At 63.9% G+C, this 452,879-nt stretch carries 422 protein-coding genes, 1 pseudogene and 1 riboswitch (2 of these 424 running past the window's edge); of the genes and pseudogenes, 198 read left to right on the top strand and 225 right to left on the bottom strand.

What is annotated here, in order from left to right; translation table 11 throughout:
• From holA to RQP54_RS04035, 7 genes are all read right to left on the bottom strand, one after another.
• Positions 1-491, bottom strand: the 5' end (the start) of a protein-coding gene (gene holA / locus RQP54_RS04005) for a DNA polymerase III subunit delta (RefSeq protein ID WP_315676871.1). Its footprint begins 580 nt before the window's first position; the window shows 491 of its 1,071 coding nt (coding positions 1-491); it begins with the start codon at positions 489-491; its stop codon lies beyond the left edge, outside the window.
• Positions 492-537: 46 nt separating this feature from the next.
• Positions 538-1,311: an ABC transporter ATP-binding protein gene (locus RQP54_RS04010; protein ID WP_315676872.1), complete on the bottom strand. Its 774-nt coding sequence runs from the start codon at positions 1,309-1,311 to the stop codon at positions 538-540.
• 3 nt (positions 1,312-1,314) lie between these two features.
• Positions 1,315-2,127, bottom strand: coding sequence for a transporter substrate-binding domain-containing protein (locus tag RQP54_RS04015; protein ID WP_315676873.1), 813 nt, complete (start codon positions 2,125-2,127; stop codon positions 1,315-1,317).
• A gap of 18 nt (positions 2,128-2,145) precedes the next feature.
• On the bottom strand, positions 2,146-3,264 hold the full coding sequence (locus tag RQP54_RS04020; protein WP_315676874.1) for a succinylglutamate desuccinylase/aspartoacylase family protein: 1,119 nt from the start codon (positions 3,262-3,264) through the stop codon (positions 2,146-2,148).
• A 3-nt stretch (positions 3,265-3,267) separates the two neighbouring features.
• The gene (locus RQP54_RS04025) at positions 3,268-3,981 is read right to left on the bottom strand and encodes an ABC transporter permease (protein WP_315676875.1); all 714 of its coding nucleotides are present in this window, start codon (positions 3,979-3,981) and stop codon (positions 3,268-3,270) included.
• Between the two features lie 2 nt (positions 3,982-3,983).
• Positions 3,984-4,670 (bottom strand): ABC transporter permease, encoded by a 687-nt coding sequence (locus RQP54_RS04030; RefSeq protein ID WP_315676876.1) that lies wholly within the window; start codon positions 4,668-4,670, stop codon positions 3,984-3,986.
• An 83-nt stretch (positions 4,671-4,753) separates the two neighbouring features.
• The gene (locus tag RQP54_RS04035; protein ID WP_315676877.1) at positions 4,754-5,539 is read right to left on the bottom strand and encodes a transporter substrate-binding domain-containing protein; all 786 of its coding nucleotides are present in this window, start codon (positions 5,537-5,539) and stop codon (positions 4,754-4,756) included.
• A gap of 232 nt (positions 5,540-5,771) precedes the next feature.
• Here RQP54_RS04035 and RQP54_RS04040 point away from each other — a divergent pair, with 232 nt between their 5' ends.
• The 3 genes from RQP54_RS04040 (at position 5,772) to RQP54_RS04050 (ending at position 11,223) form a co-directional block, all read left to right on the top strand.
• The gene (locus tag RQP54_RS04040; RefSeq protein ID WP_315676878.1) at positions 5,772-8,402 is read left to right on the top strand and encodes a hypothetical protein; all 2,631 of its coding nucleotides are present in this window, start codon (positions 5,772-5,774) and stop codon (positions 8,400-8,402) included.
• Positions 8,403-8,503: 101 nt separating this feature from the next.
• Positions 8,504-10,261 (top strand): cyanophycinase, encoded by a 1,758-nt coding sequence (locus RQP54_RS04045; RefSeq protein WP_315676879.1) that lies wholly within the window; start codon positions 8,504-8,506, stop codon positions 10,259-10,261.
• A gap of 14 nt (positions 10,262-10,275) precedes the next feature.
• Complete coding sequence (locus tag RQP54_RS04050; RefSeq protein WP_315676880.1) at positions 10,276-11,223, top strand: MurR/RpiR family transcriptional regulator; 948 nt, start codon at positions 10,276-10,278, stop codon at positions 11,221-11,223.
• Positions 11,224-11,235: 12 nt separating this feature from the next.
• Here the strand turns inward: RQP54_RS04050 and lptE are convergent, their stop codons facing one another.
• The 6 genes from lptE to RQP54_RS04080 all read right to left on the bottom strand — a co-directional run bounded on the left by lptE (position 11,236) and on the right by RQP54_RS04080 (position 17,042).
• Positions 11,236-11,742: an LPS assembly lipoprotein LptE gene (gene lptE / locus RQP54_RS04055; protein ID WP_315676881.1), complete on the bottom strand. Its 507-nt coding sequence runs from the start codon at positions 11,740-11,742 to the stop codon at positions 11,236-11,238.
• Between the two features lie 11 nt (positions 11,743-11,753).
• Complete coding sequence (gene leuS / locus RQP54_RS04060) at positions 11,754-14,504, bottom strand: leucine--tRNA ligase (RefSeq protein ID WP_315676882.1); 2,751 nt, start codon at positions 14,502-14,504, stop codon at positions 11,754-11,756.
• 74 nt (positions 14,505-14,578) lie between these two features.
• A complete protein-coding gene (locus RQP54_RS04065) occupies positions 14,579-15,028 on the bottom strand; it encodes a biopolymer transporter ExbD (RefSeq protein ID WP_315676883.1) in 450 nt (149 codons plus the stop codon).
• A 1-nt stretch (position 15,029) separates the two neighbouring features.
• Positions 15,030-15,668, bottom strand: coding sequence for a MotA/TolQ/ExbB proton channel family protein (locus tag RQP54_RS04070; protein WP_315677746.1), 639 nt, complete (start codon positions 15,666-15,668; stop codon positions 15,030-15,032).
• A 2-nt stretch (positions 15,669-15,670) separates the two neighbouring features.
• Positions 15,671-16,477, bottom strand: coding sequence for a 4-hydroxy-tetrahydrodipicolinate reductase (dapB, locus tag RQP54_RS04075; RefSeq protein WP_315676884.1), 807 nt, complete (start codon positions 16,475-16,477; stop codon positions 15,671-15,673).
• A 4-nt stretch (positions 16,478-16,481) separates the two neighbouring features.
• Positions 16,482-17,042 (bottom strand): outer membrane protein assembly factor BamE, encoded by a 561-nt coding sequence (locus tag RQP54_RS04080; protein ID WP_315676885.1) that lies wholly within the window; start codon positions 17,040-17,042, stop codon positions 16,482-16,484.
• Between the two features lie 85 nt (positions 17,043-17,127).
• On the opposite strand from RQP54_RS04080, the gene fur reads away from it, so the two are divergent.
• A complete protein-coding gene (gene fur, locus RQP54_RS04085; RefSeq protein ID WP_315676886.1) occupies positions 17,128-17,586 on the top strand; it encodes a ferric iron uptake transcriptional regulator in 459 nt (152 codons plus the stop codon).
• Between the two features lie 9 nt (positions 17,587-17,595).
• On the opposite strand, the gene hprK is transcribed toward fur, so the two are convergent.
• The 3 genes from hprK to hpf form a co-directional block, all read right to left on the bottom strand.
• A complete protein-coding gene (hprK, locus tag RQP54_RS04090; protein WP_315676887.1) occupies positions 17,596-18,546 on the bottom strand; it encodes an HPr(Ser) kinase/phosphatase in 951 nt (316 codons plus the stop codon).
• 21 nt (positions 18,547-18,567) lie between these two features.
• Positions 18,568-19,035 carry a PTS sugar transporter subunit IIA gene (locus RQP54_RS04095; protein ID WP_315676888.1) on the bottom strand — a complete coding sequence of 156 codons (468 nt, stop codon included), beginning with the start codon at positions 19,033-19,035 and terminating at the stop codon, positions 18,568-18,570.
• 70 nt (positions 19,036-19,105) lie between these two features.
• Positions 19,106-19,435, bottom strand: a complete 330-nt coding sequence (gene hpf / locus RQP54_RS04100) for a ribosome hibernation-promoting factor, HPF/YfiA family (protein ID WP_315676889.1) — start codon at positions 19,433-19,435, stop codon at positions 19,106-19,108.
• 335 nt (positions 19,436-19,770) lie between these two features.
• Here hpf and corA point away from each other — a divergent pair, with 335 nt between their 5' ends.
• Positions 19,771-20,757: a magnesium/cobalt transporter CorA gene (corA, locus tag RQP54_RS04105; RefSeq protein WP_315676890.1), complete on the top strand. Its 987-nt coding sequence runs from the start codon at positions 19,771-19,773 to the stop codon at positions 20,755-20,757.
• 52 nt (positions 20,758-20,809) lie between these two features.
• On the opposite strand, the gene RQP54_RS04110 is transcribed toward corA, so the two are convergent.
• Complete coding sequence (locus RQP54_RS04110) at positions 20,810-21,556, bottom strand: 5'-methylthioadenosine/adenosylhomocysteine nucleosidase (protein WP_315676891.1); 747 nt, start codon at positions 21,554-21,556, stop codon at positions 20,810-20,812.
• Complete coding sequence (locus RQP54_RS04115; RefSeq protein WP_315676892.1) at positions 21,553-23,226, bottom strand: long-chain-fatty-acid--CoA ligase; 1,674 nt, start codon at positions 23,224-23,226, stop codon at positions 21,553-21,555. The genes RQP54_RS04110 and RQP54_RS04115 overlap by 4 nt, the downstream gene beginning before the upstream one ends.
• Positions 23,227-23,384: 158 nt before the next feature.
• On the opposite strand from RQP54_RS04115, the gene RQP54_RS04120 reads away from it, so the two are divergent.
• The 4 genes from RQP54_RS04120 to mnmA all read left to right on the top strand — a co-directional run bounded on the left by RQP54_RS04120 (position 23,385) and on the right by mnmA (position 28,195).
• Positions 23,385-25,019, top strand: coding sequence for a Re/Si-specific NAD(P)(+) transhydrogenase subunit alpha (locus RQP54_RS04120; protein ID WP_315676893.1), 1,635 nt, complete (start codon positions 23,385-23,387; stop codon positions 25,017-25,019).
• A 28-nt stretch (positions 25,020-25,047) separates the two neighbouring features.
• Positions 25,048-26,460 carry a Re/Si-specific NAD(P)(+) transhydrogenase subunit beta gene (pntB, locus tag RQP54_RS04125; protein ID WP_315676894.1) on the top strand — a complete coding sequence of 471 codons (1,413 nt, stop codon included), beginning with the start codon at positions 25,048-25,050 and terminating at the stop codon, positions 26,458-26,460.
• A gap of 11 nt (positions 26,461-26,471) precedes the next feature.
• On the top strand, positions 26,472-26,966 hold the full coding sequence (locus RQP54_RS04130; RefSeq protein WP_315676895.1) for an NUDIX hydrolase: 495 nt from the start codon (positions 26,472-26,474) through the stop codon (positions 26,964-26,966).
• A 95-nt stretch (positions 26,967-27,061) separates the two neighbouring features.
• Positions 27,062-28,195: a tRNA 2-thiouridine(34) synthase MnmA gene (gene mnmA, locus RQP54_RS04135; protein ID WP_315676896.1), complete on the top strand. Its 1,134-nt coding sequence runs from the start codon at positions 27,062-27,064 to the stop codon at positions 28,193-28,195.
• A gap of 27 nt (positions 28,196-28,222) precedes the next feature.
• Here mnmA and RQP54_RS04140 read toward each other — a convergent pair whose 3' ends face one another.
• The 5 genes from RQP54_RS04140 to RQP54_RS04160 form a co-directional block, all read right to left on the bottom strand.
• Positions 28,223-28,513, bottom strand: a complete 291-nt coding sequence (locus RQP54_RS04140; protein WP_315676897.1) for a metal-sensing transcriptional repressor — start codon at positions 28,511-28,513, stop codon at positions 28,223-28,225.
• 149 nt (positions 28,514-28,662) lie between these two features.
• The gene (locus RQP54_RS04145; RefSeq protein ID WP_315676898.1) at positions 28,663-28,887 is read right to left on the bottom strand and encodes a DUF2892 domain-containing protein; all 225 of its coding nucleotides are present in this window, start codon (positions 28,885-28,887) and stop codon (positions 28,663-28,665) included.
• 24 nt (positions 28,888-28,911) lie between these two features.
• Positions 28,912-30,204 (bottom strand): NAD(P)/FAD-dependent oxidoreductase, encoded by a 1,293-nt coding sequence (locus tag RQP54_RS04150; RefSeq protein ID WP_315676899.1) that lies wholly within the window; start codon positions 30,202-30,204, stop codon positions 28,912-28,914.
• Positions 30,205-30,255: 51 nt separating this feature from the next.
• Complete coding sequence (locus RQP54_RS04155; RefSeq protein ID WP_315676900.1) at positions 30,256-33,510, bottom strand: efflux RND transporter permease subunit; 3,255 nt, start codon at positions 33,508-33,510, stop codon at positions 30,256-30,258.
• Between the two features lie 6 nt (positions 33,511-33,516).
• A complete protein-coding gene (locus tag RQP54_RS04160) occupies positions 33,517-34,563 on the bottom strand; it encodes an efflux RND transporter periplasmic adaptor subunit (protein ID WP_315676901.1) in 1,047 nt (348 codons plus the stop codon).
• A gap of 205 nt (positions 34,564-34,768) precedes the next feature.
• Between RQP54_RS04160 and bcsD the strand changes: the two genes are divergently transcribed.
• From bcsD to RQP54_RS04200, 8 genes are all read left to right on the top strand, one after another.
• Entirely contained in the window at positions 34,769-35,233 is a 465-nt protein-coding gene (bcsD, locus tag RQP54_RS04165) for a cellulose biosynthesis protein BcsD (protein ID WP_315676902.1), read from the top strand.
• A gap of 17 nt (positions 35,234-35,250) precedes the next feature.
• Complete coding sequence (locus tag RQP54_RS04170) at positions 35,251-35,973, top strand: hypothetical protein (RefSeq protein ID WP_315676903.1); 723 nt, start codon at positions 35,251-35,253, stop codon at positions 35,971-35,973.
• A complete protein-coding gene (gene bcsQ / locus RQP54_RS04175) occupies positions 35,970-36,734 on the top strand; it encodes a cellulose biosynthesis protein BcsQ (RefSeq protein ID WP_315676904.1) in 765 nt (254 codons plus the stop codon). The genes RQP54_RS04170 and bcsQ (RQP54_RS04175) overlap by 4 nt, the downstream gene beginning before the upstream one ends.
• Entirely contained in the window at positions 36,731-38,881 is a 2,151-nt protein-coding gene (locus tag RQP54_RS04180; protein ID WP_315676905.1) for a hypothetical protein, read from the top strand. The genes bcsQ (RQP54_RS04175) and RQP54_RS04180 overlap by 4 nt, the downstream gene beginning before the upstream one ends.
• Positions 38,874-41,180 (top strand): cellulose biosynthesis cyclic di-GMP-binding regulatory protein BcsB, encoded by a 2,307-nt coding sequence (bcsB, locus tag RQP54_RS04185; protein ID WP_315676906.1) that lies wholly within the window; start codon positions 38,874-38,876, stop codon positions 41,178-41,180. Before RQP54_RS04180 ends, bcsB begins: the two co-directional genes overlap by 8 nt.
• A 64-nt stretch (positions 41,181-41,244) precedes the next feature.
• Positions 41,245-41,979 (top strand): tetratricopeptide repeat protein, encoded by a 735-nt coding sequence (locus RQP54_RS04190; protein WP_315676907.1) that lies wholly within the window; start codon positions 41,245-41,247, stop codon positions 41,977-41,979.
• On the top strand, positions 41,979-42,731 hold the full coding sequence (gene bcsQ, locus RQP54_RS04195) for a cellulose biosynthesis protein BcsQ (RefSeq protein WP_315676908.1): 753 nt from the start codon (positions 41,979-41,981) through the stop codon (positions 42,729-42,731). The genes RQP54_RS04190 and bcsQ (RQP54_RS04195) overlap by 1 nt, the downstream gene beginning before the upstream one ends.
• Positions 42,728-43,849 carry a glycosyl hydrolase family 18 protein gene (locus tag RQP54_RS04200; protein WP_315676909.1) on the top strand — a complete coding sequence of 374 codons (1,122 nt, stop codon included), beginning with the start codon at positions 42,728-42,730 and terminating at the stop codon, positions 43,847-43,849. Before bcsQ (RQP54_RS04195) ends, RQP54_RS04200 begins: the two co-directional genes overlap by 4 nt.
• Positions 43,850-43,907: 58 nt before the next feature.
• On the opposite strand, the gene RQP54_RS04205 is transcribed toward RQP54_RS04200, so the two are convergent.
• The 4 genes from RQP54_RS04205 to RQP54_RS04220 form a co-directional block, all read right to left on the bottom strand.
• Complete coding sequence (locus tag RQP54_RS04205; RefSeq protein WP_315676910.1) at positions 43,908-45,608, bottom strand: polysaccharide deacetylase family protein; 1,701 nt, start codon at positions 45,606-45,608, stop codon at positions 43,908-43,910.
• Between the two features lie 76 nt (positions 45,609-45,684).
• Positions 45,685-46,689, bottom strand: coding sequence for an alginate O-acetyltransferase AlgX-related protein (locus tag RQP54_RS04210; protein WP_315676911.1), 1,005 nt, complete (start codon positions 46,687-46,689; stop codon positions 45,685-45,687).
• Between the two features lie 24 nt (positions 46,690-46,713).
• Positions 46,714-47,388, bottom strand: a complete 675-nt coding sequence (locus RQP54_RS04215; RefSeq protein ID WP_315676912.1) for an alginate O-acetyltransferase AlgF — start codon at positions 47,386-47,388, stop codon at positions 46,714-46,716.
• Between the two features lie 9 nt (positions 47,389-47,397).
• Positions 47,398-49,050, bottom strand: a complete 1,653-nt coding sequence (locus RQP54_RS04220; protein ID WP_315676913.1) for a polysaccharide deacetylase family protein — start codon at positions 49,048-49,050, stop codon at positions 47,398-47,400.
• A 465-nt stretch (positions 49,051-49,515) separates the two neighbouring features.
• On the opposite strand from RQP54_RS04220, the gene RQP54_RS04225 reads away from it, so the two are divergent.
• Genes RQP54_RS04225 through RQP54_RS04245 form a run of 5 tightly spaced genes read left to right on the top strand, consistent with a single transcriptional unit; the run spans position 49,516 to position 56,331 of the window.
• The gene (locus RQP54_RS04225; protein WP_315676914.1) at positions 49,516-51,450 is read left to right on the top strand and encodes a BcsE family c-di-GMP-binding protein; all 1,935 of its coding nucleotides are present in this window, start codon (positions 49,516-49,518) and stop codon (positions 51,448-51,450) included.
• Between the two features lie 4 nt (positions 51,451-51,454).
• On the top strand, positions 51,455-52,876 hold the full coding sequence (locus tag RQP54_RS04230) for a hypothetical protein (RefSeq protein WP_315676915.1): 1,422 nt from the start codon (positions 51,455-51,457) through the stop codon (positions 52,874-52,876).
• On the top strand, positions 52,873-54,222 hold the full coding sequence (locus RQP54_RS04235; protein WP_315676916.1) for a glycosyltransferase: 1,350 nt from the start codon (positions 52,873-52,875) through the stop codon (positions 54,220-54,222). The genes RQP54_RS04230 and RQP54_RS04235 overlap by 4 nt, the downstream gene beginning before the upstream one ends.
• 1 nt (position 54,223) lies before the next feature.
• Positions 54,224-54,442, top strand: coding sequence for a hypothetical protein (locus RQP54_RS04240; RefSeq protein ID WP_315676917.1), 219 nt, complete (start codon positions 54,224-54,226; stop codon positions 54,440-54,442).
• Positions 54,439-56,331 (top strand): polysaccharide deacetylase family protein, encoded by a 1,893-nt coding sequence (locus tag RQP54_RS04245; RefSeq protein ID WP_315676918.1) that lies wholly within the window; start codon positions 54,439-54,441, stop codon positions 56,329-56,331. The genes RQP54_RS04240 and RQP54_RS04245 overlap by 4 nt, the downstream gene beginning before the upstream one ends.
• 142 nt (positions 56,332-56,473) lie before the next feature.
• On the opposite strand, the gene ssb is transcribed toward RQP54_RS04245, so the two are convergent.
• Positions 56,474-56,977 carry a single-stranded DNA-binding protein gene (gene ssb / locus RQP54_RS04250; RefSeq protein WP_315676919.1) on the bottom strand — a complete coding sequence of 168 codons (504 nt, stop codon included), beginning with the start codon at positions 56,975-56,977 and terminating at the stop codon, positions 56,474-56,476.
• 28 nt (positions 56,978-57,005) lie between these two features.
• Positions 57,006-58,193 (bottom strand): MFS transporter, encoded by a 1,188-nt coding sequence (locus tag RQP54_RS04255; RefSeq protein ID WP_315677747.1) that lies wholly within the window; start codon positions 58,191-58,193, stop codon positions 57,006-57,008.
• 176 nt (positions 58,194-58,369) lie between these two features.
• Here RQP54_RS04255 and uvrA point away from each other — a divergent pair, with 176 nt between their 5' ends.
• Positions 58,370-61,453 carry an excinuclease ABC subunit UvrA gene (gene uvrA / locus RQP54_RS04260; protein ID WP_315676920.1) on the top strand — a complete coding sequence of 1,028 codons (3,084 nt, stop codon included), beginning with the start codon at positions 58,370-58,372 and terminating at the stop codon, positions 61,451-61,453.
• 25 nt (positions 61,454-61,478) lie between these two features.
• Here uvrA and RQP54_RS04265 read toward each other — a convergent pair whose 3' ends face one another.
• Together RQP54_RS04265 and RQP54_RS04270 are read right to left on the bottom strand one after the other, a co-directional pair.
• Entirely contained in the window at positions 61,479-62,990 is a 1,512-nt protein-coding gene (locus tag RQP54_RS04265) for a DUF1501 domain-containing protein (RefSeq protein WP_315676921.1), read from the bottom strand.
• A gap of 9 nt (positions 62,991-62,999) precedes the next feature.
• Positions 63,000-64,826 carry a DUF1800 domain-containing protein gene (locus RQP54_RS04270; RefSeq protein ID WP_315676922.1) on the bottom strand — a complete coding sequence of 609 codons (1,827 nt, stop codon included), beginning with the start codon at positions 64,824-64,826 and terminating at the stop codon, positions 63,000-63,002.
• A 205-nt stretch (positions 64,827-65,031) separates the two neighbouring features.
• Between RQP54_RS04270 and RQP54_RS04275 the strand changes: the two genes are divergently transcribed.
• Positions 65,032-67,254 carry a putative bifunctional diguanylate cyclase/phosphodiesterase gene (locus RQP54_RS04275; protein ID WP_315676923.1) on the top strand — a complete coding sequence of 741 codons (2,223 nt, stop codon included), beginning with the start codon at positions 65,032-65,034 and terminating at the stop codon, positions 67,252-67,254.
• Here RQP54_RS04275 and RQP54_RS04280 read toward each other — a convergent pair whose 3' ends face one another.
• The 7 genes from RQP54_RS04280 to tsaB form a co-directional block, all read right to left on the bottom strand.
• Positions 67,255-67,878 (bottom strand): glutathione S-transferase family protein, encoded by a 624-nt coding sequence (locus tag RQP54_RS04280; protein WP_315676924.1) that lies wholly within the window; start codon positions 67,876-67,878, stop codon positions 67,255-67,257.
• Complete coding sequence (locus tag RQP54_RS04285) at positions 67,875-68,588, bottom strand: glutathione S-transferase family protein (RefSeq protein ID WP_315676925.1); 714 nt, start codon at positions 68,586-68,588, stop codon at positions 67,875-67,877. Before RQP54_RS04285 ends, RQP54_RS04280 begins: the two co-directional genes overlap by 4 nt.
• A 6-nt stretch (positions 68,589-68,594) precedes the next feature.
• Positions 68,595-70,166, bottom strand: coding sequence for a diguanylate cyclase (locus RQP54_RS04290; protein ID WP_315676926.1), 1,572 nt, complete (start codon positions 70,164-70,166; stop codon positions 68,595-68,597).
• Between the two features lie 93 nt (positions 70,167-70,259).
• Positions 70,260-71,099 (bottom strand): orotidine-5'-phosphate decarboxylase, encoded by an 840-nt coding sequence (gene pyrF / locus RQP54_RS04295; RefSeq protein WP_315676927.1) that lies wholly within the window; start codon positions 71,097-71,099, stop codon positions 70,260-70,262.
• Between the two features lie 45 nt (positions 71,100-71,144).
• Positions 71,145-71,978 carry a uracil-DNA glycosylase gene (locus RQP54_RS04300; RefSeq protein WP_315676928.1) on the bottom strand — a complete coding sequence of 278 codons (834 nt, stop codon included), beginning with the start codon at positions 71,976-71,978 and terminating at the stop codon, positions 71,145-71,147.
• Positions 71,975-72,457, bottom strand: a complete 483-nt coding sequence (gene rimI / locus RQP54_RS04305) for a ribosomal protein S18-alanine N-acetyltransferase (protein ID WP_315676929.1) — start codon at positions 72,455-72,457, stop codon at positions 71,975-71,977. Before rimI ends, RQP54_RS04300 begins: the two co-directional genes overlap by 4 nt.
• Positions 72,450-73,184: a tRNA (adenosine(37)-N6)-threonylcarbamoyltransferase complex dimerization subunit type 1 TsaB gene (gene tsaB / locus RQP54_RS04310; RefSeq protein ID WP_315676930.1), complete on the bottom strand. Its 735-nt coding sequence runs from the start codon at positions 73,182-73,184 to the stop codon at positions 72,450-72,452. Before tsaB ends, rimI begins: the two co-directional genes overlap by 8 nt.
• 198 nt (positions 73,185-73,382) lie before the next feature.
• On the opposite strand from tsaB, the gene RQP54_RS04315 reads away from it, so the two are divergent.
• The 4 genes from RQP54_RS04315 to RQP54_RS04330 all read left to right on the top strand — a co-directional run bounded on the left by RQP54_RS04315 (position 73,383) and on the right by RQP54_RS04330 (position 75,830).
• On the top strand, positions 73,383-73,604 hold the full coding sequence (locus RQP54_RS04315; RefSeq protein ID WP_315676931.1) for a YdcH family protein: 222 nt from the start codon (positions 73,383-73,385) through the stop codon (positions 73,602-73,604).
• A gap of 109 nt (positions 73,605-73,713) precedes the next feature.
• Positions 73,714-75,198 carry a D-alanyl-D-alanine carboxypeptidase/D-alanyl-D-alanine-endopeptidase gene (gene dacB, locus RQP54_RS04320; RefSeq protein WP_409997523.1) on the top strand — a complete coding sequence of 495 codons (1,485 nt, stop codon included), beginning with the start codon at positions 73,714-73,716 and terminating at the stop codon, positions 75,196-75,198.
• Between the two features lie 8 nt (positions 75,199-75,206).
• Complete coding sequence (locus RQP54_RS04325) at positions 75,207-75,491, top strand: SemiSWEET transporter (RefSeq protein ID WP_315676932.1); 285 nt, start codon at positions 75,207-75,209, stop codon at positions 75,489-75,491.
• A gap of 6 nt (positions 75,492-75,497) precedes the next feature.
• Entirely contained in the window at positions 75,498-75,830 is a 333-nt protein-coding gene (locus RQP54_RS04330) for a TfoX/Sxy family protein (protein ID WP_315676933.1), read from the top strand.
• A gap of 65 nt (positions 75,831-75,895) precedes the next feature.
• Here RQP54_RS04330 and RQP54_RS04335 read toward each other — a convergent pair whose 3' ends face one another.
• The 7 genes from RQP54_RS04335 to purE form a co-directional block, all read right to left on the bottom strand.
• The gene (locus tag RQP54_RS04335; RefSeq protein WP_315676934.1) at positions 75,896-76,177 is read right to left on the bottom strand and encodes a hypothetical protein; all 282 of its coding nucleotides are present in this window, start codon (positions 76,175-76,177) and stop codon (positions 75,896-75,898) included.
• Between the two features lie 53 nt (positions 76,178-76,230).
• The gene (groL, locus tag RQP54_RS04340) at positions 76,231-77,850 is read right to left on the bottom strand and encodes a chaperonin GroEL (protein ID WP_315676935.1); all 1,620 of its coding nucleotides are present in this window, start codon (positions 77,848-77,850) and stop codon (positions 76,231-76,233) included.
• 32 nt (positions 77,851-77,882) lie between these two features.
• On the bottom strand, positions 77,883-78,203 hold the full coding sequence (gene groES, locus RQP54_RS04345; RefSeq protein WP_315676936.1) for a co-chaperone GroES: 321 nt from the start codon (positions 78,201-78,203) through the stop codon (positions 77,883-77,885).
• Between the two features lie 138 nt (positions 78,204-78,341).
• Entirely contained in the window at positions 78,342-78,962 is a 621-nt protein-coding gene (locus RQP54_RS04350) for a diguanylate cyclase (protein ID WP_315676937.1), read from the bottom strand.
• 96 nt (positions 78,963-79,058) lie between these two features.
• A complete protein-coding gene (locus tag RQP54_RS04355) occupies positions 79,059-80,120 on the bottom strand; it encodes an L-threonylcarbamoyladenylate synthase (RefSeq protein ID WP_409997524.1) in 1,062 nt (353 codons plus the stop codon).
• A gap of 18 nt (positions 80,121-80,138) precedes the next feature.
• Positions 80,139-81,326 carry a 5-(carboxyamino)imidazole ribonucleotide synthase gene (locus tag RQP54_RS04360; protein WP_315676939.1) on the bottom strand — a complete coding sequence of 396 codons (1,188 nt, stop codon included), beginning with the start codon at positions 81,324-81,326 and terminating at the stop codon, positions 80,139-80,141.
• Complete coding sequence (gene purE / locus RQP54_RS04365) at positions 81,323-81,826, bottom strand: 5-(carboxyamino)imidazole ribonucleotide mutase (protein WP_315676940.1); 504 nt, start codon at positions 81,824-81,826, stop codon at positions 81,323-81,325. The genes RQP54_RS04360 and purE overlap by 4 nt, the downstream gene beginning before the upstream one ends.
• Before the next feature lie 100 nt (positions 81,827-81,926).
• Between purE and trxA the strand changes: the two genes are divergently transcribed.
• Entirely contained in the window at positions 81,927-82,883 is a 957-nt protein-coding gene (gene trxA / locus RQP54_RS04370) for a thioredoxin (RefSeq protein WP_315676941.1), read from the top strand.
• Between the two features lie 13 nt (positions 82,884-82,896).
• Here trxA and RQP54_RS04375 read toward each other — a convergent pair whose 3' ends face one another.
• The 4 genes from RQP54_RS04375 to pyk form a co-directional block, all read right to left on the bottom strand.
• Positions 82,897-83,799, bottom strand: a complete 903-nt coding sequence (locus tag RQP54_RS04375; protein ID WP_315676942.1) for an HDOD domain-containing protein — start codon at positions 83,797-83,799, stop codon at positions 82,897-82,899.
• A gap of 61 nt (positions 83,800-83,860) precedes the next feature.
• Positions 83,861-84,766 (bottom strand): phosphoribosylaminoimidazolesuccinocarboxamide synthase, encoded by a 906-nt coding sequence (locus RQP54_RS04380; RefSeq protein WP_315676943.1) that lies wholly within the window; start codon positions 84,764-84,766, stop codon positions 83,861-83,863.
• Positions 84,767-84,845: 79 nt separating this feature from the next.
• The gene (gene fba / locus RQP54_RS04385; protein ID WP_315676944.1) at positions 84,846-85,910 is read right to left on the bottom strand and encodes a class II fructose-bisphosphate aldolase; all 1,065 of its coding nucleotides are present in this window, start codon (positions 85,908-85,910) and stop codon (positions 84,846-84,848) included.
• Between the two features lie 115 nt (positions 85,911-86,025).
• Entirely contained in the window at positions 86,026-87,459 is a 1,434-nt protein-coding gene (gene pyk, locus RQP54_RS04390) for a pyruvate kinase (RefSeq protein ID WP_315676945.1), read from the bottom strand.
• Between the two features lie 158 nt (positions 87,460-87,617).
• Between pyk and RQP54_RS04395 the strand changes: the two genes are divergently transcribed.
• The gene (locus tag RQP54_RS04395) at positions 87,618-88,568 is read left to right on the top strand and encodes a diguanylate cyclase (RefSeq protein WP_315676946.1); all 951 of its coding nucleotides are present in this window, start codon (positions 87,618-87,620) and stop codon (positions 88,566-88,568) included.
• Between the two features lie 71 nt (positions 88,569-88,639).
• Here the strand turns inward: RQP54_RS04395 and RQP54_RS04400 are convergent, their stop codons facing one another.
• The 18 genes from RQP54_RS04400 to def all read right to left on the bottom strand — a co-directional run bounded on the left by RQP54_RS04400 (position 88,640) and on the right by def (position 108,079).
• The gene (locus tag RQP54_RS04400; protein WP_315676947.1) at positions 88,640-89,698 is read right to left on the bottom strand and encodes a chemotaxis response regulator protein-glutamate methylesterase; all 1,059 of its coding nucleotides are present in this window, start codon (positions 89,696-89,698) and stop codon (positions 88,640-88,642) included.
• Positions 89,695-90,243 carry a chemotaxis protein CheD gene (locus RQP54_RS04405; RefSeq protein WP_315676948.1) on the bottom strand — a complete coding sequence of 183 codons (549 nt, stop codon included), beginning with the start codon at positions 90,241-90,243 and terminating at the stop codon, positions 89,695-89,697. Before RQP54_RS04405 ends, RQP54_RS04400 begins: the two co-directional genes overlap by 4 nt.
• A gap of 23 nt (positions 90,244-90,266) precedes the next feature.
• Complete coding sequence (locus RQP54_RS04410) at positions 90,267-91,085, bottom strand: CheR family methyltransferase (RefSeq protein WP_315676949.1); 819 nt, start codon at positions 91,083-91,085, stop codon at positions 90,267-90,269.
• Between the two features lie 3 nt (positions 91,086-91,088).
• A complete protein-coding gene (locus RQP54_RS04415; protein ID WP_315676950.1) occupies positions 91,089-92,057 on the bottom strand; it encodes a chemotaxis protein in 969 nt (322 codons plus the stop codon).
• Positions 92,058-92,105: 48 nt separating this feature from the next.
• Positions 92,106-94,118 (bottom strand): methyl-accepting chemotaxis protein, encoded by a 2,013-nt coding sequence (locus RQP54_RS04420; RefSeq protein ID WP_315676951.1) that lies wholly within the window; start codon positions 94,116-94,118, stop codon positions 92,106-92,108.
• Entirely contained in the window at positions 94,093-94,611 is a 519-nt protein-coding gene (locus RQP54_RS04425; RefSeq protein ID WP_315676952.1) for a PAS domain-containing protein, read from the bottom strand. Before RQP54_RS04425 ends, RQP54_RS04420 begins: the two co-directional genes overlap by 26 nt.
• Positions 94,612-94,631: 20 nt before the next feature.
• Positions 94,632-97,205 (bottom strand): methyl-accepting chemotaxis protein, encoded by a 2,574-nt coding sequence (locus RQP54_RS04430; protein WP_315676953.1) that lies wholly within the window; start codon positions 97,203-97,205, stop codon positions 94,632-94,634.
• A gap of 149 nt (positions 97,206-97,354) precedes the next feature.
• Positions 97,355-97,870 carry a chemotaxis protein CheW gene (locus RQP54_RS04435; protein WP_315676954.1) on the bottom strand — a complete coding sequence of 172 codons (516 nt, stop codon included), beginning with the start codon at positions 97,868-97,870 and terminating at the stop codon, positions 97,355-97,357.
• A gap of 21 nt (positions 97,871-97,891) precedes the next feature.
• Positions 97,892-99,958 carry a methyl-accepting chemotaxis protein gene (locus tag RQP54_RS04440; protein WP_315676955.1) on the bottom strand — a complete coding sequence of 689 codons (2,067 nt, stop codon included), beginning with the start codon at positions 99,956-99,958 and terminating at the stop codon, positions 97,892-97,894.
• A gap of 38 nt (positions 99,959-99,996) precedes the next feature.
• On the bottom strand, positions 99,997-102,195 hold the full coding sequence (locus tag RQP54_RS04445; RefSeq protein ID WP_315676956.1) for a chemotaxis protein CheA: 2,199 nt from the start codon (positions 102,193-102,195) through the stop codon (positions 99,997-99,999).
• Positions 102,196-102,197: 2 nt separating this feature from the next.
• Positions 102,198-102,494, bottom strand: coding sequence for an STAS domain-containing protein (locus tag RQP54_RS04450; RefSeq protein WP_315676957.1), 297 nt, complete (start codon positions 102,492-102,494; stop codon positions 102,198-102,200).
• Positions 102,495-102,565: 71 nt separating this feature from the next.
• Positions 102,566-102,931, bottom strand: coding sequence for a response regulator (locus RQP54_RS04455; RefSeq protein WP_315677749.1), 366 nt, complete (start codon positions 102,929-102,931; stop codon positions 102,566-102,568).
• Positions 102,932-102,941: 10 nt separating this feature from the next.
• A complete protein-coding gene (locus tag RQP54_RS04460; protein ID WP_315676958.1) occupies positions 102,942-103,586 on the bottom strand; it encodes a hypothetical protein in 645 nt (214 codons plus the stop codon).
• A 627-nt stretch (positions 103,587-104,213) separates the two neighbouring features.
• The gene (locus RQP54_RS04465; RefSeq protein WP_315676959.1) at positions 104,214-105,407 is read right to left on the bottom strand and encodes a phosphoglycerate kinase; all 1,194 of its coding nucleotides are present in this window, start codon (positions 105,405-105,407) and stop codon (positions 104,214-104,216) included.
• Positions 105,408-105,496: 89 nt separating this feature from the next.
• Positions 105,497-105,844, bottom strand: a complete 348-nt coding sequence (locus RQP54_RS04470; RefSeq protein WP_315676960.1) for an AzlD domain-containing protein — start codon at positions 105,842-105,844, stop codon at positions 105,497-105,499.
• 4 nt (positions 105,845-105,848) lie between these two features.
• Complete coding sequence (locus RQP54_RS04475; RefSeq protein WP_409997525.1) at positions 105,849-106,583, bottom strand: AzlC family ABC transporter permease; 735 nt, start codon at positions 106,581-106,583, stop codon at positions 105,849-105,851.
• 3 nt (positions 106,584-106,586) lie between these two features.
• Entirely contained in the window at positions 106,587-107,573 is a 987-nt protein-coding gene (gene fmt, locus RQP54_RS04480; RefSeq protein ID WP_315676961.1) for a methionyl-tRNA formyltransferase, read from the bottom strand.
• A complete protein-coding gene (gene def / locus RQP54_RS04485; RefSeq protein ID WP_315676962.1) occupies positions 107,570-108,079 on the bottom strand; it encodes a peptide deformylase in 510 nt (169 codons plus the stop codon). Before def ends, fmt begins: the two co-directional genes overlap by 4 nt.
• 156 nt (positions 108,080-108,235) lie before the next feature.
• Here def and RQP54_RS04490 point away from each other — a divergent pair, with 156 nt between their 5' ends.
• The 3 genes from RQP54_RS04490 (at position 108,236) to RQP54_RS04500 (ending at position 111,131) form a co-directional block, all read left to right on the top strand.
• On the top strand, positions 108,236-109,438 hold the full coding sequence (locus RQP54_RS04490; protein WP_409997538.1) for a LysM peptidoglycan-binding domain-containing protein: 1,203 nt from the start codon (positions 108,236-108,238) through the stop codon (positions 109,436-109,438).
• Positions 109,439-109,442: 4 nt separating this feature from the next.
• Positions 109,443-110,579 (top strand): DNA-processing protein DprA, encoded by a 1,137-nt coding sequence (gene dprA, locus RQP54_RS04495; RefSeq protein WP_315676964.1) that lies wholly within the window; start codon positions 109,443-109,445, stop codon positions 110,577-110,579.
• Between the two features lie 84 nt (positions 110,580-110,663).
• Entirely contained in the window at positions 110,664-111,131 is a 468-nt protein-coding gene (locus RQP54_RS04500; protein WP_315676965.1) for a DUF494 domain-containing protein, read from the top strand.
• 30 nt (positions 111,132-111,161) lie between these two features.
• On the opposite strand, the gene RQP54_RS04505 is transcribed toward RQP54_RS04500, so the two are convergent.
• From RQP54_RS04505 to RQP54_RS04525, 5 genes are all read right to left on the bottom strand, one after another.
• On the bottom strand, positions 111,162-113,705 hold the full coding sequence (locus RQP54_RS04505; RefSeq protein WP_315676966.1) for a DUF1631 family protein: 2,544 nt from the start codon (positions 113,703-113,705) through the stop codon (positions 111,162-111,164).
• A 16-nt stretch (positions 113,706-113,721) separates the two neighbouring features.
• Positions 113,722-114,675, bottom strand: coding sequence for a protein translocase subunit SecF (gene secF, locus RQP54_RS04510; RefSeq protein WP_315676967.1), 954 nt, complete (start codon positions 114,673-114,675; stop codon positions 113,722-113,724).
• A 14-nt stretch (positions 114,676-114,689) separates the two neighbouring features.
• Positions 114,690-116,567 carry a protein translocase subunit SecD gene (gene secD / locus RQP54_RS04515; protein WP_315676968.1) on the bottom strand — a complete coding sequence of 626 codons (1,878 nt, stop codon included), beginning with the start codon at positions 116,565-116,567 and terminating at the stop codon, positions 114,690-114,692.
• Positions 116,568-116,588: 21 nt separating this feature from the next.
• Positions 116,589-116,915, bottom strand: coding sequence for a preprotein translocase subunit YajC (yajC, locus tag RQP54_RS04520; protein ID WP_315676969.1), 327 nt, complete (start codon positions 116,913-116,915; stop codon positions 116,589-116,591).
• Between the two features lie 189 nt (positions 116,916-117,104).
• Positions 117,105-120,659 carry an indolepyruvate ferredoxin oxidoreductase family protein gene (locus RQP54_RS04525; RefSeq protein ID WP_315676970.1) on the bottom strand — a complete coding sequence of 1,185 codons (3,555 nt, stop codon included), beginning with the start codon at positions 120,657-120,659 and terminating at the stop codon, positions 117,105-117,107.
• A 167-nt stretch (positions 120,660-120,826) separates the two neighbouring features.
• On the opposite strand from RQP54_RS04525, the gene RQP54_RS04530 reads away from it, so the two are divergent.
• Positions 120,827-121,306 carry an Lrp/AsnC family transcriptional regulator gene (locus RQP54_RS04530; RefSeq protein WP_315676971.1) on the top strand — a complete coding sequence of 160 codons (480 nt, stop codon included), beginning with the start codon at positions 120,827-120,829 and terminating at the stop codon, positions 121,304-121,306.
• Positions 121,307-121,354: 48 nt separating this feature from the next.
• Here RQP54_RS04530 and RQP54_RS04535 read toward each other — a convergent pair whose 3' ends face one another.
• From RQP54_RS04535 to RQP54_RS04550, 4 genes are all read right to left on the bottom strand, one after another.
• Positions 121,355-122,317, bottom strand: a complete 963-nt coding sequence (locus tag RQP54_RS04535) for a chemotaxis protein (RefSeq protein WP_315676972.1) — start codon at positions 122,315-122,317, stop codon at positions 121,355-121,357.
• Between the two features lie 63 nt (positions 122,318-122,380).
• A complete protein-coding gene (locus tag RQP54_RS04540) occupies positions 122,381-123,544 on the bottom strand; it encodes a murein transglycosylase A (protein WP_315676973.1) in 1,164 nt (387 codons plus the stop codon).
• A 65-nt stretch (positions 123,545-123,609) separates the two neighbouring features.
• Positions 123,610-124,431: a carbon-nitrogen hydrolase family protein gene (locus RQP54_RS04545; RefSeq protein WP_315676974.1), complete on the bottom strand. Its 822-nt coding sequence runs from the start codon at positions 124,429-124,431 to the stop codon at positions 123,610-123,612.
• Positions 124,428-128,513: a YhdP family protein gene (locus RQP54_RS04550; protein ID WP_315676975.1), complete on the bottom strand. Its 4,086-nt coding sequence runs from the start codon at positions 128,511-128,513 to the stop codon at positions 124,428-124,430. Before RQP54_RS04550 ends, RQP54_RS04545 begins: the two co-directional genes overlap by 4 nt.
• A gap of 27 nt (positions 128,514-128,540) precedes the next feature.
• On the opposite strand from RQP54_RS04550, the gene glnE reads away from it, so the two are divergent.
• A complete protein-coding gene (gene glnE, locus RQP54_RS04555) occupies positions 128,541-131,255 on the top strand; it encodes a bifunctional [glutamate--ammonia ligase]-adenylyl-L-tyrosine phosphorylase/[glutamate--ammonia-ligase] adenylyltransferase (RefSeq protein ID WP_315676976.1) in 2,715 nt (904 codons plus the stop codon).
• Positions 131,256-131,341: 86 nt separating this feature from the next.
• On the opposite strand, the gene RQP54_RS04560 is transcribed toward glnE, so the two are convergent.
• The gene (locus RQP54_RS04560; RefSeq protein WP_315676977.1) at positions 131,342-131,839 is read right to left on the bottom strand and encodes an adenylyltransferase/cytidyltransferase family protein; all 498 of its coding nucleotides are present in this window, start codon (positions 131,837-131,839) and stop codon (positions 131,342-131,344) included.
• 70 nt (positions 131,840-131,909) lie between these two features.
• On the opposite strand from RQP54_RS04560, the gene RQP54_RS04565 reads away from it, so the two are divergent.
• On the top strand, positions 131,910-133,145 hold the full coding sequence (locus RQP54_RS04565) for a phosphohydrolase (protein ID WP_315676978.1): 1,236 nt from the start codon (positions 131,910-131,912) through the stop codon (positions 133,143-133,145).
• A 14-nt stretch (positions 133,146-133,159) separates the two neighbouring features.
• Here the strand turns inward: RQP54_RS04565 and RQP54_RS04570 are convergent, their stop codons facing one another.
• Positions 133,160-133,777 (bottom strand): glutathione S-transferase N-terminal domain-containing protein, encoded by a 618-nt coding sequence (locus RQP54_RS04570; RefSeq protein WP_315676979.1) that lies wholly within the window; start codon positions 133,775-133,777, stop codon positions 133,160-133,162.
• 106 nt (positions 133,778-133,883) lie between these two features.
• Here RQP54_RS04570 and purB point away from each other — a divergent pair, with 106 nt between their 5' ends.
• Positions 133,884-135,263, top strand: coding sequence for an adenylosuccinate lyase (purB, locus tag RQP54_RS04575; protein WP_315676980.1), 1,380 nt, complete (start codon positions 133,884-133,886; stop codon positions 135,261-135,263).
• An 84-nt stretch (positions 135,264-135,347) separates the two neighbouring features.
• Positions 135,348-135,908, top strand: a complete 561-nt coding sequence (locus tag RQP54_RS04580) for a YaeQ family protein (protein ID WP_315676981.1) — start codon at positions 135,348-135,350, stop codon at positions 135,906-135,908.
• A gap of 43 nt (positions 135,909-135,951) precedes the next feature.
• Here RQP54_RS04580 and RQP54_RS04585 read toward each other — a convergent pair whose 3' ends face one another.
• Together RQP54_RS04585 and RQP54_RS04590 are read right to left on the bottom strand one after the other, a co-directional pair.
• Positions 135,952-136,383, bottom strand: a complete 432-nt coding sequence (locus RQP54_RS04585; RefSeq protein WP_315676982.1) for a DUF3717 domain-containing protein — start codon at positions 136,381-136,383, stop codon at positions 135,952-135,954.
• A 70-nt stretch (positions 136,384-136,453) separates the two neighbouring features.
• On the bottom strand, positions 136,454-137,416 hold the full coding sequence (locus RQP54_RS04590) for a TerC family protein (RefSeq protein ID WP_315676983.1): 963 nt from the start codon (positions 137,414-137,416) through the stop codon (positions 136,454-136,456).
• 529 nt (positions 137,417-137,945) lie between these two features.
• On the opposite strand from RQP54_RS04590, the gene RQP54_RS04595 reads away from it, so the two are divergent.
• Positions 137,946-138,653: a TerC family protein gene (locus RQP54_RS04595; RefSeq protein ID WP_315676984.1), complete on the top strand. Its 708-nt coding sequence runs from the start codon at positions 137,946-137,948 to the stop codon at positions 138,651-138,653.
• 21 nt (positions 138,654-138,674) lie between these two features.
• Positions 138,675-139,025, top strand: coding sequence for a phage holin family protein (locus RQP54_RS04600; RefSeq protein ID WP_315676985.1), 351 nt, complete (start codon positions 138,675-138,677; stop codon positions 139,023-139,025).
• Here the strand turns inward: RQP54_RS04600 and RQP54_RS04605 are convergent.
• Together RQP54_RS04605 and tfpZ are read right to left on the bottom strand one after the other, a co-directional pair.
• On the bottom strand, positions 138,996-140,453 hold the full coding sequence (locus RQP54_RS04605; RefSeq protein ID WP_315676986.1) for a M48 family metalloprotease: 1,458 nt from the start codon (positions 140,451-140,453) through the stop codon (positions 138,996-138,998). The two genes, RQP54_RS04600 and RQP54_RS04605, sit on opposite strands and share 30 nt — an antisense overlap.
• An 89-nt stretch (positions 140,454-140,542) precedes the next feature.
• Positions 140,543-141,316: a TfpX/TfpZ family type IV pilin accessory protein gene (gene tfpZ, locus RQP54_RS04610; RefSeq protein WP_315676987.1), complete on the bottom strand. Its 774-nt coding sequence runs from the start codon at positions 141,314-141,316 to the stop codon at positions 140,543-140,545.
• Between the two features lie 83 nt (positions 141,317-141,399).
• On the opposite strand from tfpZ, the gene moaC reads away from it, so the two are divergent.
• Positions 141,400-141,888 carry a cyclic pyranopterin monophosphate synthase MoaC gene (gene moaC / locus RQP54_RS04615; protein WP_315676988.1) on the top strand — a complete coding sequence of 163 codons (489 nt, stop codon included), beginning with the start codon at positions 141,400-141,402 and terminating at the stop codon, positions 141,886-141,888.
• Between the two features lie 70 nt (positions 141,889-141,958).
• Here moaC and RQP54_RS04620 read toward each other — a convergent pair whose 3' ends face one another.
• The 10 genes from RQP54_RS04620 to sucC all read right to left on the bottom strand — a co-directional run bounded on the left by RQP54_RS04620 (position 141,959) and on the right by sucC (position 156,319).
• Positions 141,959-143,605, bottom strand: a complete 1,647-nt coding sequence (locus RQP54_RS04620; protein WP_315676989.1) for a PglL family O-oligosaccharyltransferase — start codon at positions 143,603-143,605, stop codon at positions 141,959-141,961.
• Between the two features lie 47 nt (positions 143,606-143,652).
• Complete coding sequence (locus tag RQP54_RS04625; protein ID WP_315676990.1) at positions 143,653-144,153, bottom strand: pilin; 501 nt, start codon at positions 144,151-144,153, stop codon at positions 143,653-143,655.
• Positions 144,154-144,256: 103 nt separating this feature from the next.
• Positions 144,257-146,674: a GspE/PulE family protein gene (locus tag RQP54_RS04630; RefSeq protein ID WP_315676991.1), complete on the bottom strand. Its 2,418-nt coding sequence runs from the start codon at positions 146,672-146,674 to the stop codon at positions 144,257-144,259.
• A complete protein-coding gene (locus RQP54_RS04635; RefSeq protein WP_315676992.1) occupies positions 146,671-147,462 on the bottom strand; it encodes a 3',5'-cyclic-nucleotide phosphodiesterase in 792 nt (263 codons plus the stop codon). Before RQP54_RS04635 ends, RQP54_RS04630 begins: the two co-directional genes overlap by 4 nt.
• A gap of 9 nt (positions 147,463-147,471) precedes the next feature.
• A complete protein-coding gene (locus RQP54_RS04640; protein ID WP_315676993.1) occupies positions 147,472-149,691 on the bottom strand; it encodes an adenylate/guanylate cyclase domain-containing protein in 2,220 nt (739 codons plus the stop codon).
• 85 nt (positions 149,692-149,776) lie between these two features.
• On the bottom strand, positions 149,777-150,451 hold the full coding sequence (locus tag RQP54_RS04645) for an FHA domain-containing protein (protein WP_315676994.1): 675 nt from the start codon (positions 150,449-150,451) through the stop codon (positions 149,777-149,779).
• Between the two features lie 43 nt (positions 150,452-150,494).
• A complete protein-coding gene (locus RQP54_RS04650) occupies positions 150,495-151,283 on the bottom strand; it encodes a Stp1/IreP family PP2C-type Ser/Thr phosphatase (RefSeq protein WP_315676995.1) in 789 nt (262 codons plus the stop codon).
• Positions 151,284-151,289: 6 nt separating this feature from the next.
• Positions 151,290-153,986, bottom strand: a complete 2,697-nt coding sequence (locus tag RQP54_RS04655; RefSeq protein WP_315676996.1) for a serine/threonine-protein kinase — start codon at positions 153,984-153,986, stop codon at positions 151,290-151,292.
• A gap of 263 nt (positions 153,987-154,249) precedes the next feature.
• Positions 154,250-155,143 carry a succinate--CoA ligase subunit alpha gene (gene sucD, locus RQP54_RS04660; protein ID WP_315676997.1) on the bottom strand — a complete coding sequence of 298 codons (894 nt, stop codon included), beginning with the start codon at positions 155,141-155,143 and terminating at the stop codon, positions 154,250-154,252.
• A 15-nt stretch (positions 155,144-155,158) separates the two neighbouring features.
• The gene (sucC, locus tag RQP54_RS04665; RefSeq protein WP_315676998.1) at positions 155,159-156,319 is read right to left on the bottom strand and encodes an ADP-forming succinate--CoA ligase subunit beta; all 1,161 of its coding nucleotides are present in this window, start codon (positions 156,317-156,319) and stop codon (positions 155,159-155,161) included.
• A gap of 180 nt (positions 156,320-156,499) precedes the next feature.
• Here sucC and argC point away from each other — a divergent pair, with 180 nt between their 5' ends.
• Complete coding sequence (gene argC / locus RQP54_RS04670) at positions 156,500-157,444, top strand: N-acetyl-gamma-glutamyl-phosphate reductase (protein WP_315676999.1); 945 nt, start codon at positions 156,500-156,502, stop codon at positions 157,442-157,444.
• Positions 157,445-157,507: 63 nt separating this feature from the next.
• On the opposite strand, the gene recX is transcribed toward argC, so the two are convergent.
• Both recX and recA read right to left on the bottom strand, forming a co-directional pair.
• Positions 157,508-157,987, bottom strand: a complete 480-nt coding sequence (gene recX, locus RQP54_RS04675; RefSeq protein ID WP_315677000.1) for a recombination regulator RecX — start codon at positions 157,985-157,987, stop codon at positions 157,508-157,510.
• Positions 157,988-158,047: 60 nt separating this feature from the next.
• The gene (gene recA / locus RQP54_RS04680; protein ID WP_315677001.1) at positions 158,048-159,088 is read right to left on the bottom strand and encodes a recombinase RecA; all 1,041 of its coding nucleotides are present in this window, start codon (positions 159,086-159,088) and stop codon (positions 158,048-158,050) included.
• Positions 159,089-159,218: 130 nt separating this feature from the next.
• On the opposite strand from recA, the gene RQP54_RS04685 reads away from it, so the two are divergent.
• The 3 genes from RQP54_RS04685 (at position 159,219) to RQP54_RS04695 (ending at position 161,967) form a co-directional block, all read left to right on the top strand.
• Positions 159,219-159,689, top strand: coding sequence for a MarR family winged helix-turn-helix transcriptional regulator (locus tag RQP54_RS04685; RefSeq protein ID WP_315677002.1), 471 nt, complete (start codon positions 159,219-159,221; stop codon positions 159,687-159,689).
• Positions 159,690-159,759: 70 nt separating this feature from the next.
• Entirely contained in the window at positions 159,760-160,434 is a 675-nt protein-coding gene (locus RQP54_RS04690; RefSeq protein WP_315677003.1) for a response regulator transcription factor, read from the top strand.
• A 93-nt stretch (positions 160,435-160,527) separates the two neighbouring features.
• Entirely contained in the window at positions 160,528-161,967 is a 1,440-nt protein-coding gene (locus RQP54_RS04695; RefSeq protein WP_315677004.1) for a sensor histidine kinase N-terminal domain-containing protein, read from the top strand.
• A gap of 12 nt (positions 161,968-161,979) precedes the next feature.
• Here the strand turns inward: RQP54_RS04695 and RQP54_RS04700 are convergent, their stop codons facing one another.
• Genes RQP54_RS04700 through RQP54_RS04710 form a run of 3 tightly spaced genes read right to left on the bottom strand, consistent with a single transcriptional unit; the run spans position 161,980 to position 163,921 of the window.
• Positions 161,980-162,642, bottom strand: a complete 663-nt coding sequence (locus tag RQP54_RS04700; RefSeq protein ID WP_315677005.1) for an SPOR domain-containing protein — start codon at positions 162,640-162,642, stop codon at positions 161,980-161,982.
• 14 nt (positions 162,643-162,656) lie between these two features.
• Positions 162,657-163,439: a biotin--[acetyl-CoA-carboxylase] ligase gene (locus tag RQP54_RS04705; RefSeq protein WP_315677006.1), complete on the bottom strand. Its 783-nt coding sequence runs from the start codon at positions 163,437-163,439 to the stop codon at positions 162,657-162,659.
• On the bottom strand, positions 163,439-163,921 hold the full coding sequence (locus RQP54_RS04710) for an SET domain-containing protein (protein WP_315677007.1): 483 nt from the start codon (positions 163,919-163,921) through the stop codon (positions 163,439-163,441). The genes RQP54_RS04705 and RQP54_RS04710 overlap by 1 nt, the downstream gene beginning before the upstream one ends.
• 109 nt (positions 163,922-164,030) lie before the next feature.
• Between RQP54_RS04710 and RQP54_RS04715 the strand changes: the two genes are divergently transcribed.
• Genes RQP54_RS04715 through RQP54_RS04730 form a run of 4 tightly spaced genes read left to right on the top strand, consistent with a single transcriptional unit; the run spans position 164,031 to position 169,056 of the window.
• Positions 164,031-166,955 (top strand): DNA topoisomerase III, encoded by a 2,925-nt coding sequence (locus RQP54_RS04715; RefSeq protein WP_315677008.1) that lies wholly within the window; start codon positions 164,031-164,033, stop codon positions 166,953-166,955.
• 58 nt (positions 166,956-167,013) lie between these two features.
• Complete coding sequence (locus RQP54_RS04720; RefSeq protein ID WP_315677009.1) at positions 167,014-167,964, top strand: cation diffusion facilitator family transporter; 951 nt, start codon at positions 167,014-167,016, stop codon at positions 167,962-167,964.
• A gap of 3 nt (positions 167,965-167,967) precedes the next feature.
• The gene (locus RQP54_RS04725; protein ID WP_315677010.1) at positions 167,968-168,558 is read left to right on the top strand and encodes a 1-acyl-sn-glycerol-3-phosphate acyltransferase; all 591 of its coding nucleotides are present in this window, start codon (positions 167,968-167,970) and stop codon (positions 168,556-168,558) included.
• A 21-nt stretch (positions 168,559-168,579) separates the two neighbouring features.
• A complete protein-coding gene (locus RQP54_RS04730) occupies positions 168,580-169,056 on the top strand; it encodes a peptidylprolyl isomerase (RefSeq protein WP_315677011.1) in 477 nt (158 codons plus the stop codon).
• Between the two features lie 12 nt (positions 169,057-169,068).
• On the opposite strand, the gene RQP54_RS04735 is transcribed toward RQP54_RS04730, so the two are convergent.
• Positions 169,069-169,650, bottom strand: coding sequence for a cyclic nucleotide-binding domain-containing protein (locus RQP54_RS04735; protein ID WP_315677012.1), 582 nt, complete (start codon positions 169,648-169,650; stop codon positions 169,069-169,071).
• A 7-nt stretch (positions 169,651-169,657) separates the two neighbouring features.
• A complete protein-coding gene (gene rarD / locus RQP54_RS04740; RefSeq protein ID WP_315677013.1) occupies positions 169,658-170,560 on the bottom strand; it encodes an EamA family transporter RarD in 903 nt (300 codons plus the stop codon).
• A gap of 130 nt (positions 170,561-170,690) precedes the next feature.
• Here rarD and glcE point away from each other — a divergent pair, with 130 nt between their 5' ends.
• Genes glcE through RQP54_RS04755 form a run of 3 tightly spaced genes read left to right on the top strand, consistent with a single transcriptional unit; the run spans position 170,691 to position 173,862 of the window.
• Positions 170,691-171,830 carry a glycolate oxidase subunit GlcE gene (gene glcE, locus RQP54_RS04745; RefSeq protein ID WP_315677014.1) on the top strand — a complete coding sequence of 380 codons (1,140 nt, stop codon included), beginning with the start codon at positions 170,691-170,693 and terminating at the stop codon, positions 171,828-171,830.
• 22 nt (positions 171,831-171,852) lie between these two features.
• Entirely contained in the window at positions 171,853-173,076 is a 1,224-nt protein-coding gene (gene glcF / locus RQP54_RS04750) for a glycolate oxidase subunit GlcF (RefSeq protein ID WP_315677015.1), read from the top strand.
• A 42-nt stretch (positions 173,077-173,118) separates the two neighbouring features.
• A complete protein-coding gene (locus tag RQP54_RS04755) occupies positions 173,119-173,862 on the top strand; it encodes a hypothetical protein (protein WP_315677016.1) in 744 nt (247 codons plus the stop codon).
• 21 nt (positions 173,863-173,883) lie between these two features.
• Here RQP54_RS04755 and RQP54_RS04760 read toward each other — a convergent pair whose 3' ends face one another.
• From RQP54_RS04760 to RQP54_RS04770, 3 genes are all read right to left on the bottom strand, one after another.
• Positions 173,884-175,878, bottom strand: coding sequence for a hypothetical protein (locus RQP54_RS04760; protein WP_315677017.1), 1,995 nt, complete (start codon positions 175,876-175,878; stop codon positions 173,884-173,886).
• A 10-nt stretch (positions 175,879-175,888) separates the two neighbouring features.
• Positions 175,889-176,794 (bottom strand): hypothetical protein, encoded by a 906-nt coding sequence (locus tag RQP54_RS04765; RefSeq protein WP_315677018.1) that lies wholly within the window; start codon positions 176,792-176,794, stop codon positions 175,889-175,891.
• 145 nt (positions 176,795-176,939) lie between these two features.
• Complete coding sequence (locus tag RQP54_RS04770; RefSeq protein WP_315677019.1) at positions 176,940-177,425, bottom strand: glutathione peroxidase; 486 nt, start codon at positions 177,423-177,425, stop codon at positions 176,940-176,942.
• A gap of 138 nt (positions 177,426-177,563) precedes the next feature.
• Here RQP54_RS04770 and RQP54_RS04775 point away from each other — a divergent pair, with 138 nt between their 5' ends.
• Positions 177,564-178,775 (top strand): diguanylate cyclase, encoded by a 1,212-nt coding sequence (locus RQP54_RS04775; protein ID WP_315677020.1) that lies wholly within the window; start codon positions 177,564-177,566, stop codon positions 178,773-178,775.
• A gap of 6 nt (positions 178,776-178,781) precedes the next feature.
• Here the strand turns inward: RQP54_RS04775 and RQP54_RS04780 are convergent, their stop codons facing one another.
• Positions 178,782-179,366 (bottom strand): DedA family protein, encoded by a 585-nt coding sequence (locus tag RQP54_RS04780; protein ID WP_315677021.1) that lies wholly within the window; start codon positions 179,364-179,366, stop codon positions 178,782-178,784.
• A 224-nt stretch (positions 179,367-179,590) separates the two neighbouring features.
• Between RQP54_RS04780 and alr the strand changes: the two genes are divergently transcribed.
• The 12 genes from alr (at position 179,591) to RQP54_RS04840 (ending at position 190,631) form a co-directional block, all read left to right on the top strand.
• Positions 179,591-180,691: an alanine racemase gene (gene alr / locus RQP54_RS04785; RefSeq protein ID WP_315677022.1), complete on the top strand. Its 1,101-nt coding sequence runs from the start codon at positions 179,591-179,593 to the stop codon at positions 180,689-180,691.
• Positions 180,688-181,908, top strand: coding sequence for a hypothetical protein (locus tag RQP54_RS04790; RefSeq protein ID WP_315677023.1), 1,221 nt, complete (start codon positions 180,688-180,690; stop codon positions 181,906-181,908). Before alr ends, RQP54_RS04790 begins: the two co-directional genes overlap by 4 nt.
• Before the next feature lie 103 nt (positions 181,909-182,011).
• Positions 182,012-183,379 carry a DNA repair protein RadA gene (radA, locus tag RQP54_RS04795; protein ID WP_315677024.1) on the top strand — a complete coding sequence of 456 codons (1,368 nt, stop codon included), beginning with the start codon at positions 182,012-182,014 and terminating at the stop codon, positions 183,377-183,379.
• Between the two features lie 64 nt (positions 183,380-183,443).
• Complete coding sequence (locus tag RQP54_RS04800; protein ID WP_409997526.1) at positions 183,444-183,857, top strand: DUF1924 domain-containing protein; 414 nt, start codon at positions 183,444-183,446, stop codon at positions 183,855-183,857.
• A 10-nt stretch (positions 183,858-183,867) separates the two neighbouring features.
• Positions 183,868-184,335 carry a diheme cytochrome c gene (locus RQP54_RS04805; protein ID WP_315677025.1) on the top strand — a complete coding sequence of 156 codons (468 nt, stop codon included), beginning with the start codon at positions 183,868-183,870 and terminating at the stop codon, positions 184,333-184,335.
• A 28-nt stretch (positions 184,336-184,363) separates the two neighbouring features.
• Positions 184,364-185,095, top strand: a complete 732-nt coding sequence (locus RQP54_RS04810) for a cytochrome b/b6 domain-containing protein (RefSeq protein WP_315677026.1) — start codon at positions 184,364-184,366, stop codon at positions 185,093-185,095.
• Complete coding sequence (locus RQP54_RS04815; RefSeq protein WP_315677027.1) at positions 185,076-185,744, top strand: response regulator; 669 nt, start codon at positions 185,076-185,078, stop codon at positions 185,742-185,744. The genes RQP54_RS04810 and RQP54_RS04815 overlap by 20 nt, the downstream gene beginning before the upstream one ends.
• A complete protein-coding gene (locus RQP54_RS04820; protein WP_315677028.1) occupies positions 185,741-187,078 on the top strand; it encodes an ATP-binding protein in 1,338 nt (445 codons plus the stop codon). The genes RQP54_RS04815 and RQP54_RS04820 overlap by 4 nt, the downstream gene beginning before the upstream one ends.
• 62 nt (positions 187,079-187,140) lie before the next feature.
• Entirely contained in the window at positions 187,141-188,085 is a 945-nt protein-coding gene (locus RQP54_RS04825) for a branched-chain amino acid transaminase (RefSeq protein ID WP_315677029.1), read from the top strand.
• 21 nt (positions 188,086-188,106) lie between these two features.
• Positions 188,107-188,313: a zinc-finger domain-containing protein gene (locus RQP54_RS04830; RefSeq protein WP_315677030.1), complete on the top strand. Its 207-nt coding sequence runs from the start codon at positions 188,107-188,109 to the stop codon at positions 188,311-188,313.
• A gap of 3 nt (positions 188,314-188,316) precedes the next feature.
• A complete protein-coding gene (gene waaF / locus RQP54_RS04835; protein ID WP_315677031.1) occupies positions 188,317-189,372 on the top strand; it encodes a lipopolysaccharide heptosyltransferase II in 1,056 nt (351 codons plus the stop codon).
• A 134-nt stretch (positions 189,373-189,506) separates the two neighbouring features.
• Positions 189,507-190,631: a polyamine ABC transporter substrate-binding protein gene (locus tag RQP54_RS04840; protein ID WP_315677032.1), complete on the top strand. Its 1,125-nt coding sequence runs from the start codon at positions 189,507-189,509 to the stop codon at positions 190,629-190,631.
• 117 nt (positions 190,632-190,748) lie between these two features.
• Here the strand turns inward: RQP54_RS04840 and RQP54_RS04845 are convergent, their stop codons facing one another.
• From RQP54_RS04845 to RQP54_RS04875, 7 genes are all read right to left on the bottom strand, one after another.
• Positions 190,749-191,579 (bottom strand): hypothetical protein, encoded by an 831-nt coding sequence (locus RQP54_RS04845; protein WP_315677033.1) that lies wholly within the window; start codon positions 191,577-191,579, stop codon positions 190,749-190,751.
• Positions 191,580-191,645: 66 nt separating this feature from the next.
• On the bottom strand, positions 191,646-191,888 hold the full coding sequence (locus tag RQP54_RS04850) for a hypothetical protein (RefSeq protein WP_315677034.1): 243 nt from the start codon (positions 191,886-191,888) through the stop codon (positions 191,646-191,648).
• Positions 191,889-191,892: 4 nt separating this feature from the next.
• Positions 191,893-193,095, bottom strand: a complete 1,203-nt coding sequence (locus RQP54_RS04855; RefSeq protein ID WP_315677035.1) for an ABC transporter permease — start codon at positions 193,093-193,095, stop codon at positions 191,893-191,895.
• Entirely contained in the window at positions 193,092-193,799 is a 708-nt protein-coding gene (locus RQP54_RS04860; protein ID WP_315677036.1) for an ABC transporter ATP-binding protein, read from the bottom strand. The genes RQP54_RS04855 and RQP54_RS04860 overlap by 4 nt, the downstream gene beginning before the upstream one ends.
• 282 nt (positions 193,800-194,081) lie before the next feature.
• On the bottom strand, positions 194,082-195,329 hold the full coding sequence (locus RQP54_RS04865) for a HAMP domain-containing protein (RefSeq protein ID WP_315677037.1): 1,248 nt from the start codon (positions 195,327-195,329) through the stop codon (positions 194,082-194,084).
• Positions 195,330-195,430: 101 nt separating this feature from the next.
• Positions 195,431-196,147: a response regulator transcription factor gene (locus RQP54_RS04870; RefSeq protein ID WP_315677038.1), complete on the bottom strand. Its 717-nt coding sequence runs from the start codon at positions 196,145-196,147 to the stop codon at positions 195,431-195,433.
• A 119-nt stretch (positions 196,148-196,266) separates the two neighbouring features.
• Positions 196,267-197,598, bottom strand: a complete 1,332-nt coding sequence (locus tag RQP54_RS04875) for an AmpG family muropeptide MFS transporter (protein WP_315677039.1) — start codon at positions 197,596-197,598, stop codon at positions 196,267-196,269.
• Positions 197,599-197,692: 94 nt separating this feature from the next.
• On the opposite strand from RQP54_RS04875, the gene RQP54_RS04880 reads away from it, so the two are divergent.
• Positions 197,693-198,517: a M48 family metallopeptidase gene (locus RQP54_RS04880; protein WP_315677040.1), complete on the top strand. Its 825-nt coding sequence runs from the start codon at positions 197,693-197,695 to the stop codon at positions 198,515-198,517.
• Between the two features lie 58 nt (positions 198,518-198,575).
• Here the strand turns inward: RQP54_RS04880 and RQP54_RS04885 are convergent, their stop codons facing one another.
• A complete protein-coding gene (locus RQP54_RS04885) occupies positions 198,576-198,818 on the bottom strand; it encodes a hypothetical protein (protein ID WP_315677041.1) in 243 nt (80 codons plus the stop codon).
• Positions 198,819-199,146: 328 nt separating this feature from the next.
• On the bottom strand, positions 199,147-199,794 hold the full coding sequence (locus RQP54_RS04890; RefSeq protein ID WP_315677042.1) for an MBL fold metallo-hydrolase: 648 nt from the start codon (positions 199,792-199,794) through the stop codon (positions 199,147-199,149).
• 87 nt (positions 199,795-199,881) lie between these two features.
• Between RQP54_RS04890 and RQP54_RS04895 the strand changes: the two genes are divergently transcribed.
• Genes RQP54_RS04895 through RQP54_RS04905 form a run of 3 tightly spaced genes read left to right on the top strand, consistent with a single transcriptional unit; the run spans position 199,882 to position 203,698 of the window.
• Entirely contained in the window at positions 199,882-200,922 is a 1,041-nt protein-coding gene (locus RQP54_RS04895; RefSeq protein WP_315677043.1) for a YiiX/YebB-like N1pC/P60 family cysteine hydrolase, read from the top strand.
• The gene (locus RQP54_RS04900) at positions 200,919-202,862 is read left to right on the top strand and encodes a bifunctional diguanylate cyclase/phosphodiesterase (RefSeq protein WP_315677044.1); all 1,944 of its coding nucleotides are present in this window, start codon (positions 200,919-200,921) and stop codon (positions 202,860-202,862) included. Before RQP54_RS04895 ends, RQP54_RS04900 begins: the two co-directional genes overlap by 4 nt.
• Positions 202,859-203,698: a metallophosphoesterase family protein gene (locus tag RQP54_RS04905; protein ID WP_315677045.1), complete on the top strand. Its 840-nt coding sequence runs from the start codon at positions 202,859-202,861 to the stop codon at positions 203,696-203,698. The genes RQP54_RS04900 and RQP54_RS04905 overlap by 4 nt, the downstream gene beginning before the upstream one ends.
• On the opposite strand, the gene RQP54_RS04910 is transcribed toward RQP54_RS04905, so the two are convergent.
• Positions 203,695-204,486 (bottom strand): exodeoxyribonuclease III, encoded by a 792-nt coding sequence (locus RQP54_RS04910; protein ID WP_315677046.1) that lies wholly within the window; start codon positions 204,484-204,486, stop codon positions 203,695-203,697. The genes RQP54_RS04905 and RQP54_RS04910 overlap by 4 nt on opposite strands.
• Before the next feature lie 10 nt (positions 204,487-204,496).
• Here RQP54_RS04910 and pyrE point away from each other — a divergent pair, with 10 nt between their 5' ends.
• Both pyrE and RQP54_RS04920 read left to right on the top strand, forming a co-directional pair.
• Positions 204,497-205,183, top strand: a complete 687-nt coding sequence (pyrE, locus tag RQP54_RS04915) for an orotate phosphoribosyltransferase (protein WP_315677047.1) — start codon at positions 204,497-204,499, stop codon at positions 205,181-205,183.
• 6 nt (positions 205,184-205,189) lie between these two features.
• Complete coding sequence (locus tag RQP54_RS04920; protein WP_315677048.1) at positions 205,190-205,837, top strand: DUF4124 domain-containing protein; 648 nt, start codon at positions 205,190-205,192, stop codon at positions 205,835-205,837.
• Positions 205,838-205,881: 44 nt separating this feature from the next.
• On the opposite strand, the gene gatB is transcribed toward RQP54_RS04920, so the two are convergent.
• The 3 genes from gatB to gatC are packed head-to-tail and all read right to left on the bottom strand — an operon-like array spanning position 205,882 to position 209,162.
• Positions 205,882-207,342, bottom strand: coding sequence for an Asp-tRNA(Asn)/Glu-tRNA(Gln) amidotransferase subunit GatB (gene gatB, locus RQP54_RS04925; RefSeq protein ID WP_315677049.1), 1,461 nt, complete (start codon positions 207,340-207,342; stop codon positions 205,882-205,884).
• A gap of 2 nt (positions 207,343-207,344) precedes the next feature.
• Positions 207,345-208,847 (bottom strand): Asp-tRNA(Asn)/Glu-tRNA(Gln) amidotransferase subunit GatA, encoded by a 1,503-nt coding sequence (gene gatA / locus RQP54_RS04930; RefSeq protein ID WP_409997527.1) that lies wholly within the window; start codon positions 208,845-208,847, stop codon positions 207,345-207,347.
• A gap of 15 nt (positions 208,848-208,862) precedes the next feature.
• Complete coding sequence (gene gatC / locus RQP54_RS04935) at positions 208,863-209,162, bottom strand: Asp-tRNA(Asn)/Glu-tRNA(Gln) amidotransferase subunit GatC (protein WP_315677051.1); 300 nt, start codon at positions 209,160-209,162, stop codon at positions 208,863-208,865.
• Positions 209,163-209,373: 211 nt separating this feature from the next.
• On the opposite strand from gatC, the gene RQP54_RS04940 reads away from it, so the two are divergent.
• The 4 genes from RQP54_RS04940 to mrdA are packed head-to-tail and all read left to right on the top strand — an operon-like array spanning position 209,374 to position 213,917.
• Entirely contained in the window at positions 209,374-210,420 is a 1,047-nt protein-coding gene (locus RQP54_RS04940; RefSeq protein WP_315677052.1) for a rod shape-determining protein, read from the top strand.
• Positions 210,421-210,435: 15 nt separating this feature from the next.
• Complete coding sequence (gene mreC / locus RQP54_RS04945; RefSeq protein ID WP_315677053.1) at positions 210,436-211,350, top strand: rod shape-determining protein MreC; 915 nt, start codon at positions 210,436-210,438, stop codon at positions 211,348-211,350.
• On the top strand, positions 211,347-211,877 hold the full coding sequence (mreD, locus tag RQP54_RS04950) for a rod shape-determining protein MreD (RefSeq protein ID WP_315677054.1): 531 nt from the start codon (positions 211,347-211,349) through the stop codon (positions 211,875-211,877). The genes mreC and mreD overlap by 4 nt, the downstream gene beginning before the upstream one ends.
• 18 nt (positions 211,878-211,895) lie before the next feature.
• On the top strand, positions 211,896-213,917 hold the full coding sequence (gene mrdA, locus RQP54_RS04955) for a penicillin-binding protein 2 (RefSeq protein WP_315677055.1): 2,022 nt from the start codon (positions 211,896-211,898) through the stop codon (positions 213,915-213,917).
• A 9-nt stretch (positions 213,918-213,926) separates the two neighbouring features.
• Here mrdA and RQP54_RS04960 read toward each other — a convergent pair whose 3' ends face one another.
• The 13 genes from RQP54_RS04960 to RQP54_RS05020 form a co-directional block, all read right to left on the bottom strand.
• Positions 213,927-214,685 carry a TSUP family transporter gene (locus RQP54_RS04960; RefSeq protein ID WP_315677056.1) on the bottom strand — a complete coding sequence of 253 codons (759 nt, stop codon included), beginning with the start codon at positions 214,683-214,685 and terminating at the stop codon, positions 213,927-213,929.
• An 87-nt stretch (positions 214,686-214,772) separates the two neighbouring features.
• The gene (locus RQP54_RS04965) at positions 214,773-215,879 is read right to left on the bottom strand and encodes a hypothetical protein (RefSeq protein ID WP_315677057.1); all 1,107 of its coding nucleotides are present in this window, start codon (positions 215,877-215,879) and stop codon (positions 214,773-214,775) included.
• On the bottom strand, positions 215,876-216,793 hold the full coding sequence (locus RQP54_RS04970) for an ExeA family protein (protein WP_315677058.1): 918 nt from the start codon (positions 216,791-216,793) through the stop codon (positions 215,876-215,878). The genes RQP54_RS04965 and RQP54_RS04970 overlap by 4 nt, the downstream gene beginning before the upstream one ends.
• Positions 216,793-218,529, bottom strand: a complete 1,737-nt coding sequence (locus tag RQP54_RS04975) for a secretin N-terminal domain-containing protein (RefSeq protein WP_315677059.1) — start codon at positions 218,527-218,529, stop codon at positions 216,793-216,795. The genes RQP54_RS04970 and RQP54_RS04975 overlap by 1 nt, the downstream gene beginning before the upstream one ends.
• Positions 218,519-219,034 carry a hypothetical protein gene (locus RQP54_RS04980; RefSeq protein WP_315677060.1) on the bottom strand — a complete coding sequence of 172 codons (516 nt, stop codon included), beginning with the start codon at positions 219,032-219,034 and terminating at the stop codon, positions 218,519-218,521. Before RQP54_RS04980 ends, RQP54_RS04975 begins: the two co-directional genes overlap by 11 nt.
• Positions 219,031-219,651, bottom strand: a complete 621-nt coding sequence (locus RQP54_RS04985; protein ID WP_315677061.1) for a hypothetical protein — start codon at positions 219,649-219,651, stop codon at positions 219,031-219,033. Before RQP54_RS04985 ends, RQP54_RS04980 begins: the two co-directional genes overlap by 4 nt.
• Positions 219,648-220,346, bottom strand: coding sequence for a PilN domain-containing protein (locus tag RQP54_RS04990; protein ID WP_315677062.1), 699 nt, complete (start codon positions 220,344-220,346; stop codon positions 219,648-219,650). Before RQP54_RS04990 ends, RQP54_RS04985 begins: the two co-directional genes overlap by 4 nt.
• Positions 220,347-220,348: 2 nt before the next feature.
• On the bottom strand, positions 220,349-221,422 hold the full coding sequence (locus tag RQP54_RS04995; RefSeq protein ID WP_315677063.1) for a hypothetical protein: 1,074 nt from the start codon (positions 221,420-221,422) through the stop codon (positions 220,349-220,351).
• A gap of 127 nt (positions 221,423-221,549) precedes the next feature.
• Entirely contained in the window at positions 221,550-224,918 is a 3,369-nt protein-coding gene (locus tag RQP54_RS05000; protein ID WP_315677064.1) for a DUF6701 domain-containing protein, read from the bottom strand.
• 218 nt (positions 224,919-225,136) lie between these two features.
• Positions 225,137-225,529 carry a hypothetical protein gene (locus RQP54_RS05005; RefSeq protein ID WP_315677065.1) on the bottom strand — a complete coding sequence of 131 codons (393 nt, stop codon included), beginning with the start codon at positions 225,527-225,529 and terminating at the stop codon, positions 225,137-225,139.
• Entirely contained in the window at positions 225,526-226,338 is an 813-nt protein-coding gene (locus tag RQP54_RS05010) for a prepilin-type N-terminal cleavage/methylation domain-containing protein (RefSeq protein WP_315677066.1), read from the bottom strand. The genes RQP54_RS05005 and RQP54_RS05010 overlap by 4 nt, the downstream gene beginning before the upstream one ends.
• 2 nt (positions 226,339-226,340) lie before the next feature.
• Positions 226,341-226,847, bottom strand: coding sequence for a prepilin-type N-terminal cleavage/methylation domain-containing protein (locus RQP54_RS05015; RefSeq protein WP_315677067.1), 507 nt, complete (start codon positions 226,845-226,847; stop codon positions 226,341-226,343).
• Positions 226,840-227,367 carry a type II secretion system protein gene (locus RQP54_RS05020; protein ID WP_315677068.1) on the bottom strand — a complete coding sequence of 176 codons (528 nt, stop codon included), beginning with the start codon at positions 227,365-227,367 and terminating at the stop codon, positions 226,840-226,842. Before RQP54_RS05020 ends, RQP54_RS05015 begins: the two co-directional genes overlap by 8 nt.
• Before the next feature lie 115 nt (positions 227,368-227,482).
• On the opposite strand from RQP54_RS05020, the gene RQP54_RS05025 reads away from it, so the two are divergent.
• Positions 227,483-229,594 (top strand): O-antigen ligase family protein, encoded by a 2,112-nt coding sequence (locus RQP54_RS05025; protein ID WP_315677069.1) that lies wholly within the window; start codon positions 227,483-227,485, stop codon positions 229,592-229,594.
• Between the two features lie 31 nt (positions 229,595-229,625).
• On the opposite strand, the gene RQP54_RS05030 is transcribed toward RQP54_RS05025, so the two are convergent.
• From RQP54_RS05030 to RQP54_RS05060, 7 genes are all read right to left on the bottom strand, one after another.
• Complete coding sequence (locus tag RQP54_RS05030) at positions 229,626-230,009, bottom strand: type II secretion system protein (protein WP_315677070.1); 384 nt, start codon at positions 230,007-230,009, stop codon at positions 229,626-229,628.
• A gap of 157 nt (positions 230,010-230,166) precedes the next feature.
• Positions 230,167-230,655 (bottom strand): hypothetical protein, encoded by a 489-nt coding sequence (locus RQP54_RS05035; RefSeq protein WP_315677071.1) that lies wholly within the window; start codon positions 230,653-230,655, stop codon positions 230,167-230,169.
• Between the two features lie 3 nt (positions 230,656-230,658).
• On the bottom strand, positions 230,659-231,900 hold the full coding sequence (locus RQP54_RS05040) for a type II secretion system F family protein (RefSeq protein WP_315677072.1): 1,242 nt from the start codon (positions 231,898-231,900) through the stop codon (positions 230,659-230,661).
• A gap of 5 nt (positions 231,901-231,905) precedes the next feature.
• A complete protein-coding gene (locus tag RQP54_RS05045; protein WP_315677073.1) occupies positions 231,906-233,663 on the bottom strand; it encodes a GspE/PulE family protein in 1,758 nt (585 codons plus the stop codon).
• A 95-nt stretch (positions 233,664-233,758) separates the two neighbouring features.
• Complete coding sequence (locus RQP54_RS05050) at positions 233,759-234,517, bottom strand: glycine zipper 2TM domain-containing protein (protein ID WP_315677074.1); 759 nt, start codon at positions 234,515-234,517, stop codon at positions 233,759-233,761.
• 129 nt (positions 234,518-234,646) lie between these two features.
• Entirely contained in the window at positions 234,647-237,400 is a 2,754-nt protein-coding gene (metH, locus tag RQP54_RS05055) for a methionine synthase (protein ID WP_315677075.1), read from the bottom strand.
• Between the two features lie 17 nt (positions 237,401-237,417).
• Positions 237,418-238,491 carry a homocysteine S-methyltransferase family protein gene (locus tag RQP54_RS05060; protein ID WP_315677076.1) on the bottom strand — a complete coding sequence of 358 codons (1,074 nt, stop codon included), beginning with the start codon at positions 238,489-238,491 and terminating at the stop codon, positions 237,418-237,420.
• A 22-nt stretch (positions 238,492-238,513) separates the two neighbouring features.
• Positions 238,514-238,592, bottom strand: a riboswitch (S-adenosyl-L-homocysteine riboswitch).
• A 160-nt stretch (positions 238,593-238,752) separates the two neighbouring features.
• On the opposite strand from RQP54_RS05060, the gene recQ reads away from it, so the two are divergent.
• Both recQ and RQP54_RS05070 read left to right on the top strand, forming a co-directional pair.
• A complete protein-coding gene (gene recQ / locus RQP54_RS05065; protein ID WP_315677077.1) occupies positions 238,753-240,693 on the top strand; it encodes a DNA helicase RecQ in 1,941 nt (646 codons plus the stop codon).
• Between the two features lie 71 nt (positions 240,694-240,764).
• The gene (locus RQP54_RS05070) at positions 240,765-242,018 is read left to right on the top strand and encodes an alpha/beta fold hydrolase (RefSeq protein WP_315677078.1); all 1,254 of its coding nucleotides are present in this window, start codon (positions 240,765-240,767) and stop codon (positions 242,016-242,018) included.
• Positions 242,019-242,028: 10 nt separating this feature from the next.
• Here the strand turns inward: RQP54_RS05070 and RQP54_RS05075 are convergent, their stop codons facing one another.
• The 3 genes from RQP54_RS05075 to RQP54_RS05085 all read right to left on the bottom strand — a co-directional run bounded on the left by RQP54_RS05075 (position 242,029) and on the right by RQP54_RS05085 (position 245,052).
• Positions 242,029-243,576, bottom strand: a complete 1,548-nt coding sequence (locus RQP54_RS05075) for a wax ester/triacylglycerol synthase family O-acyltransferase (RefSeq protein WP_315677079.1) — start codon at positions 243,574-243,576, stop codon at positions 242,029-242,031.
• 15 nt (positions 243,577-243,591) lie between these two features.
• The gene (locus RQP54_RS05080; RefSeq protein ID WP_315677080.1) at positions 243,592-244,437 is read right to left on the bottom strand and encodes an alpha/beta hydrolase; all 846 of its coding nucleotides are present in this window, start codon (positions 244,435-244,437) and stop codon (positions 243,592-243,594) included.
• 300 nt (positions 244,438-244,737) lie between these two features.
• Entirely contained in the window at positions 244,738-245,052 is a 315-nt protein-coding gene (locus tag RQP54_RS05085) for a hypothetical protein (protein WP_315677081.1), read from the bottom strand.
• 145 nt (positions 245,053-245,197) lie between these two features.
• On the opposite strand from RQP54_RS05085, the gene RQP54_RS05090 reads away from it, so the two are divergent.
• Positions 245,198-246,250, top strand: coding sequence for a DUF2804 domain-containing protein (locus tag RQP54_RS05090; protein ID WP_315677082.1), 1,053 nt, complete (start codon positions 245,198-245,200; stop codon positions 246,248-246,250).
• Between the two features lie 22 nt (positions 246,251-246,272).
• Here RQP54_RS05090 and RQP54_RS05095 read toward each other — a convergent pair whose 3' ends face one another.
• The gene (locus RQP54_RS05095; RefSeq protein WP_315677083.1) at positions 246,273-248,585 is read right to left on the bottom strand and encodes an AAA family ATPase; all 2,313 of its coding nucleotides are present in this window, start codon (positions 248,583-248,585) and stop codon (positions 246,273-246,275) included.
• A 271-nt stretch (positions 248,586-248,856) separates the two neighbouring features.
• Between RQP54_RS05095 and RQP54_RS05100 the strand changes: the two genes are divergently transcribed.
• Positions 248,857-250,722: a phosphoenolpyruvate carboxykinase (GTP) gene (locus RQP54_RS05100; RefSeq protein ID WP_315677084.1), complete on the top strand. Its 1,866-nt coding sequence runs from the start codon at positions 248,857-248,859 to the stop codon at positions 250,720-250,722.
• Positions 250,723-250,822: 100 nt separating this feature from the next.
• Here RQP54_RS05100 and RQP54_RS05105 read toward each other — a convergent pair whose 3' ends face one another.
• On the bottom strand, positions 250,823-251,257 hold the full coding sequence (locus RQP54_RS05105) for a hypothetical protein (protein ID WP_315677085.1): 435 nt from the start codon (positions 251,255-251,257) through the stop codon (positions 250,823-250,825).
• A gap of 112 nt (positions 251,258-251,369) precedes the next feature.
• Between RQP54_RS05105 and RQP54_RS05110 the strand changes: the two genes are divergently transcribed.
• Genes RQP54_RS05110 through RQP54_RS05120 form a run of 3 tightly spaced genes read left to right on the top strand, consistent with a single transcriptional unit; the run spans position 251,370 to position 253,550 of the window.
• A complete protein-coding gene (locus RQP54_RS05110; RefSeq protein WP_315677086.1) occupies positions 251,370-252,314 on the top strand; it encodes a LysR family transcriptional regulator in 945 nt (314 codons plus the stop codon).
• Positions 252,311-253,150 (top strand): metallophosphoesterase, encoded by an 840-nt coding sequence (locus tag RQP54_RS05115; protein ID WP_315677087.1) that lies wholly within the window; start codon positions 252,311-252,313, stop codon positions 253,148-253,150. The genes RQP54_RS05110 and RQP54_RS05115 overlap by 4 nt, the downstream gene beginning before the upstream one ends.
• Positions 253,128-253,550: a universal stress protein gene (locus tag RQP54_RS05120; RefSeq protein WP_315677088.1), complete on the top strand. Its 423-nt coding sequence runs from the start codon at positions 253,128-253,130 to the stop codon at positions 253,548-253,550. The genes RQP54_RS05115 and RQP54_RS05120 overlap by 23 nt, the downstream gene beginning before the upstream one ends.
• 53 nt (positions 253,551-253,603) lie before the next feature.
• On the opposite strand, the gene RQP54_RS05125 is transcribed toward RQP54_RS05120, so the two are convergent.
• Complete coding sequence (locus RQP54_RS05125) at positions 253,604-254,560, bottom strand: LysR family transcriptional regulator ArgP (protein ID WP_315677089.1); 957 nt, start codon at positions 254,558-254,560, stop codon at positions 253,604-253,606.
• Between the two features lie 88 nt (positions 254,561-254,648).
• Between RQP54_RS05125 and RQP54_RS05130 the strand changes: the two genes are divergently transcribed.
• Complete coding sequence (locus tag RQP54_RS05130) at positions 254,649-255,995, top strand: D-amino acid dehydrogenase (protein ID WP_315677090.1); 1,347 nt, start codon at positions 254,649-254,651, stop codon at positions 255,993-255,995.
• Positions 255,996-256,514: 519 nt separating this feature from the next.
• Here the strand turns inward: RQP54_RS05130 and RQP54_RS05135 are convergent.
• Complete coding sequence (locus RQP54_RS05135; RefSeq protein WP_315677091.1) at positions 256,515-257,441, bottom strand: LysR family transcriptional regulator; 927 nt, start codon at positions 257,439-257,441, stop codon at positions 256,515-256,517.
• A 153-nt stretch (positions 257,442-257,594) separates the two neighbouring features.
• Between RQP54_RS05135 and RQP54_RS05140 the strand changes: the two genes are divergently transcribed.
• From RQP54_RS05140 to RQP54_RS05150, 3 genes are read left to right on the top strand one after another with little or no spacing between them, the layout of a single operon-like run.
• Entirely contained in the window at positions 257,595-258,962 is a 1,368-nt protein-coding gene (locus RQP54_RS05140) for an aspartate aminotransferase family protein (protein WP_315677752.1), read from the top strand.
• A gap of 14 nt (positions 258,963-258,976) precedes the next feature.
• Positions 258,977-259,609 carry a DJ-1/PfpI family protein gene (locus RQP54_RS05145; RefSeq protein WP_315677092.1) on the top strand — a complete coding sequence of 211 codons (633 nt, stop codon included), beginning with the start codon at positions 258,977-258,979 and terminating at the stop codon, positions 259,607-259,609.
• Positions 259,610-259,669: 60 nt separating this feature from the next.
• Positions 259,670-261,181 carry a CoA-acylating methylmalonate-semialdehyde dehydrogenase gene (locus RQP54_RS05150; protein WP_315677093.1) on the top strand — a complete coding sequence of 504 codons (1,512 nt, stop codon included), beginning with the start codon at positions 259,670-259,672 and terminating at the stop codon, positions 261,179-261,181.
• 125 nt (positions 261,182-261,306) lie between these two features.
• On the opposite strand, the gene RQP54_RS05155 is transcribed toward RQP54_RS05150, so the two are convergent.
• Complete coding sequence (locus RQP54_RS05155) at positions 261,307-261,657, bottom strand: hypothetical protein (RefSeq protein ID WP_315677094.1); 351 nt, start codon at positions 261,655-261,657, stop codon at positions 261,307-261,309.
• A 200-nt stretch (positions 261,658-261,857) separates the two neighbouring features.
• Here RQP54_RS05155 and RQP54_RS05160 point away from each other — a divergent pair, with 200 nt between their 5' ends.
• The 4 genes from RQP54_RS05160 to RQP54_RS05175 all read left to right on the top strand — a co-directional run bounded on the left by RQP54_RS05160 (position 261,858) and on the right by RQP54_RS05175 (position 265,276).
• The gene (locus RQP54_RS05160) at positions 261,858-262,781 is read left to right on the top strand and encodes a LysR family transcriptional regulator (RefSeq protein ID WP_315677095.1); all 924 of its coding nucleotides are present in this window, start codon (positions 261,858-261,860) and stop codon (positions 262,779-262,781) included.
• Positions 262,782-263,063: 282 nt separating this feature from the next.
• A complete protein-coding gene (locus tag RQP54_RS05165; protein WP_315677776.1) occupies positions 263,064-263,198 on the top strand; it encodes a hypothetical protein in 135 nt (44 codons plus the stop codon).
• Positions 263,199-263,284: 86 nt separating this feature from the next.
• On the top strand, positions 263,285-264,466 hold the full coding sequence (locus RQP54_RS05170) for a GGDEF domain-containing protein (protein WP_315677096.1): 1,182 nt from the start codon (positions 263,285-263,287) through the stop codon (positions 264,464-264,466).
• 63 nt (positions 264,467-264,529) lie between these two features.
• Positions 264,530-265,276, top strand: coding sequence for a transporter substrate-binding domain-containing protein (locus RQP54_RS05175; RefSeq protein ID WP_315677097.1), 747 nt, complete (start codon positions 264,530-264,532; stop codon positions 265,274-265,276).
• Here the strand turns inward: RQP54_RS05175 and arfB are convergent.
• Positions 265,267-265,683: an alternative ribosome rescue aminoacyl-tRNA hydrolase ArfB gene (gene arfB, locus RQP54_RS05180; RefSeq protein ID WP_315677098.1), complete on the bottom strand. Its 417-nt coding sequence runs from the start codon at positions 265,681-265,683 to the stop codon at positions 265,267-265,269. The two genes, RQP54_RS05175 and arfB, sit on opposite strands and share 10 nt — an antisense overlap.
• A 134-nt stretch (positions 265,684-265,817) precedes the next feature.
• Here arfB and ald point away from each other — a divergent pair, with 134 nt between their 5' ends.
• Positions 265,818-266,933, top strand: coding sequence for an alanine dehydrogenase (ald, locus tag RQP54_RS05185; protein WP_315677099.1), 1,116 nt, complete (start codon positions 265,818-265,820; stop codon positions 266,931-266,933).
• A gap of 38 nt (positions 266,934-266,971) precedes the next feature.
• Here the strand turns inward: ald and RQP54_RS05190 are convergent, their stop codons facing one another.
• On the bottom strand, positions 266,972-268,198 hold the full coding sequence (locus tag RQP54_RS05190; protein ID WP_315677100.1) for a 7TM diverse intracellular signaling domain-containing protein: 1,227 nt from the start codon (positions 268,196-268,198) through the stop codon (positions 266,972-266,974).
• 77 nt (positions 268,199-268,275) lie between these two features.
• On the opposite strand from RQP54_RS05190, the gene RQP54_RS05195 reads away from it, so the two are divergent.
• The 4 genes from RQP54_RS05195 to RQP54_RS05210 all read left to right on the top strand — a co-directional run bounded on the left by RQP54_RS05195 (position 268,276) and on the right by RQP54_RS05210 (position 275,947).
• Complete coding sequence (locus RQP54_RS05195; RefSeq protein WP_315677101.1) at positions 268,276-270,222, top strand: ATP-binding cassette domain-containing protein; 1,947 nt, start codon at positions 268,276-268,278, stop codon at positions 270,220-270,222.
• A 137-nt stretch (positions 270,223-270,359) separates the two neighbouring features.
• Positions 270,360-271,547 carry a GGDEF domain-containing protein gene (locus RQP54_RS05200; protein WP_315677102.1) on the top strand — a complete coding sequence of 396 codons (1,188 nt, stop codon included), beginning with the start codon at positions 270,360-270,362 and terminating at the stop codon, positions 271,545-271,547.
• Positions 271,548-271,574: 27 nt separating this feature from the next.
• A complete protein-coding gene (locus tag RQP54_RS05205) occupies positions 271,575-272,681 on the top strand; it encodes an NrtA/SsuA/CpmA family ABC transporter substrate-binding protein (RefSeq protein WP_315677103.1) in 1,107 nt (368 codons plus the stop codon).
• A 5-nt stretch (positions 272,682-272,686) separates the two neighbouring features.
• Complete coding sequence (locus RQP54_RS05210) at positions 272,687-275,947, top strand: EAL domain-containing protein (protein ID WP_315677104.1); 3,261 nt, start codon at positions 272,687-272,689, stop codon at positions 275,945-275,947.
• Positions 275,948-276,002: 55 nt separating this feature from the next.
• On the opposite strand, the gene ccoG is transcribed toward RQP54_RS05210, so the two are convergent.
• Together ccoG and RQP54_RS05220 are read right to left on the bottom strand one after the other, a co-directional pair.
• On the bottom strand, positions 276,003-277,436 hold the full coding sequence (ccoG, locus tag RQP54_RS05215; RefSeq protein ID WP_409997528.1) for a cytochrome c oxidase accessory protein CcoG: 1,434 nt from the start codon (positions 277,434-277,436) through the stop codon (positions 276,003-276,005).
• A gap of 130 nt (positions 277,437-277,566) precedes the next feature.
• The gene (locus tag RQP54_RS05220; protein ID WP_315677105.1) at positions 277,567-278,184 is read right to left on the bottom strand and encodes a hypothetical protein; all 618 of its coding nucleotides are present in this window, start codon (positions 278,182-278,184) and stop codon (positions 277,567-277,569) included.
• A 119-nt stretch (positions 278,185-278,303) separates the two neighbouring features.
• Here RQP54_RS05220 and RQP54_RS05225 point away from each other — a divergent pair, with 119 nt between their 5' ends.
• Entirely contained in the window at positions 278,304-280,205 is a 1,902-nt protein-coding gene (locus RQP54_RS05225) for a putative bifunctional diguanylate cyclase/phosphodiesterase (RefSeq protein ID WP_315677106.1), read from the top strand.
• A gap of 65 nt (positions 280,206-280,270) precedes the next feature.
• On the opposite strand, the gene RQP54_RS05230 is transcribed toward RQP54_RS05225, so the two are convergent.
• Positions 280,271-280,807, bottom strand: a complete 537-nt coding sequence (locus RQP54_RS05230) for an Rrf2 family transcriptional regulator (protein WP_315677107.1) — start codon at positions 280,805-280,807, stop codon at positions 280,271-280,273.
• 145 nt (positions 280,808-280,952) lie between these two features.
• On the opposite strand from RQP54_RS05230, the gene nhaR reads away from it, so the two are divergent.
• The 9 genes from nhaR to RQP54_RS05275 all read left to right on the top strand — a co-directional run bounded on the left by nhaR (position 280,953) and on the right by RQP54_RS05275 (position 288,761).
• Entirely contained in the window at positions 280,953-281,849 is an 897-nt protein-coding gene (gene nhaR, locus RQP54_RS05235) for a transcriptional activator NhaR (RefSeq protein WP_315677108.1), read from the top strand.
• Positions 281,850-281,951: 102 nt separating this feature from the next.
• Positions 281,952-282,428, top strand: a complete 477-nt coding sequence (locus RQP54_RS05240; RefSeq protein ID WP_315677109.1) for a hemerythrin domain-containing protein — start codon at positions 281,952-281,954, stop codon at positions 282,426-282,428.
• Positions 282,429-282,567: 139 nt separating this feature from the next.
• Positions 282,568-283,620 carry a sulfate ABC transporter substrate-binding protein gene (locus RQP54_RS05245; protein WP_315677111.1) on the top strand — a complete coding sequence of 351 codons (1,053 nt, stop codon included), beginning with the start codon at positions 282,568-282,570 and terminating at the stop codon, positions 283,618-283,620.
• 35 nt (positions 283,621-283,655) lie between these two features.
• Positions 283,656-284,246 carry an NADPH-dependent FMN reductase gene (gene ssuE / locus RQP54_RS05250; protein WP_315677112.1) on the top strand — a complete coding sequence of 197 codons (591 nt, stop codon included), beginning with the start codon at positions 283,656-283,658 and terminating at the stop codon, positions 284,244-284,246.
• Positions 284,247-284,374: 128 nt separating this feature from the next.
• On the top strand, positions 284,375-285,346 hold the full coding sequence (locus RQP54_RS05255) for a sulfonate ABC transporter substrate-binding protein (protein ID WP_315677113.1): 972 nt from the start codon (positions 284,375-284,377) through the stop codon (positions 285,344-285,346).
• Positions 285,347-285,561: 215 nt separating this feature from the next.
• Positions 285,562-286,710 carry an FMNH2-dependent alkanesulfonate monooxygenase gene (ssuD, locus tag RQP54_RS05260; RefSeq protein WP_315677114.1) on the top strand — a complete coding sequence of 383 codons (1,149 nt, stop codon included), beginning with the start codon at positions 285,562-285,564 and terminating at the stop codon, positions 286,708-286,710.
• Between the two features lie 12 nt (positions 286,711-286,722).
• A complete protein-coding gene (ssuC, locus tag RQP54_RS05265; RefSeq protein WP_315677115.1) occupies positions 286,723-287,610 on the top strand; it encodes an aliphatic sulfonate ABC transporter permease SsuC in 888 nt (295 codons plus the stop codon).
• 68 nt (positions 287,611-287,678) lie between these two features.
• Complete coding sequence (locus RQP54_RS05270) at positions 287,679-288,500, top strand: ATP-binding cassette domain-containing protein (protein WP_315677116.1); 822 nt, start codon at positions 287,679-287,681, stop codon at positions 288,498-288,500.
• Positions 288,501-288,545: 45 nt separating this feature from the next.
• Positions 288,546-288,761 carry a molybdopterin-binding protein gene (locus tag RQP54_RS05275; RefSeq protein WP_315677117.1) on the top strand — a complete coding sequence of 72 codons (216 nt, stop codon included), beginning with the start codon at positions 288,546-288,548 and terminating at the stop codon, positions 288,759-288,761.
• 43 nt (positions 288,762-288,804) lie between these two features.
• On the opposite strand, the gene RQP54_RS05280 is transcribed toward RQP54_RS05275, so the two are convergent.
• Entirely contained in the window at positions 288,805-289,662 is an 858-nt protein-coding gene (locus RQP54_RS05280; RefSeq protein WP_315677118.1) for a DMT family transporter, read from the bottom strand.
• Positions 289,663-289,799: 137 nt separating this feature from the next.
• On the opposite strand from RQP54_RS05280, the gene RQP54_RS05285 reads away from it, so the two are divergent.
• The 5 genes from RQP54_RS05285 to RQP54_RS05305 are packed head-to-tail and all read left to right on the top strand — an operon-like array spanning position 289,800 to position 294,368.
• The gene (locus RQP54_RS05285) at positions 289,800-290,405 is read left to right on the top strand and encodes an RBBP9/YdeN family alpha/beta hydrolase (RefSeq protein ID WP_315677119.1); all 606 of its coding nucleotides are present in this window, start codon (positions 289,800-289,802) and stop codon (positions 290,403-290,405) included.
• Positions 290,402-291,403: a sulfate ABC transporter substrate-binding protein gene (locus RQP54_RS05290; protein WP_315677120.1), complete on the top strand. Its 1,002-nt coding sequence runs from the start codon at positions 290,402-290,404 to the stop codon at positions 291,401-291,403. The genes RQP54_RS05285 and RQP54_RS05290 overlap by 4 nt, the downstream gene beginning before the upstream one ends.
• The gene (gene cysT / locus RQP54_RS05295; RefSeq protein WP_315677121.1) at positions 291,404-292,273 is read left to right on the top strand and encodes a sulfate ABC transporter permease subunit CysT; all 870 of its coding nucleotides are present in this window, start codon (positions 291,404-291,406) and stop codon (positions 292,271-292,273) included.
• A gap of 58 nt (positions 292,274-292,331) precedes the next feature.
• Positions 292,332-293,243, top strand: coding sequence for a sulfate ABC transporter permease subunit CysW (gene cysW / locus RQP54_RS05300; RefSeq protein ID WP_315677122.1), 912 nt, complete (start codon positions 292,332-292,334; stop codon positions 293,241-293,243).
• A 12-nt stretch (positions 293,244-293,255) separates the two neighbouring features.
• Positions 293,256-294,368 carry a sulfate ABC transporter ATP-binding protein gene (locus tag RQP54_RS05305; protein WP_315677123.1) on the top strand — a complete coding sequence of 371 codons (1,113 nt, stop codon included), beginning with the start codon at positions 293,256-293,258 and terminating at the stop codon, positions 294,366-294,368.
• Here RQP54_RS05305 and RQP54_RS05310 read toward each other — a convergent pair.
• The 5 genes from RQP54_RS05310 to RQP54_RS05330 form a co-directional block, all read right to left on the bottom strand.
• Positions 294,365-296,137 (bottom strand): diguanylate cyclase, encoded by a 1,773-nt coding sequence (locus RQP54_RS05310; RefSeq protein ID WP_315677124.1) that lies wholly within the window; start codon positions 296,135-296,137, stop codon positions 294,365-294,367. The two genes, RQP54_RS05305 and RQP54_RS05310, sit on opposite strands and share 4 nt — an antisense overlap.
• Positions 296,138-296,304: 167 nt before the next feature.
• The gene (locus tag RQP54_RS05315) at positions 296,305-296,445 is read right to left on the bottom strand and encodes a hypothetical protein (RefSeq protein ID WP_315677125.1); all 141 of its coding nucleotides are present in this window, start codon (positions 296,443-296,445) and stop codon (positions 296,305-296,307) included.
• The gene (locus RQP54_RS05320; RefSeq protein WP_315677126.1) at positions 296,442-297,512 is read right to left on the bottom strand and encodes a M48 family metallopeptidase; all 1,071 of its coding nucleotides are present in this window, start codon (positions 297,510-297,512) and stop codon (positions 296,442-296,444) included. The genes RQP54_RS05315 and RQP54_RS05320 overlap by 4 nt, the downstream gene beginning before the upstream one ends.
• Before the next feature lie 6 nt (positions 297,513-297,518).
• A complete protein-coding gene (locus RQP54_RS05325; RefSeq protein WP_315677127.1) occupies positions 297,519-298,664 on the bottom strand; it encodes a DUF898 family protein in 1,146 nt (381 codons plus the stop codon).
• A 102-nt stretch (positions 298,665-298,766) separates the two neighbouring features.
• Complete coding sequence (locus RQP54_RS05330) at positions 298,767-299,168, bottom strand: DUF1330 domain-containing protein (RefSeq protein ID WP_315677128.1); 402 nt, start codon at positions 299,166-299,168, stop codon at positions 298,767-298,769.
• A gap of 122 nt (positions 299,169-299,290) precedes the next feature.
• On the opposite strand from RQP54_RS05330, the gene add reads away from it, so the two are divergent.
• From add to RQP54_RS05345, 3 genes are all read left to right on the top strand, one after another.
• Positions 299,291-300,286 (top strand): adenosine deaminase, encoded by a 996-nt coding sequence (add, locus tag RQP54_RS05335; protein WP_315677129.1) that lies wholly within the window; start codon positions 299,291-299,293, stop codon positions 300,284-300,286.
• Between the two features lie 106 nt (positions 300,287-300,392).
• The gene (locus RQP54_RS05340; RefSeq protein WP_315677130.1) at positions 300,393-301,460 is read left to right on the top strand and encodes an ionic transporter y4hA; all 1,068 of its coding nucleotides are present in this window, start codon (positions 300,393-300,395) and stop codon (positions 301,458-301,460) included.
• Positions 301,461-301,506: 46 nt separating this feature from the next.
• The gene (locus tag RQP54_RS05345) at positions 301,507-302,574 is read left to right on the top strand and encodes a hypothetical protein (protein WP_315677131.1); all 1,068 of its coding nucleotides are present in this window, start codon (positions 301,507-301,509) and stop codon (positions 302,572-302,574) included.
• Positions 302,575-302,671: 97 nt separating this feature from the next.
• On the opposite strand, the gene RQP54_RS05350 is transcribed toward RQP54_RS05345, so the two are convergent.
• Genes RQP54_RS05350 through RQP54_RS05370 form a run of 5 tightly spaced genes read right to left on the bottom strand, consistent with a single transcriptional unit; the run spans position 302,672 to position 308,663 of the window.
• Positions 302,672-304,327: an acetolactate synthase large subunit gene (locus RQP54_RS05350; RefSeq protein WP_315677754.1), complete on the bottom strand. Its 1,656-nt coding sequence runs from the start codon at positions 304,325-304,327 to the stop codon at positions 302,672-302,674.
• A gap of 46 nt (positions 304,328-304,373) precedes the next feature.
• Complete coding sequence (locus RQP54_RS05355) at positions 304,374-305,522, bottom strand: L-lactate dehydrogenase (protein ID WP_315677132.1); 1,149 nt, start codon at positions 305,520-305,522, stop codon at positions 304,374-304,376.
• Between the two features lie 12 nt (positions 305,523-305,534).
• Positions 305,535-306,401 carry a bile acid:sodium symporter family protein gene (locus tag RQP54_RS05360; RefSeq protein ID WP_315677133.1) on the bottom strand — a complete coding sequence of 289 codons (867 nt, stop codon included), beginning with the start codon at positions 306,399-306,401 and terminating at the stop codon, positions 305,535-305,537.
• Positions 306,402-306,434: 33 nt separating this feature from the next.
• Positions 306,435-308,048: an FAD-binding protein gene (locus tag RQP54_RS05365; RefSeq protein WP_315677134.1), complete on the bottom strand. Its 1,614-nt coding sequence runs from the start codon at positions 308,046-308,048 to the stop codon at positions 306,435-306,437.
• Between the two features lie 18 nt (positions 308,049-308,066).
• Positions 308,067-308,663: a chalcone isomerase family protein gene (locus tag RQP54_RS05370; RefSeq protein WP_315677135.1), complete on the bottom strand. Its 597-nt coding sequence runs from the start codon at positions 308,661-308,663 to the stop codon at positions 308,067-308,069.
• Positions 308,664-308,800: 137 nt separating this feature from the next.
• Here RQP54_RS05370 and RQP54_RS05375 point away from each other — a divergent pair, with 137 nt between their 5' ends.
• Positions 308,801-309,799: an AraC family transcriptional regulator gene (locus tag RQP54_RS05375; RefSeq protein WP_315677136.1), complete on the top strand. Its 999-nt coding sequence runs from the start codon at positions 308,801-308,803 to the stop codon at positions 309,797-309,799.
• Positions 309,800-309,811: 12 nt separating this feature from the next.
• On the opposite strand, the gene RQP54_RS05380 is transcribed toward RQP54_RS05375, so the two are convergent.
• Positions 309,812-311,374, bottom strand: coding sequence for a diguanylate cyclase domain-containing protein (locus RQP54_RS05380; protein ID WP_315677137.1), 1,563 nt, complete (start codon positions 311,372-311,374; stop codon positions 309,812-309,814).
• 319 nt (positions 311,375-311,693) lie between these two features.
• Between RQP54_RS05380 and RQP54_RS05385 the strand changes: the two genes are divergently transcribed.
• Entirely contained in the window at positions 311,694-312,944 is a 1,251-nt protein-coding gene (locus RQP54_RS05385) for a hypothetical protein (protein WP_315677138.1), read from the top strand.
• Between the two features lie 81 nt (positions 312,945-313,025).
• On the opposite strand, the gene RQP54_RS05390 is transcribed toward RQP54_RS05385, so the two are convergent.
• Both RQP54_RS05390 and RQP54_RS05395 read right to left on the bottom strand, forming a co-directional pair.
• On the bottom strand, positions 313,026-313,667 hold the full coding sequence (locus RQP54_RS05390) for a response regulator transcription factor (protein WP_315677140.1): 642 nt from the start codon (positions 313,665-313,667) through the stop codon (positions 313,026-313,028).
• Positions 313,664-315,691 (bottom strand): PAS domain S-box protein, encoded by a 2,028-nt coding sequence (locus tag RQP54_RS05395; protein ID WP_315677141.1) that lies wholly within the window; start codon positions 315,689-315,691, stop codon positions 313,664-313,666. Before RQP54_RS05395 ends, RQP54_RS05390 begins: the two co-directional genes overlap by 4 nt.
• 56 nt (positions 315,692-315,747) lie before the next feature.
• Here RQP54_RS05395 and RQP54_RS05400 point away from each other — a divergent pair, with 56 nt between their 5' ends.
• The 8 genes from RQP54_RS05400 to RQP54_RS05435 all read left to right on the top strand — a co-directional run bounded on the left by RQP54_RS05400 (position 315,748) and on the right by RQP54_RS05435 (position 324,623).
• The gene (locus tag RQP54_RS05400; protein WP_315677142.1) at positions 315,748-316,770 is read left to right on the top strand and encodes a DctP family TRAP transporter solute-binding subunit; all 1,023 of its coding nucleotides are present in this window, start codon (positions 315,748-315,750) and stop codon (positions 316,768-316,770) included.
• A gap of 102 nt (positions 316,771-316,872) precedes the next feature.
• A complete protein-coding gene (locus RQP54_RS05405; protein WP_315677143.1) occupies positions 316,873-317,877 on the top strand; it encodes a DctP family TRAP transporter solute-binding subunit in 1,005 nt (334 codons plus the stop codon).
• A gap of 69 nt (positions 317,878-317,946) precedes the next feature.
• Positions 317,947-318,630 carry a TRAP transporter small permease gene (locus RQP54_RS05410; RefSeq protein WP_315677144.1) on the top strand — a complete coding sequence of 228 codons (684 nt, stop codon included), beginning with the start codon at positions 317,947-317,949 and terminating at the stop codon, positions 318,628-318,630.
• A complete protein-coding gene (locus tag RQP54_RS05415) occupies positions 318,627-319,913 on the top strand; it encodes a TRAP transporter large permease subunit (protein ID WP_315677145.1) in 1,287 nt (428 codons plus the stop codon). Before RQP54_RS05410 ends, RQP54_RS05415 begins: the two co-directional genes overlap by 4 nt.
• Positions 319,914-319,915: 2 nt before the next feature.
• Entirely contained in the window at positions 319,916-321,028 is a 1,113-nt protein-coding gene (locus tag RQP54_RS05420) for an ABC transporter substrate-binding protein (protein ID WP_409997539.1), read from the top strand.
• A gap of 66 nt (positions 321,029-321,094) precedes the next feature.
• Positions 321,095-322,702 (top strand): methyl-accepting chemotaxis protein, encoded by a 1,608-nt coding sequence (locus tag RQP54_RS05425; protein WP_315677146.1) that lies wholly within the window; start codon positions 321,095-321,097, stop codon positions 322,700-322,702.
• An 82-nt stretch (positions 322,703-322,784) separates the two neighbouring features.
• On the top strand, positions 322,785-323,210 hold the full coding sequence (locus RQP54_RS05430) for a hotdog fold thioesterase (protein ID WP_315677147.1): 426 nt from the start codon (positions 322,785-322,787) through the stop codon (positions 323,208-323,210).
• Positions 323,211-323,336: 126 nt separating this feature from the next.
• The gene (locus tag RQP54_RS05435; RefSeq protein ID WP_315677148.1) at positions 323,337-324,623 is read left to right on the top strand and encodes a solute carrier family 23 protein; all 1,287 of its coding nucleotides are present in this window, start codon (positions 323,337-323,339) and stop codon (positions 324,621-324,623) included.
• A 42-nt stretch (positions 324,624-324,665) separates the two neighbouring features.
• Here the strand turns inward: RQP54_RS05435 and RQP54_RS05440 are convergent, their stop codons facing one another.
• Genes RQP54_RS05440 through RQP54_RS05450 form a run of 3 tightly spaced genes read right to left on the bottom strand, consistent with a single transcriptional unit; the run spans position 324,666 to position 326,228 of the window.
• On the bottom strand, positions 324,666-325,286 hold the full coding sequence (locus tag RQP54_RS05440) for a pyridoxamine 5'-phosphate oxidase family protein (protein WP_315677757.1): 621 nt from the start codon (positions 325,284-325,286) through the stop codon (positions 324,666-324,668).
• A 2-nt stretch (positions 325,287-325,288) separates the two neighbouring features.
• Entirely contained in the window at positions 325,289-325,642 is a 354-nt protein-coding gene (locus RQP54_RS05445; protein ID WP_315677149.1) for a CZB domain-containing protein, read from the bottom strand.
• Between the two features lie 37 nt (positions 325,643-325,679).
• Positions 325,680-326,228 carry a carboxymuconolactone decarboxylase family protein gene (locus RQP54_RS05450; protein ID WP_315677151.1) on the bottom strand — a complete coding sequence of 183 codons (549 nt, stop codon included), beginning with the start codon at positions 326,226-326,228 and terminating at the stop codon, positions 325,680-325,682.
• A gap of 139 nt (positions 326,229-326,367) precedes the next feature.
• Between RQP54_RS05450 and RQP54_RS05455 the strand changes: the two genes are divergently transcribed.
• Both RQP54_RS05455 and RQP54_RS05460 read left to right on the top strand, forming a co-directional pair.
• Positions 326,368-327,267 carry a LysR substrate-binding domain-containing protein gene (locus tag RQP54_RS05455; protein ID WP_315677152.1) on the top strand — a complete coding sequence of 300 codons (900 nt, stop codon included), beginning with the start codon at positions 326,368-326,370 and terminating at the stop codon, positions 327,265-327,267.
• Between the two features lie 23 nt (positions 327,268-327,290).
• Complete coding sequence (locus RQP54_RS05460) at positions 327,291-327,575, top strand: KTSC domain-containing protein (protein WP_315677153.1); 285 nt, start codon at positions 327,291-327,293, stop codon at positions 327,573-327,575.
• Here the strand turns inward: RQP54_RS05460 and RQP54_RS05465 are convergent.
• Positions 327,553-328,185 (bottom strand): cation transporter, encoded by a 633-nt coding sequence (locus RQP54_RS05465; protein ID WP_315677154.1) that lies wholly within the window; start codon positions 328,183-328,185, stop codon positions 327,553-327,555. The genes RQP54_RS05460 and RQP54_RS05465 overlap by 23 nt on opposite strands.
• Before the next feature lie 84 nt (positions 328,186-328,269).
• Here RQP54_RS05465 and RQP54_RS05470 point away from each other — a divergent pair, with 84 nt between their 5' ends.
• Positions 328,270-328,701, top strand: coding sequence for a Cd(II)/Pb(II)-responsive transcriptional regulator (locus RQP54_RS05470; RefSeq protein ID WP_315677155.1), 432 nt, complete (start codon positions 328,270-328,272; stop codon positions 328,699-328,701).
• Here the strand turns inward: RQP54_RS05470 and RQP54_RS05475 are convergent.
• Positions 328,683-330,545, bottom strand: coding sequence for a putative bifunctional diguanylate cyclase/phosphodiesterase (locus RQP54_RS05475; RefSeq protein ID WP_315677156.1), 1,863 nt, complete (start codon positions 330,543-330,545; stop codon positions 328,683-328,685). The two genes, RQP54_RS05470 and RQP54_RS05475, sit on opposite strands and share 19 nt — an antisense overlap.
• A gap of 181 nt (positions 330,546-330,726) precedes the next feature.
• On the opposite strand from RQP54_RS05475, the gene RQP54_RS05480 reads away from it, so the two are divergent.
• Positions 330,727-332,298: a sensor domain-containing diguanylate cyclase gene (locus RQP54_RS05480; RefSeq protein WP_315677157.1), complete on the top strand. Its 1,572-nt coding sequence runs from the start codon at positions 330,727-330,729 to the stop codon at positions 332,296-332,298.
• On the opposite strand, the gene RQP54_RS05485 is transcribed toward RQP54_RS05480, so the two are convergent.
• Positions 332,282-332,854, bottom strand: a complete 573-nt coding sequence (locus tag RQP54_RS05485; protein ID WP_315677158.1) for a cob(I)yrinic acid a,c-diamide adenosyltransferase — start codon at positions 332,852-332,854, stop codon at positions 332,282-332,284. The two genes, RQP54_RS05480 and RQP54_RS05485, sit on opposite strands and share 17 nt — an antisense overlap.
• An 87-nt stretch (positions 332,855-332,941) precedes the next feature.
• Between RQP54_RS05485 and RQP54_RS05490 the strand changes: the two genes are divergently transcribed.
• From RQP54_RS05490 to RQP54_RS05500, 3 genes are all read left to right on the top strand, one after another.
• Positions 332,942-333,805: a hypothetical protein gene (locus RQP54_RS05490; protein WP_315677159.1), complete on the top strand. Its 864-nt coding sequence runs from the start codon at positions 332,942-332,944 to the stop codon at positions 333,803-333,805.
• A 90-nt stretch (positions 333,806-333,895) separates the two neighbouring features.
• On the top strand, positions 333,896-335,320 hold the full coding sequence (locus RQP54_RS05495) for an FAD-binding oxidoreductase (protein WP_315677160.1): 1,425 nt from the start codon (positions 333,896-333,898) through the stop codon (positions 335,318-335,320).
• Positions 335,321-335,580: 260 nt separating this feature from the next.
• Positions 335,581-336,891: a PilT/PilU family type 4a pilus ATPase gene (locus RQP54_RS05500; protein WP_315677161.1), complete on the top strand. Its 1,311-nt coding sequence runs from the start codon at positions 335,581-335,583 to the stop codon at positions 336,889-336,891.
• 12 nt (positions 336,892-336,903) lie between these two features.
• On the opposite strand, the gene aguB is transcribed toward RQP54_RS05500, so the two are convergent.
• Positions 336,904-337,815, bottom strand: a complete 912-nt coding sequence (gene aguB / locus RQP54_RS05505; protein WP_315677162.1) for an N-carbamoylputrescine amidase — start codon at positions 337,813-337,815, stop codon at positions 336,904-336,906.
• A 37-nt stretch (positions 337,816-337,852) separates the two neighbouring features.
• Complete coding sequence (locus RQP54_RS05510; protein ID WP_315677163.1) at positions 337,853-338,923, bottom strand: agmatine deiminase family protein; 1,071 nt, start codon at positions 338,921-338,923, stop codon at positions 337,853-337,855.
• 85 nt (positions 338,924-339,008) lie between these two features.
• On the opposite strand from RQP54_RS05510, the gene RQP54_RS05515 reads away from it, so the two are divergent.
• On the top strand, positions 339,009-339,899 hold the full coding sequence (locus RQP54_RS05515) for a LysR family transcriptional regulator (protein ID WP_315677164.1): 891 nt from the start codon (positions 339,009-339,011) through the stop codon (positions 339,897-339,899).
• 52 nt (positions 339,900-339,951) lie between these two features.
• On the opposite strand, the gene RQP54_RS05520 is transcribed toward RQP54_RS05515, so the two are convergent.
• The 12 genes from RQP54_RS05520 to RQP54_RS05575 form a co-directional block, all read right to left on the bottom strand.
• Positions 339,952-340,272, bottom strand: coding sequence for a hypothetical protein (locus RQP54_RS05520; RefSeq protein WP_315677165.1), 321 nt, complete (start codon positions 340,270-340,272; stop codon positions 339,952-339,954).
• 24 nt (positions 340,273-340,296) lie between these two features.
• Positions 340,297-341,034 carry an HD-GYP domain-containing protein gene (locus RQP54_RS05525; RefSeq protein ID WP_315677166.1) on the bottom strand — a complete coding sequence of 246 codons (738 nt, stop codon included), beginning with the start codon at positions 341,032-341,034 and terminating at the stop codon, positions 340,297-340,299.
• A 97-nt stretch (positions 341,035-341,131) separates the two neighbouring features.
• Positions 341,132-343,201: a transporter substrate-binding domain-containing protein gene (locus tag RQP54_RS05530; protein WP_315677167.1), complete on the bottom strand. Its 2,070-nt coding sequence runs from the start codon at positions 343,199-343,201 to the stop codon at positions 341,132-341,134.
• A gap of 173 nt (positions 343,202-343,374) precedes the next feature.
• Positions 343,375-344,148, bottom strand: coding sequence for a class I SAM-dependent methyltransferase (locus RQP54_RS05535; protein ID WP_315677168.1), 774 nt, complete (start codon positions 344,146-344,148; stop codon positions 343,375-343,377).
• Between the two features lie 93 nt (positions 344,149-344,241).
• Positions 344,242-345,198: a ParB/RepB/Spo0J family partition protein gene (locus RQP54_RS05540; protein ID WP_315677169.1), complete on the bottom strand. Its 957-nt coding sequence runs from the start codon at positions 345,196-345,198 to the stop codon at positions 344,242-344,244.
• A gap of 6 nt (positions 345,199-345,204) precedes the next feature.
• Positions 345,205-345,753, bottom strand: a complete 549-nt coding sequence (locus RQP54_RS05545; RefSeq protein WP_315677170.1) for an alpha/beta hydrolase — start codon at positions 345,751-345,753, stop codon at positions 345,205-345,207.
• A gap of 64 nt (positions 345,754-345,817) precedes the next feature.
• Positions 345,818-346,603: an AAA family ATPase gene (locus RQP54_RS05550; RefSeq protein ID WP_315677171.1), complete on the bottom strand. Its 786-nt coding sequence runs from the start codon at positions 346,601-346,603 to the stop codon at positions 345,818-345,820.
• 24 nt (positions 346,604-346,627) lie between these two features.
• Complete coding sequence (locus tag RQP54_RS05555) at positions 346,628-347,242, bottom strand: LysE family transporter (RefSeq protein ID WP_315677172.1); 615 nt, start codon at positions 347,240-347,242, stop codon at positions 346,628-346,630.
• A gap of 375 nt (positions 347,243-347,617) precedes the next feature.
• Positions 347,618-348,124, bottom strand: a complete 507-nt coding sequence (locus RQP54_RS05560) for a hypothetical protein (protein ID WP_315677173.1) — start codon at positions 348,122-348,124, stop codon at positions 347,618-347,620.
• 334 nt (positions 348,125-348,458) lie between these two features.
• Positions 348,459-349,118, bottom strand: coding sequence for a 16S rRNA (guanine(527)-N(7))-methyltransferase RsmG (rsmG, locus tag RQP54_RS05565; RefSeq protein ID WP_315677174.1), 660 nt, complete (start codon positions 349,116-349,118; stop codon positions 348,459-348,461).
• The gene (gene mnmG, locus RQP54_RS05570; RefSeq protein ID WP_315677176.1) at positions 349,118-351,166 is read right to left on the bottom strand and encodes a tRNA uridine-5-carboxymethylaminomethyl(34) synthesis enzyme MnmG; all 2,049 of its coding nucleotides are present in this window, start codon (positions 351,164-351,166) and stop codon (positions 349,118-349,120) included. The genes rsmG and mnmG overlap by 1 nt, the downstream gene beginning before the upstream one ends.
• Before the next feature lie 111 nt (positions 351,167-351,277).
• Positions 351,278-351,973, bottom strand: a complete 696-nt coding sequence (locus RQP54_RS05575) for a Crp/Fnr family transcriptional regulator (protein ID WP_315677177.1) — start codon at positions 351,971-351,973, stop codon at positions 351,278-351,280.
• A gap of 146 nt (positions 351,974-352,119) precedes the next feature.
• On the opposite strand from RQP54_RS05575, the gene RQP54_RS05580 reads away from it, so the two are divergent.
• The 3 genes from RQP54_RS05580 to RQP54_RS05590 all read left to right on the top strand — a co-directional run bounded on the left by RQP54_RS05580 (position 352,120) and on the right by RQP54_RS05590 (position 356,094).
• Positions 352,120-353,562, top strand: coding sequence for a coniferyl aldehyde dehydrogenase (locus RQP54_RS05580; protein ID WP_315677178.1), 1,443 nt, complete (start codon positions 352,120-352,122; stop codon positions 353,560-353,562).
• 80 nt (positions 353,563-353,642) lie between these two features.
• Positions 353,643-355,247: a GMC family oxidoreductase gene (locus RQP54_RS05585; RefSeq protein ID WP_315677179.1), complete on the top strand. Its 1,605-nt coding sequence runs from the start codon at positions 353,643-353,645 to the stop codon at positions 355,245-355,247.
• A gap of 73 nt (positions 355,248-355,320) precedes the next feature.
• On the top strand, positions 355,321-356,094 hold the full coding sequence (locus RQP54_RS05590) for a carbon-nitrogen hydrolase family protein (RefSeq protein ID WP_315677180.1): 774 nt from the start codon (positions 355,321-355,323) through the stop codon (positions 356,092-356,094).
• A gap of 66 nt (positions 356,095-356,160) precedes the next feature.
• On the opposite strand, the gene RQP54_RS05595 is transcribed toward RQP54_RS05590, so the two are convergent.
• A complete protein-coding gene (locus tag RQP54_RS05595; protein ID WP_315677181.1) occupies positions 356,161-356,973 on the bottom strand; it encodes a substrate-binding periplasmic protein in 813 nt (270 codons plus the stop codon).
• A 129-nt stretch (positions 356,974-357,102) separates the two neighbouring features.
• Between RQP54_RS05595 and gstA the strand changes: the two genes are divergently transcribed.
• Positions 357,103-357,711: a glutathione transferase GstA gene (gstA, locus tag RQP54_RS05600; RefSeq protein WP_315677758.1), complete on the top strand. Its 609-nt coding sequence runs from the start codon at positions 357,103-357,105 to the stop codon at positions 357,709-357,711.
• A gap of 91 nt (positions 357,712-357,802) precedes the next feature.
• Here gstA and RQP54_RS05605 read toward each other — a convergent pair whose 3' ends face one another.
• Positions 357,803-360,163: a heavy metal translocating P-type ATPase gene (locus RQP54_RS05605; protein ID WP_315677182.1), complete on the bottom strand. Its 2,361-nt coding sequence runs from the start codon at positions 360,161-360,163 to the stop codon at positions 357,803-357,805.
• Between the two features lie 65 nt (positions 360,164-360,228).
• On the opposite strand from RQP54_RS05605, the gene RQP54_RS05610 reads away from it, so the two are divergent.
• The 6 genes and pseudogenes from RQP54_RS05610 to RQP54_RS05635 all read left to right on the top strand — a co-directional run bounded on the left by RQP54_RS05610 (position 360,229) and on the right by RQP54_RS05635 (position 362,682).
• A complete protein-coding gene (locus RQP54_RS05610) occupies positions 360,229-360,426 on the top strand; it encodes a heavy-metal-associated domain-containing protein (RefSeq protein WP_315677183.1) in 198 nt (65 codons plus the stop codon).
• A gap of 79 nt (positions 360,427-360,505) precedes the next feature.
• Complete coding sequence (locus RQP54_RS05615) at positions 360,506-361,168, top strand: Crp/Fnr family transcriptional regulator (RefSeq protein ID WP_315677184.1); 663 nt, start codon at positions 360,506-360,508, stop codon at positions 361,166-361,168.
• A 319-nt stretch (positions 361,169-361,487) separates the two neighbouring features.
• Positions 361,488-361,733 carry a hypothetical protein gene (locus RQP54_RS05620; RefSeq protein ID WP_315677185.1) on the top strand — a complete coding sequence of 82 codons (246 nt, stop codon included), beginning with the start codon at positions 361,488-361,490 and terminating at the stop codon, positions 361,731-361,733.
• A gap of 36 nt (positions 361,734-361,769) precedes the next feature.
• Positions 361,770-362,036 carry a translation initiation factor IF-1 gene (gene infA / locus RQP54_RS05625; RefSeq protein WP_315677186.1) on the top strand — a complete coding sequence of 89 codons (267 nt, stop codon included), beginning with the start codon at positions 361,770-361,772 and terminating at the stop codon, positions 362,034-362,036.
• A gap of 80 nt (positions 362,037-362,116) precedes the next feature.
• A pseudogene (locus RQP54_RS05630) lies at positions 362,117-362,380 on the top strand (RNA recognition motif domain-containing protein); the annotation flags it as partial.
• Between the two features lie 107 nt (positions 362,381-362,487).
• Entirely contained in the window at positions 362,488-362,682 is a 195-nt protein-coding gene (locus RQP54_RS05635) for a DUF2892 domain-containing protein (RefSeq protein WP_315677187.1), read from the top strand.
• 152 nt (positions 362,683-362,834) lie between these two features.
• Here RQP54_RS05635 and RQP54_RS05640 read toward each other — a convergent pair whose 3' ends face one another.
• Positions 362,835-363,764 carry a recombination-associated protein RdgC gene (locus RQP54_RS05640; RefSeq protein ID WP_315677188.1) on the bottom strand — a complete coding sequence of 310 codons (930 nt, stop codon included), beginning with the start codon at positions 363,762-363,764 and terminating at the stop codon, positions 362,835-362,837.
• A gap of 158 nt (positions 363,765-363,922) precedes the next feature.
• Between RQP54_RS05640 and RQP54_RS05645 the strand changes: the two genes are divergently transcribed.
• The 3 genes from RQP54_RS05645 to RQP54_RS05655 all read left to right on the top strand — a co-directional run bounded on the left by RQP54_RS05645 (position 363,923) and on the right by RQP54_RS05655 (position 365,616).
• On the top strand, positions 363,923-364,438 hold the full coding sequence (locus RQP54_RS05645; RefSeq protein WP_315677189.1) for a Spy/CpxP family protein refolding chaperone: 516 nt from the start codon (positions 363,923-363,925) through the stop codon (positions 364,436-364,438).
• Between the two features lie 141 nt (positions 364,439-364,579).
• Positions 364,580-365,389 carry a DUF2189 domain-containing protein gene (locus tag RQP54_RS05650; protein WP_315677190.1) on the top strand — a complete coding sequence of 270 codons (810 nt, stop codon included), beginning with the start codon at positions 364,580-364,582 and terminating at the stop codon, positions 365,387-365,389.
• 11 nt (positions 365,390-365,400) lie between these two features.
• Positions 365,401-365,616, top strand: coding sequence for a DUF2788 domain-containing protein (locus tag RQP54_RS05655; RefSeq protein ID WP_315677191.1), 216 nt, complete (start codon positions 365,401-365,403; stop codon positions 365,614-365,616).
• A gap of 24 nt (positions 365,617-365,640) precedes the next feature.
• On the opposite strand, the gene RQP54_RS05660 is transcribed toward RQP54_RS05655, so the two are convergent.
• The 3 genes from RQP54_RS05660 to RQP54_RS05670 form a co-directional block, all read right to left on the bottom strand.
• The gene (locus tag RQP54_RS05660) at positions 365,641-366,216 is read right to left on the bottom strand and encodes an NnrU family protein (protein ID WP_315677192.1); all 576 of its coding nucleotides are present in this window, start codon (positions 366,214-366,216) and stop codon (positions 365,641-365,643) included.
• Positions 366,213-367,763, bottom strand: a complete 1,551-nt coding sequence (locus tag RQP54_RS05665) for a diguanylate cyclase (protein WP_315677193.1) — start codon at positions 367,761-367,763, stop codon at positions 366,213-366,215. Before RQP54_RS05665 ends, RQP54_RS05660 begins: the two co-directional genes overlap by 4 nt.
• Positions 367,764-367,828: 65 nt before the next feature.
• Positions 367,829-368,776: an alpha/beta hydrolase gene (locus RQP54_RS05670; protein WP_315677194.1), complete on the bottom strand. Its 948-nt coding sequence runs from the start codon at positions 368,774-368,776 to the stop codon at positions 367,829-367,831.
• Positions 368,777-369,134: 358 nt separating this feature from the next.
• Here RQP54_RS05670 and minC point away from each other — a divergent pair, with 358 nt between their 5' ends.
• From minC to RQP54_RS05690, 4 genes are all read left to right on the top strand, one after another.
• Complete coding sequence (gene minC / locus RQP54_RS05675) at positions 369,135-369,923, top strand: septum site-determining protein MinC (protein WP_315677195.1); 789 nt, start codon at positions 369,135-369,137, stop codon at positions 369,921-369,923.
• Between the two features lie 14 nt (positions 369,924-369,937).
• A complete protein-coding gene (gene minD / locus RQP54_RS05680; protein WP_315677196.1) occupies positions 369,938-370,753 on the top strand; it encodes a septum site-determining protein MinD in 816 nt (271 codons plus the stop codon).
• A gap of 3 nt (positions 370,754-370,756) precedes the next feature.
• Positions 370,757-371,020 carry a cell division topological specificity factor MinE gene (minE, locus tag RQP54_RS05685; protein ID WP_315677198.1) on the top strand — a complete coding sequence of 88 codons (264 nt, stop codon included), beginning with the start codon at positions 370,757-370,759 and terminating at the stop codon, positions 371,018-371,020.
• Between the two features lie 79 nt (positions 371,021-371,099).
• The gene (locus RQP54_RS05690; protein WP_315677199.1) at positions 371,100-372,932 is read left to right on the top strand and encodes a HAMP domain-containing sensor histidine kinase; all 1,833 of its coding nucleotides are present in this window, start codon (positions 371,100-371,102) and stop codon (positions 372,930-372,932) included.
• A 68-nt stretch (positions 372,933-373,000) separates the two neighbouring features.
• Here RQP54_RS05690 and RQP54_RS05695 read toward each other — a convergent pair whose 3' ends face one another.
• Positions 373,001-373,762 carry an NRDE family protein gene (locus tag RQP54_RS05695; protein WP_315677201.1) on the bottom strand — a complete coding sequence of 254 codons (762 nt, stop codon included), beginning with the start codon at positions 373,760-373,762 and terminating at the stop codon, positions 373,001-373,003.
• A gap of 15 nt (positions 373,763-373,777) precedes the next feature.
• On the bottom strand, positions 373,778-374,239 hold the full coding sequence (locus RQP54_RS05700) for an Lrp/AsnC family transcriptional regulator (protein WP_315677202.1): 462 nt from the start codon (positions 374,237-374,239) through the stop codon (positions 373,778-373,780).
• A gap of 250 nt (positions 374,240-374,489) precedes the next feature.
• Between RQP54_RS05700 and RQP54_RS05705 the strand changes: the two genes are divergently transcribed.
• Both RQP54_RS05705 and RQP54_RS05710 read left to right on the top strand, forming a co-directional pair.
• Positions 374,490-374,672, top strand: a complete 183-nt coding sequence (locus RQP54_RS05705) for a hypothetical protein (RefSeq protein WP_315677203.1) — start codon at positions 374,490-374,492, stop codon at positions 374,670-374,672.
• Entirely contained in the window at positions 374,669-375,157 is a 489-nt protein-coding gene (locus RQP54_RS05710; RefSeq protein ID WP_315677204.1) for a pyridoxamine 5'-phosphate oxidase family protein, read from the top strand. The genes RQP54_RS05705 and RQP54_RS05710 overlap by 4 nt, the downstream gene beginning before the upstream one ends.
• Before the next feature lie 30 nt (positions 375,158-375,187).
• On the opposite strand, the gene RQP54_RS05715 is transcribed toward RQP54_RS05710, so the two are convergent.
• Complete coding sequence (locus RQP54_RS05715) at positions 375,188-375,928, bottom strand: glutamine amidotransferase-related protein (protein WP_315677205.1); 741 nt, start codon at positions 375,926-375,928, stop codon at positions 375,188-375,190.
• Positions 375,929-376,263: 335 nt separating this feature from the next.
• Here RQP54_RS05715 and infA (RQP54_RS05720) point away from each other — a divergent pair, with 335 nt between their 5' ends.
• Entirely contained in the window at positions 376,264-376,524 is a 261-nt protein-coding gene (gene infA, locus RQP54_RS05720; protein ID WP_315677206.1) for a translation initiation factor IF-1, read from the top strand.
• 72 nt (positions 376,525-376,596) lie between these two features.
• Here the strand turns inward: infA (RQP54_RS05720) and RQP54_RS05725 are convergent, their stop codons facing one another.
• On the bottom strand, positions 376,597-377,691 hold the full coding sequence (locus RQP54_RS05725) for a 3-deoxy-7-phosphoheptulonate synthase (protein ID WP_315677207.1): 1,095 nt from the start codon (positions 377,689-377,691) through the stop codon (positions 376,597-376,599).
• Positions 377,692-377,750: 59 nt separating this feature from the next.
• A complete protein-coding gene (locus tag RQP54_RS05730; protein ID WP_315677208.1) occupies positions 377,751-378,263 on the bottom strand; it encodes a DNA-deoxyinosine glycosylase in 513 nt (170 codons plus the stop codon).
• A gap of 101 nt (positions 378,264-378,364) precedes the next feature.
• Here RQP54_RS05730 and RQP54_RS05735 point away from each other — a divergent pair, with 101 nt between their 5' ends.
• On the top strand, positions 378,365-379,531 hold the full coding sequence (locus RQP54_RS05735; protein WP_315677209.1) for a GGDEF domain-containing protein: 1,167 nt from the start codon (positions 378,365-378,367) through the stop codon (positions 379,529-379,531).
• Here RQP54_RS05735 and RQP54_RS05740 read toward each other — a convergent pair.
• Entirely contained in the window at positions 379,509-379,865 is a 357-nt protein-coding gene (locus tag RQP54_RS05740; protein ID WP_315677210.1) for a RidA family protein, read from the bottom strand. The genes RQP54_RS05735 and RQP54_RS05740 overlap by 23 nt on opposite strands.
• 89 nt (positions 379,866-379,954) lie before the next feature.
• Between RQP54_RS05740 and RQP54_RS05745 the strand changes: the two genes are divergently transcribed.
• Positions 379,955-380,746 (top strand): ferritin-like domain-containing protein, encoded by a 792-nt coding sequence (locus tag RQP54_RS05745; RefSeq protein WP_315677211.1) that lies wholly within the window; start codon positions 379,955-379,957, stop codon positions 380,744-380,746.
• Between the two features lie 42 nt (positions 380,747-380,788).
• Positions 380,789-381,499: a hypothetical protein gene (locus RQP54_RS05750; protein WP_315677212.1), complete on the top strand. Its 711-nt coding sequence runs from the start codon at positions 380,789-380,791 to the stop codon at positions 381,497-381,499.
• 70 nt (positions 381,500-381,569) lie between these two features.
• On the opposite strand, the gene RQP54_RS05755 is transcribed toward RQP54_RS05750, so the two are convergent.
• A complete protein-coding gene (locus RQP54_RS05755; RefSeq protein ID WP_315677213.1) occupies positions 381,570-381,899 on the bottom strand; it encodes a rhodanese-like domain-containing protein in 330 nt (109 codons plus the stop codon).
• Between the two features lie 65 nt (positions 381,900-381,964).
• On the opposite strand from RQP54_RS05755, the gene RQP54_RS05760 reads away from it, so the two are divergent.
• Complete coding sequence (locus tag RQP54_RS05760) at positions 381,965-383,251, top strand: alanine racemase (protein WP_315677214.1); 1,287 nt, start codon at positions 381,965-381,967, stop codon at positions 383,249-383,251.
• A gap of 71 nt (positions 383,252-383,322) precedes the next feature.
• On the opposite strand, the gene RQP54_RS05765 is transcribed toward RQP54_RS05760, so the two are convergent.
• Positions 383,323-384,039, bottom strand: a complete 717-nt coding sequence (locus RQP54_RS05765; RefSeq protein ID WP_315677215.1) for a hypothetical protein — start codon at positions 384,037-384,039, stop codon at positions 383,323-383,325.
• An 82-nt stretch (positions 384,040-384,121) separates the two neighbouring features.
• Positions 384,122-385,045, bottom strand: a complete 924-nt coding sequence (locus tag RQP54_RS05770; RefSeq protein WP_315677216.1) for a LysR family transcriptional regulator — start codon at positions 385,043-385,045, stop codon at positions 384,122-384,124.
• A gap of 98 nt (positions 385,046-385,143) precedes the next feature.
• Here RQP54_RS05770 and RQP54_RS05775 point away from each other — a divergent pair, with 98 nt between their 5' ends.
• Entirely contained in the window at positions 385,144-386,631 is a 1,488-nt protein-coding gene (locus RQP54_RS05775) for a M20 family peptidase (RefSeq protein WP_315677217.1), read from the top strand.
• A gap of 96 nt (positions 386,632-386,727) precedes the next feature.
• Here RQP54_RS05775 and RQP54_RS05780 read toward each other — a convergent pair whose 3' ends face one another.
• Positions 386,728-388,983: a diguanylate cyclase gene (locus RQP54_RS05780; protein WP_315677218.1), complete on the bottom strand. Its 2,256-nt coding sequence runs from the start codon at positions 388,981-388,983 to the stop codon at positions 386,728-386,730.
• Between the two features lie 138 nt (positions 388,984-389,121).
• Here RQP54_RS05780 and RQP54_RS05785 point away from each other — a divergent pair, with 138 nt between their 5' ends.
• Genes RQP54_RS05785 through RQP54_RS05795 form a run of 3 tightly spaced genes read left to right on the top strand, consistent with a single transcriptional unit; the run spans position 389,122 to position 390,253 of the window.
• Positions 389,122-389,331, top strand: a complete 210-nt coding sequence (locus RQP54_RS05785) for a DUF3079 domain-containing protein (RefSeq protein ID WP_315677219.1) — start codon at positions 389,122-389,124, stop codon at positions 389,329-389,331.
• Complete coding sequence (locus RQP54_RS05790) at positions 389,331-389,960, top strand: cytochrome c oxidase subunit 3 (protein WP_315677220.1); 630 nt, start codon at positions 389,331-389,333, stop codon at positions 389,958-389,960. The genes RQP54_RS05785 and RQP54_RS05790 overlap by 1 nt, the downstream gene beginning before the upstream one ends.
• The gene (locus RQP54_RS05795) at positions 389,957-390,253 is read left to right on the top strand and encodes a hypothetical protein (RefSeq protein WP_315677221.1); all 297 of its coding nucleotides are present in this window, start codon (positions 389,957-389,959) and stop codon (positions 390,251-390,253) included. The genes RQP54_RS05790 and RQP54_RS05795 overlap by 4 nt, the downstream gene beginning before the upstream one ends.
• Here RQP54_RS05795 and RQP54_RS05800 read toward each other — a convergent pair.
• Together RQP54_RS05800 and RQP54_RS05805 are read right to left on the bottom strand one after the other, a co-directional pair.
• Complete coding sequence (locus RQP54_RS05800; RefSeq protein ID WP_315677222.1) at positions 390,248-390,706, bottom strand: isoprenylcysteine carboxylmethyltransferase family protein; 459 nt, start codon at positions 390,704-390,706, stop codon at positions 390,248-390,250. The two genes, RQP54_RS05795 and RQP54_RS05800, sit on opposite strands and share 6 nt — an antisense overlap.
• Before the next feature lie 12 nt (positions 390,707-390,718).
• Complete coding sequence (locus RQP54_RS05805) at positions 390,719-391,195, bottom strand: Lrp/AsnC family transcriptional regulator (protein WP_315677759.1); 477 nt, start codon at positions 391,193-391,195, stop codon at positions 390,719-390,721.
• A 156-nt stretch (positions 391,196-391,351) separates the two neighbouring features.
• Between RQP54_RS05805 and RQP54_RS05810 the strand changes: the two genes are divergently transcribed.
• The 3 genes from RQP54_RS05810 (at position 391,352) to kynU (ending at position 395,164) form a co-directional block, all read left to right on the top strand.
• Positions 391,352-392,956: a GMC family oxidoreductase gene (locus RQP54_RS05810; protein ID WP_315677223.1), complete on the top strand. Its 1,605-nt coding sequence runs from the start codon at positions 391,352-391,354 to the stop codon at positions 392,954-392,956.
• Between the two features lie 13 nt (positions 392,957-392,969).
• Positions 392,970-393,737, top strand: a complete 768-nt coding sequence (locus tag RQP54_RS05815) for a hypothetical protein (RefSeq protein WP_315677224.1) — start codon at positions 392,970-392,972, stop codon at positions 393,735-393,737.
• Positions 393,738-393,898: 161 nt separating this feature from the next.
• Positions 393,899-395,164 carry a kynureninase gene (gene kynU, locus RQP54_RS05820; RefSeq protein WP_315677225.1) on the top strand — a complete coding sequence of 422 codons (1,266 nt, stop codon included), beginning with the start codon at positions 393,899-393,901 and terminating at the stop codon, positions 395,162-395,164.
• A 45-nt stretch (positions 395,165-395,209) separates the two neighbouring features.
• On the opposite strand, the gene RQP54_RS05825 is transcribed toward kynU, so the two are convergent.
• The 3 genes from RQP54_RS05825 to RQP54_RS05835 are packed head-to-tail and all read right to left on the bottom strand — an operon-like array spanning position 395,210 to position 396,749.
• Complete coding sequence (locus tag RQP54_RS05825; RefSeq protein ID WP_315677226.1) at positions 395,210-395,458, bottom strand: ATP-binding protein; 249 nt, start codon at positions 395,456-395,458, stop codon at positions 395,210-395,212.
• A gap of 32 nt (positions 395,459-395,490) precedes the next feature.
• Positions 395,491-396,306 carry a DUF2145 domain-containing protein gene (locus tag RQP54_RS05830; RefSeq protein WP_315677227.1) on the bottom strand — a complete coding sequence of 272 codons (816 nt, stop codon included), beginning with the start codon at positions 396,304-396,306 and terminating at the stop codon, positions 395,491-395,493.
• Positions 396,303-396,749, bottom strand: a complete 447-nt coding sequence (locus RQP54_RS05835) for a hypothetical protein (RefSeq protein ID WP_315677228.1) — start codon at positions 396,747-396,749, stop codon at positions 396,303-396,305. The genes RQP54_RS05830 and RQP54_RS05835 overlap by 4 nt, the downstream gene beginning before the upstream one ends.
• Positions 396,750-396,948: 199 nt before the next feature.
• Between RQP54_RS05835 and RQP54_RS05840 the strand changes: the two genes are divergently transcribed.
• A complete protein-coding gene (locus RQP54_RS05840) occupies positions 396,949-398,415 on the top strand; it encodes a Do family serine endopeptidase (RefSeq protein WP_315677229.1) in 1,467 nt (488 codons plus the stop codon).
• 24 nt (positions 398,416-398,439) lie between these two features.
• On the opposite strand, the gene RQP54_RS05845 is transcribed toward RQP54_RS05840, so the two are convergent.
• The 6 genes from RQP54_RS05845 to dnaA form a co-directional block, all read right to left on the bottom strand.
• Positions 398,440-399,069: a BON domain-containing protein gene (locus RQP54_RS05845; protein ID WP_315677230.1), complete on the bottom strand. Its 630-nt coding sequence runs from the start codon at positions 399,067-399,069 to the stop codon at positions 398,440-398,442.
• A 41-nt stretch (positions 399,070-399,110) separates the two neighbouring features.
• Positions 399,111-400,388, bottom strand: coding sequence for a lytic murein transglycosylase (locus RQP54_RS05850; RefSeq protein WP_315677231.1), 1,278 nt, complete (start codon positions 400,386-400,388; stop codon positions 399,111-399,113).
• Complete coding sequence (locus RQP54_RS05855; RefSeq protein WP_315677232.1) at positions 400,385-400,930, bottom strand: chorismate--pyruvate lyase family protein; 546 nt, start codon at positions 400,928-400,930, stop codon at positions 400,385-400,387. The genes RQP54_RS05850 and RQP54_RS05855 overlap by 4 nt, the downstream gene beginning before the upstream one ends.
• Before the next feature lie 3 nt (positions 400,931-400,933).
• Positions 400,934-403,483, bottom strand: coding sequence for a DNA topoisomerase (ATP-hydrolyzing) subunit B (gene gyrB, locus RQP54_RS05860; RefSeq protein ID WP_315677233.1), 2,550 nt, complete (start codon positions 403,481-403,483; stop codon positions 400,934-400,936).
• 83 nt (positions 403,484-403,566) lie between these two features.
• On the bottom strand, positions 403,567-404,673 hold the full coding sequence (gene dnaN / locus RQP54_RS05865) for a DNA polymerase III subunit beta (RefSeq protein WP_315677234.1): 1,107 nt from the start codon (positions 404,671-404,673) through the stop codon (positions 403,567-403,569).
• Positions 404,674-404,817: 144 nt separating this feature from the next.
• Complete coding sequence (gene dnaA, locus RQP54_RS05870; RefSeq protein WP_315677235.1) at positions 404,818-406,212, bottom strand: chromosomal replication initiator protein DnaA; 1,395 nt, start codon at positions 406,210-406,212, stop codon at positions 404,818-404,820.
• A gap of 296 nt (positions 406,213-406,508) precedes the next feature.
• On the opposite strand from dnaA, the gene rpmH reads away from it, so the two are divergent.
• From rpmH to RQP54_RS05900, 6 genes are all read left to right on the top strand, one after another.
• The gene (gene rpmH / locus RQP54_RS05875) at positions 406,509-406,643 is read left to right on the top strand and encodes a 50S ribosomal protein L34 (protein WP_005798102.1); all 135 of its coding nucleotides are present in this window, start codon (positions 406,509-406,511) and stop codon (positions 406,641-406,643) included.
• Positions 406,644-406,715: 72 nt separating this feature from the next.
• A complete protein-coding gene (locus RQP54_RS05880; protein WP_315677236.1) occupies positions 406,716-407,150 on the top strand; it encodes a ribonuclease P protein component in 435 nt (144 codons plus the stop codon).
• On the top strand, positions 407,147-407,416 hold the full coding sequence (gene yidD / locus RQP54_RS05885; RefSeq protein WP_315677237.1) for a membrane protein insertion efficiency factor YidD: 270 nt from the start codon (positions 407,147-407,149) through the stop codon (positions 407,414-407,416). Before RQP54_RS05880 ends, yidD begins: the two co-directional genes overlap by 4 nt.
• The gene (gene yidC / locus RQP54_RS05890; protein WP_315677238.1) at positions 407,413-409,125 is read left to right on the top strand and encodes a membrane protein insertase YidC; all 1,713 of its coding nucleotides are present in this window, start codon (positions 407,413-407,415) and stop codon (positions 409,123-409,125) included. Before yidD ends, yidC begins: the two co-directional genes overlap by 4 nt.
• A gap of 18 nt (positions 409,126-409,143) precedes the next feature.
• A complete protein-coding gene (gene mnmE, locus RQP54_RS05895; RefSeq protein ID WP_315677239.1) occupies positions 409,144-410,550 on the top strand; it encodes a tRNA uridine-5-carboxymethylaminomethyl(34) synthesis GTPase MnmE in 1,407 nt (468 codons plus the stop codon).
• A 42-nt stretch (positions 410,551-410,592) separates the two neighbouring features.
• Positions 410,593-411,288 (top strand): hypothetical protein, encoded by a 696-nt coding sequence (locus RQP54_RS05900; RefSeq protein WP_315677240.1) that lies wholly within the window; start codon positions 410,593-410,595, stop codon positions 411,286-411,288.
• 36 nt (positions 411,289-411,324) lie between these two features.
• On the opposite strand, the gene RQP54_RS05905 is transcribed toward RQP54_RS05900, so the two are convergent.
• Complete coding sequence (locus tag RQP54_RS05905; RefSeq protein WP_315677241.1) at positions 411,325-411,879, bottom strand: adenine phosphoribosyltransferase; 555 nt, start codon at positions 411,877-411,879, stop codon at positions 411,325-411,327.
• Between the two features lie 37 nt (positions 411,880-411,916).
• On the bottom strand, positions 411,917-413,917 hold the full coding sequence (locus RQP54_RS05910) for a monovalent cation:proton antiporter-2 (CPA2) family protein (protein ID WP_315677242.1): 2,001 nt from the start codon (positions 413,915-413,917) through the stop codon (positions 411,917-411,919).
• A gap of 44 nt (positions 413,918-413,961) precedes the next feature.
• Between RQP54_RS05910 and RQP54_RS05915 the strand changes: the two genes are divergently transcribed.
• Genes RQP54_RS05915 through RQP54_RS05930 form a run of 4 tightly spaced genes read left to right on the top strand, consistent with a single transcriptional unit; the run spans position 413,962 to position 416,925 of the window.
• Complete coding sequence (locus RQP54_RS05915; protein WP_315677243.1) at positions 413,962-414,963, top strand: KpsF/GutQ family sugar-phosphate isomerase; 1,002 nt, start codon at positions 413,962-413,964, stop codon at positions 414,961-414,963.
• Positions 414,963-415,511 carry a KdsC family phosphatase gene (locus RQP54_RS05920; RefSeq protein WP_315677244.1) on the top strand — a complete coding sequence of 183 codons (549 nt, stop codon included), beginning with the start codon at positions 414,963-414,965 and terminating at the stop codon, positions 415,509-415,511. The genes RQP54_RS05915 and RQP54_RS05920 overlap by 1 nt, the downstream gene beginning before the upstream one ends.
• Complete coding sequence (gene lptC, locus RQP54_RS05925; RefSeq protein WP_315677245.1) at positions 415,508-416,152, top strand: LPS export ABC transporter periplasmic protein LptC; 645 nt, start codon at positions 415,508-415,510, stop codon at positions 416,150-416,152. The genes RQP54_RS05920 and lptC overlap by 4 nt, the downstream gene beginning before the upstream one ends.
• Positions 416,149-416,925 (top strand): SDR family oxidoreductase, encoded by a 777-nt coding sequence (locus RQP54_RS05930; protein ID WP_315677246.1) that lies wholly within the window; start codon positions 416,149-416,151, stop codon positions 416,923-416,925. Before lptC ends, RQP54_RS05930 begins: the two co-directional genes overlap by 4 nt.
• Positions 416,926-417,004: 79 nt before the next feature.
• Here the strand turns inward: RQP54_RS05930 and RQP54_RS05935 are convergent, their stop codons facing one another.
• The 3 genes from RQP54_RS05935 to RQP54_RS05945 all read right to left on the bottom strand — a co-directional run bounded on the left by RQP54_RS05935 (position 417,005) and on the right by RQP54_RS05945 (position 418,362).
• Positions 417,005-417,400, bottom strand: a complete 396-nt coding sequence (locus RQP54_RS05935; RefSeq protein WP_315677247.1) for an RNA-binding protein — start codon at positions 417,398-417,400, stop codon at positions 417,005-417,007.
• Between the two features lie 195 nt (positions 417,401-417,595).
• Complete coding sequence (locus RQP54_RS05940; RefSeq protein WP_315677248.1) at positions 417,596-417,787, bottom strand: zf-HC2 domain-containing protein; 192 nt, start codon at positions 417,785-417,787, stop codon at positions 417,596-417,598.
• Positions 417,788-417,792: 5 nt separating this feature from the next.
• Positions 417,793-418,362, bottom strand: a complete 570-nt coding sequence (locus tag RQP54_RS05945; RefSeq protein ID WP_315677249.1) for a sigma-70 family RNA polymerase sigma factor — start codon at positions 418,360-418,362, stop codon at positions 417,793-417,795.
• Between the two features lie 171 nt (positions 418,363-418,533).
• Between RQP54_RS05945 and RQP54_RS05950 the strand changes: the two genes are divergently transcribed.
• The 4 genes from RQP54_RS05950 to RQP54_RS05965 are packed head-to-tail and all read left to right on the top strand — an operon-like array spanning position 418,534 to position 422,596.
• Positions 418,534-418,806, top strand: a complete 273-nt coding sequence (locus RQP54_RS05950; protein ID WP_315677250.1) for a DUF2282 domain-containing protein — start codon at positions 418,534-418,536, stop codon at positions 418,804-418,806.
• Between the two features lie 6 nt (positions 418,807-418,812).
• Positions 418,813-419,706: a DUF692 domain-containing protein gene (locus RQP54_RS05955; RefSeq protein ID WP_315677251.1), complete on the top strand. Its 894-nt coding sequence runs from the start codon at positions 418,813-418,815 to the stop codon at positions 419,704-419,706.
• Positions 419,706-420,491: a putative DNA-binding domain-containing protein gene (locus RQP54_RS05960; protein WP_315677252.1), complete on the top strand. Its 786-nt coding sequence runs from the start codon at positions 419,706-419,708 to the stop codon at positions 420,489-420,491. The genes RQP54_RS05955 and RQP54_RS05960 overlap by 1 nt, the downstream gene beginning before the upstream one ends.
• A complete protein-coding gene (locus RQP54_RS05965; protein ID WP_315677253.1) occupies positions 420,488-422,596 on the top strand; it encodes a putative bifunctional diguanylate cyclase/phosphodiesterase in 2,109 nt (702 codons plus the stop codon). Before RQP54_RS05960 ends, RQP54_RS05965 begins: the two co-directional genes overlap by 4 nt.
• On the opposite strand, the gene RQP54_RS05970 is transcribed toward RQP54_RS05965, so the two are convergent.
• From RQP54_RS05970 to RQP54_RS05980, 3 genes are all read right to left on the bottom strand, one after another.
• Positions 422,597-423,799 (bottom strand): ammonium transporter, encoded by a 1,203-nt coding sequence (locus tag RQP54_RS05970; protein WP_315677254.1) that lies wholly within the window; start codon positions 423,797-423,799, stop codon positions 422,597-422,599.
• 141 nt (positions 423,800-423,940) lie between these two features.
• Positions 423,941-424,762, bottom strand: a complete 822-nt coding sequence (locus RQP54_RS05975; protein WP_315677255.1) for a formate/nitrite transporter family protein — start codon at positions 424,760-424,762, stop codon at positions 423,941-423,943.
• 67 nt (positions 424,763-424,829) lie between these two features.
• Complete coding sequence (locus tag RQP54_RS05980) at positions 424,830-427,913, bottom strand: EAL domain-containing protein (RefSeq protein ID WP_315677256.1); 3,084 nt, start codon at positions 427,911-427,913, stop codon at positions 424,830-424,832.
• A 96-nt stretch (positions 427,914-428,009) separates the two neighbouring features.
• Here RQP54_RS05980 and RQP54_RS05985 point away from each other — a divergent pair, with 96 nt between their 5' ends.
• Complete coding sequence (locus tag RQP54_RS05985; protein ID WP_315677257.1) at positions 428,010-428,390, top strand: hypothetical protein; 381 nt, start codon at positions 428,010-428,012, stop codon at positions 428,388-428,390.
• A 24-nt stretch (positions 428,391-428,414) separates the two neighbouring features.
• Here the strand turns inward: RQP54_RS05985 and RQP54_RS05990 are convergent, their stop codons facing one another.
• Positions 428,415-429,032, bottom strand: coding sequence for a helix-turn-helix domain-containing protein (locus RQP54_RS05990; RefSeq protein ID WP_315677258.1), 618 nt, complete (start codon positions 429,030-429,032; stop codon positions 428,415-428,417).
• A gap of 108 nt (positions 429,033-429,140) precedes the next feature.
• On the opposite strand from RQP54_RS05990, the gene RQP54_RS05995 reads away from it, so the two are divergent.
• The 8 genes from RQP54_RS05995 (at position 429,141) to RQP54_RS06030 (ending at position 436,285) form a co-directional block, all read left to right on the top strand.
• Positions 429,141-430,514: an NAD(P)/FAD-dependent oxidoreductase gene (locus RQP54_RS05995; RefSeq protein WP_315677259.1), complete on the top strand. Its 1,374-nt coding sequence runs from the start codon at positions 429,141-429,143 to the stop codon at positions 430,512-430,514.
• Complete coding sequence (locus tag RQP54_RS06000) at positions 430,511-431,320, top strand: DUF1365 domain-containing protein (protein ID WP_315677260.1); 810 nt, start codon at positions 430,511-430,513, stop codon at positions 431,318-431,320. Before RQP54_RS05995 ends, RQP54_RS06000 begins: the two co-directional genes overlap by 4 nt.
• Before the next feature lie 19 nt (positions 431,321-431,339).
• Positions 431,340-432,605 (top strand): cyclopropane-fatty-acyl-phospholipid synthase family protein, encoded by a 1,266-nt coding sequence (locus tag RQP54_RS06005; RefSeq protein ID WP_315677261.1) that lies wholly within the window; start codon positions 431,340-431,342, stop codon positions 432,603-432,605.
• Positions 432,606-432,610: 5 nt separating this feature from the next.
• Positions 432,611-433,165, top strand: a complete 555-nt coding sequence (locus RQP54_RS06010) for a chalcone isomerase family protein (RefSeq protein WP_315677262.1) — start codon at positions 432,611-432,613, stop codon at positions 433,163-433,165.
• Positions 433,162-434,448: an MFS transporter gene (locus RQP54_RS06015; RefSeq protein ID WP_315677263.1), complete on the top strand. Its 1,287-nt coding sequence runs from the start codon at positions 433,162-433,164 to the stop codon at positions 434,446-434,448. The genes RQP54_RS06010 and RQP54_RS06015 overlap by 4 nt, the downstream gene beginning before the upstream one ends.
• A complete protein-coding gene (locus RQP54_RS06020) occupies positions 434,438-434,980 on the top strand; it encodes a DUF3833 domain-containing protein (RefSeq protein WP_315677264.1) in 543 nt (180 codons plus the stop codon). Before RQP54_RS06015 ends, RQP54_RS06020 begins: the two co-directional genes overlap by 11 nt.
• Positions 434,981-435,056: 76 nt before the next feature.
• Complete coding sequence (locus RQP54_RS06025; RefSeq protein ID WP_315677265.1) at positions 435,057-435,836, top strand: SDR family NAD(P)-dependent oxidoreductase; 780 nt, start codon at positions 435,057-435,059, stop codon at positions 435,834-435,836.
• A gap of 2 nt (positions 435,837-435,838) precedes the next feature.
• Entirely contained in the window at positions 435,839-436,285 is a 447-nt protein-coding gene (locus RQP54_RS06030; RefSeq protein ID WP_315677266.1) for a nuclear transport factor 2 family protein, read from the top strand.
• Positions 436,286-436,298: 13 nt separating this feature from the next.
• On the opposite strand, the gene RQP54_RS06035 is transcribed toward RQP54_RS06030, so the two are convergent.
• Positions 436,299-436,547 carry a hypothetical protein gene (locus RQP54_RS06035; protein ID WP_315677267.1) on the bottom strand — a complete coding sequence of 83 codons (249 nt, stop codon included), beginning with the start codon at positions 436,545-436,547 and terminating at the stop codon, positions 436,299-436,301.
• A gap of 159 nt (positions 436,548-436,706) precedes the next feature.
• Between RQP54_RS06035 and RQP54_RS06040 the strand changes: the two genes are divergently transcribed.
• Complete coding sequence (locus RQP54_RS06040) at positions 436,707-437,846, top strand: homoserine O-acetyltransferase (RefSeq protein ID WP_315677269.1); 1,140 nt, start codon at positions 436,707-436,709, stop codon at positions 437,844-437,846.
• Complete coding sequence (metW, locus tag RQP54_RS06045) at positions 437,843-438,427, top strand: methionine biosynthesis protein MetW (RefSeq protein WP_315677270.1); 585 nt, start codon at positions 437,843-437,845, stop codon at positions 438,425-438,427. Before RQP54_RS06040 ends, metW begins: the two co-directional genes overlap by 4 nt.
• Positions 438,428-438,442: 15 nt before the next feature.
• Here metW and RQP54_RS06050 read toward each other — a convergent pair whose 3' ends face one another.
• Together RQP54_RS06050 and RQP54_RS06055 are read right to left on the bottom strand one after the other, a co-directional pair.
• Positions 438,443-438,769, bottom strand: a complete 327-nt coding sequence (locus RQP54_RS06050) for a hypothetical protein (protein WP_315677271.1) — start codon at positions 438,767-438,769, stop codon at positions 438,443-438,445.
• Between the two features lie 27 nt (positions 438,770-438,796).
• Entirely contained in the window at positions 438,797-440,083 is a 1,287-nt protein-coding gene (locus RQP54_RS06055; RefSeq protein WP_315677760.1) for an ammonium transporter, read from the bottom strand.
• Positions 440,084-440,414: 331 nt separating this feature from the next.
• On the opposite strand from RQP54_RS06055, the gene RQP54_RS06060 reads away from it, so the two are divergent.
• The 5 genes from RQP54_RS06060 to RQP54_RS06080 all read left to right on the top strand — a co-directional run bounded on the left by RQP54_RS06060 (position 440,415) and on the right by RQP54_RS06080 (position 444,504).
• Positions 440,415-440,825 (top strand): hypothetical protein, encoded by a 411-nt coding sequence (locus RQP54_RS06060; RefSeq protein WP_315677273.1) that lies wholly within the window; start codon positions 440,415-440,417, stop codon positions 440,823-440,825.
• Positions 440,826-440,935: 110 nt separating this feature from the next.
• Entirely contained in the window at positions 440,936-442,408 is a 1,473-nt protein-coding gene (locus tag RQP54_RS06065; protein ID WP_315677274.1) for a M20/M25/M40 family metallo-hydrolase, read from the top strand.
• A gap of 14 nt (positions 442,409-442,422) precedes the next feature.
• Positions 442,423-443,265 carry a lysophospholipase gene (locus RQP54_RS06070; protein WP_409997540.1) on the top strand — a complete coding sequence of 281 codons (843 nt, stop codon included), beginning with the start codon at positions 442,423-442,425 and terminating at the stop codon, positions 443,263-443,265.
• Positions 443,266-443,283: 18 nt separating this feature from the next.
• Positions 443,284-444,054 carry a glutathione S-transferase family protein gene (locus tag RQP54_RS06075; RefSeq protein WP_315677277.1) on the top strand — a complete coding sequence of 257 codons (771 nt, stop codon included), beginning with the start codon at positions 443,284-443,286 and terminating at the stop codon, positions 444,052-444,054.
• Between the two features lie 45 nt (positions 444,055-444,099).
• The gene (locus RQP54_RS06080) at positions 444,100-444,504 is read left to right on the top strand and encodes a methylglyoxal synthase (protein ID WP_315677278.1); all 405 of its coding nucleotides are present in this window, start codon (positions 444,100-444,102) and stop codon (positions 444,502-444,504) included.
• 4 nt (positions 444,505-444,508) lie between these two features.
• Here RQP54_RS06080 and RQP54_RS06085 read toward each other — a convergent pair whose 3' ends face one another.
• A complete protein-coding gene (locus tag RQP54_RS06085; protein WP_315677279.1) occupies positions 444,509-444,949 on the bottom strand; it encodes an acyl-CoA thioesterase in 441 nt (146 codons plus the stop codon).
• A gap of 107 nt (positions 444,950-445,056) precedes the next feature.
• Between RQP54_RS06085 and RQP54_RS06090 the strand changes: the two genes are divergently transcribed.
• Positions 445,057-448,221: a response regulator gene (locus tag RQP54_RS06090; RefSeq protein ID WP_315677280.1), complete on the top strand. Its 3,165-nt coding sequence runs from the start codon at positions 445,057-445,059 to the stop codon at positions 448,219-448,221.
• A gap of 7 nt (positions 448,222-448,228) precedes the next feature.
• On the opposite strand, the gene RQP54_RS06095 is transcribed toward RQP54_RS06090, so the two are convergent.
• Positions 448,229-449,005, bottom strand: coding sequence for an enoyl-CoA hydratase (locus tag RQP54_RS06095; protein ID WP_315677281.1), 777 nt, complete (start codon positions 449,003-449,005; stop codon positions 448,229-448,231).
• Between the two features lie 61 nt (positions 449,006-449,066).
• On the opposite strand from RQP54_RS06095, the gene RQP54_RS06100 reads away from it, so the two are divergent.
• Complete coding sequence (locus RQP54_RS06100; protein WP_315677282.1) at positions 449,067-449,705, top strand: nucleoside/nucleotide kinase family protein; 639 nt, start codon at positions 449,067-449,069, stop codon at positions 449,703-449,705.
• On the opposite strand, the gene RQP54_RS06105 is transcribed toward RQP54_RS06100, so the two are convergent.
• A complete protein-coding gene (locus tag RQP54_RS06105) occupies positions 449,702-450,871 on the bottom strand; it encodes an MFS transporter (RefSeq protein WP_315677283.1) in 1,170 nt (389 codons plus the stop codon). The two genes, RQP54_RS06100 and RQP54_RS06105, sit on opposite strands and share 4 nt — an antisense overlap.
• A 156-nt stretch (positions 450,872-451,027) precedes the next feature.
• On the opposite strand from RQP54_RS06105, the gene RQP54_RS06110 reads away from it, so the two are divergent.
• Both RQP54_RS06110 and RQP54_RS06115 read left to right on the top strand, forming a co-directional pair.
• Entirely contained in the window at positions 451,028-452,083 is a 1,056-nt protein-coding gene (locus RQP54_RS06110; RefSeq protein ID WP_315677284.1) for a peptidase U32 family protein, read from the top strand.
• Positions 452,084-452,101: 18 nt separating this feature from the next.
• Positions 452,102-452,879: the 5' portion of a U32 family peptidase gene (locus RQP54_RS06115; RefSeq protein WP_315677285.1), read on the top strand. Its footprint extends 152 nt past the window's final position; 778 of the gene's 930 nt are visible here — the first part of the coding sequence; it begins with the start codon at positions 452,102-452,104; the stop codon falls past the right edge of the window.

Raw genomic sequence — 452,879 nt, forward strand, 5'->3', positions numbered from 1 at the left:
ACCCGTTGCCCTTGGGTGGCCAGGCGCTGTGCGATCCACTGCGGCAGCATGGCACGCTCCACCGGATCGACCTGCAGCGTGACCCCATTGTTCTCCAGTGCCATGAACCAGGCGCTGGTCTTGGTCGCCTTGTCCAGGCGTGGCAGGGCAATCAGGGTGAGGGTACTGTCGTTGGCCGGCGCAGCTTGTGCCAGCTGCTGCAGGGCCGCGCTGCCGTCCTTGCCCGGCTTTCCGCTGGGGATGCGGATCTCGACCAGCTGGCGGTCCGCAAACAGGCTCATGGAAGCACCACCCGCAAGCACCTCGCCCCAGTCGAAATGGGCCCCCATCACGGTATGCGAGGTACGTTCGGTATAGCCCTGCTCCCTCGCTACCTTGCGGATCAGGTCCATGGCCTCCTGCTGCAGCAAGGGCTCGTCTCCATGCACGGTGTACAGGGGTTTGAGCCCCCTTTGAAGGTGGGCGCCTAGTTGCGACAGGCTGAGTTGCATGGGCCAAGTTTAGCGGCTGGCCCGCTTCAAGCCACGGCGCCGCGGCTTACTTGAGGCTATTGGACAGGAATGCCTGCAATCGTTCGCTTTGGGGCCGCACCAGGACTTCCTTCGGATCACCCTCTTCCTCGATCTGTCCCTTGTGCAGGAACACCAGCTTGTTGCTGACCTCCCGCGCGAATCCCATTTCATGGGTCACTACCACCATGGTGCGCCCTTCTTCGGCCACCGAGCGCATCACGCGCAACACCTCACCGACCAGTTCCGGGTCGAGTGCCGAGGTCGGCTCGTCGAACAGCATCACCTTGGGCTCCATCGCCAGCGCCCGGGCGATGGCCACGCGCTGCTGCTCGCCGCCGGAGAGGTGGGCGGGAAAGGCATCCTTGCGGTGGTAGACACCTACCTTGTTCAGGTACAGGTGAGCACGCTCCAGCGCTTCGGCCTTGGAGAGCTTGAGTGCATGGATCGGAGCCTCGATGACGTTCTCCACGGCCGTCATGTGGGCCCAGAGATTGAAGTGCTGGAACACCATGGAGACGTTGCTGCGCAGCCGTTGCAACTGTGCGGGTGTGCGCACCTTGAGCGCACCGGCCTTGTCGTCGACCAGTTCCATCTCCTCGCCTTCGAGCACGATGCGGCCGCTGTTCGGGTTTTCCAGCAAGTTCAGGCAGCGCAGGAAGGTGCTCTTGCCAGAACCGCTGGATCCGATCATCGAGATCACATCGCCCTGATTGGCAGTCACGCTCACGCCCTTGAGTACCTCGTTGGCGCCAAAGCGCTTGTGGATATCCAGGCCCTGCAGGATGGGGGTAGTGGACATGTCTTACATCCTCTCGTTCAAATCAAAATCGACATAGCGGGCAGCCGCCTGCTTGTACTCGCCACTGCGGATCGTGGCCGCGATGGCCTTGTCGAAGGCTTTCTTCATGTCCACGTCGCCCTTTCGGACGGCGACGCCGACGCCCCCGCCTGCCCCTGTATTGAGCCAGGTCGGGTTGCCCACCACCTCGAAGCCCGCACCCTCGGGCGTGCCGAGGAATTTGGTCTTTGCAACGAGGATGGACGTGAACGCGAAATCGGCGGAACCGTCGGACAAGGCCTTGTAGGCATCGGCCTCGCTGGAAACCGCTTTGCGCTCCAGGTTACGGTAGTTTTCCACCAACCACTGTTCGCGCGGGGAGCCCTTGAGCACAGCCACCTTCTTGGTGCCGAGCCACTCGCCCGGAAGGACGAACTGGTAGGCACCGCGCTTGGCGATCCAGGCGCTCGGTACGCTGTAGTAGCTTTGCGAGAAATCCACCTGCTTGAGGCGCTTTTCGGTAATGCTGAGCGATGCCATGATGGCATCGATCCTGCCCGCCTGCAGGTCGGGTATCAGGCTGTCGAACTCCGTGGGAACCAGTTCGCAGCGCGCCCGCATGCGGGCACAGAACAGATTTGCCCAATCGATTTCCAGCCCGGTGACGGATCCGTCCGCTTCCTTCTTGCTGAAGGGTGGATAGCCACCTTCTACCCCGATGCGGATGGGTTTGATCCAGTAGCGCCACTGCCATGCAGCCAGGGACAGTGCACCGATCATGCCGGCAGCCAAGGTGAAAACCAGCAGCTTGCGCAGCGACTTCTTTGCATTTGCCATCGTTGTCTCCAGTTTCGGTCAGGGACTCAACAGTTTTCCGGTACGGGCCAGGCGCGTTCCGGCGATCTTGGCCAGGCGCTTGCCTGGGGTGGCCCAGCGCAAGGCACACCGTGCATAGAGCAGTCCATCCGACTCGCAGCGCACGGCACTGACCATTCCGCTGGCCGGCTCGACGATCTCGGCGATCACATCGCCGGCCTGGACACGGTCACCGGGCTGGCGATGGAACACCACGACCCCCGCGTGCGGCGCCGTGATGGGCTCGGACGCCGCCAACGGCGTGGCGTCGCATTGGGGAACAGCAGGCGCGATGGGGACTTCCTCGGCGATGACTCCGCGGCGTGTTAGGAACCGGCACAGCGCCTGCGCATCCTGGCTGGCCAGGGCATGCGCGGTGTCGCGCTCGCCGCGCAGCTCCACGGTCGCGCCGAAGCACGCCAGGTCGATGGCATGCTGGGGAAACAGCTCGCGCAATACCAGCCAGGGCCGGGCACAGGCTTCGTCGAACGGGCTGTCACCGGCTTCCGTGGCCAGCAGCGCAGCCTGGGCGCCGAGGTCAGCACCCAGTTGCGTCAACAGCGGCTCCTGGGGTGTCATGCCATACACATGCATCACCGCATCGGTGTCGCAATGCAGGTCCAGCACGACGTCGGCATCAATGGCCAATTGCAATAGTCGCTTTTTCAGGTCCTGGGTGGTGCCACAAGCCGTCATGCGGTGCACCGCCGCGCGCAATGCGCTGCGTATCCGCTGGGTATTGGCTGCAGGATCACCGCCCAGCTGGGCCTGCAACTCGGATGCCACCTGCTGCCCGAGCTCGGGGTAGCCGCGGTTGAAGTTCACGCCGTCGCGCAGGTCGAAGCGCCCTTCCTGCTGTCCCAACTGGATCTGCGCCAGTCCGATGGGGTTGGCGAATGGGACTACGACGATCTCCCCGCGCAATGCCCCCCGCGCTTCCAGGCCTTCGAGCAGGGCGGCGAGCTCGCGGGCCACCAGCATGGCAGGGACTTCATCGGCATGCAAAGCTGCTTGCAGGTAGGCCTTGGGCCCCTGCAGTCCTGAACCGAACCGGAGCACCTGCAACGAGTGGGTAACCCCCGGTGCACATGGCTGGAGGACAATGGTTTCCCGGATCATGCGTCAGGCCCTCGCAGGTTGCACACTCTGGACCTGGGACTGCAGGTGGCGCATGAAGCGTCTCTCCAGCAGATAGAACAGGCCCGCCAGAGAGAACGTCAGGATGAAGTAGATGACGGCGGCGACTCCGAAGGATTCCGTGACCAGCAAGTAGTTGGCATAGACATCGCGAGCCACCCGCGTGATGTCGACCAGCGTGACCGTACTGGCAATGGCGGTGGCATGCATCAGGCCCACCACTTCATTGCTGTACTGCGGCAATGCGCGACGCAAGGCGCTAGGCAACAGGATCCGGGTATACAGGGTGAATCCGTTGAGACCGTAGCTGCGAGCGGCCTCGATTTCTCCGACCGGTGTGGCCTTCAGTGCCCCCGCGAAGATCTCGGTGGTGTAGGCGGTCGAGTTCAGCGTGAACGCCAACCAGGCACAGAACCACGGGTTCTTGAAATAGGTCCAGGCCCAGCTTTCACGCAGCCACTCGAACTGTGGCAGGCCGTGGTAGATGATGAACAGCTGGACCAGCAAGGGCGTGCCACGAAACACATAGGTGTACAGCCAGATCGGCTTCGATACCCATAGGCGGTTGGACACCCTGCCGACCGACAGCAGGATGGCCAGACCGAATGAGCTGGCCAGGGCGATCGCCAGCAATCCCAGCGTGGTTTTCAGACCGCCGACGTACTGCGGCAGGCTGTCAATGACAATATTCCATTCCATGGTCAGAACTGCGCTTTCTTCACACCCAGACTGAAGCGGGCTTCCAGGCGCGACAGCAGGAAGATCGACACGCTGGTGAGAATGAGGTAGATGACGGCTACCGCCATGTAGAAGGTGAATGGCTCTCGCGTGCTGGCCGATGCCAGCCCGGCGCGGTTCACCATGTCGTTTAGACCGATCAGCGACACCAGTGCCGAGGCCTTGAGCATGATCAGCCAGTTGTTGGCAAAGCCCGGTATCGCGTGGCGGACCATCTGCGGCAACACGATGCGAAACATCACTTGCTGACGCGTCAGAGCGAAGGCTTGTCCTGCCTCCGCCTGTCCCTTGGGCACAGCCAGAATGGCGCCGCGGAAGGTCTCGGTCAGGTAGGCGCCAAAGATGAACCCGATGGTCAGGACGCCCGCTGCAAATGCGGGGATGTCGATGTACCCCCAGCCCTGCGCATCCGCAATCTTGTTGATTGCCATCTGACCTCCATAGAAGATCAGCAGCATCAGGACCAGCTCTGGCAAGCCCCGGATCAGGGTGGTATAGATATTGGCTGCCCAACGCGCAGCTCTGCTGCCAGACAGCTTGGCAGTGGCGCCGATCAAGCCAAATACGCAGGCAATGGCGAGGGAGACGGCCGACACCTGCAGCGTCAGGACCAGACCACCGAGGATGGCCGGCAAGTATCCGTGGAGCATGGGAGTCTCGCGAAAGGAGAAGTGGGAAGTCAGACAAGGCTGGCCAGCCACCGCAGTGACCGGCCAGCGGATTCCGGAAGCGATTACTCGCCGCGGATGTTCACGTCAAAGTACTTGTCGTTGATCTTCTTGTAGGTACCGTTGTGGGTGATGGCCTTGATGGCGGCATTGACCTTGGTGCGCAGGCTGTCCTCGCCCTTGCGCATGGCAATACCGACACCGCCACCATCCTTGGCACCACCCAGGGAGATCGGCGCCCCCAGACGGGCATAGCCCTTGCCTTCGGGCGACTTCAGGAAAGCCGCCGTGGCAGCCAGCGAAGACCCGAATCCGATGTCGCCACGACCTGCGGCCAGTTCCATGGTGACCTCGGGCTCCTTGGCCACTTGCAGGATGGTGCTGTCCTTGTAGTTGGCTTCCAAGTACTTGGCACGCGGGGTATTGCGTGTCACCACGATGGTCTTGCCCTTCAGTCCGGCGGGGCTGACGTCCTTGAACGAGCCTGCCTTGCCGACAAAGGTGGAGGGGATGTCGTAGTAGCTGTCGCTGAAATCAGCAACCTTCTTGCGCTCGTCGGTGATCGACATGGAGGCCACGATCATGTCGAACTTCTTGGCATTGAGTGCCGGCATCATGCCGTCCCACTCCTGGTTGATCAGGGTGCATTCCGCCTTGATTTCGGCGCAGATCGCCTTGGCGATGTCGATGTCAAAGCCCTCGAACGAACCATCGGGGTTCATCTTGGAAAAGGGGGGGTAGTTGCCCTCCACACCAATGCGGATCTTTTCCCAGTTCGGCGCCTGCGCCTGAACCGATCCCACCCCAAACAACGCCAGCAATGCGGCGGCAGCAGCAACTTTGCGAATCATGTGAACTCCTGAACAAAAAGAGGTTGTCAGACACAGCATTTTCAAAAACACGCTGCGCTGGAAGTAATTTTTCATCCGCTTTGAAAAAGAAAATATTAGTATTTACCCTAGGTTCTCGAAATTTTGCAGGCCAGCTGAGGAGATCAGGGTTTGTCCTAGTGCATGCTGTGAAATATTCTTTTCTACTTTGCATGCTATGAAAATTCGCAAACCAACCTCAACCTTCAGGTCTATGCAAAAACCACTCCTACTCACTGCCATTGCCTTCGCCCTGACCGCTTGCGGCGGGGGGGGCTCCTCCGCGCTGTCTGGCGTCTTCACAGACGCGGAAGTCGCAAATGTCGAATACGAAACAAGCTCCGGCCTGCGCGGCAACACCGACGCTGCTGGCCGCTACCAGTACCGCGAGGGCGACACCGTGACCTTCCGCATTGGCGGACTGGTGTTGGGGAGCGGCCCTGCCAAGGGCACCGTCACCCCGATCGACCTGGTGGGCGGAGCCTCGTCGATCAACGATCCCGAAGTGGTCAAGATCCTGCGCCTGCTGCAATCCCTGGACAGCGACAACAACCCTGCCAATGGCATCACGATCGCCGATGCGGTGCGTTCCGCCATGGGCTCCAGCACTCGCAAGCTCAAGGACATCGGCGATGTCGCAGCCCTGGTGACCAGTGCCCGCCCCGGTGCCAGCGTGGTCAGCGAAGCCAACGCCAAGGCCCACTTTGCCGAGACACTGAACCGACTGGAGGCGAAGGACAAGATCGCCAGCCTTGGTGGGGTCAGCAATTTCGTGATCGGCGGTGGCGGCAAGAACTGCTCGAGCTTCAATGGCGACACGCAAAGCAGCAACTGCGCTGCGGACTGGACCACCATCCTCGCCAACGACCCCGCCTTTGCAGGAAAGACCAAAGCCAACATCAGCTTCGACAGCAACTATGTGATGCCAACGTTCACGTACAGCATCACGCAGGCCAACCGGGATCGCTTCAACGCCGTCCCGACCACCCTGTTCGACGCCGGTCGCAAGGCGACCGTGCTGACCGCCATCGATGGGCGCATAGCCGGCAGCGGCAACAAGACCAACCTGAGCTTCTCCGATTTCGATGGCAGCAAACCCGAATATGCCAACGGGTCCGCCTTGTGGAACAGCGACCTTTCCAACAACGACTTCGATCTCTTGCTCGTGAGCATGTGCGCGACCTCCGCCCCCGCCAATGGAACGGAATGCATGCTGTCGAACACCAACATCGACGCGGTCCGCAACGGCGCTTTCGAGAGTGCCACCAACCGCGACAAGGTCGTGGTCATACTGCAGAACATGCAGACCGTGCTGGGCAGCGGCAGCATCAAGTACCGTCGCAACAGTGACGGAACCACCGCATCACCCAATTTCCGCGCCGAGTTCCAGGCCCGAACCCTGGCTGCCGATGGCAGCGCTGTTGCTGCGGGCCTGACCGCGAGCCTCACCTCCGCCGAGAAGGCAATACTGCGCAGCGTCTTTGTTGACGCCAACCCACAAACCAACCGCAAGATCGAAGCCCGTACCGTCAAGTACCTGTCGAACCAGGCCTCGTACGACATCTACACCCAATTCGTGGAGGCCGCCAAGACGATCGCGGGCGGAAACAAGCCCAAGATTGGCGTCGTGACCGCTTCGGCCGACAACGCGTTCTATGACGCAGACATCAACGTCTGGGCCTTCAGATCAGCCGGTGCAGAAGTCGTCTACCTGCCCTTCAACGGTGGACTGCGCCGCGCCATGGATGCCAACGACTGCAGCAATATCGTCTACTACTACGACGCCTTCGCGAACACCAATGCCGCGGGGGACGCCTTGCACATGGACCAGATCTACCCCGACTACGCCCAGACACAAGCCAGCACCTGCAGCAATGCGTCGGCATTGCAGGCAACACTGCAGAGCCTGCACGGCATCTACTTCAGCGGTGGCGACCAGGCGCGCCACCTGGAAAGCCTGTTCACCAAGAGCGGCAGCGGCAACTCCACATCCTTTGCCGCCAGTGCCGAGATCAACACCCTGCGAAACCGCTTCAACGCCGGGCAGCTGGTTGTGGCGGGCACCAGCGCCGGCGACCACATCCAGGGCGGCGGCACCTGGAAGAACACCCCGGTTCCGATGATCGGTGGCGGTGACTCCTATGCCGCCCTGACCAGCGGTTTTGCCCAGGGCACCGGCGCTGCCTTGGAAACTCCCGCAGCGGCAACCATTTACACCGCTGGCGGCCATGGCTTCTTCAAGTACGGCGTGCTGGACTCCCACTTCTCACGACGCACCCGGGAGGCACGTCTGGTGCGCGCCACCAAGGACAGCGGCATGGATTACGGCTTTGGCGTCGACGAGAACACTGCACTGGTGGTCGGCAAGCCGGCAACCGACGGAACCACCACCATGACGGTGCTGGGTGAGGCAGGGGTGTTCGTCGTCGACGTGCGCAACGCCACCGTGACCAGCGCCGCCAACGCGCCCTATGGCATCAGCGGCGTCAAAGTCCATTACTTGGTTCAGGGTGATCGACTCATGATCAATGCCGCGGGTAACCTCAGTGTCAAGCTCGCCAGCCACGCAGCACGTCCCGTACTGCCTGCAGACGTCAATGCAGCCCCCATCCAACAAAACCGGATCTTGGACTACGGCAGCTGGAACTTCCTGACCATGGCACGGTCGATGGGCTTGTCCGGTGCCAGCACCGCCGTGGGCACCAACAGTGCCAGCGCCGATGGACGCACTACGCAAACGCAGGCTTACACTTTGACCCTGACCCGTACCGGGGAGAGCGTGTTCCGCGGATTGACGGATCGTGTTTCCTATACCAACCTTAGCTTGGCAATAGCGCCCAACTGAGCGCCTCGCCTGACCGTAGTCTGTGGCATGGCCCCCACCCCGTGCCACCCATTGCCCCTCGAGCTGCGGCTCGGGGGATTTCCATTGACGACAGAACCTCTATGTCCACCCCTTCCACGCCCGTCGCCAGCATCATCATCGGCGGCGGTGTGCGCAATTGCACCAGCTCCAATGGTGCGCGCAATTGCCCGAACGCGGCCCTCGACTGGGATGCCATCCTGGACCAGGACCCGGCGTTCAGTGGCTTGACGATGAATGATGTGGTGTTTGACCGCGATGCAATCCGGTCGATACCCTGGTGCGAGATCAACGCCGACAATCTGGCCCGCCTGGCGACTATTCCGGGCTCCCTGTTGCCGACGACTGAGCGCGACCAGATCCACCGCAGGCTGTCCGCACACGACCTGGTCGGTAGACGCCTGCCATCACCCGAGCTGCGCGACCTGGTTGGCGTGGACCTGTCGAACGCCCAGTGGGCCGTGGTCAGCCAGTGCATGGCGGCAGCCTCGCCCGATACCAGCCGCAAGGTGGAACTGCGCACCGTTCGCTACCTGACGGATGCCTATTCCAAAGGCATCTACGAGAGCGTGGTTCAGGCCGCCCGGACCTGCGCAGGCGGCGCCACGCCGCGCATCGGCGTCATCACCGCCGCCAGCGACAACCCGTTTGAGGAAACCGACATCAATGTGCACGCCCTGCGCTCGGCGGGTGCCGAAACGGTTTATGTTCCGCTGCAGGGCGGGCTGCGCAAGGCCCTGGACTGCGGGGAAGAGGCCTTTGCCGACCTGCATTACGAGGCCTTTGCCAACACCCATGTCGAACAACCGGCCGACCAAAGCTGCAGGCGTTTTCCCGACTATGCGGCACAGCTGCTGACACTGGCATCGGACAAGGGCGCCCCACTTGACCGCTTGCTGGAATCGCTGGACGGGCTGTACTTCAGCGGAGGAGACCAGGCCCGGATACTCGAAGCACTGGTGACAAGGGACCGTGAAGGCAACTTCGCGCGGCCCAGCAAGCAACTGGAAATCATTCGCCAGCGCTTTGCCCAAGGCCGGCTGGTCATCGCCGGTACCAGCGCAGGGAACCACATCCAAGGTGGGGGACGGTGGAAGGGCCGACCGGTGCCCATGATCGGCGGTGGCGACTCCTACCCCGCACTGGTGCAGGGCTTTGCCACCGGTCAAGGCAGCGCGGTGGAGACGCCGGGCGCTGCACGCTTGTACCCCTATGGGGGACTCGGCACATTTCCCTGGGGCGTGCTCGACTCCCATTTCTCGCAGCGCTGCCGCGAAGGGCGTCTGGCACGCGCCACGCTCGAGTGCGGCATGGACTACGGCTTTGGCATCGACGAGAACACCGCCCTGCTCGTGCACCGTGCCGACGCAGACGGAAGCACGCGCATGCAGGTTCGCGGGGAAGGCGGTGTCTGGGTGGTGGAAGTCCGAGACGTCCGGCGCACACCGAGAGTCGACCACGCCCTGCAAGCAGACGGCTTCATTGCGCACTACCTCCACGAAGGCGACCACCTGCGCTTGCAGGCCGATGGCGCACTGCAGGTGGAATTGAGCCCGCAACGCCCGCCGCTGGCCTCGCAAGCCGAAGTTCCCGCCCCCGAGTTCCATCGGATACAGGAGTACGAAAGTGGCCAATTTGCAGCACTGACCGCTGCCATGGGGCGCTCAGGGGCCGCTTCAGCGCATGGTGACACGCGCCACAGCCAGGACGGCCGAACCGAACAAGGCCATCCGCCGTGGGCCATCCGAATGACCCGGACGCCGACAACCGTCTTCCGCGGCGATGACCGCGTGGTGTCCTATTCCGGCCTGCAGGTGGCGTTTGGCCCCTTGGAACTCTGATAGGCTCTTGCTCCATGGCACAGAACGATGCTTTCACCACCACGGCGTTTTCCGCCCCCTCGGTCGACGCTGCCTTCGCGAAATCCGAACTGGGCGCCAAGCTGCGCGACATCCTGAGCACCGGCAAAGGCAACAACGCACTGATCGCAGACTACCTGCTGCGCAACCCGGTGCGCTCCACCGCCTGCAGCATCGAGGAGCTGGCGCAGCACACGCAGACTTCGGCCCCCACGCTGAGCCGCTTTGCCCGCACCCTGGGGTACAGCGGGTTCGCTGCCTTGCGCTCCGGCATGGCCGAGAGCCTGCAGAGCGCCCTGCAGCCGGTGGAAAAACTGCGCGACGTTCTGGAACGCAATGGCGGCGGCCCCGAACAGCATGGCCACGCCATCATTGCCGAAAGCCTGGACAGCAGCCTGCACCACCTGCAGTCCACGGTGGCCGGATTGAACCCCGCGCTACTGACCGCCACCGCCCACAAGATTCTGGCTGCCGACACGGTTTACACGCTGGGCTTCGGCATCAGCGCCCACCTCGCAGCGATACTGGCCTTGAACCTGCAACCCTTCTGCCGCCAGTCGATCAACGTGGTCGAGTACGGGGGCACCGAAGTCGCAGCGGGGCGGCTGATGAACATCGGACCCAAGGACCTGCTCATCGCCATATCGTTCCCGCGCTACGCCAGTGATGCCGTCATGCTCACGCGCTATGCGCGCGGGCAGTACGCCCACGTCATCGCACTGACGGATTCAATGGCCTCCCCCTTGACGCAGTGGGCCCATGATGTATTGATTGCACCGGCCGCCCACCCGGTCCTTTCCGGCAGCTACGCTCCTGCGCTGCTGCTGATCGAGGCCCTGACCACCAGCCTGATGGTCAATGGAGAGAACCAGGTCAAGCAGGCCCAGAAACTCACCGAGGCCATTTCCGCCTACCTGTACAGCGACAAGTCGAACGCCGGCTAAGCTGCTGTCGACTCAGGGGGTTGCGCCCAGGCTTTTCACCGAACCCACGCGGCGCAGGATCTGCTGCACGATGTCGGACTGCATTTCCTGGTAGAGCGCGGCCTTCTCGGCGTCCTTCGCGAGCACCACGGTTTCGTTGAAGCTCAGCTCGCGCTGCTGGGCAATGGCGGTCGGCGCAATCAGCTCGCGCCCCTGCGGGGTACGCATGCGAAACCGTACCTGGATACGCAGCTGCAGCTCACGCACCTGGCCCGAAGAGTTGACGCCTGCCACGGCTTCTTCGCGCCGCTCCTCCAGGATGTCCACCACCGCCTGCACCGGATCTTGACCCGGCACCACGGCCACCGGCCGCAGGCGGTTGCCGAAGTAGCGCGCCAGTTCACCTGCAACCCCGCCCCCGCGCTCGGGCGTGACGGCCACGGTGTCGAACGCGAAGCTGGCTGCATTGCGCAGGTGGAAGCCGCAGCCAGCCAGCGACACGAGCAGCACGACCGATACCAGGGCAAGCAGCCTGCGCATGGTCATCACGCCTAGACCACGATGTTGACGAGACGACCCGGCACTACCACCACCTTCTTTGGCGCGGCCCCCGCACTGTGGGCCTTGAAAGCTTCGGTCGCCAGTGCTGCTGCTTCGATGACCTCCTTGGAAGCACCTGCAGGCACGGTCACGTTGCCACGCAGCTTGCCGTTGATCTGCAGCACCAGTTCGATTTCGTCCTGCTGCAGGGCAGCAGGATCCACTTGCGGCCAGCGGGCGTCGAGCAGGTCGCCCATGGCACCCGCATACCCGAGCCCCGACCACAAGGCTTGCGCCAAGTGCGGTGTCACCGGGTACAGGCAACGCACCAGGATGCCGAAGCCTTCGATCAGCGCCACCTGGGCGCCGGAGCTGTCGAGCGCCTTGAAGTCTTCCAGGGCGTTCAGGAGCTTCATGGCGCCGGAGACCACGGTGTTGTACTGCATGCGCTGGTAGTCGTAATCCACCTGCTTGAGCACGGTATGGATTTCGCGCCGCAGGGCTTTTGCCTCCTTGCCGAAATCCACGTCATTCAAGCTGCTAGCCCCCGCCACACTTGCGACAGCCGCTCCCGAATCCATAGCAGACAATTTGAATCCGAAGTTCCAGACGCGGCGCAGGAAGCGGTAGCCGCCTTCGACGGCCGCATCGTTCCACTCCAGCGTGGCCTCCGGAGGTGCCGTGAACATGGTGTACAGGCGCGCGGTATCGGCGCCGTACTTCTCGATCAGGGCTTGCGGATCGACGCCATTGTTCTTGGACTTGGACATGGTGCCCACGCCCTCGTAGTCGATGGGCGTGCCCACCGGGAGCAGGCCGTCGCCGCTCTCGGCCGGGTTGATGAGGCGGGCGCCGATGACTTTCCCCGCCTCGTCGTGCACATGCTCCACGTCATGCGGCCAGAAATAATCCTTGCCGCCCTTGGCAGTGCGGCGGCTGTAGATGTGGTTCAGCACCATGCCTTGGGTCAGCAGCTTGGTGAAGGGTTCGTCCACCTTCACCAGCCCCAGGTCGCGCATGACCTTGGTCCAGAAGCGCGCGTACAGCAGGTGCAGGATGGCGTGCTCGATGCCGCCGATGTACTGGTCCATGCCGCTGCCGCCAGCGGCATTTTTCTGGTCCCGCATCCAGTAGTCGGTGCCACCCGCCACCATCTGCTCCGAATTCTTCGGGTCGCAGTAACGCATGAAGTACCAGGACGAGTCCACGAAGGTGTCCATGGTGTCGGTTTCACGCCGAGCGGGCTTGCCGCACACCGGGCAGGTCACACCGGCGTGGAAGCCTTCGTGCTTGTGCAGCGGGTTGCCCGAGCCATCGGGCACGCAGTCCTGCGGCAGCACCACGGGCAGGTCTTTTTCGGGCACGGGCACGGCGCCGTGCTCGTCACAATGGATGATGGGGATGGGAGTGCCCCAATAGCGCTGGCGGCTGATACCCCAATCGCGCAGGCGCCACGTGGTCTTCTTTTCGCCCAGGCCCTTGGCAGCCAGATCAGCCGCGACGGCGTCGACTGCCGCCTTGTACTCCAGACCGTCGTACTTGCCCGAGTTGACGGTCAGTCCTCGCTGCTTGTCGCCGTACCATTCGGCCCAGACCGTGTTGGAGAAGGTTTCCCCTTCCACAGCCACCACCTGCTTGATCTGAATTCCGTACTTCAGCGCAAACGCGAAGTCACGCTCGTCGTGCGCCGGCACGCCCATCACGGCGCCGTCACCGTAGGACATGAGCACATAGTTGCCCACCCATACCGGCACCTGGGCACCGGTGAGCGGGTGGGTGACAAATAGGCCTGTGGGCACGCCCTTCTTCTCCTGCGTGGCCAGTTCCGCTTCGGTGGTGCCACCGTGCTTGCATTCTTCGACAAAGGTAGCAAGTGCGGGATTGGTGGCCGCCGCGTGGGCGGCCAGCGGGTGCTCGGGCGCCACGGCACAGAAGGTTACCCCCATGATGGTGTCGGCACGGGTGGTAAACACATACATGCGGCCATCGCCGATCAGGGCGCCGCTGCTATCCCTGATGTCATGGGTGAAGGCAAAGCGCACGCCCTCGCTCTTGCCGATCCAGTTTTCCTGCATCAGGCGCACGCGCTCGGGCCAACCATCCAGCGTGGCCTTGGGGTTGCCGACCTGCACATGGTCCAGCAGTTCCTGGGCATAGGCGGTGATGTTCAGGTAGTAGCCGGGGATTTCGCGCTTTTCCACCGTGGCACCCGTGCGCCAGCCCTTGCCGTCGATCACCTGCTCATTGGCCAGCACGGTCTGGTCCACCGGGTCCCAGTTCACGATCTGGGTCTTGCGGTAGGCGATGCCCTTTTCCAGCATCTTGAGGAACAGCCACTGGTTCCAGCGGTAGTAGTCGGGGTCGCAGGTGGCCACTTCGCGGCTCCAGTCGATGGCCAGGCCCATGGCCTGCATCTGCTTTTTCATGTACGCGATGTTCTCGTACGTCCACTTGGCCGGCGGTACCGCGTTCTTCAAGGCCGCGTTTTCGGCCGGCAGACCGAAAGCGTCCCATCCCATGGGCATGAGCACGTTGTAGCCGTTCATGCGCAGGTAGCGCGTGAGCATGTCGTTGATGGTGTAGTTGCGTACATGGCCCATGTGCAGCTTGCCGCTGGGGTAAGGCAGCATGGAGCAGGCGTAGAACTTCTTCTTGGACGGGTCCTCAACCACTTCATACGCACTGCGGCCGTTCCACAAAGGCTGGGACCAATGGGCCTGCGCGGCCTTTTCAACGTCAAGGTGCTGGTATTTGTCTTGCATGGGGGATCATGGCGGCAGGCTGCCACCCACTGGAAAGAATAGGTCGATTTTAGGGCCTCGGCGCCAGACCAGACTCAGGGCATGGCCCCTGGCGCTTGGGCAGCACTGGCGGCTGCGCCACTGGTGACAAATCCGATGCGTGAAAGACCGTGACGGTGGGCCAGCGCCATGATGGCGACGACGCGACCATGGGCCAGTCGGCTGTCGGCAGCCAACCGCAGTTCGGTCGCCGAGTCGGAAGCGGCCGCGCGTGCAAACAGGCGTTCCAACGCGGCATCGTCGAGGACTTGACCATCGACACTGGCGGCACCTTGGGCATCGACCGTCACCAGAACATGGGCCGTCTTGGCCGGCAGCGCCGCTGCGCTTTGTCGTGGCAAGTCGACCTTGAGCGCACCAACCAACAAGGGCGCAGCCAACATGAAGATCACCAGCAACACCAGCATGACATCGATGAGCGGTGTCATGTTGATCTCGCTCATGGGGCGAGCCGGGCGGGGACGCTCCAGGTTGCCGAAGGACAATTCAGGCCTCCGTGGCGAGCGTCAGGTCCCTCAAATCGAGGGCCAGGCCTTCGAGATCCGCTTCCATCAGCGCCGCCCGGCGCCCAAGGACGTTGTATCCGACCACGGCAGGTATCGCGACGATCAGCCCTGCGGCCGTCATGATCAGGGCCTCGCCCACTGGGGCTGCAATCCTGTCCAGACTAAGCTGGGCAGTACCCGATATTCCCAGCAACGCGTGGTAGATGCCCCAAACGGTCCCGAGCAGACCCACAAACGGGGACACGGACCCGACGGTGGCCAATATGGTGTGCCCGGACTGCAGTTGCTGCACCACATCCTGCAGGGCTTCGCGCAGCAAGCGGGTACGCCGCTGTGCAGGTGCATTGGCAGCGTCGAGCCCAGCGACTGGCGGTTGACGAAGGGCCGCCAGCAAAGGCAGAACCAATCCTTCCTTGTCCCAATGCGCCACATCGGCATCGGCCGAATCCAGACTGGATGCCTGCCACAGCGCCGCCTTGGCCCGCTGCAAACCCAGCGACGCACGGCGCAACACCCATGCCTTCCAGACAATCACACACCAGCTGCCCACGGACATGGCCATCAGGACCGCGATGACTGCGCGGCCCAGGGTATCCGCCTGCAACCAGGTCTGCCACATGCTCAAGCGCGCAGGCCGAGTACGTCAAACATGTCAAACAGGCCGTTCTTCTTGCCGGCTAGGAAGCGCACCGCGCGCAGGCTGCCCTGGGTATAGGTCGCGCGGCTGGACGACTTGTGGGAAATCTCGATGCGTTCGCCGGTACCCGCAAACAGCACGGTGTGGTCGCCCACGATGTCACCGCCACGGATAGTCGCAAATCCGATGGTCGACGGATCGCGCTCGCCGGTCACACCTTCACGGGCATAGACCGCGCACTCCTTCAGATCCCGCCCGATGGCGTCGGCAATGACCTCGCCCATCTTGAGGGCCGTGCCGGAAGGCGCATCGACCTTGTGCCGGTGGTGGGCCTCGATGATTTCGATGTCGTAGCCGGTGGACAGCGCCTTGGCCGCCATTTCCAGCAGCTTCAGGGTCACATTCACGCCCACACTCATGTTGGGCGCCAGCATCACCGGAATCGACTTGGCGAACTCGGCAATCTCGGCCTTCTGCGCTTCGGTGAAGCCGGTGGTGCCGATCACGGCAGCAACGCCCAGCTCACGGCAAACGGCCAAGTGCTGCAAGGTCCCTTCGGGGCGGGTGAAGTCGATCAGGCACTGGCTCTGGGCCAGGCCAGCGTGCAGATCGGCCGTCACCAGTACACCGGTTTGGAACCCGGCGTAGGCACCGGCATCGGTACCGACGGCGGGACTGCCGGCCAGATCCAGGGCGCCGGTCAGTTGGCAATCGTCGGCCGCGCGCACGGCGTCGATGAGCATGTGGCCCATGCGGCCGGAAGCGCCGGCAATGGCAATTCGATAAGTCATGTGCTTACTGTGCAGGTTCGAGAGGGGGGTAGGCGGAGGGGTCCACCGGCTGAGACGAAGCAGCAGGCGTAGGCGCAGGTTTGGCCACGCTCGCCGGTAGGGCCTTGATGGCATCCCGCGACATTTCGAGAACAGGCAATGGGCCCTGGGGTGGGGTCGAGCGCAAGGTCGAAACGAACTCCTTCTCGCTCGGCACATCATCGGCTTCAATCCGCTCCAGAACGTCGTTCTTGAAGAACACCGTGACCTTGCGCGACTGCGGCTGGGCACCCTGGCGCTGCAGGGTGAACACATAGTCCCAGCGGTCGGCATGGAACACGCTGGTCAACAGGGCCGACCCCAGCACTTCGCGCACCTGGGCGCGCGGCATGCCGGGACGCAGGTAGTCCAGCTGTTCGCGGGTCACCACGTTGCCCTGGATGATGTCGATCTTGTAGGGACTGACGGCCGTCGCCAGTTTCTCCTTTTGGGCTGCCACGTCCTTGAACGTGCTGCACCCTGCCATGGCCACGCACAGCGCGGTCAGAACGAATACACGGCAGGGGGAAACGGCAGCAGCTAGCATGGGTACAGGCAAGACGATATGATCGTTCCATTGTAGCGTTCGGCCCCAGCGCGGCTTGTCCGCCTGTTTTTGCCCCACGGCTTTCATGACCAATATCGACGAACTCAAAAGCACCGGCCTCAAGGCCACGATTCCGCGCCTGAAGATCCTGGAAATCTTCCAGCGCGGAACGCAACGGCACATGACGGCCGAGGATGTGTTCCGGGTGCTGCTCGAAGAACGTTCCGACGTGGGCTTGGCCACGGTCTACCGCGTACTGACCCAATTCGAGCAGGCAGACATCCTCAAACGCAGCAACTTCGAGAGCGGCAAGGCGGTCTACGAGCTCAATGAAGGCCAGCACCATGACCACCTGGTGTGCCTGGACTGCGGTAAGGTCGAAGAGTTCTTTGATGCGGAAATCGAGAAACGCCAGCACGCCATCGCAAGGGAAAAGGGATTCCAGATTGCCGACCACGCGCTGAGCCTGTATGCGCATTGCGCGCGCGAGAACTGCCCCAACCGCAGCACCAAGAAGACCGACTTCAGCCGCAATCCGGGCTGACAGCAAGCATCAACTGTCGCGCTCCATGGCGCGGCGGTGCCGCTCCACGAACTCCTGGTAGGTATCGATGCCGCGCAACTGCAGGATCGTGTTGCGCACGGCGGCCTCCACCAGCACGGCGATGTTGCGCCCTGCCACCACCTGGATCACCACCTTGCGCACCGGAACACCCAGCACGTCCTGGGTCAGCGGCTCGTAGGGAATGCGTTCATATTCACGCTCCAGGGTCTCCCGACGTACCAGGTGCACGATGAGTTTCAGGCGCATGCGCCGACGCACTGCGGTTTCACCGAAGATGGCACGAATGTCGAGCAGGCCGATGCCGCGCACCTCCAGCAGGTTCTCCAGCAGCTCGGGGCAACGTCCTTCGATGGTCGTCTGGTTGATGCGGTACAGGTCCACGGCATCATCGGCCACCAGACCGTTGCCACGCGATATCAGCTCCAAGCCCAGCTCGCTCTTGCCCAGGCCCGACTCGCCGGTGATCAGCACTCCGAGTCCCAGGATGTCCATGAACACCCCATGCATGGAGGCGCGCTCGGCGAAATGCTTGGCCAGATAGGCGCGCAGCACATCAATGACAAAGGCCGGCGACTCCTGGGTGGAAAACAGGGGGATCTCGGCACGCTCGCACATGGAAACCAGGGCCGGTGGTGCGGCCTGGCCATCGGCCAGCACCAAGACCGGGGGCTCCAGCGTCACGATGCGCGAGATGCGGCGTGCGCAGTCATCGGCCGTGGCATTGCTCAGGTAGGCGATTTCGCGGTGGCCCAGCACCTGCACCCGGTAGGGGTGGATATAGTTCAGGTGCCCCACCAGATCGGCACTGGAGCGCGCTTCGCGCACGGCAGCTTCGTCAAAACGGCGCTCCGACGCACCCAGCCCTGCAATCCATTCCCATTTCAGGCGGTTGCGGAACTCTTCAAACAGGACATCCGCGCTGATGACGGAGTGCTTCACGCAGGCTCGCCCGTATCGGTATCAGGCCACGGTGGCCGATTGCCAGCCAGCAATCAGGCCATGCAGCTGGGCGGCATCCGTGGCACCGGTGAGTTGCTCGCGGAATGCCGAATCGCTGAGCAGCTCAGCGATTTCGGACAGGATTTCCAGGTGTTTCTGGGTAGCGGCTTCCGGCACCAGCAGGAAGATCAGCAGGCTGACCGCCTTGTCATCCGGTGCATCGAAGCCGATGGGCTGGGCCAGTTGCAGCACCGCCGCCATGGGCGCCTTGAGCCCCTTGATGCGCCCATGGGGAATGGCAACCCCATGCCCCAAACCCGTCGAACCCAACCGCTCGCGCGAGAACAGGCTGTCGGTCACCAGGGCGCGGCTGAGCCCGTGGAGATTCTCGAACAGCAGGCCAGCCTCTTCGAAGGCGCGCTTCTTGCTGGTGACTTCCACTTGGGCCACAACGTGGTCCGCAGGGAGGATGGAGGCGAGGCGGTTCATGATGCGGCCGAATTATGCACTTAAAAAAAACCGCCCGTGCGGGCGGTTATTGATGCCACCGAAAGGCGCATTACATGACGCGTTTGGGGGCCTCGTGGTGGTGGCTCTGGATGCGGTCCTTGTGGCGCACCACCTGGCGATCCAGCTTGTCGACCAGTTCGTCCACCGCGGCGTACAGGTCCTCATGTGCACTCTCGGCGAACATGTCGTTGCCCTTGACATGGATCGTGCACTCGGCTCTTTGTCGTCGATCCTTCTCCTTCTGCTTTTCCACGGTCAGCAACACCTTGACATCGACAACCTGGTCAAAGTGGCGGGTAATACGATCGAGCTTGGTCGTGACATAACTGCGCAGGGCGGGGGTAACTTCAAGATGGTGACCGCTGATCGTCAGGTTCATACATAGCCTCCAATTGCTATCAAACACAGGAAAGTGCTGGTGGTTGCCAGCATCCAGAGCAGCCCAGGCAGGCTGGTGGACGGCCCCACTATGCGCCCGTTTCGGAGCAAATGCAATGCCTTTTTGGTAACCCCGAACGGGCCGTGGAAAAGGCGTTTTTCTACCTGCTGGAAACAGGAAATGCGATGCCATAATGGCAGTCTGTCAACGAATTGGAGAGTGCTCCTTGGAAACCTACCCTAGTCGGTAGCTTTCAGCTCCCGGGTCTGCCGTGGGGGTTGAAAGCCAGCCTTACCCCCCCATCCGCCAACGCAACCCACCATTGGGAGTGAGCCATGTTGAACATCTTTACGCTCGTGAACGGGCGGCTGTTCCAGGAAGAAATCGAATCCCTGGAGGAGCTCGCGCAGTTCCAGCCCATCTGGGTGGACCTGGAGTCCCCCACCGTCGAAGAGAAACGCTGGGTCAAGCAGCACTACGGGCTGTCCATCCCGGACGATGCCATGGACGAGGACATCGAGGAGTCGGCGCGCTTCTATGCCGAAGACAACGGTGACCTGCACATCCGCAGCGACTTCCTGGTGCCTGACGACGAGGAACCGCACACGGTGCGCGTCGCCTTCATCGTGAACATGGCCAATGACGGGCGCCGTTCCAGCGGCATCCTGTTCTCCATCCACGACGAGGACATTCCGGTATTCCGCCTGCTGCGCATGCGCGCCCGCCGCGCCCCGGGCCTGATCGAGGACGCCAAGGAAGTGCTGCTCAAGCTGCTCGACGCCGATGCCGAGTACTCGGCCGACACACTGGAAGAGATCTACGACGCACTCGAGAAGGTCAGTTCCCAGGTGCTCGCAGGCGAGGTGACCGACGCCCAGGCCGGCGAAGTGCTCGGAGCGATTGCGCGCCACGAGGACATGAACGGCCGCATCCGACGCAATGTAATGGACACCCGGCGCGCCGTGAGCTTCCTGATGCGCTCCAAGATGCTCAACAACGAGCAGTTCGAGGAAGCGCGCCAGATTCTGCGCGACATCGACTCGCTGGACTCGCACACCGCCTTCCTGTTCGACAAGATCAACTTCCTGATGGATGCCACGGTCGGTTTCATCAACATCAACCAGAACAAGATCATCAAGATCTTCTCGGTGGCCAGCGTCGCGCTGCTGCCGCCGACCCTGATCGCCAGCATCTACGGCATGAACTTCCAGTACATGCCCGAGCTGGCCCAGACCTGGGGCTACCCCTACGCGCTGGCGCTCATGCTCGCCAGTGCGCTGGTGCCGATGTGGTACTTCCGCCGTCGCGGCTGGCTCAAGTAGGCCAAAAAAACAGCCGCAGCCCGCACAGAAATTGCGCAGGTAGCTATTATTTTCATAGCGACTGCAGCAACCCCCGGATGATCGCATTGGCGTACACACGGGCCACAGCGTCGACGAACTGGGGGAAATCGACGTGCGCGGTGTCGTCGGCGCGGTCGGAGATGGTGCGCACCGCCGCCATGGGCACGCCATAGTCATTGCACACCTGGGCCACCGCTGCGCCTTCCATCTCGACTGCCAGTGCACCGTGACCGGCTGCTTCCAGCCGCTGCACCAGGGCGCGGGCTTCGTCGGCCGAACAGACGAAACGGTCTCCGGTGGCGATCAGCCCCTGGTGGACCCGGGACGCACGCCCGGCAAAGGTGTGTCCTGCGAGGGCCAGACGCGACTGCTCCAGCAAGCGCTGCGACCAGTCCGGATCGACCGCTTGCACACTGGTGCCGGTCAGCGGAATCTCGAAACGCGGAAACAGGGGCGAGGCATCCATGTCGTGCTGGACGAACCCGCTGGCCACCACCACGTCCCCCACGGCCACATCCGCACCGACACCCCCCGCCACCCCCGTGAACACCACAGCCCGTGCGCCGAAGTGTTCCAGCAAGGTCGCCGTGGTTGTGGCGGCCGCCACCTTGCCGATGCGCGAAAGCGCCAGCACCACCGGCTGCCCGTCCAGCACGCCCACGCCATAGTCGCGTCCGGCGCGCCGCACCGTCTGCAGACCCGCCACCGCATGGGCCAGCCCTTCCTGCTCCTGCGGCAGGGCACTCAGGATGGCAATAGGGGCTTGGTCGGTGCTCATTGGTCGCGCAGTTCGCGTCGCAGCACCTTGCCCACCGGGGTCTTGGGCAGCTCGTCACGGAACTGGACGATCTTGGGTTGCTTGTAGCCGGTGAGCTTGTCGCGGCAGAAGGCACGCACCGCCTCTTCGGTCACGCTCGGGTCCTTGCGCACCAGCACCAGCTTGACCGCCTCTCCGGTCTTGGCATCGGGCACACCGACGCAGGCCACCTCCAGGATGCCGGGCATCTGGCCCACCACATCCTCCAGCTCGTTGGGAAACACATTGAAACCGCTGACCAGCACCATGTCCTTCTTGCGGTCCACGATCTTGAAGAAGCCCTTGTCATCGACCACACCGATGTCGCCGGTCTTGAAGTAGCCGTCGGGCGTCATGACCTTGGCAGTCTCGTCCGGCCGCTGCCAGTAGCCCGCCATCACCTGCGGCCCCTTGATGGCGATCTCGCCGGATTGACCCGGCGCGACCTCGCGCCCTTCATCGTCGAGCAGCTTCAGGTAGGTGCTGGGCAAGGGCACGCCGATGGTGCCGGTGTAGGCGGTGGAGGTGACCGGGTTGCAGGTCGCGGACGGCGAGGTTTCGCTCAGGCCGTAGCCCTCGCAGATCGGGCAGCCCGTCTTCTCGAACCAGATCTTGGCCACGTTGCTCTGCACGGCGGTGCCCCCGCCGACCGACACCTTGAGGTGGCTCCAGTCCACGGTATTGAACTGCGGGTGGTTGGCCAGCCCGTTGAACAGGGTGTTGACCGCTGGGAACGAGTGGATGCGATGCGGCGCCAGCTCCTTGAGCACGCCGGGAATGTCGCGCGGGTTGGCAATGAGGATGGCTTTTCCCCCCATCCGCAGGCCCAGCATCATGCCCACCGTGAAGGCGAAGATGTGGTACAGCGGCAGCGCGATGACCCCGGTGGGTTGCTCGGTGGCGGGAATCTTCTTCATCACCGGGGCATTCCAGGCTTCGGACTGCAGCACGTTGGCAATGATGTTCCGGTGCAGCAGCACTGCGCCCTTGGACACGCCGGTGGTTCCACCGGTGTACTGCAGCACGGCCACATCGTCGGCGCTCAGCGCGACCTTCTGCAGGCCACGCTTGCGCCCCTGCGCCACGGCCTCGTTGAAGCGCACCGCGCCGGGCAACGTGAACGGCGGCACCATCTTCTTGACCTGGCGCACCACGTAGTTAACCAGGGTCCCCTTGACCAGCCCCAGCTGGTCGCCCATGGCACACAGCACCACATGCTGCACGCCCGTGGCGGCGATGCATTTCTCCAAGGTGGCGGCAAAGTTCTCGATGATGACGATGGCCTTGGCCCCCGAGTCCTTGAGCTGGTGTTCCAACTCACGGGGGGTGTACAGCGGATTGACGTTCACCACCACGAAACCCGCGCGCAGGATGCCGGCCACGGCCACCGGGTACTGGGGCACGTTGGGCATCATGATGGCGACGCGATCCCCCTTGGCCAACCCCAGGCCCTGCAGGTAGGCACCGAAGGCCTGGCTCAGGGTATCGGTCTGGGCATAGCTGATGTCCTTGCCCATGAAGCTGTAGGCGACCCGGCTGGCATAGGCGGTAAAGCTTTCTTCCATGAGCGCCACCAGCGAGGAGTAGGTTCCGGGATGGATGTCCGCGGGCACCCCATCGGGGTAGCTAGAAAGCCAGATGCGTTCCGTCATGCAAAGGTCTCCAAGGTATCCGTGTGTTCAAAAGCGGGGGCCAGCATCGCCCTGCGGCCCTCCCGCTACGCGTTCTAGAGCGTGAGCCCCACGTGACGCGGCAACCGGGGATTATGTTGTAAGCTTTGTTTCAGTTTCAACATCACGAGGAGAGTCCCATGCAGACGGGCGTGAACACGCAAAGTCCGACAGCGGAAACCAGCCCTTCGGCCCAGTGCATCGGGGTACCGCGCGAACTGTTTGCCGGTGAAAAGCGCGTAGCCACCGTCCCCGACGTGGTCACCAAACTCATCAAGCTGGGTTTTGCGGTGCGCGTCGAATCCGGTGCCGGTGAACTGGCCAACTTCAGCGACGACAGCTACCGCGAAGCCGGTGCCACGGTCGTGGAGTCCGCGGCCCAGATCTGGAGCCAGTGCGACATCGTCTTCAAGGTGCGTCCGCCCACCAGCGATGAAGTCGCGCAGATGCGTGAGGGATTGGTGCTGATCGGCTTTGTCTGGCCGGCGCAGAATCCGGACCTGATGCAGCAATTGGCTGCGCGCAAGCTCACCGTGCTGGCCATCGACTGCCTGCCTCGTACCCTGAGCCGGGCCCAGAAGATGGACGCCCTGACCTCCATGGCAGGGGTCAGCGGCTACCGCGCGGTGATCGAAGCCGCCAACGCCTTCGGCCGCTTCTTCAACGGCCAGATTACCGCTGCGGGCAAGGTGCCCCCGGCCAAGGTGTTCATCGCCGGTGCCGGCGTGGCCGGCCTCGCCGCCATCGGCACGGCGGCAGGGTTGGGCGCCATCGTGCGCGCCAACGACACCCGTGCCGAGGTGGCCGACCAGGTGAAGTCCTTGGGCGGCGAATTCGTGAAGGTGAACTACGAGGAAGAAGGTTCGGGCGGCGGCGGCTATGCCAAGGTCATGAGCGAGGGCTTCCAGGCCGCACAGCGCGAGATGTATGCGCAGCAGGCCCGCGAGGTCGACATCATCATCACCACCGCCCTCATTCCGGGCAAACCCGCGCCCAAGCTCATCACCGCCGAGATGGTGAAGAGCATGAAGCCCGGCAGCGTGATCGTGGACATGGCCGCCGAGCAAGGCGGCAACTGCGAACTGACCGAACCCGGGCAGGCCGTGGTGAAGCATGGCGTCACCATCGTCGGCTACACCGACCTGGCCTCGCGTCTGGCCAAGCAGTCGTCCACGTTGTACGGCACCAACCTGCTGCGCCTGACGGAAGAGCTGTGCAAGGCCAAGGACGGCGTGGCCGTGGTCAACATGGAAGACGACGCCATCCGCGGCCTGACCGTCATCAAGGACGGCACCGTCACCTGGCCGGCTCCCGCGCCCAAGGTGGCTGCGGCGCCCGCCCCGAAAGCAGCCGCAGCACCGGTGGCGGAGAAGAAGTCCGGTCACGGGCATGGCGCCAGCGCGCCGCTGCCCGCCAAGACCCTGGTCACCATCTTCGCCGTCGCCGCCCTGGCCTTCTGGTTCATCGGCGCCTATGCGCCCGCGGCGTTCCTGGGCCATTTCACGGTCTTCGTGCTGGCCTGCTTCATCGGCTACATGGTGGTGTGGAATGTGACCCCTTCCCTGCATACGCCGCTCATGAGCGTGACCAACGCTATCTCCAGCATCATCGCCATCGGCGCGCTGGTGCAGATCGCTCCACCCGAAATGGGCATGGATGGGCGCCCCGACAGCCTGATCCGCTGGTTGGCGTTCGCCGCCATCGTGCTCACCGCCATCAACATGTTCGGCGGCTTTGCCGTGACCCGGCGCATGCTGGCGATGTTCCGCAAGTGAACGAGAAGAACAAGAAGGAATGACAACCATGTCCCAAAGTCTTGCTACGGTGGCCTACCTTGGTGCGGCCATCCTGTTCATCCTCAGCCTGGGCGGCCTGTCCAACCCGGAAACCTCGCGGCGCGGCAACCTGTTCGGCATGGTCGGCATGGCCCTGGCCGTGCTGGCAACCATCTTCGGCCCCCGCGTCGGCCCCGGCGGCATCGCCTGGATCCTCGCGGCCCTGGTCATCGGCGGTGGCATCGGCCTGTATGCGGCCCGCGTGGTGCAGATGACCCAGATGCCCGAACTGGTGGCCCTCATGCACAGCCTGGTCGGCCTGGCGGCCTGCCTGGTGGGCTTTGCCAGCTATGTCGATACCTCGGTACAGTTTGCCGGCGCGGAAAAGCTGATCCACGAAGTGGAGATCTACATCGGCATCCTCATCGGCGCGGTCACGTTCTCGGGCTCGCTCATCGCATTCGGCAAGCTCAATGGCCGTATCGGCGGAAAGCCCCTGCTGCTGCCTGCGCGCCACTGGCTCAACCTGGTGGCCTTGCTGGTCGTGATCTGGTTCGGGCGTCAATTCCTGGCTGCCCACGATGTGAACGCGGGCATGCTGCCGCTGGTGGTGATGACCGCCATTGCCCTGCTGTTTGGCGTGCACATGGTCATGGCCATTGGCGGCGCGGACATGCCGGTGGTGGTGTCCATGCTCAACAGCTACTCCGGCTGGGCAGCCGCGGCCACCGGCTTCATGCTCAACAACGACCTGCTCATCGTCACTGGTGCGCTGGTGGGTTCGTCGGGTGCGATCCTGAGCTACATCATGTGCAACGCCATGAACCGCAACTTCCTCAGCGTGATCGCCGGGGGCTTCGGTTCGGGCGGTGGCGCGGCACCGGCTGCAGGCGCCGCGGCGCAACCGCAAGGCGAGGTCGTGCCCGTGAGCGCCGCCGAGACCGCCGAGCTGCTGCGCGAAGCCAAGAACGTGGTCATCGTGCCCGGCTACGGCATGGCGGTAGCCCAGGCCCAGCACACCGTGAACGAGATCACCCGCCACCTGCGCGACAAGGGCGTGAACGTGCGCTTTGCCATCCACCCGGTGGCGGGCCGCATGCCCGGCCACATGAACGTGCTGCTGGCCGAGGCCAAGGTGCCCTACGACATCGTGCTGGAGATGGACGAGATCAACGAGGACTTCCCCGACACCGACGTGGCCATGGTCATCGGCGCCAACGACATCGTGAACCCGGCGGCGCAGGAAGACCCGGGCAGCCCGATCGCCGGCATGCCGGTGCTGGAAGTATGGAAGGCCAAGACCAGCATCGTGATGAAGCGCTCCATGGCCAGCGGCTATGCGGGCGTGGACAATCCGCTGTTCTACAAGGAAAACAACCGCATGCTGTTCGGCGACGCCAAGAAGATGCTCGACGAATTGCTGGGAGCCTTGAAAAGCTAAAGGAAGCCCACATGAGTGAACGTTGGAAGCCCAGCGTGACCGTGGCGGCCGTCATCGAGCGTGACGGCCGTTTTTTATTGGTCGAGGAACACACGCCCGAGGGCCTGCGCCTGAACAACCCGGCCGGACACCTGGAGCCCGGCGAGTCGCCCCAGAGCGGCTGCGTGCGCGAGGTGCTGGAGGAAACGGCCCACGACTTCACCCCCACGGCCCTGGTGGGGGTGTACCTGTCACGCTTCGTTCGCCCCGCCACCACGGGTGCTGCCGAGGAAGCCATTACCTACCTGCGCTTTGCCTTCTGCGGCGATGCGGGCGCCTGGCATGCCGGTCGCGCGCTGGACGCGGGCATTGTCCGCGCGGTATGGCTCACGGCCGACGAAATACGCACCAGCCAGGACCGCCACCGCAGCCCGCTGGTGCTGCAGTGCATGGAAGACTACCTGCGCGGCCAGCGCTTCCCGCTGGAGCTGGTGGTCACGGATGCCAGTGCACTCGTGACCGGCTGAGTTGTCGCTACGTTTTTGATAGCTGCTTACGCAATATCCACGTGGGCAAGAGGCCAATTTGGCCGGTAAAATGCTGACCACAAGGGTTTGAAGGCATGCAATCAGCAAAGAAACGGGTGGTCGTGGGTTTGAGCGGCGGGGTGGACTCCGCGGTGTCGGCCTACCTGCTCAAGCGCCAAGGGTATGAAGTCGTCGGCATCTTCATGAAGAACTGGGAGGACGACGACGACAGCGAATACTGCTCCTCCAACATCGACTTCGTGGACGCGGCTGCCGTGGCGGATGTGCTCGGCATCGAGATCGAGCACGTGAACTTCGCCTCCGACTACAAGGACCGGGTATTCGCCGAGTTCCTGCGCGAATACCAGGCGGGCCGCACGCCGAACCCCGACATCCTGTGCAACGCCGAGATCAAGTTCAAGGCTTTCCTGGACCACGCCTTCGCGCGCGGGGCCGACTTCATTGCCACCGGCCACTACGCGCGGGTTCGGCGCAACCCCGCATCGGGAAAGGTCGAACTGCTCAAGGGGCTGGACCCGAGCAAGGACCAGAGCTATTTCCTGCACCGCCTGAGCCAGGCCCAGTTGGACCGCGTGCTGTTTCCGGTCGGTGAGCTGCACAAGAGCGAGGTGCGCCGCATCGCCGACGAGATTGGCCTGCCCAACGCCAAGAAGAAGGACTCCACCGGCATCTGCTTCATCGGCGAGCGCCCATTCCGGGAATTCCTGAACCGCTACATCTCCAAGGAACCGGGGCCCATCAAGGACGCGTCCGGGCGCACTATCGGCCAGCATGTGGGCCTGTCGTTCTACACCCTGGGCCAGCGCCAGGGCCTGGGCATTGGCGGCATCAAGGCCAAAGGTGCGCAAAAGGGCGGCGGCGAGCATGCCCCCTGGTTTGTGGCGCGCAAGGACATGGCAAAGAACACGCTGTGGGTGGTGCAGGGGCATGACCACCCCTGGCTGCAGTCGGCCGCGCTGACGGCACTGGACGCCAGCTGGGTCAGCGGCACGCCACCGGTGGATGGTTCACTGGCAGCCAAGACCCGCTACCGCCAGAGCGACGCTGCCTGCGCGGTGCAGGGTGCCGATGCTTCTGGCGCCTTCACGCTGACGTTTACGGAGCCGCAATGGGCAGTGACGCCGGGCCAGTCGGCCGTGCTCTACGACGGCGAGGTCTGCCTGGGCGGCGGCATCATCGCTTCGGCCAGTCCCTGGCCAAGCACGTGACGCTATAAATTCAGAAGCTGGTTACGCTTATCCCAAGCGGGCCAACATGGTTTCCATGTCCTTGACCATGGCCTCCAGGCTGGCTTTCTGGGACTCGTCGGGTTGGACGCGGGCGTTGAGTTCCTGCTCCATGAAGCACACCGTCATGCGCAGGTAGGTGCTGTCCAGCGCCTTGCGCACAGCCGCAAACTGCTGGCCGATCTTGAGGCAATCCTCCCCCTCCTCGACCATGCGCTGGATACCGCGGATCTGTCCCTCTGCGCGGCGCAGGCGGTTGAGCACATCGGTACGGGCTTCGGGCTGGGTCAGTACGGTCATGGGAAAGTGGTCCACGGGATTGCGATCAGGGGCCGCATTCTCGCCGATGTTCGCGCCTTGCGCCACCTTTGCCTGCGCCGAAGTTGTCGCACAAAGCCCGCACATGCCCCCGGATGTATCCGGAATTACGCTGGCGGGCAATCCAGGTTTCAGCGGCTGCATGCCCCATTGCCCTCAGGCACACCCAACTTCTTCAGCAGGATGCCGGGTGGGCAGAATCCCGTGATGCCTGACTGGAACAGGTTGAAGCCCACGAAGGCAGTGAAGGCCAGGGCCCACTTGGTCCAGAAGATCGGGCTGCCTTCCACGCCCAGCGCGAGGGACAACATCACAAAGAATCCCGCCATGATGCGGATGTAGCGTTCGACAGTCATCGTTTTCTCCAGTTAAAAATCGGTTCAGTTCTTTTCGGTCAGTCGGACAATGCCCAGCGCCTTGAGCACGTACTTCTCGTACACCGGCTCGGAGTTGCCCTTGCGGATCTTGCGCAGGAAGTACTTCTCGAATGCAATCTTGGCCAGATGCACCCATTTGCCCTTCTTGAACCAGTTCACGTTGCGGGGCGGGATCTGCGGCAGGGCCACGAAGGCGGCGCCGGTATCGCCCATGTCGGCCAGGCAAATGGCGTTCCACGTGCCCTTGGCCAGTGCCGGCTTGCCCGCCAGTTCATCGGCAATGTTGTGGGCGATGGCGCCGACCATGCTCTCGATCATGTAGCCGGTCTTGGGCGTGCCCGTGGGCACCGGCGTGGTCTCGACTGGCGGTATGGCCACACAGACACCGGCCGAGAAGATGTTCCTGTAAGCCTTGCTGCGCTGGTACTCGTCGATGAGCACGAAGCCGCGGGGATTGCACAGGTTGGGAACGGCAGCGATGGCGTCCACGCCCTTGAAGGCCGGCAGCATCATCGACAGCTGGAACGGCACCTCATGCTCCTTGTAGACCTGGCCGAGGTCGTCCAGCTGGGTGACGAACAGCTTGCCCTGCTCGACCCTGGTGGTCTTGGCGTTGGTGATCCACTTCATGTCGCGGTTGCGCATTTCGGATTCGAGCATGGACTTGCTGTCGCCCACACCGCCCAGCCCCAGGTGCCCGATGTAGGGCTCGCTCGTGACATAGGTGATCGGCACCTTGTGGCGCAGCTTGCGTTTGCGCAGGTCGGTGTCGAGAATGAAGGCGAACTCGTAGGCCGGGCCGAAGCAGCTGGCACCGGGCATGGCACCGATGACCACCGGCCCGGGATTCTGCAGGAAGTTCTCATAGTCCGCCCAGAATTCCTGGGCATGGTCGACACTGCAGATGGAGTGGGTGAAGCCGCCACCGCCGGCTGATACGGGACCCGCGCCGGGAACCTCGGCGAACGAGAGCTTCGGGCCCGTGGTGAGCACCAGGTAGTCGTAGTCCAGGGTCTGGCCGTTGGCCAGCGTGAGCTTGCTCGCCGCGGCATCGAGTGCCGTGGCCGCACTGGCAATGAATCCGATGCCTTTGCGCTCCAGGTAAGGCGCAATGGGCAAGGTGATTTCCTCACGCTGGCGCCAGCCCACGGCGATCCAGGGGTTGCTGGGCACGAACTGGAAGTAGTCGGTAGCGTTGACCACCGTGATGCGGTGCTCCTTGCCCAGCAGCTCCCGCATTTCATAGGCTGCGGGCATGCCCCCGATGCCAGCGCCAACGATCACGATGTGTGCCATGGTTGTCTCCTTGTATTCATGGTTTGGAATGCACGCGATTGCAATGGCCTGTCACACTGCTTCCACGCGGCGGCGGTACATGGCGTAGTACAGGACCGGAATGACCACCAGGGTCAGCAGGGTGGACACCAGGATGCCGAAGATGAGCGATACCGCCAGCCCGTTGAAGATCGGGTCGTCGAGGATGAAGAAGGCACCGACCATGGCCGCCAGCCCGGTCAGGGCAATGGGCTGGGCGCGCACCGCCGCCGACTGCAGCACCGCTTCCTTGAACGCCACGCCGTTGCGCACCTGCAATTCGATGAAGTCCACCAGCAGGATGGAGTTGCGCACGATGATGCCGGCCAGCGCGATCATGCCGATCATGCTGGTAGCGGTGAACTGCGCCCCGAGCAAAGCGTGCCCGGGCATGACACCGATGATGGTCAGCGGAATCGGCGCCATGATGACCACGGGCGTCAGGTAGCTCTTGAACTGCGCCACCACCAGCAGGTAGATCAGCACCAGACCCACGGCATAGGCGGCACCCATGTCGCGGAAAGTGTCATACGTGATCTGCCACTCGCCGTCCCACTTGAGCCCGAACTGCCGGTACACGTCGGTGGGTTGCTTGATCCAGTATTCGCCCAGCACGCCCTCCTTGGATGCGCCCAGCTCCGCAATATGGGAGCGGATGGCGAACAGCCCATAGAGCGGTGAATCGGTCTTGCCCGCCATATCCCCCACCACGTAGCTGACGCCCAGCAAGTCCTTTGTGAACAAGGGCTTGTCGATCACACCCTTTTCCACCTGCACCAGTTCGGACAAGGGCACCAGCTGCCCGTTGGCCGCACGCATAGGCAAGGCCAGCACCGCGTCCAGACCGACCTGCTTTTCCAGCGGAAGCTGCATGCGCACGGGCACGGGGTACTTGGAGTGCTGGTCGTGCAGGTAGGCACTGTCCATGCCCGACAGGGCACCCGCTACGGTTTGGGCGACGGCGGCCACGGGGATCCCCAGACTTTCCGCCCGCTGGCGCCGCACCCGCAGGAAGGAGCGCGCAGCGTCTTCCTTCAGGCTGGTGTCAATGCCCACGATGTCGGCCGTGGCACCGAAGGCTGCGGCCACTTCGGTGGCCAGTTTCTGGCGCCCCGCTTCGTCCGGCCCGTAGATTTCGGCCACCAGCGGCGACATGACCGGAGGGCCCGGCGGCACTTCGACCACCTTCACACGCGCGTGGTACTTGGCTGCAATTTGTTCGAGTGCCGGGCGCATGCGCTGCGCGATGGCGTGGCTCTGTTCCTTGCGGTGGTGCTTGTCGACCAGGCTTACCTGCAGGTCGCCCTGCTCCATGTCGGAGCGCAGGTAGTACTGGCGTACCAGCCCGTTGAAGGTAATGGGCGAGGCGGTACCGGCGTAGCCCTGTAAGTGCCGCACTTCGGGTTGCTGTGCCAGGTGAGCACCCAGCTCCTGCAGCACCAGCGCCGTGTCTTCCAGCGGCGTTCCGGCGGGCATGTCGACCACCACCTGGAACTCGCTCTTGTTGTCGAAGGGCAGCATCTTCAACACCACCCACTGCACCACCGCGAGTCCGACGGACAGCATCAGGGCAGCGACGATGCCTGCCAACAGGAGCCAGCGCTTGCGTGCACTGTTGAGTAGCGGCAGGAGTACGGCCTCGAAAAGCTTCTGGAGCCGCAAGCCCATCTTCGACGGCGCCGCGCTCTCTGTGGCATGGTGCGAATGGCTGCCATGCTCGCGCATGAATTTCAGGGCCAACCAAGGCGTCACCGTGAAGGCGATGGCCAGCGAGATGGCCATGCCCAGGCTGGAGTTAATCGGAATGGGGCTCATGTACGGGCCCATCAGCCCCGACACGAAGGCCATCGGCAGCAGTGCCGCGATGACGGTCAAGGTGGCCAGAATGGTCGGCCCGCCCACCTCGTCCACCGCACGCGGGATCAGCGCAGACAGCGGGGCATCTGGTGTTAATTGCTGGTGCCGATGGATGTTCTCGACCACCACGATGGCATCGTCCACCAGGATGCCGATCGAGAAGATCAGTGCAAACAGGGAGACCCGGTTGAGCGTGAAGCCCCAGGCCCACGAGGCAAACAGCGTCGCGGTCAGCGTCAGGATCACGGCGGCACCGACGATCAGGGCCTCTCGCCTGCCAAGGGCCAGCCCCACCAGCAAGATCACGGAGCCGGTGGCGAAGGCAAGCTTCTGGATCAGCTTGTTGGCTTTTTCTGCCGCGGTTTCACCGTAGTCACGGGTCACCGTCGCTTCCATGCCGGCCGGAATGACGGTGTTGCGCAGTGAATCGAGGCGCTGGATCACGGCACGCGAGACGTTGACGGCGTTCTCACCCGGCTTTTTGGTCACGGCAATGGTCAGTGCCGGGTAGCTGCTACCTGCCTTCTGCGGCTCTGCTTGTCCGTCGTAGGCGGCACCCTTGGTGAACCAGGCGTAGTGGCGGGGTTGTGCAGCCGCTTCGCGGATATCGGCCAACTCCCGCAGGTACACCGGCTTGCCGGCATTGACGCCAACCACCAGGTCGCCAACGTCCTGCGCACTGCGCAAGAATTCCCCAACCTCCACGGTCATCATCTGCGCACCGCCCGCGCCCGGCGCGCCTGCGACCTGGCCGGCCGGCATGCCGAAGTTGGCCGCCTGGAGCGTACGCTGCAGGCCCAGCAGGTCCGCCCCGCGGGCCCGCATGCGCACCGGGTCCAGCCGGATTTCCAGCACGCGCCCTGGCGCTGCCAGGGTGCTGACCTCGCGCACACCGGCCACGGCCTTCAATTCGGCCTCCAGACTGTGGGCCACATCCTGCAGTTCGACCGCGGACTGCGCGTCCTGTCCCCACAGGGTGATGCCAACCACCGGGACATCATCGATGCCCTTGGGCTTGACGATGGGGGTCAAGGTGCCCAGGCCTGGGGGCAACCAGTCCTGGTTGGCGTTGATCACGTCGTACAGGCGCACCAGTGCCTCTGTGCGCGGTACACCCACCTTGAACTGCACCGTCAGTATGGCCATGCCCGGGCGCGAGACCGAATAGGTATGCTCGATGCCCGCAATCTGGCTGAACATCTGTTCTGCCGGGCGCGCCACCATGTTCTGCACGTCGGTGCTGCTGGCGCCTGGGAAAGGCACCATGACGTTGGCCATGGTGACGTTGATCTGTGGCTCCTCTTCCCGCGGTGTCACCAGGACGGCAAAAGCGCCCAGAAGCAAGGCCACCAAGGCCAGCAGGGGCGTGAGCGCATTGCCCTGGAAGGCCGCGGCAATGCGGCCGGAGATCCCCAATGAAGTGTGGTTCATGGTGGCTTACCTTGCAGCTGCGGCCTTGACCGGATCCAGGGCGATGCGCTCACCCGCACGCAGGCCCGCGACGATTTCCACGGATTGCGCTCCCACCAGGGCGCCGGTGCGCACTGCCCGCAAGGCGTAGCCCTGGGCCTGCGCGACATAGACCGCGGTCAGCTCACCACGGCGCACCAGCGCTTGGGTCGGTATGGTGATCCGCTGGGGGGTTGCGGCGGCACCGCCAGCAAACCGCACGCGTACTGGCTGGCCCGGCAACATGGTTGCAGTGTCCTTGGGTGACAGATCCAACCGCCATTCGGTGGTCTGCGACACCGGGTCGGCGGAAGGCACGATCTGCCGTGTCGTCGGTGTGATCCTTACAGCAGCATTCACTGAGTCCTGTTCGACGCTGATATCGCGTGCGACCTTGGCGTCTTCGGCCCGCGATTGCGGAACCTGCACCACTGCACGCAGGGGCTGGGGGGCGTAGACGGTAAGCAGTGGTGCACCCGGCACGGCAAGATCACCGGCTTGGACGTGTGTCTGCAACACCAGTCCGTCAAAAGGGGCGACAACCCGCGCGTAGCCCTGCGCGATGCCCGACAGCTTGACGGAAGCTTGCGCCTGGTCCTTGCCTGCCCGCGCTGCTTCCAGTTGTGTCGCTGCGGTGTCCAGTGCAGCCTTCGATACGAACCCTTTTTGTTGAAGTTCCCTGGTTCGCTCCCATTGCGTCTGCGCGTTCCGGAATTCGGCTAGGGCCTGTGCCATCTGCGCCTGGCTTCGTTCGGTACCAACCTGGGCCTCGCGGTCGTCCAGCGTGGCCAAGGTTTGACCTGCCTTGACCCGATCACCCACCTTCACCTTGAGTGTGAGGACGCGCCCCTGGGTCTGCGCGGAGACGGTAGCCTGGTGGACGGCCTGCAACGTGCCCTCCAACGCGAAGCCGCTGGCCTGGGTATCGACGCCTACTTTGTAAGTGGGGACGGTTTGCGCCTGCAGCACGCCGGCAAGCAGCAGCACGGTGGCTGCGCCCAGCCGCCTGCAATTGGCTTTCCATGCTTTGTTCATGTACTCTTCCATATACTATGTGGGGTATCGTATTACTATACGCGGTAAGTGTCCTGCCTGTCAAGTGACGCCATCGCGGCGGATTCCGTGCAAATTTCACAGGCCGATGCTGCAAGAAAGAAGAATTGCCTTTGTTGACAATCAGTTACATCTGACAATCGAAGCACTACAAGAATAAAATCGTCGCTTTCACCGAACTACAGGCATGACCGCTACACCTCTGGAAAACTACTACCGCGAACAACAGATGTCCCTTCAGTGGTTTCCGTTTCTGCGCGCCATGGCCGGTGAACTCAGCGAGCAGACGGATGCGCAAACGCTGCGCAAACTGTGGACTTCGATCGGAGAGCGGGCAGCGCAGGACTCCCGTGAGGCATTCGAGGGTGTCAATACACTGGGGGCACTCACAAACGCGCTCAACGACTACCTGGCGCGCATAAACTGGGGCGTGGTCGAGATCTCCGAAATACCTGCGGGCATCGCGATTGACCACCATGGCGCACCGCTGGCGGAGGCCTTCGGAGACGACGCCCTTGTGTGGTCGATCGGATTCCTGGAAGGCTTCTACCAGACACTTTTCGGCCTGCTCGGTGCAGGGCCATCGATGCGCGTGCGGGCGATCGAGGAAGAGTGTGAAGCCCTGCATTTGCGATTCCGTTTCGGACGCTGATCCCACAAGACATCCCTATGCCTGCCACACCCAAATCCCCATCGGCACTGATGCGGTCACTCGGCGCGGATGAGTCTGCACTGGAGGCCAAACTGCGCGTATCCGCACGTGAAGCCGAGCAGCGCTGGCCACTTTTTCGTGCCATGGCACCCTCCAAGGCAGAGGTCACGCCAGCACTGAGCGATGGTGACAAACAGGCCTGGACGCCAGCACCTCCTCCCCAACAACCGGCACGCAAACCACTGCTGGCACGCCCCGGCATCAGCAGCAAGCTGTCAGGAGGGCTGGAGAAATTTGCATCCCTGGCGGGAGCCTCGCCTCGCCCGAAGAAGGTGGCGTCCGAGACGGCACCAATCGCATCTGAGCCGACTACCAACGCTACCCGGACGAAACCGCGCAAGTCCAACGCGCCCACGGACGCCGTGGACATGCCGCCCTTGGCCGCCAATCTGTTTCCCTCCCCGGACGCCCCCATGCCGCGCGAAACCCTGTTTGCCACGCAAACCAAGGCGACCGAGCGTCCCGCGGCTGTCGGTTTGTTTGCCAAGATGGGTGCGCAGGAAACAACCCCACCAGACCAGACCAAACAACGGCAACAACCGAGCACCGCGCAAGAGACTGCACCAGATTCGCTGGCGGCATTGTTTGACCGAATCGAGGGCCATGTCGCACCGACGAATCCCATGTCGCGCAGCAAGACAAGCGGCACCCCCCTCATGCGCAGGATCGGCAAACGATGAGCGTCATTGGCGTGGTTTCCATGAAGGGTGGCGTCGGAAAGACATCGGTCACCGCCAACCTGGCCGTCGCATTGGCAAGAGCATTGGGGCCCCATCGCGTCAGCACCGTGGATCTCGACCCGCAGAACGCCCTTCGATTCCATCTTGGCCTTGCACTTGAAGACGCGTGCGGCGTATGTACCCAATCGATTGCGCAGGCGGATTGGGCGGAAATCGCCGTGCCCACAGACCATGAGGTGCTGTGCCTGCCTTACGGTGAGGTTTCCGAAGAGGAACGTCAGGCGTTTGAGGAACTGCTCGAAACACATCCCGGATGGATAGGAGACCAGATCCATGCCGCAGGTCTGAATGACGATGCCGTTGTATTGATCGACACGCCACCGGGTCCCAGCCCTTACCTGCGTCAGACGCTCGCATGCGCGGACCTGATTCTGGTCGTGCTCCTTGCCGACGCCGCGTCCTATGCAACGGTTTCTGCCATGGAATCCTGGCTGGCCGAGATGCAGACAGCACAGCCGCAAGCGAAGCACCTGTACCTGCTCAATCAGGTCGACCGAACGGATTTGCTCAACAAGGATGTTGGTGATGTACTGAGCCACAGACTCGGTGACAGACTGATACCGATTGGCGTTCACCTCGATGAATCGGTGCGGGAAGCGCTTGCGTTCCAGCAGCCCGTCATGGCCTATGACCCCCATGGCCAGGCCAGCCATGACCTTGCACGCATTGCAGAGCATCTCATCGACAGCCTGAACCGATGACCCCGGCAACACTGCTGCACCTCTGGCGTGACCGGTGGCACCTGCCACAACATCCCGAGCACAGTGTCCCCTTGGTGCATGGGCGGATTGCGCGCTGGACCATGGACTTGGCCCGTTCGGATCACTGGGGCCTTCCCGGACTGATTGCCGCGGTGCTGACGGCAACTCTCACCGTGCTTGTGCTGGCGGTCACCACCCGCCTGTCAACGAATAGCCAGATTGTCCTTGGCTGGTCGCTGGTGGTTTTCGCCATCTACCTGCGTCGCCATCGTGGCCAGGTCGTCGCCCTGGCGATCGTCTGCATGGCTGCACTGCTGGGGCTTCGCTACTTCTACTGGCGCGCAGAGGCCACCCTGCCCCCTTCGGGCACAGGCAACTGGTTCCTTGCGCTGGCTTTGATTTGCGCCGAACTGCTGGTCTGGCTACGAACCGGACTGGACTATTTCATCTCGGTCTGGCCTGTGGAGTCGGACAGCAGCCCACTGCCGGACGATGCCGTGACCTGGCCTACCGTCGATTTCGTCTACGTCCCCACCCATGATGCGGTGGAGTCAACGGTCGCCTTTCTATCGGGCCTGTCCGAACAGGACTGGCCACGCAATAAATACCGGACCGTCATTCTTTCAGCGCACGATGACGCGAGCTTGCACAGCGCGTGTGCAGCAAAAGGCGTGACATTGCGGGTCTACCCCCAATGCGCACCGGACGACATCGCTGCATTGGTAAACCGGTTCATGTATGAAAGCGAAGCCGAACTGCTGGTCGTGGCGGACTGTGCACAGCAGTTGCCGCCGGACTTCCTTCGCAACACCATGGGCTGGTTTGTCCAGGAACCCCTTCTCGCCTTGGCACAGACCCCGCGCTTTCCACTGTCTCAGCGTCCGCGTCGGATCGTCCAGACGCACCTCCTGTCTTTCCCGGAACAGCCAGCACTTGCGGTGGTACGCCGAACGTCCCTACTGGCCGTCGGTGGGTTGAGGCCATCCGGTTCGCCCCTGGTGGAGCCAACCGACAGGGCCTTGGGTCACAGCGGCTTTTTCGATGCCTTCCTGCTGTATCAGAAAGGCAATGACCACCAGAGTCATTGCAAACGTCTGGACGGCCCTTCCAGACCCCTTGCTCTCCCGCTACGCATTCAGTTGAAGGCTCTGCGGGAGGGTCTTCATTTTTACGCACCGATCACTACCGGTATCTTCTGGGTCATACCGTTTGCGGCACTGGGGTTGGGGGCCACGGTGATAGCGGCCGACTTTTGGACACTGGCGGCGTACTGGGTACCCCAGTGGGTGCTTGGCCGGCTGGCTCTCGCCACCGCGCTGGAACACCACCGGTTGCGCTGGTGGGATTTTGTCAAGGAAGAGTTGGGCGCGATCGCGGTATTGGTGCGGACGACTCGGTCCTTCACGGCCACCCGCTTTCTACAGCTGCCCGGCATCCGAAAATCGGACCCGTTACGCGCGCTGGATCGCCTCCCCAAAACGGTTCCGATCACCCACCGTCCATGGGTTTGGGTTGGAATTCTGGTCTTCGGTCTGGTGTCATCGTGGGGTCTTCATGGGCTGTGGACAGGTGCTTCCCCCATCCTCGCACCGCTCTACGTCGCGTGGTCAGCCTTTCTGATGATGAGCTTGCTCGCCGAACTGGCCGTACAGCGTGAACTGGATTGGGTGCAGGCCCACCGCCACGCGTGTGCACAGTTGCCTTGCATGGTGCGTTTGGTCGATGACGGCTCCGTGTTTCGCACCACCACAACCAACTTTCCCGAGCATCCCCTGACACTGGACGCCGCCCATGCCGCCCAATCACTGCATGGTCAAACCGCGCAGATTTCCATCTTCCTTGGCGCACGTGAATTTGTTTTCCCGTGCAGACTGGCAACGACCTCATCAGAACAGGTCGTCGCCGAAATACCCGCGCAGTTCCTGTCCGAATTCCGGGGGGTTGCGGCGCTCGCCCTTTCACGGCCCAGCCGATGGCCCATGTGGCTCCCCCCTGTTCACGCCGATCGATTGCTTCCACGATGGCTGGAACGGATCCTGCTCCGGCTTCAGGATGCCTTCTACAATTTGACAGTGAAGTACACACTCCCCGCCGTGATGCAGAGAATTCGCGCGCGCATCTTCCCAGGAAGTTCAACCCATGGCTAAGTTTTCCGGTTTCCCATCCCTTTCCAAGCCGCTATGGTGGACGGCCCTCATGGCGGTTTCCATGCTGCTGGCACCGGCCGATCTGGCATTCGCGAAGTCGCGCAAGAACAAGGATGCAGCGCTGATGGAAGAACCCCGAGGCACGGAGGCGCCTACCGGCGCATCACGCACCCGCACCGTGTCCTTGTCGTTCAAGCAATTGGGGGCTTGGTCATCGATCAAGCTGCGTGGCGTTGATGGCAGTCAGGCACTGTTTTTCCCGGTGCGTCCTGACGAAGTGGTGATCGGAGCAAAGCTTCGTATCGCCTATGACTACTCACCGGCACTAATACCGGAACTGAGCCACTTGAAAGTGCTTCTCAATGACCGGGTCGCTGCGGTGGAAGGCCTGCCCAAGGACAAGAACGTAGGCAATGCCCGCGATATCAACCTTGACCCGAGGCTGTTCAAGGAAATGAATGCGCTTGAATTCAAGCTCATCGGGCACTACACGCGCCAGTGTGAGGATCCGTACCACTCCTCCTTGTGGTTGACATTGAGTGATCTGGGCCGATTGGAGTTGACCCTTGCCCCGGTCTCCATGGCGAGTGACCTCAAGAACCTGCCAGCTCCGTTCTTCGACCGGCGCGAGAGTTCGCCATTGAGCGTGCCTTTCGTGTTCACCAAGGGTGTCAATCACGGCACCATTCAAGCGGCCGGCGTGGTGGCTTCGTGGTTCGGCCTGCAGGCCCGCAATAAGTCTGTTCAATTCCCGGTGACATTGAACGAGTTGCCGGACGGTAACGCAGTGGTCTTTCTTCAGGGCGGCGAGAACATCCAGGGAGTCAAGGGTACTGCAGCCGCCAGTGTCGCCCTCATCCCCCATCCCAACAACCCACTGGCGCGGTTGCTGGTGATTTCCGGGGCCAATCCAGCAGACATCGCCAAGGCAGCCCATGCCGTTGCACTGGCCTCCCACACCTTGGCAGGTCAATTGGTATCGGTCACGAATGAAGTGGAGGCAGCGCCTCGGAAGCCCTATGACGCTCCCGCGTGGATTCCAACGGACCGCCCGGTTCGCATGGGGGAGCTGATGCGCGCGGATCAAATGCGCGTGCATGCGTACTACCCTGACCCGATTCGCCTCAACTACCGAGTTTCTCCTGACGTGTTCACTTGGCGCTCGGAAGGGGTTCCTGTGGACCTGAAGTTCCGCGTCACTCGGCTACCGTTCCATCGCAATTCAAGCCTGAACGTCGGGTTGAACAACAACTATCTCCAGTCGTTCTCCATCAATGACCCGGTCCAGAAGGTGGGCGACACCGACAAGCCCGTGATGGGCGCATTCAATGGGTCTGGAATTCGCCAGGAACAGATGTATCTGCCACCTTATGCAAGTGATGGCCGTGATCAACTGCAGTTCGCCTACTACTTCGACGTCGTCAAGGAAGGAGAGTGCCGCAGCCTCCCTCCCGCCAACCTGGAAGCAGCCATCGATCCGGAGTCAACCATTGATTTCAGTGGTTTTCCCAAATTCGCGGCGCTCCCCAATTTGGCCTACTTTGCCAACCTCGGCTTCCCCTTTACCCGACTCGCCGACCTGTCGGACACTGCCTTCGCAATGCCAGACAACCCTGGCGCGGAGGAACTGTCACTGTACCTGACAGTTCTGGGGCGCATGGGCGAGTCCACCGGCTATCCGGCACTGCGCCATGGCGTGGTCTCCCATCTGGACATTGAAAAGGCCTCTGCCAAAGACATCGTTGTTGTTGGTTCCGGCAACAGCCAGAGCCTGATCTCCAAATGGAAGGATGCCCTGCCGATGGTGATGGTCGATGGCGACCGCCGCGTTCGTGAATACCGTGCCTCATGGCGAGCAGGCTACCGGTGGGCTCAAGAAGACATAACCACCAAACCCAACCCCGCAGGAGCACTTCAGATTTCCGGAAATGCGAGCCTGTCGACCATCATGGGATTCGAGTCACCGCTTCAATCCGGCAAGAGCGTGGTGTTCCTTTACGCAGACAAACCATCGGATCTGCGCAAGATTTCAGATGCGTTGACGGACAACGATCGTCTGGCATCGATTCAGGGCGATTTCGTTGTAGTCGATGACAAGAGCATCAGCCACGTCAAAGCGTCCGATACCTACTATGTCGGATCGTTGCCATGGCTCAGCAAAGTTCGCTGGTTCTTCGCTGACCAGCCGTTTGTGCTCGCTGGACTGGTGACATTGGCGGCTATTCTTCTTGGGGCATTGCTGTACCGCCCCTTGAAGCACCTTGCTGCCCAACGAGGCAAAAAACATGCGGTTCGCTAGGGCGAGTTGCTTGTTGTCAAGGCTCGGCCGCTGCCTATTTGCTGCGGCACTATGCCTGCCTCCATTGGCATGGTCGGCCGACGATTTGCTCACCAGTCAACTGGTGGACGAGGCCCGTGCTTGGCAGTCCAAGGGGCGCGGCGACCTGGCTGGCAACACCTGGCGACGGATCCTGATCACGCACCCCGACCATACCGAAGCCTTGGCGAACCTGGGTCAATTGGAAGCCAAGGCTGGAAACTGGTCGGAAGCGCGGTCCCTTTACCAGCGCGCAAAACGTCAAGGAAAGTCAAACCCGGCATTGGCCAAGCTCGAGGCTTTGCTACAGCAAAGCTCCACAGTACCCGAGCCATTGGAGCGAAATGCTCGTCCAAGCATCACAAGTGCCGCCCCTCAAACCTCTGCGCAGCCTGAATCCGTGCGGGTTCCCCCAGCGGGCCGCGTAGAAGCTGAGCGCAAAGGATCGGCAACGCCGGTTACGACGAACGCGAGCCCGCGCGACGTCAAGGAATCTAAGGCGCCAGCCACCAAATCCATGCCTCCAATGGCGATGGAGCCGGTCGCCCCCCCCACTTCGGAAGTGAGGGTCACGCCGTTGCCCCTGGCCCCCATATCGAATGCGCGAATCGCGCCGCTCAAAGCCGATGAAGAAGACGTTGCACTGAAGCCCTCCGAAACACTTCGTATCGGTTCCACCACACCGACACCCGCAGGACAGAGCAACATTTCGCCCCCGCCCAAGCGTCCCAAGCCCTGCCGCTTGCCACTGGCACCGGCGGCAACCAACGGAGCCAATTGATGGAGATCGTTACCTTTATTTCCGGCAAAGGTGGTGTCGGCAAGTCCACGCTGACCTGCAACGTAGCCGTTGGTCTTTCTGCACGTGGCAAGCGCGTGCTGGTCATTGACCTGGATCCGCAGAACATTCAGCGCCTGCACCTGGGAATGGACCCTGAAGAGATCGCAGGTCTCGCCAGGGAGGGCATCAACGACGATGCGGTGTTCGATAGCCCTTTTGGCGTACGGTTCATCCCGTTTGGTCGCCTCCAGGATGGCGAATTGGTGGAGTTCGAGCAGCAACTTCGGCTGCACCCGGACTGGGTCAAGAATGGCATCGCCAACCTTGACCCTGGCGCCTATGATTTCGTGCTCATTGATACTCCTCCGGGAGCAACCACCTATCTACAGCAAGCGCTGCACGCGGCCCACCGTGCACTGGTAGTTCTGCTCGCTGACGCTGCATCGTTTGCGACGGTTGCGCGCATCTTGGCGCTGGTGGCTACCCACACTCGCAATAACGAGGCTTTCATCGAACAGCACATTGTCCTGAACCAGATGCCCTTGCGCAGCAAGCTCAGCCACCAAGTTCGGAAGTCGCTGATCGAACACTATGGCAGCATGGTAGTACCTGTATCGGTTCGCCGCGATCCTGGGGTTCCACAGGCGCTGGCCTTTGAACGACCTGTGCTTCAATACGAACCGACGTGCCCAGCAAGCCAAGCTATCCAGGCCCTCGCCGATTGGTTGATCGACAGCAGCGAAGCCTCATGAGGCGATGGGCTAAAAGGTGGCCTTGGATCCTTGTCCTGTCAGGTTTTCTCACGCCCACATTTGCCCAGAATCTCAATGCTGTCGGTTATGTCGGCTGGTGGGTTGCCGAAGGATGGAAAAGCGTCCGGCAGGTAGCGTTTGATCGCCTGTTCGTGTTTGAGCTGCCGATCGGCGAGGCGGGCGACATTCCCGAGCGACACGGTTGGCCCGAGCGCTGGGGCGAATTGATTGAGCATGCCCAGTCCAAGAAGATCCCGGTAGACCTCACCATCACCTTGATGGATCCTCAGCGCTTTCAGCGCGTTTTCGGCAGCCCGCAGGCCATCGAACGCCTGAGTGCAGAACTCGTCGCGTTGGCTTCCGACGCGCGAGTCGCCGGAATACAGTTGGACGTTGAACTGTATGAGGGAGTTCCAGCCCCGGCACTTCTGGCCTACCGGCAGTTCGTCCGAACGTTGGCGGATCAACTAAAGACATTGAATCCCAGGCGCCAACTGGGCATATTCCTGCCATTTCAGAGCAAGAACCTGCTGTATGACGCAGAGTCACTCCGATCGGTCGACTATTCCGTGATCCAGGGCTATGACTCGCACTGGCTCGACAGCAAACGGGCAGGCCCCGTCGCCCCGCTGGATGGGCCTTACGCACTGACATGGAAGAAGGCCATTGCCTTGGCCGACAGGCTCGAAATACCGCGTTCGAAACAATACCTTGGCTACCCGCTCTATGGTTATGAGTGGCGCGTCCGTGACGGGCGGTCAACGCACTCCTTAACGATGGGCAAGGGAATTACCGTAACCTTCGCTCGCCCGCTTTCGGTGGGTTCGCTCGATCAGACACCCCCATCAGAAGCCGTTGTCGTGGAGCGAGTGGCACGCTACGGCGCCAGCTATGACGCGGTTTCCGCATCGTCCAGCTACCGCTTCCGAGGCACCGACGGGTATTGGCGAGAAGGATGGTTCGACGACTGGTGGGGCATGCACGCCAAGGCTGCGTTCGTGCTGGACAACCAATTGCCAGGGCTCGCCTTTTTCCTGCTTGGGTACGATGGCGGAACCCTGGTGGATTACTACCACCGCCACGCGCCTGCCGGACGCACCACTTCGTCGCAGCAATAGCAGGTCTGCAAGCGGTGACTCCAAGCGCGATGCGTTCCTGAGAGTGATTCCGTCGGATTCAAAACCTGACAAACAGCTCTGAAGTGGGAGACTGCGCATCAAGCACGATGGCAGATCGGTATGCATCCATCGCCTTGACTTGAACCTTGGCAGGTTTGCCATCTGCGAGGGTTACCACAGGGCTTATTCCCTTGCGGGGGTGCGTCACGATCACCGACAAGCCACTGGGTATCGAGCCGCTGGTGCCGTCCGCACTGAACGCAATGAATCCGTCACCCGTCCGCTGTTGGATTTTCACGGGCTCACGTGTGCGCCACCATGCGGCTATCTGGTCGCCGCGAGCGACCCACAATCGGTCCTTGTACTCAGCCACCCGCTTCATGTAATTGCCCATGGTGCCGGCCATCAAGCCACCATCGACATAGTTCTGGGTATGTACCGACAGCAGACTGAATGCTCCGCTGCGCACCGCAAGGTCCAGGTCGTAGGCAAGACTTTCCTCCACCCGCGCTGGACCATACAGCATGCGCATGAAGTTGACGTCATCGAACTGTGTCCTGGGGAGCACAACCAATGCGGCACTGGGCCCCAAACCCGGCTCTGCACTTGAAAAGAACGGCAGACGATCCTGCGTGGCGCTCGGATCTGCGGCATGGTGAAGAATGCCGTTGCGCCGCAAAATTCTTTCCGTCACAGCGTCGTACGATTCCGTGGGCGCACGAAAACCCGTGGCTTCCCCGGTTGCATCTCCGAGAATGGTCTTCATCTGGGCCTTCATGTTGAGCACCCGCATTTCCTGCTCGGCGGGATCCAAGTCCTTGAATCCAAAATGCACATCTGCGTGGTAGGCAATCTCGTGCCCTCTCGCGCGCAGGTCCCGCACGATGTCAGGGTAGCGCACGGCCATGGACGTCAGGCAATAGAACGTTCCCTTGACTCCAATGCTCTCGAGATCTTTCGCAAAATTGGGGGCTGAGAAAAACTTGTCCTCGGTATCCATCTCCATCAGATGGGCTGCGGCGCGCCCATCTGGCCAAGCCCCCTTGAACAGCCGGGGCTCGCGGCGAAGCCAGGCGATGGTGCTGTCCAAGATCGCATTCCAATCTGCCTGCTTGTGGTAATTCCAAACGCGTTCAGGGAATGCGTAGTAGACGAAGCGCGCGGTGCTTGACTCATGGAAGGCAATCGCGCCTCCCGGACCCGCCTGCTCCTTGGTTCGCATCCAATCCATAAACACGGCAGCCAGGTTGTCAGACTGCACGCGGATCAGCATCTCGTCCGATATGTCACCCACCGACATGCGTCGCCCGGCAGGAACCGGCCACGTCAGGGGGCCATCTCCAAATGGCATCAGAAACCATTCGGTGTCGACCTTGTATTTACCCAGCACCCGGAGTTGAAAGAGGTGTTCCAGATATTCGTAACCCAGGAATCTGCCACTCGGGTCTCGACTACCGATCGCCCAGGTACCCCAAATGCTGCCACCTCGATCGGCAAAGGACTGGATGGCACGCTTTTCCTGTTCATCCAGTACTTGGGCCGAAGCCAGAATCAGTACGCCTGGTTCAACCCCGGCAACGAGATCATCCCGAGACAAATCGCGAGAGGCCTTGCCATATCGCTTGAGGTATTTGCGCCAACGCCCCAGCGTATTTTCATACGAGGACTCCTGCGACTTGATGAGCTGGGCCGTATGGGGGCTGTTGTACAGATAGATCAGTTGCAGCGGGCCACTGCGGTCTGTCGCGAATGCCCCCATGCTCCAACAGGCACAGACCAACAGGACACACCACCTCAATCCGTGGAGCACGGCGCTTCCCCAGACTACAGCAGGGTTACTTCAGGATTGAAGCGATACGATTGATCCATTCGGCATTGTCAATCTGGTAGCGCACGTCCCGGAACTTGGCATTCGGTGGAGAGCGCAGTTCACGCTCCGGAATTTCCCAAATAATCAGCTTGGGCTTGTTGGTCTTGAAGGATTCGTCGCGGAGATACTCTTCCATACCGACCCATGGGCCTTTATCCACCTGAATGGAGATATCGAGCAAATCCCGTTGCAAGGTATAGCGAATCCCATCGGGGTAACCGGTATTCTTGTTGGTGTAACTGCTGCCAATCACCGTGATTCCGACCGTATCACCAGCCCCTTGCAAGCCGGCTTGGGAAGCAGTCGTGCGCGCGACCTTGAACGGGAGAACCTGCTCTGGAGCGAACTGCTTCTGGTCTTCCGGGGGCAGCAATCGCACCAAGTCACGCGCCCGGGTGGTCGTCTTCTGCTTATTCCAGCTCAGGGTGTACCCGACTTCTGGCGTTGCGGCCCACGCAGCCTTGAGCGAAGGTGTGGCATCGATCACAGCCTTGATGGTCTCGGCAGCCAGCAGGGCCCCGGAAGGGGACCAATGGGTATCCAGTCGCAAGAACAAGGGCGTATCGCTGCTCCGATGCGGACTGGCCAAGAACGGCTGGTTCAGATTGACGACATTTACACCGCCGGCCTTGAGCACCTTGACCGCGTTCTCGTACTTACCCTCGGTGTAGGGGTCTAGCGGTTTGTTGGGGGGGAGTTGATCCGAATGAATCCGGACCTTTGAGGGCACGATCACCAGTGCCAGGGCGATACCCTGTCGTTCAAATAGCTTATTGGCCTTTTCAAAAAGGCTGATCGTTGCACTGGTATCTGCAGCATCCGACTGCTGGGCAAACTCATAGGGGGTGAAGAGCCATTCGTTGTTCTTCCCGAACAAGACCGGCACATTGTCGGCCGCCGCTGCACTCAGCGCAAATAAAGTGCTGCAAGCCACCACGGCTGCGCATGAAAACATTGCCTTCTTCAACATTTGCTGTACTCCATTAACTGGTTATTACTGACCGGTATAGCGTTCGACGCGTCCTTGGAAAACCTTCAGGCTCGGGCGCCCTTGCGCGTCCTCAAAAGCCATGACGCTGTAGGTGCCACCCTGTGCCATCTCCAACTTGACTTTGCCCTGCCCTTTGTCATTCTTTGCCATCAACTCCACCGCAATGGGATTGACCTGGATGGAAGAAGAGCTTCCGGCAGCAAGGCCAGTAAACACCTTGTTGGCACCGTCGGCAGTTGCAATGTCCAGACTTCCATTCGTGCCAAGGTTATAAGTTGTCAAAGTAGCCTTGAGCTTGTTGGTATTCCCCTTGTCTTCAAAGACGGTCGTACGGGCGTCACCCTTGGCGGCAGAAAAGACCAAGGTGAGGGACTTCCCTTTCTGAACCTCAAGCACCTTCGATGCGGCGACCTGACTCTTGCCAGTCACCTGCAAAGCAACTGTGTGCCCACCACCCGGCAATACCATGTAGTCGCTGACCTCCTGTCCGGGCAGTGCGCGGAAACGAACCGCACCATCTACGGCAACGTCCATGGCGGGGCTTTTGGCGGATACCACCACCCGAACATAGGCTGAATCTGCCGGCGGCTCCGGATCGTACAAACGCCCGTTCCCTTGTGCCCACACCCATGGCAAAGCGCCAATCACCACGATCCCAAGGAGGATTCGCTTGAACATCTTTCACTCCTAGTTCTTTGCCGGTCCAGAAGGACCGTCGAAATACAGGTACCAGCAATACTCCCCCGGAACAAGGCCGTCCAGAACCACGCCACTTCGCCAGGCATCGACCTTCACAACCGGCGGGGTCGGGTCATCCAGGTCTGCAGCCTCAAGCCTGAGCCTGGAAGCCATGGATGGCAAGTTCAGCCACGCAACCGTCCGCTCTCGCACGGGAACGCCACCTTGAACGGAAACCACCAGGATGGGTGCCTTGGCATTGGGCTCCAAGCGCACTGCCACACGTGCCCGGTCGCGCCACCATTGGGCAATTTCTCCTGCGCTGGTCATCCACATCTTGCCCTTACGCTGCGCCAGATGCCCAAACAACAACTCGCGATGGGGTTCAGACAGAATGGTCTGTGTCGGAATTCGGATTACGGACAAACCGCCCATGGACTCAGACAACGCGAACTCCGACAGGAAGTTTTGCATTCCCTCGTCTGGATCCCCCTCTTCAGTCGCCTCTTCCGGACCAGGCTGCGTGCGCGGCAACACGACCGTTGCCTTGTTCACATCCGTGGTGCCCTTCGCGAAAAAGGGGAGTCTGGAATCAGTTGCATCCATGAAAGAAAGATAGTGCCCGATACCCCGCTCCAACAACAATTCCTCCGTCACCTTGTCGTACGAGTCCATGGGAGCCACGAACCCGCCCCCATCCGTCAATTTGATTCCCGCATCATCAAGCCCTTTCTGCATGGCGTCCATGCGTTTGGCCTGTGTCGCCCGGCTTTGGTCCTTGAATCCGTCAAATTTGTCACCAAAATAAGCAATTTCATGGCCTCGCTTCTGAATGCGCTTGATGACTGGCGCGGCCTTAGCCAAGCTGTCGGAAAGAACGTAATAGGTTGCCTTGGCTCCAGCGGTTTCCAGTCGCTTGGCGAATTCGAAATCCACCTCCGCCACATCTTCGCCGCCCTCCACCGCAATGAGTGCGGCGCTGGCATGGGGATGGGGCCATGCGGCCAGGTAGGCATCCGGTTGCCTGAACAACCAGGCCAAAGCGTTGTGGGCCAGGGCCTCGAGCATTTTGGGGTCTCCAGACAGCCATACCTGCTCGGGATACCCAAATGTCACGCTGCGCGAAAAACTCCCATTGCCCTGCTTTTCCTCATCAAAGACGATCGCGCCGGTCTTCTTTTCAATGGAGAAGGTGCGGGACCAGTCCATGATGTGCGCCGCATAGTTCTTTGCGACCAAGCGCAGTGGCAACATGTCCTTGACACGCTCAATCCAGACACGTGTTCCCGCAGGAATGGCATGGGTCACAGGGTTGTCCCCATGGACGATCAAGAAATTGTCGTCTTCCCCATCTTCCGTATTGCCTGCTACACGCACTCCGAGCACTTTCTCCATGAACTCGAAGCCGCGCCAATCGCCAGAATCGTTGCGCACACCTGTCAACCAAGTAGACAGGACAGAAGCTCCCCGCTCTCGTGCCGAACGGATGGCCGCCATCTCGCGATCAGAGAGCGCCACATTCGAAGGGAGCAACAGCACTGCATTGGCAGGCGTCTGCTCGAGCAGATCAACCGACGTAATTCGCACATAGGGAATTCGGTACTTGCGCAAGAACCCTTCCCATACTGCAGAGCGGGAACTGCCTTCCAAGCCGGCTTTCATGAAGTACGACTGGCTGGTCAGCGAAACATACAACCACACTGCGGGACCCGTCGGTAGAACAGGGCCCTCGATTTTCTTCGCAGAGGCAACAGGCCTCGCAGCTGCCGCAGCAGTGGCCGCTGCGATGGCATTCGCGCGGGCCTCTACCGCCGCTTTGGATTCTTCCTGCGACCTCTTCTGGATGGCCGCTGCAGGAACCACCGCCACTGCAGGCGCCTTGCTGGTGCCCCCTGCGGAACCAGCGGTTGGTGCTACCGAACTCTTCGAACTAGAGCACGCAACCAGCACCAGCACGAAACCCAGTTGACCCAGCCACCGCGATATTCGACCCAACGCCATCCAATACCTTCCCGAATATGGCTTATTCGTGCCAAATGTCTCAAACCGTAGACAATATGCACCCAGCCAAAGATGTCCCAGAAGCACAGCAGGTACTATTCATGCTGCTCAAAGTAGCATTAGATTATGAATGATTCCGTCAACTCCACGGTCCTGATGCCCAATATCCGCATTGGCATTCCAGGTCTGCCCAACTTGACCAATAACATGGTCCAAGGGGGGCTTTACGTGTTGATTGCGGAAACTGCGTCGGCCCGTTTTCCGCTTTTTGCCTCCAGCCTGGGCGGCGCCCTCAAGGATGGACGCCGTTGCTCTGCGATAGTGCCAGGACACCCTGAGCATTTCATCCAACGCCTGGAGACCTTGGGAGACCTGAAGTCCCAGGGATTACTTGCGACGGGACAATTCCAGCTCTTCTGTATGCAAGAAGAGTTTTCCAAGAAAATGTTTCGGTTCGGTGCAGAACGATTTGTCTCCGAACTGGAGCAAATGGAAATCCCAGAAAACAGCTATCTGGTATTTGACCAGGCAGACGACCTGATCAGCCTGCACGATGTTTCGTTGGCGATCGAGCAGATCGACATCATCAGCAAATGGTTGGATCAGCACAAGGTCACTGCACTGCTGGCGTTCCTGCGGGTATCCGAAGCACATTCTTCGACCATCAATGCGCTCATGGACTACCTCACCGGTATCGCGCGCATAGGCGGTGAGGAATCCGGTCTGCGGTTGGGGTTTGACTACTGGCAGTCGCCCGATGGCACCGTTGCCGCCAGAAATTACCAGCTGACCACACTGGACAACAACTGCTATGAGGCCACGCTCCGGCACAACCAGAGTGAGGCCACCTCCACGGGAGACTCTGTAAGCCCCGAACTGGATGTCCCGCCAGAGGAACCCTTGCCGAGTTATTTCTATATGGATGCAGACCTGGGAAGCCTTTCTTCCCAAGTGCCGGGAAACTGGCAACGGGTGGATACCTTGGTTGGCATGATGCACGCGACTCGGAACAAGCGTCGTGCCATCGCCATTTTCTGCTATCGACAGGACACCAACCTTCGCCAACTGGCGGAAGCCATCCACACGCTGCGCATCAATCTGGGGAAATACGCGCAGATCATCGTTCAGGAAAAGAACGCCTCGCTGCGCTACCAGAATGAGGCCTTGCTGCTGCGCCTCGGTGTGAACCTGGTGGTACATCGCGACGTACAGCCGGCACGCATGCCACTGATGCTCAGTTCCGTGGCAGGGCAAATATTCAGCAGAGACGTTGACATCAATTTCGAAGCCGCCATGGCCAGTGTCACTTCCGCCGCGCTGCGCGGCTACCAGACGCCTGCGCGGTTTGCCAGGGAAGTCGAGACGCTGCAGGAGCGGGCATCCACTCTGAACATCCCGTATGCGCTGATCGTTGCAAAACCACAGCCCGGCATTGAAATGGTGCAGATCCTCAACCAGATCAAGCTTTCGCGACCGGGCGACCTCAGTACGGCAGACAGCGATTCGTGCTACCTGTTCTTCAATGCATGTCAACAGAGCGTGATTCTGACCACCCTGGAGCGTCTGCTGGGCGGGCCAATAGACACCGCATTTTCAGAAGTGCGCTTTCAGGTTTCAAAAGACGAAATTACCCACGAGTTGGCCGCACTGCTCCACAACGCAGACATTGGTCTTGCGGTGGATTACACATCTGCCATCGTGGCTTCCGCACCGCCGCCGCCCAAGATGCCTGCGGGTGACAACGAGGTGCCGCCGCCTGCAGTCGCCGTCACAACCCCGCTGCCCGAATCGACCACGCCTTTCCATGCGCCCTACCCGGCGTCGATCGCATCCCCCCGCCCGGCGATAGCCTTTCCCACGACAGTACCCACTGCACCTCCGCCCGACCCCATCGAGTCCGGACTTGCCGAAACTCCCGCATCTTTGTATGCACAGAGCTCTCAGCAGCCCGCAGTGTTCGGCAAACGCGATGCCCCGCGTGCCACGAGAAGCGCGAGCAAGCCTCGGCATGACCGCTCCCTCGACGACCCCGCATATGCACTCGAGCGCAAGAATGGTTGAATCAATGGCTTCTACAACCAAGCGAAAGCCCGCACTTCACACGCTCAGGCGCCCCCTTTCGGCGCTGCTATCTGCCGCCTTCCTGGTTGGCACAGCGTGGGCCGCGACCAGCGACGAAGAAATTCAACTCACCCAACTCGGCACGTCGAACTCGGGGGAGTTTTTTCTCACGCCCTTCAGGTACATCGCCCCCAAGCCAAGCGCTGCAACCAGCGCCGAAAACACGGCAGAGACCCAGAAGCGCCCAACGAATCAACAGCGCATCGTCGATCTGAGCAACGCTGGCGCCTATGCCGATGCCGGACAAGAGGGACTCGCTTTGCTGGCTGCGGAAAAGCCCGACGATGGTTTGCAGTTGATCATCGCCAACAGCCTGGCATGGTCGGGGCGTCTCAAGGATGCGACCACCGTCTACCAGCGCATTACCGAAGAGCCATTGGTAGATGATGCATTGGTCGGCGTGGCGAACATTCAGCGCTGGAGAGGCCGCGACGAAGTCGCAGCGCCGATTTATCGCGGAGTTCTGGCCAAGAACCCGGACCACATCGACGCAAAGAACGGACTGGAATTGGCGGAGCGGGAACTTGCGCCGCGCACTACCATCGCCTATGGCACCTCGGCCGACTCCTCTGAAGTTCGGAGTCGAAACCTGGCGGTGACCCACCGGTGGCGCGATGACAGCGGTTTCCGCATCTTTGAGATAGAGGGGGCAGCGATCGACGAAACAGTTCCTGCCGCCGAAGCGCCGCTACGGGAAGTCACGGTCCGATACCAGGACGTTGGTGTAGCGCTTCGGCCCACCCTGGAGTTGACATCGCCGACCAATACCCAGAACGGCATTTTTGGAAATTTGCGCCTTGAACTTGAAGACGATTTAGGCCAGATCGACATCGGTCGAGTCAATTGGGGCAAATACACCGGCAATGCCAATTCATTGCTCGCACGCGATACGGCCACCCACGTAGGATTGCTGCTCAAGCACCCCTACGCCATCGGAGACTTGGCATTCAAGACCGACTACTTCAACATTTCCGACGAGAACACGATCTTCACGACGGACACACGGCTGACTTCGGTGATCCGTCCGTTCGGAAACAACGTGAAGCCTTATTTGGGTGTTGAAACCCGACAGGCAAAATTCACCAGCCCCAACTACTGGTCGCCCAGTGAAGGCGCAGGGACGCTGTATGGAGGCCTTGCGGGCGAGTGGCCTTGGGAAAACTGGAGCACTTATGCCGGCGTTCAGGTCGGCCTTGGGCTGTACGGTGATGCGGGAACCAGCTGGATGCTGTCCGGAGGCGCCAAATACTGGATCACCAGCAACTACGCCCTGAGCTTCAACTTGTGGGGAATGACGAGCACGCGGGCCAGCTCGGAATACCGCGCCCACACTGCCAATGTCGTGCTGGAAAAAATTTGGCGGTGAACAAGGTCCACCGCTACGCCGCGGCGATTGCCGCCATCACAGCCGTATTCGGGCTGATTGCCTTTCTGTACGACTCTGTGCGTGATGCACAGGGTTCGTTCAGTGTGCTCTTCGAGCACTATCTTCTGGCATCGATTTCGGTCTACCTGCTGTTCTTTCTCGGTCTGCTGATCTTTCGCTATGCCGTGATGATCCTGTATTCGTTCATGGATCACCTCGAAGGTCTGATACGAAAGCCGGAGCCCCCCAAGAACCGCTATCGGGAAGAGCTGTCACTGCCCATGGTCACCCTGGTGGTTCCAGCCTACAACGAAGGGCTGGTCATCGAGGCAGCCATCAAGTCCCTGCTGGTGCTGGATTATCCAAACTACGAAATCATCGTGGTAGACGATGGATCGTCCGACGACACCTACGAAAAGGCGCTCAAGGTTGCGCGCGCCAGCAAGAAAGTGCCCGTGCGCGTCATCACCAAACGCAACGGGGGCAAGGCGGAAGCACTCAATACAGGAATGACTGCGGCTGCTGGTGAATTCGTCCTGAACATGGATGGTGACTCCAAGCTGTCGCGCAATACGCTGCGGGCCTGTGTGCGCCACTTCGAGAATCCCCGCATCGGTGCAGTGGCCGGCAACGTAAAGGTCATCAACCGCGAGAACATCTGGACCAACATTCAGGCCCTCGAATATGTCGAAGGGCTGGCCATGGCACGCAAGGCACAGAGCTTCATGCGTGTGGTCAACATCATCCCCGGCCCCCTGGGCATGTTCCGCAAGAGCGTGCTGCAGCAGGTAGGAGGATACGACCACGACACTTTCGCCGAAGACTGCGACCTCACGCTCAAGATCCTGATGCGAGGCTGGCACATTGCCTATGAGCCCAGTGCGATCGCCTGGGTGGAAACCCCCAGCAAGTTGCTCGACCTGCTAAAGCAGCGCTATCGCTGGACCCGAGGAATCCTGCAGGCCACCAAGAAGCACAGCCACGCGCTGTTCCAGCCGCGCAAGATGGGGATCAACTTCTACATCCTGTGGTACATGCTGTTCGAAGGGATCATGTGGCCGTTCTCGACCGTCATGGGCAACATATTCTTTGTCTATGTGGGATTGACCTACGGCCTGGCAACACTGCTTTTCTACTGGTGGCTGCAACTCACCATTCTCGACGTGGTGGCTGCTGCGTACTGCGTGGTCATCGAGGAGGAGGAGCCTTCACTGATCCTCTATGCGGTCATGTTTCGACTCTTCTACATTAACATCATTGACATCTCCAAGGTGCTGGCCACGCTGGAGGAATGGCGCGGAACGGCCATGACCTGGGGCAAGCTCGATCGGGAAGGAAAGCTCTGACATGGATTTAGTATCGATTCTCGCGACGGTGATTCTGGTCACCACCATCGGCACCATGGTGATCGGCATTGGCGCCTACTTTGCGTTCAAACTGCGCGACAAGCGCAAGCCTTCGAAAAAGAAGACCGATGAGACGCTGGACAGCACCGGCCCCCAGAAGCCGATTTTTCTGAAGCGCTATGAGCCGACCTCGAGCGCAAGCAACTCCAACGCTCCATGACCGCCACCCTCGTCCTTGACGCCATGGAACGCTCACCTCGTCGCTCTGACAATCGGCAGAAGAAACCGTTCTACAAGCGGTTCGGCACCTACATCCACTTGTTCATCGTGGTGGGCATCGCCGCACCAACCATGATCTATATGGAGGTCATGAAGAACCTTGGTTGGCGCATGCCAGCCATTGGCGCCAACGGTGCACTGGTCTTTTCCTCGTCCGGCAGCAACAACGTCACCTTGTACGCATCGACGACCAGCCGTGGGTACTTCAATGGAATCGGCGCGAACTACGACTTGCTGCTGACACCCTGGCGTGACTACTTCGGTAACCGCAAGACCAAGTTCCGCGAGATATCCGACGCGGCGCAGATCCGAAAAGTGGAAGACGGCATCCTGGTGCTTCCGTCCGCCGTTGCACTGAGCGCCGAAGAACGCACCGAAATACTCGCGTTCCGGGCACGCGGTGGAGCCGTGCTGGCTTCCTGGGCGACAGGAACACGCAGTGCCAAAGGCGAATGGGAAGGATGGCAGTTCATCGAGAATTTCGGCGCAAAGGTGCTCGGAGAAGTACCCGCCGAGTCCGAGGCCAACCATCTGATCCTCAATGCGGAGTCCCCCATCTCCCATTCCGTTCTCGCGGGCCAGCGTGTTTTCATGTCGAAGACCTCGGAGAGCCTGTTACGCCTGCGGGGCGACAACTCCGGCGGACGCTTCACCAACTGGGCACGCATCATCGAAGAAAATCGCCGCGGCGATGCCGGCGTGGTATTCCAGGAAACCACCCCGGAGACCGGCCGAACCGTGGTTTTCGGATTTGCGGAATCGGCCTGGGCCAACCACCCACTCGCGATCTACCCTTTCCTGGACGATGCCATCCGCTGGCTGCAACGCGAGCCAACGGCGATTCGGGCGGCCTGGCCCCATGGCAAGCAGGCCGCCAACGTCATCGAAATGGACACCGAGGACAAATTCAACAACGCGTTGAACTTCGAATCGATGATGCAGGCGGTCGACTATCCGACGTCGTTCTATGTACTGACTTCGGTGGCCAAACAGTTTCCAGACACGGTCACGCGCCTTGCACGGGAAGCTGAAATCGGTTTCCACGGAGACATCCACGTGGGCTTCAAGGACCAGCCTGTTGCACAGCAAGAGCAACGCATGCAGACGATGCGAAGGGAACTGTCGGGTGTGATGCCTGACATTTCCAAGGTGAGCGGATTCCGTGCCCCCACGGAGGGATACGATGCCACCACAGAAAAGCTGCTTTTCGCAATGGGGCTGCGGCACCACGTTGCGGACCCGAACCGTTCCGAAGGCCGATGGCCGCTCTTTGCCAAGGTCGAAGGATCGACCCCCGACAACGACCTGGTGGTGTTGCCGCGAACCCAGCGCGACGACATCAACCTCTATTGGGAAAAGCTGGGTGTCGAACAGACCACCCAGGCCCTGATCGATGATGCGGAACTGGCGCTGGAAAACGCCGGGTTGGGGCTACTGAGCGTACACACACAGAATTTCGATACCAGCAGCGTGCTGTACAAAGCGCTGCCGGCCTACCTGGTGCACCTGAAGCAAAAGCGCAACGTCATGTGGCTGGCGTCTGCAGGCAAGGTGGCCGACTGGTGGCGTGACCGCGAGCGCTTCCTGGTCCGCAGCAGTTTCACGGGAAAACGCCTCGACGTCGATGTGACGGTGATCGGAAAGACACCCGTCAACGGAGGAACCATCCTGATCATGTTGCCCCAGAAGGACACCTTGCCGACGGTGCAAAACACCAAGACCAGCGGCCTGAAACCCACGGTGTCCCGCATTGACAGCTACCGCGCTGCGATGGTCTTCCCCAGCCTGCCCCCGGGCAACTACAGCTACCAGGTGACATTCGCGCAGTGATGTTTCGGTAGCTGGGAGCCCGTTCTATTGCGGGGACCACCGCATGCAACGCTAGCCTGCAGCCCATGAAAAAGGCCTGCCTCCAACTGGAGACAGGCCTGCTACCAACAAAAACCCACCACAGTGGGATTTAAAAGGGCAATCAGAACGGGATGTCGTCGTCCATGTCGTCAAAGCCACTCGGCGCACGCGGCGCCGGGGCCTGGCGCACGGCCTGGGGTGCAGCGGCCCGCGGTGCAGGCGCTGCGGCACGTGGGGCGTAGCCGCCGCCCGAGCCATAACCCTCGTCACCACCCGACGGCTCACCCATGCCTTCGCGCGAACCCAGCATCTGCATCTCATTGGCAATGATGTCGGTGGCGTACTTCTCGATGCCGTCCTTGTCGGTGTACTTGCGGGTCTTCAGGCGGCCTTCGACGTACACGGAGCGGCCTTTCTTCAGGTACTGGCCGGCAATCTCGGCCAGCTTGCCGAAGAAGCTCACGCGGTGCCATTCGGTCTCTTCCACCATCTCGCCGCTCTTGTTCTTGTACTTGCTGCTGGTGGCGATGGTGATGTTGGCGACCGGCTCGCCGCTGGGCATGTAGCGGATTTCGGGGTCACGCCCCAGGTTGCCTACCAGAATGACTTTGTTGACGGATGCCATGGTGTGAATTCTCCAGAAGAAGCGGCAATTATGGGGCCTTTGCCGCATGCGCCAAGGGCGGTTGGCGCATGGGCCAGGCAATGACCAGCCAAACCAGCATGGCCATGGCAGCCACGGCAAACAGGCCCTGGGCACCATGGTTCTTGGTGAGCCAGCCCCCGGCCATGCCACCAACGAAGAAGCCCAAGGACTGCAGGGTGTTGTAGACGCCCATGGCGGTACCGCGCACAGAAGCCGGGGCCAGGCGCGACACCATGCTGGGCTGGCTCGCTTCCAGCACATTGAAGCCACAGAAGAACACGAACAGCAGCCAGGCCAGCGGCAGCAGCCCGGGCTGGCCTTGGGCAACCACCCACAATCCCAGTTGCACCGTGCCGATCAAGCCGATGGCGACCAGGAACACGGCGCGCAGATAGCCGGCGCGCTCCAGCCGAAAGAGGCTCATGCCCATCACGACAAAGGAGCCCAGCACCGCAGGCAGGTAGACCTTCCAGTGGCTGTCCTTGTCCAATCCGGCCTGGACCAGCATGGCGGGCAAGGCGACCCACATGGCCAACTGCACCGCGTGCAAAAGAAACACCCCGGCGTTCAGGCGCATCAGCGCCGCATCCGCCAGTACATCGCGCAAACCGCCTCGACCGGCATCGACATGCTTGGCCGGCTCCGGCGGCACCCACCAGAGCACCACGGCAATGCCCCCCGTGGCCAGCAGCGCCGTCAAGGCAAACAGGCCATGCAAGCCCAGCCAGGCGTTCAGCAGCGGTGACAGCACCAGCGAGAGCGCAAACATGAGCCCGATGCTGGCCCCCACCAGCGCCATGGCCTTGGTGCGGACCACGTCGCGGGTCTGGTCGGCCAGCAAGGCTGTCACTGCCGCGGAAATGGCACCGGCGCCTTGCAGCGCGCGACCGCACGCCAACCAGGCCACAGAAGGCGCCAGTGCGGCCAGCAGGCTGCCGAGGGCGAAGATGACCAGGCCAATCACCATGACGCGCTTGCGCCCGAAGCGATCCGACGCCATGCCGAAAGGAATCTGCAGGCAGCCCTGGGTCAGCCCGTACACACCCATGGCCAGCCCCACCCAGACCGGGTCGTCCCCGCCGGGCAGGCGGCGTGCTTCCAGCGCAAACACCGGCAGCACCAGAAACAGGCCGAGCATGCGCAGGGCAAAGATCAGGGCCAGCGAGGCACTGGCACGGCGCTCGGTCGGCGTCATGGATGCGGAAGCGCTCGCCTGGAAATCGTTCTGCAAGGAAGAGGTGGTGGACACGGGGGCGGAGGGTATCGGCAAAGGGGCTATTGTCCCCCATCGGCACGGCGACGCTGCAGGGTCTGGCGTGCTTTGGGTGACTGTCACTATCATGGTGGGTTTTCCCAACGCCGCCACCGCCCATGCCCGCCGCTCCCGAACACGAAGGCCCCTACCTGGGGCAGCACCTGCGATCGAACATCAGCATCCGCGGGGCGCGCACGCACAACCTCAAGAACATCGACCTCGATATTCCGCGCAACCAGCTGGTGGTGATCACCGGCCTGTCGGGTTCGGGCAAATCCAGCCTGGCCTTTGACACGCTGTACGCCGAAGGTCAGCGCCGCTACGTGGAAAGCCTGTCCACCTACGCGCGCCAATTCCTGCAGATGATGGACAAGCCCGATGTGGACGTGATCGAAGGCCTGTCGCCCGCCATCTCCATCGAGCAGAAGGCCTCCAGCCACAACCCGCGCTCCACCGTGGGCACAGTGACCGAAATCCACGACTACCTGCGCCTACTGTTTGCCCGCGCCGGCACGCCCTACTGCCCCGACCACGGCCTGCCTCTGCAGAGCCAGACCGTGAGCCAGATGGTGGACGCCGTGCTGGCCCTGCCCGAGGGCACCCGCATCATGGTGCTGGCCCCGGTGGCGCGGGAAAAGAAAGGCGAGTTCACCGAGCTGTTTGCCGACATGCAGTCCCGCGGTTTCGTGCGTTTCCGACTCAACGGCCAGGTGGTGGAGGCGCAAGACCTGCCCGCGCTCAAGAAGACCGAGAAGCACGACGTGGACGTGGTGGTGGACCGGCTCAAGGTGCGCCATGCTCCGGCAGACGAGCAGTCCGCCGAATTCGCTGACTTCAAGGCCATGCGCCAGCGCCTGGCGGAGAGCTTCGAGGCGGCACTCGACATCGCCGGTGGTCGCGCCATCTGCTATGACATGGATAGCGCCTCACGCAATGCAGATGCGGGCCAGGAGCCAAAAGAACACCTATTCAACGCCAAGTTCGCCTGCCCGGTGTGCAACTACTCGATTGCCGAGCTGGAGCCGCGATTGTTTTCCTTCAACTCGCCCATCGGGGCCTGCCCGGGCTGCGACGGCCTGGGCCAGCAGGACTTCTTCGACCCGCAGCGCGTGGTGGCCTTCCCCTCCCTGAGCCTGGCCAGCGGCGCCATCAAGGGCTGGGATAGGCGCAACGGCTACTACTTCGCCCTACTGCAGAGCCTGGCTGCGCACTACCGCTTCGACATCGAGGCCGCATTCGAATCGCTGCCAGCACCGGTGCAGCAGGCCATCCTGTACGGCTCGGGCGAGGAGGACATTGCCTTCACCTACGTGCTCGACAGCGGCGCCAACGCGGGCAAGAAGGTCAAGAAGAAACACCCCTTCGAGGGTGTCATCCCCAACATGCAGCGGCGCTACCGCGAGACCGACTCGGCCCTGGTGCGCGAAGACCTGGCCCGCCTGCGCGCCACCCAGCCGTGTCCGGACTGCCAGGGCTCGCGCCTGCGACGCGAGGCGCGGCATGTGCGCATCGGCGAAGGCCCGCAGGCGCGGGCGATCTTCGAGGTCAGCCACGTGACGCTGGGCGAATGCCTGGACTATTTCTCGCAGCTGCAGATGACCGGGGCCAAGGGCGACATCGCCGCCAAGGTGGTGCGCGAGATCAGCCTGCGCCTCAAGTTCCTCAATGACGTGGGCCTGAACTACCTGAGCCTGGACCGCAGCGCCGAGACCCTTTCCGGCGGCGAGAGCCAGCGCATCCGCCTGGCCAGCCAGATCGGCTCCGGGCTCACCGGCGTGATGTACGTGCTGGACGAGCCTTCCATCGGACTGCACCAGCGCGACAACGACCGCCTGATCGGCACCCTGCAGCACCTGCGCGACCTGGGCAACAGCGTGCTGGTGGTGGAACACGACGAGGACATGATGCGTGCCGCCGACCACATCATCGACCTCGGCCCCGGTGCCGGGGTGCACGGCGGACGCGTCACGGCGCAGGGCACGTTCGACGAGGTCAAGGCCAATCCCGACTCCCCCACCGGCCAATACCTGGCGGGCACCCGCCACATTGCCGTGCCGAAAAAGCGCACACCCTGGCTGCCGGTGCTCGAATCTGCTCCCGAGGCACCCCGCAAGAGCGGTTCCGGCAAGGGCGCGCCGAGCAAGGCGGCCCAGGCCTGGGAGGAACGCCAGGCCGAGCACCGAGCCACGCAGGGTAGCCTGCAGGCACTGCGCGTGGTCGGCGCCCACGGCCACAACCTGAAGAACGTCAGCGTCGAGTTCCCCGTGGGCCTGTTCACCTGCGTCACCGGCGTTTCCGGCTCGGGCAAGTCCACGCTGGTGAACGACACGCTCTATGCCGCCGTGGCGCGCCAGCTCTACCGCGCCCACGAGGAACCGGCACCGCACCAGGCGATCGAAGGCATGGCCTACTTCGACAAGGTCATCAACGTGGACCAGAGCCCGATCGGGCGCACGCCGCGCTCCAACCCGGCTACCTACACCGGCCTGTTCACCCCCATCCGCGAGCTCATGGCCGAGGTGCCCACGGCGCGCGAGCGCGGCTACGGAGCGGGGCGCTTTTCCTTCAACGTGGCCGGGGGCCGCTGCGAGGCCTGCCAGGGCGACGGCGTGGTGAAGGTGGAAATGCATTTCCTGCCCGACGTGTACGTGCCCTGCGACGTGTGCCAGGGCCAGCGCTACAACCGCGAGACGCTGGAAGTGCAGTACAAGGGCCGGAACATCGCCCAGATCCTGGAGATGACGGTGGACGTGGCGCTGGACTTCTTCCAGGCCGTGCCCGCCATTGCCCGCAAGCTGCAGACGCTGATGGATGTGGGACTGAGCTACATACGCCTGGGCCAGTCGGCCACCACGCTCTCGGGCGGCGAAGCCCAGCGCGTGAAGCTGGCGCTGGAACTCAGCAAGCGCGACACCGGCCGCACCCTCTACATCCTGGACGAGCCCACCACCGGGCTGCACTTTGCCGACATCGAGCTGCTGCTCAAGGTGCTGCACCGGCTGCGCGACGAGGGCAACACCATCGTCGTCATCGAGCACAACCTCGATGTCATCAAGACCGCGGACTGGCTCATCGACATGGGGCCCGAAGGCGGCGGTGGCGGGGGCACCGTCGTAGGTGTGGGCACGCCGGAGGACCTGGCCGCCAACCCGGCCAGTCACACCGGTCGCTACCTGCGCAAGTCGCTATCGATTCAGTAGCTGCCTACGCAATATCCATGAGGGATCAGGGCAGAAAACCGAGGTAACGAGGGTAGTTCAGCGTGCCTCCAGCCCAGGCCAGGTCGAAACCACCGGTGGCCGGGTAGTTCGCGATGTTGGGCACCACAGTGGCCATTTCGCTGTCGTCCACACCGAACCAGCGTGCCAGCGTGGCCGCGTACTGGTCGACCGAGGTGGTGGGCAGCAGGCGGCCCTGCCCCACGTGCCACTGGTCGGCATAGGCAGAAGTGCTGCCCACGCTCACCGGCGGTGGCGTGCCGTAGAAGCGCTGGCCGTTCACGGCACCACCCACGATGAAGTGGTGCCCACCCCAGCCGTGGTCCGAGCCGTCGCCGTTGGACGCCAGCGTGCGCCCGAAGTCGGACCCCGTGAAGGCCGTCACCTGGTTCGCCACGCCCATCTCCACGGTGGCGTTGTAGAAGGCCGTCATGGCACTACTCATCTTGTCCAGCAGGCCCGGGTGCTGGCTGATGAGGTTGTCGTGTAGGTCAAAGCCACCCAGCGACACCAGGAACACCTGCCGCTTGGCTCCCAGTTCATTGCGCCCCCGGATCAGGCGCGCCACCATCTTGAGCTGGTCGGCCAGGCTGTTGCTGGTCGGGAATACGGTGGTGAAGCCCGTCGCCGTAGGCGCATTGAGCGCTGTGCTCACCAGCGATTCGGCCGTGAGGGCGCGGTCGGTCACGATGGCATGGTCGCGCTCCAGGCGGTGGGTGCGGGTGGTGTCGCGCACCAGGGCGTTGAGGGCACTCGCCACGGCGGCCGATCCATACACGGTGGCATTGGTGGCGGGCTGGATCTTGATGGCACCGCTGGTGCTGACCTGGTACTGCAGGGCGGTATCGCCCGACAGCAGCACGGCATTGCCCGTGACCGACATGCAGGTGAACAGCGACTGGGTATTGACGGTGCTCGAATGCCCCAGCACCCGGTCGCCGATGCGCCCACCCCAACCCACCTTGGAGCCCTCGGCGCTCGACGATTGCCAGACCGACTGCTGGTCATTGTGGGAAAACAGCTGGGGTGGACGCGGGTACAGCGCCACATTCGAGCTTTGGTACTGCGCCTTGGTCAGCGGCTTGACCAGCGGCCCCACGTTGAGCAGCACGGCCGCCTTGCCGGTGTTGAACAGGTTGGCCACGCCCGTCATCGACGGGTGCAGCGCATATTGCCGGTTCACCCCCAGCAGGTCCTGCGGTGTGGCCAGCGGGTTCAGCGTGGTGGCCGCGAGCGCGCTCTGGGCAATGGCGATGCCGGCCGTGCCGCCGCGGATCGTGCTGTACTGGTTGTAGCTGGGCGTATCCAGGGTGATGACCGTGTTGGCGTAGTCATTGCCGCCATACAGGAACACGCAGACCAGGGCCTTGTAGTCCGACACCGCGGCACCGCCATTGAAGGCTGCAGCCTCCCCCAGGGCACCGAGTTTCATGAGCCAGGGCAGGGCGGCACCGGCGGCGCCGCGGCGCAGGAAGCTGCGGCGGTCCATCCGGTCCAGGTCGTGGGGTGGGTGTGCCATGCCTGCGTCCTATTTCTGTACCAGGTATTCTGGGCAGGCCATCACCAGCAGCACGGCCGCACAGACGCGGTTGCGCAGGTTGGTGGCCGTGGTGGCACTGGAGGCCACGGTACCGGCCATGGACGCCACCGTGTTGGTGATGGTGGTGACCGTAGTGGCCGACAACTGCCCCGCGCACAGCAGCAGGTTGAGCCGGGCCACCAGGCTGGACGGGGAGGTGGCCAGTGCGATCTCCGCCGTGTACGCAGCCTTGATGTCGCCGCTGTTGAGGCCGCTGCTGATGACGTTCATCATGGTGTTGAGGTAGCCGCCGACGCTGCTCTCATTGACGATCTGGAACTCGGGTGCCACCTTGCCGGTACTCAGCGTGGTGGCAGGCGGCACATAGCCGGGCCGGAAGAAATTGAACACCGAGGGCGAGCGCAGGGGACTCTGCCCCAGCGAGCTGCCGGGGTTGCTCAGGTCGCCGATCTTCCAGGTGCCACTGGCCGAGGCGACGCCGAAGGTCCGCACCCACTGCACCAGGCGCACCATGGGCTCGCGCAGCTTGCCGTACTCGGGGTCGGTCAGCCCTGCGCTGCCACGGGCTTCGTCATCGAGCAATATGGCCGCATACACCTGTGCCAGATCGCCGCGCACGCCGCTGCCGTTGTTCGCGAACTTGGCCGCGACACGCCCCACATAGGCGGCGCTGGGGTTGCTGGTGACCAGACGCTGGATCAGCTGCTTGCAGAGGAAAGGCGCGGTGTTGGCGTGGTTGAACAGCGTGTCCAGTGCCGTGCGCAGCGCCGTAGCGGGGTCGGTGTTGGCTGGGATGGTGGTGCCCAGGAAGTTGACCGCCAGCGTCGAGTGGTTGGCCGCGCTGCTGTTGGTGGTGTTGGTCGTGAGCTTGAGCGGCAGGCGCACATAGTCGGTGCTGGGGATGGTGCGGGTGCCACCGCCAGTCTGCGCCACCACCGTGGGTGCGTTCTTTGTCTGGTCGATGTCGTAGCCCGTGAACACGCGCGCCAGGTTGCTCACATCGTCGGCGGTGTAGGTCTCCTGCACCGTACCCCCCAGCAGGGTGCCGTCGGCATTGAGCTTCTGCAGACCCACGGTGAACAGCTGCATCACTTCCCGGGCATAGTTCTCGTCGGGCTGGCGGCCACTGGCGGCGTCTTCCTTGCGGTTGCCCTTGGTGTTGAGGTAGTAGCCCATGGCCACGTTGAGCGTGATGTCCTGCAGCAGGTCGCGGTAGTTGCCGAAGGCGTGGGTACACAGGGTGTCCCAGTACTTGGCGATGGCATGGCTGCGCCAGGTGATGTCGATCCCCGACAGCGAGACCACCACGATTTCCGACAAGGCCAGCGCCATGCGCTTGCGCGCCGCGTCGGGCGAGGCCATGAGCTGGGCCCAGGCCATGCGGTCGCCCGGTGTGGCGCTGTCGTACCAGTTGTTGCTGTCGATCGCGCCGTAGCCCTGGGCATTGAGCCAATCCCAGCCCATCACCCCCGAACTCGTGGCAACCTGGCGCTCGATCCAGGCCGCCGGGCCGATCTGGCGCGCCTGGGCAATCTCGCTTTCGGTGCAGGAAAACTGTGCCTGCTGCAGGAAGCGCGCCGCCTGGGCGTCGCTGCTGAAGTTCAGTTGGGTGTAGGCTGTGGTGTCGATGCTGATGCTGCGCCCCGCGATGACGGGGGTGCTGGCATCAGCACCGCTTCCCCCGCCCCCACCGCCACAGGCACTCAGCAGGGCCGAACCGGCCACCGCCAGCAGCGCGGCGGGCGCAGCCAAGGGCGCCGCGTCGTCCCGCAGGGGTGCCTCGGGCAAGGTGTCGGGGATGGAATCGGAATGCACGCAGATCAGGGATAGTGAACGGTCGGCGGCATGCTAGGCCGGATGCAAGCGGGGCTCCAGCGGTTTTGCAAACTGTTACCTCACCGGCAGCCTTCGGCGGCCTAGGAAATCATGGTCGAGCATGGCGTTTTCCGGCCCCGCGCGGTAGCATGGCACGGTGCCGATTCCGCACGGGAATTCCCTGCGCTTTTCACGAACCGCCTTCATGATCCGCCCATCGCCTGCAGTCCCCATTGCCGCCCCCGATGCCTACCAGGAGCAAATGGCGCGCGAACAGCAGGTCATCCTCGACACGGCCGGGGTCGGAATCGTTTTCATCCGCCGACGCCGCCTCAAGCGCTGCAACCAACGCTTCGCGGAGATATTCGGCCACCCCACCGTGAGCGCGGCACTGCAACGCAGCAATGCATCGCTGTACCCCAATGACGAAGCGTTCCATGCCCTGGGGCGAGCAGCCTACCCGGTCATGGCCCAGGGCCTGCCCTTCAAGACCGAAATGCAGATGCGCCACGCCGACGGGCACCTGTTCTGGGCCCATCTCACGGGGAAACTGATCAACCCGCAGGACACCGCCGAAGGCTCGATCTGGATCGTGGACGACATCAGCGAGCAGAAAGAGGCTGCAACCCGCATGCAGTCCTTGCTGCAGCAGCAGAAACTGATCTTCGACAATGCACTGGTCTCGATCCTGTTCATGCAGAACCGGCGTGTGGTCCGCTGCAACCGCGCCTTCGAAGCCATGTTGGGCTATGGTCCCGGAGAGCTCGACGGGGCGCCTTCGCGCACCTGGTACCTGAGCGACCAGGACTGGGAGGAAGCTACCGTGCGTTGCTATGCCCCGCTGCAGCGGGGCGAGGTCTTCCACGAAGAGATGCGCCTGCGCCGCAAGGACGGCTCAGCCATGTACTGCGATGTGCAGGCCCAGGCGCTCGATCCGACCGACCTCTCCAAGGGGACCATCTGGAACGGCATCGACGTGACCGAACGACGCCTTGCCCAAGAGCAGTTGGCTGAGGCGCGGGCCAACCTGGAGCAGCTGGTGCAGCGGCGTACGGACGAGCTTCGTCGCACAGTACAGGAGCTGGAACACACCATAGCCCAACGGCGCGAGGCAGAGGCCCACATCCAGCATCTTGCCCACTTCGATGCCCTCACCGGACTGCCCAACCGCTTGTTGCTCGACGACCGCTGCCGCACCGCCATCGCCGCAGCCCACCGTGCAGGATCCAGTGTGGCCCTGATGTTTCTGGACCTGGACCACTTCAAGACCATCAATGACTCACTGGGCCACCGCGTGGGCGATGCCGTGCTGGTGGAGCTGGCGCACCGACTGCGCCAGGCGGTGCGCGAACAGGACACGGTGTCACGGCTCGGGGGCGACGAATTCGTGCTGCTGCTGCCGGACACCGAGGCCGAAGGCGCCGCCAATGTCGCCGCCAAGATATTGCAGACCGCTCTGGAACCCTTTCTGCTCGACGGGCATGAGCTCACGGTCACGCCATCCATAGGCATTGCGCTCTACCCCCAGGACGGCGGCAACCTCGAAGACCTGTCGCGCTGCGCGGATGCAGCGATGTACCTGGCCAAGGAGGAAGGCCGCAACAGCTTCCGCTTCTTCACTGCCAGCGTGCAGGCCCGCTCCGAGCGCAACCTGCTGCTGGGCAACGCACTGCGCCGCGCACTGGAGCGCGAACAGCTTTCGCTGGTCTACCAGCCGCAATTGAACCTGGCGACGGGGCGACTCATTGGCGTGGAAGCGCTGGTGCGTTGGAACCATCCCGAACTGGGTCCGATCTCCCCGGCCGAGTTCATACCCGTGGCCGAGAGCAACGGCCTGATCCTGCCCATCGGCGAATGGGTATTGCGGGCGGCTGCGCGCCAGGCCGCCGAGTGGCTGCAGCAGGGCTGGTCACCCTGGCGCGTCAGCATCAACGTGTCCGCGGTTCAGTTCCGCCACGGCAACCTGCCGACATTGGTGCGGGAAGTGCTGGCAACGGAAAACATCCCCCCCCACGTGCTGGAGCTGGAGCTGACCGAGGGGGTGGCCCTGTACAACTCCCAACAGGTCAGCGCCACCATGGAACAACTGGCCGATTTGGGCATTCCCATGGCCATGGATGATTTCGGCACCGGTTACTCGTCACTGAGCTACCTCAAGCGCTACAAGGTCTCCAAGCTCAAGATCGACCAGTCCTTCGTGCGGGACATCGTCCACGACCCGGACGACCGCGCCATCGTCCAGGCCATCATCCGCATGGCCCACAGCCTGGGCTTGAGCACCATTGCCGAAGGGGTGGAAACGCAGGAGCAGATCGACTTCCTGCACTCGCAAGGGTGCAACCAGATTCAGGGATACTGGCTGAGCAAACCGCTGGACGCCCGCGCACTCGGTGCCTGGATGCGGCAGCGCGGCCAGTTCTTGCGCTAGCTAAACGGCCTGGGCGCTGGGCCGTTCGGCCACCCTGTCACGCCACCCCTGCAGGGCCAGCAGGCCATGATCGCGCGGCACCAGCTTGAGCAGACCGCGCGCGAATTCCAGCGCACAGAACGCGGTGATGTCGGCGATGGTGAAGCGATCCCCTGCAATCCAGGGCTGCCGCTGCAACTGCTGGTCGAACCAGCGCGCAACCTCCACCCCCTTCTCGCCCTGCGAGCGGCCGAAATCGGGGAACTGGGGCTGCTCCAGCACCGCCAAGCCCGGATGGGTATGGCGTATCGCCATGGCCAGCGGCACCATCAGGTACCACTCGACGCGGCGGTCAGCCATTTCGATGAAGGCCCGCTCGGTGGCATCCACCCCCATCAGATTCGGTTCGGGGTACAGGCCTTCGAGGTAGGTACAGATGGCCCGGGTTTCGGTCAGCACGCGGCCGTCATCAAGTTCGAGGGCCGGCACCTTGGCCATCGGGCTCTTGTCGCGGAAGTCGGCCGATCGGTGCTGCCCCTGGTTCAGGTCCACGTTCTCCACCGCGATGCCGTTGATCCCCTTTTCCGCCAGGAACATCAGCACGCGGCGCGGGTTCGGCGCGCGGTAGGCGCTGTAGAGCTTCACGCCTTGCCCCCCTGGTTGGACTGACCCATCTCGACCATCTTGCGTGCCTCCTGGGCAAACTTTTCCGCGGCTTCCGATCCATCGCGGCGCAGTTCCAGGTTGGAGGGCGGTGCCTGTAGGCCACGCTCAACCGCCGGGCGCTGCCGAATCTGGTCCAGCCAGCGCTGCAGATGCGGCAGGTCGTCCACAGGCACACCCGACCATCGGTGCGTGCGTACCCAGGCAAAGTTGGCAATGTCGGCAATCGAGTAGTCACCCGCCAGGTATTCGTGGTTCGCCAGATGGGTGTCCAGCACCCGGAAGAGGCGCTTGCTCTCCCCCTGGTAGCGGTCGATGGCGGGCTGGATCTTTTCCGGAAAGTAGCGGTAGAACACATTGGCCTGCCCCATCATGGGCCCGATGCCGCCCATCTGGAACATCAGCCACTGGATGACGCGGGTACGGCCCACCACATCGGTCGGCATCAGTCGCCCGGTCTTCTCGGCCAGATAGATCAGGATGGCTCCGGACTCGAAGACCGCAAGGTCTCCCGCGTCACGGTCCACGATGGCCGGAATGCGGCCATTGGGGTTGATGGCCAGGAACCAGGGCTCCTTCTGCTCCTGGGCGGACAGGTTCAGCACGCGCAGGGTGTAAGGCAAGGCCAGTTCTTCCAGGGCAATGGAAATCTTGTGGCCGTTGGGTGTGGCGGCGGTGTAGAGGTCGATCATGGTGGTTCAGCTTTCTGCAGGCACATCACAATGATGGCGATTGCGGCCCTGGGACTTTGCCACATACAAGGCGCGGTCCGCGCGTGCGACCAAGGCATGGGCGGAGTCGTCCAGCATACCGATCGCTGCGACGCCGATGCTCACGGTCAGGTGCGGTGCGACCTCCGACGCCTCGTGCTCGATGGCACGTTGTGCCAGCAAGCGCTGCAGGCGGTGGGCAATGTCGACCGCCCCCTCCAGCGGGGTGTTCGGCAGCAGCAACGCAAACTCCTCGCCACCAATGCGTGCCGCCAGGTCGATCGTGCGCCCACATGCGGTGGCCAGCACTTCGGCCACCGTGCGCAAGGCAGCGTCCCCAGCCGGATGTCCGTAGTGGTCGTTGTAGCACTTGAAATAGTCGACATCGACCACCAGCAGCGACAGGGGCTGGGTGTGCCGGCGTGCCCGCCCGAATTCCAGGGCCAGCCGCATGTCGAAAGCCCGCCGGTTCGCCAATCCCGTGAGGGTGTCGGTCATGGACTGTGCCGTCAGGTCGCGCACCTGGTCGTCGATCATCTCCAGCATGAAATTGACTTCGGTCGCCAGCACCCGCAGTTCATCGCGGCCGGGCACCACCACCTTGCGGCTCCAGGCGCCGGCTTCTGCCAATTCCTGCAACTGGCGCGTGAGGTCACGCAGGCGACGCACCAGCAGCCAGTGCACTGCGGTGGCGAGCAGCACCGCAATCACCAGGGCAGAAACCCCAAACTGCCATGCCAGGCGCGTCTGCAATGCCTGCGTACGGGCGAACAACTCACGGGGGATGCGCACTTCGAGCGTGGCCAGGGGCTGTCCGTCCAGGGACTGGAGCGGCAAATACATCGTGTTGAGTTCCGAAAATACGTGCAAGGCATAGTCCTGCCCGGAAATACCATTGGCGGGTAGTGCACCACGCAACCACTGAACCGCCGGCGGTATGTCACCCGCCGCGTTGAGCCAGAGCCCGAAACCCGACTGCTCCTGCCACTGGGCCACCCGGCGGCCATCGAGGAACCGCCCCATCACGACCAAACCCACGTAGCCACCGCTGCGGTCACTGCGGGAGACGCGCGCGGCACAAACCAGGGCAAAACGGGCACTGAAGGACTGCAGTCCGCACAAGGGCGCATCACCCAGCGCCAGCCGGGCCGCCAGCGCCTGGCGCTGGTCCAGTGGCAATTGTTCTGCGCTACCTACCCCAGCCGAACGAACCGCCCGCACGTAGCCAGCGCGGGCATCCAGGATGTCCACGAAGGACAGGTCGGCGGTATCGAGCGCCTGCGCATCGAGGTTACTGCTGGCCCAGGCCTGACGGGCGTGCGGGGCACGCACATAGTCGTACATGTCCGTCCATTCGGCCCAGTCCCGGGTCTGGCTGCGCAACGAACTGACACTGGCATCCATGATCTTGAGCACCCGCCCCATGCTGTCGTGCAGGTCCGCCCGTTCCAGATCGGAAAATTCGGCGTTCATGCGCTGCTTGAGCAGCACCAGACTGGCCCAACCCACCAGGCCAAAACAGAGAAGGAAGGCGAGCAGGATCTTGGAGCGAATTCCCATGGTCGGTGGTGGCGTCGGCGCTGGCAGACCTTACCACACCGGGTATGTGCCGACCAGTGGCGACAAACCCTGACTGGGCGGCTCCTGTCGCCCTCAGGCGCGCGCCGCGTGCAGGCTGTCGCGGGTGCGCTGGGCTTCGCGCCGGGCGGCCTGCGCGTAGTCGGCTTCAGCGCTGGCATACAGGATGGCGCGCGACGAATTGACCGCGATCGGGCCGGTGGTGCCGGATGCGTCACCACGCCATCCGGCGCGAACCGTCGCGACTGCATCGCCGCCTTGGGCGCCGACGCCGGGGATCAGCAGTGGCAAGGTCGGGGCCAGCGCACGCACGCGCTCGATCTCGGCCGGGTAGGTTGCACCCACCACCAGCCCGAGCTGGCCATTGAGGTTCCAGGGGCCTTGCGCCAGCGCGGCGATGTGTTCGTACAGGCGCGGCTGGCCGGGAATGTCACGCAGCGCTTGCGGCTGGAAGTCGTCCCCCCCGGGGTTGGAGGTGCGGCACAGCAGGAATGCACCCTTGCCGTGGTATTTCAGGTAGGGCTGCACCGAATCGAAGCCCATGAAGGGAGACAGGGTGACCGCGTCAGCGCCATAGCGCTCAAACGCCTCGCGCGCATACTGCTCGGCCGTGCTGCCGATGTCGCCACGCTTGGCGTCCAGGATGATGGGAACACCCGGCGCCGTGCGGCGCATATGCTCCATCAGCCGCTCCAGCTGGGCTTCGGCACCGTGGGCGGCAAAGTACGCAATCTGGGGCTTGAAAGCCATGGCCAGATCGGCCGTCGCGTCCACGATGGCCGCACAGAAATCGTAGATGTACGCGGCGTCACCTCGCATGTGCACCGGAAACTTCGCCGGCTCCGGGTCCAACCCCACACACAGCATGGACTGGTTGCGCCGTTCGGCAGCCGCAAGTTTTTCGAGGAACGTCATGGTCTTTTCTGGGGTAGTGGGGGCGGAGGTCGATTGTAGGCAGGCCTATGCCGCCTCCAGGGTGTCGAGCGCCAGGCACAGGTCTGCCCAGGCCTTGGCTTTGGCGGCACTGTTGCGCAGCAGGATGGTCGGCGGGTAGGTCACCACGGTCGGCAACCCCTCGAACCGATGGACTTGGCCACGCAGGTGGTCCAGCGCCATGGAGGCGGTGGTCGCACCCGGCTGCGCCACCAGCTGCTGGGCAAAGCGCCCCATGAGCAGCACCATCCGCGGCTTGACCAAGGCGATCTCGGCGCGCAGGTGCACCCGGCATTGCTGCAGGTCGTCGGCCGTGGGCAGGATGGCATGCGGCACCCGGCATTTGGTCACGGTGGTCACATAGGCACCCCGGGCACCTTCGGCGCTGCGGGACACCCCCACGGCCTTGAGCATGTTGTCCAGCAGCACGGCAGCGTCGCCCGTGACCGGTTGCTGCTGGCGCTCCTGCTCTTCCTCCGGCGGGTCCAGCACCACCAGCCAGTCGGCCTGCACCGGATGGGCCGGTGCCTGCATCGCGCAGCGGCTGCGCCCGGCATGCTGGGGGCAGGCCTGGCACTGTGCCACCTGCTCGACCAGGGCAGGCCAGTCGCCCGCCAGCGCTGGGGAAAACGCAGCGGGGGCGGCTACGGGAGCGACCGGTGCCACCGGCGGCACCGGTGCGGCCGCAGGCACCGGGGTCCGGACAGGTGCGGGTGCCTGTGCCATCGGAGGCGTTCGGCTGCCTGGGCTGTCGGCACTGGCGGGGGCGGCAGCCACAGCGAAGTCGGTCCCGGGCAGCCACACGGTGACGCCCATTTCCTTGAGCATGGCGCGCTGGCGGTTATCGAGGTGCAGGCTCATGGGTGTTCGCTTTCGTCCAGGGGGCAGTACATCACCAGCGCATCCTCGCGCGCCGGGCCCAGGCCCGGGTAGTAATCCTTGCGCACGTTGACACGCTCGAAGCCCAGGCCTTCGTAGAGCCGGATGGCGCGCGTATTGCTTACCCGCACTTCCAGCCAGATGCGCTGCGCCGCCACTTGCATGGCCCAGCGTTTGAGCGCGGCCATCAGGGTGCGCGCATGGCCCTGCCCCTGGTGCTCGGGCGCCACGGTGATGTTGAGCAGGTGTGCCTCGCCCACGCCCTGCATGGCCACGAAGTAGCCCAGCACGGCACCGTCGCGCACCAGCATCTGGGCCTCGTAGCCGCTGGCCAGTGCGTCGAGGAAGTGGGTGCGGGTCCAGGGATGGTCATAGGCACGCGCCTCGATGTGCAGCACGCTGTCGAGCGCTGGCGCCAGCAGGGGCGCGAATGTCGGATCAGCCAGTGCGGATTCAGCCATGGTTACTCCGCTGCGCAACCTGCAAGGCCTTTTCGCGTTCGCGCTCGGCCGTGGTCTTGGCCACCTTGTCGCGCACGTACAGCGGCAAGGCCTGCTCCGGTGGCACCGCCTGCCCCTGGTGCAGCAGGCCTGGCGCCAACTGCAGCAGGGCACGGGCACTGGGCAAGGCCGCGACGCAGGGCAGGCTACGTCCCGCCAGGGCAGACTCCACCCGCCCTGGATAGACGGGAAACACGTTGCCGGCCAGACACTGCACCGACTCCGGCACCACGACCGACTGCGGTGCACACAGCTGGATCTCGCCCTCGGCATGCCAGTCAACCCCATCCCAGCGCCACGGCGCGGCGTAGACCTCGTCCATGCGGGCGTCCAGCAGGGACAGCACCACGAATTCGGGCACGTTGGGCGCGTGCTGCAGGCGCGCGTCTTCGGCCACCGCCAGCAGGGAGTTCACGGGCAGTACCGGCAGGTCTGCCCCCAGGGCCAGGCCCTGTGCCACCGCACAGGCGGTGCGCAGGCCGGTGAAGGAGCCGGGGCCGGCACCGAACACCACGGCGTCGAGTTGCGCCATCGCCAGCCCGGCCTGCGCCAACAGCGACTGCACGCCGGCAATCAGGCCGAACGAGGCCTGTGCCCCGCCCGCGCCGGTATGCACATGGACGCCCCCCCCGGCGGCCACGCCGATGGAGAGCACTTCGGTGCTGGTATCAAACGCCAATAGCTTCATTTACTGATCAAATCAGGCCGTAGCCCGCATATTCATTGTGCAATGCGCTTTCATTTCAATAGCGCCCGACCACCCCACCGGACAGCTGCACACCCTCGCAGTGGCTTTCTCGCGACGCTCGGGACGACAAACCATTATCGCGGCACGGCAGGAGGATAATGGGCAGCTGTTCCCACACGACCATGGAGTGATTGCAGCATGTTTCCCGAGCACCGCGAACTGATTACGCAACTGAAGAACAACGACCACCACTTCACCCGCCTGTTCGACAAGCACAACGAACTGGACCAGAAGATCAAGAACATGGAAAGCCACGTCGAGGCGGGTAGCCCGGTGGAAATCGAAACCCTGAAGAAGGAAAAGCTGGCCCTCAAGGACCAGCTCTACGTGATCCTGCAGAAAGCTGCTGGCAAGGCCTGACGGCCGCCCCTCGGGGGCTGGCCACGGTGACCGCCTCCAAACAACGGCACAATCCACGTGCCACGATGCGCCCTTCGGGGCGCTTTTTCTTTCTGCCACCGGATTTGCCATGTTCTTCCGCCCCAGCCGCTACCGTCTGTTCTGCCTGCGCTCGGCGATGGCCGCTGGTCTGGTCTGGACCGCCCTCGTGGTCGGCGCCCAACCGCTACCCGCCGAGGTGCAGGCCGCACTGGCCCGGGCCAAGGTCCCGCCAGAGAGCGTCGCCATGCTGGTGACCGAAGTGCAGGGCAACGGCAACGCGCGCCTGGCCCACCGCGCCGGCATCCCCATGAACCCTGCGTCGGTCATGAAGCTGGTGACGACCTCGGCCGCGCTGGACCTGCTGGGCCCGACCTACCAGTGGAAGACCCCGGTGTACCTGGAGGGCCCGGTACGCGATGGTGTGCTGCAGGGCAACCTCGTCATCAAGGGTCAGGGCGACCCCAAGCTGGTGCTGGAGCGGATCTGGCTGCTGCTGCGCAGGGTGCAGGGCCTGGGCATTCAGACCGTGGCAGGCGACATCGTGCTCGACAGGAGTGCGTTCGAGGTGGCCCCGGTGGACCCCTCGCAGTTCGATGGCGAACCGCTGCGGCCCTACAACGCCACGCCCGACGCCCTGCTGCTGAACTACAAGGCCTTGGTCATGACCTTCACGCCAGACCTCGAGACCGGGGTGGCCCGGGTGCAGTACGACCCGCCACTGGCCGGAGTGCAGCTACCCGCCACCGTGCCGCTGCTGCGCAATGGCGACAAGGGCAACGACTGCAGCGACTATCGCGCCAGCCTCAAAGCCGACTTTGCCGACCCCACCCGCATCCGCTTCGGCGGCGCGTACCCGGCCAGCTGCGGCGAGCGCACCTGGCCGGTTGCCTACGCCGACCCCGCCAGCTACAGCCTGCGCGCGGTGCAGGGCCTGTGGCAGTACATGGGTGGCAAGCTGCAGGGCATTGTGCGCTTCGGCACGCTGGGCAACCCGGCGGCCAAGCCCGCATTTGAGGCCGGGTCGGAGCCGCTGGCGCTGATCGTGCGCGACATCAACAAGTACAGCAACAACGTCATGGCCCAGCAGCTGTTCCTGACGCTGGGTCGCGCCGCGAGCGATGCCGCCCCCGAGAGCGAAGGTGTCGCCCTGCAGGGCAGCGCCAGCTTTGCACGCTCGCAGCAGGCCGTGGGCCAGTGGTGGCAAAGCCGCCTGCCCGGGGTGGCCGCGCCGGAACTGGAGAACGGCTCGGGCTTGTCCCGGCGTGAACGCATCAGCGCCCATGCCCTGGCCCGCCTGCTGCAGCTGGGGTTTGCGTCGCCCTGGATGCCCGAGCTGATGGCCTCGCTGCCGATCTCGGGCGTGGACGGCACCCTGAAGCGCATGAAGAACCGCGCCCAGGGCAGTGCCCACCTCAAGACCGGCAGCCTGCGCGACGTCACTGCCCTCGGGGGTTTTGTGCTGGGCGCCAGCGGCAAGCGCTATGTGCTGGTAGCCTTGGTGAATCACCCCAACGCCATCGCCGCGCGACCCGCCCTCGAAGCCCTGGTGGAATGGGCGGCACGCGACCAATAGCCAAGCCCATGCAACTCACCGACATCTTCGGCTTCCTGGCCGCCACCCTCACCACCGCCAGCTTCATACCGCAGGCACTGCATACCTTCCGCACCAAGGACGTGCGCGGCATCTCGCTGGGCATGTACTCGGCCTTCACCACCGGCGTGGCGCTGTGGCTGGTCTATGGGTGGATGCTGGGCGAAATGCCGATCGTGATTGCCAATGCGATCACGTTATCACTGGCGTTGGCCATCCTCATCATGAAACTGCGCTACCACGAGGACAAGCCTTCGGGTACTGATCGGCCCTGAAGCACGATGGACCGAAGAAGCACCGCCGACTTGCCAAGCACCGATCCTGCAGGACAGAAGCTGGCACAGGCTGCGGGACTGGGGCCGAAATCCGCCGACATGCTGGCAGCGGCGGGCATCGACAGCATGCAAACCCTGCGCCACCTGGGTTCCGTTGCTGCCTACATCAAGGTACGTCAAACCAACCCACGCGCGTCGCTCAATCTGCTGTGGGCACTGGAGGGGGCGATCTCGGGGTTGCACTGGCAGCAGGTGGCCCGCGAACACCGCACTAGCCTGCTGCTGGCGCTGGAGCAGCTGCAGTCGCAAGCACGCCGCGGCAAGGGCCCTGCGCGCTGAGACGCGTTGCGGCACCCCTGCGCGTCAACGGACATGGGAAGCGGCCAGCGCCCCCTGTCCAAGCCTCAGCCGTCGGGGAGCAGGTGGCAAGATTGCGCAGGCCTGTCCGAGGGGCCGACTGCCAGGGCCTTGATGGCCGCGACATGCTCGGCCTTGCGTCCCGCAAGGTACCCCGCCTCCAGGGCCCGGTCCAGCAAATGATGGGCTTCCTGTCGCGTCAGGGCCAGGTCGCCGCGGAACCATGCGTCCAAGCGCTGGAACGCCTGCCGATCGACGAAAGGAGCGTATCCAACCAAAGCCCCGGCCGAGAATCCAGCGTGAATCGACGATGAGCAATCGGATTTCATGGAGTCTTCAGGGACGGGGCGGCGCATCGACCGCCCCGCCCTTGGTCACGGTATCAGTACTCCATGTCCGCCGGCATCGGCGCAGGCTTCTGCTCCTTGGGCGCCTCCGCAATGCTGGCGTCAGTGGTCAGGATCAGCCCTGCCACCGAGGCCGCATGCTGCAAGGCAGAGCGGGTCACCTTGGTCGGGTCGATCACACCCATGGCGATCAGGTCACCATACTGCCCGTTGGCCGCGTTGTAGCCCCAGGCCCCCTTGCCGGCCAGCACCTTGTCCACCACCACCGAGGGCTCGTCACCCGCATTGGCCGTGATGGCACGCAGCGGCTCCTCGATGGCGCGCAGCACGATCTTGATGCCCGCCGTCTGGTCATGGTTGGCGCCCTGCAAGGACTTGACGGCCTCGCGGGCGCGCAACAGCGCCACACCACCGCCGGGAACGATACCCTCTTCGACTGCAGCCCGGGTGGCATGCAGCGCATCGTCCACGCGATCCTTCTTCTCCTTCATCTCGACCTCGGTGGCAGCACCGACCTTGATCACGGCCACACCGCCGGCCAGCTTCGCCACACGCTCCTGCAGCTTCTCGCGGTCGTAGTCGGAAGTGGTGTTCTCGATCTCCGCCTGGATGTTGGCCACCCGTGCCTTGATCTTGGCCTGGTCGCCGGCACCGTCGATGATGGTGGTGGTTTCCTTGTGGATCTCGACACGCTTGGCGCGACCGAGGTCGGCAATCGTGGTCTTTTCCAGCTGCTTGCCGGTTTCCTCGGCAATGACGGTGCCACCGGTAAGGATGGCAATGTCCTCGAGCATGGCCTTGCGCCGGTCGCCGAAGCCCGGCGCCTTGACCGCAGCCACCTTGAGGATGCCGCGCATGCTGTTGACCACCAGGGTCGCCAGCGCCTCGCCTTCCAGGTCTTCGGCCACGATCAGCAGGGGTTTGCCGGCCTTGGCCACTTCTTCCAGCACCGGCAGCAGGTCGCGGATGTTGGAGATCTTCTTGTCGTGCAAGAGGATCAGTGGGTCGTCGAGCACACAACTCTGCTTCGACGGTGTGTTGATGAAGTAGGGGCTGATGTAACCGCGGTCAAACTGCATGCCCTCGACGACATCGAGCTCATTGCTCAGGCTCTTGCCGTCTTCCACGGTGATGACGCCTTCCTTGCCCACCTTGGCCATCGCCTGCGCGATGATGTCGCCGATAGCAGTGTCCGAATTGGCCGACAGGGCTGCAACCTGCGCGATCTCCTTGTTGGTCGCGCACGGCTTGGACAGCTTCTTGAGCTCCGCCACCACGGCTTCGGTGGCCTGGTCGATGCCGCGCTTGAGGTCCATCGGGTTCATGCCGGCCGTGACGTACTTCATGCCCTCCTTCACGATGGCCTGCGCCAGTACGGTCGCTGTCGTCGTGCCGTCCCCGGCGATGTCGGCGGTCTTGGAGGCCACCTGCTTGACCATCTGCGCCCCCATGTTCTCGAACTTGTCGGCCAGCTCAATCTCCTTGGCCACGCTCACACCGTCCTTGGTGATCACGGGCGACCCGAAGCTCTTCTCGATGACCACGTTGCGGCCTTTGGGGCCCAATGTGACCTTGACGGCATCGGCCAGCACATTGACGCCCTTGAGGATGCGGGCACGTGCGGAATCATGGAATTGGACTTCTTTGACTGCCATGTTCAATCTCCTGTTGCTTGGTTCTGTGGTTTTCAGGCGGCTTTCTTGAGGTTGCTGACATTGACGCCTTCGATGACGCCCAGAACATCCTCTTCCTTCAACACCAGCAATTCCTGGTCATCGACCTTGACCACCTGCCCCGCATACTTGCCGAAGAGCACGCGCTCGCCCTTCTGCACCTGCAGGGGCCGCACCGAGCCATCCTGCAACAAGCGCCCGGTACCGACGGCGATCACGTCGCCCTGCTCAGGCTTTTCGGCGGCCGAATCCGGAATGACGATGCCGGATGCCGTCTGTCGCTGGCTGTCCACCCGCTTAACGATAATCCGGTCGTAAAGGGGACGAATTTCCATAGAGAAATCTCCTGTTCAAAATCAGATTAAAGGTAAGTGCGCCGCCCCATGGCGAGGCGACGTTCGATGAAATAGGAGCGCCAGAAAGAAATTCAAGGGGTGGCCATTGGCACCCCTGAACACGCAGCTACGCCACCCTCACCCGAGGTAGATGCGCGTCTGACGCCCCAGTCGGTAGCGTGTCTCCTGCAGCCGCGTCCCGACTGCAGGCTGCACGCCCACCGGGCAGGGTGGCTCTCGGCCACCATCGCTCCCCAATGTCTCGTCGAGGGCGATACCGTTCCAGATCCCATCGCGCACCGGGCGAAAGTACCAGCGCACATAGCCCACACGCTCGCCCAGTCGCATGAGTTCCTCTCGATCCGGAGCGTCACGCACCATCAGGGCGTCTGGATCTTCGTGCAAGGAGTCGTCGGCAAAGGCCTGGCGGCAGTCCAGGGCTTCACGCTCTGATGCACCCGCCGTACTGCACGAGCGGCGCTCCTGCCGCAGCAAGTCCCACGCGCCCAGGCGCCAAGCTGCATCCAACATGCCGTCGTCGAGTTGGGCCATGTTCTGCCATGGATCGTTGATCTGCAGCGCCGAGCCCGGTACTGGAACCGATGCTTCCCGGGGCGACACGCCGGCCGACGCAAAGCCGAACCAGTGCAAAGCAAGCAATACAGGCGTGTTCGGGCAAGGCACCGCGGTCAGGCTCACACCCCACAGCGGCAGCCGCATGGCCTGCGACTGCTGGTGAATGGTTTCGAACAGCTCCATTTCCACACACTCCATTCCAAGGACTGGAAAAATTGTGGGGAAAAGCAGAAATTTCTGCAAGCGCTGCAGGCGCTGCGCCGCGGCGGTCGCGGGGATCTAGGCCGCTGCGCGCTGCAGGCGGTCACGCACGCCATCCCAGCCACTGTCCACTGGAGGTGTTTCGACCCAAATTTCACCTACGCCCCGCGCGTCCAGGGCCCGCAGCATGGCGAAGAGTTCGTGGGCCGCATCGGCGGCGACAGCAGGCATGGGCTGCACGAACACGCTGGCAGGGGCATGAACGCTGCTGCGGGCATAGACCGCAATCCGCACTGCAGTCGTGGCATCTTGCCCATCGAGCGCAGATTGCATGGAAGCGGCATCCATCAGCCGCACCCTGGCGCTGGGTGCGTAATGCGACTCCAGCGTACCTGAGGCCCGTGGCCCCGGTGCGCTGTGCGCCGGCAGCTCATCCTTCGATAGCAGCTTGCGTCCGCAGGCGGCCCACACCTGCTCCGCCGTGATCGCACCGGGGCGCAGCAGCACCGGTTCGCCGCGGGTGCAGTCGATGATGGTGGACTCGATCCCAACGTCACAGGCGCCGCCATCCAGCACCGCAATGCGGCCTTCGAACTCTTCTTCCACATGGCTCGCCAGCGTGGGGCTGACACGGCCGAACCTGTTGGCGCTGGGCGCAGCGAGGCCCCAGACCACAGACTGCCCGGAAGCAGGTGAACGCAGTGCGGACAGCACCGCCTGGGCCAGCGGGTGTGCCGGGCAACGCAGTCCGATGCTGTCCTGCCCGCCCGCCGCCGCCGCGCCCACGCCCGCTCGGCGCGGCACGATCAGCGTCAGCGGCCCGGGCCAGAACGCGGTCATGAGCGCGCGGGCGAAATCGGGAACCGCGGGGCAGTAGTGGTCCACGCCTTCGCGCAGGGTTGCGTCGGCATGCACGCCGTCGTCGTGGCTGCGCGCTGCCAGGTGCACGATCAGCGGGTGGTCGGCGGGGCGGCCCTTGGTGGCGAAGATCTGTGCCACAGCCTGGGCGTTGTCGGCATCGGCGGCCAAGCCGTACACCGTCTCGGTAGGCATGCCAAATAAGCCGCCAGCCCGCGCTATATCTGCACAAGCCGCTACGGATTGCATAGCAGCAGCAGTGTCACCGGCAGGCAGGATCATGGCAGGCGGGGCTCGACTTCAGAACGCCACGATGCCAAGCACGCCACAGGCTTTCAGAGCCGTTGCGCGGGCGCCTTCGACGGTGGCTGCGGTGATGGTCAGGTGCCCCATCTTGCGCCCCGGTGCAGCCTTGGCCTTGCCGTACAGGTGCAGGTGGGTGCCGGGCAGGGCCAGCACGGCGGCCCAGTCCGGCTCACCACTGGCAGGCCACAGGTCGCCCAGCAGGTTGAGCATGATGGAGGGGCTGTGCTGGCGCGGCTGCGTGAGCGGCAGGCCGGCCATGGTGCGCACCTGCAGCTCGAACTGCGACACGTCACAGGCCTCGATGCTGTAGTGGCCGCTGTTGTGCGGGCGCGGCGCCATTTCGTTCACCACCAGGCCGCCCAACGCTTTCGCCTCGGGGGACGACGGCTCCAGCACGAAGAACTCGACACACAGCACGCCGACGTAGTCCAGGCCAGCCGCTACGGATTTGGTAGCTGCGACCGCACGTTCGGCGAGGGCGGGGTCTATATTTCCTTCAAAAACTTCGGTCACGGCCAGGATACCGCCGCGGTGCAGGTTGCGCTGCACCGGCAGGTTCACGCAGGTGCCGTCGGCCCCCCGGGCGACGATGACCGAGCATTCAAGCGCCAGCGGAAGCATCTTCTCCAGCACGCAGGGCACGCGCTGCAGGTCCGCCCACGCCGCTGCCAGCTCAGAACGGGTGGCCACGCGTACCTGACCCTTGCCGTCGTAGCCCATGCGGGCGGTCTTGAGGATGCCGGGCAGGAGGTCGTCCATGACCGCTGCCAACTGCGCTTCGGTCTCGATGACGGCATGCGGTGCCACGGGCACGCCACAGCGCAGGAAGTGGGCCTTCTCCTGGGCACGGTCCTGGGCAATCGCCACGGCAGCGGCAGCGGGGGCGACCGGGCGGGCTTGGGCCAGCGTGGCCAGGGCCGCTGCGGGCACGTTCTCGAATTCGGTGGTGATGGCGCACGACACGGCGGCCAGCTGGGCCAGCCCCTCGGGGTCGGTATAGCCGGTGCGGATGTGGTGGTGGCTCACGCGGCCGGCGGGGCTCACCGGGTCGGCATCGAGCACGGCAGTGAAGTAGCCCAGGCGTTGGGCAGCGTGCACGAACATGCGGCCCAGCTGGCCACCACCCATCACGCCCAGGGTGGTCTCGCGGGTGGAGGGGACGAAGGTCTGGGCGTCGCTCACAGCGGGCTTCCCGTTACGGGCAGGGTCATGGCGCGGGCGGCTTCGGTTTGGTCGCGGCGGAAAGCGTCGAGTTCCAGGCGCAGGTCGGGGTTTTCGTTGGCCAGCAAGGCCACGGCAAAGAGGGCCGCGTTGGCAGCGCCGGCGTTGCCGATGGCGAAGGTCGCCACAGGAATGCCCTTGGGCATCTGCACGATGCTGTGCAGCGAGTCCACCCCCGACAGCGCCTTGCTCTGCACCGGCACACCCAGCACCGGCACGGTGGTCTTGGCGGCCAGCATGCCCGGCAGGTGGGCTGCGCCACCGGCACCGGCGATGATGGCCTTGAGACCCCGCTCGGCGGCCGCTTCGGCGTACGCAAACATGTCGTCGGGCATGCGGTGGGCCGAGACCACCTTGGCTTCGAAACGGATGCCAAACTGTTGGAGAATCTGCACTGCGTGCTGCATGGTGTCCCAGTCCGAGTTGGAGCCCATGACCACGCCGACTTGAATTTTGCTCATAGCTGTGAGTGAGGCTGCCCCAGGGTGCGCCGCGAGCGCGGACCAGGGAGCCAGAGAGTTGAGCCTTGAATTTTACTTTTTTACCGTCAGGTAGCCCCGCATGATCAACGTCACCATCCAAAACTTTGAAGCCGAAGTCGTCGAGGCCTCGTTCACCACGCCTGTGCTGGTGGACTTCTGGGCCCCCTGGTGCGGACCGTGCAAGACGCTGGGCCCGCTGCTGGAAAAGGTGGAAGAAGCCTACGGTGGCCGCTTCATTCTGGCCAAGATCGACTCCGACCAGGAGCAGCAACTGGCCCAGGCCTTCGGCATCCGCTCCATCCCGACCTGCGTCCTGATGATCGGCGGCAAACCGGTGGACGGCTTCATGGGTGCTGTGCCCGAAAGCAAGATCCGCGAGTTCCTGGACAAGCACCTGCCCTCCGAGGCCGAACTTGAAGCCGAAGCCGATGCCGAAGACGCCCAGGCCCTGGTGGCGGCGGGTGACAGCCAGGCGGCGCTCAACAAGCTGCACGAGGCGCTGACCCTGAACCCCGGCAACGACGACGCCCGCTACGATTACGTCAAGCTGCTGATCGAGAACAACCTGCTCGACGAAGCCCAGGCGGCGCTGGAGCCGGCACTGGCGCAGATTCCGCGCCAGCTGCGCTTCGAGGCTCTGGGCCACTTCCTCGCCGCTATTCAATTCGTAGCTTCTGACGCACGTGGCGCCTGGGCTCCAGCCCAATTTGACGAGTTGATTGCAGCCAACAAGCGCGACTTCGACGCCCGATTCGCCAAGGCCCGCGTGCTGCTGGTGGCTGGGCACTGGAACCAGGCCATGGACGAGCTGCTCGAAATCATCATGCGCGACAAGGCCTGGAACAACGAGCTGCCGCGCAAGACCTTCGTGGCGATTCTGGAGCTGCTGACACCGCCGAAGCCCAAGGCCGCGGCAGCCACACCGGGCAAGAGTGCCGGTGGGATTGAACTCACAGGCAAGGTCGCCGCAGAGGAAGATCCGCAGGCCCAGCTGGTGTCGAGCTACCGCCGCAAGCTGAGCATGGCCCTGAACTGAAGCGACGCGTGCTTCAGGCCGTGTTGCCCTGCAATCGGCCCTGGTCGACCTTGTAGACAAACCCCCGTGCCGCCCGCTCCGACACGTTGAGCAGCTCGGCGATGTCGTGAAAATCGTCGGGCAACGCCGCGTTGTCCCAACCGTTCTGCGTATGCCGGGCAATGCGCACAGCCAGCACCACGTTACGCACCATGGGGTGGTCGGCATGCCGTTCGTCACTGATGCGCACCAGCAGTTCGGGCAGGCGCCATAGCTTCATCAGCGCATGGCGCAGGTCCTGCAGTTCGATATGGAACACGAAACGCTGCAACGGTGCCGAACGCAGCGTCGGGTTTTCCTTTTGCTTGGCCTGGATGTCCAGCTCCAGGGCCGGGGCATGGCACCACATCAGCAGCTCCGCGAAGTCGTGGATGAAAGCCGCCTGCCGGATCACGGTCACATCGTGGTCGCGCCGGTGGATCGCAAATGCGGTCGCAAAGTGCGCGGCCCGCGCGGCACGCAGCAACAGGCGTTGCACCCCGGCCAGCGCCTGCGGCTGGTCGGCCAGCAAGGCCTCCACCGTCGGCTGGGGGCCAAAGGCCCGGAAGAATGGCGACACCCCGATCATCACCAGGGCACTGGTGATGGTCTCGGTTTCGGTGGAATCGGTATGCCGACGCTTCGTGGCCACAAAGGCCATGACCTTCACGGAAAAGAAGGGGTCGGACTCGATGAGTTCGGCCAACATGCCGGCATCCACCTTGTCCTCCTCATCGAGCTGCCGCAGCTCTTCCAACCGTTTGGCCGACTCCTCCAGGATGGGGATTTCAGTCTGTTCGAAGTGGCGCACCCAAGCCGCCAGATCGGGCAAAGGCGCAGTCAGGAACCGCGCCGAAGACGCGGTGGAGTTGACGGTGTTGGCATCGGGCATTCCCATGTCCGAAGTATCGGCAGGGATTGCTATCAGGTCAATAGCAATCCTATCAACCTTGAAAACCTCAGGCCGTCAGGCGCTGCAGGGCTTCCTGGTACTTGGCCGCGGTCTTGGCGATCACGTCGTTGGGCACGCGCGGAGCCGGTGGCGTCTTGTTCCAGGGCTTACCGTCGACCACCGCCTGCTCCAGCCAGTCGCGCACGAACTGCTTGTCGTACGAAGGCGGGTTGCTTCCTTCGGCATAGCTTTCCACCGGCCAGTAGCGCGAGGAATCGGGTGTGAGCACTTCGTCCATCAGCGTGAGCGTGCCGTCCTTGTCCAGACCGAACTCGAACTTGGTGTCGGCAATGATGATGCCCTTGGTGAGTGCGTACTCGGCTGCCGTCTTGTAGATGGCGATGCTGATGTCGCGGATGCGGGTAGCCAGATCCAGGCCAATCATCTCCACCGTCTTCTCGAAGGTGATGTTCTCGTCGTGGTCACCCACCGCAGCCTTGGCGGCTGGTGTGTAGATGGGCTCGGGCAGCTTGCTGGCGTTCTTCAGGCCCGAGGGCAGCGGCACGCCGCACACCGACTGGCTCTCCTGGTATTCCTTCCAACCGCTACCGGCCAGGTAGCCACGCACCACAGCTTCGACTGGAATGGGCTTCAGGCGCTTGACCAGCATGGAGCGCCCTTGCACCTGCGGCACCTCGTGCGGCTGCACCACGCTTTCGGGAGCGTCACCGGTCAGGTGGATCGGGCACAGGTTCGCGCCCTTGGGGCCGAGCTTGTCGAACCAGAACAGCGCCATCTGCGTCAGCAGCGCGCCCTTGCCCGGAATCGGTTCGCCCATGATGACGTCGAACGCGCTCAGGCGGTCGCTGGCCACCATCAGGATGCGGTCGTCGCCCACCGCGTAGTTGTCACGGACTTTGCCGCGGGCCAGCAGGGGGAGGGAAAGGGCGGAAGTGTGCAGTGCGGTGCTCATGGGGATGCTTCAGAAAAAAGGCCCTGCCCGCATCAGCGCGGCAGAGCCTTGGATTATCGCCAATCCGGGGCAGACTGGATTACTGGACCACCTGGGCCAATGCACCGCTGGCGTACTTGCCGGCCATGACGGACAGGCTATCGCCCTTGATCTTGGCGCCCTGGCCTTCGCATCCGAACTCCAGGTAACGCTGCTTGCAGATGGCCTGGGCCGCGGCGCGGGCCGGCTTGAGCCACTCGCGGGCGTCGAACTTGTCGGGGTTCTCGGCCAGGAACTTGCGCACCGCGCCGGTCATGGCCAGGCGGATGTCGGTGTCGATGTTGATCTTGCGCACACCGTACTTGATGGCTTCCTGGATTTCCTTGACCGGCACGCCGTAGGTTTCCTTCATCTTGCCGCCATACTGGTTGATGATCGCGAGCAGGTCCTGGGGCACCGAGCTGGAGCCATGCATCACCAGGTGGGTGTTGGGGATGCGGGCGTGGATTTCCTTCACGCGGCTGATGGCCAGGATGTCGCCCGTGGGCGGACGGCTGAACTTGTAGGCGCCGTGGCTGGTGCCAATGGCAATGGCCAGCGCGTCGAGTTGGGTAGCCTTCACGAACTGTGCAGCCTCTTCGGGGTCGGTCAGCATCTGGCTGTGGTCGAGCTTGCCTTCGGCACCGATACCGTCTTCCTCACCGGCATCACCGGTTTCGAGGTTGCCCAAGCAACCGAGCTCGCCTTCCACGGTAACGCCGACCTTGTGCGCCATCTCGACCACGCGGCGGGTCACGTCCACGTTGTAGTCAAAGCTTGCCGGGGTCTTGCCGTCTTCCATCAGCGAACCGTCCATCATGACGGAGCCGAAGCCGAGGTCAATGGCGCCGGAGCACACCTTGGGGCTGGTGCCATGGTCCTGGTGCATCACCAGCGGGATATGGGGGTACATCTCGGCAGCGGCCTGGATCAGGTGCTTGATGAAGGGCTCGCCCGCGTACTTGCGCGCACCGGCGCTGGCTTGCAGGATCACGGGCGCACCGACTTCGTCGGCCGCCGCCATCACGGCCTGCACCTGTTCCAGGTTGTTGACATTGAAGGCTGGAATGCCGTAGCCATTGGCAGCGGCGTGGTCCAGCAGTTCGCGCATCGATACGAGTGCCATGAGAATCCCCGAGGAAGTGAAAAAACCGGTGTGCCGGCGGTTGGTAACCGCCTGGTAACTGCATGCTTGGCGCGAATTTTACCCCGGGGGAAACCCGTAGTCTGGAGTGCGTGCCTCAGCCCACGGCACAAATCTTGAGCATGTTGGTTCCACCGGGCGAACCCATGGGCTCGCCGCAGGTGATGGCGTACACATCCCCGGTTTGCACGATGCCGCGCTTCTTCAGGTGCGCCTCGGCATCGGCCAGCGCCGTGTCGCGGTCCGCACTGGTGTCCATCAACAAGGGACGCACATTGCGGTACAGGGTGAGCTTGCGCTGGGTCGCCACCTTTGGGGTCAGGGCGTAGATCGGCACATGGATCAGGTGGCGGCTCATCCACAGCGCGGTTGAACCGCTGTCCGTCAGGGCCACAATGGCCTTGGCGCCCAAGTGGTGCGCCGTGAACAGCGCTCCCATCGCAATCGACTGGTCAATGCGCGTGAACGTCTTGCCCGTGAAGTCGGCATCCAGTCGGACATGCTCGCCTGACTCTGCTGCGACGCAGATCTGCGCCATCTCGACCACCGTCTCCAGTGGATACTTGCCCGCGGCCGTTTCGGCACTGAGCATCACGGCATCGGTACCATCGAGCACGGCATTGGCCACGTCACTCACCTCGGCACGGGTCGGCACCGGGTTGGTGATCATCGACTCCATCATCTGGGTCGCGGTGATCACCACCTTGTCCATCTCGCGCGCGAGTTTGATCATGCGTTTTTGCAGCGCAGGCACCGCGGCATTGCCCACTTCCACGGCCAGGTCCCCACGCGCCACCATGATCCCGTCGCTGGCCTTCATGATTTCCTCGAGCTTCGGAATCGCCTCGGCCCGCTCGATCTTGGCAATCAAGCCCGGCTTGTGGTTGTAGCCGGCAGCCGCCACATTGCACAACTGCCGGGCCATTTCCATGTCGGTCGCGTTCTTGGGAAAGCTCACGGCGACGTAGTCGGCCTGGAAGCTCATGGCGGTCTTGATGTCGTCCATATCCTTGGCCGTCAGCGCGGGGGCGGTGAGGCCACCACCTTGCTTGTTGATGCCCTTGTTGTTCGACAACTCGCCACCAAGCTTCACCGTGGTGAATACCTGCTCGCCGCGCACAGCATCGACCGTCAGAACGATGAGTCCGTCATTGAGCAGCAGTGTGTCGCCAGGTTTTACGTCACGCGGCAGTTCCTTGTAGTCCAGACCCACGCCGGCAATGTCCCCCAGCTCGGTCCGCGATGCATCGAGTACGAACTTGGCCCCGGGCTCGAGCTGCACCTTGCCCTCTGCAAACTTGCCGACCCGGATCTTGGGCCCCTGCAGGTCCGCCATGATCGCGACCTCGCGCCCCGCGCGTGTCGCCGCCTCGCGCACCAGCTGCGCGCGGTCAATGTGATCCTGCGCCTTGCCATGGCTGAAATTCAGGCGAACCACATTGACACCCGCCCGGATCATGTGCTCCAGCAAGGCAGGGTCACTGGATGCGGGCCCAAGGGTTGCAACAATTTTCGTAGCGCGGCGTGTCATGTACGATGTCTCCAGAAAGCTCAGCGGCCATTGTTGCACGGATGGCGTTACATCAGGGTTCCCAAACGGTTCGGTACCCTCCCACGGGTTCGGGCTTACCCCATTGCCCCTCCTCGCTGTGCGGTGATAATCATTGCCACGGCAACCACGCCCCCTGCATGAACTCCTTCGCCCTGTCCTCCGCCCTGCCAGACACCCCTGCGGCCAAGCCCAAGCTGTTGGTGGTGGACGACCAACCCATCAACATCCAGGTAATGCATCAGCTTTTCGCGGGTGAATACCAGGTGTTCATGGCAACCAGCGGTCCGCAGGCCATCAAACTCTGCAAGACCAACCCACCCGATCTGGTCCTGCTCGACATCGTGATGCCCGGGATGGACGGGCATGAGGTGTGCCGCCAGCTCAAGGCCGACACCGAGACGCGCGACATTCCGATCATTTTTGTCACCGCGCACACAGATTCAGACCAGGAATCGCAGGGGCTCGAATTGGGTGCGGTGGACTTCATCACCAAACCCGTCGTCCCCGCCGTCGTTCGCGCACGCGTGCGCACCCATGTGACCCTCAAGCAGCAGAGTGACTTGCTGCGCAAGATGGTGTTCCTGGATGGTTTGCTGGGCGTGTTCAACCGACGCTATTTCGATCAGCAGATCGAAACGGAATGGAGCCGTTCGCAACGCAGTGGAACCCCACTGAGTGTCCTGATGATCGATGTCGACTTTTTCAAGCGTTACAACGACACCTATGGCCACCTCGCGGGTGACGACTGCCTGCGCAGTGTGGCGACGGAAATCCGCCACGTACTTCGTCGGCCAGCCGACGTGGTGGCTCGCTATGGCGGAGAGGAATTTGCCTGCATCCTTCCGGAAACACCCCTGGTGGACGCGATTACCCTGGCCAAGACACTGGAACAATCGGTGCGCGCACTCGGCATACCGCACAGCAGTTCCGACACTGCCAAGGTGGTCACCGTCAGCATCGGCGCCGCCTGCAAACCGCCGATCGGCAGTGGAACCGCGTCGGATCTCGTGTCGCAGGCCGATGCCCAGCTGTACCGGGCCAAACACCTTGGCCGCGGCCAGGTGTGCGCCGCCGAGCCCCAGAACTAAGGACCTTTTCTGGCCCAGGCCCCCGAATACATTGCGTAGACCGCTAGCGTATTGCTAGCAAAATGCACCCGTCACGCGCGCGAATCGAATTGCAGGATGGCGCGAGCAACCTGTTCCAGCGGCAGGATTTCATCCACCGCCTGCAGCTTGATCGCTTCCTTGGGCATGCCGAATACCACGCATGTTTCCTCGTTCTGGGCTATGCAGCGCGCCCCGCCGTCGTGCAGCACCTTCATGCCGCGCGCGCCATCATCGCCCATGCCCGTCAGGATGATGCCCAGCGCGTCGCGCCCTGCGCACTCGGCCGCAGACCTGAACAGGACGTCGACCGAGGGCTTGTGCCGATTCACCGGAGGGCCGTCGGCAACGTGCACAAAGTACTGGCCATGGGCCTTGCGCAATTGCATGTGCAGCCCTCCCGGTGCAATCAGCACGGTGCCCCGCTCCAGACGGTCTCCATCCTTGGCTTCCCGGACCTTCATGGCACAGATACCATCAAGCCGTGTCGCATACATGGCCGTAAAGCGCTCGGGCATGTGTTGGGTGATTGCGATCCCGGGCGCGTCGGCGGGCAAACTGGTCAGTATCAGCTCCAGAGCCTGGGTTCCTCCGGTCGAACTGCCAATGACCACCGGCTTGTTCATTGCAAATGCATGCACATGACTGACCGGTGCGGTCGCAGCGACGGACGCCTTGGCAGCGGAAGCCGGCACGGCGGTACGATTGCGCGGCTTCGAGCGGGCTGCAGTTTTCAGCGTCTGGATCATTTCGCGACGCGAATCCTCCAGGTGTTGCTTCAACCCCAGCTTGGGCTTGGCCAACACCGCAACCGCACCCGCTGAAAGGGCTTCGAGCGCCACCTTGCTGCCTTCCGTGGACAAAGTGGAACAGATCACCGTCGGTATCGGATTGCTGGCCATGGTCTGGCGCAGGAAGGTCAACCCATCCATGCCCGGCATTTCAATATCCAGCAGCATCACATCGGGCGGATTCTTGCGAATTGCTTCCATGGCAAGTAGCGGGTTGGGAGCGCTCCCGATGAGTTCGACCTCCGCATTGCCCGCAAGCATATGGGCCAGTGCCTGGCGAACGACGGCTGAATCATCAACCACAAAGACTTTCACCGTCATTGGATATCACCTACTTCATTGGAAGCATTGACCACGGTTGGTGACGAACGCCCCACCCGCCAGGACACCTTGCGGTAACCGGTTCCGCCCAGAGCGCTTTCAACCACCGCAATGCCATGGTCAGCCAGAAAATCCAGGGCCCATTGCGCGTTGCGATCCCCCACAGAGCGTTCATTCACGATGTCCGGGAACATGTTCCCACCACCGTAGACATAGGCTTCGCAACGCTGCGCCGGAATGCCTACCGCAAGCAGTTTGGCAAACATCGCCTCCATCGCCACCAGACCAAAGGCCGTATTGTGGCGGTTCTCTTGGTTGGGTGTGCCGACATGCACGATATGGCACATGGAACCAACGGTGCGTCGCGGGTCGGTCAGTATGATGCTCACGCACGAACCCAGCAAGGTCTTCATTTCGTCCCCCGCCGTCGCAAACGCCACGTCACCAGGCATCAGTTCTATAGACTTGGCCGCAACCGAATGTCCAGATTTCGCCTGCACCCTCGGTGACTGAGGCATGTGACGAGATTTGGGAGCAGCGACCATGAGGCTATTGTGTCGCATCTGCCTCACGGCAGCTTGCGGTAGGCGCCAGGTATCACCGGAGCAATGGGGGTTTTGCATGGCACCCGCCCCTCGGCGGTGCCGAGGAAAAACAGCCCGCCCGGCTTGAGCGTTGCCAGTACCCGGTCCACCACGTCGGTCTTGGTTGGCGGATCGAAATAGATCAGCACATTGCGCAAGAAGACCACATCAAAGGGGCCGATCCCTTCGAAGGGCTTGCACAGGTTCAATTGCCCGAAGCTGACCTTTTGCCGAACCTTCTCCTGCACCATAACCTGCCCTTGCGACGGCCCCTCGCCCCGCAAGCAATAGCGCCTCAGGCGTTCGGGCGTGACCGCACGCAATCGGTCCTCCGGATAAATGCCCTCTTTGGCGGCGAGCAACACACGATGGCTGATGTCCGTGGCCAGGATCGACCACCCCGAACCGATCTGTCCGCGCGTCTGCAAATCGAACAAGAGCATGGCCGTGCTGTAGGCCTCATCGCCGAACGAGGCCGCAGCACTCCAGACGTTGACGGTTTTCCCCGGACCATAGGCGGCCAGTTCCTGCTGCAAGAGCTCGTAATGCTTGGGTTCCCGGAAGAAATAGGTCTCGTTGGTGGTGAGCAGATCCACCGCCATCTGGAACTCAGCGCCCTGGGTCTCGTCCTGAAGGATGCGCACGTACTCGGCAAACCCACTCAGACCGAGTTTCTGGATCCTTGGGGTCAGGCGCGAATGGATCAAGGATTTCTTCGAGTCATTGAAGGCCAGCCCTGCGGCTTCGTACATGAGATCCGCAATGGCGCGGAACTCACGGTCACTGAATGGCAGCGTTGACATGCATTAATGGCGCGTTGCCGGCAACACCCGGCGTATCGTATCGGCCAATTCGCGCGGGACGAACTTGGCCACATACGCGTCCGCACCCACGGTCTTGACGTGGTTCTCATTCGTGGTTCCGGTCAAGCTGGAATGAATCACGACCGGAACGTTCTTGAAGCGGGAATCCTGCTTGATCAACCGGGTCAGCGTGAAACCATCCATTTCCGGCATTTCCAGATCCGAAAGCACCACGGCAATCCTGTCCCGGGCGGTCTGCCCCTGAGCCTGCGCCTCGTTGTGGATGGCAACCAACCGCTCCCACGCCTCTTTGCCCGACTTCACCATTTCGTACTTCGCGCCCATGGCCTGCAAACCGAGCTCGATGACCGACCGCGCGACGGCGGAATCGTCGGCCGCAAGGATGATGGTCCCAGGCGGGAGTTGCAGAGCAGGCCCTACGGCCTCCTTGTTGATTTCCTGCTTCTCTGCCTCGGGCATCACATTGCGCAGTATCTGCTCCACATCGAGCACCTGTGCCAATCTTGAATCGGACTTGGCACCATCGAGCCGGGCCAGGCTGGTGATCAGTGCACCGGCGTGGCTGCCTTCGGCAGGCAGCACCTGATCCCAATCCAGGCGTACGATTTCACGCACGTCCTCCACGGCAAATGCCTGCACGGTGCGGCCAAATTCAGTCACCATCAGAATGCCGAGACCCTTGCTCGGCTTGCACCCCACGACAGCGGGCAGATTGATGACGGGAATCAGTTGACCGCGAATGTTGGCCACGCCCATCATGTGCTCATGGGCATTGGCCAGTTCCGTCACTGGTGGCATCACAAGGACTTCACGCACCTTGAAGACGTTGATGCCAAACAACTCTCTCTGCCCCGACTGCGGTGCTTCGCCCAAGCGGAACAAGAGCAATTCGAACTTGTTGGTACCCGCCAGGCGTGTGCGCTCTTCGATTTCGGACTGCGATGACTTCATGGGACTACCCAATGTTGATGGCTTGAGGTGATTTGATCCGGGGCCAAATCAATATGGCTTGAAGTTGCCGCGCGCCGCGGACGGCGCGTGGGCACGAAAGTCCGTTCCCAGGCGCGGAATGCTGCGCCGCTCTGTACGCACATCGTGGCGGCTCGGAATGACTGTCTGGCGATCGTCACCGATTTGGAAGAACGCGATGCTCTGCTGCAGCTGCTCGGCCTGCCCGCTGAGCTCCTCGCTCGTGGCTGCCAACTGCTCCGAGGCACTGGCGTTCTGTTGTGTGGCCTTGGAGAGTTGCCCCATCGCCCCACCAATCTGCACCACGCTTTCGCTTTGCTCGGCACTGGCCGCAGCAATCTCCTGCACCAGCTCGCTGGTCTTCTGGATGCTGGGCACGATCTCGTCGAGCAGCTTGCCCGCACGCTCCGCCGTGGTCACCGAGTTGCCCGCCAGTTCGCCAATTTCCTTGGCCGCTTCCTGGCTGCGCTCGGCCAGCTTGCGCACCTCCGCCGCCACTACCGCAAAGCCTTTGCCATGCTCTCCCGCTCTCGCCGCCTCGATGGCCGCATTGAGCGCCAGCAGGTTGGTCTGGTAGGCAATGTCGTCGACGATGCCGATCTTGGCGGCAATCTGCTTCATGGCCCCCACCGTCTGTGTCACCGCTGCACCGCCTTCCACTGCTTCCTTGCTGGTCTTGGTGGCCATGCCGTCGGTGACCTTGGCGTTGTCGCTGTTCTGGCTGATCGAGGCACTCATGGTGTCGATCTGGGCCGTGGTTTCCTCCACGCTGGCGGCCTGTTCGCTGGCGGCCTGGCTCAAGGATTGCGCCGTGGCCGATACCTGGTTGGCCGCGCCCGTGAGCGCGTCGGCCGCCGAGCGCACTTCCCCCAGCACCCGCGCAAGGTTCTCCGCCGTCGCATTCGCGCTGTCCTTGACCTTGCCGAACAGGCCCTGGTAGTTGCGCTCAATCCGTTGGGTCAGATCACCGCGCGAGAAACTCTCGATCAGCTGTGCAATGTCGCTCAGGCCCTGTTCACTGTTTTCCATGACATGGTTCATGCCTTCGGCCAGCGTCGCAAAAAAGCCGGTTTTGCCCTCGGTACCCAAGCGTGTACTGAACTCCCCCTGCGCCGCGGCCTGCACCAGTCCTTGGAGTTCGTGCTCCGCGTGGACTTCGTCCGTGCGGTCGGCCCATTCCACGACGGTTCCCAGGCGCACGCCCTGCGCGTTGACGATCGGGCTTGCGGCAAGCGAGAAGTACAGGGTGCCGACTTGAATCTGGGTACGGTAGGTCGTCTGTAGTGCAGCCAGCATGCCGCGCTGGTGCGAGGGGTTCTTGTGGAACACGTCGATGTTCTGCCCGATGAGCTGGCGTGCATTGAAATGCGGGAGCACCTTGCGCAGCTCGGCCTCGTTGCGCTGCATCATGCTCGTCACCGTCTCGTTCATGTAGATGATGGTGTTGTCGGCGTCGGCAATCATCACGTTGGTGCTGCATTTGTCCAGGGCATTGCGGATGCGCAGGTTCTCGCCTGCCACACGCAATTCGCGCTCCTGCTGTGCCTGTTTTTCTGCTGCGGCGCGGGCCTCCTGCAGCACCTTCTCCTCCATATTCGCCAAGGACTGGTTGGTACCGTCCAATGACTGGCGGAAAGATCCATGCAGGCCCACTGCTTGCGCTCTGCGGAAATACTTGCCTTCGCTGGCGTGGTGCAGTGCGGTAGCCTGTTCCCGAAAGCAGGCCTCCAGCTGGTCCAGCATGTCATTGACGTCCCAGCACAGGTCATGAAAGTGACTTTTCGGGGGAATATGGGTAATCCGTCGGGCAAACGTGCCCTTGGCCACATCCTGGGCGATCGACTGGATTTGTGACAGTTGCCGTTCATTCTCACGCTGTGATCGGATCCAAAGCACCAAGACACAGAGAGCGGCCAGATTGACTGCACCACCAATCCAGTCCAGCTTACCGCTCCACCACTGCAGTGCCAAACCCGCCAGCAGCAGCGCCGCCAATGCGGCTCCGTAGCGCAGCGCTTCAGAGCGAGAGGACGAACTGCTCATAGCTCACTCCTTTGTCCTTCAGGATGTTCTGAACCAGCGCCAGTGAGGCATCGCAGGCGTCACGCGGCCCGGCACGCAGTTCCTCATCGAGCATGGCACGGTACAAGTCGGACACCGCACCGATGGCGCCACGCCGAGGCTGGCGACGGGCCGAGAAGAAACCTTCTATATGACCCTGCAGATCACGATTGGGGGTGACGTTGGCAAATACCCAGTAGAAACTGCCATCCTTGGACATGTTCTTCACGTAAGCGAAGATCTCATTGCCTTGTGACACCGTGTCCCACAGCAGCTTGAAGACCCCACGCGGCATGTCCGGGTGTCGAATGATGTTGTGTGAAGACCCAATGAGCTCTTGTTCGGTATAGCCAGAGAACTCAATGAAGATGCGGTTGCCGTAAGTGATGCGCCCTTTGAGGTCGGTCTTGGAGATGATGAAATCATCCTCCCGCATGACGCGTTCATTCTGCGTCGGTGTCACTCGGTACTTCATGGCGGCGCCTTTCCTTCACGTCAATAGGGCTTGAAGTTGCCACGACCTCCCCGCACAGGGGCCGGAGCCAGTCCTGCGCCCAAAGTTAGCACCTGCTGTTGGCGCGATCCTTGACGTCGGTCAACACCCGGCGACGCAACAGGCTCGCTCGCACCGATATGGAAGAACGCGATGCTCTGCTGTAGCTGCTCGGCCTGCCCACTGAGCTCCTCGCTCGTCGCTGCCAACTGCTCCGAGGCACTGGCGTTCTGTTGTGTGGCCTTGCTCAGCTGCCCCATCGCCCCACCGATCTGCACCACGCTCTCGCTTTGCTCGGCACTGGCCGCCGCAATCTCCTGCACCAGCTCGCTGGTCTTCTGGATGCTGGGCACGATCTCGTCGAGCAGCTTGCCCGCACGCTCCGCCGTGGTCACCGAGTTGCCCGCCAACTCCCCAATTTCCTTGGCCGCTTCCTGGCTGCGCTCGGCCAGCTTGCGCACTTCGGCTGCCACTACCGCAAAGCCCTTGCCATGCTCTCCCGCCCTCGCCGCCTCGATGGCCGCATTGAGCGCCAGCAGGTTGGTCTGGTAGGCAATGTCGTCGACGATGCCGATCTTGGCGGCGATCTGTTTCATCGCCCCCACCGTCTGGGTCACCGCTGCACCGCCTTCCACCGCTTCCTTGCTGGTCTTGGTGGCCATGCCGTCGGTGACCTTGGCGTTGTCGCTGTTCTGGCTGATCGAGGCACTCATGGTGTCGATCTGGGCCGTGGTTTCCTCCACGCTGGCGGCCTGTTCGCTGGCAGCCTGGCTCAAGGACTGGGCCGTGGCTGATACCTGGTTGGCTGCGCCCGTGAGCGCGTCGGCCGCCGAGCGCACTTCCCCCAGCACCCGCGCAAGGTTCTCCGCCGTCGCATTCGCGCTGTCCTTGACCTTGCCGAACAGGCCCTGGTAATCGCCCGCCATCCGCCGCGTCAGGTTACCGTCGGCAAATGCTGCCAGTACCTCGGCAACCTCATTGAGTCCACGTTCGCTGGTATCCATCAATTGGTTCATACCATCGGAAAGCGTTGCAAAGAACCCTTCCTTGCCTTCCCTGTCGAGTCGAATACCGAATTCGCCTTCAGATGCCGCATGGACCAGTGCAGCCACCTCGTTTTCGATGCCGACCTCGGCGGTGCGGTCTGCCCACTCCACGACAGTACCGAGCCGCACGCCCTCCGCATTGAGAATCGGGCTGGCAGCGAGGCTGAAATGCAAGGCACCAACCTGAATCTTGGTTCTGTAGGTTCCCTTCAATGTGGCCAACAATCCGCGCTGGTGGGCAGGGTTCTTGTGGAATACGTCGATGCTCTCGCCAATCAGCTTCCTCGCATCGAATTGCGGCAAGGACTTGCGCAACTCACTTTCGTTGCGTTGCATCATCGCCGTCACGGCCTCATTCATGTAGATGATGGTGTTCTCCGCATCGGCAATCATGACATTGGTACTGCACTTGTCCAACGCATTGCGGATGCGTGTGTTCTCGCTCAGGAGTTTCATTTCGAGCTCACGTGCCGCCAGCTCTGCAGTTCTATCCTGCCACTCCACCACCGTGCCCGCACGACCACCACCATCTGCCATGATGGGCGTGGCGATCAGGCCAAACGTCCTTCCTCCGATCTTGATCGTCGCCCGATGGGCCTGGCGCAACCTGGAAAGTATTTCGCGCTGGTGTGCCGGGTTCTTGTGGAAGATGTCGATGTTACTGCCCATGACCTTGACGACCTGGAAGTTGGGCAGCTCTTTCTGGATGTCCTGCTCGGCCTGCCGCAGCATTTCGGTCACCGACTTGTTCATGAACATGATGTTGTGGTCTGCATCGGCAATCATCACATTGCCGCTCACCGCTTCCAGCGCGGTGCGCAGCCGCAGGTTGTAGGCATTGGCCTCATTGGCTTCTTTGAGTTTGCCAAGGATCACTATCAATGGCGCCATCAATTGGCCAATTTCGCTGGCGTTGGTTTCGATTTCGGTTTCTAAATCACCTCCCGCCACCTTGCGCGCGGTATCCAAAGCACGGTTCAACGGCGCCGTGATACTCACTGTAATGAGAAGGCCCACCACGATCGACAAAAGAACTGCACCACCCGCGATGTACATGGCAGTTTGATTGATCTTGTCACTGCGTTCTTGCGAAGACCCCAAGCCAGCCTTCATCTGTGCCACTTGGGTTTTCACAAACGGTGCCATGGCCTTCTGCAGGTCTTCGCTGGCCTGGTCGAAGCCCCCCATCAGCTTGTTTCCGGCGTCGGGGCCACCCGCCACATACGCCTTGGCCATGGTGACGCCCGCCTGGTAATACGTGTCCACCTTCGGGCGTAGCTCCCGAATCGCCCTCAAGTCCTCAGTTTCGTTAATTTCCACAAAATGCTTTTCCAGCGTGCCCAAAGCCGCAATGAGCGCTTCGTAGTTCTTTTCCGCTTTTTCAAAACCGTCATCGAGCCCATCCTTGCCACGCGTCGCGGAGACGTCGCTCAAGAATTGCTGAATCTGCACCACCTGCTTGTCCATGGCCATGGCCAGCACAGCGTGTTCGACACTTTCGTCGGAAGCTTCCTTGACGACGCGCTTCATTTCACCCAACTGCCCATTGAGCCAGACAGTGAAAACCAAGAAAACTAGCACGGGCAGCGCAAACCCAAGCAATATGCGTGTGCGGATGGAGGGCTGAAGTAGGCTCATGAGGTAATCAGTCAAGAAGATGCTTGGGATGGTGCGATTCGTTAGCGGTTATGGCGCTCCACGATGGATGCCATTTCATCCAGGCTGAGCGCTTTGTCGGTATCGATGATCGGGATGAAGTCACCTTCAACCTTCCCCATTCCACGAAGGAACTCGCGCGCAATCGAGGTTCCGAACGTAGGGGGCGGCTCGACGTTGTGGTCCGCGATATCAATGACCTCACTGACCGCATCCACCATCAAACCCAACTCCTGCTTCTCGCCTTGATTGCTGGCATCAAAGATGACAATGCAGGTTTTCTTTCCCATGCGCGAGTTGTCCCGACCAAAACGCGACTGAAGATCGATCACGGGCACCACCGCGCCCCGGAGATTGATGACGCCACGCACGAAATCTGGCATCAGCGGAACCACAGTCATGTTGGCGTGCTGGATGATTTCCCGGACCGTGCGGATATCCATCGCAAAGACTTCGTCGCTGAGACTGAAGGTGAGGAATTGCTGTGTCGGTCCAGACCGGCCCAGTGAATCTTCCAGCGTACCTGCTTCAATGCTCATGGTGCACCTTTCCTAAACGTCCTAATAGGGCTTGAAATTGCCAGAGGCCAGCCTGCTGCTTGTAGCAATCGGCACCATGCGGGAGCCGAACAACTCGCCATTGGGGCGGGGCAGGCGCGAAGGGCTGGGCGCCCTGTCGTCGGACAAAGTGAAAAACCCCACTGAATCCTGCAGTTGCTGTGCTTGCCCGCTGAGCTCCTCGCTCGTGGCAGCCAACTGTTCCGAGGCACTGGCGTTCTGCTGCGTGGCCTTGGAGAGTTGCCCCATCGCCCCACCAATCTGCACCACGCTTTCGCTTTGCTCGGCACTGGCAGCAGCAATCTCCTGCACCAGCTCGCTGGTCTTCTGGATGCTGGGCACGATCTCGTCGAGCAGCTTGCCCGCACGCTCCGCCGTGGTCACCGAGTTGCCCGCCAACTCCCCAATTTCCTTGGCCGCTTCCTGGCTGCGCTCGGCCAGCTTGCGCACCTCCGCCGCCACCACGGCAAAGCCTTTGCCATGCTCTCCCGCTCTCGCCGCCTCGATGGCCGCGTTGAGCGCCAGCAGGTTGGTCTGGTAGGCGATGTCGTCGACGATGCCGATCTTGGCGGCAATCTGCTTCATGGCCCCCACCGTTTGGGTGACCGCTGCACCGCCTTCCACCGCTTCCTTGCTGGTCTTAGTGGCCATGCCGTCGGTGACCTTGGCGTTGTCGCTGTTCTGGCTGATCGAGGCACTCATGGTTTCCATTTGCGATGTCGTCTCTTCCACGCTGGCGGCCTGTTCGCTGGCAGCCTGACTCAAGGACTGGGCCGTGGCCGATACCTGGTTGGCCGCGCCCGTGAGCGCGTCGGCTGCAGCACGTACTTCGCCCAGCACCCGCGCCAGGTTGCTGCAACTGGCATTGGCATCTTCTTTCAATTGGCTGAATACACCTCCCGAGTCGTGCTCGATACGCTGTGTCAAATCACCTGCAGCAAGACCAGAAAATACCCGCACAACGTCCTGAATGGCGCGCGCCATGATTTCGGAGGTGGCGTTGGCGTCTTCCTTGAGTTGACCGAAACTGCCCTCGTAGTGGCGTTCCACCCGCTGCCCCAAGTCACCTTTGGCCAAAGCACCAAAGACACGGGCCACATCGGAAAAAATCTGCGCAGTGGTTTCCAGCATGCTGTTAATGCCGACGCACAGCTCGCCAACCGGGCCCGACTTTCCTTCCAAGGAGATGCGCCGCGTCAGATCCCCGCGCATGGCCGATTGCGTGACCCCTTGCGCCTCGACCACTGCTTGGCGCAACATTTCATTGGCCAGCACCTCCTCCGTGACATCGGTCGCGATCTTGATGACTTTGACCACCCGGCCCATTTCGTCAGTGATCGGTGCATAGGTTGCCTGCAAGCACAGGCGCTTGCCGGCCTTGGTTCGGCGCTCGAAAACACCTTGCTGGATCTGGCCACCCGCGAGGTCGCGCCAGAACTGCGCATACTCTGGCGATGCCACCAATTGGGCGTCACAGAAGATACGGTGGTGCTGCCCCTTGATTTCGCGTTCCTCGTATCCAGTAGCCGAACAGAAGTTCTTGTTCGCCTTCAGGATATTGCCCTGCAGGTCGAACTCAATGAAGGCATACGAGGCATCCAGAGCATTGAGGATGCCGCGCGCATTGTGCCGCTCCAACTCCGTTTCGGTGATGTCGTACCGCACGCCGAGGTACTTCATGGGCTTACCGTTTTCACCCAATATGGGAGCGATCACGGCATCCACGTAATACGGCGTTCCATCCTTGGCACGGTTCTTCACCACGCCACGGAAGATCTCACCATGCCCAATCGTGGACCACATTTGCTTGAACACCTCCTTGGGCATGTCAGGGTGCCGCGTCGTGTTGTGCGGGTGTCCGATCAGTTCCTCGCGACTGTATTTAGAGACATCCAGGAACTTCTGGTTGATGCTCAGGATATCGCCCTTCTTGTCCGCTTCCGACACGATACTGGTCATGTTCATGATGTCGGTACGGACCTTGAGTTCCGCTTCCAGCTCGGCGATGCGCTGCTCCAGTTGAGCACCATGAACCAATCGGGTCCACAAAGATGTGTTTTTGGCTGCCATAGGTCTCCCCTTCGATTAATTGAAAACGCCTTGCCGAATCAGGCCGACACACCGTGGTGATGTTTCGTGCTTGTCACCAGTTCACCCAGCGAGTTCACGTCGAGGATCAGCGCCACTTCACCACTGCCCAGGATGCTGGAGCCGGATATCCCGCGTACCGACTTGAACAGCCTTCCCAGTGGTTTGATCACTGTTTGCTGCTGCCCGAGCAGCACCTCAACTTCAATCCCATACTGCCCCTTGTCGGAATTGACCACGACCACGCTCACGCGATCGGTGTGTTGGGTCTCGACACCATAGAGAGAACGCAGCCGCACCACCGGCAGCATGGCGCCACGCAGCTCCAGACAATGGCGTCCGCTGGCATCGACACGCACATTGCGTCCAGCTGCCTCAATCACCTCCACGACGGTTTCCAGTGGAAGCACGAACTTGGACCGCCCCACCCCGACCATGAAGCCATCGATGATGGCCAAGGTCAGAGGCAGACGGATATCAACGATCAGGCCGTGGCCGGGATTGCTGAGCAGTTTGATGGAGCCGCGCAGACTCTCGATGTTGCGCTTGACGACATCCATACCAACACCCCGGCCCGACAGATTGGTTACCTGCTCGGCGGTAGAGAACCCCGGCTCGAAGATCATCATGTTGATGACGTCGTCACTGGGCACCACACCAGCTTCGATCAGACCCTTGTTCCAGGCACGCTGCAGCACGCGATCTCGGTTGATGCCGCGCCCATCGTCTTCAATGCGAATCAGGATGGCGCCGGTTTCATGCTGGGCACTGAGCACCAGCTTACCCTGCGGTGACTTGCCCGCGGCCACGCGCTCCTGTGGAGGTTCCAGACCATGGTCGAGGGAATTCCGCACCAGGTGCATGAGCGGGTCCGCGATCTTTTCGACCATGGATTTGTCGAGCTCGGCGTCTCCGCCAACGATCTCGAAATTGACCTCCTTGCCCAGACTTGCTGCGGTGTCCCGCACAACCCGACGGAAGCGGCTGAAGGTCTCCCCCACAGGAACCATGCGCAATCCCAGGGTGCCATTTCGAATTTCTTCGATGAGGCTGTTCATGTGCAGGTTGGCTTCCAGCAGATTGATTTGCCGACTTTCACGCGCCAGCATGGTGGCTCCCGCGCCAGCGATCACCAGCTCACCCAGCAGATTGATGACTGCATCCAGGCGATCCGCCTGCACGCGGATGTACCGCTCTTCGGTGGCGGTGACGGCTTCCTTGATCTTCTGCTGCTTACCCAGGGCTGCCTGCACTGCCTCGGCAGGGACCCCTGCCTGGGCCTCCAAAAGGTCGCCGATCTTGGCCTTCGGTACCGATGGCATGCCCGCTGTATGTTCCTGGGTGGACAAGACTTGTGCCAGCTTGTCCGGCGTCACGGCCCCCACTTGGACCAGCATGTCGCCCAGACGCGGCGTCTCAGGAATGGATTCGATGGCACGCGCCAACTTCTGCCCCGGTGTTTCTGGTGCTTGGACATCGAGTTCGCAATCGTCCATGACGAAACTGAACGCACCCTCAATGTCGTCCCGGCTTGCCGCGGACTCCAGCTCCATCACAAAGCTCAGATAGCAGCTCTCGGGGTTGATGTTGACCAGCGGAGGAACCGTGTCGATTCCACATTTCATGGCGACCACATTACCCAGGCCACCGAGGTAACGTGCAATGGACAGGGGATCCATACCATTGCGGAAGGTATCCGGTCCGAACCGGGCAGAGATGGTCCATACCGCTGGCCCGCTGTTCGACGGCACGTCTGCGGCCTCCGGCGCGCTGGTCTGTGCGGTGGGTGCCACCGCCGATGTTCCGCTGCTCAAGGCCGTGAGTTGCACGATCAGGTCGGCGCGCAGATCCTTCTGGTCCTGCGTGTCCGCCGCTTCATCGAGTGCAGTGTCAACGAGGTACTTGATCTGGTCATTGCACTGCAGCAGCAGCGTGTTGATGTCGGGGGTGAGCGCCACGTCGCCGTCCCGCATCTTGTCCAGCAGGGTTTCCACATGGTGCGTAAAGTCCACCACCCGCGACAGCCCGAAAATGCCCGCCGAGCCCTTGACCGTATGGGCACAGCGGAACAAGGAGTCGAGCAATTCCCGGTTGTCTGGCTGCTCCTCCAACTCAAGCAGCAGCGCTTCGATGGCCTCGATTTGTTCGGCAGCCTCGCTGATGAAGGCAGGCATCGCCTGCGCTATGAAGTCCCGATCTGCGTCGCTTGTGGCAGCCATGGTCACACTCCAGCCTGTTGGGAATCCAAGGACTCAAGCCACTGCTTGAACCCCAAGGTTTTGCATGCGTCGATGAACACCTCACTGGCGTCAACCAGCCTCCATGAGATTTCCTGGTTGCCCAACGCTGCCAGCAACTGCAATCCGGCGCCATCGATTTCCGCCACTTGCGCCGCGGATATTTCCAGCCTGTCATGCCCTTTGGCGCCTTGCTCTGCCGCCCACGCCAATAGGGCGTCACGCGATTCGAGCGCAGTGTAGATATTCCACTCGGAGGGGAGATCAAACTTCTTGCCCATGGGAGACTCCTGCTCTGTCACCAATCAACCGCCCTGTCGGGCGTGCACCACCGTGTGTAAGTGACGATGGCCTATGCGCACAGCTTGCCAACAGCAGAAACCAGCTGGGTCGGAGAAAAAGGCTTGACCATCCAAGCCTTGGCTCCGGCCGCCTTGCCTTCTTCCTTCTTGGATTCCTGGCTTTCGGTGGTCAGCATGAGGATCGGCATGAATTTGTAGGCTGCGAGTTTTTTCGCCTCTTTGACAAACTCGATGCCATTCATGTTCGGCATGTTGACGTCGCAAACCACCATGTTGACCTGTCGCCCATCCAGCAGAGCCAAGGCAGCTTTGCCGTCGCCCGCCTCGATGACGTTGTAGCCCGCGCCCGTGAGCGCCATCTTGACCACTTGGCGCAAGCTTGCAGAGTCGTCGACGATCATTACTGTCTTTGTCATTTCGCCCTCATCAGAAAAAAGTCGTTTCTTCATTCCCCACAGCACCATCGCGCGCACCATCATGGTTCTCGCGTTGCTCTTTCATGGCGTATTGCGATGCCAACTGCGCAAGCCACTCTTCGGACCGAGGCACGCCTGTAGATTGGTCCTGCAAGGTGTGTTGCATGCGGTCAATATCGCTCTCCAACAGCGCCATCATCTGACTGATGCGATCCTGAAACTGGAACGCAATATACATGCGCTCGACCTGCGCCGCGACCATTTGGGTTTCGTGGGAGAACGGCTTGGCAATTTGCTCCAGCGCCTCTACCGCGCTCTGCACCAAGCCCAGTGCGGTGCGTATGGCCTGCGCCGACGCTTGGGACAACCCAGGATCCGCCAGCACAGGTGCCAGTGTGCGCTCGCAAGCCGCCGTCAATTTGGTGATCCCGCCATCGGCCTGGGACAGTGCTTGGGTGATTTCCAGTGCCTGGCGTTCCGCTCGGTTGATGTGGGGGTCAATGTCGGAAAAGGCCTGCAGCATCTGCGACACAGCCTGCTCGGACTGCAAACGGGACTCTGCAAGATGCCGCACCCAGACCGGTATGACGGAAGCACACAATTGCACTTTCGCCCGGGCCACTCCATCGTCATTTGCTGTTGGTGTATTTTTCATGAAACGCCGAAACGAGAGTTCTTTGTAACATGGTATTACCGAATTCACCATTTGGGTATCGGCAGTTGGTCCCAGACTCCCGCGCATTTGTCACTGCGGCGAAACCGCGTGGCAGGGGCCGTGGCAGCCAACGCCCCGCTAGGACCAGCACGTTTCGGCTGAAAGTTGTGAGACTCCAGCGGACGGTGGGGGCTGGAGCCGTCGTGGAAAATGCCAGCGGTGCTGCAGCGTCTGAGGATTCTTCGCACCGACTGGCCACGGGTCTTGTGGCACTGCATTTCCATCTGCCGCCAGACCATGGAGCTACCCCGGGCCGTTTCCTTCCGGAATCGCAGCGCCAAGACCACACGAGGCTGCCAGATACCCCGCGCATCCGAAGGAGTTGAGGCACCTGGCGCTGCATGCAAATGCCGCCCATGCATCTCCCCTGTGATTGGCGGCTTCGGCACTCTCGCAACACGGAGACTCCCCGCCAGAGAACGCAATGGAACCACAGGCATGGGGGGCCTGGCAATTCACCTGACAGCCTCACTAAATCTGGCAAATACCCCGGAGCATCCGGGGTAGATAGCTACAACTTTCAGAGCAACCCACGCAATGGGTGCACTGGGGTTCTCCCGTGCCGCATCAGCTCTGAGCGCGCTTCTGCAGTATTTCGAAGGCTGGCAGGGTCTTGCCTTCCAACACCTCAAGGAAGGCACCACCACCGGTGGAGATGTAGCCCACTTGCTTCTCAATGCCGTATTTGGCGATGGCGGCCAGGGTGTCGCCACCGCCGGCAATGGAAAAGGCCGGAGATTCTGCAATGGCCTGGGCCACCACCTTGGTGCCGTTCTCGAAGGCTGCGAACTCAAACACACCCACGGGGCCATTCCAGACGATGGTACCGGCCACCTTGAGCTGAGCGGCCAGCTTGGCTGCGGTCTCGGGGCCGATGTCCAGGATCAGGTCGTCATCGGCAACCTCGTTGGCTTTCTTGACGGTGGCAGGCGCATCGGCGGCAAAGGTCTTGGCGCAGACCACGTCGGTAGGAATCGGCACCTCGGCGCCACGGGCCTTCATGGCCTCGATCACGGCCTTGGCTTCACCGACGAGGTCGGCCTCGGCCAGGCTTTTCCCGATCTTCAAACCGGCCGCCAGCATGAAGGTATTGGCAATGCCACCGCCAACAATGAGCTGGTCCACATTCTTGGCCAGGCTTTGCAGGATGGTGAGCTTGGTCGACACCTTGGACCCGGCCACGATGGCGGCCAAGGGGCGCTTCGGATTGGCCAGCGCCTTGCTGATGGCGTCGATCTCGGCTGCCAGCAGCGGACCGGCACAGGCAACCGGCGCGAACTGGGCGATACCGTAGGTGGTGCCTTCGGCGCGGTGGGCAGTCCCGAAGGCATCGTGCACGAAGATGTCGCACAGTGCGGCCATCTTCTTGCTCAGCTCTTCGTTGCACTTCTTTTCCCCCTTGTTGACGCGGCAGTTCTCGAGCAGTACCAGCTGCCCAGGTGCTACCTGCACGCCATCGACCCAGTTGGCCAGCAGTGGGACTTCTCGCCCCAACAGCTCGCCCATGCGTTTGGCCACCGGTGCCAACGAGTCTTCGGGCTTGAACTCGCCTTCCGTCGGACGGCCGAGGTGCGAGGTGACCATGACCGCAGCGCCTGCGGCCAAGGCCATCTGGATGGCGGGAACGCTGGCCCGGATGCGGGTGTCCTCGGTGATGTTGCCCGCATCATCTTGCGGTACGTTCAGGTCAGCACGGATGAAAACGCGCTTGCCAGCGACTTTGCCTTGTGCACACAGGTCAGAGAAACGGATGACGTTCATGGACAGCCTTCGGTAGTTGGAATGCAGATTGCCGGGAATTGTAAAAGCGCACGGCCCGGCGCCTTGCACGCCCGAACAGCCTCGGCAAGCTACCAGCCGAGACCAATGTGCAGGGGCAAGTACACCGCCATGCCCGAAAGGATGGTGCCCAGCACTGCCTGCCCCGAACCCCGCCTCCATGCGAAATACGCCACACCTGCGCCCACGGCGTAAATGCGGGCATCCTGCCAGGTGTGGATGACCGCGCCGTGGGCCATCAGGACTTCGGGCACGACGACGGCGGACAGTGCGGCGATCGGTGCGTACTGCAGCCCACGGTTGGCCCATTCGGGCAGCTTCCATTCTCGTTCGCTGATGAAAAAGAAGGAGCGCGAGATGACGGTGACACAGGCCATGGCCAGAATGGTCAGCAGCGTGTGCAGGTCCGAGGAGTCCATTGGCCTATCCTTCCGTCGTCACGCGGTCCCGCCGGAAATGCTCCAGCGCCAGACAAGCCAGAACCGCCGACCCGATGGCGACCAGTATGTTGAGCTTGAGAGGCAAGGCAAAAACCGCAACGGCCGCCGCACCGGCGACAGCTGCCGATATCCAGCGCAGCCGTGTGGTTGCCAGCGAACACAGCATGCCCACCAGGGCCAGCACCCCCGCAAAACCCAGCCCCCACGCGGTGGGAATGAGGTTGGCCAACACGATGCCGATGACACTGCAGACAGTCCAGCTAGCCCAGTTCACCGAACCGTTGCCGGCCAGGTAAGCCATCTGCGCCTTGCGGTCTTCTTCGCCATGCCCCGGAGTCGGAAAGTGCTTCACAAACAGCACGTACGTGAGATCAGCCGTGAAATACCCGGTTACCAGACGCTGCCAGCGTGGCAGGTGCATCACGTAGTGACGCATGTGGGCACTGAACACCACGAAACGCAGGTTCACACAGAAGGCAGTCGCCAGGATCACCCATACGGGAGCACCGCCCATGATCAGGGGAATGGCAGCCAGCTGGGAGCTGCCCGCAAACACGGTAAGGGCCATGGCCAGGGATAGCCATACGCCCATACCGGACTTGACCATCGCAACCCCGGTCATCAGACCCCAGGCGGCGATACCCGGCGCCACCGCCGCCATGTCCTTGGCACCGGCCGCAAAGGCCGGGTGCCGCCTGAGTCCGGGCAGGAAGAACACGCGTCAGGTTCCCACCTGGTGCGGGGAAAAGCACATGCCGACCTCCAATGGGAAACCGCGCAGGAATTCTGCGGCCCCCAGGCGTTTCCCGCCGGCACGTTGCAACTCCACCAGCGTCGCTACGGAATTCATAGCTGCTACCACAATACCTTCGCGGGATAGCGCCAAAATCTGGCCTGGTGTGGCGCCAACCGGTGGCAATTGACCGGGATCGTGCTGCGCCGCCCACACTTTGATGACCTCCGTGTCCATCTGAGCCGTGGCGCAGGGGAAGGGATCAAACGCCCGGACCTTGCGCACGATCGTGGCGGCATCTTGGGTCCAATCGATCGCAGCTTCCTGCTTTTCGACCTTGTGCGCGTAGGTCACGCCGGTGCTGGGTTGCTTTACCCGGATCCACGTCCCGGCCTGGGCCAAGGCCCGGACCACCATGTCGGCCCCGAGGGCGGCAACTTTGTCATGCAGGCTGGCGGTGGTATCGCTGGGCTCGATCGCCAGGCTCTGGCGCAAGAGCATGTCCCCCGTGTCCAAGCCCGCGTCCATCTGCATGATGGTCACTCCGGTCTCAGCGTCGCCGGCTTCGATGGCACGGTGGATCGGCGCTGCGCCACGCCAACGCGGCAGCAGCGAGCCATGGATATTGATGCAGCCATGCTTGCCCGGCCGCTCCATGGCATCGAGCACCCACTGGGGCAGGATCAGGCCGTAGGCAGCCACCACCATGACATCCGCCTGTGCCGCTTCAATCGCCTGGCGCGCCTGCGCCGCGTCGTCTGGGAACTTGCCGTCGAGCCGCAGGCTGCGAGGCTGGGACACGGACAAGGCATGGGCCAACGCATACTGCTTCACGGCTGACGCCTGCAGCTTCATGCCGCGGCCGGCAGGCCGATCGGGCTGCGTCAGTACCAGTGCGATATCGTGACCTGCCTGGTGAATTTTCTCCAAGGCAACGCGGGCGAACTCCGGGGTGCCGGCAAAGATCACCTTCACCGAAGGGCCTCGCGCTGGGCCTTGATCATCTTGGTTTTGATGCGGTTGCGCTTGAGTGGAGAGAGGTATTCGACAAACACCTTGCCCATCAGGTGATCCATTTCGTGCTGGATGCAGACCGCCAGCAAGCCATCCGCCTGGACGGTATGGGTTTCGCCCTTGGCATTGAGCGCCTGCACCTTCACTTCGTCGTGCCTGACCACGCCATCGTAGATACCCGGCACCGACAGACAGCCCTCCTCGTTCAGATGCGTGGCCTCACTGGTCCAAACCAGTTCCGGATTGATCAGCACCAATGGTTGATCACGCTCCTCGGACACATCGATCACGATGACGCGCTCATGCACGTCTATCTGCGTCGCTGCTAGTCCAATCCCCTTGGCGTCGTACATGGTTTCCAGCATGTCAGCTACCAGGGTTTGGATGCGTGCATCCACCTGCACGACTGGCTTGGCAACCTTGGTCAGGCGGGGGTCTGGATAACAAAGAATCGGGAGTAATGCCATGGTCTCATTCGGTTGCAAGTGGGTATTTTCGCCACTTTTACCTTTTCTCACATGCACATCATTCTAAAAACGTTGCCGAATCAAGGGCTTGGGCGCACAATCGCGCGTAAATTGTCAAGTCACACCCTGGAACCATAAGCCCCCATGACGACTTCTATGACGGCGAAATCCACCGCCCTGCACAGCGCCATTGCCGCCGCCATCGCTGCCGCAGCTGTGGCAGGGACAGCCCCGGCCGACGCGCAGAACTACCCGATTACCAATGCGCAGCGCGCTACGGCGAACGAAGTGGCACAGCGCGGTGTCCCCTTGAGTGAATTGGCGGCCAATGCACCCGACAGCTACACCATCAAGTCCGGTGACACGCTGTGGGCTATTTCAAGCATGTACCTCAAGAGCCCATGGCGTTGGCCGGAGCTATGGGGCATGAACCTCTCTGACATTAAGAATCCTCACCGCATCTACCCAGGGCAGGTACTGCTGCTGGAACGCAAGGATGGTGTTGCCCGACTGCGCTTGGCCAACCCCGTCGCTACGTCCGACGACACCGAGACGGTTCGGGTGTCGCCCCGCACGCGTATCGAACCCCTTGCGGCGAACGCTTTGCCAACGCTCAAGTCCAGCGTCATCGAAGCGTTCTTGGCCGAACCCATGATCCTGGATGCTGAAACCTTGCAAAGTGCCCCACGCATCGTTGCCACGCAGGAAAACCGGGTACTCCTGAGCCGTGGCGACCGCGCCTATGCCCGTGGCGCTGGCTTGCTGCCGGAAGCCGTTGGTTCGGAATTCCGCGTGTTCCGTGACGCCACCCCCATGAAAGACCCGGACAGCGGTGAAGTTCTGGGTTACGAGGCACAGTATGTCGGCAAAGCCGTGCTGGCACGCGCTGAAGGTTCCAGCGAAGTTCGCGAGTCCAGCGGCGACCCCAAGTCGGCCGTCGTACCTGCGACGATCGACATCGTCGGAGCAAAGGGCGAGATGCGCATCAGCGACCGCCTGCTGCCCGAACCGCCACGCGCGCTGGTGACCTACACCCCGCGCGCCGTGCCCCGTGACATGACCGGACGCATCATGTCCGTCTATGGCAGCGCGGTGGTGAACGCGTCGCAGAATCAGGTGGTGTCGATCAACCGCGGGCAACGCGATGGCGTGGAGTCTGGGCATGTATTCGCCATACTCAAGGACGGGGCACGGGCTGTGGACAAGACCGACCCTTCGCGCACTCTGATGAAGCTGCCCAATGAGCGCACGGGGTTGCTGATGGTGTTCAAGACCTTTGACCGTATGTCGTACGCACTGATCCTCGAGATTACCGACGGCGTCCGCGTCGGGGACCGCCTGACCAGCCCTTCCCCTTGACACCGTGGATCGCGAGGAGCTGCGCGACTGGCTGCGTCTGAGCAGCGCGCAAGGCATCGGCCCGTCATCAGCGCACAGGATTCTTGCAACCCTCGGATTGCCTTCCGAGGTATTTCGACAGGATCACAGGGCCCTGACTCAGGTGCTCGGAGCAGATCTGGCGGATGCGCTGCTGGCGCCCCAACCCTCACTTCCGGAGCTGCTTGACAGGACTTGGCAATGGCTGGAGTCTGGCATGGGGACCTGCCGGATCATGTCACTTGGCGACCCCTTATACCCTCCGGCACTTCTGGAGATTCCCGACCCGCCCCTGCTGCTGTATGGCATGGGGCCGGTCGACAGTTGGCATCCTGCCCTCTGGAGGCGCCATGCGCTGGCGATCGTCGGGAGTCGCAACCCCACCCCCCAGGGCAGTCGCAATGCCCATCAGTTTGCTCTTGAATTGGCGTCACAGGATGTGGTCGTCGTGTCGGGTTTGGCGTTGGGGATTGATGGCGCGGCCCATGAAGGCGCGCTTTGCGCCGCACGCCCGGGAGTGAACACCATTGCGGTGGTCGGCACGGGTCTGGACCGCGTCTATCCCGCCCGCCACCGGGATCTGGCCCGGCGCATTGCGCAGCGAGGTATCCTGCTCAGCGAATACCCCTTGGGCACGCCACCGCTCCCCCACCACTTCCCGCAACGCAACCGCATCCTTTGCGGTCTGGCAGAAGGCACACTGGTGGTCGAGGCGGCCCTTCAGTCCGGCTCGCTGATCACCGCCCGTCTGAGTGCCGAGCAGGGCAAGGAGGTATTTGCGATCCCCGGGCCCATCCATTCCCCCTTGTCCAAAGGCTGCCATGCTCTCATACGCCAAGGCGCCAAGCTGGTGGAAACGACGCAGGACATCTTCGAGGAATTTCGACATTGGTCGGCCGTACCTGCGCCGCCTGCAGTCGCACAGAAGGCTGACTGCGGCGTTGACCGATCCGACTGTCCAGTCCTGGCGGCGCTGGGGCATGAGCCCTCCAACCTGGACCAACTGCAGGCACGAACTGGCTGGCCCATACCCGATTTGCAGGTGCGCCTGATGGAGCTGGAGTTGCTCGCATTGGTGGCAAGGCTTCCTGGCGGTAGCTTTGAGCGCATCCACCGCGCCTGACGGCAAGGTCGGCTTGATCGCCGGAAAAGCGCCGCAGTTCCGACCAGGGCCGTTTGCTCTCCGCTTCGGCGCTATAGTGACCCCATGTTTGACGTGCTTGCCTTTGTTTACCAGAACTATGCAGCAGGTGACTTCTGTCCAGAAGTCCATAGCCTGCAACGCAAACTCAGTGCGGTCGGCTTTGATTCCGATGAGATCCGCGACGCGGTGCGTTGGATCTCCGGGCTGTCGTGCGCGAAGGATGCGGCACAACACCAGCAGGCGTTGCGCCCCCCCCATCCCTGGAGCCTGCGTGTCTATTTGCCTTCTGAATATCGGAAACTCGGTTCGCGCAGCATCGGTTTTCTGAGTTTTCTGGAATCCTGTGGTGTCCTGAGCACGGCCATGCGCGAAGTCATCGTCGACCGCAGCATGGCGGCCCCTGGGTCCCCCGTATCCCTGGATGACTTCAAGCTGATCGTGTTGATGGTGTTCTGGAGCTTCAACCAGGTACCGGACGCATTGTTGCTGGACGAGCTCTGCGACAACGCTGAAGAGCGACTCGCGCATTGACGGGTTTACCGCCAACGATCCGGCACGCCGTCAACTGCTCACACGTTCCGGGTTGGCCTCTAGCTTGTTGAGCGCGTCCCGTGTCGCACGCACGGTCAACGCCTCGTCTTCCTGCGGCTCCAGCAGTCCAGCCTGCAGATAAGCTGCCAAGCGCCCGGCCTGGATCAGGAATGCCCGACCGGTCACCGCCGCGAACAGATTCAGGTGTTTGCGTTCACTGCGCCAGACCAGCTGCAACGAAATTTTCTGCTTGTTGTGGTCCAGCGTATACCAGCTACCCACCTGCAACTCTTGCGCCCAAGCCATCATCGCGGCGGTAGGTTTGGAGCCACCATTGGTGATGACCTCCAGACCGGACGCATCCATCCCAAGCATCATTTCGATGCTTTCCGCATCCAGCGGCAAATCGCCCACGCCATCTTCGCTGATGAACTCTTCCAGGTTGCCCAATCGCTGCGCGAGGGCATCGATCTTGCCCTGCTCGATCGCTTGGGTCTTCGAGAGAAATGCATCCTGCAAGGTATCGCTAACCGACTTGATGTGGGCATCCTGCTCGGATGGTGGCACACCGAGCAATGTCATTCCCGATCGCAGGCGCAGCAGCAGATTGGGAAGCTCCTGGATCACCTTCGCACGATCGGTGCGGTTGGGTTTGGCGCTGGCTGACCAAATCAGGTCACTGGCCGTCTTCTTCAGCGTGATGGTATCGGCGTGCTTGGGGCCTCTGCGTACAGCAGCGACGGCCAGTACCTCCGCCCAGACCTTGAACAGGAAGGAGCGAATTTCATCGCGCACCGGCATGTCACGCAACAGGTTACGCATTTCGATGGTGAACTGGATGGCCAGGGTTTCCTTCTGCTCCACCTGCTGCGCCACGCTCATGACCTGCTTGGGTGCGCCCTTTTCGGTGAGGAACTTCTCCAGGAACTTCTGGAATTCGTCATACACCACTTGGTAGACCTTCTTGCCGGTCTCCGGGTACTGCTCAATGACCTGCACGATTCGCTTGATTTCCACCTCCATGGCAGTCCCGTGCCCACCGGCGGCATCAAAACCAAGCACCACGGAACCCATGCGATCGATCAGCATCCGTGCCGGATGGGTCGTCGTCCCCAGAAAGTCCGCGTCTTCCAGCGCAATCCGCAACACCGGCATCTGCAAACGAGCGATCCAGACCCGGATGCCTGGCGGAATGCGGTCCTCGGCAAGGATCGCCTGAAACATCAGGGCCACGATCTCAATCGTCGCCTTTTCCCCTTTTGTCTCCGCCTTTTTCTTGAGCTCAGTGGTCTTTTCGCGCAGCTCGGTGGCCACCTGCGCCATCCCCACAGGGCTGTAGTCGACAAAACTGGCCCCAATGTTCTGCATCACAGGCCCCAGCGGTTGCTGGGCAATGGCTTGCATCAAGGCGGGGGAAGGCACCATGACCGCTTGCGCCCCAGGAGCCGCCACAATGTCGCCGCCCCCCTGGTTGATGAAGAAGCGTCGGATTTGCCCTATGACACCTTGCGCCCGAGCCCGCGCACGCGCCAGGGGCTGCGCCAGACCGTGGCCGGCGTCAGCGCCATAGTAGCTGGGAGCGGCACTGTTGGAGCCAGCCCCCCCCTGCCGCCAGAATGGCTGGGAATCCGTGGTCGGAACGGAATCTCCGCCGCCCCCGGCAGGCGCGCCGGTTGCGGGCCGGCTGAAGAATCCACCAGAGGGTGCTGCAGGTGCACCCTGGGCGCCGTAGCCCATTGCCCCCGCGTTCGCCGGCCCTGCACCCCACCCAGCAAGAGCGCCACCCTGTACTCCATAGCCTTGTGAGACACCACCGCCCATCGGAGCATTCGCATACCCGCCGTAGCCGTCCGGCTGCGAGGGAGCCCCATCGGGCGATGCCTGTGGCGCTGCCACCGGCGGCTGAGCGCGGCGTTCGATGCGTGGTCCGCGAATCCGATCCTTGAATTCGATCGTGGGCATGACTCCCTGCTGAATCAAGAGCGCATTGCCATTCTTGTAGGCGGTCTTCAGCGACGCCACCAAAATACCCTGCACTACGTCACTGACCATGGGCCAAGAATCGGCAGGCATTCCAGAGACGCCCCATTGCTCGACCATCTTGAGCACAGGCACATCGGGACGCAGGATATCGAAGTCAGCCAGATCCTCGGCCCCTTCGAGAAACTTCACGCGCAGACGCAAATCGTCGAAATCGGCATTGACCTTTTCCATCACGGCCATGACCATGCGCGACGCGAGGATCTTGTTCTCGAATACCTCGGTCCCGACCAGCTCAAGACCCGCCGCATCCAGGCTGCCCAGATCCTTCTTCTTGCCGGTGGACGATTGCAGCTCTTCGCGCCAGGCCTTGGTCGTGTTGTCCTGCCAAACCGGGCGGCAGCGCTTGTAGGCCATCCAGACATCGCGGCGTGTCTGCGCTTCGCGCGCGTTGCTGGGTTCTTCCATCAAAGCCGTCAGACGCTCCAGCACGGCCCCTGCGATGTCCACCATGGCCTTGCCCAGCTCAGCCAAAAACCGCTCACGCACACTGCGCGCGAGCTGAAGCTGGGCCTGACTGGGTTGCACTGCCATGGTTGTTGACGTCCTTTCAGACCACCGCCCCCGCATTCGGGTCGCTCGGGTCCTCTTCTTTTTTTCCTGTTCCCTTGATCAGATCTTCACGGCGGATGCCTAACCACATGGCAATGGCTGCCGCCACAAAGACCGACGAATAAATGCCAAACAGAATGCCGATCGTCAGAGCCAATGCAAAGTAGTGCAAGGTAGCCCCGCCGAACAGCAGCATAGACAATACCATCAACTGGGTACTGCCGTGGGTAATGATAGTACGGCTGATGGTTGAGGTGATCGCGTTGTCGATGATCTGCACCGTATCCATCTTGCGGTAGCGGCGGAAATTCTCACGAATCCGGTCAAAGATCACCACCGACTCATTGACTGAGTAACCCAGCACGGCCAGCACAGCTGCCAGCACGGGCAGCGAGAACTCCCACTGGAAGAAGGCAAAGAAGCCCAGGATGATGATGACGTCGTGCAGGTTGGCAATGATGCCCGCCACGGCGTACTTCCATTCGAAACGAATGGCCAAGTAGACCATGATGCCTACTACGACGAAAGCCAGCGCCTTGAGACCATCGGCCGCCAACTCGTCACCCACTTGGGGGCCGACGAATTCGACGCGACGCAGATTGGCGCTTGGATCGGCCTGCTTCAGTTCCGCCAGGACACGTTCGCTTTGCTGACTGGAATTGCTGCCTTTTTGCACCGGCATGCGTATCAGCACATCCTGTGCAGTACCGAAGTTCTGCACTTGCACATCTGAAAAACCGAGCTTTCCGATGGCGTCACGGATGTTGGCAAGATCAGCAGGGTGGCTGTAGCTGACCTCCATCAGGGTCCCACCCGTGAACTCCACCGACAGGTGCAGACCGCGGGAAAAGAGGAAAAAAACCGCGGCCAGGAACGTCACCAGCGACACGGCATTGAAGACCAATGCATGGCGCATGAACGGAATGTCGCGGCGGATTTTGAAGAATTCCATGATCGCTTCTCGCTTTAGTTCGTTGCATCCGCTTCGGAAGCAGGTTTCCAGACGGTACCGATCGACACGGACTTGAGCTTCTTCTGCCGGCCATACCAGAGGTTGACCAGCCCGCGCGAGAAAAACACGCCAGAGAACATGCTCGTGAGAATGCCCAGACAGTGCACCACGGCGAATCCGCGCACGGGACCCGAACCGAAGGCCAGCAACGCCAGACCCGCAATCAGGGTGGTCACGTTCGAGTCCAAGATCGTCGCCCAGGCACGGTCGTAACCGGCGTATATCGCCGCCTGGGGGGAGGCGCCACTGCGCAGTTCTTCCCGGATGCGCTCATTGATCAGCACGTTCGAGTCAATGGCCATACCCAGCACCAGCGCCATGGCCGCCATGCCCGGCAGGGTCAGGGTCGCCTGCAGCATGGACAGCACTGCGACCAGCAGCAGCAGATTCACTGCCAGAGCCACGCTCGATATCACACCAAACAGCATGTAGTAAACGCACATGAAGATGGATACCGCCACGAAGCCCCAGGTCACGCTGTTGAAGCCCTTGGCAATGTTCTCCGCACCCAGGCTGGGACCAATGGTGCGCTCCTCAATGATTTCCATCGGTGCTGCGAGCGAACCGGCGCGCAGCAGCAGCGCAGTATCGGCCGCTTCTGCAGTGGTCATGCGGCCGGAAATCTGCACCCGTCCGCCGCCGATTTCAGAGCGGATGACCGGGGCGGTAACGACTTCGCCCTTGCCCTTTTCGAACAGCAGGATCGCCATGCGCTTGCCCACGCTCTCCCGCGTCACGTCACGGAAAATCCGTGCCCCTTTCGAGTCGAGGGTCAGATGCACCGCCGCCTCCTGGGTCTGCTGGTCAAAACCAGGCTGGGCATCGGTCAGGTTCTCACCGGTCAGGATAACCTGCTTCTTGACGATCACTGCCTGGCCACCACGCTCCAGGTAGCGTTCGGTACCAAAAGGCACCGGGCCGGACCCCACTTCGGCGGCACGCGCTTCGGCACTGTCCTCGACCATGCGGATTTCCAGCGTAGCGGTGCGCCCCAGGATGTCCTTGGCCTTGGCAGTGTCCTGCACGCCCGGCAACTGCACCACGATGCGGTCCAGGCCCTGCTGCTGGATCACCGGCTCGGCCACACCCAATTCGTTGATCCGGTTGTGCAGGGTCGTGATGTTCTGCTTGAGCGCCTGCTCCTGCACCGTTCGGGCTGCGGCCGGTTTGATGGTCGAGACCAGCTTGATGTCGGCGCCATCGGTGGTCTGGGTGGTTTCCAGGTCGGGGAACTGGTCTTTCAGAATGCGGCTGGCAGCCTCGGCGGTCGCTGCATCACGCAGACGGATCTCGATGGCCTGACCATTGCGGCTGATGCCACCGTGGCGAACGTTCTTCTCGCGCATCACCGACCGGATATCGCCACTGAGGGACTCAGCCTTCTTGCTCAGCGCAGCCTGCATGTCGACCTGCAGCATGAAGTGCACGCCACCGCGCAGGTCCAGCCCCAGGTACATCGGGAAGGCATGCAGGGAGGTTAGCCATTGGGGCGAGCGCGACAGCAGGTTCAGGGCCACCACATAGGAGGGATCGGCCGGATCGGGATTGAGTGCCTTCTGCACGGCGTCCTTGGCCTTGAGTTGGGTGTCGGCATCGCCAAAGCGTGCCTTGATGGACATGCCATCGAGCGACAGCACGTCGGCCTTGAGACCTGCGGCGCCCAACGCCGCCTCGACCTTGGCCATCACTGCCGCATCCACCTTAACCGTGGCCTTGCCGCTGGAAACCTGCACGGCCGGTGCCTCACCAAAGAAATTCGGCAGGGTATACAAGGCCCCCACCACCAGCGCGACCACAATGATCGCGTACTTCCACACCGCGTAACGGTTCATGATCGCGCTTTGATTCGTTGATTACTTGATCGAGCCCTTGGGCAGTACCTGGACCACAGCGCTGCGCTGGATCTGGATGTCCACGCCGTTGGCCACTTCCAGACCGACATAGTGCTCACCGAGCTTGCTGACTTTACCCAGCACGCCGCCGGCCGTCACCACCTCGTCGCCCTTGGCCAGGGCATCGATCATGGTCTTGTGTTCCTTCTGCTTCTTCATCTGCGGACGAATCATCACGAAGTACAGCACCACGAACATCAGCACCAGGGGCAGAATGCTCATCAGGGTGGAAGGGGCCTCTGCACCGGCAGCAGCGGCAGTTTGGGCGTATGCGGAAGAAATAAACACGGACGCACTCCAGAAATGGCGAAATACGAGCGCCAAGGCCAGCCCCGCGCCAAAAAAAGGCGCGACGCCGACCCAGCGGGCAACCGGTTATTGTAATTGCCCCCCTGGACGCCCGATGGGACCAACAAACCCACGCCAGTCAGGGCTGTTGGACGCAAACCCGCCCGCGTTCAGGGGTGCCATGCACTATCAGCGTGGCAGGCTCGCCAGAAGGGTCTGCCGCTTCAAGGCCGCGGCAGCCATCGCTTGTGCCTTCACGTGCCCAAACCCGCGGATGGACTCGGGCAACCGGGCAAGCCCGAGAGCCACCTCAAATGCTGCGGGATCCTGAATCTTCGGCAGCAAGCGCGTGAGGTCGGCTCGGTACTGCGCAATCAAGGCGCGTTCCTGACGCCGTTCCTCGGTATAGCCAAACACGTCCAAGGCGGTTCCGCGCAAGCCTTTGCAGGCAGCCAGGGCGGAAAACACCGGCCGCATCCAGCCGCCATAGGCCGACTTGCGCACATGCCCCTGCGCATCGCGGCGAGCAAACAGCGGCGGCGCCAAGTGGTATTGCAGTTGGAATTCGCCTTCGAACTGGGACGCCAGTCGTTGGGTGAACGCAGCGTGGGTATGCAACCGTGCGACTTCGTATTCGTCCTTGTAGGCCATGAGCTTGAACAGGTTGCGTGCCACGGCATCTGCCAACCCCGCCTTGCCCAGCGCCGCTTCGGCCTGGCGCACACCCTCGACAAACGTCACGTAGTCCTGCGCATAAGAGGCATTCTGGTAGGCCTCCAGAAACGCACTACGCTGGGCGATCAGCTCGGCCAAAGTGGGCTTCTTCACCCACTGGATCGCTTGCTGGGCCTGGGCCATGGCGGGCACGAGTTGCGGCTGCTGTGCGCAATGACGCCCCCACTGGAAAGCAGCCTGGTTGTTGGCCACTTGCACGCCGTTGAGCTCCATGGCGCGCAGGATGGATTCCTCCCGCAACGGGATACGCCCCTTCTGCCATGCATACCCCAACAACACCGGGTTGGCGTAGATCGCATCCCCCAGCACCTGCAGCGCCACAGCCTCGGCATCAAGCACACCCAAGGCCTCGCTCCCGACTGCGGCCTGGATGGCCTGCTCACAACTCTCGGACGGAAACTGCCATTCGGTGTTGCGCACGAAGGCCGCCGTGGGGGTGTGGTGGCTGTTCAGCGCCACGTAGGTCCGCCCGGACTGCATGGCCGCCAGCGTCGCCTTGTTGGCCGCCACGATGGCGTCACAGCCAATGATCAGGTCGGCCTTGGCGGTATCGACCTTGGTGGTGTGGATCGCTTGCGGCGCGTCGGCGATCTGCACGTGGCTCCAGGTCGCGCCACCTTTCTGTGCCAAGCCTCCGGCGTCCTGGGTGACGACGCCCTTGCCTTCGAGGTGTGCGGCCATACCCAGCACCTGGCCAATGGTGATGACACCGGTGCCACCAACACCCCCCACCACGATGCCCCAGGGCGATGCAGCCGAGGGAAGCGATGGTGACGGCAGCGGCGGAAGTCCATCGAGCTGCCCCTTGCCGGACCGCTGGGGCTTCTTCAGGGCGCCGCCTTTGACGGTGACAAAACTGGGGCAAAACCCCTTCACGCAGGAGAAGTCCTTGTTGCAGCTGCTCTGGTTGATGGTGCGCTTGCGCCCATACGGCGTTTCCACCGGCTCAATGCTCAAGCAATTGGATTGCACGCCGCAGTCGCCACAGCCTTCACAGACCAGCTCATTGATGACGACGCGCTGATCCGGCTCCGCCATGGTGCCGCGCTTGCGCCGGCGGCGTTTTTCCGTGGCGCAGGTCTGGTCATAGATGATGGCCGATGTGCCGGCGTATTCACGGAACTGGCGCTGGATGCGATCGAGTTCGTCGCGGTGGTATACCTCCACCCCCTCCGCCAGGGGCACGCCGTCGTATTTGGATGGGTCGTCGGTCACGATGCACAAGGCCGACACCCCTTCGGACTTCAGGCTGTTCATGATCTGCAGCACGGTATGCCCTTCGGCGCGCTCACCCACGCGCTGACCGCCGGTCATGGCCACGGCGTCGTTGTACAGCACCTTGTAGGTGATGTTGACGCCCGCTGCAATGCTCTGGCGAATGGCCAGCAAGCCACTGTGGAAGTACGTACCGTCTCCAAGGTTCGCGAAGATGTGCTTCTCTTGCGTGAAGGGCTGCTGGCCCACCCAGGTCACGCCTTCCCCCCCCATCTGGGTGAAGGTCGCCGTGCTGCGGTCCATCCATACCGTCATGTAGTGGCAGCCGATGCCTGCAACGGCGCGGGACCCCTCAGGAACGCGGGTGCTGGTGTTGTGCGGGCAGCCGCTGCAGAACCAGGGTGTACGGTCATTGGCGGGAGCAGCACTGACTTCGAGCGCCGCCCGCTCCTTGGCTTCGATGACGGCAATGCGTGCCTGCATGCGCTGAGCCACATCGGGCGGCACACCCAGCTTGTTCAGGCGCTTGGCGATGGCCTTGGCAATGATGGCCGGCGTGAGGTCGGCCTTGGCCCGCAACAGCCAGTTGTCGCTCGGGTTCGGGCGACTCCACTCGCCGCCGGAGCCGTCGCCCTCGGGTTCGTCGAACTTGCCCAGCACGTGGGGACGCACATCGCTGCGCCAGTTGTACAACTCTTCCTTCAGCTGGTACTCGATGACCTGTCGCTTTTCCTCGACCACCAGGATTTCCTGCAAGCCCTGGGCGAAATCGCGGGTGATGGTGGCCTCCAAGGGCCACACCACGTTGACTTTGTGCACCCGAATGCCCAGTTGGCGGCAGGTGGCATCGTCCAACCCCAGGTCGATCAAGGCCTGCCGCGTGTCATTGAAGGCCTTGCCGCTGGCGATGATGCCGAAGCGGTCCTGCGGGGTGGCAACCACGTTGTAGTTGAGTTTGTTGGCACGCACATAGGCCAGCGCGGCGTACCACTTGTAGTCCATGAGACGCGCTTCCTGCTCCAAGGGCGAGTCGGGCCAGCGGATGTGCAACCCACCCGGTGGCATCAGGAAGTCCTCGGGCAACACGATCTTGACGCGATCGGGATCCACCTCCACGGATGAAGACGACTCCACCACTTCCTGGATCGTCTTCACACCGGCCCAGACGCCCGAGAAACGGCTCATGGCCAGCGCATGCAAGCCCATGTCGAGAATGCCCTGGACATCCGAGGGGAAGAACACCGGCAGCCCACAGGCCTTGAAATTGTGGTCGCTTTGGTGGGCCGCCGTGGAACTCTTGCTGATGTGGTCGTCGCCGGCAATCGCGATCACGCCACCATGCCGCGCCGTACCCGCCATGTTGGCATGCTTGAACACGTCGGAGCAGCGGTCCACCCCCGGGCCCTTGCCGTACCAGATGCCGAAGACTCCGTCGTACTTTCTCTTCTCCGGAAACAGATCCAGCTGCTGGGTACCCCATACCGCGGTGGCACCCAACTCCTCATTCACACCAGGCTGGAACACGATGTGATGGGCGTCGAGGTGTTTCTTGGCCGCAACCAAGGCCTGGTCATATCCACCCAAGGGAGAACCGCGGTAGCCACTGATGAACCCGGCCGTATTGAGCCCGGCACGCTGATCGCGCGTGCGCTGCATCATGGGCAGACGCACCAGCGCCTGCACGCCACTCATGAAGGCTCGCCCCTGCTCCAACGAATACTTGTCGTCGAGTGTCGCCTGGCGCGAGGCACCCTGCAGTGCTGCGGAGGTCTCGGGGCTCAGTGGTGCATTCATGTGCGGTCTCCATGTTTCCCGTTCAGCTCCAGGTGACCCCCATGGTCACGGTAGACGGCTGGCTCTAGGGGAGGAATGAGTGTATGCCGCACGTACCGATAAGTGTTTTCTTTTTTTGCCGGACAATGCACCCAAAAAGAAAACTTCTTTCTGAATTAGAGAAAAACATGATGACATTGGATAAATTCGACATCGCCATCCTCGAACATCTGCAAAACGACGGGCGTTTGAGCAATGCCGAACTGGCGCAGCGCGTGGGGCTGAGTGCCGCACCCTGCTGGCGCCGGGTGCGAGCGCTCGAGGAGGCTGGGTACATCAAGGGCTACCACGCAGAGATCGACCGGCTCAAGGTGGGCCTGGGAGTTCTGGCCTTCGTGCGGCTCGATGCCGACCGCAATGCGGGTGATGTACTGCGAGCGCTGGAGGAAACCTTGCGAACCATTCCCGAGGTGGTGAGCTGCCACTACATCAGCGGGACGGGCACCTTCGAGTTGCAGGTCGTGAGCCAGGACCTGCAGACCTTTAGCCAGTTCGCGCGAGACGTCCTCATCAACCTGCCCAATGTGAAGGACTTGCGGACCAGTTTTTCACTGGGAGAAATCAAACCCAGTTCGGCCCTGCCGCTGGCCCACCTTCGATCGCAATGAAAAAAGCCCCGCAGGACGGGGCATCCAAGCGGTGCACGAGCACTGCGCTTAGCGCCGATGCAGCAGCACATCACGCAAGGTGCTGCTCATTTCTTCGGCGTGGAACTTGGCAATATAGGCATCCGCCCCCACCGAACGCACATGGCCTTCGTTGGTGGTACCTGTGAGGGAGGAGTGAATCACCACCGGGATCTGGTTGAAGCGCCCGTCCTGCTTGATGTTGCGCGTCAGGGTGAAGCCATCCATCTCGGGCATTTCCAAATCCGTAAGCACCAGCGCCACCTTGTCACGAATCGTCTTGCCTTCCTTCTTGGCGTCCTCGGACAGGGACTGCAACTTTTCCCAGGCTTCCTTGCCTGTCTTGGTCATGATGTAGGGAATGCCCATGGCCTTGAGGCCTTCCTCGATCATCATGCGCGCCACCGCGGAATCGTCAGCGGCCAGTACCACGGTGCCGGGTGGCAGGCGCACCTGGTGCACCTCTTCGCCGTCCTTGACCACCTGGTGCTGTTCGGGGAAGACGTCGCGCAGGATCTGCTCCACGTCCAGCACCTGCGCCAGGCGGGTGTTTTCGGCATCGCCATCCAGGCGCGCAATGCTGGTCACCAGCCCACCCCCGTTGTTTTCGGCCGAGAGCACATGCTTCCAGCCCAGGCGCACGATTTCATTCACTTCTTCGACCGCAAAGGCCTGGGTGGTGCGGGCAAACTCGGTCACCAGCAGGATCCCCAGTCCCTTGGTGGGGTTGCAACCGGTAATGGCTGCAAGGTTGATGACCGGAATCATCTGACCGCGCACGTTGGCAATGCCCATGACGTGCTGCGGTGCATTGACCATGACGGTGATCTCCGGCATGACCAGGATTTCACGAACCTTGAAGACGTTGATGCCAAAGAGTTCGCGCCGCCCGCCCCCGCCCGGGGCCTCGCCGAGCCGGAACAGCAGCAGTTCAAACATGCTGTTGCTGGCCAGGTTGGTCCGCTCATCGATTTCGCGTAGTTCTTTGCTCATGGATAGTCCCTCAAAGGAGCGCCAGTGGCTGACGACGTGCTGCACATGGTAACGTGATCTGTCCTACTTCGGCCACAAAATCCACATTTGTAGGGTTTGCCTTAGCCGCCCCGCCAAAGCGCCTGCGTCCGCCCCCCACCCAACGAAATAATCGGCCCGCACCGCGCCGGTGATCGCACTGCCGGTGTCCTGCGCCATCACCAGCTTCTGCAATGGCTGCATCGGTCCCTCGCTGGCCAGCCAGACCGGCGTGCCATAGGGGATGGCTGCTGGATCCACCGCAATCGAGCGGCCCGGGGTCAGGGCCACCCCCTGGGCGCCGCGAGGTCCGAACGCCGCATCCAGATCCGACAGGGCCTCTTCCCTGAAGAACACCACCCGCGGATTGCTCCACAGCAATTCCTGCTGCCGCTGTGGATTCTGCGCCAGCCAGGCACGGATTCCGGGCCAGGAAGCGTCCTTGATCAGCCCCTGGTCGAGCAGCCAGCGCCCGACACTGCGGTAGGGCTGGTCGTTGGAGCCGGCATAGGCCAAACGTACAGTACGCACGCTGCCGTCGGCTTGGGCCAAGCGCACACGTCCCGAACCCTGGATCTGCAGCAGCAAGGCGTCTACCGGATCAGCCAAGTACATCAGTACCTTGTCAGCCAGCGCTGCTTGGGCTGCCGGCAAGGTATCGATTTCCTGGCGGCTGAACCAGGGCTTGCGCGACGCCAGCCCCGCAGGTACGGCATAGACGGGCACGGTAAAGCCGGGGCCCGGCTCGCGCTGGGCGTCCAGCGTAGGCTCGAAATAGGCCGTCAGCAAGCCACGACTCTCCCCTTGCAGACTCTCGACGCGGTAGGGCTGCAGGCGCTCCAGCATCCAGCGGCGCTGCTCGGCCTCGTCAGCGATGCTCAGTCGGCGCACCTGCGGGCACAGGGCCACCCAGGCCGCAGGGGGTCTCTCGCAGCCCTTGAGCCAGGCATTCCAGAACTCAAACAGGCGATCGTCCTGCCAGCCCGGCAGCTCCGACCAGTCAGCCGCCACCCAGCGGGCCTGCGCCTGTGTCATGACCGCGCCCGCACCAGCGGGCCGAGCAGAAGCCGCTGGGGCGGTAGTCTCCGGCGCACGCGGCATCGGTGGACGCTGCACCGGGGGCGGTGCCGAGGCACACGCGGCAAACAGGGCCGCCGACAGCAGCAGCGCCATGCGCCGCACGATCTGCCGCAAACCTTCGCTTTTCATGCCAAATTCGACTGCAGCCCGCAAAAACATTGCGTAATACGCTTCACTTTTCATAGCGACTGCAATCATTGGCCGAGCCGTCGGTGCTGCAACGCAGGCAGCTGGGCGCGGCAGCTGGTAACGCGCTGGGCATCGAGCTCGGCCAACACCACCCCCGCGCCCTCCGGGCGCTGCGCCAGCACCGCGCCCCAGGGGTCGATCAGCATCGAGTGACCCCAGGTCCGCCGCCCACTGGGGTGCACACCGCCCTGGGCCGAGGCGCCGACATAGGCCAGGTTCTCGACCGCGCGTGCACGCAGCAGGGTTTCCCAATGGGCCTGGCCGGTGGTGTAGGTGAACGCGGCCGGCACCAGCAGCAAATCAGCGCCCTGCGCCGCATAGTGCCGGTAAAACTCGGGGAAGCGCAGGTCATAGCACACGCTCAAACCCACCTGCCAGACATGCCCGTCGCGCGACGGCAGCGCAAACAGACTGGGCGTGGCGCCTTCTTCCAGAACACGCGACTCGTCATAGCTTTCGCGACCATTGTCGAAGCGGAACAGGTGCATCTTGTCGTAGCGGGCCACGCATTTCCCCTGCGGGTCGAACACCAGGGTGCTGTTGAACACGCGGCCAGGGGCCTGCGCGGTCAGGGGAATCGTGCCCCCTACCAGCCAGACGCCATGCTGGCGCGCCGTATCGGCCAGGAAGGTCTGCAAGGGCCCGGAGCCGGTGGGCTCCTGAATCGCCAGCTTGTCCTCGTCGCGCAGTCCGATGAGGCAGAAGTATTCGGGCAGAACGACCAGTTCAGCGCCTTGTTGCGCCGCCTGTGCTACCAGTTCCGCTGCAACGCGCAGGTTGTCCTGCACCGCGGCCACCGACACCATTTGCAACATGGCAGTTTTCATTTCACAGACTCCTTGGGGTTGGTGGGTTTCTTGTCAGCATCGGGCGCCGTGCGGCTCGACACCCGGGTCACCTTGGGGTCGGCCCAGCTGCCCTCGATGAGGAATTCCTGGGTGGTGGCGTCGGCCAGCGGACGGCGCAGCACCCACTGCGCCAGGAAGGTGGTCAGACCGACCACCGGATTGATGACCGAGGCCAGCAGCGATGCGCTACCGGCATTGATTTCGGGCACCACCACCACGCGCAGCGACTGGGTCTCGCGCTCGATGTCTGCCTGCCCCTCCATCAGCACCGCCGCATTGACACCCTTCATCTGCAGGTTGTTGGTGCGCGCAATGCCTTGGGCAATGGTCACGTCGCCGCGGATGAAGTCGAAAGAGAAGCCTTCGCTGAATACGTCGCGGAAGTCCAGCGTGAGGCGCCGCGGCAGGGCCTGCAGGCTCAGCACCCCCAGCAACTTGGCCAGCCCCGGATCGGCCTTGAGGAACTGGCCATTCTCGAGATTCAGGTTGGCGCCACCGGTCATGCTGGCGTAATCGAGCGTGATGGGCGAACCGGCCCAGGCGATCTGCCCTTCGAGCTTGCCCTGTCCCTTGCGGATCACGTCCTTCATGCCAAAGCGCCCCAACAACTCGCCCGCATCGGCCACGTCGAGCTTGAAGTTCATGACCGTGCGACGGCGCTCCTTGACACTGCGCGCGCCGCTGGACACCGGTGCCCCCGCCACCGCCGCCCAGTTGCCCTGGGCGGTCAGCGTGGCCTCCGGCATGGCCAGGTTGAAGCGGTTGAGACGCCACTCCCGCGCACCGGTGGCCCCCAGGTTCACGGCATCAATATCCAGACGCCCCAATTTGCGTCCGCGCAGATCGAAGTCTTCCACCACCACATCGAGCGCCGGAATGCTCGCGGGCTGGCTGTCGAGCAGGTTTTCCACATCCTGTGCGTCGCTGGTCGCCACCGCCAGGCGCGCCAGCCGTGCATAGAGCCGCCCAGCAAAGGCAGGGCCGGGTTGGCGGTACTCGACGTAACCGCTCATCTCATTGGCATCCAGATTGGCCCGCCACAAGGCACCTTCACGCGCCCCCCCGACCACCAGGTTGTGGAACTTGTGCCCACCTACCGAAAGCGTGCGGGCGCGCAGGGCCAGATGGGTAGGAAGGTAGCCCTGCCATGCGTTGGCCGCCTGCGTGACGCGCGCCGAGGCATTGCCACCCTCGCTGCCGGCACTGGCCGCCAGCACCTCGCCCCAGGCGTCGGCGTCCAGCACACCGAACTGCAGGTTGGCCAGGACCCCTTGCGCTGGCAGGGGCGCGGACTCGTCACTCGCCAGCCCCAGCGCCAATGCGCCGCGTACCACTTGGGCCTGTGGTCCACCGTTGTCGAGCACGTAGGTCAGGGAGGCGAGCTTGTCCAACTCGATCTGCCATTGCTCCAGCGTCGGCGAAGAGGCACTGGCCCCGGGCACGGCCCGGCTGTCGATGCGCAGGGGCATGGCCTGCTCCGCGCCTTTGGTCAGGGGTGCCGGCAGGTTCACGGCCAGCCCCACGAGACTGCTCTGGATCTGCAGTTCTGGCCGCCCGGCGCGTAGCCCCACCTGCACCACATAGGGGGTACTGCCTTGGGCATACTGCGCCAGGCGCGCCACGGCCCCCAGCTCTGCAGCTTGGCGCAGCCCCTCGGCACTGGCCGTACCGGCAATGCGCAACAGGCTTGGCGCGCCCTTGGGTACGGGCGCCCCCCCCAATCCCGACAAGCCGCCCTCAATGCGCGCATCGCCCCCAAGCGCCCGCGCCTGCCCCCCCGTCACCGAGAAACCACTGTCGCTGAACGCCACCGTGCCGCGCACACGCGACAGGCGCGGAATGCTCGGGGTCAGGGCCACCTCATTGCCCGACAGCTGCACGCTGCCCTGTACTAGCGGATGCACCGCTCCCGTCAGCGGAACCCCCAGCCGCAGACGCAGGTCCACCGCACCACTGCCGCTGGCACCATCAAGAAAGTGCTCGGTCAGCCCGCTGATGGCCGAGGCCTTGAGAAAGGCAAACCCTTCCTGCAAGGGCAACCGGGCGTCCAGCGCCACCTGCAGGCTCGGTTTGGTGTACAGGTCGGTAATGATGGCCTCGGCCTTGGACAACTGCAGGCCAGGCACGCCATCGATGCCGGCGCGGATGTCTTTGAGTGCCAGCTGCCCCTTGTCGATCAGCAAGGCACAAGACAGGCCGCGCAGAAGAGGCCAAGGCGGGGTATTCTTGGGCAGCACCATCGCCGGGGCATAGTCGTAGACGGCCTGGCGGACGTCCGCCGAGACCCGAAACTCCCCCTGGCGTGGGTCGAGGAAGGGGAAATGCTCGAGCGCCCCCTTGACCTTGAAGCGCACATTGCTGGCTTCGGCCGACTGGATGGACGTGCGCAGGTACTCGCGCACCAGGGGTTCAACCACGCGGGGGATGTAGCGGTGCACACTTTCGCCCTTGGCGCGGTTCAGGGTGCCGCGCAAGTCCAGCAGGCCCGGGAAACGCTGTGCGCCAGACCCGGTATGCCAATCCGCATCCAGCTCCCCGGCGGCATCGGCGTTGGCAAACTCCAGCTTGCGCACCTGCACCTGGATCGCCTCGGCATCCAGTTTCCACTGGACATCGCCTTGCAGACGGTCGAGCACCAACGTGGACTCCTCGAACACACCCGGCGTCAGCAGCGCACCCTGTTGCATGTCCACATGAACCTTGCCCGCGTTTGGGCTGACATCAAACTCCAGGTCCGCATTGACCAGACCGGGGATAGCGCCTCCTTCCCTGGCCTGCGCCGCCATCGTCAGGCCCTTGACGCGCCCCTGGGCGGTAAACGATTGCACCTGCGGCCAAGAACCTTGCCATTCGGCCTGCACACGCTCGACCAGACCGCGCGGCGCGGCTGACCGGAGTCGTTCGCGCACAGTCGCCTCCAACGGAAGGCGGCCCGCGATCTCTGCGAGCGCGGCCAAATCGAGGCGGTCCGCCTGGACACTGCCCTTGGCAGCTTGCCCAGGCTTGGCTCCAGCCACGTGGGTCCACCGCACATTGCCTCCGGGCCAATGCAAGCCATCGGCCGTGTCGAACTCAAGCCCCTGCGTGAAGTATTCCACCGACTCCCCGCGCCGGTTCAGGCCCAGCCGGCCAGCCACCCAATCAAACCCCAGTGGTTCCAGCTCCGGTGCCAGGCGTGCCTTCAGTTGGCGCAGGGCCACGTCGACCGTGACCCCGTCGATGCGCGACTGGTTGACGTCCAACCATGCCCGCAGCACGCCCTGGCCCTGCATGACATCACCCGTCCACTGTGCATAGGGACGCAGGGCCGCGAGATCCACCTGTTCAATCGCAGCATAGACCTGCCCCTTCCAGGCCTGCCAGCGCCCGGGATGGGTGGTCAGCAGGGGCTGGCTGAAACGTCCCATCACACTCCAGCGCGCCCCCCAACTGGACGGCGGCGTGGCATCCAGGCGCAGGGCATGACCGAGCAAGCGATTGCGCACCACCAGATTGACCTCGTCGAGCGTGATCGCGGGGGTCTGTCGCAGCTCGTCAATCCACCGCACCTTCCCCCCCACGATGGCCACTTCGGGCTGGGAGAAAACCCAGTCGGCCCACGGGGAGTCCTCCTCGCCTTGCGTCGCCAAGGCCAGTCCCGCGACGAACAGCCGCCCTTGCGGATCGCGCCGGATTTCGAGTTCGGGATTCTCGATGTGCAGTTGCTCAAAACCCAATCCGATCAGCGAGCGCGGCGAAACGGCCACCTGCACGCGCGGCAGCGACAGGGCCACGCCGCCTCGTGCATCGAGCAACTGCACGTTCTGCATCTCCAGCGCCGGAATCACGCCGGTGGAACGCGCTTCGATGGCGCCGATCCGCACGGGACTTCCCAGAGCCTGGGAAGCGCGCGCCTCCAGCCACGGACGCCAGGTATCGATTCGCGGCACAATCACTGCATGCAAGGCCCCCCAGGCGAGCAGCAAGCCAGCCCACGCTACGAACAACAGGCGCAACAACCACCGCGCAAGGAATGCCCCTGCACGCAGCAGGGGTGAGGGCGTCGGCGTCGGTTCAATCATCGTGTCTGGGAATCTACTTCAGGAATTATGACCCGCAATACCCAGCCCGACCCGGCCCAAGGCTCCCGTTTTGCCCAGCGTGTGCGTCGCCGCTATTCCGAGCAGCTGGCGCTGCTGGCCCCGGGAGTGCCAGACCGCGCCGCCATGCAGCAGACCTTCGACGCGTTGCGGGGGCGCGGCAACGATACCGCCACCGCCTTGCGCACCACCAGGCACCTGGTCATGGAGCGCCTGGTCAGCCTGGACTGCAGCCAGCAGGCCAGCCTGGCCGATGTGACGACCACGGTCACCCTGCTGGCCGAATTTGCACTCGACCAAGCCTGGCAGGAAAGCGAAAGCCTGCTGAGAGAAGCGCACGGCATTCCGATGACCGAGCAAGGCGTGCCGGCGCAGCTGTGCATCGTGGGCATGGGCAAGTTCGGTGCCCGCGAGCTCAACGTGTCCAGCGACATTGACCTGATCTACGTCTACGACCACGACGGCCAAACCACCGGTGACGCCACGGGCCGGCGGCGCATCTCGAACCAGGAGTACTTCGGCAAGATGGTGCGGGCCATCTACGCACTCGTGGGCGATACCACCGACCACGGCTTCGTGTTCCGTGTCGATCTGGCCCTGCGACCCAATGGAAACTCTGGGCCGGCCGCCATTTCTCTCGGTGGATTGGAAGAGTATTTCCATGTCCAGGGGCGCGAATGGGAGCGTTTTGCCTGGCTCAAGAGCCGTGTCGTCGCTCCGGAATCGGCCAAGGCGTCCCAATGTGCGCAGTCCATGCGTCAAGCCATCATCCCCTTTGTATTTCGCCGCTACCTGGACTACAACGTATTCGATTCGCTGCGGGTACTGCACCGGCAGATCCGCGACCATGCAGCGCAGCGCAGTGCCGGGCACCCGGAGCGCGCCAATGACGTGAAGCTATCCCGTGGGGGCATCCGTGAAATCGAGTTCACGGTACAGCTACTACAGGTCGTGCGTGGCGGGCAGTTTCCGGAGCTGCGTACCCGTCCCACCCTCAGCGCCTTGCAACGGCTGACGGCCGCCAACCTGATGCCAGCCGCGACGTCACAGGCGTTGGCCAAGGCCTACGAGCTGTTGCGGCGCCTGGAACACCGCATCCAGTACCTGGACGACCAGCAGACCCACGTATTGCCGACCGACGATGCCGACTTGGCCTGGATCGCCGACACGCTGGGATTTGCCGACACGGCCGCTTTCCTGTGCGAACTCACGACGGTGCGGGAATTGGTCGCTCAGGAATTTGATGCCTTGCTGGGCGGACCGCAGAAGGAGTGCCAGGGCTGCCAAACGAACACAACCCCCTCCTTGCCCGGATCGAGCGATTTCGACGCCCTGCTGCAACAGCTCGATGGCAGGTTGCGCGAACGCGTAGCTGCATGGCGCGACAACCCGCGCATGCTGGCGCTGCGCGAGGGGTCACGCAACAAGCTGGCGCGGCTATTGCAGCGCACCGGCCAGTGGATGGCGCAGGGGCGCGTGAGCGAAGAAGGCGCCCTGCGGTTTGCCGACTGGATGGAGCCCCTGCTGCGGCGCGAAAGCTACCTGGCCTTGCTGCTTGAGCGCCCGGTGGTGCACGAGCGCCTGCTGGACATGCTGGCTGCGGCGCGCTGGCCGGCACGCTACCTGCTCAAGCACCCCGGGGTCATTGATGAACTAGCGGGAAACGCCATTCTGGAAGAGCGCTTCGACCCGGCCGAGTTCGAACGCGAGCTGGAGTTCCGCCGCCAGTCGCTGGCCGGTGGCGGCCAGGACGATGACGAAAGCCTGCTCAACCTGCTGCGTCGGGCCCACCATGCGGAAGTCTTCCGCACCCTGGCCCGTGACGTTGAGGGTCGCCTTTCCGTGGAGCAGGTGGCCGACGACCTGTCCGCCTTGGCCGATTGCGTGCTGCGGATCACTACACGCTGGTGCTGGTGCAAGCTCAAGCAACGCCACCAGGACGAGGCGAGTTTCGGCATCATTGCCTACGGCAAGCTCGGCGGCAAGGAACTGGGCTATGGCAGCGACCTGGACTTGGTCTTTGTCTACGACGACCCACACGAGAACGCAGCCGAAATCTATGCCGCACTGGTGCGCAAGCTGATCAACTGGCTGACGGTCAAGACTGGCGAAGGTGACCTGTACGAGATCGATACCGCGCTGCGCCCCAATGGGGGCTCCGGCTTGCTGGTGACCAGTTTCGAGGCCTACGCCAACTACCAGCAGCAGCGTGGCAGCAACACCGCATGGACCTGGGAACACCAGGCCATGACGCGTGCACGCTGTGTGCTGGGCGACGCATCGCTGCAGCAACGTTTCGAGCAGGTACGCCAGTCCGTGATCGCCACCACCCGCGACCGCGATGCGCTGCGACAGGAGATCGCCAGCATGCGCGACAAGATGCGCGCAGGCAACGCCGTGCCGCCGGAGCAATTTGACGTCAAGCACAGCCCGGGCGGCATGGTCGATGTCGAGTTTGCGGTCCAGTTCCTGGTGTTGGGCTGGGGTGGCGAACACCCGGAATTGCTGGCCAATGCGGGAAACATTGCGCTGCTGCAACGCGCCGAGCGCTGCGGGCTATTACCCGCGCCACTGGGAACGCAGGCGGCAGACGCCTACCGCAGCCTGCGCCACATCCAGCACCAGGCACGACTGAACGAAGAACCTACGCAGCGCGCCTACGACTCGGTGCAAGTGGAGCGGGATGCTGGCTTGGCCTTGTGGCAACACCTGTTTCACCCGTGATCGCGGCCCCCAGCGCGCAATCGCTACTGCGAGCAAGGGGCATAGTGACACCGCATGGCGCGAGCGTCGCGCCCGCGGCGTGATGGTCAGGCCGCTGCGCGAATCTTTTCCACCAGGCGTGTAGTCGAAAAACCGGAAACGAAAGGGAGGGCCAGCGCCCGCCCACCCCAGCTCTGCACCAGAGCGGTTTCAGGAAGCGTCTGCATGTCGTAGTCGCCCCCCTTGACGATGAGGTCGGGACGAATCTCGCCGATCAATTCCAGCGGTGTGTCCTCGTCGAACCAGGTCACGAGACTCACCGCCTCCAATGCCGCCATGACAATCGCGCGGTCGGTATCCCGATTCAGCGGTCGGTCCGGACCTTTGCCCAGGCGCCTGGCCGAAGCATCCGTGTTGAGGGCCACGATCAGGCTTGCCCCCAGTGCACGGGCCCGGGCCAGGTACTCCACATGCCCCCGATGCAGGACGTCGAAGACCCCATTGGTGAACACCCAGGGACGCGGCAGTCCGGCCAACGGCTGGGCCAGCGTTTGACGGGCGTGGATTTTGCTCAGGAATGCAGGGGCTTGGGCGATATCGGTCATGGTGCAATGCTAACAGTGCCCTTTTCTCCCCCTACGGGCATGCGGTACTGCCCCATAATGGCCCCCCTCTATGCAACTGGTTCCCATCAGCGTCGATTCGATCCGCATCGCACATCCCTTGCCCTTCCCTTTGATGGACAAGGACGGGGTGTTGATCGCGAAGCGCGGCTACGTCGTGCCGTCCCGCGAAGACCTGCTGGAATACTCAGGTCGCAACGGCGGTCTGTTCATCGACGTGGCCGATTCCGAGGCACACCACAAGGCCTATGTCGAGCGCTTGCAGACCATGGTGCGCGAAGACAAGGCGATTGGTGAGATTGCCAGCACCAAACTCAGTCTCAGCCGGGACGTCGAGCGTTTCGAGGAGCCGCCGGAGCGGCTGGACTGGCTGGATCTGCAGTTCCAGGCCAATGCCCTGGCACTGGAGTCGCAGCCCGAATATTTCTTGCAGAGGCTCGACAAGCTGTCGGCCCAGTTGCAGCAGAACTGCCAGGACATGGCGGACGGCACCCTGTTCGCACTGATGTACCTCTCCGCCAGTGACAGCCGCATGTACAGCGCCACGCACGGCATGCTGGTGGCCACCATGTGCCAACTGGCTGCCCGTGACGTCCTCAAGTGGCCGCAACACGAAGTCGACGTGCTGTGCCGCGCAGCGCTGACCATGAACATCGGCATGTCGCAGGTTCAGGATCAGCTCGCCCTGCAGAAGGAGCCGCCCACGGCTGCCCAACGCAAAATCATCGACGAGCACGCCCAGCGTTCGGTCCATGCACTCGAACGTCTTGGCATCGATTCACAGGACTGGCTGGACGTGGTGCGCAATCACCACCAGCAGATCCCCGGACCACTGTCGACCCGCAGCCCGTCCGAGCGCATGACCCGGTTGATACAGCGTGCCGACATGTTTGCCGCCAAACTGGCCCCACGGGCGTCTCGCCACCCTATCGCACCTGCCTCGGCCATGCAGTCCTGCTATTTTGACGAGAACCGCCAGGTCGATGAGGCCGGTGCCGCGCTCATCAAGGCCGTGGGCGTCTATCCCCCTGGCACGTTTGTACGCCTGGTCAACGACGAAACGGCGGTGGTGGTTCGTCGGGGCGCCAATACCACCATGCCCAAGGCGGCCGTGCTGCTCAACCGCCAGGGCATGCCCACGGTGGAGCACACCATCCGCGACACCAGCCAGCGTGAACACCGCGTGGCATCGAGTGTGGCCTATCGCGAGGTGCGGGTGCGACTCTACCTGAACCGCATGCTGGCACTGACCTTGCCCGGCGCCATCCCGGTGCGCATGGCCCCCTAGGGGGACCCAGCAAATCAGACGGGGGGTAAGGTCTCGGCGAAGCTGGTCCGCAGCGCCAGCTTCTCGTGCAGTTTGGCCAGATTGGCGTGCTGCTCGCGCCATGCCAATTCCGGGAAACGGAAATCCAGGTAGCCCAGAGCAACGCCGACAGCGATGTCGGCCAGGCTCATGTGGATGCCGGTGCAATAGGCCTTGTCACCCAGCCCTTTGGACATGGCCTGCAACGCCGCCTGGACTTTTTCCATGTTGCGGTCGATCCAGGCCTTGCTACGCTGGGCCTTGGTACGCCCGGCCCAGGTGGCTTCCAGGCGGGCGGCAATGGCGGCATCAAGCACTCCGTCGGCCAAGGCCTCCCAAGTCTTGACTTCGGCACGTTCTCGGCCCACGGCAGGAATCAGCTTTCCCACCGGTGAGAGTGTGTCGAGGTACTCGACGATGACACGCGAGTCAAACAGGGCTTCCCCACCCTCCATGATCAGGCAAGGCACCTTGCCCAGGGGATTCGATTGGCTGATGGTGGTGTCCTGCGACCAGACATCTTCCTGGATGAAGGCGTAGTCGAGTTTTTTCTCGGCCATCACGATACGCACCTTGCGCACATAAGGGCTGGTGAGCGATCCGATCAGTTTCATGTTGCAGTGCTGTCCCTAAGTTGGGTTTGATTCTATACAGCAATGCCTGACGCCTTGGCTATCAGGGAAAAACCGTGGCGAAAGTGGCACGGCCTACAATTCGGGGATGACCTTCTCCGCCATTTCTGCCCTTTCGCCCTTGGATGGCCGCTACGCCGCCAAGCTTTCCGCCTTGCGCCCCATCATGAGCGAGCAAGGCTACATGCACCGCCGCGTCCAGGTTGAAGTCGCCTGGTTCATCGCCCTGAGCGACGCCGGTTTCGCAGAATTCAAGCCACTCTCCCCCGGAGCGCGCACTTACTTGCTGGGCCTGGTGAAGAACTTCTCGGAAGCGGACGGTGAGGCCATCAAGGCGATCGAGAAGACCACCAACCACGACGTCAAGGCGGTGGAATACTGGATCAAGTCCAAGTTCGAAGCCCGTCCCGAGCTGGTGGCCGCCCAGGAGTTCGTGCACTTTGCCTGCACCAGCGAAGATATCAACAACACCAGCCACGCGCTGCAGTTGCGCGCCGGGCGCGACGTTGTGCTGCTGCCGGCCCTGGACCGCGTGCTGCTCAAGCTGCGCGAGATGGCACGCACCTACGCCGACGTGCCCATGCTCAGCCGCACCCATGGCCAGACCGCCAGCCCCACCACCGTGGGCAAGGAGATTGCCAACGTGGTGGTGCGCCTGCAGGCCGCCTGCGACCGCATTGCCGCCGTCAAGATCCTGGCCAAGATGAACGGCGCCGTGGGCAACTACAACGCCCACCTGTCGGCCTGGCCCGACTACGACTGGGAAGCCTTTGCCAAGAAAGTGGTGGAAACCCCCGAGCCGCTGGGCCTGGGCCTGACCTTCCAGCCCTACAGCATCCAGATCGAACCCCATGACTACATGGCCGAACTGTTCGATGCCATCGCCCGCACCAACACGATCCTGATCGACTGGGCACGCGACGTCTGGGGCTACGTGTCGGTGGGCTACTTCAAGCAAAAGCTCAAGGACGGCGAGGTGGGTTCATCCACCATGCCGCACAAGGTCAACCCGATCGACTTCGAGAACGCCGAAGGCAACCTGGGCTTGGCCAACGCGCTCTTGCGTCACCTGAGCGAGAAGCTGCCCATCAGCCGCTGGCAGCGCGACCTGACCGACTCCACGGTGCTGCGCAACATGGGCGTGGCCATGGGTTATGCCGTGCTGGCCTACCAGTCACTGCTCACGGGCCTGAACAAGCTGGAGATCAACGAAGCCGCCCTGGCTGCCGACCTGGACAGCGCCTGGGAAGTGCTGGCGGAGCCAATCCAGACCGTGATGCGCCGCTACGGCCTGCCCCAGCCATACGAGCAATTGAAAAAATTCACCCGCGGCGAGGCCATGACGGCCGAGATGATGCGCGGGTTCATCGCGGCACTCGACATTCCCCAGGGCGAGAAAGACCGGCTGCTGGCCATGACGCCCGGCAGCTACACCGGCAAAGCCGCTGAGCTGGCCCGACGCGCCTGAGACCGGAATTGAAGGCAAAAAGCGCCTCCAGCCCTTGAAAGAAGGGCGTGAGGCGCTTTGTTTTTGATAGCAACACGATTCTTTATGGCACTCAAATCCACGATCTACAAAGCCACGCTGCAAATTGCCGACATTGACCACGGCTACTACGCCGATCACGCCCTGACCCTGGCGCGGCACCCGAGCGAGACCGACGAACGCATGATGGTGCGCCTGGCTGCCTTGGCAATGAACGCCCACCAACTGCAGGACCTGTGCAACGGCGACGGTACGCTGGCATTTGGAGCCGGCCTGTCCGACCCGGAAGACCCGGATGTTTCGTTGACCGACTTCACCGGCGCCAAGCGCCTGTGGATCGAAGTCGGCCAACCCGAGGAAAAGCCCATCGCCAAGGCCTGCAACAAGGCGGATGCCGTGGTGCTCTACTGCTATGCGCACCCGGCCGAAGTCTGGTGGAAAGGCATCGAGACCAAGCTATCGCGACTGGACAAGCTGCAGGTATGGCGCATTCCCACCGAGGCCTCCCAGGCACTGGTGGCCTTGGCCCAACGCAGCATGCAGCTGCAAGCCACGATCCAGGAAGGCGCGCTGACATTATCCGACACCAACCACAGCATCGCAATCGAGCCGTTGCGCTGGAAATAACTGCCATTTCCAGCCAGAACCCGCACAAAGACTGCGCAGAAAGCTACGAATTGGATAGCAAGCCAGGGGCCGACTCCATGGCTCGCTCGGCATAGCGGGTGAACCGCCAGGCAGTCCCTTCGCGGCGGATGCGGGCCCAGACCCAGCGTTTTTCCGCCGGGGTCATGGAAAGCCAGTGCTGCACCTCTTCAAAACTGCGTCCGCACCCTTTGCACTGTGCGTCGCCTTGCGCTGTCGAGCAGATCGCGATGCAGGGCGTATCCGGCGTGGTGGCATACCAGGCCATCCAGGCAGCCCGGGCCGGACCATCCAAGCGTGACTCATCCACGGCATCTTCGCGACGCAAAGCCATTTCGGCATAGACACGGGCCAGCGCATCCAACTCCGGCGACAAGGCAGCACCCACAGGAACGTCGGTGCGGCCGCGCCAGAAGTTGATGGTGTCTTCGATATCGGTAACGTGGATGAGGGCCAAGGCAGCAGGTGGAGACGACGCGGCCCCGCCGCGGGGCCGCCATTATGAAGTTATCCAGCCAACAATGGCATCAGCCGCGCGGGGCGTCCGCAGGTGCAGACCGCACGCTGAGCAGCATCGTGAGCGCCAGAATGCCAACCACCACACCCAACGATACGCCGACCGGAATCTTGTAGATATCGATCAGACACATCTTGGTTCCGATGAAGACCAGAATCACGGCCAGGCCATAGTTGAGCAAGTGGAACTTGTTGGCCACCGCAGCCAGCAGGAAATACATGGCGCGCAAGCCCAGGATGGCGAACACATTGCTGGTGAGCACGATGAACGGATCGCTGGTGATGGCAAAAATGGCCGGGATCGAGTCCACCGCGAAGATGACGTCGGTGAGCGCCACCAGGCAGATGACCATGAACAGCGGCGTCGCGATCTTCTTGCCGTTTTCAACCGTGAAGAACTTCTCGCCATCGAAATTGCGACTGACCGGCAAGACCTTGCGCAGCAACTTCAGCGCCGGGTTGTCGTCCAGGCTGGGCTCCTGCCCGGCCGCCCACCACATCTTGATGCCGGTGATGATGAGGAACGCGCCGAATACGTAGAGGATCCAATGGAACTGCGCCAGTAGCCAGCCGCCAACCAGGATCATGATGGTGCGCAACACGATGGCACCGATGATGCCGATCATGAGCACGCGTTTCTGGAAGGCAGGGGGAACGGCAAAGTAGGTGAACACCATCAGGAACACGAAGATGTTGTCCACCGCCAGCGATTTTTCGATCAGGTATCCGGTAAGAAACTCAAGCGACTTCGTGTTGGCCAGCTCGGTCGAGCCAGTGGTGTCTTTCACCGCCCACCAGAACAGGCCGTTGAACAGGAACGACAAAGCGATCCAGATGATGGACCAGTTCAACGCTTCCTTGACGCCGATCTCGTGGGCGCCTTGCTTCTTGAGGACGACGAAATCGATGAACAGCGACACCAGGACGATGCCGACAAAGGTGGCCCAAAGCCACAGGGGTGCAACAGTTTGCATGCTAAAAGTACCTTTCGTGAAACCGGGCGCCGGCCGCCACCCCGGCGGTCCGGACAGCCCAACGGACATATCCGCTCTAAAAGGTCTTGCGGGAGGTCAACCCTTGGCATGCCCCGGCCCCGAACGTGCTCACCACGACCAGGACGTATTGACGGAACATGCCCGGACGCTACGGCGTTGGTTTCCGCCTGCGACCGCGCTACTCCCCTTTTTGAGAGTCATCCGATGTTAACGAAACCGGGGCGAACCCACTAACCCCAACCTGGAAAAGGCCAATTTTGCCTATGGTCTAATTGTCCGCAAGAAGGGGAGTAGCTCCCTGCCGCTGTCTCTCAGCGGCGTTTTGCAAGTCGTCAATACGAAGCTTCCGGCTTCCGGCTTGCAAGGTGTGGTGCCTAGCCCCGCATTGAGCAAGACCTTCGATTGCAGGCCGGTGGTGGCCGCATCGAGGCGTGCTTGCATCTGTCTTCACTTGCACTGTCCGACGCGATTCCAGCCTGCCCTTGAAACCTATTTTCTGGAACGTAGCATGGAATTCCTTTCTGCCCCTTGGTGGTCGGCGCTGCTGGCCATCGTTCTCATCGACCTGGTGTTGGCTGGCGACAATGCCATCGTCATTGCGCTGGCGGCGCGCAACTTGCCCGCGAGCGTCAAGACCAAGGCCATTGTCTGGGGCACGGTCGGCGCAGTGATCGTGCGTTCCACCATGACCGTCGGCGTGGTGTGGCTGCTCAAGATCCCGGGGCTCTTGCTGGTCGGCGGGTTGGGGTTGCTGTGGATCGCCTACCAGCTGCTGGTGGACGATACGGATGGCGATGCCCATGGTCCGGCTGCCACCACATTCTGGGGGGCAATGAAGACCATCATTGTTGCCGACGCCCTGATGGGCGTGGACAACGTACTGGGGGTAGCCGGTGCGGCCCACGGTGCCTTCGACCTGGTCGTCTTTGGATTGTTGCTCAGTATTCCCATCGTCGTATTCGGCAGCAGCGTGGTGCTCAAATTGGTGGAGCGCTTCCCCGTGATCATTGAGCTGGGCTCCGCCGTGCTGGCTTTTACCGCCGCCAAGATGGTGGTCGGAGAGCCGCTGCTGCGCAGTGTCTTCGGCTCGGCTTCCGAGGGCCTGAGCCCGGCACAGACGGCCCTGCGATGGACGATGTATGGGGTCGCGGTAGCCGGGGTGCTGCTGGCCGCACGCTGGCGCAAACGCAAGGATTCCACAGATCCCGCCCACTGAGGCAAGTGCTATGCTGGAGCCATGAAGATCTTCGCAAAATGGCTCCTGAGTGCCTGCGCGCTGCTGGCGCTAGCGCACCTGTATTCCGGTGTTCAGGTACAGAGTTTCGGTCAGGCCATGCTGGCGGCCCTGGTCATCGGCTTGCTCAACGCCTTGCTGCGCCCCTTGCTCGTGCTGCTGACCTTGCCGGTCACCATCCTGAGCATGGGACTGTTCCTTTTTGTCATCAATGCCTTGATGTTCTGGGCCGCAGCGAGCCTGCTGGATGGGTTTGTTGTGACCGACTTCGGTGCGGCGCTGCTGGGCTCGCTGGTCTACAGCTGCATGGGTATCGTCATCAACTCAGCGCTCGAGCGCCTGTTCGCGCACTAGCTGCTCCAACTGGCGCAGGCGGGTGTCTACGATGGACGCCTCAAAATGTTCGTCACTACGCTGGCGTTGTCTTGCCAACTCCTGTGCAGACTTCAGGCGTTGTACCGCGGCCCCATAGTCCATCTGTGCAGCATCGGCCTCGGCCTCGGCGCGCACCGCGGCCACGACACGCTGCGACGCATGGTTGGCAGCGGCCAGTTGTCGCCATGCAGTCGCATCCTGGGGGTGGGCGGCCAACCAGAGCTGTAGCGCCTGTGCGGCTACTGCACCCTGACCCGTGGCGATCTGTGCACGGGCACGCAGGAGCAGGACGGAACGTGCATTTCCCAACGGGGCCAGTTGTGCCAGGGCGTCGGCAGGTGTGGCAGTCAGCCCTTCCAATGCCATTTCGGCTGCCAGCAGGCGGATTTGCCGCTCCAGGCCCGACTGCCCAGGTGCCAGTGAACGCAGGGCGGCCAATGCTCGTTGAGCCAGTGCGGGCTGGCGGGACTTGGTCGCCGCCAAAGCCGCGCCATACCATTGTGCAGCTTGCCGTGCGGGCGTCCGGCGCGCCATGCCCGTGGCGTCGACAACGCTGAGTTGCCAGCCTTGCAAGGCGTCCACCGACGAATCCGACAGGACTTTGGCGCGCGCCGCCATCAGCAATGCCTCGGCGTCTTCGAGATCGGCCCTTGGCGCTGTCACGCCCACCCGTCCCTGGGCATCGGCGATGCGTTCGGTGGACAAGGGGTGGCTGCGCAAGTAGGGAAAGCTGCCGTTGTCGCTGAGCCGCGTCGCATGCTGCAGCCTTTCGAACATGCGAACAAAACCCAAGGGCGCAAAGCCAGCCTCGACCGCCACACCGAAGCCGACCCGGTCAGCCTCGCGCTCCATGTCGCGCGAGAAGTTGAGTTGACTCTGCGCCGCCACCGCCTGCCCGCCGGCAATCACGGCGGTGGCACCTTGCGGGTTGCCGCTGGCAGCCAGGGCCCCCAGAATCATGGCGGCCATGAGCCAAGGGGCCTGCGCCCCCTGGCGCGCCATCAGCCTTGCAATGTGGCGCTGGGTCACGTGACTCAGCTCGTGGCCCATGACGGCCGCCAATTCATCGCGGCTGCTGACAGCGGCAATCAAACCCAGGTGGATACCGAAATAGGCGCCGGGCAAGGCGAAAGCATTGATGCTGCGGTCTTTGCCCATGAGGATTTGCCAGGCATAGGCCTCGTCGAGTTCGGGCTGAAGTTCGCCGCGGCGCCGGGCCGCGTCCATGAGCCGCGTCCAGATGGTCTGGACGTAATCGAGCAGAATGGGGTCGTCGATGTAGTCCGGGTCGCGAAACAGCTCGCGCGCCACGCGGTCGCCCAGGTGCCGCTCTGCGGCTGGTGTCATTTCGGTGCCATCGCCCAGGTTGGGCAGGTTCATACCTGCGGACGTGTTCTGGGCCTGCATGCCCAAAGGCGCTCCAAGCGCTATACAAAGCATAGCTGCTTGCGCAATGCGCGTCAGGGCTGGGAGCCGAAAACGCTTCAACATTATGCTCAAAAGGAGTCCAGGGGGAGGAAGCCCAGGATATCGCCATTGCGGCCATCGACCATCACGGTCCAGAAGTCTTTGCGGCCGGCCAGCGGCAGGTACTGGGCAGCGTCTGCCGCTGCACCTTTGCCCGCAAGCGCAGCGTCGATGGCAGCCGACTGGTCCGGGAAACGCTGGCGCAGCTGACCCACCGGCTTGGCTATGCGCAGCACATCCTGGCGCGACGCATCAAAACTTTGCCACAGATCCGGGCGCGCCCCGAGGTTGACGCCCTGCAAGGCTGCAAAGGTCGCATCCATTTCTTCCTGCCCATCCTTGAACGGGCGTAGACCCAGCAGGGTGGGGCCGGTGTAGGGACGAGCCGTGATGCCCTCTGGCGTCTTTGACAGCAATTCGTCCGGAATATCGATCGCATGGACGATGCGGAAGCGGTCGATTTCGAACACCATGTGCACTGGCCGGGCCATGGCCACCGTCCACAGGCCGTAGCCCAGTGCCGACAACTGCAGCAGCACCACGACGAACAAATCGCGCCGCAGTTCGGCCCAGGGTTTGCGTCGGTCAAAAATGGCCAAGGTAATCAGCGGGCCCATGATGACATCCACCGTCACCACCAGCAGGAACAGCTCGCGCCCCCCCGAAATTTCGCGATAGGGATAGGGGTACCACAGCACGAACACCAGCAGGGCCGACAGTGCCGCGACCAGCACGCTCAAAGAAAAATGGAGGCCGCTGGCTTGGAGCTTGTCTTTCCAGAATGCGGGGGGGGATGAAATCATGGTCGTATGATGCACGTTCAACTTGAACACTGTGTAAAGCGGTCCGCGATGGCGGACGGCGAACTGTAAACAATTTCAGCAACATGACAACACTGACCCATTTCGACGCCCAAGGACAGGCCCACATGGTCGATGTAGCCGCGAAGGCGGCCACCCAACGTATTGGGGTGGCGCGCGGCCGCATCGACATGCAGACCAGCACGCTGGCCCTGATCGCCTCCGGCAGCGCCAAGAAAGGCGACGTGTTGGGAGTGGCCCGTCTGGCGGGCATCATGGCGGCCAAGAAGACCAGCGACCTGATCCCGCTGTGCCATCCGCTGGCGCTGACCCGTGTTGCCGTTGACTTTGAAGTTCGTGACGCGGTATCCGGCGCTGCGCCCTGTGTCGTATGCGCCGCCACCGTGGAGACAGTAGGCCCAACCGGGGTCGAAATGGAAGCGCTGACAGCCGTGCAGGTGGCCCTGCTCACCATCTATGACATGTGCAAATCGGTGGACCGTGGCATGGTCATCAATGATGTGAAGTTGATTGAGAAGCACGGGGGGAAGTCGGGGAGTTTTTTGGCGACTTGAATGATTAACTTTCAGTCTTGACTGTCCGCAAAGAAGAGGTATAGCTCGGCGCCTCAAATGCGCGCCAGCGTCAATACGCGTCCGAATGTTCCTGGATTCTTTTAAGAACCTGAGCTTCTGCGCCATCTCCGAAATAAGCCCGCAGGACCGCCATTTCATGGAGAGATTCAGCCTCACGTCCATTTAGTGCAAGAATTTCAATATATTTCGATATTATTGCTCGCCATGGATAAAGACTAGCTGCTCGATGAGCTTTGTCGATATCCGCTTCGGTCATTCCTCGCTGAGGAATCATCCACACGACATCCACTACATCTTTAAGCTGCGTTAGTATTATGACTTGCTTCCTCTCATATCCAGCCGGCACATTTCCAACCCGCGCAGAATGAAACCTCGCAATCCGCAAATCTTCCTCAAGCTGCAGATATTCAAAAGCAGAAACTGTTAATAGCCCGCCCCAAAGCATCGCACCACCCAAAATAACCCACGCCTTGCTTCGGAAGCCTGGTCCGACATTGCTCAACCCTCCGATCGCAATTGACACAGGAAACAGAAAATAGGCGTAAGCATGTGGGTATTCCAACATTGAGTGAATGCCAACAGTCCCTACTGTTGCAATAAGAAACCAGTTTTCCGGTTTGTCTCTTTTTTTATGCTGCTGAAAGAGCCAATAAAAACCAACTCCGCATAAAAACAACCCTAATGGCACTCCAAACCAAACCACCATATCCAAAACTATGTTATGCGAATATGTAGCCGGCAATACATCTGCGTGGTTTGGTGCGATGGAGTGCTGCGCTTCAGAGTACCTTCCGAAACCCCATCCCAGCCACGGTTTACTGCCAATCATTTCGAGCGTCTGGCCCCATAACTCGAATCGCCCGCTTGACGTCACATTTATTCCTGTAACTGATTCTTCACGCATCTGTATCCGTGCCCAGATCGATGGCCATACTCGATACCCAATGAATGTCACAGGAATGACCCATGTGAAATGCAGCCAATGCGCTTTTGATTTTTTGTTGGAATACAATCCCCAAGCTGAAAGACAAAGTAATTCAAGTAAGCCTGTTCTTGATTCCGTTAAAACAAGGCCCAGAACGATCGGCATGAGCGATACCGCGCCAGTTGCAAATCCTATTACTCTCCTAATTTGCAAATACAAATTAGCTGCAACGCCTAGCATTAAGATGGTTGCCAAATGATTGGGTTGCGATAAATTGCCCCCTGGACGACGCATCGCTACTTTTCCCGCGAGCCAATAGGCACCCTCCCATAAATTCATTGACTGAACCATTGCCTCTATTGCGAATATCGTTGCAGTACCGACGAGTAAACTCGCAAAAATTACTGTCGCACTGAACCTAGCTTCGATTGATGTCTTTTGTTCGTCCCAAAATGTGGAGCCCACAATCAGCCCAGCAATAAATAGACCTGCATATGCCAGGGCTACCCACAGATCCCCCATGGCTGGAAGCCAACCAACAAGGGCCTGTCCGACGACAAGTAGCATGAATAGTCCGACAATAGATATTGTGCTCGGCAGTTCAACGGTCCCGCGCATTCCTGTACGGAACGCCACGGCGCATAATGCAAGGCATGCGCTTACAAACACTAACAACTCGCTGTGCCAACTTACCCATGGGAGGTAGTGATCACTGACAAAAAGAACCGCCAGCCATGAAATGCCGGCAAATATCAAGAAAATATTAGCCATAAAAAAAGCGCCTCGTAGAGGCGCTCATTTATTAAATCAGTAATTCTTTAATTTGTTCCGCGGCAGGAACCCGGGAGATATTTTGCATTAATAGTTGTCGGGGTTGAGTTTGTTGTGTCGCCACAAACCCACTTGTAGACTGTACCACCAATGGAAACTGCACCATTTGTTTGGGATTTTGGAACAACAGAGAGAACTGTACCTGTACCAAGCTGAGCAATACCTTGTGCCGTCACAATGATGGTACCCGGAAAATCTGCCCCGTCGCCTTTGGTCTGGATGGTGGCAACATACTTGCTAGGCGAAGATGCCGCATTTGAGGCCTCGCATCCAAATCCATCGTCAGCGGGCATACTGCCGGATGCAGACTGGATGACTTCGGTAATAGAGGTGCGGCATTGTGACGCAGCCAAAACAACTTCCGACATCTTTGCACGCACTGTGTAGTCTTGGTACGCAGGCAATGCAACAGCAGCCAAGATACCGATGATCGCCACAACGATCATCAATTCGATCAGAGTAAAACCCTTTTGGATGGAACGCTTCATTTGAAACTCCTAAGAAAAATGAGTGGCTACTTCAGCAAGATGTGTGCCACCTGCCTAAAGCAAAGAATCAGTCGCAGTTTGACAAATTTGTCACTCGCCCGGTTTACTTGATACAAACCTGTCGCACCATCTTGATATCCGTCAGCCCCATCATGATCTTTTCCATTCCGTCCATCTTCAGCGTCCGCATTCCGCCTTCGACGGCAGCGGCAAAGAGTTCGGCGACGCGGGCTCGCTCTTGGATGAGCTTTTTGACGCCATCGTCGGCCACCAACAACTCGTGCAAGCCCACCCGGCCCTTGTAACCCGACCCTCCGCACTTGTCGCAGCCCACAGCCCTGTAGAAGCGCAGCGTGCCGTTTTCGCCATAGGTAGCTTTCCACTCGTCTACCAACTTCTTCTTTTCTCGCTCCGCATCCTCGCGCCAGGCCTTTGAATGGCGCAATTCCTCGGCGTATTCCAGAACAAACAGGCGCAATTCTTCAGCGTCGGGCTCATAGGATTGCTTGCAGTCGCACAGCCGTTTGGCCAGGCGCTGCGCCAGGATTCCCAGCAAAGCATCGGCGAAATTGAACGGGTCCATGCCCATATCCATCAGACGGGTAATGGATTCCGGGGCCGAATTGGTGTGCAAGGTGGAAAACACCAAATGGCCGGTGAGAGATGCTTCCACCCCCATGGACACTGTTTCCTTGTCGCGCGATTCACCCACCATGATGATGTCCGGGTCCGCACGCAGGAAGGCACGCATCACCAACGCGAAATCAATACCAGCTTTCTTGTTGATCTGCACCTGGCGCAGACCCTTCTGGGTAATTTCCACCGGATCTTCAGCAGTCCATATCTTGGTATCCGGCGTATTGAGGAACTTCAATATGGAGTGCAAGGTGGTGGTCTTACCCGAGCCGGTCGGCCCGCAGACATAAAACAAGCCATAAGGTTTGCTGACCGTCGCCTCTAGCCGGGTCTTGTTCACGGGCGTCAGCCCCAGCTTTTCCAGTGGTATGGGCTCCCCCGCCGCCAGAATACGCATCACCACGTCTTCCATGCCGCCGGCCGACGGAATCGTCGCCACCCGCAGTTCAATGTCCAGCGGGCCGTATTTCTTGAACTTGATCTTGCCATCCTGCGGCTTGCGGCGTTCGGAAATATCCAGATCGCACATGATCTTGAGGCGTGTGACCAGCGCCTGGCGGAAATGGGCTGGGACTTCCACGTAGGGTTGCAGTCCGCCATCGATGCGCAGACGGATGCCGGTCTTGAGCTTGCCCGGCATGGGTTCAATGTGGATGTCCGACGCTTTCAGGTTGTAGGCGTCGATGATGATCTTGTTGACGAACTTGACCAGTTCGTTGTCGGCGGCAGCGGATTCCAGCGCGCTTTCGTCGGTGGAGTCGTCCAGCGGCGCACTTTCCATGCCCGAGAGCATGTCATCGATGGTGGTGGTGTCGGCGCCGCCGAAGAGCTGAACCAGCGTTTCCTGGAACTCGGTTTGGGTCGTCACCCGGTAGGAGAAACGGCTGATCTTGGGAAAGACCTGGGGAACGACGCGGGCGCCACGCACGGCCTCGGGATCCATGCACATGATCACCAGACCGTCCGGTGTTTCCTCCAACGGAATCCAGCCCTGCTCTTCGATGAACTCGCGCTTGAGGGGCCCGTGCAGCATTTCCGTGCGCAGACGGCTGGCGCTGAACGGTTCATAGGGCACCCCGAAAAACTTGGCGAGCGACGGCCCAATCTGCAGGGGCTTGATCTTGTATTCCGCCATCAGCAGGTGTTCGACCGATACGCCCTGCTCGCGCGCCTGCTGGACACAGGTCTTCAACTCGTCATCGGTCAGCAAGCCGTCGGCGACCAGCCCATCGTATTTGGTGGCACGCTGTTTGGCCGCAGAGTCATCCCGTCGATTCCGCTGCCGAATGGCCGTAGCCAAAGTTTTGCAGAGTTCGGCCACGCCGTCGAGTTCCAGCGCACCGAAGGGCTCGTCACTCTTGCTGTTGATGACCTGTAGCACCCCGTGCAGCGTGTCGCCGTCCAAGATGGGGGCCACCAACATCTGCTTGGTGCGGTAGCCCGAGCGACGGTCGACTTCCTTCAGAAAGGTCAGCGCCGGATGAATGCGCTTGAGCGCATCATCGTCATAGACATCCGGCAGGTTCAGCGCCTTCTTGCTGAAAGCCGCATACCCCGCCAAGCTTTGCGGCGAAATCGGCAGCTTGAGCTCTCGACTGCTGTTGAGCCCGGTCTTGATCTTGGAGACGATGGCGGTACGGTCTTCACTGACCGCATACAGGGTCAGACGATCAGCATTGAGCAGACGACAGATATCCTGGCTTGCATCCAGCATGATCTGGTCCAGGTTCTCGGTTTCGTGAATGCGTGCTGTGACCTGATGCAGCTGCCGATAAAACAGTGCTTCGAAGGTAACACCCCGGCTTTTGGAAGGCAGCTTCTGGGACTCGAAGAATGCCTGCTCCTGCGAGGAAGGTACTGCGGTGACCGACTCCATTGCGCTCATATCTCCAGCTCCTGCCCTGCGCGCAACCAACGAATATCGTGCGTGACGTTCGGACCGAAAGGCATGGTTTGATCGAAGCGCTGGATCTCGGCCATGATCTGTTCGGTCTCAGCGGGTTTGGTGTGCATGATGTAGATCGGGTAGCGCTGGCCCTTGGGAATATTGTCCAACTCCTTGGCCAGCACCATTGGAGACAGATGCAAAGCCTTTTGCGCCAACTCCTTTTCCCTGTTGCTGAACGCTGTCTCGATGACCAGCATGGCGACGTTCAGTTGATTGACACGGTGCCAGAAGGCAGGATTGCGCTCGGTGTCACCCGAAAACACCCAGCATCCGGTACCCACCGTAACGGCATAGCCGCAGGCCGGGACGGTATGCACTGCGGGCAGCACTTCGACGTATTTGTCGCCGAACTGCAGGGACTGCCCGACTGCGACCTCATGAAAGGTGATGAACGGGTTCTGCGGAGTGGGGATACAACTGAAGTCCGGCCAGATCACATTGTTGAAAATGTGGGCACGCAAAGCTGAGATCGTGCCTGGCAAGGCAAACACCTTGAGCGGTCTGTCACGCTTGGCGGCACATGCATCGACCATCAGCGGCAACGCAGCGACATGGTCCAGGTGGGCATGCGTAAGCAGCACATAGTCGACCTTGCGCATTTCTTCCAAGTCCAGGTCACCCACACCGGTGCCGGCGTCGATCAGCAATTCGCTGTCCACCAGAAACGAGGTGGTCTTGCAGTCTTTGGCAATGGCACCCGAGCAACCCAATACGCGGATCTTCACTGCCTTACCTCATTTGGTTTCGAAATTGGTTGCACCGTCCCAGCTCGGGTCAAACGGCAGATTCCGCATCGTGGCGATGCGTTCACTGTACAGCTGGTACAGGTACTTCTTTGGATTCGCTCGAGTCAGGTTCAACAGAACAACATCTGCCTGATCCCAATCTTGGGCCCGGTACGCCTTGAGCAACTGCCCCCAGGATTTGAGCTCGGCCGCCGTTTCGCTGGGAATGCGGTCGGCAGGACCGACCGGCCAGAAGATCGCTACGGCAATGTCCTTGCCCTTGACCCGTACGCGATCGAGTTCCTGCCATGCATACTCCGACGCCAGTTTGCGCGTCGACTCGCTGACCACGATGTCGACCCCATAGGCCTTGGAAAGGCCTTCCAGGCGTGAACCCAGGTTGACCGCATCACCCACGACGGTATAGGCACGCCGAATGTTGGAACCCATGTCTCCGACACACATGCTACCGGTGTTCAAGCCAATGCCAACGCCGATCTCCGGCAGCCCCTTGGTTCGATGCTCTGCATTGATGTCTCTCACCGCATTGGCCATTTCAAGGGCTGACTTGACCGCCAGGCTGGCATGTGCAGAAATCTCAACGGGAGCTCCCCAGAAGGCCATGACGCAATCGCCCATGTACTTGTCGATGGTGCCGCGGTTACCCCGAATAATGCCCGTCAGACGTGAAAACACCTCGTTGAGCAACTGCTGCAACTGCAGTGGCTCCATCGTTTCCGACATCTTGGTGAAGCCGCGCATGTCACAAAACATGACCGTGAGCTCGCGGTTGGCCGCCTGCATGGAATAGCTGTCCGGATCCTTGACCATTTCATCGACCAATTCGGGAGGGACATAGGTCCCGAACAATTGGGCCAGCTCACGCTTCGAGCGACTCTCCACGAAATACCCATAGCTCATGTTCAACGCAAATGCCGTCACGGCCATCACCAACGATCCGGCGACCGGCAAGACCAGTCCTTGCGCCATGTACAAGTAGAAGTTCAGGGCGGCCAGCAGCACAAGCGCCGCTGCACTCAGAGCCACAGCCCGAACGGCAGACAAAAGCGGGAGGCACACGGCCAATCCGATCCCGGCAATCAGGAGCAGCACCACTTCGTACCCCATGGCATAGTCCGGCCGAACGGCCAGCCTTCCATCCATCAGACCCGTGAGCATGTTGGCATGGGCTTCGACGCCGGGGTAGGCCTCGCCCACAGGGGTGGCCCGCTGGTCCCACAGTCCTGGGGCCGTGGTCCCGACGATGATGACCTTGCCTTTGAGGCTGTCGGGAGGCAATTTCGATGTCAATACATCGACGGCCGAGATATACCGGAACGAACCGCCTTGCGGGCCGCCCTTGCCGCGGTAAGGGATCAGCGTGGTCAGGCGATCGTCGACAGGAATATTCATCACACTGCTGCCCTGCTTCAGCACAATGCGATCCACCGATTGCATCTGCTTGGACAACAGCTTGTCGTTTGCAATACCGGGTGCCACGGACGGCATGCCTGTCAACAACCGAAACAGGGACAGGCTCAGCGACTCGTAGTAACGCCCCTCAAGCTCCCCGACCAACGGCAGCGAACGGATCACGCCATCGCCATCGGAAATCGGATTGAAATGTCCAGAGAGCATGGCCGCCTTGGCCAAGCCCTCGATATTGGCACCATAGCCATTCCATACCGTGCTGCGAGAAACCCTGCCCTGCAAGGCAGACTTGTCGAAAACCGCAGCGGGCAGCACCCCCGATTTGCGCCCATCGCGATCACTGGTAAGGTAGTAGCCCAAAACCACGGGGCGCCCCTGCAAGGCCCGCGCAAACAGCGCGTCGTGGTCAAGACTTGGCTGCAACTGCCGCAGACGATCTTGAAAGGCTGTGTTGTCCTTGAATTCGTTGCGTGCCAACTCGGTCAATCGGGACAAACCGGAACTGTCATCCGGCTCCGCAAACACCACGTCAAACCCCAGCGCTGCGATGTGCTGACGTTCGAAAAGCTCGTCCACCAATGAGGCAAGCCGATGCCGACCCCATGGCCAGCGCCCGACCTCGGCAAGACTTCGCTCGTCGATATCGACGATGACCACCCTGGAGTCTTCGGTGCCTGGGGCGGTGGCCCGCAGACGCGCGTCGTAGATGATGTCATCCAGCCGCTGCAACACGGGCAGGTGCAGAACACCCGTCGCATGCATCAAAGCGAACACCAGCGGCAGTAAAGTCACTGCCATGCGCTGCCAGTGCCGCATTAGCGATGGCATGACTTATCCGGCGTGTGGTGTCGGCACCATGGACATGACTCCTTGCCTGGCCTTGTCAGGTCAGCACAAACTGCATCTGGGTACCCGCGAGCTCAATCAGGTCGCCGTTCTTGAGCGCCAATGGCGTTGAAGAAATGGGCGCCCCGTTGAGGGTCGGGTTTCCCGCACCTTCAACATGATGGACCACGAAGCCCTGCTGCCTGCGCGTGATCGCTGCCACCGCCACCCCAGGCTTGCCAATGGTGGTGACCACCTTGGTCAAAGGCACTTCGCGCCCCGCCGCTCCGCCCGACATCACTTTGATGGAAGCTTGCCCAGCCCCAAGCCCAGTGGAGTCACCAGCCTGGGTGGAGTAGCCGGACGGTGCAGCTTCAGTCACAGGGGCGGCCTGTACAGCCGGGCGAGCACGGACAACCATGGTCTTGTCGAAGTTATCCGTGGCGCCATCGCCAACGAACTTGACCTTGTACTTTCCCACCTCAATGCTGTCCCCATCATTGAGCTGCTGTTTTTTGATGGCCCGACCATTGAGGTACGTGCCATTGGTGCTATTGAGGTCCTCCACCGTCACCTGGCCTCCTGCCAGGAGAAACACGGCATGTTCACCACTGATGGCCAGGTTGTCGATGACGATGTCGTTGTACGGTCGGCGGCCCAAGGTGGTGCGGTCTTTGGTCAACTGCACTTCCTTGATGACCACCTCATCAATGGAAACAATCACCTTTGGCATGCCCGGCTCCTTGCAGTAGATATATGTGTTGGATTGTGCATTGTCATGGCTTCCCTAATATGCGCGATAACAGACCCCGGCGGCCGCTGGGCTCAGCCACCTCGACGAGTATGACCGAAATATTGTCCCGTCCGCCATTGGCATTCGCGGCCTCGATCAGGTCGCCTGCCTTGTGATCCAATTCACGATCGGTGCAGACAATTCTAGCGATAGACGCGTCGTCGACCATGTCCGACAAGCCGTCGGAGCATACGAGGTACAAATCACCCGCCTGCACCGCATGTTCATTGACTTCCAGCAAGACCACTTCGTCCACCCCTACGGCACGCGTCACGAGGTTCTTGATGGTTGAATGTGCAGCCTGCTCGGGCGAGATCAGCCCCGCATCGATCTGCTCCTGCAGCAGCGAATGGTCCTTGGTAATCTGTTGAAGAACCCCATCGCGCAGGCGATAGCAACGGCTGTCACCGATGTGTCCCAACAATAGCTTGTCCTGCCGAAAGACACCGACGACCAAGGTGGTCCCCATGCCGGCATACGCGGCGTTGGCATTGGCCGCGTTGAAAATGGACAGGTTGGCGTTTTCGACGCAAATTTCCATCGCCCGCCGGACCTCCCGCTGGGTTGCGGCATGGCCGGCCTCGGAAAGCCAACGTCCCATTTCGGATTTGATGAAGGCCGTAGCCATGCCACTGGCGATTTCGCCTGCGTTGTAGCCACCCATGCCATCCGCCAGAACCATGGTCTGGGTCGCAGGGTCGATCGCCACCGAGTCTTCGTTGTTGGCTCGTGCACGCCCTGGGTCGGTCTTGGCCAGAAATGTGTATTGCATGAATCCTTAAATCTCGATATCGGAGCCGCCGCTACGTGCAGGCTGCACACTGGTTTTGTCGAAGGTCTGGGGCGAGGCCTTGGCGGGAAGCGTGCTTTCAAAGTCACTGGGCATTGCCGGCACCGTCGCCTCAAAGTCGGGCCGAGCCGATGGCACAGCAGAAGCCTCGTTGGCGGTTTCAGACGGCTTGTTTGCCAAGCCCGACAAAATAGCACGAAGATCCTTGGCAAACGCAAGACCGTCCTGGTAGCGCTCCTCCGGTGCCTTGGTCATCGCGCGGCCCAACACCACCGTCAGGTCCATGGGCAACTCCGGGCGTACCTTGCGAATGTCCGGCGTGGGCTCATTGGCGATCTTGAACATCAACTCAGCCATCGAGTCCCCACGGAAGGGCAACACACCGGCCAAAAGCTGGTACAGCATGACACCAAGTGAGTACAGGTCGCTGCGTCCATCCACCCGCTTGCCCGCCAATTGCTCGGGAGACATGAAGCTCGGCGTACCCAGCACCAACCCGGTCTTGGTCTTGCTCGAATCGGTGATGCGTGCGATACCGAAGTCGGTCACCTTCACGGTATCGGTTTCCCGCTCATACATGATGTTGGCCGGTTTGATGTCCCGGTGCACCACGTTGTGCGAGTGGGCATAGGCCAATGCCTCAGCCACCCTCGCCACCACGCTCAGCACCGTATCGACAGGCAACAGATGGTCGCCCTTGCAATACTCGGTGAGATCGCGCCCCTTGAGGAACTCCATGGCGATGTAGGCCAGATCATGCTCTTCGCCGGCATCGAAGATGGTGACGATGTTCTGGTGCTGCAGCCGCCCGGCCGTCTCCGCCTCGCGGAAGAAGCGTTCGCGGGCATCGGAGAGCTCCTCCCCCTCGAACTCCTGGCTCAATGCCATGGTCTTGATGGCCACTACCCGGCCAATCTTGGGATCCTTGCCGAGGTAGACCACGCCCATGGCGCCCTTGCCCAGTTCCTTTTCGACCTGGTAGCGGCCCAACATGGGCTTTTCGACGGCCCCGCCATCCAGCAGCACGGTGCCACCGGGATGCCCCGCACCACCACCCAGCATGACTGTTTCCGACAGGTTCTTGGCGCGACTGAGCTTGGCTGCGATGTCCTTGTAGTCCTTGTCGTAGGCCGCCATATGCTCGTACACGGCCTGCGCCTTGTTGAACTGACGCTTGCGCTCGAAGTCCAGCGCCAGGTTGTAGAGGTTTCCCATGACCGCATCACCCATGGGAACGCGGCGGAAACGGTCGAAAGCCATGTCCAGTTGGCCCTGCCCCTGCAGCGCCAGGCCCATCATGCGATTGGTTTCGGCCGACTCTTCGTCCGACTTCACCTTGCCGGCCTCGGTCACCAGGAAGCGCTTGGTGGTCAGCGCCAGATGACCCAGCAGCAATACAACCGCCGGAAATACCAGCTTAAGCCAAGTGCCAGCGGCCGCCAGCAGGCCAAATTCCCCACCCACGAGCACGACAAACAGCAGCGCCGTCACCCCGGCAGCGACGGCGGCTGATAGGCGCGGCAGGATTGCGATGGTATAGACCGCGACCACCAGCAGTGCCCCCAGCATGGCCCAGTCGCCCCAATGCGGCTGCACAATGAAATGCTCGCTCAGGATGCTGGAAGTGACATGTGCCAGCATCTCTGCCGGAGAGACTGCCGGGTTGCCTGGAACCGCAAACTGCTCCCCCACACCGGCCGCAGTGGCACCAATGATCACGATCTTGTCGGCATATTTCGACGCTGGAATCTTGCCCGTGACCACGTCATAGAAGGAATCGATCGCAAATGCCGGGCGCCCATCCTTACCTCGGTAGAACTGAGGCAGCATTAGTGCCGCGTCATCGGTCTTGACGCGCAAACGCCCCAGCTGGATTGCATCGTTGCCAATCAGTTGAATGTCGCTCGAAGCCAGGTTCAGGCTCTTCCAGGCTGTCAGCAAGGCCAGTGATGGCACCGCACTACCGTAGTAGTTGACCAGAAGCGGTTCGGATCGGACAACGCCATCGACCGCATCACGGACCTGGTTCAGATGGCCTATTCCCGCAGCAACATCACCCAGGATGGCGATCGGCTGTTGTCCGCGCACCGCGGGAAGTGAATAACCATTGGACTCGGGCAAGGTATTCTTGGCTGCATAGGGCGGAAGGTCTGCGTCTGGCTTACCCTGCGGAATTCCCAGTGCATACACTGAAGGCAGCAGCACCGTGCCGGCATTGCGCATGCTGCTGGCGAGACTGGCGTCGGTTTCCAGGGCGGTCTCCGCCTCGGCGATGACCCGACCCAGCGCTTCATTGCTTCCTCCGGGTTCCGCGGTCGCACCCAGTACCTCGCGCATCTTGCGGATGAACACCAGACCGGGATCTGCCTGGGGCTCCAGGAAGAGTACCGTGTGCACAATCGTCTTGGCCTTGGCGGCGGCCAGCATGTCAATGAGCTTCGCGTGTACGTCGCGCGGCCATGGCCAGCGCCCGATATTGGCGATGCTCTGGTCGTCGATGGCGATGACCGCGATACGTTCGGATGGTTGTCGGCTGTTGCTGGTACTGGCAAAGTCATAGAAACGCCGCTCGAGTGTCCCAATCAGGTCGGTGCTGGCATGCAGCACGAATGCGACGAGCACAATGAGCACGCCCGCGAACCAGTCGGTGCGCCAGATCTCGGAGAGGGATTTACGTTTTGCCAATTGCGCTTCCCGTTGGAATTTGAATGTTTCGCGCGCGCCAAGCCATGGCACGAATCAAGCCTTGTGTAGCCACGTTAGCAGAGCGGATGGCTTCAAGCAAGGGTATTAGCGATTGTCTCCGGCAAAAACGCACACTTGGCTCTGTTCCTGCTGCCCGCCGTGCCAGCACGTGTATTGCCCACCCCACAAACAAAAACACCGAATGGCCCGCTACGGATCCATTCGGTCTTCGGTTCATCGCCCCGGAGCAGGGGCCTTGGAGATTACAGCAATGCCTTGAGCAGCTTGCCCATTTCGGACGGATTGCGCGTAACCTTGAAACCGCACTCTTCCATCACCGCCAGCTTGGCGTCGGCCGTGTCGGCACCACCTGAGATCAGGGCGCCCGCGTGGCCCATGCGCTTTCCGGGAGGTGCGGTCACGCCAGCGATGAAGCCGACGATGGGCTTCTTCATGTTGGCCTTGCACCAGCGGGCAGCTTCGGCTTCGTCCGGACCACCGATTTCACCGATCATGATCACGGCGTCGGTGTCGGGATCGTCGTTGAAGGCCTTCATCACGTCGATGTGCTTCAGACCGTTGATGGGGTCGCCACCGATACCGACGGCCGAGGATTGGCCCAAACCGATTTCGGTCAGCTGTGCCACGGCTTCATAGGTCAGCGTACCGGAACGGGACACCACGCCGATGCGACCCTTGCGGTGGATGTGTCCAGGCATGATGCCGATCTTGATCTCGTCGGGCGTAATCAGGCCGGGGCAGTTGGGGCCCAGCAGCAGGGTCTTCTTGCCACCCGCGGCTTCCTTGGCCTTCATCTTGTTGCGCACTTCCAGCATGTCGCGCACCGGGATGCCTTCGGTGATGCAGATCGCCAGGTCCAGGTCGGCTTCCACAGCCTCCCAGATGGCCGCTGCAGCGCCTGCGGGCGGCACGTAGATCACGGACACGGTGGCGCCGGTAGCACCGGCAGCTTCCTTGACGGACGAGTAGATCGGAATGTTGAAGATCGACTCACCGGCCTTCTTGGGGTTCACGCCAGCCACGAAGCAGTTCTTGCCATTGGCGTATTCCTGGCACTTTTCGGTGTGGAACTGGCCGGTCTTGCCGGTGATGCCCTGGGTGATGACTTTGGTGTCTTTGTTGATGAAGATAGACATGTTTCGTGCTCCGCCTTACTTGACCGCTGCCACAATTTTCTGGGCCGCTTCGGCCATGCTGTCTGCGCTGATGATGGGCAGGCCCGACTCGGCCAGCATCTTCTTGCCCAGCTCTTCGTTGGTGCCCTTCATGCGCACCACCAGCGGCACGTTCAGGTTCACGGCCTTGCAGGCGGTGATCACGCCAGTGGCAATGGTGTCGCACTTCATGATGCCGCCGAAGATGTTGACCAGGATGGCCTTGACCTTGGGGTTCTTGAGCATGATCTTGAAGGCTTCAGTCACCTTCTCGGGGGTGGCACCGCCGCCCACGTCGAGGAAGTTGGCGGGTTCGGCACCGAACAGCTTGATGGTGTCCATGGTGGCCATGGCCAGACCGGCACCGTTCACCAGGCAGCCGATGTTGCCGTCCAGGGAAATGTAGGCCAGATCGAACTTGGAGGCTTCGATTTCCGCGGGATCTTCTTCGTCCAGGTCACGCAGGGCCACGATTTCGGGGTGGCGGAACAGGGCGTTGGAGTCGAAGTTGAACTTGGCGTCCAGGGCGATGATGTTGCCCTTGCTGTCGCGGTTCAGGGGGTTGATCTCGACCAACGACGCGTCGGTTTCCATGTAGCACTTGTAGAGCTTCTGGCACACGTCGATGAACTGGGCCGTCGATTCGGCAGGCATGCCGACACCCTTGGCCAGCTGTTCGCCCTGGGCCTGGGTCAGACCGGTGGCCGGATCCACGAACAGGGTGATGATCTTCTCGGGGGTGCTGTGCGCCACTTCCTCGATGTCCATGCCGCCTTCGGAGGAAGCGATGAAGGCCACCTTCTGGGTCGCGCGATCGGTCACCACGGACAGGTAGTATTCCTTCTGGATGTCGGCACCGTCTTCAATGTAGAGGCGACGGACCTTCTGGCCTTCGGGGCCGGTCTGGTGCGTCTTGAGCTGCATGCCCAGGATGTCGGTCGCACGGGCTTTCACGTCGTCGATGGACTTGGCCACCTTCACACCACCACCCTTGCCACGGCCACCGGCGTGGATCTGGGCCTTGACCACCCACACGGGGCCACCCAGTTTCTGGGCTGCTTCAACGGCTTCCTGCACGGTGAATGCAGGAATGCCGCGGGGCACCGGCACGCCGAACTGACGCAAGATTTCCTTGCCTTGGTATTCGTGAATCTTCATGAGCTTTCTCTCAGGAATGGGGGGAGGAATGCAGGCCGACCCGTCTTGCAGGCCCGCCAACGACGCGATACAACAGGCCGGACTGTATCATCCCAAGTTGACGCTAACTTTTCATTTCGCCAACGGACCGTGCAGTTTGCGGCAGCGCAGCATTTTGCACCGCGGCATCGGAAATATTGTATGCAATCCCCGAAAAAGATCTTCATCGACGGCGAAGCCGGTACCACCGGACTGCAGATCCGCGAGCGGCTGGCGACCATGCCCAGCGTGGAAATGCTGCGCATCGACCCCGCGCTGCGCAAGGACCCGCAGGCCAAGAAAGCCTTGATGGCGCAGGCGGACCTGGTGGTGCTGTGCCTGCACGACGATGCTGCCCGCGAATCCGTGGCCATGGTCGACTCAATCGAGCAGGAGAACGGTGAGCGCGGCCCGCGCATCGTGGATGCCTCGACCGCTCACCGCACCGACCCGGCCTGGGTCTACGGTTTTCCCGAACTGTCTGCCTCGCAGCGTGACGCCGTGGTTCAGGCCCGCCGGGTCTCCAACCCGGGCTGCTACGCCACCGGAGCCATCGCGCTGCTGCGCCCCCTGGTGGATGCCAGCCTGATTCCGGCCGATTTCCCGGTGTCGCTACCTTCGGTCAGTGGCTACAGCGGTGGCGGGCGCACCATGATCGAGGCCTACGAGGCTGGCCAGGCCGCGCCCTTCGAGTTGTACGCCCTGGGCCTCAAGCACAAGCACATTCCCGAGATCATGCGCTACACCGGCCTGACCCGGCGCCCGCTGTTCATTCCGTCGGTGGGTAATTTTGCCCAGGGCATGCTGGTACAACTGCCGCTGCACCTGGACACCCTGCCGGGGCGGCCCACCGCCCGCGACCTGCACGACGCACTGGCGCGGCACTACGCCGGGTCCCAGTGGGTTTCGGTCGAGCAGGCCAACCCCGACGGCAAGCTCGACGCGGTAGCGCTGGCCAATACCAACCGCCTGGAATTGCGGGTGTTTGCCAACGACGCTGCGGCCGACGGATTCGCCCATGCGGTGCTGGTCGCACGCCTGGACAACCTGGGCAAAGGCGCCAGCGGTGCGGCAGTGCAGAACATCGAATTGATGCTGGGCCTGTAGTCCCGTCCTACTCCAGTCGGCGCTTACGGGCTTGGCGTGGGCATCGTCGCTGGCTAAAACCCCTCACTCCACATCGTCCGTATCCAGGGCAGCCACCCCGGTGGGGCGTGGTACCACCTGGCGGATGGTCTCGGTCGCAAACCCACGGGCCGCCAGAAAGCGCATCTGGCGCATCTGCCCCGCCCGGTCGGTAGCTGGCACACCGAACTTCTGTATCCAAACGGCCTGTGCCCGCTCCCGTTCGGTCGCGCGCAGTGACTCCAGCGTGTCCCGCAGCAACTCGGGAGCCACTCCCTTCTGGCGCAACTCCTGACCGATGCGGGCGCTACCGAGCTTGCCCTGGCGCCGGTGCACCAGCGACTGTGCTGCACGCGCGTCGCTGAGAAAGCCCTTCTGTTCCAGCGTATCGAGCACGGTCTGGACCTGGCCCGGCGCTTCTTCGAACGGTCCCAGTCGCTGGGCCAGTTCGGCGCGCGTGTACTCGCGAGCGCTGAGCCAGCGCAATGCGCGGCCCAGCAGGGTTGGTGCGGACGCGGTACGCAATTGCTACTCTTTCGATAGCTTATTACGCAACATTCATGGGGGCTACGGGAATTTTTTTCTTCAGACTTCGGCCTGCGTCGGCAGCAGGGGGATGCCCAGGGCCTCGCGCACCTTGTTCTCGATTTCCACCGACAGGTCGGGGTTCTCGCGCAGGAACTCGCGGGCGTTGTCGCGCCCCTGGCCGATCTTCTCGCCCTTGTAGGCGTACCAGGCCCCGGACTTTTCCAGGATGCCGTTGGCCACACCCATGTCGATGATTTCGCCATGGCGGCTGATGCCTTCGCCGAACAGGATGTCGAACTCTGCCGTCTTGAACGGTGGGCTGACCTTGTTCTTGACCACCTTGACCTTGGTTTCGTTGCCGATCGAGTCCTCGCCCTTCTTGATGGTGCCGGTGCGGCGGATGTCCAGGCGCACCGAGGCGTAGAACTTGAGCGCGTTGCCGCCGGTGGTGGTCTCAGGCGAACCGAACATCACACCGATCTTCATGCGGATCTGGTTGATGAAGATGACCATGCAGTTGGTCTTCTTGATGTGGGCGGTGAGCTTGCGCAGGGCCTGGCTCATCAGGCGGGCCTGCAGGCCGGGCAGGGCGTCGCCCATCTCACCCTCCAGCTCGGCCTTGGGCGTCAGCGCCGCCACCGAGTCCACGATGATGAGGTCCACAGCGCCCGAGCGCACCAGGCTATCGACGATTTCCAGCGCCTGCTCGCCGGTATCGGGCTGGCTGATCAGCAGATCCTGCAGGTTGACACCAAGTTTCTGGGCGTACTGCACGTCCAGAGCGTGTTCGGCATCGACAAACGCGCATTGGCCGCCCTGCTTCTGCATTTCGGCAATCACCTGCAGCGTCAGCGTGGTCTTGCCCGAGGATTCCGGGCCGTAGATTTCGACCACGCGGCCACGCGGCAGGCCGCCCACGCCCAGGGCGATGTCCAGCCCCAGCGAACCGGTCGACACCACCTGGATGTCCTCGATGACCTCGCCTTCGCCCAGGCGCATGATGGTGCCCTTGCCGAACTGTTTCTCGATCTGGGCGAGGGCGACTTGCAGAGCCTTTGCTTTTTCGGCGTTGGCGGCGGGTTTGACGGGTGCGTCCATGTTCAAGCTCCTGGTGGTGTGGGTTTCAATGGCCTGCATTTAATTACAGGCTGGATGTTTGAACAGTAGTTTATCCAGGACTTGCCGGCATGCAATCCGTTCTTTAGTCAGTTTGCATTACCATTTGGAAATGACGGAACCCTCTGCGCTTTGGCGCAGCACCCACCCCGGCCACTGGCTGCGCCTGGCGCACCAGCGCTACGAGGCGCGCGTGCTCGCCCTGATGGCGGCCAACCCATTGGTCCCCCTGGGCCTGTCGCGGCTGGCAACGCAGGCCCAGGTAGGTGCCGCCATCCTGCACATCACCCGCCACCTGGCCCCCCAGGGCATGCGCCTGGTGGACCTGGCCGCCGCCGCCGGCATGACCAAGCAGGCCATGGGCGCGCTGGTGACCCAGTGCGAGGCCTGGGGGCTGGTCGAGCGACAGGCACATCCGGGCGATGCCCGAGCGCGCACGATCCGATTTACCGCCACGGGCCTGGCCTGGCTGGAAGCCTGCGCACAGGCCACCGCCCAGGCCGAAGCGGAGATGCGCACCGCCGTCGGCGACGAGGTGTGCACCGTGATCAGCCTCGGGCTCGAAGCCTACGTCGGCCAATGAACCGCAGCCACGCCGACGCAAGCCAAAAGCCAGAATCGACGCCTAGAATGGAAGCAAAGGAGACGAGTCCATGCGCATACTGATTGCGGAAGATGACCAGGTCCTGGCCGACGGCTTGCTGCGCGCCCTGCGCGTCGCCGGCGCCGCGGTGGACCATGTGGCCAGTGGCAGCGAAGCCGATGCGGCGCTGATGACCAACACCGAATTCGACCTGCTGATCCTCGACCTGGGGCTGCCCAAGATGCACGGACTGGAGGTGCTCAAGCGCCTGCGTGGGCGTGGCTCTTCCCTGCCAGTGCTCATCCTGACCGCCGCCGACAGCGTGGAAGAACGCGTAAAGGGCCTGGACTACGGGGCCGACGACTACATGGCCAAACCCTTTTCCCTGCAGGAGCTCGAAGCCCGGGTGCGCGCCCTGGTGCGCCGCGGCATGGGCGCCACCAGCGCCACCATCAAGCACGGCCCGCTGGTCTATGACCAGGCTGGGCGCGTCGCCACCATCGACGGCAAGATGGTCGAACTCTCCGCCCGCGAACTGGGCCTGCTGGAAGTGCTGCTGCAGCGCGCCGGTCGCCTGGTCAGCAAGGACCAGCTGGTGGAGCGCCTGTGCGAATGGGGCGAAGAGGTCAGCAACAACGCCATCGAGGTCTACATCCACCGCCTGCGCAAGAAGATCGAGAAGGGCCCGATCCGCATTGCCACCGTGCGCGGCCTGGGCTACTGCCTGGAAAAGATTCCGTCCTGACCCAGACGCTATGCATTTTGTAGCTGCCTGCGCACAATCCACCTGGGCTAGAGGCCAATTCGGCACCCAAGACCCGGCCACAGGACGCCGCCAGTGAAAATCTTCCAGCGCGAGCAGCGCAGCCTGTTCGGGGAAATCCTGGACTGGATGCTGACACCGCTGCTGCTGCTGTGGCCCGTGAGCCTGGTGTTGACCTGGCTGGTGGCCCAGAGCATCGCCGGCAAGCCCTTTGACCGCACGCTGGAGTACAACGTCGGCGCCCTGGCGCAGCAGATCAGCGTGGTCCACGGCAAGGCGCACTTCACCCTGCCCCTGTCGGCCCGCGCCCTGTTGCGCGCCGACGATGCCGACGCCATGTACTACCAGGTGCTGGGTACCGATGGCGAGTTCCTCAGTGGCGAGCGCTGGCTGCCGGGGCCATCGCCCGAAGAAAAGATCGTCAGCGGCGAAATCCGCCTGCGCGACGACGAGTACCAGGGCGAGGCGATGAAGATCGCCTACATCTGGGTCCGGCTCGAAGGCATGGGGCAGCGCCCGGCCCTGGTGCAGGTGGCCGAGTCGCTCGACAAGCGCTCGCAACTGGCCACCGAGATCGTCAAGGGCGTGATGCTGCCGCAGTTCGTGATCCTGCCGCTGGCCGTGCTGCTGGTCTGGCTGGCCCTGGTGCAGGCCATCAAGCCGCTCAACCGCCTGGAAGAACGCATCCGCGCCCGGGCTCCGGACGACCTGAGCCCACTGGACACCCAGGCGGTACCGATGGAGGTGGCGCCGCTGGTCGCATCGGTCAACGATCTGCTCACGCGCCTGAAGGAGTCGATCGCCACGCAAAAACGCTTCCTGGCCGACGCTGCACACCAGCTGAAGACACCCCTGGCAGGCTTGCGCATGCAGGCCGACCTGGCCCAGCGCGAAGGGGCCAGCGCCGACGACCTGAAGCAGTCGCTGCGCCAGATCGGTCGCGCCAGCATCCGCGCCACCCACACCGTGAACCAGTTGCTGGCCCTGGCCCGGGCCGAGAGCAGCGGTGCCGTACTGGCCCAGCAACCCTGTGACCTAGCCAAGCTGACGCTGGACGTGATGCGCGACTGCGCGCCGCGCGCCATCGACAAGGGCATCGACGTGGGCTACGAGGGCGTGGACCCGGGTGCACCCGGCGGCAGCATTGCCGGCAACCCGACCCTGCTCAAGGAAATGATCCGCAATCTGGTGGACAACGCCATCAACTACACGCCTTCCACGGAGCAACGCCCGGGTGTCATCACCACGCGGGTGCTGATCGACCCGTTCAGCAAGGTGCTGGCGCTGCAGGTGGAAGATTCGGGCAATGGCATTCCTGCGGCCGAGCGCGACCTGGTGTTCCAGCCCTTCTACCGTGCGCTGGGCAACGAAGCGGATGGTTCGGGACTGGGCCTGCCCATCGTGGCGGAAATCGCGCGCCAGCACCACGCCACGGTCATAGTGGAAGACGCCCGGCCGGGGCAGAGCCCCCCGGGAGCCTGTTTCACGGTGCGGTTCGCTCCGCGCCCGGGCTGAGCGGCGGCTGCCCTAGTCGCAGCGGTGAGGCTGCTTGCCAGCCAGCACCTCGCCCAGCGCCAGCACTTGCGCACGCACACTGTCGGTGGCGGCAGGCAGCTTGAGCTGTGCGCTCTGGCTCGCTTCGCGCTCCTGCAGCACCCTGGCCGTGCGCACGCCATTCTTGCGCAGACGCTCCAGGTCCTGCAGTGCCTCGGCTTCGGTGTCGAAGCGTCCCAGCGACAGGCCCGGCACCAGATGCGGCGCACTCACCGGGTCCGACTTGACGTTGAGGGTGCCAAGTTCAGCGCGCTTCTTCTGCAGTGCCTGCTCGTTGGCGAACTTGCCGATGTAGACCACCCAGCGCTCGGGAATGGTTTGGCTCTGAAACTGCCAGGCATCGGCGGGCACGGTGCTGCCTTGCAAGGCCGCACGCAAGGCGGTGGCCTGGGCATCGTCATACGGCCCCAGCACTAGGCATTCGCGCGGCTTGGCATCCTCCGCCGCCTGCGCTTCGGCCTTCTTCAGGCTGGGTGCATCGAGCACCACCAGGGCTTCGGGATGAATCTGCTGCTGCAGACGCTGCGGCTCACTCTGCACCGCCGGTGCAAAGCCATACATCGCCAGATACCCCTGACTCCAGACGAAGAACAAGGCATTGGCCAGCACCAAGCCCGCAACGATCCATCGTGTCATGCCGACTCCACCTCCTAAGCCATGGGGGTCTGCGCACGTACGCTGACCTCGGAACTGTTGATCTTCTGCAGGCCCTGCGGCGTCATCACCAGCAATGCGCCCTGGGCATCAACGCCTCGTGCCTGACCAGTGACCCCATCGCTGCACAGCACCTCCTGACCGTACAGCGCGTCACGGGCATGGTAGGGCGCGCGCAACGGACCGAACCCCTCGGCACAGCAGGTCTGCAGCCGACGAACCAGCAGGGGCACCACCATCTTCAGGGCTTCGGCTGCGCTCCAGTCGGCGCGCAGCTCCTGCAGCCAGGCCGGAGCCGTGCGCAGGCCATCGCCCGAGCGCGGCTCCACGTTGATGCCCACACCGACCACCGCATAGCGCTGCGTGCCCACGGTGGCGGTCTCGATCAGGATCCCGGCCAGCTTGCGCCCCTGCCACAGCAGGTCATTGGGCCACTTGATGCGGATCTCCGGGTGCAGGGCCTCGGCCACACCGAGACCCACGGCCAGCGACAGCCCGGACCAGTCCGCCGGTGTGAGTTCCAGTCCCAGCGAAAACGTCAGTGCGGCGCCCTGCTGCGCAGCCACGCTGTCCCATTGGCGCCCCAGGCGGCCACGCCCTTGCACCTGGCGCTCGGCCACCAGCAGCACCGGCTCGCAGCGCCCGGCACGGGCACGGCGCATCAGTTCGGTATTGGTGGAGTCGATTTCCGGGACGACCTCCACCGTAAAGCCGGGCAGCAGCGGGGATACCGCCTCCCAGACCGATTCGGCCGCCGCCTGCAGGGACAGCGGAGCCATCAGCGACGCCAGCCCCGCTTGGGCGCCAGCAAGGTGCCACGGCAATTGGCTGCACCACACCAGCAGGGGTATTCGGCCTTGAGTTTCTTGGTGTAGCGTTCCTCGATGACCAGCCCGTAGTCGTAGAACAACTCTTCGCCTGCGGCAATGTTGCGCAAGGCCTTGATGAACACCCGCCCATCCACCTCATCGGCTTCGCAGTTGCCGTCGCAGGAGTGGTTGATCCAGCGCGAGGAGTTGCCGCCGTGCAGGGCATCGATGACGCGCCCGTCTTCGAGCGAGAAGTAGAAGGTGTGGTTGGGGTCGGCAGGGTTGTGCGGGTGGCGATCCTGCGCTTCTTCCCAGCTGATGACTTCGCCCACGTACTCGATGATGGTTTCGCCTTCGGCAATGTCCTGCAGTGCAAAGACACCCTTGCCATGGACACCCGAGCGACGGGCCTGGATGCGGCGTTGAGCGGATTTAGAGGGGGTATCAGGCACGGGAGCGGGAAAGTTTGGTATGGTCAATCGTATGGGCGTGCAGGTGCGCCCGCGTGTACACGCCAGGGCGCGCGAGCGCGCACACACGCGTGAAGGGAATTGTAGTCAGATGAACAACACAGCAACTAAGACACTGGTGATCGCGGAAAAGCCTTCGGTGGCGCAGGACATCGTGCGCGCCCTCACCCCCACGGTCGGCAAGTTCGAGAAGCACGAGGACCATTTCGAGAACGAGCGCTATGTGGTGACCAGCGCGGTCGGCCACCTGGTCGAGATCCAGGCCCCGGAAAGCCACGACGTCAAGCGCGGCAAGTGGAGCTTTGCCCACCTGCCCGTCATCCCGCCGCACTTTGACCTCAAGCCGGTGGACAAGACCAAGAGCCGCCTCAATGCGGTGGTGAAGCTGGCCAAGCGCAAGGATGTGGGCGCCCTCATCAACGCCTGCGACGCGGGCCGCGAGGGGGAACTGATCTTTCGCCTGATCGAGCAGTACGCGGGTGGCGCCAAGCCGCTGGCCAAGCCGGTCTCGCGCCTGTGGCTGCAGAGCATGACGCCGCAGGCCATCCGCGAGGGCTTCGAGAACCTGCGCACCGACAAGCAGATGCAGCCGCTGGCCGACGCCGCGCGCTGCCGCTCCGAGGCCGACTGGCTGGTGGGCATCAACGGCACCCGCGCCATGACCGCCTTCAACTCGCGCGACGGTGGATTCTTCCTGACCACCGTGGGCCGCGTGCAGACACCGACGCTGGCCGTTGTGGTGGAGCGCGAGGAGCTGATCCGCAAGTTCGTCAGCCGCGATTTCTGGGAAGTGCATGCCACCTTCCACGCCCAGGCGGGTCAGTACCCGGGCAAGTGGTTCAACCCAGCCTGGAAGAAGGATGCCGAGGACGCCGAGAAGAAGGCCGACCGCGTCTGGTCCGCCGCCGAGGCCGCCTCCATTGCCCAAGCCGTGCAGGGTCAGCCCGCCACGGTGACGGAAGAGAGCAAGCCCACCACGCAGGCCTCGCCGGGCCTCTTTGACCTGACCAGCCTGCAGCGCGAGGCCAACGGCAAGTTCGGCTTCTCGGCCAAGACCACGCTGGCGCTGGCGCAGAGCCTGTACGAACGCCACAAGGCCCTGACCTACCCGCGTACCGACTCACGCCACCTGCCCGAAGACTACCTGGGCGTGGTGAAGGACACCTTCGGCATGCTGGCCGACTCCGGCATGCGGCATCTGGCGCCTTTTGCCCAGACCGGCCTGGACAAGGGCTACGTGAAACCGACCAAGCGCGTGTTCGACAACAGCAAGGTCAGCGACCACTTTGCCATCATCCCCACACTGCAGGCCCCCTCGGGCCTGTCGGACGCCGAACAGAAGCTTTACGACCTGGTGGTGCGCCGCTTCCTGGCGGTGTTCTTCCCCAGCGCCGAATACCAGGTCACCACGCGCATCACCACCGCAGCCGGACACAGCTTCAAGACCGAAGGCAAGGTGCTGATGACCCCCGGTTGGCTGGCCATCTACGGCAAGGAAGCCGCGGCCGAAGTCGAAGATGCCAAGGATGGCGACAAGGGCCAGAACCTGGTGCCCGTGCAGCCGGGCGAGAAGGTGCACGGCGACCCGGTGGAAGCCCGCGGCCTCAAGACCAAGCCTCCGGCCCGCTACTCCGAAGCCACGCTGCTGGGCGCCATGGAAGGCGCGGGCAAATGGGTGGAGGACGATGAACTGCGCGAGGCCATGCAGGAAAAGGGCCTGGGCACGCCAGCCACCCGCGCCGCCATCATCGAAGGCCTGATCACCGAGAAGTACATGCTGCGCGAAGGGCGCGAGCTCATTCCCACAGCCAAGGCCTTCCAGCTCATGACGCTCTTGCGCGGCCTGGACATCGAGGACCTGAGCAAGCCCGAACTCACCGGCGAGTGGGAATACAAGCTCGCACAGATGGAGCACGGCAAGCTCAGCCGCGCCGCCTTCATGGCCGAGATCGCCGCCATGACCGAGCGCATGGTGCGCAAGGCCAAAGAGTACGACCGCGATACCGTGCCCGGCGACTACGCCACGCTTGCCACGCCCTGCCCCAACTGCGGTGGCCTGGTGAAGGAAAACTACCGCCGCTTCAGCTGCACGGGAAAGAGCGGCGCGGAAGATGGCTGTGGCTTCTCGTTCGGCAAGTCGCCCGGCGGACGCACGTTTGAATTGCCCGAGGTGGAAGCCTTCCTGAAGAACAAGCACATCGGCCCGCTGGACGGTTTCCGCTCCAAGGCCGGCTGGCCCTTCGTGGCCGAGATCGTGCTCAAGTTCGACGAGGACACCAAGAACTACAAGCTCGAATTCGATTTCGGTGACGACAAGTCCGACGAGGAGTCGGGCGAGCTGGTGGACTTCAGCGCCCAGGAATCCTTGGGCGCCTGCCCCAAGTGTGGGGGTGCGGTGTACGAGCACGGCAAGAACTACGTCTGCGAGCGGTCGGTGCCCACGCACGCCCAGGCCACACCGAGCTGCGACTTCAAGAGCGGCCAGATCATCCTGCAGCAGCCCATCGAACGCGAACAGATGCAAAAGCTGCTGGCCACCGGCAAGACCGACATGCTGGAGAAGTTCGTTTCCATGCGCACCCGACGCAACTTCAAGGCCATGTTGGCCTGGGACGCCGAGGCCGGCAAGGTGAACTTCGAATTCGCACCCAGCAAGTTCCCGCCACGCAAGGCAGCCGCTACCAAAACAGGAGCTGGCAGCGCAGCTTCCACGCGGGCTGCAGCCAAAAAAGCACCTTCCAAGAAGGCTGCAGCACCCAAGGCCAAGGCGCCACGCAAGACCACCGCCGCCAGCGGCAAGGTGCCGAGCGCTGCACTTGCGGCCGTGATCGGCGCCGAACCGGTGGCACGCACCGAGGTGATGAAGAAGCTGTGGGACTACATCAAGACCCACAATCTGCAGGACCCCAAAGACAAGCGCGTGATCCGCGCCGACGACAAGCTGCGTGCCGTGTTCGGCGCCGACAGCGTGGGCATGATGCAACTGGCCGGCATTGCCGGCAAGCACCTGGGCTAAGGAAACACTAAGGCAGCCCGGCTAGGCTGCCGTTCTTTGAACTTTGCCCTTTCGCACCATGAATTTCGAGATCGACGACGACTCCGAACACGCCAGCCACAGCGCTGCCGAGCGTGCCGCCGCGGCCCAGCGCAGCACCTGGGTGAGCGTGGGCGTGAACGTGGTCATGGCCACGCTGCAGGTGGTGGTGGGCGTGCTGGCCAAGTCGCAGGCCCTGATCGCCGACGGCATCCATTCGCTCTCGGACCTGGTGTCGGACTTTGTGGTGCTGCTGGCCAGCCACCACAGCCAGAAGGACGCCGACGAAGACCACCCCTACGGCCACCAGCGCTTCGAGACCGCCGCCAACCTGGTGCTCGGTGCCATCCTGCTTTCGGTCGGCGTGGGCATGGTCTGGGCTGCGTTGAGGAAGCTCGAGTCGCCCGAATCCATCGGCACGGTGCACAGCATCGCGCTGTGGGTGGCGCTGGCAGCGCTGGTGAGCAAGGAACTTCTGTTCCGCTACATGCTGGGCGTGGCCAAGCGCGTCAAGTCCAGCCTGCTGGTGGCCAATGCCTGGCACGCCCGCTCGGACGCCGCCTCCAGCCTCGTCGTGGCCATCGGTCTGGTCGGCAACATGGCCGGTTTTCCGCTGCTCGACCCGATTGCCGCCCTCATCGTGGGCTTCATGGTGGGCAAGATGGGCTGGGAGTTCGGCTGGGATGCGATCCACGACCTCATGGACCGGGCCGTGGACGAGGAAGAAGTGCAGGCCATCCGCGCGACCCTGATGGCGACCCCAGGCGTGGCCGGGGTGCATGACGTGCGAACCCGTAAAATGGGGGACATGATCGTGGTGGACGCCCACATCGAAGTGGACGCCACCCTCACGGTGGAGGCCGGGCACAACATTGCCGTGGCCGCTCGCGCCGCCGTGATGCAGCGCCACCGCGTGCTCAACCTCATGACCCACGTGGACCCGGCCCACCGCCCGGACCACGACCACGATGCGTCGCCCGCGGCGCACTAGCTTATGCACAAGACCATTTTTTCCACGCCCGTCATCCGACCGGTGATGCGCTGGCTCTCGCTGGCCTACCTCAAGCTGACCGGCTGGAAGGTGGAAGGCAGCCTGCCCGAGAACGCCCGCGTGAGCGTGTTCATCGCAGCCCCCCACACCAGCAACTGGGACCTGCCCTTCACGCTGATGGCCGCCTTCGTTTTTCGCCTGGACGTCTACTGGATGGGCAAGGAAGAGATCTTCAAGCCGCCTTTCCGGCGCATCATGATGTGGCTGGGCGGCATTCCCGTACGCCGCGCGCAGAGCAACAACCTGGTGGCCGAATCCGCACGGGCCCTCCAGGAATCCACCCGCCCGATGCAGCTGGTGGTGCCGCCCGAAGGCACACGCTCCAAGGTGCGCTACTGGAAGACGGGCTTCTACCATATCGCCCAGACCGCGGGCGTGCCCATCATCCTGTCCTACCTGGACTTCGGCACCAAGCGCCTGGGGCTGGGGCCTCTACTGGTGCCCAGCGGCGACCTGGAAGCCGACATGGTGACCATCAAGGCCTTCTACGCACCGATCCAGGGCAAGAACCCGGACCAGTACCACGCGGAATAACCACCACTGCACTCCAAGACCATGAAAATCGACAAAGACACCGTCGTCACCATCCAGTTCAAAGTCAGCGACGCCAGGGGCGCCGTGCTCGAAGCCCCCAAGGAACCCACGTCCTACCTGCACGGCGGCCACGGCAACACCCTGGCCAAGATCGAGGAAGCACTGCAAGGGCAGGAAAAGGGATTCACCACGACCTTGAACCTGGCTGCGGCAGACGCCTTCGGCGTGCGTGACGAGGCCCTGTGCCGCACCATCCCCAAGAGCGAATTTCCCCCGGGCGTGAAGGTCGGCGGCTACCTGCAGGGCACCGACGACGCGGGCAACGAACAGCACTACCGCGTGGTCAAGATCAAGGGCCCGGTGGTGCTGCTCGACGCCAACCACCCGTTTGCCGGCATGGACCTGAAGTTCTGGATCAAGGTCACCGACGTGCGTGCGGCCTCAGCCGAGGAAGTGGCCCACGGCCACGCCCACGGCGCCCACGGCCACCACCACTGACACACCGACCGCTCAGCGGTCGGGTGTCAGGCGTTCGATTTCCTCCTGCATGGCGCGCGCCATCATGGCGTAGCGCTTGAGCTTGTCGGTGTTGTCGCGCAGCCGCTGTCCGATGCCTGCGGCCAACGCCATGGTGAACCGCGCGCAGATGGCCGGATGCTCCTGCAGCAGTCGCCCCAGGCCAGCGCGCGTCAGGATGGCCGCCAGCACCGGGGTGCACGCCGTGCACGATGCCGAACGCGGCGCCCCGTCGAACAGGGCCAGTTCGCCATGGATGCTGCCCGGCCCCAGGACCGTCACCGTCATCGGCTGCGTGCGGCTGACCGTGATCGTTTCCACGGTGACATCGCCATCGACGATGAAGGCCATGAAGTCGCAGTTGCTGGTGTCGCCCTGCTGGATGAACTCCACCCCCTCCTCGATGGCAAAGGGGTGCATGTAGGACAGGACAATGGCGGCCTGGCCGGCCTCCAGACCGAAGCGGGACTGTGCTGCCACCAGCAGCTCCACGGCGCGCTCCCACACCTCGGCACCCTGATCGGCCCAGGCCTGGGGCAGTCGGGTGGTCGCGCTGGCAGTGTCACGGTATTGCATCATTGGCTCACTTCCCCGTTGCGCTGATGTCCGTCGCGGCCAGCTGCGCACGCGACCACCACCAGCCCTCCAGCGAATAGATCGCCAGCGCCAGCCAGATCAGGCAGAAGCCCAGCACCCGTGCACCACCGAAAGGTTCGCCGTACAAGGCCACGCCCAGCAGCAGCTGCAGGCTGGGCGAGATGTACTGCAGCACGCCCATGGTGGACAGCGGCACCCGCCGCGCGCCGGCTGCAAACAGCCACAGCGGAATCGCCGTGATGGGCCCGGCCAGCAGCAGCCAGCCCCACAGCGGCGACACCGGCGTCGCCAACACGCCCTGCCCGTGCTCCGCCCAGTACAGCAACACACCCGCCGCAAAGGGTGCCAGCAACAGCGTCTCCAGCGTCAGCCCCTCCAGGGCAGCGAGCGGCGCCAGCTTGCGCACCAGGCCATACACACCGAAGGTGAGGGCCAGCACCAGTGCCACCCAGGGCATGCGCCCCCCTTGCCAGGTGAGCCACAACACACCACAGGCCGCCACGCCCACGGCAAACCACTGACCGCGGCGCGGGCGCTCGCGCAGTACCGCGTAACCCATGGCCACGTTGACCAACGGCAGGATGAAGTAGCCCAGCGAGGCATCGAGTACGTGGTCGTTCGCCACCGCCCAGACATAGACCACCCAGTTGCAGGCCAGCAGCGTGGCCGAGGCTGCAAAGGTGGCCAGCACCCGCGGGCTGCGCAGCGCCGCCGACAACCAGCCCCAGTGGCGGCGCAGCGACAGCACCAGCACGACGAAGACCATGGACCAGACCGTGCGGTGCATCACCACCTCGACCGCATCGACCGAGGCAATCTGCTTGAAGAACAGGGGGAACAGCCCCCAGGCGGTGTAGGCACTGGCGGCGTAGAGGATTCCGATGGGCATGCAGCGATTGTGACGCAGTGCCCTGCGACTTGCTGTGCCGCCGGACAAACTCCCGGTGCCAGACTTTTTCACGGCACCTGTGCAATTTCTTCACGGCACAGCGCAGCGACAGCCGCTACGATCTGCAGCCATGGATCCGCATCTGAACGCACTCATCGACCGCATCCGCCACGCCAGCCAGACGCGCACGCCCTTGCGCCTGCGCGGCGGTGGCAGCAAGGACTTCCATGGCAACAGCCTGGTGGGTGAGGTGCTGGACACCCGCGGCCTGTGTGGCATCCGGGCCTACGAACCGAGTGAACTGGTCGTGACGGTTGCAGCAGGAACGCCGCTGGCCGAACTGGAAGCCACCCTGCACGCGCAAGGCCAGTACCTGCCGTTCGAGCCGCCGCATTTCGCCTGGTCATCACCGGACGCCCAGGCTACGGTGGGTGGCATGGTTGCGGCCGGCCTGGCCGGTCCGGCCCGTGCCACGGCGGGCAGCGTGCGCGACTACGTGCTGGGCGTGCAGATGGTCAATGGCCTCGGAGAGCACCTGACCTTCGGCGGCCAGGTGATCAAGAACGTGGCCGGGTATGACGTGTCGCGCCTGATGGCAGGGTCCCTGGGTACGCTGGGCCTGATCACCGAGGTGTCCCTCAAGGTGCTGCCACTTCCCGCGGCCGAGGCCTCGCTGGTGTTCCAGGCCGACCAGGCGAGCGCACTGGAGCAGTTGCACCGCTGGGGTGCCCAGCCGCTGCCGCTGAACGCCAGCTGCTGGGTGCGGGACGACACGGCGCCAGGCCAGCCCGAGCTGTTGTTCGTGCGCCTGCGAGGGGCCAGCGCCGCGGTGGATGCGGCTTGCACCCAGATGCTGGCCGAGCTGCCGGGCCAACGCATGGACAACGCCGTGGCTGGTCCCGACTGGGAACACCTGCGCAACCAGTCGCTACCCTTCTTCACCCGCCCCAGCCCCGACGCGGTGCTGTGGCGCCTGAGCCTGCCACAGACTGCCCCGGTGCTGGACCTGCCCTGGCCCCAACTGGTGGAATGGCAGGGTGGCTTGCGCTGGTGCTGGGCACCGCCCGATGCTGCCGGGAGGCTGCAGGCTGCAGCACGCCAGTGCAATGGTTCCGCTTCTGTTTTTGTAGCTGACAGCGCACATTCCACGCGGGCAAAGGGGCAATTTGACACTGAGAACTCGGCCGCGGTGGCGATTGCACGCCGGGTCAAGTCGGCGTTTGACCCGCACGGCATCTTCAACCCGCATCGGCTGTACGCCGACTTCTGAGCGCACCGGACGAACCACCACCATGCAAACCACGCTCAGTCCCGAATACGCCCACACCGCCGACGGCGAGGCTGCCGAAGCCATCCTGCGCAAGTGCGTGCACTGCGGTTTCTGCACCGCTACCTGCCCCACCTACCAGCTGCTCGGCGACGAGCTTGACGGCCCACGCGGCCGCATCTACCTCATCAAGCAGGTGCTCGAAGGCGCCGAGCCCACCCGGGCCACGCAACTGCACCTGGACCGCTGCCTGACCTGCCGCAACTGCGAAAGCACGTGCCCCAGCGGCGTGGACTACGGGCACCTGGTGGACATCGGCCGCAAGCTGGTCGATGCCAAGGTGCCGCGCCCGGCCGGCGAGCGGGCCGTGCGCTGGGCCTTGAAGGAAGGCCTGCCCTCGCCCCTGTTTGGTCCGGCCATGCGCATGGGTCAGGCCGTGCGCGGACTGTTGCCACAGACGCTGAAGGCCAAGGTGCCGGCGCGACGCGACGCGGGTGCCTGGCCCCAGAGACAGCACGCGCGCAAGGTGCTGATGCTGGAAGGCTGCGCCCAGCCTTCCATGGCACCCAACATCAACACCGCCACGGCGCGCGTGCTCGACGCGGCGGGGATCGAGGTGCTGCGCGTACCCAAGGCCGGGTGCTGCGGGGCGGTGAAGTTCCATCTCAACGACCAGATGGGTGGCATGGACGAGATGCGTGCCAACATCGACGCCTGGTGGCCCTGGGTCGAACAGGGCGTCGAAGCCATCGTGATGAATGCCTCGGGCTGCGGCGTGACGGTGAAGGAGTACGGCCATACCTTGCGCCACGACCCGGCCTATGCCGACAAGGCCGCACGCATCAGCGCCCTGACCCGCGACCTGAGCGAGCTGCTGCCCGGCATGGTCCCGGCACTCCAAGGCCGCGTGCGCACAGCCGAAGCGCCAGCCCTGGTGTTCCATCCGCCCTGCACGCTGCAGCATGGCCAGAAGCTGCGCGGCGGCGTCGAACAGCACCTAGCTGCGCTGGGCTTTTCGGTACGCGTAGCCGCGCGCGAGTCCCACCTGTGCTGCGGCTCGGCAGGCACCTATTCGGTGCTCAACCCCGAACTTGCCACCCAGTTGCGCGACCGCAAGCTCGGCAACCTGGCACCGGCTGCGCAGGAAGTGGTCATCAGCGCCAACATCGGCTGCATTACCCATCTGCAGAGCGGTACCCCCACGCCAGTGCGTCATTGGGTGGAAGTGTTGGACGAAGCCTTGGGCTGAACGCCATAATCCGGCACTGACATACTGTCTGAGAGGTGCCGCATGTTTCTCCACCAAGACCTGGACGATCCCCGCCGACAATGGCTGATTCGCGCGCTAGCCATGGGTGTGGTGGGAACTGCCGCTCCGTCGGCTTGGGCCCAGAGCATTCTGGGCAGCAAGCCCGGTCCGCTCCCCCCTGGGCAATCGATCTACCGGCTCCAGGGCGAGGTACAGGTCAACAACCAGCCCGCCAACCAGCAGACACCCATCAAACCCGGCGACACGATCCAGACCGGCCGCAACAGCGAACTTATCTTCGCAGTGGGCACGCATGCAATGATCGTGCGCAGCGACAGCCGACTCACCCTTGAAAGCCAGCCGTCCAGTAGCGACAGCGCCATCGGTGGCTTCATCACAGCCGGCTTGCGCCTGCTTACCGGCAAGCTGCTGTCCGTGTCGCGCAATTCCCCCATGAAAGTGACCACCGCCACGGCCACCATCGGCATCCGTGGCACCGGCTTCTACGTCGAATCCGAAGCGGACCGCTCCTACTTCTGCACCTGCTATGGCGCAACGGAAGTGCAGGCTACCGACGACCCGCAGAGCAAGGAGTCGGTCACGGCTTCGCACCACGACCGCCCGCTCTACATCGTCAAAGACGGCGCCGCCGGAAGCAACATCCGCAACGCACCTTTCAAGAACCATACCGACCTGGAACTGGCCCTGATCGAGGCCATCGTAGGGCGCACCACGCCCTTCGTGTTTGCCAAGGATGCGTATTCGGGGCCCCGCCGCAACTACTGAGCCCGGTGGGCAAGGGCCACCTCAGTTGTAGGGCGCCCCGTTCAGGATCCAGGCAATGAACTTGTCCAGATCGACACGGGAAGCGTTACCCGGGGCCAAACTGGCGTCGTAGATCTGTCCACCGCCATGGTGGTTCCCGGTAGGCTTGCGCAGCAGAGGACTGGCTGCCCAATCCGTGAAGTTGATGCGACCGCGCACTTCGTTGTAGAACCACCGGTCGTCGGTCGCATCGACCGAGCCATCGCCGTTGCGGTCGATATTGGTGTAGGCAATGGGTTGGCCACCGCCAGGGGTATGGCAACCGGTACATCCACCGCTACCTTGCAAGATCGACTTGATATCTGCAAACCGAAGCGCAGTCGGATCCCAGGTCAAGGTGGTGTCCACCACAATCTTCACCCTGGCAGATGCGCTGGTCGCGGTGGCATTGGTGGTGACCAGATCCACCTCATAGGTTCCGCTGCCCGGCACGGTCAGTGTCGGCGAAGATGTGCTGGCATTGCTCAGCGTAGCCCCGGCCGGTGATGATGAAAACACGGACCACTGGTAGCCCGTGGAATACAGGCTCATGGCCCCGGACAATGCAATGCTCGTCGCCTTGACCAGCCGGTTGGGCCCTGGATCCGCAATCGGTCGACCCGGCTTGTTGGTGCTGCCGAGGAAGGTCTGCATCGGCCCATAGATGCTGGAGTCGGACCAGAACTTGTCGTAAATGAGCTTGGCCAGCGGCATGTTTCCACGGTCCTGCACATGGGCCCTGATGCGATCGGAGTAACCGTTGAACTTGGCGTAGGACTGGAAATCCAGGTCGTTCTGGTTGTAGATGCCCCGCAATTCATGGCATACCCGGCAGGCCTTGGAGACCGAGTTCTGGTACAGCGCGGTCTGACCGGCCCACCCCCCGGGAACGAAGGTCTCGGTGGCCAGTTCCGAGCCTGCCAGCAGGTCGGCCCCTGCATAGATGTTCTTCAGCGCCTCCACCGCCGTCCCGTCGTACTCCATGTAATTGCCCTCTCGGCGCTGGAAGCTGGCATTGGGGCAGTTGTCCTGCGGTGCTGACACGGCCGTACCTGCAGGGCGCACGTAGGTGCACAGAACCATCTTGTTGAGCTCACGGATACGCTCGGTCAAGTCGGCGCGCCGATAGCCCGCCACGGTGGAAAAGTCGAACGACGCGGGCTCGAAAGCGTGTGCCTGGGCGCCGGTGTCGCCACGCACCCCGCCCAGTGCACTGGACGTCCGGTCCGCCACGCTGCCCACGTGCATCATGCGGCCGAACCATCCGCGCACCGCAGGCGCCGTGGCCGGTGTCAGCGGTTCCGCCCGCCCGCCATGGCAGCTGATGCACACGGTGGGCATGGCCTTCTCGCCACGACCATCGAGGTTGATCATGTTGAGTCGTGCCCCAGTCACCGGGTCGAAGGTGAAGAACTTGAGAAACTTGACGGTGGGCGTGGCGATGAGCGTGCCCGAGGGGTTGGCGGTTCCGGGTTGCACGACGCTGAATTCGATGCCGTTGGTTCCCAAATGCCATTTGCTTTCGCCAACGATGGCCGCTTCGAGGTTGAGTGACGAGTAGGGCCCGTAGCCTCCCACCAGGTAGTTCTCGACCACGAAGGCAATGGTGCCGTCGTTGTTCATGCGCCCGGTCATCTTGCGCCCATAGCCCAGATCCCGCTGGTCTCCGAAGATGACCGATACCTCGCGTTCATCGGTTCCCAAGGACTGCCCGATCTTGTTCTTGGCCTTGAAGGCTGCCAGGGTCGTGCGCTCATTGTTCGGGTCTACGGCCTGGTAATAGGCCAGCGCGTAATCGACGGTATTGGTCTGCAGCGTTCCATCGTCCTGCTTTTGCGGATTGGGAAACAACAGGAAGCTGTCCGGACCAGTGGTTGCCGTCACACCGCCCTTTTCACCCGGAACCACATCGGCGGAGGATCCACCACCGCCACAGCCTGCCAGGGACAGTGCCAACATCCCGAGCACCACTCCCCATCCGGTGAAGAAACGTGCCATGGCGTCCACCTCAGAATCGGTAAAGGAAATTCGCAAACACCTGGTTGCTGGTGTAGCTTCGAGGTGATGTGGCCCAGGATGGGCGCGCATCGGGTGTTGCTTCTATATAGCGCCAGGCAATGTCCACCGCCCCCTGCGGACCCAGCGCATGGTTGTAGCCCAGGTTCAGCATGGCCGTCTTGCCAGGCATGCGATAGCTGAACATGCTCTTGCCCTCGAACGCATCGTCGGACACCATCACCTTGGCAATGGTGATGTTCTCCAGCGAGGACCGGCCCGTCGACACAATGTCTCCATCACGGTACTCAGCGCCGAAGTAGAGCGTCTGCCTTGCACTCAGGCTGTAGTCGAGATTCATGCGCAAGGAGGCTTCATTGCCACTGAATACCGCGCTTTGGGTCCGCCGTGCGTGGGCCGTGAGTGCAGCAAAAGCACTGATTCGGTCGGTCACGGCTTGGCGCAAGGAAACGCCGACAGCGTAGCGCGCACCGTCCCGTGCAAAGCTGCCATAGTCTTCATAGGCGGCCTTGGCAAACAATCCCAACGTGGGGGCCATGTAGTCCGCGCTGGCGCGGTATTGGAGCTCTCCGTCCGCGGTGACGTCCAGGTGACTGAGCTTGCCATAGTTCTGAAAACTCTGCCCGCCAACGGATCCGTTCAGCACCAGCCGGTAATGGGGAGCCAACCACACCACCGCGCCATTGCTGACGGACAGCGTCATCGCACTGTCGGCCAGCCGGTCCGAGTCGACTTTGCCGCGCGTGACGTTGTCGTCATACACCACTCCGGAATCCAGGCTGAACCCCAGCGCCTCCCAGCCGGCCGCGTGGCAACTCAGACCGGCTGCGCATGCCACCACACCGACGCTGGCACATCGCCCGATATATCCCACTGATTGGCTGATTCGGCTTTTCACGCTCCCACTCCTAGACGTTGGCCTGAGCGCGCAGGCGGGCGGGCAGGCGCCTTGGGCTCAGCACCTAGCACGCAGAGTCTAGCGGGTTCGATCCCCGACGCCAATGCGGCATTTCCCGGTGCCGCATCGCGTCGGTCGGCTCGGCTCAGCTCGCCAGCGCCGCCTCGATATCCTGCGCCAAGCTCTGCGGTGTGTCGGTCGGGGCGTAGCGCTTGAGCACCGTACCGTCCTTGGCGATCAGGAACTTGGTGAAGTTCCACTTGATCGACTTCGAACCGAGCAGTCCGGGCGCTTCGCTGCACAGCCACTGGTAGAGTGGATGGGCGCTGGAGCCGTTGACGTCGATCTTCTCCATCATGGTGAACGAAACACCGTAGTTGACCTGGCAGAAATCGGCGATTTCGTCGTTCGTTCCACTGTCCTGCGCCCCGAACTGGTTGCAGGGGAAGCCCAGCACCACCAGACCCTTCGGTCCATAGGTCTTGTGCAATTCCTCCAGTCCCGCAAATTGGGGCGTGAAACCACAGGCACTGGCCGTGTTCACGATGAGCATGGCCTTGCCCTTGAACTTGTCGAGGGCAATGGACTTGCCGTTGATCTGCTGGGCTTCGAAGTCGTAGATCGTGGTCATGGTTTTCGAGTAAGAGTGAGTTCGGAGCCAGACTGTGCCCCATTTGCATTGCCATGGCTGACTACGGGTAAATGCGGTTTATGCTCGCGCCGCTCCCGTGGCAAGCTCGCCACACCCCGTGCCCGACCCTCCACACCCATGTACAACTCCCTTCGCCAGCTTCAGGATTGGATGCATGGCGTGCTGGTTGACAGCGCGCAGGTGCAGCCCGAGGCGACGGCAGAGGGGTTACGGCGATTCCGCATCTTTGCGGCTCTCACGGTCGCCGTCAACCTCGGTTACATGGCCTATTTCTGGTTCCTGCTACCGCGCGCAGCAAGCGAACTGCTGAAGCGCTACAACAGCACCATCGGATGGATCCACGCGGTCTGCGCGCTGGGGATGTTGTTGAGCTGGATCTGGTGTCATTACCTGACGCGCCGGCCTGAAATACCCCCGATCCACGCCCGCGTTGCGCAACTGCTGGTCGCAGGGTGGGCATTGGCTTTCGGCACCGCACTCTCGGTCGCCGACCAGTGGGTTGGCAGCAATACCACCAACTATGTCATGGTCAGCCTGATGGTCGCGATGCTGGCCTTGCTTCGCCCGTTTGCCGCCACACTGCTTTTTGTCGGTGCCTATTTCATCATGTACCAGGCCCTGGCACTCACCCAAACCGATCCGGCCATGCTGGAAATGGCCCGCAGCCACAGTTTCGGCGGGACGGTCATGAGCCTCGCCGCCTCGATCGTCATGTGGCGCCAGTACGTGCACGCCGCATTGCTGCGCCGGCAACTGACCCAGAGCAATGCGACGCTGCAGAAAAAACAGGAGGAGTTGTCCTACCTGGCCACCCACGATCCATTGACCGGACTGCGCAATCGCCGTGCATTCATGCAGGAGGCGGAGCACGAACTCAGCCGGGCACTGCGGTATCCGTGCGAGACCGGCATTCTGGTGGCGGATCTGGACCATTTCAAGCGGGTCAACGACCGCCATGGCCACCCTGCGGGCGATGCTGTATTGCGCCACTTTGCCACCCTGCTCCGGACCCAGTTGCGGGACTCGGACATTGCTGCCCGCATCGGGGGGGAAGAGTTCATCGTGCTGCTGCCGGGCACTGGCGCCATCGGGACCGTGGCCGTCGCCGAAAAGATCCGCGCGTCGATCGAAACCACTCCGGTCCTTTTTGAAGGACAGCAGATCGACATCACGGCCAGCATCGGGGTGAGTTGCCTGCCAGCACACCAGGCATGCACCATCGAAGCCTTGTATGCCCAGGCCGATCAGGCCCTTTACCGGGCCAAGACCGGTGGTCGCAACCAGGTCGTCGAAGGCGCAACGATGCACGCGCCACCCGCGGCGCCCTGACCGGCCTCAGGAAGCCTTGCGGCTTTTCCACCAGCGCCAGGCCAGCCACGCGCCGCCCAACGCCAGCAGGCCGAAGATGCCATGCTGGAACTGGCGCAGGATGCCGAACATCCAGTCCCAGTTCTGGGCACCGAAATAGCCCAGGTAGACCCAGATCGGCACGCTGATGAGGGCTGCGCAGCCATCCATCAGCAACCAGGTGGCAAAGCTGACGCGGTGGCTCATGCCCGCCGTGAAGAACACCGGTGTACGCAGGCCGGGCAGAAAACGGGCCACGAACATGACCCACTTGCCATATTTGTGGAAGGCGTCCTGCGCGCTGGCAAATCGCTCGGGGGTGAGCACCCGCCGAAAGCCCGGCAATTTGATGATGCGGGGACCGTACAGCCGCCCCAATCCAAACATGGTGCCGTCGCCCACCAGCACCCCGGCCATGCCCACAGCGAACATGGTATGCACGTCGGCATGGCCCAAGCCGGCAATGACGCCGCCGGTTACCAGTGTGACGTCTTCCGGTACCGGTACGCCGAACCCACAGATCAGAAGCATCACGAAAACGGCGAGGTAGCCGTATTCCGTGAAGATGGGCATCAAAGTTTGAAATACATCCATGGGTCAACGTTGACGCGGCTTGCGGACACATCCAACAGTATCGCCGCAGCCTCGGCGCGCGCCAGTGTATAGCATTTGACTTCCGGACCATTTGGCCCCAATCAAGGCAGGGCAGACCCGTTTCCAAGCCTGTCAGCGGCACCTGGTCACGATGCCATTGCTGGCACACTCGGGGGTTTCCATCGTCCTTTTCACTGTCTGCCATGCCCCGTCCCATTCAGGCCACCATCCATCTCGACGCCTTGCGGTCCAACCTGCGCACCCTGCGCCACGTCGCGGGCGACGCCAAGGTCTGGGCCGTGGTCAAGGCCAACGCCTACGGCCACGGCATCGAGCGCGTATTCGAAGCCTTGCGTGGTGCCGACGGCTTTGCCCTGCTGGACCTGGAAGAGGCCCAGCGCGTGCGCACCCTGGGTTGGCGCGGCCCCATCCTGCTGCTCGAAGGCGTGTTCGAACAGCGTGACCTGGAACTGTGCTCGCGCCTGGGGCTGTGGCATACCGTGCACTGCGACGAACAGATCGACATGCTCGCCGCCCACAAGACCAACGAGCCACACCGCGTGTTCCTGAAGATGAACTCCGGCATGAACCGCCTGGGCTTCCGCCCGGACCAATACCGCGCCGCCTGGAGCCGACTCAATGCGCTGCCGCAGGTCGACGAGATTTCACTGGTCACCCACTTTTCCGACGCCGACGGCGGCATCGGCATTGCAGCGCAGGTGGCCGCCTTCGAGCAGGCCACGCGCGACCTGCCTGGTGAGCGTTCACTGTCCAACAGCGCCGCGACGCTGCGCCACACAGCCCACTACGACGCACTGCGCACCAGCGACTGGGTGCGCCCGGGCATTGCCATGTACGGCAGCGCACCCGACTTTCCCGAGCACACGGCGACACAGTGGAAGCTGGAGCCTGCCATGACCCTGGCGGCCAAGGTCATCGGCATCCAGCAGCTGCAAGCCGGGGAAACGCTGGGCTACGGCTCCAGCTTCACCGCCCCTGCCCCCATGCGCGTCGGCACCGTGGCCTGCGGCTACGCCGACGGCTACCCCCGCATCTGCCCGACTGGCACGCCGGTGCTGGTGGACGGCGTGCGCAGCCGCACGCTCGGCCGGGTCAGCATGGACATGCTGGCGGTGGACCTGACCGACCTGCCCGATGCGGGCTGGGGCAGCACGGTCACGCTGTGGGGTCGTGCCGACAACGGCGCACTGCTCAGCATTGACGAAGTCGCCGCCCAGGCCAGTACACTGGGGTACGAGCTGATGTGTGCTCTGGCCCAACGTGTACCCGTGGTGACGACGTGAAATACCTGCCCATACCCATTGCCATGCTCCAGATCGGCCAGCCCCTGCCGGTCACTGTGTGGAGCAACTCCGGCCAGCTGCTGCTGAAGAAGGGCAACCCCATCCTGTCGGAGCAGCACCGGGATCGCCTTGCCGAGTTCAACGCATCCACCACCTACGACGAGGGCATCGCCTGGCAGCGGGCCTACGAACGCATGGTGCACACCGCCCTGCGCGACGGCATGTCGGTGGACCAGATCGCCAAGCTGGGCATGCCCACCGAGATCAAGGAAGCCGACTATGTGGTGGCCAAGGCCATCAGCGGCGGCTGGCCGGACCTGCAGGAAGTGCTGCGCGGCATCCTGTACCAGGGCGGGCTGGCGATCAATCCGCTGTCGCGTCTGGCAGGTATCGAGAAGAAGGCCCTGGGCCTGCTGCGCGACGATGTGGACGACAGCCTGTTCTGCATGTTCCAGATGCTGGCGGACAGCCAGATCGGCTACAGCGCCACCCACGCCCTGCTGTGTGGAAGCATCTGCCACCTGACGGCCAAGAAGCTCGGCATGTCAGACGCCCACGCGCAGCTGCTGATGTCTGCCGCGCTGACCATGAACATCGGCATGGCTCGCGACCAGGACAGTCTGGCACTGCAGAACAACCCGCCCACCGATTGGCAGCGCGAACTCATCCGCAACCACCCCCAGATCAGCGTCGACATCCTGAAGGGGTTCGGCGTGGATGACGAAACCCACCTGGACATCGTGCGCTGGCACCACGGCGACCCGGACAACCAAGGCCTGGAGCGCACTGTGGCCAGCCGCCGCGTGCTGACCATGGCCGACGTGTTCGTGGCCAAGATGGCCGCGCGCAAGACGCGCGCTGCCTTGTCTCCCGTCGGCGCGGTCAAGGACATGGTGCTCGGCGCCGAAGGCGACAACCTGGGGGTCGGCTCGGCCATGGCGCAGGCCGTGGGTTTCTACCCGCCGGGAACCTACCTGCGCCTGGAAAACGGTCTGACTGCGGTGTCCATCCGTCGCGGCGCACGCGCCAACACCCCTTGGGTGGTGCCGATCATCGACAAGGAAGGCATGCCCGTGCTGCGCTACCAGGCACTCGACACCGCCAAGCCCGAAAACCAGATCGCGGCGCCGCTCAGCTGCGACAGCATCAAGGTCAGTGTGAACCTGGAGAAAATACGCCGGGTTCGTGAGCGACTCCCGGCATTGGAAGCCAAATAGGGCACCAGCCAGCGAAAATACTGCGCAAGTAGCTACCAAACTTGTAGCGACTGTCAGTCAATCCTGCCTTGATCTACTGGTTTTTTATCCAGTATCATGCAGCATGGCCAAAGAAAAAACCATTTTTGTCTGCAACGAATGCGGTGGCACCAGCCCCAAGTGGCTGGGCAAGTGCCCGCACTGCCAAGCCTGGAACACGCTGATCGAGTCGGTCAATGCGCCCGAGTCCGGCGGCAAGAACCGCTTTGCTGCGCTGGCGCAGACCGCGGAGGTCACGCTGCTTTCCGACATCGAGGCGGCCGAAGTCGACCGCACGCCCACAGGCCACGAGGAACTGGACCGGGTCTTGGGCGGCGGCATCGTCGAAGGCGGGGTGGTGCTCATCGGCGGTGACCCAGGCATCGGCAAGTCCACCTTGCTGCTGCAGGCGGTAGACGCCTTGCAACGCAGTGGGCAGCAAACGCTCTACGTCACCGGTGAAGAGTCAGGCGCCCAGGTGGCGCTGCGCGCCCGTCGCCTGGGGCTGGACCACAGCCAGGTGCCGGTGCTGGCCGAAATCCAGCTCGAAAAGATCCTCGCCACCCTCGACGCCAAGCGGCCCCAGGTGGCCGTCATCGACTCGATCCAGACCGTCTATTCGGACCAGCTCACCTCGGCCCCGGGCTCGGTGGCCCAGGTGCGCGAGTGTGCGGCCCACCTCACGCGCGCGGCCAAGGCCAGCGGTACCGCCATCGTGCTGGTCGGTCACGTCACCAAGGAGGGCGCGCTGGCCGGCCCGCGCGTGCTGGAGCACATGGTGGACACGGTGCTGTACTTCGAAGGCGACACCCACAGCCCGTTCCGGCTGATCCGCGCCATCAAGAACCGCTTCGGTGCCGTCAACGAGATCGGCGTCTTTGCCATGACCGAAAAGGGGCTCAAGGGCGTGTCCAACCCCAGTGCCATCTTCCTGAGCCAGCACGCCGAACCCGTGCCCGGCAGCTGCGTCATGGTCACGCTGGAAGGCAGCCGCCCCATGCTGGTCGAAATCCAGGCCCTGGTTGACGGTGGCGGCCCCAGCCCGCGGCGACTCTCCGTGGGCCTGGAGCGCGACCGCCTGGCCATGCTGCTGGCCGTACTGCACCGCCATGCCGGTGTCGCCTGCCAGGATCAGGACGTATTCGTCAACGCCGTGGGCGGTGTGCGCATCAGCGAGCCAGCTGCCGACCTGGCCGTCATGCTCTCCATCACGTCGAGCCTGCGCGGCAAGCCGCTGCCCAAGGGCTTCATCGCGTTCGGCGAAGTGGGGCTGGCGGGCGAAGTGCGCCCCGCCCCGCGCGGGCAGGAGCGTCTGAAGGAAGCGGCCAAGCTCGGCTTCGAAGTGGCCATCGTTCCCAAGGCCAATGCACCCAAGAAGCCCATCGAGGGGCTCACCCTCCACTGCGTGGAGCGCATCGACCAGGCCATGGAGATCGTGCGCGGACTGCAGTGACTACGCGTCGTTAAGACGCACTTAATGCGGGCCACGTACTGTTCGCCCCATGGAATCGACACCCATGGAGGAACCCACGATGACCCGGATTGCCACCCTGTGTGCCAGCGCCCTGTTCGCTGGCCTCGCCTTCACCAATGCCTGGGCCGCCACGCCCACCGAGATGCTTGCCGGCTACAGCAGCCAGGCGGGCAGTAGTGCCAGCGCCGCGCGCGGACAGGAGTTCTTCACCACCAAGCACGGCAAGGACTGGAGCTGCTCCAGCTGCCATACCGCCACCCCCACGGGTGACGGCAAGCATGCTGCCACCGGCAAGCACATCACCCCGTTGGCCCCCGCCGCCAATGCCGAGCGCTTCACCGACAGCGCCAAGACCGAGAAGTGGTTCCGCCGCAACTGCAACGACGTGGTCGGCCGCGAATGCACACCCGGCGAGAAGGCCGATGTGCTGGCCTGGCTGATCAGTCTGAAGAAATAAGGAGCACACCATGTTCTTTCGCACTGCATGCACATGGACAGTTCTGAGCCTCGCCACCACCCTGGCCCTGGCGGATGGTGGCGGCCGCATGACCACCGACAACCCCAAGTTCCAGGCCGAATGCGGCTCCTGCCACACTCCCTATGCACCAGCATTGCTGCCGGCAGCGTCCTGGCAGCGCCTCATGGGCAATCTGGGCAAGCACTTCGGAACCGATGCCTCGCTCGACCCCGCCACCACGAAGGAAATCGGGCAGTGGGTGCAAGCCAATGCCGGCAGCGGCCGGCGCGCCAGCGAAGAGCCGCCGCAGGACCGCATCACCAAGTCCGCCTGGTTCCAGCGACAGCACCGGCCGGGTGAAGTGCCTGCCGATGCGTTCAAGCGCGCATCGGTAGGCAGCCCCGCCAACTGCAGCGCTTGCCACCCCAACGCCGCCAAGGGCAACTACAACGAACATGAGGTCCGCATTCCGCGTTGAGCGCGCCGGACTGCCACCGGAGAACACGATGTCCATTGAAACCACTTCCATTCGCGTCTGGGATGCCCCGGTGCGCGTCTTCCACTGGTTGCTGGTGCTGTGCTTTGCCGGCGCCTACCTCAGCGCGGAGAGCGAGCGCTGGCAACTGGTGCACATCACCCTGGGCTACACCATGGCGGGGCTGATTGCCTTTCGCGTGCTGTGGGGCCTGGTGGGCACCCGCTATGCCCGCTTTGCCCAGTTCGTGCGTGGCCCTGGTGCAGTCATGGGCTACCTGCAGTCGCTGCGCAGCCGTGCACCCGAACACCACCTGGGCCACAACCCAGCCGGTGCCTGGGCCATCGTGCTGATCCTGCTGGCCGGCGGCGCACTGACCTTCAGCGGCTGGGCCAACTACAACGAGATCGGCGGCAACTGGATCGAGGAGCTGCACGAAGTGCTGGGCAACGGCATGCTGCTGCTGGTTGGCGTGCATGTGGCCGGTGTGGTGGTGTCGAGCCGCCTGCACCGCGAGAACCTGGTGCGCGCCATGTTCACGGGCCGCAAGCCAGGTGCGCCTTCGCAAGGCATTGCGCGCAGCTACGGCTGGCTCGCAGCCATCCTGCTGGCGGTGGTGCTGGGCTTCTGGGTCAACCAGTGGCGCAACGCACCGACCCCGGAAAATGCCGCCGCATCGGTCCCCACCGCCCCTACCGCGGTGGCGACTGTGCCATCATGGCCCACCATGGAGCACCGAAACCATGCGCGTACTGTTGGCTGAAGACGATCCGATCCTGGGCGACGGACTGCGGGCCGGACTGCGCCAGCAGGGCTTTGCCGTGGACTGGGTGCGGGACGGACTCGCTGCCGAGCGCGAGGTCCGCAGCGCCGAGTTTGCCGCCGTGGTACTGGATCTGGGGCTGCCCGGGCGCGACGGCATCGACATCCTGCAGAGCCTGCGTGCGCAGGGCTGCAAGACACCGGTGCTGGTGCTCACCGCGCGGGATGCCATTGCCGACCGCGTGGCCGGCCTGGACACCGGTGCCGACGACTACGTAGTCAAGCCGGTGGACCTGCACGAACTCGGCGCGCGGCTGCGCGCACTGATCCGCCGCGCCCACGGCCATGCCGAAACCGTGCTGCGCGTGGGCGAGGTCACGCTCGACCCGAGCACCCGACAGGTGCGCCACCAGGACACCACCGCCAGCCTGTCACAGCGTGAATTCGACCTGCTGCATGCACTGATGCGCAATGCCGGGCGCGTGCTGACACGTGAACAGCTGGAGCAGCAGATGTACAGCTGGGGATTTGAGGTGGAAAGCAATGCCATCGAAGTCCACATTCACCACCTGCGCAAGAAGCTGGGCAGCGATGCCATCATCACCGTGCGCGGTGTCGGATACACCATGCCTGTGGGAGGCGGCACTTGAGCGCCACCCGCTCACTGCAGGCCCGACTGCTGCTCAGTGCACTGGCGGTGGTGGCCCAGGTCTGGGGCGCCACCGCCGCCATCGTCTGGTTCGACACCGGCGAGGAAATCAACGAACTGCTCGATGCCCACCTGGCCCAGTCCGCCGCCCTGCTGGTGGCCCAGGAGAGCCAGGCCGAAGGCGACGATGACCAGCACCTCTACCCGGCAAGAACCAAGCATGAGAACCGCGTGGCGTTCCAGGTGTTCCATTCCGGCGAACTCACGCTGCATTCTTCCAATGCGCCGGCAACGCCCCTGAGTGCCCGCGATCATGGCTTTGAGACGGTGGCCGATCCCCAGGGTCGGCAATGGCGCATCTATGTGACCGCTGGTGCCGAACCCGATGTGCGGGTGCTGGTCGCCGAACGCCTGACCGAGCGGGAACACATACTGAATACCGTGGCGCGCGGCGTGCTGCTGCCGCTGGCGGCATCACTTCCGTTGCTGGCATTGGCCTTGTGGTGGGCGGTCCGGCGCGGCTTGGGGCCACTGCGCACACTGCGCGATTCACTGCACGATCGCCAGCCCCAGTCACTGGCGCCGGTGCACCTGAACGACCTCCCCGCCGAGATGCGACCGCTGGTCGAAGCATTGAACGACCTGCTGGAGCGCATGGCACGCATGCTCGAATCGGAGCGCCGCTTCACGGCGGATGCAGCCCACGAACTGCGTACCCCGATTGCGGCGATCCGCATGCAGGCCCAGGTGGCCTTGGGTGCCACGGACGATGACGATGCGCGCACCCACGCGCTGCAGAACACCCTGGCCGGCTGCGACCGCGCCACACGCCTGGTGGAGCAACTGCTGACGCTGGCCCGTCTCGAAGGCCAGCCGCTCGCCGCAAGCACCCCCTGCGACATCGCGCAGCTGTCGCGCCGCATCGTGGCCGAACTGGCCCCCACCGCACTGGCTCGCAGACAAAACCTGGAGCTCGACGCACCGAACGCCAGCGCGGCGCCGGTCAACGAAGCGCTGGCCGGCGTTCTGGTGCGCAATCTGGTCGACAACGCGCTGCGCTACAGCCCCGACGGTGCCGAGGTGCATGTCCGCGTCGGCGTGGAGCACGGCAGCACCTGCTTCACGGTGGACGACAGCGGCCCGGGCCTGAGCGAGGCCGAACGCGCGCGCCTGGGCGAGCGCTTCTTCCGCGTGCTGGGAAGCGGGCAGGCCGGCAGTGGACTGGGCTGGTCCATCGTACGCCGCATTGCCCAGGTGCAGGGGGCCGAGGTGCAGGTGCAGCACTCCGACACCCTCGGCGGACTGCGCGTTCGCATCGCCTGGCCGGCGCCGTAAAATCGTGGTTTTGCGCTGCGGCACCGCCCGGCGCCCGGACCACCATTTTTGAGGACCCCCCGATGAGCGTGCTTCCCACTTCCATGTCTGACCGCGACGGCAAAATCTGGATGGACGGCCAGATGGTGGACTGGCGCGACGCCAAGATCCACGTGCTCTCCCATACCCTGCACTACGGTTGCGGCGCCTTCGAAGGCGTGCGTGCCTACAACACCGCCAACGGCACCGCCATCTTCCGCCTCGAAGAGCACACCGAGCGCCTGTTCAACAGCGCCAAGATCCTGCGCATGAATATCCCCTTTACCAAGGAGCAGGTGAACGAAGCCCAGAAGGCCGTGGTGCGCGAGAACAAGCTGGAGAGCTGCTACCTGCGCCCGCTCACCTGGATCGGCGACAAGAAGCTGGGCGTGAGCCCCAAGGGCAACACCATTCACGTGATGGTGGCAGCCTGGGCCTGGGGCGCGTACCTGGGTGAAGAAGGCCTCAAGCGCGGCATCCGCGTCAAGACCAGCTCCTACACCCGCCACCACGTCAACATCACCATGACGCAGGCCAAGGCGGTGAGCAACTACACCAACTCCATCTTGGCCAATATGGAAGCGACCGACGACGGCTACGACGAAGCCATGCTGCTCGACAGCGCCGGTTTCGTGTCCGAAGGCGCAGGCGAGAACCTGTTCGTCATCAAGAACGGCGTCATCTACACCCCCGACCTGTCGGCCGGTGCCCTGAACGGCATCACCCGCAACACCGTGTTCCACATTGCCAAGGACCTGGGCCTGGAGGTGGTGCAAAAGCGCATCACCCGCGACGAGGTCTACATCTGCGACGAAGCCTTCTTCACCGGCACCGCCGCCGAAGTGACGCCCATCCGCGAACTCGACCGCATCACCCTCGGTGCCGGCAGCCGCGGCCCCATCACCGAGAAGATCCAGACGGCCTTCTTTGACATCGTCAACGGCCGCAATCCGAAATACGCCCACTGGCTCACGCCCGTGGCTGCCTGAAATCCGAAAAGGGAGCGCACCATGTCGTCCAACACCATCGAACTGTCGGCCAAAGACCTCAACCGCGAAGGCGGGGTGTACTGCCCCAGCCCATTGGCATCCATGAAAACCTGGGACACCCACCCCAAGGTGTTCCTGAATGTGGCGCGCCACGGCCACGCCAGTTGCCCCTACTGCGGCACCGAATACAAGCTCAAGGCCGGCGAGACGGTCGCTGCACACCACTAAGCAGTGGACACACCCGTCATCGCTGAACAGCCCTCGCCAGTGGCTGCTCCAGCGCAGCGCAGTCTCGTCATTGCCCCGCAGTGGATCGGTGACGCCATCATGACCGAGCCGCTGCTGCGCCGCCTGCAGGCGCGCGGCGACACGGTCACCGTGGCGGCTCTGCCCTGGGTCGCCCCGGTCTACCGCGCCATGGCGGCGGTGTACGAAGTGGTCGAGGTCCCGTTCGCCCATGGCGGACTGCAGTGGGGTGCACGCCGTGCGGTGGCGCGCCAGTTCAAGGGGCGTTTCGAGGCCGCCTACGTCTGCCCCAATTCCTTCAAGAGTGCCCTGGTGCCCTGGTGGGCAGGCATTCCACGGCGCATCGGCTATGTCGGTGAATCACGCATTGGGGTGCTGACCGAGCGGCTGCCCAACCCGACGCGCAGCCTGCCCATGGTCGATTTCTATGCGGCCTTGGCCGGCGCCGCCCCGGAGGTGGATCGCCAACCGCGCATGCAGTTGACGGTGGAGCAGGTCATCGGCACGCTGGCCACGCTGAACTTGCGCCGCAACGGCTACTTCGTTGTGGCACCGGGGGCCGAATACGGGCCGGCCAAGCGCTGGCCGGCCAGCCATTTTGCAGCGCTGATCCGGTCGCTGCCCCTCCCCTCGGTGCTGCTGGGCTCCGGCAAGGACGCCGAGGTCTGCGCCCAGATTGCCGCCGCGGTGAACGGCCCCATGCCGGGCCAATGCACCAACCTGGCGGGCAAGACCTCGCTCGACCAGGCCATGAACGTGATTGCCGCGGCACGCTCGGTGATCAGCAACGACTCCGGCCTCATGCATGTGGCTGCCGCCCTGGGCGTGCGCCAGGTGGCGCTGTTCGGCTCGTCGAGCCCCGAGCACACGCCGCCCCACAGCCCCTTGGCCCAGGTGGTCTGGCTCAAGGACGACCGCAGCTACCAGCCCGCGCTGGATTGCGCCCCGTGCTTCAAGCGCGAGTGCCCCTTCGGCCATACCCGCTGCCTGGACGACATTCAGCCCGCCCGCGTGCTGGCCCTGCTGCAGAGCACCGCCTGAGGCGCACCGGCGAGCAGCGGCATTGGTTCTGCCGAATTCCGCCTAAATGGCACCTGCTGCGGTATCATTTTGCGTTGCCGCGTGGCGGCAACCTCCTCCCCTTTTTATTTCCGTCCTCAGAAGGATTGATCGCAATGGCCCATCGTTTGAAGAAACTCGGTGTTTCCCTGGCACTGGCAAGCACCGCCGTGCTCGCCACTTTCGGCGCCCACGCTGCCGACCCCGCCAAGGTCCTCAACATCTACAACTGGTCGGACTACATCGCCGAAGACACGATCAAGAACTTCGAGAAGGAAACCGGCATCAAGGTCCGCTACGACAACTACGACAACAACGAGATCCTGCACGCCAAGCTGGTGGCCGGCAAGACCGGTTATGACATCGTGGTGCCCGGCGCCCACTTCGCCAAGACCCAGATCGAGGGCGGCCTGCTGCAGAAGCTCGACAAGTCCAAGCTGACCAACTGGGGCAACCTGGACAAGGGCGTGCTCGAACAGATGGCCAAGGTCGACCCGGGCAACGAATACCTGGTGGACTGGCTGTGGGGCTACGTCACCATCGGCATCAACGTCAACAAGGTCAAGGAAGCCCTGGGCTCGACCCCCATGCCCGACAACGCCTGGGACCTGCTGTTCAAGCCCGATTACGTGAGCAAGTTCAAGAAGTGCGGTGTGAGCGTGCTGGACTCGGCCTCCGAAGCCGTGCCCGCTGCCCTGCTGTATGCAGGCAAGAACCCCTTCAGCAAGGATCCCAAGGACTACGAGGCTGCCGCCGAAGTGCTCAAGGCCATCCGCCCCTATGTGACTCGCTTCTCGTCTTCCGGCTACATCGAGGAAATGGCCTCGGGCGCGACCTGCGTGGTAATGGGTTTCTCGGGTGACATCAACATCGCCAAGGATCGCGCTGCCAAGGCCAAGGGCAAGAACCCCGTGGTGATCGAGGCCCTGGTGCCCAAGACCGGCGCCACCCTGTTCTTCGACAGCATGGCCATCCCCAAGGATGCCAAGAACGTGGAGAACGCCCACCTGTTCATCAACTACATCCTGCGCCCCGAAGTACACGCATCGCTCACCAACAAGGTGTTCTATGCCAACCCCAATGCCGCGTCGCTCAAGTTCGTGAAGAAGGAAGTGGCCGAAAACAAGACCATCTTCCTGGACGGCGCCGCGATGAAGACCATGGTGGCCCCGGACGCGCTGCCCCAGAACATCCGCAAGGTGCAGACCCGCGTGTTCACCAACTTCAAGGCCCAGCGCTGATCACGGCGCCCGCTGCTTGAAAAACGAAGCCCGCTCTTGAGCGGGCTTTTTTGTTGCAAAGGAGTGGGAGGGGACGACAGCTTCAGGCTGGAAGCGGTCAATCTGATGCTTCAAGACTTAGTTCTCCTTGAAGAATTTATTACACGGGCACTCTGCTGCACCGTACTCGTATTGCTGGCAGACCTTCATACATCCAGGCAAGTCTTTGTTTAATCTGAACCACCCTGCGCCTAGTGCTCGCCCCTTACCGTTAGGAAAGGTTTCCTCGCACCATTCGCCGCTACCACCGATTGGCTCCCGCAAAATTCTTCGATACTCAGGCTGTTTCAGCTGCTCATTGAGTTGCTTTACGTTCTCTGAGCTGACTTTGCCAAGGCGTGCTAAGTCCGTTGAGTTACCGAAACTTTCAACTACCAAATTAATGGCTTTGAACTCCATCGGAAGTTCTGCCAGTGGGATACGTTCCCATGCACTGCCTCGGTTTATGAAGACTACATACGGTGGATTGGGTCTGCCCCATTTGTTATAGGACTGACACAAATTCGGCAGCGCCACGACATACGGGGTGTCCTTCAAGAGGTGCAGTGCAGCCAGCGTGAAATTGGCCCTCCCCACGTCTTCGCTGTACTCGCTGAACCATGAAATACGCCTGCCCGAACTTGGCAGGGTGAATGTAATCGTCATGTCTCGTACGGGAGATCTCTGCCCGATTTCGTGCCCGCCGCCGTAGGACTGCGACCGGTCGACAACGATGATGCGTCCGTCCTCCAGCAGTACCTCCTCTTGCCAACTATCACCAAAACGAGAACCTGTCCCAGAGTCAATTCGACCACTGCTCTCTGCAAAGGAGCTGAACCCCACCAATAGCCCGCAAGCGACTAACAGGTATCGACAAATGGTCTGGCAGATGGTGCTGTTCAGGTAGTGCAAGAACAGGTGCTGATGCATATTGAACTCAAGTGCGAGTCGAAAATTATTGATTGAAGGTCTGCTTTCGCCCCAAAGCGCCCCAACTCAATGCTGGTGCTTCATCCCGCAGAACTTGCCAATCGCCAGGCCTTTGCAGCTGTCCTGCAGTTCCTTGATGCATACCTCTTCCTTCTTGCCCGCCTCCAGGCACTTGGCCGCGGCTTCGTGGGCGGCGGCGATGGCGCGGTGCTTGGCGATGTCTTCCTTGCGCTCCTTGTCGGATTCGGCCGCTATGGAAAGCGTAGCTGCTGACGCAATGATGACGAGGGCGAGAAGCTGTTTTTGCATGACATTACCTTGATTGCAGGAGTTCCAGGACGCTGACACGGTAGGCGGCCCAGGTGGGCAGCAGGGCTGACACCAGGGACACGCCCAGCGCCAGCACGGGCACCACGGCCAGCGTGGCGGGCCACAGGATACCGCCAATGAGCAGCGAGTTGTCGAGCTGCAGGAACCAGCCCAGTGCCCATGCAAAGCCCTGGCCCAATGCCAGCCCCAGTGCCGTGGCCACCACGGCGAGCCACACCGCCTCGCACAGCAGCAGTGCCGCCACCTTGGCCGGAGCCGCACCGAGCATGCGCAGCACCGCCAGGTCGGCCTGGCGTTCGCGCACCGCCGACCACAGGGCGATGAAGACCGACAGGCCGGCCGTGAGCAGCAGCACGGCAGCAAAGGCGCGCAGCACGTCCGTGCCCAGGCCCAGCATGCTCAGCAGCCGGGTGATCTCCAGCGCCGGCGCGGCCGCCTGCATTTCGGTGCTGGTATTCACGAAGCGCGGAAAGCTCAGCGCCGCCATGGGGGTCTTGTATTTCACCAGCGCCATGGTGATTTCGCGCTCGTCTTCCATCACGGCCCGGTCCTCGTCGTCCATGGCCGTCATGTCCTCGTGCACCTTCCACACCGATGCGGTGTCGGTCAGCACCAGGCGGTCGATGACACTGCCGCTGGGCTGCAGGATGCCGACCACGGTGTAGGGGTTGTCGCCATGCATGTGCCCTCCGCCGCCGAGTCCGTGGCTTCCAAGGAAGGTGTCGCCCAAGCGCAGACCCAGCTTGCGTGCCACGGTGGCGCCGAGCACGACCTCCATCGGGGCATTCCAGGCCCGGCCCTGGCCCAACGTGGCGCCATAGTGCGCGGCATAAGCCGCCGAGGTACCCACGATGCGGAAGCCCTGCAGGCTGTCGCCCAGGCTCAGGGGGATGATGCTGGCGACCATGGGGTGCTTTTCCAGCTCACGCACGGCCTTGAGCGGGATATTGCCGGGCGGCACATCCACATGCAGCACGCCGCTGAGGATGAGCTGCATGGGGCTGCCCTTGGCACCCACCACCACATCGATGCCTGCGAGGTCGCGGTCAAAGGCCTTGGACAACTGCGCACCCACGAGCAGCAGGAAGGTGATGGAGCCCAGGCCCAGCGCCAGCAACAGTACGTTCAGCGCCGCGCCCAGGGGCCGTGCCCACAGGTAGCGCCAGGCCCACAGCAAGGTGCTCATGCCGACACCTCCACCGCCTGTAGGCGCTCTTGTTTTGATAGCTGGACACGCAATATGTTTGCGGGCGTGGCGTCATTTTTGGCGCCCAGCCGTGTCTGCAGCAGGGCCTCCACCCGGCGGTCGTGGGTGGCAATCACCAGGGTCGCGCCGTGGGCGTGCGCCGTGCCTTCCAGAAGGGATACCGCATCGGCCGCGGCCTCGTCATCCAGGCTGGCCGTGGGTTCATCGGCCAGCAGCACCTGCGGGTGGTGCAGTACGCTGCGCGCCAACGCCACACGCTGCGCCTGACCGCCCGACAGCTGGGCTGGCTTGCGTGCGGCCAGCGCGGCAATGCCGAGTTCATCCAGACACTGGGCAATGCGTGCCGAATCGACCGGGAGGCCCGCCGCCCAGTAGGCCAGCGCCAGGTTCTCCTGCACCGTCAGCGCGCTGCTGAGGTGCAGCTTCTGCGGCAGGAACCCCAGGTGGCGGGCGCGCCAGGCGTCGGCCGCCAATTGCGACAGCGCTCCCATGTCCTGCCCGGCCACCTGCAGGTGTCCCGCCGAGGGGGCCACCAGCCCCGCCACCAGCGACAGCCAAGTGGACTTGCCGCTGCCCGAGGGGCCTGACAGCAACAGCACCGCGCCTTGGGGCACGTCCACATCCGGAAACTGCAGTGGCGGGGTGCGCGGGTAGGCGTAGCTGAGGGACTGGCTGGAGATCATGCGATGCAAGCGAGGTCGTGGTGGCGCCGATTTTGGACAAAAAAAAGCCACCCGTTGCGGGGTGGCTTGTAAAGTTCCCGAAGGAACGTCGTTGGATTCCTGAAAAGCGATCCCTGTGGCGGGCTTGGCTTCCTATCCTTGTGTACTGTGACAGCAGTTGGATGAACTGTAAAAGCTGTAGCACGGAGTCGGTATCCCCCGTTCGGGGGATTTTGAAAACTGAATTGGGCCTTAAGCATTCATCATTTCGCATGATGGGAAATTGGGGTCTACGCCCCTGCTTCAGGTCGTCGCGCGTACTGGAAGGCGCACTTCCAGCCAGGCACCACCCTCAGCCGCAATACGGGCAGTGGCCACGCCGCCGAAGCGCATGGCGATGGCCCGCACCAGGGCCAGGGCCAACCCCACCCCCCCATCACGCTCGGAGGCACCGGGCGCGCGCCAGAACGGCTGAAACGGCTGCTCCAGTTGGCCGGGCGCCAGCTGCAGACTGGGGTCGCGTACCGCCAGGCACACGCTGGTGCCGTCCAGCCGCAGCCGCGCTTCGGCAGACCCAGCATGGGCGACACGCTGAGCGCTTTGCAGCAGGTTGCGCACCATGCGGCGCAGCAGCACCGCGACCCCCTGTACGCTCGCCACAGTGTCGGGGGCCACGTCCAACACCACGCTGGCGCGGGCACACTCTTCGGCCACCAGTGCAACCATGTCGACCACTTCAACGGTTCCCAGGTCGGTCTGCTGGGCATCCAATCGGCTGGCGAGCAGCAGTTCGTCCACCAGACTGTCCAGCTCGGCAATGTTGCGCACGAGTTCGTCATGCAGGGCCTGGCTACCGGCATCGCCCGGCCCGCTGCCCAGCAGTTCGAGCCCCATGCGGATGCGTGCCAGCGGCGAACGCAGTTCGTGCGAGGCATTGGCCAGCAGCGCCTTCTGCGAGGCCAGCACGTTGGCCTGGGCCTGCACCAGGGCTTCGATGCGTTCGGCCGAGTGGTTGAAGCGCTGGGCCAGGAAGGCCACTTCGTCGCGCCCCTGCACCGGCACCCGCACCTTCAGGTCACCCTCCCCCAGCCGTTGCACTCCACGCTGCAGTTGCTCCAGGTTGCGCGTCAGTCGGCGCACGATGGGGTAGGTGGCCAGCGCCACCGCCAGCGCGACCAAGCCCAGCGTCCAGGCAAAGCCCATGGGCGCCAGCCAGCCGTTGCGTGGTGGGCGCGGCAGGTGCATGTGCAGGGTCTGGCCATCGTGCATCAGCACCACGAATTCGGGCCCGCGTGGCGTCGGGGCTTCGCCCTCTGGCGCTGACACGGGCGGGGTCGGACGCCCCAGGCCTTCACCCGGACGCATCCAGGGCGGCGGACCGGGCTGGCGCTGCCCGGCACCAATGACCTGGCCCTGTGCGTCACGCACCACCACTTCACGCAGCGGAGGCTCGGCGGCCATGCGCCACACAAAGCCCACCAGCAGTGTCAGCACCGCCACGGTACCGACCACGGCAAGCCAGATGCGGACGTAGAGCTTCTGCAGAAACATGGTCACCTCAGTAAGGAGCCCGTCGCCGGGCCGCCCCAAGACGGGCTGCGCCCCCTTGGGGGGCAGCGACCCGCGAAGCGGCGGAGCGTGGGGGCGCCATCTCAATCCTGCTGCTTGGCAAACACGTAGCCCACGCCGCGCACGGTCAGTATGCGCTTGGGGTCCTTGGGGTCGGCCTCGATGGCGGCACGGATGCGCCCCATGTGCACGTCGATGGAGCGGTCGAAGGCATCGAGCTCGCGGCCGCGCACGGCCTCCATGATCTGGTCGCGCGTGAGCACGCGCCCGGCGCGCTCGGCCAGCGCCACCAGCAGGTCGAACTGGTAGGAGGTCAGGGTGCAGGGCTGTTCGGCCACCGACACCACCCGCGCATCGCGGTCAATGCGCAGGCTGCCGAACTGCAGCACCGACTTGTCCGCAGCCACCTGGGCCACGGGTTCGGTGCGCCGGCGCAGAATCGCGCGGATGCGCGCCAGCAGTTCACGTGGCTCAAACGGCTTGGGCAGGTAGTCGTCGGCCCCCATCTCCAGACCGATGATGCGGTCCATGGCATCGCCCTTGGCGGTGAGCATGAGGATGGGCGTGGTGGCGGCGGCACCGGGCAGCGCGCGCACCCGGCGGCAGATCTCCAGGCCGTCCATGTCGGGCAGCATGAGGTCCAGCACCACCAGGGCTGGGGGCGTGCCCTCGCCCAATCGGGCCAGGCCGCTGTGCCCGTCGGCGGCATGCTGCACCGTGAAACCGTTGCGGCCCAGGTACTGGCCCACCATGTCCGCCAGGCGGACGTCGTCCTCGATCATGAGCAGGGTGTCGTTCATGCTCAAAGTGTAGGCCAGGGACCTGCACCGTGCATGACGCACCGGCGTCGTCGAGGTAAAGAAAGGTAAACCAGCGCCAGCGAGTTGTTACCATTTTGGTAGCTGTTCACGCAATATATTCAAGGGCCAGGCGCCGTTTTCACCCTGGAAGCCAGGCCCACCAGCAGCAGCACCGGTGCGCCCAGGCAGGCGGTGGCAGTGAAGAAGGTGCCGTAGCCGAAGGCGTTGACGAAATCACCCGAAAACCCGGCCACGAACTTCGGCAGCAGCACCATCATGGAGCTGAACAGCGCGTACTGGGTGGCGGAGTAACTGACATTGGTGAGCGACGACAGGTAGGCCACGAAGGCGGCCGTGGCAATGCCACTGGAGAAGTTGTCGGCCGATATGACCGCCACCAGCGCCGGCAGGGCATGCCCCTGGGTACCGAGCCAGGCGAACAACAGGTTGCTGGTGGCGCTGAGCACGGCCCCGAGCATGAGCACGCGCATGACGCCCAGCCGCAGCGCCAGGGCACCACCCACGAACGCCCCCACCAGGGTCATGATGACGCCGTAGACCTTGGTGACGGTGGCCACCTCGGCCTTGGTGTAGCCCATGTCCACATAGAAGGGGTTGGCCATGATGCCCATGACCACGTCACTGATGCGGTAGGTGGCGATGAGCGCCAGAATGAGCACCGCTTGCCAGCGGTAGCGACGCAGGAAGTCGGCAAACGGGTCGACCAGCGCCCCCTGCAGCCATTCAGCCGCATTGCGGGCTGGCGGCAGCTCCTTGGGGGCCGGTTCGCGCGACCACAGCACGGTGAGCATGCCCGGCAGCGTGCTCAGCGCCATGGCGAGGTAGGCACTGCGCCAGGCGCTGTACTGGTAGGTGTCGGCACTGGGCACCTCGGACGCGGCGGCGATCCACAGGGCCCCGGCCCCGGCCCAGATCATGGCCAGGCGGTAGCCCGCCATGTAGGTCGCCGAGAGGGCCGCCTGGTGGGCGCTGTCGCCCGACTCGATACGGAAGGCGTCGAGCGCAATGTCCTGCGTGGCACTGGCAAACGCCAGCGCGATTGCGCACCACACCACCGGCGTGAGCGACTGGCGCGGGTCGGTCAGCGCCATGGTGACCAGCGCCGTGGCAATGCACATTTGCGCCAGCAGCAGCCAGCTGCGCCGCCGCCCCAGCAGCCGGTGCAGCAGCGGCAGCGGCAGCCGGTCCACCAGCGGGGCCCAGGCCCACTTGAAGCCGAAGGCGATGCCCACCCAGCTCATGTGGCCAATGGTGCTGCGGTCCACCCCCGCCTCGCGCAACCAGAAGCTCAGGGTACCGAACACCAGCAGGAAAGGCAGTCCGGCAGAGAAGCCGAGGGCCAGCATGCGCAGCGAGGCGGGCTCGAGGTAGACCTTGAGGGTATCGGTCCAGCGCGGCGCGGACACTTCGGGCGTGGGGGTGGCGGTCATGGACCAATAATAGCGGGCTGGGGAGCATGCACCCGAGCTTGCAGTGCCCGCACACACCCCCATGTAACGCACCATTGTTTTTCCGCTGGCCCCCATGCGCAACAACCGACTCTTGCCCGCCGTGTTCGTGTCCCTGCTGCTCATCCTGGGCAGCGGAGCCGCCTTGTCCGCCTCCGAGCGTGAAGGCGTGGACGTGGGCAAGAATTCGGTCTTCACCAAGTTCATTTCGGCCGAGCAACTGGAGCAGTCGGCCGCACAGCAGTACCACCAACTGCTGGGGCAGGCGCGCGACAAGAATGCGCTGGCGCTGCCCGACCACCCGCAGCTGCGGCGACTGCAGGGCATCGCACGCAAGATCATTCCCTTCGCCGCCGCATGGAACCCGCGCGCCACCCAGTGGCGCTGGGAGGTGAACCTGCTGGGTTCCTCCCAGGTCAACGCGTTCTGCATGCCTGGCGGCAAGATCGCCTTCTACACCGGCATCCTGGACAAGCTCAAGCTCACCGACGACGAAGTCGCGATGGTGATGGGCCATGAGATTGCCCACGCGCTGCGCGAACATGCACGGGAGCGCATGGGCAAGAACGCCGCCACCAACATCGGCACCAACCTGCTGTCGCAGGTGCTGGGCCTGGGCCAGCTGGGGCAGACCGTAACGCACTATGGAGCGCAGCTACTCACGCTGGAATTCAGCCGCGAGGACGAATCCGAGGCCGACCTGGTGGGCATGGAGCTGGCCGCCCGCGCCGGCTTCAACCCGCGCGCCGGCATCAGCCTGTGGCAGAAGATGGCCACCGTGAACAAGAACGCGCCTCCGCAGTGGCTTTCCACCCACCCATCCAGCAGCACCCGCATCCGCGAGATCCAGGACAACCTGCCCAAGGTGGAGCCGCTGTACCAGCGCGCACGCGGCCGATAGCGCCCAGACGCTCCTGATTCAGGAGCAGCTCACGCAGATACCGCCCGGAGAGGCGGCCTCATTCGTTGTAAAGCCCCTGGTCAATGCGCTGACGCACGTAGGCGTAGGCACTGAGCACGGCGTTTTCCTCACTGGGAAAATCGTTGGGCACGCGCTGTGCCGTGCTCTCGTGGCCCTTGAGTCGGGCAAAGTCTGCCCCGCGCTCCAGATGCACCCAGGCCTTCCAGCGGCCAGTGGGCGCCCGCTCGGTAGAGACCGAGGCACAGACACCGTGGTGTTCGATGGCAGGAAAGTGGGACATGGTGCACTCCTTTCTTCCAGCAATCCGATGCAACCGCACAAGCCGGCATGCCACACGCTGGCCCCGCAGCCATCGCGTTGGCAGGCAACGCAGCCGGCAAACGCTGGGACAAAGAATAGATCGGGTATCCGGTCAATGCAAGCCCCAGTGGGGGTTCCCATCCTGCTCTGCCCTGTGGCCCCACATTGCCTTTGATAGCGGTGTGCTGCTGCAAAGCGGACAGGAGAGGAAAGACGCTCGATGCCATGACGTCTCATGAACCATCCAACCGGGCCATTGCCAACCTCCCGCCAGCGCGCCGTGCCGACACAGCGCCATCGACCAAACCCTAACCTGCAGCCAGGCTGCCAACGTAGGGGTTGAAGCGCCGCTCTTCCCCCAGCGTGCTCTCGGGCCCGTGGCCGGGGATGAACACCACATCATCACCCATGGGCCACAGGCGCTCGCGGATGCTGGCAAGCAGTTGGGCATGGTTGCCCTGGGGGAAGTCGGTGCGCCCGATGGAGCCTGCAAACAGCACGTCACCGACGAAGACCCGACGCGCCTCGGGCGAGAAGAACACCACGTGCCCCGGTGTATGGCCCGGGCAATGGCGTACCTGCAGGGTGCTATGGCCCACGGCCACGGTGTCGCCATCGTGCAACCAGCGCGTGGGCGTGAACGGCAGTGCCGGGGGGAACCCGAACATCGCGCTTTGCTGCGGCAGGCCATCGATCCAGAACTGATCTCCCGGGTGGGGGCCGACGATGGGCAGGTGCAGCGCCTGGGCCAGTTCACCCGTGCCCCCAGCGTGGTCGATGTGGGCGTGGGTCAGCAGGATCTGTGTCAGATGCAGACCACGGCGCTGTACTTCGGCCTGCAGGTTCGGCAGATCGCCACCGGGATCGACCACAGCCGCCTCCAAGGTTTCGTCACACCAGACGATCGAGGCATTCTGGGCAAAGGCGGTGACTGGGATGGTGCAATATTGGAGCATTTCTACCAAAGTTGATAAAACAGACGAAAGCTGATTCTTGTATAAAGGGAGCACCCACCAAGAACTCACCAGGGAGTGACGCAGACGATGAAAATCCTGTGGCCTATTTTGCTCGCAGTTTTGCGCTCCCTGTATTTCGCCTACGCGCTGTGGTGCGTGCTGTTTCCGGTCGGGCTGTACTACCTGGTGCGCGACTGCCCCTCCGTCGTGCAGTGGGTGGGGGCGGGTCTGGGCCTGGCGCTGGTCCTCGGGGTGTACCTGCGCCGAACCCCCGGTGACCCCAACCCCTGGCAAAGCGGCTTCCTGGCCTGGTTCGGCACCCTCAAGCGCTTCGGAACCATCACGCCGGGCCCCATGGTGGGCATTGGATTGCCCTCGGTCTACCTGGTCGAGAATCCGCGCAGCTATCGCATCGGTGGGCGTGACCTGCGCAAGGTTCTGGCCGACCTGCAGCCGGGTGACATCCTGCTGCGCGGCTACGACGGCTACATCGACGGTGCCTTCATTCGGCGGGCGTCGCGCTGCTCCGACACCGGATTCAAACCGGGCTGGTTTACCCATGCGGCCCTGTACGTCGGCCCCATCGGCGAGGAGGAACGCGCTGAAGTGGAGAAGCGCTTTGCACAGGAGCCCGGCCTGCGGGGGCAGGATTACCACCAGTTTTTCGAGACCGGCTCCCACATGGTGATCCACTCGATGTCCAAGGGGGTTCATACCGAAGACATCCTGACCTTCACTCGCTGCGATTACCTGACGGTGCTGCGCCTGCGGGGCGATACCGGCTTCGACCAGCCACAAGCCGTGGCCGATGCGATCGCACGGGCGCTGTCGAAGATCGGGGAGAAGTACGACTTCGACAGCAGCGACACCACCCATTTCCACCGCTTCAGTTGCTCGGAACTGGTGTACTACTGCCTGCAAGGCGTGCGCGAGAAGCTGCAACTGGCGCCACGGGCGCATGCGCTCTATCCCCTGGGCACCTGGAACCCGCACCTTGCCGTGCTCAAGCGCACCACCATCATCCCGGACGATTTCTACGACCTGTGCACCGAGGGCAAGCTCCAGCGCGTCTGGGAAGACCGGGAAAGCGCCCAACGCCCAGGCCATCTGGGGCCCTTGCCGTCATGAAGTGGGGCCTGCACGCCCTCCTCCAGGGCACCAACGAGGTGCTGGGCCTGGGCGTGCGCGAGCTGGCGGGCTTTGAAGAGCGCGCCGGTCATGTGCGGGCAGCATCGGCACTGGGGGTGTTCTTTGGCATCCTGTTCTCGGCGTTCAACATGGCCACCCCCGGCATGGAAGTGCTGGGCCAGGCCGAATTGGCGGTGGTTCTGGTCCTGTTGGTGCCTGCCGTGGTAGCCAGCCGCTGGCCGCACTGGGTAGGCCTGGCCGAAGTGCTGGTGGTGCTGGCCTCGATGGGTTTCTCCTTTGCACTGCTCATCTTCGGCGGCATCGAAGGCACGGGGTTGTTCTGGGTCGGCATGGTGCCCTTCCTGGGGTTCTTCATCGGTGGTCAGCGCAATGGCTGGCTGTACTGCCTGGCCATGATCGGTGCGATGACGCTGTACTTCACGGGCATCCAGCGGCACCTGCCTTGGGCACACCAGCACAGCAGCGTGGTGGCCACCCAGTTTGTCCTGTCCTTCGTGTTCTACACCTTGGTAGCGGCGGCATTCAACCGTGCCCGCAGCCAGTTTGAAGACAAGCTGCAGCAGCGGGTGGAGGAAAAGACCGCCGATGCCAAGGCCCTGCTGGCCCAGATGGAATACCTGGCAACCCACGACACCCTGACCGGACTGCCCAACCAGCTGCTGCTGGTACAGCAGCTGGGGGCAGCCATTGACCAGGCGCGCACGCAGAACCGCGCGGTCGTGGTGTGCGTGATGCGACTCGAGCGCATGTTCGAGTTGTGCAACGTCCTTGGCGCCGAAGGGGGCGACCAACTGGTGCGGGAGGTGTCAGCACAGCTGCAGGGGCTCTGTGGTGAGCGCGGCACCCTGGCACGCACCCGGCGCGACGAGTTCGCGGTCATCTACCCGCTGCACCAGCCCCATGTGCAGCCAGCGCAACTCCAGCAGTTCTTGCTGGAGCACCCGATCTCGATCCAGGTGCAGGGTTATTCGCTGTTTCTGGAATTCACCGTGGGTCTGGCCGTTTTCCCGGAACATGCCGCCAGCGCCGACCGGCTCCTGCACCGCGCCGAGCAGGCCATGCTGCAGGCCTATCGCAGCGACCAATCCTGGTCGCTCTACAACGAGGATCTGGAAAAGACCTTTGTGCGCCACCACCTGCTGTTTGGCCGCCTGCGCGATGCCCTGCAGCTCGGCCATCTCCAGGTCCATTTCCAGCCACAAATCGACCTGCACACGGGGCAACTCCATGGTGCTGAGGCCTTGGCACGCTGGTGGGACCCGGTCAGCCAGTCGATGGTACCGCCCGTCACGTTCATTCCCGTGGCGGAAGAGTCCGGGCTGATCCGGCCCCTGACGCGCTGGCTCATTGGCGAATGTCTGCGCCACTGTGCGTCCTGGCACGCCATGGGGCGGCCGCTCGATGTCTCCATCAACCTTTCGGCCATGAACCTGCTGGACCCGGAGTTGATTTCCGTACTGCAGCAGAGCCTGCAAGACACGGGGCTGGCACCGCGGCACGTGAATCTGGAGATTACCGAGAGTTGCTTCATGGACTCGCCCGAGCGGGCCATGGAGGTGGTGCGCCACCTGCACTCCCTGGGGTTTCGCCTGTCCATCGACGATTTCGGCACCGGGTATTCTTCCCTGTCGTACCTGAAAAACCTGCCCATCGATGAGCTGAAGATCGACCAGGGCTTTGTTCGCAACCTGCTCGACAACCCCGGCGATCAGGCCATCGTGGCATCCACCCTGGACCTGGCCCACAACCTGCGACTCTCGGTCGTTGCGGAAGGCATAGAAGACAGCGCAACCGCGCTCTGGCTGCGGGCCCGCGGCTGCGAATTCGGTCAGGGCTACCATTTCGCGCGCCCCATGTCGGCCGAGGACTTCCTGCACTTCGCAGGCAATTTCACCCCCAGTTTGCCGCCCACGCCATGAGAATCATCCACCTTAGCGATACCCACATCGGGCGCGATGACAACCTGCGCCGCATGCAGGCGCTGCTGAACGACATGCGCCAGCATTGCAACCCGCAGACCCACGTGCTCGTGCACACCGGCGATCTGATCAACCACGGCCACTCGTCCGAAATGATGGTGGGGCGGGATCTGCTGCAAGGCATGGCCGATGCCGGGTGGCGCGTCCTGCTCGCGCCGGGCAACCACGACTACGGCGACTCGCTCCATGTGGACCCCGAGTGGGCGGCGCAGTACCGCCAGACGCTGGCGCCCTTCCTGTTCGGTGACACACCCGCTACGTTCCCGGTATTGCGCTTGGTGGAGGACTGCGCCTTCATTGGCCTGGACTCGAATGCCGCGGAGATGGGCTGGTGGGAGCGCTGGATGGCCGAAGGCTATTTGGGCGGCGCCCAGCGTGCGCGCTTGAGCGCCATGCTCGATTCTGCGGAGGTGCGCACGCGCACGGTCATCGTCTACCTGCACCACCACCCCTTCATCGACGCCCCCATGGTGCGCGCCGACGTGGGCGACCGGGCCTACTGGAAGGAGCTGTTCGGTTGGAACACCCGGCGCTTCAGGCGCCTGAAGGACGCCTACTCGCTGATGCAATGCCTACGCGACCGCACCGACATCCTGCTCTTCGGCCACCAGCATTTCGGACTGGACTTCAGCGCCGAGGCCCAGCGTTACGGCATTCCATTGGCACTGGACGCCAGCTCCAGCACCGCCACGCAGATGGACACCGACCGCATGCGCTACCGCATCATCGACAGCACCACCAGAACCTTCGAGACGCGGTTTGTAGCGTTTCCCTAGACCAAGTGCTCGTAGGCCACTGTAACGGGGGCGTGGTCTGAAAACTTCTCGTCCTTGTAAATGGACACACTGCGGGCCTGCCCCGCAATGGCCGGGGTGGCCAGGTGGTAGTCCAGCCGCCAGCCTACGTTCTTGGCATAGGCCTGCCCGCGGTTGCTCCACCATGTGTAGCAGGCATCCGTCGTATCGGGATACAACTGGCGGTAGACGTCGACCATGCCGCCTTCTGACAAGAACTTCGTCATCCAGGCGCGCTCCTCCGGCAGGAAGCCACTGTTCTTCTGGTTGCTCTTCCAGTTCTTCAGGTCCGCCTCCTTGTGGGCGATATTCACGTCGCTGCAGACCACGAAGTCGCGCTGGGCCTTGAGGGCCATCAGGTGCGGGTAGATGCGGTCCAGAAAACGGAACTTCGCCTGCTGGCGGTCCTCGCCGGACGAACCGCTGGGGAAGTAGATGCTCAGGATGGAGCGCTTCACGGCAGGCGTGTCGAAGCGCAGCTCCACATAGCGGCCCTCGTCATCGAATTCGGCGTCACCAAAGCCCACCACCACGTCGCTGGGCTCGTGGCGGGTGTAGACCGCCACGCCCGAATAGCCCTTCTTCTGGGCAAAATGGAAATGCCCCTTCAGGCCCGCCAGCGACTCGAACTTTCCCGCAACGTCGGGCGCCTGGGCCTTTACTTCCTGCACGCAAATACAATCGGGTCGCTCTTTTGCGAGCCAGGCTTCAAGCCCTTTGGAAGTGGCAGAACGGATGCCGTTGAGGTTGAGGCTGGTTAACTTGAACAAGGATTTCCCCATGTCGAATCAGGACGCAGTGGCCCAGGAATTTGTGGCGTTTGCCTTGGAGTGTGGCGTGCTGCGCTTTGGCGAATTCAAGACCAAGGCCGGGCGCATGAGCCCCTACTTCTTCAACGCCGGGCTGTTTGACGACGGCGCCAAGCTGCTGCGTTTGGCCGAATTCTATGCCCAGCGCATCCTAGCCAGCGGCATCGAGTTCGACATGATCTTCGGCCCGGCCTACAAGGGCATTCCGCTGGGTGCGGCGGTGGCCATCGAACTGGCGCGGCGCGGCCGCAACGTGCCCTTTGCCTACAACCGCAAGGAGGCCAAGGACCACGGCGAAGGCGGCACCCTGGTCGGCGCGCCCCTGCAGGGCAGGGTACTGGTGGTCGACGATGTCATGTCGGCCGGTACGGCCGTGCGCGAATCGATCGCCCTGATCGAAAAGGCGGGCGCCCGGGCCCATGCCGTGGCCATTGCCCTCGATCGCCAGGAGATGGCGACCGAGAAACAAGCCGATGGCAGCACCATCGATGTGCCCTACAGTGCCGTGCAGTATGTGCAGAACACCCTGAAGATGCAGGTTTGCGCGATTGCCAAGCTATCGGATTTGATGCAGTATCTGGCGCAGCGCAGCGGAGGCGATAGCGCAGAACATCATCAACGCGTGCTGGCGTACCGGCAACGCTACGGAGTGGAATAAGACCCTATGCAATTGGCACATCGCACGTGCGTGACGGCCCTGACCCTTGCCATTGCTGGCGTGGCTGCCGCCCAAGGTACGACTGGCCCGGTGATTCCGGGGGTGTACACCTGTGTCGATGCGAAGGGGCGCAAGCTCACTTCGGACCGCCCCATCCTTGAATGCATCGACCGGGAGCAAAAGGTACTCAACCCCAGCGGCACGGTGAAGGCCAAGGTGGGTCCCTCGCTGACGGCCCAGGAGCGCGCCGAGTTGGAGCAGAAGACCAAACGGGAGGCCGAAGAACAGGCCAAGGCAGCCGACGAAAAGCGGCGAAACCGTGCACTGCTGGCCCGTTACCCCAACAAGGCGACCCATGACAAGGAACGCAATGAAGCCATCACGGGTGTTGAAACCGTGATCAAGGCTGCCAAGGGGCGCATCGATGAATTGGCAAGCCAGCAAAGCCGCCTCGACCAGGAAATGGAGTTCTACAAGAAGGACCCTGCGAAGGCACCCTTGTACCTGCGCCGTCAAGTGGAAGAAACCCAGCAGAGCATGGCCGTGCAGAAGCGCTTCATCGGCGAGCAGGAGGCGGAAATCCGCCGCATCAATTCCCGTTTCGATGAAGAACTGACCCGGCTCAAGCCGCTGTGGGCGGCCGGGCAGCAATAGCGGAGACCATAACCCCCATAAAAAGGGCGCCAGTGGCGCCCTTTTTATCCTGCGAGCTTGCGCCGCAACAGTTCATTGACCTGCTGCGGGTTCGCCTTGCCCTTGCTGGCCTTCATGATCTGACCCACCAAGGCGTTGAGCGCCTTCTCGTTGCCAGCCTGGAATTCAGCCACGTTCTTGGCATTGGCCGCGATGACCTCGTCGACGATGGCTTCCAGGGCGCCAGTGTCGTTCATCTGCTTGAGACCCTTGGCCTCGATGATGGCATCGACATCGGCACCGTCGCCAGTCCACAGCGCATCGAACACCTGCTTGGCCGCATTGTTGGAAATCGTGTTGTCAACGATGCGGGCAATGACGGCGGCCAACTGTACGGGTTGCACCGGTGCCGTCTCGATGGCGCGGTCCTCCGTGTTCAGGCGCCGTGACACCTCACCCATGATCCAGTTGCTGGCCAGTTTGGCTTGGCCACAGGCCTTGGCAGTGGCTTCGAAGTAGGCGGCAATGGCCTTGCTCTGCGTCAGTTGCGTCGCGTCGTATTCCGGCAGGCCGTAGTCGGCCACGAAGCGCGCCGCCATCACGCGCGGCAATTCGGCCATCTGCCCTCGCACTTGCTCTATCCATTGCTCCGAAATACATAGCGGCGGCAGGTCCGGGTCGGGGAAGTAGCGGTAGTCGGCAGCGTCTTCCTTGGTGCGCATGGCGCGGGTCTCGCCGGTATCGGGGTTAAACAGCACGGTGGCCTGCTGAATCTCGTGGCCGTCCTCGATCTGTTCGATCTGCCAGCGCACTTCATAGTCGATGGCCTGCTGCATGAACTTGAAGCTGTTCAGATTCTTGATCTCGCGCCGCGTACCCAAGGGCTGCCCCGGCTTGCGCACCGAGACGTTGGCGTCGCAGCGGAACGAGCCTTCCTGCATGTTGCCGTCGCAGATGCCGATCCAGGTCACGATCTTGTGCAGTTCCTTGGCATAGGCCACGGCCTCGGCACTGGAGCGGATGTCCGGCTCGGTCACGATTTCCAGCAGGGGCGTACCGGCGCGGTTGAGGTCAATGCCACTCTGGCCAATGAAGTCCTCGTGCAGCGACTTGCCCGCGTCTTCCTCCAGGTGGGCGCGCACCAGGCGCACGGTCTTCTTCTCGTCGCCAAGGAAGAAACTCACCTCACCACCCTGCACCACGGGAATCTCGAACTGGCTGATCTGGTAGCCCTTGGGCAGGTCCGGGTAGAAATAGTTCTTGCGGGCAAAGATGCTTTTCTGCGCCACATGGGCATTCACCGCCAAACCGAATTCGATGGCACGCTCAACCGCGCCCTTGTTCATCACCGGCAACGTACCCGGCAGAGCCAGGTCCACGGCGCAGGCCTGGGTGTTGGGCTCGGCACCGAAGGCGGTGGCGGCGCGCGAAAAGATCTTGGATTGGGTGGAGAGCTGGGCGTGGGTTTCGAAGCCGATCACCACTTCATAGCCCTGCACCAGGGGGCTGCTTGTCTTGCTGGTCATGGTCAGATTCCTGCGGGGCGGGCGGTGTGGAAGTCGGTGGCTTGCTGGAAAGCATGTGCGGCGTTCAGAAGGCGCGACTCCTGAAGGTAGTTGCCCAGCAACTGCATGCCCACCGGCATGCCACCGGCGCCGAATCCGACCGGAATGCTCATGCCGGGCAAACCAGCGAGCGAGCCTGGCAGCGTGAAGATGTCGGCCAGGTAGTCGGCCAGCGGGTCCTTGTGCGCGCCCAACTGCCAGGCCACGGTGGGGGCCACGGGGCCGGCGATCAGGTCGCAGTCCTTGAAGGCATTCTGGAAGTCGTCGGCAATCATGCGACGGATCTTCTGCGCCTGCAGGTAGTAGGCGTCGTAGTAGCCGTGCGAGAGCACATAGGTGCCGATCATGATGCGGCGCTTGACCTCGTCACCGAAGCCTTCGGCGCGGGTCTTCTTGTACATGTCGGCCAGGTCGGCGTAGTCCTTGGCACGGTGGCCGAACTTCACGCCGTCGAAGCGGGAGAGATTCGAGCTGGCCTCGGCCGGGGCGATGATGTAGTAGACCGGGATCGACAATTCGGTGCGCGGCAGGGTGATGGGCACCAGCTTGGCGCCGAGCTTCTCGTACTGCTTGAGTGCACCATCCACGGCGGCGCGAACATCATCGGACAGACCCTCGCCGAAGAACTCCTTGGGCACGCCGATGCGCAATCCGGCGATGGCGTCGTTCAATGTCCGCGTGTAGTCTTCTGCGGGCACATCGAGCGAGGTGGAATCCCGGTCCGGATCCGGGCCACACAGGGCAGACAGCAACAAGGCACAGTCTTGCGCCGAGTGCGCCATGGGTCCGGCTTGGTCCAGGCTGGAGGCAAAGGCCACCATGCCGTAACGCGAAGCGCGACCGTAGGTGGGCTTGATGCCGGTGATGCCGCAGAACGACGCCGGTTGGCGAATCGAGCCACCGGTGTCGGTGCCGGTGGCGGCCGGGGCCAGTCGCGCGGCCACGGCCACGGCGCTGCCGCCGGACGAGCCGCCGGGAACGCGGGACTTGTCCCAGGGGTTGCGCACCGGCTCCACTGCGCTGTGGCCGACGGCGGGCACAGCGGTGTTTTCGTTGCTGGAGCCCATGGCGAACTCGTCGCAGTTGAGCTTGCCCAGGGTCACCATGCCTTGCGCGGCCAGCTTAGCAACCACGGTGGCGTCGAAGGGCGAGCGGTAGCCCTGCAATATGCGCGAGCCAGCGGTGGTGGGGAAGTCCTTCGTGACGAAGATGTCCTTGTGCGCCAACGGCACGCCTTCCAGGGCACCGGCAGTGCCGTTGGCGATGCGCACATCGGCGGCGCGGGCCTGGGCCAGCGTGACCTCAGGGTTGACCGCCACAAAGGCACCCAAATCAAGGTGAGCCTGGGCCCGGTTCAGGAAATGCTGAGCGACTTCCACTGCGGAGACCTGCTTGGCCGCCAGGGCCTGCTTGAGTTCATGCACGCCCAGGTCGTGCAGGGGAGAGGAGGATGGGGTTTGCATCATCGTTGGGTCACACAATCATTCGATCACTTTGGGCACCAGGAACAGGCCCTGTTCCACGGCCGGCGCACTTTGTTGGTTGGCGTCGCGCTGGTTGGACTCGCTCACGGCATCGTCGCGCAGGCGCAGGGCCACGTCCATGACGGTGGCCACCGGGTGCGACAGGGGCTCGACCCCGGAAGTGTCGACCGCGCGCATTTGCTCCACGATGTCGAAGAAGGCATTCATCTGGCCCAACAGGGCTTCGCTCTGGGTGCTTTCGAGCTCCAGCCGGGCCAGATTGGCCAGGCGCTGGATGTCGTTGGACGTGAGGGACATGGTGTACGGGTTTCGGTTCAATGGTGGGAATCAGCCTGCAACACTGTGTAAACACGGCGCTTTAGGGGGGCGATTCCAGGGCAATCGGTTATTATCCTGCCTTTGTGTCGCATTGGGCTCACTGCGTCCGTCTGACACGAAACTGACACTTTTCATTGACACAGGGGGCGATGGTGGGCCGAAGCGCACACCATGCCCGAGAGGAACACCGATGTTTGGAGCTTTTCGCCAGTATTTTTCGACCGACATGGCGATTGACCTGGGTACCGCAAATACCCTGATCTATGTCCGCGACAAGGGCATCGTGCTGGACGAACCTTCCGTCGTTTCCATCCGCCACGAAGGCGGCCCCCAGGGCAAGAAGACCATCCAGGCCGTGGGCCGCGAAGCCAAGGCGATGCTGGGCAAGGTGCCGGGCAACATCGAGGCCATTCGCCCCATGAAGGATGGTGTGATCGCCGACTTCACCGTCACTGAGCAGATGCTCAAGCAGTTCATCAAGATGGTGATGGGTCCGCGTAGCGTATTCAAGGGCAGCCCGCGCATCATCATCTGCGTTCCCTGTGGCTCCACCCAGGTGGAACGCCGTGCCATCCGCGAGTCGGCCCTGGGCGCTGGCGCCAGCGACGTGTATCTCATCGAAGAACCCATGGCTGCCGCCATCGGTGCTGGTCTGCCGGTGGCCGAAGCCAGTGGCTCCATGGTGGTGGACATCGGTGGCGGCACCACCGAAGTCGGCGTGATCTCGCTCGGGGGCATGGTGTTCAAGGGCAGCGTGCGCGTGGGTGGCGACAAGTTCGACGAAGCCATCATCAACTACATCCGCCGCAACTACGGCATGTTGATCGGCGAGCCCACCGCGGAAGCGATCAAGAAGGAAATCGGTTCGGCCTTCCCCGGCTCCGAAGTCAAGGAAATGGAAGTGCGTGGCCGCAACCTGTCCGAAGGCGTGCCCCGCAGCTTCACCATCTCCAGCAACGAAATCCTCGAAGCACTGACCGACCCGCTCAACAACATCGTATCGGCCGTGAAGAACGCGCTGGAGCAAACCCCGCCCGAACTCGGTGCCGACATCGCCGACCGCGGCATGATGCTGACCGGCGGTGGTGCCCTGCTGCGTGACCTGGACCGCCTGCTGGCCGAAGAAACCGGTCTGCCGGTGCTGGTGGCCGAAGACCCGTTGACCTGTGTGGTGCGCGGCTGCGGCATCGCGCTGGAGCAAATGGAGCGCCTGGGCTCCATCTTCACCAACGAATAATCCGCGGAGTCCGCGATGCCTCTGGGTACGCTGGACAGACAACCCCCGCCCTTCTTCCGCCAAGGTCCCTCCGCGCAGTCCAAGCTCGCGGTGTACAGCGCCTTGGCCATCTTCCTGATGGTGGCAGACGCCCGCTTCGGTGTGATGCAGCCCCTGCGCACCGCGCTGGCCACGGCACTCTACCCGGTGCAGTGGGTGGCCATGCTTCCGGCGCGCGGCGCCAGTGTTGCGACCGCCTACATGGAGTCGCTCACCGCGGCCCAGGAGAAAGAGGCGCAGGCCCATTTCAAGCTAGCCAGCATGTCGGCGCGCGCGAACCAGGTGGAGCAACTCACGCTCGAAAACGAGCGACTGCGAAAGTTGCTGGACCTGCGCGGGCGCACCCACGCGCAGTCCCTCGCGGCCCAGGTACTCTATGACGCGGCCGACCCGTTCACGCGCAAGGTCATCATCGACAAGGGCATGACCCAGGGCATCGCCTTGGGCTCGCCCGTACTGGACGAGTCTGGCGTGGTGGGTCAGGTGACACGCATCTACCCCCTGGTCAGCGAGGTCACCCTGGTGATTGACCGCGACCATTCGATTCCCGTGCTCAACGTGCGCACCGGGGCGCGTGGTGTGGCATTTGGCGACATGTCCAGCACCACCCACGGCATGGAACTGCGCTACATGGCCGCCAATGCCGACGTCTCCGAGGGCGACATCCTCAACACCAGCGGCGTCGATGGAATCTACCCCCCGGGGCTGCCGGTAGCCCGGGTATCCAAGGTGGAACGCCGGGTCGACACTGTGTTCGCGCGTATCTACCTCACTCCCATTGGACGGGTATCGGGCACCAACCACGTGCTGGTGCTGGAGCCGGTATCGGCCCAGATTCCGCCGCGCCCCGAACCCGATCCGACTCCGGTCAAGAAAGGGGGAGGCAAATGATCATGCGCCAGGGGCAGCAATTGCTGCTGCCAGCCAATCCGGCGTTCATCTGGGCTTCGCTGCTGGTGGCACTGGTATTGAACATGCTGCTGAACATGGCGCTGTGGGGCCGAGCCGCCTGGGTACCGGACCTGCTCGCCTTGGCACTGGTGTTCTGGACCGTGCACCAGCGACTGCGTGTGAGCATCGGCGCGGCCTTCTTCTTCGGCTTGCTCATGGACGCACACCAAGGCTCGCTGCTGGGCCAGCATGCCCTGTCCTATACGGTGCTGAGCTTCTTTGCCATCACGTTGCACCGTCGCCTGCTGTGGTTTCCCGTGCATTCGCAGGCCTTGCAGATCTTCCCCCTGTTTGCGGCCGCCCATGCCATTTCGCTGGCCATGCGCATGCTCAGCGGCAGCGCCTTTCCGGGTTGGTCGCTGGTGCTTGCCCCTGTACTCGAAGCGCTCTTGTGGCCGCTGGCATCCGCCCTGCTGCTGATGCCGCAACGCCGCGCCCCGGACCCCGATGAAGTGCGCCCGCTGTAAGTATCGGGACGTCGCTGCATGACAGAACTGCGCAATGTCGAGGCGGACCTGTCGCGCTTCCGCTCGCGGGTGCTGGTCATCAGCGGCGTGGTGCTGGTGTGCTTCGGGCTGCTGGTGCTGCGCCTGCTGTACCTGCAGATCTGGCGCCACGACGAGTTGCGTGCACAGGCCGAGAACAACCGCACCTCGATCGTCCCGATCGTTCCCAACCGCGGGCTGATCACCGACCGCAATGGCATCGTGCTGGCGTCGAACTACTCCGCCTATACCCTGGAGATCACGCCTTCCAAGACCGAGAGTGGTGTCGAGCGCACCATCGAAGACCTCTCCGCGGTACTCGACATCACGCCGCGAGACCGGCGCCGCTTCAAGAAGCTCATGGAAGAAACCAAGAGCTTCGAATCGGTCCCCATCCGCACCCGGCTGACCGACACCGAGGTGGCCCGCTTCGCGGCCCAGCGGTTCCGTTTTCCGGGTGTGGAGATCAAGGCCCGGCTGTTTCGCAGCTACCCGCACGGCGAGCTGGCCAGCCATGTGATCGGCTACATCGGCCGCATCAACCGGGCCGAAAAGGAAAAGATTGCCGACCAGGAGGACGCCGGCAATTACCGCGGCACCGAATACATCGGCAAGCTCGGCGTGGAACAGAGCTACGAGACCGAACTGCACGGCATCACCGGTGTCGAACAGGTGGAGACCTCGGCCGGAGGCCGTGCCGTGCGCAAGCTCGCCAGCAACCCCTCTACCCCCGGCAACACCGTCATCCTGTCGATCGACATCAAGCTGCAAAAGCTGATCGAAGACATCTACGGCCAGCGCCGCGGTGCGCTGGTGGCCTTGGACCCACGCAACGGCGAGGTGCTGGCCTTCGTGTCGAAACCCACCTTCGACTCCAACCTGTTCGTCGAGGGCATTGACCAGGAAAACTGGCAGGCCCTGAACGAGTCACCGGACAAGCCCTTGCTCAACCGCGCCCTGCGCGGCACGTATCCGCCGGGCTCGACCTACAAGCCCTTCATGGCCTTGGGTGCGCTGACCACCGGCACCCGATCGGCGAGCACAATCATCAATGACCCCGGCTTCTTCATGTTCGGTGGCCACCGTTTCGGCAGCCCCGAAAATGAAAAAGGCGGCGCGATGGACATGCGCCGCGCGATTGTCGAGTCGAGCAATGTGTACTTCTACACCTTGGCCAACGAAATGGGCGTGGACACCATCCACGATTTCATGAAGCCACTGGGTTTTGGCCAAATCACGGGCATCGACATCAAGGGCGAGGTCACGGGCGTGCTGCCGAGCCAGGAATGGAAACGCAACTACTACAAGCGTCCGGAGCAACGCAAGTGGTACGCGGGCGAGACCATTTCGCTGGGCATCGGCCAGGGCTACAACAACTTCACCATGCTGCAGATGGCGCAGGCCTTGTCCACCATCGTCAACAACGGCGTGCAGCACAAGCCCCATCTGGTGCTGGGGGTGCAGGACGCCTCCACCAAGTCCCGCACCACCGTGCAGCCACCCGAGCCGGTGCGCCTGGACTTCAAGCCGGAGCACCTGGAAGTGATCCGCAACGCGATGATCGGCGTGACCCAGGGTGGCACATCGACCCGCGTGTTTGCCGGCGCGCCCTACCTCAGCGGAGGCAAAACCGGTACGGCACAGGCCGTCAGCCTCGGGGCCAACCAGAAGTACAATGCGGCCACGATGGAAGAGCACAAGCGCGACCATTCGCTCTATGTTGCCTTCGCCCCGGCCGATGCGCCCCGCATTGCGCTGGCGGCGATCGTGGAGAACGCTGGCTTTGGTTCGGCTTCGGCAGCCCCCATCGCCCGGCGGGTGTTCGACTACTGGCTGCTGGGGCTGTACCCGAGCGAAGAGGACATGGCCTTGGTGAGCAAGGGGCAAGCCACAGCCCCGGTGGGCAAGCAGCGCTCTGCCGCAGAAGTCGCCTGGCCTTCCACCAGCGCTGCGTCGGCCGAACCGACGCAGGAGACCCTGCGCAGCGCCTACGTGCCGCGCCGCCGCCCGGAAGCACCCTGAACCAAGGCTTCAGCGCAGGAAAGCGTCCCAACTGGTCTTGGCGATCAGGCTGCTGACCACCACGATGAACACCCCGCGCACGAAGCCAGCGCCGTGCTTCAGGGCCAGGTGGGTACCGGCAAAACTGCCCAGTACATTGGCCAGCGCCATGGCGACCACGAAATGCCACCACACATGGCCCTTGTAGGCAAACAGGACAATGGCAGCCAGGTTCGATGCGGTGTTGAGCAGCTTGGCGCCGGCCGAGGCGTGCAGGAAGTCGTAGCCGAGCAAGCGCACCAGCAGAAAGACGAAAAAGCTGCCCGTGCCGGGACCGAAGAAGCCGTCGTAGAACCCGATGGCCACAGCGATTCCGCTGGCCACCAGGGCTTCCTGCCGACCGGCAAAGCGCGGCGCATGGGAACGCCCCAACTCCTTCTTGGCCAGCGTGTAAGCCAGCACCAGAAGCAGCACCAGCGGCAGCGCCTTGCGCAGGTAGTGTGGCGACACCACGGTCACCAGCCAGGCGCCACCCATGGATGCCACGAAACACGCGGCAGCGGCTGGGGCCAGGGCATGCCAAGGCATCTGCACACGACGCGCGTATTGCAGCGTGGCCATGGAAGTGCCCCAGACCGACGCACCCTTGTTGGTACCAAACAGCGTTGCCGGTGCGGCATGGGGAAAGGTAGCAAACAAGGCCGGGACCAGAACCAGCCCGCCGCCGCCCACGATCGAATCGATAAAACCGGCCAGCAGCGAGGCCAGCGTCACAACCAGAAGTTCCATGCGACCATTGTCGCACGCGTCACAACGCTGCCACTGCTATTGTTTTGGTAGCTGCTTGCGCAATGTATTCGCGGGCTACAGGCCAGATTAACGCAAAGTCACACCCATCTGGCGCAGGTAGTTGGCAATGTCCCGGGCAATCGGACCTTCGGCGCGCGCGCGCTCCACCACGTCGGTGGCCGCCTGGGTCTGGCCCATGGCTGCCAGCGACACCGCCAGCCCCAGGAGCCAGCGCTGCTCGGTGGGACGACTCTGCAAGGCCTGCATGTAGGCCTGCACACTGTCAGCGTGCAACCCCAGTCGCTGGGCGGCGTTGCCGCGCAGGGCCCAGACCTCGGGCGCCTGCCTCGTTCGGCTTTCATGCGCGAGCAGCATGTCGTAGGCCGCCTGCACCTGCCCCAGGGCCAGCTGCATGCGCGCCTGTTCACGGACCATGGCGACCAGCACGCTTTCCATCCCCACCACGTTGGCATGGCGATCGGCCAGCGGCAGCGCATCGCGCAGCAACTCCAGGGCTGCGGTCTGGCTGCCCTGGGCCCACAGCGACTGGGCCTGGGCCAAGGCGTCGCGGGCTGCCGCCAACTGGCGGGGGCCGGCATTGGCCGTTTCCGGGTTGGTCACGGGTGCCGACGCTGCGCCCGCAAGGGCGGGCGCCGGGCGTTCCGCGCTGGGTGCGGGTGCAGCGCGCACCTCAACGGAGGGCACAACCACTGGATTGGCACGCGGTGCGCTCGCCTGCACCAAGGGCGCCGCAGGAGCCGCGACGACTGCACTGTTGCGTGGCTCAGGCGCCATACGCGGCACGTGGTCCAGTGCGGCGTCCAGACGCAACTGCACCGCTCCACTGGGCAATTCCGCCACAGGCGATGGGCTTGGATTCGGCACGGCCGGTGGCGCAAGGGCCAGGACACTCGGTGCCGATGCCACAGCCATTGGGTCAGGTGCAGACGCACGATGCACTGGAGCCGAGCCGTACAGCAAGGCATCAAACACCTGCAGATACCATGCCGCACCCACAGCCATCACGACCGCGAACAGCACCGGCAACAGCCACCTGCGCCCTCCTTTTTGCGGTAGCGGCGGTGTGGTCAGCGTTGCGCCCGTGACACTCCGGACCCCTGGTGCGCCGGCGCTGCCTTCAAGGCCTTGCCCGCGCTGGTCCAGATCACGCAGCATCTGGTTGATCACACTCATGACATCCCCGCTCCGAACGAATCGTCCACACCACGTGCACGTCCACGGCGCGACGCACTCCGCGGCCACCAGCGCCGCCACCAGGGCGGCAAGGGTGCCACGGCCGGGGTGTCGCGTGCGGCCAGGTGCACATGACGCGCCTGGACGCGGTGGCTTGCTTCACCATAAGCCAGCATGAGGCACTTGTGGGCCAGCACGTTGATCAGGCGCGGGGTTCCGCCGCTGTAGCGTGCCAACAGCTGGGCTGCAGCGCGGTCAAATACCTCCACCTCGGTGGAATCGTCCAGCGCGGCACAGCGCAGGCGGTGGGCCAGGTAGGCGGGAACCCGTTGTGCGGCCATCGGGCCCAGGTACTCCGAGAAGGTGATGCGTTGCAGCAACTGGCGTATCTCCGGACGCTCCAGCTTGGTATCCAGGTCGGGCTGCCCCAGCAGGACCAGTTGGATCAGCTTGCGCTTTTCGGTTTCCAGGTTCGAGAGCAGGCGCAGGCTCTCGATGGACCGCAGCGGAATCGCCTGGGCTTCGTCGATGCACACCACCACCCGCCGCCCTTGGGAAGCATGCTGCACCAGGGCCGCACGCAAGGCCTCCTGAATCGCATGCCGGGTGGCGGGCGTCGGAACCTCGATGGAGAGTTCATGCAGCAGGGCCATGATCAGGTCGTCCGGCCCCATGTCGGGGTTGGGGATGTAGGCCGTCACACATTCGTCCTGCAACAGGCGCAGCAACTGGCGACACAGCACGGTCTTGCCACAGCCGAGCTCACCCACGACCTTGATGAAGCCTTCGCCACTGCGCAGCGCCACCAGCAGCGTGTTGAGGGAAGCCTGCGCCCCCTCGTGGGCAAAGAAGAAATCCGTGTCCGGGGTGATGGAGAACGGGGCCTCCCGCAAGCCGAAGTGGCCCAGATACATCACTGGGCCGGGCTGGGTTGGCCCATTTCGATCACCCGCACGCGGGCCGCATCCATGTCCTGGATGGCGGCACGGGCACGATCCGTCTGCGCTTCCCAATCGCTTTGGGAACGGATGATGGTGGGTTTGATCAAAACAATCACTTCGCGCTTGCGCCCGGTAGCTGCCTTGTTGCCGAACAGCCATGAGAATGCCTTGTCGGTCGTGCCGGGCACGCCCGAGGAGCTGCGGGTCGACTCCATCTGCATCAGGCCGCCGATGGCCACGATGGCACCGTCCTGGATGCGAACCAGCGTATCGGTTTCATTGACGCTGCTGGAGGCCAGCGGCAGCTTGTAATTGCCCACGGTCCCGAGGTCGATCTGCTTGCTCTTCTCCGTGACCGTGGTGACAGAGGGGTGGATGTGCAGGGTAATGGTGCTGCCCTCATCCACCTGCGGCGTCACGTCCAGAGAAATGCCGGAGAAGAACGGTGTCAGCGTGACGGTAGGCATGGTGGTGCTGTTGCCGCTGGTCGTGGTGCTGGACGTGCTGGCGGTGCCGCCCGAGATGTTTGTCACATACAGCTCATCGGTACCGACCTTGAGCACGGCCTTCTGGTTGTTGAGCGTCGCCACGCGCGGGCTTGACAGGGTCTGTACATCACCCTGGGTTTCCAGGAAGCCGAGCACCGCCTGGAATTGCGTTGCCGCCAGGGCCAGACCGAACAGTCCACCACCAGCCGCCATCGACGGGGCGCTCACCACGTCATTGATGACGTTGGTACCCGAGGGGTAGCTGCCCCCGCTGACACCCGAGCCAAACACGCCAATGCCCGTGGTGCCGTCGACACTGGTGCCCATGGCAGCCCAGTTCACACCACTCTGGTAGCCATCGCGCAACTCGACCGAGATGATCTTGGCTTCCAGCATGACCTGGCGCTCCACCGCGATTTGCGCTGCCTTCAGGAACTTCTCTACCTGACGCAACTCATCAGGCATGGCGCGCACCATCAGGATACCGGCATGCGGGCTGGCGATGACTGTTCGTCCCTCGGCATTGCCAACCATGGTGCGCACTGCCGCGGCCATTTCGGTCCAGAAGTCGGTTCGTGAACTGGTGGAGACACTGCTGCTTTGCTGCTGACCCTGGCTGGATGCGCCACTGGTGGCGTTCGATGCCGTGCCATTGCTTGCACCCGAGCCTGCCGATCCACCCGACGACACCCGCAAATCGCTGGCGCCGACGCGTTGGGAATTCGGGTAATTGACGGTGAACACGCGCGTCTGCAGTGTCGGCGGATAGACGGTGATGCGCCGGCCCTCCATCTTGTAGTCGTAACCATAGACATCGCGAATGGCGTCGAGGGCTTCCTTGACGGTGACACCGCGCAGAGTGACGGAGAGCGTGCCCTTGACATCCGGATGCATGAGCATGCTGTAGCGCGTGTCGGCCACGATGGCCAAGAACACGTCGCGCACCTGGGCGTTGTTGATGAGCAGGTCGATGCGCGGCTCGGCACTGGCCGTGGGCGGGCTGACGGGTTCGGCCAGTGATTCACTCACCGCAGCAGGTATCGCCTTCGGTGCAGGCTTGGCAGGGGCCATTTCGGCCTTGATGGCAGCACTGACATCGGGCGTACGCATGGGGCGATCCGCCGCACAACCCGACAACAGGCTGGCCACCACGGCGGTCGCGATGGCCAAGGCACGCAAGGGTCGCGTGCTGGTCTCCAGCAATTCGAAGTTAGCAGTCATGGGCATCATTTTCGCGGTTGGGACGCGGCGCCGCGCCAGCATCCGGTGAAGATCGGGATTCCGGTGGTGAAGTCGCGCCAGTACGGGGCTTTTTCTTGCGGGTTGATGGGGACTTGGTAGGTGCTGTCGTTCCGCAACGCGCACTGGCCACACTGCGCTGCACACCGGCAAATCGCGGCTGCTTGGTCAGGCCGCTCGCATCCCGCAGCCAGATCTCGGTTTCCGTGATGCGTTCGAGCTTGTAGTTGTCCACCGTCTGGCCCGGAGCCACCAGTCGCGATCCCACGACCAGGTAGGGCTTGCCGCCGCGCACCACCACATTGCCGGTGCCGACCGGTGAAGTCTGCATGGTGGCCCCGTCGGCCGCAGCACCGTCTAGCCCGGCCGCCGCGGGCGCCACCGTGGGGTCACGCAAGGCAGGCGTGGGCACGGGCCCCTGCGCCTGCGCAGCGCAAGCCAGTGCCAGCCACGCACAGGCCGACAGCGCATTGAACAAGCGCCTCATGGTGTCACCCCCAGCACGTAGACCTGCAGCACCATTTCCGGGGGCTGCTGCTCGGCCTTGATCTGCATACTGCCCCAACGCAGATGCGGCAAGGCAGTCTCCAGGGTCTGTACATAGCGCATCAGCTCCAGGTAGGGCCCCGCGATGCGCAGTTCCAGGCCCTGACGGGTCAGCCCCGGAACGCTCGTGCCGCCAACGCTGCCTGCATCACCCGCAAGCGTCTGGGTACCCAGCAGGCTCAGGTTGGGCTGGCGACGCAGGAACTGCACCAATACCGGCTCCAGGGCACGTCCCGTGCCCGTCTGGGCCAATTGGGCCTGGATCTCTTGATTCACCGAGGCGATGTCACGCTCCACCGCGGCAATGCCCTCGCGTACGGCCTGGTTCAGGTCCACCGGCTTGCCCGCAGCGACCAACTCGGCCCGCAGACGGTTGATTTCGGCCCCTTGGGCTGCGTAGCGTTGCTGCACCGCCTTGAACTGGGTTTGGGATGGCGTGAGCACCAGGGTGTCCACCAGCGCAAGCAAGACGGCCATCACGGCCAGAAACAGAATGGCACGCTCGCGCAGGCTCAGGGTATCGACCTTGGCGGCCCATTGCAACAGCTGGGCTTTCATGGTTTGCGCTCCACATCGTTCGTCTTGGGCACGCTCATCGGGCGCGTGCTTCCGAGTTCAAAGGACCACAGCTTGCGACCCACCGCTGCGGGCTGCAACGGCGGCGCCGTTGGCGCTGCGGGCGACACCGGCGCAACTGCAGCCGGTGCTATGGCCTTCACCTGCACCTGCGACAACTGCAAGCCCTGCAGCAGCGGGTGTGTGGCCATGCGTGCCACCCAGTCGTTGAGGGCGGCAGGCTCCAGCGTGTAGCCCGATACCCTGAACAAGCCCGCCGACATGGTCACCCCATTGATCCACACCGACGCGGGTGTGCTGCTGGCAAGGAATTGCAGCCGCGCCGCGTAGCCGTTGCCGGGCTCCGACGCCCCATCCTGCAATGCGGCCAGCAAGGCCTTGCGCTGCTCCAGATGGGCCCTGCGGTCTTCAAGCTGATGCGTCAGGCCGGGATCCACCGGCTGTGCGGCGGCTTTGATGCGCTCCAATGCGCTCTTCAAGTTGTCAATGTCCCGGGCCTGAGACTCCATGGTCTGGGTGTACTGGCGTGCCGCACTCCCCAGGTTCCAGGCCCAGGTGCCGGCCAGCACGGCCCCCAGCACCACAAAAACCCCCAGACTCGCGGCCATGGTGTGGGCCGAAAAGTACTTCTTCTGCGTCAGCAGAATGGGGGCGCAAAGGTTGATCTGCTGGGCCATGCTCAGAGTGTCCGTGTTTCCGTGCGCAAGAGCAGTCCCAGCAACGGCCAACACTCCATGCGCTCACCCGCAGGCAATGCCGCCCAACCCGGAAACTGGGCCGACAAGTCGATCGCCTGCACCACCATGCCCAGCTCGCGCGCCAGCCATTGGACCATTTCCGCCGAGCGCTCGCCCGCGGCCACGCGCAAGCCTTGCAAGGGCAAATCGCGCCAGGTGCGGTCCCACAGGTCCAGTGAACGCTGCAGCTCCACCACCACGCGCTGGTGGGCACCCTGGCCCGTAGCGGAGTAGTCCACCATGCCCGCCGAATAGTCGGCCCCGAAGGCCTCGCCACCGACGGCGTAGTCCGGAACGTATTCGCCTACCGGCACATAGGCCTGTTCCGCAACGGGTGCGGCCCCCGAGTCGCCCCAGGACATGGCCATGAAGCCCACAGGCAGGTCCAGCCGACGGGTGAAAAACAGTTCGTCGTTGGCACTGATGGTGAGCAGACCCTGGCGGTCATCGGCCATGGTCAGCAAGGCATCGGCGCGCTCGGCGCGGCCTTCGGTACGGGCCAGCAACTGCTGCAGATTGCGCTGCGCGGTTTCCTGCACGTCGACCACGCGCACATCCCATTGCATGGCGTCGCTGAGGTCGAGCAGTTCACGCACCACCGCATTGGCAGCAGCAACCACGAACAGCAGTTCACCCGCCTTGTACTGGCCGTCTCCGACCTTGAGCACATCCAGCGTGATGTCATCGATGTGTGCGGTCACCAGATCCTTGATCTGGTAGCGTGCGGCGGCCCGCATCTCTTCCGGGGGGACTTGCGGTGCGTCGATCTGCAGGAACTGGTACTGCGCCGGGCGCAGCATCGCCTGCGCGGCCAGACCCTTCAGACCCAGCGCTGCCAGCCGTGCCGCAAAGGCTTCCAGTGCGTCATCACCGCGGCGCTCGACGCCTGCGGCCTTGATTTCGAAGCGCTCACCGCCCAATGGCTTTGCCACGACATAGCTGAGTACACCGTCTGCCCAGGACACGACCAAGCGGGCACTGGAGGAAGGGCGACGCCATGGCCAGCGCACGCTCACGCCCACTCCTTGTGGATAACCGAACCGTGACCCTTCACATTTGTATACATTGGCACATTATTCACCAAGTCGCTCACATATTCATAGCTGGTTGCGCAATAAAGACGGGGGCAGGCGGCCAAAATCATCAGTAGTTTTCGCGGCGGTAGATGAGCGGGCTCTTGTAGACACCGAATGTGGCACGGGCCGAAGGGTTGGTGTTGGCTGCGCCCCCCCAAGGGTACTGCAGCCAGGGCACGCCAGCTGTTGCGGCGCTGGCACTGTACCCGGTGGCTGCGTTAGATGTAGTGCAAGTGCTGCCAGCTGCAGCACTACCCAGGTTCAGCGTTACATCCACCCAGCCGGTGACGTTTCCGACTGGCTGCACCAATCCCAAATTGGGTGTTGGCTTGGCGCCTACCGACCCTCCCGCCGTTCGACAAGCCGCCAGACCATTTTTCGTGTCCACTGGATAGACAAAGGCAAATTGGCTGGACGCAACGGTGGTGCAGGTATCTGTTCCAGTCCGCCATCCCGCTGTCGCCACTGCTGGAGCATCGTAATACTCGAACGCGACAGGCACCGAAAGTCCTGTGCTCAAGCGCTCCGAACCGTAGGCGTTACGCATGCGAACACGCCCGCTGCGAATCACCGTGCTGCCCTCGGAAAAGCCGCTGGAGGTCACGGCATCGGTGTCGAGTGCCCGCACACCCAGCGTATAGGGGGCAGCCATGGCATAGCTACTCGTTGCACCCACAGCTGTATTTTGGTATGCATAGGCGGGACTCGCTGACGCTGCGGGGGTAGCAACACCTTTGGAAAAGGTCGAAGCCAACAGTGTGGCGTTGGTCCACACGGGGGCGCCGGTACAGGAAGAACCGCTGACACACGCAATGGCGGTCGGACCACTGCCGGAATCGCTTACGGTGACCGACTTGGCCCAGGTCGAACCACTGTAGTTTTGCGTTGTGGCGTTCGCAGCGTTCTGCGCAGTGACGGTCAGCCCCAGCGGCTGCCCTGCGTACGTGAACGCGCCACAGCCCGCGGTTACCGAAGTAATGAAATGGTCGGGGATAAAACGACCGAAGTAGCTGCTTTGCGTGCTGCCAATGTTGCAGCCATACTTGCCGCCCGACAAGGTGTTGGACGAGGAGCCGGCAATGCAGTCACTTGCAGCACTGTCAACCGCAGTGAAAGTGCTGTCCACCACGCCGTCAGCTGCCAACCGAAAATATCCCACCTCCGAGTAGGTAAAGGCCGTTCCGCTGGCGCCATTGCCGCTGGCTGAAGCCGCCGCAGCGGTAAAGCTTCCTGCCAGGGTACCGGTCTGCTCGGCACCACTATGGGCAGATGCCTTCGTAGTGTCCAACGTGGGCGTACCGCCATATCCGACGGTACCGGTGTCGGCAGTGAGTGTGAAGGCGGCTCCGGCCTTGATCTTTGGTGCTGCTGTTCCATTGGCTCCCGTGGAATCCGCATTCGCATTGGAAGAGCTGACAGTAAATGCAGTGGGCCGAATGGCGAAATTGTCCGTGGAGCAGGCCGGTGTGCCACTCCCCTGCTGCATCCGTACCCGTACATTCTTGGCAGCACCGGCATAGGTAAATGACGCCGATTTGCGCCCACTGGCCAATGTGACACTTTGGGTGCTCGTCAGGCCAGTACCTGTTGGGCAGGCGCTGGAGGTGGTGTCCACCAGATCCACGGTCAAAGCTGCGCTGCTGGTGGTATCGACCGAAGTTCCGTTCACCGCGACGATGTCCACACTGAACGCCGTTCCGGCAAGCTTGGTGTAGAGGTTGGTCTTCGGATTGGCACCCACTTCAACCGCATCAAACGCACAGGAGGCCGACGTGTAGGTAAGAGAACAACTGTTGGTGTTGGTACTGCTGTTGTAACAACTTGCACTGGCATCGGGTGTCGGGCTTACGCTGCCCACACCCAGAACGACCGTTCCAGCACTACTCTGGCTAAGGGTTCGTGTCGTCGTCCCACCAGAAAACGTAAAGGTGTCGCCACTGGTCCACCCCGAAGGCGTCAGCCGCACCGTAACAGCGCCTGAATAGAGACTGGTGCATGCCGCATTGAGACATGCCTTGAGCGTGACCGACTCAGGAGTGCAGGTGGACGCCGCCCCGTCATGCTCGATCTGGATGTGATCGAAGGTGCCCGAGCAGTTGCGTCCCAGATTCATGTCGGCCTGCACTTCGGACGCACTAAGCTCGTAGTTGTAGAGCTTGGTCTCGTCAATGTAGCCCTGGAAATTGCGGCTGCTGATGACAGAACAGGAACCGGTTGCAACGTCTCCACCAACATAGAAGTTGCAACTGTTCTGCTGCAAGGTTCCGGTCCAGCTACCCGACGTCGCATCCTGCACTCCATTGATATAGATTTTCTGACGCCCTGCTCCGGTCGCGGAACTGAAGGTGATCGCCACATGGGTCCAGGTATTGAGTGGGATGGAGCTGGAGGAGGTGATGTTCTGACCATTGTTCCACCACCAGTACAACTTGCCACTTGAATTGATGTGGAACTCATAGTTCACGTCGTTTGAGAGAACGCTGTAGAGCCCGCCGGAAGCAGGATAGCCAGTCATGTAGATCCACGCCGACGCGGAGAATTTGGTCGTGTAGTTGAACAGGGGACTGGTGGGCACCTGCACGACAGCGTTGCCATCAAAACGCCCCGCATTGCAAAAGCTACCGCTGACCGAAGACTTCTGGCTTGCAATGGTCGGACTCGGGACCACTGTGTTGGTTGTGCTGCTGGCCCCGGTCAGCACCCTCTTGCCATGCAAGCCTGTAGAACCCGAATCGAGCACTTCCCCGGTGGATCCGTTCCATGTCCCCACTGCCTCATCCATCCGGTAGTGAGTCACTGCGCCCCCCAATACGAGGACGCTGGCACTCGCTGATGGCGCATTGGGCGCGGTAACGGTATTGGTCTGCGTGCCTTGGGTCAGCAAGGTGACAGCCAGGCTGAGTTGTGCCGTCGCTCCAGCTGGCAGCGAGGTGATGGTCCATGTGACCGTCTGCCCGGTAACAGCAACACTCCCCAACGTGGGAGCCGATGCGGAATACGACATTGATGCGGGAAGTGCATCAGTGATCGTGACGTTGCTGAGGGCACTGCTGCTACTGTTCTTGGCCTTGATGGTGAAGCTGACCACCGAGTTCAACTGACCGGCAGACGAATCGGCTACCTTGGTGAGGGTCAAGCCGCTGCACTGCGTGTAGGTCGGTGTACAAACACCATTTACCATGGTGCTGGAGTTACCGAACGTGATGCTGCTGCCCGTGACATTGCCGGTTACCACGGCATTGTTTCCCAGGTCCACCGACCCCGCAGCGGTAATGTTGCCGGTGATATTTCCGTTCACGCCGATGACGGTGGAACCGCCCGTGCTGATATTGCCGACGATGACAGGGTCGGTGCCCGATGCAAAGTTCCCTGCGATGTTGAGAGTGAGCGTGTAGGTGCCGCTGGCGTTGATCGTGACGTTGTTGGACAAGGCCATGTTGCCTGTGACGGTCAGGCTCAGGTTCGAGCTGAGGGTAACGACATCGTTGTTACCCAGGGAGATGCTGCCGGAACACTGGTAGGACGTGCCACTGCCACTGACGGTACCACCGCAGATGGAGGACAGTTGGGCCGGCAGGGTATAGCTGGCGGCATGACCCAGGGTGGCAAACAACAGCAGCAAGAGGCCCAGACTCGATCGTAGAAATGCCATGGTCATCGCTCCATGCTGGCCGACACGCTGCGCTCGACGTAACCCTGGGTTCCCGCCGCGCCCAGGGAAGCTACCGCAGTGAAGCGCAGGATGTTGATTGTGGCGCCGCCTTCTGTGTAGGCAGTAGCCGTACAGACCACTGCCACGGAAATGCCCTGGATGGTCAACGTTGTCGACGCCGCCGGACAGGCCGATGCGGCAGCACCCGCACTGACACCCCATTCCAGCCCGGCCCGCGCCGCCCAGTAGGCCCGCGAACCCACGGTATCCTGTGCCGACGTGAGCTGCTGGGTATTGGAAAAGCTCACCATGTAGCCCCCGAGTGCGGCCAGCACCACCACCAGGAAAACGGCGGCCACGGCGGCAAACCCCTTCTGATGACGCGTTGGCTTCATGGCGTGTTGTTGACGTGCACCTCGTGCTGGAGACTGACAGTTTCCCCACTGTCCGTCAACTGCAGGCTCATGCGTACCAGGGCATTGCGTTGCAGGTCGGAGCCGGTGTAGCTGAAGTTGCAGGCCGAAATGTTCTTTGCCAAGACCGAGGTCGTGGCGCCCGACCGCGGACAGGAGGCTGGCGCGGCATACGGCAGACCCGTGGTGTAGCGCAGCAGCTGCCCACCGGTGCACACGAATCCGACCACCTGCTCGCCCGCCGGAACGACGTGGAATCGGTTGCTGCCGGACTCCAGTGGAAATTTCTTGGCGACGATGGTGATGGTGGTTTCAGCAGGCGTACCGGAAACCGTCGGCGCCGGAGTATCAACAACCGCCGTGTTGTCCTGCGCATAGGCGTCCGAACCGGCGATGCCCAGGTTGTACACCACCACAACGTCATTTACCGCAATCTGCTGGTCACTGGGGCGTGCCGTGTTGTCGCCCAATTCATTGAAACTGGTGGTACTGGCGGCAAAATTCAGGAAACCGGTGCCCTGCGCACGGTAGCGCCCGCCGGTTTTGGTCGGAATGAATTCAATGCACTGGTTGGTAGGCGTGCGCACGCTATTGGGCAGCGCCTTGCGGATGTCCCGCCCCATACGGCGCACCGTGGTGTCCGCCACATCGGTCAGCCCGGCGCGGCGCGCGCTGGCAAAGTAGGCATCGATGGGCCCGCGCATGAACACCGCCACCATGCCGCCGATCACTCCCAGGATCACAATGACCATGACGAGTTCGACCAGGGTAAAGCCTCGAAGCTTGCGCATGCTCAGTAGTTCCCCTTGTAGCCGACCAGCACAACCGAGCCACCGCTCCAGGTCACGGTCACCGTCACGGCCTTGAGCACCGTCGCGCCGCCTCCTGTCACAGTGGCGGGTGCGGCCACAGAAACAGCCACGTTGTACGTACTCAACCCCGGGACTGTGGCCCCCGTCACATCCACGATACCGCCAGCAGTGCTGTAGCCGTTGTAGTCGTCCACATCGTCCCAGAGGTTGCGGCTTGCCTCCTGGTCGGCAGCTACCCGGGCTGCCGGGCATACCGGTGCGGCGGGCGGCGCCAACGTGGCGGTATCGGGGTCGCAATACTCCTTGAGCGTGATCTCCTCCAGCATGGATTCCGCCACCGCCAGGGCCTGCTTGCGCACCATGGGGTCAGCCGATGAGGCCACCACCGTGTTGCTCACCAGCAAGATACCAGCCAGCCCGGAAGCCACCACCACGATGAAGATGATGACCTCGATGAGGGTGAAGCCCTGGGCGGTGCGTTTAGTCATGCACATACCCGGTGGCGGCTTCCACGGTAATCGTGCGGCCTCCCCCAGTCACCGTGAAAGTCTGCACGGTGGCGAGGGCAGCGCCGCTGGTGTCAATCGGTTGCCCCAAGCCATCAAAACTGAAATTGGCTGGCGGGCGGGTGGCATAGCTGACACCGGAAACAGCCAGGGCAGCCTTTCCGTCCGGCCCATTCAGCGCCGTCGAACAGGAGGATGTGGCAGCTGTGGCGGCAATGGAAAGGCTGATACCACTGCTGGTAATTGACAGGCACACCGTACGCCGCTGCGCAATAGCGGTCTTCTGGGCATAGCGCAGATAGGACAGCGTCACGTCCTCCATGCCACGGGCGTCAAAGTCCGATCGATTGAAGATGCGTGGCGCTGCGTAGGCCGCGAGGATGCCCAGAAGCACCAACACCATGATGAGTTCGATGAGCGTGAAGCCGTACTGACCCACGGATCCACGCTGACGACGCCCAACCGTAGACTTGGCACCTGCATTTCGAATTTCACTCGACATATGGTCAGCAATTGTTGCTATTTGATTGGTAGCAAACCGCCCAACATGGAAGCCGTCCTATTGTAGGACAGCGCTCTGTCCAAGCATACAGTGCAGGGCCTCCTATGATGCGCATGTGAACTCCCGCCCCATCCCAACCCTCAGCAACGATTGGTCTGCCGGTATCCTGGCCGCCACACTGTTCCTCGTTCCCGCTGTGGGTGTCCCGCATGACTACCTGCTACAGGACACCCTGAAGTCCGCGGTGGCTGCCTTTGGCGTCCTCGCTGCCGGTCTGCTTTTCTTCATGGCGCGATGCATACAGCCACGTGCGCTTGCCTGGCACTGGATTGTCCTGATTCCGGTGACCCTTTGCCTGTATGCCCTGTGCAGCTCCGTCTGGGGTCACGCCTACCTGAGTGCAGTCGAGTCATTGCGTTGGCTGCTCATCGGCGCGCTGGTGTTCCTGTCCCTGAACGTCTTCGCCGGGCCACGGCAATCGCGAGCCTTCTGGGCAATCCATTGGGGCGCAGTGGCGGCTTCCCTGTGGATCATGGTGTATGTCTGGACTGGCCTGACACCCTTCCCCCAGGGGGCACCACCCGCCGCCACGTTCTACAACCGGAATTTCGCGGCCGAGTACATCGTGACGACGCTGCCGCTCTCTTTCTACTTGGCATGGAAACATCGCTCAGTCTGGAGCGTCGGCGTTTCCGGACTACTACCGGTGCCCGGAACCATTGCAGTCCTGATGACCGGTACCCGTTCGGCACTGCTGGCCTTGCTGGTCTACGCATGTTGCGCTGTCGCCTGGCTAGCCTGGCGTCGCGTCCACAAGCTAGCCTTGCCGGATCGCGCCGGGCGTGCATCCTTGCTCACCACGGCCTTGTGCGTGGTCGTGCTCGGAAGCATACCGTCGAGCCGCTATTCCCAGCTCCCCAGCCACAACGACAAGCTGTGGGACCACGTGTTTGCACGGGCCCAGAGTGTTTCCTCAGAGTTGGAACCGCCGAAGAGTTCATTCAACATGCGGGTCGCCATGTGGAAGGCAAGCGTGCGGATGTTGCAGGACAAGCCGTGGACAGGCGTGGGAGCGGGTGCCTGGGAGGTGGAGGTGCCTCGCTACCAGGATCCTGACACGATGCTGGAACTCGACTACTACGCCCACAGCGATATCCTGCAGTTGCTGAGCGAATATGGTCTGGTCGTTGGCGGCCTGTCGTTGGCATTCCTTCTTGCTGCTTGTCTGCAACGCGCGGCACCGACTCCGCCGCTGCCACAAGATCCGCAACGCTATGCGCTGCTTGCCGCCCTGATCGGTCTGGCTACCGTTTCATTGTTCGGCTTCCCACTGCGGCTTGCGGGGGGCGGCATGCTCTTCGCCGTGCTGCTCGGAATGCTGTTTTCACCCGTTGCATACCCCGTCCTGGGGAGCCTAGGCAAACGAACCTATGCAGGGGGTGTCGCAGTTTTCTCGTTGGGCCTGCTCGCAGCAGTCTGGCTCACGATGCTGGCCGGCCGCGCCGAGTATCACCTGCTGCGGGCGTTGGACTACACGCAACAACTGGCCAAAACCCCAAAGACCAGCACCGCCACGGTCCACGATCTGGTGGACCACATCCACCACGAGGCCACACTCGGCATCCAGGCCAACCCCCACTACCGCAAGCTCAGTCCGATGATTTCGGAAGTGCTGATGGCGCACTCCCAGTGGCCCGAGGCGATCTGGATCCTGGAGAGCGTGGTCGCGTCACGGCCGCATGTTCCCGCACTGCTCGAAGGCCTGGCCTTGGCACGCGCCCAACTCGGTGACCGCCAGGGGGCGGATGCCGCGCTGGCCAAACTGCAAGCGCTGCGGCCGGCTCAGCCGGCAATCCGCAATACCGAACTGGTGGTATTGGCCAATACCGGCCGGGACGACACTGCACGGGCTCGCGCCCAGGCATGGCTCGCTGACGGTTTGGTCGACGTGAAACTGCTGCAGTCGATCTACGCACTGGGACTGAAGACCCACGACTGGCCATTGGCCCTGTCCGCGCTACGGCACCGCAATCGGCTCTGGCCCGAGCAGGCCGCCGACGGCCACTTCAGGATGGGAATGGTCTACGCCGACCCGGCGGTACACAACCGCACAGCAGCGGTCGAGGCCTTCCGGCAGGGGCTGGACGTATTGCCACCTGCGCAGCGGGAGAACTACCTGCAACAAGTGCCCGCTTCACTGCGGGCGGACGTAGAAAAGGGCACCTGAGTGCCCTTGTTAGACGCCTCGGAAAAGCGCTTTAGTTGATAGAAATGATCGTTGCAGTCGCAGTGGCGTTGGTCGACGTTTGCGTCAACGTGCAGGCAGTGGCCGTACCAACGGTAGCGCTCACGGTGCCGGACAGCGTATAGCCGGTTGGCAAACCACCTTGAAGAATGTTGCCTGCGGCGGTCTGGCATGCAACGTTGGCCGTTGCGGATCCATTGCCGGTGGTAACGCTGCGCGCCGCGTAGTTCACCGAACTGGCCGAGGTAATGCCGCCAGCGACCCCTTCCAATGCGGCGGTTTTGGCATCGGAGCTGAGATCCACAAACTTGGGAACGGCCACGGCCGCCAGGACGCCGAGGATGACGATCACCATCACGAGCTCGATCAGCGTAAAGCCTTGTTGGGTACGTTTCATATTGCTTACCTTTCGTTCAAAAAATTGGCCGGACTGTCGGGCCACCAACGTCAACGTAGCGAAGTGCTACAAATTCTAGAGAAAACTCTGCAGGTTGTGTGCGAGGTTTTGTGCATAAGTGCCTGTTGTTCCACACAAAAACCACGCTCGCTTCACTTTACTCCACTGCCATTCCGAGCCAGACGTAACGGTCCAGCGGCACCAGCGTCCCTACCCCCGCCTGAGCCCGACTTTGGAACCACAGGGCATCGAGCCCATCCTTGGACTCCAGCCCGGTTGCATACAGCGGCTTGTAGCCGATGCAGCGGCACTGACCGTCAAACGCCCACTGCCCTGGCGCCACCTGGCTCAGGTCGCGGCCTTGCACTTCTCCGGCGTAGTTCGGTGGAAACGCGCCCATCGCCGTGAAGGGATTGGCACTGGACTCCGGCGCGGCCGACGCCTGTCCGCGCACCTGCACTTGCAGGTGTTCCAGCACCATGGCCGTACGCATGGTGCCAAGCGTGGTCATGACCGCGGCGCGCTCGGCCTGGCCGTGAACCCGGCTGGCATACAGGCCAAAGACCCAGACGAAACCCAATACCACCAGCGCCAGGATGGCCCATTCGACCATGCGTCCCCCGCCGACCGAAACGGTGCGGGCCATGGCCTAGCCGCCTCCCTTGCCCATGGCGGCCTGCCCCATGTTCCACATCGGCAGGAAGACCCCCAACGCCAGCAGCAGCACCAGTACGCCAATAACCGCGAGCAGCAGGGGTTCGATCGATGCCGACAAGCCCTTGATGGCGTAGTCGGTGTCGCGTTCGTACATTTCGGCGATCTCGAACAGCAGCGAATCGAGTTCACCCGTTTCCTCACCGACCTGGATCATCTGCAGCACCACGGGAGTGAACACCCCGGTGGTGGCGGCACAGCGTGAAATGCTTTCGCCACGCTCGATGCCGTCGCGCATCTGCTCGATGCGTGCACCGATGAAGGCGTTGTCCACCGTCTGCGCCACCACCGTGAGCCCCTGTACCAGCGGTACCCCACTTTGGTTGGAGAGCGCAAAGCTGCGGGCAAATCGCGCCAGGGTGGCCTTCTGGATGATTTCACCGACGATGGGCAGGGTCAGTTTCTTCGCATCCCACCAGTAACGCCCCTTGTCGGTCTTGAGAAAACTCTTGGTGCCAAACCAGGCAGCGATGCCCCCCACAATCAAGGCCGGCCACCAGGCAATCATCCATGCAGAGAAGGCCAGCAGGCCGCGCGTGATGAGCGGTAGTTCCGTCTTGAAGCCTGCGAACACCTTGGCAAAGACGGGGATCACGAAGATGTTCAGCACCACGATGGCGATGGCCATCGCGACCAGCACGAAGATGGGGTAGCGCACCGCCTGCTTGATGCGCTCCTTCACGTCGCGCTCGAACTCCATGTGCTCGGTCAAGCGCAGGAACACCTCGGTCAGGCGTCCGGTTATCTCGCCCACCTTGACCATGGAAATATAGAAGGCCCCGAACAGATCCACAAAACGCGACAGCGCGGCCGACAGTTCGCGCCCCTGGTCGAGGCTGGAGCGGATGTCGCGCAGCATGTCCACCATGGCCGGTTTGGTGGCCGAGGCCTCCAGCCCGGCAAAGGCGCGCAGGATGGGAACGCCCGCCTTGTTCAGGGTGTACATCTGGCGCGAGAAGATCAGCAGGTCATCGGTAACCACGGGCTTGCGGTTCAGGCGGGCCAGCAGGCCTTCCTTCTGCGCTTCATCCGCCTTTTCCTTGGCCACGCCGATGAACACCGGCGCCACGCCCATGGCCTTGAGCTGGTCCGCCACACCGCCCTCGGTCATGGCTTCCAGCACGCCTGTGACCGCCTCACCCCGGCTGTTGCGTCCGCGCCATTCGTAGCGTGCCATTCAGCCTAGTCCTCCAGGTCGTCGGCATCGAGGCCGATGCGCATGGCCTCGGCCACGGTGGTACGGCCTGCGCGCACCAGCGCCAGGGCATGGTGGGCCATGGTCTGGCCCTTCATGCGCTCGCCCGCCAGGCGCAGGAAGGCACCCGGCTCGGCCCGCGATGCGGCCTGGGTCAGTTCGGCATCCATCTCCAGCAGTTCGTATACACCCTGGCGCCCGGCGTAGCCGGTGCCGTTGCAGGCCGAGCAGCCCATGCCACGCTTCGGTGCAAACCCCTCCATGCCCGCGTCGATCATGCTGGTGAGCCAGCCCTGTTCCTGGGGTGTCGGGTGGTGTGGGGCCTTGCACTCGTTGCAGATCAGGCGCACCAGGCGCTGGGCGATGACGGCCTGCAGCGAGGTGGCCACCATGAACGGAGGCGTTCCCATGTCCAGCAGGCGAAAGGGGGTACTGGCCGCATTGCGGGTGTGCAGCGTGGACAACACCATATGCCCGGTGATGGCGGCACGCAGGCCGATCTCGGCCGTTTCGGTGTCGCGCATTTCCCCGACGAGAATTACGTCCGGGTCCTGGCGCAGGCAGGCGCGCAACACCTTCGAAAAGGTGAGTTCGATCTTGTCATTGACCTGCACCTGGGTGATGCCGGGCAGGCGGTACTCCACCGGGTCTTCCACCGTGATGACCTTGTGCTCGGCCGCATCCACTTCGGCCAGTGCCGCATAGAGCGTGGTGGTCTTGCCGGAACCCGTGGGGCCAGTCACCAGGATCATGCCGGTGGTGCGGTGGATGATTTCGCGGAAGCGCTTGAGCATCTCCGGCGGCATGCCGATCTGGTCGAGCTTCTTCATCGCCGCGCCCTGGTTGAGCAGGCGCATCACCACCGCCTCGCCATACACGGTAGGCAAGGTGGACATACGCACGTCCACCGTCATGTCCTTCACGCGCACCGAGAAGCGTCCGTCCTGGGGCAGGCGCTTTTCCGAAATGTCGAGGCCTGCCATCAGCTTCAGACGCTGCGCCAAGGCGGCGCCGATGCGCTTGTCGGCCTGGGTCTGCACCTGCAGCACACCATCAACCCGTACCCGTACCTGCAGGCTGCTCTCCAGCGGTTCGATGTGCACGTCGGATGCCCCCACCTGGGTCGCATCCTCGAACAGGCTTTGCAGCAGACGCACCACCGGGGCGCCTTCGGCACCGACGCTGGCGGTCAGTTCTCCGAAGTCCACCGCGTCACTGAGGTCCTTTTCCAGCGCGCGGGTCAGGCCGGCGATTTCCTCGGTGCGGCGGTACAGGCGGTCAAAGGTGGCGGTCAGTTGGCTTTCGGGCACTGCCGCAATGGCGATGTTGCGCTTGAGAATGCGCGTCAACTCGTCGTAGGCAAACAGGTCCAAGGGGTCGCCGAGGGCCACCAGCACCGTGTCGCCGCGGTCTTCCAATACCAGGGCCTTGAAGCGCCGCGCCGCCGTTTCGGGCAGCAGCTTCACGACTTCAGGCTTGAACGGGAAGGACTTGAGGTTGACGAAGGGAATGCGCAGCTGGCGTGCCAGCCCGTTGGCCAACAGCTCTTCGGTGATGACGCCGGTTTCGATGAGCAAGCGCCCAACCTTCTTGCCGGTGGTGCGCTGCAGTTCCAGCGTCTGCTGCAGTTGTTCCTGGGAAATCAGGCGCTGCTGCACCAGCACGTCACCCAATCGAATCTTCTCCGGTCGGCCAGAAGGTGGCCGGGGCGCGTCGGCGGGAGGCTGTCCCGTGGCTGTATTCATGCGCTATTCCTTTGCGAATGGCAAAAATAATAGCACGCAGGCCTGTCCACGTGGGGACCGGCCTGCCGGGAAACGGATGGCAATCGATCGCGGGCTCAGGCGCCCTGGGCAGCGGCGCCATGGGCCGGTGACAGCACGTTGCCCTGCACGCTGACACGTGAACCGACGCCGTAGCTGGGGTTGCTGAGCTCGATGCTGCGGGTGCTGCCGTCGTCCATGCGCACCAGCACCCGGTAACTGGTCTGCTGGTTCATGCGCTTCTCGACCGTGTTGCCGGCGTAGGCACCGCCGAGCACGCCGCCGATGGTGGCCAGGGTCTTGCCGTCGCCGCCACCAAACTGGTTGCCCAGCAGGCCGCCGAGCACGGCGCCTGCCACGGCACCCATGCCGCTGGGTTTGCCCTCCGCCGCAATGGGTGTGACCGACTCGACCGTACCGCAGTGGGCGCAGGCCACCCGTGCGGGCGCTTGTTCCCACACCGGCTGCGTCGGCATCGCCACCGGGCGTGCCGGTGCAGGGGCCGATTGGGATTCTTCCAATGGTGCACGCGTTGCTACATTTTTCGTAGCTGACTGCACAGTATGCGTGCGGACTCCGGCCTGTTTTGTCTTGGTACTGGAGTCGAGCGCGGGCTTGGACTGGGCTAGGGTTGGCGCCGCCGCGGGCACAGCCTCGGTGGTCGGCGCGCTGGCCACAACGGCGGCAGGTGCAGCCGCCTTGTCGTGCTGGCTCAAATAGAGCGCAGCGCCACCAGCGCCCAGACCGGCAGTACCCATGACGCCGGCAACAAACCAGAGCCAGGGAGACGAAGGCGTTGCAGTGGTGGCAACAGGAGCATTGAGCACAGCGGACATGGCGGGTTTCCTTGCAAAGCGGGGGACTGAACCCCGAAGTTCACTAATCAGTCCCCACCTTAACGCCGCCACGGCGCAGCCGATGACGAAACCGGCTTTACGCTTGTAACCCGCCGTAAACCCCTTGCTTTACAGGTTCGGTGCCAGGAAACGCTGCAGGGCAGCCACGTCCATGCCGCGGCGCGCGGCCATGTCCTGCACCTGGTCATCGCCCACCTTGCCGACATTGAAGTAGGTTGCCTCCGGGTGGGCCAGGTAGAAGCCGCTCACGCTGGCAGCCGGCGTCATGGCCATGCTCTCGGTCAGCCCCATGCCGATCTCTTCGCACTGCAGCACGGCAAACAGGTCTTTCTTGACGCTGTGGTCGGGGCAGGCCGGGTAGCCGGGTGCTGGGCGGATGCCCTGGTAGCGCTCGGCGATCAGGGCATCGTTGTCCAATGCTTCCTGGGCGGCATAGCCCCACAGGTCGGTGCGCACCTTCTTGTGCAGCAGTTCGGCAAAGGCTTCGGCCAGGCGGTCCGCCAGGGCCTTGAGCATGATGGCGCTGTAGTCGTCGTGCGCGGCTGCAAAGGCCTGCTCGCGCTTGTCGGCCCCGATGCCGGCCGTCACGGCAAACATGCCGGCGTAGTCTGCGCCACTGGGGGCCACGAAGTCGGCCAGGCAGCGGCTGGGGCGGTAGCTGCCATCGTCCTCGGCCTGCTTCTCGGTCTGCTGGCGCAGGCCGTGCCAGGTGAGCACGGGCTTCTGGCGCGACTCGTCGGCCCAGAAGGCGATGTCATCGTCGCCCACGCGGTTGGCCGGGTACAGGCCCAGCACGGCATTGGCGGTGAGCCAGCGGCCCTCGATGACCTTCTTGAGCATGGTCTGGGCGTCGGCAAACACCTTGCGGGCCTGCTCGCCCACCACCGCATCGGCCAGGATGGCCGGGTAAGCGCCGGCCAGATCCCAGGTCTGGAAGAACGGACCCCAGTCGATGTATTGCGCGATCTCGGCCAGGTCGTAGTTCTTGAACACGCGCCGCCCCGTGAATTTGGGCACGGAGGGCTGGTAGGCCGCCCAGTCGATAGGCGTCTTGTTGGCACGTGCCTTGGCGAGGGGCCACAAGGGCGTGGCCTTCTTGTTGGCGTGCTGCTGGCGCACCTTGTCGTAGTCGGTGTTCAGCTCGGCCACGAATGTGTCTCGGCCATCGCCCAGGAGACCCTGCGCCACCGCGACGCTGCGCGAGGCATCGGGCACGTAGACCACGGGGCCGCTGTAGTTCGGGGCAATCTTCACCGCCGTGTGCACACGGCTGCAGGTGGCGCCACCGATGAGCAGCGGGATCTGGCGCGAGCGGAAGTAGTCGTCCTTCTCCATCTCGGCTGCCACGTACTGCATCTCTTCCAGGCTGGGGGTGATGAGGCCCGACAGGCCGATGATGTCCGCCCCTTCCTCCTTGGCCTTGGCTAGGATTTCGTGGGCCGGCACCATCACGCCCATGTTCACCACGTCGAAGTTGTTGCACTGCAGGACCACGGTGACAATGTTCTTGCCGATGTCATGCACGTCACCCTTGACCGTGGCAATCACGATCTTGCCTTTACTCTTCACATCGGCGCCCGCGGCTTCGAGCTGGCGCTTCTCTTCCTCGATGTAGGGCACCAGATGCGCCACGGCGCTCTTCATCACGCGCGCGCTCTTGACCACCTGCGGCAGGAACATCTTGCCTTGGCCGAACAGATCGCCCACCACGTTCATACCGTCCATGAGCGGGCCTTCGATCACATGCAGCGGGCGTCCGCCCTTGGCCAGGATCTCGCGGTAGGCCTCTTCGGTGTCCTGGGTGATGAAGTCGGTGATGCCATGCACCAGCGCGTGACTCAGGCGCTGCGCCACCGCAACGGGGGCTTCGGGTGTGCCACGCCATTCCAGCTTCTTGCTCTCGTCCTTGGCCGCGCCCTTGGCGTTCTCGGCAATCTCCACCAGGCGCTCGCCTGCGTCGGGGCGGCGGTTGAGCACCACGTCTTCCACACGTTCACGCAGGGTGGGTTCCAGGTCGTCGTACACGCCCACCATGCCGGCGTTGACGATGCCCATGTCCATGCCCGCCTGGATGGCGTGGTAGAGGAACACGGTATGGATGGCCTCACGCACCGGGTCGTTGCCACGGAAGCTGAAGGACACGTTGCTCACGCCGCCCGACACCTTGGCACCGGGCAGGTGCTGCTTGATCCAGCGCGTGGCCTCGATGAAGTCCACCGCGTAGTTGTTGTGTTCTTCGATGCCGGTGGCAATGGCGAAGATGTTGGGGTCGAAGATGATGTCTTCGGGCGGAAAGTCCACCTCATCCACCAGCACGCGGTAGGCCCGCTCGCAGATTTCGATCTTGCGGGCAAAGGTGTCGGCCTGGCCCTTTTCGTCAAAGGCCATGACCACCGCGGCGGCCCCGTAGCGGCGCAGCAGCTTGGCCTGGCGCTTGAACTCGTCGAGGCCTTCCTTCATGGAAATCGAGTTGACGATGGCCTTGCCCTGCACGCAGCGCAGGCCGGCTTCGATGACGCTCCACTTGGAGCTGTCGATCATGATGGGCACGCGGGCGATGTCGGGCTCGGAGGCGATCAGGTTCAGGAAACGCACCATGGCGGCCTGGCTGTCGAGCATGGCCTCGTCCATGTTGATGTCGATGACCTGGGCGCCGTTTTCCACCTGCTGTCGCGCCACGGCCAGCGCTTCCTCGAACTGGCCGTTGAGGATCATGCGGGCAAAGGCCTTGGAGCCGGTGACGTTGGTGCGCTCGCCCACGTTCACGAAGGTGGCACGCGGCGCATCGTCGGCACCGGTCTGGCCGATGAACACCGGCTCCAGGCCGGAGAGCATCATGGGGGGAAGGGCGTGGGGTTTCATAGGCGTACTCATGGCAATCAAGCCGCTTCCGGGTAGAACACTTGCGGGCGCTTGCGGGTGGCCAGCGGCTGCACGGCGGCGCAAATGGCACCGATGTGGTCGGGCGTGGTGCCGCAGCAGCCGCCCACGATGTTGACCAGGCCTTCGGCGGCGAATTCGCGCACCAGACGCGCGGTGATATCGGGCGTCTCGTCAAAGCCGGTGTCGCTCATGGGGTTGGGCAGACCGGCGTTGGGGTAGCAGCTGATGAAGGTGTCGGGCGCCGCGCGGTTCAGTTCCTGGATGTAGGGGCGCATCAGCGTGGCACCCAAGGCACAGTTCAGGCCGATGGACAGCGGGCGCGCATGGCGCACGCTGTGCCAGAAGGCGGTGACGGTCTGGCCGGACAGGATGCGCCCGGAGGCGTCGGTCACGGTGCCCGAAATCAGGATCGGCAGGCACTCGCCGCTGTCCTCGAAGAACTCATCAATGGCAAACAGCGCCGCCTTGGCGTTGAGCGTGTCGAAGATGGTTTCCACCAGCAACACATCGGCACCGCCCTCGACCAGCCCCTTGGTCTGCTCGTAGTAGGAGGCGCGCAGTTCCTCGAAGCTGACGTTGCGCGCGCCCGGGTCGTTCACATCGGGGCTGATGCTGGCAGTCTTGGGCGTGGGGCCCAGGGCGCCGGCCACGAAGCGGGGTTTTTCGGGGGTGGAGTACTTGTCGCAGGCAGCGCGGGCCAGTTTGGCCGAGGCCACGTTCATCTCGAACGCCAGATCCGCCATGCCGTAGTCTTCCTGGGCAATGCGGGTGGCACCGAAGGTGTTGGTCTCGATCAGGTCGGCGCCAGCGGCCAGGTAGCGCTCGTGGATGTCGGAAATGACGTCAGGGCGCGTCAGGCTCAGCAGCTCGTTGTTGCCCTTGAGGTCGCGCGGGAAGTCGGTAAAGCGGTTGCCCTGGTTGCCGGGGCCGGTGTAGCCCGCGCCACGGTACTGGGCTTCGCCGAGCTTGAAGCGTTGGATCATGGTGCCCATGGCACCGTCGAGGATGGCGATGCGCGACGCCAGAATGCCGGGCAGGGCCTGGGCGCGGGTGTAGACAAGGGGTTTCATGGGGTCGGCTCTCCTGTGCAAAGGTGTCCGAGCGCCGTTAAGAATCTCAAGCCTGACCACCGGAACCCCTGGTTCGCACTGGCTGCAACGCTCCTTGAGAGTGGGCTATTTTAAAACAAGGATGCACCTCGGGCGTCCGTCCAGGGGCAATTGGGGAGGCGCCAGCGGCGACAATAGGGGTACCCAGACTGGCCCTCCACGCCAGTCTGGGCGCCAAATTGGCCTTCAGCCCCCGTATTCATTGCGCAAGCAGCTCCTGATTTGATAGCGACAGATTCCGCTCCATCGACCGCACCCCGCGCCATCCTGCACGAGGTGTTCGGCTACGACGCCTTCCGCGGACCGCAGGAGGCCATCGTCGACCATGTGGTGGCCGGGGGCGACGCCCTGGTGCTCATGCCTACCGGCGGGGGCAAGTCGCTGTGCTACCAGATTCCGGCCATTGCCCGCCAACGCGCCGGGCATGGCGTCACGGTGGTGGTGTCGCCACTGATCGCGCTGATGCACGACCAGGTGGGCGCCCTGCTTGAGGCCGGGGTGGAAGCCACGTTCCTGAACTCCACGCTGGAGGCGTCGGAAGCCTGGGCGGTCGAGCAGAAGCTGGTCCGTTCCGAATACACACTGGTCTACGCCGCGCCCGAGCGCATCACCACACCACGCTTCCTGGCCCAACTCGACGCCCTCTACGAACGCGGGCGCTTGAGCCTGTTCGCCATCGACGAAGCCCACTGCGTGAGCCAGTGGGGCCACGACTTCCGCCCCGAGTACCGGGCGCTGGCCCTGCTGCACGAGCGCTACCCGGGCGTGCCACGCATGGCGCTGACCGCCACGGCCGACGCCCTGACCCGGGCCGACATCGTGCAGCAACTGCAGCTGCAGGACGCGCGGGCGTTCGTGAGCAGCTTCGACCGTCCCAACATCCAGTACCGGTTGCTCGAAAAGCGTGACGGCACCCAGCAGCTGCTGCGCTTCATCCAGAACGAACACGCGGGCGACGCCGGCATCGTCTACTGCCAGAGCCGCAAGAAGGTCGAAGCCCTGGCGGAAGCCCTGGTCGATGCCGGCATTCCCGCCCTGCCCTACCACGCCGGCCTTGACAAGGAGCTGCGCCAGACGCACCAGGACCGCTTCGTGCGCGAGGAGGGCATCGTCATGGTGGCCACCATTGCCTTCGGCATGGGCATCGACAAGCCCGACGTGCGCTTTGTGGCCCACGTGGACCTGCCCAAGAACATCGAGGGCTACTACCAGGAAACGGGGCGCGCGGGACGCGACGGTCTGCCCGCCACAGCCTGGATGGTGTACGGGCTGCAGGACATGGTGAACCAGCGCCGCATGATCGACGAGAGCCCGGCCAGCGACGAGTTCAAGGCCGTGATGCGCGGCAAGCTCGACGCCCTCCTGGGCCTGGCCCAGACCAGCGACTGCCGCCGCGTACGCCTGCTGGCCTACTTCGGCGAGACCTACGGCCACGCGCCGCCCAGCATCGAACAGCTGGGCCGCGCCATCGACACCGAGGAAGGCACGTACCGCAAACTGCGCTGCAACAACTGCGACAACTGCCTGCACCCGCCCGAGATCTGGGACGGCACCGACGCGGCGCGCAAGCTGCTGTCCACGGTGTACCGCATCCAGCAGTCCAGCGGCAAGCACTTCGGCTCGCAGCACCTGATCGACATCGTGCGCGGCAAGGCCACCGAAAAGGTGGAACAGTACGGCCACCAGAGCCTGAGCACCTTCGGGCTGGGCGCCGACTACTCGGAAGTGCAGTTGCGCGGCGTGCTGCGCGAGCTCATCGCCATCGGTGCGCTGGCCGTGGACGCCGGCATCTACAACACGCTGGAGCTCACCCCGGTAGCGCGCCCCATCCTGAAGGGCGAGCGCCTGGTGGAACTGCGCGAGACCGCCACCGAAGCCCCCAGCCGCAGCAAGCGCCCGGCCCGCTTGGCCGCCGTGGCCAAGGCCCCGGTACAGCTCGACAGCGAAGCCCTGCTGCGCTACGCCGCCCTCAAGGCCTGGCGCGCCGAAGTGGCCAAGGAGCACAACCTGCCGGCCTACGTGATCTTCCACGACGCCACGCTGGCGGCCATTGCCGAGCGCTTCCCGCAGACGCTCGATGAACTGCAGGGCATCAGCGGACTGGGTGCCAAGAAGCTGGAAGCATACGGCGCACAAGTGTTGCGCGTGGTGACCAACACCTAACAAAATCGGGGGGTGCCCCGTATCATCCGGCGCTTTCCGCGCCCTCCCCTGACCCCACCTGCATCACCGCCATGAACGACGCCCTCAAACGCTGGATGGACAAGAGTTCCGAGATCAACGAGCGCGCAGCCAGCGCTGCCGTGAATGCGTTCGACTGGCTGTTCAACAAGGAAAGCCTGGTCAAGTCCGGCAAGACGCCCTACACCGTGATCCACACCGGTGACCCGATGTCGGTACGCTACTACGACCTGGCCGACGAGGAGATCCCACTGGCCGACGGCAGCCTATTGGCCGTGAACAAGAAGAAACTGGGGATTCCGCTGGTGCTGGTGCCGCCCCTCGGCGTGACCACCGAGACCTTTGACCTGATGCCCAACCGCAGCCTGGTGCGCTACATGGCGGCACGGGGTTTCCGTACCTACCTGATCGACTGGGGCACACCGGAGCGGCGCCATGCCGCCTTGAGCATGCGCGACTATGCCGACCGGCTGATGGCCGAGGCGCTACAGGCGGTGCGCGAGCACAGTGGCCAGCAGGATGTAAACCTGATGGGCTGGTGCATGGGCGGCTTGCTAGCGCTGATCCATGCCGGGTTGCCCGACACCCAGGGCATCCGGTCCATCGTCACCGTGGCCAGTCCCATCGACATGCGCGGTGGCGGCCTGATTGCCGGGGTGTCGCGCATCATCAATACGCCGGCGAAGTTCATCGCCCACTACACCGACTTCCGCCTGAACAAGCTCAACCCCGAGTCCTTCCACGCACCGGGTTGGGTGACGGCACTGGCGTTCAAGCTGACCGACCCCATCGGGTCCATCACCACCTATTGGGACTTGCTGGTCAATCTGTGGGATCGTGAGTTCGTAGAGTCGCACTCGACCACGAGCGACTACCTCAACCACATGCTGGCCTACCCCATCGGCATGGTCGGCGACATGTTCACCAAAGTGGCCATGCACAACCAGATGGCCAAGGGCGAGTTCGTGCTGGAGCGCGACCGCGTGTCGCAGTTCAGCCGCATCCAGGCACCCATGTACGTATTCGCAGGATCCAAGGATGTGCTGGTGGGTGCCAGTACCGCGGAGCATGTGCTTGACGTGGTCGGCTCCACCGACAAGCGCTTCGAGGTCGCCCCCGGCGGACACATGGGGGTGATCCTGGGCTCGAGCTCCCAGCGCGCGGTGTGGGAGCGCGCTGCCAACTGGCTGGAACAGCGTTCCGACGCCCCCGTGGCGGCAAAACGCCGGGCCCCCGCACGCAAGATGGCCTCGACCGTGGCTGCCAAGGCGCCATCGCGCCGCAGCAAGGCCGCTGCTGGCGCCTGACCGACCGCGATCAGGTTGGATTGGAGGAAGCGCCCGTGGCTGTGGCGCGTGAACGGCGCGGGGCGACTACCCGCGCCGGGCGCTTGCTGGCACCAGCCGGACGCCGGGACGGTGTCGCGCGTTTCGCCGGTGCAGCCACCACGACCTTGCGCGCCAGCGCCAGGTATTCCTGAAAGCTGTTGCGGATGCACTGGGCCAGCACCTCCGGGTCGGGCACCTGCTCGGCACAGGCCGTGAAGGAGACCACGATGGTGTTGCCGTAACCGGTCACCGAGAAGACCAGGCCCATGCCGTCGTGCACAGGCATGATGGCCGACAGGTAGGTCAGGCGCGCACCCAGCAGGTACAGCGGCTCGCGCGAGCCGGGAATGTTGGTAATGGCGCAGTTGGCCAGCGGCGCCCATTCGCCCGACACCACGGCCGCCGAGCGCAGCATCTTGCTGGTAGCGGCAAAGGCCATCGATGGCACCTGCTCGGCCAGACTGGTGAGCTCGCGCGCACTCAGGGCGTGCACCATCGTGCTCGATGCCTGACTGGCCTGCTGGATATGGGCCAAGCGCTCCACCGGGTCTTCGATGCCCGTCGCCAGCCCCAGACGCACCCAGGAAAGGCGCGGACCGGCTTGACCGGCCACACGTTCGCTCTGTACGGCCACCGGCACGGCGGCTACCAGATCGTCCTTGGGCAGCTCGTCCTGGATCTCGAGGTAGGCCCGCAAGCCTCCGGCACACACGGCCAGGACCACGTCATGGACGGTGGAGTCAGCCACCAACGTTCGGATTTGCTTGAACTCATCGAGCGCGAAACGGCGGGTTTCGAACACCCGTTGCGAGGACACCTCGGTGTTGAAGCGTGTCATGGGAAACGCTGGCGGCACCCCCCGCAGTTCGCGCGACACCGCTTCTGCGGTGGCGCGGAAGGCCTGCCAGGCCTTGCCGACCGGGCGCCACAAGCGCAGCGGCCAGGACGCCATGTGGAACCCGGCTCGCCACAGCAGCGTCAGGTCGCCCGGTGGGTCCTCCGGGAACCAGGGGGCAGTCGGTGGTGCCGGGTGCACTTCGGGGGTCAGGTCGTGCAGCAGGCGGGTGATTTCGTTGCCATGCTCAACGTCGATCGCCGCGTGGTGAATCTTGAGCAGGATGGCAAAGCTGCCTTGGGGCAGGTCGAGGAAACTGTCCAAGCCCTCGATCACGTACATCTCCCACAGCGGGCGGCTCAGGTCCAGTGGCCGGGCATGGATGCGTGAGCTCTGGATACAGAACTGGCGCCAGTCACCGGGTTTGGGCAGCGCGATGTGGCGGACGTGGTACTCGAGCTGGAAGTTGTCGTCCTCGACCCAGTAGGGGTAGTCGAGGTTGAGCGGCACCTGCACGATCTTCTGGCGGAACAGGGGCATCCGGTCGAGCCGACTCTCGACATGGGACAGGATCTGCTTGAAACGGACCACCCCCCCCGGCGCCGTGGACTGGTCATAGATGTGGACCAGGGTCACGTTGGAGTTGGCGTGGGCACTGTCCGAGTAGATGTAGGCCGCGTCGTGTTCGCTGAGTTGTCGCATGGGTATTGCTACGTGTCAGATGGTGGCCGGGTAGGTGGCCAACGATGCCGGGCCCGAGGTCCAGTCCAGCACGGTATCGAGCATGCCTGTGGGCGCAAACGGCTTCCAGCCGTCTTCCGGCTGTGACAGGCGCTCCGCAATCATGGCCAGCACGATGCCATTGAAAACCAGCCCGCAGTGGCTGCCGGGCACACGCACGTTTTCGTGCAGGCGCGGGTCGCCGTCGACCGTGGCCTCCTGCGGCGGGACCACGCCATCGGTGAGTGAATAGAAACAGCTGGTCGGAATGGCCGGGCGACGACGCTCGCGCAGGGCCTTGGCGCGGGGTTGCATCATGTGGGCCGAGGCCCCCAGGCGGTGCGAAACCAGCCGGTACAGCGCGCGCACCAGGGGCGGCGACTGGTTGCCATTGGCGTCAATGGTGACGGGGCTACCCAGGGTGATGATGTTGCGCACACACTCGGGCGCATGCTGCGCGCCGTACAGGGCAAACACGCCGCCGAGGCTCCAGCCCACCAGGCTGACCTTCTTGCCCGTGGTGTGGTGCAGGTAGCGAATTTTCTGCGGCAGCGCGGTGGTGAGCTTGCTGCGGAACCCCACATTGCGCCCCAGTCCCCAGGTGTGGACGTCATAGCCCTTGCGCTGAAGGAAGGTCTTGAGCACAAACAGGGTCGCGTCGGAGGCCATGAAACCGGGTACCAGCAGTACCGGGTGACCGTCCCCGCGCGGCGCGTTCAGCAGCAGGGGCAAGGTGGCCGGCAGTGCGGCGAACTCGGCAAATGCCCGCGCCTCCATCAGCGAATGCAGGGACAACGGGGGGCCTTCATGTTGGTGGCGGGCAACGTGGCTGCGACGTGGCATGCGGGCGGCTTCCTTAGGAATAGAAATACTCGGCTCAGTTTAGGGGAATTCACTGGCTTGTGCGTCTCTTGCGCGCTGCAGCAGCACTACTCTTGGGACACCACTCTAATTTGGGCAAAAAAATACCCGCGCACTGGCGGGTTGGGTGGAAATTGGCTGCCGAGCATTGATTTCATTTGCTCGACAGCTATTGATTTCATAGCTCACTGACAGTGCTTCCGTCTGTCCTGCAAGCCGGGCGACTTGCCCACTGTGGGCTCGCTATCACCTTGGTGACACCCATGATGGCTATATCACCGCTCAATGACGGCGGAAGCAGCTTTCGTACGAAACGGCAGCGCCAGACATGGTGGCCTGCAGTCGGGCGATGGCGCGGGAGTGCCGTTGGGCATCCTGGGCATTCTGCAGGTGGGCGCTGTGCTTCTGCACCAAGCGGTTGAACTTGTTGCGGCAGGCTTCGAGCACACCGGCGAAATTCAGCGCGATATAGGCAGAGTGGTCTTCGTGGCTTTGGCGGAATTCGTCGGACCAATATCCAAACTGTTGACCTTTGTAAGTACCTTTTTCGGGAACTTTGATCGTGTCTTTGCGCATAAATCCCATCATCTGGTTCATCAATCGGCCCGGAGTCCAACGGCTTCGGGAGCGGTGTCTGGGCGTATGACGCACCATCCCGGGATGCGGTTGACACATTTTTGTGAAAAAAGTTACCGTCGAGGTACAGCAGACTCTTTTTGCACCACGGTGGTGCAAATTTCCCATGGGAGAACGACGCTTGCAACAGGAAATCAACGCACCGCTGCCACTGCTGGACGCTCACGGGCAGCTGGTTCGCCCCGGCTGGGCCCGACAACCGTACTGGAACTACGAGCGCCAGGCCATCCGTGCACCGCGCTGGCGCATCAAGGAGTGGGACTACTACAGCCTGTTCGGGGACGACGGCCGATTCGCGCTGACCCTGACGCTGGCCGACTTGGGCTATTTGGGTCTGGCTGCCGTCTGTTATGTGGATATGGAGTCCCGGTTCTTCCACCAAGTGGACGCGCTGATTCCGTTCCCTATGGGTCGCCTGGGTCTCGGCCCGGACAGTAACAGCGGGCGGGTGCAGTGGGCAAACCGCGACCTGGCCCTGGACTTCGACTACCGCCCGGGTGCCCGGCACCTGCGCTTTCGCGCATCCAGGCTACGCAACGCGCGGGGCGACCAGGGCCTGGAAGGCGAAGTGGTGTTGCGCCAGGCAGCGGACCTGCAGAGCATGAACATTGCCACCGCATGGCAGGAGAATCCCCGCGCCTTCTACTACAACCGCAAGATCAACCACCTCCCCGCTGAGGGTCACATGCAGATAGACAAGACCGGCTACACCTGGAATCCCGAGCGCGATTTCGGCGCGTTGGACTGGGGACGCGGACACTGGACCTACCGCAACCGCTGGTATTGGGGGTCGGCCTCGGGGTGGCACGAAGGCCACCGGCTAGGTTGGAACATCGGTTATGGATTCACCGACCGCACACCGGCCTCCGAAAACACCCTGTTCTGGGACGGTATCGCCCACAAGCTGGCCGAGGTCGAGTTCCACTACAACCCGCGCAACTACCTGGAGCCGTGGCGTTTCAGCAGTTCCGACGGACGCTTCGAGATGAGTTTCGCACCCGCGCTGGACCGGAAATCCCACACCCACCTGGGCCTGATCCGTTCCGAGCAGCACCAGGTGTTTGGGCATTACAGCGGGCGGGTGGTGCTGGACACCGGAGAGGTGGTGCAGGTCGCGCGCATGGCCGGTTTTGCCGAAGACGTTCTCAACTGGTGGTAACGGCCCGCACAGGGCAACGGCGTCAGTGCGGAAGAAAGCCCACGGAGCGGTGTTCCCGCACTTCAGGCTTGACTCGGTGCTCCGCCTCCAGCTGCTCCAGGTATTCGAGCGGGGTCCAGGCCAAACCCAGCACCTGCGCCTGGGCGCTAACTGCCGCAAAGTCGCCCAGGCAAAGCTGATCAAGCGCCGCCAGTCGCTGTGCCATCGCATCCGATAGTGCTGCCTCATCTCCCTGGCAGGCATCACGCACAAAAAGATGCCGTCGTTGCGTTGGCGTCAAGGACAGAAATCCGATCTTGAACTGGAACCGTCGCAGTGCAGCAGCGTCCAAGCGCTCCACCTGGTTGGTGGTACAGATAAAGGTGCCCGCAAACTGCTCCATGCACTGAAGCAATTCATTGACCTCCGTGACTTCGAACTGGTGCCGGGCACCACGCCGGTCCAACAGGAAACTGTCGGCCTCATCGAGCAGGAGAATGGCCCCCTGCGCCTGCGCCTCGCGGAACATGGCGGCCAGAGCCTGTTCGGTTTCTCCGACATACTTGCCCAACAGGTCGCTGGCGCGTCGCACAGTCAGGGAACGACCCAGCTGCTGTGCCAGGTGACGCGCCAGGGCGCTCTTGCCGCTGCCTGGGGGGCCATGGAAGCACAGGCTGGCATGGGGCCGCACCCGCAACGCGCCGAGCAACTGCGGCATGGAATAGCGGCTTTCCAGATGCAGCATGTCAAGGTCGTAGGCGATCGCCTCAGCGCCCATCGGGCCCGCGCCGAGTTCCTGTCCGAGGGCGACAGCAGCGTTCGCCAACTGACGCTCCATCAAGGCTTCGATGGCCTCTCCACTGGCATCGGCACCGGCAGCCAGCTGGGCAAAGCGCGCCGCCGTTTGGATGTGGGCCACAGTCAGCGCCTTGCGCTGCACCAGTTGCTCGCAATAAGCCTTTGACACCGGCAATGTACCCACCGCGGACTCGACCAACCGCTGGCGGGACTTGGGTGGCGGGGTGCGCAGTTCCAGGTGGTAGGCAAAGCGGCGCCGATAGGCCGGGTCGATGTGGTCGATGTGGTTGGTGACCCAGAGGGTCGGGACCACGTTGGCCTCCAGCACCTGATTGACCCAGGCCTTCCCGCTCACACTGGTTCCACCGGCCGTGCGCCCATCACCGACGCCGTGCAAGACGGTGACCGGGCGGGGAAAGACATCCTCCACTTCGTCAAACAGCAGCACGGCATTGGCGCTGCTGCGCAGGAAAACCTGCGCGATCTGCAGCGAACGGTAGCGATCGCGGCCGCTGAGGGCGTTGCCGTCGCGGTCGGCATATTCCACTTCGTACAGGTCCATGCCGCAACTCTGGGCCAGTACCCGCGCCAGCTCGGTCTTGCCGGTCCCGGGTGGACCGTAGATGAGCACGTTGACGCCCACTGCCTTGCGCTGCACAGCGTGGCGCAGCAAGGATTGGAGCGCCTGCACATCCTGCTCGACGAAGGAGAAATGATCCGGCGACAACGCGCTACGCACCGCGCGGCGCGTGAAAACCGCCATGAGGTCGGCCGGGTCCTGGTATTCCCGCAACAGCACTGGTGGTAGCTTTTCGCTGACCTTCATCAGGTCGGCAAGATCCGTGATGTTGTGTTCCAGGATGAGGTTTTCCAGCAGCCCGGTGCGCTCCAGCCGGGAACCGGCCCGCATGGCTTCGCCCAGCTCCTGGGCGCTGACACCGGCCACCTCGGCCAGCGCCTGATAGGCCTGCTGGGCGCTGCTGACCTTGAACTCCACCAGCACGCTGCGCATGTCGCGCTGGTACCGCGCCAGAGTGCCGTACAGCAGCAAGGCGCGTTCGGCCTTGTTGAGCTGCAGCACCCCAGCGAGCGCATTGATGTTCTTTTCCACCAGGGTCGACTGCTTCTTGAGTGCACGCTCCAGCCACTGTGCCGTGCAGGACAACACCGCCATCAGCTCCTTGGCGTGGTCCTTGGCGAAATCGTCGAGGAAATAGAAGAGGGTGGATTCGTCGTAGCTGCCCTTCCACTGCCCAAAGCGCACGAGGAATTCAGTGTCGTCGAGCTCCTGCTGACCCCGCCAGAGATCATTGTTTCGGCAGCGGGATGCCAGAAAGCTGCGCAGGCGCCCAAGCGGGGCCTGGGGCCACACCAGATGGCGTCCGACCACCGCGACGAGCCCCATGATGTCGCGGCGCAGATTGAATGCCACGCCGGGGCCGACCGCGAGCAGCAGCACGAAACGCGAGCACATCAGTTCCAGCACCGGCGCTTCCTGCAAGCCCGGGGTGGGAATCCAGTGCCCGTCCAAGGGAACGGAAACCAAGCGTCGCACCATCTGCTGCCTCCGGTGGAACCTGTTCGGAAATGCACGATAGCGGATTCAAGGACCCATGGGAAGAGCCCCGCGGACCATACCCAATGGAATAACCCCATGCTTGTTTTGCATAACTATCGTTGGTAATGGCGATGTAACCGCGGTACGCCTTTTTAAAATTGCACTCCCGCAGTGTGCTGCATCGCAGCAAGTCTCCCGAGACCTCTTCTCCAATCCGCGTTGGTCCGCCAGCCCGCTTGGAAAAGACGTTTTCAAACTTAGGAGCTTTCCCATGAACTCACCCGTAATGCAGGGCCTGCCGCTGAACACGCCCAGCTATGTCAAGAACGCCAAGGTCATCGCCTGGGTCGCCGATATGGTGGCCCTGTGCAAGCCCGCCGCCATTCACTGGTGCGACGGCTCCAAGGAAGAATACGACCGCCTGTGCCAGCAACTCGTCGACGCAGGCACGTTCAAGAAATTGAACCCGGCCAAGCGTCCCAACTCCTTCCTGGCCTGCTCCGATCCTTCGGACGTGGCCCGCGTGGAAGACCGCACCTTCATCTGCTCGGAAAAGAAGGAAGACGCCGGCCCCACCAACAACTGGATGGCCCCCGCAGAAATGCGCGCTACCCTGCAGCCCCTGTTTGACGGTTGCATGGCTGGCCGAACCATGTATGTGGTGCCTTTTTCCATGGGCCCGCTGGGCAGCCCGATCGCCCACATTGGCATCGAACTGTCGGACAGCGCCTACGTGGCGGTGAACCAGCGCCTGATGACCCGCATGGGCAAGGCGGTGTTCGACGTGCTCGGCACCGACGGCGAATTCGTACCCTGCCTGCACACCGTCGGTGCCCCCCTGGCCGCTGGCCAGAAGGACACCACCAGCTGGCCCTGCAACCCAAAGACCAAATACATTGTCCACTACCCCGAGACCCGCGAAATCTGGTCCTACGGTTCCGGCTACGGTGGCAACGCGCTGCTGGGCAAGAAGTGCCTGGCCTTGCGCATCGCTTCCACCATGGGCCGCGACCAGGGTTGGTTGGCCGAGCACATGCTGATCCTGGGTGTGACCTCCCCCGAAGGCAAGAAGTACCACGTGGCGGCGGCCTTCCCCAGCGCCTGCGGCAAGACAAACTTCTCCATGTTGGTGCCCCCGGCTGGCTTCAACGGCTGGAAAGTCACCACCATCGGCGACGACATTGCCTGGGTCAAGCCGCAAGCCGACGGCAGCCTGCGCGCCATCAACCCCGAAGCCGGCTACTTCGGCGTGGCTCCCGGCACCAACACCCTGACCAACCCCAACTGTATGCACAGCCTGGACAAGGATGTGATCTTCACCAACGTCGCCCTGACCGACGACGGCGACGTATGGTGGGAAGGCATGGAGAAGGACGGCCACAACCCCGACCACCTGATCGACTGGCAAGGCAAGGATTGGACGCCCGCCATTGCCCGCGAAACCGGTGCCAAGGCCGCCCACCCCAACGCCCGCTTCACCGTGGCCGCCACCAACAACCCCGCGCTGGACAGCGAGTGGGACAACCCCGCCGGCGTGAAGATTGACGCCTTCATCTTCGGCGGCCGCCGCTCCACCACCGTGCCGTTGGTCACCGAAGCCCGTAACTGGGTGGAAGGTGTGTACATGGCTGCCACCATGGGCTCCGAGACCACGGCCGCCGCCTTCGGCGCCCAGGGCGTGGTGCGCCGCGACCCCTTCGCCATGCTGCCCTTCATGGGCTACAACATGAGCGACTACTTCCAGCACTGGCTCAACCTCGGCGCCAAGCTGCAGGCCAGCGGCGCCAAGGTGCCCCCGATCTACTGCGTGAACTGGTTCCGCAAGGGTGCCGATGGCAAGTTCGTCTGGCCCGGCTATGGCGAAAACATGCGCGTGCTGAAGTGGATGATCGACCGCATCGAAGGCACGGCCAAGGGCGTGGACACCGGTTTCGGCGTGGCACCGGCCTACAGCGAGATCAACTGGAACGGTCTGGAATTCAGCGCTGAGCAGTTTGCGACTGTCACCAGCCTGGACAAGGCCGCTTGGTCCGAGGAGTTCAAGTTGCACGACGAGCTGTTCACCATGCTGTCCTACCACCTGCCCCAGGAACTGGTCGCCACCAAGGACAAGCTGCGCGCTGCCCTGACGGCCTGACGAGCAATCGCGGTGGGCTATGCCTGCCGCGCCATTGCCGCCCAAGCAACAAAAAAGCCACCCGAAGGTGGCTTTTTTGTTGGCGCAATCCGTCCCGAACTCAATCGCCGGCGCGGGCCTGGGCGCAACGGATCTCGGTCAGGATACGGGGATCGTGACCGGCCAGTTCCCACAGTTGGGCTTCCTGGGCACGCTGGCGGCTGGCGCGCATGGCGGCGGACGCTTTGCGCACCAAGGCCGCACTGGCACGGCGCAGCGCGGGGGCAAACAGGGCCAGCAGGACAAACACGGCCATCCACAGACTCACCCATGCGAGCAGGGAATCGCTGTCGAGCCAGGAGTCGATCACCTGGTGGGCGATGGCCAAAGTGGCGGCAATGCCGACTGCCAGCACGATGCCGGAAGCGGTGCGGGTGCGTGCGGCGACGGAGCCCCACACGGGAGAGGCGTTGGCACTGACGGTAGGGTTGTATTCCTGACGGGGGGTGAAGGCCGGGACAAAACGGGTCATGGCGAGCTCTTGGGTAAAGTGCATGGCATTTCTCTTGGTTTGGGGTATGGGTCGTATCCTAGGGTTTTTACTAATGCTGGTCTACTTTAGTTTGGTGATTTAAACTATTCACAAAACTTATGCATGATTCTCCCCAGTGCTGCGCAACTTTGACCTGAACCTGCTGAAAGTGTTCGACGCGGTCATGAATGAACGCAACCTGACACGGGCCGCACAGCAGTTGTCCCTGACCCAACCCGCCGTCAGCAATGCAGTGCGGCGCCTGCGTGAGGCCCTGGGTGATGAACTGCTGGTGCGCCAGGGGCGGGCACTGGTCCCAACTGGACGTGCCTTGGCCCTGTGGCCTGCCGTGCGCAGCGTGCTGGACACGCTGCAGGACTCCCTCGCACCGAGCGTGTTCGATCCATCGTTGGCGCACTCCACCTTTGTGCTGACCTTGGCCGACTCCACGGCCGCCGAGCTGATGCCGCCGCTGGTGGAAGCCATCGCCGCCCAAGCGCCGGGCGTGTCGCTGCGGGTGGTGCCGCTGACGACGCGCGACCCACGCAAGATGCTGCAGGACGGGCAGGCAGATTTGGCCATCGGCCACTTCCCTGCGTTGGTGGCCGACCTGGGTGACCGCTCGGCTGCCGATGGCAGCGTGCCGTTCATGCACCAGCGACTTTTCGAAGGCGACTACGTGTGCGTGATGCGCCACGGGCACCCGCTGGCCCGTCAGGAGCTGACGCTGGAACACTACTGCGCCGCCCGGCACATGCTGGTGAGCTTTTCCGGGCGGGCCTACGGCTTCGTTGACGAGGCATTGGCCTCGCTGCAGAAGTCGCGCCGCGTGGTGCTGACCGTGAACCAGTTCTTCACCGCAGGGCGCGTGGCCGTGCAGTCAGACCTGCTCGCGGTGCTGCCGCGACGCTTTGTCGGCGTGACCGGATTTGCCGACCAGTTGCTGATCCGCGAGCTGCCCTTCCGGGTACCACCGATCCAGGTCGATGCGGTCTGGCACCCGCGCCACCAGGGTTCGGGGGCCCATGCCTGGCTGCGCGACCTGATTGCGGCCCTGGCAGACAAGGCGTTCCTGGCATGAAGATCCAACTGCTTTCCGACCTGCACCTGGAAACGCACCCCGACTGGCGCAGTGCAGCGCTCCCCGACGCCGACGTGCTGGTACTGGCCGGCGATATCGGCTCGTACCAGGCGGGATCACGCCTGGCGGGCATGCACTTCGGACTGGAGCATTTCAGCCCTTTGAACGGCTGGCCGACACCGGTGCTGTTCGTACCCGGCAACCACGAATACGACGGCATGGACTTCGACGAAGCGCATGCACGCCTGCGCTCAACCTGCAGAGCTTTGGGGATCCACTGGCTGGAACGCGAAACACTGGTGATTGACGGGGTGCGTTTCGTCGGCACAACCCTGTGGACCGACTTTGACGCACTGGGCGGTGATGAAAAGGCTCGGACTAAGGCATTCCGGGCTGCAAACTACTACCTGCAGAAGACCGGAACCACGCGCGCAGGCTTGCCGTGGTTGGCTGAAGGAATACGCGAGCAGGCGCTCAGCTGTCAGCAGTGGCTGCGCAGCGCGTTGCAGGCACCCTTTGACGGTCCGACCGTGGTAGTCACGCACTTTGCCCCGAGCCTGCACAGCGCCGACCCACGCTACGGCCGAACTCCCGGCACGGCGGGTTTCTGCAACGAGCTGGACGAACTGCTGCATCACGCCCGGCTGTGGCTGCATGGACACCTGCACGCGCCCAGCGACTACGTGCACCGCGGCTGCCGCGTGGTCGCCAATCCGCTGGGCTATAGGCGCAAGGGCGAGCAGCAGCACCATCGCCCCAATTTGCTTATTGATATGGACGATTTGCCTACACTGTTCGCAGGAGGACCCAACTATGAAGATCCTGCTGGCCGTTGACGGCAGCCCCTACAGCAAGAAGATGCTGGCCTACCTGAGCACGCATGAAGCGCTGCTCTCGCCGCAGCATGACTACACCCTGTTCACCGTTCAGGCTGCGCTGCCACCCCGGGCCCGCGCCGCCGTGGGCAAGGAAGTGGTGCAGGCCTATTACGCCGACGAATGCGAGAAGATCCTAGCGCCGGTGGCGAAGTTCCTGACCCGGCATGGCATCAACGCCAAGTCAGCCTGGAAGGTGGGCCATGCGGGGCAGGAGATTGCCAAGCTGGCCGAGGACGGCGGCTTTGACCTTCTGGTAATGGGGTCCCATGGGCATAGCGCCCTGGCCAACCTCGTGATGGGTTCCGTCACCACGCAAGTGCTGGCCCACTGCAAGGTGCCGGTGCTGCTGGTGCGCTGAGGACGCCCAGGCTTTCGGTGGCGCCAGCGCCTATGCTGGCAGAAGCAGGGGGCCTACTTGGTCACGCTCGTCTTGGCAGCGCTTCGGCGCGACGGCCCCGAGTCCCGGTGTAGGCTGACCTGCGCTCCTTCTTGCAAGGCACGGGACAAGCGGTCGATGACGGCGGAATGCAGGTTCCAGCAGTGCCAGTACAGGGGAACGCGCGTGTGTGTGCCCGGACACAGGTCCACCAGCGTGCCTTGGTCTATGCGGCCCTGCACCAGCAGCCGTGGCAACACACTGGCGCCCCAACCATCGCATACGGCGCGTACCTGGCCCTCGGAGCTGGGGACGAAACGCTGCTTCAGGCTCACGCGCTTGAGCCCCAGGGCCTGTGACACGAATTCGGCCTGCAGGTCATCCTTGCGGTTGAAGGCCACGAAGGCAATCTGGCGGAAGTTGTGGGCCGTGAGCCCCTGCGGGCACTGCTTTCTGGCGTAATCCGGGGACGCCACTGCCACATAGTCCATGGCCCCCAGGAATTCGACCTTGCAGCCACGCAGCGCGTTGTCCACGGTGGTGACGCAGCCCAGCACTTGCCCCTCGCGTAGCCACTCGTGGGTGAAGTCCTGGTCGTCGGTGATGATCTCCAGCGGGATTCCGTCCTGCACTACAGAACTCAGGGCCGGCAAGGCCCAGGTGGCAATGCTGTCGGCGTTGATGGCGATCGCCACGCGCTCCTCTTCCTTGTCGGAACTGCTGCCTGGCGTCAGTTCATGCAGGTCGGTTTCCAGATCGGCACGCAGCAGGCGCATCTGCATGGCGTGCTTGATGAGCAAGCGCCCTGCGCTAGTGGGCTTGACCGGGCGGCTGCGCACCAGCAGCACCGTGCCCACCTGGGCTTCCAGCGCGCGCAGGCGCTGCGACACCGCAGACTGCGTGATGGACAGGCGCACGGCGGCGCGCTCGAAGCCGCCTTCTTCCACGATGGCGGCCAGGCATTCCAGGGCATCGGTATCGAAATTGCGCATGGGCACAAATTATTAGACTTGCTAATGAATTTGTAAACAAGTTCATTTTGCTTTTGTTTTCAAGGGCGCTCCCGCACACTCGCGCCCCATGAAAATCATCGTCCTTGGCGCTGGCATCATCGGCGCAACCACAGCCTGGCACCTGCTTGAGAGCGGGCACGAAGTCATTGTCGTCGACCGCCAGGCCGACGCAGCGCTGGAAACCAGCTTTGCCAATGCGGCCCAGATTTCGGTGAGCTACTGCGAGCCGTGGGCCAACCGCGAAGCGCCCTGGAAAGCCCTGAAGTGGATGTTCAGCAAGGAAGCCCCGCTGCTGTTCCGCCCGCAGAATCCGTTCGGCAAGGGCTTTGCCCAGTACAGCTGGGGCTTGGAGTTCCTGGCCAACTGCAACGACGCTGCCTTCGAACGCAATGTGCAGCAGCTGGTGGCGCTGGGTTCCTACAGCCACGCCGCGCTCAAGGACATCGTGGCTGCTACCGGCATCGAATACAACCGCCTGGAAAAGGGCATCGCCCACTACTACGTGGACGAGAAATCCTTCGCCTCGGCCGCCAGCGCTGCTGCGCTGATGGGCAAGTACGGCGTGAACCGCCGCGTGGTGAGCCGAGAAGAACTGCTCAACATCGAGCCAGCCCTGCGCCAGATCGGTGACAAGATCGTCGGCGGCACCTACACCGCCAGCGACGAATCCGGCGACGCCCGCGTGTTCACCCAGGAACTGGTCAAGCGCTGCCAGGCCCGCGGCGCCCAGTTCCTGTGGAAGCACGACGTGGTGCAGCTCTTGGAGCAGGGCGGCACCGTGCAGTCGGTCCAGGTTCGCGACCGCGACACCGGGCTGAGCCGCACCCTGAACGCCGACCACTATGTCGTAGCCATGGGTTCGTATTCCGCTCCCTTGCTGAACAGCGTGGGCGTGCGCCTGCCCATCTACCCCGGCAAGGGCTACAGCGCCACCTTCAAGATCCTGCGCCCCGAACTGGCCCCCATGGTGTCCATGCTGGACGACAGCGTGAAATGCGCCATGAGCCGCCTGGGCGATACGCTGCGCATCGCCGGCACCATTGAAGTCGGTGGCTATGACCTGTCGCTGGACACCCCCCTGGCCCGCGCCCGTTGCCACATGCTGGCCCGCCGCGTGGAAGAGGTGCTACCCGGCGTGTGCGACACCCGCCTGCCCGAGCAGGGCGGCGACCCGCAGTTCTGGACCGGCCTGCGCCCGGCCACCCCGACCAACATCCCGTACATCGGCAAGACCAAGGTCGGCAAACTGTGGGTCAACGCCGGCCACGGCACCCTGGGCTGGACCCACGGCGCAGGCTCCGGCAAGGCCATGGCGGAACTCATCTGCGGCCACCGTCCTGATATGGCTTTCAACTTCTACGGCCCGGTGCCGCAGAAGGTGTGGAGCCCGGCGGGCAAGCTCAAGGCGGCCTGATTTTCCGTCTTGGTCTGGAATGACAGAGAGGGCACCTTCGGGTGCTCTTTTTGTTTTGGGGGTTTGCTGCGGTTTCGTGTTGCGCTGGTGGTGGTTCGGTGGCTTTGCCTTGCAGGCGGCTTCCTCACAACCCCCACTCACCCCCCGCCCTCTCGCCCCGCCGGGCGAGAGGGAGCTAACAGCCACATTTGGCCGCGTGTGCAAACGAAGGGAGTGCACGCGCCGATTGGCGTTGGGACACGGCTTTGTGCCAAATTGGCCTGTAGCCCAGGTACACACAGCGCAAGAAGCTACCAAATTCATAGCTACACAAGCACCTTCCCCACCTGCACAGCGCCCACGTACCCATGGCGCGTGCACATCCCTTGTTTACCGTGTCGGCCAAATCGGCTGTTCAGGCTCCCTCTCGCCCGGCGGGGCGAGAGGGCGGGGGGTGAGTGGGGAAGTTGAGGAAACCGCCTGCCAAGGCAAAGTCTCCGAATGCCCCATACCGCCACACGACTGGAAATAAAAACCGATTCACCCCCCATGCGCCTTCACCAGCGCCTGCAGCAGCGCCCGCGTCGCCCGAGACGGCTGCGGGCTTTTGCGGGTGATGGCGAAGAACTCGCAGCGGTAGCCCAGGGTGCCCGGGTTGATGGGTCGCATGAGCCCCATGTGCACGAAGTGCGCGGCGTAGTGGTCGGGCAGGAAGCCCAGGAACTCGCCGCTGAGGATCAGGGTGGCGATGGATTCCTGGTCGAAGCCGGTAGCGGCGCGGGTCATGCGCTCGCGCTGGGCCAGTTCCATGTTGGGCGAGTGGTAGCCCAACCCGGCGAAGCGGTAGCCGCGCAGGTCGGACCAGTCCACGGTGTCCACCGCCGCGCGGTACAGCGGGTGGCCGGAGCCACAGTACATGTACATCTTCTCGTCGAACAGGCGGTCGTAGCGCAGCAGCTCAGAACTTCGGTGGCCGGGGATGATGCCGATCTGCCAGCTGCCGTCGAGCACGCCGCGCTCGATGGCGTTGAGCGTGGCCACGTGCAGGTTCAGCGCCACGGACGGTGCCTGGCGGGTGAAGTCGGCCAAGGCCTTGTGGATGCGGCTGGCGGGGTTGGTGGCGGTCTTGTCGAACACCGCCAGGTGCAGCTGCCCACCCATGCGCTGGTGGATTTCATCCACTCCGGCCCGGAAGGCGTCGGTTGCGGCCAGCAGGGCCGTGGTCTGGGCGTAGATCTGCTCGCCCTCGGCCGTAAGTGCGAACCCGGCCCGGCCGCGGCGACACAGGGTCAGCCCCAGACGCGTTTCCAGGTCCTTGATGTGGCGGCTCACGGTGCTGGTGCCGATGTTGAGCTCCAGCTCGGCCGCGGCCATGCCGCCGCAGTCGACCACGGCGCGGAACACGCGCAACAGGCGCAGGTCCATGTCGCTGATCTGGCCCAGAACGGCCTTGGATTTGGTTTTCATGACAGGTCTCCGGACAGCCACCCACCCGTGAGGAAAGCGGCATTACTTTCATTTTTTCTCAAACAAATAGTGATATTTGAGACTTTATAAGAGTAACCGGACTCTCCACAATGCAGGCATACCACTTGGAGACCTTTCATGAAAGCCAATGACATGCCGACCACGCCGGTCACCGTCAGCACCGACGCCTTTTCCGCCACCCCCGCCTCCATGGACGCGCACTGGATGCCGTTCACCGGCAACCGCGACTTCAAGGCCCACGCTGCAGGCAATGGCCAGCGCATGCTGGTGAGCGCCCAAGGTTGCTACTACACCGATTCCACCGGTCGCAAGATTTTCGACGGGCTCTCCGGCCTGTGGTGCAGCGGCCTGGGTCATGCCCGCGCCGAGATCACCGAAGCCGCTGCGCGCCAGATGGCCACGCTGGACTACTCGCCCGCCTTCCAGTTCGCACACCCCCTGTCCTTCCAGTTGGCCAACAAGCTCAAAGAGTTGACCCCCGCCGGACTGGACCACGTGTTCTTCACCGGTTCCGGGTCCGAGTCGGCCGACACCTCGCTCAAGATCGCCCGCGCCTACTGGCGCACCAAGGGTCAGGCCAGCAAGACCCTGCTGGTGGGCCGCGAGAAGGGTTACCACGGCGTGAACTTCGGCGGCATTTCGGTTGGCGGCATCGTCGGCAACCGCAAGACCTACGGCCAGGGCGTGCAGGCGGACCACATCGCCCACACCCAACCTGCCAACGGCTCCTTCCACCGCGGCCAACCCGCCACCGGTGCCGAGCTGGCCGATGACCTGCTGCGCGTCATCAACCTGCACGACGCCTCCAACATTGCCGCCGTCATCGTCGAGCCCTTCAGCGGCTCCGCCGGTGTGGTGATCCCGCCCGTGGGCTACCTACAGCGCCTGCGCGAGATCTGCACCGCCAACAACATCCTGCTGATTTTTGATGAAGTCATCACCGGTTTCGGCCGCGCCGGCGCCTACACCGGTGCCGAGGCCTTCGGCGTGACCCCGGACATCGCCAACTTCGCCAAGCAGATCACCAACGGTTCGCAGCCGCTGGGCGCCGTGATGACCAGCAAGGACATCTACGACACCTTCATGGCCGCTGGCGGCCCCGAGTACATGCTAGAGTTCGCCCACGGCTACACCTACTCGGCCCACCCAGTGGCCTGCGCCGTGGGCCTGGCCACGCTGGACATCCTGGTGCGCGAGAACATGGTCGAGCGCGTGAAGGAGCTGGCGCCCCACTTCGAGAACGCCGTGCACAGCCTCAAGGGCAGCCCGCACCTGGCCGACGTGCGCAACTTCGGTCTGGCTGCTGGCCTGACGATTGCGCCCGTGCCCGGCGAGCCCGCCAAGCGCCCCTACCAGATCGCCATGGCCATGCTGGACAAGGGCTACTACGTGCGCTTCGGTGGCGACACCATCCAGCTGGCACCGCCCTTCATCAGCACCCGCGAGCAGATAGACGGCATGGTCAACGCCCTGGGCGAAACCCTGCGCGCCATCGCCTGAGTTCGAGCCCCGCTGTGCACATCGCCATCCTGACCTTCGACGGCTTCAACGAGCTCGACTCGCTGATCGCCTTCGGCATGCTCGGCCGCCTGCGGCTGCTGGGCGACCAGGATTGGCGCGTGAGCATTGCCAGCGCCACGCCACGCGTGACCTCCATGAACGGCCTCACCATCAACGCCCATTGTGGCCTCGCAGAGGCTTGCAGTGCGGACGCGGTGCTGATCGGCAGCGGCATGAAAACCCGCGAAGTCGCGGCCGACGCCGCCATCATGGACCAGCTGCACCTGGACCCTGCGCGCCAACTGCTGGCAGCACAGTGCTCGGGCACCTTCCTGCTGGCCAAGCTGGGCCACACGGCCAACCTGGCCGCCTGCACCGACCTCACCAGCAAACCCTGGGTGCAGGCCGCGGGCGTGAACGTGGTGAACCAGCCCTTCGTGGCCCAGGGCAACGTGGCCACTGCGGGTGGCTGCCTGTCCGCCCAGTACCTGAGTGCCTGGCTGATCGCGCGACTCAAAGGGCTGGACGCTGCCCGCGAGGTGCTGCACTACTTCGCCCCCGTGGGCGAGAAGGACCTGTATGTGGAGCGCGCCCTGGGCCACCTCCACGCGAGCGGACAACTTTCGCAGACGCTATTCAATTCATAGCTGCTTACGCATGTTCCATGCGGGCAGAAACCCGATTTCATTCCAAGAACTGAGCCAACCATGAGCACTACCACCCTTCCCACCATCGGCCACATCATTGGCGGCAAAGCGTCCCAAGGCGGCAGCCGCAGCCAGGACGTGTTCAACCCCGCCACGGGCAAGGCCGAAAAGCGCGTGCTGCTGGCCGACAAGCTGACCGTGGAGCAGGCCATTGCCAACGCCGAAGCAGCCTACCCCGCCTGGCGCAACACCCCCCCGCTCAAGCGCGCCCGCGTCATGAGCAACCTGAAAGTGCTGCTGGAAAAGCACGCCGATGAACTCTGCGCGCTCATCACCGCCGAACACGGCAAGGTGCTGGCCGACGCCCTGGGCGAACTGCAGCGCGGCATCGAGAACGTGGAATACGCCAGCTACGCCCCCGAACTGCTCAAGGGCGAGCACAGCAAGAACGTCGGCCCCGCCATCGACTCCTGGAGCGAGTTCCAGGCCCTGGGCGTGTGCGCCGGCATCACTCCCTTCAACTTCCCCGTCATGGTGCCGTGCTGGATGTGGCCCATGGCCGTGGCCTGCGGCAACACCTTCGTATTGAAGCCCTCCGAGCGCGACCCCAGCTCCACCATGCGCCTGGTCGAACTGGCGCTGGAAGCCGGTCTGCCCCCGGGCGTGCTCAACGTGGTCAACGGCGACAAGGAAGCCGTGGACACACTGCTGCGCGACCCGCGCGTCAAGGCCATCAGCTTCGTGGGTTCCACGCCGATCGCCGAGTACATCTATTCCGAAGGCTGCAAGCACGGCAAGCGCGTGCAGGCTCTGGGCGGCGCCAAGAACCACGCGGTGGTCATGCCCGACGCCGACATCGGCAATGCCGTCTCGGCCCTGATGGGCGCGGCCTTTGGCTCCTGCGGCGAGCGCTGCATGGCCATCCCCCTGGTCGTTGCCGTGGGCGACGCCGCCGGCGACGCCGTGGTGGCTGGCATTAAGACTGAGATCGCCAAGATGAAGGTCGGCCCCGGCACCGCCCCTGGCATGGACATGGGCCCGCTGGTGACCAAGCCGCACTTCGAGAAGGTCAAGGGCTATGTGGACCAGGGCGTGGCAGAAGGTGCCACACTGGTGGTGGACGGGCGTGGCCTGAAGGTCGCTGGCCATGAGGACGGCTACTTTCTCGGCCCTTGCCTGTTCGACAACGTCAAACCTGGCATGAAGATCTACCAGGAAGAGATCTTCGGCCCCGTGCTCGGCGTAGTGCGCGTGAAGACCCTGCAGGAAGCCATGGACCTGATCGACGCCCACGAATACGGCAACGGCACCTGCATCTTCACCCGCGACGGTGAAGCGGCCCGCTACTTCACCGACAACATCCTGGTCGGCATGGTCGGCGTCAACGTGCCCCTGCCCGTGCCGGTGGCCTACCACTCGTTCGGCGGCTGGAAGCGCAGCCTGTTCGGCGACTTGCACGCCTACGGCCCCGACGCCGTGCGCTTCTACACCAAGCGCAAGACCATCACCCAGCGCTGGCCCTCGGCCGGTGTGCGCGAAGGTGCGGTGTTCAGCTTCCCCAGCAGTCGCTGAGTCCGAATCCGTTGCGTGATCAAGAACGGGCGCTTTCGCACCCGGCTTCAAAATGAAAAAACACCGCCTCGGCGGTGTTTTTTCATTGTCGATTGCAAAGAACCCGCGCGGGTTCCTGTGCGTCTTTACAGCACCAGGCCAACCAGGGGGGACGGTGCAGAAGCAACTCGGCGGGCTTCAACACCCTCTGCGCGCACTTGCTGACGGGTCTTCACCACGGGTTGCGCCATGGTCTTGCGCAGTTCGGAAATGCTGGTCCCCGTTGTCACGTCCACCACATCATTCTGGTGCGCGGCGCGATCGGCGATGGCTGCAGCCTTGACTTGGGCGCGGGTCACGTCGCTGCGGGCGCTCATGGCGGCACGCAGGTTGTCGATGTTCACACCGGTCGTGGGATCGATATTGGCAGCCATGGCTTGGCCACCAGCCAGCACGGCGAAAGCGATAACGATGGAAGATGCGATTGTCTTGTTCATGATGAGATTCCTTTCAAGTTGAAGATCCCGCCAGGTGGCAACGCTGCCGCCGGTGGCAGTATCGATGGGGCGTTTAAGGTTCCGTCTCGTCGATGGAATGAACTGTAAAATTTCTTCGGATGACGATAAATAGCGTCAGTAGCACATGTTTATTGCCAAATTAGCAATAAACACCCTCTTGAATTCCTGCGAGGTGGTCTATGGATCGACTCTTGTCCATGCGCGTGTTCGAGCGCGTTCTCGCCGAAGGCAGCTTTTCCGCAGCAGCGCGGGCGCTCGATCTGTCCCCCGCCGTAGTCACACGGCTGGTGGCGGACCTGGAAGAGCACCTGGGCACGCGGCTGCTGCAACGCAGCACGCGCAAGCTCTCTCTCACCGACGCCGGTGAGCAATACCTGGCCCGGCTGCACGGCATCCTGCAGGACATCGACGATGCGGAAGCGCTGGCCAGTACCCTGACCCAGCAGGCACGCGGCACACTGCGCGTCTTGGCACAACCGGTCCTGGCCACCCATGTGCTGGCGCCCCTGGTCGCAGGGTTCGCGCAACGCTACCCGGACATCCTGCTCGACTTGCAGGTTCGCGCATTCAAGAGTCCCCCGATCGAAGACTACGACCTCACCATCTTCGGTGCACCCGCCAATTTTGATGGCGACATCATTGCGCGAAAGATCGTCAGTGCACGCGCCATTTTGGTGGCGTCCCCGCAGTACCTGCGCGCACACGGCAGCCCCCAGTCCCCACAGGACCTGCAACGGCACCGATTCCTGCAGCTGCACGCTGACACCATGCTCCCGCCCATCGCGCGGCTGCAGCGCATTGACGCGGCCACACCCCCGGAAGCTTTTGCCGTGCGGCCCCTACTGCGCTCGAACCACGTCGACACCCTGCTCCAAGCTGCGCTGGACGGTGCGGGCATCACCGGTGCCTCGCTGGAACTGGTTGCAGCACACCTGGCCAAGGGAACTCTGGTTCATGTGCTACCCCAGTGGATGCTGGGCGAGCTGGTGATGTACGCCGCCCTGCCCACACGCAAATTTCTGCCGCAGCGCACCCGGGTGTTTCTGGACTACCTGACCGAGCACACCCAGCGGGCTGTAGTTCGTGCGTCACGCATGGATTAAAACGACGGTATTTACCAAGGGTTCAGAGGGCTCAGGCCACTCTGATTTGAAGCCGCTTTGCATTTACGTTGGGCAGGTCTTGCTGCGCAACCTAACCTGCCCACTGCAGTTGGTCACGGGAAGTTGTGTGACCGAGGTGCTTTCAGCAGAAACCCTTTGTGACACGGTCAGCGGCACCTGGAAGCTTGCGTTCGGCTAGAGGCAGAACGAGCGTTTTCCTGGCGGTGGCACTCCATCCTCTACCGTTCCATTGCTATGGTGGCCTGACTGACCCTGGTTCCCGTGGACCAAAAACGTAATCACACCGACCACCCCGACGCCGTGCGCTTCTACACCAAGCGCAAGACCATCACCCAGCGCTGGCCTTCCGCCGGCGTGCGCGAAGGTGCGGTGTTCAGTTTCCCCAGCAGCCGCTAAGGCTCGGTGAATGCCCCGTGGGGGCGTGACGGGTTGTCCTTGCGTATGATGGCGTCAGTGCTCCAGTAGGGCACAACGCCCATTGCATGGCTGCATCGACCACTCTCCTTCATTTCGCCGCACGTTTACGGCTCCTGCTGCGCAAATGGGCACGGGAAAGTGACGCGGTAGCGCCCAAAGCCGCCCGGGTGAGCGTGCTGCGGCTGCGGCTGCTGTGCCCCATTGTTGCGCTGCTCAATGCGGTACACGTCGGCATCTTTTACCTCGCCTGGCGCTCCAATACCGCCGACGATGTGACGGTGCAATGGCAGTGGTCCCTGATGGTGGCACACGCCGTCATGGGCGTGCTCATGCTGGTAGCCAGTGCTGTCGCCCACCGCATCGTCCGGACCCCAAGCGCAGGTGCCATTCGGGTGTTCCCGGCGGTGGTCATGGCGCTCGGTCTGGGGTTTGCAGTCAGTGTGGTGGTTATCGACCAGTGGGTGACACCCAGCATCACCCCGTTTCTCATCGCCAGCCTGGCCACCGGCCTCGTGGTGTATCTGCGTCCCGCATCAGCCACTGCGCTGTACCTGGTCACGTACGGCCTCTTCTATCTTGGCCTGGGCCTGCAAGCGAGCGCCCCAGCACAGCTGCTGTCCAACCGGCTCAACGGCATTACCGCCTGCGTCCTCGGCTTGTCCTTGTCCATCGTGCTGTGGCGCAAGTTCACCATCATCACCCGCCAGCACGCCCAGCTCGCACAGGCCAATGCCGCTCTGGAAAAGCTCACGCGGCTGGACGGTTTGACTGGCCTGTACAACCGGGCAACGTTTGTCGAGTTGTCGCAACGCGAATTGGCCCGGGCGCGGCGCGCAGACAGTACCACCGCCATCCTGCTGCTGGACCTGGACCATTTCAAGCAGGTCAACGATTCCTGGGGCCACCCGGCAGGCGATGCGGTGCTGCGCCACGTGGCGTCATTGCTCACGGGAACGGTGCGCAACACCGACCTGGTCGGTCGGCTGGGCGGCGAAGAATTCATGGTGTTGCTGCCCGACACCAACGCAGTGGACGCCTTGGCCTTGGCCGAGAAGTTGCGGCAGCGCTTCGAAGGCAACCCGGCTTCGTGGGACTCCGGGGCCATCCACGTGACGGTCAGCATCGGCATGGCCAGCACCGATCCCGATGCTGCCGTGGGTTTCGACACGCTGTACCAGGCCGCCGACAAAGCGCTCTACCAGGCCAAGCAGCAGGGGCGCAACCGCGTGGCCGCTGGCCAACCCTGACTGCCCTTCTGGCGGAACCGAGCGGGCTTGCGTTGGCGCGGCGCTGGTGCTACCGTGCGCCCCATGGTGCAGCGTCCACTCGTCTCCCGCATCCTGGCCACCATGCTGGCGCTCGCCTGGTGCCATGCATCCGCCCAGGACCTGCTGCGCGCCTCCGTCAGCACCGCCTGGAACATGCCATTTGGCGACGTGCAGGGCGACCGAATCCATGGCGGCATCTTATTCGACCTGTACAAGGCCATAGCACAGAAGGCGGGGCTGACCCTGGTGCCCGTGGTGCTGCCGCGCAAGCGTATCGACGGTGCCGTGGTGAACGGCGAAGTCGACCTGCGCTGCTACTTCAACCCGAAGTGGACGTCCACGCCCGATTCCTACGATTGGAGCAAGCCGCTGTTTCCGATCCAGGACGTGCTGTTCGGGCACACGGGAACGGCTGAACTCCGCTCGGTGCAGGACATCGAACGCGGCACCGCCATCAGCACCGTGCTGGGCTACAGCTACCCCACGCTGGAGCCCTTGCTATTGCGCGGCGACCTCAAGCGCGACGATTCGGTGGACGAGGAGAAGGTCCTGCTCAAGATGACGGCCGACCGCACCCCCTACGGTGTCGCCAAATCCATCGCACTGGACTGGTACAAGCGCCAGGTGCCGCACCACCAGTTGGCGCCCTGGCGCCTGGTCATCGACAGCGCCGATGTGTACTGCGCCGTTCCGCGCAACACCAGCATTGCCGCACCGCGCCTGCTGGGGGCAATCGAGGAGCTGCGCAAGTCGGGGCGCATCGATGCCATCCTGAAGGCCTACAGGTAAACACGACTGCGGCGGACCTTGAGTTCGGAGCGCTGCAACTTACCCTCCAGCCGCCGCTGGCGCGAGGCGCGCGTGGGCCGGGTGGCCTTGCGCAGCACCGGCACCTGCGCGCCCTCAGCCACCCACGCCAGCAAGCGCGCCATGGCGTCCTGGCGGTTGGCTTCCTGGGTGCGGTAGCGCTGGGCCTTGAGCACGAACACACCGTCCTTGCTCAGGCGCTGGTCGCGCCGGTGCAGCAAGCGCTGCTTCACCTCGTCGGGCAAGCTCGACGCAGCCACATCGAATCGCAGGTGGATCGCGGTGGACACCTTGTTGACGTTCTGGCCCCCGGCACCCTGGGCGCGCACGGCATCGAGTTGCACTTCGTCAGGGAGCACGGCAATCGGTGGATGGTGGGGGGACGTCATGGCAGGGGCAATGATCGCATGGCGCGGCATCAGGATTGCTAATGCAAACGCAGACTTGGTAATCCAGCTTTTCAAACCCCTGGGGGCAGGCGCACACTGCGCTGCACCTCAACCCATTCACCAGGAGACCCCCCATGCTGATCGGATGCCCCAAGGAAATCAAGAACCACGAATACCGCGTTGGCCTGACCCCGGCCAGCGTGCGTGAACTCACCAGCCGCGGCCACGGCGTGCTGGTGCAGCAAGGTGCCGGTGCCGCCATCGGCCTGTCCGACGAGCAGTACCTGGCGGCGGGCGCCACCCAGGCCGCCGACGCCGCCGAGGTGTTTGCCAAGGCCGACATGATCGTCAAGGTGAAGGAACCCCAGCCGCAGGAATGCGCCATGCTGCGCCCGGGCCAGATCCTCTACACCTACCTGCACCTGGCACCCGACCCCGAGCAGACCGCAGCGCTGGTGAAGTCCGGCGCTGTCTGCATTGCCTACGAGACCATCACCGGGGTTGGTGGCGGCCTACCGCTGCTGGCGCCCATGAGCGAGGTGGCCGGCCGCATGGCAATCCAGGCCGGTGCCGCGCACCTGGAAAAGTCCAAGGGTGGCATGGGCGTGCTGCTGGGCGGTGTGCCGGGCGTACCGGCAGCGCATGTGGTCATCCTCGGCGCTGGCGTGGTGGGCACGCATGCCCTGCAGATGGCGGTGGGCGTCGGCGCCCGTGTCACGGTGCTGGACAAGAACGTGGACCGCCTGCGCCAACTCGACCTGGTCTTCGGCAACCGCATCAGCACCGTGTATTCGACCACCCACAGCGTCGAGGAAGCCGTGCTGGATGCCGATCTGGTGGTCGGTGGCGTGCTCATCCCTGGCGCTGCCGCACCCAAGCTCGTGACCCGCGCCATGATTGCGCGCATGAAGAAGGGCGCCGTGGTGGTGGACGTGGCCATTGACCAGGGTGGCTGCTTCGAGACCTCGCACGCCACCACCCATGCCGAACCCACCTTTGTGGTCGACGGCGTGGTGCACTACTGCGTGGCGAACATGCCTGGGGCCGTGGCCCGCACCTCGACCTTCGCGCTGAACAACGCCACCATCGGCCACGCCGTTGCCCTGGCCGACAAGGGCTGGAAAGCCGCCCTGCGGGACAACGAGCACCTGAAGAACGGGCTCAACGTGTGTGAAGGCAAGGTGACCTACGCCGCAGTGGCGCGCGACCTGGGCTACACCTACGTCAACCCCGACAGCCTGCTGGGCTGATCTGCATAGCCGCTGCAGTGCGCAGGCCGCGCCCTGGGTTACGGGTGCGGCGTGCCGACGGCTTGCTCCGGTCTGGCTGCAGTGGTCCGCCCCAAGGCGATGGCGAGCAAGGCAGCATCGAGCAGAAACCCGGCTTCCATGGCGCGGAACTGCAGGGTGGTGTAACCCAGCACACCCACCACAGACAGCCATGCGGAAGCCGCACCGGCCATGCTGATGCTGACAGCCGCAAAGAAAATCTTCCCGTAGGGCTGGCGGGTACGCAAGGCCCATACGCCAAACGCAAACAGTATCAGCATGCAGGCCAGGAACACCAGAAAGGCCCACCACACCGCCCATAGGTGCCAGTCCGCCAGTACCAGGTACCCCATCACCCCCGCCGTGGCCCATTGGGCGGCCAGCAGGGCCCGCCCCCAGTGCGGATGTTGCTGCCTGAAGCGCAGAAGGTGGACCGCGAAATTCAGACCTGCCATGTTGAAAGCCACCATCGTGCAGAGAATGAAGTAGCGCTGGAAACCTGGGCTGTCGGGCCACCACGCGCTCAGCCCCTTTCCTGTGTAGGCAATGCACATCACCAGCATGCTGCCCACGTACAGGGCGTAGCGGCCATGCAGTGGATTGCGCACCACCAGAAACAGGGCCAGGTTGTAGAGCATCAGCGCGAACAGCGCGCCGAACATGAGTTCATAGCTGTACTGCACCCGATCCCGCTGCTCGGCCAAGGCCTGCGCATCCAGCAACTGCAGCGGCAGAACCAAGGGGTCCATCGACTGCACCCGCACCAGCAGTTCGCTGCGTTGCGGTGGCAAGTCAAGCTCCCAGGTAAAGCCGAAACCCGGTACGACGCCGTAGGCATAGGGCCCCTCGTCGCCCAGATGGAACTTGCGCATCACCTGCCCGGCCCGTACCAGGTAGACATCCGCACTATCAAGCCAGGTGGTCCCCAGCAGCAAATGGCGGCGCACACTCTCAGGCTGCGCGTTGTGCAGTGGCAGCCGCAGCCAGACGGTGGGGGATCCAATGCCCAGGCTCAGAACCTCGTCCCGCGGAGCCGGTGGGTTCAGGTCCGCAAAGCGCTGCTGCGCGTCGACTACCGTCCAGGTTCCGCCGTAGTCACGCAACAACTGGATCTGCCGCCCCAGGGAATGGGTGGGCAGCCCTTCGATGTCCCAGGCAAAACCGTCGGCGCGGGACAGCATGGGCGTACACACCAGTACCGCCAACGCCAGCCAACGCCACAGGGGCATGGGAAGAGACCAGACCATGGGCCGATGGTACCCGCGCCGGTACGTCCAGGCGACCCCGGGGCATCCCGGATAATCCCTGCCTTCACAGGATTTCCATGGCACTCATCACCCTCACCGACGCCCAGCTCGCTTTCGGGCACGTTCCCCTGCTCGACCACGCCGACTTTTCCCTCGAAACGCAGGAGCGCGTGGGCCTGATCGGGCGCAACGGCGCGGGAAAATCCAGCATGCTCAAGATCCTGGGCGGCATGGAAAAACCCGACGACGGCACGCTGCAGGTGCAGAACGGAATCCGCATCGCGCACGTGGCACAGGAGCCGCAGCTCGATGCAGACGCTACTATTTTCGTAGCTGTCAGCGCAGGTTTGGCGAGGGTTCAGACCCTGATTGAGCAGTATTGCTCAGGCGAGGGCGATCTCGACGCGATGCAGAGCGAGATCGAGGCGCTGGACGGCTGGAACTGGGAACAGCGCGTCTCCGAGACGCTGCAGCGCCTGCACCTGAACCCCGAGGCCATCGTCAAGACCCTCTCGGGCGGCACCAAGAAGCGCGTGGCCCTGGCCCAGGCGCTGGTGGCCCAGCCCGACGTGCTGCTGCTGGACGAGCCCACCAACCACCTGGACCTGGACAGCATCGAGTGGTTGGAGGGCCTGCTCAAGGAATTCAAGGGCTCCATCATCACCATCACCCACGACCGCTCCTTCCTGGATGCCGTGGCCACCCGCATCGTGGAACTCGACCGCGGCAAGCTCCTCTCCTACCCCGGCAACTTTGCCGCCTACGTGGCGCAGAAGGCCGAACAGCTGGCGCAGGAGGCCGTCATCAACGCCAAGGCGGACAAGCTGCTGGCCCAGGAAGAGGTGTGGATCCGCAAGGGCGTGGAAGCCCGGCGCACCCGTGCCCAGGCCCGCATCGAGCGGCTTTCCAAGTTGCGCGCCGAGCACGCGGCACGGCGCACGGTGCAGGGCAGCGTCAAGATGGACGTGGTGACGGGCGACAAGAGTGGCAAGCTGGTGTCCGAACTCACGCACGTGAGCAAGACCTTTTCCGATGGCCGCACCATCGTGCGCGACTTCACCGCCACCATCCTGCGTGGCGACAAGATCGGCCTGCTGGGTCCCAACGGTGCCGGCAAGACCACACTGCTGAAACTCATCCTGGGCGAACTGCAACCCGACCCGGCCCCCGCCAACGCCCCCGCCCCCGAACCCGGCCACAGCCCCTGGGGCACGGTGCGCCTGGGTGCCAACGTGACGGTGGCCTACTTTGACCAGATGCGCGCCGCGCTGAACCTGGATGCCACGCTCGAAGACTTCATCAGCCCTGGTTCGGAATGGATCGAGATCGGCAACCGCCGCCAGCACGTCAAGAGCTACCTGGGCGACTTCCTGTTCTCCCCGGCGCGGGCCAACTCACCGGTGCGCTCCTTGAGCGGTGGCGAACGCAACCGCCTGCTGCTGGCACGCCTGTTCGCCCGCCCGGCCAACGTGCTGGTGCTGGACGAACCCACCAACGACCTGGACATCGACACGCTCGAATTGCTGGAAGAGTTGCTGCAGAACTACGACGGCACCGTGTTCCTGGTGAGCCACGACCGCAGCTTCATGGACAACGTGGTCACCAGCACCATTGCCTACGAGGGCCCGGGCGAGTGGCGCGAGTACGAAGGCGGCGTGACCGACTGGCTGGTGCAGCGCGACCGCGCCGCCACCTTGGCCGCATCCAGGGGCAAAAACAACCCGCAGCCTGCGCAAAATGGGCGTGAACAGCTAGCAAAACAGGAGCAAGTCGCGGCCATTGCGCCAGTACCGACGGCCACCAAGGCACGCAAGCTGAGCTACAAGGAGCAGCGCGAGCTCGACGAGCTGCCCAGCCGCATTGCTGCGCTGGAAACCGAGCAAAAGCATATCCACGACCAGCTCGCCGATGGCAGCCTGTTCGCACGCGACAACGCCCAGGCGGTCGCCATGAGCGAGCGTGCTGCCGCCATCGACGAGGAGCTGCTGCTGGCTCTGGAGCGCTGGGAACAGCTCGGCGGTTGAGGACCGGCAACAAGGGCGCCGGCTGCTCCTGTTGTCTTCGATGCACCCAGGCCCTGCGAGGCATTGCGTCCGACCACCACAACCCGCACAATGGGCTCAAACTGCGACGCGAATGCAGCGCGCGAGGAGACCCTGCCATGAATGTGATGATGGCCGCACTGTCCGTGCAGCTGGCCTTGTACGGCACCGCCTGGGCGGTTTTTGCAGCCACATTCCATCTCTACCCCCAAGTCAGCGTACGCTGGGCTGCCGGTTGGTTCCTGAGCGCGATGGGCACCACCCTGCTGTTCCTGCGCCCGGCCCCACTGCTGGGCGTACTGGACCTGCTGGTCAACTCGGCCATCATCGGTGCCTTCTCCTGTCTGCACCAGGGCATGGCGCTGTTTGCACGCGAACCCTTGCGCAACGGCCCGCTCTGGATCGCGGGCGGCATTGTCGTACTGATAGAAATCGTACGCCATGCGCTTCCCGACACCATGGTGCTGCGTACCTGGATGTTTACCGTGGCCGCCTTCCTGCCGCTGTCGTTGCTCGTCCAGGACTTCATGCTGCGCTTGCGCAAACGATTTGCACTGGAACGCGGCGTGGTGGTGGCTTTGGCCCTGCCGGTCGTGCTCACGCTTATGGCTTTCGTGGTACGCGCCGCTGTCATTACCTACAGCGACATCACTGGAATCGTAGAACTCGATACCGGCAGCACTTTTGACATCGTCATCTCACTGCTATTCCTCGTCTTCCTGGGGATGTTCAATTTTTCGCTTTACAACCTCGTCCTCGGTTCACTGATCAGCCGCCTGGAAAACCTGTCATCCACCGATCAGCTAACCGGCCTGTACAACCGCCGCATCGTGATGGAGCGGCTGGCCGAGGAACATGCCCGCTTCCTGCGCAGCGGGCAGACATACGCGGTGATCATGCTGGACCTGGACCACTTCAAGCGCGTCAATGACACCTATGGGCATGCCGCCGGAGACGCGGTGCTGCGCGAGGTCGCTCAGCGCCTGCGCCAGAGCGTTCGCGGCACCGACACGCTGGCGCGCATGGGTGGCGAGGAGTTCCTGCTGCTGCTGCCCATGAATGACGTCGATGGGGCGCTGATCCATGCAGGCCGAATCCGAAAACGCATCGGTGGCGATCCCATTGCAACACCGCAAGGTGCGATCGCCATCACGGCCAGCCTGGGTGTCGCCGAAGTCAGCTTCAGCGACAAGACTGCGCAAACCGTGGTTTCCCGGGCCGATGCCGCGCTGTACCAGGCCAAGGCCCATGGGCGTAACCGCGTCGAGTCCGCGCATCGCGCTACCATAGCCCATCCGCAGGATTGAGACCTGCATAGCGAATTGCCTTACTGCATGCTGATCCACCCGTCTCCATATGCCCTGCATGACCCCGCGCTGCCCCAGCGCCGGCGCTGGATGATCGGCATGGCACTGATGGGTACGCTGCAGGCTACCCATGCCGACTATTTTGACCAGTACGGTTTGCGCCCAGGATCACCGGAGATCGATGTCGGAACCCAGCCCAGCGGGTTCCCCTCGGGGGTAGTCAGCGCCGTCATGCGCCGAGACCACGTATTGCAGGCGGCCTTGTCCGAACTCGGCACGACCCTGCGAAGTCCGGGTTTTCGCCGCGGGGCCGACATGCTGACCCTGCTGGCAGACCAGCGACTGGACGCGGCCTTGCTGGGCGACATGCCCACCCTCATGGCCACTGCCTCCGGGCAGGCCTGGGTGGTCGGCCTGGTCAAGCAAACCAGCACCGCCCTGATCGCCCGCGACAACATGGCGATGCGTGCACTGGCGGGCAAGCGCATCGCTGTGGTCGAGGCTTCCAGCGCCCACCTCACCGTGTTGCAGGGTCTGGCGGCCGCCGGTCTCACCGAGCAGCAGGTGGAACTGGTGCCCATGGGGGTCGTGGACATGCCCAAGGCACTGGAAGACGGTGTGGTCGATGCCTTCGCTGCCTGGGAGCCCTTTCTCACCATCGCCCTCAACCGCAACCCGCGCAACCATGTCGTCTTCCGCGGTGCAAGTTCCGACTACTTCGTGCTGTCACGCGCCTTTGTGCGCCGGTCGCCACAGGCTGCCCAGCAGCTGATTGCCGCCTTTGTGCGCGCATTGGAATGGATGCGCGCCTCGCAACCGAACCTTGAACAGGCTGCGCGCTGGGCGGTGGCAGACAGCGAGCGCTTCTCCGGCGCCGCACCGGCACTGACAACCGCCCAGGTGCGCGCCATCGTGCGCCGAGAACTGCTCGATGTACCCTCGGCCCCGGTGCTCGTCGACGACGGCGGGCCACCACGCCTGAAGGCGGAATTCGAGTTCCTGCGGCGCCTGGGCAAGCTGCCGGTGCAGGCCAGCTGGACCCAGGTCGAGGCGGCGCTGGGCTACGACGGGCTGAGCCAGGTGATGTCCAATGCCCGCCATTTCCAGCTGACCCGATTCGACTACCGCCCCTGACACCCATGCACAGCGCCTACTCGACCCGCTTGTCGCTGTATTTCGGCGCGCTGCTGTCGGCCTGCATCCTGGCCATGTTCGCGCTGTGGTGGTATGGGCTGCCCTGGACGGAAGAAGGCGGTGCGGTGGCGCAGCGCCAATTCGAAGTTCAGCAACAACTGGAGATGCGTTCCGACTTCCTGCGCAGCCTGCTCAAGCAGGGCCTGGATCGCCGCCGCAGCGAGGTACGCGCACTGGTACAGAACGATGCGCTGTCACAGGCCCTGAGTTCACGGAGCCCTTCGGCCCCCCCCCAGGCCGCACAAAACATCCTCGAACAGTGGATCAACGCCCACCCCAACGATTTCCAGAGCGTACGCATCGTGCGTGCGGACAACGGAACGGTACTGGCCAGCACCAACCCGCACGAGTTGAGCACGCTGTTCGGTGACGCGAATCTGCTGCAGCCCGCCCGGCGCCCGGGCGTGGTGGAGTTGATCGTGCCCCATACGAGCCCGACTGGAAAGCCTGCCCTGGCCTGGGTGCGCCAGGTACCGGCAGTGCACAGTGAGGGCTCCAAGGCACCCGCCGGTCTGGTGGTGGCCCACGCCGAGGTCCAGGACATGCTGGAAGGAATCTTCGAATTTGCCACGGCACAGGCCGCAGGCAATGGCCAGACCCTGTTGTTCGATGCACAGCAGCGACTGCTGGCGTCGGTACCCGCACGCAATGACAGCATGGACGGTTTGCGCATCGACTCCGAAGTCAGCCAGGGCTTCGAGGGTAGCCTGGTGCGAACCTTGGCCAATGGCGATGGTTATCTCACGGTCTACCGGACGGTGGCGCTGGGGGGCACCCACCACTGGACCCTGATGCAGCTGACACCGATGACGGACATTCATGCGGTTGCGGGCGCACGGCTGATCCGCAGTATCGGGTTCCTGGTAGCTTCGGGTTTGTTCATCGGATTCGTGCTGTGGCTCACGGCGCGCCTGGCGACGCGGCGTCTGTTGGACGTCAGCGCGGCTTTCGATCGGCTGGCGGGTGGCGAGCTGGCACTGCGGCTCCCAATCCGGCCGCATGACAACCTCGAAATCGTCACGCTGTCCAACGCATTCAACCGCCTTGCCATGTCATTCCAGGCATCGAACAAGCGGCTGGAACAGCAGGTGGCCGAACGGACTGCGGAGTTGGAGAATGAGCGCGACCGCGCGAAGGGATACCTGGACGTGGCGGGCATCATGCTGCTGGCCCTGGATGCGCAGGGCCGCATCTCGATGGTCAACCGCAAGGGCGCCGAGCTGCTGGGATACCCTGCCGCCCAGTTGCTGGGCATGGACTGGTTCCTGCATTTCATTGCAAGCGAGCAGCGCGAGCAGCGACGCTCACAGTTCCAGCAGGCAATGCATGATGCGCTGGCACCGGAATCCCGCACCGAAAGCCCCATCGTCGATGCCCGCGGCCAGACACGGCTGATGGTCTGGAACACGGTGCTGCTGCGTGACCGCGACGGGCGTCCCAACGGCCTCCTGTCCAGTGGGCAGGATGTGACTGCCACGCGCGCGGCCCAGGCCGAGTTGCGCGTGGCGGCGATTGCGTTCGAATCGCAGGAGCCCCACATGGTCTGCGATGCCAACTGGGTCATTCTGCGCGTCAATTCCGCGTTTTCCCAGGTGACGGGGTACAGCGCCCAGGAAGCAGTGGGGCAGATGCCCAGCAAGCTGCTTGGTTCCGGTCGGATGCCAGCGAGCTTCTATGTGGACATGAACGAAGCCCTGCTGCGCATGAGCCGCTGGCAGGGCGAGGTCTGGGACCGGCGCAAGAACGGCGAAGTGTTTCCGGCCTGGCTGCAGGTCACCGCAGTGCGCGACGAAGACCAGCACGTGACCCACTTCGTGGTGTCGATGAACGACATCACCCAGCGCAAGGCCGCCGAGGAGCAGATCCGCAGCCTAGCGTTCTACGACCCGCTGACCAGCCTGCCGAACCGCCGCCTGCTGATGGACCGTCTGGAAGTCGCGCTCGCCACCTGCGCGCGCCATCCGCGCATGGGTGCCCTGCTGTTCGTCGACCTGGACAACTTCAAGACACTCAACGACACCATGGGCCACGACATCGGTGACCTGCTACTGCAACAGGTGGCCGAGCGGCTCAAGGGCTGCGTGCGCGAGGGCGATACCGTGGCCCGCCTCGGCGGTGACGAATTCGTGGTCATGCTTGAAGACCTGGCCAGCGACACCATCGAGGCCGCCACCCAGGCCGAATCGGTCGGGGAAAAGGTGCTGCAGGCCTTGGGTCGGTCCTACGTGCTGCGCGGCCATACGCACCGCAGCACGCCCAGCATCGGCGTCACCCTGTTTGGCGACCGCATGGAAAGCATCGAGGAGCCCCTCAAGCGTGCCGACGTGGCCATGTACCAGAGCAAGGCGGCGGGGCGCAACACGCTGCGCTTTTTCGACCCACAGATGCAGGCAGCCGTCACCAACCGGGTGGCCCTGGAGGCCGACCTGCGATCGGCGATCGAGCTTCAGCAGATGGTGCTGTTCTACCAGCCGCAAGTCCAGTCACGCGCCGACGGCAGTTTGCGCATCGTGGGGTGCGAGGCCCTGGTGCGCTGGCGCCATCCGCAGCGCGGCATGGTGTCGCCCGTGGATTTCATCCCGCTGGCCGAGGAAACTGGACTGATCGTGCCGCTGGGCCAGTGGGTGATCGAAACCGCCTGCCGGCAACTGGCGGCCTGGGAGGGGCATCCGGATTTCGGCCATCTGACGGTCGCCGTCAACGTCAGCGCGAAGCAGTTCATGCAGAGCGGTTTCGTCTCCCATGTGCGCCAGACACTGGAGTCCACGGGCGCCCACCCCGCCCGGCTCAAGATCGAGCTCACCGAGAGCACGCTGGTGGGCGACATCGATGAAGTGGCCCGCAAGATGTCCGAGTTGCAAAGCTGGGGCGTGGGGTTCGCGTTGGACGACTTCGGAACCGGCTACTCCTCCCTGGCGTACCTCAAGCGCTTGCCGCTGGACGCACTGAAAATCGACAAGAGCTTCGTTCGCGGGGTGTTCGACGATGCCAACGATGCGGCCATCGCACGCATGGTCGTGGTGCTGGGCCGAAGCCTGGGGCTGACGGTGATTGCAGAAGGGGTGGAGACACTGGAACAGCGCTACTTCCTGGCCCAGCAAGGCTGCCACGTGTACCAAGGCTACCTCTTCAGCCCACCTCAGCCGGTCCTCGAATTCCAGCATGGCGTGATCAGCAAGGCCTACCTGGGCCATTCCGCCTCCTGATCTCCGCCCACTGCCGGGGCACCAAAGCGCTGGCCGCGCAGGCCCTCGCGTACCGCTATCGCGGCGCCATGAATACGGTTTTCTCGGTGACCTTGTGCTCGGTACCATCGAGGGCCACATCGATGACCACCTTGGTGGTTCCCGGTGGTGTAGCGTCGGGAGATGCCTGCAGTTGCACCACCACCCAGCGCGACTCGGCGGGTTTGACTTCGATCGGGGTGGCGGGATTGACGCGCAACCCGGGGATGCCACTGGCCGTCAGGGTGTAATGCTGGGTCTTCTCGCTCGCATTCATGATCTGGATGCGGTACACGTTTTCGTACAGCCCACCCTCGGCAATGCGCGCCATGACGCCGCGATCGCGAACCACGTCCACCTTGAAGGGCGTGCGCAGGCTCAGTGACAACAGCATCGCCAACGTGATGGCCAGGATGATGCCGCTGTACACCAGCACACGCGGCCGCATCACATGGGCCAGCACTTCGCGGCTGCTCCAGTGGTGTTCGATGGCGTTTTCCGTCGAGTAGCGGATCAGACCCTTGCTGTAGCCAACCTTGTCCATCACGGTATCGCAGACATCGATACAGGCACCGCACCCAATGCATTGGTACTGCAGGCCGTTGCGGATATCGATGCCCGTGGGGCAAACCTGCACGCACAGCGTGCAGTCGACACAGTCGCCGAGTTCGAGCTTGGCGGGGTCCGCCTTCTTGGAGCGCGCACCACGGGGCTCGCCGCGCTCCTGGTCGTAGGTCACGATCAAGGTATCGCGATCAAACATGGCGCTCTGGAAGCGCGCATAGGGACACATGTGGATGCAGATGCGCTCGCGCAGGAACCCTGCATTGCCGTAGGTGGCAAAGCCATAGAAGAAGACCCAGAAGGTTTCCCAGGGCCCGAGGTTGGTGGCGATGAATTCGCGCGCCAAGACCTGGATCGGGGTGAAGTAGCCGACAAAGGTGAAGCCGGTCCAGAAAGCCACGGCGACCCACAGGAACTGCTTGGCGGACTTGCGCCATACCTTGTTGAGGTTCCACGGTCCGCTGTCCAGCCGCATGCGCGCGGCACGGTCGCCCTCGGTCTTGCGCTCGATCCACATGAAGATCTCGCTGTACACCGTCTGCGGGCAGCTGTATCCGCACCACAGGCGTCCTGCCACGGCGGTGAAAAGGAACAGGGCCAGCGCGCTGATCACCAGCAATCCGGTGAGGTAGATCAGGTCCTGCGGGTACAGCACCAGTCCGAACAGGAAGAAGCGGCGGGTTTCCAGGTCAAACAGCACCGCCTGTCGCTCGCCCCATTGCAGCCAGGGAACGCCATAGAACACCAGCTGGGTCAGAAACACCATGCCCCAGCGCCAGCGCGCGAACAGGCCTTGCACACTGCGCGGGTAGAGCTTGCGCCCGGGGTCGAACTGGGGTGGCGCGCTGCCACTGGGTTCCGCTTGGATGGGAATGACTTTGTGTCCGTTGGGTCCGGGTTGGCTCACGCGAAAGTCCTTTGCTGAAGCACCGCACGGGGCGGATGGAGTCCAGAATGATACTGCTTGGAGTATGAAAATCGGTATTTACCCTGATATTCACTCGGAATTGTCGCCGAGTTTGGAGGTGACAACGGCTCTAGGGACGCTGCAGGTAGCGCCGATCCGACCAAGTGACCAACCAGCCTGGTGCATACGCCACGGCAATGGCACACACCAGGCCGGTCATGAAACCGTCTCCCCAAGCAACCAACCAATGCGCTATCGCTACCACACTGTCAGCTTCCTCGGGTAGGCCATTGCCTGCGTATTGGGCAAGCAAGCGCGCCACGAACAAGCTGAGCACCGTACCCAGGAATGCGCGTCCGAGTGTGTAGACAAAAATGTTGGGAGGAGCCAGCCGACGCAGCAGCGCACCCCAGCCCATTGCCAGCGTCGCCGGCAGGATGCCCTGCCAGAACGCTTGCGCCACCAGCATTTCACTGGGTGCTGCTACCCACAGGCCAGACAAGGCGGTTACGGCACACAGCACAGGGATGGCCAGCGGCCACCCAAGACTCAGCTGTACCAGACAGGCTCCAGACCATTGCAGAGGGATGGGCATGGCGTGCATGCGCGGCATGGCCCAAAGCCAAGGCAAGAGCACCAACACGGCCAACAGTGGCGTCAGCAACTCACCACGCGCCAACAGGCGCCAGGGTTTCATGGCCAACGCCAGCAACAAAGCCAGGCCCGAAAGGAGTGGTTCCCATTCCATGCGCGCAATCTACCCTTCACAAGCATCGCCCGATGTGGCATCGTGTGGACAGCGCCAAGCATACCTCGTGTCCTACGCGCTCTCTGCCTGATTGGACTCCTTCTACCCGATACCGCGCCATGCCAGTCATCAGCCCTGTGCCCCAGGCCCTCTCAGCGACAACCGGCGCATTGCAACTGCAGCAGCGCCGCCTGCGACAGATCATTCTGGCCATCGTTGCGGCGGTCTGCGCTGTCCTTCTGATCAGCATCGGGAAAGGAGCCTGGCTGAACATTGGCCTGGAACTCGTTGCCCTGGGGCTGTTGGGCTGGTCCTACCGCCTCAATTCCCACAAACGCCTTTCACGCGCAACGGCCGTCATGCTGGCCACCCTCATGGCCATGCTGTGCGCCCTGATGCTGACCAGCGAGGGGCTGTTTGACGAAGCTGTCTTGGCCTTCCCGGGCTTGCTGATCTTCGCCAGCATGTTCGGCTCGCGTCGTAGCTTTCTGAGCCTGCTGGCCCTGATCCTCGCAAGCTTCATCGGTATCTATGCGCTGGATGCCAATGGATTGGCGCGCTCCGTTCCCGACCACCTGACTTTGGGGCGTTTGGTCATCCTTCTGGCCATCCTATCGGTCACTGGTTTCTTTGTCTGGCTGCTGGCTTCGGATCTGCGCAAGGCCTTGGCGCAGCTGGAATCCGAAAAGCAGGCGCTGCTGGACTCCCACCAGAAGATCGAGGTGCTGGCGCACCGCGACACGCTCACCGACCTGCCGAACCGGACATTGGCCAAGGATCGGCTTGAACAGCTTCTGCTGCAGGCTCGCCGCAGCCAAAGCATGGCGGCGGTCATGTTTCTGGACCTGGACAACTTCAAGACCGTCAATGATTCACTCGGCCACGCTGCTGGTGATGCATTGCTGTGCATGGTCGCTGACCGTTTGCGAGGTTGCGTACGGGAATCCGACACGGTAGCGCGCCTGGCGGGCGATGAGTTCCTGCTGCTGATGGGGGACCTGCGCGACGAGGAGGCAGTGACATTTGCAGCCACCAAAGTGATGCAGCATCTGGGAACAGCCTTTTCCATCAATGGGTTGGATGTAATGGCCACCGCGTCGATGGGTATTGCCTTGTTCCCGCGCGACGGCACCGACCGCGACAGCCTGCTCAAGAATGCGGACCTTGCCATGTACCGGGCCAAGGACGCGGGCCGCAATGCGTTCCGGTTCTTCGATGCCACGATGAACGAGAGCGTCGTCGAACACCTGCATCTGGCTTCCGGGCTGCGTGCCGCACTGGGCAATGGGGAGCTGCAGGTGCACTACCAGCCACAGTTCGACCTGCGCAGCGGTGCCGTCGTCGGGGCTGAAGCCCTGCTGCGCTGGAAGCATCCTGCACTGGGCTTCATCCCACCCGCCAAGTTCATTCCCGTGGCCGAACGCACCGGCCTCATCAACGAGGTCGGCGCTTGGGTGCTGAACCGTGCCTGCGAGGATCTGCTCGCCTGGCGCCAGCAAGGTCTGGACGACCTCGTGGTGGCAGTCAACGTCTCCCCCCTGCAGTTCCGCCGAGACGACATCGAACGCGAAGTGACCAATGCGCTCACCCAATGCAGCTTGCCAGGAAGCGCACTGGAACTGGAGCTGACGGAGTCGCTGCTGGTCGCAGACGCCCAGCACGTGAGCGAGGTCTTGCAGCGCCTGCACGGATTAGGGGTTAAGTTCGCCATCGACGACTTCGGCACCGGCTATTCCAACCTCGGGTACCTGCAGCGGTTTTCAGTGCATCGGCTGAAGATCGACCAGTCCTTCGTGCGCAAGATGGTCGACAGCCCGCACGAGGAGGGGATCGTGCGCGCCATCATTGAGATGGCCCATTGCCTGGACCTGGAGGTGGTCGCCGAAGGCGTGGAGACGCTGCCCATGCTGGAGCGCCTGCAGCAGTTCGGCTGCGAGTTCGGGCAAGGCTACCACTGGTCGGCAGCCCTGCCCAAGGATGCCTTTGCCGCATTCGTGAAAGCGCACAGGCCACGCCCCTGAAAGCGGTGCGATCGCGCCTGACCCGCCGTTTGACGGGCGAACGCTGACCGAAAGGGCAACGGCGCTTATCCCTTGGCCCAGGCTGACTGGCCCAGGGCAAACACCGAGTTGGGAATGAAGCCACGCTGGGGAGTGAGCTGAGGCTTGAGCAGCACACCCTTGCGACGCGCCTTGCGTTGCGGCACCTGCACCCCCCGCGCTTTCTGTTCGGCAGCCAGGGATTTCAGCGTAATGGTCTTCATGTGGGCCATGACTGCGGTATGCAATGAGGCCCACAGCGAACGGGTCATGTCCTGCGCCAGCTCGCTCTGCCCGGCCTGGCCGTTGCCCAGGGCCAGCACGTCGTCTTCCTCGATGGCGAGCACGATGTCGGCCACGGTGATTTCGTCACCGCGGAAACCCAGGCTATAGCCACCACCCGGACCGCGTGTGCTCTGAACCAGGCCATGCTGGCGCAGCTTGGCGAAGACCTGTTCCAGGTACGAGAGCGAGATGGCGTGGCGCTGGGCCAGTTCGATCAGCGGCGTGGGTTGTCCGCCTTCGCGCAAGGCCAGGTCGATCATCGCAGTGATGGCAAAACGTCCACGGGTACTGAGTCGCATGGGGTTACTCCTTTCGAGTAAATGCAATAAAGGAACCATAAATATAGGGGTCATAATGCTTCGCGTAAATTCGTATTTTTGAAAATTTCACTTCGTATTTCTCGAAGTATCTCGGGCAACACGACCTTGCGCCTGAGGGGAACGCATGAATTTCAAGCACCTGCATTACTTCTGGGTGGCTGCCAAATCCGGCGGCATCCTGCGGGCTGGGGAACAGCTGCACACCACACCGCAAACGCTGTCGGGGCAGATCAAGCTGCTGGAAGAGCGGCTCGGGCGGGCCCTGTTCCGCAAGCGTGGGCGCAATCTGGAGCTCACCGAGGCCGGTCGGGTAGCACTGGGTTATGCCGACCAGATCTTTTCCCTGGGCGCCGAACTCGAAGACGCGTTGCAACGCGACGCGATGCGGGAGCGGGTGCTCGATTTCCGGGTTGGCGTGGCCGACTCCGTGGCCAAGTCAGTTGCCTACCGCCTGCTGGAACCCGCCTTGTCGATGGATGTTCCGGTGCGCTTGATCTGTCAGGAAGGCAAGTTTCCCGAGTTGCTGGCACAGCTGGCATTGAACCGGCTGGATCTGGTGCTGGCCGATGAGCCCATGGGCAAGAAGCTCAGCGTGCGCGCATTCAATCACCCCCTGGGCCGTTCGGGCATGTCTTTCTTCTGCGCTTCGACTCTGCGCTCGAAACTTGGCGCTGACTTCCCTGCGTGCCTGCACGGCGCGCCCATGCTGATTCCCGGTGCCCAGGCCAGCTTGCGCCCGCAGCTTGAAGCCTGGCTCACGCTGCACCAGTTGCAGCCCCGCATCGTGGGTGAGTTTGACGACGGGGCCCTCATGTCGGCCTTCGGTCGCGAAGGACGCGGTGTGTTCCTGGCGCCTACCGCGCTGGAGGCCGACACCATGACCCAGTACGGCGTGGAATTGTTGGGGCGCAGTGACGAACTGGGTGAAGAATTCTTCGCCGTTTCGGTGGAGCGGCGCATCACCCACCCCTGCGTGGTCGCCATCACCGACACCGCGCGCGGTCAGCTCTTCGGCCGTTAACCTGCGCCGCTGGCATGGAATGGTCTAGCGGGAGCACAATCTGGCCTTCGGCGTTTCCCAGCCACAGACATGACGCACGCGGCCTCCTCTCATCCCTTCCTGATGGGCATCTCACAAACGCATGGCGACATCATTGCGCACCTGTTCCACCTGTCCGGTCTGGGAACCAACCTACCCTTGACCGACGATGCGCGCGCACTTGCACTGCGGTCCATGCAGTTCTTCGAGCGCACCGTCTTTGCCCATCACCAGGCCGAGGAACAGCGGCTATTTCCGCTGGTATTGGCCCAGTCCGCCGACGGGGCCGAGCGCGAGTACCTTGACACCATGATCGCCAAACTGACCGGAGAGCACCGGCGCATCGAAGCCCTCTGGACACGGCTGGAAAACCTGCTCAAGGAACTGCTGGAAGGGCGCGGAAATGCGGCCATTGACGGACTGATCCAGGAACTGGCGCTGGACTACGGCGACCACGCCACGGACGAAGAAGCGCGCTTTCTACCACTCTGCCAGGAAGTACTCGGTCGTGGCGGGGCCACCCCCACAGCCGCCGAGTTACTGCACCAGCCCGCCGCCTGAGCCCTGTGGACGAAGCCCATTCAATGACGCCAAAGATAAATAAGTAATTTAGAAACAAAAATTCAGTAGTTCCTGTTTTAACGATGAACTTCCAGAATGCCTTCCATCGCACTGTTGCGTTGCATTTCTGGAGTTCTTCATGGCCTATCAGCCCACAACTGCCCAAGGCACCCGCCGCCGCCCTTTCCTGACACTGGCCTTTGGCGCCGCCCTGGCTACCACCCTGGCCGCGGCCTCGGTCAGCGCCCTGGCCCAGCAGGCGGTCACCCTGCTCAACGTGTCCTATGACCCAACCCGCGAGTTGTACGTGGAGTTCAATCAGGCCTTTGCCAAATACTGGAAGGGCAAGACCGGCCAGGACGTGACCATCAAGCAAAGCCACGGCGGCTCGGGCAAACAAGCCCGCTCGGTCATCGACGGCCTGGACGCCGACGTGGTGACCCTGGCGCTGGCCGGTGACACCAACGCCATCGTGAAAAACGGCGGCTGGATCGCCCCCGACTGGCAAAAGCGTCTTCCCCACAACGCCTCTCCGTACACCAGCACCATCGTGCTGGCCGTGCGCGAAGGCAACCCCAAGAACATCAAGGACTGGGACGACCTGATCCGCCCCGACGTGAAGGTCATCACGCCCAACCCCAAGACCAGCGGCGGCGCGCGCTGGAACTACCTGGCCGCCTGGGAGTTTGCCAAGCGCAAGTACGGCAACGATGCCAAGGCCAAGGAGTTCGTGAACAAACTGTTTGCCAACGTACCCGTGCTCGACACCGGTGCCCGCGGCTCTACCATCACCTTTGCCCAGCGCAACCAGGGCGACGTGCTGATCGCCTGGGAAAACGAGGCTTACCTGCTGGAAAAGGAGTTCGGCAGCAAGTTTGACGTGGTCGCACCATCGATCTCTATCTTGGCCGAGCCTGCCGTGTCCGTGGTCGACAAGAACGTGGACAAGAAGGGCACGCGTGCCGTGGCCGAAGCCTACCTGCAGTACCTGTACACCGAAGAAGGCCAGGACATTGCGGGCAAGAACTTCTACCGCCCGGCGGTATCAAGCAAGGCGCAGGCCAAGTACGCCAAGCAGTTCGCCAAGATCAAGCTCTTCACCATCGACGAGGCGTTCGGCGGCTGGGAGAAGGCCGACAAGGAGCACTTTGCCGACGGCGCCAGCTTCGACCAGATCTACACCAAGAAATAAGCCACGGCTGTCACACCATTCAGGGAGGAACCACCATGTCTGTCTTGCTCGTTGCCGGAAGCCCCTCGGAACATTCACGTTCCGCTGCCTTGCTCGGTGAAGTGGAGCAGCGTCTCAAGCTGCGCGGCATCGCGACCGACAAGCTGTTCATTCGCGATCTCTCGCCCCAGGCATTGCTGCTGGCCAACGTGTCGCACCCGACCGTGTCCGCCGCCATCGATCAGGTCGCCCGGGCCGAAGCCATCGTGGTGTCCACCCCCGTTTACAAGGCCGCCTACAGCGGTGTGCTCAAGGTGTTCCTGGACCTGCTGCCGCAGACAGCGCTCAAAGGCAAGCACGTGCTGCCCCTGGCCACCGGTGGCAGCCCCAACCACATGCTGGCGCTGGACTATGCCTTGCGTCCGGTACTGCAATCGCTGGGGGCCGACCACATCCTGCCCGGCGTGTACGCCATCGACGCCCAGGTCGTCATCCTGCCGGACGGTGGAACACAACTGCATGCCGACATCAGCCGCCGCATCGATGACAGCACCAACACGCTGATTGCCGAGGTCTATCGCAAGGTTCCCAGCGTGGCAGCCCGCTTTGCCCCGGTGCCGTTCTCGCAGGTGCGATGTAGCGTGTAAGCGCATTGCCACCTGCCCCTGCGCGCAGCGGGCACCCGTCCCACTTCCCTCCCCACGACTTCAGGCCATCGGTGGCTTGCGGGGGAAGGCTTTGCCCAACGTTTTTGATCCGAACAGAAAGACACACCATGACACGCTTCACACTCAATCGCCGCCAATTGCTGGCCCAGACCCTCACCGCTTCGCTGGCCACCGGCACCTTGCTGGGTACGCCACTGGCACAGGCCCAAGCTACCCCCCGCGTCTTGCGCGTCGGCCACCAGAAAGGCTGGCTCTCCATCCTCAAGGCCCGCGGCACGCTGGAAAAGCGCCTGGCGCCGCTGGGTGTGAGCGTGACCTGGACCGAGTTCAACGCCGGCCCGGTGCAACTCGAAGCGCTCAACGTCGGCTCCATCGACTTTGGCGATGTCGGCGAAGCCCCACCCATCTTTGCCCAGGCCGCCGGTGCACCGCTGGTGTACGCCGGGGCCACCGTGCCGCGCCCACAGCTCGAAGCCATCGTGGTGCCCAAAGACTCGCCCATCAAGACCGTGACCGACCTCAAGGGCAAACGCGTGGCCTACAACAAGGGCTCCAACGTGCAGTACTTCCTGGCCAAGCTGCTGCAGAAGCAGGGCCTGCAGTACAACGACGTGCAGCACATCCACCTGCCGCCACCCGACGCCCGCGCCGCTTTCGAGAAGGGTGCCATCGACGCCTGGATCATCTGGGACCCGTTCCTGGCCGCTGCGCAGAAGACGCTCGATGCGCGCCTGCTGGTGGATGCCAAGGGCGTCGTGAACAACCGAGGCTACTACTTCACCTCGCGTGAATTCGCCACCAAGAACACCGACGTGCTCAAGATCGCCATCGAAGAGATCAACGCCATCGACACATGGGCTTCCAAGAACCAGAAGGAAGCCGCCGCTGAACTTTCGAAAGTGTTGGGCTTGGATAAGAGCATCACCGAGCTTTACCTGAGCCGCGCGGCCTACGGCACCGCGCCGGTGAACAGCGCCATCCTGGCCGAACAGCAGGCCATTGCCGACACCTTCTTCGAGCTCAAGCTGATTCCGAAAAAGCTCAACCTGCTGCACGCCGCGCCGGTCAATCTGGGCTGACGCACACACGCCCAAGAAAGGTACGCCATGCGCATGCCACCCACTTCGTCACTCGCGCTGCGGCTGCGCGCCAACCAGGTCATCGCAACCACCGCCTTTCTATGGCGCTTGCCAGCACAACGCGATGCCACTGCCGTGTTCCCGCGCCCCCACTTCCGCAACCCGAGCCGCCACCACAGTGTATTGCCCCGCCTCCACTTGAAAGGATTCGCACTATGAACATCTTCTGGTTCCTCCCCATCCATGGCGACGGCCACTACCTCGGCACCCAACAGGGCGCCCGCGCCGTCAACCACCACTACCTCAAGCAGATTGCACAGGCAGCCGACGAGTTGGGCTACGGCGGTGTGCTGATCCCCACCGGCCGCTCCTGCGAAGACTCGTGGATCGTCGCTGCCAGCCTGATTCCGGTGACGCAACGCCTGAAGTTCCTGGTGGCCCTGCGCCCCACCACCATTTCGCCCACCGTGCAGGCCCGCCAGGCCGCCACGCTCGACCGCCTCAGTGACGGACGCTTGCTGGTGAACGTGGTCGCCGGTGGCGACGCCAGCGACCTCGAAGCCGATGGCACCTTCCTGAGCCACGACGAACGCTACGAGCACGCCCGGGAATTCCTGGACGTGTGGACCGGCCTGATGCAAGGACAGGAAGTGACCTATGAGGGCAAGCACATCAAGGTCAAAGGTGCCAAGCTGCTCTTCCCACCGGTACAAAAGCCGTACCCACCGCTGTACTTCGGCGGCTCCAGCGATGCCGCCCACGACCTCGCTGCCGAGAAGGTGGAGCTGTACCTCACTTGGGGCGAACCCCCGGCCGAGGTGGAAAAGAAGTTTGCCGACGTGCGACGCCGTGCCGAAGCCCAGGGCCGCAAGGTGAAGTTCGGCGTGCGCCTGCATGTCATCCCGCGCGAGACCGAGACCCAAGCGTGGGCGGCAGCCGAAGACCTGATCAAGTACCTGGACGACGAGACCATTGCGAAAGCCCAGTCGGCACTGTCTTCCATGGATTCGGAGGGCCAGCGCCGCATGCGCGCACTGCACGGCGGCAGCCGCAGCAAGCTCGAAATCAGCCCCAACCTGTGGGCGGGAGTGGGCCTGGTGCGCGGCGGTGCGGGCACCGCCTTGGTGGGTGACGGCGAGACCATTGCCCGCCGCCTCAAGGAATACCAGGACATCGGAGCCGACACCTTTGTGCTATCGGGCTACCCCCACCTGGAGGAGGCCTACCGCTTTGCCGAACTGGTGTTCCCGCACGTGGGCATCCAGGCACCCTCACGCCAGCACAACCCCAACCTGGTGAGCCCCTTTGGCGAAACGGTGGCGAATGCCCATCGCCCCGCGCCACTGCGGGCCGCCCAAAGCTGACCGGGAGCCATCATGCGTCACACACCTCCTGGCGACACGCCTTTGGTAACGCCCGGCAGCGCCGCAGCTGCACTGGACCTCGGCTACCTGCCCGTGTCCGCGGCGGAGTCTGCAGTTTTTCTGCGGTTTCTGGCTGCGATAGGGCGCCAATTGCTGCCCTGGCTGGTTCCGGTCGCCCTGCTGGTGCTGTGGCAACTGTCGTCCAGCCTGGGCTGGCTCTCACAGCGCGTGCTGCCGGCGCCGCTGGACGTGCTGCGGGCCGCCAACGACCTCGCGGCGTCCGGTGAACTGTGGAAGCACGTCAAAGTCAGTACGGGACGAGCCCTGACCGGTCTGGCCATTGGTGGCGGCCTGGGCTTGGTACTGGGCCTGCTCACCGGCTCGGTGCGCACGCTGGAGACCCTGCTGGACTCCACCATCCAGATGATTCGCAATATCCCTGCGCTGGCCATGATCCCATTGGTCATCCTGTGGTTCGGCATTGACGAGTCGGCCAAGCTGTTCCTGATTGCCGTGGCCGTGTTCTTTCCAATCTATCTGAACACCTTTCACGGCATCCGCAGCGTCGACCCGGGGCTGATTGAAATGGGACGCAGCTACGGGCTGAACCGCTGGCAGTTGTACTGGCAGATCGTGCTGCCGGGGGCGCTGTCGAGCATCCTGGTGGGCCTGCGTTTTTCGCTCGGGCTCATGTGGGTGATCCTGATCGTGGCCGAAACCATTTCGGCCCAGGCCGGCATCGGCTACCTGACCATGAACGCCCGCGAGTTCCTGCAAACCGACATCGTGCTGGTAGGCATCCTGCTCTATGCGCTGCTGGGCAAGTTGGCCGACGGGTTTGCCCGCCTGCTCGAACGCTACTGGCTGCGCTGGCATCCCGGCTACCAAAGCACCCACTGAATGACACCTTACAGCCGCTACGGTTTTTATAGCTGGTTACGCAATATATACAAGGGCTAGAGGCCAAAATGACCAACAAGACAAACGACGCGGCGACAACTGCCGGTGGAGTTGCCCTGACCATCGAAGGGCTGTCCAAGCGCTATGGCGCCCGCACGGTGCTTCACAACACGGCGCTGCACATAGAGCCCGGGCAGTTCGTGGCCATCGTCGGACGCAGCGGTTGCGGCAAGAGCACGCTCTTGCGCCTGGTGGCCGGACTGGAACAGGCCAGCGCCGGGCAGATCCTGCTGGACGGCCAACCGCTGACCGGGCTGCAAAACAGCACCCGCATCATGTTCCAGGACTCGCGTCTGCTGCCCTGGCGCCGGGTTCATGACAACGTGGCCTTGGGCCTGCAGAAGGAGCAGCTTGCCGCCGCCAGCCGAGTGCTGGAGCAGGTGGGACTGGGTGAGCGGGGTGGTGAGTGGCCGGCGCGACTCTCGGGTGGTCAACGCCAGCGCGTGGCCCTGGCGCGTGCCCTCGTACACCAGCCCAGCCTGTTGCTGCTCGACGAACCTTTGGGGGCACTCGATGCACTGACCCGCATCGAGATGCACCGCCTGATCGAAGGTCTGTGGCGCACCCACAGCTTCACCGCCTTGCTGGTCACCCACGACGTGCACGAGGCGGTGGCCCTGGCCGACCGCGTGGTGCTGATCGAAGACGGACGCATTGCGCTGGACGAAGCCATCAACCTGCCACGCCCCCGCGTGCATGGGACTGTCGCTTTTGCGGCGCTGGAGCAGCGCATTCTGGACCGCGTGCTGCAAAAGCCCGAAGCCGAACCCGCCCAACCCGACCCGCTCTGGCCCGGGGCACCTGCCCACGGCCTGCGCTGGGCTATCTGAAGCCAACCCAACCCTTTCACAACGGACTTTTCAAGGAGTAACACCATGTCCATTCAAGCCATCAACGTTCGCAACCAGTTCAAAGGCAAGGTCAAGGAAATCATCCGTGGCGACGTTGTCTCCGAGATCGACGTCGAAACCCCCTGGGGCATCGTCACCTCGGTCATCACCACGCGCTCGGTCGACCAGCTCGAACTGAAGGTCGGCTCCGACGTGGTCGCGCTGGTCAAGTCGACCGAAGTGTCCATCGCCAAGCTCTAGACACTGGCAGTGTCGCAGCGGTCCGCGTTGCTGGTTCTTGCTGCTACTGGCGTGCGAGGTACACACCCCACACGGCCAGTCCCAGTCCGATCAGGGCGACGCCGGAAAAAGAGCTGCCAAACAGCAACCAGGCCAGCAAGGCCGTGCAGGGTGGCACCAGATAGAACAGACTGGCCACGTTCACGGCATTGCTGTGCCGGATCAGCCAGTTGAGCAAACTGACCGCGCCCACCGACAGCACCAGAACCAACCAACCCAAGGCGAAGACCAGTTCACCAGTCCAGTCAATACGACCGCTCTCCAGGCCGGCGGCTGCCAACCCGGTGACAAGCGCTGTGGGAAGGAACTGCGCGACCGCCCCCGTGCGCCAATCAAAGGCGGGGCAATAGCGCTTCTGGTACAGGGTGCCGGCCGTGATACCCAACAGCGCCACTATCGCGGGCACCAGGGCCCACGCAGAAAATTCGCTGCCCAGTTTGCCCAATACGACCAAGGTGACGCCAACGAAGCCGAGCACCAATCCCAGCCACTGGCGCGGACTGACACGTGCTCCAAGAAGCCAGCCGGCCCCAACCGCCGTGAGCAATGGCTGTACCCCCACCACCAGGCTGGCAACACCTGCGGGCAACCCGTGGCCAATGGCAATGAACACCCCACCCAGGTAGACGCCATGGACCAGCAGACCCGCAACGCCGATGTGCCCCCATGCCCCGGTGGTCGCAGGCCAAGGCGCCCGAGCGACCAGCGAGATGACGACCATGAGGGCCAGTACCAGCACGTAGCGGATCGTCAGGAAAGCCAGCGGCTCAATGTGGGGCAAGCCCAGTCGGGCACCAATGAAACCGGTGGACCACAGCACAACAAACAGGAACGGCACTGCGCGGCTGGTGGAGGTGGGCATGGGTCGGCAAGCGTGTTCGTGAAGGTGTGCCACGACTGTATCGGAGCAGCCAGCGCCTCAATATGCACAAAAGCATATAAACAAAGAAAAATTAAGTAGTTTGTGTTTTAAGGCGCATTGCCAACAATGCAGACCTTATGTCCAACCCACCCACCCTCATCATCGTCCCCGGCTGGCGCGACTCGGCGCCTGGCCACTGGCAAAGCCTGTGGGCCGAGTCGGTTCCGGGTGCCCTGCGCACGGTGCAGGACGACTGGGAAGCTCCCAAGCGGAATGCCTGGGTTGGTGCACTGGCACAGCAAATTCTTTCCGTCGACGGGCCGGTAGTCATTGCCGCCCACAGCCTGGGCTGCATCACCACCGTGCACCTGCCTCCCGAGGCCGCCGCCCGCATCCAGGGTGCGCTGCTGGTGGCGCCGGCGGACCCGGAGCGCCGTGGCGCACTAGTCGACTTTGCGCCCGTTCCCTACCAGCGCCTGCCTTACCCGAATATCCTCGTGGCCAGCACCAATGACCCCTACTGCCCCGTGCGCACCGCAGGTGCCTACGCCCGTGCCTGGGGCAGTGAACTGGTGCGCCTGAACAACGCCGGACACATCAATATCGAATCGGGCCATGGCCCGTGGCCGCTGGGCTTGGCCCTGCTGCAATCCCTCATGGCAGACGGGCCTACCGGAACTGCCCTACAAAGCCCCACCTCCATCCCGAGTTACCCCTTCCAACTGCAGGAGATCGCCGTATGAATTTCAAGCAAAAAACCCATCTGGCCCTCGCCGCACTTGCGCTGACCGCTAGCAATCTGGTAGCAGCGCAGACCGCGCTGCTGAACGTGTCCTACGACGTGGCGCGCGAGTTCTACAAGGACATCAACACCGCGTTCGTGGCCAACTACAAGAAGACCACGGGCAAGGACATCAAGGTGGACCAGAGCCATGCCGGCTCCAGCGCCCAGGCGCGTGCCGTGAATGATGGCCTGGAGGCCGACGTGGTGACCATGAACACCACCACCGACATCGACTTCCTGGCCGGCAACGGCGTGGTGGCCAAGGACTGGCGCACCAAGTTCCCCCACGCCGCTTCGCCCACCAGCTCCACCATGTTGTTCCTGGTGCGCAACGGCAACCCCAAAGGCATCAAGGACTGGGATGACCTCATCAAGCCTGGCATCCAGGTGGTGGTGGTGAACCCCAAGACCGGTGGCAACGGCCGCATGGCCTACCTCGCCGCCTGGGGCCAGGTGCGCAAGAAAGGTGGCACCGACGCCCAGGCCCTGGATTATGTGACCAAGCTCTACAAGAACGTGCCCGTGCTGGCCAAGGGCGGACGCGACGCCACCAGCATCTTCCTGCAGCGCAACATCGGCGACGTGTTGATCACGTTCGAGTCTGAAGTGGTGTCGGTGGACCGCGAGTTCGGCGCCAACAAGGTCGACGCCATCCACCCCAGCGTCTCCATCCTGGCCGAGAACCCGGTCGCCGTGGTCGAGCGCACCGTGGCCAAGAAAGGCACCGCCGATGCCGCCAAGGCCTACCTGAACTTCCTCTACACCGACGAAGCCCAGGAAATCGCGGCCCAGCACGCCATCCGTCCGACCAAGGAAGCGATCCTCAAGAAGTACGCCAGCACCTTCAAGCCGATCACGCTGTTCAAGGCGGAAGACTACTTCGGCTCGTTTGCCGAAGCACAGAAAGTGCACTTCAACGACGGCGGCCAGTTCGACAAGCTCTATACGGTCAAGTAAATGGTGTCTGCGGTTATCTCTGCCCCTCAGCGCGCGCCCAAGCGTGCGGCCAAGCGCGTGCTGCCGGGCTTTCACCTCACGCTCGGCTACACGCTGTTCTACCTGGGCCTGATCGTGCTGCTGCCCTTGTCGGCCCTGCTGTTCAAGACCTTCACGCTCACCTGGGACCAGTTCGTGGCCGCGGTAGCCAGCCCGCGCGTGCTGGCCTCGTACCGGCTGACCTTCGGTGCCTCCTTCCTGGCGGCGCTGGTCAATGCGGTTGCCGGCCTGCTGGTGGCCTGGGTGCTGGTGCGCTACCGCTTTCCGGGCAAGAAAATCGTGGACGCCCTGGTCGACCTGCCCTTTGCGCTGCCCACCGCCGTGGCCGGCATTTCCCTCACTGCGCTGCTGGCAGGCAATGGCTGGATCGGCAGCCTGCTGGAGCCGCATGGCATCCAGCTCGCCTTCAACCCCAACGGCGTGGTCATCGCCCTCATCTTCATCGGCCTGCCCTTCGTGGTGCGCACGGTGCAGCCGGTGCTTGAAGATGCCGAGAAGGAACTGGAAGAAGCCGCCACCAGCCTCGGTGCCACGCGCTGGCAGACCTTTCGCCATGTCATTTTCCCCACCATTGCGCCAGCACTGCTCACCGGCTTTGCCATGGCCTTCGCGCGTGGCATGGGCGAGTACGGTTCGGTCATCTTCATTGCCGGCAACATGCCCATGGTGTCGGAGATCACGCCGCTCATCATCATCGGCAAGCTGGAGCAATACGACTACGCCGGTGCCACCGCCGTGGCCAGCGTGATGCTGTTCTTCTCCTTCCTCATGCTGCTGGTCATCAACGCGCTGCAAAGCTGGCAGCGCAAACGCTCGGGGATGCCCACATGAGCCGCCGGGCCGCTCCCAAGGCGAATGGCGCCGCAGTGCGCAGCACGGAGGTTTTCCTATGAGCAACACCGCCACCAAGAAACGTTCCGCCCGTGCCGGCACCACCGAGCCGGCATGGGTGAAGTGGACCCTCATCGGCATCGCCCTGGGGTTCATGTTCCTCTTCCTGGTACTGCCGCTGGCCGCTGTGTTCACCGAGGCGCTGCGCAAAGGTGGAGAAGCCTTTGTCGAGGCACTCAAGGAGCCCGACGCGTGGTCCGCCATTCGCCTGACCCTGCTGGTAGCCGCCATTGCGGTGCCGCTGAACCTGGTGTTCGGCGTGGCCGCGGCCTGGGCCATTGCCAAGTACGAGTTCAAGGGCAAGGCCTTCCTGACCACGCTGGTGGACTTGCCCTTCTCGGTGTCGCCCGTGGTGTCCGGCCTGATCTACGTGCTGCTGTTCGGGGCCCACGGCTGGTTCGGCCCATGGCTGCAGGCCCATGACATCAAGATCATCTTCGCCGTGCCCGGCATCGTGCTGGCCACCATCTTCGTGACCTTTCCCTTCATCGCCCGCGAACTGATCCCGCTGATGCAGGCCCAGGGCACCGAAGAAGAGCAGGCCGCGCAGGTGCTGGGTGCCAGCGGCTGGCAGACCTTCTGGCATGTGACCCTGCCCAACATCAAGTGGGGGCTGATCTACGGCGTCATCCTGTGCAACGCCCGCGCCATGGGCGAGTTCGGCGCCGTGTCGGTGGTGTCGGGCCACATCCGCGGCCAGACCAACACCATGCCGCTGCACGTGGAAATCCTCTACAACGAATACCAGTCGGTGGCGGCGTTTGCCGTGGCGTCCCTCTTGGCGCTGCTGGCGCTGGTCACCCTGGTCATCAAGTCCTTCGTCGAATGGCAGTTCGAGCGCGCCGAAAAGGCCGCATCCAACCTGCCCCCGGAAAAACCCCTCGCGGCCCCTGCGGTGGCCAGCGTGTGAAGTGAGCACCCCATGAGTATTGCCATCCGTAACGTCAGCAAAGCCTTCGGTGACTTCCACGCACTGAAGGACGTGACCCTGGATATCGAGTCCGGCGAACTGATCGCCCTGCTGGGCCCCTCGGGTTGCGGCAAGACCACGCTGTTGCGCATCATTGCCGGCCTGGAAACCGCCGACCAGGGAAGCATCCTGTTCAGCGGTGAGGACACCACAGACGTGCACGTGCGCGAGCGCAACGTGGGCTTCGTGTTCCAGCACTACGCGCTGTTCCGCCACATGAGCGTGTTCGACAACGTGGCCTTTGGCCTGCGCATGCGCCCCAAGGCCACGCGCCCCAGTGAAGCCGCCATCAAACAGAAGGTCATGGACCTGCTGAAGCTGGTGCAGCTCGACTGGCTGGCCGACCGCTTCCCGTCCCAGCTCTCGGGCGGCCAGCGCCAGCGCATTGCCCTGGCCCGCGCACTCGCCGTGGAGCCCAAGGTGCTGCTGCTCGACGAGCCCTTTGGCGCGCTCGACGCCAAGGTGCGCAAGGAGCTGCGCCGCTGGTTGCGCCGCCTGCACGACGAACTGCACGTGACCAGCATCTTCGTCACCCACGACCAGGAAGAAGCCCTGGAAGTGGCCGACCGCGTGGTGCTGATGAATAGCGGCGTGGTCGAACAGGTCGGCACACCGCAGCAGGTGTGGGACCACCCGGCCAGCCCCTTCGTCTACGGTTTCCTGGGTGACGTAAACCTGTTCCACGGCCGCGCCCACGAAGGCGAAATGCAGATCGGCGAAGACCACCACGGCGTGCGCCTGAGCGCGCCTGAGCATGGCCAGACCCAGGACGCCCGGGCCATGGCCTACGTGCGCCCGCACGATCTGGCCATCACCCGCTACACCGCGGGCCAGCCCCACCAGGGCATTGCCGCCAAGCTGGTCCGCGCCATCGTGGTCGGGCCCATTGCCCGCCTGGAGCTCGAACCCCATGGCGGACAGGCCTCCGGTGCCAAGGACCTTCTGGAGGCGCACCTGGGCGCGCAGGAGTTCAAGGCGCTCGGCTTGGCCGAGGGCGACGACGTGGTAGCCACCCCACGCAAGGCCCGTGTGTTTGTGCAGGAAGACCCGGCGCTGGTGATCTAAAGGCCAGGCCCACTGCCCTCGCCATCGAGTTCCGTACGATTGCGTCCCAGTGCCTTGGCACGGTACAAGGCGCGGTCGGCTCGCTGCAGCCAATCGTCCAGGTTGGCGTCCGAGGCATCGAAGCCACGCCACATCGCCAGGCCAGCACTGAACGTGGGCGGACTGCGCAGGGGCTCCAGCTGCACGGCCTGCACGACTTCGGCCAGGCGCTTCGCCACCGCCTGCGCCTCGACCAGTGAGGTATGGGGCAACAGGAAGCAGAATTCTTCCCCGCCCGTGCGGGCAGCCAGGTCGTGACCATCGCGCGCCGTAGCCCGCGTGGCCTGAGCCACCGCCTGCAGCAGGCGGTCACCCACCGCATGGCCATGGGTGTCGTTGACCACCTTGAACCAATCCAGGTCCAGCAGCAACAAGGCCAAAGGCGCACGGGTACGGTTGGCACGCTGGGCTTCGGCCCGCGCCTGCAGCATGAAGGCGCGCCGGTTCGCCAGCCCCGTCAGGGCATCGGTGAGCGACAGGCGCTCCGCCTCCTCCTTGGCAGCCTGCAGGTCGCGCGTGCGCTCGGCCACGAGGGCTTCGAGCTCTTCCTGGCGTTGTTGCATCAGCGCAAGGTGCGCCGCTTCGGCACGCAGCTTGTCCTCCCGCAGCAGCCGCACGCGGTGGGCCAAGCCCAGCGATAGCATGACGCAATCGGCCACGATGCCGATCGCCATGGCATTGAAGGTGGTAGCGGTGAAGGTCAGGGCGCCACCGATGGCACCCATGAACACCAGCATGCCAACCCACGAGGCGCCCTGGCCCGCCAGGTAGAACAGCCCCTGCTGCGGCACGTGGCGCAGCGAGACCAAGCCTACACCCGCGCACAGGGTGGTCAGCAACAGCGTCACCGTGCCGGCCCAGGTCTGCGCCAGGTGCATGGGCAGCACCAGCCAGACCACGGCATGGCTGGCCGCCACGACCAGGCCCACGCGCAGGGCGGTGTCCACGCGCGGCATGCGCTGTGCGGTCTGAAGGAACTCGCGGGTGAACTGCAGGATGAAGAGCCAGGCCGCAGCCCCGGCCAGGAACACCCCTTCATTGGCCAGCCAGGGCGTGTTGGGGTAGTAGTGCTGCATGCCGATGCCGTTGAGCGCCGTCTGCGCAAAGTAGGCACTGGGCAGGTAAAGCACGTACAGCAGGTAGGCGCGGTCGCGCAGCGCAAACAGGATGACCAGGTTGTAGATGAACAGGATGCCCATGATGCCCAGCATGCCGCCATGCAGCAGTTGCACCCATTGCACATGCTCGCTGTAGACCGCCTGCGGCGTCAGCATCACCGGCACGATGAGCGCACCACCGGGGCTGCGCACGCGCAGCAGCACACGCACCTGCTCGGTAACCGCCAGCTCCAGACGGATGCCCCCATGGATGTCATCGACCTGGCGGACCGAAAACGGCCGCCGGTCACCGGCCTGGGCGTGCTCCACCCGGCCATCGGAGCGCAGCACGTAGAAATCGACCTCGTCGCTGGGTGCGTTGGTGTCGCTCAGCACCACCGTGACGCGGTGGTCGGCCCGGTTGCGCAGCGTGGACTGGAGCCACACCGCGTCGTCACTGAAGCCCAGGTTCAGTGCGTCGCGGTCAATGCCGCGCCACGCCGACGCAGGCAGCGCCCGCACATGCGCCATGTCCCACCGGGCGCCGGCATCGATAACGTAGGTGAATTGGCGCGTGACCGTTCGCTGCCCATCGTCGCCGGTCAAGTCGATGGACTGCGCCTGTGCGCTCACGGCCACTAGCTGCAAGCAGCCCAGCAGACAGAGCAGGCCCCAGCGCTGGGCAAGCCGGCACGCCAGCCGCAAAGCGGCGCTGAACCGCGAAGACCATGGGAAAAACAGCTGCGAGCCGGGCATGGGTCAGGATTCAACTCCAGAACCGGTGCCCTGGCAATCCGCGCTCACCCCAACAGACGAAACACGCCGTAGCCCGCCAGTGCCGCCGACACACCGGCCAGCGCAGTTTTGGTACCCCGCCCACCCAACGCGATGGCGAGTACGTTGCAGACAAGAATGGCGACAAAGAGATACGTGGTTTTCATGGGGTCGATGGTAGTGGCTGGGCTGCAGCCGCCTGGAAAAAGGCCACCCGCTCCGCGTCCGACGGGTGGGAAGAAAATGCGATGCCGATGCGTGAACCCCAGTCATCCTGGCCTGCCTGGTCCTGGCGCTTGCGGTGAGCGGCGAGCTTGTCAAAGAAGCGCACCATCACGTCAGGCGAAATCTTCGCCCGGCGCAGCACTTGCACGGCAGCCTCATCGGCCTCGCGTTCCGCCTGGCGCGAATACTGGGCCTGCCCCAGCAGCAACGGCACCGAGGCCAGCAGGCCGCTGGTGTCGCCGAACATCACCGTCCACACCGCCCCCAGCACCGTGGCCTGCAGCAGCATGCGCATGCCGTGCTGGTGGCGCACATGGCCCCACTCGTGTGCCGCCACACCCGCCAGCACAGACACGTCCTGGTCCACCAGCTCCACCAGTTCATCGGTCACGATGATGGTGCCTCCTGGCAGTGCCAGGGCATTCGGGCCGATGCGGCTCTTGCGAAACACCACTTGCCAGGCCGGCGACTCCCCTGGGCTTGCAGGCGGCAGCACCTGACGCAGCGCATCCTGCAGCCGCGCTTGCTGGGTGGCGTCCATGGCACTCGGTTCCATCAACTGGGCGTCGAGCGTGGACAAGGTGCTTTCTCCCACTGCGGCCTCCACGCTGGCAGGGACCAGGCGTGCGAGCCCCTGCGCGGCCCAGGGCAGCCCCCACTGCTGCAAGGCCACCAGCAGAGCCACCAGCACCACGCTGAAGGCTGCGACCGAACGCCAGTTCTGCTGCGCACGCACCACCCAGCCTTCCTGTCGGCCACTGGCCTGCACCCAGGCATCCCACTCACCGGCGTCCAGCGCCTGCACCATGCCACCCTCGGCAAAGGTAGCGGTACGCCCGCCATGGCGCGTTCGCTCGGGCCATTCGATGGAGCGCTCTGGCACCTGCAGCGCCACACCCTCGCCGCGCACATGCAGCACGCCATCGCGCAGCCACAGCTCCACAGGGTGCGGACGGGCCTGGCGGCCGTCGAAATACAGGGCCGGCAAGGCGTGGGGAGACTGGGGCATGGTTGCTTACAGACCGAAATCCACGTCCAGCAAATCCGCAGCTGCCTCACCCACAGCACCACCTGCGCGGGATGTCGCCTGGGCCACCATTTCAGCCGGATCGGAGTCGGTGAAAACCGCGATGGACTCCAACTTCAAGCGCGCCAAAGCGATCATCGCAAAGGGCCAGTACAGTCCCAAGGTCAATGGCAACAACAAGGCATTGAGTGCATAGCGCTTAGCAATTGAACGTGTGCGCAAATGTGCGTCGATGGAAACCCCAAACGCTCTGGTTCGCGACCAAACAAAGTTGTGCATCAGAACGGGCGGATACAACCACATGGTGGGTATCAAGGCCAATAAACCCAGCCCGAACAGGAGCTTCCAGTCAGCCTTTGCCATGGCAACCAGAGCAACAACCCAAAGAGCCACCACGATCGCAAATCCAATCAGCGAGCGATAGAAGTCCCCCATGGAGGCTGCCATCCGCATTTCCAAGCCTCCCCACGCGTAGTTTTCGTGAAGGTATTTCTTGACCTGGAAAAACCAGGCTGGCATCAGAAGCAGCCCAAGCGCCAGCCACAGCCATATCTCAAACTCGAGTACCGCTTTGACCCCATTGAAATACGCAGCATAGTGATCAACGATTGCACCGCTCAAGTAAAAGAGTCCGGCGCCAAACAGCGAAATTGGAACCAGTGCCACATAAGCGGCTTGTGCACTTCCTTGGAAACTGAAACGTACCCCCATCCAACTGGTATTTCCCAATCGGAAGCGTGCCGTCACGAACAGCAACCACGGGGCCAAGATGCCGAGGAGCACTGTTGGAACGGCCCCCGCGGTATCCCCCGTTTTCTGGGCAATCGACGACACCACCAAGAATGCCATCACCAGGGCATATCCTTTGAACATCGCCCCCCCCTGACCATGGAACACCAGCGGGTGCCCACCGACCACGGTATTGGCATAGAAGTAGCGCAGGCGCCGCGCTTTGGCCCAGGGCCAGTACAGTCCCAGCGTCACGAGCAGCAGCAGCACGTTGACGATCCAGATGCGGAAGTACTCGCTGCCTGAACCCGTAAAGCGCACGTCCAAGCGATGCACGGACGGCGCGGTAGGCGTGGTGGTGGTTGACGGCGGTGCCTCGATGGCCGCCGTGTAGTCGGTCGTCATACTTGATTCACTCCCTGGTCATTGCGCGGGTACCGCCTCGGGCTGCCCTCGCGCTGCGCCGGATTATGTCTCGGCACCCAAAGCGAATCTGGACGGCTGTGCCTACTGCTGCATGGCGATCAGCCGCGCCTCTTCGAGCGCCGCGGTACGGTGGTGCACGAAGGCCTGGTAGGCGGGGGAGCGCACCATGTCCATGAAGGCGGCGGCGCTGGGGTACTGCACCAGCAGCACGGCGTCCCAGCGTTCGCCTTCCGGCGCTACCAGGGCGTGGCGGGCCTGGCCCTGCCACACCACCTGCCCACCGGCGGCCGCCACCGATTTCAAGGCATTGGCCGAGTAGCGGGCATAGGCTTCGCGTCCGCTGCAGGCGGGTTCAATCTTGCCGGCGGGGTACTGCGCCTCGTCGCGGAAACGCAGCAGGTTGAGCATGGTCACCGGCTTGTCGGGGGCGGTGTTCACGAACAGTTGGCTGAAGCTCTCGCGGGTGGGGTCGATGTGTGGCATGGCTACTCCATTCAAGGCAGGCACGGGTGTCGGCAAGCGCTATGGCGCCTATCGTGCAGGCAGTATGGCAAGCAGTGCCCAGAGCGTCGATACTGCACTGTCACCCTTGCGTCCCGACCTCCATGACCACACTCGCCCGCCTGAATGCCTTGCCCAAGGCCGAAATCCACGTCCACCTGGAAGGCACCTTTGCCCCCGAAACCCTGGCCGCCTGGGCGGCGCAGGCGAAAGTGGATCTGCCGCGCCCGGTAGAGCGCCTGTTCGAGTTTGCCGGCCTGGCGAACTTCCTGCAGTTCCTGGACTTTGCCAGCGGCCTGGCCAACACACCGGAGCGTCTGGCGCAACTGGCACGCGAGTTCTGCGAACGCCTGGCGCGTGACGGCACCGGCTATGCCGACCTGATCTTCAACCCCACCCACTGGCATGCCTGGCACGGCCAGTTGCCGGCCATGCTCGACGCCTTGGACGCCGGCTTTCGCGAGGCTGAGCAGGACGGCCTGCCGCCCGTGGGCCTGTGCGTGAGCCTGCTGCGCACGCAAACTGAAGGCGAGGCTGTGGAGCTGGTGGAACTGCTCACCCGTCTGCGCCACCCGCGTGTGGTGGCCTTGTCGGTGGACGGCAACGAGGCCGCTGCCGGGCGCACCGGGCCGCGCTTTGCCAGCGCCTTTGCCCAGGCCAAGGCCGCGGGACTGCGCCGCACCGTGCATGCGGGCGAGTCCAGCGGGCCGGAAGGTGTGCGCGACGCGGTGGAACTGCTGCAGGCGGACCGCATCGACCACGGCGGCCGAGCCATCGAAGACGCCGCGGTGGTGGACCTGCTGGTGCAGCGCCAGATTCCGCTGGGCATCTGCCCCACGTCCAACGTCGTCCTGAAGGTCTACCCCGACCTGGACGCCCACCCGCTGGAGCGGCTGCGCCAGGCCGGCATTCCGGTGTCACTGGCCACCGACGACCCCAGCCTGCTCGGCGCCACCCTGCCGGGCGAATATGCCCGCGCCCAGCAGCACTATGGCTGGAACGACGCGGTGCTGCGCGCCGTGGCCCGCACCTCCATCGAGGCCAGCTTTGCCAATGCCGATGTGAAGGCCGACCTGCTGGCCCGACTCGCACGCTGGTAATGCGCCGGGCCTGACCGCATCCGTGCCGGGGCAGACCTGCACCTGGCCTGCCATGCCATACTCGAAACACGCCCCGCTGGCGTGCCGCCCGACATGGAGGAAGTTGATGCGACATTGGCCCACACTGGTCCCCGTACTGGCAATCGCCCTGCTGGTGGCAGCCTGGACCCTCCCACCCAGTGCCGTGCTGGCCACGTTCTGCTCCCTGGGCCTGATCGGTGCCGTGATTGCCGCGGTCCACCACGCGGAAGTGGTGGCCCTGCGGGTGGGTGAGCCCTACGCCACCCTGGTGCTGGCCATCGCCATCACGGTGATCGAGGTGGCCTTGATCGTTTCCATTATGCTTGCAGGCGGCCCTTCCAAGGCGGCGCTGGCGCGGGACTCCGTGTACGCCACCGTCATGATCATCTGCACCGGCGTGATGGGGGGAAGCCTGGTGCTGAATGCGTGGCGACACCACGAGCAGACCTTTCGCACCCAGGGGGCGGAGCCCGCCCTGGCGGCCCTCATCACCATGGCAGCCATGGTGCTGGTGTTGCCGGTGTTCACCACCTCGGCGCCTGTGGGCCTGTACTCCCCTTCGCAGTTGTGGTTCACGGCGCTGGCGTCCTTTGGCCTGTGGGCTGTCTTCATCTTTGTGCAGACCGTGCGCCACCGCGACTACTTCCTGCCACCACCAGGCAGCGAGGGGGAAGACGCCCATGCGGCCCCGCCCAGCCTGGGGGTGACCTGGGCCAGCTTTGGCTTGCTCTTGCTGGCCCTGGTGGCCGTGGTGGGCCTGGCCAAGACCTTGTCCCCGCGCATCGAGCAGGAGCTGGCGCAAGCCGGTGCGCCACCCTCGGTGGTGGGCATCGCCATCGCCCTGTTGGTTCTCCTGCCCGAAACCGTAGCGGCCTTGCGGGCCGCCTGGGCCAACCGGCTGCAGACCAGCATGAACCTTGCGCTGGGCTCGGCACTGGCCAGCATCGGCCTGACCATCCCCGTGGTGGTGGTGGCCTCCATTTGGTTTGACCTGCCCCTGGTGCTGGGTCTGGAACCCAAGGATCTGGTGTTGCTCACCCTGGCATGCATTGTCAGTACCATCACGATCGGAGCAGGTCGGGCCAACCTGATGCTGGGCGCGGTGCATCTGGTGATCTTTGCGGCCTTCCTGTTCCTGTCACTGGTGCCGTGAACCACGCCGGGTCCGGCGGTTCATTTGAAGAGGATTTCGGATCGACATGTTTTCTCCACGAGTCTGGCTGGGCGGCCTGTGCCTGGCACTGCTGGGCGGCTGCGCGCAGGTACCTACCGCCCAACTCGGCGCGGCGCGCTTCGGGTATGGGCAGGAAGTGGCCGAGTCCTGGAAGCGCCAGGCGCTGATGAACGTGGTGCGGCTGCGCTACAACGACGCCCCGGCGTTTCTGGACGTGTCGGCCGTGGTGACCTCCGACTCCCTGTCCACCCGCATCCAAGCGGGCGCCACGGCGGCGAACACGCCAGCCGACTCCAAGCTGGACTTCGGCGCCGGCGGAACCTGGACCAGTGCCCCCACCGTCACCTTCTCGCCCATCAGCGGCGAGCGATTCAGCAAGCGCCTGCTGGAGCCCCTTCCACCCACCTCGGTGCTGCTGCTGGTGCAGGCCGGCTGGCCCATCGATCTGGTCTGGCCCACCACCGTCACCACGGTGAACGGTTTGCAAGGCTCCCGCATGGGCGCGCCCGCCGACCCCGAGTTCGTGGCCCTGCAGCAGGTGCTGGCACGCATGCAGCGCTCATCGGCCGTGGGCTTTCGGGTACGCCAGGAAGAGGGGCGTGAAGGCGTGTTCATGGTCTTGCACCGCAGTACCGTGCCGCAGGCGGCGGAAGACCTGCGCACGCTGCGCGAGCTGCTGGGCCTGAACCCCGGCGCCTCTCAATTCACGCTGACGCAAGGCGAATTGCCGCGCAACGACCGCGAGCTGGCTATCAATACCCGCTCCATGTTCGAGCTGATGCAGGAAATGGGGCTCGGGGTGGACATACCGCCGGAACACCTGCGCAAGGCCCGCAGCATGGATGAGTTTGGGCGCACAGCCACGAACGGTTCGCCCCCTTCCCATTACCGACCCATGGTGAGCATCCGCTCCGGCAAGACAGCGCCGAAGGACCACTACGCGGCCATCCAGTACAAGGACTACTGGTTCTGGATCGACGACGAGGATGAGCAGACCAAGCGCCTGTTCACCTTCCTGATGATCCTGTTCTCGCTCTCGGAAACCAGCCCGCCGATGAACGCCCCGGTGCTGTCGATCAGCCCGGCGCGCTGAGCACCGGGTTCAATAACCCGCGTTCAGGCGCTACGAATTCAATAGCTGCTCACGCACATTCCATGCGGGTCAGGTGCCAATTTGGCACCCAGGCCCGTCAGGGAGCGATCTTCTTCTTCAGCGCACGGGCCACGGGCTTGGGCAGATTGGGCAGCGAGCGCAAGAGCCACGGCAGCACCTTGCGCTTGGTGGCGTTGAGCGACTCGGGCACCACCGTCTCGATGAGGTGGGGACCGGGGTGCGACAGCGCGTACTCCAGCGCCTTGCAAAAACCCTCGGCCTCGTCGGTGCGCACCGCGTGCACGCCCATGCCCTGGGCCAGTTGGGCGAAGTTGAGCACCGGGCCGTGCAGGTCGAGCTGCGACTTGGCCTTGGGGCCCGCTTCTTCGGCGCCCACACGCTCCAGCTCCACGTTGAGCACCGAGTAGGACGCGTTGTTGAAGATGATGGCGGTCACATTCAGACCCTCGCGCGCCATCGTCCACAGCGCCTGGATGGTGTACATGGCCGTGCCGTCGCCAATGAGGGCGATGACCGGGCGGTCCGGGCAGGCCACGGCGGCACCGACGGCGTTGGGCAGGCCCTGACCGATGGCCCCGCCCGTGAGGGTGATGAGGTCATGCCGCGGTGCGCCTTGGGTCATCACATTGAGCATCAGGCCCGAGGTGATGGCTTCATCGATCAGGATGGTTCGCGCGGGCATGAGGTGGGCCACGGCCTTGCAGACCTTGGGGGCGTTGAGCTTGCCCTTGGGGCGGTCGGGGCGATGGGCTGCCTGCAGCACCGGCGCCGTGTTGGCGGCACCCAGCGCCTGCGCCAGCTTTTGCAGGCTGCCCGCCGTGTCCTGCACCGGGCTGGCCAGGGTGTGGACGGTGCAGGTGTCGGGCACCAGGTAGCTCTTCTTGCCGGGGTAGGCGAAGAAGGAGACCGGCGCCTTCGCATCGACGAGGATGAGGTGGCGCACATCGGCCAGCTGCACCCCGGCCATCTCGGCCATGTAGGCAATGCGCTCCACCGCAGGCAGGCCCGCACCGCGCTCCAGGCGGGTGGGGAACACCTCGGCAAACAGGGTCACGCCGCACTGGGCCGCAATGCGCGCGGCGGCCAGCAGGCTGGGTTCGCGCAGCGCGCGGCCACCCAGCAGCAATGCGGCCTTTTCGCCCGAGCGCACAGCCTGCGCAATGGCGGCCACGGTGGCGTCATCGGCCACGGCGGGCTGGGGCGGTGCAATGGGCGCGCTGGCCACGCCCCCTTCGCCCCAGGACACGTCGGCAGGCAGGATGAGGGTGGCCACCTGGCCCGGCAGCCCCTTGGCAGCGGCCACGGCCTCGGCGGTGTCGCGGCCCAGATCGGCGGTGGCCTGGGAGGTGCGCATGAAGCCCGGCGACACGTTGCGCGCCACGGTCTCGATGTCGCTCTGCAGCTGGGCGTCGTACTGCGTGTGGTAGGTGGCGTGGTCGCCCACGATGTTGACGATGGGCACCTTGCCCTTGCGCGCGTTGTGCAGGTTGGCCAAGCCGTTGCCCAGGCCGCAGCCCAGGTGCAGCAGGGTGGCAGCGGGCTTGTCGGCCATGCGGGCGTAGCCGTCGGCGGCGCCTGTGGCCACGCCTTCGAACAGGGCCAGCACGGCGCGCATCTTGGGCTCGGAGTCGAGCGCGGCGACGAAATGCATTTCGCTGGTGCCGGGGTTGGTGAAACAGACCTCGACGCCGGAATCGACCAGCGTCTTCATCAGGGCTTGTGCGCCGTTCATTGCTGCCATGGGGTTCTCCTTTGTTCTTCCATTCGGTGCGGAACGCTCAGCGCTCCAGATGCTGGGGGCCGATGTCGGCCACGCGGGTCACGCCGGCCAGGGTCATGGCCAGTTGCAGCTCGCGCTGCCAGCGCCTCAACAGGGTATGCACGCCGGCCTCGCCTTCGGCGGCCAGGGCCCAGACCCAGGGGCGGCCGATGAGCACGCCCTGCGCGCCCAAGGCCAGGGCCTTGAACACGTCGCCGCCACTGCGTATGCCGCCGTCCACCAGCACGGGGGTCTGCGCCCCCACGGCCTGCACGATGGCGGGCAGCTTGGAGGCCGTGGACGCCACGCCGTCGAGCTGGCGTCCGCCGTGGTTGGACACGACCAGGGCGTCGGCACCCACGCCCGCAGCGCGGCGGGCATCGTCGGCGTCGAGGATGCCCTTGAGCACCAGACGGCCCTTCCAGTAATCGCGCAGCCAGGCCAGGTCGTCCCAGGTCACGCTGGGGTCGAACTGGGTATCGACCCAGGCCTTGACGGCATTGAAGTCCTGCCCACCCGGCACCGCGTCGGCCACATTGGCGAAGTTGTGTGGCTTGCCCTTCACCGCCACGTCCCACAGCCAGCGCGGGCGCGAGAGCACCTGCGTGGCGCGCAGTAGCTTCGGTCGCGCACCGGTGGCCGACAGACCGTTGCGCGTGTCGCGGTGGCGCATGCCCAAGGCAGGCAGATCCACCGTGAACACCAGGGTGCGGCACCCGGCGGCCCAGGCGCGGTCGAGCAGCGCGCGCACCACCCCGCGGTCGCGCAGCATGTAGAGCTGAAACCAGCAGGGCACGGTGGTGGCGGCATTCACTTCGGCGGCGGAACAGATACCTACGTTCGAGAGCGTGAAGGGCACACCGGCCGCCTGCGCTGCGCGTGCGGCCTGCACTTCGCCCCGGCGCGCGAACATGCCCGCCAGCCCCACTGGGGCCAGGGCCAGCGGCATGCTGCAGGTCTGGCCGAGCAAGGCGGTGCCGGTATCGACCCCGTCCACATTCACCAGCACGCGCTGGCGGATGGGCACCCGGGCCCAGTCGGCGGTGTTGGCTGCGAGCGTCAGCTCGTCGGTGGCCCCGCCGTCGATGTAGTCGAACAGGAAACGCGGCAGCCGCTGCTGCGCAAGCAGGCGGTAGTCGGCAGCGGTAGCAGGGTAGTGCAGGCCCATGGGCGTGTCCTTTCAGGCAGCGCGCGTGAAGCGGCGCATGGTCAGGGCAAACACCAGACCACCGGCATACATGAGCACACCGTAGAGCGCACCGGGAATGGCCATGGCGTCCTCCTTGAGCACCGAGCTGGCGATCACCAGGGCCAGGGCTGCGTTCTGCACCGCGGTCTCGATGCCCAGCGTGACCGACTGGCTGCGCGAGAGCCTTGCAAGCCAGGCTACCGCAAAGCCGATCGCCAGCATGGTCACGTTGAGCACGACGGCGAACGGGGCAAGAGTGGCAAAGTTGTCGCGCAACAGGCTCCAGTTCTTCACCACTGCGAGCACCACGATGAGGATGAAGAAGCCGGTGGCAATGCGCGTGGCGCGGGGCTCAAAGCGCAGCGCCCAGTCGTTCCAGCGGTGGCGCACCAGCATGCCCAGGGACACCGGAATGCCCAGCACCAAAGCCACCTGTCCCATCATCTGGCCCACAGGAACGTCCACCGCCCGTGCGGCACCCATGAATTGGCCCAGTGACCAGGTGACCAGAATCGGCAAGGTGAAGATGGTGAGCACGCTGGCAATGGCCGTGAAGCTCAGCGCCAGGGCCACGTCACCGCGCGCCAGGTAGGTCAGCAGGTTGGATGTAGTGCCCGTGGGGCATGCCGCCAGGATCATGAAACCCACGGCGAACACGCCGGTGATGCCCAGCGTGACGAGCATGGCGTAGCACACCAGCGGCAATAGCACGAAGTGGCATACCACCCCCACCAGTAGGGCCCGCGGCTGCGCCAGGATGCGTCGGAAGTCGGCTGGGGTCAGGCCCAGGCCGAGCGAGAACATGATGAAGCCCAGGATCAGCGGCAGCAGCACGCTTGAGACGATGTCACCTTGCACGGAATCTCCTCGTTGTTGTATTTGAAGGATCGCTTAGCGCCCAGACGTGATGTGCCGTGCCGCGGCGCGGCCGGTGAGGATGCAACCCGGCAGGAAGGTGCCTTCCAGCGAACGTTTGCCACTGGCACCGCCGCCACCAAACCCCGCCGCTTCGCCCACGCAGTACAGGCCGGCAATCGGCTGGCCCGCGCCGTCGAGCACGCGGCTTTGCAGGTCGGTACGCAGGCCGCCCAGGCTCTTGCGCGTGATGAGCTGCATCTGGATGGCGATGAACGGCCCGGCACCCGGCTGCTGCAATGGTGCGGGCTTGCAGGTGCGCAACTTGTCTGGCCCCCACTGGCGGGCGTGCAGGATGCGGCGGATCTGGTCGTCGTTGGCCAGCTTCATGCCATTCGCAAAATTGGCATCGAACGCGTCGGCCGTGGCCTGCAGCACGTCGGGGCGCACGTCATGCGAGCAGGTCAGCGCGTTCATCTTGGCCGCCAACCCCGCGAGTGTGTCGTCCACCAGGAAGTGGCGGCTCTCGGCGGCCATCTGTTTCACCAGCCGGTGGTTGCCGAGCAGGGTTTCCTTGAGGAACAGCGGGAACTGCTTGTCGCGGATGCGCTGGTTGTGTTCCGCGCCCGAAATGGCAAATTCCTTGGCCGCGATGCGCCAGTTCAGCAGGTGCCAGGTCCAGGGCTTTTCCTGCGCAGCGACACGCTGGCACAGCCAATGCGTGTCGAAGCCCGTGACCAAGGGCTCGGGCCCGATGCGCTCGCCCTTGTGGTTAAGCCACAGCGCGGACTTGCAGGGAATGGTGGAGAGGCCATGGCCCTCGAAGTGCGGAAACGGGTGCGGAAAACCGGCGGCGTAGTTCCACATCTCGCCCGCGTGGGTAATCTGTGCGCCGAACCCTGCGGCCAGGTGGTGCAGCTTGCCGTCGGCAAATGGGTGCGCGCCGTTGAGTAGGGTGGCGGGCTGGGGGCGGTCTTTCGGCCAGTTGGCGCGGGTCTCGGCGTGGCCACCGTTGATGCCACCCATGGCCAGCACCACCACCGGGGCCTGCAAGCGCACTTCGGCGCCCGTGGCCTCGTTCACCGCCACCGCGCCGTGCGTCTGCCCGCCCTGCACGTCCAGCGCCGTGACACGGTGGCCATGCAGCACAGTCAGCCGCCCACCACGGTCGGCGGCGCGCAGCTGGGCAATCATGCGGCGCGTGAGTTCACGCGAGGTGCCCCAGACGATGTGGTAGCGCGGCACACTGTTGCCGTCACCCTGCATGCCGCGCTCGACCCAGTTCACGGCCGGCATGAAGGACACACCTTCCTGGATCAGCCAGTCGTACACCTGGGCGCGCGAGTGCTCCACGTAGTAGCGGGCCCACTGCTGCGGGTAGGTGTCTTCGGGGTCCATCTCGCCAAAGCGCAGCCAGTCGCGCAGAGCCACCTCCGGGGTGTCGGGAATCTTCATGCGCGCCTGCAGCGGCGTGCCCACCAGCGCCATGCCGCCAAAGGCCCACAGGGCCAGGCCGCCGAAGCGTTCCGGGGTGTCGCGGTCGACGATGGTGACGCGCTGGCCTGCGCGCAGGGCTTCCAGGGCGGTGACGATGCCGGCCAGGCCGCCCCCGGCGACCACCAGGTCCGATTGAATGGCTTGCGATTGCACGCGTGTCTCCTCGTTGTCTTATTTGGCCGTCGCGCCCGCATCGGGCTCCAGCAAGGCTTGTTTGAGTGCGGCGTCCGCGGGGCGCTCGCCGAAGTAGTTGTACATCAGGCAGCCGAAAAAAGCACTGCCTTCGATGACAGCAACCTGCTGTTCGTTGATGCTCACCACCGTGCCCTGACCCGGTATGTCGTCCAGCGAGAAGCTTTCGCCGGCTGCCAGTCGCTTCTTCTCTGCAAACACGTCACCTAGCTTGATCAGCCCGGGAATGCACGGGCCCATGCGCTCCTTGGGCAGGTTGTCGGACATGGTCTGCGACATGGCCTTGCCCAGGCTGGATGCGTCGATCTCGCGCAAGGCCACCACCCGCAGGCGCTTGGGGCCGGGGCTGTCCCACACCTGCGCCACCTGGCGGATGGGCTTGGGGGTGTACAGCGCAGCGGCATAGACCTTGATGAACAGCTTCTTGCGCACCCCGGCGCCATTGAGCTGCAAGGGCTGTCCGGCCACGGTCTGCTGCAGCTCGAACACTGCGGATTCGACCCGGCGCGGTTCGGCCAGCGCGGCCAACGCGGATGCCGCCAAGGCTGTTGCCAAAAGCAATTTCTTCCAATCCATGTGCCATGTCTCCTGGGGTTGTATTTCTGCGCAGGTACCCGTTCGCCCTGTGCGCTTGACCGCATCGTAGAAGCCGTTACAGTGCGGCAGATTGACTTTGCGGGACACTCCAATTGACTTTGCAGGCCACCGTCTCCATGAGCTGGGTGAACACCGTGCTCGACGCCGCCGAGCGCCTCGGCGCGCCGCGCGCGGCCGTGCTTGCGGCGGCTGGCATTGAAGCGAATGAGCTGGAGCGCGAGCGTTGGCCCATAGACCACATCACCCGGCTATGGCACGCCGCGGTGCGCTGCACCCAGGACCCCAGCTTTGGCCTTCAGGCCGGGGCCGTGGTGGGACCGGCCAGCTTCAATGTGGTCAGCTACATCCTGCAGTCTGCGCCTACGCTGCGCGAAGCCATCGGCAGTGTGCAGCAATTCCAGCGCCTGATCTCGGACGGCGGACGCTTCCAGCTGATCGCCGGGGAGACTGCCAGTTGGGTGGTCTACCACCCGCGCCAAGGCGTGCTGGCATTCAGCCCGCATCAGCTTGAAGCCGTGCTGGCTGCCGTGGTGAACTTTTGCAGATGGGTGACAGGCACGGCGGCCACGCCGCTGCGTGCGCAGTTCAGCCATGCCGCGGTCGGGCCACTCACGGGCTACCGCAGTTCCCTGCATTGCCCGGTGGAATTCGAACAGGCGTTCTCGGGCCTGCTGCTGGCCAACGAACTGCTGGACCGGCCGCTGCCCCAGGCCGATGCCCAGCTCGCCAGCGTGCACCGCCAGTACGCCCAGGCTCGACTGGCGGCGCTCAGCACCTCGGGCAATGTGGTCGAGCCACTGCGCCAGTGGATAGCCGCGCAACTGCAAGGCGGCGTGCCGACCCGCGAGCAGGCTGCGCAGGCCTTTGGACTGACACCACGCACCCTCGCACGACGACTGCAGCACGAAAGCGTGCACTTCAGCGCCCTGGTGGACCAGGCGCGCCGCCAATTGGCCTGCCAGGCCGTGGGACAGACCCAGCGCAACTTCACCGACATTGCCCAGTCCCTGGGCTTTGCCGAAGCGGCCGTGTTCCACCGCGCCTTCAAACGCTGGACAGGCCGCACACCAGGGCAGTGGCGTCAGGACGCCCTGGCACCCAAGGCTGCACACTGAGGTCGGCGCCGGTTACTGCTCGCTGAGCCGGTTGCGCCCCTCGCGCTTGGCGGCATAGAGCGCAGCATCGGCGCGGGAATACAGGGTCCCTGCGGTATCGCCAGCCCGGACCAGTGCCAGCCCGGCGCTGACCGTCACCACGCCCAGGCCTTCGTTGCCCGTGTGTTCGATGGCCAGCTCCTGCAGCGCCGAACGTGCGCGTTCCGCACAGTGGCGGGCACCCTCCACATCCGTCAGCGGCATCAGCACCGCGAACTCCTCACCGCCCAGGCGTGCCGGTAGGTCCACGGGGCGGCGCGCGGCCTGGCGCAGGCACCCGGCGAAACCCACCAGGACATCGTCGCCCTTGGGATGCCCGTAGGTGTCATTGAACTTCTTGAAATAGTCGATATCGAAAAGCACCAGCGCGGCAGGGCGTCCGTCGCGACGGAACTGCGACAGCGTGCTTTCCATGCGCATGTCAAATCGGCGCCGGTTCGGCAGGCCCGTCAACGGGTCTGTCAGCGACTGCTCCTGCACCAATGCGATCTTGGCTCGGATGATGTCGAGCATGTTGTTGATGTAGTGCGACAGGTCAGTCAGTTCGTCATTGCGCACCGTGCGCACACGACCATCCCATTGCTCGTCTTCGAGAATGCGGCCGAGGTCTCGCCGCATTCCCTCTAGTCGACGAATGAGTAGCGAATCGCAGACATAGATCAATCCCAGGGCAGTGACGGTGATCAGGCCCGCCATGGCCAGCGTCACCAGTTGCAGCATGGACTGCATGCGCTTCGGCGACTCACGCGGCCAATCCATATGGAGGTCGGCAATGTGGCGCCCATGCATGCCGAGGACCTTGGAGTCCACATGGATGCGGTCCTCAATCTCGGTCCAAACCAGTGCGGAAGCCACAAACTTGCCGTCGGTGTGATTCAGGTCGCGCGGCTCGGCATTTCCCTGTGGTCGGGCAGTGATCTCGAACTGCAATCCAGTCTGCGCACGCACTCTCGCCAGCATCTCGTCCGATAGCCATCGCCCGACAAACACGGTGCCGCGCGGCGTACCCTTTCCATCCGATGGCAGCAGGGGCTTGTAGCAGCCGATCGCCAGGCGGGTACCTGCGCCCAGCACAGCACAACCGCTGCGTCGGCGCACCATGTCGCGCAGCCCCACGCGCGCCGTTTCGGCAATGACCGGGTCGGCATAGGCTGCCCTTACCGGGGTCGTGCCGTCCGGCTGGGGAACTTCGCTGTGTTCCACCACCGTACCCTCAGCATCCAACAGGTTGAGCCAATCCAATCCGCCGGACGCGAGCGACTCGGGACTGAGGTCATCGGCCCGGAACACAGCACTGGGCTTGCGTGCGTGTTCGTAGAAGGCAGTGAAATTCGACCATGACCCCAGCACGACATTGAGTTCGGCCACTTGCTGGTTCAACGCCAACAGCAGGCGATCCATGTCCTTTGCCGCGCCAGAACGGTCCGCAGCCGCCGCTTCCTGCGCCAGGTGGTAGCGAAAAACCCAAGTCATTCCCAGGCCCGAGATGACCATGACCGCCGAAACAAAGCTGATCAGTGTGGTGCGAAGTCGCATTCGCCAGCCCCCATGCACGGCCAGCCACAGCCGCTATGGCACGACGTTAACAGAGGGGAGCCCTTCTGTCACGGCCCATGGTTCCGGGTGCGAGGTTGGCTTCCGACACCCACGCAGCACACAGCATTGCAAGCCACGCCGACGTGCCCGCGCCAGACCCCCGCTAGCCAGCCAGTTCGCTACCGTCTCAGGTACAACCCACACTATGGCTGCAAGAGCACAGCCCCTCTTCCATGTCACACCCGGGTCACAATGCCCTGGTCGAATGGGGGGATTCGTCCGCTCCCTGCGATTCGCCACCTTTGCCTGGGTTTTTTTCATGACCTCCACTCCCTTGCGCGCGCTCTTTCTGCTGATTGCGCTGGACGCATCCTTGTCTGGCTGCAGCCCATCGCCCCTTGTTAGCGCAGACCCAGCTTCGTTCAGCCTTGCCATCATCGGCGACGTGCCCTACGGCAAGTCACCCACGGACACCAGGCAGCTCGAAGCCCATCCACGCTTCCTGGCCGCGCTGGACCAGGCGCCTGAAGTCTCCCTGGTCGCCCACATCGGCGACACCCACGCCGGCAAGCAGTACTGCACCGAGGCCTACAACCGCACCATCCTTGGCCACTGGCAGGCATTGCGCAAGCCGCTGGTCTACACCCCCGGTGACAACGAGTGGATGGATTGCCACAAGGTCAAGGAAGGCGGTGGCAGCTACAACAAGGCCACCGGCCAGATTGACTATGTGGTGGATTCCCAAGGGCAGCCCGTGGATTACGCCCGCGGCAACCCGGTGGCCAACCTGGACCTGGTGCGTTCGCTGTTCTTCGCCCGACCCGGCCAGACGCTGGGCCAACCCATGGCGGTGCATTCCCAGGCGCAGGAATTCAACCCGGCCTACCCCGCCGACAAGGCCTTCGTGGAAAACGTGTGGTGGGAGCGTGGCGGGGTGCTCTTCGTCACGCTGAACATCCCCGGCGGCTCCAACAACGGCACCGACCCCTGGTATGGAACGCCGAGCATGGGCGCGGCGCAGAAAAACGAGGTCGCCACCCGCACCGCGGCCACGCTGCGCTGGATCGAGACGGCATTCAACCGGGCCTCGACGGCTGGCGACGTGGGCGTGGTGATCCTGACCCAGGCCGACCTGTGGAATGTGGACGAAGCCGACAGCGGCGTGGCCCACGTGAGCGGCTACCGGCCTTACGTGGACAGGATTGCCGAGGGCGCCAAGGCCTATGGCCTGCCGGTGCTCATGGTGGTGGGTGACTCGCACACCTACCGCTCGGACAACCCGCTGGCCAAGGGATCGGGCTGCGTGGTGGAGGTCGAGTCGGGCACCGAGGCCGTGCCTTGCAGCGATGCCCGTGCGGTGGCCATGACCAACGCACGCAAGAGCCCGGCCGACGCCTACGAGGTGCATCCGGTCCAGCAGCAGGTGCCCAACTTCCACCGCGTCGTGGTCCATGGCGAGACCCTGCCGCTGGAATGGCTGCAGCTGCGCGTGGATCCGAGCGTCAACGCCCCGCAAAGCGCCCAGGCCTTTGGCCCCTTCAGCTGGAAGCGCGTGCGGCCGGCGCTGTAGTTCCTGCGAGAGAGGGTCAGTCGCTACACTTTTGGAAGCTGCTGACGCACTATATAAGCGGGCTACAGCCCATTTTTGGCATCAATCCTGGCCAGAGAGGGGTTTGAGCTGGCCCAGCTTGTGGGCCAGTTCGATGGCCGAATCCACACCCATCTTCTCGAAGATGTTGGCACGGTGGAATTCCACCGTGCGCGGGGTGATGCCCAAATGGTCAGCGATGTTCTTGTTGTAGTGGCCCTGCACCAGTTCATCGAGCACTTCGCGCTCGCGCGGGCTCAGGGCGGCCAATGCCTGGCGCAGGCGCTGCGCCTCGCGTTCGCTGGCGGTCTGGCTGCGCACCTGCTGCATGGCCTGCTCGATGCGGTCCACCAGCACGTTGTCCTGGAACGGCTTTTCCAGAAAGTCGTGGGCACCGTTCTTCACCAGCCCGACCGCCGTGCCCACGTCGCCGTGGCCCGTGAGGAACAGCACCGGCCAGGGGCAGCCCAGTCCCTTGAGCTGCTCGAAGGTCATGGGACCGGAAAGCGGCTCCATGCGCACGTCGAGCAGCACCACGGCCAGACCCCAGTCACCTTGCCGTTCCTTGGCGAAAGCAACAAACGGTTCACCGCCCCCCCAGGTGCGCGCCGGGTAGCCGCGCGAATCGAACAGCCAGGCCAGGCCGTCGCGCACGTCGGCATCGTCATCGACGACATGGATGTCTACGCGCTCGGGGCTGCTCATGGTGCAAGGGTGGGGTTCGGGGGTGTGGCCAGCGGCAAATGTACGGTGAAAAGCGCGCCGCCCAAAGCGCTGTCGCGCGCGACCTCGATGCGCCCGTGGTGGGCCTCAACGATGGAGCGGCAGATGGCCAGCCCCATGCCCATGCCACCGTCCTTGGTGCTGTAGAAGGCGTTGAAGATGCGGGCCTGGTCCTCAAGCGCCACGCCGGGTCCGGAGTCGGCCACGCTGAGCAGCACCTCCGCGCCCTCGCTGCCGGAACCCTGCTGCAGCGCCACCCGCACCAGCGGTCGGCCAGCGCCCTTGAGCGCCCAGTCCATGGCATTCGAACACAGGTTGGCCACCAGGTGCTCCAGCAGCAGCGCATCGGCCAACACCCACACGGGGGCCACCGGGCTGTGCAGGCTGGCCTGGGCGCTGTGCTGCTCCTGCGCGCTGGCCACCACGCGGCGCACCAGCACGGCCAGGTCGACCCGCTGCAGCTCCAGTTCCCGCTTGCGTGCGAAGGCGTTGACGCGCTGGATGACCCCCCCGGCACGCTCGGCCAGGGCCGCCATGCGCTGCACCACGGGCTCGATCTCCGCCGGCGTGATGCTGCCGCTGCGCAGGCGGTTGAGCAGGCCGTTGGCAAAGCTGGACAAGGCGCCCAGTGGCTGGTTGAGCTCGTGGGCCAGGGTCGAGGCCACCTCGCCCACGGCCACCAGCCGCCCCGAGGCTTCGAGCTTTTCCTGCTGCGCGGCGGCCAGCTGCTGGGCCCGCTTGCGCTCGCTGATGTCCACCACCGAACTCATCCAGCCCAGCTGGGTGCCGTCGGCAGCGGTGAGCGGCGCTTCGTGGATCAGCACGTCGATGCGGTGGCCGTCACGGTGCTGGAACTGCACCTCGATGCCCTGGGTCGAGGTGCCCTGGCTGATGACGGTGCTGTGGGTCAGGTACATCTCATCGATCTGGTCCGATGGCCAGTAGGGCAGCGGAGCCTGCTGGCCCACGAGCTCTCGGGCGCTGTAGCCCACCATGGCACAGAAGGCCTCGTTCACGTACAGCACGCGCCCTTCCATGTCCCAGGCGCGCAGGCCCGTGGTCACGGAGCTTTCCATGGCCGTGCGCAGGCTCACCTCGGCCTCCAGCTGGCGCTGCACCTGCAGCCGCTTCACGAAATCGCGCCGCAGTGCTGCCAGGCTCAGCAGCATGCCCAGCAGGAACAGCACCGCCACCAGAAAAAACACCCGGGGCACGGGCGAGGCCTGGGGCCCTTGCGGCACCACCTCGACCACCAGGTCGGTACCCGGCAGGCTCATCAAGGCGCGGTAGCGGCGCGGCGCAACGGGGGTGTCCACATCGTCTGCCACCAGCTGCACCGACTGGTTGCGCAGGAACCATGTTGGCACCAGGGCTTGCAGGGCACCCTGCATGGAAATGGCCGCCACATACATGCCGCTGTAACGCCCGCCGTCGAAATAGGGCACAGCGAGCCACACGATGTCGGTGGCACTGCCGTCAGCGGCGCGCATCGGCCCTGCATAGCCGGAGCGGCGCAGGCCGCGCACCACGTCCTGCAGGGTGCGCAGCACCGGCGGATTGGCGCTGTGCTGTTGCCAGTGGACGGCCCACAGGGCGGCACCGGGCGCGCTGTTGCGCGCCGCCGTGGCCGGAACCCAGCCGTGGTCCAGCACCACGCCGCTCTGGCGCCACAGCAGTCCGCCACTGCGGGCAATGTCCCCCAGCCCCGGGGCTTCGGTAGGCGCGTTGCGCTCCAGCACGGCGCGCTGCGCCAGCGCCTCCAGGTCGTCTTCCAGGCGGCGGAAATGGAACTGCACGGTCTGCTCCAGCCACTGCGCGTCGGCGCCGCGACGCCGCTCCTCCTCCTCCACCTCGAAATTGTTCAGGTACCACAGCAAGGCCATCACCGCTGCCACCACCAGCACCGCAGAGCCCATCATCCACAGCACCGTGGGCCGCGAACGGTCCCGCGCCAGGCGCTTGCGCGCATGCAGCAGGGCGAAGTCCGGCGGTGACGCTATCGGCATGGCGGGCAAGCAGGCTGTGGCGAGCAGGGCAAGGAAGGGCTTCCATAATAGCGGCCATGTCCCCGCGCTTTGCTCCTTCGTTCACACGTCGCCACGTCCTGCAGGCGTTGGGGGTGGCGGCACTGCCGGCTGCCCAGCCACCGGTTCGGGCCGCCGGGGTGGTCACCATCCGCCTATCGCACGTGGTGACGCAGCAGACACCCAAGGGGCTGGCGCTGCAGCGCTTCAAGGACCTGGTGGAGCAGCGCAGCGCCGGCGCCGTGCGGGTGGCGATCTATGCCAACTCCAGCCTCTATGGCGACGCCGATGAGATGCAGGCGCTGCAGATGGGTGCGATCGACATGCTGGCACCGTCACTGTCCAAGTTCGGGCGCATCGGGTTCCCGGAGTTCGAGGCCTTCGGCCTGCCCTTCCTGTTCGAATCGGCGACACAGATCCGCAAGGTGTGCGACGGCGCCCTGGGTAATCGCCTGCTGGCCTCGCTCGGACGCCAGCGCATGGTCGGCTTGGGGTTTCTCGACAACGGCTTCAAGCACATGAGCGCCAACCGGCCATTGCTCACGCCCGACGACTACCGGGGACTGCGCATGCGGGTACAGGACTCGCGCGTGATCGCCCACCAGATGCGGGCCCTGGGTGCCCAGCCCGTGAACCTCAGTTTTGGCGAAACCCGCCGCGCTTTGGCCAGTGGTGTGGTCGACGGCACGGAAAACCCGATCTCGAACTTCTGGACACAGCGCATGCACGAGGTGCAGACCGACCTGACACTGACCCAGCATGGCTACCTGGGCTATGCCGTGGTGGCGCACCGCGACTTCTGGGGCAGCCTGCCCGCCGGCCAACGCACGCTGGTGCAGGAGGCCCTGCGCGAAGCCCTGGCCTGGGGCAACACGATTGCCCAGCAGGAAAACGACGACGCCCTGGTGGCGCTGCGCGCCAGCCGCACCACCCGCATCCACCAACCCGACGCCAGCCAGCGCGAACGCCTGCGCCTGGCGGTGGGTGAGGTCTACGACACGCTGGAGAAGCGCATCGGTGGCGAATGGATGCGCGCGCTGCGTGCCAGCCTGCATAGCTGACGCCGCACCCGGGTAAACCCTAGCTGTGGAAGGCCACAGTTACGTCGGGGTTACCGAATCTCTACAGTCCGGCTCCATCGATTAACCCTGAAGGAGTTCGCCATGAAGTTCCCCGTCAAACACGTCGTTGCCTGCGCCCTGCTGGCATTCGGTGCTGCTGCAGCCAGTGCACAGACCATCATCAAGTTCAGCCACGTGGTGGCCCAGGACACCCCCAAGGGCAAGGCCGCCGAGTTCTTTGCCAAGAAGGCCGCCGAACTGACCAAGGGCAAGGTCAAGGTCGAGGTGTACGCCAACAGCGCGCTGTACAAGGACAAGGAAGAGATGGAAGCGCTGCAGATGGGCTCGGTGCAGATGCTGGCCCCCTCGCTGGCCAAGTTCGGCCCCCTGGGCGTGAAGGAATTCGAGCTGTTCGACATGCCCTTCATCTTTGACGACCGCGAAGACCTGCACAAGGTCACCCAAGGCCCCGTGGGCGCGCGCCTGATGGCCAAGCTCGAACCCAAGGGCATCACCGGCCTGGCATTCTGGGACAACGGCTTCAAGTCCTTCTCGGCCAACAAGCCGCTCAAGACCGTGGCCGATTACAAGGGCCAGAAGTTCCGCATCCAGTCCTCCAAGGTACTGGAAGAGGAAATCCGCTCGCTGGGCGGCATTCCGCAGGTGATCGCCTTCGGCGAAACCTACCAGGCGCTGCAGACCGGCGTGGTGGACGGCACCGAGAACCCGATCTCCAACTTCTACACCCAGAAGATGCACGAGGTGCAGAAGCACCTGAGCCTGACCAACCACGGCTACCTGGGCTATGCCGTGATCGTGAACAAGAAGTTCTGGGACGGCCTGCCTGCCGACCAGCGCGACCAGCTGACCCAGGCCATGAAGCTCGCCACCGCCTATGCCAACCAGATCGCCCAGGAAGAGAACGACCTGGCCCTGGACGGCGTGAAGAAGAGCGGCAAGACCACGGTCTATACCCCGACCAAGGAAGAACGCCTAGCACTGAAGAAGGCCTTGGCTCCGGTGCACGAGAAGATGGGTGACCGCGTCGGCAAGGAAACCCTCAAAGAGGTGTACCAGGCCACCGGCTTCGACCCGGCCCACCTGTAATTGCGCCACGGCTGAACGCCACGCCCCGCTTCGCGGCCGCGTGGCGTTTTTTCAAGAACGGAGCATTCCATGAAATTTCTCGATCACCTGGAAGAGTGGTTCGTCACCTTCCTGATGGGGGCAGCGACCCTCATCATCTTCGTGGCGGTGATTCACCGCTATATGGCCGGCTACGCCATTCCGGGCCTGCAGGACTGGCTGCTGTCGATCAACATGACCTGGGCGCAGGAGCTGTGCATCATCATGTTCGTGTGGATGGCCAAGTTCGGTGCCGCCTACGGCGTGCGCACCGGCATCCACGTGGGGGTCGATGTGCTCATCAACCGCCTGGACGAGCGCAACCGCGCCAAGTTCATCGTCTTCGGCCTGCTGGCCGGTGCCCTGTTCACGGGCATCGTGGCCACGCTGGGCACGCGCTTCGTGTGGGAGAACGGTGCCCACTACTGGTTCTTCCAGCACTTCGGCCTGTCGGTCGACGGCATTCCCGAAGGGCCCACGACTCCCGACCTGGAGTGGCCGACCTGGATGGTCTACAGCGCCATTCCGCTGGGCACCAGCCTGATGTGCTTCCGTTTCCTGCAGGTGACGCTGAGCTTCATCCGCACCGGCGAACTGCCGCACCACGACCACGGCCACGTGGATGGTCTGGAAGAAACCGCCGACGAAGCCGCAGCACAAGCCATCAACCCCTACGCCATGCAGGACAACCTGCACCCGGCCGACAAGACCACCCGCGGAGGTGACCAGAAATGAACGCCGCCATCATCTTCATCCTGCTGATGGTGCTCATGCTCACGGGCATGCCCATCTCCATTTCGCTCGGCCTCACGGTCCTGACCTTCCTGTTCGGCTTCACCAACGTGCCGCTGGAATCGGTGGCCTTGAAACTGTTCACCGGCATCGAAAAGTTCGAGATCATGGCGATCCCGTTCTTCATCCTGGCCGGCAACTTCCTCACGCACGGCGGTGTGGCGCGGCGCATGATCAACTTCGCCTCCGCCATGGTGGGCCACTGGCACGGGGGCCTGGGTCTGGCCGGCGTGCTGGCCTGTGCGCTGTTCGCGGCCGTGTCGGGCTCCAGCCCGGCCACGGTGGTGGCCATCGGCTCCATCCTGCTGCCGGCCATGGTGAAGGCAGGCTTTCCGAACAAGTTCGGTGCCGGTGTCATCACCACCTCGGGGGCCTTGGGCATCCTGATTCCGCCCTCCATCGTGATGGTGATGTACTCGGTGGCCACCAACACCTCGGTGGGCGCCCTGTTCATGGCGGGTGTGGTGCCAGGCCTGGCGCTGGCCGGTGTGCTTGGTGGTGTGACCTACTGGCGTGCGCGCAAGTTCAACTACCCGCGCCTGGCCAAGGCCAGCTGGGGTGAGCGCTGGAACGCCTTCCGCGCCTCGGCCTGGGGCCTGCTGCTGATCGTCATCGTCATGGGCGGCATCTACAGCGGTGTGTTCACACCCACCGAAGCCGCCGCCATGAGCGCCGTGTATGCCTTCTTCGTGGCCGTGTTCGTCTACAAGGACATGAAGCTCAAGGACGTGCCCAAGGTGCTGCTGAACTCGGCCAACATGAGCGCCATGCTGCTGTACATCATCACCAACGCGGTGCTGTTCAGCTTCATCATGACCAACGAGAACATCCCGCAGGCCCTGGCCGACTGGATGCTGGGCAATGGCCTGGGCATGATCACCTTCCTGCTGGCCGTGAACGTGCTGCTGCTGCTGGCGGGCAACTTCATGGAGCCCTCTTCCATCGTGCTGATCTTTGCCCCCATCCTGTTTCCGGTGGCGATGAAGCTGGGCATCGACCCGGTGCACTTCGGCATCATCATGGTGGTGAACATGGAAGTGGGCATGTGCCACCCGCCCGTGGGTCTGAACCTGTACGTGGCCTCGGGCATCACCAAGATGGGCATCACCGAGCTCACCGTGGCGGTGTGGCCGTGGCTGCTGTCCATGCTGGGCTTCCTGCTGGTGGTGACCTACTGGCCCGGTTTGAGCCTGTGGTTCCCACGCATGCTGGGCATGGTGCAGTGATCCTGCGCACACTTCGCCCGCGGCGCTGGCTGCTGGGCCTGGGGCTCGCAGCAGCCCTGGTACCGGCACTGGCACAGATCCGCATCGGCCAGACCGTGGGAATCACGGGCATCGTGGCGGCCACGGTCCAGGAGTCAATGCTCGGTGCGCGGCTGTACCTGGACCAGGTGAACGCCAAAGGGGGCATCGGTGGCGAGCGCATCGAGCTGATCACGCTGGACGATGCCTTTGACGTGAAGAAGGCCGAGGCCAATGCCCGCACCCTGGTCGAGGAACGCGGCGTGCTGGCCTTGTTCATGAGCCGGGGCACGCCGCACACCGAGGCCATCAATGCCGTGCTGGAGCAGCACCACGTGGCGCTGGTGGGGCCCTCCACCGGGGCCATGGTGCTGCACCAGCCGCTCAAACGCTACATCTTCAACGTGCGCGCTACCTACCAGCGCGAAGCCGAGCGTGCGATGGCGCACCTGGCATCGCTGGGCATGCAGCGTGTGGCCATCGTGCACGTGGACGACAGTTTCGGTGCCGATGGTCTGGAAGGTGCCCGCAAGGGTCTGCGACAGGCCAAGCTGGAGCCCGTGGCCGTGGCCAAGTTCGACCGCAGCAAGCCGGACTTTGCCCCGGTGGTGGCGGCACTCAAGGCCACCGAACCCCAGGCCAGCCTGCTCATCGGCTCGGGGACGGCCGTGGTCGACGGTGTCCGCACGTTTCGCGCGGCCGGCATCGGTGGCCAATACGTGACTCTCTCGAACAACGCCTCGGCCGGGTTCATCAAGCTGCTCGGCGACGCCGGCCACGGCGTGGTGGTGAGCCAGGTCATGCCCGCCAGCCAAGGCTATGCGCTGGTGAAGGAGGCCACGCAACTGGCCAAGGCCCAGGGGGTGGACGAGATCAGCCCGGCCGTGCTGGAGGGCTTCGCTTCGGCCAAGGTGCTGGTGGAGGCTCTGCGCCACGCCGGCCCCAAGCCCACCCGTGCCAGTGTGCACAGCGCGCTGGAGAACCTGGGACGCGTGGATCTGGGAGGGCTGGTACTGGACTACAGCAGTGCCGACCACACCGGACTGGATTTTTCCGACCTGTCCATCATCACCGCGCACGGCAAGTTCCGGCGCTAAGCATTGACTTTCGCCGGGGCTCTGCGACGATAGCCGCACCCCCGCGAACCCAAGGAGACCTTCGCCATGCGACTTGATGACCTGCGCATTTCGACCCGGCTGATCGCCGGGTTTGCCGTCCTGGGCCTGCTGATTGCGGCCATGGTGGCCGCGGTACTGGTGCAGGTGAGCGCGATGAAGTCCTCGGCCAGCGACATGGCCGATGTACGCATTCCGCGCTTGCTGGTAGGCAACGCCATCAAGGAAGACGTGCAGACCATCGCCAGCAGTGTGCGCAACATGATCCTCATGAGCGACTCGATGCGCATCATGGCCGAAGGCGAGGCCATCAAGAAGCTGCAGACCCGTATCGACAGCCGCTACGGCGAGCTCGAGCGCCTGCTCGCTGCCGACAGTGCGGCCACGGCCGCCCTGCAGACCGTGCAGTCGGCGCGCAAGGCTTTCGAGCCGCTGCAGCGCGAGACCGCCGAGCTGGCCGCGGCTGGCCAGACCTTCGAAGCCAAGGACATGCTGATCGACAAGATGCACCCGGCCCAGCTGCAGTACTTCGCCGCCATGGATGCCCTGCTGCAACAGCAGCAGCAGCAACTCACAGAAGCCACGCAAGCCAACGAGGCCGCCGCCAGCGCGGTACGCGGCATGCTGCTCAGTACCACGCTCATCGTCCTGGGCGTAGGCGCATTGCTGGCGTTCTGGATCATCCGCTCGATCTCGGTACCGCTGCGCCAGGCCGTCGGCGTGGCACGCAACGTGGCGGCGGGCAATCTGCGCGAGCCCATTGCTGCCAGCGGCAACAACGAGGTGGGCCAGCTGCTGCAGGCCCTGGCCGAGATGCAGGGTGGCCTGGCCCGCGTGGTCACGGAGGTGCGCACGGGCTCGCAGCACGTTTCGGAAGCCAGCGCCGAGATCGCCCAGGGCAACATGGACCTGTCCAGCCGCACCGAAGCCCAGGCCGGTGCGCTCGAAGAGACCAATGCCGCCATGCAGGAACTGCGCGACGCCGTGGTGCACAACGCCGACAACGCCCAGGCCGCCAACACGCTGGCGCACCAGGCCAGCGAAGTGGCCCAGCGCGGCGGTGCCGTGGTCGGTGAAGTGGTGGACACCATGCGCGGCATCAACGACTCCAGCCGCAAGATCGCGGACATCATCTCGGTGATTGACGGCATTGCCTTCCAGACCAACATCCTGGCGCTAAACGCTGCGGTGGAGGCCGCCCGGGCCGGTGAGCAGGGGCGCGGCTTTGCGGTGGTGGCGTCCGAGGTGCGGGCGCTGGCCGGACGCAGTGCCGAGGCGGCACGCGAGATAAAGACCCTGATTTCGGCCAGCGTGGAGCGGGTCGAGACCGGCAGCGCGCTGGTGGATCGGGCAGGCGAAACCATGCAGGAGGTGGTGACCGCCATTGAGCGCGTGACCCGGCTGATGGGGGAGATCAGCGGCGCCAGTGCCGAGCAGCGCTCCGGCGTGGCACAGATCGGCGAAGCCATCACCCAGATGGACCAGGTGACGCAGCAGAATGCAGCCCTGGTGGAGCAGATCGCCGCCGCCGCCAGCGGGCTGCGCAACCAGGCCCATGACCTGGTGCAGGCCGTGGCCGTGTTCCAGGTGGACGGCCATGCCGCAGGCAGCCTGCCTGGTTCAACACCTGCGCTGCTGGAGCATTCCGCCGGCTGACGGTTCACGCCGAAGCGGTCGCGCGCGTGCCAGCGCGACGGGCGCGTGCCACTATAGTGCGGGGTGGAAGGAGAACCCCCGCATGGCCATCTGGCAAAAACCCATCTCGCTCGAACTGCTCAACGCGGGCAGCCCCAACACTGCCGTCGCCCACCTGGGCATCGAGCTCACCGCCTTTGGCGATGACTACATCGAAGGCCGGGTGCCGGTCGACCACCGTACCCACCAGCCCTTCGGCCTGCTGCACGGCGGCGTGTCGGTGGTGCTGGCTGAGACCCTGGGTTCGGTGGGTGCCAACTTTGCCTGCCCCATGGGCCAGTATGCGGTGGGCCTGGACATCAATGCCAACCACCTGCGCGGCGTGCGCAGTGGCTGGGTCACGGGCCGCGCCACGGCCGTGCACATCGGGCGCACCACCCAGGTGTGGCAGATCGACATGCGCAACGAAGCCGGTGAGATGAGCTGCGTGTCACGCATCACCATGGCCGTGCTGACGCACAAGACCTGATTGCTGTCGCTATACAAACAGTAGCTGCATACGCAGTATTCATACGGGCCAATGCCCGATTTCTTTCGCAACACCGGCCTGGCCGCCACAAGCGGGAACGGCTGGATTCACAACTGAGGAGAACCCATGGGAATGTTTGACTGGAACGAAAAATCCGCCGACGTACTGGCGCAGGGTGGCGTCATTGCCCCCGACGAGCGCCTGCCCTGGCCACAGACCGCCGTGATGGGCATGCAGCACGTGATCGCCATGTTCGGCGCCACCGTGTTGGCCCCCATCCTGATGGGCTTTGACCCCAACCTGGCCATCCTGATGAGCGGCATCGGCACGCTCATCTTCTTCTTCCTGACCGGCGGCAAGGTGCCCAGCTACCTGGGCTCGAGCTTTGCCTTCATCGGCGTAGTGATCGGCGCCACCGCCTACGCGGGCAAGGGCGCCAACGCCAACATCGGCGTCGCCCTGGGCGGCATCATTGCCTGCGGCGCGGTCTACACCGCCATCGGCGCGCTGGTGCATGCCATCGGCACCAAGTGGATCGAGAAGATGATGCCCCCGGTGGTGACGGGTGCCGTGGTGGCCGTCATCGGCCTGAACCTGGCCAGCGTGCCGGTGAAGAACATGGCCGCCAGCAACTTCGACAGCTGGATGCAGGCCGTCACCTTCGTCTGCGTGGGCCTGGTGGCGGTGTTCACCAGCGGGCTGGTGCAGCGCGTGCTCATTCTGGTGGGCCTGATCGCCGCCACGCTGATCTACGCCATCCTGACCAACGGCCTGGGCCTGGGCAAACCGTTTGACCTGTCGGGCGTGGCTGCTGCAGCCTGGTTCGGCACCCCGAACTTCGCCTCGCCCGTATTCGACCCCAAGGCCATGCTGATGATCGCCCCCGTGGCCATCATCCTGGTGGCCGAGAACCTGGGCCACATCAAGGCCGTGACCGCCATGACTGGCAAGAACCTGGACCAGTACATGGGCCGCGCCTTCATGGGCGACGGCATTGCCACCATGGTCAGCGGCTCGGCCGGCGGCACCGGCGTGACCACCTACGCCGAAAACATCGGTGTGATGGCCGCCACCAAGGTCTACTCCACCGCCATGTTCCTGGTGGCCGCGCTGATTGCGCTGGTGCTGGGCTTCAGCCCCAAGTTCGGCGCGCTGATCCAGGCCATTCCGCTGCCGGTGATGGGCGGCGTGTCCATCGTGGTGTTCGGCCTCATCGCCATAGCTGGCGCCCGGATCTGGGTCGAGAACAAGGTGGACTTTGCCGACAACAAGAACCTGATCGTGGCCGCCGTGACCCTGGTGCTGGGCACCGGCGACTTCACGCTCAAGTTCGGCGACTTCGCGCTCGGTGGCATCGGTACCGCCACTTTCGGTGCCATCCTGCTGTACGCGCTGCTCAACCGCAAGGGCTGAGCCGCATCGGCATGCACCCCAAGGGCCCATCGGGCCCTTTTTTCATGGCGGCGCCGCACGGTACCGGACCAGCTCCTGCTCCAGCGCGGCAATGCGTTCATCGCGCGCACGCAGGGCGCGCTCCACGTCGGCCGCATCGAACTTCTGCGGAATGTGCTGCGGGCAGTTCACGTCCCAGGCCTCCAGTGCAAACACCACCGCCTGTTCCGGCATGCCCTCGTAGTCCGGGTCGGCCAGGCGCTGCAGCAGGGCCGGGTCGTTCTCGACCACGCGCGCCCGACCCCAGAGCTTGATGCGGCGGCGCCGCGCATAGTCCATGGTGAAGAGAAAGGCCTGGGGGTTCTCCGCCAGGTTGCCCGCGCTGATGTACTGGCGGTTGCCCGAGAAGTCGGCAAAGGCCAGGGTGTGGGCGTCGAGCACTTTCAAAAAGCCCGCAGGCCCGCCGCGGTGCTGGATGTAGGGCTGGCCCTGGGCATTGGCGGTGGCCAGGTAGAAGCTGTTGAGCTGCGCCAGCCAAGCCTGCAGCTCAGGCGTGACCGCGGTCTGCCAGCCCCGCCCCTGCTCCATGCGGGCATAGGCACTGCGCGAGCCCTTGCGGGCCTGGACGGCCTTCACGCTGGGCGTGAAGGCAATGTCGTTGGGATAGGGCCGGTTGCTGTGCATGCTCACACCCCCGCTTCCTTGCGCAGTTTCAGGAAGGCCACGCTCAGCGCGCTCGATGCCTGGGCAAAGCCCGAGCCCATGCCCAGCATGCGTTCGGCTTCGTCGTAGCGCCCGGCATTGACCACCTTGGCGACCTTGGTCACTTCGCTGTGGAAGGTCAAGTGCTTGTGCATGCAGTCGCCGTGGGCCGCGAGCCGCCCATAGGACGACTTGCCCTCGCCATGCAGCCATTGGCCCAGCTCGCAGCAGTCGTCACGCGACAGCGTGACCACGTCGAGCTGCTCGTGCTTGGCAATGGCGGCACGCAGTTTGGTCTTCCACAGGGCGTGGGCGGCGGCAGCGTTGTCGAGGTTCATGGTGGCTCTCCGAAGGGCAAGGGGTAAGGGGCTGCGTTCAGGCAGCGCGGCGGGACTGGACCACGGGAAAGTCGATGGCAGTGCGGGCCACGTTGTTGCTGAAGTTGGTCAACACGTTCAGCGCCACATGGGCCACGATTTCGAGCACGGCCGCTTCATCGAAGCCCGCCAGACGCACGGCGGCGAGCTCGGCGTCGGACACCTGGCCGCGGTTGGCCAACACGCGCAGCGCAAACTGCAGGGCAGCGTGCGTGGCGGCGTCTTCGGACTGGCCGTCGCGGGCCGCGTCGAGCTCGTTGCGGCTGAGCTTGGCCACGTTGCGGCCCAGGTAGTCGTGGGCGCTGAGGCAGTAGTCGCAACCGTTGTACTCGGCCACGGCCAGCGCAATGCGCTCGCGCAGCGCGACCGGCAGGGCACCCTTGCCCAGTGCGCCGTTGAGCGCCAGGTAGCCTTCCAGCGCGGCGGGGCTGTGGCCCAGCAGCTTCATCAGGTTCGGAACCATGCCGAGCTGGCTCTTCACGGCCGCGAGCAGCACTTGCGATTCGGGGCGGGATTGTTCAACGGCGGGGATGGAAAGGCGGGACATGGTGCGTTCCTTTTTCAGTTCAATGGTTTTGGGGAAAGTGATTCGCGGCCAGTGCTGCGAATGAATGAACTGTATTTAGCTTGTCGCAAATTGAGAATCCGCTGAAAATGCAATTCACTATTCAGCATTACTGAAGAATATGGACCAGTTTCACTTGGCGCGGGTCTTCGTCGCCGTGGCCGACGCGCACAGCTTTGCCGCTGCAGCGCGCCAGCTCAAGCTCTCGGCGCCTGCGGTCACACGCAGCGTGAACGAGCTGGAGCGCCACCTGGGCTTGCGCCTGCTGGTGCGCACCACCCGCAGCGTGCGCGTGACCGAGGCTGGCGAGCGCTACGCCGCGGACTGCCGCCGCATCCTGGCCGAGCTGCAGGAGGCGCAGGAGTCGGTCACTGGGCTGCACGCCGCACCGCGCGGGCGCATCACCGTCACCGCCCCGGTGCTGTTCGGGGCCCGTTTCGTCACGCCCTTGCTGGCCCGCTTCCTGCAGCAGCACCGGGAGGTCACGGCCTCCTGCCTGTTCCTGGATCGGGTAGTGAACCTTGTGGACGAGGGCGTGGACGTGGCGATCCGCATCGGCGAATTGCCCGATTCGAGCCTGCAGGCGATCCGGGTCGGGCAGGTGCGTCGGGTTATCGTGGGCGCGCCGGACTACCTGACCCAAGCCGGCATTCCACTGTTGCCCGACGAGCTGGCCACGCACACCATCATCTCCGCCAACAGCGTCACGCCACAGGCCGAATGGCGCCTGGTGGAGCACGGGCAGCCCCGCCTGCTGCGCCTGCAACCGCGCCTGATCACCACCACCAACGACTCCGCCGTGCAGGCGGCTGAGGCGGGGCTGGGCCTGACGCGACTGCTGTCCTACCAGGTGGCCGACGCCTTGCGCCAGGGCCGGCTCAAGACCGTGCTGACCGCCTTTGAACCGGCACCGCTACCCGTGCATGTGGTGCACCGCGAGGGACGCAACCCGCCGCAGAGGGTGCGTGCCTTCATCGACTGGGCGGTGGAACACTTGCGCCAGAATCCAGCCCTGGAGTAGACCTCGCTTCCCAGGAGCCCCGCATGCAAACCAAGACCTTCACCAGCGGCCGCATCCGGCGCGCCGACTTCGACGCCAGCATCGGCTTCTTGCAGCTGCAGTGGGACAACGGCCAGCGCAAGGCCTACACGGCGGTACCGGCCGAGGTGTTCCGCCGCCTGTGCGCCGCGCCCAACCCGACCACTTTCTGGGAAGACCGCATCGCCGAAGAGTACGCCCATGCCCACCCAGTAGACGTGGCGGGTACGACGGCTCCTGCAGCCCAGCCCAGCCTGGCGGATCTGTTCAAGGCTGCGGACGAGCCTTGAGTTCCTGGCGCGCCTGGCGCCACACCTGCCAACCGCCTTGCAGTGCCAGCGCCGCCATGAGTGCAGCCACGCCCAGGTCGGGCCAGGCCCGGCCGGTACCGAACACGCCCAGGGCCGCCGCCATCACGGCCAGGTTGCCGATGGCATCATTGCGCGAGCACAGCCACACGCTGCGCATGTTGGCGTCTCCCTCGCGGAAGGCATAGAGCATCCAGGCCACCGACACGTTGGCCAGCAGGGCAAGCAGGGCCACCACGCCCATGGTGGCGGGGTCGGGCACGGCACCGCTCCAGAGCGACCACACGGCCCGCAGCAGCACAAACAGGCCAAAGCCCACCATGGCGGCCGCCTTGAGCAAGGCCGCACGCGCGCGCCAGGCCAAAGCAGAAGCCAGCACCGCCAGCGACACGCCGTAGTTCAGGGCATCCCCCGCAAAGTCGATAGCGTCGGCCAACAGCGAGAGCGAATCCGCGCTCGCCCCGGCCATGACCTCCACCAGGAACATGGCGGCGTTGACCAGCAGGGCGATCCAGAGCACGCGGCGGTAGCGGCCCAGCTTGGCGATGCGGGAGGGACTGGGCGTTTCGTGTTCACAGCAATGGGCCGCCATGGTTTTTCCTTTCGATGCCTGCATTGGAAACCCTGGAGCCGCTACAGTGTCAAGCCCTTCGCACTGTCTTGCAGGAATGCCGCCATGCAAATCAAGGAACTGTCCCGCGCTGCCGGGGTGGACACCGAGACCATCCGTTTCTACGAAAAGCAGGGCCTGCTGCCGAGCCCGCCGCGGCGCGACAACGGCTACCGCGACTACGGGGCGCAACACCTGGAGCGGCTGGCCTTCATCCGCCATTGCCGGGCCCTGGACATGCCGCTGGCCGATGTGGCGGTGCTGCTGGACCTGGCCCATGCCCGGCCCGACGACTGCAGCGACGTCAACCGGCTCGTGGACACCCAGTTGGCGCGGGTGCGGGCGCGGCTGCAGAGCATGCGGGCGCTGGAAAAGCAGTTGCTGGCACTGCGCCGCCGCTGCACCTCACCCCATGCGGGCAGCGAGTGCGGCATCCTGCAGGAGCTGGTGCATGCGGCGCACGGCGAGGCCTGTGCCTGTCACGCCGACGCCGGGTAATGCTGCGCCAGCCAGGCCTCGAATTCCGCCGCCGGTAGCGGGCGGGCAAAGCGGTAGCCCTGGAGTTCGTCAACCGCCAGCGCCCGCAGCACGGTGGCCTGGCCTTCGGTCTCGACGCCCTCGGCCACCGTGGCCATCTGCAGGTTCTTGGCCAGCTCCACGATGGTCTTGACGATGGCCCGGTTCTGGGGATCGTTCTCCAGGCTACGCACGAACGACTGGTCGATCTTGAGGACATCCAAGGGCAGGTCCTTCAGGTAGGCCAGGCTGGAAAAGCCGGTGCCGAAGTCGTCAAGCGCCACCGTCACTCCCAAGGCACGCACCCTTCCGAGCAATTCCTGCGCCGTCTGGAGGTTGTGCATGACCAGGCTCTCCGTCACCTCCAGCTCGAGACTGCCCGCCGCCACCAGTTTCGCCGCGGCTTCGATGCGCTCGGCCAGTGCCTGGTGGCGAAATTCGCGGGCCGACAGGTTCACGCTCAGGCGCAGCGCCGGGAAGCGCTGCTGCCATTCCCCGAGTTGTGCTGCAGCCGTGGCCAGGATCCAGGCACCGATGGGCACGATGAGTCCACTGTCTTCGGCCACCGGAATGAAGCGCACCGGGCTGACCAGCCCCCACTTTGGATGCTGCCAGCGCACCAGCGCCTCGGCACTGCGGCAGCGCCCGTCGCGGGCATCGACACGGGGTTGGAAATGGAGCACCAGCTCATTGCGCTCCACGGCACCCCGCAATGCCGCCTCCAGCTCCATGCGCGCCATCAGCCGGGCGTTCATTTCGGACTGGAAGAATTGAAGCCGGTTGCGCCCACCATCCTTGGCGCGGTACATCGCGGTATCGGCGTTTTGCAGCAGGGTATCGGCGTCCGGCCCATCGCGGGGATACACCGCGACCCCGATGCTGGCGCTGACATGCAAGGTCTCCTGTTCCACCCGATAGGTGCCACCGACACACTGCAGCAAGCGCTCGACTGCAGTCAGCATTTCCGTTTCGCTGTGCACGTCGGGAAGCAGGACCACGAACTCGTCACCCCCCAGACGCGCCACCGTGTCACCTGATCGCATCGCCCCCTGCAGGCGCTCAGCCACCGAACGGATCAGGGCATCCCCCAAGGCATGGCCACGGCTGTCGTTGACGTTCTTGAAATGGTCCAGATCGAGCAAGGCGACCCCGACCAGCAGCTTGTCTCGGTCAGCCTGTGCCAGCGCCTGGGCAATGCGGTCGTGCAGCAGGCGCCGGTTGGCCAAACCTGTCAGGGCGTCGTGCAATGCAAAGAACTCCAGCTTCGCGGCATCCGCTCGCTGCTGGCGCAGCACGCCTTCCATGCCTTGCAGCAGAAAGGCGCAGGCAGCCGTCAGGGCGGTGTCAATGAGCAGGAAGTTGAGTGTGATCGCTGCCCAACGCAGCAAGGGGGCGTCACTGAACAGGGTGGTTCCCGCATCGAGCGGCAGGAAGTAGCCCGCAGCCAGCAAGGTCACGCCGTTGAGCGCCAGGCACACCAGCGCAGCGCGCATCGACAGCAGCAGCACGGCCAGCACCGGCAGCGCCATCAGGTAGATCTGGCTGACGTGACCGATGGTGGCGAGCAGCGCGAGTCCCAACCCGTACAGCAGCATGAGCAGTTGCACGCTGTTGGCGACCGGATCGCGGTCACGTCGCAGGCACAGCACGCTGACCCAGGCCAACGCAATGGAGTCGGCGACCACCAGAAGCCACAGGTTCTCGTAGATCGCCAACACTATGCTCGGAACCCCTACGAGCCATCCGGCAAGGCATACGACCAGGAGCAAGCGCGCAAGCAAACGCCCACGCCACGTGTCGAGATCTTCGTTGGGAGCAGAACGCATCTCTTCTCCAGCGGACAGGTGTGACAGCACCCCGGGGTACCAGACCCCGAGCATGGGGCATGCTAAACGGGATTCGCAAAAAGTGCCACGAACCGCAAGGAAATCCCGCTCTCGCTAGAGCATTGGCTGGCTTTCGCCGATACTGATTGCCACAAGGAGGCGCGGTACACCGCCAGACACCATGCCTAACAGGCTCGCCGCATTACCGAGGATTTCCCTGCGAGGCAGCTTGCTGCTGCTGGTGAGCCTCTGCGTTGCTCCGCTCGTGCTGGCGGGAATGGCCCTGGTCTACCAGAACTACCAGCTCAACCGTGAAATCGTCGAAACCCGCACTTCCTTGATTGCCCGCAGGGTGGCATCGGAACTGGACCGCGAGCTGTCGTCCCTGGCCGGGGGGCTGCGCGTCCTGTCGACCTCTAAAGCCTTGCAATCGGGCGATATGCGCGCCTTCTACGAGCAGGCCAATGCTTCGCTTGGGACGGGCATCCACAGCAACGTCGTGCTGTCGGATGCACGGGGACGGCAAGTCATGAACACGCTGCAGCCTCTGGGGCGCCCCCTGCCGACACATGGCGAACCGGCACAGCTCGTGGACCTGCAAGTCCATGGCCGGACGGCGCTGACCGACGTCTTCACCGGAGCGGTGACAGGCAAACCCACGGTGGCACTGGCGCTGGCGGTAGTACCGGAGGGGCGTCCCCCCTACAGCCTGAGGGCAGGCATTTCAACGCTACAGCTCAGCAAGCTGCTGTCTCGCCAGGAATTGCCGGAGGGATGGCTGATTGCCATCCTGGATTCGAAGGGAGTGATCGCGGCCCGCTCCCATGAGGCAGCGCGATTCATCGGACAACTAGCGACCCCGGAGATTCGTGCAGCGACAGCGTCGCAACGCGAAGGAACCATGTTTGCAACGACCAAGGACGGCAAGGCAGTGGTCACGGGATTCACACACCTCAGCGTCGGCGACTGGAGTGTGGTGGTGGGCGCACCACGCAGCCTGATCGACGATGCCCAGGCGAACAACCTGTGGCGACTCGGGTCCGGAGCCCTCCTGGCGATTGCGCTCGGAGTGGTGATCGCCCTGTGGGTCGGCCACAAGGTGATCCGATCGGTCGACGAGCTCAACCGCGCCGCGCTGCAGTCGGCGCAAGGCATCGAGATCGAGATTCCCCACCTGCTGCTCAAGGAAGCCGATGCGGTAGCCCTGGCGATCCTGCAGTCGGCGCAGGCCATGCGCCAGATCAGCTACCTGGCGCACCACGACCCATTGACCGACCTGGCCAACCGCACCCTGTTCTTCGAAATGACCGACCGGCAGTGCGCCGTGGCCACACGCCACGGAGGCAGCTTCAGCCTGGTCGCATTGGATCTCGATGGATTCAAGCAGGTCAATGACCGGCACGGGCACGATGCGGGTGATGCGGTGCTGCGTGAGGCGGCACGGCGCATTGCAGCATCCATCCGCAGTGGCGACATCGCCGCTCGGCTCGGCGGCGATGAATTCATGGTGCTGCTTCAGCACGCGGAGACCGGCACCATGCCTGCCACCACCCAACGGATCATCGAAGCGCTCTCGCAGCCGTATGACGCAGTGTCTGTGGCGGTCTCGGCCAGTGCCGGAGTTGCCAGTTTCGGACCCGACGGCCATGACACGGCAACCCTGATGAAGTCGGCCGACGCGGCCCTTTACCGCGCCAAAGCCCAGGGCAAGAACCAGGCCGTATTCGCGCAGTCTGTCACGACTGGGCCATGAGTCGCTCGCTCTTCCAGTAGACGTCGTCACCGGTGCTGCCGTCGGTGCGGTGGCGGTTGAGCACACGGGCCAACACGAACATCAGGTCGGAGAGGCGATTCAGGTACTGGCGCGGCGTGTCCTTGAGCGCATCCTGCGCGCCCAGGGCCACCACCGCGCGCTCGGCCCGGCGCGCCACCGTGCGGCACACGTGGGCCAGCGACGCCGCCCGCGTGCCTGCGGGCAGGATGAACTCCTGCAGCCGCGGCAAGGTGGCGTTGTGGTCCTCCAGCGCCTGGTCCAGCACCAGCAAGGCTTCGGCCTTGAGCAGCTCGTAGCCCGGTATGGACAGTTCGCCGCCGAGGTTGAACAACTGGTGCTGCACCTCCACCAGCAGGCTGCGGACCGTTTCGGGCATGTCCTCGCACAGCAGTACGCCGATGTGGGAGTTGAGCTCGTCCACATCGCCCATGGCGTGCACGCGCAGGCTGTTCTTGGAAACCCGGGTGTTGTCTCCCAGGCCGGTGGTGCCGTCGTCCCCGGTGCGCGTGGCGATTTGCGATAGGCGGTTTCCCATGGCCTCATCCTTGGTTCAAAATGCGAAGGATCGGATTGTGCCCCGACACCTATGCCCCCAGAGATCGCCCCCCCGATTGCAAACCCCATGCTGCACCGACGTAGCCTGGTAATGGCCGCGCTGGCTGCGTGCATGGCCGACCCGCTGCATGCAGCAGGCACCTTGCGCGTGGGCGTGCCGGGCGATGTGGTGGACGATTTCCTGCGCTTCCTGCAGTCGCGCGATGTCGCCAGCCTCGAGCACTTTGATGGAGCGAACAGTCGGCGCGATGTGATGGAGCTGGCCTGGCTGCTGCGCGAGGTCAAGCGCCAGCCCCAGGCTCCGGATGTGCAGCTGGTGCGCATCAACAGCTACGAGCGCCTGCTGGCCGAAGTGCGGGATGGGAACATCGACGTGATCGGCACCAGCGCCTGGCTGGCCGACCTGGAAACACTGGGCAGCGGCAGCGTGACCATATCCGCGGCCATGATTCCGAAGGGGTCATTTGTGGTCGGCGTCTACACCTCGCCACGCAACGAAGCAGCCTTGCGTGTGCGCGGCATCGGGCAACTGCGCGGCTTGCGCTTCGTGTCCAACAGTGGCTGGACACTGGACTGGGCCACACTGCGCAAGCTGGGGATCGATCCCGCCTTCGACATCAAGACCTGGGGCCAGATGGTGGACGTGGTGGACGCCGGCAGGGCCGATGTGCTGCTGGCACCGTTCCAGCCCACGACCAACGCGATGGAGCTGCGTTTCGAAGGAAAGACGCTGGTGCCCATCGACGGCATCGCCGTGGCACTCGATGGCAGTCGACATCTGGCCAGTTCCAAACGCAGTGCACAGGGACAGTGGGTCGCATCCAAGGTATTCCCGTCGCTGGCGGCCCAGGCCAAGAACGGCGCGCTGCGCCGGGCCTATGAAGAATGCGGATTCATCAACGCACGGACCCGGTCCTGGACGGTTTTTTGAGGCGATGACCGTCAGACACTGGTCAGGCAGTCGCAGGGCGCGCACCCTACCATGGTCAGCCACCGTCTGTTCCACCCACCCGGAGAAGCCATGAACGCTCCCGCCATGCCGCCAGACTTGCTGCCCGCTGTGACACAGCGGCCCGCACCCACCGCTTTGCTGCAGGCCTTGCAGGAGCGCTTTGCGTCGCAGTTCAGTGCCGCCCAAGCGGTACGTGAACAGCACGGTCGCGACGAGTCGGCGTTCGACATTCCGCCGCCGGCCGCGGTGGTGTTTGCGGAAAACACCCAGGACATTGCCGACTGCGTGGCCCTGTGCGCACAGCACCGCTACCCCGTCATTCCTTTCGGCGTGGGTTCGTCGCTCGAAGGCCACCTGCTGGCCATCGAAGGTGGCATCAGTCTCGATGTGAGCCGCATGAACGCAGTGCTGGCCATCCACCCCGAAGACCTCACTGCCACCGTGCAGCCCGGGGTGACACGCACCCAGCTCAATGCGGCGTTGAAGGACCACGGTCTGTTCTTCCCCATCGACCCCGGTGCGGATGCCAGCATCGGCGGCATGAGCGCCACACGGGCCTCCGGCACCAACGCCGTGCGCTACGGCACCATGCGCGAAAACGTGCTGGCACTGGAGGTGGTGACCGCCGCCGGCGAAGTGATCCGCACCGGCACCCGGGCCAAGAAGTCGTCCGCCGGCTACGACCTCACACGATTGCTGGTCGGCAGCGAAGGCACGCTGGGCGTGATGAGCGAGATCACCGTCAAGCTGTACCCGCTGCCCGAAAGCGTGATGGCCGCCACCTGCTGCTTTCCCACGCTGGCCGACGCCGTCAACACCACCATCCAGATCATCCAGCTCGGCGTGCCGATTGCGCGCTGCGAGCTGCTGGACGCCACCACGGTGCGCCTGGTCAACCAGCACTCCAAACTGTCCCTGCCTGAAAGCGCCATGCTGCTCATGGAGTTCCACGGCTCGCCCGCCGGGGTGCAGGAGCAGGTGGAGACGGTGCAAGCCATCGCCCAGGAGTTCGGTGGTGCCGAATTTGCCTGGGCGGCAACGCCTGAAGAGCGCACTCGGCTGTGGACCGCGCGACACAATGCCTACTTTGCGGGCGTGCAGTCGGTGCCCGGGTGCAAGGCCATCACCACCGACGCCTGCGTGCCGATCTCCAGGCTGGCCGACGCGCTCTTGGCCAGTGTGGACGAGGCGATTGCAGCGGGCCTGCCCTACTTCCTGGTAGGCCACGTCGGCGACGGCAACTTCCACATGGGCTACCTGATCGACCCCACCCAACCGGCACAGCGCGCACTGGCAGAACAGCTCAACCACCAGTTGGTCTCACGGGCCCTGGCGCTGGGCGGCACCTGCACCGGGGAGCATGGCGTGGGCCTGCACAAGCAGGGCTTCCTGCTGGCAGAGACCGGCACTGGCGCGGTGGCCATGATGCGCGCGGTGAAGCAGGCACTGGATCCGCTGGGCATCCTCAACCCCGGAAAGATCTTCAGCACCTGAGCCAGGCATCAGCCTTTGGACTGGCGCATGGGCTGCGCCGGGCCCGCAGGGTGATCCGCATACCCAACCCGACCCTGCCCGCCGCGACTCCACTGGAGCAGGCGGGCTACTGGGATACCCTGCAAGCGGAGCTGCGCGGCAAGGGTCCGACACCCTGATTGCGGCGTGGGCGCGTCCCCAACAGGACGCCACAGACACTGCGCTTGATTTCGGCGCGCGCCTGTTGACCACGGCACGCAGCGCGCAGATACTGCGGCCGCATGAGCACACTCAACGAAGAACAGGCACGGGCCTACATGCACAAACTGCTGGCGGCCATGAGCCAAGCAGGCGGCTCGGACCTCTTCATCGCGCACGACTTCCCTCCCAGCATGAAGGCGCACGGCAGCATGACGCCGCTGACGCAGCAGAAGCTCACGGGCGATGTCACCCGGGTGCTGGCCCACGCCATGATGAACGAACGCCAGCGCGAGGAATTCGCCAAGGAGATGGAGTGCAACTTCGCCATCACCGTGCCGGGCGTGTCGCGTTTCCGCGTGAACATCTATGTGCAGCAGCAGAACGTGGCCATGGTGGTGCGCACCATTGCTTCCGAGATCCCGAACTTCGAAAAGCTGGCACTGCCGCCGGTGCTCAAGGACGTGATCATGAACAAGCGCGGGCTGGTGCTGGTGGTGGGTGGCACGGGCTCGGGCAAGAGCACCAGCCTGGCTGCCATGATCGACCACCGCAACAGCACCTCGGCCGGGCACATCATCACGGTGGAAGACCCGGTGGAATATGTGCACGTCTCAAAGAAATCGCTGGTCAGCCACCGCGAGGTCGGGGTCGACACGCACTCCTGGCACCATGCACTCAAGAACACGCTGCGTCAGGCACCGGACGTGATCCTGATCGGCGAAATCCGCGACCCCGAGACCATGGAGCATGCGATTGCCTTTGCCGAGACAGGGCACCTGTGCCTGGGTACGCTGCACGCCAACAGTGCCAACCAGGCCATTGACCGCATCATCAATTTCTTTCCCGAAGACCGCCGCAACCAGCTGCTCATGGACCTGTCGGCCAACCTGCGCGCCATCGTTTCGCAGCGGCTGGTGCGCACCGAGGACGGCAAGGGCCGCAAGGCGGCGGTGGAAATCCTGCTCAATACGCCCACGGTGGCCGAGCGCATCTTCAAGGGACAGTTCGGTGACCTCAAGAGCATCATGGACAAGTCGCGCGAGCTGGGCATGCGCACCTTCGACTGGGCACTGTTCGAGCTCTACGACCAGGGCTTCATCGGCTTCGAGGAAGCGATCCGCAATGCCGATTCGGCCAACGAGCTGCGCCTGGCCATCAAGCTCAAGAGCAACCGCGGTGAACCCGCCGGTGCCGAGGGCCCGACACTGAGTTTCGACAAGGACCCCACGCCTGAAGAGTTGGCGGCAATGCGTGAGGAGGAACAGCGCAAGCAGGCGGCACGGCGGCGCGAGCTGGAGGACGCCGAGTTGCAGCGCAAGATGCAGGAAAAGGGGCTGGACAGCCGCTTCGGCGACAGCAAGTTCGCCAACAGCCAGCCGGGGAGCGTGTAACCCCTGCGCGGATCAGCTGCGGCGCAACTGGCCGTCGCTGGTGAGCAGGCGGCCATACATCTCGGGGCGACGGTCGCGGAAGAAGCCGAAGGCCTGCCGTGCACGGCGGATGGCATCGAGGTCAAACTGCGCCAGCAGAATGGTCTCGTCCATGCGGTTGGCTTCCTGCACCTTGGCACCCGTATGGTCGGCAATGAAGCTGGAGCCATATAAGGTACTGGTCAGCGGTGCATGGCCCGGCACGCCGCTGCCCTTGCCAGTTTCCGTGCCCACGCGGTTGGCCGCCACCAACGGCACCATGTTGGCCGCGGCGTGGCCCTGCATGGTGCGCTGCCAGTGGCCCGATGAATCGAGCGTGGCATCCTGCGGCTCCGAGCCGATGATGGTGGGAAAACACAGCACTTCGGCGCCCATGAGCGCCATGCTGCGCGCCGTTTCGGGGTACCACTGGTCCCAACAGATGCCCACACCGATGCGCCCGAAGCGCGTGTCCCACACCATGAAACCGGTGTCGCCGGGGGTGAAGTAGTACTTCTCGGTGTAGCCCGGGCCGTCCGGAATGTGCGTCTTGCGGTAGCGGCCCAGGATGGTTCCGTCGGCATCGATGACCGCCACGGAGTTGTAGGTGGCGTTGCCCCCGCGTTCATAGAAGCCCACCGGCAGCACCACGCCCAGCTCGGCGGCCAATGCGGCAAAGTGGGCGAGCTGCGGGTTGCCTTCGAACGGCTGCGCCAGCGCGAAATGGTCGGCGTTCTGGTCGATGCAGAAGTAGGGCAGCATGAAGAGCTCGGGGCAGACGATGAGCTGCGCGCCCTGCGCAGCGGCCTGACGGATGAGCGCTTCAGCGCGGGCGATGTTCTTCGCAGCGTCCCAATCGCCCGAAGGCATCTGGACAGCGGCGACGGTGATGTTGCGGGAAGTCATGGTTCGGGTCTTGACGTGCGTTACTGGGGGCGGGGGCTTAATTGCGGGGTGTCACGGCCAGGCGATTGCCCAGCATGGGTTGCTGCTGGCTGGAGCAATGGGCACCGCCACCACCCACCGAAATGGCGGCCAGGGGCAGCAGCTCGACCAAGCGGTCGGGGAAAGCCCGGGCAAAGGCCTCGCGCGCCAGGGCGTCATTGGCCACGCCGTAGCTGCTGGAAATGACCGCGCCGTTGACCAGCACGTAGTTGGCATAGCTGGCGCAGAAGCGTTCGGTGCCCCAGGTGTCGTGGCCACGCGGCACGGGCAGCTCCAGAATTTCAAAGCGTCGGCCCCGCGCGTCGGTGGCCAGCTCCAGCGCGCGGCGGTTTTCCTGCATGCAGCGGTAGTACTCGCCCTGGTCGGGTTCGGCCGCGTTGAACAGGATGCGCCCGGGCGCGATGAACGAGGCAATGATGTCCACGTGGCCGTTGGTTTCCACCTCGGCCGGGTTGCCGGGCAGCCAGATGACCTTCGTCACGCCCAGCATGCGGCGCAGCTCGGCTTCGATGTCGGCGCGCGTCAGGTGCGGGTTGCGGTTGGGATGCAGCAGGCAGCTCTCGGTGGTGAGCAAGGTGCCCTGCCCGTCCGAATAGAACGAGCCGCCTTCGAGCACCATGTCGCTGCTCTGCAGCGGCACACCAGCCAGGCGGGCCATGTCCACGGCGAGCTGGGCGCAGCCGTCGTAGGGCGTGTACTTCTCGCCCCAGGCGTTGAAGCGAAAGCGCGTGGCGAGCTGCTGCACGCGGTCGTCGTTGACCAGGAAGATGGCACCGCAGTCGCGCAGCCAGTTGTCTTCCACAGCCAAGGGCAGCACCTCCACCGTGGGGCCACACAACGCTCGGGCCTGGGCCACCAGCGGGGTGTAGGCGGTGACGATGCAGCGCTGGTATTTGGCAATGGTGCGTGCCAGCAAGGCAAAGGCCTCGCACACGGCGGCGTAGTGGGGGCCCCAAAGCTCCTCGCGGTTTTCCTGCACGGGCCAGCCCAGCCAGGTGGCGGCCTGGGGCTCCCATTCGGCGGGCATGCGAAAGCCCTCGCGGGCGGCATCGAATCGTGTCTTGGTCATGGCGGCTTCAAAAGGACGGATCCGCAAGACTGTATGTTGAAGCAGAGTAATTGAAAAGCGACATTTATTGCGACAATCAATAAATATGGCTCATGTTTCCAACGCCCGCCTGCCGTCGCTGAAGCTGCTCATCGGTTTCGAGGCTGCGGCGCGGCTGGGCAACTATTCGCGCGCCGCGGACGAGTTGTGCGTGTCGCAGTCGGCCATCAGCCACCAGATTGCGCAGCTCGAGCGGCACGTGGGGCAAGCGCTGTTCAGGCGCAAGGGGCGCGGGGTGGAGCTGACCATTCCCGGGCGGCTGCTGTTCGAAAGCGTGGCGCAGTCGTTCGAGGTGATCCGCGGTGGCTTGGACCGCATCGCCACCTACCTGGACCCCGACCTGGTCACCATCGTGTGCCCGGCCACCGTGGCGCACGGCTGGCTGCAGCCGCGCCTGGACGCGCTGACGACGCAATTTCCCTCGCTGAAGCCCATCGTGTCGATAGACGAGTCGTACCGGTACGTGGACGAGATGGATCTGGACATTCTCCTCACACCCACCCCGCTGCGCCAACCCAACCTGCGCGAGGTGGAACTACTGCGCGACCGCCTGTGCGTAGTTGCCACTCCCGGCATGGCCCACGTCTGGGCAGCGGGCCAGACAGCGACGGGCCTGCTGTGCCTGGAGAGCGACCTTACCTCGCCGCTGGCCGGGCCCTACCTGCGCCAGCATTTCGGCGACCTGCCCAAGGCGGCTATCTACGACGACGCCCGCCTGCTGCTCGACGCGGCCCGGCGCGGCCGCGGCATCGCCCTGGTGTCGGAGCTGCTGGCACATGAGGCCCTGGCCAGCGGCGCCCTGGTGCGTCTGGGGGCATTTGCCTCCCTGCCTCTGGGCAGCGTATGGATGTCCGGGATAGCGGTTGAACCACGTTCGGCGCTCGTGGCCGAGGTATTTGATGCCTTGGTGGGGATGGCCGGCTGCCAGATCGACTAGCGCGCAGGCCGAGAGACCGGGGCGCTCAGTGGTGCACCCTGGGGATCTCTGTTCAGAGGAAGACCTGGATCGCAAACACCGCCAATGCCAAAGCAATGGCGGACATGTAAAGGCGCAGGGTGTTGCGGTAGTAACGGTAGGCCTGCTCTGGCTCGCGAACCGGCTGCAGCATGCGGTACAGGGCCATCAGCATCAGCAGCGCCGCAAAAAGGGTGCCCCAGAAATGCAAGTGGTCGCTGGTATTGCGCAAGGCGAAGCCCGGTTCAGATACCCATTGCCCGACGTATCCAAGCAGAAAGCCCAGGATGACACCCAGCGAGGTCACCACCGGTTGGCGGAAGTCCTTGATGTCAAAGCCCGGCGGAGGCGTCATCGTGAACAGTGACAGCGTGCGGGACTACAGGACGGCGACTTCGGCAATGGCATTGGCCATGTATTCGATCTTCTGCTGCATGTCGGCTTCGGTGTCGGCATAGCGGCTGGCGATGGCGGCAAACTGCGCCTGCGCCTCGACAAAGGCGTCGACCACATCGGGGTCGAAATGAGCGCCACGTTCCGAGGCGATGATCTGCATCGCCTTGTCATGGGGCACACCGTCCTTGTAGACCTTGCTGGAGATCAGCGCGTCATAGACGTCGGCCACGGCCACGATGCGTGCCGCCAGCGGGATGACCGGCCCCAGCAGACCCTTGGGGTAACCGGCACCGTTCCACTTCTCGTGGTGGCACAGGGCCACGTCCTTGGCCATGGCCAGCAGGGGCGAATGCAGTTTGAGCGTGGTCTCGGCGCGCACCATGGCTTCGTAGCCCAGGGTGGTGTGTTGCCGCATGATGGAGAGCTCGTCAGGCGTGAGCTTGCCGGGTTTGAGCAGGATGCGATCCGGCACCCCGACGGTTCCCATGTCGTAGATCGGCACGCACAGCACCAGCATGTCCACATAGTCGTCGGTCAAGGTGGCGGCCAGGGTGGCATTGCGTGCCTTCAGACGTTCACACAGCACACGCACATAGTGCTGCACGCGCAGGATGTGGCTTTCGGTATCGGACTCGCGCAGCTCAGCCAGCGTGGCCAGGGCAAACAACACGACCTGATGCGCCTGCAAGACCGGCGCGGTAGTGGAAACGGGGTTGCTCATCTTCGTCCTCCTGGACGCCCCTGGTGGGGCGCTTGGTGCATGGCTACCATTCTGCCACTGTCGCTGCGCCAACGTAAGCCAGCGGCTGACAAATGCATCAGGGCGTATCGGTGCTGCGCTTCTTTTGCCGGCGCTTGGCGACGTACATCTGCTGATCCGCACGAGCGATGCACTGGTCCAGCGAGCTGCCTGCGTCGCGCAAGTCGATGCCGATGGCGGCGCTGGGATGCAGGGTGGTGCCACCGGGGAGCACCACAGCAGACTGGGCGCAGTGGGCCTGGAACAGGTCCACCTGCTGCTGCAGTGCGGCCGCATCGGCCGGTGCCAGCAGCATCAGGAACTCGTCCCCGCCCATGCGGTACAGCCGGGCCTGCGGCCAGTGGGCGCGCATGGCATCGGCAAAGGCACACAACAGCGCATCGCCTGCGGCGTGGCCATGGGCATCATTGGTGCGCTTGAGGTTGTTGAGGTCGGCCACAATGACGGCTGCTGGCGGTACCAGCCACTGCTCCAATGCGTCCACGTGGGCGTTGAAATGGTTGCGGTTGAGGCAGCCCGTCAAGGCATCGGTGTACAACCACTGTTCACGCTCGCGAAGGAACTGGTTCTGCAGCCGCGCCTGGGTCAGCTTGCGCGCGATCACCGCCGTCAGGGCCACGATACCCACCAAAGCAGCGGCCAGCACCCCTGCCAGCCACAGCAGGCGGCGATTGCTTTCGTTTGGAACGGCTGGCACCGATTGCAGCGCACGGTACTTGATCTGCTCGTACGGCAGCATGGGCAGCACCTTGTCCAGAATCCCGGCCAGCTCGGGTTGCTGGCGCGAGACCCCGAAGTACAAGGATGAGTCCCCCGAGGTGTCGCCCCGCTTGACCAACTCCTGGTACCCCAGGCCGTTGATGTAATAGTCGGCCACGGTCGGGTTCTCGATCAGGTAGTCGGCCTCGCCGTCGCGCACCTTGCGCAGCGATTCGAGGATGTCTGCCGTCTTCACCATGCTGGGCTGACGCAGGTTGCGCCGCAGGTACTCTTCATGCCAGAAGCCATCGATCACGGCCACGCGCTGGTCCTCCAGGGCGTAGATGTCGGGAATCGGCGGGCTGCTGCGACGACCGATGATGATGTCGCGCTCCGGGCTGAAAGGGCGTGGGAAGAGAAAGTCGGCCTGGCGCTCTTCGGTCTTGGCCATGTTGACCACGTGGATTCGCCCGGCGCGCGCCTCCTCCATGATCCGGGCAAACGGTGCGGACACCACGCGCAACTGCATGCCCACTGCCTGGGCGACCTCCTGGAGCACCTCCCCGGCAATGCCCTTGTACTGGCCCTGGCTCTGGTAATCAAAGGGAAGGTAGTCTTCGGCAGCGCCCACCACGGCGATCCCCGACCGCTCCAGCCAGGCAAGCTCTGCGTCGGTCAGCTGCAGGGCCTTGCGGTTGAACAGGCTACGCGCCTGACGCGCCAGTTCCGCAATGTGGGCCCCGCGCTGCTGCAGGTAGCGGTCCAGGATGCCGGCCAACGGCGCGTCGGCATGGCGCACCGCCAAGGTCATGTCGGAGGTGATGGTGCGCAACTCCGCGACGATGGCCAGCTCGGGATGGGCGACCACGTACTCCACCTCCGAGCCGCCACCCGAGGTGACAAAGGCGTCGACACGGCCCGCCAGCAAGGCTGGCAATGCAGCGGCCTGATCCGGAAAGATGGCAGGCGCAAAGCGGATCTTGGGGTAGGCCTGCGGCAGTGCCTGCAGCACGAAGTCACTGGCGATGAAGCCGATGGCCTTGCCGTCGATATCACCCAGGGTCTTGACGCTGCCGTCCTTGCGCGCCAGCACGACATAGGGGTAGCGCTGGGCTGGCGCGGTGAAGCGCATGATCTTCTCGCGCTCCGGCGTCGGGTTGGCACCGTACAGGACATCGGTCTGCCCCTGCACGAAATGTCGGTAGGCTTCGTCCCAGCCACTGGCCTGCGCGGCCACCAGCTTCAGCCCGGTTTGGGCATTGATGTCGTCCAGCAGCAGGTGCAGGAAACCCTGCCGTCGGCCCCGCAGCGCGAAGCTGTCCATGCCGGAGTAGGGATCGAATCCGACCTGCAGCGGCTGACCCGCGTGCGCGGCCACCCATTGGGCCTGTTCGGGCGTCAGGGCCAACCCGGCGGACGCGGATGCCATGCTGCAAAGCGCCCACCCGGCACCCAGCATCCATGTGATGGCGCGTCGCCACCACGCCGATTGGCCCGCACCTCCCTGCCCCGTTCGTCCCCGCATACCACCTCTTTCCTGTGTCTGCCCTCGCTGCCCGGGTCCCGGACGCGCAGTTTGCAGACCGGGCTGCCTGCGCTGGGTCAGCGCCTGTCCGTCTGCGGTGCCGCGAGTGTAGGGAAAGGGGCGCGGTACAGCCACAGGGATTTCCCGCCGTCGGCCACCGTCCAGTGGGCCACCGGGGTGTGGTCGGGTACGGCAAAGTCCAGGCTGACCAGCCAGGCCCCCGGGCGCAGCTCGGAGCACGCCTTGTCCCAGGCCCGCGGCATGCTTTCCGGGCGCTGGAACAGGTAGACCATGTCATACCCACCCCAGGGCGTCGCCCACATATCGCCCTGGCGGACACTCGCCCACGGGCAGCGCAGGGCACACAGCAGGCGCAGCGGCCAGCTCCACTCCACCCCATGCAGGGCCGCTTGGGGGTAGGCGCGGTGCAGCGCCTGCAGGCCGTGGCCCAGGCCGCAGCCGGCGTCCAGCACCTGGGCGCCTTCGGGCAGCGGAGCGTGCTGCGGCAGCAGGGCCAGCGCGTCGGCAGGCGTCGGGAACAGAGGGGCGTCGCGCCAGGCGTTGAGCGGGTAGACCAGCAGCAACAGCAGCAGGGGCAGCAACCAGGCCCAGGCCGGGAGCTGCAGGGCGCCACTGAACGCCAGCGACAGCGGAAAGCCCGCCGCAATGAAGAGGCGCCGCCACCAGCGGTCGCCGGCCAGGCTGCACACCACGCCGAGAGCGCAGGCGGCCCCCAGCGCAAGTGTCGGCTCCAACGCCAAGGACAGCATGGTCTTGAACAGGCCCCAGGAAGCCAGCCATGCCAGCACGGCGGGCAGGGGCCAGACCCACAGTGTGCGCAGTCGGTTCATTCTGCCGCGGACCGGCTGCGACCTGGGTTCAGGGACAGAATTGGCATCCAGCCCGCGTATTCATTGCGCAGACAGCTATCGAAACAATAGCGCCTAGCGGCTGGCATGGCCGCTCAGGCGGTCGATCAGGCCATTGAGTTCATCGAGCGAGCCGAACTGGATCACCACCTCGCCCATTTCTTCCATGCGGCCATGGCGCTTGACGCGCTTCTTCACATGCACTTCCACCTGCGCGGTGAGCAGGTCGGACAGTTCCTCTTCCACACGCTTGAGGTCGCGCGACTTTTCCTTCGGCGGCTTGGAGGGCTTGAGCGAGAACTCGGCACCCAATTTTTTGACCAGGCTCTCGGCCTCGCGCACCGACATCTTCTTGGTGGCGATCTGGTTGGCGGCGGTGATCTGCGTGGCGCGGTCCAACGCCAGCAGGGCGCGGGCATGGCCCATGTCGATGTCGCCGGCCATGAGCATGGTCTGCACCGGGTCGGCCAGGTTCAAGAGGCGCAGCAGGTTGGAGGCGGCACTGCGCGAGCGGCCCACGGCCTGCGCGGCGCTCTCGTGCGTGAGGCCGAATTCGCGGATCAGGCGCTGCAGGCCCTGCGCTTCTTCGAGCGGGTTCAGGTCTTCGCGCTGGATGTTCTCGATCAGCGCCATGGCGGCGGCGGCCTCATTGGGCACATCGCGTACCAGCACGGGCACACGGTCCAGCCCGGCCAGCTTGGCAGCGCGGAAGCGGCGTTCCCCGGCAATGATCTCGTAGATGGCGCGCTTCTTCCCGTCGCCCAGATGCTTGGCCGCATCGGCTTCATCGAGCTTGCGCACCAGGATGGGCTGCATGATGCCCTGGGCCTTGATGCTCTCGGCCAGCTCGTACAGGGCACCTTCATCCATGCGCGTGCGCGGCTGGTAGACGCCGGCCACCATGTCGGCCAGCAGCAGGGTGCTGGGCGTGCCGCTTTCCGCCGTGGTTTCGGCCGGTGCCACATCCTTGACTTTGGGCCCCAGCAGGGCTTCGAGGCCCATGCCCAGGCCTTTGGGTTTCTTGGTGACCATGGTGGTTTATCCCTTGTGCAATTGGTTCAGAAATTCCAGCCCCTCGGGCCAGTCGCCCAGGCCCGAGTCGGCATTGATGTGACCGCGGTGACCGTAGTCCACGAAGCTGCTGCCCCAGCTCTGCGCAAAGCCTTGGGCGCGCTCGAACGTGCAGTACGGGTCGTCGTGGCTACCCAGCAGGATGCTCGGAAACGGCAGCGGCTGGCGCACTACGGGCGACCAAGAGCGCAATGGAGCGCGCAGCTTTTCGCGCTCGGGGTCGCCGGGCGCCACCAGCAGGGCGCCAGCCACCAAGTGCGGATTGCGTGTGACGCTGGCCCAGGCAGCAGTGAGCATGCAACCCAGGCTGTGCGCGACCAGAATGCTGGGGCCGGTCTGGCCGAGCAGCACGTCTTCGAGGCGCGTGATCCAGTCGCCACGCAGCGGCTGCATCCAGTCGTGCTGCTCCACGCGCACAAAGCCGTACAGCGCTTCCCAACGGCTTTGCCAGTGGGCCGGGCCCGAGCTTTGCCAGCCGGGCAGCACCAGGACGCGGGTGGGGTCAAAATCAGTCATTCGCTATTGAATTTATAGCTGCTTGCGCAATGTTTACGAGGGCTAGATGCAAATTTGACACCGATTACATGGTGCGGATTCGCTCCACCATCTCTTCGGCAAAGGCCACGAAGGATTGCGCGCCCTTGGACGCCGGGTCAAACGCCACGCCGGGCACACCGTAGCTGGGCGCTTCGGCCAGACGCACGTTGCGCGGGATGACGGTGTTGAACACCTTGTCGCCGAAGTGGGCCTTGAGCTGGTCGCTGACCTGCTGCTGCAGCGTGATGCGCGGGTCGAACATGACGCGCAGCAGGCCGATGATCTGCAGGTCGTCGTTGAGGTTTGCCTTGACCTGCTTGATGGTGTTGACCAGGTCGGTCAACCCTTCGAGCGCAAAGTACTCGCACTGCATGGGCACGATGACGCCGTGGGCGCTGCACAGGCCGTTGAGCGTGAGCATGCTCAAAGACGGAGGGCAGTCGATGAGCACGAAGTCGTAGTCCAGCGCCACCGCGGCGATGGCCTGGCGCAGACGCTTCTCGCGCCGCTCCAGTTCCACCAGCTCCACCTCGGCCCCGGCCAGCTCCCGGTTGGCGCCGAGCACGTCGTAGCTGCAACCGGCATCTTTCAGCTTGTCGCTCTGCACACGTGCTTCGGCAATAGTGGCCGACTCCAGCAGCACGTCGTACACGGTCAGCTCGATGCTGCGCTTGTCCACACCCGAGCCCATGGTGGCATTGCCCTGTGGGTCCAGGTCCACCATCAACACGCGCTGGCCGATCTTGGCCAGACCGGCGGCCAGGTTCACGGTGGTGGTGGTCTTGCCCACGCCACCCTTTTGGTTCGCTACGCAGAATACTTTTGCCATGTTGCAGTGCTCTTCAGAAAACCATTAACGCGAAACCGCGAGCTTGACGCCGAAGCCCAGCAGGGCGATGCCCGCGAGCTTTTCGAGCACGCGGCCAATCATCGGATTGGCGCGCATGCGGTTGGCCAGGAAGTAGGTCAGCAAGGTCGCGCCCAGTCCGTACAGGAAAGTCAGGAACGCAATGGTGGCTGCCATGAATCCGTAGGTCACCAAGCCCAACTGGGTGGCGGGATCGACGAACAGCGGAAAGAAGGCCATGTAGAACAGGATGGCCTTGGGGTTGAGCAGGGTGATCATCAGCGCCTGGCGCAGGTAGTGGCCGGCAGTGATGTTGAGCACCGGCGCCGCGCCGGGCTTGGCCAGCAGCATCTTCACCCCCAGCCAGGCCAGGTAGGCGGCACCGAGCCACTGGATGGCATTGAAAGCGTCGGGGTAGGCATGCAGCAGTGCCGCCACACCGGCCACCGCCGACCACATCAGCACCTGGTCGCCCAGGATGACCCCGAAGGTCGCCGCCAGCCCGCCCTGGATGCCACCCTTGGAGGTGGACGTCACCAGGGCCAGATTGCCGGGGCCGGGGATGGCAAGGAACACGATGATCGTGACGACAAAGGTGAAGTAGTCGGTGACGCCGAGCATGGGGTTTCCTGGTGGTGGGGGCGGGGCGCGGAGGGCGCGGGGAAAGGGAGTTTAACGGGTCACTTGTTCTTCGCTTGAATTTGCTTTTTGGGGTGTCGCTTTTTTGTTGGGCTTTGATTTCTTGTTACAAGCCGGGTCGCGCCCCGGCAGGCGCCTTCCTTTTCTTGCTTCGCCAAGAAAAGGAAGCAAAAGAAGGCGAGCCGGATGCGTCGGCCCTTCGCATTCGCTACGGGCTCACTGCGTTGCTCGTGCGGGGCGGGAGGCGCGCAAACTCGCCCTACGGGCTCAAACAGCGCGCGCCTCTTCTTCCGCCCCACCCTGCGCTACTCGACTCCGCATGACGGCCTGCAATACCGGGAACGCTCGTAGTTTGCGCTAGACACCGCTCGCATAGTGTTGGAAGTAGAACCAGGCAAAGGCGTACCCTGCGAGCAGACTGAACGAATAGAGAGAAGCCAATTTGGCTCGTAGATTCCTGCGCAGCACGACACCAGTCCAACTCCAAGCAGCAAGACCCACCACTGCAAGAGCTGCTCCAAACACTGCTGCGGCGAACGACGTGCTGCTAATTGCACCCCAGAAAGAACCTCCAATGAAGAATGCCAACATCGCCACCGTCGGCTTTGTGTCCTGTGACCACGGCGGCTTTATCACTGGCTGCCCCTCCGTCCGGGATTCCCAAGCAAGCCCCGCAAACAATCCCAGAGCAACCACCACAAGTCCTTGCAAACCGCTCAGCCAGGGCACATAACGCACCCCCAGTATCGCCATTCCGGACGCAACCGAAATAGCGACAAATACTCGCCACCGCAGCAAAACCAGGATCAAGTGCAGAAGGTCGTCCATCGAAGGTGCTTTCATCCATTCAACGCCGACGAGCATAGTTCAGTTCTGACACTCCGCATCCGCCGAGCGCAGCGATGGCACGTATTCCTACCCCCTTCTGGCTGCGCCAAGGAGCGGAGGAAGCAACGGATCAGGGCTGGCGACTGTTTGAGCCCACAGGGCGAGTTTCGCCAGACCCCGTTGATTCTGAGCACCGCAGGTTGCCCCGGTGCGCTGGGCGCACCGGGGACGCAGACAGCAGGGTCGCCTTTCTTTGGCTACTTTCTTTGGCGAAGCAAAGAAAGTAGATCGCCCGCCGGGGCGAGACCCGGCCGGCCGCACGCTGTCGGGCGCACATCCCGACATGCCTCGCCCTGTCAGGGCAATTCAATCATGCCGAAACCGGCCGCATCCACACAATGCACCGCTCCGCATCCAACCCCGGCACCACCAACTGTTCCACGTGAAACACAGCGACAGACGAAGGCAAGGCAGCCAGCTCATCCGCAGGGTGTTTCCCTTTCATCCCCATCCAGACCCCACCCTCCCCAACCGCCGAGCGCGACCAGGTGGTGAAATCGACCAGCGATGCAAAGGCCCGGGAACTGACCACGTCGTAGCCATCGGTCAGCGACTCCACCCGCGCATGGACACCGCGCAGATTCTTGAGCCCCAGACTGACCGCCACCTGCTGAATGAACGCCGCCTTCTTGCCCACCGTGTCCACACAGTCCACCTTGACCATCGGACAGCAGATGGCAATCACCACGCCCGGGAGTCCTGCGCCCGAGCCCACGTCGAGCAACCGGGCGTCCTCGCCTTTGCCCATGTCTGCCAACTGTCGCTGCAAGGGCGCGATCACCGAGAGGCTGTCGAACAGGTGGTGCGTGAGCATCTCCTCGGGGTCACGCACGGCGGTCAGGTTATAGACCTTGGTCCATTTCTGGATCAGCACCAGGTAGTCGGCCAAGCTTTGCGCCTGCTGCGCGCTCAAGTCCAGTCCCAGTCTGGTACCCGCTTCCAGAATGCGGTCAGTCAATGCCTGCCCCATCACGCAGTCTCCGCCTCGGTGGCAAAGCCCTTGAACTTGCCCTTCTTCAGATGGATCAGCAGCAGCGAAATGGTGGCCGGGGTGATGCCCGACAGGCGCGAGGCCTGACCCAAGGTTTCGGGCCGGTGCTTGTTCAGACGCTGGCGCGCCTCGATGCTCAGGGCCGATACCTGCATGTAATCCAGGTCCGCCGGCAGACGCAGATTTTCGTAGTACGCCGCACGCTCGATCTCGCCCTTCTGACGGTCGATGTAGCCCGCGTACTTGATCGCAATCTCCACCTGCTCCTGCACTTCGGCGCGCAAAGACTCCTCATGCACCGGATTGGTTTCACGTGAAACAGCGGGCAGCAAGTCGGCATTCACAAAGCGCCCGCCTTCCATGCCGACCAGGGTTTCGTAGGTCACACCGGGCCGGCGCAACAGGTCGGCGAGGTTGTATTCGTGGTCAATGGCCTTGCCGAGCACCCGTTCAGCTTCCGCTTGATCGAGGTTGCGCGGGTTCACCCAGATCGATTTCAGGCGCTCTGTTTCACGTGAAACCGCATCGCGCTTGCGGCAATAGGTTTCCCAGCGCACATCGTCCACCAGGCCCAGCGCCCTGCCCGCTTCGGTCAGACGGGCGTCGGCATTGTCCTCGCGCAGCTGCAGGCGGAACTCGGCGCGGCTGGTGAACATGCGGTAGGGTTCGGTCACGCCCTTGGTGATCAGATCATCCACCAGCACGCCCAGGTAAGCCTGGTCGCGACTGGGCAACCAGCTGTCGCCCATGTAGGTAATGCTGCCTGCGGCACTCGCCGCTTCCATGCGCTCACTCGCCTCGCCACCCAAGGCACGCACCTGCAGCGCGGCATTGATGCCGGCAAACAGGCCCTGCGCCGCCGCCTCTTCGTAGCCCGTGGTGCCGTTGATCTGTCCGGCGAAGAACAGGCCGCCGATCTGTCGCGTCTCGAAACTGCTCTTGAGCGAACGCGGGTCGAAGTAGTCGTACTCGATGGCGTAGCCAGGGCGCAGGATGTGCGCGTTCTCCAGCCCCTTCATGCTCCGTACCAGGTCGTACTGCACATCGAACGGCAGGCTGGTGGAAATGCCGTTGGGGTAGTACTCGTGCGTGGTCAGACCTTCGGGTTCCAGGAAGATCTGGTGGCTTTCCTTGTCGGCAAAGCGGTTGATCTTGTCTTCCACGCTCGGGCAGTAGCGCGGCCCCACCCCTTCGATCTTGCCCGTAAACATGGGGCTGCGGTCGAAGCCGCTGCGGATGATCTCGTGCGTGCGCGCATTGGTGTGCGTGATCCAGCACGGCATCTGCTGCGGGTGCATCTGCGCATTGCCCAGAAAGCTGAACACCGGCACGCCCAACTCGGGGCGCTCACCGCCGGGCATACCGTCGCCAGGCTGTTCGGTGCATTGCGAAAAGTCGATGGAGCGACCATCGATGCGCGGCGGGGTGCCGGTCTTGAGGCGGCCCTGCGGCAGCTTCAGTTCCTTCAGGCGGTGGCTCAAGGACTGGGCCGGCGGGTCGCCCGCGCGCCCGGCCGCGTAGTTGTTCAGCCCCACATGGATCTTGCCGTCGAGGAAGGTTCCGGCGGTCAGCACCACGGTGGTCGAGCGAAAGGCAATGCCTACCTGCGTCACGGCCCCCACCACGCGCTCGCCTTCCACCAGCAGGTCGTCCACCGCCTGCTGGAACAGCCACAGGTTGGGCTGGTTTTCCAGCATGCGGCGGATGGCGGCCTTGTACAGCACGCGGTCGGCCTGGGCACGGGTGGCGCGCACGGCCGGGCCCTTGGAGCTGTTGAGGATGCGGAACTGGATACCCGCTTCGTCGGTGGCCAGTGCCATGGCACCGCCCAAGGCATCCACTTCCTTCACCAGATGGCCCTTGCCGATGCCACCGATGGACGGGTTGCAGCTCATCTGGCCCAGGGTTTCGATGTTGTGGGTCAGCAGCAGGGTCTTGCAGCCCATGCGCGCGCTGGCCAGGGCAGCTTCGGTACCGGCATGGCCGCCACCGACGACGATGACGTCGAAGTGTTGTGGATAAATCATGTGCAGGGGTGGACGCAGGCTCCCGGCACGGGGCGGCGTCATCAAGGGGGGAAGGGGCGATTTTACCGGGGGGCCTCTTACCCCACAACCCTCGGGGAAAGGACGGCCGCTTCAGGAGCGCTCGGCAATGCGCTCCAGCGCCGGCACATCCAGGATGTCGATGCGGCCATAGCCCAAGGCCACCACACCCGCATCCACCAGAGCCCCCAGCGCCTTCCAAAGCGACGGACGGGTCACCCCCAGCATCATGGCCAAGGCATCCTGTGACACCAGCACCCGAGCCCTGGCCTGCTCGGCCATGGTCGCGTCACCGTGGGCCAGCACCAGCAAGCGCCGCGCCACGCGGGCACCCAGGTTGCGCACCATGGTGTCCTCCACCATGCCGAACACCACGCGCAGCCGCAAGGCCTCCAGCCGGGCCAGGGCCTGCACAAAGGGCAGACGCTGCATCAGCTGGCCGAAGCCTTCGGGCGATATCACCAGAAGTTCCAGCGCTTCCAGGGCCGTGGCGTCATAGGGGTTGGGCAGACCATCCAGCAAGGTGGATTCGTTGAACCAATTCCCCGCTTCGATCAGCGCCAGGATGCCCTCGCGCCCGTCCGCCCCGACGCTGGAGATCTTGACCACGCCGCGCACCAGGCCATAAAAACCGCCATCGACCGAGCCCTTGCCGTACAGCAGGGCCCCGCGCGCAAGCTGCATCGGCTCGGCACGCTCCAGCATGGCCATCTGCTCCGACACCGGCAAGGCGCCAAACCAGGGATTGCCCCGCAGCAATTGCAACAACTCGGCACTGGGGTCACGCATCGAAAGATTCTCCGTACAAACCCTAGACTGTTAAATTTTTAACAGTTTACTGCCTCCAAGCGGTGTAATGTCCGCGACTGATCTTCGGCACGGTCGTGCGTATCGTCACGCGCCATCGTCTGCCCTAACCCTTAGTGAGGTTCACCATGTCCGCCATCCCCTTGCACGCCGTCACCCCCATCGATGTGGTGCGCAATGAACTCGAAGCCACGCTCAAGCTTCAGCGTGATGCCTACCTGGCCCACCCCTACCCCAGCTACGCCGAGCGCCGTGCCGACCTGAAGAAACTGCAGGCCTTCATCCGCGACTACCGCGATGCCATCGTCGACGCCATCAACCAGGACTACGGCAACCGCTCGCGCCACGAAACCCTGTTCGCCGAAATCTTCTCGGTAATCGACGGCGTGGACCACACCTTGAAGCACCTGCGCAGCTGGATGCGCCCGCAGCGCCGCGGCATCGACTGGCTCAACTTCTTTGGCGCGAGCAACCGCGTCATCCCCCAGCCGCTTGGCGTGGTGGGCTCCATCGTGCCCTGGAACTTCCCCATCAACCTCGCCTTCGGGGGCCTGATCGCCGCCATGGCGGCCGGCAACCGCTGCATGGTCAAGATGTCGGAAAACTCCCGTCACCTCGCCGCCCTGCTGATCGAGAAGATGCCGGCCTACTTCCCACGCGAGAAGCTGGCCTTCTTTGACGAGACCGGCGGCGTGGGCATCGAGTTCTCCAAACTCAAGTTCGACCACCTGCTGTTCACGGGCTCGGGCCAGACCGGCCGCGCCGTCATGGCCGCCGCCGCTGCCAACCTGGTACCCGTGACCCTGGAGCTCGGTGGCAAGTCGCCCGCCATCGTCTGCGACGACTTCAACCTGCGCAAGGCCGCCGAGCGCCTGCTGTTTGTGAAGTGCTTCAACGCCGGCCAGATCTGCACCACCGTGGACTACGCCTACATCCCCCGTGCCAAGGTGAAGGAGTTCGTGGAGATGGCCAAGGACATCGTCTCCACCCGCTACCCCACGCTCGACACCCAGGACTTCACTTCGATGATTGACAAGCGCTCCTTCCACCGCGTGATCGAAGCGATGGAAGAAGCCCGTGCTGGCGGCGCCGAGCTGATCCAGCTCATTCCCGGCAAGCCCTGGGATGAGACCACCCACAAGATCGCCCCGCACATCGTGCTCAATGCGCCCGACAACTGCTCGCTGCGCACCCGCGAGATCTTCGGGCCCGTACTGCCAGTATTGCCCTACGACTCGATCGAGGAGCCCATCGCCGCCATCAACGCCCGTCCGCGCCCGCTGGCGCTGTACCCCTTCAGCAATGACAAGGCGCTGGTGCACGACCTGCTGCACCGCGTCATGTCCGGCGGCGTGAGCGTCAACGACGGACTGTTCCACGTCGGCCAGCACGACCTGCCCTTCGGTGGCGTGGGCGACAGCGGCATGGGCCACTACCACGGCTACGAAGGGTTCGTCACCTTCTCCAAGATGCGCCCGGTGTTCTACCAGGCACCGTTCAGCGCCGTGAAGTTCCTGTGGCCGCCCTACGGCAAGTTCGCCACCAAGTACCTGCACTTCCTGACCAAGTAAATCCGACCGGGCATGCATGCGCATGCGGCCCGCCTGCGAGCGCCCCACAGAGGGCGCGCCCCCCTGACCGAGAGAGACCCATGCAAGAATTTGACTACGTGATCGTCGGTGGCGGCTCCGCCGGCTGCGCCCTGGCCGGACGCCTGAGCGAAGACCCGAACACCACGGTGTGCGTGCTCGAAGCCGGTGGCGAAGACCACTCGGTGTTCGTGCGTGCACCCTTGGGCATCATCGCCATGGTGCCCTGGGGGCTGATGAACAGCTGGCACTACTTCACCACACCGCAGAAGGGCTTCAACGGCCGCCAAGGCTTCCAGCCGCGCGGCAAGGTGCTCGGGGGCTCCAGCTCCATCAACGCCATGGTCTACACCCGCTGCAACCGCAACGACTACGACGGCTGGGCCGCCCTGGGCAACCCCGGCTGGAGCTACGCCGACCTGCTGCCACTGTTCAAGCGCGCCGAAAACAGCCACTGCTTCAGCAACAACGAATACCACGGCAACAGCGGCCCATTGCACGTGAGCTACGTGCGCAGTCCCAGTGCCATCAACGAAGCCTTCATGCAGGCCTGCGTGGAAAAGGGCATCCCCATCAACCCCGACTACAACGGCGAGAAGCAGTACGGCATTTCGCGCACCCAGGCCACCCAGTACAACGGCGAGCGCTGGAATGCGGCCCGTGCCTACCTGCATGCCAATGCCGACCGCAAGAACCTGACCGTGCGCACCGGCAGCCATACCCGCAAGGTGCTGTTCGAGGGTCTCAAGGCGGTGGGCGTCGAGGTCAAGCGCAACGGGGCCATCGAGCAGGTGCGCGCACGCAAGGAGGTCATCGTCAGCGCTGGCGCCTTCGGCTCACCCCAGCTGCTCATGCTCTCTGGCATCGGCCCCAAGGCGCACCTGGAACAGCACGGCATCACCGTCCTCCAGGACCTGCCGGGTGTGGGCCAGAACCTGCAGGACCACCTGACCAGCTCCATCATCTTCCGCACCCCGCGCTGGAAGGACACCATCGGCAACTCGATCCGCGGCGCCTGGGAACTCATTAAGGCGGTCTTCGAATGGCGCTCCAAGCGCACCGGCTGGGTCGCGACCCCGGTGTCGGAGACCAACGGTTTCGTCAGCACCTGCGGCAACACCGAGCATCCGGACATCCAGTTCGCGCTGCTGCCCAGCATCGTGGACAACCACACCCGCCGCCAGCACCTCGGCCACGGTTTCACGCTGCACACCACGCTGATGCGCCCCAAGAGCCGCGGCAGCGTCACGCTGCAGAGCGCCGACCCGCACCAGGCACCGCGCATCGACCCGGGCTTCCTGACCCACCCCGATGACATGGCGGTGTCGATCAAAGGGGCGCAGATGGGCTTCGAGGTGATCCATGCCAAGGCCATGGACAGCTTCCGCGGCAAACCGCTGGTGGCCTTCGACTACAAGGACCCCAAGGCCATGGAGGCCTACCTGCGCGCCACCTGCGACACCGAGTACCACCCGGTAGGCACCTGCAAGATGGGCCCGGACTCGGACCCGATGGCCGTGGTCGATGCCCAGTTGCGCGTCAGGGGCGTGCAAAACCTGCGCGTGGTGGACGCCTCCATCATGCCCAACCTGGTATCCGGCAACACCAACGCCCCCAGCATGGTGATCGGGGAAAAGGCGGCCGACCTGATCCGCGGCCTGGCCTGAGCGCCCTGTTCTGCCTGCCGGTGCGCAGGCGGTGGGGCAGAATCTCGGTTCCTGCCCCTCTCCCTCAAGCACCATGCCTTCTTTCACCCTGGCCGCTGCACAGAGTTGCTCTGTGGACGCCGACATCGCGGCCAACCTGCAGCATCACCTCGCCTTGGTGCAGGCAGCCTCCGAGCACGGGGTGCAATGGATGGTGTTTCCCGAGCTTTCGCTCACCGGCTACGTGCTGCCGCAACTGGCGAGCCTGGCGCGATACATCACACCCAGCACATGGGAACCGCTGCAAACGGCTGCGCAACAGTACGGCATGGCCATCACGGTCGGCCTGCCGGTGCAGGAGGCCGGGCAGGATCTCCCCTGCATTGCCACGCTCACCCTGCATCCGCACGGCGCACCGGTGCTGTACTGCAAGCAATACCTGCATGGCAGTGAGCAGCAATACGCCGCAGCCAGCCCCACAGGCTTTGCCCCCCATGTCCAGGCGCTCCCGGGTGGGGACGACACCCCGCTGCAGATCGCCTCGGCGATCTGCTTCGACAGCAACCAGGCCACACACGCCCAGGCTGCAGCGCACGCGGGTGCCCAGGTCTATGCCGCCGGGGTGCTGGTCTCGCCCCAGGGCTACGCTGCGGACAGTGCGCTGTGGCAACAGGCGGCCCGGCAGCACGCCCTGTGTGTGCTGGTAGCCAACCATGGCGCAGCCACCGGCCCCTATGCCAGCGCCGGGCGCAGCGCCTGCTGGGGACCTGACGGCACGCTGCTCGGTGAAGTGCCTGGCCTGGGGCCGGGCCTGCTGGTGCTCCAGCTGGACAGCACTGGGTACCGCGCCACCTGCCAAATGCTCTGAACTTGATAGCTGGCTGCGCAGTATCTGCGCGGAAAAAAGCCCTATCCGATTGGAATCCTTGCTGAATCAGAAATCCGTGGGGCGCTCGCCACGGAATACCGATTCCCGCGCCATGTCCGCCGGCAGGAAATGGCCGTAGATCTTGCCTACGGTGCCATCCTTGATCATCTTGCTCAGCAATTGATCCCAGGCCTGGGCCTGCTCCGGCCGGAAACTCTTGCGCGACAGGATGAACGCCCCAACCGACTCTTGGTCCTTTGGCACCCAGTCCAGGAAACGCAAGGCCGCCATCTCTGCGTCCCCAAGGTAGGAACGGAACACCACGGGCTGGGCAAAAACCAAGTCGACAATGCCTGACTGCAATAGCCGCAAGTTCTCCTGCACATCGGCCGACTCCACTACCCGCTCCTGGCTTCGCACATGCGCCAGGAACTCGTCCACCGCAGCCTCATGCCGGAAACCGCGCACCACGCCGACCTTGCCACTGGACGCTTCGAACGCCTGCATGGAGCGCCAGGGGCTGCCCGGTGCATCGCGCAACAAGGCCAGGTTACGGGTGCGGAAATAGGGCAGCATGTAGCCAAACCGTCGACGCTCGGGCGTCGGAATGGCAGCCGTTGCCAGGTCCAGGCTGCCACGCTCCAGTTCGGTCCAGATCCGGGCCCGGGGCAGAACGACGAACTCGTATTGGCACCCCGTGCGCTTGGCGAGTGCCTCGAGCAAGCGGGGGTCGATGCCATCCCCGGTATCGCTGCGGTACAGCACCCCGTACTCGAACAACGCGACGCGGACCGGACGATCGCAGAAGCGCGGGTCTGCCTGCGCAGCCCCGGTCAGCCACGCGACCAGTCCCAGCATTCCGATGACGCGTCGAAACATGCCCTGCGTTGTACACACAAGCAAGCGGCCCGTGTGCAGAAATTTGAACGCTGCATGCAACGCCCTGCGACGATGCGCCTGCCAACCCACCCTAGCATGCAGACTTCATCGACCCTGCTGGAACCACCCATGAAGCTCTACTACTCCCCCGGCGCCTGCTCGCTGTCTCCCCACATCGCCCTGCATGAAGCCGGTTTGGCCTTCGAAGCCATCCCCGCGCCCACCAAGACGCACAAGCTGCCCGATGGCACCGACTTCTACACCATCAACCCGCTCGGCTACGTGCCCTACCTGACGCTGGACGACGGTCGCAGCCTGCACGAGGGTCCGGCCATCGTGCAGTACATCGCCGACCAGGTGCCGGCCAAGCAGCTCGCGCCCGCCAACGGAACCTATGAACGCTACAAGCTGCAGGAATGGCTGACCTTCATCGGTACCGAGCTGCACAAGACCTTCTCGCCCCTGTTCGTGCCGGGCACCCCCGAAGCGACCAAAACCGCATCCGTCGACCGCATCCACAACCGCCTGAAGTGGGTGGAAGGCGAACTGGCCGGCAAGCAGTACCTGATGGGCGACCAGTTCACCGTGGCCGACGGCTACCTCTTCACCGTCACCAACTGGGGGCAGTACGTGGGCGTGGACCTGTCCGTCTACCCCAACCTCGTGGCCTACCGTGCCCGCGTGGCGGCCCGCCCGGCCGTGCAGGCCGCCATGAAGGCAGAAGGTTTGCTGAAGTAAGCCTGTTGCTCTATTTTCGGAAGCAGCCTGCGCACTATTGGCGCGGGCTACAAGCTGAAATTACTTTAAAAAGGCCTGGTCCGGCAGCGGATCAGGCCTTGTTGCTTTCCGCGGCCACGGCCGCGCCCTCGGGCTTCCAGCGCTTGAGCAGCAGCGCGTTGGTGAGCACGCTCACCGAACTCATGGCCATCGCTGCCCCGGCGATCACCGGGTTCAGGTAACCCAGCGCCGCCAGCGGAATGCCGGCCGCGTTGTAGAAGAAAGCCCAGAACAGGTTCTGGCGGATCTTCTTCACCGTGCGCCGCGAAATGTCCAGCGCAGCCACCAAGAGGCGTGGGTCACCACGCATGAGGGTGATGCCCGCGGCATGCATGGCCACGTCGGTGCCATTGCCCATGGCCAGGCCCACATCGGCCGCCGCCAGGGCCGGGGCATCGTTCACGCCGTCGCCCACCATGGCCACCGTGTAACTGGTAGCCACGCCCAGACCCTTGGTCGCGCCCAGTGTGCCGGGCGCGATGACACCGTCCCGCGGAATCGCCTCCAAGCCGCGCTGGCGCAGCGCCGTCACCAGCGCGGACTTGTCGCCCGGCAGCACCTCGGCCACCACCTCGCCGCGGTCGACCGCCAGACCCAGCGTTTTCGCCATGGCCTGCGCCGCACCGCGGTTGTCGCCGGAAATCATCACGGTGCCGATGCCGCGTGCATGCAGCGCTGCCAGGGCCTCCCTCGCGCCCTCCTTGGGCACATCGGCAAAGGCCAGCAGGCCCAGCAGCACCACGCTGTCATCGCGTTGCTGCCCGAGCGCCGACACCGTGGAGCCGGCAGTCTGCAATTCCTTGGCCCGCAGCAACAGGGGTGAAGGCACCATGCCCAATTCCTGCATCCAGCGCAGGCTGCCCATCACGAAGCGGTGTTCTCCCACCGTGGCCTGCAGCCCACGGCCTTGCACGGCCTGGACATCGGTGCAGGGGGTCAGGACCAGATGCTTCTCCTGCGCCGCCTGCACCACGGCATGGGCCAGCGGGTGGGTGCTGGCGGTCTGCACGCTGGCGGCCACGGCCAGCAGGGCCTCTTCATCCACGCCCGGGGCCACTTCAAAGGCGGTCAGGCGCGGGCGCCCCACCGTCAGGGTGCCGGTCTTGTCCATGGCCACGATCTGCACCTTATGCGCCAACTCTAGCGCCTGCGCGTCCTTGATCAGGATGCCGTACTTGGCCGCCACCCCCGTACCGGCCATGATGGCCGCAGGTGTGGCCAGGCCCAAGGCGCAGGGACAGGCAATGACCAGCACCGCCACGCTGCGGATCAGCGCCGTTTCCCAACCGGCTCCCATCCACCACCAGCCCAGCAGGGTGGCCAGGGCAATGACCAGCACGGTAGGCACGAACACGCTGCTCACCTGATCGACCAGGCGCTGGATCGGCGCCTTGGCCGCCTGCGCGTCTTCCACCAGGCGGATGATGCGTGCCAGCACGGTGTCGCTGCCGGACGCCTTCACGTACATCACCAGGCGGCCGTCGCCGTTGATCGAACCACCGGTCAGGGTCGAGAGCGGGTCGCGCGGAGCCGCCATCGCGTCCATCGGCAAGCCGCGCTTGTCCACGGGCAGGGGTTCGCCCGTGAGCATGGACTCGTCCACCTGCGTGCGGCCTTCGAGCATCCAGCCGTCGGCCGGAATGCGCTCACCGGGCTTGACCACCACGCGGTCGCCCACCAGCAACTCACTCACGGGCACATCCACTTCCCCGTCGGGGCCGATCAGGTGCGCCACTTCGGGGCGCAGTGCATGCAGCGCGCGGATGGCTGCCGTGGTCTGGCGCTTGGCCCGGGCTTCCAGCCACTTGCCCAGCAGCACCATGGTCACCACCACCGCCGAGCCTTCGAAATACAGGTGCGGCGCGTGGCCTTCGTGGGCGTTCATCCACAGCCACACCGACAGTGCCCAGCCGGCCGTGGTGCCGATGGCCACCAGCAGATCCATGTTGCCGCTGAATGCCCGCACCGCGTGCCAGGCCCCCTTGTAGAAGCGCCAGCCCAGGCCGAACTGCACCGGCGTGGCCAGCAGGAACTGCCACAGCGCGGGAAGCATCCAGTGCTGGCCGAACAGGTCGCCCACCATGGGCACGACCAGCGGAAGGGAGAGCGCCAGGCCCAGGCCCACGGGTGCAAAGCCGGCCCAGGGCCCTTCGTCCGGTGCGTCCACCGCCGCATCCTTGGCCCGCGGTTCGTAGCCGGCATCGCGCACTGCGCGTGCAATGCGGGCCTGCGCCGTGTCCGACGCCTGCACCACCACCCGGGCCGATTCGGTGGCCAGGTTCACGCTGGCCGACTGCACACCCTCGACCTTGCCCAGCGCCCGCTCGACCCGTGCCACGCAGGAGGCACAGGTCATGCCCCCTATACCGATGTCGATTTCACACACGTCGCCGCTTTGTTCGGTGCTGCTCATGGTCAGGATGGTGGAACGCAATGCCGATATAGTAAGGCGTGTTTTCTACTGACAGGGGTATCCCCATGAACCAGACCTTTACCGTCACCGGCATGACCTGCGGCCACTGCGAAAAAGCCGTCACCAAGGCGATCACCCGCATCGATCCGCAGGCCCAGGTGCAGATCGACCGCCCGGCCAACAAGGTGCAGGTCGAGACGGAAAAGCCGCGCCAGGACATTGCCAAAGCCATCACCGAAGAAGGCTACCAGGTACAGGACTGAGCAAGGAAGGCGCTCTGCTTTTCATAGCTTGCTACGCAATATACACGACGGCTGCGCAGCAAAACTGCCTCCAAACCAGATGGAAACTCTTCCCGCAGCCCTGCAGGACCTGTACCCCGCCCTGACGCAGGTACAGCCCCCGCTCGCCAGCCTGCCGCAGGCGCTCACGCCCATGGAAGTGCCTGCCGGTGCAGTGCTCTTCAACGAAAACGCGGCCTGCCAGGGATTTCCGCTGGTGCTCGACGGCGAGGTCAAGGTGTCGCGCCATTCGGCTGATGGGCGCTCGCTGGAGCTGTACCGGGTGGTGCCGGGCGAGTTGTGCCTGGCCTCCAGCGCCAGCCTGTTCCGCACCCAGCCGCTCTCGGCCAGCGGCGTCACCACCAAGGCCACCCGGCTCGTGGTCATCCCGCCCGACGTCTTCGCGCGCTGGCTGGAAACGCCGGCCTTCCGCAACGAGGTGCTGGGGCTGTTTGCCGAACGCATGGCCGACCTCACCAGCCTGATCGACGCCGTGGCCTTCCACAAGCTCGATGCCCGCCTGGCCGCGGCCTTGCTGGGCCATGGCAGCGACATCCACACCACCCACCAGACCCTGGCCGATGAACTGGGCACCGTGCGCGAGATGGTGACGCGCGTGCTGCGCCGCTTCGAGCGCGAAGGCTGGGTCACGCTGGGACGCGAACACATCCACATCGCACAAGGCGCAGCGCTGCGCGCACTGGCCGCCACGCTCGCACGCTGACGCGTCCGAAAAATAAATTCCCCACGGGAAACTCCCACGGGGTATACTGCGCGGGCTCGAGCGACTTGCTTACCTTTGCTCCAGCCTCTGTTGCACACGGTGCACGCCCTCAAACCCGGGGCCTCCACCCGCCCAGATCGCCCCGATACGGCATCCTCGGCAGTCTCCATTTCCTCTCGCGGCAAGCCCCCCCTCCGGTCTTCTCCTTGTTTCTGACCGGGACACAGCGCAAGCGGCCTGTGCCGCATCGATCCGCGTTCACGCCGATCGTTTGACTACCCCTTTACCTGCAGGACGACCCCGGTCGCCCTGGCACACGATGATTACCACCCTAGAAAAAGCATTCTCCGTGGGCAAGTACCTTGTCTCACCCTCCACCCATACCACCGACGACGGCCAGTTCACGGCCTGTGTCTCCATCCGCAGCGGCCGCGGCAGTGGCACGCACGACCGCATCTACCGCTTCGTGCCCGAGTTTTCCGAACGCGACAGCGCCCTGCGCTACGCCGTGAACGAAGGCATGCGCTGGTTGGCCCAGCGGCACCCCAGCGGTCTGGCGGCCTGACCGCCTTCTCTCCCACATTCACTCCCAGGAGCCCCCATGGCCAAAGAAGAACTGATTGAAATGAGCGGCAAGGTCGACGAAGTGCTGCCGGACTCGCGCTATCGCGTCACCTTGGACAATGGCCATGAACTGATCGCCTACACCGCGGGCAAGATGCGCAAGCACCACATCCGCATCCTGGCCGGCGACAAGGTCACCCTGGAGCTCTCGCCCTATGACCTGGGCAAGGGCCGCATCACCTTCCGCCACCTCGAGCCGCGCACCGGTGGTGCCATGCCGAAACGGCGCACGTTTTCCCGTTGAACGGGTCGCACGACCCTTCGACTCTCCCCCGCACCTGCCTCGATGAGGGACCGGGTGCACTTTACTGAAAGGCTCACACCATGAGCAGCAAACTGTACGTAGGCAACCTGGCATATGCCGTCCGCGATGCGGACCTCCACACCAACTTCTCCGAATTCGGCACCGTGGTCTCGGCCAAGGTCATGTCCGACCGCGACACCGGCCAGTCCAAGGGCTTTGGCTTTGTCGAAATGTCGTCCGCCAGCGAAGCGCAAGCGGCCATTTCCGGCCTGCACGGCCTGTCGGTCTCCGGCCGCTCCATCGTCGTCAACGAAGCGCGCCCCCAGGCGCCGCGCGCACCGCGCTATTGAGATCGCGTGCCGGCGCTTGCGCTTGGGTGACTTCGGTCACATACTTCGGGCAGTACATGGTGTCCAATCACCGCATTGATTCCAACTGCAAGGAGTAAACCATGAAAGCCAACGTCGGCGGCATCGACCGCGTTCTTCGCATCGTCATCGGCCTGGTGCTGATCGGATTGACTGTCACCGGCACCATCGGCGCATGGGGTTGGCTGGGCATCGTCCCGCTGGCCACCGGCGCCATCGGCTGGTGCCCGCCCTATGCCATCTTCGGGTTCAACACCTGCGCGATGAAAAAGGAATAAGCACGCTTTCCATCCTGCCTTACCAGGGGATGATGCGCCCGCCAGTGCAAGCTGGTCGGGCGCTTTTTCATTGCAGGGCCATCCCAAGATAAAAACGCCCCCGCGGGGGGCAGCGACCCGCGCAGCGGTGGAGCGTGGGGGCGCTGTGTGTTTTAGGCCGCAGCGCCAGCGGTCTGGCCCAGCGGAACCTCGCCACCCAAGGCTTCCAGCAGGTCGTCCAGCAGGGGCGACAACTCCCCCGTGGCAATGGCGATGTCGGCATCGAAACTGTCATCGCGCCCGTCACCGGCAGCGCCGCTGTTTTCCTCCAGCACCACGTCCAGGATCGCCAGCTTCTTGAGCTGCAAGCTTTCCGTGAGCACGAAGGACACGCGCTCGTTCCAGGTCAGCGCCAGCCGCGTGGGCAGCTTGCCCTGCTCGACGTGCTGTACCACCTCATCCGTATCGAGCGCGTGGCGCGTGTAGCGCACCACCGACTTGGATTCGTCCGCTGCCTTGAGTTCGCACTCGCGGTCCACGCTGAAGCCCTGCGGCGCCTCGCGTTCGCGCAACCAGTGCGCCATGGCGGCAGCCGGTGAGGTCTGGGTGTTGATGAGCGCCACCGACAGCCCGCCCACTGCCTTGATCAAGGCCGTCATGACCTCGTCGGCGCGGGCCGTGCTGCCACAGTCCAGCACCAGCAGATTGTCCTGGGGGCTGATCCAGACCATGGTCGTGCCGATCTTGGAAAACGCCATCGGCAGCAAGGCATTGCGGGCGTCGTCGGTCAGGTCACGCCGTTCCTTCTTGCCGGGCTTGCGGCCGGTCTGGGCCTCGATGCGGTCGACTTCGTCCTGCACCTTGCGCTTGACCACCGACGAGGGCACGCTCTTGACCTCGATCTGCAGCTTCAGGATCCACTGACCACCCACCACTTCAACCAAAGGGCCGTGGGCATGGCCACGCGGCTCCACCCAACCCACCGACTTTTCCTGCGACGCCCCGCACTCGGCGAATCGACCCGCCTGCAGCGCATCCTCGAGATCGGCCTGCGAAGTCGTCCACGGGGACTGCAGCCGGTACACCATCACGTTCTTGAACACATTCCATCCTTGAAGTAATCGGCTATTTTCAACCATTCGGGCGTCCCATCTTTACCCGGCGTTTGCCCACGCTTGGCAACACCCTTACAGTGCCGCCAGACACTGGCCACCATGCCGATGGCGATGTCCGCCCAGGCTGAACAGCAAAGGAAACTGCCATGAAACAAACCCTCAAGACTCTGGTTCTGGTCACCGCCCTGGGTACCGCCGCCCTTGCGGCCGTCGCGCAACCCATGATGGGTGGGCACGAGGAGGGCATGGGTGCCGGCCGCATGGGCCAGCGCGACCCGGCCAAGATGGGAGCCATGATGGCCAAGCGCGCCGATGCCCTCAAGGCGCAGCTCAAGCTCACTCCCGAGCAGGAGCCGGCCTGGAACGCCTGGGTCTCTGCCATGAAGCCGGACGCCAAGTCCAAGCCGCAACGCCCCAACCGCGAAGAACTGGACAAGCTCAGCACCCCCGAGCGCATCGACAAGATGCGGGCCCTGCGCAACGAGCAGCACAGTGCAATGATGGCTGAAATGGACAAACGCGACCAGGCCACCAAGACCTTCTACGCCAGCCTCAACGCCGAGCAGAAGAAGGTCTTCGACAACCAGCACATGCGCATGGCTGGCCACGAACGGGGACAAGCCGGCGGCGCTGGCAAGGCCCCCAACACTGCCAAACCCTGAACGGCCGCATACCCCAGCCCACGAGGGCACTCCTTTGCCGGGGTGCCCTTTTTTCTGCCCCGGTCCCACAGAACCGTCTTGTGTGCAGTGCAATAATGGCGCTTCGGATACTGCACCCCGTTTCCACCACCGCCTGTGCCCATGACCCACGCCGACCCGACGTTGCCCCCGGTCCGTACCCTTCCTGCGTCTGCACCCCTGCAATGGCTGGCCCTGGGCTGGCACGACCTGCGACGCGCTCCCTGGCTGAGCCTGGCCCACGGCCTGGCATTCGTCCTGGGCGGCATCGTCATCACCGCCATTGCCGGAAACCGTTTCTGGCTGCTGGCAGGCGCCTTTTCCGGGTTTCTGCTGGTGGCACCCGTGCTGGCTACCGGCCTCTACGCCATCAGCCGCGCCCTGGAGCAGGGCCAGACCGTGACGTTTTCCCTGATCTTGGGTACCTGGCTGAACTGGCACAAGGGGCGCCTGCACGCCTGGGATGCCCAGTACTGGAGCATGGTGCGCTTTGGCATCGGACTGGCGCTCGCGGCCACCGGCTGGGTCCTGACTTCGGCCGCGCTGATCACCCTGGCCAGCCCAGTCCCCATCCACACCCCCAGCGACTTCGTCCAGCACGTGGTGCTGGCCCAGCAAGGCTGGCTGTTTGAACTCTGGCTCGCCGTGGGCGGCATGATGGCCGCACCGGTATTTGCCTCCACCGCCGTGACCATGCAATTGCTGCTGGATAGGCGCATGACCGTCTTTCAGGCCGTGGTGACCAGCTGGCAAGCCGTGCTGGACAACCCGCAGACACTGGCGCTGTGGGCGGCCTTGATCATGGTCCTGACGCTGGTCGGCTTTGCGACCGCCCTGCTGGGCCTGGTGGTGGTGGTTCCGCTGCTCGGGCATGCCAGCTGGCACGCTTACCGGGCCCTGGTGGACGCCAGCCAATGGCCGGCGCGGGATTGAGGAACGGCGCCATGTTTGGATTCACCGAAGAACAAATCGCGGGCTTTGGCATGAGCTTCGGCCTGGCGGCCTTCATGCTCTACATGCTGTTCATCATCGGCAACCTGGCCTGGAAGAACAAGGTCGGCAAGTTCGGCACCTTCGTCATGTTCCTGGGCCTGTCCTTCGGCATGGTCGGCTTCGTCGCCAAGATCCTGATCCAGTGGTGGCTGGAGCGCGGGCACTGAAACCCGCAGCACCGGAAAACCCGGTCAGAAGGGTTTGATGCCGATAAGCAGTCCGTGCAGCAGCACGGCGAAGACCGCATAAGCGGCGACACCCACGCCCAGTGCCAGCACCGTCGCACCGGCATTGGACGCCGGGTACTGCACACCGGCTGCCCGGTCACGCCGACGCAGCGACACGAAATCCAGTACGCCCCAAGCCAGGAAGGCGCCGAACAGGACGACGGTCTCCAGCCGACCCGTCATCAACAGGTGTGCCAGGGCCCAGGTCTTCACACCCAACACCATCGGGTGCCCAACACGGGCCTTGATGGCATTGCGCGGTACGTAGGCTGCCACCAGCAGCACGAAGGCCACCAGAACCAGCAGCGAGCCGATATGGCGCAAGGCAAGCGGTGGGGTCCACAGCACCACTGGGGTCTCTCGGGCCACCCCGAAACCAAAGACGATCAAGGCAAACCCGGCCAGCGACAACAGCGAATACAGGCCCTTGTAGGCACCTTCGCCACGCGACTGCAGCACACGGCTGCGCCAATCGTCGGCAACGATGCGCACCGAGTGCAGCCCCAGGAACAACACCAATCCAACCACGAGATACGTCATGCGCCCACCACCCTGTTCTTTCCGGCCCGTTTGGCCAAGTACATGCCCTGGTCGGCCCGCCTGATCGCGTCGGCCGCCGCTTCACCTTCTGCCACCTGCGCCACCCCGGCGCTGAAGGTGATCAGGATCTTTTCCGTGCCCGACAGGAAAAAGCGCTTGGTCAGCTCACGCTGCAGTCGGGTCATGGCCTCGATGCCGTTGTCCAGTGCCGTGTCCGGCAACAGGATGACAAACTCCTCACCGCCATAGCGCGCGAGCGTGTCCTGCGGGCGCATGCATTCGCGCGCCACCGTGGCCAGGTGCTTCAAGGCCTGGTCGCCGGTGTCGTGGCCCATGCTGTCGTTGAGCTTCTTGAAGTTGTCGATGTCCAGCAAGGCCACGCACAGCGGCTGCTCCTTGCGCCGCATGGTCGAGAGTTCCTTTTCCACCGCTTCGTCCAGTCCCTTGCGGTTGAGCGCGCCGGTGAGCGGGTCGTGGCGCGCCTGCTCGCTCACGCGGTCAAGTTCGCGGTGCAGACGGCCCAGTTCGTCCTCGGTCTGGCGTGCGCGCTCGCGCATGGCCTCCAATTCAGCCCCTGAAGCCTTGCTCCGCTCCGACATGGCGCGCGTGGCACTCACCACTTCCTTGAGCACCGGCGCAATCTCTTCGATGGATTTGGCCGACTCGATGGCCCGTGCACTTTCCTCCAGCTTGCCGCTGAAATTGCCGGTGGATGCAGTCAGCTCCGACAGGCGTTCGATGAAGACCGCCAGCATCTGGCGCATGTCTTCCTGCGCCTGCACCATGCGCCCCTTGGCTTCCTTCTGCTTGTGGATCACGTCCTTGAGTCGCACCGCCACATCGTCGAGGCGGCGCAGGCTCAAGGGTGGTTGGGCAGCGTTCTTGAGCGCATCGATCTGGCCCTTGAGCCACTGTTCCTCGACGCTGAGTTCCGAAATGTTCTCGAACACCAGATGCAATAGCTGCAGCAGCCCCTTCTTGATCTCGGCCTGGTCTTCCGCCGTGAAGGACAGGCGGTCGCTGTAATTGCGCAGCATCAGCTTGGCGGCCACCGCATCCACACTGGGCTGGCGCAGCGCCTTGATCAGTGCGTCGGTTTGCACGACAAAGCGTTCGTCGTCGTCGCCCAAGGCCGGCTTGGCGAACTCGATCATGCGGGCAATCATGGCGAAGAATTCCGGCGTCAACGCAGGTGCCGTCGCCGTGTCCCGCGCCGCAGAGCTACCCACCACCGCCGATGGTGCCTCCGCATCATCCTGGGACGGCGCGAATCCGCCATAGCCCATCAGCGCGGTCTTCACACCATCCCAGTTCATGCGGTCCACGGCCGACTCCAGCAAGCCTTTCTGGCGCTGCTGCCCCGGCGTCTTGGCCGGCAATGCCCGGGCAATGTCGCGCAGGGTGTCCAGCGGAAAAGGTTGCACTTGCGGTATGCCGGCGATCTCGTTGTAGATCGACTGGTAATTCATCGGCGTCGGCACCAGCTTGCGCGCCGTGAGCTGCTTGAGCGTCTCACGCGCAATTTCAAAGGGCTTTTTTTCCGTCATTGTCGTCGCTATCACATTCAGAGCGCTTCACGCAGCACTTACGCGGGCCACAGGCCGTTACACCACTATTTCAGTTGCAGGAATCGACGCACTGCCAGGGCCGTTGCCTGGGGGTCCTCCTCGTGCGGCACGTGGCCCAGGGCGTCGAAGACCACCAGCTGCGAGCCTGCAATATCGGCATGGAACTTTTCCGCATTCTCCAATGGAACCAGCCGATCCTGTGCACCCCACAGGATCAGGGTGGGTTGGCGGATGGTCTTGATCTTGTCCTGATCGCCCCACAGGCGTTGGTCCATGCGCTGCGCCAATGCCTTGCGGTTGCCTTCACGCAGCGTCAACTCGAAGAAGCGGTCCACCAGTTCAGGCGTGACCTTCTCCGGCTGACCATAGACATTGCGCACACTGGACTCGATGACGCCGCGCGGCAGCACATACTCCATCAGGCTGCGCACCCCTGGCAGACGTGCAATCTGAAAGCCGATCGGAACCGACTTTGGCTGCAAGGGGTAGCCGGCAGCATCCACCAGAATCAGCCTTTCCACCCGCTGCGGTGCCGCCACGGCCACGCCCCAGGCGATCTGCCCGCCCAGGGAATTGCCACCCACCACAGCCCGTGGCACCTGCAACTTGTCCATCACGGCCAACACGAAGCGCACATACATCGCGATCGAATAGTCGCCATCGGGCTGCGGTCCGGTCAGACCGAACGCGGGCAGGTCGAAACGAATCACCCGACGCTGCGGACTCAGGGCCGCCACCCAGCCATTCCAGCAGTGCAGGCTGTCGGAGGTACCGTGCAGCAGCACGATGGGTATGGGATCGTCACGCGGACCTTCGTCACGGATGTGGACCTGCATTCCCATGACCTCGATCATCTGCGACGGCGCCTGGGCCCAACGCGGGGCGAGTTCTGCCACCGTGCGGTCACGCTCCCAGAATACAGCCACCGTCAGCAGCACCAGCGCCAACACGGTGGCCAACAACCACGCTACGACCTTTGCCACCTGTTTCATCATCACGCAGACATCCTTGAATAAAGCTGTGTACAACTTTCTGGTAACCGATCACTTATCCACAGATCGCTACCGTCGTGGGAACTTATCCAGTTTTCCGGTACAGCAGCGAAGCACAACCGCCCACAGCCATGGAAGTACCGCAAGCTTTTGATTTGCAAGGGGATTTTGCCGTTTTCCACACAACTTGGCCAAGCCTATCTACTACGACTATCTTTTAAATAAGAAATAAAAGAAATAACAGGAACAACTTTTTGGGCAAATCCGGGCATTTCACTATCTCCAGGCGATCCGTCCATTGCCAAAGCACGATCAAGTAAGATTTGGGGTTGTACCGAACCTCCCGCATCGCCCATTCATGCCACTGAGCTCCCCCGTAGCCACCTCATCGTCTGCCTCCAGCAGCTTTGAAATCAAGAGTGCGCAACTGCCTTTGGTGGCCATGCTGGTGCATACCGATCAGTGGCAGCAGTTGCAGACGGACCTGCTGGCCAAATTCGGTCCCCAGGGGGAAAGTCCCGATTTTTTCGACCATGATGCGCTGGTACTCGATTTTTCTGCGCTTCCTGCGGATACCCCGGTAGACGATCTGGTCCCCCTGCTCAAGACCTTGCGCCAATGCAACCTGATGCCGGTGGCAATCCGGGGTGCCAGCGACGCGTGGATGCAAGCGGGACGCGAACTGGGTTTGTACCAGGCCGAACCCGAAGTGCGCCGACCGCATCCCAAGGAAACGGCGCAAACGCAAGCAGTGCAGATCCAGGAAGTGGTCCGCGAGGTTGTGCGTGAAGTGCCCGGGCCGGGCACCATGGTGGTCGACAAGCCACTGCGCTCGGGCCAGAAAGTCTATGCCCGTGGCGGCGATCTGGTCGTGCTGGCTCCTGTGAACCAGGGGGCGGAAGTGGTGGCCGACGGCAACATCCATGTCTATTCGACCCTTCGGGGCAAGGCCATGGCCGGCGCACGCGGCAATGCCAATGCACGCATCTTCGCGTTGAGTCTGGACCCTGAACTGGTGTCCATTGCCGGTGTCTACCGAACCAGCGAAACCCCCCTGCCCGCCGATGTGCGCGGCCAAGCCGCCCAGGTGCGCCTGAGTACCGACGGTGGCCTGGAAAAACTGTTGTTTGAAGCCCTCAAATCCTGAAAGAGAAGCAATTCATGGCAAAAATCATCGTGGTGACCTCGGGCAAAGGTGGCGTCGGCAAGACCACCACCAGCGCCAGCTTTGCAACCGGCCTGGCCCTCAAGGGTTTCAAGACCGCGGTCATCGACTTCGACGTCGGTCTGCGCAACCTCGACCTCATCATGGGTTGCGAGCGCCGCGTGGTGTACGACCTGATCAATGTGATCCATGGCGAAGCCAACCTGAACCAGGCCCTGATCAAGGACAAGCAGTGCGACAACCTCTACGTGCTGGCGGCATCGCAGACCCGCGACAAGGACGCACTGACCCAGGATGGCGTGGAGAAGGTCCTGAAGGACCTGGCCGCCATGGATTTCGACTACATCGTCTGCGATTCGCCAGCCGGTATCGAAACCGGGGCTCTGATGGCCATGCATTTTGCCGATGAGGCGCTGGTGGTCACCAACCCCGAGGTGTCCTCGGTGCGCGACTCCGACCGCATCCTGGGCATGCTGTCCTCCAAGACCAAGCGTGCCATGGAGGGCTCGGAGCCGATCAAGGAACACCTGCTGATCACGCGCTACAACCCGTCGCGTGTGGATTCGGGCCAGATGCTGTCGCTCGAAGACATCCAGGACATCCTGCGCATCAAGCTCATCGGTGTCATTCCCGAAAGCGAATCGGTACTGCAGGCGTCCAACCAGGGTGTTCCGGCCGTGCACATGCAGGGCAGTGACGTGTCCGAGGCCTACAAGGACGTGATCGAGCGATTCCTGGGCAAGGACGTGCCCATGCGTTTCACCGATGCGCCCAAGCAAGGCCTGCTCAAGCGCCTGTTCGGAGGCAAATAAGCCATGGCATCCCTCCTGTCCTTTTTCCTGGGCGAGAAGAAGTCCACGGCCAGTGTCGCCAAGGAGCGCCTGTCCATTCTTCTGGCCCACGAGCGTGCCGGGCGCAATGCCTCGGCCCCCGACTACCTGCCCGAGCTGCAGCGCGAACTGGTGGCAGTGATCAGCAAGTACGTCAAGATCAATCCCGAGGACATCAAGGTCATCGCCGGTCGCCAGGACAACCTGGAAACCCTGGAGGTGAAGATCGAGCTTCCTGAGAGTCGCTGAGACCACGTACGTGCCGAGGGTTTGAAGCCCTAGGCAGCGCCCAATTGTGTTTTGCCGGGCTCTGCCTATACTGGGTTGGGTGAACTCCGACACCCTTGCCCAACGCGCACTGCTGCCCGGTGCGCGCCTCGTCGGGCGCCTGTACTGGGCCACGGCCGTGCTGAACCTGGCTTATCTGGCACTGATGCTGGTGCAGGACAGCCCCATGCGACGCTTCATTGCACCGGCTGGGGTGGTGCTGATCTCTGCCTTGTGCATAAGCCTGCAAAGGCGCCAGAGACCCCGTGCTGCCATGGCCGTGTATGTCTGGGGTGTGTGGACGACCATCGCGCTTCAGGCATTCGCGCGTGGGGGGGTGCATCAGCCCGCCTTGTTCGCACTCCCTGCCTTGTTCATGGTGGCCGGTTGGGTATTGGGTGTACGCCAGGGTGTGATGTTGGCCCTGGCCTCCATTGCACTGGTGCTGGTGCTGGCGGTGGCCGAACAATGGCAGTGGCTGGACCTGCACGTCGACATCAGTCCGCTGAACTATGCGGTGCCCCTGGTGCTGGTGCTGTTGGTCAGCCTGGCCGTGCTGCTGTTCATCCTGCAGGTGCACTGGAAGGAAGTGCAGCAGACCGAAAGCCTGAACCAGTCGCTCGAAGCCACGGTGGCGCAATTGCGCGCTGGAGAAGAGGCACTGCACCGTTCCGAGCAGCGCTTCTTCAAGCTCAACGCCTCCAGTCCCCTGCCCATTGCCGTGACCCGGCTGGAGGATGGTCGCTACCTCTACGTCAACGCCGCATGGGAGCGCACCTTTGGCTGGGATGCGCAGACCGCGCTGGAAAAAACCGCGATTGATCTGCGATTCTGGGAGAGTCTTGCGCTGCGGGCTACGTGGATCGAGGACTTGCGCCTACACGGCCGGTCGCTCAACCATGAGATGGTGGTCACCACGCGCAGTGGCCAGCGCATGGACCTGATCCTGAACGCCGAGTTCATCGATTTTGATGGCCAGCCCGCGGTGCTGGCGGTGTTCCTGGACCAGAGCGAGCGCAAGCGCACCGCCGATGAACTGCATCGACTCAATACCGAACTGGAACAGCGGGTGCAGGCCCGTACGGCCGAACTGAGCCAGACGCTGGACATGCTCAAGCGCAGCCAGGACGAACTGGTGCATGCCGAGAAACTGGCTTCGCTGGGCAGCCTGGTTGCAGGGGTGGCCCACGAACTCAACACCCCCATCGGCAATGCCCTGGTGAGTACCAGCGCCTTGGCCGACCTCAGCCGCGAGTTTGCCCAGCAGTACGCCCGTGGCGACCTGCGGCGTTCGGCCTTGGAGGCCTATGTGCAGCAGTGCAGCGAGGGTGCGGAGCTGGCACAGCGCTCGCTGCGTCGTGCCAGTGAGCTGGTGCACAGCTTCAAGCAGGTGGCAGTGGACCAGTCGTCCGAGCGGCGGCGATCCTTCGACCTGTCGGGCATGCTGCACGAGGTGGTGGATACGCTGCGGCCGAATGCCAAGGGCAAGCCCTGGCAGATCCGGCTCGACGTTGCACCGGGCATTGCCATGGAAAGCTACCCCGGTCCCCTGGGGCAGGTGGTCATCAACCTGGTCATGAATGCCTTGCTCCATGCCTTTGAGGGTCGGGAACGCGGCGAGGTAGTGCTGCAGGGCAGCGTGGCGCGCCCGGGTTGGGTGACCCTGTCCTGCAGTGATGATGGCCAGGGCATTGCTCCCGAGCACCTGCCGCGTATCTTCGATCCCTTTTTCACCACCAAGCTCGGCCAAGGCGGCTCCGGACTGGGCTTGGCCATTGTGCACCGGCTGGTGACCCAGGTATTGCAGGGCGACATCAGCGTCGAGAGCACACTGGGACACGGTACCCGGTTCGTCCTGAGCCTGCCGCTACTGGTGTCTGAACCGCAACTCTAGCCTGCTACCAGTTGCTATATTAACGATAGCTGCCTACGCAGCTTTTATGCCGGCTTCCGGCCAATTCATCACTCTGCGTCAAAAACCAGACTGGTGCGGGTGCACACCTGGGCCTGTACCGGTGCATGGACCTGCTCGCAAAAGCGTACGCTGCTGTGCGCCATGCGCAACACGCTGCTGGCCCGGGTGCCGTACTGCGGTGTGCGGATGAATATCGATGACAGGGCCTGCTCCACTGCGGCGGGTACACCCGTGGCAGGCAGTTCGTGTGGCGCCGCCTCGGTGGTGTCGGCCAGCAGCTGCAGCAGGGCCTCGTCGTCGCATGGTCCGCCAGCGACGGCGCTCTGCAGGCCCGATAGCAGGCGTTTCACCTTGGGCCAGGGGGTGTGGAAGTCGCCGTTGGACACCGCGCCCCAGCCGGGCTCCAGCGTGACGATGCGGCCGTGGCGCCCTTCGAGCCCCAGCAGAGCCTCACCATCCCACAGCAGCAGGTTGAACGGGTTGAAGTCGCCGCTACGCGGCGCCAGATTCGCCAGGTAGTCAGACGCCGAGGCGCTGCCCTCCAGGAAGTCACTCACCAGGGTGCCGCGCGATGCCACGTCGGTGCGCGGTGCCTGTCCGGTGCGGTAGTTGGTCAGGGCGGCAAAGCGCCGCGTGCGCCCCACGCCCATCCAGGTGCCACCGGCATGCAGGTCGCGCCCAGCCAGCACCTGGCCACCCGGCCACAGGTGCAAGGCCTGCGCCGGGCGCGCGTAGGCTTCGTCACGGTTGGCCACCAGCAGCAGCTCGGTGGGGTCGCCGGGTTGCCAGTGCCAGGCCAGGATGCACATGCTGCAGCTCCGCGATCAGAGCGGCAGCGCCGTCTTGTCGACCACGCGGCGCAGTACGAAGCTCGAGTGCACCCCGGTCACCCCTTCGATGCGGGTGATCTTGTTGAGCAGCAGGGTCTGGTAGTGGTCCATGTCGCGCACCGCCACCTTCACCTGGTAGTCGGCGTCCTGCCCGGTGATGAGCAGGCACTCCAGCACCTCGGGCAGCACGCTGATGGTGCCTTCGAAGTTGGCAAAGCGCTCGGGCGTGTGCTTGTCCATGGAAATGTGGATCAGCGCGATCAGCGTCAGACCCAGCTTCTTGGCGTCGAGCACGGCACGGTAGCCCTGGATCAGGCCCGACTCCTCCAGCGCACGCACCCGGCGCAGGCAGGGGGAGGGCGACAGGCCAATGCGCTCGGCCAGGTCCTGGTTGGCGATCCGACCTTCGGCCTGCAATATCTCCAATATTTGCCGGTCATACCGATCCAGTTCCATAGCGTGTCTCCTTTTGCTTTTGCGTTAGCAGAATATGCCAAATATTAGCCATATTGGAGCAACTTAGCAATTCCCTGTCCTGGCCCTCCAACTACACTTTCCTGCATCTGTTGATCGCAGCACACCCACCACGCTGGCCACAAGCCGGGGTCGGTACACCGAGGCTTTACCGGGCCGCGCGTGGCAAAAGAACGGTCCCCGTCCTGTTACCGCAGGCGGGGACTTTTTGTTTCTGCTCTACCATGGTGCCATGAATGACCGCGAAAAAATGGCGGCGGCCACGCAGTGGCTGCGCCCCTACACCCGTTGGGCCGCGCGCTTTGCCATGGCGGCGCCGGCCTGGGTACCTGGCTTCGTCCGCCATGCCCCCATCAAAAGCGTGCACTGGATACTGCGCGCCTACCAGCGCGCCCTGCAAAAGGCGTCGTCATGAGTCACCTGCCCCGCCTGACGGTAGAACTGGCCGTGCTGCTGCATACCCAGCGCGTCGCGGCGCTGGGCACGCTCGACGCCCAGGGCCTGCCCTTTGTCTCGATGGTGCCCTACGCGATCGCCATCGAACCCGGGCTACTGGTGCTGCATGTGAGCGGCTTGGCGGCCCATACCGGCAACATGGAGCGAAGCCCTGCGGTATCGGCGCTGGTGATGCGCTCCGAAGTGGCGGGTGAGCCGGTGCATGCGTTGCAGCGCGTCACGCTCAGCGCCCGTGCCGAGACCCTGGCGCCCGAACACCCCCTGTACGCGGCCTGCCGCGCTGCCTACCTGCAGCGTTTTCCCGAGGCGGAGCCGATGACGGAGTTGCCCGACTTCCGGTTCGTGGCCCTGCATCTGCAGCAGGCGCGTCAGGTGGCGGGTTTCGGCGCCGCCCGTTCGGTGGACTTTGATACCTTGCAGGAAGCCCTGCGCACGCTGCCCTGAGCGGGCAGCACGGCATTTTTCCAGGTTGGATCAGGCCGCCTGGGCCAAGGCGGCGGTCGACCTGCCTTCGACAAAGGCGATGATCATGCGGGCGATGGCATCGCCTTCGTGGCCCTGCTCCAGGCTGGCCAGGGCCTTGTCCACCTTCTCGTCGGTCCAGGAACCGCGGCGGCGCTTGATCAGGAAGCTGCTGTAGTCGGGCACGAACTCGGGGTGGGCCTGCACGCAGAACACCTCATTGCCCTTGGCATAGGCCGCCACCGGGCAGAAATCGCTGGTGGCCACGAGGCGTGCACCAGCGGGGAGCTCGAGTACCTGGTCCTGGTGGCTGGCCAGCAGCGACACCTGGGTGCGGCCATTGGCACCCGGAAAACCGGGTTCTTTCCACTCATAGGTCATGCGGCCGGTGCCCCAGCCCTTGTCGCTGCGGCCTACCTTGGCGCCCATGCAGTAGGCGATGAGCTGGTGGCCGAAGCAGATGCCCACGAGTTTCTTCTTCTGGGTCAAGAGCGTGCGTACGCGCCGGCGCAGTTCGACCACCCAGGGTTCATCGGAAAACGAGTCGTACTTGCTGCCGGTCAGCAGCACCGCATCGAAGCGGTCAAAACTGTCCGGGTATTGCTGCGCGGTGGCATCGAATACCTCCACATTCCAGTCGCTGGCCCCGGCTTGCCGTAATAGCTTTTCCACCATGACGCCGTAGTTGATGTAGGTAGGCGCTGCAGCGGGGTCCAGCGTGTCGTTGTTCAGAATGCAGAGGGAGGTGGCCATTGACGCAAGATAGATTCAAAGGTGGTGGAAGAAGGCGCGATTGAACGACCTTTTGCGCTGCCGCAATAGAGCCAATTTGCAAAAAAGCAGCGCCAAATTGGTATTTCGGCCAATAAATTTGGGGTTTTCCCTTGCACATGCTACAGTTTCGGGTTGCTTTGAGTGCCCAGTCGCTTGTTGCTCAGGTTAGGAAAAAACAGCCCCGTTCACGCGGGAGATTGACGGATTGACCTTGACGTGGCGACAGCGCAAGACAGTGCCATTTTCTGCATTGCATTGCGCCAGCCACTTCAAAAGCAGACCGCAACGTTTTGAGCTAACAGGAAATTACAAGCATGGCAAAGGAAGAACTGATCGAGATGATGGGCGTGGTCAACGAAGTGTTGCCCGACACCCGCTTTCGCGTAACGCTGGACAACGGCCACCAACTGATCGCCTACTCGGCCGGCAAGATGCGCAAGAACCACATCCGCATCCTTGCGGGTGACCGCGTCTCGCTGGAACTGTCGCCCTACGACCTCTCCAAGGGCCGCATCAACTTCCGCCACATCGAAGGCCGTCCCCCCATGGGCAGCGGCGGCGGCAACCGCCGCTGATACCGCGGCACTTGCTCCGCATACAAAAAAAGGCACCTCTGCGAGGTGCCTTTTTGCTTTGCAGGGTGCGTATCAGGTGCGGGCGCGGCGTTGCCGCACGGCGCTGGCCAGCTGCTCCAGTACCGGAATGGTCTGCGCCATGCTGATACAGGCATCCGTCACCGAGACGCCGCGCTTGAGCGGTGTGCCGGGCTTGATGTCCTGGCGGCCCTCTTCGAGGTGGCTTTCGATCATGATGCCGGTGATGCGCTGGTCGCCCGCGGCGATCTGGGCCGCCACTTCGCCCGCCACCACGATCTGGCGCGCATGCTGCTTGGAACTGTTGGCGTGGCTCACGTCGATCATCACCTGCTCGCGCTGGCCCGCGGCCTTGAGCAGGGCGCAGGCCGCGTCCACGTCTTCACTGGAATAGTTGGGCTGCTTGCCGCCGCGCAGGATCACGTGGCAGTCGTCATTGCCGCGGGTTTCGAAGATGGCGGCCTGGCCCATCTTGGTCATGCCCATGAAGGCGTGCGGGGCCTTGGCTGCCAGAATGGCGTCGGTGGCTACCTTGATGCCGCCGTCGGTACCGTTCTTGAAGCCCACCGGGCAGGACAGGCCGCTGGCCAGCTGCCGGTGGCTCTGGCTCTCGGTGGTGCGCGCACCGATGGCGCCCCAGCTCACCAGCTCGCTGATGAACTGCGGCGACAGCAGGTCCAGGAACTCGGTGGCCACGGGCAGGCCCAGTTCCAGCACGTCCAGCACCAGGCGGCGCGCCATTTCCAACCCTTCGTTGATGGCAAAGCTGTCGTCCAGGTGCGGGTCGTTGATGTAGCCCTTCCAGCCCACGGTGGTGCGCGGCTTCTCGAAGTACACCCGCATCACCACCAGCAGTTCGTTCTTCAGGGCGTCGGCCTGCACTTTGAGCTGGCGGGCGTAGTCCATGGCCTGGTCGTGGTCGTGGATGGAGCAGGGCCCGACCACCACGATGAGACGGTCGTCGCCGCCGTGCAGCACATCGGAAATCGCAGCACGGCTGCTTTCCACCAGTGCCTGGGCCGCCGCCGGCACCGGCAGCTTCTCCTCCAGCAGCGCCGGGGTGATGAGCGGGCGCACCGCGCCGATGCGCACATCGTCGATGCGGGTGGTGTCGTGGGTGGTCAGGCGGGCGGCGGTGGCGGTAGTCATGCTGCGGATTTGATAGCTGCTTGCGCAGATTGGGTGCGGGCAAAACGCCTATTTTAGGTTCAAACCAGGCCGCACTCCTGCATCACGGCCCGCCACGCGGCGAGTTTGCGTTCGAAGCTCCAGCTGGCATTGGCCGGGCTGGTGCTGGGCAAGCGGTACACCCGCACCCCCAGGCTGCGGGTGTGGCGGGCGTGCTTGAAGCTCTCGCCACCGTTGTGGGCGATGGCACGCAGTTGGGGCAACTGCAGGGCGGCGATGTCGTTGGGCGTGGCATTGCGGATGGCGCTGTCCAGGCTGCCTGCGCGCTCGCAAGCGGCGTATACGTCCCACAGGCCCAGGCCGCGCGCCAGCAGCCAGTTGCTACGCTGTTCATAGCTTTCAACGCACAGCGCATCTGGGCTTTCGGGCCAGATGGCTTGCAGAATCTTCCAGAACTGGTTTTGCGGGTGGGCGTAGTACTGTTGCAGCTGCAGCGAGCGGCCTCCGGGGAAGCTGCCCAGGATCAGCAGGCGCGTGTCCGGTCCGACCAGGGGCGGCAAACCGGTCAGCAAGACAGGCAAGGGAAGGTTCATGGCAGCAGTGGCGCAGGCCACGCCGAGCATAGCGCAGCGGCGTGCACCCACGGGGCACTGGCCGGTGGCATACTGCCCCTCACGCCATCTCCGAGACTGCCGTGGAACTGCATCTTCCCACTTTCTACCTGGCCGCCATCATCCTGACGGCGGCCATGGCAACGGTCATGGCGGCGGCGGCCCTGCGCAATCCAGTGCTGCGCCTGGTTCCCACGGCCCGCGCCCTGGGCTTTTCCCTGCTCGCATTCGTCCTGTTCCGGTTCCGGGTGCACCTGGGCGAGCCCCTGGCCGTGCTGGTGGGCAATATGTGCCTGAGCCTGGCCCTGAGCGAGTACGCCAGCGGCCTGCTGGGCATGCTCGATCGCCGGTTCCCGATGCTGCTGCGCTGGGCTCCGGTGCTGCTGGTGGGTCTGGTTTCGCTGCTGTTCCTGTATGCCACGTCACCGCGCCAGATCGGTGTGGGCCTGCTGCTGGTGGCGCAGGCCGGCATTCTGGTCTGGACCCTGCTGCAGTACCGTTCCGCTGATCGCGGTGTGGGCTACTGGTTCCTGGTTGCGGGCGTGTTCGGGTGCATGGGTACCTTCCTGCTGCGCGCCCTGGCGCTGGCCTGGCTGCCTGACCCCTGGGGTGGGCTCGACCGGACCTGGCTCCTGTCCCTGTTCACGGTCATCGTTCTGCTGGCTGGCGCGGTGTTCATGGCCACCGGCACCCTCGTCATGGCGCTGGAGCACCAGGTTCTGCGCAACCTGCAGCTGGCGATGGCAGATGCGCTCACCGGCCTGCCCAACCGCCGCCACGCCCTCGATGCGCTGGCCCGGGCCCATTCGGCCGCCCTGCGTGCGCAGCAGCCGCTGGGTCTGCTCATGGTCGATGTCGACCGCTTCAAGGAAGTCAACGACACCTATGGCCACCCGGCAGGTGATGCCGTGCTTGTGCGCGTGGGGGCGGTGCTGCGCAAGCGCCTGCGGGCCCATGATCTGGCTGCCCGCTTCGGTGGCGAGGAGTTTCTGGTGCTGCTGCCCGCCACCGACAGCGCGGGGGCGCAGCAATTGGCCGAGGCCCTGCGCCAGGCGGTAGCGCATGAGCGCGTGGAGGTGGCGCCCGGCAAGCTGATCGGCATCACCGTCAGCGTGGGACTGAGCGCCGGGCTGGCCGACCCCGATATCCTGATCTCCTGTGCCGACGAGGCCCTGTACCAGGCCAAGGCCGACGGCCGCAACTGTGTGCGCGTGGGGCAGCTACCCGCTACAGCGGCGACGCCGCCGTGAAGGCAATTTCCAGCAGGTAGTCCGGGCTGGCCATTTCGGCGCAAACGCACACGCGGGCCGGGGCACAGCCTTCGGGCAGCCACGCAGCCCACAGGGCATTGAAGGCTGCCCGGTCGGCCATGTGCTTGAGGTAGATCGTGGCCATGAGCAGTCGGCTCTTGTCCGAACCGACCTTGGTCAGCGTGGCATCGGCCTGTGCCAGCAGGGCGCGGGTCTGGCTTTCGATGTCGGTTCCGCTCTCGGGCACTTCCACAAAGTAGGCGGTGTGGCCGTGCACCACGGCGTCGGACCACTGGGGCTGGGCGTTGATGCGGGTGATGGTGTGCTTGAGCATGGTGATATTCGGCTGCGTTGGGTGGCACGGAGTGTACGGGCGACTTGGTGGCACACTGCGGCCCTGTCCTCGCCCCTGTCCTGTCCACCATGCTGCGCCCCCTTGCCCTCCAGACCCTGCTGATCCCCTCCCTGGAAGGCAAGTTGCTGGCCACCGAGGCGCTGGATTGGAACGCACCCCTCGATTGCGCCGAGTCCTTGGTCGCCCCGGGCGACAAGCTGCCCGGGCGACCCCCGGCGCCCGTGCTGGTGCCACCGGCGGAACTGCGCAAGCGCGGGCTCGCCAGTGCCGAGGGCCGTGCCACCCTGCTGCACGCGATTGCCCACATCGAATTCAACGCCATCGACCTGGCGCTGGACATCGTCTGGCGCTTTGCCGGCATGCCCGAGTTGTTCTACCGCGAGTGGCTGCGCATTGCGCAGGAAGAGGCCTACCACTTCCGTCTGCTGCGGGCGCGTCTGCAGACCCTGGGCCATGACTACGGCGACTTCCCGGCCCACAACGGACTGTGGGAAATGGCCGAAAAGACCAAGGACGACCTGCTGGCACGGCTGGCGCTGGTGCCACGCACCCTTGAGGCGCGCGGCCTGGACGTGACCCCGCCCATGCGCGCCAAGCTCGCGCAGGCCGGTGACCTGGAGTCGGCGGCCGTGCTCGACATCATCCTGCGCGATGAGATCGGCCACGTGGAAGTGGGCAACCGCTGGTTCAAGCAGCTGTGCCAGCAGCAAGGGCTGGCACCGGTGGATGCCGCACGGCAGTTGGCCAGCCGCTACCGCGCCCCGGCCCAGCATGGCCCCTTCAATGTGGTAGCACGGCGTGCAGCCGGGTTCAGCGAGGAAGAGCTGGCGGCGCTGGATCGCGGAGCCAATACTGCGTAAACTGCGCGCTGCTGTCGTACACAAGTAACCAGGAAATCAGGGATGCAGTCTGCCTACATGGTATTGGGCGTGCCGGGCAACGCCTCGCCGCAAGACATCGAAGCCGCTTACCAGACGGCCGTGGCCTTTTTCACCAAGGAACGCCTGGTGGCAGATCCGAGCCTGTTGAACCGGCGCGAGCAGGTGCAGGAAGCCTACAAGGTGCTCAGCAACCCCGCATTGCGCCAGGCCCACGACCGCAAGCTTTCCGCAGCCGCTCGACCGGTGGTCGTAACAGTCCAGCCGGTAGAGCACTCCCCGATGCGCAAGTTGGCTCCGCTGGCCTTGGTGTGTGTTGCCTTGCTGGGCGGGGGCCAATGGTGGGCCAACAAACGCGAGGCACAACGCCAGCAGGCCCTGGTGCTGGAACAGCAGACCAAGCAACTCGAAGCCCAGCGGGCGGCCGAAGAAGCGACGCGCCTGGCCGAGGAAGAAAAGGACAAGCGCCGCAAGCAACTCGAAGACGAAGCGCGCGAGCGCCAGCTGCGCCGCGACACGCAGTACGCCAGCCAGCAAACGCAGTACACGGTCAACCAGCAGCTGCAATACCAGCGTCAATTGACGCAGGAGGAGGAGCGCGCCCGTCGTCAGGCCAAGCAGGAAGAAGCGCAGCGTCAGCGGGAGGCGGAATACGCTGCTCAGAAGCAGCAGACACGCGACCAGACCCAATTGCGCAACCTGTGCATCATCAACTACGGTCGGCCCAACTGCTGAAGAATTCGGCAGTTGCTATCAAAAAGGAAGCTGCTTACGCCCATTTTTCATGGGCTGGAGCCTGATTTGCTCAGGGCTTCTTCTGCAGCCGCTTGGCCGCCTCGTCGATGCCGCCATAGTTCTGGGCCTTGCTGTAGCCCATCTTTCGGAGCGTTTCTAGGGCCAGTTCCGAGCGGCGGCCCGAGCGGCAGTACAGGATTACCGTGTCGTCCTTGGACACCTTGGCCTTGCCGATTTCCTGGCCGATCAGCGCGTGGTCGATGTTGATGGCGCCCGCGATATGCCCGCTGGCGAACTCCTGCGGCGTACGCACGTCGATGACGACTTCCTTGGCTGTGGCCGACAGGGCCGACGCGGCGAACAGCAAGGCAGCCAGGGTGGAGCGCAGCAGGGTAGACATGGGCATGGAAACGCAGGACGCGGTGCAATGGGGAAGGCCCGATTATCGGCGCCTATCATCGCGCCATGACCACGCCCTACCGCTTTGACGCTCACCACAAGAACTACCCGGCCCATGCTCCGGCGCTGACCAGCGAAGAGATTGCTGCACAAGGCTGGAATGTGCTGGCCGACGACCTGTCCTACCCCCTGGCCACGTTGCGCCGCAGCGCCTTGGCGCACAACCTGCAATGGATGCAGGCCTATGCCCGACGCAAGGGCGCCTGGCTGGCGCCCCATGGCAAGACCACTATGTCGCCCGAGTTGTTTGCCATGCAGCTGGAGGCCGGCGCCTGGGGCCTGACCCTGGCCACGGTGTGGCAGGCGCAGACCGGTGTGGCGGCCGGGGCCCGGCGTATCCTCATTGCCAACCAGGTGCTGGCCGACGCTGACCTCGACGCGCTCGACGCCCTGCTGGCCGCCACCGCCGGGCTGCAGGTCTGTTTCCTGGTGGACTCGGTGGCCCAGCTGGGCTGCATCGAAGATTGGCGCGTACGTCGAAGCAACGGCCGCGGCAGCGCGCGGGTGTTCGACGTGCTGCTGGAAATGGGCTTTGAGGGCGGCCGCACCGGCTGCCGCACGCTGGAGCAGGCGCAGGCCCTGGCGCTGGCGCTGCACCACAGCCCGGCGGTAGCGCTGTGCGGCATCGAATGCTACGAAGGCCAGTTGGGTACCTGCGACAGCGCCCACGACGTGGCCGCGGTGGCGCCCCTGGTCGAACGGGTGCAGGCCTTGCTGCGCTGGTGTGATACGCAGGCGCTGATCGCGGGGGACGTGACCCTGGTGAGTGCCGGGGGCTCGGCGATCTTCGACCTGGTCATGCCGCTGCTGTCGGGCCTGGACATGCACAAGCCGCTGCAGGGCGTACTGCGCTCGGGCTGCTACATCACCCACGACCAGGGCCACTACCGGCGCTACCTGCAGTTGGTGGAGCAGCGCGAGGGCTTGGCCAGCTCCTTGGAGCCAGCACTGGAAGTCTGGTCGCTGGTGCAGTCCGTGCCCGAGCCCGGCCTGGCCCTGCTCACCTGTGGCCGGCGCGACATTTCCAGCGACATCGAAATGCCGCTGCCGCAGCGCTGGGCACCGCGCGGTGCGCGAAGTGCTGGGGCCGTACCGCCGCAGTGGAAGGTGACGGCCCTGAACGATCAGCACGCCTACCTGCGCTTCGACCCGCAGGGTGCCGTACCTGCCCTGGGCGACCGCGTGAGCCTCGGGCTGTCGCACCCCTGCACCACCTTCGACAAGTGGGGCTGGATGGTGCTGGTGGACGATGACTGGGGCGTCACCGGCGCCGTGCACACCTGTTTCGGTTAAGCAGACGCTATTGAAAACATAGCTGTATACGCAATGGATTCTGGGGCTTGGACGGATTTGCAACCAGTCCGTCAGGTCAGTTCCGCCATACGGCTGTCCAGCGGGGTGACGAAGGAGTTGTGCTCCCAGCCCGAGGGCACGCGGCTCGGCGGCATCTGGGTCTCGGGCCCCTCGTCGGCGAGCTCGGTCGGGTCGAAGTCGGTCATCAGGGTGCGCTCACGGTGTGCCACGCGCTGGCGCGTGACAGCTGCCTGCAGCGACTCGGCCTGGTCACGCACGCGCGGATCCACCGGATCGGCCGCCTGAAGGTTTGCCGCTGCCTCGCCCAGGAAGGCGGTGCGCAACTGGCTCGCATGGGGCAGGTTGGCCGGGTCCACCACCCAGTAGCGGATGCCGCACTGCGACAGCAGACCGTGCTTGAGGGACTGGTTGGACAGGGACAGCACGGCGGGGTTGTGCACGTCCACGCAGCCTACGGCGCGGCCTTCCGGGGTGCACACCGTATAACTGCAGTACACGCCGTTGAGCAGGGTGTACCAGTGGGTGGCCTCGTTGCGATTGTCGGGGGCGGTGAAGCGCGTCACCGGCAGTTTGACGAAGATCTGGTGGTCGGGAAACACCCGGTGCACCCAGCCCAAGGTGGCGCGTTCGGTGGTGTTGAGCAGCGGTCGCGCCTTGAGCGGCCACTGGCGTGGAATGCGCCGCTGCTGGCGCTTGTGGTGGCGCAGATAGAAGTAGTAGGCCAGTGCACCCGCACCGATGCCCACAAGGAAATACGCAATACCCATGCTGGAACTCCCTGGATGGCAGACCCTCTGCGGGGTCCTGTGCTGTAGACACCGCATGCTAGCGCGGACTGTGGTGCCTTGGCTAGGGCGCAGGCGGTGCCACCTGTGACAAAGTACGCAATACCAATCGGAGTATGTCGTCGAGCACCGGGTTGGGGGCGCGTGCGGCACGCTGGACCCAGGCCAGGTGCGACTCCAGCCCGTCCATCGGAAAGGGCAGCTGCACCAGGGTGCCGGCCTGCAGCCGGGCCTGGGCCGGCGCCACGATGCCGACGAACACCACATCGCTCTCGCTGGCCAGGTGCAGCATGGATTCCACGTCGTCACTGCCGATGGACAGGAAGCTGTCGGGGTGCGCCAGCGGGCCGAAACGCTCCACCGCGTGGCGTGCCACGCTCGAACTCACGCCGGTGCCGGCGGCCGGGTAGGCCTTGAGGTCGGCCAGCGTGGGCTCGGCCAGGCGGCACAGCGGGTGCCCGGCGCGGCACAGCACGCCGGTGGGCAGCTCGCACAGTTTCTGCACCACCAGGTCGCCGTTGGCGTGGGGAATGGAGCGCAGGTCCATCACCAGCGCGTCGAGCTGGCGTTCGCGCAGGGCCTGCAACTGCAGGTCCTGCAGGGCGCGCGAGATGCGGATCTTCATGCCACCCGGGTAGTCGCGGGCATGGCGCATCAGCGGCAGGGTCAGCAGCGCGGCCGGGGTGGCCCCCAGCCCGATGCGCACATGGCCGGCGTCGCCGCTCACGTGGTGCTGCACCACCTGGTGCAGTTCGTCGGTCTGGGCCACCACCTGGCGCGCGTGTTCGAGCACCGTCAGGCCGATGGGCGTGAGGCTGTGGCGGTGCCCCTGGCGCTCGATCAGGGCCACGCCGAGCTTGGATTCCAGCTCCGCAATGCTGCGGCTGAAGGCCGCCTGCGAGCGCCGCGTGCTGTCGGCACCGCGGGTGAACGAGCCGCTCTCGGCCAGGGCGATGAAATGGCGCAGTTGGGCAATGGTGGCGGTCATGATCGGAAAAACCGATGATTTTCGACGAAATTATGCATTGGACACATGATTTTCGGCTCCGTACCATCCGGCCATCGCACAACAACGAGGAGATGGACGTGATCAAGAAAGCCTTGCTGGGCCTGCTGGCCCTGGTGCTGCTGCTGGCGGCGGCGGTGGGCATCAACACCGCCCGCAAGGGCTCGCGCCAGCTGCAGGTGGATCCGCTGGCACCGGTGGCGGTGGATGAAAAGGCCGTGGCCGAGCGGCTGGCCGAGGCGGTGCGTTTCAAGACGGTCTCCTCGCGCGAGGACGCCGCGCTCAATGCCGACCAGTTCAAGGCCTTCCACGCCATGCTGCAGACGCGCTTCCCCAAGGTACATGCCACGCTCCAGCGCGAGGTGGTGGGTGGCCTGAGCCTGCTCTACACCTGGCAGGGCGCCGACCCGAAGGCCAAGCCGATCGCGCTGCTGGCGCACCAGGATGTGGTGCCGGTGGCCCCCGGCACCGAGGGCGACTGGAAGCACGCCCCGTTCTCGGGCGCGGTACAGGAAGGTTTTGTCTGGGGCCGTGGCGCCTGGGACGACAAGGGCAACCTCATGAGCCAGCTCGAAGCGGTGGAAATGCTGCTGGCCAGTGGCTACCAGCCGCCCCGCACCATCTACCTGGCCTTCGGTGCCGACGAAGAGGTGGGTGGCCCCAAGGGCGCGGCCCAGATTGCCGCACTGCTCAAGCAGCGTGGCGTGGCGCTCGACTTTGTCATCGACGAGGGCCTTTTGGTGCTCGACGGCGTGGTGCCGGGCGTAAAGCAACCGACGGCGCTCGTGGGTCTGGCGGAAAAAGGCTACATGTCGGTGGTCCTCAAGGTCTCGGCCACTCCCGGCCATTCCTCCGTTCCTCCCCTCAAGGGCACCAGCGCGATCGCCATGCTGTCGGCCTCGCTCAAGCGTCTGGACGACGAGCAGCTGCCCGCCGCCCTGCAGGGTGTGGCCTACGAGATGTTCGACACCCTGGCCCCCGAAATGAGCGGCTTCAGCCGCGTGGCGATGTCCAACCTGTGGCTGTTCGGTCCTGTGGTGCAGAAGAAGCTCGAAAGCGCCGCCAGCACCAATGCCATGCTGCGCACTACCACGGCTCTGACCATCGTGAATGCCGGCAACAAGGACAACGTGCTGCCGGGACGCGCCGAAGCCACGGTCAACTTCCGCCTGCTGCCCGGCGACACGCAGGAGAACGTGCTGGCCCACATGCGCTCCAAGGTGGCTGCACCCGAAGGCCAGTTCGAGCTCTATGCGCTGGACCACGGCAAGCCGGCTTCCAGCTACAAGGTGGCGCCCACCAGCTCGGTGCAGTACGCCACGCTCAACCGCACCATCCGCGAAGTGTTTCCCGACGCGGTGGTGGCCCCGGGCCTGATGGTGGCGGGTACCGACTCGATCCACTTCGGCGAGATCAGCGACCACATCTTCAAGTTCTCGCCCATCCGCGCCAACGCCGACGACCTCAAACGCTTCCACGGTACCAACGAGCGCCTGAGCGTGAAGAACTATGCCGAGGCGATCCGCTTCTACCACCGCCTCATTCCCCAAATGGCAGGTGCCAAATAGGCCTGTGACCCGCGTGGAATGTGCGTAGACAGCTATTGAATCAATAGCGACTGTGGCGGGCTGGCGCGGGCCCAGCGGCGTTGGGAGCCCAGGCGCCTAGGCCTGCTCCAGCTCCACCCGGTTGCGGCCGAGGGCCTTGGCGCGGTACAGGGCCGTGTCGGCCCGGGCCATCATGCGGGCCACGGTGTCGCCGGGGTGCACGCTGGTCACGCCGAAGCTGGCGGTGCGCTGCCCCACCACGGGGAACGGAAACGCGGCCACTTCCTGGCGCAGCTTCTCGGCCAGGGCCATGGCACCGGCCTCCTGGGTCTCGCGGCAGATCACCAGGAACTCCTCGCCACCCCAGCGGCCGACCAGGTCCACCGCCCGGGTGCCGCGGCGCAGGATGTCGGCAAACTGCTGCAGCACCTGGTCACCCACCGCATGCCCATGCGTGTCGTTGACCGACTTGAAATGGTCCACATCGACCAGCAGCAGCGCAAACGGCACGCCATAGCGCTGGTGGCGGTGCAGCTCGTCTTCAAGCGCCTGGTCCAGGCGCAGGCGGTTGAACAGCCCGGTGAGCCGATCGGTCACCGACAGTGCTTCGAGCTGGGCGTTCTGGTCTACCAGCTGCGCGTTCATGCGGCGCAGCTCTTCCGTGCGTTGCGCCACCAGGCCCTCCAGCTCCGCATTCATGCGTGCCAAGGCATCGCTGACCTGCTTCTTCTCGGTCACGTCCTGCACAAAGCCGTACAGGTAGAGCAACTTGCCCTGGGCGTCGAGCTCGACGTTGACCTCGGTGTACAGGTGCCGGATCTCGCCGTCCTGGCGCAGCAGCCGGTAGTGCGTGGCGCCGGACTGGTGCGTGCGCATGCAGCCCGTGAACACCTGCAGGTAGCCGGGCAGGTCGTCGCGGTGGATGTTCCTGCTGGCCTCGGCGCCGGTCATGGCCCCGGCGAACCCCATGGGCACAGAGGCATGCTGCGGCACCGGTTGCCCGACGATGTCGTACACGGTGGCTGACCACAGCACCTGGTCGGTGGCCGGGTTCCACTGCCAGATTCCCATGCCGGCGTTCTTCTGCACGTTGGCCAGCAGGCCGAAGCCCCGCGCCTGGGCCCTTTCCGCCAGCGCGGTCTTGTGGTGGCTCAGCGCGTAGTCGCGCGCCGTGAGGTAGGTCTGCACCAGCAGGAAAAAGACAAAGCCCAAGGGGGCCAGGTAGTCGGTCTGGACCCAGCCGCGCGCATACAGGATGTCGTTGATGACGGCCGCCACGAACACCACGGCGCTGAGCAGCACCATGTGGGCGCGGTGGTCCCGGTGCCAGGCCGCGCGCACGATGACGCCCAGGCTCCAGGCCACACAGGCCAGCAGGTTGAGCTGCATGAGGTTGACCAACTGGTTGAACCAGCGCACCGACAGCAGCAATACTGCCGCTGTGCAGACAGCACTGACCACCATCAACCCGCGGAATACCCACGCCGACCAGCGTGATGCGAGCTGGGAGCGGAACACGTCGCGGAAGAAGTAGCACAGGATCATCGGCCCCATGCTCACTGCCAGGTATTCGAACTTGCGCGCCCACTCGAACGAAAAGTTGCTCCAGCGCTGTTCCACGATGTGGTCACCGACAAAGGCTGTGCGCAACACCATCAGGACACAGAACAGGCCGAAATACAGGGTCGAGCGGTCGGATGGCCGCAGCGCGAACAGGCCCAGCTGCCCCAGTGCGATGACCAGCAGGGCCCCGATCATGGCCATGTCGAACTGGTCGTGCTCGAACCAGGCCTTCTGCACCGCGGGCGCCAGACCCAGCACCATCGGCCGCCACACACCGCCCTTGCGGTAGTGGAAGTTGGACAGCTGCATCACCAGGGTGGTCTGGCGGCCCTGGGGCACGAACGAGACGACGTTGGGCTGCCAATGCGGAATCTCGCTTTCCAGCTGGGTGCCCACCTGGCCATTGGCATACAGTTCGCGCCCATCGACCCAGAGCCGAAACGCCGTGCTGGTGTTGGAGACCTTGAGGGCCAGCAGGGGCGCGGGTCCGCCAGTCTCGGGCAGCAGCACCGTCAGGGCATAGGTGGCGAAGCCATAGGGCGGCAGGTCGCGGCCGTCGTTCCAGAACCCCGGTACGGCCATGTACTCGCCGTGTGCCGCGACGGCGGCCGCGTCCGTCGCCCGCGGGTCGCGCAGCTGGTGCCAGAAAAAGCCCCAGTCGCCGCGCAGCTCCACGGTTGGCTGGGTGCTGAAGTCATGCCGGCGCAGGTCCAGAACGCCCTGGCGGGCGACCAGGGGTTCCTGGGCGGTGGCCGCAATGGGGGCCAGCAGCAGCCAGACCAGGGCAAGGAAGGACAGCAGGGAGTGCATGGATGGGAGCGATGTGCGCAGGATTGTGCGTTGCCACCGGCGGCGCGTCATGTGTGGAAACCCGCAGGTCGGCCTGGAACTAGCGGCTTCCTTGATGCAGATCGTGTTCTGCCCGCTCCCCGGGCGGGACAATGGCCCATGGTCAAGAAGTTTCCTGCGGCACCCCGCCACCCCGAGCGCATCTGCTGGGGCTGTGACCAGTATTGCGCCGCCAACGACATGCGCTGCGGCAATGGCTCCGACCGCACGCCGCATCCGGCCGAACTGTTCGGGGACGACTGGCAGGCATGGGGCCCCGAGCCATCGTCGCCACCAGCCGCTGCGGCCCGCATCCTCCCGGCTGACTGATGGCATCGACCGAAGCTATCGCCCAGGACGCTGCGAGCGTGTCGGCCGACGCGGCTCCCTTTGCCACTCCACTGGACCTGCAACGCCCGGGCTACAAGGCCATGTGGGTGGGCATCTGCCTGGAATGCCTGGAATTCGCGGTGTTCTTCGTGGTCTATTTCACGGCGCGCTGGTACCAGCCGCAGGCATTCCAGGACGGGGCGGCGCGGCTGTGGACGCTGGGGGGACTGCTCATCACCCTGGTCATGGTCACCAGTGGCTACCTGCTGACGCGCATGCTGCACCACCTGGAAGCCGGGCGGCGCCGACAGGCCGCGGGTTGGCTGGCGGCAGCCTTCGCGCTCGGGCTGTGCTACCCGCTGCTCAAGGGCTTCGAGTGGCAGTGGAACCAGGCCCAGGGGCTGGACGCCCAGGCTGGCATCTTCGTGGTGGTGTACTACTACCTCACGATCAACCACTTCATCCACGCCAGCTGGGGCCTGCTGGGCATGGCCTGGACCCTGCTGCGCATGCTCACCGGCAGCTATGCCGACGGCGACTGCCGCGGCCCGCAGTCGCTGGCGATCTACTGGCATGCCACCGACCTGGTGTGGCTCATGATCTTTGCCCTGTTCTACGCCTTCGCATGAAATACCAGCTGCAACGCTGTGCCCTGTCCGCCACCACCGTGGCTTGGCTGCTGCTGTGCGTGCTGTCGGTCGTGAGCGTGGTGCTGGCAGCGCAGTCGCACACCGGGCTGGCACGCATGGGGCTGACCCTGCTGGTGGCGCTGCTGGCCTGGGCCAAGGCACGCGTGCTGCTGCGCCGTTACCTGGAAGTGCAGCGGGCCGGGCCGGTATTCGTGCGGCTGCTGCAGGGCTTTGCCGTGCTGGCACCGCTGGGGCTGGCGGCTTCGGCGCTGCGGGAATACCTGCTGCTATAGCCAGCGCCGTACTTGCGTGCAGTAGGCCGTGAATGCCGGCCCAAATTTGGCGGCCATCACGCGTTCCTCGGGAACGATCTGGAAGCGTGTGATGAAGCCGACGAACAGCAATGGTCCGCCCCAGGCGGGCAGGCTGCCCAGTACCAGTGCCCAGCCGGACAACTGCAGGGCCATGCCGAGGTACATCGGGTTACGGGTGACGCGGTAGACGCCGCTGACCACCAGGCTGCTGGTGCGCTGCGGCTGCAGCGGGTTGAATGTGGTGCGCGCGCGCCGGAATGCCAGCAGGCCCAGCGCGTCGAGTGCCAGACCGGCCAGCAGCAGGGCCACAGCGGCACTGCCGCGCAACATACCCACGCTGTCCCAGGACCAGCCCGGCGCAGCCAGCCACATGCCCCAGCCACAGAGCAGCCCCACCACGGGCGGCGGCAGGCGGTGTTCCAGCCATTGCATGGGTTGTCGCTCCTAGCGTGGCAACAGGGCGGAAGGCACCACGGTTTCTCCGCTCTTGATGCCCTGCATGACGATGTTGCTGCGTATTTCCTTCACGCCGCGCTCCTTGTGCAGGTGCTCGATGGCGAACTGCGAATACTCCTTGAGGCTCTTGGCCCGGATGCGCAGGATGTAGTTGCACTCGCCGGTCACGATCCAGGCACCGACCACCTGGGGCCAGCGCTGCACCGCGGCCAGGAAGCTCTCGTGCCAGCCCTCCACTTCCTGGCGCATGGTCACCTGCACGAACGCGTCCACATCCAGCCCCAGCGCCCGGGGGTCGAGCTCGGCGCGGTAGCGGGCAATGACGCCGGCCTCTTCCAGTTGGCGCACGCGTCGCAAGCAGGCCGAAGGGGAGAGCGCCACTTGGTCGGCCAGGGCCTGGTTGCTGATGCGTCCGTCTTCCTGCAGCAGGGCGAGGATCTTGTGGTCAATGCTGTCGAGGGCAATCACGGGGCGGTGGGTGCAGAGCGGGGGTGTTTGCCATTATGCGGCGCGCCATGGCGCCCGGTCAGCATGAGTTTCAGGCATTGAAGTTGATCCCAATATGCATTGGACGAAACATTGGCCGTTCGGAACAATCCACGCCCACAAGGAGACAGCAGCGTGGAAACCCTGGAATTTGACTATGTGATTGTCGGCGCCGGTTCGGCCGGGTGCACCCTGGCCGCGCGCCTGAGTGAAGACCCCCGCACCACGGTGTGCCTGCTCGAAGCCGGTGGCCCGGACAACAGCGTGCTGGTCCATGCGCCCGCCGGGGTGGTGGCCATGGTGCCCACCCGGATCAACAACTACGCCTTCGAGACCGTGCCGCAGCCGGGCCTCAATGGCCGCAAGGGCTACCAGCCGCGCGGCAAGACGTTGGGCGGCTCCAGCTCCATCAATGCCATGCTTTACGTGCGCGGCCACCGCTGGGACTACGACCACTGGGCCGAACTCGGCAACCCGGGCTGGGGCTACGACGCAGTGCTGCCGCTGTTCAGGCGCGCCGAACACAACGAGCAGATCCACAACGATTTCCATGGCCAGGGCGGCCCGCTGAACGTGACCTACCCGCGCTTCGACAGCCCCTTGAGCCAGATGTTCCTGGACGCAGCGCGTCGCAACGGCATCCCGCTGAACCCGGACTACAACGGTGCCGAGCAGGAAGGCAGTTTCCTCTACCAGGTGACGCACAGGAATGGCGAGCGCTGCAGCGCCGCCAAGGCCTACCTGACGCCGAACCTGGGCCGCCCCAACCTGCGCGTGGTTACCCACGCGGTGAGCGAGCGCATCACCCTGGAAGGGCGCCGCGCTACCGGCGTGCGCTACTACCAGGGCAACCAGCTGCACACCGTGCGTGCGCGCCGTGAAGTCATCGTCAGCGCCGGGGCCTTCGGCTCGCCGCAGCTGCTGCAGCTCTCCGGCATCGGCGCAGCGGCCGACCTGCGCAAGGCCGGGGTCACGCCAGTGCACGAACTGCCGGGTGTGGGCCAGAACCTGCAGGACCACATCGACTACGTGCAGAGCTGGACCGTGCCCAGCACGGCTGGCGCCTTTGGTGCCACGCCGCGTGGCATGGCCCATGTGGTGAAAGCCATGTTCGAGTGGCGCCGCCAGCGCAGCGGCATGATCACCAGCACCATTGCCACGGCCGGCGCCTTCTTCCGCTCGGCACCGACGGTGGCCGTGCCCGACCTGCAGCTCGTGTTCGTGGTGGCCCTGGTGGACGACCACGCCCGCAAGGCCCACCTGAGCCACGGCATTTCCTGCCATGTGGACGTGTTGCGCCCCTACAGCCGTGGCACCGTGGCCATCCGAAGCACCGACCCGCGCCAGGCCCCGGTCATTGACCCGCGTTTCCTCAGCGACGAGCGCGACCTGAATCTGCTGGTGCAGGGTGGTCTGGTTCAGCAGCGCATCATGGAAAGTGCACCCTTCGACAGCGTGCGCGGCAAGATGCTCTACCCCGTGCCCAGCGGCGACACCGCGGCGCTGGCGCAGGACATCCGCAACCGGGCCGACACCCAATACCACCCGGTGGGCACCTGCAAGATGGGGCCGGACAGTGACCCCCTGGCAGTGGTGGATGCGCAACTGCGCGTCAAGGGCATCGCCGGCCTGCGCGTGGCCGACGCCTCCATCATGCCCTCGCTCATCGGTGGCAACACCAATGCGCCGACGATCATGATCGGCGAGAAGTGCGCGGACCTCATCCGCGCCGGGGCCTGAGCAGGGCGGGCCCATGCAGCTGTCTGTGTTGCGGGCCTTGACCGGCGGGGCGCTTCCCCACGCCAGCAGGCGCACGGTGCTGCGTGCAGTGCTGTGCGCGCCTGCCTTCGGGCAGGGCGCGTCCGCCTGGGCACAGGCCAGAGTCATTCGCCTGTCCATGATGGAGGGGGTTCCGACCATCACCGCCAAGCCCCTGGCCACCCTGCAGCGGGCCTACCGGAACCTGGGGTTCGAGCTGGAAGTCGAAACCATGCCCTTTGCCCGCTCCCTGCTGGCAGCCGACCGGGGCGAAGTGGATGGCGAGGTAGCCCGACTTCCCCACATCGAGGAGTCGGCCAGGAACCTGCGCAGGGTGCCGATTGTGATCAACCAGACGGAATACGTGCCCTACGTCCTTCAGGGCACACGCACCGACATGAACAGCTGGGACCGGATCAACGCCTCGGGGCTTCGTGTGGGCGCACGTCGAGGGGCCCGACTGACGGAGGATTCGGTGCGCGAGGACCGGCTGACGCTGGTCAACACCTACGAGTCCCTGTTGGGCATGCTTCTTCTGGGGCGCATCGATGTGGCCATTGCACCCAAGGGCCAGCTCGAAGAGGTGATTCCCAGCCTGGACGGCCGGGCCCGCGCGGAGCTGCCAAGACTGCAGCCATTGGGTGTCTTCGCGACGGTGCCCGTGTACCACTACCTGCACCAGCGCAATGAATCCCTGATTCCGCAGCTGACTAAGGAAATAGTGCGCATCCAATCCCAAGCCCCAGTGCCGACAGGGCGCTAGGTGCCTAGGCTGCCCAACGGTGGCGCCGAAATAATTGCATTTTGCGGCTCGTGGCCGCAGAAACATGCATGAAATGCCTGAATCAGGGTGCAACTTGCCAGCACATTTCGCAGATTCTTGCGTACAGTGTGTCTCCATTGACGCCAATGCAGGAGCCTTCCATGCCCATCACCCTTGCCTCCGTCCAAGCCCAGGATGCCCGCGACGCACTCGCCCCCCTGCGCCAGGAATTCAATCTGCCTGGCGGGGTGATCTACCTCGACGGCAACTCGCTCGGCGCCCAACCCAAGGCCGCCCTGGCGCGCGCCCAGCAGGTGGTGCAACAGGAGTGGGGTGTGGGCCTGATCCGCAGCTGGAACACGGCGGGCTGGTTCGAACTGCCGCAGCGCCTGGGCAACCAGCTCGGCCAACTGGTGGGCGCCAAGGACGGTGAAGTGGTGGTGACCGACACCACCTCGGTGAACCTGTTCAAGGTGCTGGCTGCGGCGCTGCGCAAGCAACGGGCAGTTGCACCCCACAAGCGCGTCATCGTCTCGGAGCGGCGCAATTTCCCCACCGACCTCTACATTGCCCAGGGCCTGACCGAGCAACTGCAAGCCCACGGAGCGCCAGCCTACGAGTTGCGCCTGATCGATTCGCCCGAGGAGTTGGGCCATGCGCTCAAGGACGACGTGGCCGTGCTCATGCTCACCCACGTGAACTACCAGACCGGCTACATGTACGACATGGCCGCCACCACCGCATTGGCCCACCACCATGGCGCCGTGACGGTGTGGGACCTGGCCCACTCCGCCGGTGCGGTTCCGGTGGACCTGAACGGCGCCAATGCCGACTACGCCGTGGGCTGCACCTACAAGTACCTCAACGGCGGCCCCGGCTCGCCCGCCTTCCTGTGGGTGCATGCGCGCCACCAGAACAGTTTCTGGCAGCCGCTGTCGGGCTGGTGGGGCCACGCCCGCCCCTTTGCCATGGAGCCGGGTTACGAGGCCAAGGCGGGCATCTCCCGCTACCTGTGCGGCACCCAGCCCATCACCTCGCTGGCCATGGTGGAGTGCGGGCTGGACGTCTTTGCCAAGACCAGCATGGCCGCGCTGCGCGACAAGAGCCTGGCCCTGACCACCCTGTTCATGGAACTGGTGCAGCAGGAGTGCGCGGGGCACCCGCTCACCCTCATTACGCCCACCGACCCGGCCCGTCGCGGCAGCCAGGTCAGCTACGAGCACCCGCACGGCTTTGCCGTGGTGCAGGCGCTCATCGCGCGCGGCGTCATCCCTGACTACCGCGAGCCGCGCATCATGCGCTTCGGCTTCACCCCGCTGTACACCAGCTTCGAAGATGTGTGGAACGCCGTGGCCATCCTCAAGGACATCCTGGACAACGGCAGCTGGGACCAGCCGCAGTTCCACCAGCGTGGCGCGGTGACCTGAGTGTCGCTAGTAATTTGGTAGCTGAGTGCGCAGTATTTTCGCGGGCTAGCGGCTGATTTTGTCTTCGTCCTGCGGGGAGTCGCCCGGCCCGGCGCGCAGCATGCGCACGGCACCGAAGGGGCACACCACGTAGCACTGCGCGCAGCCAGTGCAGCCCGCCGCATCGTCCAGCGCCGCCACCTTGACCCAGCCCTGCGGGTGCAGGCTCAGCACATGCGGAGCGCACGCCGCCACACAGCGCCCGCAGCCCGTGCAGCGCGCGGGGGCGATGGTGGGGAGGAAGGCAGCGGGCATGGGCGCATTGTGGCGCGCCCGGCCCGCCAGCGTCACTCGAGGACGCGGGCTGGTCCGGTGCTGAGCTGTGCCCGTTGCATCCAGTCGAAGACCGATTCCACTGTGACCGTCTCGATGCGACCGCTGTAGCGCTTGTCGTCCGGGTGGTCGTCAAAGGCCACGTTGGCGCGGGTCACGCGTGCGCCCAGGCGCGTCAGGGCGTCGAGCTGCAGCACGGCGGGTTGGTAGTCACGCAGCCGCAACCACGCCTGGGCCTTCTCACGTGCAGGGGCGCCCTCACCGGCCACCGGGGCCATCGCCATGGCGATGGTTTCCATGGCCCATTGGTTGGACTGCTGGTAGCGCGTGGCCCAGGGGTAGCTGAGCATGTTGTAGGCCTTCAGGTGCAGTCGCACCGCCTGCGCCGTGTCGCGCAGTACCGGCAGCAACGCCTTCTGTACCTCGGCCCGCGGGGTTACCCAGGCAGCCTCGAAGCGCCAGAGGTCATCCAGGAAGAACTCGCCGAGTCCCTGCTTGTAGATGGCGGACTCGGCGGTGCCGCACTGGTTGAGCTTGTGCAGCACACGCCATACGCTGGTGCCGTCTGCCAGCACTTCGCGGTAGGCAAAGCCCAGGTGGGAATAGCGCACCTTGTATTTGCTCAGGTCCTGTCCGGCACGCGCCAGCAGCACCACGTCGGCGCCGCTGGCGTCCAGCGCTTGCGCGGTGCGCAAGGCCAGCGTCATGGCGCGCTCCACGGTCTGGGCGGTCAGCGGTTTGGGGTCGTCACAGGCGCGCCCGGCCCAGGCCGGCGCCACGGCCAGCACGGCGGCCAGTGCCACACCGACCGCACGGATGAGCCGCTTCACCGGCTCACCTTTTCGTTATGCAGCAGGGCACGGCCCACGGCATTGGGCACGAAGGCCAGTACCTGGCCCGCCGCCGAAAGCACCACGCCAGCCGCAAACGTGCTCACGGTGACGGCTGTACCCACGGCCATGGATGCCTGACCGGCTGCCTTGCTGGCCAGGCGCACGCTGGCGCGGGCGCCGTCCGAGGCGCGTTCCAGCACATACACCACCCCTGTGGCGGAGGCTTCCACAGCCACGATGCTCAGTGTGGCGCCGGCCAGTGAAAACGCCGCAGGCAGTGCGGACGCATCCTTGGCCGAAGCCCCGGCTTCTGCGACGACGGAGGCGATGGGCAGCGCCGACAGCAGGCTGGCGGCGGAGGCGTCGCTTTGGGCGTGGGAAGTGGACAGTGCAGCGGCCAGCAGGGCGCCAACTGCAAGTGCCTGGAGAGTTTGCTTCATGGTGTTGCAAGGAATACGGGCCAATCGCCCGCACCATGGTAAACGCTGCGGCAGGGGGAGCTGTTGACAGCGCTTCAGTGCCGGTGCAGTGGCGGGTTCACAAAAGTTTGCACGGCCTACGAATTGCCTTTACGCGGTCTGGATGCAATGCATCCCTTCAAGCCTGCCCCTTCGGGGGTGCCAAAGAAAGGACCCATGCATGCACTTTGACATCCGATCAATCGCCAAACGCTGGTGGCCTGCTGGCGTACTGGCGAAAGTTGTGTTCACCTTGGCCTTCCTATTCCTGCAGACTGGTCAGACGGCCTCAACGCCTGTGGCCCCGACCACAGCCAGTTCCGCCGCACCGTCGCGGACATTGGCGCTGCCGGACTTCTCGCAGATCGCCACCGAGCAGGGCCCGGCCGTGGTGAACATCAGCGTGACCGGCCATGCGCGGCGCACCGCGGCCAATACACCGTTCGGGCAGTTGGACCCGCAAGACCCGTTCTATGAGTTCTTCCGCCGCTTCCAGCCTCCGGGCAACGGCGGGGAAGAGGAAACCCACGCGCTGGGCTCCGGCTTCATTGTCGACTCCGATGGCGTGGTGCTGACCAATGCCCACGTGGTGGCCGATGCCGATGAGGTGGTGGTCAAGCTGACCGACCGGCGCGAATTCAAGGCCAAGGTGCTGGGACAGGACAAGCTCACCGACGTGGCGGTATTGCGCATCAATGCCAAGGACCTGCCCACGGTGCGCATCGGCGACCCGGGCAGGAGCAAGGTGGGCGAATGGGTGGTGGCCATCGGCTCGCCCTTCGGGCTAGAGAACACCGTCACGGCCGGCATCGTGTCGGCCAAGGCGCGCACCCTGCCCGACGACGGCTATGTGCCCTTCCTGCAGACCGACGTGCCCATCAACCCCGGCAACTCGGGCGGGCCGCTGTTCAACCTGAACGGCGAGGTCATCGGCATCAACTCCCAGATCTACAGCCGCAGCGGCGGTTACCAGGGCCTGTCGTTTGCGATCCCCATTGACGTGGCCATGAAGGTGGAAAAGCAACTGCTGGCCCACGGCAAGGTCGAGCGCGGTCGCCTGGGCATACAGGTACAGGAGCTCAATGCCGACATGGCCCGCAATGTGGGGCTGGACAAACCCATGGGCGCCCTGGTGATGGGGGTGGAGAACGGCAGCGCCGCCCACCGCGCTGGCTTGCAGCCGGGTGACGTGATCCTGTCGTTCGCCGGTACCGACATTGAAACCTCTGGCCAGTTGCCTGCGCTGGTCGCCGGTACCGCGCCGGGTGCCGAAGTGCCCATGACGCTGTGGCACAACGGAAAGAAGGAAAGCCGCAAGGTGCGCATCGGTGCCGTGGCCGACGAAAAAGTGGCCACGGCCGACGCGCCGCCGGCCCAGGGCGGCCTGGGCATGAGCGTGCGCCCGCTCACCGCGGCGGAACGTCAGGCCGCGCACGTGGTGGGTGGCCTGCTGGTCGAGAAGCTGCGCGACGGCCCGGCGCGCAAGGCCGGCTTGCGCGAGGGCGACGTCATCGTCGCAGTGAATGGCTCCCTGGTAACGGATGTGCGTCAACTCCGCCAGGTGCTGCAGGCATCGGGTGAGGGCTCGGCCTCGGTGCTGGTGCAGCGAGGCGAGGCGCGTGCAGTGCTGGAGCTCGCGCTGGGATGAGGGCTCGTGCGTGGCCGGGTGGCTTCAATGCCCTGTGCCACGCACGTCGACGAAACTCTTGACCTGCTTCACGCCTTCGGTAGCGCGGATGGTGCCGAGCACGGTGTTGAGCTCGTTGCGGCTCAGCGCGCGGCCGATCACGTAGACCGTGCCGTAGACACAGCGCCAGCGGTAGTTCACCGAGGTCACACCCTGAGTGGTGAGCAACTGGGCCGAGATCTTGGTCTCGATCCAGAAGTCGTTGACGCTCTGGCCAATGCCTTCCTTCTTGGGCGTGGACTTGTTGCGTGCCGCGTCGCGGCGCTGGCTCTGGGCCTCCTTCGAGACCAGCAGGATCTCGTTGTAGACCATGCGGGCGCGCTTGTCGGCGCGCACCAGCGCCTCGACTTCCTGGCGCTGGCGGGCATCGGTCAGTGCGCCGGTGATGAGCACGCGCTGCTCCCACACATCGAGGCTCACATCCAGGGCCAGGTTTTTGTCCTTGTCCAGCAAGGCGCTGAAGTAGCTGGTGGCCATCCGGATGTCGGTGGCCTGGTCCTCGCTGCTGCGGTCTTCAAACGCCTTCTTGGCGGTTTCTGTGACGACCGTGGTGCAGGCCGGCAGCAGCAACAGGCTGCCGAGCAGGAGGGCGGTGGTGGCAATGCGGCGGTGCATGGGGTGCTTCGGTGGGAAAGGTGGTGGCAGCACTGTAGCGGTCAGGGTTCGGTTTGTAAAAGTTCCAGCAACTCCGCCGTGGGGTAGCCGTCGGCAGGCAGGCCACGGCTGCGCTGGAAGGCCTGCAGCGCCTTGCGCGTGGCCGGCCCCACGGTGCCGTCGGGCACGCCGCTGTCGAAGCCGCGCCGGTTCAGGGCCGTTTGCAGGCTCAGCACCTCACTGCGGGTCAGGGGGCGCAGATCGCGTGGCCAGGGGGCCTGCACTGCCGCGCCACCTGCGAGGCGCTGGGCCAGCAGGCACACGCTCAGGGCGTAGCTGGTGGCGTTGTTGTAGCGCAGGATGGCCCGGTAGTTGTCCCCCACCAGAAAGGCGGGCCCGCGCAGCCCTGCGGGCAGCAGCAGCGACGCGTTGCTGAGCGCGGGCAGTGCGTTGCCGTCCAAGCTGCGCACGCCTTCCAGTACCCACGCAGCGGTGCTTTGGCGCAGCGCCGGGTCGGCGCGTGCAGGGTCGAAGTCGGGGGGCAACTGCACCTCGGTGCCCCACACTTCCTGTGCCCGCCAGCCCGAGCGGGCAATGAACTGGGCGGTGGACTGGAACACGTCGGGCATGCTGCCCCAGATGTCGATGCGGCCGTCACCGTCCCCATCAATGCCATGGGCCAGGTAGATGGAAGGCATGAACTGTGTCTGCCCCATGGCCCCGGCCCAGGAGCCCAGCATCTGCTCCGGTGCCATGTCGCCGCGCTGCACGATGCGCAGCGCCAGCAGCAGCTCGCCCCGGGCCCAGGCTTCGCGTCGGCCGTCGAAGGCCAGCGTGGCCAGCGCGTCCAGCACCGGCAGGTTGCCATAGTGGGTGCCGTAGTTGCTTTCCATGCCCCATACCGCCAGCAACACCGTGGCCGGCACGCCGAAGCGGCTTGCGGCCGCGTCCAGTTCCTTGTGCCACTGCGCGCGCTTCTCGCGCCCCTTGGCAATGCGGGCTGGAGACACGATGCTGTCGACATAGTCCCAGATGGCGCGGCTGAACTCGGGTTGGCTGCGGTCCAGCTCGACCACGCGGGGCACGTAGCGAACCGATGGCAAGGCACGGTCCAGCGTGGCTTCGTCGATGCCCGCACGCAAGGCGTCGGCGCGGAACTGCTGCAGCCACTGTGAGAAGCGGGCCTCGACCGCGGCGGATGCCGGGGGCTCGGTGGGGCCGGTCGGCGCCTGGGTGGCAAAAGGCGTTGGGGGCGGTGTCGTGCTGTCGATGGGAGGCACCGGTGCGCAGGCGGCCAGGCCTGCCAAGGCCAGCACGGTGGCGCTGTGGTGTCGTTTCATCGTGGTGCGTGAGCGTGGCCCGTGGCGCAGGGCAGGGCCAGCACCCAAGGAGCAAACGACTCATAGACCCGCAGCGGCAGGCCGTGGCGCGAGAACACCGAGCTGCGGGCCCAGCGCGGTGCGATGCGCGCCAAACCCTGCGGCAGGTGCACCATGGCGCGACGGATGTGCCCGGCGTCAAGGCTGCAGCAGGGCACGGGCTCGCAGCGCAGGGCACTGCGGGAAATGCTGCGGTCATGGAACAGCAGTTCCGCCAGCGGGCGGCTGCCGAGGTTGGCCAAGGCTCGCCAAGGCCCCTTCACCGCATGGGGCAGGGTGGCGCTGCGGGCCCAGACGGCCGGGCGCTCATTCACCAGGATCAGTACCTCACGCACATAGCCGCAAGCGACATGCAGGTCGCGCCGTTCTTGCGGCCACAAGGCTTGCAGGCCTTCGTGCAGCACCACGATGCGTACGGAACCAAAGCGGCGCAGTTGCGCCGTGAGCGAACCACCCACCTGCAACCAGGCATGGGTGCGGGGGGTGCCGGGAGTCCGGCGCATGGGTCAGACGTCGATGTTGCCCGCGCGCAGGGCGTTGGTCTCAATGAAGTCGCGGCGCGGCTCCACCTCGTCGCCCATCAGCATGGTGAACACGCGGTCGGCCTCGATGGCGTCGTCGATCTGCACGCGCAGCAGGCGGCGCACGGTCGGATCCATCGTGGTTTCCCACAGCTGCTCGGGGTTCATTTCACCCAGACCTTTGTAGCGCTGGCGGGCCGTGGTGCGCTCGGCTTCCGAGATGAGCCAGGCCATGGCCTGGCGGAAGTCGGAGACCTTCTCTTCCTTCATCTTCTCGCCTTCGCCGCGGGTGACGCGGGCACCTTCGGACAGCAGGTCGCGGAAGGTGTTGGCGGCTTCGGCCAGGGCCGCATAGTCCGCACCGTGGACGAAGTCCTGGGTCAGCACGCTGCTCTTGACGTTGCCGTGGTGGCGGCGGCTGATGCGCAGGATGGGCTTGTCGCTGCGGGCGTCGAACTCGCCCGCCACTTCGGCGTCGGGCAGCTTGGCCTGCAGTGCGGCCGCCGACTTTTCGGCATCTTCCACGGTGTCCAGGTTGAGTACCACGCCGTCGGCGATGGCACGCAGGGCTTCGGCATCCATGAAGTTCTGCAGGCGCGCGATCACGCTTTGGGCCAGTTGGTGCTTGCGTGCCAACTCGGCCAGGGTGTCGCCGGTGAGGATGGTTCCTTGGGCGTCGCCGGTGTGCACGCTGGCATTCACCAGCGCAATGCGGGTGAGGTAGGCGTCCAGTGCAGCGGCGTCCTTCAGGTACAGCTCTTCCTTGCCGTTCTTCACCTTGTACAGCGGGGGTTGGGCGATGTACACATGGCCGCGCTCCACCAGTTCGGGCATCTGGCGGTAGAAGAAGGTCAGCAGCAGGGTACGGATGTGGGCGCCGTCCACGTCCGCGTCGGTCATGATGATGATGCGGTGGTAGCGCAGCTTGTCGATGTTGAAGTCGTCGGTGCCGCTCTTGCCGCTTTCCTCAGTAGCCTTGCCGATGCCGGTGCCCAGTGCGGTGATGAGCGTGACGATTTCGTTGCTGGAGAGCAGCTTGTCGTAACGGGCCTTCTCGACGTTCAGGATCTTGCCTCGCAGCGGCAGGATGGCCTGGAACTTGCGGTCGCGGCCCTGCTTGGCGGAGCCGCCGGCGGAGTCACCCTCGACGATGTAGATTTCGCACAGCGCCGGGTCCTTTTCCTGGCAGTCGGCCAGCTTGCCGGGCAGGCCCATGCCGTCGAGCACGCCCTTGCGGCGGGTCATCTCGCGGGCCTTGCGGGCGGCTTCGCGGGCACGGGCCGCTTCGACGATCTTGCCGCACAGGATCTTGGCGTCGTTGGGGCGCTCTTCGAGGAAGTCGGTCAGCGCCTTGGCAACGATGTCTTCTACCGGGGCGCGCACTTCGCTCGATACCAGCTTGTCCTTGGTCTGGCTGGAGAACTTGGGCTCGGGAACCTTGACCGACAGCACGCAGCACAGGCCTTCGCGCATGTCATCGCCGCTGACCTCGACCTTGGCCTTCTTGGCCAGTTCGTTCTGCTCGATGTACTTGCCGATGACACGCGTCATGGCCGCACGCAGACCGGTCAGGTGGGTACCACCGTCGCGTTGCGGGATGTTGTTGGTGAAACAGAGGACAGACTCGTTGTAGCCATCGTTCCATTGCATGGCCACTTCGACGCCGATCTCGGTGCCGGGGATGCCACCGTAGGTGTCGGCTGGGCGGCTGCCTGTGGCGTGGAAGGCGTTGGGGTGCAGCACCTTCTTGTTGGCGTTGATGAACTGCACGAAGCCCATGACACCGCCGCTGCCGGCGAAGTCGTCCTCGCGGCCGTCGCGCTCGTCCTTCAGGCGGATACGCACGCCGTTGTTCAGGAACGAGAGTTCGCGCAGGCGCTTGGCCAGGATGTCGTAGTGGAACTCGTTGTTCTGCTGGAAGATTTCGGTGTCGGGCAGGAAGTGCACCTCGGTACCGCGCTTCTCGGTGGCACCCAGCACCTTCATGGGGCTGACTTCAAATCCGTCCACGGTTTCCAGCAGACGGTTCTGCACGAAGCCCTTGGCGAACTCGATCTGGTGCACCTTGCCATCGCGGCGCACGGTCAGGCGCAGCCACTTGGAGAGCGCGTTCACGCAGCTCACACCCACGCCGTGCAGACCGCCCGAGACCTTGTACGAATTCTGGTTGAACTTGCCGCCGGCGTGCAGTTCGGTCAGGGCGATTTCCGCCGCCGAGCGCTTGGGTTCGTTCTTGTCGTCCATCTTCACGCCGGTGGGAATGCCGCGGCCGTTGTCGGTGACGGAGATCGAGTTGTCGGAGTGGATGGTGACCACGATGTCATCGCAGTGGCCTGCCAGCGCTTCGTCGATGGAGTTGTCGACCACCTCGAACACCAGGTGGTGCAGGCCGGTGCCGTCGGAGGTGTCGCCGATGTACATGCCTGGGCGCTTGCGCACCGCTTCCAGGCCTTCGAGGATCTGAATGGCGTCGGACCCGTAGTCCTGGTTCGCGCCGGGCTGGTTGTTTTCGGGGGGCAGTGTCGGTTCGGTCATGGTATTTGGCAAAAGCTTTAAAGCAAAAACCCCGCCTAGCCTAGGCGGGGTGTGCGTATGGCGCTATGTAAATTGAAGCAACATCAAATCCGCATCGGCATGACGACGTACTTGAAGGAGGTGTTGTCGGGGATGGTGATGAGCGCAGAGCTGTTGCCGTCAGACAGTTCGATGCTCACCATGTCTTGTCCCATGTTGCTCAGCACGTCGATCAGGTAGGTGACGTTGAAGCCGATCTCGATGCTGTCGCCACCATAGTCGATGTCGAGTTCGTCCACGGCTTCTTCCTGCTCGGCGTTGTTGGAGGCCACGCGCAGCGAGCCCGGGTCCAGGTTCAGGCGCACGCCCTTGAACTTTTCGCTGGTCAGGATGGCGGTGCGCTGCAGTGTGCGCAGCAACGGCTCGCGGCCCAGGGTCACCTTGTTCTTGTGGCTGCGTGGGATCACGCGGTTGTAGTCGGGGAACTTGCCTTCGACCAGCTTGGTCACGAACTCCATGCCGTCAAAGCTGAACTTGGCCTGGTTGTTGGCAAACTGCATCTCAATGGCGCCTTCGTCGTTCGAGAGCAGGCGCTGCAGTTCGATCACGGTCTTGCGCGGCAGGATCACTTCCTGCTTGGGCACTTCGACGTCGAGCTTGGCCGAGGCAAAAGCCAGGCGGTGGCCGTCGGTGGCCACCAGGCTCAGGGTGTCGCCTTCGGCCACGAACAGGATGCCGTTGAGGTAGTAACGGATGTCATGGACGGCCATGGCAAAGGCCACCTGGTCCATCAGGCCCTTGAGGGTCTTCTGGGGGATGCTGAAGGAGGGGCCGAAGTTGGGCGACTCCTGCACCAGCGGAAAGTCTTCGGCCGGCAGGGTCTGCAGCGTGAACTTGCTCTTGCCCCCCTTCACCACCAGCTTGTTCTGGCTCGACTCCAGCGATACCGTCTGGTCCGCGGGCATGGTGCGCAGGATGTCGATGAGCTTCTTGGCGCCCACCGTGGTGGTGAAGTTGCCGGTGTCGCCACCGAGTTCGGCCGTGGTTCGGATCTGGATTTCCAGGTCGCTGGATGTGAACTGCAGGGCACCTGCCGTCTTGCGCAGCAGGATATTGGCCAGGATGGGCAGGGTATGGCGGCGTTCGACGATGCCGGCCACCGACTGCAGTACCGACAGGACCTTGTCCTGGGGGGCTTTCAAAACAATCATGTCTACCTCAAGGCTGTTTATACGGCGACGGTGGATACGTCCACCGCGGTGTGTACTCGGGTCAATTCCGCCATTTTCCCTTGTTTTGACGACAATTCTGAGACGGACATTGCGGTATTTGTGGGCATGTTTGGCATGGTCGGGTTAACCCTTGAGCGTCTGCTCCAGCACGTGCAGTTGCTGGTTCAGGTCGGTCATCTGCTGGCGTTCCGCGGCGATCTTGCGCACCGCGTGCAGCACCGTGGTGTGGTCGCGTCCGCCGAACATCTCGCCGATTTCGGGCAGGCTCTTCTGGGTGAGCTCCTTGGCCAGGTACATGGCAATCTGGCGTGGCCGCGCAATGCTGGCCGGGCGCTTCTTGCTGTACATGTCGGCGACCTTGATCTTGTAGTAGTCGGCCACCGTCTTCTGGATGTTCTCCACCGAGATCTGGCGGTTCTGGATCGACAGCAGGTCGCGCAGCGCATCCCGTGCCAACTGGATCGAGACTTCCTTCTGGTTGAAACGGGCGTAGGCCAGCACCTTGCGCAAGGCGCCCTCCAGCTCACGCACGTTGGAGCGAACGTTCTTGGCCACGAAGAAAGCGACCTCCTCGGGCATCTCCGAGCCTTCCTGCTGCGCCTTGTTGATCAGGATCGCCACCCGCATTTCGAGTTCGGGAGGTTCGATGGCCACGGTCAGGCCCGAGTCGAAGCGCGATATCAGACGCTCGTGGATATCGGTCAGACCCTTGGGGTAGGTGTCGCTGGTCATCACGATGTGGCTCTTCTTGGCCAGCAGGGCCTCGAAAGCATTGAAGAACTCTTCCTGCGTGCGTTCCTTGTTGGCGAAGAACTGCACATCGTCGATCAGCAGCAGATCGAGCGAGTGGTAGCGCTCCTTGAATTCGTCGAAAGTCTTGCGCTGGTAGGCCTTAACCACATCGGTGACAAACTGCTCTGCATGGATGTAGAGAACCTTGGCCCCGGGCTTGTCCTGCAGCAGGCGGTTGCCAATGGCGTGCATCAGGTGGGTCTTGCCCAGGCCGACGCCGCCGTAGATGAACAGCGGGTTGTACAGGTGGCCCGGCGTGTGCGCCACATGCATGGCCGCAGCGCGCGCCATGCGGTTGGCCGTCCCCTCCACCAGGGTGTCAAAAGTCAGCGCGGTATTGATGCGGTTGCGCGGGGCCCCGTTGGCTTTGTCGCCCTCAGCGGGTTCGCTGTCTTCCGCATGTGCACGCGGTGCTGGCTTCGGAGCCAAGGTCGTGCGCACCGGCGCTTCACGCGGAGTAATCGCTAACTCCAGCTCGACCGGGCGTCCGGACACCTGTTCCAGCAACGCGCCCAGGCGCTTGCTGTATTGGGCGCGGAGCCAGTCCAGCTTGAAGCGGTTGGCGACAAAGACGGTGACCTTGGAGCAATCGTCCGCAACCTGTGCGTTGAGCGGTTTGATCCAGGTGTTGAATTGCTGTTCTGGCAGTTCCTGCGCGAGCAAGTCGACGCAGTCCTGCCAAAGCAGTTGCCCAGCCTCAGGCTGGATTTGGGGGGTGGGTGACACGTGGCGCTTTCCTCGGGCTAACCGGCAGCATTCTGTGGATAGTTTTTCAGTGGCTGCGTCCGCCATTGTAAATTATCAAGAGCTTATCCACATTTCCGGGGTGCTCAGGGTAATCCCCAGACGACTTCAAGCCCTGCATTGGGTGAAAGCGCCAAGGTCTTGCCGGGCTTGGGATTTTTTGCGATAATTGCGGGTTTCCCTGACTTTCGTTCGGGGCGAATGATTGAAAACCCGGTGCGTCCTGAGCGACGCACAGCCCGCCAACGCGGGCCCTGATTAGTTTAGGAAAATACCAAATGAAACGCACTTACCAACCTTCCAAGACCCGCCGCGCCCGTACCCATGGTTTCCTGGTGCGCATGAAGACCCGCGGTGGCCGTGCCGTGATCAACGCTCGCCGCGCCAAGGGCCGCAAGCGTCTGGCCGTCTAAGTCGGGGCGTTTAGCCACACCACGCAAGGAGCAGGCGCGTTTTGCCGACTGCCTCCGCCACGGGTTCGCGCCATGCAGAGATTGAAGACACGGCCCCAGTACCAAGCGGCGCTGGGAGGCAGGATTCTGTCGAAGACGGCGCATTTCGCGTTGCACGGTTGCGCATTGCCGCCGGCCGCGAACCCGCCAAGGGTTGATGAAGCAAAGAGGGCGCAAGCCCTTTTTTCGTCTGTGGACATCTGGCTTGGGGCAATGGTTCCCAAGCGCTGGGCCCGCCGTGCCGCCACGCGCAATCTCATCAAGCGCCAGATCTACGCCATCAGCGCCGAGCGCGCCCATGCCTTGGCGCAGGGCGCACATGTGGTGCGCCTGCGCAGTGCCTTTCCCCGCACCGAGTACCCGAGCGCTGCTTCCGATGCCCTGAAGGACGCAGTGCGTCAGGAGCTTCTGCAGTTGCTCGCCGCACCGCAGCGCGTTGCACCGGCGCCTGCCGAGGTGATCGCATGATGCGTGCGCTGCTCATGGGCCTGGTGCGGGCCTACCGTTTGTTGCTTAGCCCCTGGTTGGGATCGGCCTGCCGATTCGAGCCGACCTGTTCCGTTTATGCTCTGGGGGCTCTGGAACGCCATGGCGCAGCAGCTGGAACCTACCTCACTTTGGCGCGATTGGCTCGCTGCCATCCCTGGTGTGACGGTGGGGCGGATCCGGTTCCCGCAGCACCACCAGCCCTTTTTTCCCGTTTGCTCTCCCAATCGACAAAGAAACCTTCATGAACGATATTCGTCGCACCATTCTGTGGCTGGTTTTCGGTTTTTCCATGGTCATGCTGTGGGACAACTGGCAGGTCTACAACGGGCGCCCCGCCACTTTCTTCCCGCAGCAGCCGACCAAGGTGAGTGCGGCGTCCGCCCCCGCCGATGCCAAGGCCGTGCCGCCGGCCGCGCCGGTCGCCACGACCGCGCCAACCGGTGCAGCTACCGCTGCGACCGCCGCTGCACCCGCTGCGGCGCCGCGCCAGCTGATCGAAGTCAGCACCGACGTGCTCAAGCTGAGTTTCGACACCGAAGGGGGTTCGCTGGTCCGCGCCGAGTTCCTGAAGTACGCAGACGCCAACGACAAGGGCCAGAATTTCGTTCTGCTCAACGACAGCAAGGACCGTGTCTACAAGGCGCAGACGGGCCTGATTGGCAGCGCTGCTCCGGAAGGCTTCCCCACCCACACCACGCCTATGGTGTTCAGTGGCGAGCGCAGCCTGAAGGAAGGTGCTGACAGCCTGCAGGTGCAGTTCACCTCGGCCCCGGTGGGCGGGGTCAAGCTGGTGAAGACCTACACCCTGCGCCGTGGCGCCTATGACATGGCGGTCAAGCATGAGCTGGTCAACGTGTCGTCGGCCCCGGTCAGCCCGCAGCTGTATGTGCAACTCATGCGCGACGGCAACAAGCCTGCTGGCGAGTCCTCGTTCTATTCGACCTTCACGGGACCGGCCGTCTACACCGACGCCAAGAAGTACCAGAAGGTCGAGTTCGCCGACATCAAGAAGGGCAAGGCGGACATCGAGAAATCGGCCGACAACGGCTACATCGCGATGGTCCAGCACTACTTCGCCAGTGCCTGGGTGCTGCCTGCCGGTATGCAGCGCAACCTGTCGGTCGAAGGCCTGAACATCGGATCCAGCGTGGCCGATTGTTGCTACCGCGTCTCGGCCATTGCACCGCTGGCAGCGATTGCTCCTGGGCAAAGCCAGTCGGTGGAGGCCCAGTTGTTTGTCGGTCCGCAAGAGGAAAAGATGCTTGAGGCACTGTCCCCGGGCCTGGAACTGGTAAAGGACTACGGTCTGTTCCACATCCTCGCCAAGCCGCTGTACTGGCTGCTCGACAAGCTGCATGCCTTTATCCAGAACTGGGGTTGGTCCATCGTGGCCCTGGTGCTGCTGCTGAAAATTGCCTTCTACTGGCTCAATGCCAAGGCCTACGCCAGCATGGCCAAGATGAAGGCGGTCAACCCGCGCATCATGGAACTGCGCGAGCGATTGAAGGACAACCCGCAGCAGATGCAGCAGGAGATGATGCGCATCTACCGCGAGGAAAAGGTCAACCCGCTGGGGGGCTGCTTCCCGATCATGATCCAGATTCCGGTGTTCATCGCGCTGTACTGGGTGCTGCTGTCCAGCGTGGAAATGCGCAATGCACCCTGGCTGGGGTGGATCCATGACCTCTCGGCGCCCGATCCCTACTTCATCCTGCCCTTGGTGATGACCCTCACCACGCTGCTGCAGACTGCCCTGAACCCGGCTCCGCCGGACCCGATGCAGGCCAAGATGATGTGGTTCATGCCCTTGGCCTTCAGCGTGATGTTCTTCTTCTTCCCGTCTGGCCTGGTGCTGTACTGGATCACGAACAACGTGCTGTCGATTGCCCAGCAATGGATCATCAACACCCGCATGGGTGTGCCGCCGCAGTTCAACCTGCCCAAGTTCAAGTGACGCGGGGGTAGCGCCCCCATGCTAGCCCGGCAGCACGATCCCATCATCGCCATCGCCACCGCTCCCGGCAGGGGTTCGGTGGGAATCGTGCGCATCAGCGGTAAAGACCTCCGGGGCTTTGCCCAGGCCTTGTTCGGGCGCACCCTGGCACCGCGGCAGGCCACTTACCTCCCCTTTACCGATGCCGATGGCTCGGTCATCGACAAGGGTCTCGCGCTGTACTTTGCCGGACCCCACTCCTTCACCGGAGAGGACGTGCTGGAACTGCAAGGCCATGGCGGCCCGGTGGTGCTGCAGTTGGTGCTGGCCCGTTGCATGGCGTTGGCAGCAACGGCCTCCGGTCAACAGGGACTGCCGCTGCTGCCGGGACTGCGGCTGGCGCAACCCGGAGAGTTTTCCGAGCGCGCTTTCCTCAATGACAAGCTCGACCTGGCGCAGGCCGAAGCCATCGCCGACCTGATCGACGCCAGCACCGAAGCCGCCGCGCGCAGTGCCAGCCAGTCGATGACGGGCGTCTTTTCCCAGCGCGTACACAGCGTGCGCGACGCGCTCATCGACTTGCGCATGCTGGTCGAGGCCACGCTGGACTTCCCGGAAGAGGAAATCGACTTCCTGCAGAAGGCCGATGCCCAAGGCCAGCTACAGACCATTCTGGCGCTGCTAGACGCAGTCTTGGGCGATGCCCGGCAGGGGGCCTTGTTGCGCGAGGGCATCCGCGTGGTCATCGCCGGGCAGCCCAACGTCGGAAAGTCGTCCTTGCTCAACGCCCTGGCCGGTGCGGAGTTGGCCATCGTCACGCCCATCGCCGGCACCACGCGCGACAAGGTCGAACAGACGATCCAGATCGAAGGGGTCCCGATCCACGTAATCGACACCGCGGGATTGCGCGACAGCAGCGACACCGTAGAGCAGATCGGCATTGCCCGGGCCTGGGACGCCATCGCCACGGCCGATGCCGTCGTGTTCCTGCGTGATCTGTCGCGCAGCGATGCTCCTGAATATGTAGCTGGTGACGCAGATATTGCGCGGGCTATAGCTGAAAGATGCCCCCAATCTGTGCCGGTGCTCCAGGTGTGGAACAAAGTCGACACGGGAGGTGCTTCGGTGACCAAGGAGGGCATCCGCCTGTCTGCCAAAACCCTCGAAGGCTTGCAATCCCTGCGCCAAGCGCTGCTTCAGGCCGCCGGCTGGCAGGGTGCGCAGACAGGCAGCTTCATGGCCCGGGAGCGGCACCTGCAGGCCTTGCGACAGGCGCGTCAACATGCCGAAGCCGCAGCGGCCCACCTCCAGGCCGCCGCCATGCACCTGGACCTGATGGCCGAGGAACTTCGCTTGGCACAGGTGGCACTGGGAGAAATCACCGGCGAATTTACATCTGATGACCTTTTGGGCGTGATTTTTTCGCGGTTTTGCATCGGGAAATAGCGCATACTGCGGGCTTCCAGTTGTAACCCTTAGCCCAGATCCATGTCGTTGTTCAATTGGTTTGGAAAAAGCAAGGCGGAATCCCCGGTTACCGCCCCGCGCACGTCGTCCGGCCTGACGCAGTTGGATGCCACCCTGCCCAGTGGGCCGTCCGCCCGCCCCGCGCCCACCGCAGCACCCACGGGCAGCCGCAAGCAGGAGCGACACGCCATGCGCGAGCTGCTCTACACCGTGGTGCGTGAATCGATGAACAAGATGGGTGTTCTGTCATCCAGCTACAAGTTCAAGGTCCTGTCGCTCGACTCCCGAGGCCGTCAATACCTGGTCATGATGGACGTACAACGTCTGCAGACCGGTGAGGTCGGGCGCATGGGAGAAATCGAAACCCTGATTGCACAGACCGCCAAGGCACGCCACGACATCCTTGTGACTGCTGTGTACTGGCGTGTGAGTGAACAGATGGTGCCGCAGGCATCGCGGCCACCGGTCACCGCAACTGCGGCTCCGCGTTCTCCTTATGAGCCTATCCAGCAGGATGAGGTGGAGGCATTCAAGAAGGCCCTGGCGGCGGCACCACGTCCCCATACCCGGCCTGGCGAATTGGTCCAGTCCGGACCCTTGGCACCCAGCAACGCAACCGGCTTTGCCGAGACCCAGCTCGACGACCACGGCTTTGCCGCCACGGAAATCGATGAGCGTGCCACACCGTTGAGTACCACCCAGTACGGCGACCTCTAAAGTCACCTCAGCGCTGCCAAATCAATTTGGCAGCAGTCAGTGGCCCGCAAAGTCCACCAGCGTGAACAGCGACAGTCCCGCCGCGCGCAGTTTTTCGGAACCGCCCAGCTCCGGCAGGTCGACAATGGCTGCGCCCTCCATCACCACGGCACCCTGGCGCTCCAGCAACTTCTTTCCCGCCATCATCGTGCCTCCGGTGGCGATCAGGTCGTCAATCAGCAGAACGCGATCACCGGGACGTACTGCGTCGGTATGCAGCTCCACCGTGGCGCTCCCATATTCGAGTTCGTAGGTCTCCTCCACCGTCGTGAACGGCAACTTGCCCTTCTTGCGGATCGGTACAAACCCAACGTTCAACTCATAGGCGACCACCGCACCGAGGATGAAGCCGCGGGCATCCAACCCGGCAACGACATCCGGACGCAGCTGCGGATCCATGTAGCGGTGCACGAAGGCATCGATCAGTACGCGAAACACCTTGGCGTCCTGCAGCAAGGGCGTGATGTCACGGAATTGAACCCCCGGAGCCGGCCAATCGGGCACGGTGCGCACGTGGTCCTTGAGATACTGATTGACACTTTGGTGGTGCATGGCTGTTTCTTCCGCGAGTCAGGTTGCAGCGATTGTCTCAGGCCGCGGCGGGAGCGGCACCGCGTACCAACGTTTGCTCGGCGCGCGCAAGCGCATCGGGCAGTCCACGGAGAACCAGGGTATCGCCAGGAAACAGCGCGGTCTGCCCAGTGCAGTCGGCATGACTTCCATCGCCGCGCCGTAGCGTGACCACACTGACGTCGTCCAACGCAAAACTGTCCATTGGCACACCGCTGCCATTCCAATGGGAGGGCAGTGCCACGGTGAGCAAGCGTTCCTGGTGTGTCTCAAGTGCCGTGTCGTCATCGGCACCGTGGAAGTAGCCGCGCAGCAGGCCATAGCGCGCATCGCGCTGGTCCTGCACGATGCGAATCACGCGCCGCATCGGCACGCCGACCAAGGCCAGCGCGTGGCTGGCGAGCATCAGCGAGCCCTCGATGGACTCGGGAACCACTTCCGTGGCACCCGCAGCGCGGAATCGGTCCAGATGCTGGTCATCCTGCGTGCGGATGATCACCGGAACCTGCGGCGCATGCGACTGCACGTGCCGCAGGACCTTGAGGCTTGCCTCAGGCGCATCGAGGTAGGTGACGACGACGGCACTGGCACGCGACAGGCCGGCCGCCACCAACGACTGTAGTCGGGCGCAGTCTCCGTAAACGACCGACAGGCCGGCCTGCACGGCTTGCTGCACACGGTCGGGGTCGAGATCCAACGCCAAGTAGGGGATCTTTTCAGACTCCAGAATGCGCGCAAGGTTCTGCCCGCAACGCCCGAAGCCGCAGATCAGCACATGTTCACGCGCGTCCATCGAGCGGCGTGCGATGGTGGTCAGCTGCAGCGACTGCAACAACCACTCGCTGGCAACCAGGCGCAGCACGATACGGTTGGAGTACATCACCACCAACGGCGTGGCCAGCATCGACAGCACCATGCTGGCCAGAATGGGGTTGAGCAGCGCAGGCGTCACCAAAGCGCTGTCTTGTGCCAGTGCCAGCAGCACGAAGCCGAACTCACCGGCCTGCGCCAGATACAAGCCGGTGCGCAGGGAAATGCCGGGTGACGCACCCAGGCCACGCGCCAGCATCGTCACCAAGGCCGCCTTGAACAGTGTCGGAAGTACCAGCAATGCCAGAACCAATCCCCACTGGTCGACTACCGCGTGCCAATCGAGCAGCATGCCCACACTGATGAAGAACAAGCCCAGCAAGACGTCATGGAAGGGGCGGATGTCGGCCTCCACCTGGTGCTTGAATTCCGTTTCGGCAATCAGCATGCCAGCAATGAAGGCCCCGAGTGCCAGACTCAAGCCGGCCAGTTCCGTCAACCAAGCAAGGCCCAGCGTCAGTAGCAGCAGATTCAGCACGAACAGTTCCTCGCTCTGGCGCTTGGCCACGAGCCGTAACCAGTGCCGTAGAACGAAGGGCCCACCCTTGAGCAGAATCACCACCAACAGCGTGGCTTTCAGTGCGGCAACGCCCAGTGCCGTGGCGAGGTCGCTGCTCGGCGAGCCCAGTGCGGGGATGAGCACCAACAGGGGGACCACGGCCAGATCCTGGAACAGCAGTACGCCCATGACCCGCTTGCCGTGTTCGGACTCCAGTTCCAGCCGTTCCGACAGCAGCTTCACCACGATGGCCGTGCTGCTCATGGCCAGGGCACTGGCCAAGGCCAAGGCCGTTTTCCAGTTGAGACCGGACCAACTGGTGGTGAATGCCGCCAGCGCAAGAACCACCGCGCTGGCCAGTACCATCGTGGCAGCTACCTGCAGGAATCCCAGTCCGAAAACGTGCGAGCGGATGGCCCAGAGTTTGGGGAGGTTGAATTCGAGTCCGATCACGAACATCAGGAAGACCACGCCGAATTCGCCCAGATGGCGCACGCTACCGGCACTTTGCGCCAGGGCCAAGGCATTGGGGCCGATGAGCACGCCCACGGCCAGATACCCCAGCATGGGCGGCAACTTGAGGAAGCGGCATGCCACCACGCCAAGCACGGCGGCCAGCAGATACAGCAGGGTAATTTCCAGCCCGGTCATGGGCACATGGTAGCAAGGCCCGGTACCCCCGATAAAATGCCCGCATGACCCTTGCTTCCCCGGCCCTCAGTGCCGTCCAGCGCGAACGTGCCCTCACCCTCGCCCACGAAACCTTCGACATCGAAGCCGCGGCGGTCGCCGGACTGCGCGCACGCACGGGAGAAGCCTTTGTCCGCGCGGTAGCGCGCGTGCTTGCGACCCCCGGTCGTGTGGTCGTCATGGGCATGGGCAAGAGTGGCCATGTCGGGCGCAAGATCGCCGCCACCTTGGCATCCACCGGCACCCCGGCCATGTTCGTGCATCCCGCCGAGGCCAGCCACGGGGACCTCGGCATGGTCACCACACAAGATGTGGTGCTGATGATTTCCAACAGTGGAGAGTCGCAGGAGATCGGGGCCATTCTGCCGGTGCTCAAGCGCTTGGGTGTCCCGCTCATCGCCATGACCGGCAATGGTCAGTCGTCGATGGCCCAGCACGCAGACATATGGTTGGACAGTGCGGTCGACAAGGAGGCCTGCCCGCTCAACCTGGCACCGACGGCCAGTACCACGGCCCAGATGGCCCTGGGCGACGCCTTGGCCGTGGCCTTGCTGGATGCGCGGGGCTTCAAGGCCGAAGATTTTGCCCGCTCACACCCCGGCGGTGCACTCGGGCGCAAGTTGCTGACCCATGTGAGTGACCTCATGCGCACAGGCGATGCCCTGCCCTGTGTGGCACCGGATACCGTGTTTTCCGATGTGATGCGCGAAATGAGTCACAAGGGCATGGGGGCCGCCATTGTGTGTGATGCCGACGGGCGGGCCATCGGCATCTTTACCGACGGTGACTTGCGCCGCTTGGTGGAACAGGGCGTGGACCTGCGCAGCAAGAATGCCAGCGATGTCATGCATGCGAATCCGCGCACGATCCGTGCCGACCGGCTGGCGGTCGAGGCTGCGGAACTGATGGAGCAGCACCGTATCACCAGTGTGCTGGTGGTGGACGCGCAGGATCGGCTACGCGGAGCCCTGAGCATCAACGATCTGCTGCGGGCCAAGGTGATTTGATGCAGCCGATCATCCAGTTCGATCCCGTGCTGCTGCTGCGAGCGCAAGATATCCGGGTGCTGTTCCTGGATGTGGACGGCGTGCTGACCGACGGTGGGCTGCTGTACAGCGAAAGCGGTGAAACCCTCAAGCGTTTCAACACCCTCGATGGCCATGGCCTGAAGATGCTGCAGAAAGGTGGCATCACGCCGGTGGTGATCACGGGGCGCGACTCGCAACCGCTGCGCGTGCGTCTGCAGGCGCTGGGCATCACCCATGCCCACTATGGAACCGAAGACAAGCGCCCGGCCGCCGAGCACAGTCTGGCCCAACTGGGATGCACTTGGGCGAATGCGGCGGCCATGGGTGACGATTGGCCGGATTTGCCAATGATGCTCGGAGCCGCATTGGCCTGTGCGCCGGCCAATGCGCATTGCGAAGTGGCGGCACGCGCGCACTACGTCACACGTGCACAGGGGGGGCACGGGGCCGTGCGCGAAGTATGTGACCTGCTGCTGACAGCCAGTGGACGCTATGTCGAGCTGCTGGGCGGCTACGGGCACCCATGACCTGGATGCATCGCCTGTGGGAGCGGGTGCTCCTGTACTTGCCACTGTTGTTCATGGGCGCACTGGCGCTGGGCACCTATTGGTTGGTTCGTACCACCCCCGCGCCTGACGCCGAAGCCGGCGTGTCGGGCAGCGCACCTGCGGGGCCCGACTATTTCCTGGAAGGTTTTGTCATGCGTGCCTTCGACGCCAGCGGGCGTATGCGCACCGAAGTTACCGGCGACAAGGCCACCCATTTCCCGGACGCCAAGCGCATCGCCATTGAGCAGGTGCGCATCCGCAGCATTGACAGCGCCGGGAACACCACCACGGCCACGGCGAATACGGCGTGGACCGACGATGCGCAGACACAGGTCGAGCTGCGGGGGCAGGCCCGGGTGGTTCGCGAGGGTCGTGGTGACGCCAAGGGTGGCGCGTCTGAGCGCAGTGAATACCGCGGCGAATATCTGCTGGCCCACTTCAAGGACGAAACCGTGCGTTCTGACCAGCCAGTGGAGTTGACGCGGGGCAATGGCGACCGGTTCACTGCCGATGCGCTGCACTATGACCAGCGCGGCCGCAACCTGCGATTGGACGGGCGTGTACGGGGCACACTGGTGCCCCGAGACGGCAGCAGTACAGGAAAGAACACAGCACCATGAGCACGTCCCTGGCATACATCACCGGCGCATCCAGCGGTTTGGGGCAGGCCTTGGCCTTGCGTTACTACCAAGCAGGCTACCGGCTGGCGCTGGTGGCGCGCCGCACCGAGGCTGTAACGGACTGGGCGCGCAGCCAGGGTCTGGATACGAACCGCCTGGCAGTCTATGGCGCCGATGTTTCGGTGATCGACAGCATCGTCCAGGCCGGGCAGCAATGCCTCGTGGACCAGGGCATTCCTGATGTCGTCATTGCATGCGCCGGGTTCAGTACCGGCGTCGACATCCGCTATCGCGAAGATCTGGACGTGATGGCACGTACCTTCGCCACCAACAATGTGGGCACGGCGGCTACCTTCCACCCTTTCATCGCCGCCATGGTGGCGCGCGGTACCGGTGCCCTGGTGGGTGTGGCCAGTGTGCACGGCATCCGTGGCATGCCCGGCCATGGGGCCTATTGCCCGAGCAAGGCCGGTGTCATCAGCTTTTGCGAATCCCTGCGTGGCGAGTTGAAAGCCAGTGGCGTGAAGGTGGTGACCATCGTGCCGGGCTATATCGACACGCCGCTCACGCAAGGCAATACCTACTCCATGCCATTTCTCATGCCAGCGTCGCAATTTGCCGACGCAGCCTACAACGCCATCGATCGCGGCAGCAGCTACCGGGTCATTCCGTGGCAGATGGGTGTGGTCGCCAAGTTCCTGCGCGTTCTGCCCAATTGGGCATTCGACAAGCTGTTCGCCGGACGACCCCGCAAACCGCGGTCACCGACGTGAAGGCTGGCGCACTGCAGAATAACAAAAAGGACCCGAAGGTCCTTTTTTTTTTGTGGGTGTCTGTGCAGACAGCTAGCGATCAGTAACCGCCACCGCCGTAGCCGCCGCCACTGCGGCCACCGCCGCCGTAGCCGCCACCACCGCTGCGGCCACCGCCGCCGTAGCCGCCACCACCACCGCCACCGCTGCGGGGGCCACCAAAGCCGCCGGTACGGGGAGGACGGGGTTCCATGGGACGGGCTTCATTCACCACCAGGCCACGGCCGCCGATTTGCTGACCGTTCATGGCGTTGATGGCGGTCTGGGCTTCAGCATCGCTGCCCATTTCCACGAAGCCGAAGCCCTTGGAACGGCCGGTGTCGCGCTCCATCATGACCTTCGCGCTGGTGACATTGCCGTGCGCAGAGAAAGCCTGCTGCAGGTCGTTGTCACGGAAGGAATAAGGCAGATTGCCCACGTAAAGTTTGTTGCCCATGGAGGGACTCCTCAAAATAACTCATAACGCGATGGAGTCCAAAACCGCAACCAACAAACCACAAAACGCTTTTTGGGATACGCGAACTGACCATGCACCGCAGACTTGCGGCCCCATGCAGGCACAGGACCACTACACCATTATGCGCGACTTTGCAAATGTGGTGGAAATATTTTCACTAGGGTTTTGCCGGAGTCAGTGGTCCGGCTCGGAATAGTTGCGCCATTGCTTCATGCTGTTGCGCATCGTCAGCATCTGGCGCTCGAACCGCGGACAGGCCTTGCAGACCAGCAGATGCATGCGCAGGGCCAGTCGGTCGGCCAGACCCAGCGACCGGTCTTCGCGCGCCACCATCAGCGCGGCCGCCTCTTTGCAGGTGCGTTGCATGAATCTCATGGGGTAGCCTCTTTGTGAAACCAGTTCTGCTCCAGGCATTCGCGCAGCCGCAAGCGGGCGCGGTGCAACTGAACGTACAGGTTGGTCGGCGTCAGCTGCAGTTCCTTACAGATTTCCTCGCTCGACAGCTCCAGCCACTCGCGCATCAGGAACAGCCGTCCCTGCACCGCCGGCAGCCGAGCCTGGCAGGCTTCGAGTACTTCCAGGAACTGGCGTTGGCGCAGGTCCTGCTCCGGATTGCCCCACTCCGAAGGCAGCTCCTGGAAATGCCCGTCGGCAGTGAAGGCGATGAGTTCGAGCGGGTCGGTGCTCTCGTCCGCGTCGCCGGAGCCGACACAGACTTCGCGCGCGTGGTGGCGCAGCGCGTCGATGATCTTGTGCTTGAGGATGCCCACCAGCCAGGTCTTGAGTTGGGATCGCTGGCCGAAGGCCTGGGGACGGGACAGCGCCGCCAGCACGGTTTCCGACACCGCATCCTCGGCCCACGCGTCGTTGCGCAGTTGCAGACGCGCAAAACCCAGCAGGTAGCCCCGCAGGTCTGCAACTTGTTGTTCGAGACTGGCCATGGTGCACGGAATTGGAAGGAGCGCACAGTGTAGCGGTGTGCCTGTCATGTCCGTGTTGCCGCGGTGTGTAAGAAATCGGCCGCTGGTGCGACTGATGCGCACCGAACCACCATGGCCTCCGCAGGGCTTTGGTGGCGGTATATGCTTCAACCCATGACAAGGAACACCACCATGAACCAACGTACCCTGATCGCCACCACCGCCGCTTCGCTGATGGCCCTGTCGCTCACCGCCGTGCCGGCCACAGCGCAGGAAAAGGAAAAATGCTACGGCATTGCCAAGGCCGGGCAGAACGACTGCGCCAACCTCTCGGGAACCCATTCCTGTGCAGGCCAGTCCAAGGTCGACATGAGCAAGGAAGACTGGAAGTACGTGGCCAAGGGTACCTGCAAGGATCTCAAGGGTCTGACCCAGGAGGAAGCCAAGAAGCTGATCAAGGGCTGATGGGCCATGCCTGCGGCGACCCCGCATGTCGGCATCGGCTGGCGCCATCCGCACTACCGCGAGTTGCTGGAACGCCAGCCCGCGCTCGATTTTGTCGAGGTGCATTCGGAGAACTTTTTCGCCGAAGGCGGGGCAGCGTTGGCGGTCCTGGAGCAGGGGCGCGCGCGCTATCCCGTGAGTCTGCATGGTGTCGGCCTCTCCTTGGGCAGCGTGGCGGGCGTGGACCCCTGGCACCTCGATCGGCTGGCACAGCTCGTGGAGCGGGTCGACCCGGTCCGTGTCAGTGACCACGCCAGCTTTGCGCGGGCGCCCTGGGGCGGCTCGGTAGTGCATGCCGCTGACCTGCTCCCGATTCCGTTCACCGATGCCGCGCTGGACGTGCTGTGTGCCAACGTGCAGCAGGTCCAGCAGCGCCTGGGGCGCACGCTCCTGGTGGAGAACCTGTCGGCCTACCTGCAGTGGAAGACGCCGCAGGGGCAGAGCGCATGGAGCGAGCCCGCGTTCCTGAATGCACTGGTGCGGCGCAGCGGTTGCGGTCTGCTGGTCGACGTCAACAACATCTACGTCAATGCCTGCAATGCCGCACGCCTGGGTGACGGTGCCAACCCGCTGCAGGCCTGCACCGAATGGCTGGATGCGATCGATCCTGCGGCGGTGGGGGAGATTCACCTGGCGGGCCATTGCCACGTGGTCGAAGCCGAAGGCGAGATCTTCATCGACGACCACGGCAGCCGGGTGGCTACCCCTGTGTGGCAGCTGTATGCCCATGCCGTGCACCGCTTTGGCCCCGTGGCGACCCTGATCGAGTGGGATACCGATGTTCCTGCTCTGGACGTGTTGCTCGATGAGGCGGCGCTGGCCCGGCGCATCCAGCACGACGCATGGCGGGAGGCGGCCTGATGGAGAATTTGGCCCGGCAACAGGCGGCCCTGCTGCAGGCCTTGCTCGACTGGCCAGCGCAAGATGCTATGGAAAACCTAGCTGTCTACGCAGTGGATATGCGTGGAAGGGGCTTGAAAGCCTATCAGGCCAATGCCCACGCGCTGGCCCAGCGGGCCTTGCGCGCGGCCTACCCGGTCATTGCACACATGTTGGGCGAAGACAGTTTTGCCGATCTGGCACGGGCACTGTGGCATGCCGATCCGCCCAGGCGGGGTGACGTTGCGCTGTGGGGGCAGGGGCTGGCGCGCTTCGTCCTGGACGACCCGCAGTTGGCGGAGCACCCCTATCTGGCCGACGTGGCGCGCTGCGAGTGGGTCCTGCACCGCGCTGCATTTGCCGCCGATGCGCAACCCCAGAGCGCCACCCTGGAGCTGCTGACTTCGCAGGATCCGGCCACGCTGGGCATGGAACTGGTACCCGGAACGGCCTGTGTCTGCAGTGCCTGGCCGGTTGCATCGCTTCTGGGCGCGCACCTGCAGGGCGAGCCGACGTTGCCCCACGTGGCGCAACTGTTGCACGCAGGCGTGGCCCAGGACGTGGTGGTGTGGCGCCAGGGCCTGCACAGCCGCTGGCGAGAGGCGCTGCCGGGCGAGTCGGTGCTGTTGCAGGCCTTGCTGGACGGACGCAATGTCTTGGCAGCGGCAGAAGCCGCGGCCCCCACGCTGGATTTTTCCCGTTGGCTGCCATTGGCCGTCGAGACCGGTATGCTGTTGCGCGTGACCACGGAAGGATCGACCGCATGACACTGCGCACACTCTGGCATCCCCGGCGCATTGCCTGGCGGGTTTCGCTCGGATTCGGACTCATCGTGCTGGTGTTGCTGGCCGCCCTGGTGAAGGCCAACCTGCATATCCACCTGGTCACCCGACTGACCGAAACCTTCGCCACCAATGATTTGCCGCGCCTGCTGCGGGTGCAGGCGCTGTCGCTGCAGACCGAAAGCATTGGTGGGGCCTTGGCCCGCCTCATGTATGCGCCGCGCGAGAGCCGGGTCGAGGAATATGCCCAGGTGGATGCGCTCAACCGCAGCATCGACGGCATTGTGGAAGGCTTGGCAGCCATCGATGATCCCCAGGAACGTGCTGCACTGGCACAGCTGCGTCAGGCGCGCCAGGCCTATGCCGAAGCGTTCATCGCCACCGCAGATGAGCTGGAGGCCGACAACCTGGAAGCGGCGGTACGGGTGCTCAATCAGCGCGTACGCCCCGCACTCAAGACCATGCTCCAGGCATCGAACCTGCTGCTCGACCAGGAACGGGGACGCCTCGAAGGCGCCCTTGCCGATGCACGTACGGTGTTTGCCCAAGTGGCTTGGTGGCTCATCGGCCTCTCGGTCCTGGCAATTGCCTTGGCGGTATGGTTGGCCTACCGCACCACGCGCGGTGTGGTCGAGCCACTGGGGGTACTGGAGCAGGCGGCCCGGCGCATTGCCCGCGGCGATTACGGCGCCCGTGTACCGCCGACACAGGCCGAAGAGGCCGATCGCGTCGGGCAGGCCCTCAACGCGATGGTGGATGCCGTGATCGACCGCGAAGCCGAAATCACGCGCCTGGCCCACACCGACACGCTGACCGGCTTGCCCAACCGCGCGGCCCTGCTGGCAGAACCCTGCCCGGTTCCGGGTGGTGTCCATGGCGTGGCCATGCTCGACCTGGCACGCCTCAAGGTTGTCAACGAAACCCTCGGCTATGTGACCGGCAACAGCCTGATCCAGGCGGCAGCGCTGCGCGTGCAGGAGCAGATTGCGTCGAGTGCGGGAATGGCAGGCGCCGTGGCGGTTCGCGTTGGTGGGGGTACGCTGGCCGTGGCCTGGCCACAGAGCGCCAGTGCGGTGGTGCAGGACTGGTGGGAGCGCCTGACCGAAGCCATGGCGGCCCCCGTGCACTGCAGCGGCCACCGCGTCGATGCCAACCTGTCGGCAGGCTTGGCTGATGGCCGGGATGGTGCCCAGGCGTCGGTCGAAACCTTGCTGCGCAACGCCGAAGTGGCACTGAATGCGGCCAAGCGCGGCAAGTTGGACCACCTGTGGTACGACCCCGGGCTCGAAGCCGCGCGTCTGGGGCATGTGAGCCTGATCTCTGACTTGCGCCAGGCCGTGTCCGAGTCGCAACTGCAGATGTGGCTGCAACCCAAGTTCGACCTGCACAGCGGCCGTGCTGTGGGTGCTGAAGCGCTGGTGCGCTGGCGCCATCCCCAGCGCGGGTTTGTGTCGCCGGCCGAATTTGTCCCCTTTGCCGAACAGACCGGCTACATCGGCATGCTCACCCGCTGGATGGTGGAGCAGGCGCTGCTGACGCTGGCGCGATGGAGTCAGCACCACGCCGACCTCTACATTGCCGTCAACATCAGCACCCACGACTTGCGCAGTGCCGAGTTCCGCTCGGTGGTCGCCGCCCTGCTGGAACGCCATGGCGTGGCGTCGTCACGCTTGCGTCTGGAAGTGGTCGAGAGCGGACTGATGGATGATCCCCAGACCTGCATTGCCGAGTTGCGCGCCTTGCGGGCCATGGGCCTGGACCTGTCGATCGACGACTTCGGCACCGGTTATTCATCGCTGGCCTATCTGCAGCAGTTGCCGGTCAGCGAACTCAAGATTGACCGCAGCTTTGTGCAGGATATCGACACTTCGCCCATGGGGCAGCGCCTGTTCAAGGCCATGGTCGAGATGGGAAAGGGCATGGGCCTGTCCATCACCGCCGAGGGTGTGGAAACCGAGGCCGAGCGGGCCACCATCGTGGCCTTGGGCTGCGAAGTCATGCAGGGCTATCTGGGCAGCAAGCCGCTGCACGGCGAGGCCTTGCATGCCTGGCTCAAAGCCCAGCGCGGTGCGCTGGACCTGAGCCTGTGATTACCAGTTGACCTCGCGGTCCGGGGTGGCGCTGATCTTGTGGATGGTCAGGTCGGCGCCGTCGTATTCCTCTTCCTGGCTCAGGCGCAGGCCCAAGGTGGCCTTGAGCACCCCATAGACCACAGCGCCGCCAATGAGTGCCCAGACCACGCCCATGCCGGTACCGATGAGCTGCGCACCCAGGCTCACGCCGCCCAGGCCGCCGAGTGCCTTGCTGCCGAAAATGCCCGCGGCAATGCCGCCCCAGGTACCGCACAGGCCGTGCAGGGGCCACACGCCCAGCACGTCGTCCACTTTCCACTTGTTCTGGGTCAACGTGAACATGTAGACGAAGATGGCGCCTGCGATGGCGCCCACCGCCAATGCACCAAGTGGGTGCATCAGGTCGGAGCCGGCACAGACGGCCACCAGACCGGCCAGGGGGCCGTTGTGCACGAAGCCCGGGTCATTCTTGCCCAGCACCAGGGCCGTGATGGTGCCGCCGACCATGGCCATGAGCGAGTTCACCGCCACCAGACCGGAAATCTTGTCCAGGGTCTGTGCGCTCATCACGTTGAAGCCGAACCAGCCCACGGTCAGGATCCAGGCACCCAGTGCCAGGAAGGGAATGCTCGAGGGCGGGTGGGCCGACATGCCGCCATCCTTGCGGTAGCGGTTGGCGCGGGCACCGAGCAGCAGCACCGCGGGCAGGGCGATCCAGCCGCCGACGGCGTGCACCACCACGGAGCCGGCAAAGTCATGGAATTCCTCACCGGTGAGTGCCTTGAGCCAGGCCTGCACGCCGAAGTGCTGGTTCCAGGCAATGCCCTCGAAGAAGGGGTAGAAGAAGCCCACGATGACCGCCGTGGCGATGAGCTGCGGCCAGAACTTGGAGCGCTCGGCAATGCCCCCCGAGATGATGGCCGGAATGGCGGCGGCGAAGGTGAGCAGGAAGAAGAACTTCACCAGCTCATAGCCATTCTTGGCCGCCAGTTCCTCGGCGCCGACGAAGAAATGGGTGCCGTAGGCGACGCTGTAGCCCACCAGGAAATAGACCACGGTGGAGACCGAGAAGTCCACCAGAATCTTCACCAGTGCGTTCACCTGGTTCTTGCGGCGGACCGTGCCGAGCTCCAGAAATGCGAAACCGGCGTGCATGGCCAACACCATGATGGCGCCCAAGAGGATGAACAGGGTGTCAGCGCCCTGTTTTAGTGCTTCCATGAGAGAACCTCGTGCGAAAAAATGATCGAAATTGGTGCGTAAATCGTGCCACTCACCAAGGAAAGGCACCAGCGCACCAGTTCCAAGCAAAATCCGCGCCAATATGGAGCTGCCAGGCGCCGACGCCCCAAATCGGGTCGTTCAGGTCTCGGGCTTGCGCTGGTAGATCACGTGGTAGGTCAAGCCCACCAGCAGGCTTCCCCCGACCAGGTTGCCGGCAATGACAGCTAGCAAATTGCTAGCTGTCTGCGCAATTTCCACGGGGGGTAGGGTCAGATTTGGCAGGGAAAAGTGCTGCAGCAGCCAGGCCAGCGGAAAGATGTACATGTTGGCGATGCTGTGCTCGAACCCGGCCGCCACGAAGGCCGCGATGGGCAGGACGATGGCCACGAACTTGTCCACCACGCTGCGCCCGGCCATGGCCATCCACACCGCCATGCACACCAGCACATTGCACAGCAGCCCGCGCACGAAGGCCTGCTCCCAGGGTAGCGCCTGCTTGGCCAGGGCCGACTTCAGCACCGCAGCCCCGACAGCACCGCCATTGGCCTGGGCGTGGCCGCTGAGGAATACCAGCAGCGCCAACCCGGCCGCGCCGACCAGGTTGGCTAGGCAGACCCAGAACCAGTTGCGCAGTAGCTCGTGGGTGCTGATGCGTCCGTCCGCCCAGGCCATGGCCAGCAGGTTGTTGCCCGTGAACAGCTCCGCGCCTGCCACGACTACCAGCAACAGGCCCAGTGCAAACACCAGCCCGCCGCCCACGGCCGATGCCGCAGGGCCCAGCGTGGCGTCGCTGCGCACGATGAAGGAAAACAGCGCCCCCAGCCCGATGAAGGCACCTGCCATCACGCCCAGCAGCAGCAGCGGGAGCAAGGGCATGCGCGCCTTGGTCACGCCCACGGTTTCGATGCGTCGGGCAATTTCGGCAGGGGTGTAGGCGTCGAAGGAAAAATGGTCAGACATGGGGCAATGATGCCGCGCCTTGACCACCGCGCCCATGGGTGTTTGCCCGTGGAGCGGCCGCAGTGACTCAGGTGACTCGGGCGGAAAGGAAGCGCTCGAACTCCGCCGCGGGTGCCGGTCGTGCGTAGAAGTAGCCTTGTGCGAAGTCGCAGCCCATGGCCTGGAGGATGTCGCGTTGTTCGGCCGTCTCCACGCCTTCGGCGATCACGGCCAGGCCCAGGCTGTGCGCCATGGCAACGATGCCCTCGCACAGGGCCATTTCCGACGAGCCCGGCTGCAGGTTGCGCACGAACGACTGGTCGATCTTCAGGTAGTCAATGTCGAACTTGCGCAGGTAGGACAGCGATGAATAACCGGTACCGAAGTCATCCACCGCCACCTGGATGCCGCAGTCGCGGTACTGGATCAGCTTGTCGGTCACGTGGGCGTGGCCGTCCATCAGCACCCCTTCCGTGATCTCCACGACGATGCTTTCTGGCGACACACCTTGTTCCTCCAGATAACGCAGCCAGTGGCTGCCGGAGGGCCGGTGGGCGCGCGCCTCGAACTGGACCGGCGACTTGTTGATGCTGATCTGGAACTGCGGGCCGAAGCGGGCATGCCACGCGCGCAGTTGGGTCACCGCGGTTTCAAACACCCAGTCACCGATGTCATGGATCGCGCCCACTTCCTCGGCGATGGGGATGAACTGCGCCGGCGACACCGCGCCGCGCGTGGGGTGGTGCCAGCGCAGCAGGGCCTCGGCCTTGCGCACTTCGCCGCTGCGCAGATCGACGATGGGCTGGTAGAACACCTCCAGCTGCCGCTGTGCCAGAGCCACACGCAAATCGGCCACCAGATGCATACGCTCGACGGCAGAGTCCTGCAGGTTCTTCGTGAAGAAGCAAAAGCGCTGCCGCCCGCCCGCCTTGGCTGCATACATGGCCTGGTCGGCGTTCTTGATTAGCTCGTTGACGGTCTGCGCATCCGACGGGTACAGCGCGATGCCGATGCTGGCCGACACATACAGCGTGTGTTCATGCAGCAGGAACGGCTGGGATACCTGGTCGATGATCTTCTGCGCGATCGGACCGATGTCGTCGAGCTTGTGCTGGTCCGAAATGATGACGGTGAACTCGTCGCCCCCCAAGCGGGCCACGGTGTCGTAGTCCCGCACGCAGGACTTGATGCGCGTTGCAGCCTCCACCAGCAGCGCATCGCCCACCTGGTGGCCCAACGTGTCGTTCACCTCCTTGAACTGGTCGAGGTCGATGAACAGCAGCGCCAGCACTTCCGAGGTGCGCTCGGCACGCCGGATCTTCATGTCCAGCCGGTCATAGAACAGGCGTCGGTTCGGCAAGCCGGTCAGGGCGTCGAAGTTGGCCTGGTTCCAGGCCTTTTGCTCTGCCGCCTTGAGCTCGGAAATATCGGTGTTGGAGCCCACCATGCGCAAGGGCGTGCCGTCGGCGGCGCGGTTCACGGCCATGCCGCGCGCCAGAATCCACTTGTAGCTTCCATCCTTGCAGCGGATGCGGTACTCGGTCGCAAAAGTCCCCAGGGGGGACGCGAGCTGCGTGGCAATGTCGCTGCGCATGCGCTCCAGGTCATCGGGGTGCACATGCTGCAGCCATTCCTTGTGCAGGCTGGGAACTTCGCCCTCGGCATATCCCAGCATCTCGTAGTAGCGGCGCGAGCAGATGGCCTGCCCGCGCTCCATATCGATGTCCCAGAAGCCGTCGCCCGAGCCTTCGAGCGCGAACTTCCAGCGGTCTTCGGCCTCCTTGCGCTGGGTGGTGTCGTAGAAGTTCACCACCACATGGCGAATGTTCCCGGCTGCGTCAAACGAGGGGAAGGCACTGGCCAGAAGCCAGCGCGTCCCGGCCCGCTCCGGGATCTTCACCCCCACGACAACCTCGCGGATCGGCACCCCGTCGCGGATGACCCGTGGTGCCGGGTAATCTTCGGGGGCCAGGGCGGCACCGTTTTCGGATACAAGCTGCCAGCGCGGGTCCAGCACTTCGGTTCCATACAGTTGCGCTGCCGAAACGCCCAGAAGCTCCAAGGCTTTGGCGTTGGCATAGGTCACGCCCGCACCGGGCACATTCACCAGCACACCGGTCTGCAGGTTCTCCATCAGGTCGCGGTGCTCGCCCTGCATCCGCGCGACCCCTTCCAGGTATTCCTCCCTGCGCACCAGCGCACGGCTTGACTGGTAGGCAAACACCAGCAGCAGCAGGGCCAGCGTGCCGATCAGGCCCCCGACGATGCCGGCCTGCCTGCGCCAGGATTCCAGCTCGATTTGCGGCGACAGGCCGACGTTGACCAAATAGCCGTAGCGCGCGCTTCGCTGGTATGAATAGAAACGGACGAACGGATCCAGACTGGTGGCATCGCTGACGTAGCTGCCCTCGTTGGGGTTGTCTGCCAGGGCCTGGGTGAACGGGGTCGACACCTTGGTCGATCCGATCGGGATCGGGTCGTCTACGCCAAAGACATGGCGGGCGATCAGCCCCATGTCCCGATCGCGCAGCCCCACAGAAGCCTGCTCCCCGATAGGGAGCCGGCTGAGCATGTTCTGGAGCTCGTCGACGTAGATCGACGCGTACACCGTGCCAGCGAATCGGCCATCGCGTGTGGTGATGCGTCGCGCCAGCGTCAGCACATAGCGCTGCGCTATCCGGGCCAGCACTGGCTTGGCGACAAACAGGCCGGAGTCGGGATGGTCTCTGAGGGTGGTGAAGAACTCCCGGTCTGCCAGTGAAACGGGTGCAGCGGGCAGGTCCTTGCCGTAGACGACCAGACCGCGTGCGTCGGTGCCGCGGAAATACGCGAAATGCGGGATGCGGCTGGATTGCGTCTCCAGATAGGTAGAAATGGACGCAGGATCGGCATGGCCGCTGGCCAGCTGGCGCGCAATCTCGTCCGCCGATGCCAGTAACGCCACGTCGATCATGGAGAAGGTGCCGTCGATGGTCTGCACGATCGAAGCGGCGGTATTCTTGCTGGCGGCGTTGATGCGCGCCACGGTGCTGTCGCGCAGCTGCTGCATGGCCAAGCCCGCCACCACCGCAATGGTGCCAATCAGTGCCAGCGCCACGGCGTAGTACGCGCGACCGAACCACGGTGCGGTGGTCGGGGTCTTCCGAGGCGAGAGGTCGGACGGGGACAGCATGCCTATAGTTTGCTATGGATTTGCAGCCCATGGCACCATTCGTGGCACTAATCGTTCCTTCCAGCCACGCGGGGCCGCGTCCGCTACCATCGGACCATGCAAACCCTGTGGTTCGGACTGCTCAGCTGCCTGTGCATGGCCTGCACCGAAATGCTCAACGGTATCTTCCGCATGCGCTATCTGGTGCGTTGGGTGGGCAAGCCACGGGCACAGGTGCTCAGCGTAGGTACCGGTCTGCTGTTGGCAACCGCCGTTTGTGCCTATTTCTCACCGTATTGGGGCGTGCACACCCCTGCAGGGCTCACCGCGTTGGGCATGGCGTTCTCCGTGTTCATGGCCGCTTTTGACGTGGCGGTCGGCCGCTGGCTCATGCGCCGCACGTGGCAGCAGATCGCCACCGATTTCGACCCGCGCAGCGGCAACTACCTCAGTGTGGGGCTGGTGCTGCTCAGTGGGGTGCCGTACCTGGTCGGGTAGCGGTGCTGATTCCCCGTGGCTCGGTCAGCGCGAGCGCAGGCCGTCGAAACAGGTGCCCATCACCATGGCGATGATCTCGTCGTCACTGTGCAGTTCCGTCATCTTCAGGAACTCCAGCACCGGGTCGCAGGCGCGGGCATACAGGGTGTAGAGCACGGCGATGGCGGGCAGTGCCGGGTTGATGGCGCCTTGCGCCTGTGCTTCCTCGATCCAGCCACCGAGCACGTCGCTCACTTCCATCAGGCCGTCCATGTAGCCCTTGTGGGCCATGAGCGCGGCACGCAGCGTCGAGTTCTGGCTCGGCAGTGTGGGCATGTTGCCCGCCAGCTTGAGGCGCATGGTCCACTCCACGGTGGCGCGCAGCTTGTCGAGAGGGGCGTTGTCGGCTGGCAGCGCGGCCAAAAAGGCCTGGGCCTGGGCCATCAGGTGCGCCATGGCGGCGGCGGCCAGGTCTTCCTTGCTGGGGAAATGCTTGTACAGGCTGGCCTTGGCAATACCCACGGCGGCAGCCACTTCGTCCACCGTCATGGCGTCGAAACCCTTCTCGGCCAGCAGCCGGTTCACGGCATCGATGATGGCCTGTTCACGCGCGGCCAGCATCTGTGCCTTGAACGAAACCTTGGGGGTGTGGGCAGTAACCATGATGCAATTATAGTCTTTCCGGTAATTTCGTGAACTGATTAGTCACAAATCATACATTAGCGACTAGTTCAATACGTTTCGGTTATTTTACGAGTCTGGAGAAACCCTGTGGCACCCAAGGTAGCAATCATCGGAAGCGGCATCGCCGGTTTGGGCGCAGCCCACGCCCTGCGTGGTCATGCAGACATCACCCTGCTCGAAGCCGGCCCCTACTTCGGTGGCCATACCAACACCGTGGACGTGCGCTTGCCGGACGTCCAGGGGCGTTCGGTGACCCACGGGGTGGACACCGGCTTTCTGGTGTTCAACGAGCGCACCTACCCGAACCTGATCGCCTTGCTGGGCGAGCTCGGGGTGGCCAGCACCCAGTCCGACATGTCGTTCTCGGTGCAGGCCACGACGGGCGCGGCGGGCAAGCCCCTGCTATGGAGCGGCACCGACCTGAACGGCCTGTTTGCCCAGCGCAGCAACCTCTGGAGTCCACGCTTCTGGGGCATGCTGGCCGACCTGCTGCGCTTCAACGCGCTCACCACACGCCTGGCCCGTGAAGGGTCGGATGCCCAGATGTCGCAGACGCTGGGGGCCTTCCTGGACGAACAGGGCTTCGGCCAAGCATTCCGCGAGTGGTACTTCATGCCCATGATGGCATGTATCTGGAGTTGCCCCACACGCCAGATGCTCGAGTTCCCCGTAGCCACCATGGTCCGCTTCTGCCACAACCATGGCCTGCTGCAGGTCACCAACCGCCCGCAGTGGTGGACCGTGACCGGTGGCGCCCGCCATTACGTGCAGGCGATCACCGATTCGATTGGCGACAAGCGTCTCAATGCCCCGGTGCAAGGCGTGCGCTATGACGCAACCGCTAACGACGCGCGCGGCGGTGTGTGGGTACAGACCACCCATGGCGAGGAACTCTTCGACCGTGTCGTGCTGGCCACCCACAGCGACCAGGCGCTGCGCCTGCTGCACGATGCCACGCCCGACGAGCAGCGCGTGCTCGGCGCCATCGGCTACCAGCCCAACGTGGCGGTGCTGCACACCGACACCAGCGTCATGCCCGCCGCGCGTGCCGCCTGGTCGGCCTGGAACTACGAACGCGCCCAGGACGAGCACACCGAAGACGCACGCGTTTGCCTGCACTACTGGATAAACCGCCTGCAGCCGCTGCCCTTTGCGCAGGACGTAATCGTCAGCCTCAACCCGGTGCGCGACATTGACCCGGCCAAGGTGATCCGGCGCATCGACTACGCGCACCCCGTGTTCGACCTGGCCGCCATGGCCGCACAGCAGCAGGTACCCGCACTGCAGGGCGACCGACATCGCTACTTTGCCGGGGCCTGGATGGGCTACGGCTTTCACGAAGACGGTCTCAAGGCGGGCATGGCAGCCGCCAATGCCCTGCTGCACGACCTGGAGCGTGCCCGCCATGCGCCGGATGCGCCCAAACCTGCCGCCATGTCGGCGTTGGAGCCCGCGCTGTGACTGCGGCCTGGACGCCCGTCCCCCAGCTCGGCTTCGGCCAGGTGGTGCACGCGCGCACGCGCCCGGCGCGGCATCAGTTCCAGTACGGAACCTACTTTCTGCTGCTGCCCATGCGCACCCACGCGCTGCCCTCCGCGGCATGGGACTGGCAGCCCAACCGCGCGGGTGCGCTGAGTTTTCGCGATGAGGACCACGGCGCTGGCGTCCCGGCAACGCAGGGCGGTGCACTGCCTTGGCTGCTGGCCTTGCTGGCCGCCCACGGCCTGCCCGACACGGGGGGGGACATCTGGCTCCAGACCTATCCGCGCGTCTGGGGCTACAGCTTCAAGCCCGTGAGCTTCTGGTACTGCTTCGACAAGGGGGCCGAAGGCGAACTGCGGGCCGTGGTGGCCGAGGTCAACAACACCTTTGGCGAGCGCCACTGCTACGTGCTGCGCGCGCCCCAGTGGGGCCAGACCGTGCAGGCTGACAAGCAGTTCCATGTGAGCCCTTTCTGCGAGGTGCAGGGCCACTACGCCTTCTGCTTCGAACGCCAGAATCAGGACGGGAAGTCCTCCCTGAGCGCACGCGTGGACTACCACGATGCGCAGGGATTGCTGCTGCACACCCGCATCACCGGCGCGCTGCAGCCGCTCAACGCAGCCGTACGCCGCAAGGCGCTGTGGGCCTACCCCCTCATGACCCTGGGCGTGGTCTGGCATATCCACCGGCAGGCCTTTGCGTTGTGGCGCAAGCGCGTGCCATTCTTCTCCAAACCCGAACCGCCGCTGCACAGCGCCACGCTGAGCCGGCCCGAAACCCCTTGACCCCCGACAGGAGCGCACCATGCCCACTGCACTGCCCCTCGCTGCCACCCCTTCCGCAGCCCTGACTCTCCCGCAGGACACCCCCTTGACCGCCCGGCGCGTGCTGCGCTTGCTGCAGCGCCTGCGGGTTGGGGTACTGACCGTGCAGCTGCCCGACGGCAGCCAGCACCGCTTTGGCCAGGCCCATGAAGACCATGCCGGCTCCGCCGTGCTCCATGCGCACCTGCATCTGCACAACTGGAAGGTGTTCTCCGCCGCGCTCAAGAGCGGCGACATTGGCTTTGCCGAGAGCTTCATCGCGGGCGACTGGAGCACGCCCGACCTGGTGGGCCTGCTGGCCCTGCTTAGCGCCAACCGCCAGGCCTTGGAGTCCGTGGTGTACGGCAACTGGCTGGGTCGGCTGGCCTACCGCATCAAGCACCTGATGCAGCGCAACAGCCGTGCCGGTAGCCGCAAGAACATCCACGCCCACTACGACCTCGGCAACGACTTCTACAGGCTCTGGCTCGACGAAACCATGAACTACTCCAGCGCCTGGTTCAACGGCAACCCGGAGCTGCCCTTGCCCCTGGCGCAGACCGCCAAGGTGTGCCGCGCGCTGGACGAATGCGATGTGCAGATCGGCGACCGGGTGCTCGAGATCGGATGTGGCTGGGGTGCTCTGGCCGAGCAGGCCACCGTGCAGTACGCTGCCAGTGTGGTCGGCGTCACGCTCTCCACCGAGCAGCTGGCTTGGGCGAACGCCCGCCTGCGCAAGCTCGGCATCGGCACCGGCCCTGGCGCCCAGGCCGACCTGCGGCTGCAGGACTACCGCGACATCACAGATGCGCCGTTTGACGCCATCTGCTCCATCGAAATGGTGGAGGCCGTGGGGCAGGAGTACTGGCCGCAATACTTCCAGACCGTGCAGCGCCTGCTCAAGGACGGCGGCAAGGCCTGCATCCAGAGCATCGTCATCCGTGACGACCTGTTCGAGCGCTACGTCAAGTCCACCGACTTCATCCAGCAGTACATCTTTCCTGGTGGCTGCCTGCCTTCGCCCCAGGCGTTCCGTGCGCAAGCCAGCGCCGCCGGGCTGAGGGTCATCAACGAAATTTCCTTTGGCGGCGACTATGCGCGCACATTGCACCAGTGGCGTGCGGCGTTTCATGCACGCCGCCAGGAGGTACTGGCGTTGGGCTTCGACGAGCGCTTCCTGCGTATCTGGGACTTCTACCTGGCCTACTGCGAAGCCGCCTTCCAGACCGGCGACATCGAACTGATGCAGTTCACGCTGCAGAAATAGTCGCTATGAAAACGGTAGCTGCTTGCGCAATGTTCATGGGGGCTGCAGTGCTATTTGGCCTGCAAGGCAAGGCCATGGCCGAGCCGATGAAGCCACCGGCGGAGGTGGTGCAAGTGCAGCCGCAGGCAGTGCTGTCGGGGCGCAGCACCCTGCGCGTACTGGGGCTGGCCATCTACGACGCCCGCCTGTGGGTCAGCCGCGACTTTGCGCTGCCCAGCTATGTGCAACATCCTTTTGCGCTGGAATTGCAGTACCAGCGCAGCCTCAAGGGGCGGCTCATTGCGCAGCGCTCGTTGGCCGAGATGCGCCGCCAGCGCGACTTTCCCGAACCCCAGGCCACGACCTGGGGCGAGCAGATGCAAGCCCTGTTTCCCGACGTGGGCCCTGGTGACCGCATCACCGGCGAATACCTGCCGGGCAGCGGTGCGCGCTTCTGGTTCAACGGGCGCCTGCTCGGCGAGGTGCGCGACGCCCAGTTCGCCAAACTCTTCTTCGGCATCTGGCTCAGCCCCGAAACCTCGGAACCGCAGGCGCGCTGTGCGCTGGCGGCATGCTCATGAGCCCCGTCCATGGCTTGGGTGACGGCCTGCGCTACGGCCTGTTGGGCTTGCCGTTAGCGTTCTGCGCATTGCCGCTGTATGTGGTCATGCCGCACTTCTACGCCACGCAATGGGGCGTGTCGCTCAGTGTGCTGGGCGGTCTGCTGCTTGCCTTGCGAGCCCTGGATGCCCTGATAGACCCCTGGATCGGACGTTGGTGCGATGCCTGGGCGCACCAGGGCATCCTGCGCCTGTGGAGTGCCATGGCCCTGGCGGCCGTGGTGCTGGCCTTGGCCTTTGCGGCGCTCTTCCACCCGCTGGTCGACGCTTCCCACGCCGTGGCCTGGGCCGGAGGGTGCCTCGCACTGACCTACCTGGCCTACAGCCTGGTGACCGTGGGCCACCAGAGCTGGGGGGCACGGCTGGGGGGCGACGCACGGGGGCGCAGCACCGTGGTCGCGTGGCGCGAGGGCTTGGGCCTGCTGGGCGTCGTACTCGCCTCCACCGTACCAGCCCTGTGGGGAGCGTCGTCCCTGGGCTGGGTCATGGCGCCGCTACTCCTGTTGGGGATGGGGGCACTGCGTTGGGCCCCTCGGCCCCCTACGTTGCCGCGGACGGATGCTGCTTCGGCAGTAGCGGACCAAGACCTATGGCTTCCCTGGCGCAATCCGGCATTCGTGCGGCTGGTGGCGGTCTTTGCGCTCAATGGCATCGCCAGTGCGGTGCCAGCAACGCTGGTGCTGTTCTTCATTGAAGACCGTTTGCAGGTGGCAGGGCATTGGCAGGGCGTGTTCCTTGGCCTCTACTTTCTCAGCGCCGCGCTGTCCATGCCCCTGTGGTTGCGGGTGGTCGCGCGGGTCGGTCTTGAGCAGTCGTGGCTGATGGGCATGGTGCTCTCGGTTGCGGCCTTTGTGGGCGCTGCAGCGGTCGGCACAGGCGATGTGCTGCTGTATGGGGTGGTGTGTGTGGCCAGCGGTCTGGCATTGGGCAGCGACCTGGCCATTCCCGCCGCCTTGTTGGCCCAGGTGGCCCAGCGCTCCGACGCACCCGACAGTGCCAGCGCGCAGGGTGTGTACTTCGGTTGGTGGAACCTGGTCACCAAGCTCAACCTGGCCTTGGCTGCGGGCCTGACGCTGCCGCTGCTGGCGGCACTGGGCTACACCCCCGGCAGTCGCACTGCAGCGCCGCTGGCCATGCTCACTGCCGTCTATTGCCTGCTGCCCTGCGCGCTCAAGGCGCTGGCCGGTGCCGCCCTGTATGGCTTCTTTGTGCGTCCTTCCGAAAGGCTTCCCCATGCAACGTAGAACCCTTGTGGCCGCCCTGGCGGCCGGAGTCACCGTAACGCTGGCGGGGTGCAGCAGCCCCAAGGTGACCGACTATGCCAATCAGACCCCGGTGCTGGACCTGCGCAGCTACTTCAACGGCACGCTCGATGCCTACGGCGTATTCACCGACCGCAGCGGGGCAGTCGTCAAGCGCTTCACCGTCGTCATGGACTGTCGCTGGAGCGGCAATGAGGGGGTGCTCGACGAGGCCTTCACCTATTCCGATGGCAGCACCCAGCGCCGCATCTGGCGCCTCACCGCGCTCGACGGCGGGCGATTCGTGGGCCGCGCCGACGATGTGGTGGGCCAGGCCCAGGGCCAGCAAAGCGGCAATGCCTTCCAGTGGGGCTACACCCTGGCGCTGCCGGTGGACGGCCGTGTGATCGAGGTGCAGTTCGACGACTGGATGTTCCTCATGGATGAGCGCGTCATGCTCAACCGTGCCGCCATGTCCAAGTGGGGCGTGCACCTGGGCGACGTGACCCTGAGCTTTGTCAAGAGGAAAACATGATGCCAGTCCGCACAAATGTTGCGTATGGTGCTTCCAAAAGCATAGCGACTGTGGATGCCGTTGCGAAGGAGGTCCTATGGCCCTGAACCGATCCATGGACGACTGGACAGGCCGCAGGGTCTGGCTGGTGGGGGCCTCCACGGGTATCGGCCGTGCCACCGCCAGTGCCTTGCATGCCCGGGGCGCACAGGTCGTCGTGTCGGCACGCCATGCCGATGCGCTGGATCGCTTCGTGGTCGAGCACCCGGGGGCACAGGCGCTGCCGCTGGACGCCACCGACCGTGCTGCCGTGCAGGTTGCAGCCGCCGCGTTGGCAGGCACGGGACCCTTGGACTGCGTGGTGTACTGCGCCGGCCACTACGCGGCCCAGCAGGCCGATCACCTGAACCTGCCCGACATGGTGCGCCACAACGAAATCAACTACCTGGGGGCGCTCTACCTGCTCGACGCCGTGGTGCCGCTACTGCTGGCGCAACCCCAGGAGCGGCGCGGGCACATCAGCCTGGTGGGCAGCGTGGCGGGTTACCGCGGCCTGCCCAACAGCCTGGCCTACGGACCCACCAAGGCCGCGCTCATCAACCTGGCCGAGACGCTTTATATCGACCTGCGCCGCCACGGCGTGGGTGTGTCGCTCATCAACCCCGGCTTTGTGGAAACGCCGCTGACGGCACAGAACCACTTCAAGATGCCCGCACTCATCAGCCCGCAGCAGGCGGCGCAGGAGATCCTGCAAGGCTGGGCCCGTGGCGCCTTCGAGATCCATTTCCCGCGCCGCTTCACGCTCGGCATGAAGCTGCTTGAATTGCTACCCTACCCGGCCTTCTTTGCCGCCATGCGCCGACTGCAATCTGCCTGACCATGACCACTACCGACGATTACCGCAGCGCCGTGGAGCGCATCGTGCAGGCCTTCGAGACCATCACGCCACAGTCCGTGGCTGCGCTGGGCGACATCTACACGCCGCGTGCCCACTTCAAAGACCCGTTCAATGACGTGCACGGCCTGGCCGAAGTGCAACGCATCTTTGCGCACATGTTCGTGGCGCTCGAGTCGCCGCGCTTCGTGGTGACACGGCGCATCGTCGACGGCTCGCACTGCTTCCTGGCCTGGGAGTTCCGCTTCAAGTTCCGCCGCTTCGACACCACCACCGAGCAGTGCGTGCTGGGCGGTTCGCACCTGCAACTGGCCCCCGACGGCCGCATCCTGGACCACCGCGACTACTGGGACGCGGCCGAGGAGCTGTACGAGAAGCTGCCGCTGGTGGGAGCGTTGATGCGGTGGCTGAAAAAACGGGCCAACACTTAGGCAGCCTGCTGCATCAAACCGGTGTGCGACCGCTGGCCACGGCGGCCGCAATGGTGGCGATCAGGATGAACAGGCGTTCCCCATGCACGGCGGGGAACTGCTGTTCCAGCGCGTGCATGGCCTGGAATTCATGCAGCTGCGAAATCCAGCCCCCGTTGGCTTCCATGCAGGGTTTGACCAGCGCAAACGCAGGCACAAAGATGGCCCGCATGTCGTAGTCGCTGCGGTGCTCTGTTTCGGGGGCGGGCGCATTGGTGTCCATGGGCGTTCCTGCGGGGTGTTCCCGCATGATAGTGGAGCGCGTTAGAATTGTCGTGCGCCGATTTGCCACCGCTTGCGGGCGCTTTATAAGTTCAGCTAAAGACCGCGCCTACCCGGCACTGCCCTTAGTTGATAAGCGAGCACTGCCGGGTTTTCTTTTATGTACGCCACACCACAGTCCATGCATTTCGATGCGCCGCTGCCGCTGCAAAGCGGCGCGAGCATCCGCGACTACGACCTCAGTTACGAGACCTACGGCACGCTCAATGCCGACAAGTCGAACGCCGTGCTGATCTGCCACGCGCTCAATGCCTCGCACCACGTGGCCGGGCGCTACGAGGGCAAGGACAACTCCGAGGGCTGGTGGGACAACATGATCGGCCCGGGCAAGAGCCTGGACACCGACCGTTTCTTCGTCATCGGCGTGAACAACCTGGGCTCGTGCTTCGGCTCCACCGGCCCCATGCACACCAACCCCGACACCGGCAAGGCCTATGGCGCCGACTTTCCCGTGGTCACGGTCGAGGACTGGGTCAACGCCCAGGCCCGCCTGCTCGACAAACTGGGCATTGACACCCTGGCCGCGGTCATGGGCGGGTCTCTGGGCGGCATGCAGGCCCTGAGCTGGACGCTGCAGCACCCCAGCCGCGTGCGCAATGCCGTGGTGGTGGCCAGCGCACCCAACCTCACGGCCGAGAACATCGCCTTCAACGAGGTGGCGCGCCGCGCCATCGTCACCGACCCGGACTTCCATGGTGGCCATTTCTACCAGCACGGCGTGGTGCCCAAACGCGGCCTGCGCATCGCCCGCATGATCGGCCACATCACCTACCTCAGTGACGACGTGATGAACGAGAAGTTCGGGCGCCAGTTGCGCGAAGCGGTGCTGGACTCGGCCAGTGGCTACAAGTACAGCACGCAGGACATCGAGTTCCAGATCGAGAGCTACCTGCGCTACCAGGGCGACAAGTTTGCCGAATACTTTGACGCCAACACCTACCTGCTGATCACCCGCGCGCTCGACTACTTCGACCCGGCGCGTGCCCATGGCGGCAACCTGAGCAAGGCACTGGCCGCCGCCACCTGCAAGTTCCTGCTGGTCAGCTTCACCACCGACTGGCGCTTTTCGCCGAAGCGCAGCCGCGAGATCGTCAAGGCCCTGCTCGACAACCAGCGCGAGGTCAGCTACGCCGAGATCGACGCACCCCACGGGCATGATGCCTTTTTGCTCGATGACCCGCGTTACATGCGCGTGGTGCGCTCTTTTTTCGATAGCGTCAAGGTGGGAGGTGCGGCATGACGGATATTTCGACCCAACGCGCCATTGCCGAACTGGTTCCCCGCGGCTCGCGCGTGCTCGACCTGGGCTGCGGCGACGGCAGCATGCTGGCGTATCTGCAGTCCGAGCGTGGCTGCAGCGGCTACGGCATCGAGATCGATGACGCCAATGTGCTGGCCTGCGTGCAGCGCGGCGTCAACGTCATCCAGCTCAACCTGGAAGACGGCCTGGCCATGTTCGACGATGCCAGCTTCGACGTGGTGCTGCAGATCGACACCCTGCAGCACCTGCGCAATGCCGAGGTCATGCTGCGCGAGACCGTGCGGGTAGGCCGCGTCGGCGTGGTTGCCTTCCCAAACTTTGCACACTGGCCCAACCGCCTGAGCATCCTGAAAGGCCGCATGCCTGTCACCAAGCGCCTGCCCTACCAGTGGTACGACACGCCCAACATCCGCGTCGGTACCCACGCGGATCTGGCCGTGCTGGCCGCACGCAATGGCCTGCAGGTGCAGGACAGCTTCGGCATCCAGGATGGCGCCGTGGTCCGCTTCGCCCCCAACCTGCGTGCCGGCACATCGGTGTACCAGCTCACCCGGTCCTGAGTTCGTTTTCTGGGCCTAGCGGATGCCCCGGATGTATCGGGCGGCTTCCGGGGGCGGAGCGCTGGCGGCGCCATCCCGCAGGGACTGGGCCGCCGCGTGCAGTAGCCGTTCGCGCAGCGGGCGGGCGGGCTCGGCTGGCGCCATGGCGGATTCCAGCTTGGTGGCCCATTCGGCCAGATCGGGTTGGCCGTCACTCTGGGCGCGTTCGCGGGCAAAGCGCACCACTTCGGCGGCGTATTCCGTGTTGATGGCCATCCATTCCGTGTCGGTCACGCGCCCGGTCTTGCGCCGCAGCAGCACATGCAGGTGGGCGGCGATCGCCAGTCGTTCACTGTTCAGCATGGTCCCTCCTTCCCGGTCTTGTCGTCTTCAGGCGCCCAGATGCTCTCGGTGCTGGGCCACATCCAGGCCCGTGCGTTCGGAGTCCTCGTCGACCCGCAGACCGACCACGAGCCGCACGAGCCACAGCAGCGCAGCGGTCACCACTGCGCAGTACACCACCACGACCAATGCGCCCAGGGCCTGGGTGGCTACATTGCCGGTGACTCCGCTGATGGCCTTGCTGGCAAATACCCCGGTGAGCAGCGAGCCCACGATGCCACCGATGCCATGTACCCCGAACACGTCGAGCGAGTCGTCCACGTTGAGCAGGCGCTTGAGCCCGGTCGCGCCCCAATAGCAGGCCAGGCCGGCCACTGCACCAATCACGAGCGCATCGCGCGGGTGCACGAAACCGGCTGCCGGTGTGATGGCCACGAGCCCTGCGACCAGGCCTGAGCACAGTCCGAGCAGGGAAGGACGCTCACGCACCACCCATTCGGCCAGCATCCAACTCACGGCGCCCGCTGCGGCTGCGATGTGGGTGACTGCCATGGCCAGGCCCGCGCGACCGTCTGCGGCCACGGCTGAGCCGGCATTGAACCCGAACCAGCCTACCCACAGCAGCCCTGCGCCGGCCATGGTCAGGCCCAGGTTCACCGGTTCGAAGGCCTCGCGTCCGTACCCCTTGCGCGGTCCCAGCATATAAGCGGCAACCAGACCCGCCACGCCTGCATTGATGTGCACCACCGCGCCACCGGCAAAGTCCAATACACCCATCTGTGCCAGCCAGCCGCCAGGCTCCCACACCCAGTGGGCCACCGGGGCATACACCAGCAAGGACCACAGGCTGATGAACAGCATCAGCGCGGAGAAACGCATGCGTTCCACCACCGCGCCGACGACCAATGCGGCGGTGATGATGGCGAACGTCAACTGGAACATGGCGTACACCGACTCCGGCACATTCGGTGCCACGTGGCTCACGGCCACGACGCCTGCTTCCTTGAGGTACACCAGGCCTGAGAACCCGGCACGTTCCCAGCCACCGATCCAGGTGTTGCCCGGTGTAAATGCCAGCGAGTAGCCAGCGGCAAACCACAGCAGACTCACCACCGCGGTTATGGCCACCACACTGGCCATCGTGTTGATCACGCTCTTGCGGCGCACCATGCCAGCATAGAAGAATGCAACGCCGGGCAGGGTCATCAGCAACACCAGGGCTGTGCTCACCAGCATCCAGGCCGTGTCCGCACCATTGAGTGAGTCCTGGGGCACCAGCCCAGGCCGGCTGAGCGGGGCAGGTGCAGCCGGTGCGGTCGTCGTTGTGGTGGGCATGGACGGCGCGGCTACCGCAACCGGAGGCGACATGGAAGGCATTGCAGTCGAGGCGGGCTCCTGGGGTGCCGGGGCGGGAACCTGCGCCTGGCACGCCAGCGCTGCCCACAAGCCCACTGTGCCCAGCAGGCACCTCCACGAAGTCGCATTCTTTCGGTGCATATCCATCCTCGTCGGGAAATTCGGATGGTGCGCTGCACAAACTGTGCCAGCGTGGTGGGTGCACGGTCTGCGCAGCCCCGCCGCCAGCGGCCCCCTTCTGCACGCCACACCTCTTCAGCGGCCGTTTTTGCGGCATGATGCCTGCCAGGGCATACACCGGAGCTGTTCCATGCATCTTTCTGCCAGCGACCACAGCCACCCTGGTGCGCCGGTGCCGGGTCAGTCATTGGCTGTGCTCGCCCAATCGCTCTACCTCTCCAACCTGCTGCTGGCGCCAGGTTTGGCGTTTGCAGTGCTGGCCTGGCTGTGGTGGCGCCACCGGCACACAGCGCCACTGCTGGCGCGCCAGCACCTGCACCAGGCCACCCTGGTCAGCCTGGTGGGTGGCGTGTTGATCGTGTGCCTGTCAGGTGCCTGGGTCGCCTTCGGGGGGCTGCAGTCGCCCTGGACCTGGGTGGTGGTCCTGACCTACTTCGTCTGCATCCACGGAACGCTGGTGTTGCTGGGCATGTTTGCGCTCACCAAGGCCATGGCCGGCCAAGCCTGGCGCTACCCGCTGATCGGGCCGCGGCTGCTCTGATACGGGGCTTGCCCCTGTGGTGGCAGGCATCGGGGCCCCGTGGCATGATGCGGGCCTGCTTTTCGCCGCCTTACCCTCCCGGCGGCGTCCAACTCCCACAAGGAATGGCCATGAACGCCCGCATCCCCGATACCGCCTTTCAGACCACCGCGGCGCTGGAGAACGTCAGCGCGCAGTGGGACGCGCAGATCGTCCCGCAACTGCAGGACTACATCCGCATCCCGGCCAAGTCGCCCATGTTCGATGCCGATTGGGCCACGCACGGCTACCTCGACACCGTGGTGCGCAACACCGCCCAGTGGATCGAGGCGCAGAAGGTGGCGGGACTCACGCTTGAAGTGGTGCGCCTCGAAGGCCGCACACCGGTGCTGTTTTTTGAGATCCCCTCGACCCGGCCGTCGGACGCGCCCGGCAGCGGACAGACCGCACTCCTTTACGGCCACCTCGACAAGCAGCCTGAGTTCACCGGTTGGCGCTCCGATCTCGGCCCGTGGACGCCAAAGCTGGAAGACGGCAAGCTTTATGGCCGTGGCGGCGCCGACGATGGCTACGCCGCCTATGCGGCCATTGCCGCCATCCAGGCCCTTAAGGCCCAGGGCGGCACGCACCCGCGCATCGTGGGCCTGATCGAGACCTGTGAGGAAAGCGGCTCCAGGGACCTGTTGCCCTACATCGAGGCGCTCAAGGATCGCTTGGGCGACGTGGGCCTGGTGGTGTGCCTGGACAGCGGTGCCGGCAACTACGACCAGCTCTGGCTCACGACCAGCCTGCGCGGCATGGCCAGTGGCGTGCTCAAGGTCGAGATCCTCACCGAAGGCGTGCATTCGGGCGACGCCTCGGGCCTGGTGCCGTCGAGTTTTCGCATCATGCGCCAGGTGCTCGACCGCCTGGAGGACAGCGCCACCGGCCGCTTGCTGCCCGCCAGTTTCCACTGCGAAGTGCCTGCCGAGCGCCTGGCACAAGCACAGGCCACCGCCGCCATCCTGGGCGACGAGATCTACAAACGCTTTCCCTGGGCCCACTACGACTGCGGCGGCTCCACCGTGTTCGCCCTGCCCACCACCACCGACCCGGTGGAGGCCCTGCTCAAGCGCACCTGGCAACCCACATTGAGCGTGACAGGCGCCGAGGGCTTTTCCGACATCGCCAACGCCGGCAACGTATTGCGTCCCTACAGCGCCTTCAAGCTCTCGCTGCGCCTGCCGCCGCTGGTGGAAGCCGCCAGCGCCGTGCAGGAACTGAAAAACCTGCTCGAGGACAACGCGCCCTACCAGGCCAAGGTCACCTTCGAAGGCCTGTCCAGCGCCACCGGTTGGAATGCTCCGGGCAGCGCGGACTGGTTCTCGAAGGCGCTTGATGATGCCAGCCAGGCCCACTTCGGTGCCTCGTGCGGCTACATCGGCCAGGGCGGCACCATTCCGCTCATGAACATGCTGTCCCAGGGCTTCCCGGCGGCGCAGATGATGGTCTGTGGCGTGCTCGGCCCACGCAGCAACGCTCATGGCCCCAACGAATTCCTGCACGTGCCCTATGCCAAGAAGCTCACGGCAGCCGTGGCCCAGGTGCTGGAGCGCATGCCCTGAGGGTGCACGTGGACATCGAGACCGAATCCACCCTCTCCACCTTCACGGCCACCGACGGTGAAAACCTCATCGTCCAGGAGTGGCCGCTGCCGCACCACCTGGCCCAACGCGGCACGGTGGTCATCGTGCATGGCCTGGGCGAGCACGCCGGGCGCTACGACCACGTGGCGCGCCAGCTCAACCAGTGGGGCTTTGCCGTGCGTGGTTTTGACCAGTACGGCCACGGCGAGTCAGGCGGTGCGCGTGGCGCCTTGCCCAGCGACCAGCGCCTGCTCGACGACCTGGCCGACATCGTGGACAGCACGCGCCACCGCATGGAGCCCGGCACGCCACTGATCCTGCTGGGGCACAGCATGGGCGGCCTGGTCGCTGCGCAGTTCGTTGCGCTGGGCAAGCGCCCGGTCGATGGTCTGGTCCTGTCGTCGCCGGCGCTCAATCCTGGCTTGTCGGCCTTCCAGACGCTGCTGCTGGCGGTCGTGCCCAGGATTCTTCCGGGCTTGCGCGTGGGCAACGGACTCAAACCGCAGTTCCTGTCGCACAACCCGGATGTGGTGGCAGCCTACCTGGCCGATCCGCTGGTGCACGACCGCATCAGTGCCCGGCTGGCACGCTTCATCGCCCGCACCGGACCGGCCGTGGTGGCGGCCGCCCCGCGGTGGAAAGTTCCCACCGTGCTGCTCTATGCCGGTGATGACCGCCTGGTGAACCCGCAGGGCAGCCGCGACTTTGCCGCCGCCGCACCGAAGGACGTGGTGCAGTCGCGGTGTTTCGAGCGGCTGTACCACGAGCTCTTCAATGAACGCGATGCCCGGCCGGTGTTCGACGCCCTGCGCGACTGGATCGACGCACGCTTCTGAGCCTGCGCAGGAAACAAGATGACTACCGCAACCATGCAAGCACCTGTCCTCTACGTCTTCACCATCTCCCACTATTGCGAAAAGGCCCGCTGGGCATTGGATGCCTGTGGGCTCGACTACACGCTGCGCCACACCATGATCGGCACCCACCGGCGTGTCGCCAAGAAGTTGGGGGCGCGGCGCGGCTCCTTGCCCTTCCTGCACACCGCACAAGGGGTGGTGTGCGGCTCGGCAGCCATCCTCGATTGGTGCGAACAGCAGGTGGGTACGGCGGCGACTCCGTGGGCGCAGGGCGACGACCACGAGGCCCGCGCGGTGGAGAAGCGGTTGGACGATGTGGCGGGTGTGCATGTGCGCCGCTTCTACTACTCCGATGCCCTGCTGAACGCACCGAACACCGTGCGCCCGATCTTTTCCAATGGCCTGCCACTGTGGCAACGCGGCCTGGTCACCTTGGGTTGGGGGCGCATCGTGCAGCTCATGTGCCAGGCCATGGACCTGGGCGAGGCCCAGGGGCGCGAATCGCGCGCCGTGCTGGAGGCCGAACTCGACTGGCTGGACGGTTTGCTTTCCGATGGCCGGCCCTACCTGTGCGGAAACGCCTGGTCGCGGGCCGACCTCGCGGCCGCCAGCCTGCTGGCCCCGCTGGTGGAGCCGCCAGAGCACCCGCTGGCCGGCCAGCTGCAGTTTCCAGCGCAGGTGCGGGCTGCGATGGCCGCGTGGCAGGCCCGGCCCGTGCTCCAGCACGTGCGCCGCATGTATGCCCAGCATCGGCGCCAGCCTGCCTGATCGCTTGTGCTTTCCATGTAACCGGTGGCGGGCTACAGTCCCCGCATGACTTCCGACTCCTGCACACCGCGCTTTCGCCTCGCGCTGATTGCCCACGACAACAAGAAAGACGCCATGGTGGCCCTGGCACGTGAATTTGCGCCCTTCCTGCAAGGCTGTGCCCTGTGTGCCACCGGCACCACGGGCGGACGCCTGGCGCAGGAGGTGGGCCTGCAAGTCGAGCGCATGCTCAGCGGCCCGCTCGGCGGTGACCTGCAGATTGGTGCGCGCCTGGCCGTCGGGGAGGTCGACGCGGTGATTTTCCTGCGCGACCCCATGACCCCGCAGCCGCACGAACCCGACATCAACGCCCTGGTGCGGGCCTGCGACGTGCATGACGTGCCCTGTGCCACCAATGTCGCCAGCGCCCGCCTGCTGCTGCAGCGCTGGATGGCCGCCCAGACCGTCTAGCGCCTCAGGTTCCGGACTGGTTCATCACCATGCCCGGCGCGCCGGCGAGCAAGGCGGCGCGCAGGTCGTCCGGTACGGCGGTCTTGGCAAACCCCGGGTTGGTGACCATCACATACACCAGCTTGACCTGTGCCACCGGGGTGTTGCTGGCGGGCAGGAAGAACTCCTGCGTCAGCGTGAAGGAGGTGTTTCCCACGTGGCTGGCCTGCACCCGCACGCCCAGCACGTCGTCAAAGCGGGCTGGCGTCTTCCAGTCGATGCTGTAGTGCGCCACCTGCATGTCCAGGCCGCGGTCTAGCAGGGCGTGCAGACCGCCGCAGACCGCACGCAGGAATTCGGTGGCGGCCAGGTCGGCGTAGTCGCCGTAGCGGGCGTTGAACACCACCATCTGGGCATCGCATTCGCCGTAACGCACACGGGTCAGGAAGGTAAAAGGGTTGGCCATGGGCATTTGCACGGTGGTTGGGGCAATAATGCTGGTACAGAGCACCACATTTTGATGCAATGCGCTGGGTGGTGCAGACCGTGCCACCACAAGGAGCGTTACGGACCATGCAGGTAGCACCATTGCCGCACGACGAACGAGCCCGACTGCAGGCCCTGCACGACCTGCAGGTGCTCGACAGCGGAGCCGAGGAAGAGTTCGACGCGCTCATCCGGGTGGCCGCACTGGTGTGCGGCGTGCCCATCAGCCTCATCAGCCTGGTCGATGCCGAGCGCCAGTGGTTCAAGGCCAACATCGGCCTGCCCGGTGTGTCGGAAACCCCGCGTGACGTAGCCTTCTGCAGCCATGCCATTCTCGACCGCGAAGTGTTCGAGATTCCCGATGCCACCCAGGACCCGCGCTTCCACGACAACCCGCTGGTGAGCTCGGCGCCCGACATCCGTTTCTATGCCGGCGCCCCGGTGGTGCTGGACTCCGGCCACCGCGTGGGCACGCTGTGCGTCATCGACCGCAAGCCGGGTCAGCTCAATGCCCAGCAGCGCGAGGTGCTGCAGTCGCTGGCCACGGCGGCCGCCAAGGCGCTCGAAGGGCGCCGCGCCATGCGCGAGCTGCAGTCCATCGATGCGCAGTTGCAGCGCGAACAGGCGGCACTGCGCGAGGTGCAGGAGCGCATGCGCCTGGCCACCGAGGCCGGTGGCATTGGTATCTGGGACTATGACGCGGTGGGCAGTACGTCGACCGCCGACGAGCAGACGTACCGGCTGTATGGGCATGCCAGTTCCCAAGGCAAGAATGCGGCCACGTTCTGGACCAAGCAGGTGCACCCGGATGACATCGAAAGCTTGCGCAAGGCATTCGCCCGCACGCTCACCAAAGGTGTGCCGTACCGGGAAGACTTCCGGGTGCGTCTGCCCGACGGGCAGGAGCGGTACCTGCGCAACATCGGCCACCCCACACTGGACGCCAACGGGCGTGTGGTTCGGGTTCTTGGCGCGGCTTGGGATGTGACCGATATTGCCCTGCGCGCACAGCAACTGCAGCAGGCCAAGGAAGCAGCGGAACAGGCCAGCCGCAGCAAGGGCCAGTTCCTGGCCAACATGAGCCACGAGATCCGCACCCCCATGAACGCGATCCTGGGCATGCTGGAACTGCTGCAGGGCACCGAACTGAACGCCCGCCAGCGTGACTACACCAGCAAGACCGAAGACGCGGCGCGCTCGCTGTTGGGCCTGATCAACGATATCCTGGACTACTCCAAAGTTGAAGCCGGCAAGATGGTGCTGGAGCACGAAGCCTTCACGCTCGAAAAGCTGCTGCGTGGCTTGGCGGTGGTGCTGGCGGCCACGGTCGGGCGCAAGGACATCGAGGTCCTGTTCGATGTGGACCCTGACCTGCCGGTAACGGTGCTGGGCGATGCCATGCGCCTGCACCAGGTGCTGGTCAACCTGGGCAGCAATGCCGTGAAGTTCACCGAAAGCGGCGAAGTGGTCGTGAGCCTGCAGCTGAAGGCCCGCACGTCCACCCACGCCCGCATCGCCTTTGCCGTGAAGGACAGCGGCATCGGCATCGCACCCGAGAACCAGCAGCGCATCTTCTCGGGCTTTACCCAGGCCGAGGCCTCGACCACGCGCCGCTACGGTGGCACCGGCTTGGGCCTGGCCATCAGCCAGCGCCTGGTGCAGCTGATGGGCGCGGAGCTGTCCCTGCAGAGCGCCGTCGGGCAGGGCAGTGCCTTTTCCTTCGAGGTCGAGTTCGCCTTGCCGGCCGCGGATGAGCCGTCGGTCGGCGCGCCATCCGATCTGGCCCGGCGCCACGCCATGGTGATCGACGACAACCCGTTGGCTGCCGGCTTGATGCGGCGCATGGTCGAATCCCTGGGCTGGGAGTGCACGGTGGCAGAAAGCGGTCGCCTGGCGCTGCAGTGGCTGCGCGAGCGCGCGCTGCCGCTGCCGCTGGAGCAGCAACCCCATGTGATCTACGTCGACTGGCAGATGGCGGGCATGGATGGCTGGGAAACCATCCGGCAGATCCACGCGCTGTACGCCCAGGCCCGACAGCCTTGCCCGGTGTTCATCATGGTCACGGCCCACGGGCGCCAAACCCTGGCGCAGCGCACCCAGCAGGAGCAGGACATGCTGGGCGGATTCCTGGCCAAACCCCTAACGGCCCAGATGCTGCGCGAAGCCTACGACGGTGCGCTCAGCGGCAACACCGGGCTGCGCCGCACCGGGCGCGGCGCCAGCACCCAGCGCAGCCTGGTGGGCATGCGTATCCTGGTGGTCGAGGACAACCTCATCAACCAGCAGGTCGCCGAAGAACTGCTCAGCGCGCGGGGTGCCCTGGTGTCGCTGGCATCCAATGGCCAGGCTGGGGTGGATGCCGTGGCCAGCGCGGCACCGCAATTCGACGCGGTGCTCATGGACATCCAGATGCCCGTCATGGACGGCTACGCGGCGACGCAGGTGATCCGCGAGAACCTGGGGCTGACCCAGCTGCCCATCATCGCCATGACCGCCAATGCCCTGGCCAGCGACCGCGAAGCCTGCCTGGCGGCCGGTATGGATGAACATGTGGGCAAACCGTTCAACATCGACCAGCTGGTCTCGGTGCTGCTGCGGGTCACAGGCTTCCAGAGTCCGGACCTGCAAGGTGCCGATCCCTTGGTGGTACGGGCCGTGGCGGTGCGCCAGGCGCCCGAAGTCGAAGGCCTGGACCTGGCGCAAGCACTGGAGCGCATGGGGGGCATGGTGCCGCTGTATGTGCGCACCGCGCAGGAATTCCTGCAAACCCTGGGCCAGGGGGTGGAGCCGGTGCAGCTTCTGCTGCAGGGCGACGACCGCGCTGCAGCGGTGCGTCTGCTGCATACCCTCAAGGGCAATGCCGGCACCCTGGGGGCCCAGGCACTGTCGGTGGAGGCGGGCCGCCTCGAATACCTGCTGCGGGCCATGGACGAAGGCACGGCCCTGGAGCTGCGCACCGACAAGCTGGGCACCCTCATGGAACAAGCCCGCGGCGCGCTGGAACAGGCCGTGGCGCAACTGCAACCGGCCCCCGTAGCCGCCCCATCGGGAGCACCAGCGCGTGCATGGCTGCAGTCGCTGCAGGCACAGTTGGTCCAGGAAGATTTCGCGGCTTTGGACACGCTGGCCCAGGGCCGCACGCAACTGGCCACGTTCCCCAGCGAGTTTGCCGAAGCCCTGGAGCAGGCCCTGCAGGCGCTGGACTGGGCACAGGCAGCACAGCTGTGCGCCCGGCAGCTGGGCGCGTCGTGAGCAGGCGCTAGGGCCTGCCGGTGTAGCGCGGGCTGCGTTTTTCCAGAAAGGCCGCGATGCCTTCCTGCGCGTCAGCGCTCAGGGCGGCGCGGGCCATGGTGTCGGCAGCAAAGGCATAGGCCTGGGCTTGGGGGAGGTCCACCTGGCGGTAGAACGCCTGCTTGCCCAGCCCCTTGGAGTGCGCGCTGCCACGGCTGGCGCGCTGCACCAGGTCCAGCGTGGCGGCATCGAGTTCGGCGGCGGGAACGACCCGGTTGACCAGGCCCCAGTCGGCCGCCGTCGCCGCGTCGATGGCGTCGCCGGTCAGCGCCAGCTCCAGCGCCCGCTTGCGCCCGATGTTGCGCGCCACCGCCACCAGCGGCGTGTGGCAGAACAGGCCGGCCTTGCCACCGGGCAGCGCGAAACTCGCCGTGTCGGCCGCCACGGCCAGGTCGCAGGTGGCGACCAGCTGGCAGCCGGCGGCCGTGGCCAGTGCGTGCACGCGCGCCACCACCGGCTGGGGCATGGCCTGCACCGTGTCCATCATGGTCGTGCACAGGGCGAACAGGGTCTGCGCCTGCTCCAGGCTGGCGCCCGCCATGTCGCCGAAGTTGTGCCCGGCACTGAACACCGGCCCGTTGGCCGCCAGGATGACGCCGCGCGCATCGCTGGCGGCAGTGTCCGACAGCGCCCGGGTCAGCTCCTGCATCACGTCCAGCGCCAGCGCGTTGCGCTTTTCCGGACGGTTCAGGGTGAGGGTGGTAATGCCGTCGACGGTGGATATGAGCAGGTGGCGGTAGTCCATGCGAACATTGTGGCAGTGCCCTTGCAACCCTGGCAAACGCTGCACGGTGTTACAAAGCGGCATGGCATCCACACCCGAACCCCTGAATCCGGACCAGGCCCTGCAGCGCCTGGCTGCAACCCTGCAGCGGCCAGGCCGCACCATCATCGGCCTGATGGGACCGCCCGGTGCCGGCAAGTCCACGCTGTCGGCGCACATCGCTGCGCATTTCGGCGACCTGGCCCAGGCAGTGCCAATGGACGGTTACCACTTGGCCAACTCCGAACTGGAGCGCTTGGGCCGGCGCGGCCGTAAAGGCGCCCCTGACACCTTCGACGCCTGGGGCTTTGTGGCCCTGCTGCAGCGCCTGCGCCAGCAGGCGCCGGACGAGATGGTGTATGCGCCCGAGTTCCGGCGCACGCTCAAGGAACCCATTGCCGGGGCCATTCCCATTGCGCCGGATGTACGCCTGCTGATTGCCGAGGGCAATTACCTTGGGCTCGACAGCGGTGCCTGGGCCGGCGTAGCGCCGTTGCTCGATGAACTCTGGTACGTCGAGGTCGACGACACCCTGCGCCGCCAGCGTCTTACCGCGCGCCACATCCAGTTCGGCCGTACTCCCGAGGATGCGGCGCGCTGGGTCGAAGTTACCGACGAGCCCAACGCCCGCCTCATCGCCGGCACCCGCGCGCGGGCGCAGTGCGTGGTGCGGCTGGCTTAGGCCCCGGCCGCCACCGCCTGGCGGCGGTGCCACAGCAGACCCAGCGCCATCAGCACCACCGGCAGCACCGAGCCCCAGTTCAGCAGCGTCCAGCCACTGGTGGTCACCAGGGCGCCCGAGGCGAACGAGGTGGTGGCCATGACGGCAAACACCACGAAGTTGATCGCGCCCTGGGCGCGGTCCTTTTCCTCGGGGCGGTAGGCGTTCAGCGACAGCGCGGTGCTGCCGGTGAACAGGAAGTTCCAGCCCACGCCCAGCAGGAACAGGGCGATGGTGAACTGGTGCAGGTCCTGGCCTGAGAGCGCCACCGCAATGCAGGCCAGGTTCAGCGCCACGCCGGCCCACATCACATTGGCGGTACCGAAGCGCTTGATCAGGTGGCCGGTAAAGAAGCCCGGCGCGAACATGCCGATCACGTGCCATTCGAGCACGAAGGCGGCCTGGTCAAAGTTCAGTCCGCACTGCTGCATGGCCAGTGGTGTGGCCGCCATCAGCAGGTTCATCACGCCGTAGCTCAGGGCCGCGCTGCCGCAGGCCACGATGAACACCGGCTGCTTGGCAATCTCCCACATCGGCCGCCCGGTGGAGGCACCGGCCTTGGGTGGCTGGTGGGCGGGGAACTGCACAAAGGCCATCAGCAGCATGGCCAGCAGGCCCACCACGGCCAGCGCCACATAGGCCCCGGCAAACGGCACTTCCAGCAGGCTGCGTGACTTGGCAGCCAGGTTCGGGCCGATGACGGCACCGATCAGGCCGCCGGCCATTACCAGCGACACCGCCTTCTCGCGCAGCGGCGCCTGAACCAGCTCGGCTGCGGCAAAGCGGTAGAGCTGGCCGTTGGCGCTGTAGTAGCCGGCAATCACCGTGGCCGCTACCACCACCCAGAACTGCTTCTCGGCCACGCCCCAGGCGCCCAGCAGGGCCGACAGCACCGCCACCAGCAACCCGATCTGGAACGAGGTCTTGCGCCCGTAGCGGCTCTGCGTGCGCGCCACCAGCGAGGTGCTCAGCGCGCCGCCCACCACGTAGCCCATGACCGGCAGCGTCGCCATCCAGCCGTAGGGCGCCAGGGCAAAGCCCACCAGGCCATTGATGGCGATGAAGGTGACGTTGTTGGTGAGGAACAAGCCCTGGCACAGGGCCAGCAGCCAAAGGTTGCGGTTCATGGGATTTATATACAGCAGGGGGTACCCGACATTATCGTTTCTTCCGCACACCGGGGTGGGCTGGACGGGAATTTCAGAAGGAGTTGACCTATGTCAGGGCCCGAAAACCGGGCCACTGCTACCTTCGCCGCCTTCAGTGTTCACGAAGCACACACCATGACTACCACCACTTTGGAGCGCGATGCCGCCGCCCCGGACGCCGCGGCTGCGCCCATGGAACTGGTCTGCCCGGCCGGCAGCCTGCCCGCCCTCAAGACCGCCATCGACCACGGCGCCGACTGCGTCTACCTGGGCTTTCGCGACGCCACCAACGCACGCAACTTCGCCGGGCTGAACTTCGACGAGAAGGCCATTGCCCAGGGCATCGAGTACGCCCACAGCCGCGGGCGCAAGGTGCTCGTGGCCCTGAACACCTACCCGCAGGCCGCCAGCCCGCAGCTGTGGCAGGCCGCCATCGACCGCGCCGCCGGTGCCGGGGTGGACGCCGTCATCCTGGCCGACCCTGGTCTCATGGCCTACGCCGCCAAGCACCAGCCCCAACTGCGCCTGCACCTCTCGGTACAGGGTTCGGCCACCAACTACGAGGCCATCAACTTCTACCACGAGCACTTCGGCATCCAGCGCGCTGTGCTGCCGCGCGTGCTGTCCATCGCCCAGGTGGAACACGTGCTGGAGAAGACCCCGGTGGAGATCGAGGTGTTCGGCTTCGGCAGCCTGTGCGTCATGGTCGAAGGCCGCTGCGCCTTGTCCAGCTACGCCACCGGCGAGGCCCCCAACACCAACGGCGTGTGCTCGCCACCGAAGGCCGTGCGCTGGGTCGAAACCCCGCAGGGCCGCGAGTCGCGCCTCAACGGTGTGCTCATCGACCGTTACGCCCCGGGCGAGAACGCGGGCTACCCCACGCTGTGCAAGGGCCGCTTCGACGTGGGCGACGAAGAGAACTACTACGCCATCGAGGAGCCCACCAGCCTCAACACGCTGGAGCTACTCCCGAAGCTCATGAAGATGGGTGTCAGCGCCATCAAGATCGAAGGCCGCCAGCGCAGCCCGGCCTACGTGGCCCAGGTGACCAAGGTGTGGCGCGAAGCCATCGACAACTGCCGTGCCAACCCGCACCGCTACTCGGCCAAACCGGCCTGGATGGCCGACCTCGACAAGGTCGGTGAAGGCCAGCAACACACGCTGGGCGCCTACCACCGCTCCTGGAAGTGACGGAGTTGAAAGGAACAAATGAAACTCTCACTAGGTCCCCTGCAGTACTACTGGCCGCGCCAGACGGTGTTTGACTTCTACCAGCAGGTCGCGCAGATGCCCGTGGACATCGTCTACGTCGGCGAAGCCGTGTGCTCGCGGCGCAAGGAACTGCGTCTGGCCGACTGGCTCGACGTGGCGCGCATGCTGCGCGACGCCGGCAAGGACGTGGTGCTCTCCACCATGACGCTGATCGAATCCAGTGCCGACGTGGGCACCCTGCACAAGGTCACGGCCAACGGCGAATTCATGGTCGAAACCAACGACATGGGCGCGGTGCATTGCCTGCAAGGCAAGGTGCCCTTCGTGGCCGGGCCGCACTGCAACATCTACAACCTGCCCACCCTGCAATGGCTGGCACCCTTGGGCGTGCAGCGCTGGGTCATCCCGCTGGAAATGGGAGCGGCAGATCTGGCCATCCTCCAAGGTGGTCGTCCCGCGGGTGTGCAGACCGAGGTGTTTGCGTACGGCCGCATGCCGCTGGCGTTTTCTGCACGCTGTTTCACCGCGCGCCACAACAACCTGCCCAAGGACGACTGCCAGTTCCTGTGCATAGCCCACCCCGACGGTCTGCTGCTGCGCACGCGCGAGCAGGAAGGCTTCCTGGTGCTCAACGGCATCCAGACCCAGTCGGCCAAGGTCTACAACTTGCTGCCCGAGGTGGCCCAACTGCGCGCTCTGGGCGTGGACGTGCTGCGCATCAGCCCCCAGTCGGCCCACACCGGCGAGATCGTGGCACTGTTCCGCGCCGTGTTGG

This window comes from Curvibacter sp. APW13 (assembly GCF_032337135.1).
GTDB lineage: Bacteria > Pseudomonadota > Gammaproteobacteria > Burkholderiales > Burkholderiaceae_C > Allorhodoferax.

What these genes read in the sequence shown, in the direction of transcription:
- RQP54_RS04010 (WP_315676872.1), bottom strand. Translation starts at nt 1,311, where the DNA reads ATGTCCACTACCCCCATCCTGCAGGGCCTGGATATCCACAAGCGCTTT.
- RQP54_RS04015 (WP_315676873.1), bottom strand. Translation starts at nt 2,127, where the DNA reads ATGGCAAATGCAAAGAAGTCGCTGCGCAAGCTGCTGGTTTTCACCTTG.
- RQP54_RS04020 (WP_315676874.1), bottom strand. Translation starts at nt 3,264, where the DNA reads ATGATCCGGGAAACCATTGTCCTCCAGCCATGTGCACCGGGGGTTACC.
- RQP54_RS04025 (WP_315676875.1), bottom strand. Translation starts at nt 3,981, where the DNA reads ATGGAATGGAATATTGTCATTGACAGCCTGCCGCAGTACGTCGGCGGT.
- RQP54_RS04030 (WP_315676876.1), bottom strand. Translation starts at nt 4,670, where the DNA reads ATGCTCCACGGATACTTGCCGGCCATCCTCGGTGGTCTGGTCCTGACG.
- RQP54_RS04035 (WP_315676877.1), bottom strand. Translation starts at nt 5,539, where the DNA reads ATGATTCGCAAAGTTGCTGCTGCCGCCGCATTGCTGGCGTTGTTTGGG.
- RQP54_RS04040 (WP_315676878.1), top strand. Translation starts at nt 5,772, where the DNA reads ATGCAAAAACCACTCCTACTCACTGCCATTGCCTTCGCCCTGACCGCT.
- RQP54_RS04045 (WP_315676879.1), top strand. Translation starts at nt 8,504, where the DNA reads ATGTCCACCCCTTCCACGCCCGTCGCCAGCATCATCATCGGCGGCGGT.
- RQP54_RS04050 (WP_315676880.1), top strand. Translation starts at nt 10,276, where the DNA reads ATGGCACAGAACGATGCTTTCACCACCACGGCGTTTTCCGCCCCCTCG.
- lptE (WP_315676881.1), bottom strand. Translation starts at nt 11,742, where the DNA reads ATGCGCAGGCTGCTTGCCCTGGTATCGGTCGTGCTGCTCGTGTCGCTG.
- leuS (WP_315676882.1), bottom strand. Translation starts at nt 14,504, where the DNA reads ATGCAAGACAAATACCAGCACCTTGACGTTGAAAAGGCCGCGCAGGCC.
- RQP54_RS04070 (WP_315677746.1), bottom strand. Translation starts at nt 15,668, where the DNA reads ATGTGGCAGACCTGGTTGCAGGCGGATACCCTGGGCCGCGCAGTCATC.
- dapB (WP_315676884.1), bottom strand. Translation starts at nt 16,477, where the DNA reads ATGACTTATCGAATTGCCATTGCCGGCGCTTCCGGCCGCATGGGCCAC.
- RQP54_RS04080 (WP_315676885.1), bottom strand. Translation starts at nt 17,042, where the DNA reads ATGCTAGCTGCTGCCGTTTCCCCCTGCCGTGTATTCGTTCTGACCGCG.
- fur (WP_315676886.1), top strand. Translation starts at nt 17,128, where the DNA reads ATGACCAATATCGACGAACTCAAAAGCACCGGCCTCAAGGCCACGATT.
- RQP54_RS04095 (WP_315676888.1), bottom strand. Translation starts at nt 19,035, where the DNA reads ATGAACCGCCTCGCCTCCATCCTCCCTGCGGACCACGTTGTGGCCCAA.
- hpf (WP_315676889.1), bottom strand. Translation starts at nt 19,435, where the DNA reads ATGAACCTGACGATCAGCGGTCACCATCTTGAAGTTACCCCCGCCCTG.
- corA (WP_315676890.1), top strand. Translation starts at nt 19,771, where the DNA reads ATGTTGAACATCTTTACGCTCGTGAACGGGCGGCTGTTCCAGGAAGAA.
- RQP54_RS04110 (WP_315676891.1), bottom strand. Translation starts at nt 21,556, where the DNA reads ATGAGCACCGACCAAGCCCCTATTGCCATCCTGAGTGCCCTGCCGCAG.
- RQP54_RS04115 (WP_315676892.1), bottom strand. Translation starts at nt 23,226, where the DNA reads ATGACGGAACGCATCTGGCTTTCTAGCTACCCCGATGGGGTGCCCGCG.
- RQP54_RS04120 (WP_315676893.1), top strand. Translation starts at nt 23,385, where the DNA reads ATGCAGACGGGCGTGAACACGCAAAGTCCGACAGCGGAAACCAGCCCT.
- pntB (WP_315676894.1), top strand. Translation starts at nt 25,048, where the DNA reads ATGTCCCAAAGTCTTGCTACGGTGGCCTACCTTGGTGCGGCCATCCTG.
- RQP54_RS04130 (WP_315676895.1), top strand. Translation starts at nt 26,472, where the DNA reads ATGAGTGAACGTTGGAAGCCCAGCGTGACCGTGGCGGCCGTCATCGAG.
- mnmA (WP_315676896.1), top strand. Translation starts at nt 27,062, where the DNA reads ATGCAATCAGCAAAGAAACGGGTGGTCGTGGGTTTGAGCGGCGGGGTG.
- RQP54_RS04140 (WP_315676897.1), bottom strand. Translation starts at nt 28,513, where the DNA reads ATGACCGTACTGACCCAGCCCGAAGCCCGTACCGATGTGCTCAACCGC.
- RQP54_RS04145 (WP_315676898.1), bottom strand. Translation starts at nt 28,887, where the DNA reads ATGACTGTCGAACGCTACATCCGCATCATGGCGGGATTCTTTGTGATG.
- RQP54_RS04150 (WP_315676899.1), bottom strand. Translation starts at nt 30,204, where the DNA reads ATGGCACACATCGTGATCGTTGGCGCTGGCATCGGGGGCATGCCCGCA.
- RQP54_RS04155 (WP_315676900.1), bottom strand. Translation starts at nt 33,510, where the DNA reads ATGAACCACACTTCATTGGGGATCTCCGGCCGCATTGCCGCGGCCTTC.
- RQP54_RS04160 (WP_315676901.1), bottom strand. Translation starts at nt 34,563, where the DNA reads ATGAACAAAGCATGGAAAGCCAATTGCAGGCGGCTGGGCGCAGCCACC.
- bcsD (WP_315676902.1), top strand. Translation starts at nt 34,769, where the DNA reads ATGACCGCTACACCTCTGGAAAACTACTACCGCGAACAACAGATGTCC.
- RQP54_RS04170 (WP_315676903.1), top strand. Translation starts at nt 35,251, where the DNA reads ATGCCTGCCACACCCAAATCCCCATCGGCACTGATGCGGTCACTCGGC.
- bcsQ (WP_315676904.1), top strand. Translation starts at nt 35,970, where the DNA reads ATGAGCGTCATTGGCGTGGTTTCCATGAAGGGTGGCGTCGGAAAGACA.
- RQP54_RS04180 (WP_315676905.1), top strand. Translation starts at nt 36,731, where the DNA reads ATGACCCCGGCAACACTGCTGCACCTCTGGCGTGACCGGTGGCACCTG.
- bcsB (WP_315676906.1), top strand. Translation starts at nt 38,874, where the DNA reads ATGGCTAAGTTTTCCGGTTTCCCATCCCTTTCCAAGCCGCTATGGTGG.
- bcsQ (WP_315676908.1), top strand. Translation starts at nt 41,979, where the DNA reads ATGGAGATCGTTACCTTTATTTCCGGCAAAGGTGGTGTCGGCAAGTCC.
- RQP54_RS04200 (WP_315676909.1), top strand. Translation starts at nt 42,728, where the DNA reads ATGAGGCGATGGGCTAAAAGGTGGCCTTGGATCCTTGTCCTGTCAGGT.
- RQP54_RS04205 (WP_315676910.1), bottom strand. Translation starts at nt 45,608, where the DNA reads ATGGGGGCATTCGCGACAGACCGCAGTGGCCCGCTGCAACTGATCTAT.
- RQP54_RS04210 (WP_315676911.1), bottom strand. Translation starts at nt 46,689, where the DNA reads ATGTTGAAGAAGGCAATGTTTTCATGCGCAGCCGTGGTGGCTTGCAGC.
- RQP54_RS04215 (WP_315676912.1), bottom strand. Translation starts at nt 47,388, where the DNA reads ATGTTCAAGCGAATCCTCCTTGGGATCGTGGTGATTGGCGCTTTGCCA.
- RQP54_RS04220 (WP_315676913.1), bottom strand. Translation starts at nt 49,050, where the DNA reads ATGAAAGCCGGCTTGGAAGGCAGTTCCCGCTCTGCAGTATGGGAAGGG.
- RQP54_RS04225 (WP_315676914.1), top strand. Translation starts at nt 49,516, where the DNA reads ATGAATGATTCCGTCAACTCCACGGTCCTGATGCCCAATATCCGCATT.
- RQP54_RS04230 (WP_315676915.1), top strand. Translation starts at nt 51,455, where the DNA reads ATGGCTTCTACAACCAAGCGAAAGCCCGCACTTCACACGCTCAGGCGC.
- RQP54_RS04240 (WP_315676917.1), top strand. Translation starts at nt 54,224, where the DNA reads ATGGATTTAGTATCGATTCTCGCGACGGTGATTCTGGTCACCACCATC.
- RQP54_RS04245 (WP_315676918.1), top strand. Translation starts at nt 54,439, where the DNA reads ATGACCGCCACCCTCGTCCTTGACGCCATGGAACGCTCACCTCGTCGC.
- ssb (WP_315676919.1), bottom strand. Translation starts at nt 56,977, where the DNA reads ATGGCATCCGTCAACAAAGTCATTCTGGTAGGCAACCTGGGGCGTGAC.
- RQP54_RS04255 (WP_315677747.1), bottom strand. Translation starts at nt 58,193, where the DNA reads ATGACGCCGACCGAGCGCCGTGCCAGTGCCTCGCTGGCCCTGATCTTT.
- uvrA (WP_315676920.1), top strand. Translation starts at nt 58,370, where the DNA reads ATGCCCGCCGCTCCCGAACACGAAGGCCCCTACCTGGGGCAGCACCTG.
- RQP54_RS04265 (WP_315676921.1), bottom strand. Translation starts at nt 62,990, where the DNA reads ATGGCACACCCACCCCACGACCTGGACCGGATGGACCGCCGCAGCTTC.
- RQP54_RS04275 (WP_315676923.1), top strand. Translation starts at nt 65,032, where the DNA reads ATGATCCGCCCATCGCCTGCAGTCCCCATTGCCGCCCCCGATGCCTAC.
- RQP54_RS04285 (WP_315676925.1), bottom strand. Translation starts at nt 68,588, where the DNA reads ATGATCGACCTCTACACCGCCGCCACACCCAACGGCCACAAGATTTCC.
- RQP54_RS04290 (WP_315676926.1), bottom strand. Translation starts at nt 70,166, where the DNA reads ATGGGAATTCGCTCCAAGATCCTGCTCGCCTTCCTTCTCTGTTTTGGC.
- pyrF (WP_315676927.1), bottom strand. Translation starts at nt 71,099, where the DNA reads ATGACGTTCCTCGAAAAACTTGCGGCTGCCGAACGGCGCAACCAGTCC.
- RQP54_RS04300 (WP_315676928.1), bottom strand. Translation starts at nt 71,978, where the DNA reads ATGAGCCTGCACCTCGATAACCGCCAGCGCGCCATGCTCAAGGAAATG.
- rimI (WP_315676929.1), bottom strand. Translation starts at nt 72,457, where the DNA reads ATGGCTGAATCCGCACTGGCTGATCCGACATTCGCGCCCCTGCTGGCG.
- tsaB (WP_315676930.1), bottom strand. Translation starts at nt 73,184, where the DNA reads ATGAAGCTATTGGCGTTTGATACCAGCACCGAAGTGCTCTCCATCGGC.
- RQP54_RS04315 (WP_315676931.1), top strand. Translation starts at nt 73,383, where the DNA reads ATGTTTCCCGAGCACCGCGAACTGATTACGCAACTGAAGAACAACGAC.
- dacB (WP_409997523.1), top strand. Translation starts at nt 73,714, where the DNA reads ATGTTCTTCCGCCCCAGCCGCTACCGTCTGTTCTGCCTGCGCTCGGCG.
- RQP54_RS04325 (WP_315676932.1), top strand. Translation starts at nt 75,207, where the DNA reads ATGCAACTCACCGACATCTTCGGCTTCCTGGCCGCCACCCTCACCACC.
- RQP54_RS04330 (WP_315676933.1), top strand. Translation starts at nt 75,498, where the DNA reads ATGGACCGAAGAAGCACCGCCGACTTGCCAAGCACCGATCCTGCAGGA.
- RQP54_RS04335 (WP_315676934.1), bottom strand. Translation starts at nt 76,177, where the DNA reads ATGAAATCCGATTGCTCATCGTCGATTCACGCTGGATTCTCGGCCGGG.
- groL (WP_315676935.1), bottom strand. Translation starts at nt 77,850, where the DNA reads ATGGCAGTCAAAGAAGTCCAATTCCATGATTCCGCACGTGCCCGCATC.
- groES (WP_315676936.1), bottom strand. Translation starts at nt 78,203, where the DNA reads ATGGAAATTCGTCCCCTTTACGACCGGATTATCGTTAAGCGGGTGGAC.
- RQP54_RS04350 (WP_315676937.1), bottom strand. Translation starts at nt 78,962, where the DNA reads ATGGAGCTGTTCGAAACCATTCACCAGCAGTCGCAGGCCATGCGGCTG.
- RQP54_RS04355 (WP_409997524.1), bottom strand. Translation starts at nt 80,120, where the DNA reads ATGATCCTGCCTGCCGGTGACACTGCTGCTGCTATGCAATCCGTAGCG.
- purE (WP_315676940.1), bottom strand. Translation starts at nt 81,826, where the DNA reads ATGAGCAAAATTCAAGTCGGCGTGGTCATGGGCTCCAACTCGGACTGG.
- trxA (WP_315676941.1), top strand. Translation starts at nt 81,927, where the DNA reads ATGATCAACGTCACCATCCAAAACTTTGAAGCCGAAGTCGTCGAGGCC.
- RQP54_RS04375 (WP_315676942.1), bottom strand. Translation starts at nt 83,799, where the DNA reads ATGGGAATGCCCGATGCCAACACCGTCAACTCCACCGCGTCTTCGGCG.
- RQP54_RS04380 (WP_315676943.1), bottom strand. Translation starts at nt 84,766, where the DNA reads ATGAGCACCGCACTGCACACTTCCGCCCTTTCCCTCCCCCTGCTGGCC.
- fba (WP_315676944.1), bottom strand. Translation starts at nt 85,910, where the DNA reads ATGGCACTCGTATCGATGCGCGAACTGCTGGACCACGCCGCTGCCAAT.
- pyk (WP_315676945.1), bottom strand. Translation starts at nt 87,459, where the DNA reads ATGACACGCCGCGCTACGAAAATTGTTGCAACCCTTGGGCCCGCATCC.
- RQP54_RS04395 (WP_315676946.1), top strand. Translation starts at nt 87,618, where the DNA reads ATGAACTCCTTCGCCCTGTCCTCCGCCCTGCCAGACACCCCTGCGGCC.
- RQP54_RS04400 (WP_315676947.1), bottom strand. Translation starts at nt 89,698, where the DNA reads ATGACGGTGAAAGTCTTTGTGGTTGATGATTCAGCCGTCGTTCGCCAG.
- RQP54_RS04405 (WP_315676948.1), bottom strand. Translation starts at nt 90,243, where the DNA reads ATGGTCGCTGCTCCCAAATCTCGTCACATGCCTCAGTCACCGAGGGTG.
- RQP54_RS04410 (WP_315676949.1), bottom strand. Translation starts at nt 91,085, where the DNA reads ATGTCAACGCTGCCATTCAGTGACCGTGAGTTCCGCGCCATTGCGGAT.
- RQP54_RS04415 (WP_315676950.1), bottom strand. Translation starts at nt 92,057, where the DNA reads ATGAAGTCATCGCAGTCCGAAATCGAAGAGCGCACACGCCTGGCGGGT.
- RQP54_RS04420 (WP_315676951.1), bottom strand. Translation starts at nt 94,118, where the DNA reads ATGAGCAGTTCGTCCTCTCGCTCTGAAGCGCTGCGCTACGGAGCCGCA.
- RQP54_RS04425 (WP_315676952.1), bottom strand. Translation starts at nt 94,611, where the DNA reads ATGAAGTACCGAGTGACACCGACGCAGAATGAACGCGTCATGCGGGAG.
- RQP54_RS04430 (WP_315676953.1), bottom strand. Translation starts at nt 97,205, where the DNA reads ATGAAGCGCGTCGTCAAGGAAGCTTCCGACGAAAGTGTCGAACACGCT.
- RQP54_RS04435 (WP_315676954.1), bottom strand. Translation starts at nt 97,870, where the DNA reads ATGAGCATTGAAGCAGGTACGCTGGAAGATTCACTGGGCCGGTCTGGA.
- RQP54_RS04440 (WP_315676955.1), bottom strand. Translation starts at nt 99,958, where the DNA reads ATGGCAGCCAAAAACACATCTTTGTGGACCCGATTGGTTCATGGTGCT.
- RQP54_RS04445 (WP_315676956.1), bottom strand. Translation starts at nt 102,195, where the DNA reads ATGGCTGCCACAAGCGACGCAGATCGGGACTTCATAGCGCAGGCGATG.
- RQP54_RS04450 (WP_315676957.1), bottom strand. Translation starts at nt 102,494, where the DNA reads ATGGGCAAGAAGTTTGATCTCCCCTCCGAGTGGAATATCTACACTGCG.
- RQP54_RS04455 (WP_315677749.1), bottom strand. Translation starts at nt 102,931, where the DNA reads ATGACAAAGACAGTAATGATCGTCGACGACTCTGCAAGCTTGCGCCAA.
- RQP54_RS04460 (WP_315676958.1), bottom strand. Translation starts at nt 103,586, where the DNA reads ATGAAAAATACACCAACAGCAAATGACGATGGAGTGGCCCGGGCGAAA.
- RQP54_RS04465 (WP_315676959.1), bottom strand. Translation starts at nt 105,407, where the DNA reads ATGAACGTCATCCGTTTCTCTGACCTGTGTGCACAAGGCAAAGTCGCT.
- RQP54_RS04470 (WP_315676960.1), bottom strand. Translation starts at nt 105,844, where the DNA reads ATGGACTCCTCGGACCTGCACACGCTGCTGACCATTCTGGCCATGGCC.
- def (WP_315676962.1), bottom strand. Translation starts at nt 108,079, where the DNA reads ATGGCATTACTCCCGATTCTTTGTTATCCAGACCCCCGCCTGACCAAG.
- RQP54_RS04490 (WP_409997538.1), top strand. Translation starts at nt 108,236, where the DNA reads ATGACGGCGAAATCCACCGCCCTGCACAGCGCCATTGCCGCCGCCATC.
- RQP54_RS04500 (WP_315676965.1), top strand. Translation starts at nt 110,664, where the DNA reads ATGTTTGACGTGCTTGCCTTTGTTTACCAGAACTATGCAGCAGGTGAC.
- RQP54_RS04505 (WP_315676966.1), bottom strand. Translation starts at nt 113,705, where the DNA reads ATGGCAGTGCAACCCAGTCAGGCCCAGCTTCAGCTCGCGCGCAGTGTG.
- secF (WP_315676967.1), bottom strand. Translation starts at nt 114,675, where the DNA reads ATGGAATTCTTCAAAATCCGCCGCGACATTCCGTTCATGCGCCATGCA.
- secD (WP_315676968.1), bottom strand. Translation starts at nt 116,567, where the DNA reads ATGAACCGTTACGCGGTGTGGAAGTACGCGATCATTGTGGTCGCGCTG.
- RQP54_RS04525 (WP_315676970.1), bottom strand. Translation starts at nt 120,659, where the DNA reads ATGAATGCACCACTGAGCCCCGAGACCTCCGCAGCACTGCAGGGTGCC.
- RQP54_RS04530 (WP_315676971.1), top strand. Translation starts at nt 120,827, where the DNA reads ATGATGACATTGGATAAATTCGACATCGCCATCCTCGAACATCTGCAA.
- RQP54_RS04535 (WP_315676972.1), bottom strand. Translation starts at nt 122,317, where the DNA reads ATGAGCAAAGAACTACGCGAAATCGATGAGCGGACCAACCTGGCCAGC.
- RQP54_RS04540 (WP_315676973.1), bottom strand. Translation starts at nt 123,544, where the DNA reads ATGAAAAGCGAAGGTTTGCGGCAGATCGTGCGGCGCATGGCGCTGCTG.
- RQP54_RS04545 (WP_315676974.1), bottom strand. Translation starts at nt 124,431, where the DNA reads ATGAAAACTGCCATGTTGCAAATGGTGTCGGTGGCCGCGGTGCAGGAC.
- RQP54_RS04550 (WP_315676975.1), bottom strand. Translation starts at nt 128,513, where the DNA reads ATGATTGAACCGACGCCGACGCCCTCACCCCTGCTGCGTGCAGGGGCA.
- glnE (WP_315676976.1), top strand. Translation starts at nt 128,541, where the DNA reads ATGACCCGCAATACCCAGCCCGACCCGGCCCAAGGCTCCCGTTTTGCC.
- RQP54_RS04560 (WP_315676977.1), bottom strand. Translation starts at nt 131,839, where the DNA reads ATGACCGATATCGCCCAAGCCCCTGCATTCCTGAGCAAAATCCACGCC.
- RQP54_RS04565 (WP_315676978.1), top strand. Translation starts at nt 131,910, where the DNA reads ATGCAACTGGTTCCCATCAGCGTCGATTCGATCCGCATCGCACATCCC.
- RQP54_RS04570 (WP_315676979.1), bottom strand. Translation starts at nt 133,777, where the DNA reads ATGAAACTGATCGGATCGCTCACCAGCCCTTATGTGCGCAAGGTGCGT.
- purB (WP_315676980.1), top strand. Translation starts at nt 133,884, where the DNA reads ATGACCTTCTCCGCCATTTCTGCCCTTTCGCCCTTGGATGGCCGCTAC.
- RQP54_RS04580 (WP_315676981.1), top strand. Translation starts at nt 135,348, where the DNA reads ATGGCACTCAAATCCACGATCTACAAAGCCACGCTGCAAATTGCCGAC.
- RQP54_RS04590 (WP_315676983.1), bottom strand. Translation starts at nt 137,416, where the DNA reads ATGCAAACTGTTGCACCCCTGTGGCTTTGGGCCACCTTTGTCGGCATC.
- RQP54_RS04595 (WP_315676984.1), top strand. Translation starts at nt 137,946, where the DNA reads ATGGAATTCCTTTCTGCCCCTTGGTGGTCGGCGCTGCTGGCCATCGTT.
- RQP54_RS04600 (WP_315676985.1), top strand. Translation starts at nt 138,675, where the DNA reads ATGAAGATCTTCGCAAAATGGCTCCTGAGTGCCTGCGCGCTGCTGGCG.
- RQP54_RS04605 (WP_315676986.1), bottom strand. Translation starts at nt 140,453, where the DNA reads ATGCAGGCCCAGAACACGTCCGCAGGTATGAACCTGCCCAACCTGGGC.
- tfpZ (WP_315676987.1), bottom strand. Translation starts at nt 141,316, where the DNA reads ATGATTTCATCCCCCCCCGCATTCTGGAAAGACAAGCTCCAAGCCAGC.
- moaC (WP_315676988.1), top strand. Translation starts at nt 141,400, where the DNA reads ATGACAACACTGACCCATTTCGACGCCCAAGGACAGGCCCACATGGTC.
- RQP54_RS04620 (WP_315676989.1), bottom strand. Translation starts at nt 143,605, where the DNA reads ATGGCTAATATTTTCTTGATATTTGCCGGCATTTCATGGCTGGCGGTT.
- RQP54_RS04625 (WP_315676990.1), bottom strand. Translation starts at nt 144,153, where the DNA reads ATGAAGCGTTCCATCCAAAAGGGTTTTACTCTGATCGAATTGATGATC.
- RQP54_RS04630 (WP_315676991.1), bottom strand. Translation starts at nt 146,674, where the DNA reads ATGAGCGCAATGGAGTCGGTCACCGCAGTACCTTCCTCGCAGGAGCAG.
- RQP54_RS04640 (WP_315676993.1), bottom strand. Translation starts at nt 149,691, where the DNA reads ATGGCAGTGACTTTACTGCCGCTGGTGTTCGCTTTGATGCATGCGACG.
- RQP54_RS04645 (WP_315676994.1), bottom strand. Translation starts at nt 150,451, where the DNA reads ATGCCAAAGGTGATTGTTTCCATTGATGAGGTGGTCATCAAGGAAGTG.
- RQP54_RS04650 (WP_315676995.1), bottom strand. Translation starts at nt 151,283, where the DNA reads ATGCAATACACATTTCTGGCCAAGACCGACCCAGGGCGTGCACGAGCC.
- sucD (WP_315676997.1), bottom strand. Translation starts at nt 155,143, where the DNA reads ATGTCTATCTTCATCAACAAAGACACCAAAGTCATCACCCAGGGCATC.
- sucC (WP_315676998.1), bottom strand. Translation starts at nt 156,319, where the DNA reads ATGAAGATTCACGAATACCAAGGCAAGGAAATCTTGCGTCAGTTCGGC.
- argC (WP_315676999.1), top strand. Translation starts at nt 156,500, where the DNA reads ATGCAATCCCCGAAAAAGATCTTCATCGACGGCGAAGCCGGTACCACC.
- recA (WP_315677001.1), bottom strand. Translation starts at nt 159,088, where the DNA reads ATGGACGCACCCGTCAAACCCGCCGCCAACGCCGAAAAAGCAAAGGCT.
- RQP54_RS04685 (WP_315677002.1), top strand. Translation starts at nt 159,219, where the DNA reads ATGACGGAACCCTCTGCGCTTTGGCGCAGCACCCACCCCGGCCACTGG.
- RQP54_RS04690 (WP_315677003.1), top strand. Translation starts at nt 159,760, where the DNA reads ATGCGCATACTGATTGCGGAAGATGACCAGGTCCTGGCCGACGGCTTG.
- RQP54_RS04700 (WP_315677005.1), bottom strand. Translation starts at nt 162,642, where the DNA reads ATGACACGATGGATCGTTGCGGGCTTGGTGCTGGCCAATGCCTTGTTC.
- RQP54_RS04705 (WP_315677006.1), bottom strand. Translation starts at nt 163,439, where the DNA reads ATGGCTCCGCTGTCCCTGCAGGCGGCGGCCGAATCGGTCTGGGAGGCG.
- RQP54_RS04715 (WP_315677008.1), top strand. Translation starts at nt 164,031, where the DNA reads ATGAACAACACAGCAACTAAGACACTGGTGATCGCGGAAAAGCCTTCG.
- RQP54_RS04720 (WP_315677009.1), top strand. Translation starts at nt 167,014, where the DNA reads ATGAATTTCGAGATCGACGACGACTCCGAACACGCCAGCCACAGCGCT.
- RQP54_RS04725 (WP_315677010.1), top strand. Translation starts at nt 167,968, where the DNA reads ATGCACAAGACCATTTTTTCCACGCCCGTCATCCGACCGGTGATGCGC.
- RQP54_RS04730 (WP_315677011.1), top strand. Translation starts at nt 168,580, where the DNA reads ATGAAAATCGACAAAGACACCGTCGTCACCATCCAGTTCAAAGTCAGC.
- RQP54_RS04735 (WP_315677012.1), bottom strand. Translation starts at nt 169,650, where the DNA reads ATGCAATACCGTGACACTGCCAGCGCGACCACCCGACTGCCCCAGGCC.
- rarD (WP_315677013.1), bottom strand. Translation starts at nt 170,560, where the DNA reads ATGCCCATCGGAATCCTCTACGCCGCCAGTGCCTACACCGCCTGGGGG.
- glcE (WP_315677014.1), top strand. Translation starts at nt 170,691, where the DNA reads ATGGATCCGCATCTGAACGCACTCATCGACCGCATCCGCCACGCCAGC.
- glcF (WP_315677015.1), top strand. Translation starts at nt 171,853, where the DNA reads ATGCAAACCACGCTCAGTCCCGAATACGCCCACACCGCCGACGGCGAG.
- RQP54_RS04755 (WP_315677016.1), top strand. Translation starts at nt 173,119, where the DNA reads ATGTTTCTCCACCAAGACCTGGACGATCCCCGCCGACAATGGCTGATT.
- RQP54_RS04760 (WP_315677017.1), bottom strand. Translation starts at nt 175,878, where the DNA reads ATGGCACGTTTCTTCACCGGATGGGGAGTGGTGCTCGGGATGTTGGCA.
- RQP54_RS04770 (WP_315677019.1), bottom strand. Translation starts at nt 177,425, where the DNA reads ATGACCACGATCTACGACTTCGAAGCCCAGCAGATCAACGGCAAGTCC.
- RQP54_RS04775 (WP_315677020.1), top strand. Translation starts at nt 177,564, where the DNA reads ATGTACAACTCCCTTCGCCAGCTTCAGGATTGGATGCATGGCGTGCTG.
- RQP54_RS04780 (WP_315677021.1), bottom strand. Translation starts at nt 179,366, where the DNA reads ATGCCCATCTTCACGGAATACGGCTACCTCGCCGTTTTCGTGATGCTT.
- alr (WP_315677022.1), top strand. Translation starts at nt 179,591, where the DNA reads ATGCCCCGTCCCATTCAGGCCACCATCCATCTCGACGCCTTGCGGTCC.
- radA (WP_315677024.1), top strand. Translation starts at nt 182,012, where the DNA reads ATGGCCAAAGAAAAAACCATTTTTGTCTGCAACGAATGCGGTGGCACC.
- RQP54_RS04800 (WP_409997526.1), top strand. Translation starts at nt 183,444, where the DNA reads ATGGAGGAACCCACGATGACCCGGATTGCCACCCTGTGTGCCAGCGCC.
- RQP54_RS04805 (WP_315677025.1), top strand. Translation starts at nt 183,868, where the DNA reads ATGTTCTTTCGCACTGCATGCACATGGACAGTTCTGAGCCTCGCCACC.
- RQP54_RS04810 (WP_315677026.1), top strand. Translation starts at nt 184,364, where the DNA reads ATGTCCATTGAAACCACTTCCATTCGCGTCTGGGATGCCCCGGTGCGC.
- RQP54_RS04815 (WP_315677027.1), top strand. Translation starts at nt 185,076, where the DNA reads ATGCGCGTACTGTTGGCTGAAGACGATCCGATCCTGGGCGACGGACTG.
- RQP54_RS04825 (WP_315677029.1), top strand. Translation starts at nt 187,141, where the DNA reads ATGAGCGTGCTTCCCACTTCCATGTCTGACCGCGACGGCAAAATCTGG.
- RQP54_RS04830 (WP_315677030.1), top strand. Translation starts at nt 188,107, where the DNA reads ATGTCGTCCAACACCATCGAACTGTCGGCCAAAGACCTCAACCGCGAA.
- RQP54_RS04840 (WP_315677032.1), top strand. Translation starts at nt 189,507, where the DNA reads ATGGCCCATCGTTTGAAGAAACTCGGTGTTTCCCTGGCACTGGCAAGC.
- RQP54_RS04845 (WP_315677033.1), bottom strand. Translation starts at nt 191,579, where the DNA reads ATGCATCAGCACCTGTTCTTGCACTACCTGAACAGCACCATCTGCCAG.
- RQP54_RS04850 (WP_315677034.1), bottom strand. Translation starts at nt 191,888, where the DNA reads ATGCAAAAACAGCTTCTCGCCCTCGTCATCATTGCGTCAGCAGCTACG.
- RQP54_RS04855 (WP_315677035.1), bottom strand. Translation starts at nt 193,095, where the DNA reads ATGAGCACCTTGCTGTGGGCCTGGCGCTACCTGTGGGCACGGCCCCTG.
- RQP54_RS04860 (WP_315677036.1), bottom strand. Translation starts at nt 193,799, where the DNA reads ATGATCTCCAGCCAGTCCCTCAGCTACGCCTACCCGCGCACCCCGCCA.
- RQP54_RS04865 (WP_315677037.1), bottom strand. Translation starts at nt 195,329, where the DNA reads ATGTTTCTGCAGAAGCTCTACGTCCGCATCTGGCTTGCCGTGGTCGGT.
- RQP54_RS04870 (WP_315677038.1), bottom strand. Translation starts at nt 196,147, where the DNA reads ATGAACGACACCCTGCTCATGATCGAGGACGACGTCCGCCTGGCGGAC.
- RQP54_RS04875 (WP_315677039.1), bottom strand. Translation starts at nt 197,598, where the DNA reads ATGACCGCCACCCCCACGCCCGAAGTGTCCGCGCCGCGCTGGACCGAT.
- RQP54_RS04880 (WP_315677040.1), top strand. Translation starts at nt 197,693, where the DNA reads ATGCGCAACAACCGACTCTTGCCCGCCGTGTTCGTGTCCCTGCTGCTC.
- RQP54_RS04885 (WP_315677041.1), bottom strand. Translation starts at nt 198,818, where the DNA reads ATGTCCCACTTTCCTGCCATCGAACACCACGGTGTCTGTGCCTCGGTC.
- RQP54_RS04890 (WP_315677042.1), bottom strand. Translation starts at nt 199,794, where the DNA reads ATGCTCCAATATTGCACCATCCCAGTCACCGCCTTTGCCCAGAATGCC.
- RQP54_RS04895 (WP_315677043.1), top strand. Translation starts at nt 199,882, where the DNA reads ATGAAAATCCTGTGGCCTATTTTGCTCGCAGTTTTGCGCTCCCTGTAT.
- RQP54_RS04900 (WP_315677044.1), top strand. Translation starts at nt 200,919, where the DNA reads ATGAAGTGGGGCCTGCACGCCCTCCTCCAGGGCACCAACGAGGTGCTG.
- RQP54_RS04905 (WP_315677045.1), top strand. Translation starts at nt 202,859, where the DNA reads ATGAGAATCATCCACCTTAGCGATACCCACATCGGGCGCGATGACAAC.
- pyrE (WP_315677047.1), top strand. Translation starts at nt 204,497, where the DNA reads ATGTCGAATCAGGACGCAGTGGCCCAGGAATTTGTGGCGTTTGCCTTG.
- RQP54_RS04920 (WP_315677048.1), top strand. Translation starts at nt 205,190, where the DNA reads ATGCAATTGGCACATCGCACGTGCGTGACGGCCCTGACCCTTGCCATT.
- gatB (WP_315677049.1), bottom strand. Translation starts at nt 207,342, where the DNA reads ATGACCAGCAAGACAAGCAGCCCCCTGGTGCAGGGCTATGAAGTGGTG.
- gatA (WP_409997527.1), bottom strand. Translation starts at nt 208,847, where the DNA reads ATGATGCAAACCCCATCCTCCTCTCCCCTGCACGACCTGGGCGTGCAT.
- gatC (WP_315677051.1), bottom strand. Translation starts at nt 209,162, where the DNA reads ATGTCCCTCACGTCCAACGACATCCAGCGCCTGGCCAATCTGGCCCGG.
- RQP54_RS04940 (WP_315677052.1), top strand. Translation starts at nt 209,374, where the DNA reads ATGTTTGGAGCTTTTCGCCAGTATTTTTCGACCGACATGGCGATTGAC.
- mreC (WP_315677053.1), top strand. Translation starts at nt 210,436, where the DNA reads ATGCCTCTGGGTACGCTGGACAGACAACCCCCGCCCTTCTTCCGCCAA.
- mreD (WP_315677054.1), top strand. Translation starts at nt 211,347, where the DNA reads ATGATCATGCGCCAGGGGCAGCAATTGCTGCTGCCAGCCAATCCGGCG.
- mrdA (WP_315677055.1), top strand. Translation starts at nt 211,896, where the DNA reads ATGACAGAACTGCGCAATGTCGAGGCGGACCTGTCGCGCTTCCGCTCG.
- RQP54_RS04960 (WP_315677056.1), bottom strand. Translation starts at nt 214,685, where the DNA reads ATGGAACTTCTGGTTGTGACGCTGGCCTCGCTGCTGGCCGGTTTTATC.
- RQP54_RS04965 (WP_315677057.1), bottom strand. Translation starts at nt 215,879, where the DNA reads ATGAGTGTGATCAACCAGATGCTGCGTGATCTGGACCAGCGCGGGCAA.
- RQP54_RS04970 (WP_315677058.1), bottom strand. Translation starts at nt 216,793, where the DNA reads ATGTATCTGGGCCACTTCGGCTTGCGGGAGGCCCCGTTCTCCATCACC.
- RQP54_RS04975 (WP_315677059.1), bottom strand. Translation starts at nt 218,529, where the DNA reads ATGACTGCTAACTTCGAATTGCTGGAGACCAGCACGCGACCCTTGCGT.
- RQP54_RS04980 (WP_315677060.1), bottom strand. Translation starts at nt 219,034, where the DNA reads ATGAGGCGCTTGTTCAATGCGCTGTCGGCCTGTGCGTGGCTGGCACTG.
- RQP54_RS04985 (WP_315677061.1), bottom strand. Translation starts at nt 219,651, where the DNA reads ATGAAAGCCCAGCTGTTGCAATGGGCCGCCAAGGTCGATACCCTGAGC.
- RQP54_RS04990 (WP_315677062.1), bottom strand. Translation starts at nt 220,346, where the DNA reads ATGGCCCAGCAGATCAACCTTTGCGCCCCCATTCTGCTGACGCAGAAG.
- RQP54_RS05000 (WP_315677064.1), bottom strand. Translation starts at nt 224,918, where the DNA reads ATGGCCTTGTCCAACAACGTCACGATCAACGCCAGCGGCACCTACACG.
- RQP54_RS05005 (WP_315677065.1), bottom strand. Translation starts at nt 225,529, where the DNA reads ATGAAGCCAACGCGTCATCAGAAGGGGTTTGCCGCCGTGGCCGCCGTT.
- RQP54_RS05010 (WP_315677066.1), bottom strand. Translation starts at nt 226,338, where the DNA reads ATGCGCAAGCTTCGAGGCTTTACCCTGGTCGAACTCGTCATGGTCATT.
- RQP54_RS05015 (WP_315677067.1), bottom strand. Translation starts at nt 226,847, where the DNA reads ATGACTAAACGCACCGCCCAGGGCTTCACCCTCATCGAGGTCATCATC.
- RQP54_RS05020 (WP_315677068.1), bottom strand. Translation starts at nt 227,367, where the DNA reads ATGTCGAGTGAAATTCGAAATGCAGGTGCCAAGTCTACGGTTGGGCGT.
- RQP54_RS05030 (WP_315677070.1), bottom strand. Translation starts at nt 230,009, where the DNA reads ATGAAACGTACCCAACAAGGCTTTACGCTGATCGAGCTCGTGATGGTG.
- RQP54_RS05035 (WP_315677071.1), bottom strand. Translation starts at nt 230,655, where the DNA reads ATGGCCCGCACCGTTTCGGTCGGCGGGGGACGCATGGTCGAATGGGCC.
- RQP54_RS05040 (WP_315677072.1), bottom strand. Translation starts at nt 231,900, where the DNA reads ATGGCACGCTACGAATGGCGCGGACGCAACAGCCGGGGTGAGGCGGTC.
- RQP54_RS05045 (WP_315677073.1), bottom strand. Translation starts at nt 233,663, where the DNA reads ATGAATACAGCCACGGGACAGCCTCCCGCCGACGCGCCCCGGCCACCT.
- RQP54_RS05050 (WP_315677074.1), bottom strand. Translation starts at nt 234,517, where the DNA reads ATGTCCGCTGTGCTCAATGCTCCTGTTGCCACCACTGCAACGCCTTCG.
- metH (WP_315677075.1), bottom strand. Translation starts at nt 237,400, where the DNA reads ATGAAACCCCACGCCCTTCCCCCCATGATGCTCTCCGGCCTGGAGCCG.
- RQP54_RS05060 (WP_315677076.1), bottom strand. Translation starts at nt 238,491, where the DNA reads ATGAAACCCCTTGTCTACACCCGCGCCCAGGCCCTGCCCGGCATTCTG.
- RQP54_RS05070 (WP_315677078.1), top strand. Translation starts at nt 240,765, where the DNA reads ATGAACGACGCCCTCAAACGCTGGATGGACAAGAGTTCCGAGATCAAC.
- RQP54_RS05075 (WP_315677079.1), bottom strand. Translation starts at nt 243,576, where the DNA reads ATGCGACAACTCAGCGAACACGACGCGGCCTACATCTACTCGGACAGT.
- RQP54_RS05080 (WP_315677080.1), bottom strand. Translation starts at nt 244,437, where the DNA reads ATGCCACGTCGCAGCCACGTTGCCCGCCACCAACATGAAGGCCCCCCG.
- RQP54_RS05085 (WP_315677081.1), bottom strand. Translation starts at nt 245,052, where the DNA reads ATGAACCAGATGATGGGATTTATGCGCAAAGACACGATCAAAGTTCCC.
- RQP54_RS05090 (WP_315677082.1), top strand. Translation starts at nt 245,198, where the DNA reads ATGGGAGAACGACGCTTGCAACAGGAAATCAACGCACCGCTGCCACTG.
- RQP54_RS05095 (WP_315677083.1), bottom strand. Translation starts at nt 248,585, where the DNA reads ATGGTGCGACGCTTGGTTTCCGTTCCCTTGGACGGGCACTGGATTCCC.
- RQP54_RS05100 (WP_315677084.1), top strand. Translation starts at nt 248,857, where the DNA reads ATGAACTCACCCGTAATGCAGGGCCTGCCGCTGAACACGCCCAGCTAT.
- RQP54_RS05105 (WP_315677085.1), bottom strand. Translation starts at nt 251,257, where the DNA reads ATGCACTTTACCCAAGAGCTCGCCATGACCCGTTTTGTCCCGGCCTTC.
- RQP54_RS05115 (WP_315677087.1), top strand. Translation starts at nt 252,311, where the DNA reads ATGAAGATCCAACTGCTTTCCGACCTGCACCTGGAAACGCACCCCGAC.
- RQP54_RS05120 (WP_315677088.1), top strand. Translation starts at nt 253,128, where the DNA reads ATGAAGATCCTGCTGGCCGTTGACGGCAGCCCCTACAGCAAGAAGATG.
- RQP54_RS05125 (WP_315677089.1), bottom strand. Translation starts at nt 254,560, where the DNA reads ATGCGCAATTTCGATACCGATGCCCTGGAATGCCTGGCCGCCATCGTG.
- RQP54_RS05130 (WP_315677090.1), top strand. Translation starts at nt 254,649, where the DNA reads ATGAAAATCATCGTCCTTGGCGCTGGCATCATCGGCGCAACCACAGCC.
- RQP54_RS05135 (WP_315677091.1), bottom strand. Translation starts at nt 257,441, where the DNA reads ATGAAAACCAAATCCAAGGCCGTTCTGGGCCAGATCAGCGACATGGAC.
- RQP54_RS05140 (WP_315677752.1), top strand. Translation starts at nt 257,595, where the DNA reads ATGCCGACCACGCCGGTCACCGTCAGCACCGACGCCTTTTCCGCCACC.
- RQP54_RS05150 (WP_315677093.1), top strand. Translation starts at nt 259,670, where the DNA reads ATGAGCACTACCACCCTTCCCACCATCGGCCACATCATTGGCGGCAAA.
- RQP54_RS05155 (WP_315677094.1), bottom strand. Translation starts at nt 261,657, where the DNA reads ATGAACAAGACAATCGCATCTTCCATCGTTATCGCTTTCGCCGTGCTG.
- RQP54_RS05160 (WP_315677095.1), top strand. Translation starts at nt 261,858, where the DNA reads ATGGATCGACTCTTGTCCATGCGCGTGTTCGAGCGCGTTCTCGCCGAA.
- RQP54_RS05170 (WP_315677096.1), top strand. Translation starts at nt 263,285, where the DNA reads ATGGCTGCATCGACCACTCTCCTTCATTTCGCCGCACGTTTACGGCTC.
- RQP54_RS05175 (WP_315677097.1), top strand. Translation starts at nt 264,530, where the DNA reads ATGGTGCAGCGTCCACTCGTCTCCCGCATCCTGGCCACCATGCTGGCG.
- arfB (WP_315677098.1), bottom strand. Translation starts at nt 265,683, where the DNA reads ATGACGTCCCCCCACCATCCACCGATTGCCGTGCTCCCTGACGAAGTG.
- ald (WP_315677099.1), top strand. Translation starts at nt 265,818, where the DNA reads ATGCTGATCGGATGCCCCAAGGAAATCAAGAACCACGAATACCGCGTT.
- RQP54_RS05190 (WP_315677100.1), bottom strand. Translation starts at nt 268,198, where the DNA reads ATGGTCTGGTCTCTTCCCATGCCCCTGTGGCGTTGGCTGGCGTTGGCG.
- RQP54_RS05195 (WP_315677101.1), top strand. Translation starts at nt 268,276, where the DNA reads ATGGCACTCATCACCCTCACCGACGCCCAGCTCGCTTTCGGGCACGTT.
- RQP54_RS05200 (WP_315677102.1), top strand. Translation starts at nt 270,360, where the DNA reads ATGAATGTGATGATGGCCGCACTGTCCGTGCAGCTGGCCTTGTACGGC.
- RQP54_RS05205 (WP_315677103.1), top strand. Translation starts at nt 271,575, where the DNA reads ATGCTGATCCACCCGTCTCCATATGCCCTGCATGACCCCGCGCTGCCC.
- RQP54_RS05210 (WP_315677104.1), top strand. Translation starts at nt 272,687, where the DNA reads ATGCACAGCGCCTACTCGACCCGCTTGTCGCTGTATTTCGGCGCGCTG.
- RQP54_RS05220 (WP_315677105.1), bottom strand. Translation starts at nt 278,184, where the DNA reads ATGGAATGGGAACCACTCCTTTCGGGCCTGGCTTTGTTGCTGGCGTTG.
- RQP54_RS05225 (WP_315677106.1), top strand. Translation starts at nt 278,304, where the DNA reads ATGCCAGTCATCAGCCCTGTGCCCCAGGCCCTCTCAGCGACAACCGGC.
- RQP54_RS05230 (WP_315677107.1), bottom strand. Translation starts at nt 280,807, where the DNA reads ATGCGACTCAGTACCCGTGGACGTTTTGCCATCACTGCGATGATCGAC.
- nhaR (WP_315677108.1), top strand. Translation starts at nt 280,953, where the DNA reads ATGAATTTCAAGCACCTGCATTACTTCTGGGTGGCTGCCAAATCCGGC.
- RQP54_RS05240 (WP_315677109.1), top strand. Translation starts at nt 281,952, where the DNA reads ATGGGCATCTCACAAACGCATGGCGACATCATTGCGCACCTGTTCCAC.
- RQP54_RS05245 (WP_315677111.1), top strand. Translation starts at nt 282,568, where the DNA reads ATGGCCTATCAGCCCACAACTGCCCAAGGCACCCGCCGCCGCCCTTTC.
- ssuE (WP_315677112.1), top strand. Translation starts at nt 283,656, where the DNA reads ATGTCTGTCTTGCTCGTTGCCGGAAGCCCCTCGGAACATTCACGTTCC.
- RQP54_RS05255 (WP_315677113.1), top strand. Translation starts at nt 284,375, where the DNA reads ATGACACGCTTCACACTCAATCGCCGCCAATTGCTGGCCCAGACCCTC.
- ssuD (WP_315677114.1), top strand. Translation starts at nt 285,562, where the DNA reads ATGAACATCTTCTGGTTCCTCCCCATCCATGGCGACGGCCACTACCTC.
- ssuC (WP_315677115.1), top strand. Translation starts at nt 286,723, where the DNA reads ATGCGTCACACACCTCCTGGCGACACGCCTTTGGTAACGCCCGGCAGC.
- RQP54_RS05270 (WP_315677116.1), top strand. Translation starts at nt 287,679, where the DNA reads ATGACCAACAAGACAAACGACGCGGCGACAACTGCCGGTGGAGTTGCC.
- RQP54_RS05275 (WP_315677117.1), top strand. Translation starts at nt 288,546, where the DNA reads ATGTCCATTCAAGCCATCAACGTTCGCAACCAGTTCAAAGGCAAGGTC.
- RQP54_RS05280 (WP_315677118.1), bottom strand. Translation starts at nt 289,662, where the DNA reads ATGCCCACCTCCACCAGCCGCGCAGTGCCGTTCCTGTTTGTTGTGCTG.
- RQP54_RS05285 (WP_315677119.1), top strand. Translation starts at nt 289,800, where the DNA reads ATGTCCAACCCACCCACCCTCATCATCGTCCCCGGCTGGCGCGACTCG.
- RQP54_RS05290 (WP_315677120.1), top strand. Translation starts at nt 290,402, where the DNA reads ATGAATTTCAAGCAAAAAACCCATCTGGCCCTCGCCGCACTTGCGCTG.
- cysT (WP_315677121.1), top strand. Translation starts at nt 291,404, where the DNA reads ATGGTGTCTGCGGTTATCTCTGCCCCTCAGCGCGCGCCCAAGCGTGCG.
- cysW (WP_315677122.1), top strand. Translation starts at nt 292,332, where the DNA reads ATGAGCAACACCGCCACCAAGAAACGTTCCGCCCGTGCCGGCACCACC.
- RQP54_RS05305 (WP_315677123.1), top strand. Translation starts at nt 293,256, where the DNA reads ATGAGTATTGCCATCCGTAACGTCAGCAAAGCCTTCGGTGACTTCCAC.
- RQP54_RS05315 (WP_315677125.1), bottom strand. Translation starts at nt 296,445, where the DNA reads ATGAAAACCACGTATCTCTTTGTCGCCATTCTTGTCTGCAACGTACTC.
- RQP54_RS05320 (WP_315677126.1), bottom strand. Translation starts at nt 297,512, where the DNA reads ATGCCCCAGTCTCCCCACGCCTTGCCGGCCCTGTATTTCGACGGCCGC.
- RQP54_RS05325 (WP_315677127.1), bottom strand. Translation starts at nt 298,664, where the DNA reads ATGACGACCGACTACACGGCGGCCATCGAGGCACCGCCGTCAACCACC.
- RQP54_RS05330 (WP_315677128.1), bottom strand. Translation starts at nt 299,168, where the DNA reads ATGCCACACATCGACCCCACCCGCGAGAGCTTCAGCCAACTGTTCGTG.
- add (WP_315677129.1), top strand. Translation starts at nt 299,291, where the DNA reads ATGACCACACTCGCCCGCCTGAATGCCTTGCCCAAGGCCGAAATCCAC.
- RQP54_RS05340 (WP_315677130.1), top strand. Translation starts at nt 300,393, where the DNA reads ATGCGACATTGGCCCACACTGGTCCCCGTACTGGCAATCGCCCTGCTG.
- RQP54_RS05345 (WP_315677131.1), top strand. Translation starts at nt 301,507, where the DNA reads ATGTTTTCTCCACGAGTCTGGCTGGGCGGCCTGTGCCTGGCACTGCTG.
- RQP54_RS05350 (WP_315677754.1), bottom strand. Translation starts at nt 304,327, where the DNA reads ATGAACGGCGCACAAGCCCTGATGAAGACGCTGGTCGATTCCGGCGTC.
- RQP54_RS05355 (WP_315677132.1), bottom strand. Translation starts at nt 305,522, where the DNA reads ATGGGCCTGCACTACCCTGCTACCGCTGCCGACTACCGCCTGCTTGCG.
- RQP54_RS05370 (WP_315677135.1), bottom strand. Translation starts at nt 308,663, where the DNA reads ATGGATTGGAAGAAATTGCTTTTGGCAACAGCCTTGGCGGCATCCGCG.
- RQP54_RS05375 (WP_315677136.1), top strand. Translation starts at nt 308,801, where the DNA reads ATGAGCTGGGTGAACACCGTGCTCGACGCCGCCGAGCGCCTCGGCGCG.
- RQP54_RS05380 (WP_315677137.1), bottom strand. Translation starts at nt 311,374, where the DNA reads ATGCGACTTCGCACCACACTGATCAGCTTTGTTTCGGCGGTCATGGTC.
- RQP54_RS05385 (WP_315677138.1), top strand. Translation starts at nt 311,694, where the DNA reads ATGACCTCCACTCCCTTGCGCGCGCTCTTTCTGCTGATTGCGCTGGAC.
- RQP54_RS05390 (WP_315677140.1), bottom strand. Translation starts at nt 313,667, where the DNA reads ATGAGCAGCCCCGAGCGCGTAGACATCCATGTCGTCGATGACGATGCC.
- RQP54_RS05395 (WP_315677141.1), bottom strand. Translation starts at nt 315,691, where the DNA reads ATGCCGATAGCGTCACCGCCGGACTTCGCCCTGCTGCATGCGCGCAAG.
- RQP54_RS05400 (WP_315677142.1), top strand. Translation starts at nt 315,748, where the DNA reads ATGTCCCCGCGCTTTGCTCCTTCGTTCACACGTCGCCACGTCCTGCAG.
- RQP54_RS05405 (WP_315677143.1), top strand. Translation starts at nt 316,873, where the DNA reads ATGAAGTTCCCCGTCAAACACGTCGTTGCCTGCGCCCTGCTGGCATTC.
- RQP54_RS05410 (WP_315677144.1), top strand. Translation starts at nt 317,947, where the DNA reads ATGAAATTTCTCGATCACCTGGAAGAGTGGTTCGTCACCTTCCTGATG.
- RQP54_RS05415 (WP_315677145.1), top strand. Translation starts at nt 318,627, where the DNA reads ATGAACGCCGCCATCATCTTCATCCTGCTGATGGTGCTCATGCTCACG.
- RQP54_RS05425 (WP_315677146.1), top strand. Translation starts at nt 321,095, where the DNA reads ATGCGACTTGATGACCTGCGCATTTCGACCCGGCTGATCGCCGGGTTT.
- RQP54_RS05430 (WP_315677147.1), top strand. Translation starts at nt 322,785, where the DNA reads ATGGCCATCTGGCAAAAACCCATCTCGCTCGAACTGCTCAACGCGGGC.
- RQP54_RS05435 (WP_315677148.1), top strand. Translation starts at nt 323,337, where the DNA reads ATGGGAATGTTTGACTGGAACGAAAAATCCGCCGACGTACTGGCGCAG.
- RQP54_RS05440 (WP_315677757.1), bottom strand. Translation starts at nt 325,286, where the DNA reads ATGCACAGCAACCGGCCCTATCCCAACGACATTGCCTTCACGCCCAGC.
- RQP54_RS05445 (WP_315677149.1), bottom strand. Translation starts at nt 325,642, where the DNA reads ATGAACCTCGACAACGCTGCCGCCGCCCACGCCCTGTGGAAGACCAAA.
- RQP54_RS05450 (WP_315677151.1), bottom strand. Translation starts at nt 326,228, where the DNA reads ATGTCCCGCCTTTCCATCCCCGCCGTTGAACAATCCCGCCCCGAATCG.
- RQP54_RS05455 (WP_315677152.1), top strand. Translation starts at nt 326,368, where the DNA reads ATGGACCAGTTTCACTTGGCGCGGGTCTTCGTCGCCGTGGCCGACGCG.
- RQP54_RS05460 (WP_315677153.1), top strand. Translation starts at nt 327,291, where the DNA reads ATGCAAACCAAGACCTTCACCAGCGGCCGCATCCGGCGCGCCGACTTC.
- RQP54_RS05465 (WP_315677154.1), bottom strand. Translation starts at nt 328,185, where the DNA reads ATGGCGGCCCATTGCTGTGAACACGAAACGCCCAGTCCCTCCCGCATC.
- RQP54_RS05470 (WP_315677155.1), top strand. Translation starts at nt 328,270, where the DNA reads ATGCAAATCAAGGAACTGTCCCGCGCTGCCGGGGTGGACACCGAGACC.
- RQP54_RS05475 (WP_315677156.1), bottom strand. Translation starts at nt 330,545, where the DNA reads ATGCGTTCTGCTCCCAACGAAGATCTCGACACGTGGCGTGGGCGTTTG.
- RQP54_RS05480 (WP_315677157.1), top strand. Translation starts at nt 330,727, where the DNA reads ATGCCTAACAGGCTCGCCGCATTACCGAGGATTTCCCTGCGAGGCAGC.
- RQP54_RS05485 (WP_315677158.1), bottom strand. Translation starts at nt 332,854, where the DNA reads ATGGGAAACCGCCTATCGCAAATCGCCACGCGCACCGGGGACGACGGC.
- RQP54_RS05490 (WP_315677159.1), top strand. Translation starts at nt 332,942, where the DNA reads ATGCTGCACCGACGTAGCCTGGTAATGGCCGCGCTGGCTGCGTGCATG.
- RQP54_RS05495 (WP_315677160.1), top strand. Translation starts at nt 333,896, where the DNA reads ATGAACGCTCCCGCCATGCCGCCAGACTTGCTGCCCGCTGTGACACAG.
- RQP54_RS05500 (WP_315677161.1), top strand. Translation starts at nt 335,581, where the DNA reads ATGAGCACACTCAACGAAGAACAGGCACGGGCCTACATGCACAAACTG.
- aguB (WP_315677162.1), bottom strand. Translation starts at nt 337,815, where the DNA reads ATGACTTCCCGCAACATCACCGTCGCCGCTGTCCAGATGCCTTCGGGC.
- RQP54_RS05510 (WP_315677163.1), bottom strand. Translation starts at nt 338,923, where the DNA reads ATGACCAAGACACGATTCGATGCCGCCCGCGAGGGCTTTCGCATGCCC.
- RQP54_RS05515 (WP_315677164.1), top strand. Translation starts at nt 339,009, where the DNA reads ATGGCTCATGTTTCCAACGCCCGCCTGCCGTCGCTGAAGCTGCTCATC.
- RQP54_RS05520 (WP_315677165.1), bottom strand. Translation starts at nt 340,272, where the DNA reads ATGACGCCTCCGCCGGGCTTTGACATCAAGGACTTCCGCCAACCGGTG.
- RQP54_RS05525 (WP_315677166.1), bottom strand. Translation starts at nt 341,034, where the DNA reads ATGAGCAACCCCGTTTCCACTACCGCGCCGGTCTTGCAGGCGCATCAG.
- RQP54_RS05530 (WP_315677167.1), bottom strand. Translation starts at nt 343,201, where the DNA reads ATGGCATCCGCGTCCGCCGGGTTGGCCCTGACGCCCGAACAGGCCCAA.
- RQP54_RS05535 (WP_315677168.1), bottom strand. Translation starts at nt 344,148, where the DNA reads ATGAACCGACTGCGCACACTGTGGGTCTGGCCCCTGCCCGCCGTGCTG.
- RQP54_RS05540 (WP_315677169.1), bottom strand. Translation starts at nt 345,198, where the DNA reads ATGGTCACCAAGAAACCCAAAGGCCTGGGCATGGGCCTCGAAGCCCTG.
- RQP54_RS05545 (WP_315677170.1), bottom strand. Translation starts at nt 345,753, where the DNA reads ATGACTGATTTTGACCCCACCCGCGTCCTGGTGCTGCCCGGCTGGCAA.
- RQP54_RS05550 (WP_315677171.1), bottom strand. Translation starts at nt 346,603, where the DNA reads ATGGCAAAAGTATTCTGCGTAGCGAACCAAAAGGGTGGCGTGGGCAAG.
- RQP54_RS05555 (WP_315677172.1), bottom strand. Translation starts at nt 347,242, where the DNA reads ATGCTCGGCGTCACCGACTACTTCACCTTTGTCGTCACGATCATCGTG.
- RQP54_RS05560 (WP_315677173.1), bottom strand. Translation starts at nt 348,124, where the DNA reads ATGCTCGTCGGCGTTGAATGGATGAAAGCACCTTCGATGGACGACCTT.
- rsmG (WP_315677174.1), bottom strand. Translation starts at nt 349,118, where the DNA reads ATGGGGCAGGCATTGACTGACCGCATTCTGGAAGCGGGTACCAGACTG.
- mnmG (WP_315677176.1), bottom strand. Translation starts at nt 351,166, where the DNA reads ATGATTTATCCACAACACTTCGACGTCATCGTCGTCGGTGGCGGCCAT.
- RQP54_RS05575 (WP_315677177.1), bottom strand. Translation starts at nt 351,973, where the DNA reads ATGCGTGACCCCAGTGCCGAGTTGTTGCAATTGCTGCGGGGCAATCCC.
- RQP54_RS05580 (WP_315677178.1), top strand. Translation starts at nt 352,120, where the DNA reads ATGTCCGCCATCCCCTTGCACGCCGTCACCCCCATCGATGTGGTGCGC.
- RQP54_RS05585 (WP_315677179.1), top strand. Translation starts at nt 353,643, where the DNA reads ATGCAAGAATTTGACTACGTGATCGTCGGTGGCGGCTCCGCCGGCTGC.
- RQP54_RS05590 (WP_315677180.1), top strand. Translation starts at nt 355,321, where the DNA reads ATGCCTTCTTTCACCCTGGCCGCTGCACAGAGTTGCTCTGTGGACGCC.
- RQP54_RS05595 (WP_315677181.1), bottom strand. Translation starts at nt 356,973, where the DNA reads ATGTTTCGACGCGTCATCGGAATGCTGGGACTGGTCGCGTGGCTGACC.
- gstA (WP_315677758.1), top strand. Translation starts at nt 357,103, where the DNA reads ATGAAGCTCTACTACTCCCCCGGCGCCTGCTCGCTGTCTCCCCACATC.
- RQP54_RS05605 (WP_315677182.1), bottom strand. Translation starts at nt 360,163, where the DNA reads ATGAGCAGCACCGAACAAAGCGGCGACGTGTGTGAAATCGACATCGGT.
- RQP54_RS05610 (WP_315677183.1), top strand. Translation starts at nt 360,229, where the DNA reads ATGAACCAGACCTTTACCGTCACCGGCATGACCTGCGGCCACTGCGAA.
- RQP54_RS05615 (WP_315677184.1), top strand. Translation starts at nt 360,506, where the DNA reads ATGGAAACTCTTCCCGCAGCCCTGCAGGACCTGTACCCCGCCCTGACG.
- RQP54_RS05620 (WP_315677185.1), top strand. Translation starts at nt 361,488, where the DNA reads ATGATTACCACCCTAGAAAAAGCATTCTCCGTGGGCAAGTACCTTGTC.
- infA (WP_315677186.1), top strand. Translation starts at nt 361,770, where the DNA reads ATGGCCAAAGAAGAACTGATTGAAATGAGCGGCAAGGTCGACGAAGTG.
- RQP54_RS05635 (WP_315677187.1), top strand. Translation starts at nt 362,488, where the DNA reads ATGAAAGCCAACGTCGGCGGCATCGACCGCGTTCTTCGCATCGTCATC.
- RQP54_RS05645 (WP_315677189.1), top strand. Translation starts at nt 363,923, where the DNA reads ATGAAACAAACCCTCAAGACTCTGGTTCTGGTCACCGCCCTGGGTACC.
- RQP54_RS05650 (WP_315677190.1), top strand. Translation starts at nt 364,580, where the DNA reads ATGACCCACGCCGACCCGACGTTGCCCCCGGTCCGTACCCTTCCTGCG.
- RQP54_RS05655 (WP_315677191.1), top strand. Translation starts at nt 365,401, where the DNA reads ATGTTTGGATTCACCGAAGAACAAATCGCGGGCTTTGGCATGAGCTTC.
- RQP54_RS05660 (WP_315677192.1), bottom strand. Translation starts at nt 366,216, where the DNA reads ATGACGTATCTCGTGGTTGGATTGGTGTTGTTCCTGGGGCTGCACTCG.
- RQP54_RS05665 (WP_315677193.1), bottom strand. Translation starts at nt 367,763, where the DNA reads ATGACGGAAAAAAAGCCCTTTGAAATTGCGCGTGAGACGCTCAAGCAG.
- RQP54_RS05670 (WP_315677194.1), bottom strand. Translation starts at nt 368,776, where the DNA reads ATGAAACAGGTGGCAAAGGTCGTAGCGTGGTTGTTGGCCACCGTGTTG.
- minC (WP_315677195.1), top strand. Translation starts at nt 369,135, where the DNA reads ATGCCACTGAGCTCCCCCGTAGCCACCTCATCGTCTGCCTCCAGCAGC.
- minD (WP_315677196.1), top strand. Translation starts at nt 369,938, where the DNA reads ATGGCAAAAATCATCGTGGTGACCTCGGGCAAAGGTGGCGTCGGCAAG.
- minE (WP_315677198.1), top strand. Translation starts at nt 370,757, where the DNA reads ATGGCATCCCTCCTGTCCTTTTTCCTGGGCGAGAAGAAGTCCACGGCC.
- RQP54_RS05695 (WP_315677201.1), bottom strand. Translation starts at nt 373,762, where the DNA reads ATGTGCATCCTGGCCTGGCACTGGCAACCCGGCGACCCCACCGAGCTG.
- RQP54_RS05700 (WP_315677202.1), bottom strand. Translation starts at nt 374,239, where the DNA reads ATGGAACTGGATCGGTATGACCGGCAAATATTGGAGATATTGCAGGCC.
- RQP54_RS05705 (WP_315677203.1), top strand. Translation starts at nt 374,490, where the DNA reads ATGAATGACCGCGAAAAAATGGCGGCGGCCACGCAGTGGCTGCGCCCC.
- RQP54_RS05710 (WP_315677204.1), top strand. Translation starts at nt 374,669, where the DNA reads ATGAGTCACCTGCCCCGCCTGACGGTAGAACTGGCCGTGCTGCTGCAT.
- RQP54_RS05715 (WP_315677205.1), bottom strand. Translation starts at nt 375,928, where the DNA reads ATGGCCACCTCCCTCTGCATTCTGAACAACGACACGCTGGACCCCGCT.
- infA (WP_315677206.1), top strand. Translation starts at nt 376,264, where the DNA reads ATGGCAAAGGAAGAACTGATCGAGATGATGGGCGTGGTCAACGAAGTG.
- RQP54_RS05725 (WP_315677207.1), bottom strand. Translation starts at nt 377,691, where the DNA reads ATGACTACCGCCACCGCCGCCCGCCTGACCACCCACGACACCACCCGC.
- RQP54_RS05730 (WP_315677208.1), bottom strand. Translation starts at nt 378,263, where the DNA reads ATGAACCTTCCCTTGCCTGTCTTGCTGACCGGTTTGCCGCCCCTGGTC.
- RQP54_RS05740 (WP_315677210.1), bottom strand. Translation starts at nt 379,865, where the DNA reads ATGCTCAAGCACACCATCACCCGCATCAACGCCCAGCCCCAGTGGTCC.
- RQP54_RS05745 (WP_315677211.1), top strand. Translation starts at nt 379,955, where the DNA reads ATGCTGCGCCCCCTTGCCCTCCAGACCCTGCTGATCCCCTCCCTGGAA.
- RQP54_RS05750 (WP_315677212.1), top strand. Translation starts at nt 380,789, where the DNA reads ATGCAGTCTGCCTACATGGTATTGGGCGTGCCGGGCAACGCCTCGCCG.
- RQP54_RS05755 (WP_315677213.1), bottom strand. Translation starts at nt 381,899, where the DNA reads ATGTCTACCCTGCTGCGCTCCACCCTGGCTGCCTTGCTGTTCGCCGCG.
- RQP54_RS05760 (WP_315677214.1), top strand. Translation starts at nt 381,965, where the DNA reads ATGACCACGCCCTACCGCTTTGACGCTCACCACAAGAACTACCCGGCC.
- RQP54_RS05765 (WP_315677215.1), bottom strand. Translation starts at nt 384,039, where the DNA reads ATGGGTATTGCGTATTTCCTTGTGGGCATCGGTGCGGGTGCACTGGCC.
- RQP54_RS05770 (WP_315677216.1), bottom strand. Translation starts at nt 385,045, where the DNA reads ATGACCGCCACCATTGCCCAACTGCGCCATTTCATCGCCCTGGCCGAG.
- RQP54_RS05780 (WP_315677218.1), bottom strand. Translation starts at nt 388,983, where the DNA reads ATGCACTCCCTGCTGTCCTTCCTTGCCCTGGTCTGGCTGCTGCTGGCC.
- RQP54_RS05785 (WP_315677219.1), top strand. Translation starts at nt 389,122, where the DNA reads ATGGTCAAGAAGTTTCCTGCGGCACCCCGCCACCCCGAGCGCATCTGC.
- RQP54_RS05790 (WP_315677220.1), top strand. Translation starts at nt 389,331, where the DNA reads ATGGCATCGACCGAAGCTATCGCCCAGGACGCTGCGAGCGTGTCGGCC.
- RQP54_RS05795 (WP_315677221.1), top strand. Translation starts at nt 389,957, where the DNA reads ATGAAATACCAGCTGCAACGCTGTGCCCTGTCCGCCACCACCGTGGCT.
- RQP54_RS05800 (WP_315677222.1), bottom strand. Translation starts at nt 390,706, where the DNA reads ATGCAATGGCTGGAACACCGCCTGCCGCCGCCCGTGGTGGGGCTGCTC.
- RQP54_RS05815 (WP_315677224.1), top strand. Translation starts at nt 392,970, where the DNA reads ATGCAGCTGTCTGTGTTGCGGGCCTTGACCGGCGGGGCGCTTCCCCAC.
- kynU (WP_315677225.1), top strand. Translation starts at nt 393,899, where the DNA reads ATGCCCATCACCCTTGCCTCCGTCCAAGCCCAGGATGCCCGCGACGCA.
- RQP54_RS05825 (WP_315677226.1), bottom strand. Translation starts at nt 395,458, where the DNA reads ATGCCCGCTGCCTTCCTCCCCACCATCGCCCCCGCGCGCTGCACGGGC.
- RQP54_RS05835 (WP_315677228.1), bottom strand. Translation starts at nt 396,749, where the DNA reads ATGAAGCAAACTCTCCAGGCACTTGCAGTTGGCGCCCTGCTGGCCGCT.
- RQP54_RS05840 (WP_315677229.1), top strand. Translation starts at nt 396,949, where the DNA reads ATGCACTTTGACATCCGATCAATCGCCAAACGCTGGTGGCCTGCTGGC.
- RQP54_RS05845 (WP_315677230.1), bottom strand. Translation starts at nt 399,069, where the DNA reads ATGCACCGCCGCATTGCCACCACCGCCCTCCTGCTCGGCAGCCTGTTG.
- RQP54_RS05850 (WP_315677231.1), bottom strand. Translation starts at nt 400,388, where the DNA reads ATGAAACGACACCACAGCGCCACCGTGCTGGCCTTGGCAGGCCTGGCC.
- RQP54_RS05855 (WP_315677232.1), bottom strand. Translation starts at nt 400,930, where the DNA reads ATGCGCCGGACTCCCGGCACCCCCCGCACCCATGCCTGGTTGCAGGTG.
- gyrB (WP_315677233.1), bottom strand. Translation starts at nt 403,483, where the DNA reads ATGACCGAACCGACACTGCCCCCCGAAAACAACCAGCCCGGCGCGAAC.
- dnaN (WP_315677234.1), bottom strand. Translation starts at nt 404,673, where the DNA reads ATGATTGTTTTGAAAGCCCCCCAGGACAAGGTCCTGTCGGTACTGCAG.
- rpmH (WP_005798102.1), top strand. Translation starts at nt 406,509, where the DNA reads ATGAAACGCACTTACCAACCTTCCAAGACCCGCCGCGCCCGTACCCAT.
- RQP54_RS05880 (WP_315677236.1), top strand. Translation starts at nt 406,716, where the DNA reads ATGCAGAGATTGAAGACACGGCCCCAGTACCAAGCGGCGCTGGGAGGC.
- yidD (WP_315677237.1), top strand. Translation starts at nt 407,147, where the DNA reads ATGATGCGTGCGCTGCTCATGGGCCTGGTGCGGGCCTACCGTTTGTTG.
- yidC (WP_315677238.1), top strand. Translation starts at nt 407,413, where the DNA reads ATGAACGATATTCGTCGCACCATTCTGTGGCTGGTTTTCGGTTTTTCC.
- mnmE (WP_315677239.1), top strand. Translation starts at nt 409,144, where the DNA reads ATGCTAGCCCGGCAGCACGATCCCATCATCGCCATCGCCACCGCTCCC.
- RQP54_RS05900 (WP_315677240.1), top strand. Translation starts at nt 410,593, where the DNA reads ATGTCGTTGTTCAATTGGTTTGGAAAAAGCAAGGCGGAATCCCCGGTT.
- RQP54_RS05905 (WP_315677241.1), bottom strand. Translation starts at nt 411,879, where the DNA reads ATGCACCACCAAAGTGTCAATCAGTATCTCAAGGACCACGTGCGCACC.
- RQP54_RS05910 (WP_315677242.1), bottom strand. Translation starts at nt 413,917, where the DNA reads ATGACCGGGCTGGAAATTACCCTGCTGTATCTGCTGGCCGCCGTGCTT.
- RQP54_RS05915 (WP_315677243.1), top strand. Translation starts at nt 413,962, where the DNA reads ATGACCCTTGCTTCCCCGGCCCTCAGTGCCGTCCAGCGCGAACGTGCC.
- RQP54_RS05920 (WP_315677244.1), top strand. Translation starts at nt 414,963, where the DNA reads ATGCAGCCGATCATCCAGTTCGATCCCGTGCTGCTGCTGCGAGCGCAA.
- lptC (WP_315677245.1), top strand. Translation starts at nt 415,508, where the DNA reads ATGACCTGGATGCATCGCCTGTGGGAGCGGGTGCTCCTGTACTTGCCA.
- RQP54_RS05930 (WP_315677246.1), top strand. Translation starts at nt 416,149, where the DNA reads ATGAGCACGTCCCTGGCATACATCACCGGCGCATCCAGCGGTTTGGGG.
- RQP54_RS05935 (WP_315677247.1), bottom strand. Translation starts at nt 417,400, where the DNA reads ATGGGCAACAAACTTTACGTGGGCAATCTGCCTTATTCCTTCCGTGAC.
- RQP54_RS05940 (WP_315677248.1), bottom strand. Translation starts at nt 417,787, where the DNA reads ATGCAACGCACCTGCAAAGAGGCGGCCGCGCTGATGGTGGCGCGCGAA.
- RQP54_RS05945 (WP_315677249.1), bottom strand. Translation starts at nt 418,362, where the DNA reads ATGGCCAGTCTCGAACAACAAGTTGCAGACCTGCGGGGCTACCTGCTG.
- RQP54_RS05950 (WP_315677250.1), top strand. Translation starts at nt 418,534, where the DNA reads ATGAACCAACGTACCCTGATCGCCACCACCGCCGCTTCGCTGATGGCC.
- RQP54_RS05955 (WP_315677251.1), top strand. Translation starts at nt 418,813, where the DNA reads ATGCCTGCGGCGACCCCGCATGTCGGCATCGGCTGGCGCCATCCGCAC.
- RQP54_RS05960 (WP_315677252.1), top strand. Translation starts at nt 419,706, where the DNA reads ATGGAGAATTTGGCCCGGCAACAGGCGGCCCTGCTGCAGGCCTTGCTC.
- RQP54_RS05965 (WP_315677253.1), top strand. Translation starts at nt 420,488, where the DNA reads ATGACACTGCGCACACTCTGGCATCCCCGGCGCATTGCCTGGCGGGTT.
- RQP54_RS05970 (WP_315677254.1), bottom strand. Translation starts at nt 423,799, where the DNA reads ATGGAAGCACTAAAACAGGGCGCTGACACCCTGTTCATCCTCTTGGGC.
- RQP54_RS05975 (WP_315677255.1), bottom strand. Translation starts at nt 424,762, where the DNA reads ATGTCTGACCATTTTTCCTTCGACGCCTACACCCCTGCCGAAATTGCC.
- RQP54_RS05980 (WP_315677256.1), bottom strand. Translation starts at nt 427,913, where the DNA reads ATGCTGTCCCCGTCCGACCTCTCGCCTCGGAAGACCCCGACCACCGCA.
- RQP54_RS05985 (WP_315677257.1), top strand. Translation starts at nt 428,010, where the DNA reads ATGCAAACCCTGTGGTTCGGACTGCTCAGCTGCCTGTGCATGGCCTGC.
- RQP54_RS05990 (WP_315677258.1), bottom strand. Translation starts at nt 429,032, where the DNA reads ATGGTTACTGCCCACACCCCCAAGGTTTCGTTCAAGGCACAGATGCTG.
- RQP54_RS06005 (WP_315677261.1), top strand. Translation starts at nt 431,340, where the DNA reads ATGCCCACTGCACTGCCCCTCGCTGCCACCCCTTCCGCAGCCCTGACT.
- RQP54_RS06010 (WP_315677262.1), top strand. Translation starts at nt 432,611, where the DNA reads ATGAAAACGGTAGCTGCTTGCGCAATGTTCATGGGGGCTGCAGTGCTA.
- RQP54_RS06015 (WP_315677263.1), top strand. Translation starts at nt 433,162, where the DNA reads ATGAGCCCCGTCCATGGCTTGGGTGACGGCCTGCGCTACGGCCTGTTG.
- RQP54_RS06020 (WP_315677264.1), top strand. Translation starts at nt 434,438, where the DNA reads ATGCAACGTAGAACCCTTGTGGCCGCCCTGGCGGCCGGAGTCACCGTA.
- RQP54_RS06025 (WP_315677265.1), top strand. Translation starts at nt 435,057, where the DNA reads ATGGCCCTGAACCGATCCATGGACGACTGGACAGGCCGCAGGGTCTGG.
- RQP54_RS06030 (WP_315677266.1), top strand. Translation starts at nt 435,839, where the DNA reads ATGACCACTACCGACGATTACCGCAGCGCCGTGGAGCGCATCGTGCAG.
- RQP54_RS06035 (WP_315677267.1), bottom strand. Translation starts at nt 436,547, where the DNA reads ATGGACACCAATGCGCCCGCCCCCGAAACAGAGCACCGCAGCGACTAC.
- RQP54_RS06040 (WP_315677269.1), top strand. Translation starts at nt 436,707, where the DNA reads ATGTACGCCACACCACAGTCCATGCATTTCGATGCGCCGCTGCCGCTG.
- metW (WP_315677270.1), top strand. Translation starts at nt 437,843, where the DNA reads ATGACGGATATTTCGACCCAACGCGCCATTGCCGAACTGGTTCCCCGC.
- RQP54_RS06050 (WP_315677271.1), bottom strand. Translation starts at nt 438,769, where the DNA reads ATGCTGAACAGTGAACGACTGGCGATCGCCGCCCACCTGCATGTGCTG.
- RQP54_RS06055 (WP_315677760.1), bottom strand. Translation starts at nt 440,083, where the DNA reads ATGCCCACCACAACGACGACCGCACCGGCTGCACCTGCCCCGCTCAGC.
- RQP54_RS06060 (WP_315677273.1), top strand. Translation starts at nt 440,415, where the DNA reads ATGCATCTTTCTGCCAGCGACCACAGCCACCCTGGTGCGCCGGTGCCG.
- RQP54_RS06065 (WP_315677274.1), top strand. Translation starts at nt 440,936, where the DNA reads ATGAACGCCCGCATCCCCGATACCGCCTTTCAGACCACCGCGGCGCTG.
- RQP54_RS06075 (WP_315677277.1), top strand. Translation starts at nt 443,284, where the DNA reads ATGACTACCGCAACCATGCAAGCACCTGTCCTCTACGTCTTCACCATC.
- RQP54_RS06080 (WP_315677278.1), top strand. Translation starts at nt 444,100, where the DNA reads ATGACTTCCGACTCCTGCACACCGCGCTTTCGCCTCGCGCTGATTGCC.
- RQP54_RS06085 (WP_315677279.1), bottom strand. Translation starts at nt 444,949, where the DNA reads ATGGCCAACCCTTTTACCTTCCTGACCCGTGTGCGTTACGGCGAATGC.
- RQP54_RS06090 (WP_315677280.1), top strand. Translation starts at nt 445,057, where the DNA reads ATGCAGGTAGCACCATTGCCGCACGACGAACGAGCCCGACTGCAGGCC.
- RQP54_RS06095 (WP_315677281.1), bottom strand. Translation starts at nt 449,005, where the DNA reads ATGGACTACCGCCACCTGCTCATATCCACCGTCGACGGCATTACCACC.
- RQP54_RS06100 (WP_315677282.1), top strand. Translation starts at nt 449,067, where the DNA reads ATGGCATCCACACCCGAACCCCTGAATCCGGACCAGGCCCTGCAGCGC.
- RQP54_RS06105 (WP_315677283.1), bottom strand. Translation starts at nt 450,871, where the DNA reads ATGAACCGCAACCTTTGGCTGCTGGCCCTGTGCCAGGGCTTGTTCCTC.
- RQP54_RS06110 (WP_315677284.1), top strand. Translation starts at nt 451,028, where the DNA reads ATGACTACCACCACTTTGGAGCGCGATGCCGCCGCCCCGGACGCCGCG.